General features: G+C 56.6%; 412 protein-coding genes, 4 pseudogenes and 1 riboswitch (2 of these 417 running past the window's edge). Of the genes and pseudogenes, 313 read left to right on the forward strand and 103 right to left on the reverse strand.

Going from position 1 to position 461,373, the window contains the following annotated elements; translation table 11 throughout:
* From ACK2JC_RS18500 to recJ, 4 genes are all read left to right on the forward strand, one after another.
* On the forward strand, positions 1-198 hold the 3' portion of the coding sequence (locus tag ACK2JC_RS18500; RefSeq protein WP_368272287.1) for a carbohydrate ABC transporter permease. It extends 687 nt beyond the left edge of the window; only the last 198 of its 885 coding nucleotides appear in the window; its start codon lies off the left edge, out of view; it ends in the stop codon at positions 196-198.
* Entirely contained in the window at positions 195-1,049 is an 855-nt protein-coding gene (locus ACK2JC_RS18505; RefSeq protein WP_320937625.1) for a carbohydrate ABC transporter permease, read from the forward strand. The genes ACK2JC_RS18500 and ACK2JC_RS18505 overlap by 4 nt, the downstream gene beginning before the upstream one ends.
* 26 nt (positions 1,050-1,075) lie before the next feature.
* The gene (locus ACK2JC_RS18510; protein WP_368272288.1) at positions 1,076-2,422 is read left to right on the forward strand and encodes an ABC transporter substrate-binding protein; all 1,347 of its coding nucleotides are present in this window, start codon (positions 1,076-1,078) and stop codon (positions 2,420-2,422) included.
* 316 nt (positions 2,423-2,738) lie between these two features.
* On the forward strand, positions 2,739-4,463 hold the full coding sequence (recJ, locus tag ACK2JC_RS18515) for a single-stranded-DNA-specific exonuclease RecJ (protein WP_368272289.1): 1,725 nt from the start codon (positions 2,739-2,741) through the stop codon (positions 4,461-4,463).
* Between the two features lie 197 nt (positions 4,464-4,660).
* On the opposite strand, the gene ACK2JC_RS18520 is transcribed toward recJ, so the two are convergent.
* Genes ACK2JC_RS18520 through ACK2JC_RS18545 form a run of 6 tightly spaced genes read right to left on the reverse strand, consistent with a single transcriptional unit; the run spans position 4,661 to position 10,818 of the window.
* A complete protein-coding gene (locus ACK2JC_RS18520) occupies positions 4,661-5,467 on the reverse strand; it encodes an SDR family NAD(P)-dependent oxidoreductase (RefSeq protein ID WP_276948172.1) in 807 nt (268 codons plus the stop codon).
* Positions 5,464-6,201: a transcriptional regulator gene (locus ACK2JC_RS18525; protein WP_092361397.1), complete on the reverse strand. Its 738-nt coding sequence runs from the start codon at positions 6,199-6,201 to the stop codon at positions 5,464-5,466. The genes ACK2JC_RS18520 and ACK2JC_RS18525 overlap by 4 nt, the downstream gene beginning before the upstream one ends.
* Positions 6,202-6,245: 44 nt before the next feature.
* On the reverse strand, positions 6,246-7,085 hold the full coding sequence (locus ACK2JC_RS18530) for a Gfo/Idh/MocA family protein (RefSeq protein WP_368272290.1): 840 nt from the start codon (positions 7,083-7,085) through the stop codon (positions 6,246-6,248).
* Positions 7,078-8,226, reverse strand: a complete 1,149-nt coding sequence (locus tag ACK2JC_RS18535; protein ID WP_320937621.1) for a hypothetical protein — start codon at positions 8,224-8,226, stop codon at positions 7,078-7,080. The genes ACK2JC_RS18530 and ACK2JC_RS18535 overlap by 8 nt, the downstream gene beginning before the upstream one ends.
* Positions 8,210-9,628 (reverse strand): M24 family metallopeptidase, encoded by a 1,419-nt coding sequence (locus tag ACK2JC_RS18540; RefSeq protein WP_368272291.1) that lies wholly within the window; start codon positions 9,626-9,628, stop codon positions 8,210-8,212. Before ACK2JC_RS18540 ends, ACK2JC_RS18535 begins: the two co-directional genes overlap by 17 nt.
* A complete protein-coding gene (locus tag ACK2JC_RS18545) occupies positions 9,625-10,818 on the reverse strand; it encodes a M20 family metallopeptidase (protein WP_320937619.1) in 1,194 nt (397 codons plus the stop codon). The genes ACK2JC_RS18540 and ACK2JC_RS18545 overlap by 4 nt, the downstream gene beginning before the upstream one ends.
* A 249-nt stretch (positions 10,819-11,067) precedes the next feature.
* On the opposite strand from ACK2JC_RS18545, the gene ACK2JC_RS18550 reads away from it, so the two are divergent.
* From ACK2JC_RS18550 to ACK2JC_RS18590, 9 genes are all read left to right on the forward strand, one after another.
* Entirely contained in the window at positions 11,068-12,183 is a 1,116-nt protein-coding gene (locus ACK2JC_RS18550) for a TRAP transporter substrate-binding protein (protein WP_276948183.1), read from the forward strand.
* A gap of 63 nt (positions 12,184-12,246) precedes the next feature.
* Positions 12,247-12,792, forward strand: coding sequence for a TRAP transporter small permease (locus tag ACK2JC_RS18555; protein WP_118757202.1), 546 nt, complete (start codon positions 12,247-12,249; stop codon positions 12,790-12,792).
* Positions 12,792-14,075, forward strand: coding sequence for a TRAP transporter large permease (locus tag ACK2JC_RS18560; protein WP_118757201.1), 1,284 nt, complete (start codon positions 12,792-12,794; stop codon positions 14,073-14,075). The genes ACK2JC_RS18555 and ACK2JC_RS18560 overlap by 1 nt, the downstream gene beginning before the upstream one ends.
* A 37-nt stretch (positions 14,076-14,112) precedes the next feature.
* Positions 14,113-14,604, forward strand: coding sequence for a RidA family protein (locus tag ACK2JC_RS18565; RefSeq protein ID WP_118757200.1), 492 nt, complete (start codon positions 14,113-14,115; stop codon positions 14,602-14,604).
* The gene (locus tag ACK2JC_RS18570) at positions 14,588-15,334 is read left to right on the forward strand and encodes an MBL fold metallo-hydrolase (protein WP_368271894.1); all 747 of its coding nucleotides are present in this window, start codon (positions 14,588-14,590) and stop codon (positions 15,332-15,334) included. Before ACK2JC_RS18565 ends, ACK2JC_RS18570 begins: the two co-directional genes overlap by 17 nt.
* Before the next feature lie 20 nt (positions 15,335-15,354).
* A complete protein-coding gene (locus ACK2JC_RS18575; RefSeq protein ID WP_368271896.1) occupies positions 15,355-16,575 on the forward strand; it encodes an amidohydrolase family protein in 1,221 nt (406 codons plus the stop codon).
* Positions 16,575-17,765 carry an aminotransferase class V-fold PLP-dependent enzyme gene (locus ACK2JC_RS18580; RefSeq protein ID WP_320937630.1) on the forward strand — a complete coding sequence of 397 codons (1,191 nt, stop codon included), beginning with the start codon at positions 16,575-16,577 and terminating at the stop codon, positions 17,763-17,765. Before ACK2JC_RS18575 ends, ACK2JC_RS18580 begins: the two co-directional genes overlap by 1 nt.
* Entirely contained in the window at positions 17,762-18,928 is a 1,167-nt protein-coding gene (locus ACK2JC_RS18585) for a DUF362 domain-containing protein (protein WP_320937616.1), read from the forward strand. Before ACK2JC_RS18580 ends, ACK2JC_RS18585 begins: the two co-directional genes overlap by 4 nt.
* Positions 18,929-18,938: 10 nt before the next feature.
* Positions 18,939-20,093 (forward strand): M20 family metallopeptidase, encoded by a 1,155-nt coding sequence (locus ACK2JC_RS18590; RefSeq protein ID WP_320937615.1) that lies wholly within the window; start codon positions 18,939-18,941, stop codon positions 20,091-20,093.
* A gap of 176 nt (positions 20,094-20,269) precedes the next feature.
* On the opposite strand, the gene ACK2JC_RS18595 is transcribed toward ACK2JC_RS18590, so the two are convergent.
* On the reverse strand, positions 20,270-20,626 hold the full coding sequence (locus tag ACK2JC_RS18595; RefSeq protein ID WP_368271898.1) for a hypothetical protein: 357 nt from the start codon (positions 20,624-20,626) through the stop codon (positions 20,270-20,272).
* A 410-nt stretch (positions 20,627-21,036) separates the two neighbouring features.
* On the opposite strand from ACK2JC_RS18595, the gene glyA reads away from it, so the two are divergent.
* Together glyA and ACK2JC_RS18605 are read left to right on the forward strand one after the other, a co-directional pair.
* A complete protein-coding gene (glyA, locus tag ACK2JC_RS18600) occupies positions 21,037-22,284 on the forward strand; it encodes a serine hydroxymethyltransferase (protein ID WP_302326675.1) in 1,248 nt (415 codons plus the stop codon).
* 323 nt (positions 22,285-22,607) lie between these two features.
* A complete protein-coding gene (locus tag ACK2JC_RS18605; protein WP_368271900.1) occupies positions 22,608-23,420 on the forward strand; it encodes a KilA-N domain-containing protein in 813 nt (270 codons plus the stop codon).
* Between the two features lie 110 nt (positions 23,421-23,530).
* On the opposite strand, the gene ACK2JC_RS18610 is transcribed toward ACK2JC_RS18605, so the two are convergent.
* The 4 genes from ACK2JC_RS18610 to ACK2JC_RS18625 are packed head-to-tail and all read right to left on the reverse strand — an operon-like array spanning position 23,531 to position 27,432.
* Positions 23,531-23,977, reverse strand: coding sequence for a MaoC family dehydratase (locus ACK2JC_RS18610; RefSeq protein WP_118757192.1), 447 nt, complete (start codon positions 23,975-23,977; stop codon positions 23,531-23,533).
* 13 nt (positions 23,978-23,990) lie between these two features.
* Positions 23,991-25,124: a CaiB/BaiF CoA transferase family protein gene (locus tag ACK2JC_RS18615; protein WP_368271902.1), complete on the reverse strand. Its 1,134-nt coding sequence runs from the start codon at positions 25,122-25,124 to the stop codon at positions 23,991-23,993.
* Positions 25,121-26,284, reverse strand: coding sequence for a CaiB/BaiF CoA transferase family protein (locus ACK2JC_RS18620; RefSeq protein WP_227170442.1), 1,164 nt, complete (start codon positions 26,282-26,284; stop codon positions 25,121-25,123). The genes ACK2JC_RS18615 and ACK2JC_RS18620 overlap by 4 nt, the downstream gene beginning before the upstream one ends.
* Positions 26,281-27,432: an extracellular solute-binding protein gene (locus ACK2JC_RS18625; protein WP_368271904.1), complete on the reverse strand. Its 1,152-nt coding sequence runs from the start codon at positions 27,430-27,432 to the stop codon at positions 26,281-26,283. The genes ACK2JC_RS18620 and ACK2JC_RS18625 overlap by 4 nt, the downstream gene beginning before the upstream one ends.
* A gap of 344 nt (positions 27,433-27,776) precedes the next feature.
* Between ACK2JC_RS18625 and ACK2JC_RS18630 the strand changes: the two genes are divergently transcribed.
* From ACK2JC_RS18630 to ACK2JC_RS18665, 8 genes are all read left to right on the forward strand, one after another.
* The gene (locus ACK2JC_RS18630; RefSeq protein WP_092361357.1) at positions 27,777-28,790 is read left to right on the forward strand and encodes an L-rhamnose/proton symporter RhaT; all 1,014 of its coding nucleotides are present in this window, start codon (positions 27,777-27,779) and stop codon (positions 28,788-28,790) included.
* Between the two features lie 29 nt (positions 28,791-28,819).
* Positions 28,820-29,902 (forward strand): Gfo/Idh/MocA family protein, encoded by a 1,083-nt coding sequence (locus tag ACK2JC_RS18635; protein WP_302326671.1) that lies wholly within the window; start codon positions 28,820-28,822, stop codon positions 29,900-29,902.
* Between the two features lie 7 nt (positions 29,903-29,909).
* Entirely contained in the window at positions 29,910-30,791 is an 882-nt protein-coding gene (locus ACK2JC_RS18640; RefSeq protein WP_320937609.1) for an amidohydrolase family protein, read from the forward strand.
* An 85-nt stretch (positions 30,792-30,876) separates the two neighbouring features.
* Entirely contained in the window at positions 30,877-31,200 is a 324-nt protein-coding gene (locus ACK2JC_RS18645) for an L-rhamnose mutarotase (protein ID WP_320937608.1), read from the forward strand.
* An 11-nt stretch (positions 31,201-31,211) separates the two neighbouring features.
* Positions 31,212-32,087, forward strand: a complete 876-nt coding sequence (locus ACK2JC_RS18650; protein WP_092361349.1) for a dihydrodipicolinate synthase family protein — start codon at positions 31,212-31,214, stop codon at positions 32,085-32,087.
* Between the two features lie 476 nt (positions 32,088-32,563).
* Entirely contained in the window at positions 32,564-33,262 is a 699-nt protein-coding gene (locus ACK2JC_RS18655) for a FadR/GntR family transcriptional regulator (RefSeq protein ID WP_320937607.1), read from the forward strand.
* 48 nt (positions 33,263-33,310) lie between these two features.
* Entirely contained in the window at positions 33,311-34,360 is a 1,050-nt protein-coding gene (gene yiaK / locus ACK2JC_RS18660; RefSeq protein WP_320937606.1) for a 3-dehydro-L-gulonate 2-dehydrogenase, read from the forward strand.
* 182 nt (positions 34,361-34,542) lie between these two features.
* Entirely contained in the window at positions 34,543-34,995 is a 453-nt protein-coding gene (locus tag ACK2JC_RS18665; protein WP_320937605.1) for a YhcH/YjgK/YiaL family protein, read from the forward strand.
* A 106-nt stretch (positions 34,996-35,101) separates the two neighbouring features.
* Here ACK2JC_RS18665 and ACK2JC_RS18670 read toward each other — a convergent pair whose 3' ends face one another.
* Positions 35,102-35,881, reverse strand: a complete 780-nt coding sequence (locus ACK2JC_RS18670; RefSeq protein WP_092361340.1) for a DeoR/GlpR family DNA-binding transcription regulator — start codon at positions 35,879-35,881, stop codon at positions 35,102-35,104.
* Positions 35,882-36,071: 190 nt separating this feature from the next.
* On the opposite strand from ACK2JC_RS18670, the gene deoC reads away from it, so the two are divergent.
* Genes deoC through ACK2JC_RS18695 form a run of 5 tightly spaced genes read left to right on the forward strand, consistent with a single transcriptional unit; the run spans position 36,072 to position 40,702 of the window.
* Positions 36,072-36,758 (forward strand): deoxyribose-phosphate aldolase, encoded by a 687-nt coding sequence (gene deoC / locus ACK2JC_RS18675; protein ID WP_092361338.1) that lies wholly within the window; start codon positions 36,072-36,074, stop codon positions 36,756-36,758.
* A gap of 33 nt (positions 36,759-36,791) precedes the next feature.
* On the forward strand, positions 36,792-37,247 hold the full coding sequence (locus ACK2JC_RS18680; RefSeq protein ID WP_092361336.1) for a PTS sugar transporter subunit IIA: 456 nt from the start codon (positions 36,792-36,794) through the stop codon (positions 37,245-37,247).
* 1 nt (position 37,248) lies between these two features.
* Positions 37,249-38,607 (forward strand): PTS fructose transporter subunit IIC, encoded by a 1,359-nt coding sequence (locus ACK2JC_RS18685; RefSeq protein ID WP_118757182.1) that lies wholly within the window; start codon positions 37,249-37,251, stop codon positions 38,605-38,607.
* 27 nt (positions 38,608-38,634) lie between these two features.
* Positions 38,635-39,654 carry a Gfo/Idh/MocA family oxidoreductase gene (locus ACK2JC_RS18690; protein ID WP_107434327.1) on the forward strand — a complete coding sequence of 340 codons (1,020 nt, stop codon included), beginning with the start codon at positions 38,635-38,637 and terminating at the stop codon, positions 39,652-39,654.
* A gap of 10 nt (positions 39,655-39,664) precedes the next feature.
* A complete protein-coding gene (locus ACK2JC_RS18695) occupies positions 39,665-40,702 on the forward strand; it encodes a zinc-dependent dehydrogenase (RefSeq protein ID WP_320937604.1) in 1,038 nt (345 codons plus the stop codon).
* A gap of 163 nt (positions 40,703-40,865) precedes the next feature.
* On the opposite strand, the gene ACK2JC_RS18700 is transcribed toward ACK2JC_RS18695, so the two are convergent.
* A complete protein-coding gene (locus ACK2JC_RS18700) occupies positions 40,866-41,522 on the reverse strand; it encodes a GntR family transcriptional regulator (RefSeq protein WP_276948219.1) in 657 nt (218 codons plus the stop codon).
* Between the two features lie 229 nt (positions 41,523-41,751).
* On the opposite strand from ACK2JC_RS18700, the gene ACK2JC_RS18705 reads away from it, so the two are divergent.
* A complete protein-coding gene (locus tag ACK2JC_RS18705; protein ID WP_118757181.1) occupies positions 41,752-42,441 on the forward strand; it encodes a cyclase family protein in 690 nt (229 codons plus the stop codon).
* A gap of 17 nt (positions 42,442-42,458) precedes the next feature.
* The gene (locus tag ACK2JC_RS18710) at positions 42,459-43,382 is read left to right on the forward strand and encodes a ketopantoate reductase family protein (protein WP_320937603.1); all 924 of its coding nucleotides are present in this window, start codon (positions 42,459-42,461) and stop codon (positions 43,380-43,382) included.
* Between the two features lie 159 nt (positions 43,383-43,541).
* Here ACK2JC_RS18710 and ACK2JC_RS18715 read toward each other — a convergent pair whose 3' ends face one another.
* From ACK2JC_RS18715 to ACK2JC_RS18755, 9 genes are all read right to left on the reverse strand, one after another.
* Entirely contained in the window at positions 43,542-44,375 is an 834-nt protein-coding gene (locus ACK2JC_RS18715; RefSeq protein ID WP_320937602.1) for an MBL fold metallo-hydrolase, read from the reverse strand.
* A 125-nt stretch (positions 44,376-44,500) separates the two neighbouring features.
* Positions 44,501-45,124 carry a TetR/AcrR family transcriptional regulator gene (locus ACK2JC_RS18720; protein ID WP_302326664.1) on the reverse strand — a complete coding sequence of 208 codons (624 nt, stop codon included), beginning with the start codon at positions 45,122-45,124 and terminating at the stop codon, positions 44,501-44,503.
* Complete coding sequence (locus ACK2JC_RS18725; protein WP_320937601.1) at positions 45,121-46,365, reverse strand: cation:proton antiporter; 1,245 nt, start codon at positions 46,363-46,365, stop codon at positions 45,121-45,123. Before ACK2JC_RS18725 ends, ACK2JC_RS18720 begins: the two co-directional genes overlap by 4 nt.
* A gap of 98 nt (positions 46,366-46,463) precedes the next feature.
* Entirely contained in the window at positions 46,464-47,150 is a 687-nt protein-coding gene (locus tag ACK2JC_RS18730) for a helix-turn-helix transcriptional regulator (RefSeq protein WP_320937600.1), read from the reverse strand.
* Between the two features lie 304 nt (positions 47,151-47,454).
* Entirely contained in the window at positions 47,455-48,654 is a 1,200-nt protein-coding gene (locus tag ACK2JC_RS18735) for a siderophore ABC transporter substrate-binding protein (RefSeq protein ID WP_320937599.1), read from the reverse strand.
* 41 nt (positions 48,655-48,695) lie between these two features.
* A complete protein-coding gene (locus ACK2JC_RS18740; RefSeq protein WP_320937598.1) occupies positions 48,696-49,448 on the reverse strand; it encodes an ABC transporter ATP-binding protein in 753 nt (250 codons plus the stop codon).
* Between the two features lie 3 nt (positions 49,449-49,451).
* A complete protein-coding gene (locus tag ACK2JC_RS18745; protein WP_320937597.1) occupies positions 49,452-50,429 on the reverse strand; it encodes an iron chelate uptake ABC transporter family permease subunit in 978 nt (325 codons plus the stop codon).
* On the reverse strand, positions 50,426-51,475 hold the full coding sequence (locus ACK2JC_RS18750; RefSeq protein WP_331681267.1) for an ABC transporter permease: 1,050 nt from the start codon (positions 51,473-51,475) through the stop codon (positions 50,426-50,428). The genes ACK2JC_RS18745 and ACK2JC_RS18750 overlap by 4 nt, the downstream gene beginning before the upstream one ends.
* 322 nt (positions 51,476-51,797) lie before the next feature.
* Positions 51,798-52,727, reverse strand: a complete 930-nt coding sequence (locus ACK2JC_RS18755; protein ID WP_320937596.1) for a ketopantoate reductase family protein — start codon at positions 52,725-52,727, stop codon at positions 51,798-51,800.
* Between the two features lie 189 nt (positions 52,728-52,916).
* On the opposite strand from ACK2JC_RS18755, the gene ACK2JC_RS18760 reads away from it, so the two are divergent.
* Together ACK2JC_RS18760 and ACK2JC_RS18765 are read left to right on the forward strand one after the other, a co-directional pair.
* Positions 52,917-53,789: a LysR family transcriptional regulator gene (locus ACK2JC_RS18760; protein ID WP_320937595.1), complete on the forward strand. Its 873-nt coding sequence runs from the start codon at positions 52,917-52,919 to the stop codon at positions 53,787-53,789.
* Between the two features lie 245 nt (positions 53,790-54,034).
* Positions 54,035-55,957, forward strand: coding sequence for an FAD-dependent oxidoreductase (locus ACK2JC_RS18765; protein ID WP_368274854.1), 1,923 nt, complete (start codon positions 54,035-54,037; stop codon positions 55,955-55,957).
* Between the two features lie 57 nt (positions 55,958-56,014).
* Here the strand turns inward: ACK2JC_RS18765 and ACK2JC_RS18770 are convergent, their stop codons facing one another.
* The 3 genes from ACK2JC_RS18770 to ACK2JC_RS18780 form a co-directional block, all read right to left on the reverse strand.
* Positions 56,015-57,469 carry a GntR family transcriptional regulator gene (locus tag ACK2JC_RS18770; protein WP_320937593.1) on the reverse strand — a complete coding sequence of 485 codons (1,455 nt, stop codon included), beginning with the start codon at positions 57,467-57,469 and terminating at the stop codon, positions 56,015-56,017.
* A 340-nt stretch (positions 57,470-57,809) separates the two neighbouring features.
* Positions 57,810-59,291 (reverse strand): ISLre2 family transposase, encoded by a 1,482-nt coding sequence (locus tag ACK2JC_RS18775; RefSeq protein ID WP_411337596.1) that lies wholly within the window; start codon positions 59,289-59,291, stop codon positions 57,810-57,812.
* 179 nt (positions 59,292-59,470) lie between these two features.
* The gene (locus ACK2JC_RS18780; RefSeq protein ID WP_320937633.1) at positions 59,471-60,379 is read right to left on the reverse strand and encodes a LysR family transcriptional regulator; all 909 of its coding nucleotides are present in this window, start codon (positions 60,377-60,379) and stop codon (positions 59,471-59,473) included.
* A 114-nt stretch (positions 60,380-60,493) separates the two neighbouring features.
* Here ACK2JC_RS18780 and ACK2JC_RS18785 point away from each other — a divergent pair, with 114 nt between their 5' ends.
* From ACK2JC_RS18785 to ACK2JC_RS18825, 9 genes are all read left to right on the forward strand, one after another.
* Positions 60,494-61,360 carry an MBL fold metallo-hydrolase gene (locus ACK2JC_RS18785; protein WP_320937632.1) on the forward strand — a complete coding sequence of 289 codons (867 nt, stop codon included), beginning with the start codon at positions 60,494-60,496 and terminating at the stop codon, positions 61,358-61,360.
* A 27-nt stretch (positions 61,361-61,387) separates the two neighbouring features.
* Positions 61,388-62,653, forward strand: coding sequence for an SLC13 family permease (locus tag ACK2JC_RS18790; protein WP_320937631.1), 1,266 nt, complete (start codon positions 61,388-61,390; stop codon positions 62,651-62,653).
* Positions 62,654-62,885: 232 nt separating this feature from the next.
* A complete protein-coding gene (locus ACK2JC_RS18795; RefSeq protein ID WP_411337599.1) occupies positions 62,886-64,367 on the forward strand; it encodes an ISLre2 family transposase in 1,482 nt (493 codons plus the stop codon).
* A gap of 393 nt (positions 64,368-64,760) precedes the next feature.
* The gene (locus tag ACK2JC_RS18800) at positions 64,761-65,780 is read left to right on the forward strand and encodes an Rpn family recombination-promoting nuclease/putative transposase (protein WP_320936666.1); all 1,020 of its coding nucleotides are present in this window, start codon (positions 64,761-64,763) and stop codon (positions 65,778-65,780) included.
* 112 nt (positions 65,781-65,892) lie between these two features.
* Positions 65,893-66,717 (forward strand): MerR family transcriptional regulator, encoded by an 825-nt coding sequence (locus tag ACK2JC_RS18805; protein WP_320936665.1) that lies wholly within the window; start codon positions 65,893-65,895, stop codon positions 66,715-66,717.
* A gap of 303 nt (positions 66,718-67,020) precedes the next feature.
* Positions 67,021-68,058 (forward strand): alcohol dehydrogenase catalytic domain-containing protein, encoded by a 1,038-nt coding sequence (locus tag ACK2JC_RS18810; RefSeq protein ID WP_320936664.1) that lies wholly within the window; start codon positions 67,021-67,023, stop codon positions 68,056-68,058.
* 137 nt (positions 68,059-68,195) lie between these two features.
* Positions 68,196-69,008, forward strand: a complete 813-nt coding sequence (locus ACK2JC_RS18815) for an SDR family NAD(P)-dependent oxidoreductase (RefSeq protein WP_276948245.1) — start codon at positions 68,196-68,198, stop codon at positions 69,006-69,008.
* A gap of 15 nt (positions 69,009-69,023) precedes the next feature.
* Positions 69,024-70,430, forward strand: a complete 1,407-nt coding sequence (locus ACK2JC_RS18820) for an MFS transporter (protein WP_227170419.1) — start codon at positions 69,024-69,026, stop codon at positions 70,428-70,430.
* 32 nt (positions 70,431-70,462) lie between these two features.
* A complete protein-coding gene (locus ACK2JC_RS18825) occupies positions 70,463-71,683 on the forward strand; it encodes an OFA family MFS transporter (protein WP_118755618.1) in 1,221 nt (406 codons plus the stop codon).
* Between the two features lie 155 nt (positions 71,684-71,838).
* Here ACK2JC_RS18825 and ACK2JC_RS18830 read toward each other — a convergent pair whose 3' ends face one another.
* The gene (locus ACK2JC_RS18830; protein ID WP_320936663.1) at positions 71,839-72,945 is read right to left on the reverse strand and encodes a ribonuclease H-like domain-containing protein; all 1,107 of its coding nucleotides are present in this window, start codon (positions 72,943-72,945) and stop codon (positions 71,839-71,841) included.
* Between the two features lie 155 nt (positions 72,946-73,100).
* Entirely contained in the window at positions 73,101-73,424 is a 324-nt protein-coding gene (locus ACK2JC_RS18835; RefSeq protein WP_092361283.1) for a helix-turn-helix transcriptional regulator, read from the reverse strand.
* Between the two features lie 258 nt (positions 73,425-73,682).
* Between ACK2JC_RS18835 and ACK2JC_RS18840 the strand changes: the two genes are divergently transcribed.
* The 16 genes from ACK2JC_RS18840 (at position 73,683) to ACK2JC_RS18915 (ending at position 95,801) form a co-directional block, all read left to right on the forward strand.
* Positions 73,683-77,066, forward strand: coding sequence for a diguanylate cyclase domain-containing protein (locus ACK2JC_RS18840; protein ID WP_368272192.1), 3,384 nt, complete (start codon positions 73,683-73,685; stop codon positions 77,064-77,066).
* Positions 77,067-77,379: 313 nt separating this feature from the next.
* Positions 77,380-78,003: a Holliday junction branch migration protein RuvA gene (ruvA, locus tag ACK2JC_RS18845; protein WP_107434332.1), complete on the forward strand. Its 624-nt coding sequence runs from the start codon at positions 77,380-77,382 to the stop codon at positions 78,001-78,003.
* A 25-nt stretch (positions 78,004-78,028) separates the two neighbouring features.
* On the forward strand, positions 78,029-79,024 hold the full coding sequence (ruvB, locus tag ACK2JC_RS18850; protein ID WP_107434333.1) for a Holliday junction branch migration DNA helicase RuvB: 996 nt from the start codon (positions 78,029-78,031) through the stop codon (positions 79,022-79,024).
* A 307-nt stretch (positions 79,025-79,331) separates the two neighbouring features.
* Positions 79,332-80,498 carry a cell division protein ZapA gene (gene zapA, locus ACK2JC_RS18855; RefSeq protein WP_320936661.1) on the forward strand — a complete coding sequence of 389 codons (1,167 nt, stop codon included), beginning with the start codon at positions 79,332-79,334 and terminating at the stop codon, positions 80,496-80,498.
* 184 nt (positions 80,499-80,682) lie between these two features.
* On the forward strand, positions 80,683-83,148 hold the full coding sequence (locus tag ACK2JC_RS18860; protein ID WP_368274887.1) for a DUF3656 domain-containing U32 family peptidase: 2,466 nt from the start codon (positions 80,683-80,685) through the stop codon (positions 83,146-83,148).
* A gap of 30 nt (positions 83,149-83,178) precedes the next feature.
* Positions 83,179-84,522 carry an FtsW/RodA/SpoVE family cell cycle protein gene (locus ACK2JC_RS18865; RefSeq protein WP_107434335.1) on the forward strand — a complete coding sequence of 448 codons (1,344 nt, stop codon included), beginning with the start codon at positions 83,179-83,181 and terminating at the stop codon, positions 84,520-84,522.
* Between the two features lie 5 nt (positions 84,523-84,527).
* Positions 84,528-85,958, forward strand: coding sequence for a peptidoglycan D,D-transpeptidase FtsI family protein (locus ACK2JC_RS18870; protein ID WP_107434336.1), 1,431 nt, complete (start codon positions 84,528-84,530; stop codon positions 85,956-85,958).
* A gap of 569 nt (positions 85,959-86,527) precedes the next feature.
* Positions 86,528-87,730 (forward strand): MFS transporter, encoded by a 1,203-nt coding sequence (locus ACK2JC_RS18875; protein WP_166434979.1) that lies wholly within the window; start codon positions 86,528-86,530, stop codon positions 87,728-87,730.
* A 224-nt stretch (positions 87,731-87,954) separates the two neighbouring features.
* A complete protein-coding gene (locus ACK2JC_RS18880) occupies positions 87,955-89,202 on the forward strand; it encodes an ROK family transcriptional regulator (protein ID WP_320936659.1) in 1,248 nt (415 codons plus the stop codon).
* A 263-nt stretch (positions 89,203-89,465) separates the two neighbouring features.
* Positions 89,466-90,260 (forward strand): FAD binding domain-containing protein, encoded by a 795-nt coding sequence (locus ACK2JC_RS18885; RefSeq protein ID WP_092361268.1) that lies wholly within the window; start codon positions 89,466-89,468, stop codon positions 90,258-90,260.
* Entirely contained in the window at positions 90,257-90,733 is a 477-nt protein-coding gene (locus ACK2JC_RS18890) for a (2Fe-2S)-binding protein (RefSeq protein ID WP_092361267.1), read from the forward strand. The genes ACK2JC_RS18885 and ACK2JC_RS18890 overlap by 4 nt, the downstream gene beginning before the upstream one ends.
* A complete protein-coding gene (locus ACK2JC_RS18895) occupies positions 90,733-93,045 on the forward strand; it encodes a xanthine dehydrogenase family protein molybdopterin-binding subunit (protein WP_320936658.1) in 2,313 nt (770 codons plus the stop codon). The genes ACK2JC_RS18890 and ACK2JC_RS18895 overlap by 1 nt, the downstream gene beginning before the upstream one ends.
* Positions 93,046-93,066: 21 nt before the next feature.
* Complete coding sequence (locus ACK2JC_RS18900) at positions 93,067-94,455, forward strand: MATE family efflux transporter (protein WP_107434342.1); 1,389 nt, start codon at positions 93,067-93,069, stop codon at positions 94,453-94,455.
* Positions 94,456-94,604: 149 nt separating this feature from the next.
* Entirely contained in the window at positions 94,605-95,057 is a 453-nt protein-coding gene (locus ACK2JC_RS18905; RefSeq protein ID WP_002567924.1) for an NUDIX hydrolase, read from the forward strand.
* A 151-nt stretch (positions 95,058-95,208) separates the two neighbouring features.
* A complete protein-coding gene (locus ACK2JC_RS18910; protein ID WP_320936657.1) occupies positions 95,209-95,490 on the forward strand; it encodes a type II toxin-antitoxin system Phd/YefM family antitoxin in 282 nt (93 codons plus the stop codon).
* A complete protein-coding gene (locus ACK2JC_RS18915; RefSeq protein ID WP_320936656.1) occupies positions 95,487-95,801 on the forward strand; it encodes a type II toxin-antitoxin system RelE/ParE family toxin in 315 nt (104 codons plus the stop codon). Before ACK2JC_RS18910 ends, ACK2JC_RS18915 begins: the two co-directional genes overlap by 4 nt.
* Before the next feature lie 218 nt (positions 95,802-96,019).
* On the opposite strand, the gene ACK2JC_RS18920 is transcribed toward ACK2JC_RS18915, so the two are convergent.
* The gene (locus tag ACK2JC_RS18920; protein ID WP_320936655.1) at positions 96,020-96,676 is read right to left on the reverse strand and encodes a GntR family transcriptional regulator; all 657 of its coding nucleotides are present in this window, start codon (positions 96,674-96,676) and stop codon (positions 96,020-96,022) included.
* 206 nt (positions 96,677-96,882) lie between these two features.
* Here ACK2JC_RS18920 and ACK2JC_RS18925 point away from each other — a divergent pair, with 206 nt between their 5' ends.
* Genes ACK2JC_RS18925 through ACK2JC_RS18935 form a run of 3 tightly spaced genes read left to right on the forward strand, consistent with a single transcriptional unit; the run spans position 96,883 to position 100,760 of the window.
* Complete coding sequence (locus tag ACK2JC_RS18925) at positions 96,883-98,112, forward strand: diaminopropionate ammonia-lyase (RefSeq protein WP_320936654.1); 1,230 nt, start codon at positions 96,883-96,885, stop codon at positions 98,110-98,112.
* A 30-nt stretch (positions 98,113-98,142) separates the two neighbouring features.
* Positions 98,143-99,321 (forward strand): M20/M25/M40 family metallo-hydrolase, encoded by a 1,179-nt coding sequence (locus ACK2JC_RS18930; RefSeq protein WP_320936653.1) that lies wholly within the window; start codon positions 98,143-98,145, stop codon positions 99,319-99,321.
* Positions 99,322-99,374: 53 nt separating this feature from the next.
* Positions 99,375-100,760: a Na+/H+ antiporter NhaC family protein gene (locus ACK2JC_RS18935; protein ID WP_320936652.1), complete on the forward strand. Its 1,386-nt coding sequence runs from the start codon at positions 99,375-99,377 to the stop codon at positions 100,758-100,760.
* A gap of 91 nt (positions 100,761-100,851) precedes the next feature.
* Here the strand turns inward: ACK2JC_RS18935 and ACK2JC_RS18940 are convergent, their stop codons facing one another.
* Positions 100,852-101,757 carry a LysR family transcriptional regulator gene (locus tag ACK2JC_RS18940; protein WP_320936651.1) on the reverse strand — a complete coding sequence of 302 codons (906 nt, stop codon included), beginning with the start codon at positions 101,755-101,757 and terminating at the stop codon, positions 100,852-100,854.
* 215 nt (positions 101,758-101,972) lie between these two features.
* Between ACK2JC_RS18940 and ACK2JC_RS18945 the strand changes: the two genes are divergently transcribed.
* The 21 genes from ACK2JC_RS18945 (at position 101,973) to ACK2JC_RS19045 (ending at position 125,737) form a co-directional block, all read left to right on the forward strand.
* Positions 101,973-103,367: a glycerate kinase gene (locus ACK2JC_RS18945; protein WP_368271448.1), complete on the forward strand. Its 1,395-nt coding sequence runs from the start codon at positions 101,973-101,975 to the stop codon at positions 103,365-103,367.
* Positions 103,368-103,387: 20 nt separating this feature from the next.
* On the forward strand, positions 103,388-104,668 hold the full coding sequence (gene eno, locus ACK2JC_RS18950; protein ID WP_320936649.1) for a phosphopyruvate hydratase: 1,281 nt from the start codon (positions 103,388-103,390) through the stop codon (positions 104,666-104,668).
* 15 nt (positions 104,669-104,683) lie between these two features.
* Positions 104,684-105,964, forward strand: a complete 1,281-nt coding sequence (gene eno, locus ACK2JC_RS18955; protein WP_320936648.1) for a phosphopyruvate hydratase — start codon at positions 104,684-104,686, stop codon at positions 105,962-105,964.
* A 70-nt stretch (positions 105,965-106,034) separates the two neighbouring features.
* A complete protein-coding gene (locus tag ACK2JC_RS18960; RefSeq protein ID WP_320936647.1) occupies positions 106,035-107,690 on the forward strand; it encodes an ABC transporter substrate-binding protein in 1,656 nt (551 codons plus the stop codon).
* Positions 107,691-107,780: 90 nt separating this feature from the next.
* On the forward strand, positions 107,781-108,758 hold the full coding sequence (locus ACK2JC_RS18965; protein ID WP_107434356.1) for an ABC transporter permease: 978 nt from the start codon (positions 107,781-107,783) through the stop codon (positions 108,756-108,758).
* Positions 108,751-109,620, forward strand: a complete 870-nt coding sequence (locus tag ACK2JC_RS18970) for an ABC transporter permease (RefSeq protein WP_320936646.1) — start codon at positions 108,751-108,753, stop codon at positions 109,618-109,620. Before ACK2JC_RS18965 ends, ACK2JC_RS18970 begins: the two co-directional genes overlap by 8 nt.
* A 13-nt stretch (positions 109,621-109,633) precedes the next feature.
* On the forward strand, positions 109,634-110,614 hold the full coding sequence (locus ACK2JC_RS18975) for an ABC transporter ATP-binding protein (RefSeq protein WP_320936645.1): 981 nt from the start codon (positions 109,634-109,636) through the stop codon (positions 110,612-110,614).
* A complete protein-coding gene (locus ACK2JC_RS18980; protein WP_320936644.1) occupies positions 110,611-111,573 on the forward strand; it encodes an oligopeptide/dipeptide ABC transporter ATP-binding protein in 963 nt (320 codons plus the stop codon). The genes ACK2JC_RS18975 and ACK2JC_RS18980 overlap by 4 nt, the downstream gene beginning before the upstream one ends.
* Before the next feature lie 15 nt (positions 111,574-111,588).
* The gene (locus ACK2JC_RS18985) at positions 111,589-112,752 is read left to right on the forward strand and encodes a mandelate racemase/muconate lactonizing enzyme family protein (RefSeq protein WP_276854664.1); all 1,164 of its coding nucleotides are present in this window, start codon (positions 111,589-111,591) and stop codon (positions 112,750-112,752) included.
* A 156-nt stretch (positions 112,753-112,908) separates the two neighbouring features.
* Positions 112,909-114,702, forward strand: a complete 1,794-nt coding sequence (locus tag ACK2JC_RS18990; protein WP_320936643.1) for a sensor histidine kinase — start codon at positions 112,909-112,911, stop codon at positions 114,700-114,702.
* A gap of 31 nt (positions 114,703-114,733) precedes the next feature.
* A complete protein-coding gene (locus ACK2JC_RS18995; protein WP_092361247.1) occupies positions 114,734-115,534 on the forward strand; it encodes a response regulator in 801 nt (266 codons plus the stop codon).
* Positions 115,535-115,638: 104 nt separating this feature from the next.
* Positions 115,639-115,726, forward strand: a riboswitch (cyclic di-GMP riboswitch).
* 179 nt (positions 115,727-115,905) lie between these two features.
* Positions 115,906-116,508: a signal peptidase I gene (locus tag ACK2JC_RS19000; protein WP_320936642.1), complete on the forward strand. Its 603-nt coding sequence runs from the start codon at positions 115,906-115,908 to the stop codon at positions 116,506-116,508.
* 86 nt (positions 116,509-116,594) lie between these two features.
* On the forward strand, positions 116,595-117,176 hold the full coding sequence (locus ACK2JC_RS19005; RefSeq protein ID WP_411337615.1) for a hypothetical protein: 582 nt from the start codon (positions 116,595-116,597) through the stop codon (positions 117,174-117,176).
* A gap of 144 nt (positions 117,177-117,320) precedes the next feature.
* Positions 117,321-118,871 (forward strand): hypothetical protein, encoded by a 1,551-nt coding sequence (locus ACK2JC_RS19010; protein WP_320936640.1) that lies wholly within the window; start codon positions 117,321-117,323, stop codon positions 118,869-118,871.
* A 16-nt stretch (positions 118,872-118,887) separates the two neighbouring features.
* Positions 118,888-119,385 (forward strand): signal peptidase I, encoded by a 498-nt coding sequence (locus ACK2JC_RS19015; RefSeq protein WP_166445701.1) that lies wholly within the window; start codon positions 118,888-118,890, stop codon positions 119,383-119,385.
* A 260-nt stretch (positions 119,386-119,645) separates the two neighbouring features.
* Positions 119,646-120,776, forward strand: coding sequence for a hypothetical protein (locus ACK2JC_RS19020; RefSeq protein WP_320936639.1), 1,131 nt, complete (start codon positions 119,646-119,648; stop codon positions 120,774-120,776).
* A gap of 398 nt (positions 120,777-121,174) precedes the next feature.
* The gene (locus ACK2JC_RS19025; protein ID WP_320936638.1) at positions 121,175-122,137 is read left to right on the forward strand and encodes a helix-turn-helix transcriptional regulator; all 963 of its coding nucleotides are present in this window, start codon (positions 121,175-121,177) and stop codon (positions 122,135-122,137) included.
* A gap of 433 nt (positions 122,138-122,570) precedes the next feature.
* Complete coding sequence (locus ACK2JC_RS19030; RefSeq protein WP_320936637.1) at positions 122,571-123,557, forward strand: hypothetical protein; 987 nt, start codon at positions 122,571-122,573, stop codon at positions 123,555-123,557.
* 18 nt (positions 123,558-123,575) lie between these two features.
* A complete protein-coding gene (locus ACK2JC_RS19035; protein WP_411337619.1) occupies positions 123,576-124,391 on the forward strand; it encodes a hypothetical protein in 816 nt (271 codons plus the stop codon).
* A gap of 34 nt (positions 124,392-124,425) precedes the next feature.
* Positions 124,426-125,448: a ferredoxin gene (locus ACK2JC_RS19040; RefSeq protein ID WP_320936635.1), complete on the forward strand. Its 1,023-nt coding sequence runs from the start codon at positions 124,426-124,428 to the stop codon at positions 125,446-125,448.
* A gap of 37 nt (positions 125,449-125,485) precedes the next feature.
* Positions 125,486-125,737: a hypothetical protein gene (locus ACK2JC_RS19045; RefSeq protein ID WP_118755584.1), complete on the forward strand. Its 252-nt coding sequence runs from the start codon at positions 125,486-125,488 to the stop codon at positions 125,735-125,737.
* 185 nt (positions 125,738-125,922) lie between these two features.
* On the opposite strand, the gene ACK2JC_RS19050 is transcribed toward ACK2JC_RS19045, so the two are convergent.
* Together ACK2JC_RS19050 and ACK2JC_RS19055 are read right to left on the reverse strand one after the other, a co-directional pair.
* Positions 125,923-127,128, reverse strand: coding sequence for an FprA family A-type flavoprotein (locus ACK2JC_RS19050; protein WP_320936634.1), 1,206 nt, complete (start codon positions 127,126-127,128; stop codon positions 125,923-125,925).
* A 141-nt stretch (positions 127,129-127,269) separates the two neighbouring features.
* The gene (locus ACK2JC_RS19055; RefSeq protein ID WP_320936633.1) at positions 127,270-127,677 is read right to left on the reverse strand and encodes an Rrf2 family transcriptional regulator; all 408 of its coding nucleotides are present in this window, start codon (positions 127,675-127,677) and stop codon (positions 127,270-127,272) included.
* A gap of 205 nt (positions 127,678-127,882) precedes the next feature.
* Here ACK2JC_RS19055 and sufC point away from each other — a divergent pair, with 205 nt between their 5' ends.
* The 5 genes from sufC to sufU are packed head-to-tail and all read left to right on the forward strand — an operon-like array spanning position 127,883 to position 132,868.
* Positions 127,883-128,629: a Fe-S cluster assembly ATPase SufC gene (sufC, locus tag ACK2JC_RS19060; RefSeq protein ID WP_118755579.1), complete on the forward strand. Its 747-nt coding sequence runs from the start codon at positions 127,883-127,885 to the stop codon at positions 128,627-128,629.
* A 46-nt stretch (positions 128,630-128,675) separates the two neighbouring features.
* Entirely contained in the window at positions 128,676-130,082 is a 1,407-nt protein-coding gene (gene sufB / locus ACK2JC_RS19065) for a Fe-S cluster assembly protein SufB (protein WP_368272313.1), read from the forward strand.
* A 33-nt stretch (positions 130,083-130,115) separates the two neighbouring features.
* Positions 130,116-131,225 carry a SufD family Fe-S cluster assembly protein gene (locus tag ACK2JC_RS19070; protein ID WP_368272312.1) on the forward strand — a complete coding sequence of 370 codons (1,110 nt, stop codon included), beginning with the start codon at positions 130,116-130,118 and terminating at the stop codon, positions 131,223-131,225.
* Positions 131,215-132,459 carry an aminotransferase class V-fold PLP-dependent enzyme gene (locus ACK2JC_RS19075; RefSeq protein ID WP_411337623.1) on the forward strand — a complete coding sequence of 415 codons (1,245 nt, stop codon included), beginning with the start codon at positions 131,215-131,217 and terminating at the stop codon, positions 132,457-132,459. The genes ACK2JC_RS19070 and ACK2JC_RS19075 overlap by 11 nt, the downstream gene beginning before the upstream one ends.
* Positions 132,449-132,868: a Fe-S cluster assembly sulfur transfer protein SufU gene (sufU, locus tag ACK2JC_RS19080; protein ID WP_007716576.1), complete on the forward strand. Its 420-nt coding sequence runs from the start codon at positions 132,449-132,451 to the stop codon at positions 132,866-132,868. Before ACK2JC_RS19075 ends, sufU begins: the two co-directional genes overlap by 11 nt.
* A gap of 879 nt (positions 132,869-133,747) precedes the next feature.
* Here sufU and ACK2JC_RS19085 read toward each other — a convergent pair.
* On the reverse strand, positions 133,748-134,257 hold the full coding sequence (locus ACK2JC_RS19085) for an N-acetyltransferase family protein (RefSeq protein ID WP_368272311.1): 510 nt from the start codon (positions 134,255-134,257) through the stop codon (positions 133,748-133,750).
* Positions 134,238-135,143: a LysR family transcriptional regulator gene (locus ACK2JC_RS19090; protein ID WP_276949942.1), complete on the reverse strand. Its 906-nt coding sequence runs from the start codon at positions 135,141-135,143 to the stop codon at positions 134,238-134,240. Before ACK2JC_RS19090 ends, ACK2JC_RS19085 begins: the two co-directional genes overlap by 20 nt.
* A 177-nt stretch (positions 135,144-135,320) precedes the next feature.
* On the opposite strand from ACK2JC_RS19090, the gene ACK2JC_RS19095 reads away from it, so the two are divergent.
* The 5 genes from ACK2JC_RS19095 (at position 135,321) to ACK2JC_RS19115 (ending at position 142,622) form a co-directional block, all read left to right on the forward strand.
* A complete protein-coding gene (locus ACK2JC_RS19095; protein WP_107434366.1) occupies positions 135,321-136,445 on the forward strand; it encodes a 2-methylaconitate cis-trans isomerase PrpF family protein in 1,125 nt (374 codons plus the stop codon).
* A 100-nt stretch (positions 136,446-136,545) separates the two neighbouring features.
* Positions 136,546-137,880: an SLC13 family permease gene (locus ACK2JC_RS19100; protein WP_320936177.1), complete on the forward strand. Its 1,335-nt coding sequence runs from the start codon at positions 136,546-136,548 to the stop codon at positions 137,878-137,880.
* 13 nt (positions 137,881-137,893) lie between these two features.
* Positions 137,894-138,946, forward strand: coding sequence for a lactonase family protein (locus ACK2JC_RS19105; RefSeq protein ID WP_320936176.1), 1,053 nt, complete (start codon positions 137,894-137,896; stop codon positions 138,944-138,946).
* Between the two features lie 18 nt (positions 138,947-138,964).
* Positions 138,965-141,268 (forward strand): hydratase, encoded by a 2,304-nt coding sequence (locus ACK2JC_RS19110; protein WP_320936175.1) that lies wholly within the window; start codon positions 138,965-138,967, stop codon positions 141,266-141,268.
* Positions 141,269-141,275: 7 nt separating this feature from the next.
* Entirely contained in the window at positions 141,276-142,622 is a 1,347-nt protein-coding gene (locus ACK2JC_RS19115) for an MmgE/PrpD family protein (RefSeq protein ID WP_320936174.1), read from the forward strand.
* A gap of 166 nt (positions 142,623-142,788) precedes the next feature.
* On the opposite strand, the gene ACK2JC_RS19120 is transcribed toward ACK2JC_RS19115, so the two are convergent.
* Positions 142,789-144,486 carry a hypothetical protein gene (locus ACK2JC_RS19120; RefSeq protein WP_368270959.1) on the reverse strand — a complete coding sequence of 566 codons (1,698 nt, stop codon included), beginning with the start codon at positions 144,484-144,486 and terminating at the stop codon, positions 142,789-142,791.
* 240 nt (positions 144,487-144,726) lie between these two features.
* On the opposite strand from ACK2JC_RS19120, the gene ACK2JC_RS19125 reads away from it, so the two are divergent.
* The 4 genes from ACK2JC_RS19125 to ACK2JC_RS19140 all read left to right on the forward strand — a co-directional run bounded on the left by ACK2JC_RS19125 (position 144,727) and on the right by ACK2JC_RS19140 (position 150,143).
* Positions 144,727-145,431, forward strand: coding sequence for a response regulator transcription factor (locus ACK2JC_RS19125; RefSeq protein ID WP_092361233.1), 705 nt, complete (start codon positions 144,727-144,729; stop codon positions 145,429-145,431).
* Positions 145,432-146,844, forward strand: coding sequence for a HAMP domain-containing sensor histidine kinase (locus ACK2JC_RS19130; RefSeq protein ID WP_320936865.1), 1,413 nt, complete (start codon positions 145,432-145,434; stop codon positions 146,842-146,844).
* 125 nt (positions 146,845-146,969) lie between these two features.
* Entirely contained in the window at positions 146,970-149,444 is a 2,475-nt protein-coding gene (locus tag ACK2JC_RS19135) for an FtsX-like permease family protein (protein WP_368270958.1), read from the forward strand.
* A gap of 12 nt (positions 149,445-149,456) precedes the next feature.
* Positions 149,457-150,143 carry an ABC transporter ATP-binding protein gene (locus ACK2JC_RS19140; protein WP_118755565.1) on the forward strand — a complete coding sequence of 229 codons (687 nt, stop codon included), beginning with the start codon at positions 149,457-149,459 and terminating at the stop codon, positions 150,141-150,143.
* Between the two features lie 224 nt (positions 150,144-150,367).
* Here ACK2JC_RS19140 and ACK2JC_RS19145 read toward each other — a convergent pair whose 3' ends face one another.
* The 3 genes from ACK2JC_RS19145 to ACK2JC_RS19155 all read right to left on the reverse strand — a co-directional run bounded on the left by ACK2JC_RS19145 (position 150,368) and on the right by ACK2JC_RS19155 (position 152,400).
* Entirely contained in the window at positions 150,368-151,033 is a 666-nt protein-coding gene (locus tag ACK2JC_RS19145) for a hypothetical protein (RefSeq protein ID WP_368270957.1), read from the reverse strand.
* 86 nt (positions 151,034-151,119) lie between these two features.
* Complete coding sequence (locus ACK2JC_RS19150; RefSeq protein WP_092361228.1) at positions 151,120-151,743, reverse strand: class II aldolase/adducin family protein; 624 nt, start codon at positions 151,741-151,743, stop codon at positions 151,120-151,122.
* 30 nt (positions 151,744-151,773) lie between these two features.
* Entirely contained in the window at positions 151,774-152,400 is a 627-nt protein-coding gene (locus tag ACK2JC_RS19155) for a class II aldolase/adducin family protein (protein WP_320936863.1), read from the reverse strand.
* Between the two features lie 459 nt (positions 152,401-152,859).
* Here ACK2JC_RS19155 and ACK2JC_RS19160 point away from each other — a divergent pair, with 459 nt between their 5' ends.
* From ACK2JC_RS19160 to ACK2JC_RS19170, 3 genes are all read left to right on the forward strand, one after another.
* Positions 152,860-153,564 carry a GntR family transcriptional regulator gene (locus tag ACK2JC_RS19160; RefSeq protein ID WP_166434366.1) on the forward strand — a complete coding sequence of 235 codons (705 nt, stop codon included), beginning with the start codon at positions 152,860-152,862 and terminating at the stop codon, positions 153,562-153,564.
* 27 nt (positions 153,565-153,591) lie between these two features.
* Positions 153,592-154,329, forward strand: a complete 738-nt coding sequence (locus ACK2JC_RS19165) for a GntR family transcriptional regulator (RefSeq protein WP_227169626.1) — start codon at positions 153,592-153,594, stop codon at positions 154,327-154,329.
* Between the two features lie 72 nt (positions 154,330-154,401).
* Complete coding sequence (locus tag ACK2JC_RS19170) at positions 154,402-154,743, forward strand: phenylpyruvate tautomerase MIF-related protein (RefSeq protein ID WP_092361224.1); 342 nt, start codon at positions 154,402-154,404, stop codon at positions 154,741-154,743.
* 113 nt (positions 154,744-154,856) lie between these two features.
* On the opposite strand, the gene ACK2JC_RS19175 is transcribed toward ACK2JC_RS19170, so the two are convergent.
* Positions 154,857-156,404, reverse strand: a complete 1,548-nt coding sequence (locus tag ACK2JC_RS19175) for a helix-turn-helix domain-containing protein (RefSeq protein WP_320937345.1) — start codon at positions 156,402-156,404, stop codon at positions 154,857-154,859.
* 417 nt (positions 156,405-156,821) lie between these two features.
* Here ACK2JC_RS19175 and ACK2JC_RS19180 point away from each other — a divergent pair, with 417 nt between their 5' ends.
* From ACK2JC_RS19180 to ACK2JC_RS19225, 10 genes are all read left to right on the forward strand, one after another.
* Complete coding sequence (locus ACK2JC_RS19180; protein ID WP_092361222.1) at positions 156,822-157,661, forward strand: PRD domain-containing protein; 840 nt, start codon at positions 156,822-156,824, stop codon at positions 157,659-157,661.
* An 84-nt stretch (positions 157,662-157,745) separates the two neighbouring features.
* Positions 157,746-159,140 carry a PTS transporter subunit EIIC gene (locus ACK2JC_RS19185; RefSeq protein ID WP_118755560.1) on the forward strand — a complete coding sequence of 465 codons (1,395 nt, stop codon included), beginning with the start codon at positions 157,746-157,748 and terminating at the stop codon, positions 159,138-159,140.
* 43 nt (positions 159,141-159,183) lie between these two features.
* Positions 159,184-159,675 carry a PTS glucose transporter subunit IIA gene (locus ACK2JC_RS19190; protein WP_166445699.1) on the forward strand — a complete coding sequence of 164 codons (492 nt, stop codon included), beginning with the start codon at positions 159,184-159,186 and terminating at the stop codon, positions 159,673-159,675.
* A 26-nt stretch (positions 159,676-159,701) separates the two neighbouring features.
* Positions 159,702-161,102, forward strand: coding sequence for a glycoside hydrolase family 1 protein (locus ACK2JC_RS19195; RefSeq protein ID WP_334309319.1), 1,401 nt, complete (start codon positions 159,702-159,704; stop codon positions 161,100-161,102).
* A gap of 239 nt (positions 161,103-161,341) precedes the next feature.
* The gene (locus ACK2JC_RS19200) at positions 161,342-162,916 is read left to right on the forward strand and encodes a PTS transporter subunit EIIC (RefSeq protein WP_276949964.1); all 1,575 of its coding nucleotides are present in this window, start codon (positions 161,342-161,344) and stop codon (positions 162,914-162,916) included.
* 10 nt (positions 162,917-162,926) lie between these two features.
* Positions 162,927-164,291, forward strand: coding sequence for an adenylosuccinate lyase family protein (locus ACK2JC_RS19205; RefSeq protein ID WP_320937347.1), 1,365 nt, complete (start codon positions 162,927-162,929; stop codon positions 164,289-164,291).
* Positions 164,292-164,564: 273 nt separating this feature from the next.
* The gene (locus ACK2JC_RS19210; RefSeq protein ID WP_320937348.1) at positions 164,565-165,026 is read left to right on the forward strand and encodes a PTS glucose transporter subunit IIA; all 462 of its coding nucleotides are present in this window, start codon (positions 164,565-164,567) and stop codon (positions 165,024-165,026) included.
* A gap of 121 nt (positions 165,027-165,147) precedes the next feature.
* Entirely contained in the window at positions 165,148-166,470 is a 1,323-nt protein-coding gene (locus ACK2JC_RS19215; RefSeq protein WP_320937349.1) for a 6-phospho-alpha-glucosidase, read from the forward strand.
* Between the two features lie 240 nt (positions 166,471-166,710).
* On the forward strand, positions 166,711-167,910 hold the full coding sequence (locus ACK2JC_RS19220; protein ID WP_320937350.1) for an N-acetylglucosamine-6-phosphate deacetylase: 1,200 nt from the start codon (positions 166,711-166,713) through the stop codon (positions 167,908-167,910).
* The gene (locus ACK2JC_RS19225) at positions 167,891-168,643 is read left to right on the forward strand and encodes an HAD-IIB family hydrolase (protein WP_320937351.1); all 753 of its coding nucleotides are present in this window, start codon (positions 167,891-167,893) and stop codon (positions 168,641-168,643) included. The genes ACK2JC_RS19220 and ACK2JC_RS19225 overlap by 20 nt, the downstream gene beginning before the upstream one ends.
* 81 nt (positions 168,644-168,724) lie before the next feature.
* Here the strand turns inward: ACK2JC_RS19225 and ACK2JC_RS19230 are convergent, their stop codons facing one another.
* Both ACK2JC_RS19230 and ACK2JC_RS19235 read right to left on the reverse strand, forming a co-directional pair.
* On the reverse strand, positions 168,725-169,741 hold the full coding sequence (locus tag ACK2JC_RS19230) for a hypothetical protein (protein WP_320937352.1): 1,017 nt from the start codon (positions 169,739-169,741) through the stop codon (positions 168,725-168,727).
* A gap of 62 nt (positions 169,742-169,803) precedes the next feature.
* Positions 169,804-170,637 (reverse strand): hypothetical protein, encoded by an 834-nt coding sequence (locus tag ACK2JC_RS19235; protein ID WP_320936763.1) that lies wholly within the window; start codon positions 170,635-170,637, stop codon positions 169,804-169,806.
* Between the two features lie 602 nt (positions 170,638-171,239).
* Between ACK2JC_RS19235 and ACK2JC_RS19240 the strand changes: the two genes are divergently transcribed.
* The 9 genes from ACK2JC_RS19240 (at position 171,240) to ACK2JC_RS19280 (ending at position 180,952) form a co-directional block, all read left to right on the forward strand.
* On the forward strand, positions 171,240-172,904 hold the full coding sequence (locus tag ACK2JC_RS19240; protein WP_368270956.1) for an ABC transporter substrate-binding protein: 1,665 nt from the start codon (positions 171,240-171,242) through the stop codon (positions 172,902-172,904).
* A gap of 244 nt (positions 172,905-173,148) precedes the next feature.
* Positions 173,149-174,141, forward strand: coding sequence for an ABC transporter permease (locus tag ACK2JC_RS19245; protein ID WP_368270955.1), 993 nt, complete (start codon positions 173,149-173,151; stop codon positions 174,139-174,141).
* A gap of 314 nt (positions 174,142-174,455) precedes the next feature.
* Entirely contained in the window at positions 174,456-175,253 is a 798-nt protein-coding gene (locus tag ACK2JC_RS19250) for an ABC transporter permease (protein ID WP_276952928.1), read from the forward strand.
* A 13-nt stretch (positions 175,254-175,266) separates the two neighbouring features.
* Positions 175,267-176,283 (forward strand): ABC transporter ATP-binding protein, encoded by a 1,017-nt coding sequence (locus tag ACK2JC_RS19255; RefSeq protein ID WP_368270954.1) that lies wholly within the window; start codon positions 175,267-175,269, stop codon positions 176,281-176,283.
* On the forward strand, positions 176,280-176,894 hold the full coding sequence (locus ACK2JC_RS19260) for an ABC transporter ATP-binding protein (protein WP_092361207.1): 615 nt from the start codon (positions 176,280-176,282) through the stop codon (positions 176,892-176,894). The genes ACK2JC_RS19255 and ACK2JC_RS19260 overlap by 4 nt, the downstream gene beginning before the upstream one ends.
* Before the next feature lie 11 nt (positions 176,895-176,905).
* On the forward strand, positions 176,906-177,649 hold the full coding sequence (larB, locus tag ACK2JC_RS19265; RefSeq protein WP_092361206.1) for a nickel pincer cofactor biosynthesis protein LarB: 744 nt from the start codon (positions 176,906-176,908) through the stop codon (positions 177,647-177,649).
* A 1-nt stretch (position 177,650) separates the two neighbouring features.
* The gene (larC, locus tag ACK2JC_RS19270; protein ID WP_320936767.1) at positions 177,651-179,087 is read left to right on the forward strand and encodes a nickel pincer cofactor biosynthesis protein LarC; all 1,437 of its coding nucleotides are present in this window, start codon (positions 177,651-177,653) and stop codon (positions 179,085-179,087) included.
* Positions 179,088-179,161: 74 nt separating this feature from the next.
* Positions 179,162-180,046: an ATP-dependent sacrificial sulfur transferase LarE gene (larE, locus tag ACK2JC_RS19275; protein ID WP_320936768.1), complete on the forward strand. Its 885-nt coding sequence runs from the start codon at positions 179,162-179,164 to the stop codon at positions 180,044-180,046.
* A gap of 246 nt (positions 180,047-180,292) precedes the next feature.
* Positions 180,293-180,952, forward strand: a complete 660-nt coding sequence (locus ACK2JC_RS19280) for a DUF1016 N-terminal domain-containing protein (RefSeq protein WP_368270953.1) — start codon at positions 180,293-180,295, stop codon at positions 180,950-180,952.
* Positions 180,953-181,111: 159 nt separating this feature from the next.
* On the opposite strand, the gene ACK2JC_RS19285 is transcribed toward ACK2JC_RS19280, so the two are convergent.
* The 8 genes from ACK2JC_RS19285 to ACK2JC_RS19320 all read right to left on the reverse strand — a co-directional run bounded on the left by ACK2JC_RS19285 (position 181,112) and on the right by ACK2JC_RS19320 (position 192,454).
* Positions 181,112-182,974: a substrate-binding domain-containing protein gene (locus tag ACK2JC_RS19285; RefSeq protein WP_092371749.1), complete on the reverse strand. Its 1,863-nt coding sequence runs from the start codon at positions 182,972-182,974 to the stop codon at positions 181,112-181,114.
* An 80-nt stretch (positions 182,975-183,054) separates the two neighbouring features.
* On the reverse strand, positions 183,055-184,071 hold the full coding sequence (locus tag ACK2JC_RS19290; protein ID WP_024736023.1) for an ABC transporter permease: 1,017 nt from the start codon (positions 184,069-184,071) through the stop codon (positions 183,055-183,057).
* Positions 184,072-184,087: 16 nt separating this feature from the next.
* On the reverse strand, positions 184,088-185,593 hold the full coding sequence (locus ACK2JC_RS19295; protein WP_320936730.1) for a sugar ABC transporter ATP-binding protein: 1,506 nt from the start codon (positions 185,591-185,593) through the stop codon (positions 184,088-184,090).
* Between the two features lie 61 nt (positions 185,594-185,654).
* Complete coding sequence (locus ACK2JC_RS19300; RefSeq protein WP_320936731.1) at positions 185,655-186,524, reverse strand: ROK family protein; 870 nt, start codon at positions 186,522-186,524, stop codon at positions 185,655-185,657.
* Positions 186,525-186,772: 248 nt separating this feature from the next.
* The gene (locus ACK2JC_RS19305) at positions 186,773-188,218 is read right to left on the reverse strand and encodes an ATP-binding cassette domain-containing protein (RefSeq protein WP_118755539.1); all 1,446 of its coding nucleotides are present in this window, start codon (positions 188,216-188,218) and stop codon (positions 186,773-186,775) included.
* A 10-nt stretch (positions 188,219-188,228) separates the two neighbouring features.
* Entirely contained in the window at positions 188,229-189,248 is a 1,020-nt protein-coding gene (locus tag ACK2JC_RS19310; protein ID WP_092371743.1) for a sensor histidine kinase, read from the reverse strand.
* On the reverse strand, positions 189,245-190,852 hold the full coding sequence (locus tag ACK2JC_RS19315) for a response regulator (RefSeq protein ID WP_092371741.1): 1,608 nt from the start codon (positions 190,850-190,852) through the stop codon (positions 189,245-189,247). The genes ACK2JC_RS19310 and ACK2JC_RS19315 overlap by 4 nt, the downstream gene beginning before the upstream one ends.
* 183 nt (positions 190,853-191,035) lie before the next feature.
* Positions 191,036-192,454: a hypothetical protein gene (locus tag ACK2JC_RS19320; protein WP_368270952.1), complete on the reverse strand. Its 1,419-nt coding sequence runs from the start codon at positions 192,452-192,454 to the stop codon at positions 191,036-191,038.
* Positions 192,455-192,712: 258 nt separating this feature from the next.
* Here ACK2JC_RS19320 and ACK2JC_RS19325 point away from each other — a divergent pair, with 258 nt between their 5' ends.
* From ACK2JC_RS19325 to ACK2JC_RS19370, 10 genes are all read left to right on the forward strand, one after another.
* Complete coding sequence (locus tag ACK2JC_RS19325) at positions 192,713-194,659, forward strand: transcription antiterminator (RefSeq protein WP_368270951.1); 1,947 nt, start codon at positions 192,713-192,715, stop codon at positions 194,657-194,659.
* Positions 194,660-194,664: 5 nt separating this feature from the next.
* Positions 194,665-195,015, forward strand: a complete 351-nt coding sequence (locus ACK2JC_RS19330) for a PTS lactose/cellobiose transporter subunit IIA (RefSeq protein WP_118755536.1) — start codon at positions 194,665-194,667, stop codon at positions 195,013-195,015.
* Positions 195,016-195,043: 28 nt separating this feature from the next.
* A complete protein-coding gene (locus tag ACK2JC_RS19335; RefSeq protein WP_368270950.1) occupies positions 195,044-195,352 on the forward strand; it encodes a PTS sugar transporter subunit IIB in 309 nt (102 codons plus the stop codon).
* 27 nt (positions 195,353-195,379) lie between these two features.
* Entirely contained in the window at positions 195,380-196,657 is a 1,278-nt protein-coding gene (locus tag ACK2JC_RS19340) for a PTS sugar transporter subunit IIC (RefSeq protein ID WP_368270949.1), read from the forward strand.
* A gap of 65 nt (positions 196,658-196,722) precedes the next feature.
* The gene (locus tag ACK2JC_RS19345) at positions 196,723-198,195 is read left to right on the forward strand and encodes a glycoside hydrolase family 1 protein (protein WP_368270948.1); all 1,473 of its coding nucleotides are present in this window, start codon (positions 196,723-196,725) and stop codon (positions 198,193-198,195) included.
* A 14-nt stretch (positions 198,196-198,209) separates the two neighbouring features.
* Positions 198,210-199,667 (forward strand): glycoside hydrolase family 1 protein, encoded by a 1,458-nt coding sequence (locus tag ACK2JC_RS19350; RefSeq protein WP_368270947.1) that lies wholly within the window; start codon positions 198,210-198,212, stop codon positions 199,665-199,667.
* Complete coding sequence (locus ACK2JC_RS19355) at positions 199,664-201,088, forward strand: glycoside hydrolase family 1 protein (RefSeq protein ID WP_368270946.1); 1,425 nt, start codon at positions 199,664-199,666, stop codon at positions 201,086-201,088. Before ACK2JC_RS19350 ends, ACK2JC_RS19355 begins: the two co-directional genes overlap by 4 nt.
* A gap of 200 nt (positions 201,089-201,288) precedes the next feature.
* Positions 201,289-202,209, forward strand: coding sequence for an AEC family transporter (locus tag ACK2JC_RS19360; protein ID WP_368270945.1), 921 nt, complete (start codon positions 201,289-201,291; stop codon positions 202,207-202,209).
* Positions 202,210-202,221: 12 nt separating this feature from the next.
* Positions 202,222-203,145 (forward strand): AEC family transporter, encoded by a 924-nt coding sequence (locus ACK2JC_RS19365; RefSeq protein WP_368270944.1) that lies wholly within the window; start codon positions 202,222-202,224, stop codon positions 203,143-203,145.
* A 20-nt stretch (positions 203,146-203,165) separates the two neighbouring features.
* A complete protein-coding gene (locus ACK2JC_RS19370; protein WP_368274743.1) occupies positions 203,166-203,450 on the forward strand; it encodes a MarR family transcriptional regulator in 285 nt (94 codons plus the stop codon).
* A gap of 113 nt (positions 203,451-203,563) precedes the next feature.
* Here the strand turns inward: ACK2JC_RS19370 and ACK2JC_RS19375 are convergent, their stop codons facing one another.
* Positions 203,564-204,040: an NAD(P)H-dependent oxidoreductase subunit E gene (locus ACK2JC_RS19375; RefSeq protein WP_368270942.1), complete on the reverse strand. Its 477-nt coding sequence runs from the start codon at positions 204,038-204,040 to the stop codon at positions 203,564-203,566.
* Between the two features lie 466 nt (positions 204,041-204,506).
* Between ACK2JC_RS19375 and ACK2JC_RS19380 the strand changes: the two genes are divergently transcribed.
* From ACK2JC_RS19380 to ACK2JC_RS19420, 9 genes are all read left to right on the forward strand, one after another.
* Positions 204,507-205,211, forward strand: coding sequence for a GntR family transcriptional regulator (locus ACK2JC_RS19380; protein WP_227169587.1), 705 nt, complete (start codon positions 204,507-204,509; stop codon positions 205,209-205,211).
* Between the two features lie 33 nt (positions 205,212-205,244).
* Positions 205,245-205,676, forward strand: a complete 432-nt coding sequence (locus tag ACK2JC_RS19385; protein ID WP_118755526.1) for a PTS sugar transporter subunit IIA — start codon at positions 205,245-205,247, stop codon at positions 205,674-205,676.
* A gap of 16 nt (positions 205,677-205,692) precedes the next feature.
* Positions 205,693-206,481, forward strand: a complete 789-nt coding sequence (locus ACK2JC_RS19390; protein WP_411337643.1) for a PTS mannose/fructose/sorbose/N-acetylgalactosamine transporter subunit IIC — start codon at positions 205,693-205,695, stop codon at positions 206,479-206,481.
* Entirely contained in the window at positions 206,474-207,271 is a 798-nt protein-coding gene (locus ACK2JC_RS19395) for a PTS system mannose/fructose/sorbose family transporter subunit IID (RefSeq protein WP_092370248.1), read from the forward strand. Before ACK2JC_RS19390 ends, ACK2JC_RS19395 begins: the two co-directional genes overlap by 8 nt.
* A 27-nt stretch (positions 207,272-207,298) precedes the next feature.
* Positions 207,299-207,775: a PTS system mannose/fructose/N-acetylgalactosamine-transporter subunit IIB gene (locus ACK2JC_RS19400; RefSeq protein ID WP_118755525.1), complete on the forward strand. Its 477-nt coding sequence runs from the start codon at positions 207,299-207,301 to the stop codon at positions 207,773-207,775.
* 83 nt (positions 207,776-207,858) lie between these two features.
* Positions 207,859-208,971: a glycoside hydrolase family 88 protein gene (locus ACK2JC_RS19405; protein ID WP_368270940.1), complete on the forward strand. Its 1,113-nt coding sequence runs from the start codon at positions 207,859-207,861 to the stop codon at positions 208,969-208,971.
* A gap of 17 nt (positions 208,972-208,988) precedes the next feature.
* On the forward strand, positions 208,989-210,761 hold the full coding sequence (locus tag ACK2JC_RS19410) for a beta-galactosidase family protein (protein WP_368270939.1): 1,773 nt from the start codon (positions 208,989-208,991) through the stop codon (positions 210,759-210,761).
* Between the two features lie 157 nt (positions 210,762-210,918).
* The gene (locus tag ACK2JC_RS19415; RefSeq protein ID WP_092370259.1) at positions 210,919-211,362 is read left to right on the forward strand and encodes a VOC family protein; all 444 of its coding nucleotides are present in this window, start codon (positions 210,919-210,921) and stop codon (positions 211,360-211,362) included.
* A gap of 101 nt (positions 211,363-211,463) precedes the next feature.
* The gene (locus ACK2JC_RS19420) at positions 211,464-211,991 is read left to right on the forward strand and encodes a GNAT family N-acetyltransferase (protein ID WP_320936742.1); all 528 of its coding nucleotides are present in this window, start codon (positions 211,464-211,466) and stop codon (positions 211,989-211,991) included.
* 111 nt (positions 211,992-212,102) lie between these two features.
* Here the strand turns inward: ACK2JC_RS19420 and ACK2JC_RS19425 are convergent, their stop codons facing one another.
* A complete protein-coding gene (locus tag ACK2JC_RS19425; RefSeq protein ID WP_092370265.1) occupies positions 212,103-212,819 on the reverse strand; it encodes a response regulator transcription factor in 717 nt (238 codons plus the stop codon).
* Positions 212,820-213,091: 272 nt separating this feature from the next.
* Between ACK2JC_RS19425 and ACK2JC_RS19430 the strand changes: the two genes are divergently transcribed.
* From ACK2JC_RS19430 to ACK2JC_RS19475, 10 genes are all read left to right on the forward strand, one after another.
* Complete coding sequence (locus ACK2JC_RS19430) at positions 213,092-214,222, forward strand: Bug family tripartite tricarboxylate transporter substrate binding protein (protein ID WP_092370267.1); 1,131 nt, start codon at positions 213,092-213,094, stop codon at positions 214,220-214,222.
* A 25-nt stretch (positions 214,223-214,247) separates the two neighbouring features.
* Positions 214,248-214,769 (forward strand): tripartite tricarboxylate transporter TctB family protein, encoded by a 522-nt coding sequence (locus tag ACK2JC_RS19435; RefSeq protein WP_118755519.1) that lies wholly within the window; start codon positions 214,248-214,250, stop codon positions 214,767-214,769.
* Positions 214,770-214,782: 13 nt separating this feature from the next.
* Positions 214,783-216,288, forward strand: coding sequence for a tripartite tricarboxylate transporter permease (locus ACK2JC_RS19440; protein WP_092370273.1), 1,506 nt, complete (start codon positions 214,783-214,785; stop codon positions 216,286-216,288).
* A gap of 115 nt (positions 216,289-216,403) precedes the next feature.
* The gene (locus ACK2JC_RS19445; protein WP_227169580.1) at positions 216,404-216,655 is read left to right on the forward strand and encodes a hypothetical protein; all 252 of its coding nucleotides are present in this window, start codon (positions 216,404-216,406) and stop codon (positions 216,653-216,655) included.
* Positions 216,656-216,843: 188 nt separating this feature from the next.
* Complete coding sequence (locus ACK2JC_RS19450; RefSeq protein ID WP_368270938.1) at positions 216,844-219,090, forward strand: ATP-binding protein; 2,247 nt, start codon at positions 216,844-216,846, stop codon at positions 219,088-219,090.
* A 15-nt stretch (positions 219,091-219,105) separates the two neighbouring features.
* Positions 219,106-220,098, forward strand: a complete 993-nt coding sequence (locus tag ACK2JC_RS19455; protein ID WP_411337651.1) for a Bug family tripartite tricarboxylate transporter substrate binding protein — start codon at positions 219,106-219,108, stop codon at positions 220,096-220,098.
* 113 nt (positions 220,099-220,211) lie between these two features.
* The gene (locus ACK2JC_RS19460; RefSeq protein ID WP_368270936.1) at positions 220,212-221,711 is read left to right on the forward strand and encodes a carboxypeptidase M32; all 1,500 of its coding nucleotides are present in this window, start codon (positions 220,212-220,214) and stop codon (positions 221,709-221,711) included.
* 220 nt (positions 221,712-221,931) lie between these two features.
* On the forward strand, positions 221,932-222,894 hold the full coding sequence (locus ACK2JC_RS19465) for a SpoIID/LytB domain-containing protein (RefSeq protein WP_118755516.1): 963 nt from the start codon (positions 221,932-221,934) through the stop codon (positions 222,892-222,894).
* A gap of 40 nt (positions 222,895-222,934) precedes the next feature.
* A complete protein-coding gene (locus ACK2JC_RS19470) occupies positions 222,935-223,693 on the forward strand; it encodes a M23 family metallopeptidase (RefSeq protein WP_092370288.1) in 759 nt (252 codons plus the stop codon).
* Between the two features lie 350 nt (positions 223,694-224,043).
* Positions 224,044-224,541, forward strand: a complete 498-nt coding sequence (locus tag ACK2JC_RS19475; RefSeq protein WP_092370291.1) for a CBS domain-containing protein — start codon at positions 224,044-224,046, stop codon at positions 224,539-224,541.
* Between the two features lie 85 nt (positions 224,542-224,626).
* On the opposite strand, the gene ACK2JC_RS19480 is transcribed toward ACK2JC_RS19475, so the two are convergent.
* Genes ACK2JC_RS19480 through dctP form a run of 4 tightly spaced genes read right to left on the reverse strand, consistent with a single transcriptional unit; the run spans position 224,627 to position 228,132 of the window.
* Positions 224,627-225,424, reverse strand: coding sequence for an HpcH/HpaI aldolase/citrate lyase family protein (locus ACK2JC_RS19480; protein ID WP_368270935.1), 798 nt, complete (start codon positions 225,422-225,424; stop codon positions 224,627-224,629).
* Positions 225,425-225,436: 12 nt separating this feature from the next.
* Positions 225,437-226,729, reverse strand: coding sequence for a TRAP transporter large permease (locus ACK2JC_RS19485; protein ID WP_092370297.1), 1,293 nt, complete (start codon positions 226,727-226,729; stop codon positions 225,437-225,439).
* An 18-nt stretch (positions 226,730-226,747) separates the two neighbouring features.
* Entirely contained in the window at positions 226,748-227,332 is a 585-nt protein-coding gene (locus ACK2JC_RS19490) for a TRAP transporter small permease (protein ID WP_092370299.1), read from the reverse strand.
* A gap of 23 nt (positions 227,333-227,355) precedes the next feature.
* Positions 227,356-228,132 (reverse strand): TRAP transporter substrate-binding protein DctP, encoded by a 777-nt coding sequence (gene dctP, locus ACK2JC_RS19495; RefSeq protein WP_320937065.1) that lies wholly within the window; start codon positions 228,130-228,132, stop codon positions 227,356-227,358.
* 408 nt (positions 228,133-228,540) lie between these two features.
* On the opposite strand from dctP, the gene ACK2JC_RS19500 reads away from it, so the two are divergent.
* From ACK2JC_RS19500 to ACK2JC_RS19540, 9 genes are all read left to right on the forward strand, one after another.
* On the forward strand, positions 228,541-229,224 hold the full coding sequence (locus ACK2JC_RS19500) for a GntR family transcriptional regulator (RefSeq protein WP_092370305.1): 684 nt from the start codon (positions 228,541-228,543) through the stop codon (positions 229,222-229,224).
* A gap of 415 nt (positions 229,225-229,639) precedes the next feature.
* Positions 229,640-231,193, forward strand: coding sequence for a GntR family transcriptional regulator (locus ACK2JC_RS19505; protein ID WP_320937066.1), 1,554 nt, complete (start codon positions 229,640-229,642; stop codon positions 231,191-231,193).
* 16 nt (positions 231,194-231,209) lie between these two features.
* Positions 231,210-232,337, forward strand: coding sequence for an ureidoglycolate lyase (locus tag ACK2JC_RS19510; RefSeq protein WP_320937067.1), 1,128 nt, complete (start codon positions 231,210-231,212; stop codon positions 232,335-232,337).
* Positions 232,338-232,443: 106 nt separating this feature from the next.
* The gene (locus ACK2JC_RS19515; protein ID WP_320937068.1) at positions 232,444-233,469 is read left to right on the forward strand and encodes an ADP-ribosylglycohydrolase family protein; all 1,026 of its coding nucleotides are present in this window, start codon (positions 232,444-232,446) and stop codon (positions 233,467-233,469) included.
* The gene (locus ACK2JC_RS19520; protein WP_320937069.1) at positions 233,466-234,398 is read left to right on the forward strand and encodes a carbohydrate kinase family protein; all 933 of its coding nucleotides are present in this window, start codon (positions 233,466-233,468) and stop codon (positions 234,396-234,398) included. The genes ACK2JC_RS19515 and ACK2JC_RS19520 overlap by 4 nt, the downstream gene beginning before the upstream one ends.
* The gene (locus tag ACK2JC_RS19525; RefSeq protein WP_276850127.1) at positions 234,395-235,444 is read left to right on the forward strand and encodes a BMP family ABC transporter substrate-binding protein; all 1,050 of its coding nucleotides are present in this window, start codon (positions 234,395-234,397) and stop codon (positions 235,442-235,444) included. The genes ACK2JC_RS19520 and ACK2JC_RS19525 overlap by 4 nt, the downstream gene beginning before the upstream one ends.
* Positions 235,445-235,477: 33 nt before the next feature.
* Entirely contained in the window at positions 235,478-237,007 is a 1,530-nt protein-coding gene (locus tag ACK2JC_RS19530; protein WP_320937070.1) for an ABC transporter ATP-binding protein, read from the forward strand.
* Positions 236,991-238,067 (forward strand): ABC transporter permease, encoded by a 1,077-nt coding sequence (locus tag ACK2JC_RS19535; RefSeq protein WP_320937071.1) that lies wholly within the window; start codon positions 236,991-236,993, stop codon positions 238,065-238,067. Before ACK2JC_RS19530 ends, ACK2JC_RS19535 begins: the two co-directional genes overlap by 17 nt.
* On the forward strand, positions 238,064-238,990 hold the full coding sequence (locus ACK2JC_RS19540) for an ABC transporter permease (protein WP_118755508.1): 927 nt from the start codon (positions 238,064-238,066) through the stop codon (positions 238,988-238,990). The genes ACK2JC_RS19535 and ACK2JC_RS19540 overlap by 4 nt, the downstream gene beginning before the upstream one ends.
* Positions 238,991-239,093: 103 nt before the next feature.
* Here the strand turns inward: ACK2JC_RS19540 and ACK2JC_RS19545 are convergent, their stop codons facing one another.
* The 3 genes from ACK2JC_RS19545 to ACK2JC_RS19555 form a co-directional block, all read right to left on the reverse strand.
* Positions 239,094-239,285, reverse strand: a complete 192-nt coding sequence (locus ACK2JC_RS19545) for a helix-turn-helix transcriptional regulator (RefSeq protein ID WP_092370307.1) — start codon at positions 239,283-239,285, stop codon at positions 239,094-239,096.
* Between the two features lies 1 nt (position 239,286).
* A complete protein-coding gene (locus ACK2JC_RS19550) occupies positions 239,287-239,577 on the reverse strand; it encodes a hypothetical protein (RefSeq protein WP_007716260.1) in 291 nt (96 codons plus the stop codon).
* Positions 239,578-239,816: 239 nt separating this feature from the next.
* Positions 239,817-241,349 (reverse strand): FGGY-family carbohydrate kinase, encoded by a 1,533-nt coding sequence (locus ACK2JC_RS19555; protein ID WP_368274908.1) that lies wholly within the window; start codon positions 241,347-241,349, stop codon positions 239,817-239,819.
* 662 nt (positions 241,350-242,011) lie between these two features.
* Between ACK2JC_RS19555 and ACK2JC_RS19560 the strand changes: the two genes are divergently transcribed.
* The 9 genes from ACK2JC_RS19560 to ACK2JC_RS19600 all read left to right on the forward strand — a co-directional run bounded on the left by ACK2JC_RS19560 (position 242,012) and on the right by ACK2JC_RS19600 (position 253,219).
* Positions 242,012-243,328 carry a phenylacetate--CoA ligase family protein gene (locus ACK2JC_RS19560; protein WP_118755498.1) on the forward strand — a complete coding sequence of 439 codons (1,317 nt, stop codon included), beginning with the start codon at positions 242,012-242,014 and terminating at the stop codon, positions 243,326-243,328.
* An 84-nt stretch (positions 243,329-243,412) separates the two neighbouring features.
* Positions 243,413-245,161, forward strand: coding sequence for an indolepyruvate ferredoxin oxidoreductase subunit alpha (gene iorA / locus ACK2JC_RS19565; RefSeq protein WP_107435302.1), 1,749 nt, complete (start codon positions 243,413-243,415; stop codon positions 245,159-245,161).
* A gap of 13 nt (positions 245,162-245,174) precedes the next feature.
* Positions 245,175-245,750, forward strand: a complete 576-nt coding sequence (locus ACK2JC_RS19570; RefSeq protein WP_024735978.1) for an indolepyruvate oxidoreductase subunit beta — start codon at positions 245,175-245,177, stop codon at positions 245,748-245,750.
* A gap of 71 nt (positions 245,751-245,821) precedes the next feature.
* Positions 245,822-247,120 (forward strand): phenylacetate--CoA ligase family protein, encoded by a 1,299-nt coding sequence (locus ACK2JC_RS19575; protein ID WP_092370320.1) that lies wholly within the window; start codon positions 245,822-245,824, stop codon positions 247,118-247,120.
* 28 nt (positions 247,121-247,148) lie between these two features.
* Entirely contained in the window at positions 247,149-247,571 is a 423-nt protein-coding gene (locus tag ACK2JC_RS19580; protein WP_007716223.1) for a hypothetical protein, read from the forward strand.
* A gap of 326 nt (positions 247,572-247,897) precedes the next feature.
* Complete coding sequence (locus ACK2JC_RS19585; RefSeq protein ID WP_320937073.1) at positions 247,898-248,350, forward strand: GNAT family N-acetyltransferase; 453 nt, start codon at positions 247,898-247,900, stop codon at positions 248,348-248,350.
* Between the two features lies 1 nt (position 248,351).
* A complete protein-coding gene (locus ACK2JC_RS19590; RefSeq protein ID WP_320937074.1) occupies positions 248,352-249,002 on the forward strand; it encodes a response regulator transcription factor in 651 nt (216 codons plus the stop codon).
* A 236-nt stretch (positions 249,003-249,238) separates the two neighbouring features.
* Entirely contained in the window at positions 249,239-250,432 is a 1,194-nt protein-coding gene (locus tag ACK2JC_RS19595) for a HAMP domain-containing sensor histidine kinase (protein WP_320937075.1), read from the forward strand.
* A gap of 297 nt (positions 250,433-250,729) precedes the next feature.
* Positions 250,730-253,219, forward strand: coding sequence for a glycoside hydrolase (locus tag ACK2JC_RS19600; protein ID WP_320937076.1), 2,490 nt, complete (start codon positions 250,730-250,732; stop codon positions 253,217-253,219).
* A 210-nt stretch (positions 253,220-253,429) separates the two neighbouring features.
* Here the strand turns inward: ACK2JC_RS19600 and ACK2JC_RS19605 are convergent, their stop codons facing one another.
* From ACK2JC_RS19605 to ACK2JC_RS19615, 3 genes are all read right to left on the reverse strand, one after another.
* On the reverse strand, positions 253,430-254,047 hold the full coding sequence (locus ACK2JC_RS19605; protein WP_227169554.1) for a manganese catalase family protein: 618 nt from the start codon (positions 254,045-254,047) through the stop codon (positions 253,430-253,432).
* The gene (locus ACK2JC_RS19610; RefSeq protein ID WP_034589513.1) at positions 254,047-254,301 is read right to left on the reverse strand and encodes a spore coat protein CotJB; all 255 of its coding nucleotides are present in this window, start codon (positions 254,299-254,301) and stop codon (positions 254,047-254,049) included. The genes ACK2JC_RS19605 and ACK2JC_RS19610 overlap by 1 nt, the downstream gene beginning before the upstream one ends.
* Before the next feature lie 68 nt (positions 254,302-254,369).
* Complete coding sequence (locus ACK2JC_RS19615; RefSeq protein ID WP_368274896.1) at positions 254,370-254,828, reverse strand: spore coat associated protein CotJA; 459 nt, start codon at positions 254,826-254,828, stop codon at positions 254,370-254,372.
* An 817-nt stretch (positions 254,829-255,645) separates the two neighbouring features.
* Between ACK2JC_RS19615 and ACK2JC_RS19620 the strand changes: the two genes are divergently transcribed.
* The 3 genes from ACK2JC_RS19620 to ACK2JC_RS19630 all read left to right on the forward strand — a co-directional run bounded on the left by ACK2JC_RS19620 (position 255,646) and on the right by ACK2JC_RS19630 (position 258,019).
* The gene (locus ACK2JC_RS19620; protein ID WP_092364216.1) at positions 255,646-256,044 is read left to right on the forward strand and encodes a PaaI family thioesterase; all 399 of its coding nucleotides are present in this window, start codon (positions 255,646-255,648) and stop codon (positions 256,042-256,044) included.
* 389 nt (positions 256,045-256,433) lie between these two features.
* Positions 256,434-257,147 carry an N-acetylmannosamine-6-phosphate 2-epimerase gene (locus ACK2JC_RS19625; RefSeq protein ID WP_118755472.1) on the forward strand — a complete coding sequence of 238 codons (714 nt, stop codon included), beginning with the start codon at positions 256,434-256,436 and terminating at the stop codon, positions 257,145-257,147.
* Positions 257,144-258,019 carry an ROK family protein gene (locus ACK2JC_RS19630; RefSeq protein ID WP_320937700.1) on the forward strand — a complete coding sequence of 292 codons (876 nt, stop codon included), beginning with the start codon at positions 257,144-257,146 and terminating at the stop codon, positions 258,017-258,019. The genes ACK2JC_RS19625 and ACK2JC_RS19630 overlap by 4 nt, the downstream gene beginning before the upstream one ends.
* Before the next feature lie 122 nt (positions 258,020-258,141).
* On the opposite strand, the gene ACK2JC_RS19635 is transcribed toward ACK2JC_RS19630, so the two are convergent.
* Positions 258,142-258,924 carry an MBL fold metallo-hydrolase gene (locus ACK2JC_RS19635; protein ID WP_320937699.1) on the reverse strand — a complete coding sequence of 261 codons (783 nt, stop codon included), beginning with the start codon at positions 258,922-258,924 and terminating at the stop codon, positions 258,142-258,144.
* Between the two features lie 274 nt (positions 258,925-259,198).
* On the reverse strand, positions 259,199-260,056 hold the full coding sequence (locus ACK2JC_RS19640) for a MurR/RpiR family transcriptional regulator (RefSeq protein WP_092364226.1): 858 nt from the start codon (positions 260,054-260,056) through the stop codon (positions 259,199-259,201).
* Between the two features lie 347 nt (positions 260,057-260,403).
* On the opposite strand from ACK2JC_RS19640, the gene ACK2JC_RS19645 reads away from it, so the two are divergent.
* The 9 genes from ACK2JC_RS19645 (at position 260,404) to ACK2JC_RS19685 (ending at position 270,260) form a co-directional block, all read left to right on the forward strand.
* A complete protein-coding gene (locus ACK2JC_RS19645) occupies positions 260,404-262,038 on the forward strand; it encodes an ABC transporter substrate-binding protein (protein WP_227169550.1) in 1,635 nt (544 codons plus the stop codon).
* A gap of 132 nt (positions 262,039-262,170) precedes the next feature.
* Entirely contained in the window at positions 262,171-263,130 is a 960-nt protein-coding gene (locus ACK2JC_RS19650; RefSeq protein ID WP_118755471.1) for an ABC transporter permease, read from the forward strand.
* A gap of 19 nt (positions 263,131-263,149) precedes the next feature.
* Complete coding sequence (locus ACK2JC_RS19655) at positions 263,150-264,043, forward strand: ABC transporter permease (RefSeq protein WP_024735935.1); 894 nt, start codon at positions 263,150-263,152, stop codon at positions 264,041-264,043.
* 12 nt (positions 264,044-264,055) lie between these two features.
* Entirely contained in the window at positions 264,056-265,084 is a 1,029-nt protein-coding gene (locus ACK2JC_RS19660; protein WP_320937698.1) for an ABC transporter ATP-binding protein, read from the forward strand.
* Positions 265,085-266,095 carry an oligopeptide/dipeptide ABC transporter ATP-binding protein gene (locus ACK2JC_RS19665; RefSeq protein ID WP_320937697.1) on the forward strand — a complete coding sequence of 337 codons (1,011 nt, stop codon included), beginning with the start codon at positions 265,085-265,087 and terminating at the stop codon, positions 266,093-266,095.
* Positions 266,092-266,541, forward strand: a complete 450-nt coding sequence (locus ACK2JC_RS19670; RefSeq protein WP_320937696.1) for a YhcH/YjgK/YiaL family protein — start codon at positions 266,092-266,094, stop codon at positions 266,539-266,541. Before ACK2JC_RS19665 ends, ACK2JC_RS19670 begins: the two co-directional genes overlap by 4 nt.
* Before the next feature lie 179 nt (positions 266,542-266,720).
* Positions 266,721-267,638, forward strand: a complete 918-nt coding sequence (locus tag ACK2JC_RS19675; RefSeq protein ID WP_107435307.1) for a dihydrodipicolinate synthase family protein — start codon at positions 266,721-266,723, stop codon at positions 267,636-267,638.
* A gap of 111 nt (positions 267,639-267,749) precedes the next feature.
* Positions 267,750-269,186 carry a hypothetical protein gene (locus tag ACK2JC_RS19680; RefSeq protein ID WP_320937695.1) on the forward strand — a complete coding sequence of 479 codons (1,437 nt, stop codon included), beginning with the start codon at positions 267,750-267,752 and terminating at the stop codon, positions 269,184-269,186.
* A gap of 321 nt (positions 269,187-269,507) precedes the next feature.
* A complete protein-coding gene (locus ACK2JC_RS19685; RefSeq protein WP_320937694.1) occupies positions 269,508-270,260 on the forward strand; it encodes a DUF2087 domain-containing protein in 753 nt (250 codons plus the stop codon).
* Between the two features lie 95 nt (positions 270,261-270,355).
* Here ACK2JC_RS19685 and ACK2JC_RS19690 read toward each other — a convergent pair whose 3' ends face one another.
* Positions 270,356-271,471 (reverse strand): hypothetical protein, encoded by a 1,116-nt coding sequence (locus ACK2JC_RS19690; RefSeq protein WP_320937693.1) that lies wholly within the window; start codon positions 271,469-271,471, stop codon positions 270,356-270,358.
* Between the two features lie 601 nt (positions 271,472-272,072).
* Between ACK2JC_RS19690 and ACK2JC_RS19695 the strand changes: the two genes are divergently transcribed.
* The 5 genes from ACK2JC_RS19695 (at position 272,073) to ACK2JC_RS19715 (ending at position 277,143) form a co-directional block, all read left to right on the forward strand.
* On the forward strand, positions 272,073-273,353 hold the full coding sequence (locus ACK2JC_RS19695) for a lactate racemase domain-containing protein (RefSeq protein WP_331681272.1): 1,281 nt from the start codon (positions 272,073-272,075) through the stop codon (positions 273,351-273,353).
* A 319-nt stretch (positions 273,354-273,672) separates the two neighbouring features.
* Positions 273,673-275,043 carry an MATE family efflux transporter gene (locus tag ACK2JC_RS19700; protein WP_320937692.1) on the forward strand — a complete coding sequence of 457 codons (1,371 nt, stop codon included), beginning with the start codon at positions 273,673-273,675 and terminating at the stop codon, positions 275,041-275,043.
* Positions 275,044-275,123: 80 nt separating this feature from the next.
* Positions 275,124-275,501, forward strand: a complete 378-nt coding sequence (locus ACK2JC_RS19705) for a helix-turn-helix transcriptional regulator (protein WP_092364279.1) — start codon at positions 275,124-275,126, stop codon at positions 275,499-275,501.
* Positions 275,501-276,325, forward strand: coding sequence for an ImmA/IrrE family metallo-endopeptidase (locus tag ACK2JC_RS19710; protein WP_320937691.1), 825 nt, complete (start codon positions 275,501-275,503; stop codon positions 276,323-276,325). The genes ACK2JC_RS19705 and ACK2JC_RS19710 overlap by 1 nt, the downstream gene beginning before the upstream one ends.
* Positions 276,326-276,330: 5 nt before the next feature.
* Positions 276,331-277,143: a hypothetical protein gene (locus ACK2JC_RS19715; protein ID WP_320937690.1), complete on the forward strand. Its 813-nt coding sequence runs from the start codon at positions 276,331-276,333 to the stop codon at positions 277,141-277,143.
* Positions 277,144-277,176: 33 nt separating this feature from the next.
* Here ACK2JC_RS19715 and ACK2JC_RS19720 read toward each other — a convergent pair whose 3' ends face one another.
* The 3 genes from ACK2JC_RS19720 to ACK2JC_RS19730 form a co-directional block, all read right to left on the reverse strand.
* On the reverse strand, positions 277,177-277,773 hold the full coding sequence (locus tag ACK2JC_RS19720) for an ATP-binding cassette domain-containing protein (protein ID WP_276949260.1): 597 nt from the start codon (positions 277,771-277,773) through the stop codon (positions 277,177-277,179).
* Positions 277,770-278,564, reverse strand: a complete 795-nt coding sequence (locus tag ACK2JC_RS19725) for an ABC transporter permease (RefSeq protein ID WP_118757246.1) — start codon at positions 278,562-278,564, stop codon at positions 277,770-277,772. Before ACK2JC_RS19725 ends, ACK2JC_RS19720 begins: the two co-directional genes overlap by 4 nt.
* A gap of 214 nt (positions 278,565-278,778) precedes the next feature.
* Positions 278,779-279,921 carry an ABC transporter substrate-binding protein gene (locus ACK2JC_RS19730; protein ID WP_107435356.1) on the reverse strand — a complete coding sequence of 381 codons (1,143 nt, stop codon included), beginning with the start codon at positions 279,919-279,921 and terminating at the stop codon, positions 278,779-278,781.
* A 272-nt stretch (positions 279,922-280,193) separates the two neighbouring features.
* Here ACK2JC_RS19730 and ACK2JC_RS19735 point away from each other — a divergent pair, with 272 nt between their 5' ends.
* From ACK2JC_RS19735 to idi, 11 genes are all read left to right on the forward strand, one after another.
* Positions 280,194-280,433 (forward strand): (2Fe-2S) ferredoxin domain-containing protein, encoded by a 240-nt coding sequence (locus ACK2JC_RS19735; RefSeq protein ID WP_024735912.1) that lies wholly within the window; start codon positions 280,194-280,196, stop codon positions 280,431-280,433.
* Between the two features lie 2 nt (positions 280,434-280,435).
* Positions 280,436-282,361 carry a [Fe-Fe] hydrogenase large subunit C-terminal domain-containing protein gene (locus ACK2JC_RS19740; RefSeq protein WP_092364294.1) on the forward strand — a complete coding sequence of 642 codons (1,926 nt, stop codon included), beginning with the start codon at positions 280,436-280,438 and terminating at the stop codon, positions 282,359-282,361.
* The gene (locus tag ACK2JC_RS19745) at positions 282,361-283,539 is read left to right on the forward strand and encodes a SpoIIE family protein phosphatase (protein ID WP_107435321.1); all 1,179 of its coding nucleotides are present in this window, start codon (positions 282,361-282,363) and stop codon (positions 283,537-283,539) included. Before ACK2JC_RS19740 ends, ACK2JC_RS19745 begins: the two co-directional genes overlap by 1 nt.
* Positions 283,540-283,835: 296 nt before the next feature.
* Positions 283,836-285,290, forward strand: a complete 1,455-nt coding sequence (locus ACK2JC_RS19750; RefSeq protein WP_107435322.1) for a 4Fe-4S dicluster domain-containing protein — start codon at positions 283,836-283,838, stop codon at positions 285,288-285,290.
* A 363-nt stretch (positions 285,291-285,653) separates the two neighbouring features.
* Positions 285,654-287,603, forward strand: a complete 1,950-nt coding sequence (locus tag ACK2JC_RS19755) for a hypothetical protein (RefSeq protein ID WP_320937724.1) — start codon at positions 285,654-285,656, stop codon at positions 287,601-287,603.
* Positions 287,604-287,715: 112 nt separating this feature from the next.
* Entirely contained in the window at positions 287,716-288,453 is a 738-nt protein-coding gene (locus tag ACK2JC_RS19760) for a DUF6577 family protein (RefSeq protein ID WP_118757249.1), read from the forward strand.
* A complete protein-coding gene (locus ACK2JC_RS19765; RefSeq protein WP_320937725.1) occupies positions 288,431-289,477 on the forward strand; it encodes a nucleotidyl transferase AbiEii/AbiGii toxin family protein in 1,047 nt (348 codons plus the stop codon). Before ACK2JC_RS19760 ends, ACK2JC_RS19765 begins: the two co-directional genes overlap by 23 nt.
* A gap of 176 nt (positions 289,478-289,653) precedes the next feature.
* Complete coding sequence (locus ACK2JC_RS19770; RefSeq protein ID WP_092364306.1) at positions 289,654-291,054, forward strand: UbiD family decarboxylase; 1,401 nt, start codon at positions 289,654-289,656, stop codon at positions 291,052-291,054.
* A 60-nt stretch (positions 291,055-291,114) separates the two neighbouring features.
* Positions 291,115-291,675, forward strand: coding sequence for a UbiX family flavin prenyltransferase (locus tag ACK2JC_RS19775; protein ID WP_276850209.1), 561 nt, complete (start codon positions 291,115-291,117; stop codon positions 291,673-291,675).
* A gap of 22 nt (positions 291,676-291,697) precedes the next feature.
* The gene (locus tag ACK2JC_RS19780) at positions 291,698-292,105 is read left to right on the forward strand and encodes a hypothetical protein (RefSeq protein WP_118757250.1); all 408 of its coding nucleotides are present in this window, start codon (positions 291,698-291,700) and stop codon (positions 292,103-292,105) included.
* Positions 292,080-292,652 (forward strand): isopentenyl-diphosphate Delta-isomerase, encoded by a 573-nt coding sequence (idi, locus tag ACK2JC_RS19785; protein WP_276850214.1) that lies wholly within the window; start codon positions 292,080-292,082, stop codon positions 292,650-292,652. The genes ACK2JC_RS19780 and idi overlap by 26 nt, the downstream gene beginning before the upstream one ends.
* Here the strand turns inward: idi and ACK2JC_RS19790 are convergent.
* Positions 292,610-294,175, reverse strand: a complete 1,566-nt coding sequence (locus ACK2JC_RS19790) for a helix-turn-helix domain-containing protein (protein WP_368271001.1) — start codon at positions 294,173-294,175, stop codon at positions 292,610-292,612. The two genes, idi and ACK2JC_RS19790, sit on opposite strands and share 43 nt — an antisense overlap.
* A gap of 195 nt (positions 294,176-294,370) precedes the next feature.
* Here ACK2JC_RS19790 and ACK2JC_RS19795 point away from each other — a divergent pair, with 195 nt between their 5' ends.
* The 15 genes from ACK2JC_RS19795 (at position 294,371) to ACK2JC_RS19865 (ending at position 312,939) form a co-directional block, all read left to right on the forward strand.
* Complete coding sequence (locus ACK2JC_RS19795) at positions 294,371-294,874, forward strand: (2Fe-2S)-binding protein (RefSeq protein WP_092364321.1); 504 nt, start codon at positions 294,371-294,373, stop codon at positions 294,872-294,874.
* A 1-nt stretch (position 294,875) separates the two neighbouring features.
* On the forward strand, positions 294,876-297,143 hold the full coding sequence (locus ACK2JC_RS19800; RefSeq protein WP_276850219.1) for a xanthine dehydrogenase family protein molybdopterin-binding subunit: 2,268 nt from the start codon (positions 294,876-294,878) through the stop codon (positions 297,141-297,143).
* 7 nt (positions 297,144-297,150) lie between these two features.
* Positions 297,151-299,523 (forward strand): FAD-dependent oxidoreductase, encoded by a 2,373-nt coding sequence (locus ACK2JC_RS19805; RefSeq protein WP_408608738.1) that lies wholly within the window; start codon positions 297,151-297,153, stop codon positions 299,521-299,523.
* A gap of 123 nt (positions 299,524-299,646) precedes the next feature.
* Positions 299,647-300,252, forward strand: coding sequence for an NTP transferase domain-containing protein (locus ACK2JC_RS19810; protein WP_233460838.1), 606 nt, complete (start codon positions 299,647-299,649; stop codon positions 300,250-300,252).
* Between the two features lie 234 nt (positions 300,253-300,486).
* Positions 300,487-301,368, forward strand: a complete 882-nt coding sequence (locus ACK2JC_RS19815) for a xanthine dehydrogenase family protein subunit M (protein ID WP_368271000.1) — start codon at positions 300,487-300,489, stop codon at positions 301,366-301,368.
* Positions 301,361-301,873, forward strand: a complete 513-nt coding sequence (locus ACK2JC_RS19820) for a (2Fe-2S)-binding protein (RefSeq protein WP_368270999.1) — start codon at positions 301,361-301,363, stop codon at positions 301,871-301,873. Before ACK2JC_RS19815 ends, ACK2JC_RS19820 begins: the two co-directional genes overlap by 8 nt.
* A complete protein-coding gene (locus ACK2JC_RS19825) occupies positions 301,870-304,128 on the forward strand; it encodes a xanthine dehydrogenase family protein molybdopterin-binding subunit (RefSeq protein WP_368270998.1) in 2,259 nt (752 codons plus the stop codon). The genes ACK2JC_RS19820 and ACK2JC_RS19825 overlap by 4 nt, the downstream gene beginning before the upstream one ends.
* Before the next feature lie 134 nt (positions 304,129-304,262).
* Positions 304,263-305,177, forward strand: coding sequence for a LysR family transcriptional regulator (locus ACK2JC_RS19830; RefSeq protein ID WP_368270997.1), 915 nt, complete (start codon positions 304,263-304,265; stop codon positions 305,175-305,177).
* A 33-nt stretch (positions 305,178-305,210) separates the two neighbouring features.
* A complete protein-coding gene (locus ACK2JC_RS19835) occupies positions 305,211-306,122 on the forward strand; it encodes a LysR family transcriptional regulator (RefSeq protein WP_092364342.1) in 912 nt (303 codons plus the stop codon).
* Between the two features lie 100 nt (positions 306,123-306,222).
* Positions 306,223-307,038 (forward strand): DUF3100 domain-containing protein, encoded by an 816-nt coding sequence (locus ACK2JC_RS19840; protein WP_040412167.1) that lies wholly within the window; start codon positions 306,223-306,225, stop codon positions 307,036-307,038.
* Complete coding sequence (locus ACK2JC_RS19845) at positions 307,038-307,499, forward strand: hypothetical protein (RefSeq protein ID WP_092364345.1); 462 nt, start codon at positions 307,038-307,040, stop codon at positions 307,497-307,499. The genes ACK2JC_RS19840 and ACK2JC_RS19845 overlap by 1 nt, the downstream gene beginning before the upstream one ends.
* A gap of 18 nt (positions 307,500-307,517) precedes the next feature.
* A complete protein-coding gene (locus tag ACK2JC_RS19850; RefSeq protein ID WP_302327556.1) occupies positions 307,518-308,852 on the forward strand; it encodes an amidohydrolase in 1,335 nt (444 codons plus the stop codon).
* 11 nt (positions 308,853-308,863) lie between these two features.
* Positions 308,864-309,757, forward strand: a complete 894-nt coding sequence (locus tag ACK2JC_RS19855) for a YitT family protein (RefSeq protein WP_302327555.1) — start codon at positions 308,864-308,866, stop codon at positions 309,755-309,757.
* A gap of 242 nt (positions 309,758-309,999) precedes the next feature.
* Entirely contained in the window at positions 310,000-311,184 is a 1,185-nt protein-coding gene (locus tag ACK2JC_RS19860; RefSeq protein ID WP_368270996.1) for a M20/M25/M40 family metallo-hydrolase, read from the forward strand.
* Between the two features lie 120 nt (positions 311,185-311,304).
* Positions 311,305-312,939: a tryptophanase gene (locus ACK2JC_RS19865; RefSeq protein WP_276850240.1), complete on the forward strand. Its 1,635-nt coding sequence runs from the start codon at positions 311,305-311,307 to the stop codon at positions 312,937-312,939.
* 104 nt (positions 312,940-313,043) lie between these two features.
* Here the strand turns inward: ACK2JC_RS19865 and ACK2JC_RS19870 are convergent, their stop codons facing one another.
* From ACK2JC_RS19870 to ACK2JC_RS19900, 7 genes are read right to left on the reverse strand one after another with little or no spacing between them, the layout of a single operon-like run.
* Positions 313,044-313,334: a hypothetical protein gene (locus tag ACK2JC_RS19870; RefSeq protein WP_368270995.1), complete on the reverse strand. Its 291-nt coding sequence runs from the start codon at positions 313,332-313,334 to the stop codon at positions 313,044-313,046.
* Between the two features lie 17 nt (positions 313,335-313,351).
* Positions 313,352-314,257 carry a succinate--CoA ligase subunit alpha gene (sucD, locus tag ACK2JC_RS19875; RefSeq protein WP_368270994.1) on the reverse strand — a complete coding sequence of 302 codons (906 nt, stop codon included), beginning with the start codon at positions 314,255-314,257 and terminating at the stop codon, positions 313,352-313,354.
* Between the two features lie 12 nt (positions 314,258-314,269).
* Entirely contained in the window at positions 314,270-315,436 is a 1,167-nt protein-coding gene (gene sucC, locus ACK2JC_RS19880) for an ADP-forming succinate--CoA ligase subunit beta (RefSeq protein WP_368270993.1), read from the reverse strand.
* 17 nt (positions 315,437-315,453) lie between these two features.
* The gene (locus ACK2JC_RS19885) at positions 315,454-316,020 is read right to left on the reverse strand and encodes a 2-oxoacid:acceptor oxidoreductase family protein (RefSeq protein ID WP_368270992.1); all 567 of its coding nucleotides are present in this window, start codon (positions 316,018-316,020) and stop codon (positions 315,454-315,456) included.
* Positions 316,017-316,841, reverse strand: coding sequence for a thiamine pyrophosphate-dependent enzyme (locus ACK2JC_RS19890; RefSeq protein WP_368270991.1), 825 nt, complete (start codon positions 316,839-316,841; stop codon positions 316,017-316,019). The genes ACK2JC_RS19885 and ACK2JC_RS19890 overlap by 4 nt, the downstream gene beginning before the upstream one ends.
* 1 nt (position 316,842) lies before the next feature.
* Positions 316,843-317,976 carry a 2-oxoacid:acceptor oxidoreductase subunit alpha gene (locus tag ACK2JC_RS19895; RefSeq protein WP_368270990.1) on the reverse strand — a complete coding sequence of 378 codons (1,134 nt, stop codon included), beginning with the start codon at positions 317,974-317,976 and terminating at the stop codon, positions 316,843-316,845.
* Positions 317,977-317,991: 15 nt separating this feature from the next.
* On the reverse strand, positions 317,992-318,243 hold the full coding sequence (locus ACK2JC_RS19900) for a ferredoxin family protein (protein WP_368280999.1): 252 nt from the start codon (positions 318,241-318,243) through the stop codon (positions 317,992-317,994).
* 278 nt (positions 318,244-318,521) lie between these two features.
* On the opposite strand from ACK2JC_RS19900, the gene ACK2JC_RS19905 reads away from it, so the two are divergent.
* Together ACK2JC_RS19905 and ACK2JC_RS19910 are read left to right on the forward strand one after the other, a co-directional pair.
* A complete protein-coding gene (locus ACK2JC_RS19905; RefSeq protein WP_368270988.1) occupies positions 318,522-319,184 on the forward strand; it encodes an RraA family protein in 663 nt (220 codons plus the stop codon).
* 40 nt (positions 319,185-319,224) lie between these two features.
* Entirely contained in the window at positions 319,225-319,914 is a 690-nt protein-coding gene (locus ACK2JC_RS19910; protein ID WP_368270987.1) for a GntR family transcriptional regulator, read from the forward strand.
* A gap of 93 nt (positions 319,915-320,007) precedes the next feature.
* Here the strand turns inward: ACK2JC_RS19910 and ACK2JC_RS19915 are convergent, their stop codons facing one another.
* Complete coding sequence (locus ACK2JC_RS19915) at positions 320,008-320,742, reverse strand: GntR family transcriptional regulator (RefSeq protein WP_368270986.1); 735 nt, start codon at positions 320,740-320,742, stop codon at positions 320,008-320,010.
* A 337-nt stretch (positions 320,743-321,079) separates the two neighbouring features.
* Entirely contained in the window at positions 321,080-322,561 is a 1,482-nt protein-coding gene (locus ACK2JC_RS19920) for an ISLre2 family transposase (RefSeq protein ID WP_411337599.1), read from the reverse strand.
* 384 nt (positions 322,562-322,945) lie between these two features.
* On the opposite strand from ACK2JC_RS19920, the gene ACK2JC_RS19925 reads away from it, so the two are divergent.
* From ACK2JC_RS19925 to ACK2JC_RS19985, 13 genes are all read left to right on the forward strand, one after another.
* Positions 322,946-323,686, forward strand: coding sequence for a PIG-L deacetylase family protein (locus tag ACK2JC_RS19925; protein ID WP_368271493.1), 741 nt, complete (start codon positions 322,946-322,948; stop codon positions 323,684-323,686).
* Between the two features lie 44 nt (positions 323,687-323,730).
* The gene (locus tag ACK2JC_RS19930) at positions 323,731-325,290 is read left to right on the forward strand and encodes an ABC transporter substrate-binding protein (protein WP_368271494.1); all 1,560 of its coding nucleotides are present in this window, start codon (positions 323,731-323,733) and stop codon (positions 325,288-325,290) included.
* A 55-nt stretch (positions 325,291-325,345) separates the two neighbouring features.
* Complete coding sequence (locus ACK2JC_RS19935) at positions 325,346-326,284, forward strand: ABC transporter permease (protein ID WP_368271495.1); 939 nt, start codon at positions 325,346-325,348, stop codon at positions 326,282-326,284.
* A gap of 44 nt (positions 326,285-326,328) precedes the next feature.
* A complete protein-coding gene (locus tag ACK2JC_RS19940; protein ID WP_368271511.1) occupies positions 326,329-327,150 on the forward strand; it encodes an ABC transporter permease in 822 nt (273 codons plus the stop codon).
* 105 nt (positions 327,151-327,255) lie between these two features.
* Entirely contained in the window at positions 327,256-328,752 is a 1,497-nt protein-coding gene (locus tag ACK2JC_RS19945) for a hypothetical protein (protein WP_368271496.1), read from the forward strand.
* A gap of 21 nt (positions 328,753-328,773) precedes the next feature.
* Entirely contained in the window at positions 328,774-329,124 is a 351-nt protein-coding gene (locus tag ACK2JC_RS19950; protein WP_368271497.1) for a VOC family protein, read from the forward strand.
* Positions 329,125-329,144: 20 nt separating this feature from the next.
* Positions 329,145-330,725, forward strand: coding sequence for a hypothetical protein (locus tag ACK2JC_RS19955; protein ID WP_368271498.1), 1,581 nt, complete (start codon positions 329,145-329,147; stop codon positions 330,723-330,725).
* Between the two features lie 27 nt (positions 330,726-330,752).
* The gene (locus tag ACK2JC_RS19960; RefSeq protein WP_368271499.1) at positions 330,753-331,127 is read left to right on the forward strand and encodes a VOC family protein; all 375 of its coding nucleotides are present in this window, start codon (positions 330,753-330,755) and stop codon (positions 331,125-331,127) included.
* A gap of 32 nt (positions 331,128-331,159) precedes the next feature.
* Entirely contained in the window at positions 331,160-332,158 is a 999-nt protein-coding gene (locus ACK2JC_RS19965; protein ID WP_368271500.1) for an ABC transporter ATP-binding protein, read from the forward strand.
* Positions 332,155-333,177, forward strand: coding sequence for an ABC transporter ATP-binding protein (locus ACK2JC_RS19970; RefSeq protein ID WP_368271501.1), 1,023 nt, complete (start codon positions 332,155-332,157; stop codon positions 333,175-333,177). Before ACK2JC_RS19965 ends, ACK2JC_RS19970 begins: the two co-directional genes overlap by 4 nt.
* A 20-nt stretch (positions 333,178-333,197) precedes the next feature.
* The gene (locus ACK2JC_RS19975; RefSeq protein ID WP_368271502.1) at positions 333,198-334,493 is read left to right on the forward strand and encodes an aconitase/3-isopropylmalate dehydratase large subunit family protein; all 1,296 of its coding nucleotides are present in this window, start codon (positions 333,198-333,200) and stop codon (positions 334,491-334,493) included.
* Positions 334,490-335,023, forward strand: a complete 534-nt coding sequence (locus tag ACK2JC_RS19980) for a 3-isopropylmalate dehydratase (RefSeq protein WP_368271503.1) — start codon at positions 334,490-334,492, stop codon at positions 335,021-335,023. Before ACK2JC_RS19975 ends, ACK2JC_RS19980 begins: the two co-directional genes overlap by 4 nt.
* Positions 335,013-335,708 carry an RraA family protein gene (locus ACK2JC_RS19985; RefSeq protein ID WP_368271504.1) on the forward strand — a complete coding sequence of 232 codons (696 nt, stop codon included), beginning with the start codon at positions 335,013-335,015 and terminating at the stop codon, positions 335,706-335,708. The genes ACK2JC_RS19980 and ACK2JC_RS19985 overlap by 11 nt, the downstream gene beginning before the upstream one ends.
* Before the next feature lie 92 nt (positions 335,709-335,800).
* On the opposite strand, the gene ACK2JC_RS19990 is transcribed toward ACK2JC_RS19985, so the two are convergent.
* The gene (locus tag ACK2JC_RS19990; protein ID WP_368271505.1) at positions 335,801-336,349 is read right to left on the reverse strand and encodes a GDYXXLXY domain-containing protein; all 549 of its coding nucleotides are present in this window, start codon (positions 336,347-336,349) and stop codon (positions 335,801-335,803) included.
* A complete protein-coding gene (locus tag ACK2JC_RS19995) occupies positions 336,330-337,586 on the reverse strand; it encodes a DUF2157 domain-containing protein (RefSeq protein ID WP_411337685.1) in 1,257 nt (418 codons plus the stop codon). The genes ACK2JC_RS19990 and ACK2JC_RS19995 overlap by 20 nt, the downstream gene beginning before the upstream one ends.
* Positions 337,587-338,094: 508 nt before the next feature.
* On the opposite strand from ACK2JC_RS19995, the gene ACK2JC_RS20000 reads away from it, so the two are divergent.
* The 9 genes from ACK2JC_RS20000 to ACK2JC_RS20040 all read left to right on the forward strand — a co-directional run bounded on the left by ACK2JC_RS20000 (position 338,095) and on the right by ACK2JC_RS20040 (position 348,389).
* A complete protein-coding gene (locus tag ACK2JC_RS20000) occupies positions 338,095-339,678 on the forward strand; it encodes an ABC transporter substrate-binding protein (protein WP_302327551.1) in 1,584 nt (527 codons plus the stop codon).
* 103 nt (positions 339,679-339,781) lie between these two features.
* Positions 339,782-340,711, forward strand: a complete 930-nt coding sequence (gene nikB, locus ACK2JC_RS20005; RefSeq protein WP_148485691.1) for a nickel ABC transporter permease — start codon at positions 339,782-339,784, stop codon at positions 340,709-340,711.
* 15 nt (positions 340,712-340,726) lie between these two features.
* The gene (locus ACK2JC_RS20010) at positions 340,727-341,614 is read left to right on the forward strand and encodes an ABC transporter permease (protein WP_092364366.1); all 888 of its coding nucleotides are present in this window, start codon (positions 340,727-340,729) and stop codon (positions 341,612-341,614) included.
* 10 nt (positions 341,615-341,624) lie between these two features.
* Positions 341,625-342,653 (forward strand): ABC transporter ATP-binding protein, encoded by a 1,029-nt coding sequence (locus ACK2JC_RS20015; RefSeq protein WP_092364369.1) that lies wholly within the window; start codon positions 341,625-341,627, stop codon positions 342,651-342,653.
* Entirely contained in the window at positions 342,646-343,596 is a 951-nt protein-coding gene (locus ACK2JC_RS20020; RefSeq protein ID WP_092364373.1) for an ABC transporter ATP-binding protein, read from the forward strand. Before ACK2JC_RS20015 ends, ACK2JC_RS20020 begins: the two co-directional genes overlap by 8 nt.
* 93 nt (positions 343,597-343,689) lie before the next feature.
* Positions 343,690-344,598 carry an L-2-amino-thiazoline-4-carboxylic acid hydrolase gene (locus tag ACK2JC_RS20025; protein WP_320936344.1) on the forward strand — a complete coding sequence of 303 codons (909 nt, stop codon included), beginning with the start codon at positions 343,690-343,692 and terminating at the stop codon, positions 344,596-344,598.
* A gap of 26 nt (positions 344,599-344,624) precedes the next feature.
* The gene (locus tag ACK2JC_RS20030; protein ID WP_368271507.1) at positions 344,625-345,521 is read left to right on the forward strand and encodes an L-2-amino-thiazoline-4-carboxylic acid hydrolase; all 897 of its coding nucleotides are present in this window, start codon (positions 344,625-344,627) and stop codon (positions 345,519-345,521) included.
* Between the two features lie 164 nt (positions 345,522-345,685).
* A complete protein-coding gene (locus ACK2JC_RS20035; RefSeq protein ID WP_368271508.1) occupies positions 345,686-346,768 on the forward strand; it encodes a M20 family metallopeptidase in 1,083 nt (360 codons plus the stop codon).
* Positions 346,769-346,772: 4 nt separating this feature from the next.
* Positions 346,773-348,389, forward strand: coding sequence for an amidohydrolase family protein (locus ACK2JC_RS20040; RefSeq protein ID WP_368271509.1), 1,617 nt, complete (start codon positions 346,773-346,775; stop codon positions 348,387-348,389).
* Here ACK2JC_RS20040 and ACK2JC_RS20045 read toward each other — a convergent pair.
* Positions 348,372-349,340: a LysR family transcriptional regulator gene (locus tag ACK2JC_RS20045; RefSeq protein WP_227168035.1), complete on the reverse strand. Its 969-nt coding sequence runs from the start codon at positions 349,338-349,340 to the stop codon at positions 348,372-348,374. The two genes, ACK2JC_RS20040 and ACK2JC_RS20045, sit on opposite strands and share 18 nt — an antisense overlap.
* A 615-nt stretch (positions 349,341-349,955) precedes the next feature.
* On the opposite strand from ACK2JC_RS20045, the gene ACK2JC_RS20050 reads away from it, so the two are divergent.
* From ACK2JC_RS20050 to ACK2JC_RS20085, 8 genes are all read left to right on the forward strand, one after another.
* Positions 349,956-353,441, forward strand: coding sequence for a sacsin N-terminal ATP-binding-like domain-containing protein (locus tag ACK2JC_RS20050; RefSeq protein WP_368271510.1), 3,486 nt, complete (start codon positions 349,956-349,958; stop codon positions 353,439-353,441).
* Positions 353,442-353,948: 507 nt separating this feature from the next.
* Positions 353,949-355,202, forward strand: coding sequence for an alkyl/aryl-sulfatase (locus ACK2JC_RS20055; protein ID WP_368271417.1), 1,254 nt, complete (start codon positions 353,949-353,951; stop codon positions 355,200-355,202).
* A 21-nt stretch (positions 355,203-355,223) separates the two neighbouring features.
* Positions 355,224-355,976 (forward strand): hypothetical protein, encoded by a 753-nt coding sequence (locus ACK2JC_RS20060; RefSeq protein WP_368271418.1) that lies wholly within the window; start codon positions 355,224-355,226, stop codon positions 355,974-355,976.
* Positions 355,977-356,327: 351 nt separating this feature from the next.
* The gene (locus ACK2JC_RS20065; protein WP_024735879.1) at positions 356,328-357,038 is read left to right on the forward strand and encodes a response regulator transcription factor; all 711 of its coding nucleotides are present in this window, start codon (positions 356,328-356,330) and stop codon (positions 357,036-357,038) included.
* A 19-nt stretch (positions 357,039-357,057) separates the two neighbouring features.
* A complete protein-coding gene (locus ACK2JC_RS20070; RefSeq protein ID WP_368271419.1) occupies positions 357,058-359,712 on the forward strand; it encodes a sensor histidine kinase in 2,655 nt (884 codons plus the stop codon).
* Positions 359,713-360,237: 525 nt separating this feature from the next.
* Positions 360,238-360,750 carry a complex I 24 kDa subunit family protein gene (locus ACK2JC_RS20075; RefSeq protein ID WP_092364412.1) on the forward strand — a complete coding sequence of 171 codons (513 nt, stop codon included), beginning with the start codon at positions 360,238-360,240 and terminating at the stop codon, positions 360,748-360,750.
* Between the two features lie 4 nt (positions 360,751-360,754).
* Positions 360,755-363,883 (forward strand): NADH-ubiquinone oxidoreductase-F iron-sulfur binding region domain-containing protein, encoded by a 3,129-nt coding sequence (locus ACK2JC_RS20080; RefSeq protein WP_331681320.1) that lies wholly within the window; start codon positions 360,755-360,757, stop codon positions 363,881-363,883.
* A 79-nt stretch (positions 363,884-363,962) separates the two neighbouring features.
* Positions 363,963-365,756 carry an NADH-dependent [FeFe] hydrogenase, group A6 gene (locus ACK2JC_RS20085; RefSeq protein WP_276850269.1) on the forward strand — a complete coding sequence of 598 codons (1,794 nt, stop codon included), beginning with the start codon at positions 363,963-363,965 and terminating at the stop codon, positions 365,754-365,756.
* A 135-nt stretch (positions 365,757-365,891) separates the two neighbouring features.
* Here the strand turns inward: ACK2JC_RS20085 and ACK2JC_RS20090 are convergent, their stop codons facing one another.
* Together ACK2JC_RS20090 and ACK2JC_RS20095 are read right to left on the reverse strand one after the other, a co-directional pair.
* Entirely contained in the window at positions 365,892-367,526 is a 1,635-nt protein-coding gene (locus ACK2JC_RS20090) for an AAA family ATPase (protein ID WP_320938431.1), read from the reverse strand.
* A gap of 114 nt (positions 367,527-367,640) precedes the next feature.
* Positions 367,641-368,615: a nucleoside hydrolase gene (locus ACK2JC_RS20095; protein WP_320938430.1), complete on the reverse strand. Its 975-nt coding sequence runs from the start codon at positions 368,613-368,615 to the stop codon at positions 367,641-367,643.
* 88 nt (positions 368,616-368,703) lie between these two features.
* Between ACK2JC_RS20095 and ACK2JC_RS20100 the strand changes: the two are divergent.
* Positions 368,704-369,000, forward strand: a pseudogene (locus ACK2JC_RS20100) (cyclic nucleotide-binding domain-containing protein); the annotation flags it as partial.
* A 3-nt stretch (positions 369,001-369,003) separates the two neighbouring features.
* Complete coding sequence (locus tag ACK2JC_RS20105; RefSeq protein WP_320938429.1) at positions 369,004-369,330, forward strand: helix-turn-helix domain-containing protein; 327 nt, start codon at positions 369,004-369,006, stop codon at positions 369,328-369,330.
* Positions 369,331-369,418: 88 nt separating this feature from the next.
* On the opposite strand, the gene ACK2JC_RS20110 is transcribed toward ACK2JC_RS20105, so the two are convergent.
* The 5 genes from ACK2JC_RS20110 to ACK2JC_RS20130 are packed head-to-tail and all read right to left on the reverse strand — an operon-like array spanning position 369,419 to position 374,453.
* A complete protein-coding gene (locus tag ACK2JC_RS20110; protein WP_092364426.1) occupies positions 369,419-371,164 on the reverse strand; it encodes an NADH-dependent [FeFe] hydrogenase, group A6 in 1,746 nt (581 codons plus the stop codon).
* A gap of 18 nt (positions 371,165-371,182) precedes the next feature.
* On the reverse strand, positions 371,183-372,973 hold the full coding sequence (gene nuoF, locus ACK2JC_RS20115) for an NADH-quinone oxidoreductase subunit NuoF (RefSeq protein ID WP_107435341.1): 1,791 nt from the start codon (positions 372,971-372,973) through the stop codon (positions 371,183-371,185).
* A gap of 15 nt (positions 372,974-372,988) precedes the next feature.
* On the reverse strand, positions 372,989-373,366 hold the full coding sequence (locus ACK2JC_RS20120; protein ID WP_007715771.1) for a (2Fe-2S) ferredoxin domain-containing protein: 378 nt from the start codon (positions 373,364-373,366) through the stop codon (positions 372,989-372,991).
* Positions 373,367-373,396: 30 nt separating this feature from the next.
* Positions 373,397-373,954: a sensor histidine kinase gene (locus ACK2JC_RS20125; protein WP_107435342.1), complete on the reverse strand. Its 558-nt coding sequence runs from the start codon at positions 373,952-373,954 to the stop codon at positions 373,397-373,399.
* Positions 373,955-373,958: 4 nt separating this feature from the next.
* Positions 373,959-374,453, reverse strand: coding sequence for a complex I 24 kDa subunit family protein (locus tag ACK2JC_RS20130; protein WP_092364434.1), 495 nt, complete (start codon positions 374,451-374,453; stop codon positions 373,959-373,961).
* Positions 374,454-374,827: 374 nt separating this feature from the next.
* Here ACK2JC_RS20130 and ACK2JC_RS20135 point away from each other — a divergent pair, with 374 nt between their 5' ends.
* From ACK2JC_RS20135 to ACK2JC_RS20160, 6 genes are all read left to right on the forward strand, one after another.
* Positions 374,828-375,175: a DRTGG domain-containing protein gene (locus tag ACK2JC_RS20135; protein ID WP_320938590.1), complete on the forward strand. Its 348-nt coding sequence runs from the start codon at positions 374,828-374,830 to the stop codon at positions 375,173-375,175.
* Between the two features lie 74 nt (positions 375,176-375,249).
* Positions 375,250-375,672, forward strand: a complete 423-nt coding sequence (locus ACK2JC_RS20140) for an ATP-binding protein (RefSeq protein WP_024735862.1) — start codon at positions 375,250-375,252, stop codon at positions 375,670-375,672.
* 9 nt (positions 375,673-375,681) lie between these two features.
* Positions 375,682-377,097, forward strand: a complete 1,416-nt coding sequence (locus ACK2JC_RS20145; RefSeq protein ID WP_320938589.1) for a [Fe-Fe] hydrogenase large subunit C-terminal domain-containing protein — start codon at positions 375,682-375,684, stop codon at positions 377,095-377,097.
* A complete protein-coding gene (locus ACK2JC_RS20150; RefSeq protein ID WP_092364443.1) occupies positions 377,072-377,404 on the forward strand; it encodes a hypothetical protein in 333 nt (110 codons plus the stop codon). Before ACK2JC_RS20145 ends, ACK2JC_RS20150 begins: the two co-directional genes overlap by 26 nt.
* The gene (locus ACK2JC_RS20155; protein ID WP_320938588.1) at positions 377,401-378,129 is read left to right on the forward strand and encodes a PHP domain-containing protein; all 729 of its coding nucleotides are present in this window, start codon (positions 377,401-377,403) and stop codon (positions 378,127-378,129) included. The genes ACK2JC_RS20150 and ACK2JC_RS20155 overlap by 4 nt, the downstream gene beginning before the upstream one ends.
* 270 nt (positions 378,130-378,399) lie before the next feature.
* Positions 378,400-379,026 (forward strand): hypothetical protein, encoded by a 627-nt coding sequence (locus ACK2JC_RS20160; RefSeq protein WP_320938587.1) that lies wholly within the window; start codon positions 378,400-378,402, stop codon positions 379,024-379,026.
* A gap of 244 nt (positions 379,027-379,270) precedes the next feature.
* Here ACK2JC_RS20160 and ACK2JC_RS20165 read toward each other — a convergent pair whose 3' ends face one another.
* Positions 379,271-379,504 carry a hypothetical protein gene (locus ACK2JC_RS20165; protein WP_040412154.1) on the reverse strand — a complete coding sequence of 78 codons (234 nt, stop codon included), beginning with the start codon at positions 379,502-379,504 and terminating at the stop codon, positions 379,271-379,273.
* 80 nt (positions 379,505-379,584) lie between these two features.
* On the opposite strand from ACK2JC_RS20165, the gene ACK2JC_RS20170 reads away from it, so the two are divergent.
* Positions 379,585-379,731, forward strand: coding sequence for a hypothetical protein (locus ACK2JC_RS20170; RefSeq protein ID WP_320938586.1), 147 nt, complete (start codon positions 379,585-379,587; stop codon positions 379,729-379,731).
* Here the strand turns inward: ACK2JC_RS20170 and ACK2JC_RS20175 are convergent.
* Both ACK2JC_RS20175 and ACK2JC_RS20180 read right to left on the reverse strand, forming a co-directional pair.
* On the reverse strand, positions 379,716-381,248 hold the full coding sequence (locus ACK2JC_RS20175; protein ID WP_302325552.1) for a flotillin family protein: 1,533 nt from the start codon (positions 381,246-381,248) through the stop codon (positions 379,716-379,718). The two genes, ACK2JC_RS20170 and ACK2JC_RS20175, sit on opposite strands and share 16 nt — an antisense overlap.
* Positions 381,249-381,560: 312 nt before the next feature.
* Positions 381,561-382,424, reverse strand: a complete 864-nt coding sequence (locus tag ACK2JC_RS20180) for a hypothetical protein (RefSeq protein ID WP_320938585.1) — start codon at positions 382,422-382,424, stop codon at positions 381,561-381,563.
* Positions 382,425-382,731: 307 nt separating this feature from the next.
* Between ACK2JC_RS20180 and ACK2JC_RS20185 the strand changes: the two genes are divergently transcribed.
* The 7 genes from ACK2JC_RS20185 (at position 382,732) to ACK2JC_RS20215 (ending at position 391,203) form a co-directional block, all read left to right on the forward strand.
* Positions 382,732-383,874 carry an exonuclease SbcCD subunit D gene (locus ACK2JC_RS20185; RefSeq protein ID WP_320938584.1) on the forward strand — a complete coding sequence of 381 codons (1,143 nt, stop codon included), beginning with the start codon at positions 382,732-382,734 and terminating at the stop codon, positions 383,872-383,874.
* On the forward strand, positions 383,871-386,846 hold the full coding sequence (locus tag ACK2JC_RS20190) for an SMC family ATPase (RefSeq protein WP_320938583.1): 2,976 nt from the start codon (positions 383,871-383,873) through the stop codon (positions 386,844-386,846). Before ACK2JC_RS20185 ends, ACK2JC_RS20190 begins: the two co-directional genes overlap by 4 nt.
* 81 nt (positions 386,847-386,927) lie before the next feature.
* A complete protein-coding gene (locus ACK2JC_RS20195) occupies positions 386,928-387,557 on the forward strand; it encodes a cyclodeaminase/cyclohydrolase family protein (RefSeq protein ID WP_092366893.1) in 630 nt (209 codons plus the stop codon).
* A gap of 39 nt (positions 387,558-387,596) precedes the next feature.
* Positions 387,597-388,436 carry a bifunctional 5,10-methylenetetrahydrofolate dehydrogenase/5,10-methenyltetrahydrofolate cyclohydrolase gene (locus tag ACK2JC_RS20200; protein ID WP_411337697.1) on the forward strand — a complete coding sequence of 280 codons (840 nt, stop codon included), beginning with the start codon at positions 387,597-387,599 and terminating at the stop codon, positions 388,434-388,436.
* 229 nt (positions 388,437-388,665) lie between these two features.
* Complete coding sequence (locus ACK2JC_RS20205; RefSeq protein WP_107436128.1) at positions 388,666-389,529, forward strand: basic amino acid ABC transporter substrate-binding protein; 864 nt, start codon at positions 388,666-388,668, stop codon at positions 389,527-389,529.
* Positions 389,530-389,762: 233 nt separating this feature from the next.
* Positions 389,763-390,464: an amino acid ABC transporter permease gene (locus tag ACK2JC_RS20210; protein WP_007715695.1), complete on the forward strand. Its 702-nt coding sequence runs from the start codon at positions 389,763-389,765 to the stop codon at positions 390,462-390,464.
* Positions 390,454-391,203, forward strand: coding sequence for an amino acid ABC transporter ATP-binding protein (locus ACK2JC_RS20215; protein WP_007715693.1), 750 nt, complete (start codon positions 390,454-390,456; stop codon positions 391,201-391,203). The genes ACK2JC_RS20210 and ACK2JC_RS20215 overlap by 11 nt, the downstream gene beginning before the upstream one ends.
* A gap of 89 nt (positions 391,204-391,292) precedes the next feature.
* Here ACK2JC_RS20215 and ACK2JC_RS20220 read toward each other — a convergent pair whose 3' ends face one another.
* Positions 391,293-391,766, reverse strand: a complete 474-nt coding sequence (locus tag ACK2JC_RS20220) for a MarR family winged helix-turn-helix transcriptional regulator (protein WP_368271420.1) — start codon at positions 391,764-391,766, stop codon at positions 391,293-391,295.
* Between the two features lie 226 nt (positions 391,767-391,992).
* Between ACK2JC_RS20220 and ftsH the strand changes: the two genes are divergently transcribed.
* The 16 genes and pseudogenes from ftsH to ACK2JC_RS20300 all read left to right on the forward strand — a co-directional run bounded on the left by ftsH (position 391,993) and on the right by ACK2JC_RS20300 (position 411,025).
* Complete coding sequence (gene ftsH / locus ACK2JC_RS20225; protein ID WP_107436132.1) at positions 391,993-393,822, forward strand: ATP-dependent zinc metalloprotease FtsH; 1,830 nt, start codon at positions 391,993-391,995, stop codon at positions 393,820-393,822.
* Between the two features lie 283 nt (positions 393,823-394,105).
* Positions 394,106-394,384 carry a DUF6809 family protein gene (locus ACK2JC_RS20230; RefSeq protein ID WP_007715688.1) on the forward strand — a complete coding sequence of 93 codons (279 nt, stop codon included), beginning with the start codon at positions 394,106-394,108 and terminating at the stop codon, positions 394,382-394,384.
* 172 nt (positions 394,385-394,556) lie between these two features.
* Positions 394,557-395,030, forward strand: coding sequence for an LURP-one-related/scramblase family protein (locus ACK2JC_RS20235; RefSeq protein ID WP_107436134.1), 474 nt, complete (start codon positions 394,557-394,559; stop codon positions 395,028-395,030).
* 19 nt (positions 395,031-395,049) lie between these two features.
* Complete coding sequence (locus tag ACK2JC_RS20240) at positions 395,050-396,840, forward strand: M20/M25/M40 family metallo-hydrolase (RefSeq protein ID WP_107436137.1); 1,791 nt, start codon at positions 395,050-395,052, stop codon at positions 396,838-396,840.
* Positions 396,841-396,958: 118 nt separating this feature from the next.
* The gene (gene uvrA, locus ACK2JC_RS20245) at positions 396,959-399,784 is read left to right on the forward strand and encodes an excinuclease ABC subunit UvrA (RefSeq protein ID WP_107436139.1); all 2,826 of its coding nucleotides are present in this window, start codon (positions 396,959-396,961) and stop codon (positions 399,782-399,784) included.
* A gap of 78 nt (positions 399,785-399,862) precedes the next feature.
* A complete protein-coding gene (locus ACK2JC_RS20250; protein ID WP_320938581.1) occupies positions 399,863-400,327 on the forward strand; it encodes a GNAT family N-acetyltransferase in 465 nt (154 codons plus the stop codon).
* Between the two features lie 384 nt (positions 400,328-400,711).
* Positions 400,712-402,166, forward strand: coding sequence for an NAD(P)/FAD-dependent oxidoreductase (locus ACK2JC_RS20255; RefSeq protein WP_320938580.1), 1,455 nt, complete (start codon positions 400,712-400,714; stop codon positions 402,164-402,166).
* A 13-nt stretch (positions 402,167-402,179) separates the two neighbouring features.
* Positions 402,180-403,445 carry an NAD(P)/FAD-dependent oxidoreductase gene (locus tag ACK2JC_RS20260; RefSeq protein ID WP_107436144.1) on the forward strand — a complete coding sequence of 422 codons (1,266 nt, stop codon included), beginning with the start codon at positions 402,180-402,182 and terminating at the stop codon, positions 403,443-403,445.
* Position 403,446: 1 nt separating this feature from the next.
* Entirely contained in the window at positions 403,447-403,809 is a 363-nt protein-coding gene (locus tag ACK2JC_RS20265; protein WP_107436146.1) for a DUF1667 domain-containing protein, read from the forward strand.
* A gap of 48 nt (positions 403,810-403,857) precedes the next feature.
* Positions 403,858-404,589 carry a glycerophosphodiester phosphodiesterase gene (locus tag ACK2JC_RS20270; RefSeq protein WP_166434645.1) on the forward strand — a complete coding sequence of 244 codons (732 nt, stop codon included), beginning with the start codon at positions 403,858-403,860 and terminating at the stop codon, positions 404,587-404,589.
* 300 nt (positions 404,590-404,889) lie between these two features.
* Positions 404,890-406,431, forward strand: a complete 1,542-nt coding sequence (guaA, locus tag ACK2JC_RS20275; protein WP_320938579.1) for a glutamine-hydrolyzing GMP synthase — start codon at positions 404,890-404,892, stop codon at positions 406,429-406,431.
* 316 nt (positions 406,432-406,747) lie between these two features.
* Positions 406,748-407,203 (forward strand): annotated as a pseudogene (gene tnpA, locus ACK2JC_RS20280) (IS200/IS605 family transposase).
* A gap of 335 nt (positions 407,204-407,538) precedes the next feature.
* Positions 407,539-408,621, forward strand: coding sequence for a site-specific integrase (locus ACK2JC_RS20285; protein ID WP_107436151.1), 1,083 nt, complete (start codon positions 407,539-407,541; stop codon positions 408,619-408,621).
* 2 nt (positions 408,622-408,623) lie between these two features.
* On the forward strand, positions 408,624-408,944 hold the full coding sequence (locus ACK2JC_RS20290) for a plasmid mobilization protein (protein ID WP_107436152.1): 321 nt from the start codon (positions 408,624-408,626) through the stop codon (positions 408,942-408,944).
* Positions 408,945-408,951: 7 nt separating this feature from the next.
* Positions 408,952-409,635 (forward strand): annotated as a pseudogene (locus tag ACK2JC_RS20295) (AAA family ATPase); the annotation flags it as partial.
* A 283-nt stretch (positions 409,636-409,918) separates the two neighbouring features.
* Positions 409,919-411,025 (forward strand): plasmid recombination protein, encoded by a 1,107-nt coding sequence (locus ACK2JC_RS20300; RefSeq protein ID WP_330407371.1) that lies wholly within the window; start codon positions 409,919-409,921, stop codon positions 411,023-411,025.
* Between the two features lie 210 nt (positions 411,026-411,235).
* Here ACK2JC_RS20300 and ACK2JC_RS20305 read toward each other — a convergent pair whose 3' ends face one another.
* Together ACK2JC_RS20305 and ACK2JC_RS20310 are read right to left on the reverse strand one after the other, a co-directional pair.
* Positions 411,236-411,787 carry a flavodoxin family protein gene (locus ACK2JC_RS20305; RefSeq protein ID WP_107436154.1) on the reverse strand — a complete coding sequence of 184 codons (552 nt, stop codon included), beginning with the start codon at positions 411,785-411,787 and terminating at the stop codon, positions 411,236-411,238.
* A 21-nt stretch (positions 411,788-411,808) separates the two neighbouring features.
* A complete protein-coding gene (locus tag ACK2JC_RS20310) occupies positions 411,809-412,354 on the reverse strand; it encodes a flavodoxin family protein (RefSeq protein ID WP_320938578.1) in 546 nt (181 codons plus the stop codon).
* Positions 412,355-412,482: 128 nt separating this feature from the next.
* On the opposite strand from ACK2JC_RS20310, the gene ACK2JC_RS20315 reads away from it, so the two are divergent.
* From ACK2JC_RS20315 to ACK2JC_RS20350, 8 genes are all read left to right on the forward strand, one after another.
* The gene (locus ACK2JC_RS20315) at positions 412,483-412,824 is read left to right on the forward strand and encodes a winged helix-turn-helix transcriptional regulator (protein ID WP_107436158.1); all 342 of its coding nucleotides are present in this window, start codon (positions 412,483-412,485) and stop codon (positions 412,822-412,824) included.
* Between the two features lie 589 nt (positions 412,825-413,413).
* Positions 413,414-413,644 (forward strand): hypothetical protein, encoded by a 231-nt coding sequence (locus tag ACK2JC_RS20320; RefSeq protein ID WP_107436160.1) that lies wholly within the window; start codon positions 413,414-413,416, stop codon positions 413,642-413,644.
* A 34-nt stretch (positions 413,645-413,678) separates the two neighbouring features.
* A complete protein-coding gene (locus ACK2JC_RS20325) occupies positions 413,679-414,698 on the forward strand; it encodes an SPFH domain-containing protein (protein WP_107436163.1) in 1,020 nt (339 codons plus the stop codon).
* 5 nt (positions 414,699-414,703) lie between these two features.
* Positions 414,704-414,967 carry an SHOCT domain-containing protein gene (locus ACK2JC_RS20330; protein WP_368271066.1) on the forward strand — a complete coding sequence of 88 codons (264 nt, stop codon included), beginning with the start codon at positions 414,704-414,706 and terminating at the stop codon, positions 414,965-414,967.
* Between the two features lie 635 nt (positions 414,968-415,602).
* Complete coding sequence (locus ACK2JC_RS20335; protein WP_107436168.1) at positions 415,603-415,914, forward strand: DUF6442 family protein; 312 nt, start codon at positions 415,603-415,605, stop codon at positions 415,912-415,914.
* A gap of 4 nt (positions 415,915-415,918) precedes the next feature.
* On the forward strand, positions 415,919-416,131 hold the full coding sequence (locus ACK2JC_RS20340) for a helix-turn-helix transcriptional regulator (protein ID WP_024735834.1): 213 nt from the start codon (positions 415,919-415,921) through the stop codon (positions 416,129-416,131).
* Positions 416,132-416,368: 237 nt separating this feature from the next.
* Positions 416,369-416,635, forward strand: a complete 267-nt coding sequence (locus ACK2JC_RS20345) for a type II toxin-antitoxin system Phd/YefM family antitoxin (RefSeq protein WP_107436171.1) — start codon at positions 416,369-416,371, stop codon at positions 416,633-416,635.
* The gene (locus ACK2JC_RS20350; protein WP_107436174.1) at positions 416,625-416,930 is read left to right on the forward strand and encodes a type II toxin-antitoxin system RelE/ParE family toxin; all 306 of its coding nucleotides are present in this window, start codon (positions 416,625-416,627) and stop codon (positions 416,928-416,930) included. The genes ACK2JC_RS20345 and ACK2JC_RS20350 overlap by 11 nt, the downstream gene beginning before the upstream one ends.
* A gap of 122 nt (positions 416,931-417,052) precedes the next feature.
* Here ACK2JC_RS20350 and ACK2JC_RS20355 read toward each other — a convergent pair whose 3' ends face one another.
* Together ACK2JC_RS20355 and ACK2JC_RS20360 are read right to left on the reverse strand one after the other, a co-directional pair.
* Positions 417,053-417,925 (reverse strand): MerR family transcriptional regulator, encoded by an 873-nt coding sequence (locus ACK2JC_RS20355; protein WP_320937772.1) that lies wholly within the window; start codon positions 417,923-417,925, stop codon positions 417,053-417,055.
* A 127-nt stretch (positions 417,926-418,052) separates the two neighbouring features.
* Entirely contained in the window at positions 418,053-418,964 is a 912-nt protein-coding gene (locus ACK2JC_RS20360) for a LysR family transcriptional regulator (RefSeq protein ID WP_320937771.1), read from the reverse strand.
* Between the two features lie 155 nt (positions 418,965-419,119).
* Between ACK2JC_RS20360 and ACK2JC_RS20365 the strand changes: the two genes are divergently transcribed.
* From ACK2JC_RS20365 to ACK2JC_RS20375, 3 genes are all read left to right on the forward strand, one after another.
* The gene (locus ACK2JC_RS20365; RefSeq protein WP_320937770.1) at positions 419,120-420,529 is read left to right on the forward strand and encodes a YfcC family protein; all 1,410 of its coding nucleotides are present in this window, start codon (positions 419,120-419,122) and stop codon (positions 420,527-420,529) included.
* A 20-nt stretch (positions 420,530-420,549) separates the two neighbouring features.
* Positions 420,550-421,851 carry a M20 family metallopeptidase gene (locus ACK2JC_RS20370; RefSeq protein ID WP_320937769.1) on the forward strand — a complete coding sequence of 434 codons (1,302 nt, stop codon included), beginning with the start codon at positions 420,550-420,552 and terminating at the stop codon, positions 421,849-421,851.
* Between the two features lie 115 nt (positions 421,852-421,966).
* The gene (locus tag ACK2JC_RS20375; RefSeq protein WP_320937768.1) at positions 421,967-422,827 is read left to right on the forward strand and encodes a YitT family protein; all 861 of its coding nucleotides are present in this window, start codon (positions 421,967-421,969) and stop codon (positions 422,825-422,827) included.
* Between the two features lie 172 nt (positions 422,828-422,999).
* Here the strand turns inward: ACK2JC_RS20375 and ACK2JC_RS20380 are convergent, their stop codons facing one another.
* Positions 423,000-423,434 (reverse strand): PTS sugar transporter subunit IIA, encoded by a 435-nt coding sequence (locus ACK2JC_RS20380; RefSeq protein ID WP_092367014.1) that lies wholly within the window; start codon positions 423,432-423,434, stop codon positions 423,000-423,002.
* A gap of 18 nt (positions 423,435-423,452) precedes the next feature.
* Positions 423,453-424,355 carry an N-acetylmuramic acid 6-phosphate etherase gene (gene murQ / locus ACK2JC_RS20385; RefSeq protein ID WP_320937767.1) on the reverse strand — a complete coding sequence of 301 codons (903 nt, stop codon included), beginning with the start codon at positions 424,353-424,355 and terminating at the stop codon, positions 423,453-423,455.
* Positions 424,356-424,509: 154 nt separating this feature from the next.
* Here murQ and ACK2JC_RS20390 point away from each other — a divergent pair, with 154 nt between their 5' ends.
* The 6 genes and pseudogenes from ACK2JC_RS20390 to ACK2JC_RS20415 all read left to right on the forward strand — a co-directional run bounded on the left by ACK2JC_RS20390 (position 424,510) and on the right by ACK2JC_RS20415 (position 430,119).
* The gene (locus tag ACK2JC_RS20390; protein ID WP_118756075.1) at positions 424,510-425,346 is read left to right on the forward strand and encodes a MurR/RpiR family transcriptional regulator; all 837 of its coding nucleotides are present in this window, start codon (positions 424,510-424,512) and stop codon (positions 425,344-425,346) included.
* Positions 425,347-425,459: 113 nt separating this feature from the next.
* Entirely contained in the window at positions 425,460-425,924 is a 465-nt protein-coding gene (locus ACK2JC_RS20395) for a PTS system mannose/fructose/N-acetylgalactosamine-transporter subunit IIB (protein WP_092367023.1), read from the forward strand.
* 27 nt (positions 425,925-425,951) lie between these two features.
* Complete coding sequence (locus tag ACK2JC_RS20400; RefSeq protein ID WP_024735825.1) at positions 425,952-427,535, forward strand: PTS system mannose/fructose/sorbose family transporter subunit IID; 1,584 nt, start codon at positions 425,952-425,954, stop codon at positions 427,533-427,535.
* A complete protein-coding gene (locus ACK2JC_RS20405) occupies positions 427,535-428,245 on the forward strand; it encodes an N-acetylmannosamine-6-phosphate 2-epimerase (RefSeq protein ID WP_368271069.1) in 711 nt (236 codons plus the stop codon). Before ACK2JC_RS20400 ends, ACK2JC_RS20405 begins: the two co-directional genes overlap by 1 nt.
* A gap of 329 nt (positions 428,246-428,574) precedes the next feature.
* Positions 428,575-429,426 carry an RNA polymerase sigma factor gene (locus ACK2JC_RS20410; RefSeq protein ID WP_368271070.1) on the forward strand — a complete coding sequence of 284 codons (852 nt, stop codon included), beginning with the start codon at positions 428,575-428,577 and terminating at the stop codon, positions 429,424-429,426.
* A gap of 9 nt (positions 429,427-429,435) precedes the next feature.
* Positions 429,436-430,119, forward strand: a pseudogene (locus ACK2JC_RS20415) (DUF2461 domain-containing protein).
* 21 nt (positions 430,120-430,140) lie between these two features.
* Here ACK2JC_RS20415 and ACK2JC_RS20420 read toward each other — a convergent pair.
* From ACK2JC_RS20420 to ACK2JC_RS20430, 3 genes are read right to left on the reverse strand one after another with little or no spacing between them, the layout of a single operon-like run.
* The gene (locus tag ACK2JC_RS20420; protein ID WP_368271071.1) at positions 430,141-430,950 is read right to left on the reverse strand and encodes a metallophosphoesterase; all 810 of its coding nucleotides are present in this window, start codon (positions 430,948-430,950) and stop codon (positions 430,141-430,143) included.
* Between the two features lie 40 nt (positions 430,951-430,990).
* Positions 430,991-431,281: a DUF6506 family protein gene (locus ACK2JC_RS20425; RefSeq protein ID WP_092367033.1), complete on the reverse strand. Its 291-nt coding sequence runs from the start codon at positions 431,279-431,281 to the stop codon at positions 430,991-430,993.
* Positions 431,282-431,314: 33 nt separating this feature from the next.
* On the reverse strand, positions 431,315-431,542 hold the full coding sequence (locus ACK2JC_RS20430) for a helix-turn-helix transcriptional regulator (RefSeq protein ID WP_024735820.1): 228 nt from the start codon (positions 431,540-431,542) through the stop codon (positions 431,315-431,317).
* 216 nt (positions 431,543-431,758) lie between these two features.
* Here ACK2JC_RS20430 and ACK2JC_RS20435 point away from each other — a divergent pair, with 216 nt between their 5' ends.
* The 10 genes from ACK2JC_RS20435 to ACK2JC_RS20480 all read left to right on the forward strand — a co-directional run bounded on the left by ACK2JC_RS20435 (position 431,759) and on the right by ACK2JC_RS20480 (position 443,685).
* Positions 431,759-432,958 (forward strand): AIPR family protein, encoded by a 1,200-nt coding sequence (locus tag ACK2JC_RS20435; protein WP_118756134.1) that lies wholly within the window; start codon positions 431,759-431,761, stop codon positions 432,956-432,958.
* A gap of 278 nt (positions 432,959-433,236) precedes the next feature.
* Positions 433,237-434,592, forward strand: a complete 1,356-nt coding sequence (locus ACK2JC_RS20440; RefSeq protein ID WP_320937760.1) for an MATE family efflux transporter — start codon at positions 433,237-433,239, stop codon at positions 434,590-434,592.
* Between the two features lie 196 nt (positions 434,593-434,788).
* On the forward strand, positions 434,789-436,558 hold the full coding sequence (locus ACK2JC_RS20445) for a sensor histidine kinase (RefSeq protein ID WP_368271072.1): 1,770 nt from the start codon (positions 434,789-434,791) through the stop codon (positions 436,556-436,558).
* Entirely contained in the window at positions 436,536-437,297 is a 762-nt protein-coding gene (locus ACK2JC_RS20450; protein ID WP_320937758.1) for a helix-turn-helix domain-containing protein, read from the forward strand. The genes ACK2JC_RS20445 and ACK2JC_RS20450 overlap by 23 nt, the downstream gene beginning before the upstream one ends.
* A gap of 104 nt (positions 437,298-437,401) precedes the next feature.
* On the forward strand, positions 437,402-438,769 hold the full coding sequence (locus tag ACK2JC_RS20455; protein ID WP_368271073.1) for an ABC transporter substrate-binding protein: 1,368 nt from the start codon (positions 437,402-437,404) through the stop codon (positions 438,767-438,769).
* Positions 438,770-438,896: 127 nt separating this feature from the next.
* Entirely contained in the window at positions 438,897-439,784 is an 888-nt protein-coding gene (locus tag ACK2JC_RS20460; protein ID WP_024735815.1) for a carbohydrate ABC transporter permease, read from the forward strand.
* Positions 439,785-439,796: 12 nt separating this feature from the next.
* Positions 439,797-440,630, forward strand: a complete 834-nt coding sequence (locus ACK2JC_RS20465; RefSeq protein ID WP_007715566.1) for a carbohydrate ABC transporter permease — start codon at positions 439,797-439,799, stop codon at positions 440,628-440,630.
* A 9-nt stretch (positions 440,631-440,639) separates the two neighbouring features.
* Positions 440,640-441,602 carry an acetylxylan esterase gene (locus ACK2JC_RS20470; RefSeq protein ID WP_320937756.1) on the forward strand — a complete coding sequence of 321 codons (963 nt, stop codon included), beginning with the start codon at positions 440,640-440,642 and terminating at the stop codon, positions 441,600-441,602.
* A gap of 74 nt (positions 441,603-441,676) precedes the next feature.
* Positions 441,677-442,264, forward strand: coding sequence for a nitroreductase family protein (locus ACK2JC_RS20475; protein ID WP_320937755.1), 588 nt, complete (start codon positions 441,677-441,679; stop codon positions 442,262-442,264).
* 101 nt (positions 442,265-442,365) lie between these two features.
* Complete coding sequence (locus ACK2JC_RS20480) at positions 442,366-443,685, forward strand: tetratricopeptide repeat protein (RefSeq protein ID WP_320937754.1); 1,320 nt, start codon at positions 442,366-442,368, stop codon at positions 443,683-443,685.
* Between the two features lie 94 nt (positions 443,686-443,779).
* Here the strand turns inward: ACK2JC_RS20480 and ACK2JC_RS20485 are convergent, their stop codons facing one another.
* Positions 443,780-444,544 carry an alpha/beta hydrolase gene (locus tag ACK2JC_RS20485; RefSeq protein ID WP_320937753.1) on the reverse strand — a complete coding sequence of 255 codons (765 nt, stop codon included), beginning with the start codon at positions 444,542-444,544 and terminating at the stop codon, positions 443,780-443,782.
* Positions 444,545-444,801: 257 nt separating this feature from the next.
* Between ACK2JC_RS20485 and ACK2JC_RS20490 the strand changes: the two genes are divergently transcribed.
* Entirely contained in the window at positions 444,802-445,332 is a 531-nt protein-coding gene (locus ACK2JC_RS20490; RefSeq protein WP_320937752.1) for a hypothetical protein, read from the forward strand.
* Between the two features lie 81 nt (positions 445,333-445,413).
* On the opposite strand, the gene ACK2JC_RS20495 is transcribed toward ACK2JC_RS20490, so the two are convergent.
* The gene (locus ACK2JC_RS20495; RefSeq protein ID WP_320937751.1) at positions 445,414-446,157 is read right to left on the reverse strand and encodes an SDR family oxidoreductase; all 744 of its coding nucleotides are present in this window, start codon (positions 446,155-446,157) and stop codon (positions 445,414-445,416) included.
* A 387-nt stretch (positions 446,158-446,544) separates the two neighbouring features.
* Between ACK2JC_RS20495 and ACK2JC_RS20500 the strand changes: the two genes are divergently transcribed.
* From ACK2JC_RS20500 to ACK2JC_RS20545, 10 genes are all read left to right on the forward strand, one after another.
* Positions 446,545-447,450 (forward strand): hypothetical protein, encoded by a 906-nt coding sequence (locus ACK2JC_RS20500; protein WP_320937750.1) that lies wholly within the window; start codon positions 446,545-446,547, stop codon positions 447,448-447,450.
* Positions 447,451-447,705: 255 nt separating this feature from the next.
* The gene (locus tag ACK2JC_RS20505; RefSeq protein WP_320937749.1) at positions 447,706-448,281 is read left to right on the forward strand and encodes an RNA polymerase sigma factor; all 576 of its coding nucleotides are present in this window, start codon (positions 447,706-447,708) and stop codon (positions 448,279-448,281) included.
* Positions 448,278-449,675: a hypothetical protein gene (locus ACK2JC_RS20510; protein ID WP_411337716.1), complete on the forward strand. Its 1,398-nt coding sequence runs from the start codon at positions 448,278-448,280 to the stop codon at positions 449,673-449,675. Before ACK2JC_RS20505 ends, ACK2JC_RS20510 begins: the two co-directional genes overlap by 4 nt.
* A gap of 289 nt (positions 449,676-449,964) precedes the next feature.
* Positions 449,965-450,351 (forward strand): chemotaxis protein CheW, encoded by a 387-nt coding sequence (locus ACK2JC_RS20515; protein WP_320937747.1) that lies wholly within the window; start codon positions 449,965-449,967, stop codon positions 450,349-450,351.
* 33 nt (positions 450,352-450,384) lie between these two features.
* Complete coding sequence (locus ACK2JC_RS20520) at positions 450,385-450,714, forward strand: chemotaxis protein CheW (protein ID WP_276949181.1); 330 nt, start codon at positions 450,385-450,387, stop codon at positions 450,712-450,714.
* Complete coding sequence (locus ACK2JC_RS20525; RefSeq protein ID WP_227167971.1) at positions 450,671-451,486, forward strand: CheR family methyltransferase; 816 nt, start codon at positions 450,671-450,673, stop codon at positions 451,484-451,486. Before ACK2JC_RS20520 ends, ACK2JC_RS20525 begins: the two co-directional genes overlap by 44 nt.
* A 72-nt stretch (positions 451,487-451,558) precedes the next feature.
* Positions 451,559-452,179 carry a chemotaxis protein CheC gene (locus ACK2JC_RS20530; RefSeq protein WP_107436224.1) on the forward strand — a complete coding sequence of 207 codons (621 nt, stop codon included), beginning with the start codon at positions 451,559-451,561 and terminating at the stop codon, positions 452,177-452,179.
* Positions 452,169-452,651 carry a chemotaxis protein CheD gene (locus ACK2JC_RS20535; RefSeq protein WP_092367114.1) on the forward strand — a complete coding sequence of 161 codons (483 nt, stop codon included), beginning with the start codon at positions 452,169-452,171 and terminating at the stop codon, positions 452,649-452,651. Before ACK2JC_RS20530 ends, ACK2JC_RS20535 begins: the two co-directional genes overlap by 11 nt.
* 43 nt (positions 452,652-452,694) lie before the next feature.
* On the forward strand, positions 452,695-453,744 hold the full coding sequence (locus tag ACK2JC_RS20540; protein WP_320937746.1) for a B12-binding domain-containing protein: 1,050 nt from the start codon (positions 452,695-452,697) through the stop codon (positions 453,742-453,744).
* Positions 453,741-455,483, forward strand: coding sequence for a putative bifunctional diguanylate cyclase/phosphodiesterase (locus ACK2JC_RS20545; RefSeq protein WP_368271075.1), 1,743 nt, complete (start codon positions 453,741-453,743; stop codon positions 455,481-455,483). Before ACK2JC_RS20540 ends, ACK2JC_RS20545 begins: the two co-directional genes overlap by 4 nt.
* 155 nt (positions 455,484-455,638) lie before the next feature.
* Here ACK2JC_RS20545 and hcp read toward each other — a convergent pair whose 3' ends face one another.
* Both hcp and ACK2JC_RS20555 read right to left on the reverse strand, forming a co-directional pair.
* Positions 455,639-457,234, reverse strand: coding sequence for a hydroxylamine reductase (gene hcp, locus ACK2JC_RS20550; RefSeq protein ID WP_320937744.1), 1,596 nt, complete (start codon positions 457,232-457,234; stop codon positions 455,639-455,641).
* Between the two features lie 36 nt (positions 457,235-457,270).
* A complete protein-coding gene (locus ACK2JC_RS20555) occupies positions 457,271-458,038 on the reverse strand; it encodes an ATP-binding protein (protein ID WP_320937743.1) in 768 nt (255 codons plus the stop codon).
* Between the two features lie 141 nt (positions 458,039-458,179).
* Here ACK2JC_RS20555 and ACK2JC_RS20560 point away from each other — a divergent pair, with 141 nt between their 5' ends.
* The 4 genes from ACK2JC_RS20560 to ACK2JC_RS20575 all read left to right on the forward strand — a co-directional run.
* Positions 458,180-458,848 carry a Crp/Fnr family transcriptional regulator gene (locus tag ACK2JC_RS20560; protein WP_227167965.1) on the forward strand — a complete coding sequence of 223 codons (669 nt, stop codon included), beginning with the start codon at positions 458,180-458,182 and terminating at the stop codon, positions 458,846-458,848.
* A 165-nt stretch (positions 458,849-459,013) separates the two neighbouring features.
* Entirely contained in the window at positions 459,014-460,306 is a 1,293-nt protein-coding gene (gene guaA, locus ACK2JC_RS20565; protein WP_320937742.1) for a glutamine-hydrolyzing GMP synthase, read from the forward strand.
* A gap of 350 nt (positions 460,307-460,656) precedes the next feature.
* Complete coding sequence (locus ACK2JC_RS20570; protein ID WP_320937741.1) at positions 460,657-460,905, forward strand: prevent-host-death protein; 249 nt, start codon at positions 460,657-460,659, stop codon at positions 460,903-460,905.
* Between the two features lie 76 nt (positions 460,906-460,981).
* Positions 460,982-461,373, forward strand: the 5' portion of a protein-coding gene (locus ACK2JC_RS20575; protein ID WP_178621367.1) for a GNAT family N-acetyltransferase. The gene runs 100 nt beyond the window's last position; 392 of the gene's 492 nt are visible here — the first part of the coding sequence; the start codon lies at positions 460,982-460,984; its stop codon lies off the right edge, out of view.

Genomic DNA, 461,373 nt, shown 5'->3' on the forward strand with positions numbered 1-461,373 from the left:
ACCCAGGGCGGTCCCTCGGGGAGCACCAGGACGCTATTGTACCTCTACTATCAGCTGGGATTTGAACAGTTCCGGATGGGGCAGGCCGCGGCCGCGGTGGTGGTTCTCATGGCGCTGGGCCTGGGGCTGGCGTGGCTGCAGGGGAAAATGCGCGCAGGGAGCCGGGAAGGGGAGGAATGGCAGGGAGGAGAGAGATGACAGGGATTTTGTTAAAGGGTCTGGGAAAACGGCCGTTATTGCGGGCGGTCAACCATGTGGTATTGGCGGTGGCCTCGGCGGCCGCGGTGTTTCCGTTTTTGTGGATGGTTTTAAGCTCCTTTAAGACAAAGGCCGAGGTGATGGAGCCGGGGCTGGCTCTGCCGGCGGTCTGGCAGTGGGGAAATTACCGGGAGATTTTACTGGAGTCGCCGATTCCACGTTACCTGTTCAACAGCCTGTTTGTGGCGTCCCTGACCATGGCGCTGCAGGTGGTCTGCTGCGCCCTGTTCTCCTACGCGGTGGTGTTCATGCGGTTTAAGGGGCGCAGGCTGCTGTTTTCCCTGGTGTTGTTCACCTACATGGTGCCCACGGCGGCCACCTATATCCCATGTTACGTGCTGCTGGCGCGGCTGGGCTTACTGGACTCCTACAGGGGGCTGATCCTCTCCAACGGGGTCAGCGTGTTCGGCATTTTCCTGCTGCGCCAGGCGTTTGGCCAGATTCCGGCCGCCGCTGTGGAAGCGGCCCGGATGGACGGAGCCGGACATTTTACCGTGCTGTGGCACATCGCGTTGCCCATGGCGCGGCCGTTCGTGGTCACGTTCATGCTGCTTGCATTTATCGGCACCTATAACAGCTACATGTGGCCGTCGCTGATCACGGACACGCCGGAGAAAAGCCTGATTTCCCAGGGGCTGCGGCGCTTTCTGTACGAGGGCGGGGCCTACGGGACCCAGTGGCCCCTCGTCATGGCGGCCGGGACGGTGGGAGTGCTGCCGCTGCTGGCGTTGTTCGCCGTGGCCCAGCGGCGGATTATGGCGGGGATTACGGATATGGGAACGAAAGGGTAGATTGTGGAATGAGAGGAGCGATTAGGATGAATAGAAAACAGACTGGAAGCTTGAGCGGAATTCGAACTGCCGCGCTGGCCGCGGCCGCAGTGCTGGCGGCGAGCGCCCTTTGGGGCTGCGGGGCGCGGGCGGGAGGAACGGGAGCCAGAGCGGATGTGGTGAAGGACGGGCGGGTACAGGTGACCCTGTGGTATTCCGGCGGCAAAACTGCGGCCGGAGTCATGGAGGAGCTGATCGGGGACTTCAACAGTGCCCAGCAGCAGTACCAGGTGACGGGAATCCAGCAGGCGGATTACGACGAGACCTACACCAAGCTGGCGGCGGCCATCGCCGGAAAAACCGGGGCGGACGCGGCCCTTCTGGACTCGGACAAGGCGCGCAGTCTGGCGGAAAAGGGGCTGCTGGCCGGTTTGAACCCCTATTTTGAGGCCGATGAAGAGCTGGAGACAGAGGATTTTGTGCCGGTATTTTATGACCAGTGCAGGCTTGGGGACGGCACGGTGTTCGCCATGCCGGCTTACGGGACCACCCAGGTGATGTATTACAACCGGGAGCTGTTTGACCGGGCGGGTATCGATCCGAAGCGGATCGGCACCTGGCAGGATCTGGAACGGGCCGCAGAGGTGGTAAGCGGTATGGGCGGCGAAGAGAAGCTGTACGGCTGGGAGCCTATGTGGGGTGCGGACAATCTGGTTGACATCGCACTGAGCAACGGCGGCAGCCTGCTGAGCGCGGACGGAACCCGGGTCACGATCAATTCCGACCAGTGGGTGGAGTCCTGGGAGCTGGTGCGCCGGGGCATTCACGACGCGGAAACCATGGCAATCTACTCCGGCGGACAGGGCTGGGAGTATTGGTATCAGACCATGGACGACGTGCTGGAGGGCCGCGCAGGAGGTTACACCGGCTCCTCGGGAGACCAGGCCGATCTGGATTTTTCCGTGGTCGGAGCCATGGAACAGCCCGGCTTCGGGGAGAATCCCCCGGCCCCGGTGGCAAGGGTGTTGCAGCTGGTGATGGTGGAAAACGGCAAGGCGGAGACCAAACAGGGCGTTTATGAGTTCATGAAGTTCTTCGCCCGGCCCGCCAATCAGGCCAGATGGTCCATGGCAACCGGTTACATTCCGGTGCGCGCCTCCACGCTGGAGGATGAGGGGTACAAGGCTTACACACAGGAGAATCCCCAGGCCCTGGTGCCGTTGAGTCAGGCCATGCATGCATCGCCCATGCCCATTGACCCTACGGGAGGAAAGATATTCGACGCGTTGGAGATCGCGGCGGACAAGGTGGAGATCGAGAACGTGCCGGTGCGGGAGGCGCTGGACGAGGCGTGCAGGACGGCGCAGAGGGCGTTGGATGAGGCATTGAAGTAGAACAGACTTTTGGAGAGAGCGCGATAAAATTGTCGAACAGGTTCTGGATATGTTGCCGGGAATATGAATCCCGCCTTGCCCATTTTACAAAATTCAGCTATAATGGCAGACAGGGCCATGGTGACGCGGGCCGGGGAACGGAGGTGCAGGAAGCTGTGCCGCAGAGCTTCCCCGGCCCGCCTGCGCGGCCTGAGGCGCGTTTGGCCGTGGAGTTCCCTTTGGGCATGAAACGGACAGGGAGCGGCGTTTGACCGCGCGCCGGAAACGCTGGCTGTTATATCTGAATTACATATACATAGAAGAAATGGGAGAACAAATGATAGAATCGAAATGGATGCTGCACGCCAAAAAGGCGGATTTTAATGAGATCGGGACGAAATTCCACATCAGCCCGGTGACGGCGCGGATTATCCGCAACCGGGACGTGGTGGGGGAGGAGGCCATCGGGCGTTATCTCTTCGGGAACGTGGAGCAGATGTACGATCCGCGCCTGCTGCCGGACATGGAAAGGGCGGTGGAAATTCTGGAGGGGAAGATCGCCGCAGGGGCCAGAATCCGCATCGTGGGGGACTACGACATCGACGGGGTCTGCTCCACCTACATCCTGTACCGGGGCCTGAAGCGCCTTGGGGCGGCCGTGGACTATGAGATACCGGACCGGGTGAAGGACGGCTACGGGATCAACGAGTCCATTATCCGGGCGGCCTCCGCGGACGGGGTGGACACCATCCTGACCTGCGACAACGGCATCGCGGCGGTGAGCCAGTTTGAGCTGGCGAAGGAGCTGGGAATGACCGCGGTGATCACCGACCACCACGACATCCAGACCGTGGATGACGGCGCGGGCGGCGAGCAGGACCTGCTGCCCCCGGCGGACGCCCTGGTGAACCCCAAGCGCAGGGACAGCCGTTACCCCAACGGGGCGATCTGCGGGGCCATGGTGGCCTACAAGCTGATCCAGGTGATGTACGAGCGGGCCGGAGTGCCCAGGGACGAGTGGCTGGAAATGATGGAGTTCGCGGCCATCGCCACGGTGGGCGACGTGATGAAGCTCCAGGATGAGAACCGCATCGTGGTGAAGGAGGGCTTAAAACGCCTGGGAATCTCGAAGAATCTGGGAATCCGAAAGCTGATCGAGAAGAACAATCTGGACCCGAAGGCCATCAGCGCCTACCACATCGGCTTTGTGATCGGCCCCTGTCTAAATGCCGGGGGACGTTTGCAGACGGCAAAGCTGGCGCTGTCCCTGCTGCTCTGTGAGGACGAGGGGGAGGCGGACCGCCTGGCCCTGGAACTGAAGGAGCTGAACGACCAGCGCAAGGACATGACCCAGCAGGGCGTGGATCAGGCGGTGGCCCTGGTGGAGGAGCGCTATTTAAACGATAAAGTGCTGGTGGTGTTCCTGCCGGACTGCCATGAGTCCCTGGCCGGGATCGTGGCGGGCAGAATCCGGGAGCGGTACAACAAGCCCACGCTGATTCTCACCCGGTCCGAGGACGGGGCCAAGGGCTCCGGGCGGTCCATCGAGGCCTACCACATGTTCAATGCCCTGGTGGAGGTGAAGGACCTGCTGAGCAAATTCGGCGGGCACCCCATGGCCGCGGGATTTTCCCTGCCGGAGGAGAAGGTGGACGAATTCCGCCGCCGTCTCAATGAGAACGCGAAGCTGACGGAGGAGGATTTTATTCCGAAAATATGGATCGATGTGGCCATGCCGTTTGAGTACATCAACGAAGCCCTGATTGAGGAGCTGGAGCTTTTGGAGCCCTTCGGGCAGGGAAACGAGAAGCCCCAGTTTGCACAGAAGGGCATGGTGATCCGCAGCTCCCGCGTTATGGGGAAGAACCGGAACGTGGTGAAGCTGAATTTGGTCAACGAGCGCGGTCTGGCAATGGATGCCGTGGTGTTTACGGATGGGGACGAGTTTGTGGCTGAGATGGGGAGAAGCAGGATGATGGATGTGATTTATTATCCGTCGGTGAATGAGTATAACGGGAATCGGACGTTGCAATTAGTTGTTAGGAATTGGAAGTTCCGGTAGAAGAGTTGGGATATTACATAAATTGGAAAAACGAGATGGGACTGGGCTGATGTGAGCCTGGTTCCGTCTCGTTTTTTGTTGAATGCTTTGGGCCGCTGGCGCAGACTGCGGGCGATTGTCTGGATGCAGTGTGCCGCCTGAAGAACCTGCGGGTGAATGGCGGGCCGTAGGCGGCGGAATTCGTGCCGTGGCCGGTGTTACGAATCCACCTGGGGCTGCTTCTGCTTTGGCCGCATCAGTTCCCCGCCGTCCACCAGAATGGTGCTGCCGGTCATGAAGCGGTAGGCGTCGCTGACCATGGTGGCGACCACGTCGCCGATGTCCTCGGGGTCGCCGATTTTGCCCAGGGGGATGGCGGCCTCCTTGGCCTTGCGGAAATTTTCCTTGTCAAAGATGTGGCGGTTGCCCGCGGAGTGGACGCAGCCGGGGGCGCAGCTGTTGACGCGCACGCCGTACTCCGCCATGCTTCCGGCCAGACAGCGCATGGCGCCCTCCAGGCCGAATTTGATGCTGGAATATACCGCCTGGTTGATGAGGGGGCTCAAGCCGTTGATGGAGGTGATGACCACGATGTTGCCGGAGCGCTGAAGCTTCATCTGGTTGGCGGCCTGGATCATGCCGAACATGGTGCCGATGTAGTTGGTGTGGATCAGCGTCTCGATGTCCTCCAGTCTGGCGTCCGGCAGCTCGGCGCGGATGTTGATGCCCGCGTTAGCGATAAAGATGTCCAGGCGGCCGTGTTTTCCGATATATTCTTTGAAAAACCGCTCCTGCTCACCGGTGCTGGAAATGTCCACGATATAATCCTCGCAGACGCCGCCGGCTTCCTCGATGAGGCGGTGGGTTTCCTTTAGGCCCTCGGCGGAACGGCCGAGCAGCGCCACCTCAGCGCCGAAGTTGGCCAGGGATACGGCGATGGCCCGTCCGATCCCGGAGCTGGCGCCGGTGACGACGGCCTTCCGGCCGTCCAGACAGAACAGTTTCTGTATATAAGACAGATTCATGATGTAGATTCCTCCTGTGGTGGTGCGCCGGCGTTTGTCTCCTTGCGCACGATATCTAAATAGTTGTACAGGGTAAACCGGGATACCCCCAGGTATTCGTAGATGCGCTCCGCTGCCTTGGTGATCAGAAATGCACCCTTCTGGTCCAGGTAACGCACGAACTTGATCTTGTCCTCACGGTGCATCTGTTCCACCGGCTTGCCCACCTGTTTTCCGGCCTCGGCGATCAGGTAGTCCAGAAGCTGGGACACGTCGTTGGCGAAGAACTCCGGCTCGTGGGCGGGAGGTTCGGGCTGGGCGGGAGCGGCGGGGGCCATGGCAGTTGCGGCCTGGGCTGCGGCCGGCACGCTGTACTGGTTGTACTGGCGCAGATATTCCTCGAAGCGCACGGTTTCCGTGATGTCCGTGTTGATGCAGAGGCTTCCGATGGTCTTTCCGTTTTCATCGCTGATAAACATGGTGGAGGAGCGCAGAAGCTTCCCATCCCGGGTATTCACAATGTAGTTGTAGCGGTCCCCGTTCTCCACTGTCCCGCGCAGCACTTCCAGCCCGAGGTTTGAGCCGCAATCTCCGATTTTACGGTTGGTGATATAACCGTTGCGGATGTCAACAATGGTGTGGCTGTAATCCTTTGTCAGGTCATGCAGGATAAATTCACATTTGTTTCCGAACTGATGCTCCAGCATGGTGAGCAGCTTCTGCCACATTGACCAGTTGTCGTAGATTGTATTCATGTAGGGCCTCCTTTGCAACTTGCGATGATTTGGAAACCGGGAAATCACCAGGCGGCAGCGCTCATTTTTCGGGTGATATCCTGCAAAAGTTTCACGGAATTACAAAACTCTTTGTAGGGCACGGGCGGTTTCCCGGTTTCGATCATATGGATAAATTTGGTAGTACCATCAATATAACATTCATCCTGGTTTAAGTCAAAAGAATACGAGTTTTGGCCCAGTAAATGGACGTTTACGAGCTTTGTATCCAGCGTTGTCATGAGCACTGCGCTGGTGTTTTCGTATTTTACGACAGAGCAGAGATTTTTGCCGTTTCGGCTGACGGTTACCTCCCGGTAATCGGGGCCGCACAGCGCCATGCAGATTTCGGCCACATGGCTGGCGTAGTAGTGATAGAGCCCCAGGGGGCTTTCAGGATCAGCACGGTATGACATGGAAATAAATGGGAAATACTCACGGCCCATCAGCTCCTTAATCTCGTCCAGCTTTTTCAGGTGCCGCAGCGTGGAGCCGCCGAACAGGGGCACGCCGCGGGCCCGGGCCGCCTCCGTCATAATCACCGCATCCTCGTAGGTGGTGGCGAAGGGCTTGTCCACGAAAACGGGCTTTCCCGCCTCGATGACCTTCAGCGCGTAGGGCAGATGGCTTTCTCCGGGGATGGTCAGAATCATCACCGCGTCGGAGCGCTCGATCAGCTCGTCCACGGTGGAGCAGTAGCCGTCCACCTGGTAGAAGCGCTCGTCTTTCTGTTCCTGGGTGAGTTCCTCGTCCTCCCCGAACACGTAGGAAAAGCGGTAACCGTCAAATCGCTTTTCCCGGTTGAAAATGCGGGAGAGAAATTCTCCGTGGCGGCCGGCATGGCCGATACAACCAATTTTATACATCTGTATGCACCTCTTTCTCAGGCGGCATTTCCGTGAAATCCAGGAGCCGCCTGCAAATCAATTCCATTTCCGCCATCGTCAGCGTCATGGGGTTCAAGTAGAAACCGTCTGGGCCGCTGTCCGCCGCGATCACCGGCGGGGAGCCTGCGGCCAGAAATGCCAGGATCTGTCCTGAGGAGACTGTGCCCGTCTTCAGGCGGACATGGACCCGGGGGATGGGCTGCCCGGCTTCGTTGGGATAGCTGCGCAGGGGCTCATAGAGAGGATGGCCGCCTAACATGTTCCGGGCCAGGGCCACCTGTTCCTCAGCATCCCGTTTACGTGCCTCGTGATCCGCAGCCAGAAACTGTTTTAACGCTGAGTAAAGCCCCGCCATCTCCTCCCGGCCCACCTTGAACATCCGCCCGTAGCCGTGGGTGGGAAATCCCTCCTCCAGCAGAATGTCAATCAGTGCCAGGGAGCCCACGATCAGGCCGCTGGACTGGGGGCCGCGCAGGTCCTTGCCGCCGCTGAACACGGCCAGATCCACTCCCGCCGCAGTGTAGGCCCAGAGATTTTCCACCGGCGGAAGCATGGCCGCGGCGTCCAGAACTACGGGGATTCGGGCTGTGCGGGCCGCCCGGATCACGTCGGACAGCGCCGGAGCGCCGGGGGCTACCCAGCCGGATTCCAGATAGTAGACCGCGGCCGTGTCCGGCGTGATTGCAGCCAGGATATCCCCGCAGGGGTCCTTCAGGCTGTGGTTGGGGTAGGCCAGTTCCACCAATTTGACGCCCAGCTGGTCCAGCACGATATCGTAGGGATTCCGGTGGGAGCGGAAGAGGATGACCTCGGACCTGTAAAAATCCTCCCGGGACAGATGGCGCACTTTTTTGCCGCGTTTTTTGGCAACAGCCGCCAAGAGGGAGAGGTATACGCCGCAGGAAGCGCCGCCGCAGATGTAAGCCGCCTCATTGTGGGTCAGCTCAGCCACCGCCTGGCTCAGCCTGCGCTGCAAAAGGCGGATGTCCACGAAAGAGGCGGCCGCCTCCTGCATGTCCCGCAGTGTCTGGGGGCTCATTTTCGAGCCGCCGTAGATTGTGAAGGTTCCCATGGCGTTGATTACCGGGGGAACGCCCAGTTCTTCATAGATTCCCATCATCGTCTCCTTCCCTGTCGTATCGGTTTAAGGGATACCGGTTCATTGCGGCGGCTCCCTCCGGGCCGATGTGAAACATGTTTTCGATGCGGATTCCGTACCGGCCGGGCACATAGAGGGCCGGCTCCACGGCCAGCACCATGTTTTCCGCCAGAAGCTCGGGGCAGTCGCCGGTCAGGTCCGGGTACTCGTGGGCGCGCAGCCCCACGCCGTGGCCGATGGTGCCCGCCTGGACCGCGGCCGGATTCAGCCTGGTTAATTCCGCGCGGAGGAAATCGTGGAGCTCCCGGATGGGGGTGCCGGGCTTCATGCGTTTTCCGGCGGACAGGAGGAGTTCGGTGATGCCGTGGTGCATCTCCAGCAGCTCGTGGTATGCTGCCCGGGCCCCGCCGTTTATTTCCTGGCGTCCAGCGTATGCTGCCCAGGCCCCGCCGTTTACTTCCTGGCGTCCAGCGTATGCTGCCCAGGCCCCGCCGTTTACTTCCTGGCGTCCAGCGTATGCTGCCCGGGCTTCACCGTTTATTTCCTGGCGTTCAGCGTATGCTGCCCAGGCCTCGCCGTTCATTTCCCGGCGTCCAGCGTATGCTGCCCGGGCCTCGCCGTTCATTTCCCGGCGTCCACCATATGTAGCCCGGATTTCGTCGCCCCTTTCCCCACCCCCGCCGCCTCCTGGCGGCAGCAGAAAGGTTCTCGCTGAGTCGCTCTCATACCCGCTCACGGAAGCGCTGAGGTCCACGATGACAGCGCTTCCTGCGGTGATTTTCCGCGGCCCCGCCACATGGTGGGGATGGCTGCCGTTTGGGCCGCTTATGACCTTTGTGGTGAAGCCGCAGCCCTGGGAACCGGCCAGCGTCATGGCGGCGTCGACCCGGGCCTGTACCTCCTGCTCCGCCGCGCCCTCCGCAACGGCCTCCCCGGCGGTCTTAAGCCCCAGATCGATCAAACGCACCGCCTGTTCCAGCAGTTCGATCTCCGCGGGGGATTTGATCATCCGGCAGCGCGCCAGGAGAAGCCGGGCGTCTGTCAGCTGGTCTCCCCAGCCGCAACGATTCAGAGCGCGGTACAGGGGCGCGGGGACGGCATCCAGATCGCCGGCCGTCCGTTTCCGGCTGTCGGTGGGGAGATGGCCGCACAGGGCCCGGGCCAGCCCCTCGTCCCCGCCCGTGTATGAAACGGTCTCGCAGCCCGGCGAGGGAGCGTACTCCCGGTCCCAGGGCGCGGGCAGGAACAGCCGCCAGGTCCCGTCCGCGGACAGCAGGCAGGCGGTCCGGCCGATCTGCCAGATGGGACGGGCCGTGGTGTGAAAGCCGGTCAGATAATTCACATTTTTCGGGTCAAAGGTTAAAAGCGTGTGGATGCCGTGGGCCGCCATGGCCGCTTTGACCTGTTGGATTCTCTTTCTCACGGCGTTTTCTCCTCTCCGGCCAGACAGCTCATGGCGTAATCCGCGTAGATGTAGACCGCATCGGTCAGCTGATCCAGATCGATGTACTCCACCGCGGAATGGGCGACGCTTATGCTGCCCGGTCCGAAGATCACCGTGGGGATGCCGGACTCCGTGCAGAGGATGCTGGCGTCACAGTAGTAGTTCATGACCTGCTTTTCGCCCGCCCTTCCCGCGGCCCTGCGGCAGCTCCCGGACATCCCGGACACCAGAGGGTGATCCGGCTCCATAAAGAAAGGCAGGCGGATGCGCTGCTGGATGGTGCTTAAGGAAACGTGGGCGCAGAGCTTAGGGTCCCGGGCCATCAGACCGTCCAGAAACTCCTGAATCCCGTCCAGAATGTCATCTGTGGTCTCGCCGGGCAGATCCCTTCTCAAAAAGGAGGCGCAGCATTTGTCCGCCACCGTGTGAATCCGCGTGCCGCCCCGGATCAGTCCCAGGTTGATGACCGGATGACCCAGATAGGGGTGATGTTTTTGCTCGTAGGTAGGAAAGAATTCGCTGCGCAGGGCGGTGATCACATGTGCCATCTGCTCGATTGCGTTGATCCCCCGCTCCGGGAAGGCACTGTGGTAGGCCCTGCCGGTGACATTGATGTCGATGTGGGTGCAGCCCCGGTGGCCGAATCCTACCGCCATCTCCGTAGGTTCTCCCACCACCGCCATGTCCGCAGTGATCCCTTGCTCCATCAGATAGGTGGTTCCCTTATTCAGATACTCTTCGTCCGGCACGAAGGCCAGCAGCAGGTCCCCGGAAAAATCGCAGCCCGTCCGCTGCAGCAGGACGGCGCTCATGATCATGGCGGCGATGGAGCCCTTGGCGTCGCAGCTGCCTCGGCCGTACAGGCGGTTCTCCCGTATTTCCGGCTCAAAAGGAGGAATCTCCATGTTGTCTGTTACGTGGGTGTCAAAGTGAGTGGTATACATCAGCCGTTTCCCAGGACGCTTTCCATGGAGAATGCCCACCACGGCGGGCCGGTGGGGCTCCACCTCATAGAGGGAAGTCTCCAGGCCCAGGTTCTGGAACAGATCCTTAAGCCACAGGGCCACGGCCTCCTCGCTGCCGTTGACGCTTGGGATGCGCACGAGACTTTTCAGCAGTTCAATCGTCTCATGGGGAGTTACGGCCTCCCGCATTGTGTTTGAATCCATTGAATTCTCCTTTCTGTATGAATAAAACAAAAAGTTTTAAAAAATCCGCCGATATTCTGGATCTTATACAGGGAGCATAATACATATGCACATAAAAATCAATATTAAATTTGATATTTTGTTGAAAAAATAAATAAAATCAAATTTTAAATATGAAATATATTGACAAAATGTCTTAAATCGAATATTCTGTAAGCGAGCAGACAGTGCTTGGTGTACATATTTCATAAAACACAAGGAGGGTTACAAATGAAGAAAAAGATTTCGGTGTTGCTGGCGGCGGCGATGGTGCTTGGGTTAGCGGGCTGCGCGGGATCGGGCCAGAAGGCGGTTCAGACGCCTGCGGCCACTGAGGCGAAGCAGGAGGAGACAAAAAAAGAGGAGAGCGCGAAGGCGGAGGAGAAGCCGGAAGAGAAAAAGGAGACGATCGTGTTGAAGTGGGGCGACGCCGCAGTGGAGGGCACGGCGGAGTACGAAGCCAATGAGAAGTTTATCGAGCTGGTTGAGCAGTACACCGACGGCCAGGTGAAGATCGAGTATTACCCCGCCGGACAGCTGGGAGCGGACGGCGACGTGGTGCAGGCCTGTATGGCCAACACCCTGGAGCTGGCCAAGTGCTCCACAGCTAATTTGTCGGAGTTCACCCATATCCTGGATTTCTGCGATTTCCCGGGCATGTTCCGGGACACGGACCACGTGTACCAGGTGCTGGGCTCTGATTTGAGGGACGAGCTGGCTATGCAGGTTTACAATGAGATCGGCTGTTATCCGGTGACCTTTGATGTGGACGGCGGCGCGGCCAGATGGCTGTTCAACTCCAAACGGGATGTGAAGGTCCCGGAGGACGCCTACAATCTGAAGATCCGCACCACGGGCTCCGACATCGAGATCGCGCTCTACGGCGAGTGGGGTATCGGCGCGACGCCCATGGCCTGGCAGGAGCTGTACACCGGTATGGAGCAGGGCGCTGTGGACGGCGTGTACGCGGGCCCGGTGCCGGCATTTACCAACAACTTCACCGAGGTGGCGAAGCACGCCACGGTCCTGACCCTTTCCTTCGGCCCGTCGGTCCGCCTGATGAGCGGCCAGGCCGTAGAGCAGCTGGGCGGCGTGGACGGCGAGCTGTTCCAGGCGGTGATGAAGGCTTCCAGGGAATCCGAGCAGATCAAGCGTGAGATGAACGAGAAGGAAGTGGCCGAGGTGGCGGACAAGATGCGCGAGCAGGGCGTCAGCGTGTACGAGCCTACGGCGGAGGAGAGCGAAAAGTGGCTGGAGTCCTCCAGAGGGATCGTTCCCCAGTTCATCGGCGACGGCAAGACCATTTCCCAGGACCTGTACGACAAAGTCCAGGCCATTGGACAGTAACCGCTTTGGATGGCGCGGGAGACGAAAATTTTCGTCTCCCGGCTTGCATAGAAGGGGGATTTTATGGGAGAGGAACATAAAAATCTGAAAAAAATACCGGGACTGGGCGCGCTGGAGCTGTGCAGCTCCTTTGCGGAGCGCGTCGGGATCGTGCTGGCAACGGCCTCCGGTTTTGTCATGCTGTTTTCCCTGCTGGTGGGGGTGGCCACCAGGTGGCTGCCGTTTATGACATCCGCCATCTGGTCGGAGGAGATCGCGCGCATGTGCATGCTCTGGCTTACCTCCAATGGGGCCAGCGTGGCATTTAACCGCCTGGAGCTGGTGCGGTTTAATCTGCTGACCGACATTATGCCGAAAAAAGTACGGCATCTCCTGGAGATCGTCAGCGACGTCTGCATTTTAATCGTTCTGTGTATCCTGCTGAAATACGGATACGACATGCTGTTGTTAAAGGCCAAGGTGGAGGCCGCCGCCACCCATATTTCCTATTTCTGGTGGGCGCTGGGGCTTTACATCGGTTTTGTGCTGATGGTTTTCCATGGAGTGAAGTTTCTTGTGAAGCACCTCCTGGAGTGTAAAACCGTGTGGAGAGGAGGGGAGACAGCCTGATGGGAGTTTATTTATTCGCGTTTCTGTTTTTCTTTATGGCGCTGGGGGTTCCGATTGCCTTTGCCATGGCCATGGGCCTGGCGGCTACGATCCATGTCTGGGGCGGAATCTCCTTCAGCATGTTGTTTCAGCAGATTTTCCAGGGGATTAACAGCTTTACGTTTATTGCGGTGCCTATGTTTATTCTGGCGGGCGAGCTGATGTCCCGGGTGGGAATCATCGACGACATCCTGCTGCTGTGCCGTGTGGTCATGGGCTGGGTGCCCGGAAGCCTGGCCAACGCCAATATTGTGGCCTCCATGTTTTTCGCCGGCGTGTCCGGCTCCGCGGTGGCCGACACCTCAGCCATCGGCGGCGCGCTGATCCCGGCTATGGTCAAGGAGGGGTATGACGACGATTTCTCGGTGGCCGTGACGGCCAGCTCCTCGGTGATCGGGCCGATTATACCGCCCAGCATCGGCATGGTGCTCTACGGCGCCACCCTGGGTACGTCCATTTCGGCCATGTTCATGGGCGGACTGATTCCGGGAATCCTTTTGGGACTGGGTCTGATGATCCCGGCCACCTATTTGAGCATCAAGCGTAAATATCCGCGCAATACGGAAAAATACACGCCAAAGCAGATTACCCACGCCTTTGTGCGGGCCATCCCCGCGCTGCTCATGCCCGTGATTATTCTGGGCGGCATCCTCGGCGGCGTGTGTTCGCCCACGGAGGCGGCTTCGGTGGCGATTTTATATTCCATCATTGTGGGCGTGTTTTATTACCGCTCGCTGAATCTGAAAATCCTGGTTGACTGCATGGTGAAGGCGATGATCCAGTCGGGGGCCGTGCTGCTGATCGCTGCGGTGGCCTGCCCGGTGGGCTGGCTGGTGGCAATGGGGAAGGTGCCGGTGATCCTGGCGGCCTTTATCACCTCCGTCACCACCAACAAGTTTATTGTGCTGCTCCTGATCAACATCTTCCTGCTGATCCTGGGCTGCGGCATCGACGCAAATGTGAGCCTTTTGATTTTCGCTCCGATTTTGGCACCGCTGGCTGTGTCCCTGGGAGTCCATCCCATCCATTTTGCAATCATCTTTATTTTAAATATCACCATCGGCCTGGCCACGCCGCCCTACGGCGTATGCCTGTTCATCGGAAGCAGTATTGCCAAAATACCGCTGTCCCGCACCATGAAGGCGGTGATCCCGTTCTGCCTGGTGGAGATCGCGGTGCTGCTGCTGACCACCTACGTGCCCGCGATCGCGCTGGCGGTGCCGAGGATGCTGGGGCTGATATAAGAAACACGAAATTTTACAGAGAAGAGAGGAAAATGCTATGTCATTGATAGAAAGCCGTTTAGAAGATCTGGGCCTGTGCCTGCCGGAGCCGCCGGTGCCGGTGGCGGCGTACCTGCCGTCCGTGGTGTTCAGCAACAATCTGGTGTACGTGTCCGGCCAGGACTGCCGCAAGGACGGCCAGCTGCTCTACAAGGGGAAGCTGGGGAGCGATCTGACGGTGGATCAGGGGAAGGAGTGCGCCCGCCAGTCCATGTGCAACTGCCTGGCAGCCCTCAAATACAGCATCGGGGATCTGGACCGGGTGAAACGCATCGTCAAAGTGCTGGGCTTTGTGGCAAGCGCCCCGGGCTTTGGCGAGCAGCCCTATGTGCTTAACGGGGCTTCGGAGCTGCTGATCGACATTTTCGGGGATATGGGAAAACACGCCAGGGCGGCGCTGGGGATCAACGAGCTGCCTTTCGGAACGCCGGTGGAGATCGAAATGATTGTGGAACTGAAAGAAGGCGGAGAACATGTACATACGGCTTGAAAAAGGGATTTATATGGTAGCGGGCGGCAGCGGCGGCCCGGGAATTTCCGATTTTAAGGACTGCAACGTCTACCTGGTGGAGGGGGAGCGGGACGCATTTCTCATCGACGGCGGCAGCGGCATGGATACGGGGCGCATCATTGAAAATATCCGGGAGACCGGCTGTCCCATCGATAAGATCACCCACATGTTCGTGACCCATGCCCACGGGGATCACGGGGGCGGAATTGAGGACTACCGCGCGTACGTTCCGGGGATGAAGGTACTGGCCTCCGCCGGGGAAGCCAGGCTTCTGGAAAACGGAACCGAGGAGGAGCTGGGGCTGACGGCCGCCAAACGCAAGGGCGCCTATCCTCAGGAATATGTGTACAAGCACTGCCAGGTGGACCACCGGGTTGAGGACGGGGAAATGTTTCAGGCAGGGGACGCCGTGGTCCGCGCGGTGACCCTGCCCGGCCACAGCGTCGAGTCCGTCTGCTATGTGGTGGACAAAGGCGGTAAGCGTTACCTGTTCAGCGGGGACAGCATTTACCTAAACGGCGTGTTGAGCCTGATCAACTGCTACGGCTCCACCATGGAAGGCTACCGGCAGAATATCGGCAAGCTGGCCGGTCTGAACGTGGAGGCGCTGATCCCGTCCCATTTCAGGCTGACCCTTTCGGGCGGCCAGGCCCACATCGACAAGGCCATTGAGGCGCTGCGCTGTTCGTCGCTCCCGCCCATGATGTGACGGAGGAAGGAGAGAATACCATGAAACTGATCATTGCGAGACATCTGATTCCATGCACCGGGGGAAGGGCGCAGGTGACGGAGACTGAGACCGGGATTCTCATTGAGAACGGCCTGATCCGGCGGGTGGACCGCCTGGAAGCCTTTGAGGAGGAGCGAAGGGGCGGGAAGGTTGAGATCATCGACGCCGGGGATAACTATGTATTGCCGGGCCTGATCGACGCCCACCTGCATCTGAGCTTCAGCTCCAGCGCTCAGCCGCTGGACCAGCTCTATGGGGACGACGAGGCCACGGTGCTGCTGCGCATGGTGCGGGCGGCGCAGATGGAGCTGCGAAGCGGCGTGACCACGGTGCGGGACAGCGGTTCTAAGGGCATGTCCATTTTGCAGCTGCGGGATTTCATCCGCAGGGGAGAACTGGAAGGGCCGGATATTCTGGCGGCCGGGATGCCGCTTACCATCACGGGGGGACACTGCAATTTCTGCGGCCTGGAGTGCGACTCCAGGGAGGAGGCGGTGAAGGCGGTCCGGCTCCTGTGCAAGCAGGGCGTGGACTACATCAAAGTCATGGTGTCGGGGGGAAATATGACGCCGGGCAGCGATTCCCTGATCGACCAGTACGACCTGGACACCCTGAAGGCCATTGCATACGAGGCCCATCAGCGGGGAAAGAAGGTGTCCGGGCATGTCCACAGCGTGATCGGTGTGGAAAATGCGGTGGAGGCCGGGTTTGATACCTTGGAGCACTGCAGCTTCAAGACTCCTGAGGGCGCGGATTACCGGGAAGAGCTGGCGGCGAAAATGCGGGAGAAGCACATTGCGGTGAATCCGGCCATGGGCAAGGCATATGTCCTGCCGCCCGAGGAGGCCGCTCCACTGCCGGACAAGGTGGCCATGTGGGGGGCGTTCCAGAAGAGCCGCTTCGACACCACCGAGGCTATGTACCGGGCAGGGGTGGAGATCATTGCGGGCACGGACGCGGGCTGCAAGAACACGAAGTTCGACGAGTTCTACCTGACGCTGAATCTGCTGCATGAGAAGGTGCACATGACAAAAGAGGATGTTCTGCTCTCGGCTACGGCCAGGGCGGCCGGCGTGCTTGGCATCGGTCATCTCGTGGGCGCGGTGGAGGCTGGGCGGCAGGCGGATATTCTGTTTGTGAAAGGAAATCCCCTGGACAATCTGCTGAATCTGAGGCAGCCGGAGATGGTGTTCAAGAGAGGGGAGAGGGTGAGGCTGTGATGGAAAAGACGCTGGAGGAATACCGCAGGCTGCTTCCGGCTGCGGAAAAATATACCTATATGAATTCCGCGGGCTGCGGCCCCCTTCCCCTGCCGGTTTTGGAGCGCATGGAGGCCGTGTTCCGGCGGATGGCTCTGGAGGGCCAGGTGAACGTGGAAATCCACGGCTGGCTCAAGGAGATGCTGGAGGAGATCCGGGCGGAGGTGGCCGCGTTTATCAATGCAAAACCCGGAGAGATCTTTTTTGTCCGATGCATCGCGGAGGGCTTAAATACGATTTCCCGGATGTACGGCTGGGAGCCGGGGGATGAGATTCTCATCAGCGACCAGGAGAACCCGGCTTCCATTTTGCCGTTTTTCGCGGTGGAGCCCATTTTCGGCACCAGGACGGCTACATTCTGCGGTCTGGGGAACCAGGAACAGATCGTGGAACATTTCAGGAGCGCTTTAAATGAGCGCACCCGGATGGCGGTGATCAGCCATGTGTTCCACACCAACGGTACAGCCATCCCAGCGGCGGAAATCTGCCGGGAGGCGGAGGCCCGGGGCGTGATCACCGTGCTGGACGGGGCCCAGGCGGCGGGCAACATCGATATCGATGTGCGGGAAATCGGGTGCAGCTTCTATCTGCTCTCCTGCCACAAATGGCTCTGCGGACCTGAGGGCGTGGCGGCGGTCTACATCCGGGAGGACCGAATCCGGGAGGCCAGAGTGCCCTTCGGGGGCGTGGGGATGCAGGACTCTTTTGACGTCACGGAACACACCATTCAGATGAAGCCGGACGCCAGAAGATTTGAGTACGGCGGACGCCATACGCCCATGTACGCTGCATTTTCAGAGTCCATCCGTTTTGCCGGAGAGATCGGCACAGAGCGGATCAGGAGGCGCACGAAGGAGCTTCACCGCTACTGCCGGAAGGCGTTTGAGAAACGGGTGCCCTGGGCGGAGATACTTTCGCCGGAGGATGAACGCCTGAGAACCGCCATTTTCGCGTTCCACATTCCGGGGGCGGACCACCGGGAGCTGGTGAGACGGGTCTGGGAGGACTGCGGCATCATCATCCAGTGGCGGACCGTGGACCTGGTGACGGGAAAGGAGGGCGTGCGGGTTTCGCTGAACTGGTTTATCCGTGAGGATGAAATTGACCGGCTGGCGGAGGCAATCGCCAGGCTGACGGGGGAAGGCTTATGAGCATTTATACGGTTTCGATTGTGCGCGGGGACGACGTAGAGCGCCAGGTCCGGGAGGCGGTGAACCTCCTGGGAGGAATGGAGCGATTTGTTAAGCCCGGGGACCGGGTGCTGGTCAAGCCCAATATGACAGGCCCCGCTTCCTATGAAAAGGGCGTCACCACCAACCCGGCCGTGGTGGAAGCCCTGGCCCGGATGGCCTTTGAGGCCGGGGCGGGCGCGGTGGATATCGGGGACGGGACCGGCTCGGTCCACATCGGCAGCCTGAAGGTGCTGGAACTCTGCGGCATGGCGGAGGCCGCCGGGCGGTTGGGCTGTGGTTTGATGGACTTGAATAAGGGCGAGTGCGTCAAAATCCCGGTGGAGGGCGGGCTGATTCTGGATCACGTGCTGGTGAACCGGAATTTCCTGGAGTACGATGCCGTGATCAATGTGCCGGTGCTAAAGACCCATTTCATCACAGAGGTGAGTCTGGGGATGAAGAACATGAAAGGGTGTATTCCGCCGGTGGAGAAACGGCGGTTCCACGACGTGGGCGTTAATAAGGCGGTGGCGGATTTGAATAAGGTGGTGCGGACCGCGCTGACGGTGATGGATGGCACGGTGGCAGGAGAGGGGCTGGGGCCCAAGGAGGGCAGGCCGGTGGGATTTAAGACTGTGCTGGCCGGGGCGAATGTGCTGGCGGTGGATATGACCGCGGCGGCCGTGATGGGATTTGTGCCGGAGGAGATCGAGCACATCCGCATGGCGGCGGAACACGGCCTGGGGCCGGCGGGCTCCGGGGAAATACAGGTGGTTGGGGAGCCGGTGGAAGCCATCAGGCGGAAATTTCTGCCCGCGGTTCCCACCATGCCGGACTCGGACCGGGCCAGGATCATCAATTACCAGGCGTGCAGCGGCTGTATGGGGGCGGCGGCTATCGCCGTCAGCCGCCTGACGGACATGGGCTTTTTTGAAGCCTGGGGCGGTGAACGGCTGACCCTTGTGATCGGGACGAAGGTTCCGGCTGGGATGGGAGCGGAGCCGGATACATTTCTCCTGGGCAACTGCGCGGTGAGAAAGGAGAGCGGCGGGAGGATGATCCAGGGCTGCGCGCCGTCGGCGCTGGACGTGGCGAATATGATTCTGGATTATTATGGAATCACAGCCAGGCCGTATGTGTAGGGGGAACGAGATGGAGATGGATGAAGATATCCGCCTGTTGCAGCGGCTGGTGGCGATCCCCAGCGTGTCCGGGGCGGAACAGGCCATGGGGGACGCCGTGGAGGCGGAATTTCGGAATATGGGGCTGGAAGTGGAGCGGTACGAGATCGGGAACGGACGGCCTGTGGTATTGGGGATACTGCGGGGAGGCCGCCCGGGACCGGCGCTGCTTTTTGACGGACACACGGACACCCATCCGGTGGAGGATTACCTGGGAGATCCCTTTGAACCGCGGATTGAAAATGGAAGGCTCTACGGGCGGGGGGCCGTGGACATGAAGGGCGGACTGGCCGCCATGATGCGGGCGGCGGGGCGGTTGAAAAGCTGCCGGGAGAAGCTGGCGGGCAGTCTGATCGTGGCAGCGGTGCCGGATGAGGAGCTGTTGAGCCAGGGCACCGCGTTTTTGGCGGAACTGGGCGTGAAGGCCCAGGCGGGCATCGTGGGAGAGCCCACCGGCCTGAAAATCGGCCGGGCCATGCGCGGCGTGACCCACATCGATCTCACGGTTACGGGCACCCCAAAGCACACTTCTTCCTGGAGCGGCGACGAGAACGCCATCGTGCAGATGGGGAAGATTCTGGCGGCCCTGGACCGGGAGCTGCCGGAGCGGTACGGGAGACGGTGGCATGAGCTGCTGGGTACGCCGCTCTTTAACGTGGGGCTGATCCGGGGCGGCGAGAAGCCCAACGTGGTGGCCCAGGAGTGCACGGCCACGTTGCTGAGACGGGATTTGCCAGGGGAAGTTCAGGAGCAGGTGTTTGGGGAACTGCTGGAGATCGCGGAGAAAGCGGCAAGCGGGGCCTGTAAGGTCAGAGTGGAGGAAAGCCCGATCCAGAGGCGGCCGGGAGGCGGGAAGCGCCTGCCTATGGAGGTGGAGCGGGGGAATCGGATCGTGGAGGTGTTGAAGGAAAGCACAAGACAGGTGACGGGGGCTGAGGCGGAGGACGGCATGGTGCCGTTCTGGTGCGACGCCTCGATTCTGACCAATGAGGCAGGAATTCCAACCGTGGTCTTTGGGCCGGGGGATATCGCCTGCGCCCATTCCAGGGAAGAATGGATCGACCTGGGACAGTACCGGGATTGTATTGAGATATATGAGCGGGCTGTGCTTGGGTTTTTGGGGTAGCGGGGAAAGGTTGTACGCTGCGGTTTTGGGAAGTAGAGTGGCAGATATGGAAAATAATGCGGCAGATACGGCAAGTGATGCGGCAGACACAACAAACGCCCCGCAGCCCGGCACAAAAATGTGCCGCGCCTGCGGGGCGTCCGCCGTTTCATATGTTCGTGTTTCCCGTCTGCGGATTAGTTAGCAGCGGTGGTCTCCTCAACCTCTACAATAGCGTCAGCAGCCTCAGCCTCGGTCTCCTCCTCGGAAGCAGCCTCAGCGTCAGCGTTAGCGTCCTCGGCAGCCTCAGTGGACTCGCCGTCGGCAGCCTCGGTGGACTCGCCGTCAGCAGCCTCGGTGGACTCAGCGTCAGCAGCCTCGGTGGACTCGCCGTCAACAGCCTCGGTCTCCTCAGCGGTGGTCTCTTCAGCAGTGGTCTCAACAGCTACAGTGGTCTCGGCCTTCTTGTCGGAACCGCCGCAAGCGGTCAGCGCGCCGGAGATCATCATTGCTGCCATAGCGGCAACAGCATACTTCGTCATGTTCTTTTTCATAATTTTATTCTCCTCTCTTTGGGCCTCCCTGTTGGAGGTCCGCCTGTCTCAACGACATGCTTCATCTTAGAGGACAAATGTGTCTAAAATGTGAACGCATTATGAATAATTTGGAATTTTTGTAACTGAATTATTAAGTAAATATGAATATAATTGTAAGAAAATGGGGAAAAGGTCCATTTTGCAAGGGATTCAGCCATGTTTGAATGGGAAACAGGGGATATGAAAATTTTTTAAGGTTTTGGATAGACCAGGATGAAATGGCAAGATGGAGCGGCTGCGATACTGTTTTGCCGCTGTTATGCCGGCCGCATTTCCTTGACATCCCGATTCCCCATGGAGTATAATCGCAGAAAAGGCGTCTCGACGCCTCAAACTCACAGGGGTAAAGGAAAGGAAGGACAGGACATATGGTAAATCAAGTAATGGACCTCATTACCAGCTATGACAAGGAAGTGGGCGAAGCGATCCAGGCCGAGTGCGCGCGGCAGAGACGGAATCTGGAGCTGATCGCTTCCGAGAACATCGTATCCGAGCCGGTTATGATGGCGATGGGCACGGTGCTGACCAACAAATACGCAGAGGGTTATTCCGGCAAGCGCTACTACGGCGGATGTCAGTGCGTGGACGTGGTGGAGACTCTGGCCATCGAGCGCGCGAAGAAGCTCTTCGGCTGCGATTACGCCAATGTCCAGCCCCACTCCGGCGCCCAGGCCAATATGGCCGTGTTCGTGGCCATGCTGAAGCCCGGCGACACTGTGATGGGCATGAACTTAAATCATGGCGGCCATCTGACCCACGGAAGCCCTGTGAACTTTTCCGGTCTGTACTTTAATATCGTACCCTACGGCGTGGACGACGAGGGCTACATCGACTACGACGAGCTGGAGCGCATCGCCCTGGAGTCCAAACCCAAGCTGATCGTGGCGGGCGCCAGTGCATACGCCAGAACCATTGATTTCAAGCGCTTCCGCGAGGTGGCGGACAAGGTAGGCGCGTACCTGATGGTGGATATGGCCCACATCGCGGGCCTGGTTGCGGCGGGAGAGCATCCCAGCCCCATCCCCTACGCCGACGTGGTGACCACCACCACCCACAAGACCCTGCGCGGCCCCAGAGGCGGCATGATTCTGGCCAACAAGGAGGCGGCTGAGAAGTTCAACTTCAACAAGGCCATTTTCCCGGGAACCCAGGGCGGCCCCTTAGAGCACATCATCGCGGGCAAGGCCGTGTGCTTTGGCGAGGCGTTAAAGCCTGAGTTCAAGGAGTATCAGCACCAGGTGGTGAAGAACGCCCAGGCTCTGGCCGCAGCCTTAAAGGAGCAGGGCTTCAAGATTCTGACCGGCGGCACGGACAATCACCTCATGCTGGTGGACCTGCGGGGCATGGAGGTGTCCGGCAAGGAGCTGCAGAACCGCTGCGACGATGTGTTCATCACCCTGAACAAGAACACTGTGCCCAACGATCCAAGAAGTCCCTTCGTGACCTCAGGCGTGCGCATCGGTACCCCGGCCATCACCACCAGAGGGCTGAAGGAAGAAGATATGCCCAAGATCGCCGAGTGCATCTGGCTGGCCGCCACGGACTTCGAGGCCAAGGCGGATTATATCCGGGCAGAGGTGACAAAGCTTTGCGAGAAGTACCCGCTGTATGAGTAAGCGGTAGAAGAAAGACGCGCGGCCAGGGCCGGAGAAGGGCCTGGCTGCGCGGATTGATTTTTTGCATTTCAATTCAAGTTAGATGGTCGTGTTTTTCTTTAAATTTCTTAGATGTTCATTTATTCTGTTTTGTATCCGTGTAAAACCAATGGTGTTATTTTTGAAACTGCAGGGGCTGGTTATTGTTGCGTCAGAGGCAGGATTATTCTGTACGGCCACAATGAAGCAGCTGTGCCGACATGGCGCTAAAATAGATAGAGAAAGTTATGGAGATTGAAAATGAAGGGTGAAAAATCTTAAAAGCAAATTTAAATGCTAAAGGTATGCAAATTGCTGTTATATCAGATGGAAGCTATGATGATTATATTTCTTTAACGGATATAGCAAAGTATAAAAGTGAGGACCCGGCGGCAACCATTCAAAACTGGATGCGCAGTCGTGACGTTATTGAGTTTCTGGGACTGTGGGAGACGATACATAATCCGAACTTTAAACCCCTCGAATTCGAGGGGTTTAAAGCACGGGCAGGTTCTAATGCATTTACGCTATCGCCGAAGCGGTGGTTGGAGGCCACCGGCGCAATCGGTATGTATTCCAGATCAGGAAGAAATGGGGGAACCTTTGCCCATCGGGATATTGCATTCGAATTTGCTTCCTGGATTTCCGCTGAATTTAAATTATACATTATTACAGATTACCAACGTTTAAAAATGGATGAAAACAGCCGGCTTTCACTAAAATGGAATATGAATCGTGAGATTTCCAAGATCAATTACCGTATTCATACGGATGCCATAAAGGAACATCTGATTGTGCCTGAGCTGCCCAAACAGTATGAGAGCTTTACATATGCCACGGAAGCAGATGTTTTAAATATGGCGATGTTTGGTATGACTGCTAAACAGTGGCGTGATATAAACCCCAACTTAGACGGAAATATCCGGGATCATGCCACGCTTCAACAGCTTATTATTTTATCCAATATTGAGAGTTTGAATGCGGTTATGATCAAACAAGGAGTAAGCCGCAGAGATCGGCTGGTAGAATTAAACCGGATTGCAAAAGAGCAGATGTCTTGTCTGCTAAAGTGGGATGGAACGAATCGGTTAGAGGACTATAATCATATTGGAAGGTAAACGTACAGTTATTCGGCACATAAATTATTTGTGCGTTGTCCCCACTGAGTCCTCAGCGGGTGAGCGGCCTTCCCTTCCTGCCACTCACGAACGCGACCACCTCACCCCTCTCAACCCCTTTTCTTCAAACAAGACATCACATGCTCACACACCAGCACCAGCTTCCCATCCTGGTTAAACACCTCCAGCGCCTCCGTCACAAATCCGCGCTCGGGATGCTTAGGATTCTCTCTCTTTTCCTTCAACGTCACCTTCACATGAATGGTATCCCCGATAAACACCGGATTGATAAACCGCAGGCGGTCATACCCATAAGAAAATGCCGCCGGATTGATCAGATTCGCGGTCATGCCCACCGCCACGGAGAAGGTCAGGGTTCCGTGGGCGATGCGCCTTCCGAAGTCTGTTGTCTTGGCGAACTCCGCGTCCATGTGGTGGGGGAAGAAGTCCCCGGTCTGTCCCGCATGGATCACAATATCCGTCTCCGTGATGGTGCGGCCGATGCTCTCCCGCACGCTGCCGATTTCATAATCTTCAAAGTAAATTGTCTGTTCCATAATCGTTTTCTCCTTAATTTTCCAAATATATTCTGTTATCCTGCCCGATGCGCGGCGCAGGCTTTTCACTCTTATAATGCTCCCCGTCAATGGTAATCGGACAGCGGGTAGTGGTAAATTCCGTGCCGCCCTGAGTCCGCACCGTCTGAAGCATATCCAGCTCCTTAAACCCGTCGGTCTCAAACAGCCGCTCCCAGGTAAACACATCCGAACACCACACGTCCGCAGGCTCCAGCAGGGACAGCCAGTGGGCCGTGGTGCCAGTGAGCAGGTGTTCCGCCAGTATGGCCTTAATCTCGTCCCGCCTGCTGCACCAGGTCTCCGGGTCCGTGTAGGCGGCAAGGGCGTCGCAATCCACCAGCTGCCCCAGCGTAGTGATAGGCACCATGGCGATAGCGATGTAGCCGTCTGCCGTCCGGTAAATGCCGTAGGGCGCGTTAATGTAGCCGTTGGCATTGTTCACAGCGGACCGCAGGGGCGGCTGATGGCCGTCGTTCAGCCATGTGGTAAACACCTCAAACTGCATATCCATCACCGATTCCAGCATACTGACATGCACGTAAGAACCCTCGCCACAGGCTGCCCGCTTGATCAATGCGGCCAGGATGCCCTGGGCCAGGTGCTGTCCGGCAAAGAGGTCCGCCACCGAGAGCCCCATAGGCGTAGGGGGCTGGTCCTGGTTGCCGTTGAGCCAGGCCAGGCCCGATAAGGACTGGACCAGCAGGTCCTGCCCCGGTCTGGCGCTCCATGGGCCGGTGGTTCCGTAACCGGTGATCTCGCCGTAGACGATCTTCGGGTGACTGGCGCTCACGGCGGCGTAATCCAGCCCCAGCCGCTTTGCCACGCCTGGCCGGAAGTTGACCACCATCACGTCGGCCAGGGACAGCAGTGTTTCCAAATCCTCCCGGCAGGCCGGGTCCTTCAAGTCCAGGGAAACGCCGTCCTTATTCCGGTTGATGGAGTGGAACAGGGAGCTGTCCTCCTCGATTTTTAAGTTGGAAACGTACAGGGTGCGGCAGATGTCCCCGCTGTCCGGCCGCTCCACCTTGATAATCCGGGCGCCTAAGTCCGCCAGGCGCATGGTGGCGGAAGGCGCGGATAAAAACTGGCTGAAATCCAGCACGGTGATTCCTTCTAATGGTTTCATGCGATCTCTCCTTCCCGGTCCAGGCCGAATTCTGCGATAATCTGCGCGGTGTGCTCGCCCAATGCCGGAGCGTGGCGCGAATCCAGAAAGGGCGCATCCCCAAAGCGGATGGGGCAGCGGGTGGTGAAAATGTCCTCCCCGCCTTCCCGGCGGACGTTGAGCAGCAGATTCAGTTCCTTAAACTGCCCGGATTCCACCAGCCGGTCCCAGGTGTAGACGTCGGAGCACCAGTACCCGGCCGCCTCCAGCAGCTTCAGCCAGTGAGCGGTAGTGTCCCCGGCCAAAAACGCGCCGATAATCTCCTTGATCTCGTCCCGCCTGGTGAACCATTCCTCCTTGTCCGTGTACCCAGTCAGGGCGGAGCAGCCGATGATGCCGCCCAGCTCCGGCACAGAGCCCATGGCCAGGGCGATGTATCCGTCCGAGGTCCCGTAAATGCCGTAGGGAGCGCTTAAATAGGCGTGGGCGTTGTGGTAAGCGCTGCGCTTAGGCGGCTGATGCCCATCGTTTAAATAGGTGGTGATCACCTCGAATTGCAGGTCCAGCACGGATTCCAGCAGGCTGACCTCCACCAGGCCACCCTGCCCGGTGGTGAACCGGCGCAACAGACAGGCCATGATCCCTTCGGCCAGGTGGATTCCGGTGTAGGAGTCTGCCAGGGAGAGGGCGAAGGGCATGGGGGGCTGGCCGTCGTCCCCGTTTAACCAGGCCAGCCCGGAAATGGACTGGACCAGCAGGTCCTGTCCCGGCTTTTTGATCCACGGCCCGGTGGTCCCGTAGCCCGTGACCGTGCCGTAGACAAGGCGCGGGTTGATCCGGCGGACGGACTCATAGTCCAGGCCCATTTTCTTCATCACGCCGGGGCGGAAATTCTCGATCATCACATCCGCCCGGGCGATCAGCCGCTTCACCATGGCCATGTCCTCGGGGGATTTCAAGTTGGCGCAGAAGCTCTCTTTGTTGCGGTTGATGGTCTGGAACAGCACGCTGTCCCCCATGCTTTCCAGATTATGTAATTTCATGGGCCGGGAGCCGTCGCCGCTGCCGGGCCGTTCAATTTTGATGACCCGTGCGCCCAGGTCCGCCAGCCGCAGAGCGGCCGAGGGGCCGGCCAGATACTGGCTGAAATCCAGCACGATCATACCTTCCAATGGTTTCATATCGATTTTCCCTCCCTGGATTTGCGGTACAGCGCGTTCAGCTGATCCAGCACATTTTCGGCGTTTCCGCCGTTCATCACGTAATCTCTCACATAGTCCCCGGCGTGGTCCTGGAAATACAGGTAGCCGTTGTAGCGGGGGCGCAGATAGGAATTGTCCAGCGTCTTTAAGGTGTCTTTAAAGAAGTCCAGAGTCATGCGGTTGTTTTCCTCGTCCAGCCATGCCTTCCGGTGCCCGGGCTGCCCGCCGTTTTCCGTGTACAGGGTGGTCTGGATCAGCGGGGAGGCCGCGTACTGCGCAAATTTCACCGCCATGTCCCGGTTTTCACACAGGCTGGAGACGGCCAGGCCGGTGCCTCCCAGCACGCTCTTTAACATATTTCCCTTGTAATTCACCAGGTCGCCTGCCTTTAACAGGTGATCGCAGTAGCCGCGGCGGGAGTAGTTGGTGTACCCGTAAGCATAGGGGCAGTAGTACAGCCCGCTGTCCGCGGCCAGGGCCTCGTGGACCTGGATGGGGTCCCAGCCGAAGATTTCCGGGCGGCAGAGGCAGGCCAGACGGCGCATATTCTCCAGTACCTCGATTCCCACGGCCCGGTCCACGATGTTGTCCTCATCCTCGAAGAAGCTGCTGGTCGTGGTGGCGCAGTACATATAGAAGTCCATCAGCAGATTTAAGGGGATTCCGGCAAATGCCACGCAGCCGGTTTTCGCCAGCTCCACCACGTCCTCGAAAGCGGTGGGCAGCGCTGCGCCCTGATCCGCAAAGTAGTCTGGGCGGTAAACGGCGACGGGCGTGGCGGCGTCGATGGCCAGTGCGCTCTGGAAGCCGTTGAAATTGTAGCTGAGGTGGGATTTTCCCACAGAGTTGGTCTCCTGGTCCGCCAGATACGCGGCGGGCAGGTATTCATTTAACGGAAGGAGAATGCCGGTGGCCGCCGCGAACCCGGCCCAGGGATGGTCGATGATCAGAAGATCGTAGGCCTTTGCCAGGTTTTCGATGGGCGCGTCCGCAAATTCCTGCAGGGAACGCTTCTCCCATTCAATCGATACGCCCGGGTTCAGCTCGCAGAAACGTTGGGAGACTGCGGTGATGCTGGTGTAGCCGCGGCTGTGGGACCAGGTGATTCCTTTTAATAGAACGCTCATAATAGTTACCTCCGGTGATGATTCGCATGTAATTTGATAAAGGAATTTTATTTTTGCTTCCTGGTACTACCAGTGAGAGGGTGGAAATGAATTCTCAACAACTCTGGTACTACCAATGATTGCATTATAAAGGACGAAAAAAAGGTTGACAATATAAAAAATGCACAAAAAATTAAAAATTTGTCTGTATAAAACGTCGATTGACAATGGGACACCTGCGTTTTATGATAAATGCGAACGGTTCACTGGTAGTACCAAGAAAAAGATCGATCAAATTCGAACGTATTCCTCAATGACAACAAATTAAAAAGAGTAAAAGAGAAAATCCATTTGGGAGGTAGTTTATGGCTTCAGCATTTTTAGTATTGCTTTTCGCGTGTCTGTTCCAGGGCAGCTTCGGAATCTGCTTTAAGAAGTACCAGCCGTTTTCCTGGGAGGCGTTCTGGGTATTGTTTTCCGTCATCGGCGTTTTGGGGATTCCTCATATCTGGTGTATGATCGAGGTGCCAAACTACATGAGTTACATCCGCGCCACGCCGGTGCCCACCCTGCTGGCAGGCGCTCTGGCCGGTTTCTTCTGGGGCATCAGTTCCATCTGGTACAGCAAGGCCATTGACATGATCGGCGTTTCCTTAGTAACGGGGATCAACCTGGGTCTGTCCAACCTGCTGGGAAGCTTTGTCCCCATGGTGATTCTGGGCACCTATCCTCCGGCCCGGGTGATGATCGTGCTGTTGCTGGGCCAGGCCGTGCTGCTGGGCGGCGTTGTGGTGCTCTCCAAGGCCGGATTTATGAAAAATGGCGACGGCGCGGAGAAGAAAACCAAAGAAAAGGGAACTTCGTCTTCCGTATTTATGACCGGTCTGATCATGGCGCTGGCTTCCGGCGCAGGTTCCGCGGCCATCAACATCGGCGCGACTGCCTCCAATTACCCGGTGAATCTGGCGGTGGCCCAGGGCGTGAACTCCACCAGCGCCAGCCTGCTGTCCTGGGTGGTGGTATTTGCCGGAGGCTTCCTGGCCAACTTCATTTACGCCCTGATCAAGCTGATCCGCAACAAGACATATACGGACTATGTGAAGCCGGGCTGCGGTAAGGCGTACTTTAAGGTGGTTCTGACCTCCGTCGTGTGGTTCTCTGCCCTGGCCATTTACGGCAAGGCCACCGCCATGCTGGGCACCCTGGGACCGGTAGTGGGCTGGGTTGCCTTCAACGGACTGGCCCTGATCATCGCCAACGCCTGGGGATTTCTGGACGGCGAGTGGAAGGGATTTGCAAAGGCAAGAAAGGTTGCGCTTTATGGAAATGCGGTAATTATCGCGGCACTGGTTGTCGTAGGCATTTCCAATGGTTTATAATAAGAAGAGACTGAGGAGGTAATTTTGAAATGGGATTAACACTTGAGGATTTAAACTATGTGCCGGAGATGCCGGAAAATGTTAAAAATATCGTGATCATCGGGGCGGGCGGCATCGTGACCGGTTCCCACCTTCCGGCCTACAAAATGGCCGGATACCCGGTAAAGGGCATCTATGATTTAAACTACGACAAGGCCAAACAGGCGGCTGCGGATTTCGATATCCCGAACGCGGTGGAGAAGCTGGAGGACCTGATTGCCCTGGGCGTGAAGGAGGATGCGGTGTTCGATATCGCCGTGCCGGCCTCCAAGACTGCCTCCATCCTGCGCCAGCTGCCCGACGGCGCGGCGGTTCTCATGCAGAAGCCCATGGGCGAGAGCATTGAGCAGGCACGAGAGATTCTGGACATCTGCCACGAGAAGAACCTGACGGCGGGCGTGAACTTCCAGCTGCGCCAGGCCCCCTATATGATCGCGGCCCGAAAGCTGATCGCAGACGGCGTGATCGGCGACATCGTGGACATCGACTGGCGGGTGGTGGAACTGCATCCCTGGCATCTGTGGAGCTTCCTCTTCGGGCTGGAGCGCATGGAGATCAACTACCACAGCATCCATTATATCGACTGCATCAGAAGTTTTGTGGGCGATCCCACAAATGTATACTGCAAGACCATGCAGCACCCCAAGATGACCGATCTTTCCCAGACCAGAACCTCGATTATCATGGACTACGGCAACGTGCTGCGGGTTAATCTGCACATCAACCACAACCACGACTACGCCCCGGATTACCAGGAGAGCATGATGAAGATCGAGGGCATGAAAGGCGCCATCCGCATTCAGCTGGGCCTGATTTTGGACTACCCCACCGGACGCCCGGACAAGGTGGAATACATCACCGACGACGGTGAGGGCTGGAGAGAGCTGGAGGTGAAGGGCAGCTGGTTCAACGAGGCGTTTATCGGAACCATGGGCGGTCTGATGAAGAAGCTGGAGGACCCGTCCTACCATTACATGAACAGTGTCGAGGACGCTTACCACACCATGTGCGTGGTGGAGGCCTGCTACAAGTCTAACGCAGAAGGAGGAACGCCGGTGGAATACGGCCGGTAAAAACAGTATGAAGATAATTGATACGCATTTACATATCTGGAATCTGGAGGAATTATCCCTGCCCTGGCTGTCCGGGGAGGGGCCGGTGTTAAACCGCATGTACACGTTGGAGGACTATGAAAATGCCCTGGGCTCCGACCCGGCTTACCAGGTGGAGGCCGCCGTCTATGTGGAGGTGGACAGCGCGAGAACGGACAAGGATCGGGAAAATGCGTTCATTATCGGCTGTTGCGCAGACGGGGGGAGTCTCTTTCAGGGGGCGATCCTCTCGGGATATCTGAACGAGGACGGATTTAAGGAGTATATGGGCCGGTACCTGGACGTGGCCAGTGTTAAGGGCGTGCGCCAGGTGCTCCACGTGCCGGAGGCCCTGCCCGGGACCTGTCTGGGGGAAGTATTTCAGGAAAATGTCCGCTGGTTGGGCGAACACGGCCTGGTTTACGAGGGCTGCGTGCGAAACGGGGAGCTGGGCGACCTCTATGAGATGGCCAGGTCCTGCCCCGGCACCACCATTGTGCTGGACCATATGGGGATTGTGGACCCGGATATCATTTCCCGGGAAAATCCCACGGAGGAGGAAGCGGCCTACCGGAGGGCCTGGACCGGGAACATCAGGCGGCTGGCCTCCCTTCCCAACGTGGTCTGCAAGGTCTCCGGCTTAAACCCGGCGGGGGCGTGGACGGATGACACGCTGCGCCTGGCGGTGGATATCTGCCTGGATGCCTTCGGCGAGGACCGGGTGATGTACGCCAGCAATTTCCCGGTGTGCAATGTGGCCACCGGCATGGCCCCCTGGATCGGCGCACTGGACCGGATCACCCGGGAACGGGGGGAGGATTTCCAGAGAAAACTGTTCTCGGAAAATGCGAGGAGAATCTATAAACTGTAGTGGATTTTGTCAGCCGCCCGCAAAGGTGTGTTTGGGCAAAGCCGCAGATTGTGATGGATTTTATCATTGAGGAGGATTATAATAGATGGGTAAGGTACAGAGATTTGGCAGTGTTTCCCGGTTAAAGGCGGACCGGGCGGAGTATTACCAGCAGCTTCACGCCGCTCCCTGGAAACAGATCAACGACATGATCAAGGAGTGCAATCTTCAGAACTACTCCATTTACTTTGACGGCGAGTATCTGTTTTCCTATTACGAGTACGTGGGCGAGAACTACGAGGCCGACATGGCGAAAATGGCGGCGGACCCGGAGAACCAGCGCTGGTGGGGCGAGTGCATCCCCTGCATGAACCCGCTGTCCGGCGACGGCCCGTGGATGAACATGAAGGAAATTTATCATCTGGACTAAGAGGAAAAACTATGAAAAAGTTGATTGTTGCATCGATAACCCCCTTTGACGGGCAGGATCAGATTAATGAGCAGGCCATTAAGCGGCTGTGGGACCGGAACCTGGCCGAGGGCGCGGATGGATTTTTCATCGGCGGCAGCTCCGGGGAGTGTTTTCTGCTCAGCGAGCGGGAGCGGATTCATACATACGAGCTGGGCGCGCAGTACCTGGACCGGGCGGAGATTTTCGCCCATGTGGGCGCGATCCGCACGGCCGAGGCCGTGACCTACGCAAAGGAAGCGCGGGCCCTTGGAATTCAGAATATCGCGGCCACCCCGCCCTTTTACTTTGGATTTTCGGCCAAGGAAGTGGCGCACTACTACTATGATATTGCAAGCGCGGCCGGCGCGCCGGTGCTGTATTACAATATCCCCTCCAGCACCCATCGGGACCTGGATCCCGCCAACCCGGAGATTCGGGAACTGTTAAAGTCCGGGGCCATCGGCGCGGTGAAGCACACCAACCTGAACCTATACCAGATGGAGCGAATCCGCAATGTGAACCCGCAGATCAAGTGCTACGGCGGCTTTGAGAACTGCATGGTGGCGTTTCTGGCCTTTGGCTGCGACGGGTTTATCGGGAGCAACTTCAACTTCATGCTGCCCCAGTACCGGAAGGTGATGGAGTTGTATCTGAACCGCCAGGACGACGAGGCACGGCGGCTTCAGGCGGAGTGCAACAGTATTCTGGACGTGGTGCTGAAAAATGGTCTCTGCGCCAGCCTGAAGTATATTGCCGGGAAGCAGGGAATCGACGCCGGAAACGTGAGACGGCCCATGCTGCCTTTGAACGAGGCGCAGAAGGCGGAGATCGATGCGGCTTTGGATGCGCATTTGGAAATACAGTGAATTAGAATGTAGAGATTCGCGGCGCTGCCGGTTTTGGTTTTGGCGGGGGCGGATGTGCGGATTGTAGAGATTGCCCCGGCGGGTGTGAGGCCGGGGCAATTTTTACGAAGGGTGCGGTTAGCCGCGCCCTCCGGCCGCCGCTGGTCCGGCGGTGATCCGCCTGCGTGCCCTCCGGCGGGCTGTTGCGGGTCCGGCGGTGATCCGTCCCTGCCTGCCATTCGATGGGCCTGATGCTGGTCCAGCGGTGATCCACCGCCTACCCGCTGCCCGTCGGGCAATTACTGGTTCGGCGATGATCCGCCGCCTGCCCGGTGCCCGCCGGGCAATTACTGGCCCGGCGTGGCCTGCCGCCTTCCACTGCGCCTTCCGCCGCGTCCCCGCGGTCCCGCCCCCGCCGCGGGTTATCGCTGGACATATGCGGAAAAGATGTGCTATGATAGGAAACGTGAAACAGTGGGCAAAGAGGAGAGACAGATATGGATTATGAACCGTTAAAAAAGGTGACGCTCACGGAGCAGGTGATGGAGCGGTTGGCAGGGATGATCACATCCGGGCAGTTAAAACCGGGGGACAAGCTGCCTAATGAGCGGGATTTGGCGGAGTTGTTCGGCGTGACCCGCAGCCGGGTCCGGGAGGCGCTGCGTGCCCTGTCCCTGGTGGGGATGCTGACCATCAAGCCTGGGGACGGAAGTTTTGTCAGCGAGGAAGGGGCCAAGATACCGGAGGAGACGGTGATGTGGATGTATTACCAGGAGATGCACCGCCACGACGAGATCTACGCCGCCAGAAACCTGATCGAGACGGAGGTCTATCTGACCTGCTATGATAACCGCACCCCGGAGATTCTGGCCCGGCTGGACGAGTACCGGGACCGCCTGCTGGACGTGGAGGCGGAGGAGATTTCAGCGGAGGATTTTTTAAAAGTCCTGACTGAGATCGACACTTACGTGGGAGATGTATGCGGCAACAGCGTCTACGCCCGTCTGATGCAGATCATGGTCCTGATGCGCCAGGAATCCGCCATCAAGGTGCTGAAGCTGTCCACCTCCAAGGAGAGCGCGGTATTTTACCGCTGTAAGATCCTCAACGCATTCCACCAGGACGACCGAAACAAGGTGAAAAAGTGTCTGAGCGATTTCTTCAAGTATTCGATTAAGGAAATCTCCATGCACTGACCGGACGGGGCACAGCCGTCCCACAACCGTGAAAGGAGAATAACAGGTGTGAGTATAAAAATTCCCTATGATACCGTCCGCGAGACGATCCAACAGGCATTTTTAAATGTAGGATTGACGGAGGAGCAGGCAAAGACATGCGCTGCGATCCATGCCCAGTCCAGCGCGGACGGGGTGGAGAGCCACGGTCTCAACCGGGTCCCGCGGTTTGTGGACTATGTGCGCAGAGGGCTGATCGATCCCAAAGGCAGCCCCGAGCTTGTAAGGGCCAGGGGCGCGGTGGAGAATTACGACGGCCACCTTGGCATCGGCATCACCAACGCTCTGTTCTGCGCCGACCGGGCCATGGAGTTAGCAAAGGAGCACGGCATCGGCTGCGTGGCCCTTAAAAACACCAGCCATTGGATGCGCGGCGGCACCTACGCGTGGCGGATGGCCGAGGCGGGATTTCTGGGAATCAGCTGGATCAACACGGAGAGCTGCATGCCCCTGTGGGGCAGCGACCAGCCGGGCGTGGGCAACAATCCGTTCTGCATCGGCATTCCCCGGGAGGACGGCCCCATCGTGTTGGACATGGCAATGAGCCAGTACGCCTACGGCAAGCTTGGGGTCTACCGGCTGGCGGGAAAACAGCTTCCCTATCCGGGCGGTTTTGACAGCCAGGGAAATCTGACCACCGATCCCGGCGCCATTGAGGAGAGCAGGCGGATTCTGCCCACCGGCTACTGGAAGGGCAGCGGCATGGCGATTGCCCTGGACATGGCGGCGGCTCTGATGGCGAATGGCAACAGCGGTTTCGATATGGATGAGCAGGGCCGGGGAAGCTGCGTGGGCTGCTGTCAGATTTTTATCGCCTACGACCCCTACCTGTTCGGAACCCGCGAGGAGATTCAGGACATGCTGAACAAGCGCGTGGCGGCCGCGAATTCCAGCCATCCGGAACACGAGGGCGGGCAGGTAACCTGTCCGGGCGAGCGTACTCTGGCCGATAGGGAGCGCAGCATGAGAGAGGGCGTCACGGTGGATGAGACCATCTGGCGGCAGGTGAAGGCTATCGCTGGGGGAGATCTGGACGCCAAGGATATTTCCGGCCGGTAGGCCGGGCTATAGAGGAAGGGCCGGGCTCCGGGAGAAGGGCCGGGCTCCGGGGGCAGGGCCGGGCTCCGAAGGAAGGACCGGGCTCCGTGGGTCGGGCTGGGCGCAGCGACAAACGCGCCAGGACAGCGTCCCATAAAACTGAGCAGTCGAATCGACATTAAATTATAGAAGGGAGAAGCAACATGTATTTTGCAAATATTTCCATTTCCGAAAAGTATAACTATCTGGAGGAGAAGTTCCGCAAGGCTTACAAGTGGCTGGAGGAGACGGATATCAGCGCCCTGGGCGTGGGGAGCTACCCCATCGACGGAGACGTTGTGGTAGCAAATGTGCAGGAGTACACCACCTATCCGGCGTCGGAGGCCTCATTCGAGACCCATGAGAAGTTCTTCGACATCCAGTACATGGCGTCGGGCCGGGAAATGTTCGGCGTGTGCAAACGGGAAGGGCTGAAGGTGAAGGAGCGCATCGAGGAGAACGACCTGATTTTTTACCAGGAGCCGGAGTTCTCCGGAAGCGTGCTGCTGGAGGAAGGCGACTTGATCGTGGTGGCCCCGGAGGACGCCCACAAACCCCGCTGCGTGGCCGGAGCGCCCTGCCAGGTGAAAAAAGTGGTTGTGAAGGTGGCGGTTTAAGGGAAACGGCCTGATGAAAATGCTTTTGGAGTTTACATAAAAACGGAGGCGATTGCGCTGGATGCGCGAAAGCCTCCGTTTTTTATCCGCCGCTCGGGGCGGAACGTTATGGTGCGATTTTGACATCGATCCCACGTTCCTCCAGGGATTCCTGCAGCTTGCGTCTCAGCCCGCTGTCTGTGACCAGAGTGTCGATATCCGACAATTCGGCGAAGGTGACAAAGGAATTCTGACCAATCTTGTTGCTGCCGCAGAGGATGATCACCTTGTCGGCTACGGAGAGCATGGTTTTCTTGATTTCCGCCTGCCCCACGTCCGGGGTCATGGCGCCGCGGGATGTGGAAAGGCTGTTGGCGCCCATAAATGCCTTGTCCACCACAAGATGGCGGAAGGGCTCAGAACCGAAATTGCCCACCGTACAGTTGTAATGCTTGCGCAGGACGCCACCGATAAAGTACAGGGTTATGTCTTCGCAGGAGTCCAGCAGCAGAGCGATCTTCAGATCGTTCGTAACCACTCTCAGATTGCGTTTGCCGCTAAGAAGCTTGGCAAATTCCATACAGGTGCTGCCCGTATCAATGATAATGGTATCCCCGTCCGCAACCATCTCCGCGGCAACTGCTGCGATGGCCTTCTTTTGATCCGTGTTTTCGTCCCGTTTGCTTGGTTCCAGCTCGTAGGCGGAGCTGGACATGCGGATGGCGCCGCCGTGGGTCCGGCGGAGCAGGTTTTCATTTTCCAGATCCCGCAGGTCGTTGCGGGCGGTGACGGGGGAAATCCCAAACAGCTCGCACAGCTGGGCCACCGTTACCTTTTCTGAATCCTTTAACAGCTGCAGGATTTTATCTTTGCGCTCTTCCGCGAACAGCGTTTCTTTTTCGTTCATAGATCTGCCTCTCTTTTTCTTAAAGTATACCACAAAAACTAAAAAGAATAAACCAATAAAAAGCGAAACGAAAGCAATAAGAGGATAAAGAAAAAATATTGAAAAAAATACGATAAATGATTGACAAAGCGAAAATGTATGATAGAATAAAAAATATAAAACGAAAATAAAAGAAAGGAAACGACAAACCATGGATGTAAACGAGCTGACCAGAGAACGCCTGGCAAACATGTTCGACCACACCTGCTTAAAGGCCTTCGCCAGGGAGGAGGATTTTCGCAAATTATGCGAGGAAGCCAGGGACAACGGGTTTAAGATGGTTGCTATCAACTCCTCGCCGGTCCGGTTCTGCAAGGAGATCTTAAAGGACACACCGGTTCATGTGGGGGCGGCCATCAGTTTTCCGCTGGGACAGACCACAATCGAAACGAAATGTTTCGAAACCCAGAATGCCATCGATAACGGTGCGGATGAAATCGACTATGTGATCAATGTGGGAGAGGTCAAAAACGGGAACTACGCTTACATTGAGGAGGAGATGCGCCGGATCACGGAAATCTGCAGAGCCGCAGGCGTTCTGGTGAAGGTGATCTTCGAGAACTGTTACCTGGAGAAGGACGAGATCGTGAAGGTGGCGCAGATCGCCCGCCGGGTGAAGCCGGACTTCATCAAGACCTCCACCGGATTTGGAAGCGGCGGGGCCACCCCGGAGGATGTGAAGCTGATGAAGGATACGGTGGGTGACGACGTGAAGGTGAAAGCGGCCGGGGGAATCCGGGACTGGGAGACCTGCCAGAAGATGATCGAAGCAGGTGCAGAGAGAATCGGAACAAGCAGCAGCTTTAAGATTCTGGAGGGCTTTGACGCAGCTTGGTGACAACGAACGGATGACTGAGGGGGAACAGACAAAATGCAGAATATCGAAGCTCTGATGACAAAGGATTTGATCCTGTTTGACTTGAAATGTTTGGACAGGGAGGACTGCATCCGCCAGATGGCCGGAGCGCTGTTGGAGAACGGGCGGATCACAGCCCTTGAGCCGTACGTGGAATCGGTAATGGAGCGGGAGCGCCTTGGTGTGACGGGGATTGGAATGCAGGTGGCGATCCCCCACGGCAAGAGCAGCGCGGTGCGCACCCCGTCCCTGGTGTTTGCGCGGTGTGACGCCGGGGTGGATTTCCGGGCAATGGACGGCAGCCTGGCAAATCTGATTTTTTTGATTGCGGTGCCGTCCGAAGCGGGGGACCTTCATCTGCGGATGCTCAGCCAGCTGGCCCGCAGCCTGATGCACGATGGGTTTCGGGATAAGCTGTTGCATGCGGGAACAGAAGAAGAGGTATTGGATTTGCTGAAAGGAGAAGGATGAGATGAAAATAGTTGCGATTACATCATGTTCCACCGGGATTGCTCATACATACATGGCGGCGGAGAAGCTCCAGATGGAAGCGGAGGCTATGGGACACCAGATCAAGGTTGAGACCCAGGGGTCGATTGGCGCGGAGAATGTGCTCACAGCGGAGGATATCAGGGAGGCGGACGCAGTTCTGATTGCGGCAAACACCGGCGTGAACAAGGACCGGTTTGTGGGCAAGCGGCTGTACTCCACCAGCGTGGAGGATGGAATTCAGAAGCCGAGGGAAATCATTGAGAAGGCCCTGGCGACGGATTACATTTACCGGGATGAGAAGGCCTCCGCGGCCCAGACGGAGAGCAAGCCCAAGGTGGGCGTCTACAAGCATCTGATGGCCGGCGTTTCCTACATGATTCCCTTTGTGGTTGCGGGCGGTATCTGCATCGCGCTCTCCTTTGCATTCGGCGGGATCAATTCCGAGGGAGCGATCGCACAGGCGTTCCACAAAATCGGCAGCGGCGTCTGTATGGCGCTGATGTTCCCGATTCTGGGCGGCTATATCGGCCACTCCATCGCAGACCGTCCCGGACTGCTGCCCGGCATGGTAGGCGGAATGCTTGCCAGCGCGCTGAACGCCGGATTCCTGGGCGCGCTGATCGGCGGATTTTTAGGCGGCTACGTTGCGCTGTTCCTGAAAAATAAGATCCATATGCCTAAGGGGCTTGAAGGGCTTATGCCGGTTCTGATCGTGCCCCTTCTGTCCTCCGTGACAGTGGGACTTACCATGATATTTGTGGTGGGCACGCCCTTTACCGCTCTGAACAACGCCATTACCAATTTCCTGAACAATTTAAGCGGTGTCAACTCCGCCGTTCTGGGGCTGATCCTGGGAGCTATGATGGCCATTGACCTGGCGGGCCCCATCGGAAAGGCGGCCTATTTCTTCGGCGTGGCGTCTCTGACTACCCTGACCACCGGCCAGACCGCCCCGGTCATGGCGGCCGTGATGGCCTCCGGTATGGTGCCGCCTCTGGCGATGGCCCTCTCCACCATCATCGCCAAGGACAAATACACGGTGGATGAGCGTGAGTCCGGAAAGACGGCCTGGGTGCTGGGCGCTTCCTTTATCAGCGAGGGCGCCATTCCCTTTGCGGCGGCGGACCCGGTTCGGGTGCTGTTCTCCGTGACCATCGGCTCGGCTGTGACCGGAGCGCTCTCCATGTTGTTCAACTGCGGCCTGGCAGTGCCTCACGGCGGAATCTTCGTGTTCCTGATTCCGGGCGCGGTGAGCAACCTGGTGATGTATCTGGTTTCCATTGCAGTGGGAACCGTTATCTCAGCTGTGATTGTCAGCATGATTAAGAAAAAACTGTAAGGCCCGTCAGGCCAGGGGAGGAATTATATGATAAAGGACAGAGTAAATATCTGCCTGATCGGGGCGGGACGCGCCGGTATGATCCACGGAAGGAATTTTGCGTCCAGAGTGCCCGGGGCATGTATTATTTCGGTGTGTGATCCGTCGGAGGAGGCCTGCGCTGCGGCTGCCGGGGAGCTGGGGATCACGGATACCTTTACGGACTACCGTGAAGCGCTGAAGGACGAACGGGTGGACGCGGTGGTGGTGGTGACGCCCACGGCCTATCACCGGGACATCGTGATCGCGGCCGCAAAGGCGGGAAAACATATCCTGTGCGAGAAGCCCATGGCTATGAACGCACAGGAGTGTGAGGAAATGATTCAGGCTGCCGAGGAGAACCACGTGAAGCTCCAGGTGGGATTTATGCGGCGGTTTGACGCCAGCTTTGTCCGGGCCAAGGAACTTTTGGACTCCGGGGCGGTAGGCGATCTGGTGCTGGTGAAATCCCTGACCCGCGGGCCCAGCATTCCCAAGCCCTGGATGTACGACATCCACAAGAGCAACGGGCCGCTGGCCGAGGTCAACAGCCACGACATTGACACCATGCGCTGGTTTTCGGGATCAGAATTTCAGACCGTGTACGCACTGGCGGGGAATTACCGCTGTGGGGATGCCCGGCAGGATTTCCCGGACTTTTACGACAACGTGATTTTAAATGCGCGGTTTGCCAACGGCGTGCTGGGCTGTCTGGACGGGGCCCAGGGCGTGCGTTACGGCTACGACGCCAGGGTGGAGATTCTGGGAACCAAGGGCTCCATTATGCTGGGAGACCTTCAGGACAAGACAACCGTGGTTTATACCATGGACGGAGGCAAGACCGCCGATGTGGTACAGAGCTGGATGCACCTGTTTCGGGAGGCGTATCTGAATGAGGATATCAGCTTTGTGAAGGCGGTCAGGGAGGACGGACCGGTTCTGGTGACGGGGCGGGACGGCCTGATGGCGGTGCGCGTGGTCAATGCGGGCAACCAGTCCATTGTAACCGGAAATGTTGTGGAATTATAGGAGACAGAACATGAAAGCAGTGCGTTTATATGGAGTATGTGATTTGCGGCAGGAGGAGATTCCCACGCCCCACGCCGGCCCGGGCGAGATTCTGCTGCGGGTGAAGGCGACGGCCCTGTGCGGGACCGATGTGAGAATGTACCTCAACGGATCCGCGGGCATTGACCAGGACCATCCCCGGGTGATCGGCCATGAGATCAGCGGTGTGATCGAGGAGATGGGGGAGGGCGTACAGGGCTATGAGCAGGGCCAGCGGGTCTGTGTGGCCCCCAATTTCGGCTGCGGCGTTTGTGACTCCTGCGTCAGCGGCAACACCCATCTCTGTGGAAGCTACCAGGCGATGGGGATCAATCTGGACGGCGGCCTTGCGGAGTATGTTCTGGTTCCCGCCCGGGCGGTATCCCAGGGCAATGTGGCGGCTATGGCGGACCATGTGAGCTTTGAGGAAGCGTCCATCGTGGAACCCCTGTCCTGCGTGTACAACGGTCAGGAACAGGTGGGAATCCGTCCCGGCGACAAGGTCCTGGTGATCGGGGCCGGTCCCATCGGCGTCATGCACGCGCTGCTGGCAAATATGCAGGGCGCGGGCCTGGTGATGATGAACGACCTGTCGCCGGACCGCCTGCGCACGTGCAGGGAGATCGATCCCTCCATCGTGACGGTGGAAGGAAATTTGAAGGAGCAGGTGATGGAGCGGACCGGCGGAAAAGGGCTGGACGTGTGCATCGTGGCCTGCCCCTCACCCCAGGCCCAGACGGAAGCGGTGGAGCTCATGGGACTGTTCGGCAGAGTGTTGTTTTTCGGCGGCCTGCCTGCTTCCAGGCAGCCGGTGCCCATCGACACGAACCTGGTCCATTACCGGCAGTTGAGCCTGCACGGCAGTACCAGAGCCAGCCTTCTTCAGTACCGGAAGGTTCTGGAATTCGTTCAGAGCGGGCGGTTGCAGTTGGGAAATATGATCACCAGGACATACGGCCTGGAGGAGATCGGAGATGCGTTCGCCGCGGCTAAGGGCGCGGTGGGAATGAAACACGTAGTGGTATTTTAGATGTGGGTATATGGGCCGGGGCAGGTTGCCCCGGCCTTATGCCGTCCTTTGTCCGGGACCGCATAAACGTTTGCAGAGGCATATGCAGAATAACAGCGTCCACATTCCATAGCCGGAGCGGTAGAACGGCTTTGAAATGCGGGCGCTTTCTGTTCCTCCGCTTTTACAGCAGATCCATTTTCAACGGCATCATCAGATGCTCGATCAACACCTGATAAGCCCGAGTTGCGTCCCCATTTTTCAAATGCTCCACCAGAGCCAGATGCTCGTCATAAGTGGCCTGGGCCCGTCCGGGGACGTTCAGGGCGTTGCTGGTGGTCAGATGGATCATGTAGAGCAGGCGCTGGAACAGGTGGTTAAACTCCTCGTTCTGCGCGTAGCGGACCAGCAGCAGGTGGAACAAGTGGTCCTCCTCGGTGAAGGCGTCCGGGAATTTCTTCGAGGTCAGGGCGGCTTTCTGGCGTTCCAGGGATTTTTCCATGTCTTTGATCAGCTTTTTGCAGCGCTTTTCGTCCTGGCGGGAGGCGGCGGTGTACACGCAGAAGCCCTCGATGGCGCAGCGCACCTGGATGGATTCCCGCATGGTGTCCTGGTTCAGACAGCGGATTTTAAATCCCCTGCTGGGAATGATGGTGATGTAGCCGTCCTGGGACAGGCATTGCAGGGCTTCCCGCAGCGGCGTGCGGGAAATCCCCAGCTCCCTGGCCAGCCGGGTCTCGGAGTAGAGGGCGTCGGAATCCATGGATTTGGACAGGATCTTTTCTTTTATAATGTTGTAGGCCTGGGATTGAAGGGAACTGGTTTCATTTATAGTGGACATAGGTCACTCCTTTGGCGCTAGAGGGCGTTTGGACGGCGTTTCGATGGCAGCCTGGCGGCCTTTTGCTGCGCCTTCCAAGCCTTAAATTGTCTGAATTCATCATACCCCAAAACACCTCCAAAGTCAATGAAAAAAGTGCTTGACCGGTATACCGGTATACTGGTATAATGACATCATAGCAAGAAAAACGAGGGTTTCTGAGCATTTTAAATTCGAGGAGGTATAAGTTATGAGCGCATGTGATTTGGGGAACGGGCTGAGAGTGATCGATCTGACCAAGCAGTTGGATCCGGAGACGGAGAGCAGGCGGTGCCATCTGTTCCGTTTCAACACCGGGGGGCCGATCCCGGATTTCCACACCATTATGGACCTGACCAGCCATCTGGGGACCCATGTGGAGTGTCCCTACCACCACAATGACAACTGGACCGACGTCCAGGGGCTTCCCATCAGCACCTTTATGGGGCGGGCGATCTATGTGGACATCACCCACATGGAACCTAACGGGAAGATCATGGCGGAGGACCTGGAGAGGGCCTGCGGGGACAGGATTCGGGAGAACGATATCGTGATTCTGGATTCCCCCTACAAGATTCCGCCCTTCACCCCGTTAACCAACACGCCCGAGGACAAGCGCCTGCTCATCGGCCGGGAGACCGCCCTGTGGCTGAAGGAGAAGAAGGTGAAATGCGTGGGCTTTGGCGACGGCGTTTCCATCGAGAGCAACAACACCGATGTGTCCGCCTTCCACGACGTTCTGATGGAGGTGAACGTGGTGTTCCTGGAGGTGTTACAGAATCTGGAAGAGCTGTCAACGGACACATTTTTCATGTCCTACGCGCCCATCCCCATCAAGGGACTGGATTCCTGCCCCATCCGCGCCTACGCCATCGAGGGGCTGGCTGAGTTTTCGAAGTGACAGAGAGGGAGATATGTATGAGAATTGCAGTAATCGGGGCCGGGGCCATGGGTTCCATCTACGGCGGCCGCCTGTCCCTTCACAATGAAGTGTATATGGTGGACACCTCGGCCGCGGTGGTGGACCACATCAGCCGGGAGGGAATCTGCCTGGAGGAGCCGGACGGGGTACACGTTTACCGCCCGAAGGCGGTAACCTCCACGGAGGGTTTGGAGCCGGTGGACCTCATCGTCCTGTTTGTGAAATCCCTGTACTCCAAGGCGGCGCTGTCCGGCAACCCGTGCCTGATCGGCCCGGACACCTATGTCCTGACCCTGCAGAACGGCTGCGGTCATGAGGACATTCTGAGCGAATTCGTGCCCCGGGAGCGCATCATCATCGGCACCACCCAGGACAACGGCGCGGCCCTCGGCCCGGGACACGTCCGCCGCGGGGGTACGGGCCACACCAATGTGGGCATGCTGACCGGGGACGACAAGAGATTCTTTTCGCGGATGGCGGAGGCCTTCGGAAGCTGCGGTTTTGAGCTGGAGATCCATTCCGATATCCGGCAGCTGATCTGGAACAAGCTGTTCACCAACGTTTCCCTCAGCGCGGTGACCGCAATTTTACAGGTGGACATGGGTTATATCACGTCAAATGCACACGCCTGGAACATGACTGTTCAGCTGATTCACGAGGCGGCGGCCGTGGCCAGAGCCATGGGACTGGAAGCGGACGACGAGGCGATTATTGCGGAGATTAAGGCCGTTTCCGAGCGGACGCCCCGGGGCTGCACCTCCATCCGCGCCGACCTGCGGGACGGCAGAAGGAGCGAGGTGGACACCATCAGCGGCTCTGTGGTGCGGGCGGCGGAGAAGTGCGGTGTGGCGGTTCCGACCCATCAGTTTGTGGTGGAGATGGTGCATGCTATGGAAGAGCGGGAACGCGGGGAGAAGTAAGGAAAGAAAACAGGCTGCGCCAGCAGCCCATTGTGCACAGTAAAATGCCGGAGCGCGGTTTTGTGAACCGTGTCCCGGCATTTTCAGGTTTTATTAAATAGGTTGATGCGTTCAGGCTAATCCAGCGTAAAATCGATTGCCTCGTCCCCGGCTTTCCGGTCAGAGATCCCCCCGCCCTTCCAGCCGTCCCAGCATCTCGTAGCTCATAGTGTAAAACACCTGGCAGAACCGCTGGAATCCGTCCTGCCCCACCACGTAGATATTGGGCATGTAGGACATGCGTTTCCTGGAGTAGGCGATGCGCTCCAGGCCGTTGTCCACGGCGGTGTGGTTGGTCAGGGCTACGTCCGCGCCACGGCGTTTGGCTTCCCGGAGAAAATAATCCAGGGAGCGCAGATATTGCAGCACGCCTTCTTTTGTCCGGGGCGGAGTGGTGCCGCCCCAAAGCCCGGCCATGTGCATTTCCCCGTTTTCCTGAACGGGAAACAGGTAACTCAGCCCGCCGGGGGTGTGCCCCGGAGTTTCGCAGACAAAGATCGTTTTATCGCCCAAGGTGATGGTGTCGCCGTCCTTCACATGGACATGGATTGGAAAATCCTTCCAGGTCTCCGGCCGGTCCGGCTTTGCCGGGTGTTCCTGCCAGAAAATGTCGTCCGCGGCGGACAGGTAGGTCCTGGCCTGGAATTGCTCCACAATCCATTTTCCGCAGCCCGTGTGGTCCACGTGGCCGTGGGTCAGGACCAGCTTGCGGATTCGGGCGGGGTTCCAGCCCACGTCCCGTATGGCGGCGGTGATGGCGTCAAAGGCAGGTTTGGAGGGCCAGATGGCGTCGATCACGATCAGACCTTCCGAGCTCTTTAATACGAAGCAGTTGGTCTCCCGCTGCGCCACGATCAGCAGATCGTCGAAAATCAAGGCGTGGGTAAAAAAGGACATGTCTTCCATCCCGCGGATGGTTTCTGCCGTTACAATGGGTGCGTTTAATCGTTTCATAGATGGTTTCTCCTCTGTACATGGTCTGATTTACGGCTGCACAGAGGAAAAACGGTTTTTAGCGTGCATTTTCAGGAAAATCTTCAATGTCTCACCGCCTTTCGTTTGCGCGCAGGTTTCGGCGGCTACCGCTCCTGCCGCACAATTCCAAACAACACCATATCCAAAACCTGGGTGGAAACGGCCTCCAGGGACGGCAGGTCGCCAATGGACTCCCCGCCCTGATACTGATTGACCAAGGGCCAGAACAGGGACTCGATGCATTCCAGATAGCGGGAAACGGCCTCCTCGTCCAGCGGCGCGCGCAGTTCCATCCGGGATACGGCCTGGCGGAAACGCTGCCGGTTCAGCTCCCGCAGGGGCAGGCGCAGGTCGTTTAGCTGTCCGGCCAGGTGGCCGGGGGTGTTGAACAGTACATTTTCAAAGATATGTTTCTCCAGGGGGCGGGTCTCAAAGTAGGCTTCCCGGGCACGGAACAGCTCGCGGATCGCCTCCGGGCCGGTCTGGCCGGGGGAGGGGAAGGGCAGAGCGTCCATGTGCTCCTTCAGCGCCTGAAACATTTCCCGGGCGCACAGGAGGAACAGATCGTCCTTGCCGGAGTAGTAGTGGTACATCATACCCTTGGAAATGCCGTGGCGGGAGCAGATGTTGTCGATGGTGACGTCGCTGTAATTGTGAGTTCCAAATTCTTCCATTGCGGCCTGCAGGATTTCCCGCCTGCTCCGCTCCTGGCGCTGGGCCTGTTTCATGGGTGTACGCCTCCTCTCAGTTTGGGGTCCGGCAGCTCGCCGGCCCATTCAAATCCTTTTTTCGCCATAAATACGGCGATGATCTCGTTGATCACCGCAGCTGCGGCGATGGTCCCCTGGATCAGGGACGCGTATTCCGGCGCGACGGGGGTCAGGGTGGACACCGCGATGCCGGTGAAAATCAGCGAGACGCCGGAGTGGGGCAGCAGGGTGAGCCCCAGGTAATTGCGCACGGTTTTGGGCGCGCCGGTGACAGCGGCTCCGAAAAACGCGCTGCCGTATTTTCCAAGGGCGCGGGAGGCGATGTACACCGCGGTGTAGATTCCCGCGCCCAGGATCAGGTGGTAGTCCAGGGGCGCGCCTAGGTTCAGGATCACCACCACCAGGGAGAAGCCCACGGCAGGTTTCAGCACGCGCATGATATCGCCCAGCTGCTCCAGTGGGATCATGTTGGCGAATACCGTGGAGAAGGCCATGCCGATCAGCAGAAAATTCAGCACCGGCGCGGGCAGCACGTACCAGTTCAGGATCAGGCCCACGGCGGTGGAGAACAGGATCATGGCGGAGGTGGCGAGGACCGAGCCCTTGGGGCTGCGGACTCTGCCCAGCAGCTTTCCGGCGGCAAAGCCGATCACTGCCCCCAGGATAACCGGGAAAAATACCAGCAGCACTACCACAAATACCGGAATCTGGCGGGTGGAGGTGCGGGCGGTCACCACAGCGATCACCAGGAAAAATACCAGGGCGCCTACCAGGTCGTCCAGAGCTGCCATGGGGATCAGGGTGCTGGTGACCGGCCCGGAGGTCCTCATCTCGTTCACAATGGACAGGGAGGGCGCGGGGGCGGTGGCCAGGGCGATCCCACCGAACAGGAAGGCAAGGTAAATGGGCAGGCCGGTGAAAATGCAGATCAGGCTAAATACCAGGCTGACCACCAGGAAGGTGCCCAGGGATTCGATGACCGTCATGACAACGATCTGTTTGCCGGTCTTTTTCATCTGGCTCCAGATGAGCTCCGTGCCGATCATCAGACCGACGGTGCATTCGAGTAAGCTCTCTGTGACCTCATACCAGCCGGATTCCATCAGGTGCGCGCTCAGAAGCCCCGCGGCGTGGGGGCCTAAAATCATCCCGGCGATCAGCCAGCCGAGAATGGCGGGGAGTTTCAGCTTTGAGATCAGTTTGCCGGCCAATAAGGCGGCTGCGATGGTGATAATGAGTCTCGCTATTTCAATCATCATGTGGTTCACGTCCTTTGCAGCAAAATGTAGACGATATCGTCTGGAAGTATTATAACAAAAACAGACGATATCGTCTATATTTATTTTTCAAAGGCGTTTTAGGCGCGGAAACGACGGCTGTCTCGCCATTTCAGGATCGGGCCGGACAGGAGAATCGCCGCCAGGATGAACAGGAGGCGGAAGATGACCAGCACCGGGGTGATCAGGTAATTGGGCGGCCCGTACACCGGGTCCGTGTAGGCGAAGGGGATGGTGGCCAAAAGGATTCCAACGGCCAGGGCCGCAGTGTAGAGCAGTTTTTGCCGGACGGGCACCACGCATTTTCCGCCAATCATCAGAGCGGCCAGCAGCAGGCCGCCGAACAGGGCGATGGTGAGCAGGAGTCCGTCCATTGCTTCCCAGGCGGCGATATAGCGGCGGCGGGTTTCAAATATGGCCATTTTCTCGGGGGACATGGGGCCTTCCGGGATGGCCATGGTGTGATTGACAGCCCACAGCAGGGCCGAGCGGACAAAGGTCAGGGCGGTCAGCAGGATGAAGAGGGACGTAGCGCAGGCTTTTACTCGGCGGACCGCTTTGAGTGTGCGGCTGGTTCCGTAGAGAATGGCGTCCAAATCGGTATTGTACACCTCGCACAGGCGCATCAGCATCTCGATATCCGGCCGTGTGCGCCCGGATTCGTAGCTGGAGAGGGCCTGCCGGGTGAGCCCTATTTTCCCGGCCACCTGTTCCTGGGTCATGCCGCAGTCCAGACGGAGCTGGCGGAGATTTTGATTGATTGTCATATGGTTATCACCTCGTCTCAAGTATAGTAAAGGGGGGCGGAATATGCAAGCAATGATTTGTTGCGCGGGGATTTGGGGGGATTTTTAGAAGGGTGGGGGGAAGGAAAAGGGGGAGGGAGGCTTATTGGGGCAGGGGAGAAAAGGGGGGATTATTGGGAAGGGGCAGGGAGAGTGAGGTTTTTGAGGGGCAGGAAAAGGAAGGCTTATTGGGATAAAATGGCTGCGCGGAAAGGACATTTTCCTGCGCAACCATTTGAGCGTTTGAATGAGTGGTTTAATATGAACGGGGAAGTGATAGGGAAGGCTAAAGCAATCCGTCCTCCAGGTCAGCCAGCATCCGGTCCAGGGCAGTGATGCCGCCCTCCGCGGTGTACCAGGCGGCGGGGTGGGCCAGGTAGATGATCCGTCCGTTTTTGTAGGCGTCCGTGCCCATGACCAGTTCATTTTCCACGATGTCCCGTGCCAGCTTGGCGCCGTCTGTGCCGATGGCGGCGTCGCGGTCGAGAACAAAGACGTAGTCCGGGTTGGTTTTCACGATGAACTCAAAGGAGGCCTCGTTGCCGTGGGTGGAGGTGTCCGCCGCGGCGTCCACGCCGATGTTCTCAAAACCCGCCTCCCGGCTGATCAGGGAGCAGCGGCCGTCGCTGCCCAGCACGTTGAAGCCGCCGCTGGTGCTCATGCCCACGATTGCGGTTTTGCCGGAGGAGAAGGCGGACAGGGCGTTGATCCGGGCGTCGAAGCCTGCCATCAGCGCCTCCACGCGGCTTTCCAGGCCGAATATGGAAGCGATGACGGAAGCGTTTTTGCGGACGCTCTCCACCACACCGGTCTCCGGGTCCGTGGCCAGGTAGACCACCGGCGCGATTTCGCTGAGGGCATCGTAGGAGGAGGCCAGGCGTCCGCCGATGAAAATGACGTCCGGCTCGGAGGCCATCACGGCTTCCAGGTCCGCCTCCTTGATGGTGCCCAGGTTGGCGGTGGAGCCGCCGATGTACTGCTGTAAATAGTCCAGGCTGGTGTCCGCCGTGCCGACCACCCGGTCCCCCAGGCGAAGGGCGTCCAGAATGTCCAGAGAGGCCATGTCGAGGACGGCGAGGCGCTGGGGATTATAGGGGACTTCAAGGGAGATGGGGGATTTGGAGGCGTTTAGGGATTGGATGGTGAGTGTGGCGGGGGAGGTAGATGTTCCGGCCTCAGTACCGGCTCCGGCAGCTGCTCCGGCTTTTGCAGCCGCCCCGGCTCCGGCGCCTGTTCCGGCTTTTGCAGCCGCCCCTGCTCCTGCGCCCGCTCCGGTAATTGCAGAGCCACCAAGCCCTGCGTCTGCACTGGCATCTGCGGAGCCGCCAGCCCCAGCGTCCGCGCCGGTTTCCGCCAAAATCCCGGCCCCGGCAGTAGTTCCATTTTCACTTGCATTTTTTCCACCAACTCCACCAACCCCGCCAGCGCAGGCCGCCAGCCCCGCCGCCGTCATCAATACAGCTGCAGCAAATACCATTTTTCTCATGCTATCTCTCCTTATCGATTATTTTTCATTCCGGGAAACCATCAATAATACACAGACAACGGCTTCCCCGCGATTTCCAGAATCTCAAAATCCACCTTATACAGCTCCGACAGCGTTTCCTTATTAATTACTTCCCGCACCGTGCCGAATTTGGCGATTCTGCCTTCCGCGAACGCGCAGATATAATCCGAATAAAACGCCGCGTAGTTGATTTCGTGGAGTACCAGGATCACCGTCTTGCCCAGCTCGTCGCAGAGGCGGCGCACGGTTTTCATCATGTTGGTGGCGTGGTAAATATCCAGGTTGTTGGTGGGCTCGTCAAGGAGCACGTACTCCGTGTCCTGGGCGATCACCATGGCGATGTAGGCCCGCTGGCGCTGGCCGCCGGAGAGCTCGTCGATAAAACGGTCCTGGAAACCGCCCAGCTCCATGTAGTCCACGGCCTTGTCGATCATGGATTGGTCCTCTTTCGTCAGGCGGCCGCCGGAGTAGGGAAAACGGCCGAAGGCCACCAGCTCCCGGACAGTGAGCTTCATCTGGATGTTGTTGCTCTGGGTCAGAATTGCCAGCCGCTTGGCCAGCTCCCGGTTGTTCCACTTGCCGATGTCCTTGCCGCCGAAGTCCACCATGCCGCTGTCCCGGGCGATCAGCCGGGAAATGATGCCCATGACCGTGGATTTTCCCGCCCCGTTGGGGCCGATCATGGAGATCACCTTGCCCTTGGGGATGTGGAAGGTGACGTCGTCCACCACGGTTTTCCCGTCGTACTGTTTCGAAAGATTTTTAATGATCATAGGTCAGGTCCTCCTGTTGGTCAAAAGCAGGTAGAGGAAATAAAAACCTCCGCCCACGGTGATGAAAACGCTGATGGGAACGGCGTAGCGAAAGACCCGTTCCACCAGAAGCTGCCCGCCCACCAGCACGATCATGCCGAACAGGGCGGAGCCCAGGATCAGTTGGCCGTGGCGGTAGGTCTTTAAAAGCTGGCGGGAGAGATTGGCGATGATCAGCCCCAGAAAGGAGATGGGGCCCACCATGGCGGTGGCCACGGCGATGTAGAGGGTCACGCCCAGCAGCAGGCGCCGGACGCATTTGTCATAGTTCACGCCCAGGTTGACGGCCTGATTTTTGCCCAGGGTGAGCACGTCCAGCAGCCGCAGTTCCCGCCGCAGGGCGAAGGCCACAATGCCCAGCACGGCCAGGGAGAGGAAAATGATCTCGGAGTTGATGTTGTTGAAGCTGGCCACCAGGGTCGCCAGCAGCGCGTCGTATTCATTTGGGTCCATGACCCGGGTCAGGGTGGTCTGGACGCTGGAAAACAGCGAGGTCAGCACCGTCCCGATCAGCAGCACGTAGAGCACGTTGTGCCGAGTTTTCTGAAAGAGATAGCTGTAAATCACTGTGGCGGCCAGCCCCATAAGCGCCAGGTCCACCGCAAATGAGAGGTTGGCGTTTACCGCCAGTAGGCTTCCCGACCCGGCAAAAAATACCACTGCCGTGTGGATCAGGGTGTAGAGCGAGTTCATACCCAGCAGGCAGGGGGTGACGATGGTGTTGTTGATAATGGACTGGAAAACAATGGAAGCTCCGCCGATGGCAAAGGCCGTGATCAGCATGACAAGGAGCTTGGGGGTACGGATTTTCATGGCGTAGTGGAATAGCTTGGCGTTGGAAAAATTCACCTCGAACAGCAGGTAGGCCGCCGCCGCGGCCAGCACCAGGACGGTCAGGACGGCCAGCTTTTGGCGGCGGGCCGTGTCTGCGGCGGTTCTCATGATTCGCCACCTCCTTCCAGCTTCATGGAAACGCCGCAGCCGGATAAGCCGGAGCGGGGAATGGGAACGGCGCGCCGTCCATTTTTCAGGCGGTAGAGCAGCAGGGCGATGAACAAAATGCTGCCCAGCACGCCCACCACCAGCTCGATGGGCAGCTCGTAGGGGGCGATCACCGTCCGCCCCACGATGTCGCAGACCAGCACGAACAATGCGCCGAACAGCGCGGTGTCGGCCAGGGTGCCCCGTATGCGGTCGCCCTTAAACATGGCTACCACGTTGGGTACGATCAGGCCCACGTAGGAGATGGAGCCAACTACGACCACGATGGACGCGGTGATCATGGCGGCGATGCTCAGGCCCATGAACAGCACCAGGTTGTGGGGGATTCCCAGATTCCGGGAAAAGTCCTTGCCAAGGCCTACGATATTGAAGTGGTTGGCGAACACGAAAGCCAGGATCACCAGGGGCACGGTCAAGTAGACGATCTCGTAGCGACCCCGCAGAACCAGGGAAAAGTGGCCCACCAGCCAGGAGGACAGGGCCTGGGTCATTTCATATTTGTAGGCCAGGTAATTGGTCAGGCCGCCGATGACATTTCCAAACATGATGCCCACCAGCGGGACCATGATCACGTCCTTGAACTGGATGCGCTGGATGAACCAGACAAAGATCCAGGTGCCCAGCACGGCGGCCCCGAAGGCGAAGAGGGCCCGGCCCCACAGGGTGGAGTTCGGCAGGAACAGCAGAGCAAACAGGATGCCAAGCTGGGCCGAGGAGATGGTGGCGCCGGTGGTGGGCGAGACGAATTTGTTCATGCAGAGCTGCTGCATGATCAGTCCCGCCACGCTCATGCCCACGCCGGTGCAGAGGATGGCCAGGAGCCGGGGCAGCCGGGAAATGAGAAACACTTCCAGAAGTTCCGGGTCGCCGGTGAGCAGGGCGGCGGGGCGGATATCGATCACCCCCACGAAGAGCGAGAGGACCGAGAGGATGAGCAGGGTTGTGAAAAGAAGCAGGGTGAGGGTAGATGGTTTGATGGTGAACACTCCTTTGCGTTTGAGGTTGTTTTTAAATGGGTTAGGTTAAACTAACTATGTACCAGGGTAGGATAGCATAAGGGGGTGGAAAATGCAAGTGGAATTTGAAAGATTTCCAGAAATTGGATTTAGATGATAGGAAGAAAAGTTTAGCACGGATGGGAAAGGCACAGCGTGGGAAGATGACTTGTACTGGCAGGTGCAGGCTAAAAGGACGATGAAACGGATCAACGCTTTACCTAAAGATACAGAACGGGGACATTACCATGATTAGAGGGCGCGAAAACGCCCTCTTTTTTCGGAATCTCATTGCATTAAGAGGAAATGCTGCCTAGATAATCCCCTCATTCTTCTCCTCCAACACCCGCACCGCATGGTAAAGGAACTCATTGCAGGGCGTAGGAACGCCAGTCTCCTTCCCCAGGCGGATCACCGTCCCGGCGAACATCTCCACCTCAGTTTTCCGCCCGTGCTCAATATCCTGAAGGGTAGAAGGCTTATTGGTATACGGAACCTTTTTCAGATGCTCCAAATGCTTGACCGCGTAATCGTCGTCAATATCAATCCCCTTCTTGTGGGCGATATCGATGACTTCCTTCGCCACCATGAGGCGGAGGGCGTTGGCGTGTTCGCTGGCGCCCCATGCGCCGAAGGGGATTTTGAGCACCGCGCCCACCTGATTTTCGCTGACATTACACACGAATTTCATCCACAGGGCTTTCTCCATATCGGGTTGGATCACCGGCCGGATTCCGGCGCTCTCCAGCAGGCGTTTTACTGCCAGAACCCGCTCGGAAAGTTCCTCATTGTGTTTTTCTCCGAATTCAATGGAGGCCATGGAGGGGTTGAAGGACACCTGGTTCCCGTCCATGACCACGCTCACCCTCGCCAGGGAGTAAAGCACCCGGTCCCAGCCGTAGACCGCGGCCACCCGCTCCTCGCTCTCCACGCCGTTTAAGGGCGACATGATGATGGTGTCCGGGCCGATTTGACGCCGCATATCCTCCAGCGCCTGGGACAGGCCGGTAATCTTGGTGATCACGATCGCCAGATCCGCGTACCCGGTTTCCTCCTCCGGCGCGACCACCCGGAAATGGAAGGGAACCCCGTTGACCACGATGCCGTCCCGCTCCAGGCGCTCCTTTCGCGCCCCGCCCGCCACGATCCGCAGATTCTCACCCAATACCTCATGGAGATTGCTTGCAAGAAAACTTCCAATGGCCCCGAGGCCGATCAGCGCTACGGTTTTAATCTCTCTCATAATAATACCTCGCTTTTCCAGTTTGCTTTAGTTCAGTATAATCATTGGGAAATCCAATGTCAATGCCGCGAACACCGCTTCAAATTCCAAAAAAACAGGACGCCGGACCATTTTTAGTGTACAATAGATAGAAACAGCGCCTGCTAAGGCGCGGGACCGAGGGAAACGGAGAGGATTCGGGAGGGATTCATGAATACAAAGGATTTGAAATGTTTTCAGACCGTGTACGAGGAGGGCAGCATCCATCAGGCCGCCCGCAAACTCTACATCACGCCCCAGGGGCTGAGCAAGAACATCCGGCTCCTGGAAAATGAACTTGGCGTCCAGCTCTTCGAGCGCATGAAAAAAGGCCTGAAACCCACGGAGGGCGCGGATTTCCTGTACCAGAAGGCGGAGCGGATCGTGAGCCAGCTGGAGGAGATCGAGTACGGGCTGCGGCAGCTGGAGCGAAGGGAGATCGTGCTGCGTCTCGGCTGCGCCTGCGGCGTGTTCAACGTGATCCCCTTCCAGCTGATCCTGGATTTCATGGAGCGCCATCCTATGATCCGGGTGGAGTGGTGCGAGTATTCCAACCGGGAGGTGAAGGAGATGTTAAATGCCTCCAGGATCGAGTACGGCTTCACGGTGGGCATGTGCGAGGAGGGGGAGGTGATCCAGCGCAGGCTGGCGACGCGGGAAATTCTGCTTCTGGTCTGGGAGGGACATCCCCTGTATGGATGTGATCAGGTGACCATCGATCTGCTGCGGGACGAGAACCTGATCCTGATGAACGAGAACTTCCATATGTTCCACGATTTCCGCAAAGCCTGCCAGGTCCGCGGATTTCTGCCGAAAATCGCCGCAAAGACGGCGGACGGCCCTTTCCTCTACAAGCTGTGCGCCCAGCGGATCGGCCTGGCGGTGATCCCGGATTTTATGGTGGACGACTTCAAAATGGAGGGCCTGCGGGCCGTTCCATTCGAGGAGGGGCTGACCTGGGAGGTCTACGGCGTGTTCCGGGAGGACAACCGGAATTTCGAGACCATCGCCGCCTTCGACGGGTATCTGAAACAGAATATGTGATGGTGGAAACAAAGAGTTCACAGCTGTCAATCAAGGGTTGATAGTGCGTGGGCTCTTTTTGAAATATAATATTGTTAAATAATAATCAATCTACGGGCGCGAACGGACGGCGGGTTTTTGGGGCGAGGCCAGGGGGAGAGCCCCAGCGGAGAACCCCACCGGCCCCCCCCACCGACCGCCTTCCGCCGGAGCGGAATAGATCATTTCCCTCCGTCTCTGAATGCCCGAAAAAGAGGAGGAATTTTATGAGGTACAAAAACTTATTCACCCCGGTAAAGATCGGTTCCCTCACCATCAAAAACCGCTTTGCCATGGCGCCCATGGGGCCGTTGGGCCTGTCCGATTCCCAGGGGGGCTTCAACCAGCGCGGAATTGATTACTACACCGAGCGCGCCAAGGGCGGCACCGGCCTGATCATCACCGGCGTCACCTTTTCCGACGGCAAGGTGGAGCCCCAGAGCATGCCAAACTGTCCCAACTCCACTTTCAACCCCGTGCATTTTATCCGCACCAGCAAGGAGATGACGGAGCGGGTTCACGCCTACGGCAGCAAAATGTTCCTGATGATGTCCGCCGGTTTCGGCCGTGTGACCATCCCCACCAACCTGGGCGAATTCCCGCCCGTGGCCCCCTCGGCCATCCCCCACCGGTGGCTGGACAAGACCTGCCGCCCCCTGACGAAGGAGGAGATCAAAAGCATCGTGAAATCCTTCGGCGACGGCGCGTACAACGCCAAGCGGGGCGGATTTGACGGCGTGGCCATCCACGCGGTCCACGAGGGTTATCTCTTGGACCAGTTCGCCATCTCCATGTTCAACCAGCGGGACGACGAGTACGGCGGCTCCCTGGAGAACCGCCTGCGCTTTGCAAGGGAAGTGGTGGAGGAGATCAAGGCCCGCTGCGGTCAGGATTTCCCGGTGATCCTGCGTTTCAGCGTGAAGAGCATGATCAAGGACTGGCGGGAAGGCGCGCTGCCGGGCGAGGGATTTGAAGAAAAGGGCCGGGACGTTGAGGAGGGCCTTGAAGCCGCGAAGCTGCTGGTGCAGTACGGCTACGACGCCCTGGACACCGATGTGGGCACCTACGACGCCTGGTGGTGGAACCATCCGCCGATGTACCAGGAAAAAGGCCTCTACCGCCCCTACTGCAAAATGGTCAAAGAGGCCGTGGACGTGCCGGTTCTCTGCGCAGGCCGCATGGACGACCCGGAAATGGCCTCGGCGTCCATCGAGAACGGCGACTGCGACATGATCAGTCTGGGCCGTCCGCTGCTGGCGGACCCGGATTATGTAAATAAGCTGCGGGCCGGCCGGGTCTGTGAGATCCGCCCCTGCATCTCCTGCCAGGAGGGCTGCATGGGCCGCATTCAGGAGTATTCCATGATCAACTGCGCCGTGAATCCCCAGGCGGCCAGGGAGCGGGTCACCGCCTACGAGCCGGTGGTCCGGGATCACAGGCCGGAGCTGTTTGAGAAGGCAGGCCACCTGGGCGGCAACCTGATTCCGGGCGGCGCGCCGGAGTTCAAGGAGGACGACCTGGCATTGGCGAAATGGTACGAAAAGCAGATGGAGCTTCTGAACGTTCCGGTCCGCCTGAACACGGAGGTAACGAAAGAGGATGTGCTGGCGGGCGGATACGACGCGGTGGTGGTGGCCACCGGCTCCGCGCCCAAGGTATTTTCCCTGGGAGACGACGGGAAGGTGTACACAGCGGCCCAGGTGCTGACCGGCGAGAAGGACTGCGGCGATGAAACCGTGGTCATCGGCGGCGGCCTGGTGGGCTGCGAGACGGCTCTGTGGCTGGCGCAGCACGGGAAAAAGGTGACCATCGTGGAGGCCCTCGACAAGCTGCTGGCCGTGAACGGCCCCCTGTGCCACGCCAACAAGGACATGCTGGAGCGCCTGGTGCCCTACCACGGCGTTAAGACCGTGACCTCGGCCAGGGTGACGGGCTACGCGGACGGCGTGCTCACCGCGGTGTGCGGGGATGAGGAAAAACGGATTCCCTGCGACAGCGTGATCCTGGCCGTGGGCTACCGGGAGGAGGACTCCCTGTACCGTGAACTGGAGTTCGAGGTGCCGGAGATTTACCTGCTGGGGGATGCGAAGAAGGTGTCCAACATCATGTATGCGATCTGGGATGCATTTGAGGTGGCGAACCATATTTAAGAAATAGCGGAAACGGGCGGACAGGAAATGGGAACTGTCCGCCCGTTTTCGGTTCGATTAGCGAAAAGGTTCCGGTACCAAAAGACCGGCGGCGCCCTGGACGTCCAATTCTTCAAGACGGACGGCGGCAAAGCGGAATTCACAGAGCAGCATCTGTTCCAAAGCCGCCGCCAGGCGCTTTTTGTCACCTTGTCTCAGGCCTTCCAGGAGAGAATTGATATAGGGAAGGTAAAATGCGTTGATCTGCTCCCGGGAACCGTGCAGGCTGCGCAGCGGGTATCCCCAGATCAGGATCCGAAGCAGCTGGCGGTAGATTTCCCTCACCGCCCGGATTGGTGAAAAATGGGGAATGACTTCAAGCGAGTCAAACACCACCGACTCATACCTCCCGTTTTCTTTCAGCGCCAGCAGACGATTCCGCCACCACTGGATGGCCATGGCATCCATGGCGTCCAGGGTGATTTCCAGGCTTGCGCCGCAGGTCAGCGCCAGGATTTGCAGGCTCTGGGCAAAGTCCAGCAGCCGTTTTTGGATGACCGGCTGGGATAAATCACAATTTTGGCTGCTGTCCGCTGGACTCAGCGCCTGTGTGCCGACTCCGTTGATGGAGCGGGTGGCGCCAAGATGGCCCAGCAGCGTCAGGGTGCGCCGTACCGTGGTGACGGAGACCTGCTTTTCTTCCCCTATTTTGGATGGGGAGGGGAGAAAATGTTCCGGTTGGTAACGGCCCAGGTAGATATCATTCAGCAAGTCCAGCGCCAGGGAATAGCAGCGCTGGGAGGATTTCTCATAGGCGTCCCAGTGGAAGGAAATGGGGTTTCCCACCGGTTCACAGGTGATATGGTCCGCGTAAAACCGGCGGATGGCCTGGCTGAGCTGCTCCTGATAGGACGCCACCGTCTGCCACAGCCCGTTCCAGTCCTTCCGGCGGCAGAGACCGATTATCTCCAACAGAGGACCGTCGCCTTTCTCAAAGGCGGCCATATTCTCCGGCAGACTCAAAAAAGGGGCCTGATAGAACAGGAACGTCTGCCAGACAAGCCTCAGCAGCAGGTCGTTGTTTAACGCCCCGTAAATCAGACGGACGTGCCGGACCATAACATACGGGGGAAGGGTTTCCGGTTGGAGGCAGAGGCGCTCCAACTCGTCAAGCCGCTCTGGCCCGGCATGCTTCAGGGCGAACCACTGGGCGTGGCGGAACAGCGGGTCAAGAGACCGGCAAAGATCGGTCACCGCATCCTTACGCAGGGCGAAAAACGTCTGAATGTGCTCCTCTAACTCCGACTCCTGAAACCGCACGGCCACGGCTGCTCCGGCCTTTTTGGTCAGGGTGATGTAGCCGTCCCGTTTCAGCTGAAGATAGGCGGATCGGACCGTATCAAGGGAAACGGAAAGCCACCTGGCGGTCTCCTCCATTTTCGGCAGCGGGTCTCCAAACCGGTAAGTGCCAAACTCGATCTGCGCTGCCAGCAAACTGTACACAATCTGATGCAATTCTGATCTGTTTTTCAACCGTCATCCCTCCCTGCTTCATTACTGCAGCACAAGCGCCTGCGCCTTCTTTTGTAACATTATCATAACATGTTTAGAAGGCGGTTGCCAGCTGTTTGACCGGATCCGATAGCGTCACTTTACTTTCGGAAACAAAAGGATAGAATTCACCCATATGGCAGAACTTAGATTTGTTCTTTCTAGGTTATCATATCTTGCCCATTTTTTCTACCGCCTCTTTTCTGCTTTTTGATTTTACGTTCAGCAAACACACAACTCAAGGGTTCCTTTCAGCTTTCTGCCCTTGACTTGTGTGTTTGCTTCCCTGTACGATTGTAGTCAGGCAGAAAAAAGCCGCATTCTAGGCGCCCAGTTCCTGGTTAATCCATACGCGCATCCATTTCATACTATGCTGCTCAAGTCCGGGGAGACGCCCCCGGAGACGCTCCTGATATCTCCATCCGGCCTGCTTTTTACACACCTCCTTTTTCATCTCTATTTCTTCCTCCGACAGCGGCTTCTCTCTCCGGCGTTCTTTCTGATATGCCAGAAGATCTATGATTTTACCACCATTTTTCGTATATGCCCGTAGCCCTGACATCCGGCCACACCCCTGCTCGCTCCAGCCCATCGGACGGCTGCTCATCCTCGCGCTTAGCACATGACTCACCTGGCCTTCCGCACAGCATTTCCAGTTGGCCCCTGCCTCTTCCGTCCGGATCTGAATCCCGTCCCATTGGTTCAGAAAATAGCCAAGGGCACCCTCTACATCCCGATACTTCCCGCCTTCCTCTGTTACCTTCAGTATTTCAGAATAGACCTTCTGCAGCCGTTTTTTGTAGCGGCCGTTCAAGCATTCCCAAATCTCACTCTTTACTTCTTGCGCGCTGTCCAGCAGATGGGATACGGAGATATTCACATATTTCATCATATGGAACTTGTCCAGCACAAACCTCCCCTTCCCCAGCACTTCACAGCCCGCGCGAATCCAGCCAGCACCGTCTCCTGCTATGTAAACGCATTTCAGGTATTCGGTATCATAATAGGTGTCTATATAGTCCCTTACCTCCTCCCATAACCTTTTGTTTGCTTCCTGTCCCTTGTAGATACCGCAGAAGTAGTGTTTCCCGGTTAGTTTGTGTCTTGGGCTCTTTGAGGTTTCCCCAGCCTCATCTACCACATCCTCATACAGGCAGATGAGTTTCGGCATGATGGTGTTGATCTTATTCCCGCGGCTGTCCTTCCCCAGGTCCCCCTTTTGGTTCCAGAACTGGGCCGCCACATGGTCCTCGTCCGCTACGATATGCAGGTATTCCAACCGCTTCTTTTCTGCCGGTGGTGCGACAGGGAGCTGGGCCTCTGTGTCATGAACCAGACGTTTTACAGTCTGTTTACTGACCTGCCCCATAAGGGGGATGGTCTGACCTCCCTTAGCGTAACTGGTCTGTACCGCCTCTTCCAGAATGCATGCGGCTGCCCCAAGCGTGATCCTCTGATGTCCTTCAATCCCAAGGATTTCATCCAGGAGGTAGACGAATTTCCCGGTTTTCTTATCCCTGTAGCCAGTCCTGCGGAACCGGATCGGTCCCAGGATATTCAACAGTTCCTTCGATTCATTGCGCTGTTCAATGTTCCATTTTTTCTTTCGTATCAGACTTTCTCTAATCTCATCATCTATTTTTTCATACAGTTCTGCAATCAGCCTGGCCCCGAGCCCCAGCATCCGGTCATGGATATCCTGTGACAGGTCATGAGGCTCTTTATTACCTTTCAGCATGGCCGCTACGAGATTTTCAATTTCCTTGATGTCATTTTCGATAAAATGTAGTATACTATTATACATAGAAAGCACCGTCCTTTGTTGTGATCGTTTTTCGCAAATCCAATCATACCACAAAGCGGTGCTTTCTTTTTTTGTTTTTATTAGTTTACATAATTTCCCATCAACTAATTACCCGAAAGTAATGTTACGCTATTACCGGATCCAATTTTGGGAAATGCTGGAAACATGCGAGTGGGGGATCAATCGTAGGAATTTTTTACCAGCCGGATCAACTCGTCCAGCGCGCCGGACGGCACGGTCTGGCTTTTTGTGATGGCGGTAAAATGCCACTGGATTCCACGGTCGTCGTCAAAGGACAGGTAACGCAGGCCCTGACCGTCCTGGGGCAGGGGCATGGACGGGGCGATGGTGATGCCGATTCCGCGCCGCACTGCAGAGTAAATGTACTGCAGCGATGCGATCTCCAGCACGGTATTCGGGGTGAGGTGGTAGTGGTCGAAGAGCATCCGCACATACTGGCCCGTATTCATGCGGATGTCCGACATGATAAATGGGAATCCGGCCCAGTCAGACATGGACACATAGGGGTAGGAGTACCCCTCCCTGGGCCGGGCCTTTTCAAGCAAGGGATGGCCATCCGGCACCACCAGCACCATCTCCTCCCTGGCGATATCTGTGTACCGGAGGTAGGGCCGCTCCGTCGAGTTGCTGGCGAACACGATGTCCAGCTCGTCGTTCTCCATCTGCTCCAGAAGCTGGGCTTTGGGGCCAAGGCACAGCGTAAAGCAGGCCTGTGGATAGCGCCGGGTCATTTCCCCCAGAATCCGGTCGATAAAAAACTCGCCCCGGCCCGCGGAGGTGCCGATGCGCACGGAGCCGCGGCTTTTGTCCCGCAGGGATTTCACATTTTTGTTCATCTGGTTGTTGAGCTCAATGATCCGCCGGGCCTTTTCCACGCAGGCCTGTCCAGCGGGGGTCGGGATCATTTTCTTGCCAACCCGGTAGAACAGGGGCGTGTCAAATTCCGCCTCGATCTTTTTCAGGAATTTTGTCAGGGTGGGCTGGGAGAGGTAGAGACGGGCGGCGGCCTTGGAAATACTCTCCTGGGCCGCGATCTCCGCGATGTACTCGAAATCCTTGATATTCACGGCAGGTTCTCCTTTTTATGATTACTTTTAGCTATTATATCATGGTAATAATGAATTTGAATTATAGATAGGTCTATTTTATAATAAACGTGAGGAAAAGGAAAGGAGATTGCAATGGATTTAGAAAAATATAAAAAAAGCTATCAGGAAATCGAGGCGTTCCAGCAGACCAAAAACCTGGACTATTACGCGCACCCGGCAAGGTATTATGTGAAACCCTTTAAAATTGTGGGAAATGTCTACTATATCGGGGACTCCAAGGTCTGCTCCCACCTGATCGACACGGGGGACGGGCTGATCATGTTCGACAGCGGCTTCCAGCACTCCGTCCATTTGCTGGTGCAGGCGGTCTGGGAGGCGGGCTTCAACCCGGCGGACATTAAATATCTGATCCATTCCCACGAGCACTTTGACCACATCGGGGCGGCGGACGAGTTCCGGGACCTCTACGGCTGCAAGCTGGTTATCAGCCGGGCTGGGGCGGACGTCATGCGGGAGCGGCCGGAGCTGGTCTACCTGAAGGCAAGCCCGAACCCCTACGCCACGCTGTTTACGCCGGATCTGGAGCTGGAGGATGGCCAGGTGCTGACGCTGGGAAATACCAGCATCCGCTGCGTGCTGACGCCGGGGCATTCTCCGGGGGTCATGAGCTTTTTCTTCGACACCTGCGAGGACGGGCGGACCTACCATGTGGGGTATTTCGGCGGAGCCGGGTTCAACACGCTGTACCGGGAAAAGCTGCTGGCGGACAAGCTTCCCCTCACCATGCGGGAAACGTTCCTGGAATCCCTGCAGAAGGTACGGGAATACCCGGTGGACGTGGTGCTGGGAAACCATCCGCGACAGAACGAGACGCTGGCCAAGCGGGAGCAGATGCTGCGGCAGCCGGGAACCAACCCGTTCGTGGACCCGGGAGAATGGAAACGGTTTGTGGACGAGCTGACGGGACAGTTCAAAGAATTTATGGAAGCGGGAAATTAGACAAGGGATAAAAGGGGGATATTTGCCATGACAATACAGGCGGTTTTGACGGCGGTAATATTATTGGTTGTAACATATATGTTTTTCAGCCCGCGTTTTCCCAACGCGGTGGTGGCCACGGTGGGAGCCATTGCGGTGGCGCTGACGGGCACGGTGGCGTTTAAGTCCGTGTTTACTTATTACGCGTCCACCGCCATCGTGCTGATGGCGGGCATGATGATCATCGGCGGCGGCATGTTCCACACGGGATTTGCGGGCTGGATGGGAAATTCCATTGTAAAGCTCACCGGAAGAGGCGAGCGCAGTATTCAGATCGTGGCCATTCTGGCGGGCGGAATCATGTCCTCCGTGTGCAGCGGCTCCGCGTCCCTGATGATCCTGTACCCGATTTTATGCTCCATCTGCCTGGCATCGAACCTGTCCATCAACCGGGTTCTTCTGCCCATGTTCGCGGGAATCGGCTTCGGCACCTTCATGACGCTGGCCGGGTCCGGCATGTGTTCTACCACGTCTGCCATTCTCATTGAGAGCGGCTACGAGGGCTGGGAGTTCTTTTCGCCGACCACGGTGGGCCTTCCCAGAGCGATTATCTATTTCGTGATTCTGCTGTTTTTCATGGGCCGGGTGCTGCCGGACAAATTTGTGAAGCCGGATGAGGCGGAGGCCGCCAAGTCCGCCGGGCTGCCGGACAAGCTGAACGGGAAAATGATCACTTCCGGCGTGATTTTGGTGCTCACGGTGATCGGCATGGTGGTGAATTCTCCGGTATGTCCCATGTACATCTGCGCTGCCATCGGAGCGGTGGCCGCGGTGCTGACGGGCTGCCTGAACCAGAAGCAGATGTTCGCCAGCATCAACTGGTCCACCGTGTTTATGATCGGCGGCATGACCGCGGTGGCAAAGGGCGTGGAGGCCAGCGGACTGGGCGCCGTGATTGCGGATTCCATCATGAATCTGGTAGGAGCGGATTCCTCCCCGCTGTTGATCGTGTTCGTGATCTTCCTGGTGACCGGCGTGATCACTCAGTTTATGTCCAACAACGCGGCGGTGGCCCTGATGGCGCCCATCGGAATCGCCATCGCGGAGGCCATGGGAATCGCGCCCCACGCGTTTGTCATGGCAGCGCTGTTCGGCAGCGGAATCTGCTGCCTCACCCCCATGGCCACGCCGATTATGGCCTTTGTAATGGAAGGCGGACATTATACGCCCAGGGATATTTTCCGCTGGGGACTGTTGGAGGGGCTTGCAAGTTTGGTGGCGGCGATGGTGTTTATCCCGATATTCTGGCTGTGATTGAGGATAAGTAGAAAAAAAGACGGCGGAGCGGTGGATTCCTGAGGAGGGAGGCCGCTCCGTTTTTGGGTTTTTACACAGGACCGCCACCTCGCCCGAATAGCGTAACATTACTTTCGGGTAATTAGTTGATGGAAAATTATGTAAACTAATAAAAACAAAAAAAGAAAGCACCGCTTTGTGGTATGATTGGATTTGCGAAAAACGATCACAACAAAGGACGGTGCTTTCTATGTATAATAGTATACTACATTTTATCGAAAATGACATCAAGGAAATTGAAAATCTCGTAGCGGCCATGCTGAAAGGTAATAAAGAGCCTCATGACCTGTCACAGGATATCCATGACCGGATGCTGGGGCTCGGGGCCAGGCTGATTGCAGAACTGTATGAAAAAATAGATGATGAGATTAGAGAAAGTCTGATACGAAAGAAAAAATGGAACATTGAACAGCGCAATGAATCGAAGGAACTGTTGGATATCCTGGGACCGATCCGGTTCCGCAGGACTGGCTACAGGGATAAGAAAACCGGGAAATTCGTCTACCTCCTGGATGAAATCCTTGGAATTGAAGGACATCAGAGGATCACGCTTGGGGCAGCCGCATGCATTCTGGAAGAGGCGGTACAGACCAGTTACGCTAAGGGAGGCCAGACCATCCCCCTTATGGGACAGGTCAGTAAACAGACTGTAAAACGTCTGGTTCATGACACAGAGGCCCAGCTCCCTGTCGCACCACCGGCAGAAAAGAAGCGGTTGGAATACCTGCATATCGTAGCGGACGAGGACCATGTGGCGGCCCAGTTCTGGAACCAAAAGGGGGACCTGGGGAAGGACAGCCGCGGGAATAAGATCAACACCATCATGCCGAAACTCATCTGCCTGTATGAGGATGTGGTAGATGAGGCGGGGGAAACCTCAAAGAGCCCAAGACACAAACTAACCGGGAAACACTACTTCTGCGGTATCTACAAGGGACAGGAAGCAAACAAAAGGTTATGGGAGGAGGTAAGGGACTATATAGACACCTATTATGATACTGAATATTTGAAATGCGTTTACATAGCAGGAGACGGTGCTGGCTGGATTCGCGCGGGCTGTGAAGTGCTGGGGAAGGGGAGGTTTGTGCTGGACAAGTTCCATATGATGAAATATGTGAATATCTCCGTATCCCATCTGCTGGACAGCGCGCAAGAAGTAAAGAGTGAGATTTGGGAATGCTTGAACGGCCGCTACAAGAAACGGCTGCAGAAGGTCTATGCTGAAATACTGAAGATAACAGAGGAAGGCGGGAAGTATCGGGATGTAGAGGGTGCCCTTGGCTATTTTCTGAACCAATGGGATGGGATTCAGATCCGGACGGAAGAGGCAGGGGCCAACTGGAAATGCTGTGCGGAAGGCCAGGTGAGTCATGTGCTAAGCGCGAGGATGAGCAGTCGTCCGATGGGCTGGAGCGAGCAGGGGTGTGGCCGGATGTCAAGGCTACGGGCATATACGAAAAATGGTGGTAAAATCATAGATCTTCTGGCATATCAGAAAGAACGCCGGAGAGAGAAGCCGCTGTCGGAGGAAGAAATAGAGATGAAAAAGGAGGTGTGTAAAAAGCAGGCCGGATGGAGATATCAGGAGCGTCTCCGGGGGCGTCTCCCCGGACTTGAGCAGCATAGTATGAAATGGATGCGCGTATGGATTAACCAGGAACTGGGCGCCTAGAATGCGGCTTTTTTCTGCTTGACTACAATCGTACAGGGAAGCAAACACACAAGTCAAGGGCAGAAAGCTGAAAGGAACCCTTGAGTTGTGTGTTTGCTGAACGTAAAATCAAAAAGCAGAAAAGAGGCGGTAGAAAAAATGGGCAAGATATGATAACCTAGAAAGAACAAATCTAAGTTCTGCCATATGGGTGAATTCTATCCTTTTGTTTCCGAAAGTAAAGTGACGCTATCCCTCGCCCTGAAACCTGTTGCATTTCCGGCCTCTCTGTGATATTCTCAGATTACAACGCGCGGGAAGGTCGTTTCCCGCAGACATTCGGGATAATCTGGCAGGTCTGCCATATTTACCCTTGACTAGGTTGAAAATTTCATAAGAGAAGGAGCGGATAATGTGGCGGAAGAAGATTACAGCGTGAACAAGCTCATGCGCAACTCGGTGCGGTTTGCCGACCTGTACAACGGCACTGTGTTCCGGGGGAAGCAGGTGCTAAAGCCCGAGGACCTGTCGGACGTGCCGGATGAGAACGGTATCGCGATCGTGGGGCTTGACGGAAAGCGGCGGCTGATCAGGCGCAGCCGGGATGTGATTAAGAAAGCTTCCTTCGGGGCGTACTTTGTGTTGCTGGCGGAGGAAAATCAGGACAAGGTGCACTATGCCATGCCGGTGAGAAGCATGCTTTACGACGCCCTGGAATACACCGAGCAGGTGGAGGCCTTAAAGCGGAGGCATCGGGAGTGCGGGGACAGATTGGAAGGGGATGCGTTTCTCTCGGGTATTACCAGGGACGACCGGATTATGCCGGTGGTCACCCTGACCGTATATTACGGCGCAAAGCCCTGGGACGGCCCCAGGTCTCTGTACGATATGCTGGAAATGGACCGGGATTCCAAGGAGTGGGAGGCGTTAAAGGAGGTGCTGCCGGACTACCGGCTGAACTTGGTGGAACTGAATAATATGCGGCATTTGGAGCGGTTCAGGAGCAGTTTACAACCTATTTTCACTGTGTTACAATACAATCGAAGGGATAAGCGTAAATTCTATGAATATCTGGAGAATCATCGGGAAGAGCTGCGGCAGTTGGATGACGATTCGGTGCGCGCCATGCTGGCGCTTTTGGGGGAGCAGAAGCGTTTACTTAGAATGCTGGAGCTGCCCGGAGGTGAGGGAAAGGAGCGGATGGACGTGTATAATGCGATTGATGAGTTGATTGCGGATGGGAGAGAAGAAGGGAAAGCTGAAGGGAAAGCAGAAGGGAAAGCAGAAGGCAAAGCGATAGGGCTGGAGCTGGGCCAGAAGCGTGTGAATGAGCTGATCCTGCTTCTTGCCCGCGCCGGTCGAACGCAGGATCTGATCCGGGCCGCCGGGGACCGGGAGTATCAGGAGAAGCTGTTTGAGGAGTTTGGTATTTAGTCGTAGAGATTATCTGCCGGGAACCGGCGGGACATGTGGGCGGTGGACAGACCGCCCACTTATATGCCTGTAAACTCTCAAACGATTTGAAAGTTTGGAAAGGGGAGCAACCATGTATCAGAAATACAGCATCGGCACCATGGCCAGGCTTCTGGGAATTTCGGCGGAGGCCATCCGGTACTATGAGAGCCGGAACATCATTCAGCCGGTGCGGGACCCGGAGACCGGCTACCGTTATTACAATACCTGGGATTTCCACATGCTGCTGCGGGCGCGCCATTACCAGAATTACGGCTTTTCGCTGGAGGAGGTGGCGGACCTGTTCCGCAGCCGGGAGCTGCCCGGGATTCAGGAGCAGATGGGCATGCAGGAGGCCGGAATCCAGCGGGAGATCGTCCGACAGATCAATCTGTTGAAGCGCATCCGCCAGAGCCAGGCCATGCTGGAGGACGCCGTAAACAGCGTGGGACAATACCGCATCGAGGAGCTGCCCGGTATTTACCGCATGAATACCCAGAAAAACTACACGCTCTGCCGCTCCAAAGAGGAACTGAAGCTGATTGAGGAGTGGGCGGGAAAGACGCCCTTTGTCTACTCCTGCGCGGTGTTCTATGAGGAGGAGATCCGGAAAGGGGAGACCGGATTTGACTTCGGCATGGGCCTCAACGAGGAGTACGCCCAGTTTCTGGAGGTGGAGGAAACGGACCAGGTCCAGTATTATCCGCCCTGCCTTTGCGTGCACACCTGCCTCCCCTCCCGATCCGGCCAGTACCTGTCCCTGAACAGCTTAAAGGACAGCCTGGATTATCTGAAAAGCAACGGTCTGGAGCTGCAGGGGGATATCGTTACCCAGGTGGTGTGTATGACCAAACCCGAGGACGAGTATTTCAACTGGCATATCGTTTGGCTGCCCATCAAACGGCCCTGGAGCGAATAACACACCCCTTTCCGCCCTGGCCACCCGCTGCCGCTCATCTGAGCGGGATTGTTAATCATTCATACGAAGATTCTTTTGTGCAGGATAGTAAAAAATATCCTGCATTTTTTGTCTGTTTTTTTCTCTTGACTCTAAAACCCCTTGAATCCTTATAGTAATAGCAGAGTGAACGGCCGTTTCCCGGCGGATGGAAGATTCCGCGGCAGAGGGAAACGCAATTTTTTCACCCGGATTTGTTATTTTTTTGACAAAAAATGGAATGAGAGAAGTCAAATCGATTAAATCCAGTTGGAGGGAATGAAAATGAAAGAGACGATGATGAGGGCGCTGGTGAAATCGGCCCCCGGGCCGGACGGATTGAAGCTGGAACAGGTTTCAGTGCCAAAACCGGCGGGGGACCAACTGCTGGTCCGGGTGAGGGCCTGCGCGATCTGCGGCACGGATGTGCACATCCGCCGGGACGAGTATCTTCATTATCCGCCGGTGACCCTGGGGCATGAGTTCTTCGGGGACGTGGTGGAGGTGGGAGCGCAGGCGGCCGGATTTGCGGTGGGAGATCAGGTGACGGCCATGACGGCCACTTCCACCTGTGGGCAATGTCCGGCCTGCAAGAGCGGATATCTCATGCGCTGCGAACAGCGGCGCTCCGTGGGATCGGGATTTAATGGGGCCATGGCGGATTATATTGTGATCCCGGCCTCCATCTGTTACCGGATCCCGGATAATCACCGGGATCAGAACTATATGGCGGTCTGTGAGCCCATGTCCTGCGCCGCCCACCTGGTCTTCGACCAGTGCGAGATTCGCGGCGGCGACGTGGTGGTGGTGATGGGGCCCGGCGCCCTGGGCCAGGCGACGGCCCAAATGGCCAAGGCCGCTGGAGCGTTTGTGATCGTAAGCGGCGTTCCAAAGGATCAGGAGCGGCTTGATTTGGCGATGGAGAACGGGGCAGATGCCTGCTGCGCAGACCCGGCAGTTTTGAAGAAGCTGGTTTTAAAGTATAACCCTTACGGGGCAGACGTGGTATTGGAGTGTTCAGGCGCTGTGCCCGCCCTCAAATCCGCCATTGAAATCTGCCGCAGAGGCGGGCAGATCGGGCAGCTGGGGCTGTTCGGCCGCCCCATTGAGTTCCCGATGGATCAGCTGGTGATGAAGGAGATCCGGCTGAATGTGAGTATGGGCAGTTCCCACCAATCCTGGCAGCGTCTGATGACGCTGTTCGCCCAGAACGCGGTCCATGCGGATAAGCTGGTGTCTGCCGTGTTCCCACTGGAGCGTTGGGAGGAGGCCTTTGCCATGGCGGAGTCCGGGAGCGGTTACCGGATCGTGCTGGTGCCCTGACTTAGAAACGGCCTTTACCACGGTTGCGGACCGCGCCGTTTTGCGTGCCGGGGCGCACACTGCAGCCCGCGCCCGGAGGTCCCGGACATTAACCATTCAAGACAAGATGAAAAACCATACATAAGGAGTGAACCACTATGAATGAAGCAACAAATCATGAAGTTACAAATCCCCAATCGAAAAAAGTCGTCCTGATCACAGGAGGAGCCATGGGCCAGGGGCGGGCCCACGCGGTGAAGTTTGCGGAGAACGGTTTCAACGTGGTGCTGGCGGATATGCTGGACCCTGCGGATGCGCGTTACCAGGAAACCGTAACCCATCTGGAACAGCTGGGGGCCGAGGTGCTGGCAGTCAAAGCCAATATCTGCAGCACCCCGGACATGGAGAACCTGTTCGCCTCGGCCTGGGAGCGGTTCGGCCGCCTGGACGTGGTGATCGCCAACGCCGGGGTGATCAATTTCGGCTACACCTGGGAGCTGACCGACGAGCAGGTGGAAAAGGTGATCAACATCGACTTAATCGGCACCTGGCGCACGGACAAATATGCTGCCCAGTACATGATGAAACAGGGTTTCGGCCGCATCATCAACATTTCCTCCACCAGCGGCCTCTATGGAACGCCCAAACTTGCCACCTACTGCATGGCAAAATGGGGCGTTCTGGGCCTGACCAAAACGCTGGCCAAGGAAGCGGGCGGCAAGGGCATCATCGTCAACGCCCTGTGCCCCACCAAGGTCAAGACGCCCATGTGCGAGACCCAGTCCTATGTTGAGTTTATCAACGAGTCCACGGGCAATCATTTCAAGGATTACCGGGAAATGTACGAGGGTGTTCCCTTCCTGGACGTGGAGGATATCTCCGACATGGTTTACTGGATGGGAACCAGCCGGGCGGCGGGAAAATTCAACGGAAGAGCCGTGGCCCTGGACCTGGGCACGCTGCAGGCATAAGGCGGGGAAACGAATATGGGAAACTTTGGGATTCAAAATGTCCCCAAATCGAAAAAGATCGGTTTGATGGAATATTTCAGCTACGGCATCGGGGATTTCTCCTTCTGCTTTATCTACGGGGCCATCGGGTCCTACATCGTGTTCTTTTACACGGACGTGGCCTGCATCAGCGCGGCAACGGTGGGGACCATTCTGCTGCTGAGCAAGATTTTTGACGGTATCTCGGACATGCTCATGGGATATGTGATCGAGAATGTGCACTCCCCTCTGGGAAAGGCCAGGCCCTGGCTTCTGTGGATGGCGATTCCCTACTGTGTGGGCAGCGCGCTGCTCTTTACCGTGCCGGATCTGGGGGAGACGGGGCGGGTAATCTACGCTTTTATCTCCTACAACCTGATGGCCACCACCATTTTCACCTCCATGAACGTGCCCTACGGCGTGCTCAGCAGCGTGATGACCAACAGTCAGAACGAGCGGTCCATCCTCTCCATCTGCCGGGCCAGCTTCGGCGCTCTGGGGGTGTTTCTGATCAGCTCCTACGCGCCGGATCTGGTGGAATTCTTCGGCGGCGGGGCGCAGGGGTGGCAGAGGACCTTCCTGATGATCGGCCTGGTGTCCATCGGCCTGTTCTGGTTCACTTTCTACGGCTGCAAGGAGCGGGTGGGCAGCGGCGTGATGGAGCAGCGGACGGGAAAGAAGTCCTCCATCACCCTGAAGCAGGGCTTCAAAATCCTGTGCGCAAACAAATACTGGTTCATTATGCTGATGGTCAACATTTTCTATACCGCCATGACCAGCCTCTACGGGATGAACCTGTACTTTGCCAAATACGTGATCCAAAACGAGGGCAGAAACCGTTCTATGATGATGTGCTCCACCTTTGCGGCCATCATCGTGCCCCTGCTGATCATCCCCGTGGTGAAACGCATCGGCAAGCGGAACGTGGCGCTGTACGGCGGCGTGGGAATGGGGCTTTTGGGGCAGGCGATCCTGATGCTCACGGCGGAAACCTCCCTGACCGCCATGTACCTGGGTCTGATCCTGCGAGGAATGGGCGTGGCCTGCGTCTCCGCAACCAAGTTCGGCATGATCGCGGACAGCATCGAGTACGGGGAGTACCGGACCGGTACCAGAGCCGAGGGATTCGTCTACTCGGCGGCCTCCCTGGGCGTGCGGGTCGGCTCCGCACTGGCTTCGGCCTTTATCGGCTGGGTGCTGGGCGCCTACGGGTACGACGGCTCCCTGGCGGTGCAGAGCGAGTCGGCCATGCGGGGAATCCGCATCATGTTCTACTACGCGCCCATGGTGGTGTTCCTGGCGCTTCTGGGATTGCTGGCCTTTTACAAGCTGGACCGGGAGTATGACGGGATCATGAACATATTGAACGAGCGGCACCGCCGTCAGGAAATGGAGCACGCTTAACAACGACAATCATAAATGAGGAGAAAAATGCTATGAAGATAACAAAGGCAACGCGCTGGAGAGTATTCGCGGGGGTGTGGCTGCAAAGCCTGTTTACCTCGGCAACCGCTTATTTCAGCCTGTTCTGTATTCCGCTGACCACAAAATTCGGCTGGAGCGACTCGGATTTCGCACTGGCCTACACCATCTACATGTTCACCTACTGCGCCGTGGGTTTTATCGGTGGGTCCCTTGCAGAGAAATTCAGCCCCAGAATGACCATATACATGGGCCTGTGCCTGTTTGCGGGGGGCTGGTTCCTCACCGGCTTCGCGGGCAGCATCCCGCAGCTTTACATCTTTTACGGGCTGATGGCCGGCGCGGGCGGCGGTATGATTTACCCGGCCTGCCTGCCCACGGCGTTAAAATGGTTCCCGGACCGTTCCGGGTCCATTTCCGGCCTGGTACAGGCCGGGGCGTCCTGCGGACCCTTCATCATGAGCCCCATCGCCCAGGCGCTGATCGAGCGCTACGGGGCGCAGATGACCTGTCGGATTCTGGGAATCGTGTTCCTGATCGGCGTGGGCGCGGTGGCCTGGATGATCGTGCCCTGTCCGGAAGGATGGATGCCCGAGGGCTGGAAGCCGTCCGCCGAGCAGGCGAAGGTGCTCAAAACCAGGGATTACAGCCTGGGACAGATGTGTAAGACCCCGGTGTTCTGGGTGCTGCTCCTGATGTTTATTTTCGCAAATGCGGCGGGCACCATGATGGTCAGCTTCACCAGCCCCATCGCCCAGCGCCAGGTGGGCCAGACCGCCATGACCGCGGCCCTGTGCGTTTCCATCATGACCCTGTCCAACATGTGCGGGCGGATCGGCTTCGGGTTTATCTACGACGTCCTGAAGGGCTGGAACAGCCTGATTCTGTTGATGATTATCAACGGCATTTCCATGCTTATGCTGACCCAGGCCTCCAGCCTGCCGTTCTTCATCCTCTGCGTGGTGCTGGTGGGATTCTCCTTCGGCGGCCTTCTGGTGGTGTTCGCGCCCATGGTGCGCATGATCTTCGGGTCAAAATATTATAACCGGAACTATGGCCTGATCTTTATCGGATACGGCATCGGCGCTTTCGTTGGGCCGAAGATTAGCGCCTACTTCTATGACACCACCGGGAAGTATACCATGGGCTTTATCGGCTCCGCGGCGCTGGCGGTGGCGGCCATTGCGTTGATTGTGATTGCGAAGAGGATGGCGGAGAAGATGGAAGCGGCTTGATAGACGAGCAGGCTGTGCCAGCGGTCCATTGCATTCAGACAATCGCCCGCAGGCTGTGCCAGCGGCCCATTGCATTCAATAAAAGCTGCGCTGCAAGCGTTTCGGAGATTCCGGGGCTTGCGGCGCAGCTTTTTTGATGAACAATTTTTTGACAATTACCCCCTGCCCTTCCCAGTCACATACCGCATAAGCTGCCTTCCATACTGCTGCGCAGTCTCCGGCTGCTCCAGCAGCTCGCGGCGGTACTCCGTGAAGCTTACGGGGTCTTTTAATTCCCGTTTTAAGGCCGGTTCCCACAGCGGTTCAAACTGCGGGACAAACAGGCCGTTTTTGCGCGTGTAGCAGGTCTTGGCGGTGGCGCGCACCCGGGCAGATTTGTCCACGAATTCGCCCACGCTTTTGTGCACCGCGGTGTCCTCCAGGGGGAGGTAAAAATAATCCTTATAGTTGGGGTAGAAAAATTTCAGTTCTCCCTCGTACAGTTCAATCCGAAATTTCAGGAGATTTTTTTCCAGGCTCATATTTACCAGGCCGTTCTCCGCCTCGAAGCCCACGGGCACCGAGCAGGGGCTCTCAAAACAGAGGTCCAGCATGGGGGCTTCCCGGCCGAAGATGTCGCGCAGGCTGGCGCGGCTGTGACCGGCCAGGGAGAGCGGGCCCTCCAGCAGGTCCGGGTAATTCAGTATGGGCAGGATGCAGGGCATACCCTTTAAGTCGTCCTCATTGTGCAGGATCAGCAGATGAAACAGGCGGTCGTCCCGGGAGCGCAGGTATTCCTTGTAAACCTCGATCAGTTCGCCGCCGGAGAACACGTCGGTGCGGTCCACGCCCAGGAAGCGCTCAATGGCCTTCTGTTTTAAACTGTCCAGACCCAACAGCTTTTTGAGGGGGCGTATTTTCTTATAAATGTCCAGGCTGACCAGACCGTCAAAGCTGTAATTCAGCTTGTGGTGGGCGCAGCGCTTCAGAAGGTAGGGGATGTCAAAGCCGTCCCCGTTAAAATGTATCAGCACCCGGTAACGCTTCAGCATTTCAAAAAATTCCGTCAGCGCCTGGCGCTCCGCTTCCGGCCCGTCGGCGAAATACTGGGTCATGTTCCAGCGGCCGTCCCGGTGCCAGGTGCAGCCGATCAGGTACAGGTTGGAGGTGTCCCCGGAAAATCCGGTGGTCTCAATATCAAAAAAGAGCAGTTCGTCCAAACTGCCGATCCGCGTCAAATCATATGTATCCTGAAATTCGATGGGGTGTTCAATTCGTATCATATCCGTTTATTCTCCTCTGTGCCCCTTCATTCTAATCGAATCCCGGACAAAAATCAAGTTCGTTCCGAATTCCCCCTCTGCCCGCAGCGAAACGGAAAACGGCCCGCTCGTCGAGGAGCGAAGCCGTTCAAAGCATTGTGCCAGTCAAATGCGCGTCAGCGCTTGGAGGTGCCGTATAAGTTGAGTTTCTCGATGATTTCCAACAGAAGCGCCACGTCTTTTTCGGACATCTCGTAGATTGCCTCGATTGCCCGCATCTGTTTCAGGGAGGGCTTTCGATCGTCAAAAAATTCCCGGGGTTTGATTCCCAGGTATTCGCACAGATAGGGGAATTCCGATAGGGACGGAAGCTTTCTGCCAGCTTCGATCGCATTCATGTAACTGGTGCTATGGCCTAAGTCCAGGCTCATTTTCCGGGCAGAAACGTTGCGAGCCTCCCTTAATTGGGAGAACCGTTCGCCAATGAAGTTATCAGTCATGACAATATCCTCCGTTTCTTATGATAGGCCATGCCAGACATAAAAATGAGTGCTAAAAGCACTTGTTTGTATTGAAATGAGTGCTATAAACGCTTATAATAACAATGAATGTCTGAACGGTATGAAATGAAATCAATTATTACGGGAAATGGAGAAAGCGGTATTTCCGGCGCCCGTTTTTATTGTCCCGGATTGGCAGGCAGGATATACATGTGGAAGGCCGGGGGGAGAAGGATCGTTCCAGGAAGAGGGGATCAGATGAACAGAAGAGACACCATACTGGTGGCGGACGACGTGGAGATCAACCGCGCTGTCCTGCGCAGTATTTTTGAGGAGGATTACAACGTGCTGGAGGCGGAAAACGGCGAACAGGCGCTATTTCTGATGCGCCAGTACCGGGACAGCATCGCCATCGTGCTGCTGGACCTGATCATGCCGGTCCGGGACGGCTATGAAGTGATGGAGGAATGGCAGGCGGATCCCTCTCTGCGCGGGCTTCCCGTGGCGGTGATCACGGCGGACGACAGCGTGGAGTCCGAGATCCGGGTGTTTGATCTGGGGGCCTCGGACATTATCGGAAAGCCATTTGAGCCCCATCTGGTCAGGCGCAGAATCCAGAATATCGTGTCCTTAAGCCAGCGCCATTTGGATCAGGACGATTGCATCCGGGAACAGGCCCGCAAACTGAGGGAATCCAACGCGGCGGTGATCGACGCCCTCTCCTCCATTATCGAGTACCGAAGTGCGGAGACCGGGCAGCACATCAAGCGAATTCAGCTGTTCACCAGGGTGCTGCTGGAGGACGTGGCCGCAAACTGCCCGGATCTGGGGCTGGACGAGTCGCACATCGCTATGATTGTCAGCGCCTCCTCCCTCCACGATATCGGCAAGATCGCCATACCGGACGCGATTCTCAACAAGCCGGGCCGCCTGATCGCGGAGGAGTTTGAGGTGATGAAAACCCACGCGGTGAAGGGCTGTGAGATTCTCTCGCGGCTGGACCGGATGGGGGACCGGGATTATCTCAAGTACGCCAGCGATATCTGCCTTTACCATCACGAGCGCTGGGACGGGAAGGGGTATCCCAGAGGGCTTAAGAAGGACCGGATTCCGATGTGCGCCCAGGTGGTGGGGATTGCGGACTGCTATGACGCGCTGACCACGGACCGGGTATACCGGGGGGCAATCCCGCCGGAGCACGCGTTTAACATGATTTTAAATGGGGAGTGCGGAGCGTTTTCGCCCCGCCTTCTGGAGAGCTTTAAAAATGTCCGGGATTCTTTCCGCGATCTGACGAGGCGCTATGCGGACCGGGAGCTGCCCCAGAGCGAGCTTGTGGAGGCGGAACCGTTGGAGGACCATAGGGAGGACGGCAGGGACGCGGGACAGCTCTTTCAGGCGAAATACCTGACGCTGCTTGGCGGCGCCGACGCCACGGTGATGGAGGTGGATTTTCAGACCGGCCTCTATCATTTGGAATATTTGTCCGCCCCTGTTTTTGATCCGCTGCGGTCCGGCCGGCGGTTTGAGGATTCGGTCCGCCTCTTTGCGGAGCAGTCCGTGCTTCCCGAGGACAGGCCAGCGCTTATTGCGTTTATGATGGAGTCGGTGGGCGGTTTCCTGGAGCGGGAACAGATGGGCCGCGAGATTCATTTTCGGGTATGGGAACGGGGGACGCAGGGCGTTTTGCGGTGCGGCTGCTCCATGCTGCGGGTGGACGCCGGTTCCCTGTACCACAAAAAGGTTTTGCTTATCTGGAAAATAGAGGGAGAAGGACAAAAAGGCCGGGATCAGGCCGAAACGGAGGCGGCAGCCGGGGCCTGGGGCGATCTGCTGGGAGGCACCTTCCTGTGCCTGTGCGACCCGCATATGACGATCCGGAAGATGAATGACGGTTTCTGCCGGCTTCTGGGTTACGGCGAGGAGGAGATACGGGAACAGTTTCACAGCCGTTACCGGAATCTGATCTATCCCGGGGACCGGGAGGCGGTGCTGCGGCAGATTCGGGAACAGCTGCGGATGGGAAATGTGGTGGAAATGGAATACCGCGCCCGGGGAAAGGACGGGAACACGGTCTGGCTTCTGGACCGGGCACATCTCACGGTGGACGAAGAGGGGAATTCCGCCCTGTTTCATATGCTTGTGGATGTGACCAGATCCAAGCGCGCCCAGGAGGAGCTGCGCCGGATGCAGGAGCGTTACCAGCTGATTCTGGAGCAGACCGATGACATTATCGTGGAGTGGGATATACCGAAGGACCGGTTTACGGCCTCGGACAACTGGGAAAGGAAATTTGGCTACCAGCCCATTCGGGACGGTCTGATGAAACAGATTTCCCTGGGCTCCCACGTCCATCCGGATGACGTGGCGGAGTGCGCGGCCCTGCTGCGGGACATGGCCGGGGGAAAGCCTTATAATGAAAAGGAACTGCGGGTGGCGGACAACGAAGGCCGCTACCGCTGGTGCAGGGTGCGGGTTGCGTCCCAAATGGACGAGATGGGACATCCCCTGCGGGTGGTCGGCGTGATCGCGGACATCGGGGAGGAAAAACGGCGGTCCGAGTTTTTGCAGAACCGGGCGGAGCGGGACGGACTCACCGGATTTTACAATCAGACCGCCGGAAAGCTGCGGGCACAGCAGCTGCTGGAAAAGCAGGGCCGTGGAAGCGCGGCTGCGCTGTACATGATCGACATGGACAATTTCCGGGAGGTGAACGAGCGCTACGGACACAGCTTTGGAAATGTGGTGCTGCAGGAGATTTCCAACCGCCTGCGCCGTCTGTTTTCCGGCGGGGAGGTGCTGATCCGGGTGGGCGGAGATGAGTTTTTGATCCTGGCGCCCGGAGTGGAGGAAGCTGCGGCCCGGGCGCAGGGGCGGGAAATCCAGCAGGCCCTGCAGGATATCATCGGCCGGGATGTGATCCGGTTCCGGTTTTCATGCAGCATCGGCATCAGCCTTTGTCCCGGGGATGGGGAGGATTTTGAGACGCTGTACCGGAAGGGCTGCCGAGCCCTGCTGGCTGCCAAGGAACGGGATACGGATAAATACGTCCTGTACCGGGATGAGCCCGGGATTTCTGACGGGGAAAATGAACCCGCCGCCGGTAATACCCGTATCGACACGGAGGACGACGGCTTTGACGGGCTGGCGAGAGAGATATTTGACGCGCTGTATGGGGCCGGGGACGCGGAGAAAACTCTGGCCCGGGCTTTGGAGCTGGCCGGACGCAGGCTGGGGCTGAGCCGGGTCAGCGTGATTCGGTCCTGTGGGGACGGAGAGCGCTGCTCCCTCTTTCGCGAGTGGTGCGGCGAGGGCGCCGTTGCGCTGCGGGAAGTCCTGCAGGGCGTTCCGGTGGCCGATTTGGGCGGCTGGGAATCGTTTGGCGCGAACGGTGTGTTCTGCTGTGCGGATGTTACTGAGACTGGCGGAGAAGATGGGGCCGCTAATCCGATGGCCGCGGCGCTGGAGAAAACAGGCGCCAGAGCGGTGTTCCGCTTTGCGGTGCGGGATAGCGGGGACTATCGGGGCTGGATCAGCTTTGAGGATTGCCTTGCCCGGCGGGAGTGGACGGGAGAGCAGAGGGAATCTCTGGCATTTGCCGCAGGAATTATTTCCCTGTTTCTGCTGAAAATATGGGCCTGAGAGGCATTTGATAGGGATCGGCTGCAGTAAAATGCCGGAGACGCGGGAGATGGCGGCTCCGGCATTTTACTGAGTACAGCGGGCCGTTGCAGCACGCAGGCCATTATGGAATGAGAGGCCCCGGCCGCCGATTGTGGAATCGAACACCCAGCCTGCGCCCCGGCGGGATATTGGTGTCTGAATTTGGGGATGGAAAAAGCGAATACCTGTTCGATGTCCCCTTGCATCGGAAACGTGTCTATGATATGATGGGAGGCATAAGGCCGGGCGGAGCCTGCCCGGCTAAATTTGAGGACAGAACAGGAAGAATACGATGATTTCTTATATAAAAGGGCCGCTGACGGCCATAGAGGAAGATGTGATTGTGGTGGAAGCCGGAGGCGTTGGCATGGGAATCCATGTGCCGCTGTCCGTGTTGGACCGTCTGCCGGGAATCGGCCGTGAGGTGACGGTGTATACATATTTTCAGGTGCGGGAGGACGCCATGAGTCTGTACGGCTTTTTAAACCGTCAGGACCGGGAGATGTTCCGGCAGCTGATCGGCGTCAACGGCGTGGGCCCCAAGGCCGCGCTGGGAATTCTGTCCACCATGACGCCGGACGACCTGCGGATGGCTATTGTCACCGGGGACGCCAAGGCCATTTCACGCGCGCCGGGCATCGGGCCCAAGACCGCTCAGCGGTTGATCCTGGACTTAAAGGACAAGGTCTCCATGGAGGAGGTGCTGGGAAATCTGGCGCTGCCCAGCGATGGAGGCGCGTCAGCGGCTCTGGGGACCATTGGCATGGGGGAGGCTGCCAAGGAGGCGGTTCAGGCCCTGGTGGCCCTTGGCTACTCCAATATGGAGGCCAACAAGGCGGTGAAGCAGGTGGAAGTGACAGAGACGATGACGGCAGAGGACGTGCTGAAGGCCTCCCTGCGTTATCTGTCCTTTTGAGTGGCGGACAGGAGGTTAAAAAAGGATGGAACGCAGGATTATTACCACGGAGGTCACGGCGGAGGACGAGCGGATTGAGACGACGCTGCGGCCTCAGCATTTAAAGGATTATATTGGCCAGGAACGGCTGAAATCCACTTTGAAAATCTATATCGATGCGGCGCGGTCCCGGGGCGAGGCTCTGGACCACGTGCTGTTTTACGGCCCTCCCGGCCTGGGCAAGACCACCCTGGCCGGAATCATTGCCAATGAGATGGGGGTGAGCATGAAGGTCACCAGCGGACCGGCCATTGAGAAGCCCGGTGAGATGGCGGCCATCCTCAATAATCTCCAGGAGGGGGACGTGCTGTTTGTGGATGAGATCCACCGCCTGAACCGCCAGGTGGAGGAGGTGCTCTACCCGGCTATGGAGGATTACGCCATCGACATTATGCTGGGGAAGGAGGCGTCCGCCCGGTCCATTCGCCTGGACCTGCCGCATTTCACGCTGGTGGGCGCGACCACCAGGGCGGGACTTCTGACCGCACCCCTGCGGGACCGGTTCGGCGTGGTCCAGCGGCTGGAATTTTACACGCCCGAGGAATTGATGGTGATTATCCTGAATTCCGCCAAGGTCCTGGGGGTTGAGATCGACAAGTCCGGCGCGCTGGAGCTGGCCAGACGTTCCAGGGGAACTCCCCGGCTTGCCAACCGCCTGTTAAAGCGTGTACGGGATTTCGCCCAGGTAAAATACGACGGCGTGATCACCCGGGAGGTGACGGACTTCGCCCTGGACATCATGGATGTGGATAAGCTGGGGCTGGACCAGAACGACCGGAACATCCTGCTGATGATTATCGAGAAGTTCTCCGGCGGGCCGGTGGGCCTGGACACCCTGGCGGCTGCGCTGGGGGAGGATTCCGGGACGCTGGAGGATGTGTACGAGCCTTATCTTCTGATGAACGGTCTGATTAACCGCACGCCCAGGGGGCGGATGGCCACGGAAGCGGCCTACCGGCACTTGGGGCTGGAAATTGAATAGGTGTTATGATATAATAAGGAAACGTATCCCTTATCGACAACCTGTGGTTGCCGACAAAGTATAATAAGGAAACGTATACCTTATCGACAACCTGCAACAAATGAATGGCAAGGGATACGAAACGGTATTATTACAAAAGACAAGCCTATAGCGGAATAGGATAAGCGAGTCGGAGGCCTGTGGCGGGTAAATGAGCGCCCGGGGGTTTGACACCGCGGCATAGGAGGGAATACCGGGAATCACCCGGTAAATGCCCGGAGGCGGATGCTTCGCCGCGGTTGCGAGAATAAATTTCAGGAGATGGCAGATGGATTCCAAGAATTATACACAGGTACTGATCGATGGCAAGATATATACCCTGGGCGGCAGCGAGGATGAGGGATACCTGCAGAGAGCGGCCAGCTACGTGAACGAGAAAGTGAATACCCTGCGCCGGATACCCGGTTTTACCAAGCAGAGTGTGGAATACCAGACTGTGATGGCGGAGCTGAATATGGCGGACGACTACTTTAAGGCGATGGAACACAGCCGGGAGGTGGAGCATCAGCGGGACGAACTGGAGCGTGAGACCTACAGCCTGAAACACGAGCTGGTCAGCACGCAGATGAAGCTGGAGGTGGTGTTAAAGGACCTGGAGGAGCGCCAGCGGGAGCTGGAGGAGCTGACCCGGGAGAAGCACCGGTTGGAGCGGAAGCTGCGGGGAGCCGCGAAAAACCGCGGAGATCAGGAGGCCGCGGCCTCAGCGCTGCGCGTCCGGGACGAAAGCAGCGAGAAAAACAGTTCCGGCCGTGAGTCCGGCCACACGTCGCCGGTGAAGGCCGGCGATAAAGGGGACGATGACGACGATGGAGCTGGACATGGGGAGGCCCGGTTTGTAGCGGAAGCGGAGGACTGGGAAGTGGAATCCGCTGTGGAGGAACAGGCGGAGGACGCGGAAGAGCCGGAGAAAATAGAACTGGCGGATGACGTTGAGGAGTCGGAGGAAATAGGGCTGGCGGAGGACGTTGAGGAGTCGGAGGAAATAGAGCTGGCGGAGGACGTTGAAGAACCGGAGTTTGCGGTAACCGGGGAGCGGGCAGAGGTGTTTGCGCCGGAAACGGCCGGGGCGGAAGATACCGCGTCAGACCTGCCGGAAGCCCAGTCAGACAAGACAAAATCAACTGCAGCCGAGTTGGCGGAGTCGATCAGGCCGGTGCTTGCCGGGGAGGAAGCGGCCATTTCCGGATTGCCGGAGGCGTCGAAACCGGAGCCTGCCGCACCGGTGGTATCGGAGCTGCCGGAGACGGAGCCGTCAGAATCAGAGTTACAGACAGCCGCGGCAGCCATTTCTGACCCGACAGAGTCTGCGAACCTGGAGACTGTGCCTTCCGCGGAAGCGGTATCCGAAACGCCGCCGGTCAAGGAGTCCCAGGCGGAGCTGGCGCGCAAAGCGCTTAAGGCGGCCAAGGCGGCGAGAAAGCGGAAAAGGCGTTGATCGGATAATCCGATGAACGCAGCTTACAGGTGCGTTTTTGGATCTCCACCCCGCCGGGGGTTTTCGGCCGGGGGAGATTTGCAAGTGTCACATACAAATGAACCATGGTAGAAACAGATGTCTCATAGCGCAACGTGGGACATCTTTTCTTTCCGGTGAAAGGCCGGGAAAAGTGAGGTAAGAGATGGAGCATAAAAAGAAACTGGAGGTGCTGGCCCCGGCCGGTTCCTTTGAGAGTATGAAAGCCGCGGTGGCGGCGGGAGCGGATGCAGTATACATGGGCGGCAGCCGGTTCGGGGCCAGGGCCTATGCGGACAATCCGGATGAGCACGGCCTGCTGGAAGCCATCGATTACGTGCATCTGCACGGCCGCAGGCTGTATATGACGGTGAATACGCTGTTCAAGGAAGAGGAGATGGGGGAGCTTTACCAGTATCTGCTTCCCTATTACCGGGAGGGGCTGGACGCGGTGATTGTCCAGGACCTGGGCGCGATGGATTTTATGCGCAGAAATTTTCCTGGGATCGATCTCCACGCCAGCACGCAGATGACCATCACCGGGGTTAACGGCGCAAGACTTTTAAAGGAGCTGGGGGCGTCCCGGGTGGTTACCGCGCGGGAGCTGTCTTTAGATGAGATCCGGCGGATCCGGGATCAGGTGGACGTGGAGATTGAGAGCTTTGTCCATGGAGCGCTCTGTTACTGTTATTCCGGCCAGTGTCTGATGAGCAGCCTTATCGGCGGCCGCAGCGGAAACCGCGGGCGCTGTGCGCAGCCCTGCCGCCTGCCCTATGAGGTGCGGGAAAATGGGAAAAAACCCGGCGAACCCCTGAACCGGAAGCAGGAACGCAATGTGATGAGCCTGAAAGATCTGTGCACGCTGGATCTCATCCCCGATCTGGCGGCAGCGGGCATTTATTCCCTGAAGATCGAAGGGCGGATGAAGAGTCCGCGCTACACGGCCGGAGTGGTCAGTATTTATCGAAAATATGTGGACCGCTTCCTGGAATATGGTCCGGATGGATATTTTGTGGAGCCGGAGGACAAGAAGGTTCTCTCGGACCTTTTTGACCGTGGCGGCTTTACTTCGGGATATTACAAACAGCACAACGGGCGGGACATGGTGGCCTTAAAAGAGAAGCCTGCATTCCGGGAGGGCAACCAGAAGCTGTTCGACTATTTGGACAAGACCTATGTGGAGGCGGAGCTGAAGGAATCCATAAACGGCCGGGCTGTCCTGGAGGAGGGAAAACCCTCTGAATTGGAACTTTCCCTGGCTGGCGGCGTTTGTCCCGACGGTTCTTTGGCGCAGGTGCGGGTGGAAGGGCAGATGCCTCAGAAAGCACAAAATCAACCGTTGACGGAGGATAAGATTCTCAAACAGATAGGGAAAACTGGAAATACACCGTTTGTTTTCGCGAATCTGGAGGTAGAGCTGAAAGGCAATCTGTTCATGCCGGTACAGGCGCAGAATGAGCTGCGGCGGGCCGGTCTGGAAGCCCTGGAGCAGGCGGTGCTGGACCAGTGGCGCCGACCGGCGCCGTCCGGCGGGTGTGGCGCGTCCGACGCATTTATCGCACCTAACGCGCCGGCCGCGCCGCCTGCGCCCCCCACCGCCCCTGCGATCTCCACCGCGCCTGCGGCCTCCACCGCACCTGCGATCTCCACCGCGCCTGCGGCCTCCACCGCACCTGCAATCTCCACCGCGCCTGCGATCCCCACCGCGCCTGCGATCCCCACCGCATCTGCGGCCCCCACCGAGCCTGCGGTCTCCACCGCTCCCCAGTCCAGTGTCGCGCCTGCCCCAACATCACCAACCCCCTTCCGCCTCTATGTCTCCACAGAGGAACCGGAGCAATTTGACGCGGCCGTCCGGGAGGCGGACGTGGCGGGGATTTATCTGGATGCAGCCGGTTTTGCCCCGGAGCGGTGGCCGGATGCCGTGCAGTCCTGCCATCGGGCGGGAAAACAATGCCTTTTGGCGCTGCCCCATATTTACCGCAGCCACGCGGAAGCATTTTTCAAGAAGAACGGCAAATGGCTGCGGGAGGCGGGCTTTGACGGCGTTTTGGTGCGCAGTCCGGAGGAAGTGATGTGGCTGCGGGTGATAAAACCGGAGCTTCGGCCGGTGTTCGACGCGTCCGTGTACTGCTGGAACCGTGAGACGGTGAGGCTGTTTGCGAGGCTGGGAGCCTGCCGCCTGACCATGCCCTGGGAGCTGAACAGCCGGGAGCTGGAGCCGGTGATGGAGGAACTTCACCGGGAGGGAATGGACGGAGAGCTTGTGGTCTATGGCCGGATTCCCATGATGGTCAGCGCACAGTGCATCCGCCGTACCACCACAGGCTGCGTTAAGAAGCGGGAGGTGCTGACGCTGAAGGACCGCACGGGAGCGCTGCTTCCGGTGAAGAATCACTGTGCGTTCTGCTACAACACCATCTATAACGCCAGCCCGCTTTCCCTGCTGGGACTGGAGTCCGCGGTCAGGCGGCTGGGGCCTGCGGTGATCCGGTTGAATTTTACCACCGAGAATCAGGAGGAGACGGCCCGCACGATTCGGGCATTTGCAGACGGATTCCTGCGCGGACAGGAAGTTTTGCAGCCATGCAGGGATTTCACGAGAGGGCACTTCAAGCGGGGCGTACAGTAGCTGCCCCAGCTCCCCGGCAATAGGAGGACTATGGTAAATCTGATCGTTGAGACATCCAAATACCTGATGATATTTTTGATGGCAGTCTACACCTACGCCAATTTCCGTTTCTTTTCCTTCGCGGACCAACGCAGGAAACAGAAGGTGTGCGGACGCCAGAACCGGTGCATGTTCCTGATTCATTTTCTGGCGTACCTGGTTTTGACGCTGAAGGCGGGGGACGAGCTGCTGAAAATGCAGCTGTGGGCGTTCTATGCGGCCCAGGTGGTATTTTTCCTGTGCTACATTTACCTGTACCGCCTGATTTACCGCAACGTGTCACGGCTGCTGGTGAACAATACCTGCATGCTTTTGTGCGTGGGTTTTATCATGCTGACGCGGCTGTCGCTGGACAAGGCGGTCAAACAGTTTGCCATTGTGGTGATCAGCGCGGCTGTCACCTGGCTGATTCCCTGGGTGATGGAACGGGTGTGGCAGCTCTGCAAATTGCAGTGGGTTTACGCGGCGGCGGGGCTATCGGTGCTGCTGCTGGTATGCGTGGCGGGAAACGAGAGCTTCGGCGCGCAGCTGTCCCTGACCGTGGGCGGAATCTCCATCCAGCCGTCGGAATTTGTAAAGATCACCTTTGTGTTTTTTGTGGCCGCCATGTTCTACCAGTCCCTGGAATTCAAAACCATCCTGGTCACCACCGCGGTGGCCGCTCTCCACGTGGTGATCATGGTGGCCTCCAAGGATCTGGGAGGCGCGCTGATTTTCTTCATCACCTACGTGGCCATGCTGTTTATCGCCACGGGACGGTGGTCCTACCTGTTAGCCGGGGCCGGCTGCGGGGCCGGGGCGGCCGTGCTGGCTTACCAGCTGTTCGACCATGTGCGCCGCCGGGTCTTTGCCTGGAGCAATCCCTGGGCGGACATCGACAATACGGGCTATCAGATCACCCAGTCCCTCTTTGCCATCGGCACAGGCGGCTGGTTCGGCATGGGGCTGTCCCAGGGACTTCCGAGGAAAATCCCGGTGGTTGAGAAGGATTTTATCTTCGCCGCTATTTCCGAGGAGATGGGAGCCATTTTCGCCATCTGCGTGCTCCTCATCTGCCTGGGCTGTTTTCTCCAGTTCATGATGATCGCAACGCGGATGCAGGCGGTATTCTATAAACTGATCGCCCTGGGGCTGGGGCTTGAGTACATCATTCAGGTGTTCCTGACCGTGGGCGGCGTGACGAAATTCATCCCTTCTACCGGCGTGACCCTGCCCTTTGTCAGCTACGGCGGCAGCTCGATTCTTGGCACCTTCATCCTGTTCGGGATCATCCAGGGGTTGTATATCCTCAAACGCAACGATGAGGAAGAGATGGAAATGGAAGAGGAGGCGTAGGCGGAATGAAAAAAGCGGACCCAAATCCGAAGGCAAACCGGAATATTCTCAAGCTGGTCTACGTCATTGTGGCCCTGTTTCTGGGCCTGATCGCCTACATGGCTTATTTTCTGCAGGCCAGGGGCGAGGATGTGATCAACAATTCCTACAACGCCAGGCTGGACAGCTTCGCGGACCGGATTATCCGCGGCAAAATCCTGGCCGCCGACGGCACCGTGCTGGCGGAGACGCAGATTGACGGGGACGGAAACGAGACCCGTGTCTACCCCTACGGCAGCGTATTCGACCACGCGGTGGGCTATTCCACTAAGGGCAAGACCGGCATCGAATCCCTGGCCAATTTTTACCTGCTGACGAGCCATGTCAACCTGATGGAGCAGGCGTTAAACCAGATGTCCGGTGAGAAAAATCTTGGGGACAATGTGTACACCACCTTGGACCCGCAGCTCCAGCAGGCAGCCTGGGACGCCCTGGGGGACCGCCGGGGCGCAGTGATCGCCATGGAGCCGGACACGGGAAAAATACTGGCCATGGTATCCAAGCCGGGCTACGACCCCAACACCATCGCCGCCGACTGGGAAACCCTGACCAGCGAGGAAAACGACCAGGGCCAGCTGTTAAACCGGGTCACCCAGGGAATGTACCCGCCGGGCTCCACCTTCAAGATCGTGACGGCCCTGGAATACATGCGGGAACGGCCAGAAGATTACAAAAATTTCCAGTTCGACTGCAACGGTCTGTATGTAAACGGCGACTACCAGATCCGCTGTTACCACGGAAATGCCCACGGCCATCAGGATTTCACTTTGGCCTTCGCCAATTCCTGCAACGGGGCCTTCGCCAGTTTGGGCCTGGAACTGGATCTGGGCCGGTTCGCCAGAACGGCCCAGGATGTATTGTTCAACTCCCCGCTGCCCCTGTCCGGGCTGCCCTACAAGCAGAGCTCTTTTGCCATGAAGCCCGGGGCCGGGACCTGGGAAATCCTTCAGACCTCCATGGGCCAGGGCGTCACCCAGATCACACCATTACACAACGCGCTGATCACGGCAGCCATCGCCAACGGCGGCACCCTGATGCGCCCCTATCTGCTGGACCACGTGGAAAATGTGGGGGGCGAGGAGATTCGCAAGTTCCTGCCAACAGCCCATGGGAACCTGATGACCGCCGAGGAAGCGGCTAATTTGACGGAGCTCATGCGGGCGGTAGTCACCGAGGGCACCGCCTCCGCCGTGCGCACCGACGCCTATACTGTGGCGGCTAAAACCGGCTCGGCGGAATTTGAGACCGGGAAGGAAACGCATGCCTGGTTCACCGGTTTCGCCCCGGCCGAGTCCCCGAAGATCGTGGTTACCGTGGTGGTGGAGGAAGCGGGAAGCGGCGGCCGCGAGGCGGCGCCGATTGCGCGTCAGCTGTTTGATCTTTATATGAGCCGGTGATGGGGGCAGCCGAAAAGGCAGACGCGAGTGCGTGTGGAAGCAAGCAGCCGGATCAGCGGAAGAGGCCAGGACGAACCCCCACCATGTAAACAAAAACGTTCCCAATTTTCCTAAACAGGAGATTCGGAACGTTTTTACTTTACAGAGATCACAATTACGTTCCTGACTAAACATAATAACGCCGCCATGCTTTTTTTCTGCCTCAGCGTCGTCACAGTTTCCGTCCCTGCATTCATCCTCCAGCGGCGCCGCGGAAAACATCGGCATACCACCCACAAACTCCGTGCGCGCATTCATCCCGCGCCCGATAAAATTCTCGATCATCTCAAAAACCGTCCTCATAATTCTATGTTTTTCCCAGCCCCGAATTAAAATCTATTTTTACGCTCAGAATACAGTGCTTATATATAAGCGGCAAATCATGATCTTGTACCAGAGCGGTCCTGGCAAAACCGGCATTTTATACAAACTTTATTAAAATACTTAATTTAAAAAGTATGTTTACAAACTATAACTACAATAGTATAATGAGGGCAGTTAAAAGATCAGTAATCCGGGAGGATAATGGGATGACGGAAGGCAGACGCATGGCCATGATATACCGCCTTTTGGTGGTGAATTCATTCGTATGGGCTTCAACGGGGCTGTATATGCCTTTTATCGGGGCCTACTACACGCAGCAGGGGATCACACCTCTTCAGGTTGGGGTTCTGGTCTCCATCGGACCGGTGATTTCCATCCTGATCCAGCCGCTGTGGGCGTATATGAGCGACCGCAGCGGACGGCACAGGCTGGTACTCATCATCGTCTCTTTGGGCAGCGGGGCCGCTATTTTGAGCTATCTGGTCCGGGTGAGCTTCGGAGCTTTCGTGGTAGCCACGGTGCTTGTAAGCATTTTTAACACTGCCATCCAGCCGCTGAACGACGCCCTGGTGACAAACCGGGCCGCAAAGCTGGATGCCAATTTTGCCCATCTGCGCATGGGCGGCACCATCGGCTTTGCCGTCACCGCCCTGATCATGGGGAATTTTCTCAAAAGCCGTGCCGGGATGATTTTCGTACTCGGGAGCGCCGGATATTTTCTGCTGGCGGCCTTGTTCCTGCTCTTGCCGGAGGACCGGCAGATGACGGGGAGGAGCAGGGAACAGGAGCCGGGGCCAAACGCTAAGCGGATATTTAAAAACAGACAGATTTATCTGGTGCTCTTTCTGGCCTTTATCATACAGCTGGGGTTGAGCTTTAACGGAACTTTTTACCCGGTATATGTAATTTCCCTGGGCTACGGTCAGTCCATCGTGGGACTGTCCAGCTTCGTATCGGCTATGAGCGAGATACCCATCCTGCTGTGTGCCAACCGCCTGATCCGAAGGTTCGGCGCAGTGCATCTGCTGATTTTCTCCGTGCTTATGATGGCGGTCAGGCTGCTGTTTGCGGGAAGCGGAGTGCTCACGCTGATGCTGATGTCCCAGCTGCTTCAGGGCGTGACCTACATGACCTGCTATTACAGCTGCGTGATGTTTATCAGTGAAAATGTGGTGGAGGGAAAGATGTCCCAGGGACAGAGCCGTCTGGCCATGGTCCAGGCAGGGATGGGGGCCGTGATGGGAAATATTTTAGGCGGCCTGATGACCGACTACCTGGGGGTCCGGCTTTCCTTTGTGGTTATGTCGGTATGCGTCCTGATGGCGGCTTGCCTCAACGTTGGCCTGATCTCCCTCTTTAACCGGAGGAAAAAAGGGGGAATGGTGTTCAACAGCACTCCCAATATATAATAAAAGGATCAGTTACGACCGTGATTCGGAACATCAGACCGGACGCTGTGGAGAAGTTCTGCCGGGCCGGTCAGTTGAACAGACGGATTTCCTGTTTATGGTGGGAAATTCGTCTGTTTTGCCGTGTGCATGGGGGCTGTTTCAGAGTATTATATGATTGACAGTCATATGAAAATAAAAGATAATAGACGAAGAATGTAAAAGAAAAGATGGTGGGACGTTCTATGATTGGAAAAAGCAGAAAACCTAAAAATATCAAGTTTCACAATCAGCGGCTGGTATTGTCCCTGATGCGGCAAAACGATGTTATTTCCGCCAGCGAGATTGCCCAAAGGATCAATCTGAGCATCACCACGGTGGTGAAAATTCTGGCGGTGCTCCAGGAGAACGGTTTGATCAAATCCATGGGCAAGGGCAGCTCCACCGACGAGGGGGGCAAGAAGCCGGAGCTGTTTGCCATTAACGAGTCCTACAAGCACGTAATTGCCATTTACGCGGGACCGGATTTCATCCAGGCCGCGGTTACCGACCTGAACTGCCGGCTGATCAGCTGCCGCAACCACCCCTACAAGGCTGCGGAGAGCCTGGAACAGTCCATGCAGGACATCGCGGATTGCGCCCGTTTGGTTCTGGAGGAAAATGGCCTGCAGCCCGATGACATCTGCGCCATACCGGTGAGCTTTGACGGCATCGTGGACACAGAGAATGGAATCATTTACTATCCCATCCACAACAGCGGATGGGGCAGGAATATTCCCGTTCAGGAGATGCTGGAACGGCTGATTCCCTGGAATGATCATATCACAGTAAACAATGGAAGCCGCTACGTGTCTTACGGGCTGTTTCTGGCTCACCCGGAATATCGGGATCGAAGCGTCCTCTCAATCATGTCCGCCGCCTCCACGGGCGGCTGCCTGATCGATCACGGCAAATTGGTCCAGGGGGCCCACGGGTTCATGGGCGAGGTGGGCCATGTGATCATCCAGCCCGCCTACCGGAAGCGGCGCTGTCTCTGCGGGCGGTACGGCTGCTTTGAGACGCTGGTTTCCATGGAGGCGGTGAGAGAGTATGCAGAGGAGTTGTCTGGAGAGTACGGGGATCATCCTCTTTACAGGCAGATATTAGAAGGCGGGGCCAAGCACCGGGATGTGTTTGCGCAGGCTGACCAGGGCGACGGATTTGCCCGCGCCATTGTGGACAGGCTGGTTGAGGCATTTGAAAGTCTGATTCACAATGCGGCGCTGCTGTGCGACCCGGATCTGGTGGCGATCGGCGGCGCGTTTACAGAGGGTGGCGCTTACTTTATGGAGGCGTTGAAAGCGCGGATTAGCAACCAGTCCTTCTTTGAGATCGGGAACAGGCTGTCTATCGTCTACACCCCCCTGTCTGCGAACCATTGGATTCAGGATATCAACGTGGGAGCGGCGCTGTACGCGGTGGACGAGTATCTGCGCACATTGGAATTTGTGTAAATGCATTTGGAAAAGGCAGACATCAGGCGGAGGCGGTTCCTGACGCTATCTCTTTGGAAGAATAACGCACTCATATTGGCAAACCCGCGGATTAATGATATAATTTCCCTGTTTGACAGGGCCGTTTTTGTCTTTTTGGGACAGAAACGGTCAAATACCGCGGTTTCGGCCGCAAAATAACAATTTGGAAGTACAGCGGGCAGTGGGCGTTGGCCTGCCGCTTGCGGAAATGACAGTTTTCATACAAGAGAGGAGTTAAGCGGGTGTTTCGAGCGGAAGATTATGTGAAAGTGGAGGACCTGGACGAAGCCTATGAGCTTTGCCAGAAGCGCAGCAGCCTGATCGTGGGCGGCATGGCGTGGCTGAAGATGAGCTCGGTGACGAAGCGTGTGATCATCGACCTGTCCGGCCTGGGACTGGACACCATCGAGGAGACGGACCAGGAGTTTCGGATCGGGTGCATGTGCACCCTCAGGCAGCTGGAGACCCATCCGGGCCTGAACCAGTATTTTAACGGTATTTTTAAGGAGTGCACGCGGCACATCGTGGGCGTGCAGCTGCGCAACGTGGCTACGGTGGGCGGCAGCATCTACGCGCGGTTTGGATTTTCCGATGTTCTGACCTGCATGATGGCGCTGGACTCCTACGTGGAGCTGCACCACGGCGGGGTGATCCCCATGGCTGAGTTCGCGGCCCGTCCGGTGAGCCGGGACGACCGGGACGTGCTGGTGCGCATCATCATCCGCAAGGACGGGCGCAAGGCGGCCTACACCACCCAGCGCAATTCCCAGACGGATTTCCCGTTAATCGCCTGCTGCGTTTCACGGCTGGGAGACCACTGGTACGTGGCCGTGGGCGCCCGCCCGGGTAAGGCCAAAGTGACCCAGGTGACGGACGACGGAAATGAGAGCCTGGCCGATCTGGCCAGGGAGGCGGCGGACGCCTTCAACTACGGAAGCAATAACAGAGGAAGCGGCGAGTACCGCCACCAGCTTGCCAGGGTTTACGTGCGCAGGCTGATGGAGCGCCTGACGGGAAGGAGTGTCAGCAAGGCATGAAGATACAGTTTCGATTAAATGGAAAGACGGTGCAGGCGGATATCCAGGCGGACATGCTGCTGATCGACCTGTTGCGGGACATGGGCTGCACCAGCGTGAAGCGCGGCTGCGAGACGGACAACTGCGGCCTCTGTACGGTGTGGATGGACAAGAAGCCCATCCTGTCCTGCTCCACCCTGGCAGTGCGGGCCAATGGACGCCATCTGCGGACCCTGGAGGGACTTCAGAAGGACGCGGAGGAATTTGGCCTGTTCCTGGCAAAGGAAGGCGGAGAGCAGTGCGGTTTCTGCAGCCCGGGCTTTATCATGAACGTGCTCTCCATGGTGCGGGAGCTGGACGACCCCACCGAGGAGGAGATCAAGGAGTATCTGGCCGGAAACCTGTGCCGGTGCAGCGGGTACATGTCCCAGCTGCGGGCCGTGAAGAAGTTTCTGGCATATAAAAAGGAACAGCGGGAAGGAGGGAAGGCCTGATGGAGAACGAGAAGAGACAGTCATACCGCGTGGTGGGCGCTCCCATCATCAAGAAGGACGCCATGGCCCTGGTGACCGGCAAGCCGGTTTACACCGCGGATATCGCTCCCAGGGACTGCCTGGTGGTGAAGGTGCTTAGAAGCCCCTACGCCCACGCCATGATCACGGAGATCGACTGCGCCGTGGCCAAGAAGCTGCCGGGAATCGAGTGCGTTCTGACCTACAAGGACGTGCCCCAGAAGCGTTTCACCCTGGCCGGGCAGACCTTTCCTGAGCCCAGCCCCTACGACCGCCTGATCCTGGACCGCCACCTGCGCTTTGTGGGCGACGCGGTGGCCATCATTGCGGGACAGACCGAAGCCCAGGTGGATCACGCCATGCGCCTGATCAAGGTGAAATACCAGGAGCTGCCGCCGGTGCTGGATATGCACGAGGCCAAGGACAATCCCGTCCTGATCCATCCCGAGGAGGACTGGAAGGCCCTCTGTAAGGTTGGAGCGGACAACAAGCGCAACCTCTGTGCCACCGGCTCGGAAGAGAAGGGCGACGTGGACGCGGTGATGGCACAGTGCAGCCACGTGGTCGACCGGGTTTACCACGCCAAGGCCAATCAGCAGGCTATGATGGAGACTTTCCGGACCTTTACCTACATGGACGTGTACGGCCGTCTGAACGTGGTCTCCTCCACCCAGATCGTGTTCCACGTCCGCCGGATTCTGGCCAACGCCCTGGACATTCCCAAGTCCAAAATCCGCGTGGTGAAGCCCAGAATCGGCGGCGGCTTCGGCGCCAAGCAGACCGCTGTGGTGGAAATTTACCCGGCCGTGGTCACCTGGTTCACCGGCAAACCGGCCAAGATCATTTACACCCGCTATGAGTCCCAGATCGCTTCCTCACCCCGCCATGAGATGGAGGTGCATGTGAAGATCGGCTGCAACGACGACGGCATTTTTCAGGCCATCGACGTGTACACCCTGTCCAACACCGGCGCTTACGGCGAGCACGGCCCCACCACCGTGGGCCTCTCCGGCCACAAGGCTATCCCGCTGTACCGGACGCCCAAGGCATTCCGCTTCGCCTACGACGTGGTTTACACCAACCGGATGAGCGCGGGCGCTTACCGGGGTTACGGCGCGACCCAGGGCATTTTCGCCATGGAGTCGGCGGTCAGCGAGCTGGCGGCCGAGCTTCACATGGACCCGGTGAAGCTTCGGAAAATGAACATGGTGAAGGAGGGCGACATCATGCCCGCCTACTACAACGAGCCGGCTTCCAGCTGCGCTCTGGACCGCTGCATGGCCAGGGCCAAAGAGATGATCGGCTGGGACGAGAAATACCCCAGACGCGACATGGGGAACGGCAAGGTCCGCGGCGTGGGAATCGCCATGGCCATGCAGGGCTCCTCCATCGCGGGCGTGGACGTGGCCAGCGTGTCCATCAAGGTAAATGACGACGGCTTCTACAGCATGACCATCGGCGCGGCGGAAATGGGAACGGGCTGCGATACCACCCTGGCCCAGGTGGCCGCCGAGTGCCTGGACTGCGAGATCGACGATATCGTGGTGTACGGTGCGGACACGGACATTTCCCCCTACGACTCGGGCTCCTACGCCTCCAGCACGGCCTACCTCACGGGAATGGCCGTGGTCAAGACCTGCGAGTCCCTGAAACAGAAGATTATCGCCAAGGGCGCGGACTATTTAAAATGTCCGGCCGACGGCCTGGAATTTGACGGAAAGCGGGTGTTTAAACCCGCGGCGGACGGGGTGGAGGAAATGTCCATCAGTCTGAAGGACATTGCCAACAAATCCATGGGCTTCAACAGCGACGCGCTGTCCGCCAGCGAATCCCATCACTCCCCCACGTCTCCGCCGCCCTTTATGGTGGGAGCCGCCGAGGTCGAGGTGGACAAGGAAACCGGAGCCATCCGCCTGGTGGACTACGTGGCCGTGGTGGACTGCGGAACCGCGCTGAACCCCAACCTGGTGAAGGTGCAGACCGAGGGCGGACTGGCCCAGGGAATCGGCATGGCCATGTACGAGGATATCCATTACTCGGAAAAAGGCCAGGTGTACGAGAATTCCCTGATGCAGTACAAGATTCCCAGCCGTCTGGACGTGGGCACGATCCGGGTGGAGTTCGAGAACAGCTACGAGCCCAACGGACCCTTTGGAGCCAAATCCATCGGCGAGGTCGTGATCAACACGCCGTCCCCGGCTATCGCCAACGCGGTGTACAACGCGGTGGGCGTGCGGGTGCGCGAGCTGCCGGTTACGGCGGAAAAAGTATTTATGGGGATGCAGGGGCTGTAGACAGTCCGAGGGGGTTTTCTTATGGGAGCGACGCAGACACAGGAAGAAAAATTTATCCATATGACCCAGGAGCCGGTTCCACATCTGATCTGTGAGCTGGCAGGGCCGACGATTATCAGCATGCTGGTCACCTCCTTCTACAACATGGCGGACACGTTTTTCGTGGGCCAGGTGGGGACCAGCGCCACAGGGGCCGTGGGCATCGCGTTTTCCGTGATGGCCGTGATTCAGGCCTTCGGGTTCTTCTTCGGCCACGGCTCGGGCAACTACGTGTCCCGCAAGCTGGGAGCCCAGGAGTTCGACGAGGCGGCCAAGATGGCCGCCACCGGCTTTGTGTCGGCATTTATTATGGGACTGGTGATCATGGCGGCGGGGCTGGCCTTTCTGGACCCACTCTGCCATATGCTGGGGGCAACGGACACCATACTGCCCTACGCCAGGTCCTACCTGGGCTTTATCCTGATCGGAGCGCCCTACATGACGGCTTCGCTGGTGCTCAACAACCAGCTCCGGTTCCAGGGCAGCGCCTTCTACGCTATGATCGGCATCGCCTCCGGGGCGGTGATCAACATTGTGCTGGACCCCATTTTCATCTTTGTGTTCCACATGGGCATCGGCGGCGCGGCCCTGGCCACCATCATCAGCCAGTTCATCAGCTTCTGCCTGCTGATCGCGGGAACCAGGAGAGGGGGCAACCTGCGCCTGGACATCCGCAAGTTCTCGCCCAGCCTGGAGCGCTACAAGATCATTTTAAACGGCGGAGCGCCGTCCCTGTGCCGCCAGGGCCTGGGCAGCGTGGCTACCGCCTGCATGAACCTGATGGCCAGGCCCTACGGGGACGCGGCCATCGCGGCCATGTCCATTGTGATGCGCATCACCCAGTTCGCGGCCTCGGTGATGATCGGCTTCGGCCAGGGCTTCCAGCCGGTCTGCGGCTTCAATTACGGGGCTAAGAAGTACGGCAGGGTGAAGGAGGGCTTCTGGTTCTGCGTGCGCGTGTCCACCGTGTTCCTCTGTATCATGGCGGTCTGCGGCTGGTTCGGCGCGGAGCTTCTGGTCACCATTTTCCGAAAGGGCGACCCGGATGTGATCCGGTACGGAACCCGGGCCCTTAGGCTTCAGTGCATTTCCTTCCCGCTGGTGGGCTGGATCACCATGTGTAACATGATGATGCAGACCATGGGCAAGGGCGTGCGGGCCACCATCCTGTCCATGTCCCGCCAGGGCCTATTTTTCATTCCCCTGGTGCTGACGCTGCCCGCCTATTACGGCCTCTTCGGCGTGCAGGTGAGCCAGCCCATCTCCGACGTCGTCAGCTTCCTGGTGGCGATCCCGCTGGAAATTGGGGTGCTGCGGGAGATGACCCGGGAGATGCGGGCTATGGAGATGGAGTCCGGAATTACCACGTAAACAGAGCGGCAACTCCGATGTTAAATTTACCCGTTTTGCATTCGCCCTTGCATATCCCTCCCAAAAGTTGTATACTAAATCCAGTTATGACGCGGGCAGAGTTTTGCAGAGCCTGCGCCGGATACACACCAACACCAGGAGGGATTGCAATGATTGAGGCAACGAGCTGCGGCGGTGTGGTTATTTTTCGCGGGAAAATCCTTGTCCTGTACAAGAATTACAAGAACAAGTACGAGGGATGGGTTCTGCCCAAGGGAACAGTAGAAGCTGGCGAGGAGTATAAGGAGACTGCCCTGCGCGAGGTTAAGGAAGAAACCGGGGTCAGCGCCTCTATCATCAAGTATATCGGTAAGAGCCAATATTCATTCAATACCCCACAGGACGTGGTGGAAAAGGACGTCCACTGGTATCTGATGATGGCCGACAGCTATTACAGCAAACCACAGCGGGAAGAATACTTTCTGGACTCCGGGTACTATAAATTTTATGAAGCCTACCACCTTCTGAAATTTTCCAATGAAAAGCAGATTCTGGAAAAGGCGTACAACGAGTATCTGGACTTGAAGAAGAGTAATCTTTGGGGAAGCAAGAAATATTTTTAAATGAAATCAGATGGAATTGAGAGAGCGCTCCGGGGTGGCCGGGGCGTTCTTTTTTTGTTTGGGGCCGGTGGGGTGCAGGGAGAGAAATGGGTTATATCTTACGGTCATATCGTTATAATCGTATAATATAGATATCAAAAAGCGAGGTGAAATGTACATGGAAACAATCAGACCATCATCGGACCTGCGAAATAAATACCCTGAGATTTCCCGTCTGACGCGGGAGACAAGAGAGCCGGCTTTTATAACGGTAAATGGCCGGGAAGACACGGTTCTAATGGGTTACGCCCAGTATGGCCGGTTGAAATCCGAGCTGGATTTATTAAGAACCCTGGCGGAGGCGCAGGATGATGTGGACCAGGGAAGGACATCACCGATTGCCGATACATTCAGCGATATCCGCGAAAATCTGCTGGCGAGGAAGGAGATATGAGATACGAGGTACTCCGAACCGACCAGGCAGACGCGCAGATCAGGGACTTGATTTATTATATTGCGGATGATTCCGGGAGTGTGGAGATTGCGCTCGCTTACCTGGAAAAGCTGGAGCACGCGATCCGGCTGCTGGAGGATCAGCCCTATAACGGAGCGGAACCCAGATATCCGTTCCTGAGACGTATGAAGTTCCGGGTTTTAATTGTGGAAAGGCATCTGATTTTCTATAAAGTAAGGGAGCGTGATCATACGGTGATCGTGTATGCGGTTGTGGATTTACGGCGGGATTATCTGGAGCTGATTCGATGAATAATGGGAAGAGATGGTCTGCGGCGGAAGATCAGCTGCCGGCGGATGGGTGTGGAGTATTTAAGTAAAAATTGAGTCGTGGTCCTTTCCGGGTGGACGCGCGATATACCAGAAAACAGATAAAAACTTCGGCCACTGATGCGGCTTTGCCTGTAAGGCAAGCATCAGTGGCCGGGGTTTTATCTGTTTTCTGTTTACCGCGGCACGCTGTCGGCGGCTCACCCCTCATTCTGCATCGTAGACACGGCCCAGTTGGCCTCGATCTCCGTCTGGGCGGTCTCCAGGTCGCCGGAGCGCAGGGCCTCGATGATCCGCTTGTGACTGGCGTAGCTGACCTCCGGGGTGGTGTAAATCTTGAAAAAACGGTTCTCGTTGCGGCTCACGTGGATGGACAGCTGGTCCGAGTAGTTCACCAGATAGGGATTCCCGGACAGCTGGCAGAGGTAGCGGTGGAACTGGTAGTCCGCCTCTATGGTGGCGGGGACGGCTCCCATCTGGGCGCAGCGGAGAAAATTCTCGTTCAGGGAATTCAGATGTTCCAGGTCCTCTGCGGTCACAGAACCGATGGACAGCTTCAGCGCCAGGGCCTGAAGCCCGCCCAGGAGCTGGTACACGTGCTTGATGTCCTCCTGGTTGATGGGCGCCACAAAGGTGCCGCTGGAGGGAACGATCTCCACCAGCTTCTGTTCGTTCAGCATCTGAATGGCCTCCCGCACGGGCGTGCGGGACACGCTGAAATACTTGGCCAGATCGGCGTCGTTTAAACGCTCCCCCGGCTCCAGCGTGCCGTCCACGATCCACTGCTGCAATATGGTATAAACCCGCTCTTTGGCGGTGGTGCGGTTGATGGTCTCTGTCTTTTTGGGTATTGGCATGTGCACCCCTCCCCTCACGATTTTAATATAATTCTACTTGATATCAACTAAATATGCAATATAATTTTTACCAAATATTATTGAATTATAGAGAAATCTAACACTATTTTAGATAAAAAAATAAAATTAATATATTGCATATCGGTTGCGGGTATGGTATGATCAAATCAACCGATATATTGGATATTGCGAGAAGGAGGAACGATATGGAGGAGATTTCAAACCGCTGGGTCCGGGCGGTGCGCGGCGGGGGGAATCCTGCGGATGCCCAGGGCGTCGCGGATTTTCTGAACCAGGAGGCGGTGGAACCGGCCCACCGGATTCACCGGGCTATGGAGGGCTACCGGCCCACGCCCCTGGTGCGCCTGGACGGATTGGCGGAGGCCCTGGGGGTGAAGGCGGTATTTGTGAAGGATGAGTCCAAACGATTCGGCCTCAACGCCTTCAAGGGCCTAGGCGCGATCTACGCGTTCACCCGGGTGGTGTGCGGCGAGCTGGGGCTGGACCCTGAGACCACCACGTTTGCGGACCTTCAGTCCGAGCCGGTGCGCGGGCGGCTCTCCGGGATGGTCTTTGTGACCGCCACCGACGGCAACCACGGCAAAGGGGTGGCCTGGGCGGCGGGCCAGCTGGGCTGCCGGGCGTATGTGTATATGCCCAAGGGGTCCTCCGAGCTGCGCGCCCAGGCCATCCGGGACGCGGGCAGGGCAGAGGTCCAGATCATGGATGTGGGCTACGACGACGCTGTGCGCCACGCGGCCCGCATGGCGGAGGAGAACGGCTGGCACCTGGTACAGGACACCAGCTGGGAGGGCTACCAGCAGATTCCCACCTGGATTGTCCAGGGGTACACCACTATGGCGGCGGAGGCCGCAGACCAGCTGGAGGCGGAGGGATTTTCCAGGCCAAGCCACGTGTTTCTGCAGGCGGGCGTGGGAGCCATGGCGGGCGGTGTGACCGGTTATCTGGCAGGCCGCTACGCAGAGAACCGCCCGGTATTCAGCACGGTGGAGCCTGAGGACATGGCGTGCATTTACAAATCCATTCTGACTGCGGACGGGGAACCCCACGCGGTGGAAGGGGACTGCTCCACGATCATGGCCGGGCTGAACTGCGGGGAGCCCTGCACCGTCACCTGGCCGGTGCTGAGGACCTTTACCAGTTTCGCCTTCAGCTGCGCGGACCCGGTGGCCGCGCTGGGCATGCGGCTTCTAGCGGCTCCCCACAAGGGGGATGAGCCCATCGTCTCCGGCGAGTCCGGGGCGGCCACCACCGGCCTGCTGGCAGTGCTGGCGGCCAGTGAAGCGTTCGCCGGTCTGCGCCGGGAAATGGGACTGGACAGCAGCTCCGTGGTGCTCTTGTTCAGCACGGAGGGAGACACTGATCCAGAACAGTACAGGCGTATTGTGTACGCGGGGGAATGTGCGTTGCAATAACAATAAGAGGAAAAAGAAGGAGGGATTTCTATGAATCAGACTTATGAGGCAGTCAGCAAGTACATCGATGAGCACCGCGAGGAGATGAACCAGGTTCTGATGAATCTGGTCAATCTGGAGGGACATTACGCGGAGAAGGAAAATGTAGAAAAGGCGATGGCCTATCTCTGCGGCCTTCTGGAGGAGGAAGGGTTCAGGCTCACCCGCCACGAGGTGGCAGAGGATCGGGCGGGTGTGGTCACGGCCATTCTGGGAGAGGACCGTCCGGGCAAGCCGGTACTGCTCTCCGGGCATGTGGACACCGTATTCCACACAGGCGCGTTCGGCAGCCCAGCCTGCCGCATCGAGGACGGAAAGATTTACGGCCCCGGCGTCATCGACATGAAGGGCGGCGACGTGATGGCTCTGTATATCGCCAAAGCCCTCAACCATATCGGTTATACGGAGCGCCCGATTAAGATCATTCTGGTGGGAGACGAGGAGGCGGATCACGTGGGAAATAACGCCGACGAGACCATTATCCAGGAGAGCCGGGGCTGCATCTGTGCATTCAACATGGAGCCGGGCGACATGAAGAACCGCCTGGTAATCGGCCGGAAGACCCAGCACACCTTTTTCGTCTCCGTGGAGGGCGTGGGCGGACACGCGGGAAACGACGTGCTGACCGGCAAGAACGCGCTTTTGGAGGCGGCCTTTAAGGTGGTGGACATTTCCAAGCTGGCCAATCTGGAGATCGGCAGTTCCGTGACTCCCAGTATCATCAACGCCGGAAGGCAGAGCAGCGCGATACCGGATCACTGTGAATTTGCGGTGGATATCCGATTCAACACGCCGGAGGAGGGACAGCGGCTCCACGAAGGCATCGAGGGGATTATCGCCCACTCCTACATACCGGGCACTACAGCCAGTTTCCGCACGGATATCGCCAAATTTGTGCCTTACAACGAGACGGAAGGCATCGCCCGCATGCACGATATGGTCAATGATATCGCAAGAGAGCTGGGAATGCCGGAGTTCGGGAAGGTTCACCGCGGCGGCGTGTCTGATTCCGGCAATATTGTGGCGGCGGGGGTTCCCACACTGGACGGAATGGGGATTGTGGGAGAATTCGCTCACAATACCAGGGAATACGGCATTCTCCAGACCATGTACGACCGCACCAAGCTGGTAGCCTACACGATCACCCGTCTGGAGGAGTACGAGCTGTAAACGATATTTGAATCATCAAATAATGGGGTAAAAATAGCAGGAGGGATAATAGTATGGAAGGTAATGAAACGCGCAAAATGCCCAGTTTTGGTTATGCGATGTTTACAATGGCGCTGATCCTCGGGGGGATCATGGTTCTGGGGGCGGTATTTGGATTCAAGATGCAGGTGTTGTTTTTGCTGGCCTGGATTGTCGCATTCCCGCTGTGCATGAAAATCGGCTACAAGTACACCGAGCTGCAAAAGGGTATGTTCGCTTTTATGCCCCGCTGTCTGCTGCCGGTGGTCTTCACTATTACCATCGGCGCCCTGATCGGCGCATGGAACGCCAGCGGAACCATCGCGGCGGTGACACATCTGGGCATGAAAATTATTAATCCCAGTTATTTCCAGGTAACGTCCTTTATCATTTGTATTTTGTTCTCCATGATCACCGGCACGTCCTGGGGAACCTGCGGAACCATCGGTATCGCCCTCATGGGCGTGGCGCTGGGCATGGGATTTAATCCGCTGGTGGCGGCCAGCCCCATTATCTGCGGAGCGTTCGTGGGCGACGGACTGTCGCCGCTGTCCGACACCACCAACATTATCAGCGGCGCGGTAGGCGTGGATTTGTTCTCCCACATCAAATACCAGCTGCGCGTCACCATACCCACCATTATCATTTCAGCCGTTATCTTCTTTGTGCTGGGATTGAACAATCATTTTGACGCCTCCTCCACAGGAGAGATCGCTTCTATTATGGACGGCATCGCCGGGAACTTCCGCCTGGGCTTTATTCCCATGATTCCGGTAATCCTGGTGATCGCGCTGTTATGCTTCAAGGTTCCCACCATTCCGTCCCTGCTCTGCGGCGGCGTGGGCGGTCTGCTGGTCGCCACGCTCTACCAGGGGCATACCGCCAAGGCCGTGATCGACTACATGTGGAGCGGTTACACCATGTCTTCCGGGGACGCGTTCATCGATAAGCTGTTCAGCCGCGGCGGAATGTCCAGCATGACGGGCACCGCGTTTATGATTGTGGTCGCCTTTGGATTGTTCGGAATCCTCAATACCGCAGGGGTGTTGGACGCACTGGTCGAGCCCCTCTCCAAGCGCATTCACACCAATGTGGGCGCGACCATCTGCGCGCTGCTGCTGGGCGTGCTGGGAAATCTGTCTTCCTCTACCACCTTCGCAGAGGTATTTACCAGCAACGTGTTGAACGGCGTATACGACAAGGCGGGTCTGGACCGGCTGGACCTGGCAAATGCCATGACGGTGGGCTGTCTCATATTCGGCCTGTGGATTCCCTGGAACACCAACCCGGTGGCGGTGGCCGCCTCGCTGGATGTGGACCCCCTGCGGGTGGCCCCGTACCTGGTCACGCCCTTTGTATACTTCGGCGTTCTGATGGTTCTGGCTGTGCTGAAACAGAAAAAACGCGGCGCGGCGCATTGAGGACTGCGGCCAGATGAATAAAACAGTATAATTGACAGATAGAAAGGCGCTGATCCGTATTTTGGAATCAGCGCCTTTCTGAAATCTCATCTCACTTCATCAATCCTTCCGCAATAATCGAAATCTCGTCAATCTTCGAGATAATCCCCATCAAATGCCGCAGGAACTGGTCCATGATCTCGGAGGAGTATCCGCTTTTGGCGATATAGAAGATCCGCCGTTCCGGATGGGAGGCCAGGGAGATCAGCTGGGCGTTGGAGCTCTCCGCGATCTGTTTGGCGGCGGAGACGGGGGCCACCATCCACAGGGTGGGGTCCTTCCGAAGCAAATGCTCCACGGCGGGCATCTGGTCGATGATCACGCGGCCCGGGTCCTTGGTGCCGAACCAGTAGTCGTGCCATTCGTCAAATTCATTGTTCCAGGGGACGCGGATTTCGTGGCGGCTGTCCAGATCGTTGGGCAGCATCTCCGGCCAGGAAGACACGCCCGCCCCGGCCACCAGGCACATGGGCTCGCTCCAGAGCGGCAGGGCCTGGATGGAACGGTTGTAGATGGTGTTGCACACAAACGCCCCGTCCAGCAGCCCCTCCTGGACCCGGGTGTAGGAGGTGTAGGAGTGCTGGCTCTCCAGCACCACGTGGACATGGGGATTTTCGTTCAGAAAGGTGTGGACGGCCGGATAAATGATATAGCTGACCAGGCTGTTCACTGCGGAAAAATGCAGCAGGTGATCCTCCGGGTAGGAGTTGATCTTCTGCATGTCGTCCCAGAGATGCTTCCAGTTCTCCGCGATCTGAATAAACTTTTCTCCCTGGCGGGTCAGCTCCACGGTGCGCACGCCCTTGTTGCGCAGCAGCAGGGCGTAGCCCAGCTCCTCCTCCAGGGAATGCAGCCGCCGGCTCAGGGTCGGTTGGCTTGTATACAAACGTCTGGCCGCCTCGGCCATGCTGCCGTAGCGCACCACGGCGAGAAATGCATCAATTTCCGATACTGTCATGGTTTCCCCCTCTTTTGAATATACGCGTTTTGAATATTTTAGCGCTAAAACTGGCATTTTTCAATCACTATTTTTTGATTTATAATAAGATTAATGGAAAATTTAGAGAAAATTTTGAAAAATACCCCCCTATATCAATGAAATGATTGGAAGTGTCCATAATTGTGGCGCTTTTTGCCGCATGGATATATAGGTACAGCGATGGAGGTAAGACTGTGATTAGAAAAGTGCGCAACTACGACAAAATTGCCAACAGGTGTGACGCTGCAGCCAGGCAGAAGGTCTTGCAGCTCATGGACCGGACGCTCCAGGAACTGGACGCCTGCAAGCGCATCCGGGAGATCATGAGCCTGGAGGGGGACATCCTGACGGTGGGGACGCAGCGGTGGGATCTGAGTAAAAAGGGGAAGGTCTATCTGCTGGGGGCGGGAAAAGCCTGCAACGCCATGGCCCAGGCGGTTTGCGACGTCCTGGGGGAACGCATCACCAAGGGGATCATTTCCGTGAAGATCGTGGAGGAGCAGGACCGGTACTGCAACACGGACGTGTACGTTGGAGGCCATCCACTGCCCAACGAGGAGGGCATGGAGGCGGCCGGGCGTATGATCGAACTGATTGAAAATGCATCTGCCGACGATCTGTTCATCTGCGTATGCAGCGGCGGAAGTTCAGCGCTTCTGACCTATCCGGTGGAGGGGATAAGCCTGGAGGACGAGATCGCGGCCCAGGATATCCTGCTCAAAAGCGGAGCCAGAATTCTGGAGATCAACGCCGTGCGCAGGCACATTTCCCGCACCAACGGCGGACGCCTGGCGGAACTGATCTGCCACCAGGTGGGGGCGGAGATGATCAGCTTCCAGATCAGCGACGCGGTAGGCAAGCCCTCGGAGAGCGATATGCGCCTTCCGGCGTATTTCCGGGGAACGCCTTTTGGCGGGGATCAGACCTCCATACAGGACGCCAGGGACATGATTGTGAATTACGCGCTTTCGGACCGGCTTCCGGCCAGCGTGGTGGATTTTATCTTTGACGACAGCCGGGTGAAGGAGACGCCCTTTGACATCGACGAGAACAGGATCACTACCTTTGTGGTGGGGAATCTGGCGGATTCCTGCCGCACAGCCAAGAGGATCGCGGAGGAGATGGGGATCAACTGTATGGTGCTGACCACCTATCTGGAGGGGGAGAGCAGCCAGGCGGGAATGTTTTTCTCGTCCCTGATCCGCGAGATCAAATACCGCAACAATCCCATCGAGATGCCCTGCTATGTGGTGTGCGCCGGGGAGACCACCTGCAACATCCAGGAACCGCCCAGGGGCGTCGGGGGGCCGTCCCAGGAGCTGGTTCTGGGAATGGCCATCGGCATCAAGGGAATGAAGGGCGTGGCCGGGGCTTCCATCGACACGGAAGGTACGGACGGCCCCACCATCTACGCGGGCGGCATCGTGGACGGGAGCACCTGCGAGCGGCTGGAGGCGGCCGGGGAGAACATTTTCGACGCCCTGCGCTTCCACTCCACGGGCAATGCACTGGAAAAAATTGGGGACTGCATATTTACGGGCAACACGGGGACAAATCTCTGTGACCTGAATATCATTTACATCGATTAAGCCATACGAGGAGGGAGAACATGTCGAAGATCACAGAAGTAAAAGCCAGGCAGGTGCTGGACTGCAAGGGAAGGCCGGTGGCCGAGGTGGACGTCGTCACCGAGAGCGGTTTTCTGGGCCGGGCCGGAGCGTCCACCGGCTCCAGCGTAGGGGCCAATGAATCCTTTGTGCTGCGGGATGGCGATCCCGGCGTCTACGGGGGCATGAGCGTCTACAAGGCCATCGCCAACATACGAGAGGTGCTGGCTCCGGCCATTCTGGGGATGGACGTCCAGGATCAGGAGGCCATCGACCGGAAGATGATCGCGCTGGACGGGACGCGGTACAAGACCAATCTGGGAGGAAATGCCATCTACGCGGTCTCCGTGGCCGTAGCCAAGGCAGCGGCGGCGGAGAACCATCTGCCTATTTACCGGAATCTGGCGGACGGGCCGATCCCTTATCTCATGAGCCCTTCCTCCAATGTGATCAATGGGGGTACATATTACGGTAAAACCCAGGCGTTCCAGGAGTTTATGATCCTGCCCCACGGGGTGGACACCGTGGAGGAGTCCGTGCGCATGATCGTGGAGACCTTCTACCACCTGGGAGACCTGGTGCAGAAATACAACGGCGGCAAGCCCGCGATGGGCAATTACAGCGGCTGGGGCGCGCCGTCGGACGATCCTTTTGAGGTGATGGATTTGATCGCCCGTGCGGTGGACGATCTGGGCTTTACCGGCCACATGGCCTACGCCCTGGACTGCGCCAGCAGCGAATATTACGACGAAGAGAAGGGGCTGTACCGGTGGCGCGGGGATTACGTGGACCGGGATTTCATTATCGGGCAGCTGGCGGGCCTGGCGGAGCGGTATCCCATCGCATTTATCGAGGACGCGCTCTGGGAGGAGGATTTTGAGGGCTTCGCGCTGGCCAGCCGGAAGGTCAATACCGTGATCGTCGGGGACGATTTCCTGTGCACCAGCCTGGACCGGGCAGAGAAGGCGGTGGAAATGGGAGCGGCCCGGGGCATGATCTTTAAGCCCAATCAGGCGGGAACCCTGACCGAGGCCATCGAGACGGCGCGGTACATGATGGACAAGGGCCTTTTAGTGATCCCATCCGGCCGCGCGGGCGGAACCCTGGACTCCCCGGAAAAAGAGATCGCGGTGGCGCTGGGGGCCTGGGTGACCAAGACCGGCGCGCCGCGCAGCGGATCGCGGACCAACGGATTCAACTTCCTGCTGCGGGTCTCGGAGGAGCTGGGGGTGAAGCAGACCAACATTATGGAACTGCCAATTTTCGCACATTTAAAACACTAGGGAGGAGAACGGGAGATGTCAAAAATCAAACAGGTTACAGCCAGGCAGGTCCTGGACAGCAACGGCCGGCCGGTGGTGGAGGTGGACGTGATTACGGAGGCGGGATATCTGGGCCGCGCGGGAGCTTCCACCGGCACCTCGGTGGGCGCCAACGAATCCTTTGTCCTGCGGGACAAACGGCCGGATTTCTGGGGTGGACTCAGCGTGATGAAGGCGGTGGAGAACGTGGAGCGCTGTATCGCTCCGGCGCTCATCGGCATGGACGTCCACGACCAGGAGGGCATTGACCGCCGGATGATCAGTCTGGACGGCACCCGCTACAAGACGAATCTGGGCGGAAACGCCGTGTTCGCCACGTCGGCTGCGGTCTGCTACGCCTCGGCTGCGGAGAATCACCGCCATATCTACGAGAATGTGGCGGATAATCCCATCACATACATCATGAGCCCCTCCGCCAATGTGATCAACGGCGGCACTTACAACGGCAAGACCATGCCATGGCAGGAATTCATGGTGCTGCCCCACGGTATGACCGACGTGAACGAGTCCATACGGATGATTGTGGAGATATTTTACCACCTGGGGGATGTGCTGAAGAAATACAACAACGGCCGCCCTGCGGTGGGGAATTACAGCGGCTGGGCCGCTCCCTCCGACGATCCCTGGGAGGTAATGGGGATTCTGGCGGAGGCGGTGGCGGACCTGGGATATACGGATCACATCGCCTACGCCCTGGACTGCGCCAGCAGCGAGTATTACGACGAGGAGAAGGGGCTGTACCGCTGGAGAGGCGGCCTGGTGACCAGGGACTTTGTGATCGGCCAGCTGGCTGGTCTGGCGGACCGGTATCCCATCGCATTTGTGGAGGACGCACTGCAGGAGGAGGATTTCGAGGGCTTTGCGCTTGCGTCAAAACAAATCAATTCTGTGGTGATCGGGGACGATTTCCTGTGCACCAGTCTGGACCGGGCCAAAAAGGCGGTGGAAATGGGAGCCGCCCGCGGTATGATCTTTAAGCCCAACCAGGCGGGCACCATCACGGAGGCGCTGGAGACGGCCCGGTACATGATGGATCAGGGGCTTTTGGTTGTGCCCTCCAGCCGCGCCGGTGGGACGCTGGATTCCCCGGAAAAGGAGCTGGGCCTGGCCCTTGGCGCCTGGGCGGTGAAGACGGGCGCGCCCCGGGAGGGCACCCGCATCCACGGATTCAATTTCCTGATGCACGCAAACCATGAGCTCCACGTCCCCATGACCAATATTATGGAGCTGCCGGTTTTCGCGCACCTGCGGAAATAGGAGATAACATTCCCGCCAGCGGGATATATAAAAACGGAGAGAGAAAGGAAGGATTATGATGAAAAGGTACATGAGACGAGCATTAGCACTTTCACTGAGTGCCGTGATGGCGCTTTCCATGGCGGCTTGTTCCAAAAATGAGCCTCAGCCTCAGGCCACGGAGGGAAGCGGAGCTGCGGCCAGCCAGGCCCCGGCGGAGACCGAGGCTGAGAAGATCGACACCGGCTATGCCAGCGAGTCCGGCATGATCGTGTCCACCGAGCCCACGGGAATCGTATCTTCCAAGGATTCCATGACCGTGGTAGTGCCGGCCGACCCCGGGTCTTTGGACCCCCACGACTCCGTGACCCAGAATAAGCATCAGTCCACCCGCCAGATTTACGAGACCCTGGTGGTGTACGACGATAAGGGAGAGCTGATTCCCTGGCTGGCGGAGAGCTGGGAGTACCCGGACGAGTGCACCATCAACTTCAAGATTCGCGAGGGCGTGAAGTTCCACAACGGGGACGAGCTGAAGGCCAGCGACGTGGTGTTCACCCTGAAACGCCTGGTGGACGACAATACCGTGGCCGCCATGCAGGTGAATAAGGTGGACTTCTCCAAGACCAAGGTTACAGGGGATTACACTTTTACCCTGGTGACCTTTGAGCCCTACGCCATCCAGGTGGCCATGCTGGAGAATCCGCTCTGCGGCATTATCTCTGAGCGCTCTTACAACGAGTCCGGCGGCGACTTCCTCAAAGCGCCCATCGGCACAGGCCCTTACGAGGTGGTGAAGTATACGGCGGGCGACAGCCTGGTGCTTAAAGGCTTTGACGATTACTGGATCGAGGGCCAGCCTTATGTGAAGAACGTGACCCTGCGCTATATCACCGATTCCTCCTCGCGCGTGATCGAGGCCGAGTCCGGCGGCGCGGATATCGTGTACGAGATCACGGCCACCAACGTGGACCGGGTGCGCGCCAACGAGGCGATCAACCTGGTATCGGCAATGGGAGCCAACACCAGCTACCTGTATATGAACCAGGCCCAGAAGCCCTTTGAGGACGAGCGCGTCCGTCAGGCGGTATGGCTGGCTGTGGACATCAAACAGGCCGTGGACGTGGCCTACGGCTCCTTCGGCGAGCTAGGCACCGGAATCATTTCCCCCGGAATCGACGGCCGCCATCCCGACATGAGCAAGTATTTCCCGGAACGGGATCTGGAAAAGGCCAAGGCCCTTCTGGCGGAGGCCGGATACCCGGACGGCTTTGAGACCTCCATCTCCTGCAACAGCTCGGACCAGCAGCGCAAGGACTTCTGCGAGGTGGTGCAGGCGCAGCTCAGCGAGGTGGGAATCAAGGTATCCATCGATGTGATGGACTCCACCACCTGGTCCTCCAGCCTGGCGGCAGGCGAGGGATTCATGACCATCTACGGGCTGACGGCCTCCACCGGTGAGGCGGGCCGTGTACTGTTCCGCTGGCTGCCTGATACCTCCGAGTGGCCGCTGACCAGCTGGGAAAATCAGGAATACTACGACCTGATCAACAAGGCTCTGGCCACCACCGACCATGATGCCCGCAACGAGCTGTACTACCGCTGCCAGGAGATGCTCATGGAAAACTACGTGGTGCTTCCGGTATGGCACAAGGAGCTCAACGCGGCCTGCCAGCTGGATGTGAGGGGCTTCCGAATCACACCGTCCTACGAGCAGCACTATCTCCAGTTTGTGTATTTTGAGTAATGTGTCTGGCATAATTTTACACTGAACGCCTTCGGCCGCCGGCGTCGCCTGCGGCCTGCGGCTTTTTGAGACGGCAAGGAGGGGAAGCATTTGCTGAAATATATTGGAAAACGGATTTTGATGATGCTGCCGATCCTGTTTGGGATCACCATCATCGTGTTTACGCTCATGTATATCACGCCCGGCGATCCGGCCTACGCGATTCTGGGGGAGAACGCCACGCCGGACCAGGTTCAGGAGATCCATGAGGAGTACGGATTGGACGACCCTTACCTGGTCCGCCTTGGGCGGTATTTCGTGGGGGTGCTCCACGGGGATTTCGGGACGTCCTACAAGACCGGGCGGCCTGTATTTGACGAGATCATGGACCGTTACCCCAACACGCTGAAGCTGGCGGTGCTGAGCACGCTTTTGGGCATGGTGATCGGCGTGGCGGCCGGGATCGTGGCGGCGGTCAAGCAGTATTCCGCCTTTGACCGCATCGGTACCCTGGTGTCCTTGTTCGGGGTTTCGGCCCCGTCCTTCTGGATCGCCATGGTGCTGGTGCTGCTCTTCTCGGTGAAGCTCAGGATTCTGCCCGCCACCGGCACCTACGGCGCGAAATACTGGATTCTGCCGGTATTCACCCTGGGACTACAGGCCAGCGCCTCCATCATGCGTATGACCCGTTCCAGCATGCTGGAGGTGATCCGGCAGGACTACATCCGCACCAGCCGGGCCAAAGGGCAGAGCGAATGGCTGACCATCATGCGCCATGCCCTTGGGAACGCCCAGGTGCCCATCGTGACGGTGATCGGAATCCGCATCTGCGGCTTTCTGGCGGGTGCGGTGCTGGTAGAGACCGTGTTTGCGATCCCGGGCCTCGGAAAATACATCATCGACAGCGTGAACTTCAAGGATTACCCGGTGGTTCAGGGCGGCGTGCTCTGGATCGGCCTAAACTGTATCATGATCAATCTGCTGGTGGACATCGTTTACTGCTTTATCGATCCGCGCATCCGGTCCATGTACTCCGGGAAGCGCAAAGCCATCAGGACAAAAGAGACCGGAGGTGAGGCTGATGACTGATCCTGTGGGAAAAAAGAAGAAAAAGACCTCCCAGGTGGTGGAAATCTGGAAACGCCTGAAGAAAAACCGCATGGCCATGGTGGGGCTTTACATGCTGGCGGCCATTGTCGTGCTGTCGGTCTTCGGGCCGCTTTTGTCGCCCTATGACTACGCGGCGCAGAACTACACGGACAGGCTGCTGTTCCCGTGCGCCGCTCACATTTTCGGCACGGACAATTTCGGCAGGGATATTCTGACGAGGATTCTGGTGGGCGGCCGGTACACGCTGTTCATTACCTTCGTCTGTATCACCATGGCTGCGCTCATCGGCTCGGCCTTAGGGCTGCTGGCGGCCTTCTATCCCAGGCTGGACAACATCGTCATGCGCATCGTGGACATTTTCATGGGCATCCCCACCATGCTCATGTGCGTCAGCATCGTGGCGGCCCTGGGCAGCAGCATGGAAAATATGATGATTGCGCTGATTGTGACCCAGTCGCCGGAGTTCGCCCGCATTATGAGGGCCCAGGTCCTGACGTTAAAGGACCGGGAATACATGGAGGCGGCCCAGTCCATCGGGTGCAGCAATCTGCGGGTGATCCTCCACCACGTGGTGCCCAACGCGCTGGCGCCCGTGATCGTCCAGTATACCCTGGGCGCGGTGAGCGTGATCCTCATGAGCGCTTCCTTAAGCTTTGTGGGGATGGGCGTTCAGCCGCCCACGCCGGAATGGGGGCTGATGATATCGGCCGGCCGCGACTACCTGCGGGATTACTGGCATATCGCGATCATACCGGGACTGGCCATCGTGGTCACCGCCTTTGCATTAAACATGCTGGGCGACGGGCTGCGGGACGCGCTGGACCCCCGCCTGAAGCAGTAGGGAGGGAAGGACTATGGATCATAAACTATTAGAAATCAAAAATCTGACCGTCCACTATGTGGTGGACAAGGAAGTGGTGGAGGCGGTAAACGAGATATCCCTGACTGTGGAGGAGGGGGCCACCATCGGCCTGGTGGGCGAGACCGGCGCGGGAAAGACTACCACAGCGCTGAGCATCATGGGCCTGGTGCCCAATCCGCCCGGAAAGGTGGTCTCAGGGGAGATCCTTTTGAACGGGGAAGACCTTCTGAAGAAGAGCAATAAGGAAATGCGCAGAATCCGCGGTAAGGACCTGGCTATGATTTTCCAGGACCCCATGACCAGTCTGAACCCGGTGATGACTGTGGGGGATCAGATCACCGAGGTGATCCAGCTCCACGAAAAGATATCCAAGGCGGAGGCTCAGAAAAAAGCCTGCGCAATGCTGGAGCTGGTGGGAATCACCGGGGAGCGCTACGGGGAGTATCCGCACCAGTTTTCCGGCGGAATGAAGCAGCGTGTGATCATCGCCATCGCCCTGGCCTGCAACCCTAAGCTTCTGATCGCCGACGAGCCGACCACGGCCCTGGACGTGACCATCCAGGCCCAGGTGCTGGACTTGATGCGCAGCCTCAAGGAGACCTACGGCACGGCCATGATCCTGATCACCCACGACCTGGGCGTGGTGGCCGAGGTGTGCGACCAGGTGGCAATCATGTACGCGGGCGAGATCGTGGAAAAAGGAACCTTGGAAGATATTTACAATTCCCCCCGCCATCCCTACACCGTGGGCCTGTTTCAGTCCATCCCGGATCTGGATGTGGAGAGCGAGCGGCTGAACATTATCCCGGGAATGATGCCTGATCCGGCCAACCTGCCGGAGGGCTGCAATTTCTGCGACCGCTGCAGCCATGCGGACGGGCGCTGCGTCAAGCCGCCGCCTGCGGTGAAGGTGTCGGATACCCACGAGGTGCGCTGCTGGCTGGCGGCCGGCGGAGAGGAGGGGAAAAGATGAGTACACTGCTGCAGGTGAAACATTTAAAGAAGTATTTTTCCACGAAGTCCGGGCTGCTCCACGCGGTGGACAACGTCTCCTTCTCCATCGAGGAGGGACGGACCCTGGGCGTGGTGGGGGAATCCGGCTGCGGGAAATCCACCCTTGGCCGGGTGATCCTTCACCTCCTTCCAGCCACGGAGGGGCAGATTCTGTTTGACGGAGCGGACATTTCAAATCCCACTAAAGCCCAGCTTCACGATCTCAGGCGGAATATGCAAATGGTGTTCCAGGACCCCTACTCCTCCATCAATCCGCGGCAGTCGGTGGCCGAGATCATCGGGGAACCGTTAAAGGTCTACAAAATGTGCAAAAGCAGGGATGAGTACAACCGCCGGGTGCGCGAGCTCATGGATATCGTGGGACTGCCGGAGCGCTACGAGCACAGCTATCCCCATGAGCTGGACGGCGGGCGGCGCCAGCGCATCGGCATCGGGCGCGCCCTGGCCTTAAATCCCAGGTTCATCGTCTGCGACGAGCCGGTGTCCGCCCTGGACGTGTCCATCCAGGCCCAGATTTTAAATTTGATGATGGATCTCCAGGACGAGCTGAACCTGACCTACATTTTCGTGACCCACGATCTGTCGGTGGTGAAACACATCTCCGATGACATTATGGTCATGTATCTGGGCGTGGTGGTAGAAAATTCCAGCTCAAAGGAGTTGTTCAGCCGCCAGCTGCACCCCTACACCAAGGCCCTTCTGTCTGCGATACCTCGGGCCAGGCTGGGAGTCAGGCGGAACCGGATTCTGCTAAAGGGGGAGCTGGCATCCCCTATCGAGCCGCCCAAAGCCTGCCGGTTCGCGCCCCGCTGTCCCTACGCCGATGAGCGGTGCCGCAGCTGTGAGCCGGAGCTGGAGGAAGTGCTGCCGGGCCATTTCGTAGCCTGCCACCAGGTCAGGGAGATCAACAATCTGTAGAAAGGAATTGGGAAGATGAAGGTAAGAGAGGTTAAAATCTATGTGGTTGACACCGGGACTTTCCGCCCGGTGATCGCGGAAGTGCTGACCGATGAAGGGATAAATGGCATCGGCGAGGGCGCGGTGGGCTTCGGCGTGGGCTGCTACGCCGCCGCCAAAATGGCTGAGGAATTGGCCGGACGGTTCGTGGTGGGGAAAAATCCCGACGAGATCCAGTCTATCTGGAACGATTTTTATTACGACACCTTCTGGGGCAAGGGGGCCGGTGCGATCTTTTACGCTGCGGCCAGCGCCCTGGAACACGCCCTTTGGGATATCAAGGGCCAGGCATTGGGCGTTCCCGTGTACCAGCTTCTGGGCGGAAAGCAGCGGGATCAGATTCCGGTCTACGCCAACGGCTGGTCCGAGGGAAAATGCGTCACGCCCGAAGATTTCGCCAGGAGAGCCGAGGCGGTGGTGGAAAAGGGATATGACGCCCTGAAAATGTACCCGATGAGCCAGGTGGACCCGGTGCGCCACCTGAACAAGCACATTAAAAACCGGAACGTGACCAAAGCCAATTTCAACTGCGCGGTGAAGGCGGTGGAGCTGGTGCGCCGGACCATTGGGCCGGACCGGGATCTCTTGGTGGACGTGACCGCCGAGGGGACCAGCGATATGATGTGGCGGTTCGGGCAGGCCATTGAGCCATATAACATTTTCTGGTACGAGGAGGCCATGGACGCCTTCGATGTGGACGCCTACCGGGTGATCCGGGAGAAGGTGGACATTCCGCTGGCCACCGGGGAGCGGCTCTACACGCGGTACGGCTTCCGCAGGCTTCTGGAGAGCCGGGCCGTGGACATCGTGCAGCCCGACCCGGGAACCTGCGGGGGCATTCTGGAGGCGTTTCACATCGGGGCCATGGCGGAGACCTACTGCGCCAGGATTGCGCCTCACAACTGCGGCGGGCCGGTGCTGACGGCCGCGGCAGTACAGCTGGCCGCGTGTCTGGGCAATCTGGCCATGCAGGAAATGTTCCCCTTCCACGACCCGTGCCACTACGAGATTGTGGAGGAGGCATTTGAGCACAAGATCCACGACGGCGTGTTGGACGTGCCCACCGCCCCGGGTTTGGGCGTGAAGCTGAACCACAGCTTTGTGGACCGCTATTTGGTGGGGGATGTGACGGAAGCGTGAGCTGCACGCTGTAATATTTAAAGTGAATCCGGTTATGCGACAGGTATGCGGTTTGTAAAAAATTTACAAACCGCATATTCCATATTTTGATTGTGAATCCCTACGTTATTGATTATAATAAAAACAGAAAATGGAAAATAAAGGGCGGGGGAAATCATGTTCAATGAGGAAAACCGGGAGAACCGGACGGCATACATACTGTTTCTGACAGCGGCCATGTTGGCGTTTGTCATTTTATTGTGGTCCGGGAATCTCCGGTTTGAGGCCCGGACTGAAAGTCTGGTGGACGGGCCGTCGCCGGTGAATTTTTCGGAAGGATGGACGCTGACGCAGGAGGGCGTGGAGACCGGAATCATTTCTATGCCGCACAAGTCCGGCGCAGCTCCGAACGTGCCGGTCACCATGAGCAAAAAACTGCCGGATACCGGGTTTGACGATTATGCGATCTGTTTCCATACAGCCTTTTCCAGCGTGGAGGTGAGGGTGGGAGACCGCCTGCTGTACCGTTACAATTCCGACGGTATGCGCCCTTCCGGCAAGGCGACGCCCAACCACTGGAATATGGTGCAGATTCCGCCGGACTGCGCTGGACAGACCATAGCCGTGACCTTGCGCTCCCCGTACCGTGTGTCCTCAGGCGTGCTGTCACCGGTCTGGCTGGGGGCGCCGCTGAAGCTGACTTCCTACCTGCTGCGGCAGTATATCCCGCAGATGATGGTTTGCGGGGTATTCATGATCCTGGGACTGGCCATCTTCGTCAGTTCATTTTACCTGCGCAGCCTGCTGGAGGACGTCTGTACAGTCCGCTGCCTGGGTATATTCGTGGTGTTAGCCTCCCTCTGGATGGTAAATGAGGTGGAATTTCCCGGGTTCATATGGGATTTCGGCTATACCATGACCATGGCCCGCTATATTCTGTCCATGATCTGCCCGCTGCCCTACCTGTTTTACCTTATGCATCGGTTCCCCCGGGAGTACCAGCCGGCGCTGCGACGGCTCAGCTATATGTTCTCCGCCAACTTTTTTATCCTGAACATCCTGCACCTGACAAATGTGGCGGATTTCATGGAAACGGCCTGGGTTACCCACACCTGTTACGCAGTTATGTTTCTGGCGCTGCTGTTGATCATCGTAAAGCGTTTCCGCAGGGAAAGGCCCCTGGGCGCGTATTTCAAGCTGGAATGCGCCGGGATGGCGCTGATGGCTGTGAGTCTGGGAGCGGAGATCGTTCTGTACTATCAAATGGATTATATGCGGAACGGAAATTATCTGCGCAGCGGGCTGTTCGGCTATATCGCCTGCCTGTTTGCCGCGCTGCTCATGGACACCCGGCATAAGCGGGAGGAGACTGCGCGGATCGGGCGGGAACTGCAGGACTCCAGGCTCAGGCTGATGATCAGCCAGATCCAGCCCCATTTTATTTACAATACGCTCAGCTCCATCCGGACGCTGATCAAGTTGGACCCGGACCGGGCCTACAATCTGGTCTACGATTTCTCCAAATATCTCAGGGCCAACATCGATTCCATCGGCCAGGGCGGTATGATCCCGTTTGCCCAGGAATTGGAGCATATCCGCAATTACTGTAATATCGAAAAGGTGCGCTTCGGGGACAAGCTGGCCCTGGTGTATGAGATTGGCCCGGACGGCTTCGAGGTTCCGCCCCTGACCGTGCAGCCCCTGGTGGAGAACGCCATCAAACACGGTATCCGCGGGAAAAATGGCGATGGCACGGTGAAGGTCAGCACCTTCGAGGACGAGCACAGCTACATGGTGGAGGTGCTGGACGACGGCGCCGGTTTTGATCCCGCCGCCGGTGTGCCCAAAACCTCGGCAGGCCTTGAAAATATCCGGCTGCGCCTGCAGGAGATCGCGGGCGCGTGCCTGGAAATCAACAGCATACCGGGCAAAGGAACCCGGGCCATTGTGCGGATTCCCAAACAGGGATAATCGAAATTTGAAACAGAGGGGAGGACGGAACATGCGGACGATTGTTGTGGATGATGAAGAGCTGTCCATGCGCCAGTTTGAGATCGAGTGCGCGCAGGTCAGGGAAATAGAACTGGTGGGGAGGTTTACCAATCCCCTGGAGGCGCTGGAGTACGCCAGGAACAACACGGTGGATTTCGCGCTGCTGGACATCGAGATGCCCCAGATGAACGGCATCGAGCTGGCCAGAAAGCTGCGGGAAATCAAGCGGGATATGATCATTATTTTTGTCAGCGGCTACAGCGATTACGTGCTGGACGCCCTGAAAATGAAATCGGACTACTATGTGTTCAAGCCCTACAGCCGGGAGGACATCATGGACGCGTTAAACCGCGCCAGGCTGCTGGCCAAGGGGCAGGCCAAGCGGGTATTTATCAGGACCTTCGGCCGGTTCGACGTGTTTATCGACGAGAAACTTGTAAAATTTTCCAATGCCAAGAGCAAGGAGTTGCTGGCCCTCTGCGTGGACCACATGGGCGGCGAGGTGACCATGGAGGAAGCCGTGGACAAGCTGTGGCCGGACAAGGACTATGACAGCCGGGTGAAGGCGTTGTACCGGAAGGCGGTGATCGGGATACACGGGGTGTTCGAGGAGTACGGGATCGAGGGCGTATTCTACAACCGCCGGGGAGGCTGCTATGTGAAGGGCGATGATCTGGAATGCGATTACTTTGAATATATGAAGGCATCCGGCGGGGGGAGATACCACTATGAGGACGAGTACATGTTCGACTATAGCTGGGCCGAGGAGACCAACGCCAGGTTGTCAAGTGGACGTACGGGCAGGGGGTGAGGAGAAAAATACGGAGTCAGAATTTTAAATTTAATAATTTTCAAAATACGCGGAAATAGTTGCACATCGGTTGCGCAGGCTGCGCTATACTGAGCCCATATCAACTACATACTTGGCAAAACTGATGAAAGTCAGCGACGCAAAGCTAAAGGGTCTAAATCATAGTATATGATATGACAGCCAGTTGCCCCTATATGGACGTTCCGGGTATGGTACGTTTATATTTGGTTCGCGTATTGCACGCCCAAGGTGTGTTTATGCAGATTTTTAGGCAATCCTGACTGGACTCAGGATTGCCTTTTTTGTGCTGAGAGTGCCCCTCCGGATTGGCTGGTCGGGAGAAACATTTGAAGAAAGGAGATGAGTGAGGGATGAAGGAAAAAAACGGTTTGCTGCAAAAGATCGTGGGAGCTGTGGGGATCGCGCTCTGTGTGGTGTTCGTTCCGCTGCTGTTGATCAACGTGACGCTGATCGTGAAGTCTTATACCAGTCCCGACAAGGTGCCTGATTTCCTGGGGTATAAGCCGTTTATCGTGCTGTCCGGTTCCATGGAGCCGAGTATCATGACCGGCGACATGGTATTTGTCAAGGAGACCGATCCTGACAGCCTGAAGGTGGGCGACGTGATCGCTTACAAGAGCGGAAGCGCGGTGGTGACCCATAGAATCGTGGAAGTGAAGTCGGAGAACGGCGAGACGCGGTATGTCACTCAGGGCGACGCCAACAACGCTGCCGACCAGGGGCTGGTGAAACCGGCGGACGTGGAAGGCATTTACCAGAGAAGAGTCGCCGGAGCCGGGAATCTGGCGATGTTCATGCAGACGACCACGGGAATGATTCTGTTTGTGGTGTGCCCGCTGGTGCTGTTTGTGCTGTGGGATGTGATCCGCAGACAGCTTGAAAGCCGGAAGGAAGTGTCCAGGACGAAAGAACTGGAGATGGAATTGGAACGGCTGAGAGCGGAGAAAGGGTGACGGCGGGGACGCGCGGAGCCTGAGTGATGGTAGGTAGTAATTAAATTTATTAATAAAAAATAATTAAAAAGGAAAGAGGAAAAGACATGAAGAAAAGTATTTTTGGGAAAATTGGAGCAGCAGTTGTGTTGACACTGGTTACCAGTAGTTTGGTGGGGGGGGGGGGGACGTTTGCAAAGTATACCAGTAGTACAACTGGGCAGGCAACTGCAACGGCGGCACAATGGAAGGTAGAATTTGCTAAAAACGATAATAGTGCGTTTACTAATACAGCAGACATTGTGCTGGAGGGAAAAGGTGCGGATAACAAAGTGATTCCAGGAGATGAAGGATCATTTAAGATTAATGTAAATGGTGATGGAACTGAGGTTGGTTTTGACTATAAGGTGTTAATTACAGCGGATGGTGGGGAAAATGCGTTAACGGGCGTAAAATTCTATGAGGATTCGGAACATAACACTCCGATTACTGAGGCGGGCTTGACAGGTCAGGTTGCATATAGTGCGACGAAAGATGCTATGAATGTGGCTAGAGAGATCTTCTGGGTACTTCCGGATAGTGCTGATGGAATTAATGATGCGCCTGCAATGGCTGGTAAAACTGGTACATTTACTTTAACGATGACTGCTGTACAGAACCCGGATGCGATAGCAAACGATGGTAATTAAAAATTATAGGGTAAAGGCTAATCCGCAGTGAGCGGTTTAGCCTTTACCAGAGTACAAGTCCATTCTTATAGTATCTGTATTCTAGTAAAGGCTAAACAAATCGAAAAAACATTTAGTTCAATTATGTAAAAGGAGGCCCTGCCCATGCCCAACTCTGGCCCAAAATCACATAAGAACAGCCAGACCACCGGCAACAGCAAGACCATCTGGATCATCCTTCCCATTCTCCTGCTGTTCGTTTCCATCACCTCCTTCCTTGCGGGCACCCACATCGGAAGGGCGACGGATCACCGTTTGGGGCAGATGTTGGACACCATCGTGCTGTCCCCGGAGAACGAGGCTGTGAATCCGAACCGAATCGACTTCAGCGGACAGATCTTTTACACAGACGGTTCGCCCTGTGCAAACCGGGTAATAGAGCTACACAGCGACCCCAGGCGAACCACCACGGATTCGGAAGGGGTTTTTCATTTTAAAGATGTGGAGACCGGAACACACAACCTGGCCTTGCTGGACGATTCCGGGAGGCAGGAAAGTCAGGTTGAAATCCACATAGACCGCGAAAGCGGAATCCAGACCGGCAAGGTCACCGGTAACGCGGAGGCGTACCAACTGGCGGTGTCCGAGAATGTCATTGCAGTGCACATCCGCCTCCAACTGGATGAAAACGACGGAATCACAGTTACCCCGGATGTCTACACCCGGGACGCCGGAGCCGATCACTACAAGGACACCTCCGGGAAAACGGCAGATCCGGTTGCGGCCCAGCCAGCAGCCAATGACCAATCAGAAATACCCGAGTCCGGCGAGGGCCTTCTTGCCAAGGAGAATACGACGGACCCGGCAGCTCAGGCCGGTCAGGCTGTCGGACAGACGCAGTCCCAGCTTCTCCCGCCATCCGCGCAGGATCAAAGCAACAGCGCCGCCGCAGAATCCGTCCCCATAGCGGGGCAGGAATCCACCGCTGAGAGCCTGGAACAGCCCTCTCAGCCCCCGGCGGAGACCAGCGCGGCAGCCGGAAATCAGACGCAGCCGAATTACTCGGGTTCTGACTCTGATTCCTCACACGATCACTCATCCAGACCGCCCACCCCGTCGACTGATCCAACGGAACCAACGGAGCCATCGAACCCCACTGATCCGACTGATCCAATCGATCCGACTGATCCGACTGATCCAACCGATCCAACCGATCCAACTGACCCAACTGATCCCACCGACCCCACCGAGCCAGACCAGCCCGCCGACGTGCAGGTACAGGAAAAGAACGGACCGGTATGGCAGCAGAACACGGAGATCAGCCTGTTTGCGGATCGGACCGGAACGGGAGAGGACCGGAAACTAATGCCTGGTTCCAAAGGCAGTTACGAATTTCTGGTCAGCAACCGGAATTCCTATGAAATCCGGTATCAGATGAAGATTTCCGCGCCGGAAGGCCAGCTTCTTCTGCCCCTCCGTTACCGATTGAAATCGGACGGTCAATATCTCTGCGGGGATCAGGACACCTGGCTTACTGCGGAACAGCTCTCCGCCGAGTCTGTGAACCTGGATCCGGGAGAAGAGAAGGAATATCTCTTGGAATGGCAATGGCTGTTCGCCGGTGGAAATGACATATTGGACACCAAAATCGGCTCTGCCGCGGACCTGGAATACCGGGTGATCGTGATGATTCACGCGGAGCAAACCACATCATAGAGGAGACATGATCAATATGAAACAAATCGGACGTTGGCTGCAGCGTTTTCTTACCGCAATTCTCGTTGCAGTGATATTGATGAACGGCATACTGCTGGTGAAGCGCTTTGTCTATCACGAAGAACTTCCCTCACTATTTGGCTACTCCATGGTGACCGTGCTTTCGGGCAGCATGGAACCGGCGTTTTCGCCGGGGGACAGCCTGATCATCCGCCAGCAGGCGGATTACGCGCCGGGGGAGATTGTGACCTTCGGAGATCAGGGGACATTTGTCACTCACAGAGTTATGGAAAAAGATGGAGAAACCTTTCAGACAAAAGGCGATGCCAATAACGCGCCGGACGGCGTGACGATCAACCGGGATAATATTTATGGAAGCGTCCGCCTGGTCATTCCGCGTTTGGGGAATCTGATTCTGTTCCTCAAATCGTCGCTGGGAATGTTGGTAATGGTTGTGGCGCTGATGCTCCTGGTGGAAGCGCCCCATTTGCGGAAACGGGAACTGGCGGGCTGACGGCGTTTGGAATATTTGTGAAAGAATGGGTATGAAGGGAGGAAAGGAGGATGGCGTTTTTTTCTAGGAACAGCAGCGAAAAACCAGCGGATTCAAACGGAAAAAGACGGCATTCTCTTAACGCCTGGCTCTTGTATTTCGGCATTGCAAGTATAGGGCTGACCGGAGTTACATTTTCCAAATATTCTACAACTATTACCGGAACGATTACTGTGCAGGTGGCCCAGTCTTTTGCGCTGACATATTTGGATGACAACGGTGTGGAGCTTGGGGAAAGTGTGGTCTACGAGGGACAGTGCGCCACGGAGGTGCCGGAGATACCGGAACACGAGGTGACGGACTCCGTGCCTTTGGTTGGGACGTTTTCCTTGCTGTCACTGGACGATGATTCGGACGCGGAGATCCACCGGGTATTTCTGGGATGGACTTTGGATGGGGAAAGCCTTGTAGATCCTACGGAAATTGTGGTTGATCAAGATTTGGTTTTTGTTGCGGTTTACGAGTACACCCAAGAACCTGCTCCCGAGGCCGCCTCGCCCTCCGAGGCTGAAAAAGTGGAAGCAGGAACCGTGCCGGGCGGCGGTCCGGGCGGAGGAAGCGGTGCTGGCGGCCCGGAGGCGGGAGCGGAAAATGCCGGGCAAGCAGGCGGAGATGCGGGCGGTGAGAAAGACCCGATCTCTGACGGCACGCCGGGCGACCCAACTGAAAACGGCGGCCAGTCCCCGGATACAGGCGATTCCACCACTGGCGGAGATACCGGCAGCGCCGGACAGAACGACAGTTCCGGGAAGGATGAAAACAGCAGTTCCGGCGGCGAGACGGCTGGCGGGAGCGATCAAAGTGGAGATAACGGAACTGGAAACGGTTCCACAGAATCCCCGGATGGAAGCGGAACCGGAGACATTTCCGGCGGAAGCACAACGGATCCGGCAGATCAGAACGGCTCCACCGGCGGCTCAGGCGAAATGCCGGACGACAGCGGCTCCACGGGAGGTACGCCGGATCACACTGAAGGTGGCGGAACTTCCGGCGGTACAGGCGGAGAAAACGATAACGGTGGGACCTCCGGCAGTACGGGAGGCGAAAATGACAACGGAACCTCAGGCGGCACCAGCGGCGGAGCTGATAACAGCGGAACTTCAGGTGGCACCATCGGAGGAACTGATAATAGCGGAACCTCCGGAGGTACAGGAGGCGAAAACGGCAACAGCGGAACCGCAGAGGGCAACGGCGGAGGGAGTGACAATAGCGGAACCTCCGGCGGAAATGGAGGAGAAACTGATAACAGCGGAACCTCAGACAGCAACGGAGGAGGAACTGACAACAGCGGAACCTTAGACGACAACGTAGGAGGAACTGACAATAGCGGAACCTCCGGCAGCGGCGCATGAGATTCGGGAGGCAACGCCGGTTTCGATGGGAACTGAATGGGATTTAGCGTTACATGCTGGTTCCCACGGCAAACACAGTACAACCCAATCCAAATAAGTTTTAACCTAATCCAAAGCGGACGACAAGGCTGCCTCAGCCTTTCGCCCGCTTCCTTTTTGCGGCTATCATCCGACAACCACCGTATAACAAAATTTCCGTTACGTTAAACCACCAAAAATCCTCCGTATTTTGTCACTTATAGTAGAAATATGGAGTAAGATTGTAATATCAGTGAATCGAGCCAAAAGTGCATTTTACAGGTAATGAGGACAGAATGTGTCCATTCAAAATGCTATAATGGATAAAACACAGCACTATGACGCGGACATTCAGGAAAATGGGGGAGGTGTGCGCCACGATGGAGAGACAAAACGGCAGCAAAAATCAGCGTATCCTGAAGCTCTATGCCAGTCTGATGGACGGTTCCGTGGTGAGCAAAGCGCAGGAGGCGGTCAGATACGGGGTCAGCGAGAAGAGTATCCAGCGGGACTTGGACGACATCAAGGAATTTATGGCGGATCAGGGCCTGCTAAACGGGGAGGAGAACACCGTGGTTTACGATCGCCGGGAGCGGGGATACCGTTTGGAACGACGGCCGGAGACGAAATTCACCGACGCGGAGATTCTGGCAGTGAGCAAAATTCTGCTGGACAGCCGGGCGCTCACAAAGCCGGAAATGATGGGGATTCTGGACAAGCTCATCGACAACTGCGTTTCCCCGGACAAGCGGAAGATAGTGGGCCAGCTGATCGCCAATGAAAAGTTCCACTACGTGGAACTGCATCACGGAACTGTTTTTATGGATAAGATGTGGGAGTTGGGGAACGCGATCCGGGAGTGCCGTGTGATCGAGATCGACTACGCGAAGCTCAAAAACAGCGAAACCGTGCGCCGGGTGTTGCAACCCCTGGCGCTGATGTTTTCGGAATATTATTTTTATCTGGCGGCGTTTATCCAGAATATCGACAGGGAAACGGAATTTGACAACGCGCAGGATCCATTTCCCACCATTTACCGCCTGGACCGGATCAGGAGTCTGCGGGTGACGGATACGCATTTCAAGATCCCGTACCGGGACCGGTTTGAGGAGGGGGAGTTCCGCAAGCGGATCCAGTTCATGTACGGCGGCCGCATGCGCACCGTAAAGTTTGAGTATTCCGGGCCGTCGGTGGAAGCGGTTCTGGACCGCCTCCCCACCGCGAAAATTCTGTCGGAGGACGGCGGGAAGTGGGTGATCCAGGCAGAGGTATTTGGAAATGGAATTGATATGTGGCTGAGGAGCCAGGGCGGGTATGTGAGGGTTTTGCAAAACGTTCAGTGAATAATAAAATGGTTGGGTGGTGGTAGCAATGTCAGGCAGGGAAATCGATGATGTTACAAAGCGGAATAATTATAAAAAAGCTATACTAAATGGAAAGAAATCGACGATTGATGAATATGAAGCAAAACGGATATTTGAAGGAAATAAAAAGGATGCAATCAGAAGACATCCTTCGAACAAAACTACAGACACAGATCACATTACGCCCATTGCTGTAGTTGAAAATCGATACGGGGATTTGTCCAAAGAACAGCAGACTAAGTTAGCAAATAACGAAAAATATAATTATGCTTTGACGAATTCAAAATTAAATAGAAGTAAACGCGGTCTGGAGAACCATGAATACTTACTTCGAAAAGTTAAGAAGGTCACAATTTCCGTAAAAAATGGAGATTTTTCCGATGCTGGAGAAGAGGGGACGGAAGTTCTGAAATTGGCACCGAGAATGCTGAGTAAGGAGGCAAAAAGCCGTGCCAGAATGGCGGTGGACGGGAATTATTATAGAGCTGTAAATGCAAAGGATAAGTTATCCGCGGATTCTAAACGGTATGGAGATTCATTTGCCACCGGCGCCACCGAAGCCCTCACCGGCGCGCTCATCCCCCTCACCGTGGAGGCTGTCAGCCAGATGTGCAAGGTGGCGTCCGGGGAGAAGTCCCTGGGGGAGGCGTCCGGGGACATGGCGAAGTACACGGTGGGAACCGCGGTGGTGGGAGGCGCCAGGCGTCTGATCGTTGATCAGGCAAATTTCATGATGGCTAACAGCGAAAATCCGCTGTTTCAGAAGATCGCTTCCTCGGGCCAGATCGGCCAGATCACCGCGGTGGCGCTGATTGTCGCGGACTCGGCTGAGCGGTATTTAAACGGAGAGATCAGAGGGCAGGAGTTTATTGAGGAGATCGGGCAGAAGGGCACGATGATGGTGGCCGGTATGATCGGTGGGGAGATCGGCAGCGAGATCGGCACGTTCCTGGGGCTGGCGTCCGGAGGTCTGGTGGGGGCCGCCGCGGGTAAAGTGATCGGAAAGGTGCTGGGCACGGTGATCACCACCGCCGCATGCAGCGGGATTATACTGGTCAGCTCTGCGGTTAAGGACATCAGGGAGACTGCAAAGCATTTGGACGACTACAGGAAGAAGGAGCGGGAGCTGGCCATGATACGGACAGAGGCGCTGGCGGAGATGGAGCGTCAGCGGGAGAAGTTTAAAGCCATCTGCGCCGAGGAGTTCGGCAGGTGGGACGAGACCTTTGCAGAGGGATTTGACAGGATCATGGAGAGCGCCTGCGAGGGCGTGTACTCGGCAAAGGGAGTGGCAGAGGGGCTGGATGAGATTTTGCGGATTTTCGGTAGGAACGTGCGGTTTGGAACGGTGGAGGAGTATGAGGCGCAGCTGGATTCTGCCCTTGTGCTGCAATTTTAAAGACGGAGGGGACGGAAAATGCTGCTGGAATTAATGGGAATGGCAATCGGCGCGAGCGTAGTGGAGGGCAGCCGCCTGGTGAAGTCCGCGAAGATGGACGACCACGCTCTCAAAAAATACGCCCAGGCGTTTGAGAAGAATGAGGAGGCCAGGAGGCTGGTCAAAACCAAGACGGAATTTACGGATAAACGGCTGATGAACGTGGCCAGGAAGAAGCGGGCTGTCATGGAGGACGCGATCCCCAAATTTGTGGAGGTCTACAGCCAGATTCAGAAGATCGACCTGCGCGGCGCGGAGGATTCGGTCAATCTGCCACTCTCTATTTCCGAGGAGCGGCAGGCGGGGCTTCAGGCGCTGACCCTATCGGCCAAGAAGGCGTTTACGGACAAGGAACTGGTCTGCGGCCTGATGATGAAGGGGCTGGGCGGTATGGCCATCAAGGACTCTGAGCGTAATCTCTCCGCCGCCCGCAATCAGTTGAGCCAGGCGGAGGTGATCTACTCCCAGGCGGAATCCGTGTGCGCGGCCTGTGATGCAGTGATCGCCAGGGCGGACCGGATCGCAAAGCTTTTGACCGGGCTGTACGTCCTGTTTTTAAAGTCCATTGAGACTACAAAGGAGACCATTGAGCGGAACGGCTACAATGTGAGGAATTACTCGGAGACGGACAAAGGGGTGCTGATGACCTGCGTCAATTTCGCGGCGGCGCTCTCGGACGTTATGAACGTGCCGGTGATCACCCAGGAGGGCGCGGTTGCGGAGACGGCTTTGGAGACCATTGAGACCGGGGAAGCGTACCTGGCGAACATGCAGCGCGTCCTGAACGACGCCTGACAGATCAAAACATAAACAAAAGAGGAGAAGTGAGATGAAACAGTTACAGGTGGCAAAAACATGTAATGGCTGCGGGGCGTGTATTTTCAAGAGCCCGTATTTTGTGGAGGACGCGGAGGGAAATGCCGTGCCGGTGGCGGGCAAGGCCGTGGCCGACAAGGATTTGGCGGCGCTTAAGCGCATTGCGGAGGAATGTCCCCAGAAGGCGATTCAGATTGTGGAGACCGGCTCCGGCGTGAAGCCGGGGAAGGAGGGGCTTCAGGAGTTGCTGAAAAAGCTGGAGGAACGGAAGCAGACGTTGAAAATCTCCAAGGCAGACCCGGTGAAGCTGAAATTTAAGGCCGGGGATTATGACATTCCGGTGCCATTCAGCGTTAAGCAGTACAGCAATGATTACAGCTCGGAGAGCCAGGCGAAGTCCGCGGCCCGGGCTGAGTTCGAGAACCTGTGCTATCTGCCTTCCGCCTACCGGCCCTTGCTCAAAAAGGTGTTTGTGGAATACAAGGTGAAGAAGCTGAGGCCGTATTATACCTACGAGGAGGCCGAGGGGAATTTCTATTACCAGTTCAACCAGTCTATGGAACGTTTCCTGCGGGAGATTTACGGGCAGGCCCGGGAGGCGGGCGGGGCCGCGTTTAAGCTGCTGGAGTCCTGGTGCAGGTTCGACGTGAGGCCGGGGGACGGCGACTTTGAGACCAAGCTGGTGAAGAATTTTGACGATTACAGCACCGGGTCGGGGATTATCGCGGATTTTAAGAGCCGCGGGGAGTATACCAGCCTCAGATGGTATGTGGACCGGATGGATTTTGATTACGACGAGGTGTACGCGGGCGAGGGTATGTTCGGCAGAGCCAAATATAAGAACCAATGGCATTTTTCAGGGTTTGAAGCGGCGGCAAAGGAGTTTGTGAACGATCTGAAGAGCTCCATGGACAGCGTAAGCGACGATATTACCGATAGGGCCTGCGACGTGGTGAACTGCGCCCTGGGCAGCTTCGAGCGGAAGGTGAAGGACGCGCTGGCGCAGAAGGCCGCGGAGTTCAAAAAGTACCTGTAAATGGCATTTGCCTGCGCGGATTGGAGGGAGGCGGAGAATGGGCGTACAGGAGCTGCTCGGGAAAATGATTGAGGAACGGGTGGATCAGATTATCGGGGAGCGGCTTCCCGGCCTGCGGGCCAGGTATTATGAGGAGCAGGAGGCCATCCTCAGGAGCCTGGACCCGGACACGCGGGATCAGTTTGAGAGACTGTTTGAAAGCCTGGTGGAAGGCGGGGCGGAGGAGTGCAGGGCTGTGTACGAGGCGGCATTTCTGGACGGCCTGCGGCTGGGGCACAGGGCGTTTTGAGAATTGAGATGAAATTGAAATGAAATAAGAAATGACAGAGACAGCCGGTTTACAGATCGTTTTCAGGTCCATAAACCGGCTGCTTTTTGTGGATGTAATGGGGCCGTCAGCGCAGGCCGGGGTTCCGGCCCTCCGGCGGCGGGAACCGCCTGTTGGGGGCTTATGTTGGCGCGGCCGGGGCGGTTTTACTGTCCCAAGGAAGCCAGGATGCTCTCCCGCAGTGCCTCCAGCGCCGCCGCGGAATCCTCCTTCAGCGTGGATTTCAAGGTCACGGTGGTGTCCAGAATCTGCATCTGCTTCATTTCCTCCAGGGCGGCGCGCATCTGCTTGGCGCAGGTGGAGGCCCAGGAGCCGTTTTCGATCAGGGCCACGGTGCGGTTCTGCACGCTCAACGCCTTCATGTCGTGGAGCAGATTCAGCATGGCCGGGTAGACGCCGCCGTTGTAGGTGGGGGCGGCCAGCACCAGATGGCTGCACCGGAAGATTTCGGAGATCAGCACGGACACGTGGGTGCTGGAAATGTCGTAGACGGCGATATTTTTCACGCCCGCGTCGGCCAGGCCAGCGGCCAGCACGTTCACCGCGTTCTCGGTGTCGCCGTACATGGAGCCGAAGAAAATGGCCACGGCCTGCTCCTCAGGCTCGTATTTGCTCCAGTGGGCGTACTTGTCCAGAAGCACGTCCAGATCGCTGCGCCACACCAGGCCATGAAGGGGGCAGATCATGCGCAGGGGGAGACCCGCCACCTTCTTTAAGGCGGACTGCACCTGGACGCCGTATTTGCCCACGATGTTGCTGTAGTAACGGCGGGCGTCGGGCAGCCAGTCGCGCTTGAAGTTCACCTCATCGTTAAACAGGTTGCCGTTTACCGCGCCGAAGGTTCCGAAGGCGTCGGCGGAAAAGAGCAGTTGTTCGCTCTCCTCGTAGGTCATCATCACCTCCGGCCAGTGCACCATGGGTGCGAAGTAGAAGCGCAGGGTGTGGGCGCCCAGGGACAGGGTGTCGTTCTCCTTGACCACGAGGCTGCGCCCGGCGGCGTCCAGATCATAGAACTGGCCGATCATGGAAATGGTCTTGGTGTTGCCAACGATCTTTAAGTCCGGGTAGCGCAGGAGCAGTTCCTGGATGTTGGCGCAGTGGTCCGGCTCCATGTGGTTGACGATCAGATAGTCCAGGCTGCGCCCGTCCAGGGTGTGGGCAATATTTTCCAGAAATTGTCTGGTAATGGACGCGTCCGCAGTGTCAATCAGCGCGGTTTTTTCGTCCACGATCAGGTAGGAGTTGTAGGAGACGCCCCGGGGAATGGGGAAGAGGTTCTCGAAGAGAGCCAGGCGGCGGTCGTTGCCGCCCACCCAGGTGATGGAGTCAGTGAGTTTTCTTGTGCAATACATAGTGCATTTGTCCTTTCCGATATTGATTTTTCGTTTTCTCCGAATCGGGGATGTTGTTTGGCGGGGGAATGGGGTGTTGGGCTGCCGTCCGGCCATGTCCGTCCGGGCCGCGGGCGTAAAGCGCGGGGCCCGACTCGGCGGCTATGGGGATTTCAACAGATCGTCCAGGGTGATTCCGTCCAGATAGTCGTTGATCAGCGTGTCCAGCTTTTGCCATACGGGGCGGGACGGGCAGGTCTCGCGCCGGGGGCATTCTGTATTGCCCTCGTCGGCGCAGGCCACCGGCGCCAGGCTGCCTTCGGTCAGGCGCAGGATCTCGCCTAAGGTGTAATCGCCCGGGGGACGGGTCAGGCGGTATCCGCCGCCTTTTCCGCGCAGGCCGGTGAGCAGGTTGTTTCGGACCAAAACCTTCAAAACGATTTCCAGATATTTCTCGGAAATGTCCTGGCGGTGTGCAATCTCTTTCAGGGGAATGTACCCGTCCGCGTCGTGTGCGGCAAGGTCCAGCATCACCCGCAGCGCGTAGCGTCCCCTTGTGGAAATCATCATTTGACACACCTCCCTCTAAAAATTGCCTGTCAGCATGCCCCTATTATACTACAACAGAAATAGGAATATCAACAGAAAGTGGAAAATATAAACCTATTGACAAAGTAGGTTTATAAGATTATGATATCTATAAACCGATTAAAATGATAGGTTAATATAAAATCAGATCAAAACATGAGCCTTCCCGGGCGGAATGGAGGAGTATATGTCAAACGGACTGCTGGAAGTCAGGGGACTGACGGTCAGAGTGGAAGATAAAGAGATTTTACATGGAATTGACCTGGAGATTCAGAAGGGGGAGACCCATGTGCTGATGGGGCCCAACGGAGCGGGAAAGTCCACACTGGGCTACGCCCTGATGGGGAATCCGCGCTATGAGACCACGGCGGGGAATGTCCTGTTCCAGGGAAAGCGGATTAATGAGGAGAGCGCGGACAAGCGGGCCAGGGACGGGATGTTTCTGTCCTTTCAGAACCCCCTGGAGATTCCAGGGCTGACCCTAGGCGCGTTCATCCGCGGCGCGGTGGAGCAGCGCAGAGGGGAGCGGGTGAAGCTCTCGGCCTTCCGAAAGGAGATGGGCCAGGCCATGGAGCTGCTGCAAATGGACAGGGCCTACGGGGACCGGGATTTGAACGTGGGATTTTCAGGCGGAGAGAAAAAGAAGGCGGAGATTTTGCAGATGCTGCTTTTGAAGCCCAGCCTGGCGATTCTGGACGAGACGGACTCGGGCCTGGACGTGGACGCAGTGCGCACGGTGTCCCTGGGCGTGAAGGAGTACCAGAAGGACCGGGAGGGCGGGCTTCTCATTATCACCCACAGCACCCGGATTCTGGAATCCCTGCATGTGGACAAGACCCACATCATGGTGGGTGGCCGGATCGTGAAAACGGGCGGGGCGGCGCTGGTGGAGGAGATTAATCGGGACGGATTTGAGCGGTATCTGGGGCAGTGAGGGCTGCGCCCGGCCTCTTGCCTTCCCGAAAGGAGAGTATACGGAGATGGAAGAAAGAACTTATGTAAATGACATCGACAGAAGCATTTATGACATACGGAACGAGGAGAAGGACGCTTACCGCATTGAGACGGGGCTGAGCCCGGCCATTGTGGAGCAGATTTCCCGGGAGAAGGGCGACCCGCTGTGGATGGAGCTGTTCCGGCTGGAGTCCCTTCAGATTTACAACAATATGAACGTTCAGGACTGGGGCCCCTCTTTAGAAGGGCTGGACATGAACAATATCGCCACCTACGTGCGGTCCAACACCGGGATGAAGGGGGATTGGGCCGAGGTGCCGGAGGAGATCAAGGACACCTTTGAGCGGCTGGGAATCCCCCAGGCGGAGAAAAGTTCCCTGGCGGGCGTGGGCGCACAGTATGATTCAGAGCTGGTATACCACAATGTGCGCCGGGAGGTGGCGGAACAGGGCGTGGTATACACGGACCTGGAGAGCGCCATGAAGGGCGAGTACGGGGATATGGTGAAAAAACATTTTATGAAGCTGGTACCGCCAAATGATCACAAGTTTGCGGCCCTCCACGGCGCGGTGTGGTCAGGCGGGTCTTTTGTATACGTGCCGCCGGGAGTTCAGGTGGAAATACCCCTGCAATCCTATTTCCGGCTGAACGCGCCGGGGGCGGGGCAGTTCGAGCATACGCTGATCATTGTGGACGAGGGGGCCAGCCTGCATTTTATCGAGGGCTGTTCCGCGCCGAAATACAATGTGGCCAATCTGCACGCGGGCTGCGTGGAATTGTTCGTGGGGAAGAACGCGAAGCTGCGCTATTCCACCATTGAGAACTGGTCCAAGAACATGTACAACTTGAATACCAAGCGGGCCCAGGTGGCCGAGGGCGGAACCATTGAGTGGGTGTCCGGTTCCTTCGGCTCCCATGTGTCCTGCCTGTACCCTATGAGCATTTTGAAGGGACGGAGGGCCAGGATGGAGTTCACCGGGATCACCTTCGCCGGGGAGGGCCAGAACCTGGACACCGGGGCCAAGGTGGTGCACTCCGCGCCGGAGACGACCTCTTACATGAACACCCGGTCCATTTCCAAGGGCGGGGGCGTGAGCACGTTCAGAAGCTCCGTGGTGGTGGCCAAGGGGGCGGCGGGCAGCAAGGCGGCGGTTTCCTGCCAGTCCCTGATGCTGGACGGAATCTCCCGGTCGGACACGGTTCCGGCTATGGATATCCGCACAAAGGACGCGGATATCGGCCATGAGGCTAAGATCGGGCGGATCAGCGACGAGGCGGTATTTTACCTCATGTCCCGGGGACTGAGCGAGGAGGAGGCCAGGGCTATGATCGTCAGCGGGTTCGCGGACAGCGTGGCCAAGGAGCTGCCCCTGGAGTACGCGGCGGAGATGAACAATCTGATCCGCATGGAGATGAAGGGGAGTATCGGATAGATGGATTTACAGGAATTGGAAAGGAGGCCCCCTGTGGAAAATGGACTTGATTTGAAGGTCAACCGGCTGCCGGTGAGGACCTGGAACCGGCTGAAGATGAACGAGGCCCGGTTGGAGCGGATCGCGGCGGGGAAGGCCCCGGCCGTGATTACGGAAGGATTTTTGGAGCCGGTAGCGTGGGAGGAAGATTTCTCGTCTGTTGCGACCGGGATGGGGCGGGATATGGACCGGCTGAGGGATGCGGCGGAGGCCACGGCGATTCGGATCGGGACGGAAGCCTATCCCGCCCGGGCCGCGGCGATTCAGGGCGCGGCGGAGCCCGCGCCAGGGAAGGAAGACCGCGCCGTCCTGCATTTCATCTGCCAGGACGGGGAGAACAGCTTCCAGCCGGTGGAAATTCTGGCCGGGGAGGGCGAACGGCTGACCGTGGTGATGGATTTCACCTCAGCGCCCGGGGACGGAGGGCAGATCGCTGTGCAGACCCGGTTTAAGGCGCGTAAAAATGCCAGGGTGCAGCTGATCCAGCTCCAGCTTCTGGGGAGCGGATACCGGATGTTGAATGATATTGGCGGGAGCTGCGGCGATGGCGCGTCCGTGGAGATCGTCCAGCTGTTTCTGGGCGGGGCGGAGACTTACGCGGGCTGCCTGGCGGAGCTTGACGGGGTGGAGAGCGCCCTGAGCGTGGACGTGGGATATCTGGGAAGGGAAGGCCAGCGGTTCGACATGAATTATGTGGCAAATCATAGAGGGCGCAGGTCCAAAAGCCGGATCATGGCTGGGGGCGTGCTCCGGGATCATGCGTTTAAACTGTTTCGCGGCACCATCGACTTCAAGGCGGGAGCCGCCGGAGCGGAGGGCGAGGAACAGGAGGACGTGCTGATTCTGGGGGACGACGCGGTGAACCAGACCATTCCGCTGATCCTGTGCGCCGAGGAGGACGTGCAGGGCAGCCACGGCGCCACCATCGGCAGGCTGGACGACGAGCTGTTGTTCTACCTCTGTTCCAGGGGGATGAGCCGGGAGAAGGCCGCCCAGGTGATGACCCGGGCCAAGCTGGACAAGGTCTGCCGCAGGATCGGAGATGAGGCCGCCAGGCGGCTGGCACAGGATTATCTGGAGGAGGTGAGCGGAGATGGAAAATAATGGGTTTAAGAATCATCCGTACTGCAATCCGTACCGCAGGAATTTCCCGCTGTTGGCAGAGAATCCCTTGATTTACCTGGACAGCGCGGCAACGGCCCAGAAGCCCGCCTGCGTGCTGCAGGCGGAGCGGGAGTTTTACGAGAGGTACAACGCCAACCCCATGCGGGGATTTTACGCCCTGAGCGTGGAGGCCACGGAGCGGGTGGAGGAGGCCAGAAAGGCGGTGCGCCGGTTCCTCAACGCTCCGCCTGAGGGCGAGGTCATTTTCACGAGAAATACCACGGAAAGCCTAAATCTGGTGGCGTACAGCTACGGTTTGTCCAGGCTTAAAGCCGGGGATGAGATTGTGGTGAGTATCATGGAGCACCACAGCAACCTGCTGCCCTGGCAGATGGTGGCAAGGCAGACCGGGGCCAGGCTTAAATTCCTGGAGTGCGAAGCGGATGGCCGGATCACGCAGGAGCGGCTGAACGAGGCATTTTCGGAGCGCACAAAGCTGGTGGCGGTAGCTCATGTGTCAAATGTGCTGGGATGTGAGAATCCCATCGCCTGGATCGCGGCCATGGCGAAGGAGCGGGGAGCTGTTCTGGTGGTGGACGCGGCCCAGAGCGCGCCCCATATGCCTGTGGACGTGCAGGCGCTGGGAGCGGATTTCCTGGCATTTTCGGGCCACAAGCTCATGGGGCCAATGGGAATCGGCGTGCTGTACGGGCGGCGGGAGCTGCTGGAGGAAATGCCGCCGTTTCTGACCGGCGGGGAGATGATCGACTCCGTCACCAGGACCGGGGCGGTGTTCGCGCCGGTGCCGCACAAATTTGAGGCGGGCACGGTGAACGCGGCGGGGGCCTGGGGCCTTAAGGAGGCGATCCGCTATCTGGAGGCGATGGGATTTGAGGCGGTGCACAGGCAGGAGCTGGCGCTGACCACAATGGCACTTGAGGGGCTTCGGCAGATTCCGCATGTGAAGGTTCTGGGATCGGAGAAGGCCGAGGAGCACTGCGGCATTTTGACGTTTACCGTGGACGGGGTTCATCCTCATGATGTGAGCGCCATTCTGGACGCGGACGGCATCGCCGTTCGGGCAGGGAACCACTGCGCTCAGCCGTTGTTCGACTTTTTGAAGGTGAACGCGGCCACCAGGGCCAGCATCTATTTTTACAACACGCAGGAGGAGATCGCGGCGCTTTTGAGGAGCGTGGCCGGAATCAGGAGGAAAATGGGATATGGAGAATAGAAGTTTTTACAATGAGATATTGACGGAGCACAACCTCCGCCCGGCCCACAAGCACGACCTGGCGGACGCCAACCTGGTGCTGGAGGGAGTGAACCCCAGCTGTGGGGATCATCTTTGGCTGAAGCTTAAGGTGGAGGACGGAGTGATCCGGGACGGGGCCTTTGTGGGCGAAGGCTGCGCCATTTCCCAGGCCTCCGCGGATATTATGCTGGATCTGGTGATCGGCAAGGAGACGGAGGAAGCGCTGGAACTGGCGAAGCGGTTCTTCGGCATGATCCAGGGGACAGCGACGGAAATGGACCTGGAGGAGCTGGAGGACGCAGCGGCTTTGCAGGACGTGGCGCATATGCCGGCGCGGGTGAAATGCGCGGTGCTGGGATGGAGGACGCTTGAGGAAGGGGTGGGGTGAAACAGGTTACTGTCCACAGTAACACGGGCCCGTGAGAAGAGAATTTGCGCGGAAAATACGGTTGAAAAATCTGCGCGGGATTGTTATAATAAGCATATAAAAGGAACAACCGCCCAATACAAGGGGTTGGCCAATTAGAAAAGCAGAAAATCCACCTTGAAACCGGTCAAAGTATACAAGGGTGGTTTTTCTGCATCTATAGACAGGTTATTACAGAAAAACGTTACTTACGATTATTAAAAATAAAGGTAAGCAATGCGATGAGCAGCAGTCCAAAGGCCATCAGGTCCTGAAAACTGAAAAGCATACGCATACCTCCCCTCATATGTAGAGTAGGAGGCCAACACCTTGCAGTGACACGGTTGTTCCAATTTCAAGTATATCAAAAACGCTTGGGGCGGACAAGGGATCCGGGTAAGTTAATCTACATAATTTGTTTGCGGCCAATATGTCGAGACTGAGACAAGGCGTTTCAGTGTTTAAATGTTTGCATAGAATTTGCGCGGAAAATACGGTTGAAAAATCTGCGTGGGATTGTTATAATAAGCATATAAAAGGAACAACCGCCCCATACAAGGGGTTGGCCAATTTAGGAAAATGGAAAATCCACCCTTAAACTCGCCAAAGTATACAAGGGTGGTTTTTCTTTGCCTGTTTCCAGGCTGTTACAGAAAAACGTTACTTACGATTATTGAAAATAAAGGTAAGCAATGCGATGAGAAACAGTCCAAAGGCCATCAGGTCCTGAAAACTGAAAAGCATACGCATCCCTCCCCTCTTATGTAGAGTAGGAGGCCAACACCTTGCAGTGACACGGTTGTTCCAATTTCAAGTATATCAAAAACGCCCGGGACGGACAAGGGGCCCGGGCTGATTAATCTACATAATCTGTTCGCTTTCTGATTCTGGCAGCGCTTTTAAATCGTACACCATGATATATTCTTCTCCGTGATCCGCAGTGATCTCAAATCCCACCTTCCGATACAAATTTACCGCGAAGTTTTCTTTCTGCACAGAGAGAGAAACGCGCCGGTAACCGCTTTTTTTCAGCAAGTCCAGCATGGCCTTCATCATTGCGGCGCCGATTCCATTTCCCCGGTACTTCTTGTAAAGTGAGATCGCCAGGGACGGCGTGTGATCGTCGATGTGCCCGTAGTCGTCCATGATGCGGGTCCAGACCGCTCCCACGATGGTTCCGCCGACTTCCGCCACCAGGCACTTGTCATCGTCCGACTCCCCGAAGCGGCGGGTGTAGATCTGCAATTCAGGGGCGGTGAGGATCGACCGGGGCGGAGGGGCGGCGCCCTTTGGAATGTAAATCGCTTCGTATAGAAAATCGTCCAGCAATGGGTATTCAGAAGTTTTGATTTCACGTATGGTGTAATTCATCTGCGGCCTCCTGCGTGCGCTCCCCCATGAAATACTCCCGGGCCAGTACCTCCTGAATAAATTTTTTGACCTGGGGCAGCTCAAAATAGTCGTGTTTGTACAAGATGTGGGAGGAACGGGTGAAGGGCGTTCCATCCTTGAAATATAGCGGTGTGATCTGGCCGTCGAACTGCTTTAAGCAGATTTCCGGCAGGATGGACCAGCCGATGCCACGGGAGACCATCTCCAGACAACTGCCGATGTCGTCCACCCAAAGGTTGGTGCGGCTCTCCTGACAGCCGTTTTCCGCCCGCCAGAGCTGGATTTTGTCGTAGAATCCGGCGTCGGTGTGCCGCCCGATGTAAGGGTAGCTGTTTAAGGGTTCACCCGCGTGCTCTCTGGCGGTTACCAGACAGACCGGCTCCTCGGAGAGCGTTACCATACCCTCGTTCCACTTGAAGCTGCCGCGGACAATGGCGATGCTTATCTCATTTTTGACTAGGCTCTGGTAAAGGTTGGTGCTCTGCATGGTGCTCACATGGATGTCCACGTTGGGGTACTGGTCCATGAAGCCCTTCAACACGTCCGCCAGGCGGTAACGGGCGAAGTTGATGGATACGCCCAGCTTCAGCGTGCCCGCCACCTCCTTCCGGTAAATGGCCACCTGGCTGCGGATTCGGTCCATGGAATCGGATACCTGCCGGACATAGGGCAGGATGCGCTCCGCCACCGGGGTGAACAGAACTCCCTTGCGGGAGCGGATAAACAGCTCGCAGCCCAATTCTTCTTCCAGTTTCTGGATACGCTTCGTCAGGGCGGACTGGGTGGTGAAAAGCCGTTCCGCCGCCTTGGTGATATTCCTGGTTTCCCATAACATTTCAATGAGTTCACAATCTTTTTCGTCCAAATGCGATCCCCCGTTTCATTCATAAATTGCAGCAGTCCGTACAATCTGCCGTCTTGTCCTTGCTTTGACATTTAACATTCCTATTTGGAATGGAATTTAATGAAATTATACAATTTTACAGAATGGAAATCAAGCCTTATACTGGGATTATCAAAAGAGGAACGGAGGAATTTTACAATGTATATGAAGAAATATCCCTGTGTGTATATGCGCGGCGGTACCAGTAAAGCCGTATTTTTCCACGAGAAGGACCTGCCGGAGGACAAGAGCGGGTGGGATGAAATTTTCCTGAAGGTGATGGGCACGCCGGATGTGAAGCAGATCGACGGCATGGGCGGAACCGTCTCATCCACCAGCAAAATCGCTGTGATTTCCCCCTCGGACCGCCAGGATGTGGATGTGAATTACACCTTCCGCCAAGTGGATATCGTGATTCCGCGGGTGGACGGAAGCGCCAACTGCGGCAATATTTCCTCCGCGGTGGGGCCGTTTGCCATCGACGAGGGCCTGGTTCCCGCGGTGGAGCCAATCACCGTGGTGCGGATTCTCAACACCAATACCAACAAGATCATTGAGGAGCATGTGCGGGTGGAGAACGGGCGCGCCATGGTGCACGGCGACGAGGTGATTAAGGGGGTTCCCGGAACCGGATCCCGCATCGATATGTATTTTGAGGATCCGGCCGGTTCCAGGACGGGCAAGCTGTTCCCAACAGGGCAGAAAAAGGAGATTTTCGACGTGCCGGGTTACGGTCCGGCGGAGGTGACGGTGCTGGACTGCTCCAATCCCATGGTGTTTATCAAGGCCTCGGACCTGGGAATCAAGGGCACGGAGCTGGTGGAGCTGAACCAGAACAAGGACGTGATGGAGCATATCGAGCGCATCCGCGGCATGGCGGCCGTGAAATGCGGATTTGTGGAGAATTGGGAGGAAGCCAGGACGAAATCCACCTCCGCCCCCAAGGTTTCCATCGTTTCCGCCCCTCAGGACTACGTGGACATGGACGGCAATCAGGTGAAGGCGGAGGATATGGATATCTGTGTCCGGGCGGTCTCAGTGGGAGCACTGCACAAGGCATACCCCATGACCGTTGCGGTGGGAACCGGATCGGCGGCCCGGATCGCAGGAACTATTGTCAGTGAGATTGCGGTGAACGACAAGGGCGCGGACGTGGTGCGTCTGGGGCACTCCAGCGGGATCACGGACGTGGACGTCAAGATGGATGGGGAAAACGTGCTGAAGGGCGGCGTGACCCGGACAGCCCGCAGAATTATGGACGGATACGTGTATATCAGGGAATAGGGGGAGAAAACGGTGAGGGGAGCCGGCTGCGGACTGCGGACGCGGTGCCGCCCGCCTGGCGCCCTCGCTGCCAATCAAATAATCTTAGGAGGAAATACTTATGGCATTGCAGGTTTTGGCGCTGGCCTGTCTGGTCGGGGCAATCGTATTGGGATTTGTAAAGAAAATGAACGTGGGAGTCGTATGTCTGGGTCTGGCCCTGGTGCTGGGCACAATCGGGGGAATTTCCAGCGGCGACATTTACAAGGGATTTCCCTACAAGCTGTTCGCTACTTTGTTGGGCACCATGCTGTTTTTCAGCCTGCTGCAGCAGAACGGAACCCTTGAAAAGGTCTCCCAGAAGCTGATCAGCCTGTGTGGGAAAAATACCTTTCTGGTTCCCATCATCGTCTATCTGGTAAGTTTCGGCCTCTCGGCGGCCGGACCCGGCGCAATCAGCGTGCAGTCCGTGACTGTGCTCTTCGCTGTGTCCCTGGCGGTTCAGATGGAGGTCAGCCCCGTGCTCATGGGCAGTATGGCGATCCTGGGCGCAGTGGGCGGCACCGCATCCCCCATTGCCCTGACGGGAATCATTGTGGAGGATCTGCTGGCGGAGATGGAGATCGGCGGTATGGGGATGAAGGTGTTCCTGGGCGTTTCCATCGCAAACTTTATCTGTGCCGCCGCCACCTACGTGGCGTTGGGCGGCTATAAGATCCGCAGAGCGGCCGCCGGGGAAAACAGCGGCATAGATTCGGCGGCGGAAGCGAGCGGCGCAGCGGGAAAACGCGGCAAAGCCTCTGCGGGAGCGTCCGCGGCCGGGAAATCATCCGGCGGTCTGAACCGGCATCAGTCCGTCAGTCTGGCAGCCCTTTTGGTAATGGTCGTGCTGGTGGTGGGATTCTCCTACGATGTGGGCCTGGTCTGCCTGACGCTCTCCCTGATTCTGATGCTGCTGGGCGCTGCGGATGAGAAAAAGGCCATCAAAATGATTCCCTGGAACGTGCTGATCCTGATTTCCGGCGTAAATGTGCTGATGAATATTACCCAGAAAATGGGAGGTATCGATCTGCTGTCGGATATCCTGGCCTCCTTCATGTCCGCCAGGACCGCGGCTCCCCTGATGGGTGTCACCGGCGGTATCATGTCCTGGTTCTCCAGCGCCAACGGTGTGGTATTCCCCACCCTGATCCCCGCTGTGCCGGATATCGCAGGGCAAGTGGGCGGCGCTTCTGTTTTGCAGATGGTGGTGGCAATCGTGTGCAGCGCCACGGTGGCCGGAATCAGTCCGCTGTCCACCGGCGGCAGCCTGATTATGGCCAGTTACACCCAGGAGACGGGCTGCGACGACAAGACCCAGCAGAAGCTTTTCGGGCAGCTTTTTGGCCTGTCAGCAGCGGTGGTGTGCATTGTATTTGTGTTGACGTTGGTTGGCGTTTTGGGATTTTTGGGATAAAGGAGGTATTTTTATGAATCGTTTTGCATATGTGGGCTGCCGCACCACCAAGGAGCGGGGAGCCAGGGGAAAAGGAATCAGCGTATACCGTGTGACGGAAAACGGCTGGGAGCCGGTGCAGATTTTGGAAGGCATGGTGAACCCGTCCTACCTGTGTTTGGACCGGCAGGGGAAAACGCTGTACGCGGTTCACGGGGATTTAAGCCAGGTGAGCGCCTGCCGGGTGGCCGAGGACGGCACGCTGGCATACTTAAATACCGTGGGCACCCACGGCACCAATCCGGTTCATCTGTCGCTGGACCACACGGGGAAATGGCTTTTTGTGGCAAATCTTCAGACCGGCGGCGTGTCTGTGATTCCAGTGCGTGAGGACGGCTCCTTAGACCGGATCAAGGAATTGGAGTTTATTTCCGGAAACGGCGGGCCGGGTTACATTTCCCATCCCCATCAGGTTGCACAGGACCGCACCGGACGATGGCTGCTGGTTCCCTCCCAGGGACGGCTCCAGGGCGTGGGAAAGATCACGGTGTTTCGCATCGATTCGGAGGCGGGCGCCATCACGGAGGTGTCCCATGTGAGGTCCAGAAGCGGCGCGGAGCCAAGGCACTGCGTGTTCCATCCCAATAACCGGTTCTGTTATGGGGTTAACGAGAAGGACAGCACGGCCCAGCTCTATGAGTTTGACGCTGAAAACGGGATTTTGAACCCCAGACAGATCGTCTCCGTGCTGCCCGAGGACTTTACCGGGGACGGATGGGCCAGCGCCATCGACATGGAGCCGTCCGGCCGCTTCCTCTACATTTCCAACCGCAGGCACGACAGCGTGACGGTGCTGAGCCTGGACCAGGAAAACGGGAAAATGCACGTGGTACAGAATATCAGGACCTGTGGGGAACAGCCCCGGTTTATCACGGTGGACCCGGATGGACGGCAGCTTCTGGCCGCCAATGAGCTCAGCGATTCGATCCAGTTCTTTGACATCGACGAGGCGGACGGCACTTTGAAGGAGAGCGGCACGGTCATCGGGACGGAAAGCCCGGTGTGCGTGGTGTTTATGGATAAATAGAAGATTCAGGAGGCAAACATGATTACATTACATAAAGGTAAGCATTATATTTTGAATAATGAGCGCATCGTATCCGCGGACGGGGCGGAGAAAACTGCGGCAGAGCAGGCGCTGTGGGTGGATTCTACGGCGCTCCCCCCGGAAGAGGGAAGGAAGCAGACGCTGACCTGGAAGGTTCTGGAAAACCACAACCATTCCGGCAGCATGGAGCATTTACAGATCCGCTTTGACTCCATGGGCGTCTATGACAATACCTACGTGGGTATTTTACAGACTGCTTACGCCAGCGGGCTGAAGGAGTTCCCCATGCCGTGCGTGTTCACCAACTGCCACAACTGTCTGGGAGCGGTGGGCGGAACCATCAATACGGATGTGCATAAATATGCGGAATCTGCCTGCAAGAAGTCCGGCGGCATTTTCGTGCCGCCCCACGAGGCGGTGATTCACCAGTACATGCGGGAAATGATCATTAATTCCGGGGATATGTCCATTGTGTCCGACTCCCACACCCGCTACGGCACCCAGGGTTCCCTGTCCATCGGCGAGGGCGGCCCGGAGCTGGCCAAGGCCATGCTGGGAAAATATTATGAGATCGATTACCCGGAGGTGATCGCGGTGTTTCTGACCGGAGCCCCCAAGCCCTGGGTGGGGCCAATGGACGTGGCGCTGAGCATCATCGGTAAGGTGTTCCGGAATAATTTTGTGAAAAACAAGGTGTTGGAGTTTGTCGGCCCGGGGTTAAAGTCCTTGTCCATGGATTTCCGCAACGGCATTGACACCATGACCACCGAATCCGCCTGCCTGTCCTCCATCTGGGCCACGGATGAGCGCACCAGGGAGTATTTTGAGATCCATAACCGGCCGGAAGGATACCGGAAAATGGAGCCCGGAAATGCCGCCCTGTACGACGGTGTGGTGGAGGTCAATCTGGACGCCGTCGTGCCCATGATCGCCCTGCCCTTCCACCCCAGCAACGCCTATCCCCTGGCGGATGTGATCGCGGACCCGGAATATTATCTGGGACTGGTGGAGGCGGAGGCTGGGAAGGTATTTGAGAACAACCCGGATATCCGGCTGGACTTAAGGTCCAAGATCGTGGATGGGAAAATCAAGGTGGACCAGGCGGCCATCGCGGGCTGCGCGGCGGGATCCTTTGAAAATATCTGCGCCGTGGATCAGATTGCCAGAAAGCTGGACAACGGACTGGGAACCTTCCCGCTCAACATTTATCCGGCTTCCCAGCCGATTATGTACGAGCTGAACCGGGCCGGCGTGCTCAACGACCTGATGGGCTACGGCGCGCGGGTGAAAACCGCATTCTGCGGCCCCTGCTTCGGCGCTTCCGACGCCCCAGGCAACAACGATTTCTGTATCCGCCACAGCACCCGCAACTTCCCCAATCGGGAGGGCTCCAATCCGGCCACCGGACAGATCGCGTCCGTGGCACTGATGGATTCCCGCTCCATTGCGGCCACCGCTTTTAACGGGGGATACCTGACTTCGGCGGAGACGTGCCCGGTGGAACCTGCGATTCCGGAGTACCATTTTAATGGAAAGATCTATGAAAATATTGTTTACAACGGTTTTGGAAAGGCGAAGCCGGAGACGGAGATCGTGTACGGTCCCTCCATCAAGGACTGGCCGGAGATGTCCAGGCTGACTGAAAACCTGCTGTTAAAGGTGGCCAGCGTGATCCGTGACGAGGTGACCACCACCGACGAGCTGATTCCCTCCGGGGAGACGGCCTCCCACCGCTCAAATCCCTACAAGATTTCGGAGTACACCCTGATCCGCAAGGACCCGGCTTATGTGGGAAATGCCAAGGCCGCGCAGGTTTACGAGAAAGCCCGTTTGAACGGCGACGGGGAGAAGGCGGCGGAATTTTACCAGGTGCTTAAGTGCGCGGGCGTGGACGCGCCGGTGGAGGAACTTATGCAGACCACCGGAATCGGCACCGTGCTTTACGCCAAACGCCCCGGCGACGGCTCCGCCCGGGAGTACGCCGCCAGCTGCCAGAAAGTGTTGGGCGGGCTGGCTAATATCTGCATTGAGTACGCCACCAAGCGCTACCGCAGCAACTGCGTGAACTGGGGGATTCTGCCTTTTATCAGCCCTGAGCCGGAGACCAGCCTGGCGGTGGGAGAGTATGTCTACCTTCCGGGCATCCGCAGCGCAGTGGAGGCGGGAAAGACCGCGGTGGAGGCCACGGTGATCGGAACCGATAGAAGTACGCGGAAAATGGAACTGGAGCTTAAGGGCGTGACGGAGGCGGAGAAGAAGGTGCTGCTGGCGGGAAGCCTGATCAATTTTTATAAGGAATAAAACGATTATGGCTGAGTTGAGAGAGTTAGCGCGGTTTGTCCATGACCTGACCTGGGAGGAACTGCCGGAATCTGTGAGGCAGACCGCGGTGCTGCGGGTTCTGGATCTGGTGAGCGTGTCTATGGGGGCGGTGAATGACGGTCTGGCGCGGACCGCCCTGGATTCCTACCGGCAGAGGTCCGGGACCGGGCCGTGCAGCGTCTGGGGCATGGACCAGCTGCTGCCCATGGCGGAGGCGGCCAGGGTGAACGCCATGCTGGCCCACACCCTGGAGCTGGACGACGTGCATACCGCCTCCAAGACCCACGGCAGCGCCAGCATCATTCCGGCGGCCTGGGCCTGTGGGGAATATCTGGGCAGTACGGGCCGGGAATTTTTGCTTGCGGCGATCTGCGGGTATGAGGTTACGGCGCGGATTGGCATGGCTCTGGGCGTGGCCTCCCACCGGAAAAAGGGCTGGCACGCCACGGCGACCTGCGGTGTATTCGGCTGCGCGGCGGCAGCGGCAAAGCTCCTGGGCCTGACTGTGGATGAGACCGTATCCGCACTTGGGATGGCCGGAACACAGAGCGCGGGCCTGTGGGCGTTTCTGGGGGACGGAGCCAGCTGCAAGGTGCTCCACACGGCCCACGCGGCGGCCTGCGGGCTGGACGCGGCCTTTCTGGCCGGGGCGGGTATGACCGGGCCGGAACACATTTTGGAGGCCGGGGACGGCGGACTGCTGGCGGCCATGTCGGACTGTCACGATCTGAGCCGGGTTTCGGCCGGGTTGGGGGAGACATGGGAAATCCTGAACATGGACGTCAAGCCCTACCCTTGCTGCCGAAGCGCCCACTGCGCCGTGGACTGTGCCCTGGCGCTGCGGGACCGGGTGGAGCCGGAGAAAATCGAGAGTATTTTCATTAAAACCTATCAGGTTGGCTATCGCCAGTGCGCGGTCAGCGAGGGATGCCGGAATCCGCGGACTCCGCTGGACGCGAAATTTTCCACCCCTTACGCGGTGGCGGCGGCGTTTCTGGAGAGAAAGGTGACCATGGATGAATTTGCGCCGGAGCGGGTGCTGCGGGCGGATATCCAGGAGCTGCTGCACAAAGTGAGAGTGCAGGAGGATGAGAAATTTACCGGGGAATATCCGAAGCATTGGGGGTGTGCCATGGAAGTGGAGACGGCGGACGGCAGAACCTTGCGGACCGAAGTCAGGGACGCCTCGGGCAGCGTCATGAATCCGCTCTCACCGGAGCAGATGGCCGCCAAGGCGGAGAATTTCATCGGGATAGCGCGCCCGGGACGGGAGCGGGAGGTGATGCGCAGCGTGATGGAACTGCCGGAGGCGGGGCGGCTGCCAAGGCTGTAGGGCGCAGGTCCAGGGAGCGAGCGGTTGCCAAGAAAGTAGGGCGTTAGCGCAGGGAACGGGGAGGCCACGCCTTTCCGCGGCGTTCCCTGCTGGATGACAGAAAGAGGGGACGGTTGTCAGCCGTCCCCTCTTTTATACGGGAGTTTATCCCTGTGATATCGGTTCATTATTTTTCCGGCACAATCTCCATCACAAAAGGCTGTTCCCAATAAAACCTCGCCAAGTGGAATTTCAGCGTCACCTCCGTGTCGCCCTCCTTGTAAAAGACCCGGAAGCCGGTTAATGTGCCGTTTCCGTCATAGTCGTACCGCCCGCGTTCCCATCCGCCGTACTGCATTCTCTCGCAGAGCAGACCTCTTAAGATCAGATCCTTGTCTTCGTGGACCGCTTTCACGTAGATGTAGACAGCCGGTTTATCGACTACCTTGAGTTCCCCGGCGGCATCCGTCGCCCCCACGGTCTGCGGCCCCTGCAGTTTTTTGATACCGATAATGCGCACAGAACCTTCTTCCCAGGGAATATCCACGTTCAGCTCCTCATAGTCATCCGGGATCGTCAGGGTGACGGGGGTGGATTCCTCCTGACCCGAAAACGTGATTCCCGGAATATTGACCTGAAACGTGGTATTCTGCTGGTCCGCAGGAACGTCGAACATACAGAGGAACCGCCGGGAGTCCCATTTGAGGTCCGACAGCCTGTAAAATCCCGGGTTGTCCCAGTAGGGATTGGCCTTCATCTGCTTGATCGGATATTCGTTCCCTCCGCTGGATATGGTGGACATGGCGATTTCCTGAAGCGGCGGCACGTAATGGATGCTGAAGGGACAGTCCGGCGTCTCGTCGTACACATACCAGGAGACCAGAATCCCGTCCTCCACCTGCTCTCCCATGCTGATGATGGTGATTCCGTCATGGGTGTCCAGGCTGCCGTGCTCCGCTGCCGCCAGTTCCTCCAGGGTTTCATACTCAGGAGTAGATTTCAGGGAAAATTCCAGGGGCTGTTCGAAATCGAGGACTCGAAGGGCATACCCGGACAGAGCCTTTTCATCCGTTGGGGCAGCGGGAAGCTGGAAACGCGCCTCAATGCAGTAACGCATACTTCCGTATGCCTCAAAATACTGGGAATCGGCACCGTACATGGATTCCACCGGCTTGATCCCGTCCTCCGGGAGCCCCGGACCAGTCAGAAACAAACCTTCGTCCGAGGACCACAGCTCGCTCTGATATTTCTCCTCCGGGTTGAGCAGACGCCCGTCCGTGAGCGTGATATATTTGCCGGCATCAGGGGGCTCGCTGCCCGGGGGAAGGGCCTCTACGGAAGGATCGATCAGGATGGCGCTCACGGTCAGCTCCTGCTTGTGGCAGAGGGCGGACGTCAGGGCAAGCGTCTTTTCTTTCTGGGGGAATTCCAGCTGAACCGTGGAATCCAGCTCATAGACCGGATATTCCGATTGGACGATTCCGTAGGTGCGGAGGAACTGGAACGGAAGGGCGGAAAGCGCTGCGTCCGAGCTGCCGGGTGCCCCGGCGTTTCCGTCCGCGCCTGTGCCGCCGGGTACCCCGGCGTTTCCGTCCGCGCCTGTGCCGCCGGGTACCCCGGCGTTTCCATCCGCGCCCGTGCCGCCAGGTGCCCCGGCGTTTCCGTCCGCGCCCGTGCCGCCAGGTGCCCCGGCGTTTCCATCCGCGTCCACCCCGCCGGGCCTTTCCCCGTCATCCGCCCCGTTCATTTCCCCCACCGCGCTGCTCCCGGCGCCCGAGGCATTTCCCGGCGTCTCACCGCCCGCGCCGGGGCCTGTTTGGCAGCCGGACAGCAATGCGGACAGCAGGCCTGCAATTATTAAAACAGTGATCGAGCGTTTCTTCATGGCGAGTCCTCCCCTCTCCAACGGAATACACATACATTGTTCTATTTTTATCATAACAGAGCCGTCGCCTGCATTTTTTTCTTATTTCTTAAGTCTTCTGAACAGAATCATTAAATCATCTGCCTGCGCGTTTACGGCGCATATTTTTGTTTGTATGTTCCGCCCAAAACCAATATAATAGGTGTAGAAGGGCCTGCTGCAAAACAGATTGACGGGGCCCGCAGAAAGCAGGTGGCAGTTATGGACGGCAGGATTTTGCTGGTGGACGACGAGAAGGACATTTTGGATTTGCTGGAGGAGGTTTTGCGCAGGGACGGATTTCGGGAGATCAGGAGGGCGCAAGACGGGGCCGGGGCCATCCGGGCCTGCCGGGAATTTTTGCCCGACGCGGTGGTGCTGGACATCATGCTTCCCGATCTGGACGGGCTGGAGGTCTGCAAGCAGATACGGGAATTTTCCTATTGCTCGATTTTGTTCCTGTCCTCGAAAAACGACGATATCGATAAGATTCTCGGTCTTTCCTGCGGCGGCGACGATTACATCACAAAACCCTTCAGCCCCCGGGAGGTGGTGTTCCGCGTGAAGGCCCAGCTCCGCCGCCAGCAGTACCAGGGAGCCGGGCCGGCTGCCGCCGGGACGCTTTTGACCGCGGGTCCGATTTCGGTGGACCGGGACAGCGGCCGGGCCTATAAGGACGGCAGGGAACTGGACCTTACGGGGCGGGAATTTCTGCTGCTGGCCTGCCTTGTGGAAAATGCGGATAAAATCATCAGCAAGGAGCGGCTTTATGAGCAGGTGTGGGGAGCGTACAGCGCCATCTGCGACAATACCATTATGGTCCATATCCGGCACCTGCGGGAAAAGATCGAGGACTCCCCCTCGAGTCCCAGGCAGCTGGTTACAGTTAAGGGCTTGGGCTACAAGCTCAAAAAAAGGACGGGCTAAATGAGAAAATCCGGTTATCGCACAGTATTCCACATTTATCTGATCTTCTTTCTGGCAATGCTCGGGGCCATTCTGGCTGCGTCCGGGCTGCTGTTCCTGCTGATCACCGTCCGCAGGCCGGACGGCTCCCTTGCGAGGAGCAACTGGCCGCAAACCTTTGCCGGGGAGTTCCGGGAGGAGATTATGTTTGACGGCGGAGCTGTCCGGGTGAGCCGGGAGGGGATCCGGCTGCTGCGGGACAACGGCGTGGGATTGCAGATATTGGATTCCTCCGGCGCGGACATCGCCAATTACCAGAAGCCGGAGCTGGCCCGGGAGACCTATTCGCGCGCGGATTTGCTGCGCCTTAGCCGGGACGGACGGTGGGAGGACGAAGAGACCACGGCGTTTATCGGGTCGGTGACGGAGGAAGGGGAGGAGTATCTCTACATTCTGTATGTTCCGGTGAACATTTCAAAGGTCACGATGTACTTGAACGGGGAGCGGTTTGCGGGCGGGAAGGCGGTGATTCTTCCGGTGTTGGGCTGCCTGTTTCTGACCGTGGTTATTTCCGGCCTCCTCTACGGGATTTTGACCACAAGGGCCATGAGGCAGGTGATCATTTCCGTTGGGGACGTATCCGCGCGCAGTTACCTTCCCGTTCAGAAACGGGGCGTTTTCCGGGACCTTTACAGCAGTCTCAATGGGCTGGACGAGCAGATTCGGGCCAGCGACCGGCTGAAGGAGCAGACGGACCGGATGCGGGAGGAGTGGATCGCCAACATTACCCACGATTTAAAAACGCCGCTCTCCCCGATCAGGGGGTACGCGGAGGTTTTGCTGGAGGACGGAGGGGGAAATGAAGCCCAGGTGCGGCAGTATGCGGGGATTGTGCTCAAAAATGCCTCCTATATGGAGTGTCTGATCGACGATTTGAAGCTGACATATCAGCTTGAAAATGGGATGCTGCCCCTGCGGGCCGTGGAGGGGGACGTGGTCCGGTTTTTGAGGGAGCTGGCCATCGACATTTTAAACGCCCCGGATTATGAGGAGCGGACCATCCGTTTTGAGGCAGGACAAGAGTCGGTGCGATACCCGTTTGACCCGACGCTGTTTGAGCGGGCGTTCCGAAATCTGGTGATCAACGCGTTTGTACACGGAAATGAGGACACGGAGGTCACCCTGCGGGTCTGGGATTCAGATGGGGAGCTCAGGATCGAGGTGGCGGACAATGGCGCGGGAATGGGACCGGAGGCGTGTGAACACCTCTTTGACCGCTATTACCGGGGGGAGAACACCGGGCAAAAGCCGGAGGGAACCGGCTTGGGGCTGGCCATCGCCAAAGGTATGATTGAGCTGCACGGCGGGACAATCTCCGTCGCAAGCGCCCCCGGGGCGGGCAGTGTGTTCCGGATCGTGTTTCCGCACGCTTAAGGTTAATTAAGGTTGTCTGAAAATGAGATTAAGGTTGGCAGGTTATCATGGAAGCAGTGATAACCGCCGGCCTTTTTTGATGTGAGAGGGCGGGCGGTAACAAGCCAAAGGAAGCAGGTGACGTTATGAAAATGATGCTGAAATACTGTCTGACCAATGTAAGAGAGCGGAAGGCGCGGACCGCTGTGATGTTGCTGTCCATTGTGCTCTCCGCCACCCTCCTGTTCGTCTCGTTTTCCATCGGCGTTTCCTATGAGAGCGCCCAGCGGAAAATGGCCCGGGGCCTGGCTGGCAGCGCCACGGTGGCCGTGACCTTGGTGGACGGCGCCATAAGCCGGGAGGAGATTCCAGAGCTGCCGTCCGTGGGCGCGGCCGCGGGTATCTGGGAGGGAAAGGCGCTCTATCACGAAAATGGATATTATGAGAGTATCGATTTAATTGGGGCGGATTTGGCGCAGTTAAACCGGATCAACCCTCCGCGGCTGGCGGACGGCGGGGAGATCGCCGGTTTTTCCGGCAATCAGGTGATTCTGCCGGACCGTTTTACTTCAAAGTATGGCATTGAGGAGGGAAATGATATTACATTGGAAATAAATGGGAATCCAGTGAAGTTTCAGGTGGCGCGGATCGCGGCCTACGATACGGTCTTTCTGCGCCACACCAGGGGCGCGACCGCGCTGCTGCCTCTGTCCACCGCGGCCGGGCTTTTGGGACAGCCGGAGGGGTACGGCAAAATCCTGATCGAACCGGCAGAGGGCGTTTCCACGGAGGAGTTGAAACGGGACCTGCAATCGGTGTTTCCGCCCGGGGATTACCGGGTGTCGGAGACGGTAAACCAGGCGCAGATTGCCGCGGACGCCAGGCAGAAGACCATGCCGTTTTTTTTGATCAGCTTTTTTGCCATGACCATGAGCGTTTTTATCATTTACAGCAGCTACAAGGTGATCACCCTGGACCGGCTGCCGGTGATCGGCACGTTCCGCAGCATCGGCGCGACCCGGCGGACCGTGACCTGCATGCTTCTGCTGGAAAGTGTATTTTACGGGAGCTTGGGCGGCGCGGCGGGAATTCTCCTTGGGCTGCCTGCGCTAAAATTGATTCTGCGGGGAATGGGGGCGTCTTTGGGTCTGGGAATTGAGATACCGGTTGTGATTTCTTCGCTGGGAATCGGCGTATCCCTGGCCGTGGCGGTCCTTGTCTCGCTGCTGTCCGCCTGGATTCCGGTGCGGCGGGTAAGCCGCCTGCCGCTGCGGGAGGTGATGGCGGGCGCGGTGGAGGAAGCGCCCCCTTCGCGGCGTCTGGTTGTGGCAGTGGGGGCTGCGCTGTTCGGAATTTCCGTGGCGCTTCCCCGGGCGGCTTCGGGAAAGCTTCTGTACCTGGCCGGGGGGTGCTCTCTGCTGGGGCTGATCGCTGGGGCGATTCTGATCATTCCACCCCTTTCGGACCTGCTCTCCATGGGGCTGGAACGCCTGTACGGGGCGCTGCCCGGAAATGAGGCCGCGCTGGCCGCGCGTAATATGCGGGAGAACCGGAATATACAGCAGAATATTACCCTGCTTTTTATCAGTATCTCCGCGGTGATCGCCATTTCCGTTGTGGGCGATTTTGTCACGTCCTATGTGAGCGACGTGTTTCGGGGCGCGGAGCTGGAAGGGTTCGCGGACGGAACCATGGAGCCTGAATTTGTGGAGCGGGTAAGGCGTATGGACGGCGTTGAGACGGTGCTGCCCCTCCATGTGTATAAGGACCGGATTCAGGCCGGGGGCCGGATGATCCGCCGCGTGGAGGCGACGGACAATTTGGAACGGTACGTGTCCATGTTCGCGCTTCACGAGACGGAGAAGGGAGCGCTGGGGCGGGCGGAAGCTGTTTTTGACCGGGAGCGGACCGTGCTGCTGAGCGAGGACTGCATGGAGCGGACGGGATTTCATGTGGGGGATGTCGTGGCGCTCTTTGACGGCGCGGTGCAGAGGGAGTATCGGGTGGGCGGAAGCTTTAAATCCCGGGCTACCGATGTGGAGGCGGTGATTTCTTCATCCTTTGCGGCCGAAGATTTTGGGGCCGATGCTTACCAGTTCCTGGCTTACACCGCCGCCGATCCCGAGGCGGTTATGGTGCAGATTCGGGATCTGTTCGGCGGGACTCCGAACTGGAGCCGGACCGTGGAGGAATTTTACAGCGACGCGCTGTCCACGGTGGGGGCGTTCCTGCGGCCCATGCACAGCATGATCTATTTTATTCTGCTGATGGCTGGGGTGGGGGTGACCAACAATCTGCTCATCAATTATATGCAGAAGAGGCGCGTGACCGCCATGTACAAATCCGTGGGCCTCAGCAACCGCCAGCACGCGGTGATGGCGCTGGCGGAGGCATTTTCCTCGGGTCTGATCGGAGCAGCAGTTGCGGTGTTCGTCTCCTGGCTGGAGATCGGCACGATTTTCCTGGTGGCGGGTCCGAAAATTCAGATGGCGCCGGAGCTGAACGCCGCCGTATTCTGCAGGGCCGGAATCATGGGGATCGCGGTGACCCTGCTTGGCTCTGCGGTTCCGATCGTTAAGTGCAGGCGTATGAAGCTGGTGGAAGAAATCAAGTTTGAATGAGGAGGGAACGGGATGAAACAGAAGACCGGCCGTGTGGCCGTGGAGGGACGGAAGATTGTAAAAGATTTCCAAAATGGAGGGACAGATACGCGGGTGTTAAAGGGCGTGTCGCTGAAAATAGACCAGGGGGAATTTGTGTCCATCATGGGGCCGTCCGGTTCCGGGAAAAGCACGCTGCTCTACATTCTCGGCGGGCTGGACGTTCCCACCGGCGGGCAGGTGCTGCATAATGGTGTGGATATTTCCCGGCTGAGGGACGAGCAGATGAGCCGCATGAGGCGGCAGAAGATCGGATTTGTGTTCCAGTTTTACAACCTGATCCCCAACCTGGATGTGGAGGAAAATGTGCTGCTCCCGCTGCTTTTGGACGGGCAGAAGGCGGGAAATTGCAGGCAGAGGCTGGACCGGATTCTGGAGATTGTGGGCCTGTCCCACCGGCGGAGGCACAAACCCCGCGAACTGTCGGGCGGGCAGCAGCAGCGGGTGGCCATCGCCCGCGCGCTGATCGGAAACCCGGAAATTCTCTTTGCCGACGAGCCGACGGGAAATCTGGACAGCAGGACCGGGGAGGAGATCATGAATCTGCTGGGGGAGATCAACCGGGATCAGGGGCAGACCATTCTCATGGTCACCCACTCCCCGGAAGCGGCGGGGCGGAGCAGCCGGGTGATTACTGTGCGGGACGGGGTGATTGTCTGAGGAGGGGAGGGCGTCGGGGATGGGACGAAAAAAGGGGGAGAGGAAAACAATCGCCCGCAGGCTGCGCCAGCGACCCATTACATTCAATAAAAACGGCCGCAGCGGTTTTGGACGCTGCGGCCGTTGGACATGGTGTGGTTTGCTATACTTGGGCGCCGTTAAAACGGCGCGGTTTGCTGCTCCGGGCGCATCGTTTGCCGCTGCGCCCGTCCTGCGCGCCATTTCTAATTCTTCAAATAGGCGCACACCTTATCGATCTGTTCCGCAAAGCTTCCGCCGAACTGATTCTCAAAAAACGCCCCGCCGATGGTAAAGGCTCCCAGCATGGGAAGGGTTTTCAGGTAGTCGATTCGCTCAAAGCTGTTTACGCTGCCCGCGATGGAAAAGGGCTTCTCCACTGCGCCGGACACTGCGGCCAGCAGCTCCTCAGGGGCGCCCCCGAGATAGCGGAAGGCGGACAGGTTGATGCCGTCCACGCCTTTGGCCTCGGCTTCCTTTACCGCCTCCACCACCTGGCCGATGGGGGCGCGCAGGCGTGTGTCGGGGTCCAGGGCCACGAAGGGGGAGTAGGCGATTCCGGCCTCCTTGCAGACACGGTGCACGCTCTCATAGTACAGCGTGCCTAAGAGATGGTCCGCGCCGCACTGGGCGCAGAGCTGGGCGGATTTTAGGCAGGTGGGTTCGTCGATGGCCAGCACTTCTATGTAGGTGCGCTTTCCGGCCTGTTTCATGAGGCCGATCAGTTCCGCCATGCTTTCCGGTGTGGTTCCCTCGATCTTAAAGCCCCAGTGGGTCGCCGCAGCGCCGCGGCACTCCAGAAAAAGTTCCTTTGCGTTGGCAACAGTCACGTCATGCCAGGTCAGCATGACAATCAAATTCTTGTCAATCATGTTTCGTGTCCTTTCAAGCGCGGTATATTGTAAGCTCCTGCGCATGGAGCGGGCGCTCTGTGCACAGGGGCCTGGGCTGCGCCGTACTACCGCATTTTCCGGGTCAGCAGCGCATAATAGGCTTTCTGGGCGGCCTGTTCCATCCAGGCGACCTTGGCGAAGGCTTCGTCCAGAGTGCGGCCAACGCATACTGCGCCGTGGTTGCCCATGATGCAGCAGTCCGAGTGCAGCAGGGCGTCGGCTGTGTTTTCGGCCACGTCGTGGGTTCCCGCGTCCGCGTAGGCCGCGCAGGGGATCACGCCGGTGAGCCCTTCGCCGATCAGGTCCAGGGGAACGTCCATGCGGCAGATGGCGAACACAGAGGCCCATTCGCTGTGGGTGTGGACGATGGCGCCGATGTCCGGGCGCTTGCGGTAAATGGCCACGTGCATATACCACTCGCAGGTGGGTTCGCTCCAGGGTACGAACACTTCCTCATCGGTGTTGGTGATGAAGCGCTCCCAGCCCCGGGCGTCCTGGAGATTTTTCTGGAAGCACCAGGAAGGGCTGCCGGACACATAGATCAGGCCGGTTTTTAAGTCGCGGACGCTGGTGTCGCCGGATTCGCCGGACGGGGAGTAACCCATGATATTCAGCTGGCGGGTCCCCCTGGCGACTTCGTTCTTGAACAGGATCTGGTCATAGTCCTGGTAAATGTTATAGTTATCCATTCAGATTCCTCCTTTAAGCGCAGACGGCGCTCAGCCGATTGTGTGAAGCTCTCCGATCATGGAGGCCAGTGTGATCTTGCGGGTGACGGATTCCATCCAGGCGAGATAGTTGAAGGCGTTGTCCATATTGTCGCCCACCGCGAGGGAGCCGAAATTGTGGAGCAGGACGTATTTTTCCTGCTTCAGATGACGGATGACCTCGCCGAAATAGGCTTCGTCCATGGACGGCTCTGCGGTCACGCACTCCACCGCGGTGCTGGCTTCAATCTGCTCGGCCAGCACGTAGGGAATGGACTCGCCGCGCTCGGAGAACAGGGAGGACCACACGGGATAGGTGTGGAGAATGGCGTGTACGTCCGGGCGGGCCTTGTACACGGCCAGATGTAAGGCCAGGCGCTCGCTGGGCGGCGTCACTGTGGTGACCGGCTCGCCGTCAAGGGTGGTGACGGCGATGTCGCTGCCGTGGTACTCCGATGGATCTGCGATGTAAAATGTGCCTGGCTTGATTGAGATAAATACCAAACCGGACTCCGCGTCCCGCAGGCTGACTTCTCCCATGCTGTCGTTGGGGAGATAACCCGCTTCGTACAGGCGCGCAAGCCCGCGGGCGGTCTCGTCCTGGAACAATTTCAATTTGTAAGTATTGTTTTCCGCCATATTTGATTGATCCTCCTATTCCGTATGCGATTGACTGATTGGTTCGTCTTTTTTGTTTGTCGACAACATAAAAAAGATAAATACCGGTTAATGGAAATATAACACACAAAGTATATAATAATCAATAGTTAAATACCAATTTGGGAATAGTGCTAATTCGTCATCGCTGAATTTAGCAATTAATCACAAAAAAATGGAAAATAATTTCCGATTATATCCATAAATGCATAGTTGAAAAAACGCAAAAATGGTGATAAGATAAATACCAAATCCTCCGACATCCTTCTGGCAGCCGCCTGGCAGTCGCTCAGTGGCCTCCCGGAAACCGCCAAACCGCCTCCGCCGTCCAATTTTTTCTAAAAATAGGAATTGACGGCCCCTCGCAGGCGAGATTATAATTAGATTCAGCAATGAGATTCAGCAGAAAACAGCGTGGACATGCGGAAAGAGGGGGATCGGATGAGGACAGAACGGGGCGAGGTAGTGGAGCGTCTGGAGTGTTATCTTTTGGAGCAACAGGTTGGCCCGGGCCAGTGCCTTCCCAGCGAGCGGGAGCTGTGCCAGGCGCTGAATGTGAGCCGCACGGCTCTGCGCTGCGCGATCCGCCAGCTGACGGACGAGGGGCTGCTCTACAGCAAGGCCAGTGTGGGCACCTTTGTGGCGGAGCCGAAGATACGGCGTCCGCTTCAGACCTACATTCCCTTTAAACGGACGGTGGAGCTGGCAGGACATGTGTTTACCAGCAAGGTCAATTCCTTCGAGGTGGTGGGGGCGGGGAAGCTCATCGGGGCTAACCTGCACCTGTTGATCGGGAAGCCGGTATACCGCCTGCGGCGGGTGCGTTTCATCGACGGGGAACCGTTCATGCTGGATACCAGCTATCTGTCCGAGGACCGTTTTCCCGGGCTGATGGACCACGATTTTTCAAAGGAATCCCTGTACACAGTGCTGCGGGAGCAGTACGGGACGGCGATCCGAAAGGGCAGCGAGAGCCTGCGGATCACCTACGCAACGGAGGAGGAGGCCCAGCTTTTGCAGACTCAGCCCGGCGCGGCCCTGTTCTACATCGAGGGCCTGGCCTTGGACGGCGCGGACGAACCCACGGAGTACGCTCGGGTGACGGTGCGGCCGGAGCGGGTGCAGTTTTCCAGTTCTATGAGTTAGGGATTTCCCAGGGGAGGCGGTAGAGAGATGGCGGATCATACGAATACAGTGGATTACAGAAGCCCGGTGTACCTGCAGATGCGCGAGCTGATCCGCAGCAGGATCGCGGAAGGGATTTATCAGCCCGGCGGCAGCATCCCGTCGGAGAACGAGCTGGCGGCGGAGTTTGAGATCAACCGCCTGACGGTGCGCAGCGCGGTGGACATTTTGGTGAAGGAGGGCCTGCTGAAGCGGGTCCAGGGTAAAGGCGTCTACGTGACCGGAGGCAAGATCGAGCAGGACGTGGGCGAATTGAAGGGATTTACCAGCACGCTCCAGGAGAGCAGGCGCAAGTCCGGCAAAAAGATTCTGGCCCGCAAGGTGCGGCCTGCCGGGGTTAAGTACGCCAGCATTTTCGGCATCGATCCCGGGGACCCGGTGTACTATATCCGGCGTCTGTGCAGCGCGGACGGGGAGCCGGTTTCTCTGGAAGAAATTTACATTCCACAGGCTGCGGCTCCGCGGCTGGACGGCGTGGACCTGTCGGTGTTCAGCCTCAGGGAGGCGTTCCATCTGTTGAACGTGGAGCTGAAAAGCGGTTTCCAGACCCTGGATATCACCAGGATCGGTACCCAGGAGGCCCGGATTCTGGACACGGAGGACAACCGGAACGTGTTTCTGGTGCGGTATACCAGCACCAACAGCCGGGATCAGGTGGTGGAATATGGGAAATGCTATATCAGGGGCGATAAGTTTTCCTTTAAGGTGGACTACGACGCGCCCTGACAGGGCCGGGGGTTGGAAACGAAGAACATCACAGGCAGCCGGATGGGCTGAGAAATGAGAGGAGAGTTTATTATGCCGTTTATCAATGTCAAGACAAATGTACCGGTCGGTTCCGACAAGGAAAAGGCTATCAAATCCGCGCTGGGACGGGATATCACCGCCCTGCCCGGAAAGACGGAGAACTGGCTGATGGTGGGGCTGGAGCCGGAGTGCCATCTGTGGTTCAAGGGCACGGATGAGCCGGCCGCCCTGGTAGACGTGTCCGTGTACGGCGGAGCCGACGCCGACGCTTACCGGGCTTTGACCGGGAAGGTCAGCGCGCTGCTGGCGGAGGAACTGGGGTTAAAGCCGGACCGGATTTACGTGAAATACTCGTCCACACCGGACTGGGGCTGGAATGGGGATAACTTCTGATTTTTGGCGGATCGCTGTGGATTGAGGATTAAAAACCGCCGCGGGAGACGGGGACAGTGCGGGTTGACACTGAAGGGCCTCCTGCGGCGGTTTTTTGACGCTTTGTTTTGCGGTTACACGAAATAATCCCCATACTGCTCCTTCAAATATTCCACGATCTCCCGCTCGCTTTTCCCCGCCAGCTCCAGCACAAAGCTGGAAGCCAGGAACCGGTGCTTCAAGGTGGAGAAGCCCCGGGCCAGCAGGCGGTCGATGTCCTCCTGGCTCACAAAGAAGTTCAGGCGGATCACCGGCAGGTTCTGGGCGCTTAAAATGTTGTAGATGCGGGAGGAGAAGCAGAAAATGCAGTCGTACTCCAGTTCCTCCAGCCGGTGGATCTCGTTGATGTTGAAGGTTCCCTTCCACTCCAGGGCCACGTACTCCCGGATCTGCTCCAGGAAGAAGCTGACCCGCTCGAAGTTGATGCTGGTGACCACCACGATTTTTTTGCGGTGGCGGTCCACGATGCGGTTTCGCAGGACGTGCTTCTGCACCAGAAGCGTCAGGGTGGAGAAATGCTCGTCCATGAACGAGAAGTTGTAGGCGGCCTTGAAATACACCCCGTACTTCTGGATGATCTGGTAGAGGTTCAAAAACTGTTCCCGGGTATTTTCCACGGTCTTGTCCACGAAGGTGCAGTGGAAGTGGCTGAGCGTGATCTCGCGGTAAAAATAGCTGTACAGCTCGTCCAGAAATTCTTCCCGGATGGAAAATGGCTCGGGCAGGCTGGCCACCACCTGCTCGGCAAACTGCTCCGTGGTCTGCCACAGCCGTCCGTCAAAGGGAAATTCCAGGCTGCGGGAGAAATTGAGCATGCTTAAGGCCACGTTGTAGAGCCGGTTCTCCCGGGGATTGTCCGAGAAATGCATGTTGAGCGGGGCCAGGGGCAGGCGGTAGGAGAGCTGCATGGACTCGTCGATGGGGCGGCTCTGCATGAGGCAGATGAACAACAGCAGAAACTTCTTGGACGGGTAGTTTAAGGACAGCCCGGCGTCCGCCAGAAAGGCGTTCAGCTGTTCCACCGCGCTGCCGGAGGTCTTTTGCAGGCAGTCCGCGGCCTGGTCGTAGCTCTGCTTCTCCAGAGGTGTGTTGGCGAAGCGGGCCTCGATGCGGTTCTCGTCCGTAAATTCCAGCAGGGGGTGGAGAATGTCGATGACCAGAAACCGAAGCTGCAGCTCGTCCCCCTCGATGGACAGCCCTTTTTTCTTCAGAGTCACCAGCTGCAGGCCGTGGTCGGAGAGCAGCCGCCGCAAATTGGCCGTGTCCTGCTTTTTCGTGGTCAGAGACAGGCCCCAGCTCTCGTACAGGGAGGAGGCGTTCACATATCCCTGGAAGAAAATAGTGACGATCACCACCCGGATCCGCTCCGCCCAGGAGCTGGCGTAGTCCTCCATGCTGATGCCCTTGATAAAGTCCACAAATTCCTTGTAGTTCACCCGGCTTAAGCACCAGCCCTTTTTGATCTCAATCATGGGGGCCGCAGAGTAGAGGTTGATCTGCTCGATGGCCCGGCGGATGGAAATTTCATTTTTTTCGAACTGCATCGCCACTTTGTGCAGCGGGATGCTCTGGCGCTTCTGGATGAAGCGGAGAAGGCTTAGATCGTCGTAGCTGAGACCCATTGGGGTGTCCTCCTTTTGCGGTATCCTTGTAAATTGTCTTTATTATAGGGGCAGAGGCCGGAAAAGACAATCACAAGATATATAAATTGCATCGGAAACATGCTGTGTGATTGGATGAATTTGCCAGTGAACAGTTGCGGAAGGGGGAGAAAATAGTGAAAATAAATATATTTTTTCTGGAAAAAATAAAAAACATATTGACAAATGCTTAAAAATAGATAAAATAAAAGACAGAAACGAGGAATGTTACTGCTTAGGCAGGCATAACCAAGATCTATGACGCGTTTTAGAGTGAAAGCGCGCGGGTCCTGGTTGTGCCTGCTTTTTGTTGGTTACAATGGGCCGCGGGCGTAGCTTGCGGCCATTATTGTGGAAAAAAGCGGGTGGGTCGGATTTTGAAAGAAAGGAGCCGAGGGGATGGAAATCATCAGGATTTATAACAACAACGTTGCGGTTGTCCGGGGGGATGACGGAAAAGAAATGATTGTCATTGGAAAAGGCTTGGTTTTCCAAAAACACGCAGGCGATTTGGTGGATGAAACCAGGGTTGAAAAATGTTTCACCCTGCAAAATCCCAGGGTTATGACAAAGCTGGAGCAGCTGATCAAGGACATGCCTTCTATTTACCTGAGTATATCGGAAGAGATTGTGGAAATGATCCGCAGCGAATCGGATTTAAAACTGAGCGAAAACATTTATATTACGCTGACAGACCATATCAGCATGTCCCTGGAACGGGAGAAAAAGGGCGTGATCCTCGGAAATCCGTTCCTCATTGAGATCAAACAATTTTACAAAAAAGAATTTAAACTGGCGGAAAAGGCTGCGGATATTATCAAAAAGCATCTGGGACTGGATATATCCGAGGATGAGATCGGGACGATCACACTGCACATTGTCAACGCCTCGATGAACCAGAATCTGGAAAATACGGTAAAGGCCACAAGAATGATCCAGGATATCCTGAACATCGTGCAGGAATGCAGCGAGTGCCGGTTCGACGAGGAATCCCTGGCCTACAGCCGGTTTGTGCGGCATTTGCAGTTTTTGGCGAAAAATCTGTTGGAAAAGCGCAGCAAGTCGGAGCGGGACGATTTTATGTTCAAAATCACCCGGTTAAGATTCCCCGAAGCCGCCGCATGCGTCCGCAGGATCAAGGCGCATCTGGAGGAGGCCTTCGGGGTCTCCATCTCCGAGGCGGAGCAGGGATTCCTGATTTATCACATTGTAAATCTTACATCGGAAAAAACAAACTAGACAGACGGGTGCGGCGCAATCGACGCGCGGGATTGTCCGGGCCTTGAGTATGATAAAAAAGAAAATGATCAGGAGGTTAATCAAATGGCAGTTCAAGTTGAAAAATTGACCAGAGCCATCATGGAAAAGGTTGGCGGTGAAGAGAACGTATCGATTGTAACCCACTGTGTGACACGGCTGCGTTTTATACTGAAAAATGTGGAGCTGGCGGACACGGAGGGAATCAAGGCGCTGGACGGGGTGCTGGGAGTGGTGATCGGCTCGGGCCAGTACCAGGTGATTCTGGGGGCGAATCTGTTCCCGGTGTTTGAGAAAATTACCAAAGAGTACCAGGTGGAGACGGAGGACGCGGTGGACGAGACTCACACCGAGGATTTCCAGCTTGCGGGAAGCAAGAAGGGGTTCGGATTCTATGTGGGGAAGGTCACGCAGTTTTTGTCCGCCTCGCTGACGCCGTTTATCACAGTGCTTTACGGGGCCGGTATGCTGAAGGTCATGTTGAGTCTGGTGTCCTATTTCTTCCCGGACGCGGCAGCCGGAAACACGTACATGATGTTCAATTTCCTGGGAAACACTCCCTTCTATTTCATGCCGGTGCTGATCGCATACGGTGCGGCCCGCACGCTGAAAAGCAATCCGGCCTTTGCGATCGCCATGGCGTGTATGCTGCTCAACCCTGATTTTGTGGCACTGGTGGGAGGCGAGCAGGCAATGTCCATTTTCGGCCTGCCGGTGATCCTGGTCAAGTATTCCAATACGCTGCTCCCGGCTATTTTCTCGGCGATCCTGCTGGCGTACCTGGAAAAATTCTTCTATAAGGTAATTCCGGCGGTGCTCCGGTCGGTATTTGCGCCGCTGTGCACCCTGGCCGCCGCCCTTCCCATCGTCATGGTGGTGCTGGCGCCCCTGGGAACCATTGTGGGTAACTATGTTGTAAAGCTGTTCGTGTCCGTCTACGGCGTGACGGGAGGCATCGCGGTTGGACTGCTGGCGGCGGTATGGCCCTTTATCGTGATGGGCGGCATGAACATGCTGTTCGTGGCTCCCATGACGGAACTGCTCTCCAATGTGGGGTACGACAACTTTTTCCGGCCCTCGTGGATTTTACATAACATAGCGGAAGGCGGGGCCTGCATCGGCGTTGCGCTGCGGACGAAAAATAAACAGCTGAAGTCGGATGCAGTGGCGGCGGCCATCGGCGCCATCGTGTCGGGCGTGTCGGAGCCTGCGATCTACGGCATCAACCTGCGGCTGAAAAAACCGCTCTACGCGGTGGTGATCGGCGGCCTGGCGGGCGGCTGCACAGCGGGAATCCTGGGGGCAAAGGCCTACACGCTGGGATATTCCAGCATCCTGGCGGTTCCGATTTTCATGGATACCATGCTGGCCATCGTGGTCGCCATCGCCGTGACCTTTGTGGTCTCCGTGGCCTCCACCCTGGTGATGGGATTTGAGGATGTGCCGGAATCCAAACTTTAATTTCGGACCAGGATCATTGACAACATTTGGAAAGAGTGACAAGATGGGATTTTTAGGACGTATTTTTAACAGAGAAGCCGATGGGGCCGCCAATGAAATCGTAGCGGTGGCGGACGGGGTGCTGCTGCCCATAGAACAGGTGCCGGACCCGGTATTTTCCCAGAAAATGATGGGGGACGGCGTAGCCATCGATGTGAGCGGCAGCCAGGTGGTGGCTCCGGCGGACGGGGTGCTGTCCATGCTGTTTCCCACGCTGCACGCCTTCGGCCTGACCATGGATAACGGGATTGAAATTCTGGTCCACATCGGTCTGGACACGGTGGCTTTAAACGGCCGTGGGTTCGCGTCGAAGCTGAAGGTGGGGACGCCGGTAAAAAAGGGGATGGAGATTGTCCGTTTCGACCGGGAATTGATCCTCGGCCAGGGGTACAATCCCATGACCATGATGATTTTTACCAATACGAACGGTCATACCATGAAATTTGTAACAGAAGGTAATGCGAGAAAAGGAAGGAGCGTAGTGGCCGTTTTTTAAAGGGCTGCGGACATAATATGAATACGATGAGAAACGGATTTCCAGAAGGTTTTTACTGGGGAGGCGCGATCGCCGCGAATCAGGCGGAGGGCGCGTATCTGGAGGACGGGAAGCTGCCCTCCACGGCGGATATCAAGGCGAGGGGGTTCTTTGGCGGTCTGCGCCGGGATGCGGATTACTACCCCACGCACCGGGCTATTGATTTTTACCACCGCTACAAAGAGGATTTGGCGCTGTTTGGCGAGGCCGGTTTTAACATTTTCAGGACCTCGATCAACTGGACCCGCATTTTCCCCACAGGGGAAGAGGACGTTCCCAACGAGAAGGGGCTGCAATACTATGAGGACTTGTTCCGCGAGGCAAAAAAGAACGGGATGACCATGATGATCACCATTTCCCACTATGAGACTCCCCTGAATCTGGTGGACAAGTACGGCGGCTGGGATAACCGGAAATTCATTGATTTCTATCTGAAATTTGTGAGAACCATCGCGACCCGGTTCAAGGGGATGGTGAAATTCTGGCTCACCTTTAATGAGATCGGAAACGCGGCGGTGATACCCATTTGCTGGGATGCGGCGGGCCTGCACCCGGAGAGCGAAAATCTGGAACAGCGGATGTATCAGGCCGCCCACCACCAGTTTGTAGCCAGCGCCCTGGCCACGAAAATGATCCATGAGATCGACCCGGACGCCCAGGTGGGCGCGATGATCGCATACAAAACCGTTTACCCCTATACCTGCAAGGTGGAGGACGTGAAGGCCGCGGAGGCGGCGAAGCGGAAGGAATATTTCTTCTCGGATGTGCAGGCGAGAGGGTATTATCCCGCTTATATATGGAGATATTTTGAGGAGAACGGTATTCAAATCGCCATGGAGCGGGGGGACGAGGAGATTATAAGGGCCTATCCCATTGACTTTATTACGTTCAGCTATTACCGATCCAGAGTTGTGTCCGCGGATTATGAGGAACCGGCGGAGAAGACCACGGACACGCTGGAAGGGCTGGTGAATCCCTATCTGCCCAAGACGGATTGGGGATGGACGGTGGACCCGGACGGCCTGCGTCTGGCGTTGAACGAGCTGTATGACCGCTATCAGCTCCCGCTGTTTGTGGTGGAAAATGGACTGGGCGCGCGGGATACGGTGGAAGCGGACGGCCGGATTCACGACAGCTACCGCATCGACTATATGTCCGCCCATATCAAAGCCATGAGGGAGGCGGTGAAGGACGGTGTGGACCTGCGCGGATACACCATGTGGGGCCCCATCGATATTGTCAGCAACGGCACAGGTCAGATGTCCAAGCGGTACGGGATCGTATACGTGGACCTGGACGACGATGGAAACGGTACGGGAAACCGGAGCAAAAAGGATTCCTTTGCGTGGTATCAACAGGTGATCGCTTCCAACGGAGAAATTTTATAAGAGAGGGCTAAGGGGAGTAACGCAGCGGCCATTGGCGCCAACCGATTTGTTCGGACGGCACCGATGGCCGTTTTTGTCTGTTTTCATCTGATCGAAATAGGGGCAACTAAACGCAACAATAACTTGTACTTTTTTTGCCTTGAAGCAACCATTCCAATCTGCGATAATAAAGCCAGTTCATAAGGCGCCTTTAGATCAAAACTATTAAAACTACATATTTACGTGAGAGAGGGAAACATATGAGTACAAAAAAGTCAAGCTGGAAGGATAGTATCCAGACCTTCGGCCGCTCCCTGCTGCTGCCTATCGCGCTGCTGGCGCCGATTGGAATGGTAATGGGTATCTGCAGTGCAATGGGACAGTCCTACATGATTGAAAAGTTCCCGTTTTTGGGAAATGAGATTCTCAAACTGGTTTTATCGAGCTTACAGACCATCACCAGCATCGTGTTCAACAACATTCCGCTGCTGTTCGCAATGGGCGTGGCCCAGGGTATGGCGAAAAATGAGAAGGGCATCGCCGTGTTCTCCTCAGCGGTGGGTTATCTGACCCTGAACGTGGTCATGAGCGTTTACCTGAAAGCAACCGGCACCATGGCGGACGCGGCTGTGGCGGCCCAGGTGGGCCAGGGTACGGTGCTGGGCATCCAGACCCTGAAAATTGAGGCCCTGGGCGGTTTGATCTCCGGCCTGGTGGCCGCCAAGGTGGCGGACCGGTTCTACCGGCTGGAGCTGCCCCTGGCATTTGCCTTTTTCGGCGGCAAGAAGTCCATCCCGATTATCACCTTTGTCTGCATGATCCCCATCGGCCTGGTGATCCCGGTGATCTGGAACGTGCTGACCAGCTTCCTGATCAGTATCTCCTTCATTTTCACCGCGCCTTACGTGGGAAATGCCGTCTACTACACCCTGAATCGGGCGCTGATTCCCTTCGGCCTGCACCATGTTCTGGCTTCCCTGGTGCGTTTTACCGAGGCGGGCGGCACTTACATGATCAACGGAACCGAGTATGTGGGTATCTTAAATGCAACCAACGAGATTCTGTTCAACTTAGGGCCCACCAGTGAATACTGGAAGCAGCTTATGCCCACTCTGACCAGCTACCTGGGCGGCGCGCAGATGCTGACCACTTTGTTCCGGGTGCCGGCCATCGGCCTGGCCATGTACCACACTTCGTTCCTGAAGAACCGCAAGATCGCCAAGGGCGTGATCCTGACCTGCTGCCTGACCGCGTTTCTGGGCAACATTACCGAGCCGCTGGAATTCTCTTTCCTGTTCATTTCACCGCCGCTGTTTATCCTGTACTGCGTGATGTGCGGCATCGGCGCGATCCCTTACCAGATGTTAAACATCTGTATCGGATATATCCGCGGAACGATTTTCGACTTCGGCATTTTCGGACTGCTGTATGAGGACACCCAGTGGATCAGCCTTGTGATCCTGGGAATCATCAATTTTGTAGTTTTCTATTTCGTATTTAAGTGGTTTATAGTAAAATTCAATCTGGAGACGCCGGGACGGGAAGCCTTTGAGATTGAGGAATCCGCCAGCGTGCTGCTCAAGGAAAAGAACTGGCCCGCCATCGCGGCCATCGTGATCGAGGGCCTGGGCGGCAAGGAAAATATCGTCAACGTGGAGAACTGTATCTCCCGTCTGCGCGTGGATTTGAAGGATCCGAATAAGGTGGATCAGATCAAGATCAAGGATTCGGGCTGCGCGGGTATTTTCTTCCCGTCCGCCAACCACATCCATGTGGTATTCGGCCCCCATGTGGAATTTGTCCGCCACGCAGTGGACGATTCTTTGAAAAAATAAGAGGTGAACAATGCGAGCTTTATATGATTCGAAAAGTAAACTGGACGACCGGGGGATCAAGGCGCTGCTCAGTGAGACGGAAAAGTACCGGACCTGGCTGAAGGTGGAGGCCGCTCTGGCCCTGGCCCAGGCGGAGGAGGGATTCATTCCCCGGGAGGCAGCAGAGGATATCGCCTCCGTCCGCTTTGAGGATCTGGACCTGGAAGAGATGGATCGTATCAAGGCCAGGGTGGGCCACGGTTTCGTGCCATTCGTGAAGGTGCTGGTGAAGGCCTGCCGCGGGGAGGGCGCAAAATACGTGCACTACGGCGTTACCACCCAGAATATCCAGCAGACCTCCCAGCTCTATATTACAAAAGAAGTCAACCGGGTGTTCAAGAGCTTTATTGCGGACATTCTGGACAATCTGGGAACCCTGGCCGGGGACAACGCGGACACGGTGATGGCCGGGCGGACCCACGGAAAGCACGCCATTCCCATTACCTACGGCTACAAGGTGTCCGTGTATATCAGCGAGCTGTTAAACAGCTTGGAGCGGCTGGAGGAATGCGAGAAGCGGGTGTTCGTGGCTATGATGGGCGGCGCGGTGGGCGGATTCAACGCCACCGGCCGGCCCGGCCGCAGAATCCAGGAGCGGGTGGCGGAAACGCTGGGCATGAGGCCCATGGACGTTCCCAGCCGCAATATGAGCCAGATGAAGGTGGAGTATTTGATGAACCTGTCCCTGCTGTGCAATACGCTGCACAAGATGGCGGAGGAGGTCTATTACACCGGCATCGAGGAGTTTTCCGAGGTCAGCGAGTCCTTTACGCCGGGCACCATCGGCAGTTCCACCATGCCCCAGAAGATCAATCCCAAGCTGGCCAAGGGCATTATCGCCAACTCCCAGAAGCTGTACTCCCTGTCCACCACCGGGCTTTACTCCGCGGTGCGGATGTTCGAGGGGGACAGCAGCTCCTACATGCTTTTTGACGGGCTGATGGAGGAAGGGCTGGAGCTGGCCACCGAGGTGCTGATCCGCGGGGAGGAGCTGACCCGGACCCTGCATGTAAACCGGGATCGGATGTTACAGAACGTGAATCTGAACCGGGGGCTGGACAACAGCGAGTATGTGATGATGAACGTGGCCGCCAAGCTTGGCAAGGATAAAGCACATGAATTGATGTACGATAAGGCAATGAAGGTGGAGCTGGAGGGCCGGGATTATCTGAGCGTGCTGTTGGAGGACGACGGGATTACCGCTATGTTCTCGGAGGAGGAATTGCGCAGCATGATCGATCCGGCGAGCTATACCGGGCTTTGCAGCGAGATTGCGGCGGATATGGCCGGGAAGGCTAAGGCGGCGGCAGGGGAGCTTAGGGCGCGGATTGAATAAGAGGTCGTGAGACGCAGGGGTGGGCTGGCGTGGGCCGGGCCATCCGCGTTCCGGGGAAACTTTGGGCTGAACCGGCGGGAGCCGGACCGCCCGGGCGGAGGCTGTGGCCGGAACGTTTCCGGGGCGGAGGTTGTGGCCGGAATGTTACCGGGGCGGAGGTTGTGGCCGGAATGTTACCGGGGCGGACTGCACGTGTTCCGGGAAGATTTTAGGCCGGGGCGCCCGGGGAGCCACCCGCGATAACTGGAAGATAGAATTGGAGGAACGATCACAATGGGACTGTTTGGACGTAAAAAAGTAGATTTTGTATCCCCCATGGGCGGCAGGCTCATGCCGGTCACCGAGGTGCCGGACCCGGCGTTTTCCTCGAAAATGCTGGGCGACGGGTTCGCGGTGGACCTGACCGACGGCCAGGTGGCGGCGCCCTTTGACGGGGAGGTCACAGCGGCGTTTCCCACCGGCCACGCCTACGGCTTAAAGCGGGCGGACGGCCTGGAGTGCCTGATCCACATCGGCATGGACACGGTCCAGATGGAAGGCCGGGGCTTCGACGTAAAGGTTCAGGCCGGAGATAAGGTGAAAGCGGGCCAGACGCTGGTGACGGTGGATCTGGGCCTGGTGAGGCAGAGCGGGAAATCGCTGGTATCGCCGGTGGTATTTGTGAACGGCGAGGCGGTAACGCTGCTGAAAACCGGCGCGGTTGTCCGGGGCGAGGCGGATATCGTGAAATTTTAGAACAGCCGCAGGGGAGTATTGGCTGATTAGCGGGGGATGCGGCGGCGGAACGGCGCATCCTCTTTTTAAATTTGCCCGCTATGGGCGGGCTCTGACTTAAACGGAAAAGAGGGAGTATCGGATGAGAGAATCGCATATTATTACAATCGCAGGCGCGGGGAGCGCGCGGGTGCCGGCCCTGGTGGGGACGTTGGTCAACTATAAGGAGCGTTTTCCGCTCTCCAAGATCATTTTCTATGATATTGACAACGAGCGCATGGGTTTGATGGAGGATTACGACCGGCTGGTGCTGAAATGTTTTTACCCGGAGTGCGAGGTGGTGTTCACCACGGACGAGGACGAGGCTTACCGGGAGACGGATTTTGTGTTCTGCCAGATGCGGGTGGGCAAGACTGTCATGCGGTCTCTGGACGAGAAGATTCCGCTGCGCTATGGGCTGGTGGGCCAGGAGACCTGCGGGCCGGGCGGATTTGCCTACGGAATGCGCTCGCTGGGAGCAATGAAGCACATGGTGGAGAAGGTGCGATCCTACTCGAAGGACACCTGGATTTTAAATTACACCAACCCGGCGGCTATCGTGGCCCTGGGGCTGGACAAGATGTTCCCGGAGGACGGGCGGATTTTAAATCTCTGTGACCAGCCCTTTTCCCTGATGAAGAGCTACGCCAAGATTCTGGGCGTGCCCCAGGAAAAGCTGCGGGCCAGGTATTTCGGCCTGAACCATTTCGGGTGGTTTACGGAGCTTAAGGACACGGACGGAAACGACCATTTCGACACCCTGCGGACTTATCTGCGGGACCACGATTTCCAGCCTTTTAACGCGGAGCAGCGCTCCAAATCCTGGCTGGACACCTACGTGCGAGTGAACAAATATATGAAGTTCATCGACGAGTACATTCCCACCACCTATTTGCAGTATTACATGTTCCCGGAGGAGATCGCGGCGGAGAGCGACCCGGCGTACACCCGGGCGGACGAGTCCAGGGATTCCCGGGAAAAGGAAGTGTTCGAGGTCTGCGCCAAAGCGAAGGGACGGGACACCATGGAGGGGCTGGAAATGCTGACCAACAGCGTGTTCGGCAACCTGATGGTGGAGGTGGCGGAATCCATCGCCTACGACTTGAACCGGGAGTTTATCGTGCTGGTGCGCAACGACGGCATCATCGGCAATTTTGAACCGGATGCGATTGTGGAGGTGGCCGGGACGATTGGGAAGGATGGCGCCAAGGGGTATCCATTTGGGGACATTTCACCCTATTATAAGGGGCTGATGGAAGGGCAGTACGCATATGAGCTGCTGACCGTGGAGGCGTTCTTGGAGCAGGATTATACCAAGGCGTTGAAAGCGCTGATTTTGAACCGCTCGGTAGTGGACCCGTCCAAGGCTAAGGCGGTGCTGGATGATCTGATGGAAGCGAACCGGGATTACTGGACGCTGAAGTGATGGGGCGGGGGATCGGGATGGAAATGCAGGCTTTGGGTTTGGAGACGTTGCCGAGGCAGGAATGCAGGCGTTGTGTTTAAAGCCGCTGCCGGGACGGAAATACGGCGCTGGGTTTGGAGCCGCTGCCGGGGAAGGAATGCAGGCGCGGGTTTGAAGCCGCTGCCGGGGAAAGGAATGCAGGGCGTGGGTTTGGAACCGTCGCGGCACGGGAAAATTTACAGATTTTAGGGGGAACAAACGATGATTCTATATTCAAAACACATCATCCTGGAAGATCGGGAATTCGACGGCTTTCTGGAGCTTCAGGACGGGAAGATCAAGGGGCTTCACAGCGCCTGGGACGGCCCGTACCGGGATTTCGGGGATCAGGTGATTCTGCCTGGCTTCATAGACATCCACATCCACGGGTGGGCCACCGGCTCCTTCTGGTTTGAAAAGACCGCCGGGGCGGTGGGGGAAATGTGCCGCACCCTGCCCTACGCCGGGGTTACGTCCTTTCTGGCTACCTCGGGGGCGGACACCATCCCGGAGATCAAGCGCTGCATCGCGGCGGCGGACGAGGCTTACGAGGCTGGATATCCCGGGGCGGAGCTGCTGGGCGTGCACCTGGAAGGGCCGTTCATCAACCCGCAGTACCGGGGCATGCAGCGGGAGGAGTGCTGCATTGCTCCCGGCCTGGAAATGATGGAGGAGCTTTACGGCAGCTTCCGCCACCCACAGCTGTGCCGTCACATGACCATCGCCGTGGAGCGGGAGGGGGCCGGGGAGGTCCTTGCTTTCTGCCGAAGCCACGGCATCCAGACCGCGGTGGGCCACAGTGCGGCCACCTTTGAGGAGATACGGCGGATGCGGGAGTATGGAATCGGGGGATTTACCCACACCTTCAGCGGCATGAGGGGCTTCCACCACCGGGAGCCGGGGGTGGCCGGTGCGGCCCTGTATTTCGACGATATGATGTGCGAGTTCGCCAAACAGACCGGCATGACGGTGAGCCACGAGGCATTTGACATCGCCTACCGGATCAAGGGCAGCGGGCGGATCATTCTGACCACGGATTGCAGCGGCCTGGCCCAGACCCAGACCGAGTTTGACCACTATGTGCGGAAAATGAAGTTTGTGAAGGACGGGGACCGGCTGCGCATCGACCACTACGACGGGCAGCAGGAGTGGGTGAACCCAAGAGACTATGAGGCGGTGAAGGAGCTGGAGCTGAGCTACGCGGGCTCCGTCCAAAACATGGCAAGGCATACGCGGGTGGACTGGCAGGACATCATGCGCATGACCAGTCTGAATCCGGCCCGGTATATCCATGTGGACGACCGCAAGGGCAGCATCGAACCGGGAAAGGACGCGGATCTGACGATTCTGGATCAGGATTTGAATCTGGTCTGCGTGTATTGCAGGGGAAGGGAGATCGGAAATGAAATGTGCAGTCAGTGATTTTGACCGGACCTTTTATGTGGACAGCCGGGTGAGCCCGCGCAATCTGGAGGCGGTGCGGGCCTGGCAGGCCGCGGGAAACTGGTTTGTGATCGCCACGGGCCGCAACGAGGCTTCCCTGCGCCAGCTTCTGGACGAGTACGGGATGAAGCCGGACGCGCTGATCCTCAACAACGGCGCGGTGATCCTGGACCGGGAGTGGCGGGAATTGTTCTGTAAGCCAATCGTTAAGGAGACGGCCATGGAGGTGCTGCGCTATCTCCACGGTCTGGACGGAGACGGCAGCGGCGTTTCCCTGCGCCATTACAAGGTGAACGTGTTGTCCGGGGCGGGAACCACCACCCAGAAGCCGTGCAGCGGGGATTTGACCATCGACGAGGCCGGAGATTTGGAGGAGATCGTGCAGATTCACCGGCGGCGGCCGGACGAAGTTTATATACGGGAGTTGTGCCGGGATTTGAACGCCCGGTTTTCCGACATTTCCGCTTACGCAAATGTATGTAACGCGGATATCGTGGCCCATGGCGTGGACAAATCCGCCGCAGTGGGCTGGCTGGCCCGGTGGGCGGGGGGATTTGACGAGATTCTGACCATCGGGGACAGCGCAAACGACGTGCGCATGATCCGGGAGTACGGCGGGGCTACCTTGAAAAGCGCGGCTTTGTCCGTTCGGGCCCTGGCCATGCGGGTGGTTGAGGATGTGGCGGAGTTTTTGGAGATGGGGGAGTTGTAGAAAAGGAGTGCGCCTCAGCCGGGCTCGAAGGCTGAGGCGCTTTTTGCCGGCGTGCGCCTGGCGGTGTACCTTTGAAAAGGGCTATTTTCCTGCAATATAAGCGTTATACTGGCGTATCACCCAATCCTTGGTGACGACGATTGCATTCTCGTTAAACGGGGAAATAAAACCGCGTTCCACATATTCATTGCAAAGATTTCTTGGTTTCCCGATGGATTCAAAACAGTCCTCGACGAACTGTTTGTCGCAAATGCATGTATGCCGGTCGCTATATAAGGAAGAGCTGAACATAAACGCATACTCCGGCGCGCAATAGAGCGTGTTGTACTCGTTGAATTTAGAGATTGCCGGTTCGCCGAAGAGAATGTTTGCCTGCCCGTTATGTATCCAGATTGTCAGACAGACTAAATTCCCCACATCGCTTCTCACATGGTCGGTTTCCCAGGAGCTGTAATAGAATGCCTCGAAATCGGAGAAGCTGTAAACTTCCTTATATTTTTTGATTTTGTCTAAATAAGGGATACAATCTTTACAGGTACACTGCTGATCAACCCCAAATTCAGGATCTATTTTGTCGCAATAAAAACAGCAGCATTCATCCACCAGCGTATAGGAAACTACCATATCCAAAAACGGATACTTCCCTGCCAAATCCGCGTACATTGGAACAAATTCCTCTAATTCCGGGTACCTTCCCAGATGGACCAGATCTCCGCCGATTGTACCGTCCGTATAGACCCATGTGGACAGCCAGCTGTATCCCTGACGGTAAAAGATATTCTTCAGTACGCCGCGATTACTTCTTGGGTCGAACCAGGAACGCTCATCGTCAGAGCCTTTACCGAACAAAGGCTCTTCCCCGACGATCAGCTGCATCGCCTGTTCCCTGGAAATGGACCTGCCTCTCACTAATACCAAAGGGCGGCGCACGTTGCTCAACTCGTTACAAACCGCTTCATCATAATTTGTTATGTGATATTGCTCGATCAGAGCCTGCCTGTTCCGGGACCATTCCATTTTATATTCGGCTAGCATTGCCTTCATGGCTTCAGTGAGCTCAAGCGGGCAAAAACCAGGAAGCTTTTTATCTTCCCCCATCCTTAATCACCTCGTTTCTTTGAATGGTATGCATTGTTTGGGCTATCGTTTTAAAGCAAGAATCACCAACTGATTTTCCTTAGTTCCTCATCGGCATTCAGGCCATATGCCTCGATACATCTTTTAAGGTAGTTCTCATCTGCCTGGACAATGCCATTGTCCTGATAATATTCCGGCAGGTATTTATCCCTGTTTTTGCCCTCATACAATTTGACATATTCAGCATATTTTTTAACCGTTCTTTTCGGACTCATGATCTCCAAAACCTGATCGTGGACCCAGATACCGCAGACAATCGATTCCTCAAAAGTCGGAATCGTCCGATCGTAAGGATTATATTTATATGTAAATCCACTGGCGGCGGATGGCGGAGATTCATCCCAATCTGTTATGGCAATCACCAAATCCAGATATGGGAATGCCATCATTTTGATAAACCATTCTGCAATAAATTCATCAACATCAGGATACTTTTGGGTTATCGCGTCACAGCCTACCGTGCCGTCCGCGTGAATCCAGCCATAGTGCCGCGGGTAATGGTGGCGGTCAAAGATCCAACTGTCAAAATTCATACTTCCGATGTAGTCTGCATGTTCCTGAACCGCGCTGGTTCCTGATCTAAAAACATTGTCCACACGCCGGATGATATCAAAAGCCTGATCCGCGGTAACTTTTTTTCCTCTCATCCGATAATAGGGCCGTCTTGTAAACGATTTGAATTCCCTGACCTCTTCGTCTACAATGATTTCGGGCGCTGTCAGCTTTTGGTACTGATCCGCAGTTAAAAGTGACCATGTTGTAAAATCCAGGAAAAAAGTCCTGCTTATTTCACGTAAAATGCTATTCCAGGTAAATGAGTTTGATAAGTAACAATTACCGCCCTCATCAAACGTCATGACGGAATCTCTGTCTGCTATGCCCTGTAGGCAATAATCAATGATGTTAATCGCGCTCACCTCCGATGGTTATCTATACGTTATAACCACTTATGCTCCCATGGTTTCCCACCGGATTCAAAACAGTCCCCAACACCGGCCTGATCATATCCTTTTTGGATCGTAAACGGGATCTGTGTGATGTCAATTATAACAAATTCAGTGCAGAACAAAATTTCAAAAAAGGGATGATTTGTAATCCGGGTCCGTAAAAATCATTGCAAATCCAGAATCATGTTTGAATTGATCAATCTGGTTGACATTTCCCTGTTTTTTCGGTATAATTTTCCAAAATGGCCGACAGAAGTCGACGCAGGAACGAGAAGGTTCCAAAGAGATAAACGCAGCAGTGCGTAAAACAAAAATCAAACGATCAATACGAATTACAATACCAGGAAGGTATAGGCGTCCCCAAGGATGCGTATCACGGTTCCTGGTATTTTTTTGTGGGCTGGGGACCCAAGTGCCGAATGCGCGAGCCATTGGCCAGGCTTGCGGCGAATCAATCGATTCGGGGTGTGTTGCGAGAAATGAAACCAGACATAATTGGGAGGAAATGTAAAATGCGATATAACATAAAGACACTGCTGGCAGTGGGAATGGCCGCGGCTGTGCTTACCGCCTGTTCCGGCGGCGGTACGGAGACAAAGGACAGCGGACAGACCGTTTCGGAGACAGACGGGGCGGGCGGCGCCGCCGTTCAGGAGGCGGACAGCACAACCGGCTCCAAAGACAGCGTGATCGTGGTCATGGGACCCACCTCGGAACCGGAAGCCGGTTTCGATCCGGCCTACGGATGGGGGGCCGGGGAGCACGTTCACGAGCCGCTGATTCAGAGCACGCTGACGGTCACAACCACGGATTTGAAGATTGGGTACGACCTGGCCACGGACATGGAGGCCAGCGAAGACGGGCTGACCTGGACCGTGAAAATACGGGACGACGCCAGTTTTACCGACGGAGAGAAGCTCACCGCCGCCGACGTGGTTTTTACCTACAATACGCTGCGGGACACCAGCTCGGTCAATGATTTCACGATGCTGGACCGGGCGGAGGCGGTGGACGATACCACTGTCCGGTTCTATCTGAAGCGCCCTTATTCCATCTGGCCGTACACCATGGCCATCGTGGGCATTTTGCCGGAACACGCCTACGGCCCGGATTACGGGGAACACCCCGTCGGATCGGGGCGTTACATACTAAAGCAGTGGGACCGGGGGCAGCAGGTGATCTTTGAGGCCAACCCGGATTACTACGGGGAAGCGCCCAAAATGAGGAAGGTGACGGTGTTGTTTATGGAGGAGGACGCGGCCTTTGCGGCGGTGATGGCGGGACAGGCGGATATCGCCTACACGGCGGCTTCCTACTCGGATCAGACAGTTCCGGGCTACGAGCTTTTGGCCTTTGACACCGTGGACAACCGGGGGTTCAACCTCCCCGCGATTCCCGCGGGCAGCGTCTCAGAGCAGGGCGTGCCCCTGGGAAATGATTTCACCAGCGACGTGCTGGTGCGGCGGGCCATCAACATCGGCATCGACCGGGATGAGATGATTGAGCATGTGCTGAACGGTTACGGCAGCCCGGCCTACAGCGTCTGTGACAAGATGCCCTGGTATGAGCCGGACGCGCAGGTGAAATACGACCCGGCAGGTGCGGCTGCGCTGCTGGATGAGGCGGGATGGACCGCGGGAGCGGACGGAATCCGCACAAAGGACGGATTGCGGGCGGAGCTGACGTTTCTCTACCCGGCCAGCGATTCCGTGCGCCAGGCGCTGGCCGCGGACTCTGCGGACCAGCTGAGGAAGCTTGGCATTGATACCAAAACCGAGGGTGTGGACTGGGATACGGCCTATACCCGCGCCCAGTCGGAGCCGTTGCTCTGGGGCTGGGGCGCGCACACGCCCATGGAGCTTTACAATATTTACCATACCATGGAGAAAACGGGTCTGGCGGAGTATTCCCCTTACGCCAACCAGACGGTGGACCGGTACATGGACGAGGCCCTGGCGGAGAGCGACCTGGAAGCCTCCTATGAGCTGTGGAAAAAGGCACAGTGGGACGGGACGGCGGGAATTACCCAGGAGGGGGATATCCCATGGATCTGGCTGGTGAACATCGATCATTTGTACTGGTCCAGAGAGGGCCTTCAGGTGGCGGAACAGAAGCTGCACCCACATGGGCACGGCTGGTCCATTGTGAATAATGTGGATCAGTGGAGTTGGAAGTAGGGGCGGACCGGCAAATGGCGCGGACCGGGAAATGGCTCGGGCCGGGAAATGGTGCGGGTTGGGGAACGGCGTGGGTTGGGGAACGGCTTGGACCGGGAAGCGGTGTGGGCCGGGAAATGGCTCGGGTCGGGAAACGGTGTGGGCCGGGAAACGGTGTGGGTCGGGAAATGGCGTAGCTCGGGAAACAGTCCACATCAGGAACCGGAAAAATCAGGAAATTAAGGGTTGAGAGGAGAACGGTAGTTTGAAGGTAAATGGAGTGTGGATTATAAAAAACCTAATCAGGATTGGGGTGCTGCTGACCCTTGTCAGCGCGGCCGCATTTTTCCTGGTGTCCGTCTCCCCTCTGGATCCCTTAAAAACCAATGTGGGGCAGGCGGCGCTGGGATCCATGAGCCCGGAACAGATTGCGAAGCTGGAGGAGTATTGGGGAGTCAATACTCCTCCTGTGGCGCGTTTTATGGCCTGGGCGGGGGATTTCCTCCGGGGCGATATGGGCGTCAGCCTGCTGTACCGCCGGCCGGTGTCCCGGGTGATTGCGGTGAAATTATCCAATTCCCTCTGGCTCATGGCTGTGGCCTGGATGGTGTCGGGCCTGGTGGGAATTTTGCTCGGCGTTGTGGCCGGGGCCAACCGGGGGCGGACGGTGGACCGGGTGATTTCCGGTTATGCGCTGATTACGGCCAGCACGCCGGCCTTCTGGCTGGCCCTGGTGCTGCTGATGGTGTTTGCGGTGTGGCTGAAGCTGCTGCCCATCGGGCTTTCCGTACCCATCGGCGTGGAGGCGTCGGGGGTGACGTTGGGCGACCGGATTGTGCACGCCATTCTCCCGGCGCTGACTCTGTCCATTACCGGAATTTCTAACATTGCAATGCACACCCGGGAGAAGATGGCCCAGGTAATGGACAGCGACTATATTCTGTTCGCCAGGGCCAGAGGGGATTCCAAATGGACCATGATCCGCCGCCACGGCCTGCGCAACATTATCCTGCCGGCCATGACATTGCAGTTCGCGTCCATCAGCGAGATTTTCGGCGGCTCGGTGCTGGTGGAGCAGGTATTTTCCTACCCGGGCCTGGGTCAGGCGGCGGTGACGGCGGGGCTGGGGGGAGACATCCCCCTGCTGTTGGGCATCACGGTGATCAGCGCGGCCATCGTGTTCGCCGGAAATTTCACCGCCAACCTGCTTTACGGCGCGGTGGACCCAAGAATTCGGAGCGGGAGGGCGCGGGCATGAGGCGGTTGACGGAGCGGGAAGGCGCGGGGAGGAGACGGACGGCAAGGCTGGATAATGTGGAAGGAAAACGGGCGGCAGGGCTGGATGATGTGGAAGGAAAACGGGCGGCAGGGCTGGATAATGTGGAAGGAAAACGGGCGGCAGGGCTGGATGATGTGGAAGGAAAACGGGCGGCAAGGCTGGATGATGTGGAAGGGAAACGGACGGCAGAGGCGGATGGTGCTGGCATGAACGTGATGAAAGGCGCAGGTACGGGAGGCCAGGCTTCACAGGCTGTCACCGGCCCGCAGGGCGGCTGGAACCAGCGCAAGATCATGCTGCTTCTGATGGCGTTTTCCGTTGTGCTGCTGGCCGCTGTCACCGTGGCGGGGCAGGCTTTGGAGCAGCAGGCGCTGGTGACAGATTTTTCCAGGAAAAACCTGCCGCCGTCCCTGGCATATCCATTTGGAACGGATTTCATGGGGCGGGATATGTTTGTGCGAACGGTGACGGGATTGTCCATGAGCATCCGCATCGGGCTTCTGACCGCTGCGGTCAGCGCGGCCATCGCCTGTGTGATGGGGCTTTTGGCGGCGACCATGGGGCGGTTTGTGGACGGGTTGATTATCGGGCTCATTGACCTGGTGCTGGGAATCCCGCACATTCTGCTGCTGGTATTGATCTCATTTGCCATGGGCAAGGGCTTCTGGGGCGTGGTCGTGGGCATTTCCCTGACCCATTGGACTTCCCTGGCGCGGCTGATCCGGGCGGAGGTCCTGCAGCTGAAGGCCAGCCAGTATATTCGGATTGCGGAGAAGCTGGGGGAGGGGAGGCTTAGGATTGCGCTGCGGCACATGGTGCCCCACCTTCTGCCGCAGCTGTTTGTGGGCCTGGTGCTGATGTTTCCCCACGCCATTCTCCACGAGGCCAGCATCACCTTTCTGGGCTTTGGACTCTCGCCGGAGCAGCCCGCCATCGGCGTGATTTTGTCGGAAAGCATGAAATATCTGGCCATGGGCAGGTGGTGGCTGGCCCTGTTCCCGGGGCTGTTTCTGGTGTTTGTGGTGGTTTTGTTCCACTATACCGGGGATACCCTGGGGCGTCTGTTGGACCCGGGCCATGCCCACCAGTAGGAGGAGTTGACTTATGGAAGAGAAGAAAAACGTGCTCTCCATCGAGCACCTGTCCATTTCCTTTTCCCGGTATGAGCGGGGATTCAGACGGACGAATCTGAACGCGATCCGGGATTTGAGCCTGACCGTTGGGGAGGGAGAGATGGTGGCTGTGGTGGGAGCCAGCGGGTCCGGGAAAAGCCTGCTGGCCCACGCGGTGCTGGGGATTCTGCCCTACAACGCCAGCTGGTCCGGAACCATGAACTACCGTGGGGAAATGCTGACGGAAAAGCGGATGAAAGCGCTGCGGGGAAAGGAAATCGTTCTGGTGCCCCAGAGCGTTTCCTACCTGGATCCCCTTATGCGGGTGGGAGAACAGGTCCGAAACGGCAAACAGGACAGGGAGAGCCGGAAAAAGAGCCTGGCGGTGCTGGGGCGGTACGGTCTGGATGAGAAAACGGAGCGGCTGTTCCCATTTCAGCTCTCAGGGGGAATGACCCGGCGGATTCTGATCTCCACAGCGGTGATGGAAACGCCGCGGCTGGTGATCGCCGACGAGCCCACCCCGGGGCTGCACATCACGGCGGCCAGGCGGGTCCTGTCCCATTTCCGGGAGATCGCAGATCAGGGGGCAGGGGTGCTTTTGATCACCCATGATCTGGAGCTGGCGTTGGATACGGCGGACCGGATTGTGGTATTTTACGCGGGGACGAATCTGGAGGAGGCGGATTCCCAGGATTTCGCCCGGGAGCAGACGCTGCGGCACCCCTATTCCAGGGCGCTGTTTCGGGCTATGCCGGAGCATGGATTTTCGGCGGCTCCGGGCGCCCAGCCATTTGCCGGGGAGCTGCCGGAGGGCTGTCCCTACGGGCCGCGCTGCCCGTGGGCGGAGGAAGTCTGCCGCGGGGAGGTGCCTTACCGGGAACTGCGCGGGGGAAGGGTGAGGTGCGCGCGGGCGGAATGGCTGATGGAGCAGGATGATTTGGCGGAGAGGCCGGGCGGCGCGGCCGCCGGAGATGGTGGGGGACTGGAAATGAGGGACGGGACATGAGGCTGGAGGCGAGAAATGTTTCCTTCCGGTATGACAACGGGAACCGGAACATTTTAAATCATATGGATTTGACCCTGGAGAGCGGGGAGCGCCTGGGGCTGGCTGCGCCCAGCGGCTTCGGAAAGACCACATTTCTGAAGATTCTGGCAGGGTATGAGACGCCGGACGAGGGCAGCGTGTATCTGGACGGGAAGCCGCTGTCCGCGTACAAGGGCTATTGTCCGGTACAGATGATCTGGCAGCACCCGGAGCTGGCGGTGAACCCGCGGCTGCGGATGGGCACGATTTTAAATGAGGGCGGGCCGGTGGAGGAGCGGATCATCCGGGGCTTGGGCATCGAGAGCGGATGGCTGGACCGCTATCCGGGCGAGCTGTCCGGCGGGGAATTGCAGCGGTTCTGCATCGCCAGGGCATTGGGCAGCGGAACGCAGTTTCTGCTGGCGGACGAGATCACCACTATGCTGGACCTGATTACCCAGAGCCAGATTTGGCAGTTTCTGGGAGAGGAAGTGGGGCGGCGGGGGCTGGGCCTGATGGTGGTCAGCCATTCACAGGCCCTGATGGAACGGCTGTGCGGCCGTATTTTGGATTTAGAGCAGATGGAAGGTTAAGGAGGACGCAGATGGATGTCAGAAAGCTTCTGGAGGAAGTGAAAACGGGGGAAATGGACCTGGAGCGGGCGGAGGCGCTGTTAAAGGACCTGCCCTATGAGGATTTGGGGTACGCCAAGCTGGACCACCACCGGGCCCTGCGGTCCGGCTTCGGGGAAACGGTATTTTGTCAGAGTAAACCCGACGAGTACCTGGTGCAGATTTTTAAGAAGTTTTACGAGCGGGACGGCGAGGTGCTGGGAACCCGGGCCAGCGAGGAACAGTTCCGGCTGGTGAAGGCCCTGGTGCCCGAGGTGAGCTACGATCCGGTTTCACGGATTTTGAAGGTGGAGAAGCCGGGAAAGGAGCACACTGGCCTGATCGCGGTATGCACCGGGGGCACGGCGGACATCCCGGTGGCGGAGGAGGCGGCCCAGACTGCGGAGTATTTCGGCTGCGCGGTGGACCGGATTTACGACGTGGGCGTGGCGGGGATTCACCGGCTTTTGTCCCAGCGGGAGCGGATCATGAAGGCCAACTGCATCGTGGCGGTGGCGGGCATGGAAGGGGCGCTGGGCACGGTGATCGCCGGTCTGGCGGACGCGCCGGTGATCGCGGTGCCTACTTCGGTGGGGTACGGGGCCAGCTTCCACGGCCTTTCGGCTCTGCTGACGATGTTAAATTCCTGTGCCAACGGAATTTCTGTGGTAAATATTGATAATGGCTATGGCGCCGGATACCTGGCGACCCAAATAAATCGATTGGCGGTGAAATAATATGGAGAAAATTTTGTATCTGGAATGTAACTCGGGAATCAGCGGCGATATGACCGTGGGAGCGCTGTTGGATTTGGGCGCGGACCGCGGGGCGCTGGAGCGGGCGTTGGGGAGCCTGGGCGTTGGGGGATATCACCTGCATTTTGGGAGGACGAAGAAATGTGGGCTGGACGCCTTTGATTTTGAGGTGCATTTGGAGGGGGTGGAAGGGGAGCATCATCACCACCATCACGAACATGGAGCGGAGGGACATTTTCATGAGCATGGAGAGGCGGGGCATCATCACGAACATGGAGCGGAGGGGCATTTTCATGAGCATGGAGAGGCGGATCACCATCATGAACATGAGGCAGCTCACCACCATGAACACGGAGGGCCGGAGCACCACCACGGGCACGGGGAGGAGCACGGTCATTCCCACGCGATGGCCGAGCACATCCACGGTTCCGGCGCAGAGCACCACCATCATCCCCACGTCCACCGCAACTATGCCGATATCTGCGCCATCATAGACCGTCTGGACTCCAATGACCGCGTGAAGGAGCTGGCGAAGCGTATGTTCCGGATCGTGGCGGAGGCGGAGTCCAAGGCCCACGGCCTGCCCATAGACCAGGTTCATTTCCACGAAGTGGGAGCCATCGATTCCATCGTGGATATCATTGGCGTGGCGGTGTGTCTGGACAGCCTGGGGATCGAGAACGTGGTTGTCTCCCCGCTGGCCGAGGGCAGCGGTTACGTGCGCTGCCAGCACGGCGTGATCCCGGTTCCCGTTCCCGCTACGGCCAATATTGCCCAGGCTCACGGGCTTACCTTGCGGCTGACGGACAATGACGGCGAGATGGTGACACCCACCGGAGCGGCTATCGCGGCGGCGGTCAAAACCATGGACCGGCTTCCGGCCTCCTGCCGGATTGTGAAAACCGGTATGGGCGCAGGCAAGAAAGATTTCAAACAGGCTAATGTACTCCGGGCAATGATTCTGGAGACCGAGGAAAGCGCCGGGGACCAGATGTGGGTGATGGAATCCAATATCGATGACTGCACCGGCGAGATGCTGGGATTTGCCATGGAAATGATTCTGGCGGCCGGGGCGGCCGACGTGTGGGCCACTCCCATTTTCATGAAAAAGAACCGTCCGGCCTACATGGTGTCCGTGCTGTGCAGGGAGGACAAACTGGAGGAGCTGGAGACCCTGGTGCTCACCCAGACCACCACCATCGGCGTGCGGCGTTATCCGGTGTCCAGAACCATTATGGACCGCAGAAATGAGACTGTGAGCACCCGGTTCGGCGACGCGCAGGTCAAGGTGTGCGGCTACAAAGGAAAACAGTATTTCTATCCGGAGTACGAGAGTGTAAAAACTATCTGCCGGGAACACGGGGTGGACTTTAGGACCGCGTATGACGAGATCAGGAGGAAGGCGGAGGAGGCGCGCTAGGTGGGGCCCCGTCTGCAAAGGTCAAACGCCTCTGCTAAGCAGATTCGGTAACAAACCCAGAAAGGAACTTAAAAATGGCAGATGAAAACACAACAAAGTCTGGCCTGCAATCGGCTGAACCTACAGACCTCACATCGATCAGGGAAAAACTGGAAAACCAAATGGCGGAATACGCTGCCCGGGACATTTGTCTGGCATTCTCCGGGGGCGTGGATTCCAGCCTGCTTTTAAAGGCCGCGGTTCAGGCGGCGGAGCATACGGGCAGGCAGGTCTGGGCGGTGACCTTTGACAGCCGCCTGCACCCTTCCTGCGACCTGGAGATCGCCGGGCGGGTGGCGGCGGAGCTGGGAGGCAATCACCGCGTGATCACGGTGGACGAGCTGGAGCAGGAGGAGATCCGCAACAACCCGGTGGACCGGTGTTACCTCTGCAAGAGGCACCTGTTCTCCACGCTGAAAGCCTTTGCGGAAGAGCGGGGCATTGACCGCATTCTGGACGGCACCAATGAGGACGACATGCACGTTTACCGCCCGGGCATCCGGGCGCTGCGGGAGCTGGGCATCACCAGCCCCCTGGCGGACCTGCACATCACCAAGGCCCAGGTCAAGGAGCTGGCCGCCTGGTACGGCATTTCCGTGGCCTCCCGCCCGTCCACGCCCTGCATGGCCACCCGGATTCCTTACAACACGCCCATTGACTACGACATGCTCCGCCGGATCGGCGAGGGGGAAGCTTATCTGAGAACCCTTGTGGGCGGAAATGTGCGGCTCAGGCTTCACGGGGACATTGCCCGCATCGAGGTGGATTTTGCCGCCATGGAACAGATGCTGGGGGTGAAAGAGCAGGCAGCGGCGCGCCTGAAAGAGCTGGGATTTTGTTATATCACTCTGGATTTGGAGGGATTCCGGTCGGGGAGTATGGATATTGGGATTAAAATGGAGGTCGGGGAAACAATATAGGATTTATATTGCCTATTTAGTGTTTTTCTGAAATAAATTCTGAAATAAATTAAAGGATTATACTTTTTATATCTCAAATTATATGATATAATTAAATATTTCCTATTCTAAAGCTCTTTTGATTTTCGAAAAGAAAGGAATTGTGAAGTAATGCGGGAATAACGGAAGAAGTCGCATTTTTGAGCAAACGGATCTGTATCGTCTGTTGGTGGATATTAGGTAATCAAGAAGGGAGATATAGTTGACATGGGGAATAGTAAATATGAAATGAATCAGACAGCAGCATTACCAGTCGATCATACATTCTATGAGAATGCCGCAAATTTAATCGCAGAATCAAGAAAAATGGTTGCTTCAACAGCGAATACCGTAATCTGTGTCACTAACTTTGAAATTGGCAGAATGATTGTACAGGAAGAACAGAGAGGGCAAAATCGAGCGAAATATGGGACGACTCTGATAAAAGCATTATCGGAGTATTTAACCTCTCAGTTTGGCAAAGGCTTTTCAGAAACAAACCTAAGGAGTTTTAGAAAATTTTATTTAACATATAAAGAACAGATAGAGAATATTCAGTCTGAAAACACAGCAAAAAGCAATTTGGCAATTCAGCAGAAGGCTTCTGCTGAATTCAAATTGAGTTGGTCACACTATCAGGTTTTGATGAGGATTTCTGATAGGCAAATACGAAAATTTTATGAAATTGAGGCATTCCAGAGCCAATGGTCTGTACCGCAGCTAAAACGGCAATATAACAGCAGCCTGTATGAACGCCTTGCCCTGAGCAGAAATAAAGAGGAAGTTTTAAAATTAGCAAATGAAGGACAGGTAGTTGAAAAGCCTCAAGATGTTCTGAAAAATCCTTTTGTGTTAGAGTTTTTAGGAATGGAAGAAAAGGCAGCATAGAAGAGATATGACATAAAGACAGGCGACAGATTTTTGGTTGCCTGTTTTTTGGATTGACATAAGGGGGGACAAAATGCCCCCCCCCCCCCCCCTCAATCACGATTGGTCTCACTCCCCGCCCAAACGTCTCCGCCCGGCGGTTCTCACAATCCCATTCAATTACTTTTTAATAACCGAAACGCCCGTATCCGTAACCTTTCCGCCCTGATCCTGGCCTTCCAGAGCCGCTACGGCAGCCTTTACACCGTCCTCGCCCATCACGTCGGGGTTCTGGGCCATGGTGCAGAGCAGGTAACCGTCGTTGATCAGGTTCATGATCGCGTCGGACTTGTCGAAGCCCACGCCAATGATGTTGGCGTTGCCGGAAGCCTTGATGGCGTTGCCGGTACCGGTGGTGGAGCCCTCGTTACAGCCGAAGATGCCCACAACGCCCTGGGTGATATAGTTCTCAGCGATGGTCTGGGACTTGGCCGCGTCGCCTTCGCCGTACTGGGTTTCCATCAGCTCGTAGCCCTTGCCCTCAAATGCGGAGCGGAAGCCTTTTTCGCGCTTCACGGTGGAGTCGGTGGCTGCGTTTACGTTTACAATGCCGATCTTGCCGGAGGTGATGCCCGCTGCTTCCAGGGCCTTGATCATTTCCTCGCCAGCGGTCTTGCCCGCCGCCTCGTTGTCGGTGGAGAAGGTGGCCTCGGCGTCCACGTTGGCCGGGGAGTCCACATAGACCAGCTTCACGCCAGCGCTTACCGCTTCTTTCAGGGCGGAGGAGATGGCGTCGGGGCCGTTTGCGGCCACCACGATAGCCTGGTATCCGCCTGCAACGGCGTTGTTCACGCACTCAATCTGCTGGGCGTCGTCCTTGGTGTTGGGGGACATGAAGGTCACGGTCACGCCAAGCTTTTCAGCCTCGGCCTGAGCGCCCTCATTTAAGGTAACCCAGTGCTGGTCAATGGAGTCCATGGTGATCAGCGCGATTTTCCACGCCTGGCTGGCCTTCACCTCTGCGGTGTCCGCCGCCTGAGCTGCCGGCGCGCCGCCTGCCTGAGCGCCGTCCTTGGTAATGACGGAAACGCCCGTATCCGTAACCTTGCCGCCCAGGCTCTCGCCCTTGATGGCAGCAACCGCAGCTTTTACGCCGTCCTCGCCCATCACGTCGGGGTTCTGGGCCATGGTGCAGAGCAGATAACCGTCGTTGATCAGGTTCATGATTGCGTCGGACTTGTCAAAGCCCACGCCGATGATGTTGGCGTTGCCGGAAGCCTTGATGGCGTTGCCGGTGCCGGTGGTGGAACCCTCGTTACAGCCGAAGATGCCCACAACGCCCTGGGTGATATAGTTTTCCGCGATGGTCTGGGACTTGGCCGCGTCTCCTTCGCCGTACTGGGTTTCCATCAGCTCGTAGCCCTTGCCCTCAAATGCGGAGCGGAAACCTTTTTCGCGCTTCACGGTGGAGTCGGTGGCTGCGTTTACGTTTACGATGCCGATCTTGCCGGAGGTGATGCCCGCTGCTTCCAGAGCTTTGATCATTTCCTCGCCTGCGGTCTTGCCCGCCGCCTCGTTGTCGGTGGAGAAGGTGGCTTCCGCGTCCACGTTGGCCGGGGAGTCCACATAGACCAGCTTCACGCCTGCGCTTGCCGCTTCTTTCAGGGCGGAGGAGATGGCGTCGGGTCCGTTTGCGGCCACCACGATGGCCTGATACCCGCCTGCAACGGCGTTGTTCACGCACTCAATCTGCTGAGCGTCGTCCTTGGTATTGGGGGACATGAAGGTCACGGTGACGCCTAATTCCGCGGCCGCTTTCTGAGCGCCCTCATTTAAGGTGACCCAGTGCTGGTCAATGGAGTCCATGGTGATCAGTGCGATTTTGATGTCTCCTGACGGTGCCGCGGCCTCGGAACCTTCCGCAGCCTTGGTGGTCTCAGCCGGAGCCGCTGCCGACTCGGCCGGCTTGGAACTGCTGCACCCTGCGATGGATGCCGCTGCCAGAGCTACACAGCTGAGCATTGCGATTAATTTTCTCTTCATAAAACGAATCCTCCTTCTTTTTTTATATTGAACCCCGCAAAATTGCGGCGGTTGAATATCGTTCCACTTGTTTGACCGTTTTACTGCTTGTTTTTCTTTCCGAGACTTCCGGAGCGGACCACTACGTCCAGCAATACCGCAAATACCACGATGATACCGATCACAAGGCGCTGGATCCCAACCTGTGCGCCGATCATGTTGAGCCCGTTCTCCAGGGTCTGCCATACGGACGCGCCGGCGAAGGTGCCTAACAGAAGTCCGGTGCCGCCCAGGGGTGAGATACCGCCGATTACGCCGGCCGCCACGCCGTACATTTCGTACATGTTTCCCGCCTCCATGTTACCCATGCCGGCCTGTGCGCACAGGATCAGTCCGACCACGCAGGCGCAGGTGGCGCTGACCAGATAAGCCTTGATGGTGGTGGTCACCACATCCACGCCGGACAGCTTTGCCGCTTCCACATTGGAACCGATGGCGTAAATATGGCGTCCGGTTCTGGTTCTGGACAGCAGGAAGAAAAAGATCAGAAACAGGATCAGGGCGATCCAGAAGGTATTGTAAATGCCAAAGGTCTTGCCATAGTAGAACAGGTTCTGGAAGCTGTCGCCTGCTTCCTTGCCGATGCCGGTGGCGATGGCGTCGGTGTTGCGGTTGTTGTTGACCATGTAGGCGACGCCGCGGGCCGCGAACATGGTGCCCAGGGTGGCGATGAAGGGCGGGAGTTTGAACTTGCCCACCAGAGTGCCGTTGATCACGCCGCAGACCAGGCAGCACAGCAGCGCTACCGCCATGGCGATGACCGGGTGCACGCCCATGGTCATCAGGGTGGCGGACACCATGGCGCTCATGCCGACCATGGAACCGATGGACAGGTCGATGTTTCCGGTGATCAGCAGGTAGCTCTGCCCAACGCCGATCAGCAGATATTTGGACATGGACCGCAGCAGGTTCATGACGTTCTGCCCGGAAAATACGTTCCGGTCAATCAGTCCGAATGCCACGTAAATGATAATCAGTCCCACGAATGCCGTGATCACCGCGCCCATTCCGCGGGTGCCCAGCAGACGCTTTACGGTGCTTTGCTTCTTCTCGTTCATAATCATTCCCTCCGATTCAGCTCACTTGCTTTTTCTCAAATTCGGTCGCATATTTCAGGATTTCATTCTGCGTCGTCTCCTGAGCCGACACTTCGCCGGTGATCCGGCCGTCGCACATGACGATGATCCTGTCTGCGATCCCCAGCACTTCCGGCATCTCGGAGGATACGAACATGACCGCAATCCCTTCCTGCTTCAGTTTGTTCATCAGGTTGTAAATCTCCACCTTGGCGCCCACGTCGATGCCTCTGGTGGGTTCGTCAAAGATTACGACCCGGGAATTGCGCGCCAGCCATTTTCCAACGACCACCTTCTGCTGATTGCCTCCGGAGAGGTTTCCGGCGTTGATCTCCAGCCCCGGCGTCTTGATCAGCAGGTTTTTCACCGCCTCTTCACAGAGATCGTCCTCCTTGGAACTGTTGATCACGCCCAGTTTGTTGCAAACCAGATCCAGGTTCGGCAGAGCCAGGTTCTGGCGGATGCTGAGTTTGATGCAGAGACCGTCCTTTTTCCGGTCCTCCGGCGCCAGCACGATTCCGGCCCGGATGGCGTCCATGGGACAGTTTATTTTGACCTCTTTGCCGTCCAGGAAAAATTGTCCGCTGGTTTTCTGGTCCACGCCGAAGATCGCCCGGGTGGTTTCGGTCCGCCCGGCGCCCATCAGCCCGGCAAACCCCACGATTTCACCCTCGTACAGGGAGAAGTTGATGTCCCGCACCAGCCGCCCGGCGTTTAAGTTCCTGACCTCAAAGACCTTTTCGCCCTTTTCGCAGGTCACCCGCGGGAACTGCTCCTTGATCTCCCGGCCCACCATGTTGGCGATGATTTTGTCCATGGTCAGGTCCTTGAAATCGCTGTCCATGATGTATTGGCCGTCCCGCATGATGGTCACACGGTCCACAATGGCCTGCAGCTCCTCCAGGCGGTGGGATATGTACACGATTCCGCGCCCCTCCGCCTTCAGCTGGCGGATGATCCGGAACAGCTCGTCGATTTCCTTGGCCGTCAGGGAAGAAGTCGGCTCATCCATGATGAGGATTTTCGCGTTGACGGACAGGGCCTTGGCGATCTCCACCATCTGCTGCTTGGAAACGGGCAGGTCGCCCACTGTCTGTCTGGGGTCCAGGTCGATCTTTAAATCGCCCAGGATCCGCCGGGCCTCCGCCTCCATCTCGCTCTCTTTCAGGGTGAGCCGTCCTGCTTTCTCCCGTCCGAGGAACATGTTTTCGGTCACGGTCAGGTGGCGGCACATGTTTAACTCCTGGTGAATGATAGCCACGCCGATTTCCCGGGCCTTTTTCGGCGTTAAGTCGCCGTATTTGGTTCCAAATATTTCCATAGTGCCGCTGTCCCTGGTGTAAACGCCGCTCAGGATTTTCATCAGCGTGGATTTACCCGCGCCGTTTTCGCCCAGCAGCGCCATCACTTCCCCGGACCGCAGCTCAAAATTCACATTATCAAGGGCTTTCACACCCGGAAAGGTCTTGGTAATGTTTTTCATTGATACAATTACTTCTCCCATCTGGTTTCCCCCTGCTTTCTATTCCCCAGCCGTTTCACGGCAGGGGATCGCTTGACGCCGTTCATTCCCGGATTCCCATGGCTACGCTTAACGCCGCCACATCACCAAGGGATTCTCCCAGCAGCGCCGGAACCACCCTGCACGCCCGAAGGCTGGGTTCCAACACCTCAGCCGCCAGAATCTGCTCGCAGGCCTCCCGCATCAGATCCCCGGCCCTTGCGTAGATACTCCCGATCACGATCACATCCGGGTTCAGGATATCTATCAGTATGGCCAGAAGCCGTCCAAGGTTCCGGCCGGTCTGTTCCCAGACCGCAAGTGCCCTGGGATCTCCGGCTCTGGCTTTGTCCGCCAGTTCTCTGGCGCTTCCAAGGCCGTACTGGGCGATTCCGCCTCCGCTGCAATAGCCCTCGTAGGAACCCGCCTTCCCGTAGCCGGTGTGGCCTTCCGGGAAAAGTCTTACGTGCCCCACCTCCCCGGCCATTCCGCAGGCGCCGCGGTATAATTTTCCGTCCAGAATCAGCCCTGCGCCCAGCCCGGTGCCAAAGGTCAGGAAGATCAGGTTTTCACAGCCCTTTCCGGCGCCAAACCGCCACTCGGCCACCGCGCAGGCGTTGGCGTCGTTTTCCAGGTACGCCGGAAGGTGAAAACGCTCCGTCAAATACTCCGTCACCGGCACATAGTCCCATCCCGGCAGGTTGGGCGGGCCGAGAATGACGCCGGTTTTGCTGTCCAGAGGGCCGCCGCAGCTGACGCCTATGGCCTTAGTCCGGTCCGTTATGATTTGGCCGGTATGTTCAAAAATCTGTTCCAGGGTATTCGCTCGGTCCGTGGTGGGAAAGGAGCGCTTTTCCAAAATCCTTCCGCTCTCGTCCCCGCGGACCACCGCGCATTTTGTCCCACCTATGTCAATTCCAATATACTCCCTCATGGGTCACTCCTTGTTTTCGCGAAAACTGCGGGCCAGGCCGGTGATGGCCGTTTTAGGCGGCGGCCGGCGCGGCCGGGTATGCTGCGGCCGGGTACGCTGTGGCCGGGTGCGTTGCGACGGGGGCGTTGCGGCCGCCCGCCGGGCACTTGACCGGTATAAGAATATTATAGCATCAGAAAATGCCCTCATTAAGGGGGCATTCTTTCGGTTAAGGTAGAGAATCTTTCGGTTTTTTTAGGAGAGGGGAATTATCGGGCAATCCGGTCAAACTCCGGCTTATCATAAGCTGCGGTACAGACCCCTCCCTCCACCACCATCAGCCGGTCTGATATCTCCAGGGTGTCGGACACGTTGGTGGTGGTGATCAGCACCGCGGTGCCCTGGCGCAGGCTTTCCCGGATCAGGCTGAGAATCTTCCGGCGGCAGAGCATGTCGCCTCGGGCCAGGGGTTGGATGCAGATCAGCACGCGGGGGTGCAGAAGCTGTACCCGATAGTAGATCAGGGACATCTGTTCCTCCAGGGAGAGATTCAGGATGTTGGTCTCGTCGATGGCAGCCCCGGCCAGGGGGGCGTACTCGTCCCGGATGCTCCGGTAGATGCGGCCCGGAATCAGGCTCCGGCCCAACTTCCGGTCCAGCAGGAAGGTCAGGTTCTCCATGTAAGTGCGGTGGGGAAAGAGCAGGTGTTCCACCGGGTCCTTGGGGATCACCGCCACGCCCTCGTCCAGATAGCGGGCGGCCCGCTTGGGCGTGTAGAGCTCGTGCTCCAGGGTGATCCTGCCCCGGGCGCAGGCGGAGCCGCCGGTCAAAAGCCCCAGAATATCGTCCGCGATCCGGTTGTCCATGTCCAGAAGCGTCAGGCATTCGCCCTTGTGGAGCACGAACTGCAGACCGTTAAGGCTGCCGCTGTGGACGTGATGGAAGTGGAGCACGCCGTCCTCGAAATCCAGGTCCGGGAGCTGGTTCTGGTCCTGCCATTCCATGATGTAGGGCGCGATGGCGCGGTCCGTCATCTCGTCCCGCTCAAACACCTTGCGGATCTGGCCGTCGTAGAACAGGGAGGTGCGGTCCGCGATCTTGAACACCTCCTGGTGGTGGTTTCCGATGTAGAGCACGGCCACCCCGTCGTCCCGGACCTTGCGCAGCATCCGCTGAAATTCCGGCAGCTCATGCTGGCTTAAGAAGTTTCCGGGGTTGTCCACAATGATCAGGCGGCAGCCCAAAAGCAGCGCTTTTCCCAGCTCCACCAGGCAGCGCTCCAGGGAATCCAGGGCGTTGACCCGCTTGGAGATATCCACGTGGATTCCATTTTCCTGGAAAAAACGCTCCGTCTGTTCCAGCAGCACCTGCTCATTGATAAAATATTTCCGGAATCCGCTTCGCAGCACGAAGATGTTGTCCACCACGCTCAAGCCCTCCACCAGATGGCTTTTCTGCTCAATGACATACACCCGGTTGGCGCTGCCGTCGCTGTAGGAATAGCTGTTCACGATTTTGCCGTCGTACCATACGGTTCCGGATGTGATGGGGCGGTTGTAGCCGATCAGGCCGATGAGCTGGTCGTGCCCCTTGAAACTGCGGGACACCAGCCCCATGATCTCCCCGGCGAAGATCTGGAAGTTTAAATTGTCCAGCAGCCGTTCCCCGCCTGCCTCCAGATTCACATGATCCATGCGCAGCAATTCCCGTTTCATGTTTGTTTCCTCACTCCTGCACCAAAGGCAGGTTAATCAGCACGTCGGTGCCGGCGCCTTCGTGGCTGTACACGCAGATGCCGTACTCCTCCCCGAACAGCAGCTTGATCCGGTTGTTGACGTTGACCATGGCGATTCCGCCCTGACGGCTGGATTCGCCCTCCACGGCATCCAAAAAAAGGGATTTCAGCTTTTCATTCAGCTGGTGCAGCTTGTCCTCCGCCATACCCAATCCGTCGTCGGAAACGCGAATCCGCAGCCTGCTGTCGCTTGCGCCGATGCGGATGGTCAGATGGCCCTTGCCGATCTTGCGCTCGATGCCGTGGTAAATGGAGTTCTCCACAATGGGCTGCAGAGTCAGCTTGGGCAGACGGTACTGCAGGATGTCCAGCTCGCTTAAGTCCTCGTCGCAGTCGTACTCGATGCTTAAGGCCAGCTTGTCGCCAAAGCGGAACTGCTGGATGTAGTAATAGTTTTCGATATTTGCCAGCTCGTCCTCCAGGGGCACAAGATTCTCCACCTGGGAAATGGTGTAGCGGAAGAACGTGGCAAGGGCCTCGGTCATTTCCGCCACGCTGTCCAGACCCGCGATCAGCGCCTCGCTGCGGATACCTTCTAAAGTGTTGTAGAGAAAATGCGGGTTGATCTGGTTCTGGAGCGCCAGGTATTCGGCCTGCTTTTTGGACACGTTGACCAGGTTGCTGCGGTCGATCATCTCGTTGAATTTGCGGATGGCCTGCTCGTTTTCGGGCGTGTAGGGGTAACGCACGTCGAAGAGGTCGTTTAACACATGCCCCATGGCAAACTGTTCATAGATGGTTTTCGTCTCCCGGTAGGGCCGCACCACCAGCCGGAAGGCCAGGAGATTGACGAGAACGACCGCCAGTGTGAAAAATGCCGCCAGTATCAGTCCCGCCGAGCGCTCCAGGCTCGCCAGCCAGATGTACCCGGCCATGAGAATCAGCAGCAACTCTACAGCCACGGCGCAGATCAGCAGGCGTTTTGAGATGTATTTCAGTTTCACGCTCATGAGTACAGCTTTCTATACTCGTTGGGCTTGAGCCCCGAGTATTTGGTAAAGGTTTTGGTGAAATAGCGCACGTCGCTGTAGCCCACCTTTTCGCAGATGTCCGCCACCGTGCAGGAGGTTTCCTTGAGCAGCTGTTTGGCCATGTCCATCCGTACCTTGGAGACGTATTCCAGGAAGGTCATACCGGTGTCCTTCTTGAACACCGTGGCCAGGTAGGCAGGGGAAAGCCCCGCTACCGCGCTGACCTCCTCCAGGGTGAGGGCGGTTGCGTAGTGTTCGCTGATGTACTGCTTCGCCACGCGGACCGGACGGTTCTCGTCCTGGCGTTTCAGGCGGGCGGCCATGTCGTAGGAGGCGGCGATTTTGCGGATCAGGTAATCGAAGAGCTCCTGGGCGGAAGCGCAGTTGTCCGCCCCCAGGTTGTAATTTTCCAGAAAATCGTCCTCGATGCGGATGCGGTAATTCTTCATAAAGAAGAGATAGAGGTTGCAGACCTCCTTGGTCATCTGCAGCAGTTCGTGGCCGGTGATGCCGGGGGAGGCCAGCATCTGGCTTTTGAGCTGTTGCAGGGCCTCCCGAACAGAGAGCACGTCCAGGCTTTCCAGGGCCTGGGACATGCGGCTGTTGAACTCCGCGAACAGGGCGCTGTCCGCGAAGGAACCCTTCTGGGGCAGTTCCCCCTCCAAAAGTTTTCCGGTTCCGGCCACCAGCCGCTCCTCGATCAGCAGGCGGGCGTTCTTTAAGGAGGAATCCAGGCCGTCCAATCCGCCGCACACGGTCCCGAGAGACAGCGTGGCGGCAAAATCCTTCAGAATTCCGCCCTGAATCCGAACCTCGTCGAACAGGGCTTTCATCTGGCGGCGGACCTGGCTCCGCATGGACTCCTCAAAATTCAGCAGGAAATAGAAAAAACTTCCCGCCACCAGGAGCTCGTAGTCGAAGGTGCACTCCGGCAGCAGCCGGTCCATGACGCCGCGGACCTTGTCCGCCATGAAACGCAGGTTTTCCATGTCGTCAAACACATGGCCGTCCAGTTTGAGAATCCCGAAGCAGAAATTCCCAGGCCGCAGTCCATAGTGGAAATCCTCATTGATGCGGTCCAGGGACGCTGTTTTCAGGGTTTTGTCCCTGCGGTAGACCAGGTCTGACAGAAAGGTCTGGCGCAGCGTTTCCTCGTCGCTTTTAAGCGTGCGCAGCACCTTCTCCTCATAGCTGAGCTGCCGGGTCCGTTCCCGAAGCTTTTCCCCCAGCCGGGTCAGGGTGTCGGTCAGCTCGTCCTTTTTGATGGGCTTTAACAGGTAGGAGTTGACCCCGTAGCGGATGGCCGACTGGGCGTACTCGAAATGGCGGTAGCCGCTGATAATGATAAACTCTGTTCTGGGGTTGGTTTCCTTGGCAAGGCGCACCAGCTCCAGCCCGTCGTAACCGGGCATCCGGATGTCGGTGATGGCGATATCCGGGGTCAGCTCCCGGATTTTTTCCAGGGCTTCGATTCCATTTTCCGCGGTGGCGATCACCCGCATGTCAAGGGCCTCCCAGTCCACCAGGGACTTGATCAGCTGGCAAACCTTGTTCTCGTCGTCCGCAATCAGTATATTCAACATGAGATTATCTCCTCAGGCGCGTTTGCGGAGAGGAAATTGCGCGGTGAATCCGGCGCGTTCCCCTCCTGTTTCAAAAAATCCTTATGACACATTCTACCGCAAATCGGAGCTGATGAAAACCGGGAATTTCAACTTTTGTGGGTCAGACCGGCAGCCCTGCCCGGAAACGCCCCAGGCGTCCCGTCAATCATCTAAATCCTCCATCAGTTCCCGCCAATCCTGCAAATAGTACAGCGGACTTTGGTACGTGCCCCGTTCACGGGAGCTGAGAAAGGTTTCCTTGTCCATCCCGGCGTCAAACTCAGCCAGCGGATTATTTTCCGCCCCGTACCTTACCAGCCCCCGCAGCGCCGGGTCCGCCTGCATCCGGGCGGTCATCTGCTCCCGGGCGAACACCGAGCCCTCCCACAGGGCTGTCTCAAAGGAATCCGGACCCTGGTAGCGCGCGGCCGTGTACGAGTAGACGGAGAGGATGGCCTCCCGGTTCAGCCGGGTGTAATGCTCCTTTCCGTATTTCTTGCGGTTTTCCAGCACATGCAGGTCGATCTGATCCAGATAGAGGGAAACGTAGCCGGGGAAACAGTCGGACACCGCTGTTCGGACCGTCTCATCGCCCCCGGAAAGGGCCAGTTCAGCGTCCAGCCTGGCGTAGGACACAGCCAGGGACAGCCCGATGCTCTCCTCCGGGTCGTCCCGGTACTCGTAAGGGTTCAGCCCTGAGTCGTGGATAAAATTTACCAGAATCAGCAGCTCATCCAGGGAATATAAACCCGGAGCGGGAGCGGCGTCGGGACAAACCCGCTCCAGGAAACCGGCGTAGGCGGATTGGTACACGGCTTCCCGCTGGCCCTCCAGCCCGCATTCCTCAAAAAATGTCCCCACGATCCCGGAAAATGTTCCGCCCAGGGAGTCCGCGGCCGCAATGGCGGAGGCGCGGTAGCGGTTTTGGTAAGTCTCATCGTGTTTCCCGCCCCTCTGTGCTTCAACCATCCCGCCTACCCGCCGGAAATGTTCCACATCCTCCTCCAGCCGGGTATCCGGGTTGTCGATGGTGTAGTTGTAAAGATTGGAAAATTCCATACCCTGGTACGCAGCCAGCGGCCTTTCCAGATCGGCCCAGGTCTGCTCCTCCCAGAGCAGCTCGTGGGTGTCCAGGTAATGGTTCATGAAGAAATGGGCGGAGTAGTACAGGGAGATAATGGTCACGGCCAGCATGAGCGCCTGCCCGGCATAGTAGAAAAAACCGGAGAACGTGTCGCCGAAGGCGAATTCACTGGGATTGTCCTCATTATAGATCAGGGGGTATTGCTCGCACGGCTCATAATATCCCAGCTCCCGCTTCCTGCGGGGATATTCCTGGCGGAAGGAGCGGGAACCAGCCTTGTAGGCGATCACCGGATACTCGTACCACCGCTTGACAAAAAGCCCGCGGTAGCGGTAATTCTTGCGGATTTCCACCACGGTTCCCGTGGCGGCTCCCCGCCATTTCCGGGCCCGTTTCCAAAGCAGGAATTCCTGAATCAGGCCGAAGAAACCGGCCAGGAAGAGAAGCAGCAGAAGCCAGGCGTAAAACAGTGTGAGGGGGGAGGGGGTTGCGGTCAAATGTGGGGCACCTTCTTTCTATAACAGATGCCAGTCTGAGGACAAACATCATGTTTTCTTAATTGTACCATTTCCAATAGCGCCTGTCACCCAGTCTTGCTTTCTTTTTTTGTCACATTTGCCTATGAATCCCCACCCATTTTAGATAAAATTATATATTATAGAAGCATTTTCCACTTCCCTTGTGGAAAAAGTGGGGCTGGAGTTTGGCCCGGACAAAGATTATACTGAGTTCAGATTCAGAGAGGGGGTGCCCGGATGGAGAAAAAGCTGGTTCCTTTGACCGTATGTTTGAAGGAATGCGGCACAGAGACTGCGGAGGCGCTGGCAGGGAAGCTGAAGGTCAGCACGAAAACCATCCGCAATTACATCAAGGAATGGAATGACTGGTTTGACGGCCACGGGGCGCAGATCCGTTCCAAACACGGCTGCGGTTACTTCCTGGACATCACGGATCAGGAGGCGTTTGACAACCGGCTGAAACAGCTGACGGCCCGGACCCACACGTCCGGCCAGGTTCCGTCCACATCGGAGGAGCGGGTGGAATACCTGTTGAACGATCTGCTCAGCCGGAGGGATTATGTGACCATGGACGCTCTCAGCGATATCCTCTATATTTCCAGGAAAACCATATCCGCGGATTTGAAAGAGGTGGAAAAGATTTTGGAAGCCTACAGCCTGAAGCTGGCCAAACGCCCTAATTACGGAATCCGCATCGAGGGAACGGAATTCAATCGCCGCCTTTGCATCGCCAATATTATTATCGGAAAAGAGAGCGAGGCGCTGGCAGGGGGAGAAGCCGCAGACCAGGAGCACATGAAGCGGGTGGCAGGTTGTGTGGCGGAGGTCATCGACACGGAAAATTTTACCGTCAACTCGGTGGCCTACCAGAACCTGATCGTCCACATCTGTATCGCGGTCCAGCGTATACGGGAAAACTGTTATGTGCCCCTGGACGAGGAGCGACAGGAGCGGATTCGCCGCAGCAAGGAGTACCGGATCGCGCAGAAGATTACCGAACGACTCAACCAAAGCTTTGATATCCGATTTCCCGACCAGGAGATCGCCTACATAGCAATCCATCTGGCGGGCAAGCGGTCCCTGTTCCTGCCGGAGCAGGAGCGGACGGGGGAAGCGGGGAGCCAGGTGATCAGCGAGGAGACCTGGGAAGTGGTTTCCCAGATGCTGGATGCTGTTTACGAGGCGTTTCTCTTCGACTTTAGGAGCGACCTGGAGCTGAGAATGAACCTGGCCCAGCACATCGTCCCCCTGGCCGTCCGGCTTCAGTACAACATGAAGCTGAAAAATCCGCTGTTAAAGGATATCAAAGCACGGTTTCCCATGGCCTACGCCATCGCCCTCCACTCGTCCTCCATCCTGACGGAGCGCTACGGGCATGAGCTGAAGGACGACGAGGTGGGATATCTGGCTCTGGCCTTTGCATTGGCCATCGAGCGGCAGAACACGGAGCTTCCCAAAAAGAACATACTGATCGTCTGTGCTTCGGGAAAGGGCAGCGCCCAGCTGTTGCACTACCGCTACCGCCAGGAGTTCGGCTCCTATGTGGGGCGCATTGAGACCTGTGACGTCTCCAACGTAAAAAAAGTGGATTTCACGGATATCGACTATGTGTTCACCACCGTTCCCATCCGGGAAAAGGTGCCGGTGCCGGTCCAGGAGGTCAAATATTTCCTGGAATCAGCGGATATCCAGAACATGAAAAAGGTGCTTCGCAGAAAGGGAGGGGACGACGTCCCGCTGATGGCGTATTTTGATGAAGAGCTGTTTTTCAGCCACCTGAAGTTCGACAATCCTCACGACGTCTCAAAGTTTTTGTGCCATCAGGTGATGGCGGTCAAGGGGCTGACAGACCAGTTTTGGAAGCTGGTGGTCAAGCGGGAGAAGGCGGCCCGGACGGCCTTCGGCAATCTGGTGGCCATGCCCCATCCCTGGAAGGCCATCAGCGAGGAAACCTTTGTCTGCGTGGGAATTCTCGACGAACCGATCCGGTGGGGCGACCAGGACGTGCAGGTGATCTTCCTGGTCTCCATTTCCAACCGGAAGAACAAGAACCTGCAGGCATTTTACCAGGGGATGACAAAGATGCTGACGGACGCAGACGCCATCAGCAGGCTGATCCGGACGCAGACCTACGATATGCTGCTGGAGCTTTTGGAAAAATCAGAAAATCAAAACGGAGGGTAACAAAAATGGATGAAACCAAGTATGCAGGGGCGTTTCAGATCATTATGAACGCGGGAAATTCCAAATCCGCCGCCCTGATGGCCATTGAGGCTGCAAAGGATGGGGATTTTGCGGAGGCGGAGGAACGCTTGCGGGAAGCTGAGACGGAGATGCGGGCGGCCCATCAGGCGCAGATCGACATGATCCAGCAGGAGGCGGCGGGCAATCCCGTGGATGTGAATATTATTCTGGTCCACGCCCAGGACCACCTGACTATGGCCATACTGGCCAAGGACCTGGCGGAGCAATTTGTGGAGCTGTACCGGCAGATGTCGGAGATGAAGCTGCAGATGAAACAGGGAAACGAAACCAATTAAAATAAAACAAATTTCAGGAGGAATGAAAATGAATATCATGTTAGCTTGTTGTGCAGGAATGTCCACGTCTCTGGTAGTGAGCAAAATGGAGGAAGCTGCCAAGGCACAGGGAAAGTTGGACTACAAGATCTGGGCCGTGGAGCAGGGGGAGATTGAAGCGGAGCTGGGAAATTTCGACGTGCTGCTTTTGGGGCCCCAGGTTCGCCACATTATGCGCAAGGTCAACAAGATCGTGGACGGCAAAGCGCCGGTGGCTGTGATTGATCCGGTGTCCTACGGCAGATGCGACGGAGCCGCAGTGCTAAAGCAGGCGGAAGAGCTGGCGGCGGGAAAGTAAACTAAACAGATAAGGGGAGAAATAATTATGGCAGGATTTTCCGACAAGTTTCAGGACGGCCTGATGGTCGTGGCCGAGAAAGTGGACGACAACAAGTATCTGTCCAGTATCAAAAATGCGTTTACCGTGTTCATGCCCTTCGTAATCGTGGGTTCCTTCGGCACATTGTTAAATGCGCTGATCGCTTCCGATTCCACGGGACTGGCCAAGTGGATACCGTGGCTGGCTAATTTAAAACCCGCCTTCACGGCGCTGAACTTCTGTACCATGTCCTTTATGGCGATCCCGATCATCTTTCTGATCGCTATGAATCTGGCAAAACACAACAAAGTGCCGGAGTACATAACCGGAGTGGTAGCGGTTGCATCCTATATCTCCGTGGTGCCCCAGTCCGTGACCCTGGGAGAGCAGTCCACAGCCGGCCTGGCCGGGACCACCCTGGGCGCGCAGGGGCTGTTCATCGGAATGATCATGGCGGTGCTGGTGACGGAGCTGTTTTCCGCTCTGATCAAGATCGACAAGATTAAAATCAAAATGCCTCCGGCGGTCCCGGCGGGTATCGCAACATCCTTTAACGTGCTGATCCCCATTTTCATCACGCTGACCCTGACCTCCATGGCAGGAATTATGTTCAAGATGGTTTCAGGGGCTCACATCAACGAGTGGATTTACCAGATCGTTCAGGCTCCGCTGGAGGCGATCTTCCAGAGCCCGGCGGGAATCATCGCCATCGTTGTGATCTCCCAGCTGTTCTGGTTCCTTGGAATCCATGGCGGACTGGTTATTTCCCCCATCCGTAATCCGCTGATGGCGGCCGCCATCGCGGCCAACGTGGCGGCTGTGGGCGCGGGACAGGTGGCAACCCAGCCGGTGACCTACGGCTTCTGGCTGAACTTTGTGGTAACCGGCGGCGCCGGAATTACTCTGTCGCTGATTTTTGCGATCTTCCTGTTCTCCAAGCGGGAGGACCACCGCATGATCGCCAAGCTGTCCTTCCTTCCGGGCCTGTGCGGTATCTCCGAGCCCATCGTGTTCGGACTTCCGCTGGTGCTCAACCCCACCTTTGCGATTCCCTTTATCTTTAACTCCGGTATTTCCACGGCAATCGCAATGTTCGCCACCAGCATCGGTTTTTTGCCCTGCAACACGGTAGATGTACCCTTCGGCGTGCCGGTAATCCTCTCCGCGATCATCGGGCACGGCTGGCAGGGAGTGGTGGTCCAGATTGTCATTTTAGCCGTCTGCACCTTTACCTGGGCGCCCTTTGTGCTGATCTCCAACAAGCAGGCCGCCACGGAGGCGTAAGACTGTGGATACCTGAATCTAAAAAGGGGAGTATTTTTCAAAATTCTGAAAGCGAGGTAATTTAAATGGGAGTAAAACAGTACCAATTTCCGGAGGGATTCTTATGGGGCGGAGCCACAGCCGCGAACCAGTGCGAGGGAGCCTGGAACGAGGACGGCAAGGGGATGAGCGTGGCGGACTGCTCCACCTACAAGCCCAACGTGGACCCCAAGGACTATGTGGCCCAGCACGGCATCACCAGCAAGCAGGTGGAGGAGGCCATGAACTCGGATTCCACGGAGCTCTACGGCAAACGCCACGGCATCGACTTCTACCACCGCTATGAAGGAGATTTGGATCTTTTCCAGGAAATGGGTTTTAAGACCCTGAGAGTTTCCATCCAGTGGACCAGAATCTATCCCACCGGCCTGGAGGAGGAGCCCAACGAGAAGGGGCTTCAGTTCTACGAGAATTTGTTCCGGGCCATGAAGCAGCGGGGCATCGAGCCCCTGGTGACCCTTCACCATTATGAAATGCCCCTGTATCTGGCCAACCACTATGACGGCTGGTACCGGCGGGAGGTAATCGACCTGTTTATCAAGTTCTGCAAGACCGTGTTCGCCCGCTACAAGGGACTGGTGAAATACTGGCTGACCTTCAACGAGATCGACTCCGTGTTTCGCCATCCCTTCACCACCATCGGCATCGTGACCGACCGCTATCCCCAGGAGAAGCTGGAGGAGATCATTTACCAGTGCGTTCACAACCAGTTTGTGGCCAGCGCCCTGGCGACCAAATACCTGCACCAGATGATTCCGGGGGCGCAGATGGGTTGTATGCTGACCAGAACGCTGACCTATCCGGAAAACTGCCACCCCCAGAATATGCTGCTGGCCTTGAAGACAAACCGGGTGAACTTCTATTACGCGGATATCCAGGTATTCGGCGAGTACCCCAGGCACATTTTAAATTACTGGAAGCGGAACAACATCCATGTTGAGTTCGGTCCCGGGGACGAGGAGATTTTAAAATGCCACACTGTGGATTTCGTGTCCTTCTCCTACTACATGACCATGGTGGCAAGCATCGACGCAGAGAAAAAAGAAAAGGTCTGTGGCAACCTGACCTCGGGCGTGAAGAACCCCTACCTGGACGTGACGGAGTGGAACTGGCAGGTGGATCCCACCGGCCTGCAGCACGCCCTGATCGATCTGTACGACCGGTACCGCAAGCCACTGTTCATCGTGGAAAACGGGCTGGGCAGCAAGGATAAGGTGGAGGCCGACGGCTCCATCATCGACGACTACCGCATCGAGTATTTCCGCCAGCATATCGGGGCCATCGGGGCCGCCATCGAGGACGGCGTGGACGTGATGGGCTACACGCCCTGGGGCTGCATCGATCTGGTGAGCATGTCCACCTGCCAGATGTCCAAGCGCTACGGCTTCATCTACGTGGATGTGGATGACTTAGGACACGGAACCTATGAGCGCCGGAAAAAGAAATCCTTTGACTGGTACAAGAAGGTGATCGCCACCAACGGCGCGGACCTGGATTGAGGGAGGGACAAAAGATGAACGGATTCCCGGAAGGTTTCCTGTGGGGAGGCGCCACGGCCGCCAATCAGTGCGAGGGCGGCTGGGACTTAGACGGCAAGGGCGTGTCCTGTGCGGAAATGTGCACCAACGGCGCTCACAAAAAGCCCAAGCGGATCACCAGAACCATTGAGCCGGATGCGCTTTATCCCACCCACGACGGAATTGATTTTTACCACCACTACAAGGAAGACATCGCCATGTTTGCGGAGATGGGCTTCAAATGCTACCGCTTTTCCATCAACTGGACCAGGATTTACCCCACCGGCTTTGAGGAGATTCCCAACGAAAAGGGCCTGTTGTTTTACGAAAATGTCATCGACGAGTGCCTGAAATACGGCATCGAGCCGCTGATCACCTTAAGCCACTATGAGATGCCCTTTGCCATGTGCCGGGAATTCAACGGCTGGGCCGACCGCCGGGCCATTGATTTGTTCGTCAAATACGCGGGGACGGTGCTCAGACGCTTCAAAGACAAGGTGAAATACTGGCTCACCTTCAATGAAATCAACTGCGGCATGCTTCCCATGGGCAATTTCATGAGTCTGGGAATCCTTCACCCGGGGACGGAGGACATTCTCCACCAGGTGGACGTGCCTCAGGACCGTTTCCAGGGATTGCACCACCAGTTTGTGGCCAGCGCCCTGACGGTCAAAATGGCCCACGAGATCGATCCGGATTACAAGGTGGGCTGCATGATCGCCTATATGCTGAGCTACCCGCTGACCTGCGATCCCGGAGACGTGGAGCTGGCCAGGGAACGCAACACGGTGAATAACTACTACTGCTCGGACGTGATGGTGCGGGGAGCGTACCCGTACTTTGCGCCCCGGGTGTGGGAGGAAAATGGTATTGAGCTGAACATAACCGATGAGGACCGGGAAATCCTTAAGGCTGGCACAGTGGATTTCTACAGCCACAGCTATTACATGAGTATCTGCGCCAGCTGCGACCCGGAGAAGGACAAAGCCAGCGGCAACATTCTGGGCGGGGCCAGGAACCCCTATCTAAAGGCCACGGCCTGGGACTGGCAGATCGACCCCACCGGGCTTCGCATTATGTTGAACGAGGTTTACGGCCGGTACGGCATCCCCATCATGGTGGTGGAAAACGGCCTCGGCACCCGGGACACGGTAAATGAGGACGGCAGCATCGACGACGACTACCGCATCGACTATCTGAGGGACCACATCAAGGCCATGGAGGAGGCGTTAAGGGACGGCGTGGAAATCTGGGGCTATACTCCCTGGGGCTGCATCGACCTGGTGAGCAACGCGGACGGGGAGATGGCCAAGCGCTACGGCTTTATCTATGTGGATAAGCAGGACGACGGCGCCGGCAGCTACGCCAGAAGCCGGAAAAAGTCATTTTACTGGTACAAAAATGTGATCGCCACCAACGGCAGGGATCTGGGAGAGGAGGTAAACGCAGGATGAGCGGCTTTCCAAAGGATTTTTTGTGGGGCGGAGCGCTGGCGGCCAACCAGTGCGAGGGAGCTTACCTGGAGGACGGCAAGGGTCTTAGCGCAGCGGACGTGGTGCCCGTGGGGCCGGAGCGCTTTAAACAGATTTCTCTGGACATCGACCCGGAACAGTATTACCCCTCCCATGTGGCTATTGACTTTTACCACCATTATAAGGAAGACATTAAACTGATGGCGGAAATGGGCTTTAAGGCGCTGCGCACCTCCATTTCCTGGGCCAGGATTTACCCCACGGGGGAGGAGGACGAACCCAATGAGGCGGGGCTGAAATTTTACGACGACCTGTTCGACACCTTACTCAGCTACGGTATCGAGCCGGTGGTGACCATGTCCCACTACGAGTCGCCATTGGCGTTGACAAAGAAATACAACGGCTGGGCGGACCGGCGCCTGATCGGGCTGTTTGAGAAATACGCCCGCACCATTTTTACCCGTTACCGGGACAAGGTAAAATACTGGATGACCTTCAACGAGATCAACAACGTGATCCGGCTGCCCTATCTAGCCGCCGGGGTGGACGTGACGGGGCTGGACAACTGGATGCAGGCCGCGTTTCAGGCCGCCCACCACATGTTCGTGGCCAACGCGGGCGCGGTGAAGCTCTGCCGGGAAATCTGCCCGGAGGCGAAGATCGGCTGCATGCTGTCGCTGTCCAACACCTATCCGGCCACCTGCCACCCCGAGGACGTTTTTCAGACCTACGAGCTGCGCCGCCGGTCCCTGCTGTTCTCCGACGTGATGCTTCGGGGAAGTTATCCGGGCTACGCCAGACGTTTGATGGACTCTTACGACGTGACCCTGGCCGTGGAGCCGGGGGATTTGGAGCTGATCAGACAGTATACCAACGACTATCTGGCCTTCAGCTACTACCGGACCACCACCTACAGTCACGGAGGCGCGCTGGAATTCAACACCGGCGGAGGCTTCGGGCAGGAGAATCCCTACCTGAAGAAATCGGCCTGGGGCTGGCCCATCGATCCCACGGGCTTCCGGTATACCTGCAATGAGCTGTACGACCGCTACCAGGTGCCGCTGTTTATTGCGGAGAACGGCCTGGGCATGGCGGATGAGGTGAGCGGGGACGGATCGATTCACGACCCGGAGCGCATGGAGTATCTGAGAGATCATGTCCGTGCGCTGGAGGAAGCCATCGGGGACGGCTGCGACGTGTTCGGCTACACCTGGTGGGGGCCCATCGACATTGTCAGCGCGGGCACCGGGGAAATGAAAAAGCGTTACGGTTTTATCTATGTGGACCGGGATAACGACGGAACGGGCAATCTGGAGCGGAGAAAGAAGGACTCCTTCGCCTATTATAAACAAATCATTGAGACCAACGGGGCGGCGGCCCGCGAACCGCTGCCGTTGTCATGACATAACAGTTCGATGGCGTATTGAACAGGAACGGGGCCGCCTGGGATATAAAAGCGGCGGCCGCATACAAATTGCCGGGCCGGCGTGCCGTATAAAACCGGGCGCGCCGGTCTTTGTGCGTTTGGGTTTGTGTGTACCCATCGATTTTAAACGGCCTGCCGGGAAAACGGTGGAAAATGGAGGAAAGCAGGGAAACGGCAATGGAGACAGTTTTGGTGAAAGCGCTCAGCTTTATCCTGATCATTTTGTGCGCGTATGCCTTGAAACGGGCGGGGATATTTTGTAAGGAGGACAACCGGATTGTGATGAAGCTGATCCTCAACGTCACCCTTCCGGCGGCAGTGGTCGCCGGTTTTGGTGGTTACACCCGGGATCTCTCCCTGGTACTTGCCGCGTTTCTGGGTTTCGGGCTCAATGTTGTCATGATGCTTGCCGGGTATCTGGCCGCCTATCGGAAGAGCCGGGAGGAACAGACCTTCAATATCGTGAACTATTCGGGCTATAACATTGGCACCTTCGCCATGCCTTACCTGCAAAGCTTTCTGGGCAACGCGGGGACCATTGTGGCCTGCATCTTCGACGCGGGAAACGCCCTGATGTGCACCGGGCTGACCTACGCCTTTGCGGCGGGTTTCTGCGGAAAACAGGTGGAGCAGGGCCTGGGGGCTTTCGCAGTCCGCCTGTTCGCCTCCGTGCCTTTTGACGTCTATGGGATCATGCTGGCGCTGTACGTGCTGGACGTACATTTGCCGGAGCCGGTGTATCGGATCGCCTCGGCCTTTGGGAGCGGAAACGCGTTTCTGGCCATGTTCATGATCGGTCTGGCCTTTGAGTTGAAGCTGGAGCGGGATCAGGTGCGGGACGTTGCCCGGGCGCTGATCATCCGCTTCGGCTGTGCTGCGGTCTTCGCCCTGGGAATCTATTATCTCACGTCCTGGCCCCGGACAGTTCGGCAGACCCTGGCGCTCATCGTGTTTGCCCCTGTCTCCGCCATGACGGTGATCAATACCCAGCGCTGCGGCGGGGATACGGAGAAGGCGGGGGTGATCTCGTCCCTGTCCATTCTGACGGGGATTATCGTGATCACATCGCTGGTGATCCGGTGGAATTTATCGCAATAAGGGAGGCTGTTTATGGAGCTTGTAGTGCCCACATGTGAAAAGATAGGGGAAATGTTTATACTGATTCTGGCCGGGATTCTCAGCTGCAAGGCCGGGCTTCTGGACGAGGCCATGAGTAAGAAGCTGTCCAATCTGCTGCTGATGGCGGTCTGCCCCTGTCTGATCATCAACTCGTATCAGATTGATTACCGGCCGGAGCTGTTTACGGGGCTGGTGCTATGCCTGTTGTTCTCGGGGATCAGCTTTGCGCTGGACGTGCTGGTGGCCCATGTGGTGATCCGGCCGGATTCCGGCCGGGACGAGGCCATCGAGCGCATGGGGATCATCTATTCCAACTGCGCGTTTATCGGCATCCCCCTGGTGGAGGGCGTGCTGGGAAAGGAAGGGGTGTTCTATGTCACCGCCTATCTGACGGTGTTTAATACCCTGGTGTGGACTCACGGGGTGTCGCTGATGCGCGGAAAAGGCACGCTGCGGGAGAGTCTGGGGCATCTGAATACGCCCACGATCTACGCCATCGGTCTGGGGCTGCTGCTGTTTTTCAGCCAGATCCGGCTTCCGGCTCTGCTGGCCGGACCGGTGGCCAGCTTAAGCGCCCTGAATACGCCGCTGGCTATGCTGATCGCCGGGGTGAACCTGGCGGGATCGGATATTTGGGGTAGTATGAGGAATCCACGGATCTATTGGATCGGCTTTGTGAAGCTGATCATTATCCCTCTTGTAACCCTGGCCATGCTGATTCTGCTGCGGGCCGACCGTACCGCCGCCTTTGTGGTGTTCATCTGCGCCGCCTGCCCTACGGGGGCTATGACTACGCTGTTCGCTCTGAAATATAACCGCAACGCACGATATGCCTCTGAGGCGTTTTGCAGCACTACGATCTTTTCTTTGATTACGATGCCGGTGTTGACGTTGTTGGCGGGGGTGGTGTTGTGAGGAATGTTCCTCTCGATGAAATGTATTCCTTCGACTATGAAATCGGTAGTGGAACTACTGATAAAACTACCGAAAACACTACCGATAAAACTATCTATAAACTACCGATAAATTTGACGCTGACAGAAAAAAGGATACTAGAAGAAGTCAGGGTGAATCCTGGTATTACACAGACGCAACTTGCAATGAACATTGGAATCACGACAGATGGAGTACGCTACGCAATCAAAAATCTAAAATCAAAGGATATTTTGAGCAGAATTGGATCGCGAAGGAATGGAACCTGGACAATCTTATCAAAATAGTAAATAGTCAGATAAATCTGCAAAAAATTGCTCTGCTGATAAGCGTTTACAGTACATATACTCCTACAGCCAGAGCAATTTTTTATGATAGAACAAGGGAGAAACGAGGTTCCTCACCCCACCACCCTCCCCAAAATCTCCCCCGCGCTCAACCCCGAACAGATTTTCCCATCCACCATCACATTCGGCGCGGTCCGGCATGACTTCAGGCAGGACCGCGTGCTCACCTTGACGTTCCCGTCGGCGGAGATGCCGTCCGGTCCGGTCTTAAGCCTCCGCCTCAGCTCCTGCAATACCCCCATGTTCCTCCCGCCGCAGTTCTTCCCAAGGCAGACCACGATCTCGTGGCGGTAGGGCGCTGTTTTCAGGCTGGGGAAGCGCTTTAAGATGGCCCGCATTGTGGACTCCTTCACGCCCGCCGTCTCCGCCGCTGCCGCCAGAACACCCGGACTTAGATACCCCTGCACATCCTGCAGCTCCCGCAGCATTTCCACCACTGTCTCCTGCGCGCCCCGGTCCCCGCGACCTCCATAGTAATCCAATATCTCCTTGATCTGAACGTCCGCTTCTCTATTTTCATCGTGATCCATCGCGGTCCATACCTCCTTCTTCTATAAAAAGATTCCATTTTCATATCGTTTGTCCCGTGGTAGCTTTTTATACCTCACATTCCTCCGCGCTCCCGCCATAACAGCATATCACACGTTCCCCCAACCCTGTCACAAAAAAAGTTTGAAATCCGCAAAAAAATAGTTTGAAACACCGGCAAAACACAGCGCTATTTCCAACCTCCCCAAAATATTTAAAAAATCTTCTAAAAACCTCTTGCCAAACCTATTTTGATGTGGTACTATCTGCTTAACAGCTTAATATATTAACCTATTAATCGGAACACATATAGAGTTCCGGGCCATAAAGGGGGATGAGGGATTCCGCTGAACATGCTGATTTTAGGGGAAAAGGAGCCATTTCCGATTGAAGAGAGAGGGAAAACTTGATATGATAACAACAGATTATTATATTAACCAACTAAGTGATAAAAAAGGAGCGGTTCGTATGTCAATTCCAAAATATCAGCAGATCAAACAAAACTTACTTTACGAGATCAACAACGGCAAATTCCAGCCGGGGGATAAGTTTTACAGTGAGGCGGAGCTGAAACGCAAGTACAACGTCAGCGGGATCACCGCGATCAAGGCATTACAGTGCCTGACCAACGAGGGGTATCTGGTCAGGTATCAGGGAAAGGGCACCTATGTGTCCAAGGCGAAACGGGGCAAGATTGTGAAGTTCTCCGACATTGAGAAGTACAAAGACGGGGCCGAGCGGACGGAAGTGCTGGAGATCCGCAGGATGAAGGACCCGCGGATCGCGGCCCAGCTGGAGCTGGAGCCGGAGGAGGAATTCTACCACATCAAGCGCCTGCGCCTGGTGGACGACAAGCCCATTTTCGTGCAGAACAGTTATGTGATCACCGAGTTTATCCGGGAGGAGGACGCGAAGGACAAGGAAAAGTTCACGTCCATCTACGGCAAGCTGCGGCAGGACTTTGGGATCGACCTCTATCAGGCGGATTCCAAGGAGATTACGGAGATTGTATTTCCGGCTCCCGAGGAGGAGAGCAGGCTTTTGGAGCTGGACGGCAGAGAGCCCAGCGCCTTTATCCGGAGGTACACCTACCTGTTCGACGGAAGAACCATTGAATACATTGAAGGCTACAAGCGATGGGATTATTTCAGCATTGAAATTGAACCGATTTGATTCCGGTGCGCCGCACCGGCATGGAGGAAGCGTATGGAATTGTTATTAGTCTCTCACAGAGGGATTGCGACGGGAATGAAGTCCGCGGTTGCCATGGTCATGGGCCCGGTTGCGGACCAGATCACGACCATGGAACTGACGGAGGAAGAGGGAATCGAGCGTTTTGCGGAGCGTCTGGAGGAATATCTGACCGGCTGGCTGACGGAAGGCAAGAAGGGCCTGATCTTTGCGGACCTGCAGGGCGGCACCCCCTACAACCGGGCGGAGCTGCTGCTGGCCAAGCACGGCCTCAAGAACCGGGCCAAGGTGATCAGCGGCCTCAATCTGCCCATGGTGGTGGAAGCGGTTCTGCGGGACATGGACGTGTGCAGCGCGGATGAGCTTTCCGGCCTGGTGCAGGCCGCAAGAGACAGCATTGTGTGTATGGACCTGACCGCCCAGGCGGCCGGATCAGATGATGAGTGACAGGGAGGAATAGACAATGACAATACAGTGGTGGCAGATTCTGCTGATTACGCTCTACGCGGGATTTGCATTTTATGACGGCAACAACACAACCTTCGGAACGGTAAAACCCACCATGGCGGGATTCTTCGCCGGCCTGGTGCTGGGAGACGTGACCACCGGCCTGGTAGTCGGCGGTACGCTGAACCTGCTGGTGCTGGGAATCGGCAACTTCGGCGGCGCTTCCATCCCGGACTACATGACCGGCGCGCTTTTGGGAACGGCCTTCGCCATCCAGAGCGGACAGGGAGCCGAGTTCGGCGTGACCCTGGCTATCCCCATCGGCCTTCTGATGATCCAGCTGGACATCCTGGCCAGATTCTCCAATACATACTTCCAGCACAGAGCGGAGCGGCTGGTTGAGAACGGAAATTTTGAGTCCGCGGCGCGGATGAACCTGCTGGGCCTGATCCCCCAGTCCATCTCCCGTATGCTTCCGGTATTCCTTGCCCTGGTGTTCGGTTCAGACTTCGTAAATCTGGGGGTGAACCATCTGCCCATGTGGCTGATGAACGGCCTGAAGACCGCCGGCGGAATCCTTCCTTCCCTGGGTATTGCGATCCTGCTGCGCTACCTGCCGGTGAGCCGCAACATTTCCTACCTGATCGTGGGATTCGTGCTGGCGGCCTACCTCAAGGTTCCGGTGCTGGGCGCGGCCCTGGTGGGTCTGGCGTTCGCAATCTTAAGCTTCCAGTCCGAGAAGGACGAGACGCCCGCAGCGGCGCAGGTTACAGTAAATGCAGGAGGTGAAATGGGCGATGAGTAATACGAATAACGGTTTGACAAAAGAGGGAAAAAGCGTATTCTGGAGATGGTATTTCCTGGGAGGCGCAGGCTGGAACTATGAGAAAATGCAGGGTCTCGGCTACTACTTCAGTATGCTGCCCATGATCAAAAAGCAGAAGGACGAGGAGGCGCGCAAAACCTTAGCCAAGACCGAGCTCCAGTTCTTCAACACCAACAACACCATGGCTCCCATCATCATGGGCGTGGACTGCGCCCTGCAGGACCAGACGGGAGCGGAGGCCGCGGACACTATCGCAGCCTTAAAGACCGGTATGATGGGCCCCCTGGCCGGAATCGGCGACACCTTGTTCCACGTGATCCCGTCCACCATCATCGGCTCCATCGCCTCCTATATGGCTTTAGAGGGAAGCCCCCTGGCTCTGGTGCTCTGGATCTTCTTCGGCCTGCTGCGCATGTTCTGCATGAAGAATTTCTTCTCCCTGGGCTACCGGGAGGGCGCGAAGATCGTCAGCGAGATCGGAAACCGCCTGAAAAAGATCACCAAGGCGGCCAACATTTTAGGTATCACCGTGATCGGCGCCCTGATCCCCTCCGTGGTCAACGCCCGGTTCGCCTACGAGTTCTCCTGGGGCGAGGTGAGCATTTCCGTCCAGGAGCTGGCAGACAAGATCATGCCGTCCCTGGCCCCCACCCTGGTGGTGTTCTTCGCCTACTGGATGCTGGGAAGAAAGAAAATGAACTCGACCAGAGTCACCCTGCTGCTGGTGGTGGTTGGCATTCTGGCCTACAACCTGAAAGTATTTGCTTAATGTTCATATAAAGAAGGAGGAAACACAATGAAAGGATTCGTACACATTCGGATTGACGACCGCCTGATCCACGGACAGGTGGCCACCCGCTGGTCCACCGGACTGAAGGTAAACCGCATCATGGTCATCGACGACGCGGTGGCTGCAAATGACAACGAGAAGGCGATTCTGCGCATGGCGGCCCCCGCCGGCGTCAACACCTCCATTCTGCCCCTGGAGAAGGCTGTGGCCAACATCCAGAACGGCAACTACGACGGCCAGCGCGTGATGCTGATCGTGAAGAGCCCCGTAACCCTGGTGAAAATGCTGGAAATGGGCGTGCAGCTGCTGCCGGTGAACATCGGCAACATGTCCAACCGTCCGGGAACCACCCAGTACAAGAAGTCCGTCAGCATGACCCCCGAGGAGAAGGCCGCCGTGGACCGGCTGCTGGCCGCCGGAATCAAGGTGACGGCTCAGATGGTGCCCGACGACCCGGCCACGGGAATCGAGAATTTTTTCTAACCCGCGGTAACGCGTGAGACGGTAAAAGAGAGCGGCGCGGACGCTCTTTTTTATCAGGAAAACGCAGACAAAGAGGAGCGTTTATGAGAGAAGAGAAGCTTACATGGATGGCGGAGGAGCTGGACCGTATCTGCGGCGTACTTAAGCGGAACATGGAGCGGTACGGCACGGATTTCCCGTCGGCCTGCGCCACCGGCGGCAAGTACCGGATCAAGAAAAACGATGACTGGACCAACGGCTTCTGGACCGGCATGCTCTGGATGGCCTATCTGCACACCGGGGATGAGGCGTTTAAAACCCTGGCCCTGAAGAACACGGACAGCTTTAAGCAGCGCCTGGACGATCACTTCGTCCTGGACCACCATGACATCGGATTCCTCTACAGCCCGTCCGTGGTGGCGGCTTATCGCATCACCGGCGACGAGGGCCAGCGGGACCTGGCCGTGAGAGCGGCGGACGTGCTGGCGGCCCGTTTCCAGGAAAAGGGCGGTTTCATCCAGGCCTGGGGCAAGTCCGGGGACCCCAAGGAATACCGCCTGATCATCGATTCCCTGTTAAACCTGCCCCTTCTGTACACGGCGGCTGAGATCACCGGGGAAGCCCATTACCGGGAAATGGCGCAGCGCCACTATGAAAATGTGATCCGCCTGATCATCCGGGAGGACGGCTCCACCTACCACACCTACTATTTTGACAGCGAAACCGGCGCGCCCTCCCACGGGGCCACCCACCAGGGCTACAGCGACAGCTCCTGCTGGGCCAGGGGGCAGGCCTGGGCCATTTACGGCATACCGCTGCACGTCAGGTTTTCCGGCCGGGCCTTTACACAGGAGGAGCAGGAGCGCCACGACCGGGTGGTGCGGTATTTCCTGGAGCATCTGCCCGCAAGCGGCATGCCCTACTGGGATCTGGTGTTCAAGGATGGGGACGGCCAGCCCTGGGACAGCTCGGCACTGGCCGTGGCGGCCTGCGGCATGCTGGAGATGGGCGACCGGGAGAAGGCGGAGGAAATGCTAAAGACCTGCCGCGATCTGGCCTCGTCTGAGGCAGAGCCGGACAGCGAGGGCCTTCTGCTTCACGGCGTGTACGCCTATGGGGAGAACAAGGGCGTGGACGAACCGAACCTTTGGGGAGATTATTTCTATATGGAAGGCCTGATGCGGCTGGCGAACCCGGATTGGATCCCGTTTTTGTGACAGGAGAGAGACAAACCATGAGTAGATTTGAGATCAATGAAGCGTTTTGCCTGGACGGGCAGCCTGTGAAGCTGCTCTCCGGCGCGGTCCATTATTTCCGCCTGATGCCGGAATACTGGGAGGACTGCCTTTACAACTTAAAGGCCATGGGGTTCAACACCGTGGAGACCTACATCCCCTGGAACATCCACGAGCCGGAGGAAGGGGAGTTTGACTTCTCCGGCAGCCGGGATGTGGCGGCCTTTGTGCGCCTGGCCGGGGCCATGGGGCTGCACGTGATCCTGCGGCCCAGCCCCTTTATCTGCGCGGAGTGGGAGCTTGGCGGTCTTCCCGCCTGGCTGCTGCGCTACCCGGATATGAAGGTGCGGACCAATACCCCCCTGTTTTTGGAAAAGGTGGAGGCCTATTACCGGGAGCTGTTCCGGCAGATCGCGGACCTTCAGATCACCCGCGGCGGCCCCGTGATCATGATGCAGGTGGAAAATGAATACGGCTCCTTCGGCAACGACAAGGAGTACCTACGCCAGATCAAGTCCCTGATGGAGCGCTTCGGGGCGGAGGTTCCGTTTTTCACCTCGGACGGCGCGTGGGACGCGGCGCTGGAGTCGGGAAGCCTGATCGAGGACGGCGTGCTCGCCACCGCCAATTTCGGCTCCCGCTCCGATGAGAACATGGACGTGCTCGAGGCATTTTTCAAGCGCCACGGGCGCAGATGGCCTCTCATGTGCATGGAGTTCTGGGACGGCTGGTTCAACCGCTGGAGGGAGAAGATCATCACCCGGGACGCGGAGGACCTGGCCATGGAGGTGCGTCAGCTCTTGGAGCGGGCCAGCATCAACCTCTACATGTTCCAGGGCGGCACCAACTTCGGGTTTTACAACGGCTGCTCCGCCAGGGGATACACCGACCTGCCCCAGATCACGTCCTACAACTACGACGCCATCCTGACCGAGTGGGGACAGCCAACGGAGAAGTTCTATCAGGTCCGGGAGGTGATCCGGGAGCTGTTTCCGGAGATTCCCACCGGGGAGCCCAGGGTGCATGAGCGGGCCGCCTATGGAAAGGCGGAGTTGACCGGAAAGGTATCCCTGTTCTCCTGCCTGGACGATCTGGCGGAGTGCCAGAGAAGCGCTTACCCCATGACCATGGAGGAGGCGGGAAATGGTTACGGCTACATGCTGTACCGCACCCAGGTAAAGGGCTACAACCGGAAAATGAAGGTGAAGGCGGTTCAGGCTTCGGACCGGGTGCAGTATTACCTCAACGGCGTGTTCGAGGGAACCCAGTACCAGAACAATTCCGGCGAGGAGCTGGAGCTGTTCTTCGGCCCGGAGAACCGGCTGGACCTGCTGGTGGAAAACATGGGCCGGGTGAACTACGGCTACAAGCTCCAGGCCCCCACCCAGCGCAAGGGAATCCGGGCCGGCGTCATGGTGGACATCCACTTTGAGAGCGGCTGGGAGCAGTACGCGCTGCCCCTGGACAACGTGGAACAGGTGGATTTTGAGAAGGAATGGATTCAGGACACCCCGGCGTTCTACCGCTACGAGTTCCAGGTGGATCAGCCAAAGGACACCTTCTTAAACTGCCGGGAGCTGGGCAAGGGCGCCGCCTTTATCAACGGCTTCAACCTGGGCCGCTACTGGTCCGAGGGCCCGGTGCAGTACCTGTACATACCGGCCCCGCTGCTGCGGGAGGGCAAAAATCAGCTGGTCGTGTTCGAGACCGAGGGAAAGACGGCCGGGGCGCTGTGGCTGGAGGAATGTCCGGTGTATGTGGAATACGAATAGAATTAATATGGAAACGGCGGCGGGTCATCGGTTTGATGGGCCGCCGTTTTTTGCGCTGTGACGAAATAGCTGTGATAAAATAACCGGCCATGTATTCCGCGCGCCCGGAGTTTGTGGTAGAATGGGGAAATACGGAATATAAAGGAGGTGCAGGCACATGTTTCGCTATGCGCATACGAATATGATCGCCAGGGACCACAAAAAGCTGATCGCCTTTTATAAAGAAGTATTTCACTGCCGGAGCATTGGGGAGACGAGAGATTTGCGGGGGGAGTGGCTGGATAGGCTGACCGGACTTTCCGGCGCGCATATTGTAGGGGAACACCTCTGCCTGCCCGGATACGGGGAGGACCACCCGACACTGGAAATATTTTCCTATGATCATATGGAGGAGTCGGACCCGAAAATTAACCGCTGCGGATTGGCTCATCTGGCCTTTGAGGTGGACGATGTGGAGGAGACTTTAAAGCGGGTACTGGAGAACGGTGGAGGGCAGATCGGGGAGCTGGTGACGGCGGAGTACCCGGGCGGAAAGCGCGCGGTTTTTGTCTACGCGTCGGACTGCGAGGGAAATATTCTGGAGCTGCAAAGCTGGTCCTGACCGGGACGGGGCGGCTGTTTTCTGTGTCTGAAAAGGGAGAACGGCGGCAGGAGTCCGGCAGAGGAAGCAGCAGCAGTAATGAAAGATAAGAGGAAATGGAAATGAAACCGGTATTGGAACAGGCGACCGCGGCGGACCTTGACGAGGTTGCGTTGCTTTACGACAGTATCAACCGTTATCTGGCGGACCATACCAATTATCCCGGCTGGAAAAAGGATGTCTATCCGGCCCGGGAGGACGCCGAAAATGGGGTGAACCAGGAAACCCTGTACGTGCTCCGGCGGGATAGCCGCATCGCCGGGACCGTGATCCTGGAGCACAAGACGGAACCAGCTTACGGGACGGTGGACTGGGGTCTGGACCTGACGGCGGAGGAAGTGATGGTGGTGTACACCCTGGCCGTCCACCCGGACTTTTTGGGCACGGGGATTGGCAAGGCGCTGATGGAGGCCGTCATTGCGTTTTGCCGTGAAAAACAGGTGAAAGCGATCCGCCTGGATGTTTATGAGAAGAACAGCCCCGCCATCGGGTTATACAAGAAATACGGTTTTTCGTACATCGGTATGGTGGATTTGGGATACAGCCATTTCGGGCTGGATCAGTTTGAGCTGTATCAGAAAATTTTGTAAAATATTGGGAAACAAGAAAAACAAAACAGGGATGGAATCCGCTTTGATCCAGCGGATTCCATCCCTGTTTTGCGTGGTGTGCGGGGGAGATTTTCGGGCCGTCCGTCCCCCTCACCCCACCATCGCGCTTCGCCCTTCCACTTCCTCCGCCACAAACTGATACCCCATGCCCCGGATATTTTTCAAATACACCGGGTGGCCGGGCGAGTCCTCGATCTTCATGCGCAGGCGGCGGATGTGGACCATGATGGTGTTGTCGTCCACAAAGTCGTCGTTCCACACGTAGCGGTAGATCTGGTCCTTGGTCAGAATCTTGTTCTGGTTGCTGAGGAAATACTTCATGAGCAGGCATTCCTTGCCGGAGAGAAAGATTTCCTCACCCTGCTTAAACAGGCGCATCTCGTCGCAGATATAGCGGAACGGTCCGGCGATAAGCTCGTTGGCGTGGCCGGACAACAGGCTGGACCTGCGCAGGCAGGCTTTGACTTTGGCGCAGAGCACCATGGTGCTGAAGGGTTTGGTGATGTAGTCGTCGGCCCCGATTCCCAGTGCCAGAACCTTATCCACCTCCGCCTGCCGCCCGCTGAGTACGAACAGGGGCGTTAAAATGCCGTTGGTCCGCAGATGGTGGATGACCTGAAATCCGTCCATGTCGTCCATCATCAGATCCAGGATAATCAGGGAATAGGGATTGGACATGGCCATGCGGACTGCGGCCACCCCTCCGTCCGCCTCCTCAGTGGAGAGTCCCTCGCTTCCCAATACGCGGCAAATGATGCGCCGCACCGACGGATCGTCGTCCACCACAAGTATACGGTTATTTTCCAAGATACTCCCCTCCTTTGATGCTGCCCGCCGTCCATCTGAAAATTACGCGCCCGCCCGTGAGCGGTAGGATTTTTCTTCAGTTTGGACACGGCGGCTGTATTTCTTAACGCTATTATAACACAAACGGCAGGGGGATACATCCCGTTTTATTTACCTTACAGAAATTTAAGAAAACCCATTCGATCAGTTAAGATTCATAAAGTAAGATTGGCTCAGAACGAAAAAATGTGCAGAATGCACAGATATTTAAAAGCGGAAAGAGAGGAAATGGTATGAAGAAAAGGTCTGTAATGAAACGTCTGGCAATGACAATGGCGGTGCTTATGACAGCGGCGGCAGCGTCCGGCTGCGGTTCCAGCTCCGGCGGAGGCAGCACCACGGCGGCGCCGGCGGCTCCGGCGGCCACAGAAGCGGCGGGGAGCGAGGCGGCCGGAGGCGAGGCTAAGGAAGCCGATACCCAGGCTGCGGCCGACGACTGGAAGTGGGAGCGCAAGGTCACCATCGTCTGCCCATGGGGCGTAGGCGGCGGCGCGGACGGAACGCTTCGTCCCCTTCAGCCGATACTGGAAAAAAATCTGGGCGTGCCGGTTGAAATCGTGAACGTGGAGGGCGCAGGCGGCGCCAACGGCATCGACTTTACCTACAAGCAGCCGGCCGACGGTTACACCTTTGTGCTGGGCACACAGTCCCACATCATGCTGGACCTGCAGAAAATCCTTCCCGTGGACTTTAAGCAGGAATTCCGCCCGGTTTCCAAGCTGGTTCACTCCATCAACATCATTGCCTCCTCCAAGAAGGCAATGGAAGGAAAATATACCAATTTCGACGAGTTCGTGGCATATGCGAAGGAACATCCCCAGGAGCTGACCTGCGGAATGCTGACCGCAACCGGCGCTGACTCCGTATCCTTAAAGCAGACGCTGGCCGGCGGCCTGGGCTGCGGTATCACGGAAGTAGAGCAGTATGTGAAGATCGTCAACTACTCCAGCGGCTCCGAGTTGAGCTCCGCCATGGTGGGCGGCCACATCAACATCAATATCACCGGCGCTGACGAGATCAAGGGTCTGATCGAGTCCGGCGACATTGTTCCCTTAATCTCCATGTCCGAGAACCGCATGTCCTCCTTCCCCAACGTGGAGTGCACCGGGGAACACGACATCGATTCCTACGTGGGAACCTGGCGCGGTATCTTCTGCCGCAAGGACACCCCGGATGCGGCTGTGGATTCCATGGCTGCGGCTCTGAAAACAGCCTGGGAAAGCCCGGAATACCAGGAATTCTTAAAGAACGCCAGCTATCTTGACCGTGAAGGCTACGCGGATGCAGCGACTTTCCAGAAGCTGATCGACGAAGAGTACGTGACCTTTGAGGATTATCTGAAGGGAGCGGGTTTAATCAAGTAAGGACTCAGGAAGGAGCAATCAAATTATGGCACTGGAATTGATCGTCAACCTGTTATTGCTGGGATTCTCCATATTTTGTTACTTCTACGTGGGAGCCACCATGCCAGTCTCCGCCGCCAATGAACTTGGCGCGGAGCAGTGGCCCCAGGCCCTGCTGCTGCTGTTGATCCCGGCCATTTGCTGGAACATTTACAAATTTTTCAAACGGAACCGGAAAGAGGACGTGGCCGCTTCCTTTAAGGACTTCTTCCCCTCCATCGTCCGCCTGGTGAAGAGCAAGCTGTTTTTCGGCATGGCGTTGGTGGTGATCATGGCGCTGATGTATGAGCCGGTGGGATTTATCGCCACCTGTCTGCTGTTCCTCATCGCTTACGGGCTGCTCCTGGGACAGCGCAACATGGTGCTGCTCCTGGTGACCTCTGTGCTGATCACCGTGCTTCTGTACATCGGATTCGCAGTATTCCTGGGAGTTATGCTTCCCAGAGGACAGGTGCCGTTCCTGCGGAATTTCGCCCTGTTTGTGGAATCCCTGATCCCGGCGGTTTAAAGGAGGTGCCAGAATGCTAGACTTATTGACCAGCGGACTTTCGGTGGTATTTGCGCCGAAAATGTTTTTACTGCTTATTTTCGCCGTTTTCCTGGGGACTCTGTTCGGCGCTCTGCCGGGCGTGTCGGCCACCATGGCCGTAACCCTTGGGATTCCCTTCACCTATCGGATGACTCCGGTGGACGCCATCGCCTTTCTGGTGGCCATCTACTGCGCTTCCGTTACCGGCGGGGGCATGACGGCCATCCTGTTTAAAATCCCCGGCGTGCCCTCCAGCGCGCCGACCACCTACGACGGCTATCCCATGGCCCAACGGGGCGAGGCGGGCAAGGCCCTGGGCGTGCAGCTGATCTGTTCGGCCATCGGCGGTGTGTTCGCAGCCATCTGTATGCTGCTTTTAAGCCCGCAGCTGACCCAGGCGGCCTTAAGCTTTGGCCCCTCCGAGCTGTTTGCCATCTCCTTTATGGGCCTGTCCATTCTGACCAGCCTGGAGACGGACAATATCTGCCGCACCATTATTTCCGGTCTAATCGGCCTGCTGCTTGCCTGTATCGGCTTAGACCCCCTGCTGGGAGTGCCGCGCCTCACCTTCGGAACCCGGTTCCTGACCTCGGGCATCGAGATGATCCCGGTGATGATCGGATTCTTCGCCGTAACCGAAGTGTTAAAGCAGACCAACAAACCCGCCAAGCTTCAGGCGGTGGGGGACAGCAAGAAGAGTGTTTCTGCCAAGATGCCTTCGATAAAAGAGCTGCTCTCCGTCAAATGGATTATCGCCAGATGTTCCGTGCTGGGCACCGTGGTGGGAATTCTGCCGGGAGCCGGAGCGACCATCGCCTCCTTCCTGTGCTACTCCACGGAGCAGAAGCTGTCCAAACACCCTGAGAAGTTCGGAACCGGCTGTATCGACGGCATCGCCGCCCCTGAGGTGGGAAACAACGCCGCCACCGGCGGTTCCATGGTTCCCCTGCTCTCCCTGGGTATCCCCGGAGGAAACGCCGCAGCCATCATGATGTCCGCCCTGGTGTTGAAGGGCGTTACCATGGGTCCGCTGCTGCTGGTGAACCAGCCCCAGTTTTTGGCGGCTACGTTCTCGTCCATGATGGTAGCCAACATTATCATGGTGTTTGCAGCGATTGTGATCGCAAAGATATTCGTGCAGATTTTAAAGGTGCCCTACAGCATCCTTGGACCGACCATCATCATGATGGCAACCATCGGCGCCTACGCGACCAAGAATACGGCGGTGGACGTAATCCTGATGGCCATCTCCGGACTGATCGGATTTGTATTTGTAACTTGTAAATTCAACAGCTCCGCCATGATTCTGGGGCTGGTGCTGGGCGTGATCTGCGAATCCAACCTGCGCCGCGCCTACACCATTGCCGCGGGCAACAGCCTGTGGGAGGAGACGGTTAACATCTTATCCCGGCCGGTGACGGGGATCATCCTGATCATCTGTCTGGTGGTGCTTTTAAACCCGGTGGTGAAACCGCTCATCCGGAAAAAGAAAAGCTGACCTGTGACGGGCCTGACGGGGCATATCTTGCCGCCGCCGGGCCCGTATTTGCAATGAGGCGGAGGCCGGTTAAGGCGCTGTCGGCCCCGCGCCCGGCCCTATAAGGAGAATATTGATGAAACAGAGCGTATTGAGAGCAAGAATCCCGTTAAAGTATGTAAAGCCCATCTGCATCGCCGCCGCTCTGGCCGGAATCCTGTTCCTGGCCGCAGGCCTGTGGCTGGCCGGACTCTGCATGCTGCTGGGCTCGTATATCCTGGAAAAGAGCTCCTACCGCTGCCCCCACTGCGGCCGCAAGCTGGACATGAAATACCCGCTGCCCAAAGGCTCCTGCTGCCCGTTCTGCCGGGGCGGGCTGCGGAAATAGACGGGGATTTTCCAGCGGACGGCAGCCGGGCCGCCCTCAGGCAGGGGCTTCTCGAAAGGCGGCATACCGATCTCCACCCGGACAGGGGGGCTTCCCGGAAACCGGGATCGATGGTATAATGAAGAGATAAAATCATACCGGGACCGGCCTGACCGGGCCGCGGATTTCGTAAATACGGGGGAACAAACATGAAGGTGTTGTTGGAGGAGAAGAGGAAAATCATTTTGGCGCTGTTGATGGGAGCTGCGCTGCTGTTTTTCGCCGGAATCATGTACAACACCTACGACGCGTACACCAAAATGGTGGTGGAGCAGCAACAACAGCATTTGCTTCTGATCTCCCGGGCGGTGGCCCAGAACATGGAGCTGTACATATCCGACCAGCTGCGGGACATCCGCAGCGTGACCCAGACCCCCGGCTTTCTGGAATCCATGGAATATTACTATACCGTGGGCGAGACGGCCCGGATGAAGGAGTATATCTTTTCCTACATGCAGTCCCACCAGCAGGACCCGGTGCGGATCTATGTGCTGGACCGGTATGGACAGGAGATTTTCCACTACAACCAGTATCCCTTTAGCGGGGAGCTGGACGAGGAGGCCCTGGGGCTGGCCGAGTCCGCCAGAAAGCGTGAGAGCGGGATCGGAAACGTGTTCCCCATCGACGAGCAGCGCTGTGGCATGACACTGGTCACCAACGTTTACGGCGGAAACGGATATCTGGGCACCGTGATCAGCGTCATGGATCTGGATGTGCTCTACAAGCGGTATGTGGCTAACCTGAATTTCCGGGATCAGGGCGATATTGTGGTGAAGGATGGGGACGGGAACATTATCATGCACCCGGATTCCCGGATGCTGCAATTCAATTATGAGCGGGATATCCCGGAGCTGGATTCCATGCCCCAGTATGAGAGCCTGCGCCGGATGCTGGAAAAGCAGTACACCTACGAGGAGGGCACCGCGGTGTACGACTCCTACTCCGGCGGCATTCTGCCCAGGGAGCAGGTGATCGCTGCCTTCTCCCGCATGAATTTGAGCGGAAATTCCTGGTACGTTTCCACGGCAATGCCCTATTCCAAGGCGGTGGAGCTGCAGAACAACATGTTAAAGCGCTTCGGCCTGCTGGCGGCCACCGTGCTGTTTCTGGTGATCGCCGCCGGGACCATTATCTACCACCTGCTGCGCAACCGCCAGAAGCTGAGGCTGGAGACCAAGTATTTAAAGGAGATCAACAGCACCCTGGAGGAACTGCACCAGAGCCGGGAGGAGGCGCGCCATTACCAGAAGTTGACCACCATCGGCACGCTGGCCGGGGGCATCGCCCACGAGTTCAACAATCTTTTGACGCCCATTTTGGGGTATTCGGAGTTTTTGGAGGAACAGCTGGGCAGAAAGAGCGAATATTTTGAGGACATTGCGGAGATTCACAAGGCGGGAACCCGGGCCAAGGAAATCGTGGAGCAGATTCTGCCGTTCAGCCGCAAGGAGACGGACACAGCCTCCTTCAAGTCCGTGAATCTGGATGTGATCATCCGGGATGCGCTGAAGATGATCCGGCTCATTATTCCCTCCAACATCCGGCTGGAGGAAAAGCTGGACGACGGAAATGTAAACGTCTACGGCAACGCCACCCAGCTGCACCAGGTGCTGTTAAACCTCTACTCCAACGCCTGTCAGGCCATGGAGAAGGACGGCGGCCTGCTGTCGGTGAAAACCAGGCGCATCAGCCGGGAGGAGCTGCCGGAGCACTGCCGGGAGATGGCGGACGGGGACTATGTGGAGATCGCGGTGTGCGACACGGGCTGCGGTATGAGCGAGGAGGTCCTGCACCAGATTTTCAACCCGTTTTTCACCACCAAGGAGGCTGGCGAGGGCACCGGGCTGGGGCTGTCCGTGGTCAAGGACATTCTGATCAACCACAGCGGGGCCGTGAGCGCGCAGAGCAGGCCCGGGGAGGGAAGCTGTTTCTACATTTACCTGCCGGTGACCATCGGCGTCTGCGCGGTTCAGATTCAGCGTCAGCCGGAGAAGCGGGAGGAGGTCAAGCAGATTTCCATCGCCCTGATCGACGACGAGGAGAGCGTGGTGAAATATCTGCGCAAGCGCCTGGAACGGCGGGGGTACCATGTGGACGGCTACACGGACCCGGAGGAAGCGCTGGAGGATATGGTAAACGGCCGGATTCACTGGAACGCCGTGATTGTGGATTACATGATGCCCGGGATCAAGGGAACGGCCCTGGCCCAGAGGATGAAGAAGCTTCAGCCCTACCTGTGCGTGATCATGATCACCGGCCTGGTGGACCGGGAGGCCCTGGAGCTGCGCCAGGACGGGCAGATCGACAACATCCTGATAAAACCGGTAAATTTTGAAGAGCTGGTGGCGGCCATCGACAAGGGATACCGCAGGCAGCTGGACATGATCGAGTATTAAAAGGCGGAGAGGGTTATGAAAAAATGGACACGATGGATTTTGACGGTTTTACTGGCTGCGGCCCTGGTTGGCTGCGGCAGGGAGAACCAGGAGCAGGAGGAGAGAACCTACCCGCGGGAGGCGGTGGAGCTGATCGCGCCCGCGGGGCCGGGGGGAGGGTATGACCTGACCGTGCGCGCCATGGCCCAGTGCCTGCAGGAGACGGGGCTGGTGAGCGTGCCTCTGCCGGTGACCAACAAGCCCGGCGGGGGTGGAAGGGTGTGCCTGGAGTACATGCACGAGAAGCGGGGCAGCAGCGACATGCTGGTGGTCTACTCCCCGCCGCTGTGCCTGATCAATCTAAACGGCAGCACAGAGCTCAACTACCGGGAAAACACCACGCCCATCGCCAAACTGGCGGTGGATTACGGCTGCTTTGCCGTGCGGGCGGATTCCCCCTATCAGACCTTAAACCAGGTCATGGACCAGCTGAAGGCGGACCCCGGATCGGTGAAGGTGGGAGGCACTTCCTCCGAATACTCCATGGACCACGTCCAGTTCCTGAAAATCGCCCACGCGGCGGGGGTGGAAGCGCTGCAGGAGATTCCCTATGAAGGGTTTGAAAACGGCGGCGTGCTGGCCCAGCTGATGGGAGAGCGGGTGGATGTGATGAGCGCGGGGATCAGCGACGTTTTAGGGCTGGTGGAGAGCGGGGACATCCGGGTGCTGGCCGTGACCTCGCCCAACCACCTGGAAGGGGAGGCGCTCTCGCAGATTCCCACCTGCCGGGAATTGGGAATCGACGCGGATTTCAGCAACTGGCGGGGGATTTTCGGACCTGAGGATATGCCCGAGGAGGCGGTGGAATACTGGGGGGAGACGCTTTGCAAGATGGCGGGCACCAAGGAGTGGGCCGCCGCCTGCGACCGGTACGGCTGGACCGTGGACTACCAGGGGAGAGACGGTTTTTGTAAATTTTTGGATGAAGTCAACGAAGAGTACGCCCAGCTTCTGGATGAAATCTGGTGATTTTCTCGTTCACCGGCGTTTGACTTTCGAACATTTTTCGCATAAAATGAGAACAGATTGGGGACACTCTGGCCAAGAGTGTCCTTTAGCTGTGAGAAGGGAGATTATAAAACATGAGCAAGGCATATGAGGAGTTTAAAACATACCTGGACCGGGCGATGGCGCTGAAAACAGCCATGACCCTGTTCGAGTGGGACAACGAAACATTGGCGCCAAAGGAGGCGGGGGAGCTGACCAGCAACGTGATCGGCACCCTGTCCGGCGAATATTTCCAGGCCATAACCAACGACCGGATGAAAGCGCTGGTAAAGGAATTGCAGGCGGAGCAGGGACTGGACGAGGTCCAGGCGGCCAACGTCCGGGAGGTGGCGGACGAGCTGGAACAGCTGGACTGCATTCCGAGGAACGAATATGAGGACAACGCAAGGCTGGTGGCCAAGTCCACGGCCGTGTGGTCCAGGGCAAAGAAGGACAACGATTTCGACAGCTTCGCGCCCACCCTGAAGAAAGTGATCGAGTATCAGAAGAAATTCGCCGGTTACCGGGCAAAGGACGGACAGAGGCTCTACGACGTGATGCTGGACACCTACGAGAAGGGTTTTAATATGGAAAATCTGGACCGCTTCTTCGGCATCCTGAAGGAGGAGCTGGTGCCGTTTCTGAAACAGGTGACGGAGAGCAAAAAGAAAATCGACGACGGCTTTTTGACCGGCGATTACCCGGAGGAGAAGCAGGAAAAGCTGGGGCGTTTCCTGGCCGGATACGTCGGCTTTGACTTTGATAAAGGTGTGATGGCGGTCAGCGCCCATCCCTTTACCACCAACCTGCACAACAAGGACGTGCGAATCACCACCCATTACACGGACCGTGTGGACAGCTCTCTGTTTTCCGTGATCCACGAGGCCGGACACGGCATCTACGAGCTGGGAATCCGGGACGATCTGACCCTGACGCCGGTGGGCCAGGGGGCCAGCATGGGTATGCATGAGTCCCAGTCCCGTTTCTTCGAAAATATCATCGGCCGCAGCCCCGCCTTCTGGGCGCCCATCTACGGAAAGGTCCAGGAAATGTTCCCGGATCAGATGGGGAACGTGGACTTAGATCAGTTTGTGGAGGCGGTCAACAAGGTGGAGCCGGGCCTGATCCGCACCGAGGCAGACGAGCTGACCTACAGCCTTCACGTGCTGATCCGCTATGAGATCGAGAAACAGCTGATCGAGGAAGACCTGGACGTGGAGAAGCTGCCGCAGCTCTGGGCCGACAAGTACGAGGAATACCTGGGCGTCCGCCCGGAGAATCCCGCCCAGGGCGTGCTGCAGGACATCCACTGGTCCCAGGGCTCCTTCGGCTACTTTCCGTCCTACGCCCTGGGCAGCGCCTTTGGAGCGCAGCTCTACTACCACATGAAACAGGAAATGGACTTTGAGGGCTTGCTGGAGCAGGGCAAGGTGGATGCGATCCGGGAGTATTTGCGGGAAAATATTCACCAGTACGGCAAATTGAAGGACAGCCGGACCATTTTAAAGGACGTGACCGGGGAGGACTTTGACCCGAAGTATTATGTGCGGTATTTGAAGGAAAAATATGGAAAACTTTATGAGGTGGAGGCGTAATCGCAAGGGCAGGAGAATGGGCCCGGGCTGAAACCGGAGTATAAAAATGCCGTCCCGATACAGATTGGCGCTGCCAGTCTGATCCCCGGGGCGGTATTTTTGCGTTTCCGGGGAAAGGGAGAGGGACATCCGGCGGCGGCCGCGCATATCGCCCTGCATGCGCTCATATACTGATAGCAGCGCAAAGAAATGCAAAAAGCAGGGAGGGAGAAAAGCGGAGATGAACAGACGGATCATTGTGGGCGTGCTGGCGGGGCTGATGGTTCCCTATCTGACGACTCTGGCCTGGACAGGCACGATTCACGGGGAGGAGCTGCGCCACGAGCAGCAGGCCGGAGCGGTGGGAAAACGGCGGATTCTGCTGGATAGGGGCGGCACGGGATATTACATGGATGTGGAGGAGTATCTGCCGGGGGTGCTGGCGCGCCAGATGCCCGCGGACTATGAGATTGAGGCTCTGCGGGCCCAAGCGGTGGTGGCCAGAACCTACATATACAAACAGATGGGAGGAAGCCCGGGGGACGGGTCGGTTCAGGAGGTGCCGGAATCAGCCCTGGATTTGGACTGTATGGAGACGGCGCAGATGAAAGCGCTTTGGGGAAGCGCCCAGTTTCCGGCGATCTATGAAAAGCTGGAGGATGCGGTGCAGTCCACTGCGGGGGTGACGATGGTCTGCGACGGACAGTACATAGACGCCATGTTTTGCCGGGCCACCGCGGGGAGAACCAGGGCTGGGGACGAGGGACATCCCTACCTTCAGCCGGTGGATTGCCCGAAGGACGTGGAGGCGGACGGCTATCTGCAGATGCTCACCTTCACCAGAGATGAATTTGCCGGAAAAATAAGCGGAATCCCGGACAGCAGTTCCGGCGCCCGCCCGGTGGAGCCGGGGCAGATTCCCGATTCGGTGCAGATCGTGTCCCGGGACGACGGCGGCTACGTGACGGCGCTGCAGATCGGAGGCCACGATTTTACCGGCGAGGAGGTGCAGTACGCCCTGGGGCTGCAATCCGCCTGCTTCACGCTGGAGCCATACGAGGACGGCATGCGCGCCGTAGCCAAGGGAATCGGACACGGATACGGCCTCAGCCAGGCAGGCGCCAACGCCCGGGCCAGGGAGGGGTGGAAGGCGGAGGAGATACTCACGTATTTTTATAAAAATATTGAATTGATTTCTGAATAAGAACCCTCGGTTTGGTAAGAATAGTACCGAGGTGATAAACGTGAGAGACAAAATAAACCAGATGCTCAAGGATAAGCTGTTTCTTGTCATGCTAGTGTTGGGCCTGCTGACTATAGTAGCCGCAGCAGGAGTGTTTACCGTTCAAAGAGGAAATGGGAAAGAGACCAGCCCGTACCTGGAGATTCCGGGACCGGACACCATCGCCCAGGAAGGAACCCAGGGGGACACCCAGGTGGCAGGCGCATCAAATGCAGCGCCTGTGGAAGAGACAAAGGAGGAAGCGTTGGCTTCCGCGATAAAGGAAACGCCCGCGAACAACGCGGGGGATGATCTGGCCGCAGAGGCCGGAGCGGGCAAGGATGCCGCAAAACCGCTGGTTCTGAACTTTACGGATACCAGCAAGATGACATGGCCGGTTCGCGGAAATGTGCTGCTGGACTACAGTATGGACCAGACCATTTATTTCCCCACCCTGGACCAGTACAAATGCAACCCCGGCCTGGTGATCCAGTCCGACGTCAGCACCCCGGTGACGGCTCCGGCCAACGCCAAGGTGGTTGCGGTGGGCAGCAACGAGGAGATCGGCAATTATGTGACCCTGGATCTGGGAAATGATTACACTGCCATCTGCGGACAGCTCAAGGAAGTCTGCGCGGTGGAGGGCGAGTACCTGGAAGCCGGACAGACTCTGGGTTATGTCTCCGAGCCCACAAAATATTATTCCGTGGAGGGAGTCAACGTATTCTTCGAGCTTCAGCACGAGGGTAAAACCGTGGACCCGCTGGACTACATGGAATAATCGGATCTGTTCAGTACCTTCACAGACATGGGCAAAAATCCATATAAAATCGACTTCATCGATGGGATTTTTGCCAGCAGGCTTAGGTTTTCATACGGTCAGCGCAGTAAGTGCGCAGACCTACTGAACAGTTACGAATAATCCTTAAAAACTCCTTTTTGTCCGAAAATGCCGCAGGCGCGCAGCCGGCGGCATTTTGCCGCTGGACCGGGCGGGAGGCATTTCCCGAAGGAAAATATACCCTTTCCCGCATCTTAAGAAATTTCAGATTTTTATAATAATTTGTTCACATTCGGTTCAGAGGACTGTAGTAAACTGTATTAAGAACGAGGAGAAGAAGGAGTGACAATATGAATATATTATTTTTCCTGACTCCCAAAAGTGAAGTGGCGTACATAAGTGAAGATGATACGTTGAGACAGGCTTTGGAGAAGATGGAATACCACAAATATTCCGCGGTACCGATTGTCAGCCGCACCGGCCGGTACGTGGGGACGCTTACAGAGGGCGATCTTTTGTGGGGGATTAAAAATCAGTTCAATCTGGATTTAAAAAGCGCGGAGAAGATCCCGGTTACCGCAATCAGGCGGCGCCTGGACAACCGCCCCGTGAAAGCGGACGCCAACATGGAGGACCTGATCGGCAAGGCGCTGAATCAGAACTTCGTCCCCGTGCTGGACGATCAGAAGTGCTTTATCGGAATTATCACTCGGAAAGATATCATTAAGTATTTCTACCAGAAGTGCGAGACGCTTCAGGAGAACGCCCGCATCGCAGAGCGGGACAAGAAAAAGCTGCTCCAGGGGGTTGTGAGCAGTTCCAGGAGCGCCGAGGCAGTGGTGCTGTAACCGAATATTCAATTACCGGCAGAACAAAGCCCGGGACGAAGAAAGACAATCCATTCTTCGTCCCGGGTTTTATGTTTTTAAAATGTTATTTTCCGACAACCGCTTCCCTGACCGGCTCCACGGCCTGCTGCATCATGTCTTTCAGGGATTTCTGGAAATGCCACATGTCATTTCCGAGAATGATCATGTTGTAGCCGTCCTTGATCGCCTGTTCCAGATTCTCCTTTGTGGGCGGAACCACCGGCCCCAGAACGCCGATGCCCCTGGCCTGGGCCTTGGCAACCAGCGCCCGGTAAGCTTCCTTTACTTCCTCGCCCATGGAATAGCCGACTCTCAGGTTTTTGCTTACAGCGTAGTCAATGGGTCCGAAGTTTACGGCATCCACGCCCTCCACATCCAGAATCTCGTCGAGGTGATCCGTGAACTCATAATCCTCGTCCATGGGAATGACCATGGTGTCCCGGTTCTGCTGTTCCATATAGGTGTTCCAGTCAAAATTGTGATATCCGAAACCGGCCGCGCGCACATTGCTTTCGCCGCCCCGGCGTCCCATGGGGGAGAATTTGGCGGCTTCCACACAGCGCCTGGCCATCTCGGCCGTCTTGCAGTGGGGGATTACCACGCCCTCAGCGCCCCACTCCAGCACCTTGCGGATGGCCACCTCATTGTCGTCCGCCATCCGGACCAGAATGGAAATGTCATGGAGCTTCGCGGCCATGATCTGCTTCTCGAATGCCTCGTCCAGCATATAGTTGGTGTGCTCCAGGTCCAGGTAGATGAAATCCAGCCCGGACATGGCGATATTTTCAATCACACAGGTCGTACCGGTAAAGCAGGCCATTCCGAAAACCGGCCCCTGTTTCATTTTTTCTTTTAATGTCATTTTGCCTCTCCTTTAAAATACGCTGTAGCCCAGAAGGCCCGGCAGCCAGGTGGTCAGCGGCCCCCAGAGGCTGATCACGACCAGTACGATCACGTTACAGATAACAAAGGGCAGCGCTCCCTTGAAAATTTCCACAATGGGCATACGGTTGATCTTGTTGCACGCGTTCAGGCACATGCCCACCGGCGGCGTTACCAGACCGATGGCCAGGCCGGTGATCATCATTGCGCCGAACTGCAGCGGGGAAAATCCATAGTTCTGCATAACCGGCAGCATGATCGGGGTCAGCAGAAGGATGGCCGGGCTTACGTCGATAAAGGTTCCGATCATCAGAATCATGACGTCGAACATCAGCGCAATTCCCCACGCGGGCATGTTCAGACCCATGAAGAATCCGGCTACGATCTGCGGAACCTTCTGCATGGTGAGCACCCAGGTAAAAATGGTGGTGAAGCCGATGATCAGCATAATGGAGGAGGAGGAAATCAGCGTTTTTTTCAGCGCGTTCCACACGTCGGTCCAGGTCAGCTCCCGGTACACGAAAAATCCGACCAGCAGGGAATACAGCACTGCAACGCCCGCGCTCTCAGAGGCCGTGCACACGCCGAAGGACACGCATACGATAATGAAAATCGGCATCAGCAGCGCCGGGATACCGGACAAAATTGCTGAAACAAATTCCTTCATCACAAAAGGAGCGCGTTTGGGATGCCAGCGTTTCTTGTGGCTGATCCAGAATACCAGAACCAGCTGGGTCAGGCCAATCAGAATCCCCGGCACGGCGCCCGCCATAAACAGCGCGCCTACCGAAGCGCCGGAAATCATGGAATACACGATCATGGGCGTGGAGGGCGGGATAATCATGCCCATGGTGGAGGAAGCTACGGTAATACCCGCCGATGCGGAGGGCGGATAGCCCTGTTCTTCCATCGCCGGAATCAAGATACTGCCAAGGGCCGACGTATCCGCCACGGAAGAGCCGGAGATTCCGCCGAATATCATGGAAGCCACGATATTGACCTCTCCCAGGCCGCCGTGGAACGGGCGCAGCAGCTGAAGGCAGAAATTGATAATCCGCTTTGTGATTCCGCCGGTATTCATCAGTTCGCCCGCCAGCATAAACAGCGGCATGGCGATCATCAGCTCGCTGTACGCGCCGTTCCAGATTCGCTGGGGAACCATGCTGATGAAATGGGGGGCGTTGGTCGTGATATATGTAACGCAGGAAGCGCCGATTGCAAATGCCAGCGGCACGCCCAGAGCTGCGAAGAAAATCAGCAGCACTAAAAGAATGATCATTGCCATAAGATTTTCTCTCCTTTCTTAAGCAGCCGCCTCATCCTTGGTGAGGGCCTTGTTTTTCGGTTCAAAGTACGAGACATCCGCGGTGATGAATTCGACGATCTTAACCGCGATGCAGAGGGCGCAGATGATTCCGCATACGGGCATGATTCCATACATATATTTCATCGGAATCTCCATGCCCTGGCTGATCTGCTTGCCCGCCACCGCCACGTATTTGAAGCCCTGCCAGGTAAAGACCAGGTCCACAATCATGACGATCACGTAGTTGAGCACGGCGAGCCAGCGCTTGATGGCGGGCTTTACGCCATCGTAGAGGATATCGATCATGACGTGTTCATTTTTGATCACATTGATGCCCATTCCCCAAAAGGTTGTAAATGCAAACAGCGTTGTATTAAACTCCGCCAGCTCTTTCCAGCTGTGCGAAAAGAAATAACGGGCAATGACGGCAAATACGACCAGTACGGCCAGAAGCCCCATTGCGACCACGCCAATGCCAAAATATAAATTGAAGAGTTTCTCTCCTGCCTTCTTCAGCTTTTCGATGGTAATCAGCCCCTTCCTGATAGACGAAGGGCAGCCGTAAATTATGCGTAATCGCAATGATTCAGGCTGCCCAACTGTTGCTATTTTGCGTTTGCCACGATATCCTGCATTTCCTTCAGTTCCTCAGCGGTCAGCATACCCTCTTCGATACACTGGTCGTAGACAACCTGCACGGCCTCCTGGAATACTTTCAGCTCGTCCTCGGTGGGCTCGTATACTTCACAGCCTGCGTCGATTACAACCTGCTTTGCAGCGTTCTGGTTCTCGTCGATCAGCTGGTCGTTGTAAACGGACATTTCGTCTGCGCACGCCTGGATGATCTCCTGATACTCGGTCGGAAGCGCATTCCACCAGGTTGCATTTACATAGAAGGGATCCGGATGGAACTGGTAGTTTACTTCCGTGAAGTATTTCTGCACTTCATAGAACTTCATACCCTCTACGTTTACCCACGGGTTTTCCTGGCCGTCCGCAACGCTGGTCTTTAAGCCCATGTACAGGTCGGAGTAGGGGATGGTGGTTGTGGTTGCGCCCATTGCGATAAAGGTCTTGTCAATGGTGTTCATGCCGTTGGTCTTTTCTGCAACATCGGCTGCAAATTTCTCCATGGAAACATATCTGGGATTTCCTTCCGGCTGTGCATGGCCGATTGTCATGACAAAGTCGCCTAATGCTGCGAAGGGATCTTCCGCCCCGTCTGCCGCCGCTTCTGTTTTGGCTTCCTCAGACGTATCGGCTGCCGCAGCCGTGGTGGTTGATTCGGGAGCCGGTGTCTCTGCCGGTTTGCTGCCGCCTCCGCAGGCCGTAAGTGATGCCGCCATGGCGAGACTCAGAAGCATTGCGATTGATTTTTTCATAAAACCTTTCCTCCTTGCGGGTTTAAATTAAATAGTATCGTGATCTGCAACAGACTTGTATACAAGCTGACTGCTCTAACAGCATATTAGCAGATTAAACCGTATTTTGCAAGTGCTTTGTTCCTGCAAAAATTTTTGGGGCTTTTTAAATGTTCTTCCAAAATGACAATAAAATTCACTTAAATTTATACAAAATTTATATAAAATGTAGAAAAACAGAGACGAAAAATGAACTTTTCTCCTCCTGAATGTCCTGGAATTGGCAGAATGCACAGTTTTGATGGATTATTTTTGTTGGCTTGTATACAGGGTAAAGGGAAGCGGGCTTTTTTGATACAACTTTTATTTGACTTTTAATTTTCATCTCCCTATAATGAGAGATATAGCACAGGGGTACAGGAGGATTTTATGGATACAGGTCTATCGGTCGATGAGATATACCAGATTCTTGAGGGAGAGATTGTGAGTCTGGAAATAAAGCCGGGGGAAATGCTGAGTGAAAATACGCTTTGTAAACGTTTCTCCATATCCCGTACCCCGGTCCGCAGTGCGCTGCAGCGTTTGGAGCAGAACCGTTTTGTGCAGATTATTCCGCATAAAGGGACCATTGTCACGCCCATCAACCTGCACATTGCCAACCAGCTGATCTACCAGCGGGTCGCCGTGGAGTCCATGGTGTTCAGGGATTTCGTTAAGGTCTGCACTCCGCCGGAGGCCGAGCAGGCCCGTTACCGTCTGCGGATGCTGGAGGAGGCGGGCGCAAAAAGGCACGAGCCGGGGCCTTTTGATATCAATGATTTTCTTCACAGAGACCTTGCCATGCATGAGATCTGGTTCCGGTCCACCGACAAGATGTATCTCTGGGAACAGCTGATTAAACCGGACGCGGACTACTCCCGCTTTATCCGCCTGGACATCGTGGGGGCCAGGAACGTGCCGGATGTGCTGGAGAACCATCAGGAGATGATGCAGATTATCGATACGAAGAATCTGGACGCAATCGAACCCCTGATGATGCAGCATCTGTATGGGGGAATCAGGCGGCTGGGAGGGAAGATTTTCTCGGACGAGTACCGGGAGTATTTTGAATAATGGTATTGTCCTGCTTGCGCGGGGGACGTTCCGGGGACGGACGGGAACGGATTCTGCGGGGCGGGGAACGGATAAGGGAAAAAAACAGAGGACTGGCGAGGTCCTCTGTTTTTTGTTGTATGCAATGGGCTGCTGGCGCAGCCTGTGGGCGGTTGGTCATAGTTCGGCGTTCGGTAAAGAGCTGGATGTGAGAAATGTAAATGGCTGGCCATATATTTCCACTCATAATAGCTGAATTGTAAAAAACAGGAGTGGAATTCCGGTGAAAACTGCTGTTTTTTTCTAAAATACCGTCGATGGAAACGAAGTTATACATTTCAGACTGTGCAATTTCGTTGACAAATATGCATATGCATATCTATAATATCATTAATGACTATGCATATTCATTTCAATTCAGATTGGAGGGTTTTCAATGACAAGAAACAGCACTCCCAGAACCGTTTACACGCAGATCTTCCACAAGATATCCGAGGACATCGCCAACGGAGTCTACCAAAAGGGAGACATGATCCCCACCCAGAATGAGCTGGCCGAGGCCTTTGGCGTGAGCCGGGTGACGGTGCGGGAGGCCATCAAGGAACTGTGCCGCAGAGGGATTCTGGAAACGATCAAGGGGCGGGGAACCTTTGTGGTTAAGAGCCCCCAGGTGTTCGGCAGCACGGAGAGAAGCCATGGATTATCTTCCCTGAAGAAGTACGCCGGAGCCGGTATGGGGATCGGTTCCAGGCTGATCAACATCGAGGAGCTGTCCGCCGACGAAAAGCTCAGCAATATCTTCGGCGTGCCCCGCTATACGCCCCTGATCCATATCGTCAGGGTGCGCCTGGCCGAGGGCAGGCCCGCGGGGTATGACGACGCATATCTGGTGAAGCGCTATGTGGGCAACATCAATTTCTACCAGGAGGATTTGGAGAACGGCTCCCTGTATAATTTATTAAACACAAAAGCTAATATCTTTTTCGACGTGATCGACGAGAAATTCCGGGCAGTAGGGTGCCCGGACAATGTGGCCAGGCTGTTGGACATTCTGCCCGACGAGCCGGTGCTGAGTATCAAGCGCACCTCCAGCGACCAGCTGGGGCGGATCATCGAATACTGTGAGAACTACCAGAGGTCCGATATTTTTTATACCCACACCCAGTACAGCCGCAAGCAGCAGGACAGCGTCAGCACCCTGAGCTGCAACAAGATCATGGGATGTATTTACGGCGCGGCTCTGGGGGACATGTTCGGGACCATGGCCAGGGCTGCCGGGGACCGGGAACATTACCGGGTGTTTTTGGAACACGCGCTGGATGAAAAGCGGGGATTTGACGGCAGCCTGCTCTCCGGAGAACCGGCGGGCGTTTCGGGGGAATTTGCCATCGCCTATTTTGTGGCAGAGGAGCTTGCAAAATGCCGGGAGGGACTGAATCCGGGGAAGATTTCCAGCGCGCTGGTGACCTGGAACCAGTACCCGGAGTTTATGCGGGACGGCAGGGAATTCCCGGAAAAAGCGCTGATGACCATGCCGGCCGGTCTGGCGAATCCCGGTAACGCCGCCGGGGCCAGGGAGTTTTTCGCCCGGATCTGCGAGGTGGTTTACCCCAGGGAGCAGGATCTGGAGGAGAACATGGGGCTGACCAGCGCCTTTGCCGAGGCGATGGCCGGAAACGACCGGCTGGAGGCGGTGCTGGACGTGATCCGCGGGGTGGTGGAACGGCAGCCGCAGGAAAATCCGCTGTTGGAAGCGCTGCTCCGGCTTTTGGAGCGCAGGCCCGAAGAATTTACGGAAATGATGGCAGAGGCCGCCTGGCTGGGACGGGAGACCAAAGGATTGTCCGTGCTTGCGGGCGCTCTCGCGGGGGCGGTTTACGGGATGTACATGATCCCGCCCGGGTACGTGGACTTCGCCAACGACCACTGCGCGTTTAATCTGGAAAAGCTGCCGCACGATATTGCGGCCCGCTATTACAGCGGTTTGTAGAAATGGGGGAAGCGATATGGAGGCCATTGAGCCGATACGGATAACGGCCGGTAATTTTGCGGCTTACGGCAGATATTACAATCTGCGCGGGGAAGATGGAGTGCGCCTGGCGGACGGGCAGACGTTTGTGAGCCGGGAACGGATCAGCGGGGAGCCGCTGAAAATCGGGGCAACCGCGGTGGCGGGCGGGCCTTTTGTCTCGTCGAAGATGGAGCGGCACGTTCTGTCCGAGGAGCTTCTGATCTGTGGGGACGGCGAGATGATTCTCACGGTGGCGGACTCCGATCCGGAGGAAGCGCCCAGGAGCCGGGACGTCCGGGCGTTTATCATGAGGCCGGGGGATGCGGTGGTGCTGGGCAGAGGCATTTGGCACGACGCCAACCACGGGCTGCACCGGGATACCACCTACTTTTTTCTGATCCCACAGCGGGATTTTGTAGCGTCTGAGGTGAAGTGGACGGAGATTGTTCCGGAAGCGGTGCCAGTGCGGTGGGAGACGGGAGAGCCCGGGAAGTTGGAAACAGTGGCGCAGGAAGCCGGAAGACGGGAGAACGCAGCGCCGGAGTCCGGGGAGCTCCAGGCGGCAGCACCGGAAGCGGAAACACGGCTGGGTGCGCCTGAGGCGAAACGGTTCTTAAACGGTACGGATCGTACGCCGTTTTCAACTTACGGCCGGCTGGTCCGCGTGCTGGAAGGTCCCGGCCTTGCCGGGGATACCGGCTGGAGGAGCTGGCTGGAGGAAATGCCGGCTCTGACGGAAGGCTGCTATCTGGGCGTTGGATTCCCGGAGGACGATTCCCGGGATAGCGCCACGGAGTGCGGCCCGGCTGCCATTTTCCGGGACGGCGCTGTGGAATCCGGCCCGGCTGCCATTTTCCGGGACGGTGCTGTGGAATCCGGCCCGGCCGCCATTTCCCGGGACAGCGCCACAGAATCCGGCCCGGCCGCCGCGCGCCAAATCCTGTGCGCCTGCGGCGCTGTGAATTTGACGGTGAGTTTGCGGGAACAGCCGGAGCGCGTCTACACGGTCAAACTCTCCCAGGGCGACTATGCCCTTTTGGAAGAAAATGTATGTTATAAAGTGCTGAGGGAGCCGGGGACGGCGGGATACTTTTACATATTGTCCCCTGTGGGGTGCGTATAAAAATTCATCCCGGACCCCGGGCGCGCAGCGGAAACTGCGCCCCCAAAGACCGCTCTGCGGGACTCTCCACAGCAGGTAAAATCATAAGGATAACGGAGGAACTGTTTTGGATTACATAGAAGAAAAAATATTGGGCTGCCTCGTGGGCGCAGCGGCGGGGGATGCCCTGGGCGCGGCCACGGAGATGCGCACCCGCAGGCAGATCGAGGAGAAATTCGGCGGCCGGGTGAAGGAATTTCTGACCCCGCCGGACGACACCTTTGCCAGAGGAAATATGCCCGGCCAGGTGACCGACGATTTCAGCCTGGCATACATTACCTGTCTGGAAATTCTCCGCCACAACGGGGAGATTACGCCGGAGGTGTCCCGGGCGGCCCTGCTGTCCTGGGCGGAGTACGATGATTTTTTCCAGAGATTCGCAGGCCCCACCACCAGAGCGGCGGTGGAAGAGCTGCGGGGAAATAAACCGGCTTTGCCGGAAGGCGGTTTCGTCCTGGTCAATGACAATGGCAAGGCCAGCAACGGCGGAGCTATGAAGATCTCGCCGGTGGCTCTGTTCGCCGCGGGGAATGTGGACAAAGCCGTCAGGGACGCCGTCATCATGTGCAGATGGACCCACAACAACAACATCGCCTTATCGGGCGCAACGGCGGTGGCCGCTGCCACGGCGGAGGCCATGAAACGGGAAGCTACGCTGCAGTCCGTGATCGATGCGGGAATCTACGGGGCCAAAAAAGGTTTTGAGATCGGCAGCGAGACCGGCAAGGTGCTGGCCGGGCCTTCGGTGGAGAAGCGGATTCAGATGGCGGTGGAAATCGGACGCGGGGAGGGAGATATACTCACCGCCATGGATGAGATTTCCGACCGCATCGGCTGCGGGCTGGCCGCTGCGGAGGCGGTGCCTGCCAGCTTCGGGCTTTTAGCCGCAGCAAAAGGCGACACCATGGAAGCCATTTACGCCGGGGTGAATATCGGAAACGACACGGACACCATCGCCACCATGGTGGGGGGGATCCTGGGAGCGCTCAACGGAATCGGCTCCCTTCCAAAAGAGTACGTGGAGGTTCTGGAGACCAAGAACAACATGGATTTGCGGGGTATGGCAGGCAGGATAAGGGGGATGGTCGGATGAACGGCGTCATGGTCGTCATCGGCACAAATGATCTGGACGAATACTATGAAATGGACACGGTCCCTGTGATGGGGGATAAGGTTGTCTGTAAATTTCTGGAAACCAAGGTGGGCGGAATGCTGGCCAATGCGGCCGCAGTGTACGCCGGTTACGGGTGTAAAACTTATATGATCGACTGCGTCAACGGCGGACCCCAGTCCAAAATCATGGAGCGGGAGCTGCGGGAATGCGGCGTGGACACCTCGTATTTTTCCGTGGATGCTTCTCTGCCGGACCCCAGATGTCTGATCATGCTGAAGGACGGGGAGCGGGTCATTTTCGTGATGGACCGGAAAAAGAGGGATTTGAAGCTGACCGGAGACCAGGGACGGCTGATCGCGGAGGCGGATATCGTGTATTCCTCCCTCAGCGAACTGCGGGCCTTTGGGGATGAAGAGCACATTACAGAGCGGATCGTCGCCTCAGGGGCCAAGCTGGCCCTGGATGTGGAGGCGGGTACGCTGGCTGAGCCGGAGAAGGATTTCCTTCAGCTGGGCTGGGCGGATTACCTGTTTATCAATTCCGGCAGCCACCGCAGGCTCACGGAGCTTTACGGCGGAGATTACGGGGAACGGCTTCGGAAGATGGGCGCTGCCCTGGTTTACACCAAGGGGAGCCAGGGCTGCTCCGTGTACGCGGGGGAGGGGAAACCCATCCATGTGCCGGGGTATAAGGTAAAGGCCGTGGACACCACCGGAGCGGGGGATACCTTTAACGCATCCTTCCTCTACGGCGTCAGCCGGGGGTGGACGCTGCGGGAGTGCGCGGAATTTGCCAACGCGGCCGCGGCCCGGGCCATAGGCTTTATGGGGGCGAGAGGCGGCGTCGCGACGGCGGCCGCAGTGGAACAATTTAAAGAACAATTTCTGACAGGGGGAAATCAATCATGAAAAAAATACTGGTATCATTGTTGGCGGCTGCCATGGCCTTCGGCCTTCTCACCGGCTGCGGTTCATCCAAAACAGAGCAGACGTCCGCTGCGGCGGGCGGTACGGAGCAGGCTGCGCAGGGCGCAGGGCAGGCGTCCGCTGACAGCAGCAAAATGACGGCCATGATCATTATCATACCTCAGGGCGATCCTTTTCTGACGCTGGCTTACAACGGCGTCAAGCAGTACGCCCAAGAGTCCGGCAAGGAGGCTAAGATCATCGAGGCTCTGGACAAATCCGAGTACACCGAGCAGGTCCGGGCCATGGCGGAGGCGGGGGCGAACCCCATCTACGTGGTTTGGGACGACCTGGCTGACGTGGCCTTTAACCTGGCTCCGGATTTCCCCGACACCCAGTTTATTCTGGTGGACACCTACGCTACCAGCGATCTGCCAAACGTGAAAACCATTGTGGTGGAACCTCAGGAATCCGCGTTTATCGCCGGAGTTGTTGCGGCAAAAACCACCAAGACAAAACAGGTGGCCTGGATCGGCAACATGGACCTGCCTACTGTGAACCGCTGGCGCGCCGGATTTGAGGCCGGTGTGAAATACGGGGACCCGGACGTGGCCTGTGAGTCCATCTACATCGGTTCCTCCGACGACCCCAACAAGGGCGGGGAGCTGGCCAAGCAGCTGATCGGAAAAGGCGCGGACATTGTCATGCACTCTGCCAACCAGGCGGGACTGGGCGTGATCCGGGCCTGCGAGGAAATGAACGTGTTGTGCATTGGCAGCGACGAGTGGCAGGGCGCGATCAACCAGGACATCGTGTTCTGGTCCGCCCTCAAGGATACCACCGGCGCCACCTACGCGGCGGGCAAGAGCGTGTCCGAGGGACAGTTTGAGCCTGGAATGGAAATCTTCGGCCTGGACTCCGGCGCCAGACTCTACGATGATCGGGATTACCAGAAACTGCCGGAGGACCTGCAAAAGACGGTGGACGAGGTATTTTCCAAGATTCAGAGTGGTGAAATCCAGGTTCCCGGAGAGCTGGAAACGCAATAAGACTATACAGGCGGAAGGGATGGAGGGGCTTAAATGAGCGCGTTGTTGGTTGCGAAAAACATTAAAAAGTATTACGGCAGTTTTGCGGCCGTGGAAAATGTGAGCCTGACGGTGGAAAAAGGCACGATCCATGCGATTATTGGGGAAAACGGGGCGGGCAAGAGCACGTTAATGAACATTCTCGCGGGCGTGCACGAGCCGACGGACGGGGAGATCATCTTAAACGGGCAGGTGAAGCGGTTTAAAAACGCAACCGACGCCGCCCGCTCCGGTATCGGCATGGTCCAACAGGAATTTATGCTCTTTCCCGAGCTCACGGTGCTGGAAAATATCATTCTCGGCCATGAGCCCTTAAAAGGGAGGGCCTTCTTAAACATGGGCGAGAGCGAAAAACGGATCAGGGCCATCTGCGGCGATTACGGCTTCCGCTTTGACCTCCACGCGCCCGCGGGCAGCCTGCCCATTGTACAGCAACAGCAGGTGGAGATCGTCAAGGTGCTGTTTACCAACGCCGATATCATTATCCTGGACGAACCCACCGCAGTGCTGCCGCCCCAGGAGGTGGAGGGATTGTTTAAGGCCATCCGCTTCCTGGTAAAGCAGGGCAAGACGATTATTTTCATTACCCACAAGCTGAAAGAGGTCATGGAGATGGCGGACACCATTACGGTGATGAAAAAAGGAACCGTAGTCTGCACCATCCCAAAATCCGAGGCTACCATCCCGCTTCTGACCAACCGTATGGTGGGCCGGGACGTGATGCTGGACATTGAAAAGCATCCACGGCCTGGGGACGATGTGGTTCTGAGTGTCAGCAACCTGAGCGTCAACGGAAACCTGCACATTCCCAAGGTAAAAAACATGTCATTTGACATCCGCGCCGGGGAGATTGTGGGCATCGTGGGAGTTTCCGGCAACGGGCAGTCCGAGCTGGTGGAAGCCCTGAGCGGAATCCGGCGGGCGGAGAGCGGCACAATCAAGGTGCGCGGACAGGAGCTGCCCGGGAAGAATCCACGGGCCAACCGGCTGCGGGGGATCGGTTATGTGCCCCAGGACCGGAATCAGGTGGGATGTTCCAGAGAGTCCACCCTGGTGGAGAACTCCATTATGGGGAAATACTTAAAGGCCTTTTGCAAGCGCAGATTTCTCATGGATTACGGGCAGGCCGAGGCTTACGCGGGAGAGATTATTTCCACCTACGACGTGCGGACCAGAAGCCCCTACGACAAGGCCGGTTCTCTGTCGGGCGGGAATCTGCAGAAGCTGATCGTGGGGCGGGAGTTCACTCAGGACTACGAGGTGCTGATCATCGAGGACCCGACCAGGGGAATCGACGTGGGGGCTATTGAATTTATCTGGAATGAGATCGTCAAGCAGGTAGAGCAGAAGCGGGTGTCGGTGCTGCTCATCACCTACGATCTGAACGAAGCCATGACCTTAAGCGACCGGATTCTGGTGATGTTTGAGGGCAGCGTGCAGAAGGAACTGACAGGGCCGGATTACGATGAGAAGGAAATCGGGTTTTACATACTGGGAGGAAATGCTGATGAAACGACAGCCTGAGGAGAAAAACAGCCAGTGGATGAACTATGTGGTATCGCTGGCGCTGGTTATGGCCATTGCCGCCATTTTGATTACCATTCAGGGGAGCAGCCCGGCGGAGGCCTTCGCGGCGCTGGTTAAGGGGGCGGTGGGCAGCACTTCCGCCATCTCCAGCAGCATCCGCTGGAGCACCCCGGTGCTGATCGCCACCATCGCAGCCATCGTGGCCCAGAAAACGGGAATCACCAACCTGGGGTTGGAGGGACAGATCTATTTCGGGGCCTTTGCCAGCGCCATCGCAGGCGCCTTTCTCTCGGGGCCGCGGCTGATCCACATACCAATCGCCATCCTTGCGGGCGGACTTGCCGGTCTGGCCTACGCCCTGCTGCCCGCGTTTTTGAAGGCCGTATTCCAGATCAATGAGATGATCGTGACGCTGATGCTCAACTATGCGGCGGTGCTCTTCACCGAGTATTTTACCATGATGCTCATGGGGCTCAATTCGGATACCAACCCGGATCAGATCGCAACGCCCGAGATTCTTGAGTCGGCGCGACTGACCCAGCTGCTTCCGCCCTATCAGGCTACCACGGGCATTTTCATCGCCCTGGGAATCGCCCTGGCGGTGTTCACATTTTTCAAATTCACCCGCAGGGGATATGAGTGGCGGATGCTGGGGCGCAACAGCCGTTTTGCCCGGTACGGGGGCGTCCGGGTGGTGCAGAACATGACCTTCGCCTTTCTGCTCAGCGGTTTCATCTCCGGCGTCTGCGGCGCGGTGGAGATCATGGGCCCGCATTTGCGGTTTCGCAATAATTTTTCCACCGGCATGGGCTGGGACGGAATTATGGTTGCCCTGATTGCCAAGAACAACCCCATAAACGCCATCGGCGTGAGCCTGCTGTGGGGAATGATCAAGGCCGGATCTCTGAACATGGAGCGGATGACCAGCGTGAACCGGATTCTGGTGACTCTGATCCAGGCGTTGTTTGTAATCTTTATCACCGTGGATATCCGTTCGCTGCTGAAAAAAATCAGCTTTGGGAAAGGCCGGATCCTTGAGACAGGAGGTGCGAAATGAATCTGTTTGAACTTTTGCTGGGACCGTCCCTGATCTCCGCCACCCTGCGTCTGACGGTGCCCATTCTCTTTGTGGCCGTGGGCGGCTGCTTCGGCAGCAAAGCCAACGTGTTTAACATTGGTCTGGAGAGCTACCTGGGGATCAGCGCGTTCTTCGCCATGTGCGGCAGCTACTGGAGCCAGAGCCCCTGGGTGGGCCTTCTTTTGGGGATGCTTGCCGGATTAGTGATGTCCTGCATTTTCGCCGTGTTTGTGCTGTATTTTGAGTCGGACACCATGGTGGTCGGCATCGCCTTAAACCTGGCGTCCTGGGGAATCACCACGTTTCTGCTGAGCGCGATTTTTAAGGTGCGCGGCGTGTTTATCGACCCGCGGATCAAGAGCTTTCAGACGGTGGACATTCCGTTCATCAAGGAGATTCCGTACATCGGAGCCGTGGTCAGCGGCCACAACGTGCTGGTGTACCTGGCGATTTTCGCGGTGATCGCGGCTCACATCGTCATGTTTAAGACGCCCTTCGGCCTGCGGCTGCGGGGGATTGGGATCAAGGAGGCGGGAGCGGCCTCCGTTGGCGTCAACACCATGCGCTACAAATGGCAGGCCATTCTGCTGGGCGGACTTTTGGGCGGCATGAGCGGCGCGTTTCTGACCATCGGCGGGGCTTCCATGTTCACGGAGAAGATTTCCGGCGGATACGGATACCTGGCGCTGGCGGCGATTATGGTGGGGGACGCCAAGCCGGTGAAGACTATGCTGGCCTGCCTGGTGTTCGGATATGTGTCCGCCCAGTCCGTGGCGCTGCAGAGCATGAAAATCCCCTCCCAGGTGGTGCTGTCCATGCCGTACCTGATCACGGTGCTGATTCTGACGGTGAACGCGGTGCTGCTCAAGTATAAGACGGCGGGGAGAAGAAAGAGCGCGTAAGAATTGTGAGAATATCTGAAAAAAGCAGGGAAGCCACGGGCGAATGAGGGCTTTCCTGCTTTTTGCGTCTTGGGAAATGTTCCGGGCTTAAACTGTTTGGCGCTTAGTCCGGTGTGAAAAGTGTGTCAACGGTGGTATCTAATTCCCTGGCCAGATGGAAGGCCAGGGCCAGGGTCGGGTCGTATTTGTCATTTTCAATCGCATTTACAGTCTGGCGGGAAACGCCGCACTTTTTTGCCAGCTCCTCCTGCGATAACCCTTGTTGTTTTCGCTTATCCCGAATCGAATTTTTCATGTCAATCGCCGTATTTCTTTTTATAAAACAGAAGGCAGATAAAATAGATAGTGGCGGCTGCGGTGAGCGTGGTGAAGGGATTTACCTGCATTTCATGGGATTTTATGATGCGCTCCGCTATGCTGAATACCAGGCTTCCCGTTATTCCGGCTAGCGTCCATGTGCTGGCTTTCCAGACAATCATCTGCCTTCTCTCGTCTCCTGGTTTTAAGAGGGAAATGATCATGGCGATATCCAGAACAATCATTGCAAGTAGATAGAGTCCAAATAGAATCAGTCCAAACGTACCCATAAAAGCTCCTTTCTGTTCAGTGAGAGATGTCAAAAAGTTTTGACATTTTTAATATATAGAACAGCGGAGGAAATGTCAAGAGTTTTTGACATTTTTATTGAAAAATCCATCGAAGAAACAGCAGCTGCCCAACAGGGGGCGTCAGCGGCCCGCGGTAACCGAAAAATATCCCCCGCGGTTAGGCGGGGGAGAACTTGTTAGGCGGGGAAGAACCTGTGAGGCAGTTTTTGCGGTTGATTTTATTTTGCCAGCTCCTCTGTATATCCCTTCGTCGCCTGGATCAGCAGATCGTATTTTTTTAGCAGCTGGTCGTAAACCGCCCGGTTCTCCGGGTTCGGATCGTAAACCCGGTCGATTTTGGCGAATTTTAACGCTGTGTCGGCGATGGAATCGAACGCACCGTAGCCATAACCGGCGACGATGGCCGCGCCCAGGCAGGCGGCGTCCTGTGTATTTTTCATGGTGACGACCTGGCGGTTCAGCACGTCCGCCTTGATCTGGCACCAGACGGGGCTTAGGGAGCCTCCGCCCAGGGAGCGCACCTGGGTCACCTGAATGCCGGTCAGGCGTTCCGTGTATTCAATGATCTTTGTGATATTGCAGGCCAGTCCTTCCATGAACGCGCGGATGATGTGGCCCTTTGTGTGGCCAAGGTTCAGGCCGTAGAGAATGCCTCTGCCATAAATATCCGGGTTGGGTGTGCTTCCGCCCCCGAAGAACGGCAGCAGGAACAACCCTTCCGCGCCGGGAGGGGTGGCGGCGGCTAATCCGGTCATGAAATCGTAGCTGTCACCCTCCCCGGCCAGCTCCCTCATCATCTCCTCCCGGCAGAGGTTGTCGCGCAGCCAACGGAACAAAATGCCGCCTTTGGCCCCGCCCTGTATCATATAGACATCCTCCATATCGCTGTAATTGCAGGGGATGCAGCCGTTTTCGTCAAACACGGGCCTGTAGGTAGCCGTGCAGACCATCAGGGCTCCGCCTGTGGACTCGGAAAATATCCCCGGCTTCACATTTCCCACGCCGATGGCTCCGCTGGACTGGTCCTGGCCGCCCACCACCAGCAGAAGATCCCGGGGCAGTCCAAGCTCGTCGGCGATCTGGGGCAGGATGGTGCCGATGGGGGTTCCGGTCTCGTACAGCGTTGGCAGCTGGTATTCATCTAATCCAAGGTAGTCTAACATCTCAGGCCACCACTGTTTGCGGGTGATGTCCCACAAATAGGAGGTACACCAGCTGGAGCCGTGGCTCACCATCCTGCCGCTCATTTTCCACAAAATGTAATCGTCGCACATGAACATCATGCGGATGCGCCGGAACAGTTCCGGCTTGTGTTTTTTGAACCAGAGAATCTTGGCGGCCGGATACACCGGGTCAATGGGGGTCTGGCCGGTGGCATGTATGATCTCCGTGGCAGGGAAACGTTCATTGATCTCGTTGGCTTCCTCCTCAGCCCGGCTGTCCAGCCAGACGTAGAAATTGTCCAGTGGTTCCAGGTTTTCGTCCATGAAGGCGATGGTCTCAGCGGAGGAATCCATGGAAAAGGCTTTGATGAGCCGAGGGTCCACCCCTGAATTCTGCACCACATATTTGACGCAGGCGCAGAAGGTGTCCCAGTAGACGTGGGGCGCCTGCTCCACTCTCTGGGCGGAGGGCTTTAAAAGCTCATATTCCTGTGTGCGGTGTAAGAGTTTCTGGCCGCAGCCGTCAAAGAGGGCTGCCTTGATCGCGGTTGTTCCAATGTCCACGCCTAAGAAATACTGCTGCTCCATAGTGGGTTCCTCCGAAATATTGTTGTGGTTTGGGGTGGATCGCGTTTTGATTGCGCGATTGGTATTTTAATATTGATACATATCTATATTATAAAAATGTAATAGATATGTCAATAGAGGATATTGTGAAAATGAATGGAATGGTAAAAAAGTAATTCTTTTTATTGTGTAAAATATCTAAAAACTAAAAGTATAATCATTATGATTCTGCAATTATAATGATAAAAAAGAAAAATATAAATTTTTGACATCGGAAAATATTGATAATGATATTCAATAATTATATGAAGGCGATAAAGATGGAGTTGCAGCCCGAAAAAATCATAAAGTGCAAAGGCTAGTGTATCTGATGAGGGAAAGATTTCCTATAAATAAGGAAAGGACGATATGAAGGAAGCAAGCAACATTTTGGACTGATTTTTACATTTTCACGTAAAAGCGCCAACGCTTTAAATAAATAAAGTAAAAACGGTTGACAACCCCCTGAAACTGCCGTAAAATGTGTTTTAATTAAGGAAACGTATCACTTGTCATCAGCCTGCGGCTGGTAACAGGGTATAATTGCACAAAAACAGCAGACAAACCCACGAAAGAATGCTATACTTTTAATGTCTTGCTAAGAGAAACGCCGGCCAGGCGTTTCGGAATTTAGGAGGTCAGTCATGATTTGGGCGAAAGAAGAGACAATGTCCCGGAAAGAAATTGAGGCGATTCAGCTGGAACGCCTGAAGGATACGGTGAAAAGGGTTTACGAGCACGTGCCTGCGTACCGCGCCAAGATGGACGCGGCGGGGGTGAAGCCGGAGGACGTGAAGAGCCTTGGGGATGTGAAGAACCTGCCCTTTACCACCAAGCAGGATATGCGGGACAATTATCCCTACGGCCTGTTTGCGGTGCCGAGAAAAGAGCTGCGGCGGATTCACGCTTCCAGCGGAACCACGGGCAAACCCACGGTGGTGGGCTACACCAACACGGACCTGGAGGTCTGGAAGGAGTGCGTGGCCAGGCTGGCGGTGGCCGGAGGGGCCACGGAGGACGACGTGGCGCAGATTTGCTTCGGCTACGGCATGTTCACCGGCGCCCTGGGCCTGCACAACGGCCTGGAGAAGGTGGGAGCGGCCATCGTGCCCTCGTCCACGGGTAATACCCAGAAGCAGCTGATGTACATGAAGGATTTCGAGTCCACCCTGCTGGTGGCCACGCCCTCCTACGCCATGCGCATCGCGGAGGTGGCGAAGGAGATGGGGATGGACCCCAAAAAGGATCTGAAGATACATACCCTGCTGCTTGGCAGCGAGCTGATGACCGAGGCCATGCGGACCGAGCTTTACAAGGTCTGGGGCTACGATGTGAACCTGACCCAGAACTACGGAATGAGCGAGCTCATGGGCCCCGGCGTTTCCGGGGAATGTCTGGAACTCAACGGTATGCATATCAACGAGGATCATTTCCTGGCGGAGGTCATCGATCCTAAGACCGGGGAGGTCCTTGCGCCCGGGGAGAAGGGCGAGCTGGTGATCACCTGCCTGACCAAGGAGGCGCTGCCCCTGATCCGTTACAGGACCCGGGATATCACCCGGCTGATGTATGAGCCCTGCCCCTGCGGCCGCACCACGGTGCGCATGGAGAATCTGTCCGGCCGCACCGACGACATGCTGAAGATTCGCGGCGTCAACGTATTCCCCAGTCAGATCGAGGAAGTGCTGATCAACACCGAGGGCATTGGACCCAACTACGAGATCGTGCTGGACCGCAAGAACCACAGCGACATTCTCACTATCAAGGTGGAGGTGGAGGCGGAGGCCATGATGGACTCCTATGCGGCACTGGAACGCCTGGACTACAGCCTGCGGGAGAAAATGCGCATGATGCTGGGCCTGGACGCCAAGATCCAGCTGGTATCCCCCAACACCCTGCAGCGCTTCGAGGGCAAGGCCAAGCGCGTCACCGATCTGAGGAACGATCCCCAGAAGCTGTGATGAGAACACAACGCGATAAAACCGGTTTCCGGCGGTTACGGCTGCCGGACGCTGTGCGTTATATAAGGAAAGGAAGGTATTAACGTGTCTGAGAAAAAAATATTACTGGGCAATGAAGCCATTGCGAGGGGGGCCTACGAGGCGGGCGTAAAAGTGAGCTCCGCCTACCCCGGCACCCCCAGCACGGAGATGAGCGAGAGCCTGGTCCAATACGACGAGATTTACGCCGAGTGGGCTCCCAATGAGAAGGTCGCCACGGAGGTTGCCATCGGCGCGTCCATCGCGGGCGTGCGCTCCATGTGCTGCATGAAGCACGTGGGCGTCAACGTGGCCGCCGACCCGCTGTACACCGCGGCTTACGCGGGCGTGCGGGGCGGCATGGTGGTGATCGCGGCGGACGATCCGGGCATGTACAGCTCCCAGAACGAGCAGGACACCCGCATGGTGGCCCGGGCGGCCATGCTGCCGGTCCTGGAGCCGTCGGACAGCGCAGAGGCCAAGGAGTTCACCAAGTATGCATTCGATCTGAGTGAGAAATACGACACCCCGGTGATCGTGCGCAGCACCACCCGCCTGTCCCATTCCCAGGGCCTGGTGGAGCTGGAGGAGCGGGCGGAGCCATTTGACATCCCCTATGAGCGGGATATGGCCAAGTACGTGATGATGCCCGGAAATGCCATCAAGCGCCACCTGGTGGTGGAAGCGCGTTTGAAACAGATGGCGGAGGACGCCTGCGGCTTCCCGGTGAACAAGGTGGAGTACAACGACCTTTCCGTGGGCTTTATCACCAGCGGAATCGCCTACCAGTACGTGAAGGAAGCCATGCCTGAGGCGTCCGTGCTGAAGCTGGGAATCGTGAATCCCCTGCCCCGCAGGCTGATCGAGGAGTTTGCGGCCAAGGTGGAGAAGCTTTACATATTTGAGGAGCTGGAGCCTGTGATCGAGGAGCAGGTGAAGTCCTGGGGAATCGCAAAGGCGGTGGGTAAGGAACTGTTTACCGTCCAGGGCGAGTACAGCGCCAACATGATCCGGGAGAAGATTCTGGGTCAGACCCTGGATGTGGCGGCATCCGCCCAGGTACCGGCCCGTCCCCCGATTCTCTGTCCCGGATGTCCCCACAGAAGCGTATTTTCCGTGCTGAACAAGCTGAAAATCCACGCTACGGGCGATATCGGCTGCTACACCCTGGGCGCGGTGGCGCCTCTGGGCGTCATCGACACCACTATCTGCATGGGAGCCAGCATCAGCACCCTTCACGGCATGGAAAAGGCCAGGGGCCGGGATTTTATCCGCAACTGGGTGGCCGTGATCGGCGATTCCACCTTTATGCACACGGGAATCAATTCCCTGATGAACATGGTTTACAATCAGGCCAACGGCACGGTGGTGATTCTGGACAATTCCACCACGGGTATGACGGGCCACCAGGACCACGCGGCCACGGGCAAGACCCTGAAGGGTCAGGTGGTTCCGGCTATCAACATTTTCGGCCTCTGTAAATCGTTGGGAATTGAAAATGTGTACGAGGTGAACGCTTTCGACCTGCCCGGCCTGGAGGAAGCCTTCAAGCGGGAGACGGCAAAGGACGGCGTTTCCGTGATCATTGCCAAGTCCCCCTGCGCCCTGCTTAAGGGAGTGAAGTTCCCCGACAAGTGCAGGCCGCTTTCGGAGAAGTGTAAGAAGTGCGGCGCATGCCTGCGTCCCGGCTGCCCGGCCCTGACGAAGAATGAGGACGGCACCATTTCCATAGACGAGACCATGTGCAACGGGTGCGGGCTGTGCAAGCAGCTCTGCAAGTTCGACGCAATCGAGACGGTAAAGGCGGGTGAGTGAGATGAGCGAGAAAATGGCGACGAAAAATATTATGATTGTGGGCGTTGGCGGGCAGGGAACCCTGCTGACCAGCCGCATTTTGGGCAAGCTGGCCATCCGCGCCGGCTATGACGTGAAGCTCTCAGAGGTCCACGGCATGGCCCAGCGGGGCGGAAGCGTGGTGACCTTTGTGCGCTACGGCGAGTCCGTGGCAGAGCCCATCGTGGAGGAGGGGCAGGCGGATGTGCTGATCGCCTTTGAGCGGCTGGAAGCCCTGCGCTACCTGCATTTCCTGAAAAAAGACGGGGTGGTGATCGTCAACGACTGGCGCATCGACCCAATCACCGTTGTGACCGGAGTGGCGTCCTATCCGGACGGGATTCTGGATACCTTAAAGGAGCAGCGGGACACCATTGTGGTGGAGGCGACCAAGGAGGCCAAGAAAATGGGCGCGCCGAGGGCATTTAACGTGATCGTGCTGGGCGCGGCGGCCAGACACATGGGCTTTGAGAAGGAGGACTGGATCTCCGTGATCGAGACCACGGTGCCGCCAAAGACCATCGAGGTGAACAAGAAGGCCTTTGAGGCGGGTTACGCGCTGGAGGCGTAAGCGAGGGAAGAAGGAAATAGGCCGGAAACGGATATGATCCAAATACGGCTATGATAGGAGAGGATACGGACATGATATGGAATGAGACGAAAGAGTGCATGAGCAGGGATGAGATGATCAACCTGCAAAGCGCGCGGCTGGTGAAGCTGGTGGACCGGGTGTACCACAACGTGGAGTTTTACCGCAAGAAAATGCAGGCTGTGGGCCTGGAGCCGGGGGATATCCGGGGCATCGAGGACCTGGATAAGCTGCCCTTCACCACCAAGGACGATCTGAGGGAGACCTATCCCTTCGGCCTGTTCGCAGTGCCCAATTCGCAGATCGTCCGCATCCACGCTTCCAGCGGCACCACCGGCAAGCCCACGGTGGTGGGTTACACCCGCCGGGACATCGACGTGTGGAGCGAGTGCGTTGCCCGCTGTATCAGTATGGCCGGGCTTGGCAAAAACGACATTATCCAGGTGGCCTACGGCTACGGCCTGTTCACCGGGGGCCTGGGGGCCCACTACGGGGCGGAGAAAATGGGGGCTACGGTGGTTCCCATGTCCACCGGAAATACCAAGAAGCTGATCAACATGATGATCGATTTTGGGGTGACGGGCATTATGTGCACGCCCTCCTACCTGCTGCACATCGCGGAGACCATCGAGGAGATGGGCGTCCGGGATCAGATCAAGTTAAAAGCTTCCTTAAACGGCGCGGAGCCGTGGACGGAGAAGATGCGGCACAAGATCGAGGAGAAGCTGGGCATCGAGGCCCACGATATCTACGGCCTCAGCGAGATCATGGGCCCAGGCGTGGCCACGGACTGCAACCTGCACTGCGGGCTGCATGTGCACGAGGATCATTTCCTGCCTGAGATCGTGGACCCGGAGACCTTGAAGCCCGTGGGCGACGGCGTGACCGGCGAGCTGGTGTTCTCCACCCTGACCAAGGAGGGGATTCCGCTGATCCGCTACCGCACCAAGGATTTGACCAGCCTGGACCACAGCACCTGCGAATGCGGGCGGACCACGGCGCGCATCGCCAGATTCAAGGGCAGAACCGACGACATGCTGATCATTCGCGGTGTCAACGTGTTCCCGTCCCAGATCGAATCCGCGCTGCTGGAGATGGGCGGAACCACGCCGCACTACCTGATGATCGTGGACCGGGTCAACAATCTGGACACCCTGGAGGTGCACGTGGAGGTGGAGGAGCGCTTCTTCTCCGACGAGATCCGGGCGCTGGAAAATCTGACCAAACAGATCGAGTACACCTTACAGCAGGCCATCGGCCTGGCCGCCAAGGTAAAGCTGGTGGAGCCCAAGGGCCTGGAGCGCAGCATGGGCAAGTCCGTCCATGTGATCGACAAGCGCAAGCTGGATTAAAAACCGCCTGAGAAAGAGAGGAAAATATATGTTTGTAAAGCAATTATCTGTGTTTATAGAGAACCGTGAGGGAAGACTGGAGCAGGTGACAGATGTGCTGAAGACGCAGAACATCAATATCCTGTCTTTGAGCATGGCGGACACCACGGAGTACGGCATGCTGCGCATGGTGGTCTCCAACCCCGAGGTGGCGAAAAAGGCGCTGCGGGAGGAGGGATTCTCCGCGATGCTCACCGACGTGCTGGCCGTGAAGCTGGAGGACAAGGTGGGCGAGCTGCACAAGATGACCCACATTCTCTGCAGCCAGGGGCTGAATATTGAGTATATGTACGCATTGGCCAGCGCCAACCGCAGGGCCATGATCGTGAAGGCGTCGGACGGTGAGACGGCGGCCAAGGCGGTTGTGGACGGAGGTCTGGAGCTGTACAGCAATGAGGAAATGTGCTGTTAAGAGAGAATAAAATTGGCGGAGCCGGGACTGCGGATGGAATGCAGGAGGCGGTTTCGCGGATGTGGCGCGGGGCGCGGATTCATGCCGGAAGGCGGTGAGTCCGCGCCCTGGTTTTTGGTGGAGGTAATGGTGCACAGGAGCAGCCTGCGGGCGGGTGATTGGGGGAGATGGGGGAAGCTGCGGGGGCCTGTTGGAGGTGACAGGCGTTTGTGAGAGCCTGCGGGTGCTTATTGGAGGGGATGGGCCGCAGGCTTGGAGATCGGAATAGACGAAAAGGTCCGGGTATGGTAGAATGTAACGTACTTGAAATATGGAGGCGGAGATTGATGAAGATTCGAAACGTGATGCACAATAAGAAGGAATATATGGAGTTGCTGTTGCTGGCGGACGAGCAGGAGGATATGATCGACCGGTATCTGGAGCGGGGGGATATGTTTGTTCTGGAGGACGGCGGCGTGTTGGCGGAATGCGTGGTGACGAGAGAAGGGGACGGGGTTTATGAGCTTAAAAACATCGCGGTGGCGCCGGATTGCCAGCGGAAGGGGTATGGGAAACAGCTGATCGAGTTTGCGTTTTCCTATTATGGGGACTGTGAACGGATGCTTGTTGGGACCGGGGACGTGCCCTCTTCGCTGGGGTTTTATCACAGCTGCGGCTTTACGGAATCCCACCGCGTTAAAAACTTTTTTACGGATCATTATGACCATCCTATGTTTGAGGATGGGAAGCAGCTTGTGGATATGGTGTACTTGAAGCGGGAGCGGCCCGGAGGCGTTTGATATGAATGTGTTGATTGCGGAGGACGATCCGGATATGCAGAAGATACTGGGGCTCTATCTCAGAAGAGAAGGGTACCAGGTGGACACGGTGGGGGACGGCGCGGCGGCGGTGGATTTTCTGGCGGAACACCCGGTGGATTTGGTGGTGCTGGACTGGATGATGCCGGTTCAGAACGGGCTGGATACCTGCCGGGAGGTCCGGCGTCTCAATATTCCGGTCAAAATATTGATGCTGACGGCAAAAGGGCAGAATGAGGACGAGGTCGCGGGGCTGTCCTGCGGCGCGGACGACTACCTGCGCAAGCCCTTCGATATGCAGGTACTGTTGCTGCGCGTGAAAAAGCTCTGTAATGCCGAGGGGGTGCTGCGTTGCGGGAAACTGACGCTGAACCCGGGGACAGGGGAGGCGGCTCTGGATGGGCGCAGGCTGGAACTGATCCGGACGGAATTCGGGTTGCTGAGCTGTTTTATGAGCAATCAGAGGATGGTTCTGTCCAGGGAACGGCTGCTGGACCGGGTGTGGGGGATGGATTTCACCGGGGATACGCGCACGGTGGACGCGCATATCCGGCGGCTGCGGGGGAAGATTGGCGGGGGGTATATTAAGACCAGGATTGGGATGGGGTATGTGATGGAGGATGTGGATGGGTAGAGGGGGACGTGAGGAAGGCCGCGGGGCGTGGGGCATGCGGCTGACCCGTCCGTTCCGCCGTGTGGCCGTAAAAATGTTCCGGCGTTTGTCTGCAAAGTTTATGGCTGGGGTAGGGGTGATTCTGGTGATTACCCTGGCTTTGTCCATTTTTGTGAACACCCAGGTGGTGGAGCGGTATTACCTGCGGCGTCAGACCGGTTACGTGGAGGCGGCTGGAAGCGCTGATCGGCCGGGGGATGGGGCCGGGGGGAGCGGCGGAGGCGCTGGAAGAAACGGAGAAGGTGCTGGTGGTCTGGGCGGCCAACACCTCGGACTACGATGGGCTCAGCGAGGAGCTGCGGGAAAAATTCCGCCGGAAAGGACTGGGATTTCATAAATTCTGGCTCTGGGACCAGGATTACATCTCGGCGGTGCGGGATGGGCGGAAGTTCCGGCTTTACCGGCAGGACAAGCTGAATTACGGGATTCTGGTGGAGTATATTCCGCTGGGGGAAAATCTGTACGCCGTGGCGGCGATTGTGCCCGAGGCCGGGGATTTTGTGCGGATTGTCAACGGATTCGGGCTGGCGCTTTACGCGCTGTCGCTGGCGGCGGCCATGGCGTTTATCTGGTTTCTGGTCCGGCATATCACCAATCCCCTGGGGCGGATGGAAGAATTTGCCAGAGGCATTTCCCAGAGGGAGTACGGGGAGCTGGAGGTCCGAACCGGGGACGAGCTGGAGACGGTGGCGGAGAGTATGAACCGGATGAGCCGGGATATCCAGGAGTATCAACGCAGGCTGCTGGACAAGAACCGGGAGATGGAGGAGCTGCTGGACAACGTGGCCCACGACCTGAAAACGCCCATTGCGCTGATCGGCGCGTATGCGGAGGGAATCCGGGATGAGTTGGACGACGGGACCTTTGTGGGGACGATTATCCGGCAGAACAGGAAAATGGCGCTGTTGGTGGAACGTCTGCTGGACTTGTCGCGGATCGGGCAGAGGGAGTATTTGCAGGAGGAAGTGGCGTTGGACCGGATACTGCTGGGGCATTTGGAGGAACAGCGGATTTTGGCGGAACAGAGGGAATTGGAAATTAATACCAATATTGTTTCGGACGCGGTTGTGAGCGGGAACGAGGAGCTGATCTCGGCGGTATTTTCCAATTTGCTGTCCAATGCGGCCAAGTATGCGGAAAAGGGACAGGTGGAGATCGCTCTGACTCCGCGGGACGGCAGGTATTGTTTTCGGATTTCCAACGAGTTTTGCGGGGAAATGGACCTGGCGCGCATCTGGGAGCCCTTCTATGTGGGAGAGCGCTCCCGCAATCAGGCGCTGACCGGGACCGGACTGGGGCTTCCGATGGTGAAGAAGATCGCGGAGCGCTGCGGATATCAGACAGGCTGCGGCCGGGACGGGAGCCGGGTCTGGTTTGAGGTGGTTTTTTGAAAAATGAGTGGGTGAATGGGGCGGGGACGCATATCTGGATTCCTTTTTGGAAGCAGGTATGCGTTTTTTATTGGATGCAATGGGCCGTGGGTGCAGACTGCGGGCGATTGTTTGGATGCAATGGGCCGCTGGTGTTGCCTGCGGGCGAGGGTTGGAATTTGGTTGGTGTTTTGTCACAGGAATGTCATATGGGGAGGGTATACTGGGCGGCGTCTGTATGGAGGCGGCCAGGCGTTCGTGTAGAGGTTGTCAGGCGTTTGTGCAGACGGAAGAGGAAGCGGAAGAGAGGAAATGATCATGAGATTGAGAAAACGGATTATAACGGGGCTTTGCCTGTTTGGGGCGTGCGTTTTGGTGAATGTGGGATGCGGGGCGCGGGGAACGGCGCCGGTGGAGGATGGAAGCCGGGACGGAGCGGGGGGCGTGCTGGGGGTGGAAGGAGACCGGGGAACGGAAGGTCCGTCGGGAACGGCGGGAGGTGCCGCCGGGCAGGGAATTTTGTCTGGGGAGGCCCTGGGGGCGGGTTTGGCCCGGGAATCGGGCGGAGGGAACGCGGATTCGAAGGAGGACGCCCGAGCCCGGGGGCTGGAATTCGACTATGAGGTGAATCCTGAGGACTTTTCGCTGACGCTTTATGTGCACGGGCAGGCTCTTCCGGCCGCCGGGGCCTCGGATGAGCGCAGGACGGAGCAGGTGAAAACCGGGGAGGACGGCGTGAGCTGGCGGTACCCGGAGGAAAAGATCCGGGTGGCGGTCAAACCGGAGGAGGATTATCTTAGCGTAGAGATCGGGGCTGAGACGGAGGAGGACCAGGCGTTCCGGTGGCCGGAGATATCCGCCGGGCTTTATTATATTCCCATGGGAGAGGGAAAACGGGTCGTCTCCGATCAGGCGGAGTGGAAAATGTTCCTGGACGGGCAGGAATTGGCCGTGAACGAAGCCTTGTCTATGCCGTTCTGGGCCTCGGTATACGGGGATTACGCGGTGCTTTTTATCATGGAACATCCCTATCGGACCAGCCTGAACTTTTCGTCCGGGCCGGAGGTAAGCTTTGGGGTGGAGCACCGTTACCCGGCGATCTCCCCAAACCGGACCAACCGTTACCGCATTTACGTGACGGAAAATGATCCGACGGCGGTGGCCAAGGTTTACCGCAGATATGTACAGGAAACGGGTGAATTTGTGACCCTGGAGGAGAAGGCCGGGGATAATCCGGCGGTGCGCAATCTGTATGGTGCGCCCCATATTTATCTCCACGGGGACCTGGCGGTATCGCCGGAGGACATCAACTGGCCCGCGTTCCGGCAGGCCATGGGTACGCCGGCTATGCGGCATATTATGTCTTTTTTTGATCAATCAGAAATGGGGACGGAGGCGAAGGCGGTATTTGCTGAGCTGGGAAAGCAGGATTATGTGGCGGAATATCAGAAATATACCATCTGCTCATATTTGACGGAGGTGATTAAACGGGGGGACTTTTATGAGCCGGAGGTATTTCCCGAGCATAATGAGGAAATGCGGGCGGTGCTGGACGGGCAGGGGGAACCAAGCCCTTACCGGCAGATCGGGCTGAATCAAAATGCGCTGGCGGTCAATATGCCGGATGTATTTCACTCGGTGGACACCTGGCTGGAGAAGGAGACGACGGGGCTTCTGGCGGAGATGAAGGAGGCCGGAATCGGGCAGGCCTGGATCGGGCTTAACAGCTGGGAACAGGCTTATGTGAAGCCGGAGCTGGCGCGGCAGGCGGAAAAGCAGGGCTATCTCCTGGGGGCTTACGATTCCTATCATTCGATTCATGAGCCGGGAAAGGAGCAGTGGATCACCGCAAAGTTTTCAGATGCGGGCCTTTATGAGGACGCGGTTGTGACCGGGCCGGACGGGGAGCCGGTGAAGGGATTTAAAAATGTGGGCCGGAAGTTGAATCCCACCCTCGCGCTGCCTGCGGTGAAGAGCCGGATGGGGGAGATCATGGGCACAGGACTTCCATTTGGCTCCTGGTTTGTGGACTGCGACGCGTTTGGGGAAATTTACGACGATTATTCGCCGGAGCATGTCACCACTCAGGAGCAGGATCTGGCGGCCAGGATGGAACGGCTGGCTTATATCCGCGATACCTATGGTCTGGTGGTAGGCTCGGAAGGCGGAAACGATTTCGCCGCGTCAACGGTGGCCTTTGCCCACGGTATTGAGCTGAAATCCTTTGCCTGGATGGACCAGGATATGAATGAGAACCGGGACAGCGAGTATTATATGGGAAAATATTACAATTCTAAAGGCGGGGTGCCGGAGCATTTTTCCAGGCGGGTGCCGGTGAAGGAGCCGTACCGGACGGTGTTTCTCGATCCCCGCTACGATGTGCCGCTGTTTAAACTGGTCTACAATGATTCTGTGATCACCAGTTACCACTGGGATTGGTCCACCTTCAAAGTGATGGGAGCCACAGGGGACCGCATGGTGAGGGAGGTGCTTTACAATGTTCCGCCGCTGTACCATCTGGATCGCGCAGAGTGGGAGCGGTACGGGGATGATATTGCGCGCCATCATAAGGTTTGGTCGGATTTCAGCAAACGGGCGGTGACCAGGGAAATGACGGAATTTGCCTACTTGTCCGGGGATGGGGCGGTGCAGATGACCGGCTATGGCCAGGACCTGAGAGCGGTTGCCAATTTTGGGGAGGAAACGTGGCGGTATGGAGATATAGAAATTCCCGGGCACTCTGTTTTGATACAGGGGGAGGGGATGGAGTTGGTGTATACGCCGGAGGTGAAGGCGGAAAATCGGTAGAGGAAGTGGAGGGCGGATAATGGGGGCGCGGCGGCTTCATTGTGTGCTATGGCACCGTGCGCATTTCAAGGGAGATTCCTGCATGTTCTGCGCCGCCTTTGGGCCTTGCCGCTGGCTGTACTGTCTTGGATTTTAGGTTCTGTATGCGGGCATTGTTGACTCACCGGCGCTTATCGCGCCGGTGAATGAAACGTGAGTATTAATTGCGAATTACTGGTTGCAGGTGTCCTGCCGGATATCGAATTCCGGGTTAAAGGCGTAGAAGTTGCGGCTGTCCAGGTGGTCCTGGGTGATCCGCAGAAGTTCGCCGAACCGCTGGTAGTGCACCACTTCGCGTTCCCGCAGGAATTTGATGGGTTCGCATACGTCATAGTCTTTGACTACGCGAAGGATATTGTCGTAGGTTGTGCGCGCCTTCTGCTCCGCGGCCATATCCTCATGTAAATCCGTAATCACGTCGCCCTTGGACTGGAATTCGCAGGCATTGAAGGGGATTCCTCCGGCAGCCTGGGGCCAGATGCCGGTCCCGTGGTCAATGTAATAGGGGCCGAAGCCCTGTTCCACCAACTGCTCGGCCGTCAGATTGCGGGTGAGCTGGTGAACGATGGTGGCGACGATTTCCAGATGGGCAAGCTCTTCCGTTCCAATATCGGTGAGAGCGCCTTTGCACTCCTTGTAGGGCATGGTGTAGCGCTGGGAGAGATAGCGCATGGAAGCGCCCATTTCTCCGTCCGGTCCCCCATACTGACTCATAATAAACATTGCCATCTTCGCATTCGGTTCCTTAATATTCACCGGAAATTCCAACCGTTTTTCATACTTCCACATTAGACGCATCCTCCTTCCCAGGGCCATGGATCACTGATCCAGGACCAGTATGTGGTATCGTTGCTGTCCGGTGCATCCAGCGGGCCGAACTGAGCGGTGAAAGCGCTGACCGCATCCTGGTACATGGAACTGACCTGCTGATAATACGCCATAGCGGCCTGATCGCAGGGATGGGTATCCAGGAACAGCTGTGCATCCACTACCGCGAAGCCGGTCTGGTAGACCTGCTGCATCATCGATTCACGGGTGTCCATTGCCTGGCCGGAGACCACGTAGTCTTCAGCGCCGCCGCGTGTTGTTCTGTAATCAGAAGCAGAGTTGATCATTTGCTGCACCTCCCGTAATTAAATTGTAAATCCAACTCCGGAAAAATGGTGCCCTGCATAAGGGCCTGATCCAGGGGGTAGGTGGTTTGCCACTGCTGCCACGGCACATAGGCCATTGCTACCGGGTACTGCTGTTCCAAAGGACCAACGGAAGTGTTGGGGCATAATGGAGCAGGAGCGGGGGCCGGTGCAGGAGCCGGTGCAGGAGCGGGCGCGGGCACGGGGGCCGGTGCCGGCATATAGGTGTAATCCGGCATTACATCGCTCATATTGTCGGAGCGGAAAGACGGGGTGGGCATTGGCATTGAGGAATTGTTCCAGTTCTGGTCATAGGAATAAGAAGGAAGCGGCATAGGGTCCTGCTGCATACAGCCACAGTTTCTGCCGGACGGAGCACAGACCGTGCGTCCACAGAACCCACAGCACTGTCCGCTTACATTTGTATAAGAATCCATAGGGTGAATACTCCTTTCGTTTGGCTTTTTCTACTATAGTTTATGAGCGGGGCAGAGCGGAGTGCGGAAAAGACGATGTCCTATTTCGGAATTTGGCAAATTTCCGCCTCAGACAAGCGATGCACACTTTGTCTCCCTGTCCCATATGATATAGTACAACCAAGTAAAATAAAAGGAGATCAAATATATGTGTTGCTTTAGTTTTGGTAGATGTGGAAATCGTTGTGGGTGTGGATGTGGCTGTAACTGCGGCTGTGGTTGTGGAAACAACAGCGGATGTGGCTGCGGCAATAACAGCTGTGGCTGCGGAAGCAACAGCGGATGTGGCTGTGGCAGCAATAGCGGCTGCGGTTGCGGAAACAACAGCAGCTGTGGCTGTGGCAGCAACAGTAGCTGCGGATGCGGCTGTGGAAATAACTGGGAAGTCAGACGCGCCTACCAGGCCGGTTACCGCGAGGGCTTCCGCAACGGCTATTGGGCCGGATACAATGACGCAACCTGCGGCAGAGGTGTCGCGCTTGCGGATACGGCGTCCAACAGCGGCTGTGGTTGTAACGGCTGATCCTCAGTGGACAGCAGGGAGGGGCCTTTGGCCCCTCTTTTGCTGTACGCAATGAGCCGCCTGCAAGGCGCTTGCTGCATGGAACATCCCCGCTGCAGCTTGCGGGTCATTGTTGAATGCGGCAGCCCGCGGACGTATTGCTTGGTTTGAACGCCCCACGCCGCGAAAAAAGCTCTATCTTTATACTATCTTTATTTGACAAGTCTCGCGATGCTGCTATATAGTGATAACTAGAAACGGGGATACAGAAGGAGAATGAAGATGGAATTAATTGATCAAGTACGGGAGCGTTTCCGCCATGACCGGTTTGCAACGGAAAATGGGGCGGTGATCGATGAAATATCAGACGGATATGCAAAATGTTCGCTGGATTTACAGCAGCTGCACATGAATGCCACAGGCACCGTGATGGGGGGCGCGATATTCACGCTGGCCGACTTTGCGTTCGCAGTGGCTTCTAATTGGCAGGGGACGATTCACGTGTCCCGGACCAGTCAGGTTACATATTTGGGAGTTGCAAAGGGCAAACGGCTGATCGCGGAGGCCCATAAGGTAAAAGAAGGATTTAATACCTGTTACTATTTAGTAGAAGTAAATGATGAACTGGGCACCCAGGTGGCCCAGGTAACGGTCGACGGTTTTATTAAGCGGTAAAATAGCCCTTTTGAAGATAAATGCTCGCACTTGTGCGAGCTTTTTTTCGTTGTATGCAATGGACCGCTGGCGCAGCCTGCGGGCAGCTGTTCCGGTAAGGGAACGCGGAAAGCCCTTATAACCATGTAAAACAATTTTTCCCGGATCATGCACAGCGTTTCCCGTCGGACTGACTCTTTCCGCAGGAAAAATAACAGAATACATTCCTTCACAAGTCCCAAAATGCCGGCCCCTTCGCGCGTCCCCTCATCTTTCCCTCTCCCAGGACTATTCCTAACAAAATGTTAATAATTTTTATTTTAAAAATTATTGAAAATAATTTTAATAATGCTATAATGAAACTAACATGAAACCGTAACCAGACTTACATATTAAGGAGAGGTATGAGGATGGACAAGAACGCATTTTTTGACAGCATTCGGGGACAGATGATTATTTCGTGCCAGGCGGTAAAAGGCGAGCCGCTGTACGAGGAAGAGCGATCCGTCATGTATTTGATGGCCAGGGCGGCCAAGATGGCGGGCACACCCGCGATCCGCACCAGCAGCATCCGGGATGTGGAGGAGATCAAGGCGGAGACAGGTCTGCCAGTGATCGGTCTGGTCAAGATTCAGTACCCCGGTTACGAGGGATATATCACCCCCACCATGAAAGAGGTGGACGATCTTTTGGCCGCCGGGTCCGACGTGGTGGCCTTGGACTGCACCCTGCGCAAACGGGGAGATGGGAAAACCGTCAACCAGTTTATCCAGGAGATTCGCGACCGCCACGGGGACATTTTGCTGATGGCCGATATTTCCAACTATGAGGAGGGCGTCAACGCCTGGAAATGCGGTGTGGATATTGTAGGCACCACGATGAGCGGCTACACGGATTACACCCCCAGGCTGGATGAACCGGACTATGAGCTGATGCGCCGTCTGGCCGCGGACGTGGACATCCCGGTGATCGGAGAGGGAAAGATTCACACCCCGGAGCAGGCGGTAAAAGCGCTTGAAACAGGCGTTTGGTCCATCGTGGTGGGCGGAGCGATCACCCGGCCTCTGGAGATCGCAACCCGCTTTATGTCGGCCATCGAAGCGGCAAGAGGAGGCAGGGCATGAGAATCGCAGCGCTGGATATCGGCGGAACCTCCATCAAATCCGGCCTCTGGGACGGGGAGCGCCTGTCCCGGGAAGGGGAGCGGGATACCAATGCCAGGGAGGGCGGCGCACGTCTGATGGAGCGGGCGGTAGACATTCTGCGGGAATACGCGCCTTTTGACGCCATCGGCATCAGCACCGCCGGGCAGGTGGACACGGTCAGGGGCAGTATCTATTATGCCAACGACAATATCCCCGGATATACGGGGATTGAAGTGCGCCGCATTCTGGAGGATGCGTTTCATGTGCCGGTCGCCGTGGAAAATGATGTGAACGCGGCCGCTCTGGGCGAAGCGCAGTTCGGCGCGGGCAAGGGCTATCCCGATTTCCTGTGCCTGACCTACGGTACCGGCGTCGGCGGCGCCATCGTATTGGACGGGCGGATTTACACCGGCAGCAGTTGGTCCGCGGGAAGCTTCGGGGGAATCGTGACTCATCCGGAAGCGGTGGACCTGGTGGTGGAGTACAGCGGCTGCTATGAGAAATACGCCTCCACCACCGGCCTGGTGAAACGCGCCCTGGCGGTAGACCCTGGGCTGACCAGCGGCAGGGCGGTTTTTGCGGCTTTTGACCGGCCGGAGGTCCATCGCGTGATCGATGAATGGATCGACGAGATCGTAACCGGTCTGGTGACCCTGATCCACATTTTTAATCCGTCCCGGATCGTGCTGGGCGGCGGAATCATGGTACAGCCCTATGTGCTGGAACAGGTGCAGGAACGCCTGATCCCGAGGCTTTCACCCGGATTCCGGAAGGTAAATATAGCGCGCGCCAGTCTGGGCAACCAGGCCGGCCTCCTGGGAGCCGCGCATCTGGCGGAAGAGATGTTGTAAAGATTCGAACAATCGCCCGCAGGTTGCCCCGGCGGCCCATTGCAATCCACAAAAATGCCAACCGAAGTTCCCTGTCCCGGGCCCTGCGGTTGGCATTTTACATCCCCATCCAAAAACCTATTTCACAGCCACACTCCCCAATCTCCATAATCAAACTTCCCACTTCCATGCCTCAGCTTTCCTGCCGCCTTAAGCTCCCGGAACACATCCCGCATCCGCCCCAGTATCTCCGGCTCAATCTCCAGCGAATGGTGGGCCGGGAACACCCGCTTCACCGGCAGAGCGGCCACCTTTTCCAGGGAATCCAGATAAGCCTCCGGGTCCGTGGACGGGTAATAGGCGAACAGCACGTCCTTGTACACCAGGTCCCCGGTGAACAGATACCCCCGCTCCGGCTCCCAGAAGCACATGTGTCCCGGGGCGTGGCCCGGCGTGTGCAGCACCCGGATTACCCGGCCGCCCAGGTCGATCTCGTCCCCGTCCCCAAGCACCCGCGTGGGCGTTCCCTGAAAAAATTCATAAGTTCCCACATCATACCCCTCCGGCGGGTCGCAGCGGTCCAGCACCATTTCCCGGATGGTTTCCAGCGACAGCGGAAACTCCCCGTTCAGCCAATTCAGCTCCAATTCATGGGCGTAAAATTCCGGAAAATACCGGTGCCCGCCAATGTGATCCCAATGGACATGGGTGGCCACGGCCGCCACCGGCTTGTCCGTCAGCCGCGCCACCTCCTCGTGGATATTGCAGATGCCCAGCCCGGTATCGATGAGCAGACACCGTTCATTTCCCACCAGCAGATAGCAGTGAGTCTCCTCCCAGTGGCGGTACTCGCTGAGAATCACCGTGTTTGGGTCAATCCGGTCGATGGTGAACCAATCCTTCTCTTCCTTCTGTTTCGTATCCATATTTAATCCATCCTCCCTGAACTTATGTTTTCCCGCCTCTCCAGTATAACAGAAACCGCCCCCAACTGCTGTCCCAAAATCCACAAAAATACGGCACTGAAATCTGCTTCTTTGCACATTCAATGCCGCATTTCCGAATTATATTTTCAAAATGCTTTCCGGCCGCGTCAGGTTTCGCGTTCCTTTCGGCCATGTCCCTTCACACCACTACAGCAACTTTCGGGCTTCAGCGCTTGAGGAGTGACAATAGCCCAAGCCGCGTCCCCTCACACCGCTACAACAATTTCCTCGCCGTCGCCTGAGCCGTCGCCTCCCGCGCCTTCGCGCACCTCTCAGGATTCTTCAGGCAATACGCATAAAACAAATAATCGATAATAAACATCTGCCCGATCTTCGCCGCGATGGACCCGGACTGCAGCGGGCTTTCGTTTGACCCGCACAGCAGGATCACGTCCGAGAGGGCCGCCGCCGGAGAATTGGAAAAATGTGTAATTAAAATGATCTTAGCCCCGCCGTTCTTCGCGGGCCGCAGCACGTCCAGCATGTCCCGGGTGCTGCCCGAGTAGGAGAAGAAGAGGATCACATCCTGCTCGTCGCAGAGGGCCGCGGCCATGGCCTGCATGTGGGAGTCCTCGATGTGGAGGAACTGAGAGGAGGCGGTGGAGAAGCGGGCCCAGGCCTCCATGGCCATCACGTTGCTGCCTCCCTGGCCGAAACAGAACACCCGCCGGGCGCCGGAGAGCAGGTCCACGGCTTTAGCCGTACTGTCGGTGTCCATCAGCTCCAGCGTCTCGCTCATAGCCTTCACATCTGTCTGGTAAAGCTTGCGGCAGACATTTTCAAAGCTGTCCCCGTCGGTCACGGCGGCCCCGGTGTCCGTGGGATCTCCGGTGACCGTGGTGTGATCCACTCTGGCTAAGGCGAGCTTGAACTCATTGTAGCCCGCCAGCCCCAGCCCCCGGCAGAAGCGGGTGATCGTGGCCTCGGAAACGCCGCTGGCTTCCGCCAGGGAGGTGATGGACATGTACTGGACCATGGACTTGTTGGTGAAAATGTAGTCCGCCAGTTTCTTGGAAGAACGGGTCATGGTATTGTACTGCTGGGAAATGAAGTCTAAAATGTTTGACTGCATAGCTGTGGCACCTCCTGTCGATAACCTGAGCCTGAAAATAATCAGTAAGCTTTACCATACGAGTAAATTATATCTTCTTTTTGAAAAGAAAACAACCAATATTTATAAAAATAGAAAATTATTTTCAAATAAAACAGCCTGTTCGGACATAAAGGCCACGCTAAAATGATGTTAAGACCCCTGAAAATGCTTGGTTTGACAAAAAGAAAACGAGATATTTGTGCAACCTGCATAAAAAATAAATATATTTTCATGAATATGATATATTGAAAATTATTTTCACAAATAGTATATTGTTATTAGCAAGTGAGACAAGAGTAGTCTCTCAGAATAAAGGAGGAAGCGAAATGAAAAAAATGTTAGCATTGCTGCTGGCAACCACCCTGACAGCCGCCACCATTGCAGGATGTGGATCCGGCAAAACAGACGCGGGATCCGGAACCCAGGCCCCGGCCCAGACGGAGAAGGCCGGAGAGACCGCCGGAGGTACCGGAACCGCCGAGGCCCCCGCAGCCGGAGCGGACACCCTGAAGCTGGCGGTGACCACCGGGGACGGTTCCACCACCGACGACCGCATCCCCACCCCCTGGTACAACCGTATCATGGCCACCAACCTGATGTACCGGGCCCTGTTCCTGGCGGACAGCACCCTGACCGAGGTGAAGCCGGATCTGGCCGATACATACACCGTCAGCGACGACGGCCTGGTGTACACTATCACCCTGAAGGACGGCCTGAAATGGTCCGACGGCGAGCCGCTGACCGTGGACGACGTGCAGTGGTCCATCGAGACCGGCCTCAAAGCCGCCACCATCAACTCCATCTACACCGCGGCATTCAAGAACATTGATTCCATCAAGACCGAGGGCAACACCATCACCCTGACCCTGACCGCTCCCTACGCGGCCATGCTCAACGTTCTGGCCCAGTTCGCCATCCTGCCCAAGCATTCCTTAGAGAGCGCGGACCCGTTAAAGATGGAAGCCGATCCGTTCTGGACCAACCCCGTCACCTCCGGCATGTTCGCTCTGGACGAGTTAAATGTGGGCAACTACTTCACCCTGAAGCTGAACGAGAACTACGAGGGCACGGCTCCCAAGATCCAGAAGGTGATCTGCTACTTTGTATCCGACTATGTGACCGCCGCCCAGTCCGGCAACACGGACTACGTGTTCGGCAACGCCGCCGACCTGGTGGAAGCGTTGAACGGAATGTCCAACTTCACCGCCCACGAGGTGGATGTGCTGTTCTACAAATACTTCATCTTTAATATGAAGGGAATCGACGGAAATGAGAACCCGGCCATGCAGAACGTGGCGGTGAGAAAAGCCATCATCGAGGCCATCGACCGCTCGGCCCTGGCCACCCTGTATCCCAACGCCAACGTGTTAAACAGCGGCGTTCCCAACAGCAACCCGGCCTACAACGGCTTCGAGTACACCTTCGACGCAGACAAAGCCAAGGCCGACATCGCAGCCAGCGGCTACGACATGAGCCGCCCGCTGAAGATTTGCTACTACAACAACGACCAGACCACCATCGACCTGATCAATACCGTCGTTTACTACCTGGAGCAGACCGGCCTGACCGTGGAAGCCACCCTGTCCAACGACGGAACCACCGACCTGTTCACCACCAGAGCTTACGACGTGGGCTTCAAGGGCAAGAGCGCGTTCTCCATCGACGAGTGGTACACCGAGTATATGAGCACCGACGGCCTGTTCGCCAACATTTTCGGCGGAGACACCTCCTTCGACGATCTGGTAGCCCAGCTGTCCAAGGCCGTGAAGGACGAGGACCGCAACGCCATCTTAAAGCAGCTTCAGGATCTGGAGCAGGAGAAGGCGTACAAGGTTCCGGTATTCACCGTAGGTACCTACATCTTCACCAGCAACCATGTGGTTCTGCCCGAGGGCGTGCAGTTCTGTAACCCGCTGTACATGAGCGATCTTGATTTCGCAAACTGGGAGATCGCAAAATAACGTGAAACGATAAAGTTTCAGGCGGCAACCACCGCAAACGGCGAAGGGGGAGACAGTGAGATTATCTCCTGTCTCCCTTTTTACACGCAAAAAGCGCCGCCGCCTGCCTTCAGGTAAGATTGGAGTGATAAAATGCTGAAATTTATTGCCAAAAAGCTGCTCATGATGATTCCCATGCTGCTGCTGATCAGCTTTATTGTGTACTTCGGACTGCAGCTCACCGGGATTGACCCCATCAACTTCATGGTCAGCCCGGAAATGCTCTCGGCCAACAAGGAGAACGTGGAGGCCCTGCGCCAGTCCCTGGGCCTGAACGACCCGCTGATTATCCAGTATTTCCGCTGGCTGGGCGGCGTGCTGCGGGGCGACCTGGGATATTCCTTCGACGGTTCCTCCATCGCCTCCATCATCAGCGTCCGCCTGCCCTACACCTTTGAGCTGGCCGGATACTCTCTGGTCCTCTCCGCCATCATCGGCATCGGGATCGGCATCATTTCCGCGGTGCGCCAGAACGGCGTGATCGACTACGTTGGCCGTGTGCTGGCGGTGCTCGGCCAGGCGGTTCCCCAGTTCTTAGTGGGAATCATCCTGATCCAGATTTTCGCCATCAAGCTTGGGATCTTCCCCTCCGGCAACCGCGTCAGCCCCGACGCGACCAATGCCTTTGTGGACGCCTTTCAACACCTGTTCCTCCCGGTGCTGACCCTGACCATCGGCATGGTGGCCGTGCTCATGCGCTACGCCCGCAACACCATGCTGGACGTGCTGAACAGCGACTACATCAAAACGGCCCGCTCCAAGGGAATCCCGGAGTGGAAGGTATACTTAAAGCACGGCTTCCGCAACGCCATGAAGCCGGTTCTGGTCATCCTGGTGTTCCGTATTCCCATGCTGGTGGGCGGCTCCGTGGTCATTGAGAGCGTATTTTCCTATCCCGGAATCGGTCTGACCATGACAAACGCCATCGTGTCCGGCGACTATCCCATCGTGCTGGTCACCACCCTGATCATCGCGGCGGCCATGCTGATCTGTTCCTTTATGGTGGACGTATTCAACGCCCTGTTAGACCCCAGAGTGCGTCTCGGCGAGTGATGAGAGGAGGAGTAAATAAATGAGCAATCCAACAACTGCGAGTATCAAGGATCAGAATAAAAATGAAGCCTCCTCCATGTTCAAGCGCAACGTGCGCAAGTTCATGAACAACAAGCTGGCCCTGTTCGGCCTGATCGTGGTGGTACTGATCACCATCGCCTGCATCGTGGGCTTTATCATGGGCGTGGACTACAACACCCCCATGCTTCCCAACATGAAAAAACCGCCCAGTGGGGCCAATCTTTTCGGCACGGACACCATCGGCCGGGACCTGTTCGCCAGAGTGCTGGTGGGCGGCTGCTATTCCATCTTAATCGGCGTGTTCTGCGCGGTGATGAGCTCCGTGATCGGCGCGATTTTAGGCGCTGTCGCCGGATATTTTGGCGGGAAAATGGACACGGCGCTGATCCGTATCTCCGAGATTTTCCAGGCGTTTCCCCAGCTGGTGCTGGTCATGATGTTGGTGGCCATCGTCAACAAGCGGGGCCTTGGAAACCTGCTGTTCATCTTCGTGTTCACCGGCTGGATGACCACCTTCCGTATGGTGCGCAACGAGTTCATGAGCATCAAAGGCGAGACCTACGTCAAGGTCTGCGAGGCCTTCGGAATGAGCAAGAACAACATCATGTTCAAGCAGATTCTGCCCAACGTCATGAGCCCCATCATCGTTTCCACCACAACCAACGTGGCGTTCTTCATTTTGCAGGAAGCGGCCCTGTCCTTCATCGGTCTGGGCGTGGCGGACAGTACCCCCACCTGGGGCAACATTTTAAACGCCGCCAAGTCCGTTTCCGTGGTGACCAACCAGTGGTGGATCTGGCTGTTCCCCGGACTTGCAATCAGCCTGTTCGTGCTGGCCATCAACTTCCTGGGCGACGGCCTGCGGGATGTGCTGGACGCGAAGCAGCAGTAAGGAGGAGATGGCATGGATAACAGAGAGATTATATTAGACGTTAAGAAGTTAAATACCACATTTGTGTCCGACCGCAAGAAAGTGCGCATCGTCAAGGACGTCTCCTTCCAGGTGAAGCGGGGCAAGACCCTGGCCGTGGTGGGCGAGTCCGGCTGCGGCAAGAGCGTGACCATGAACTCCATCATGCGGTTTCTGGGCAAAAACGCCATTGTGGACGCTGAGAACATCCAGTACAACGCCCTGAAAAACGGCAAGGTGAAGGAGTACCACTTGGAGAGCGTCAAGGACCCCAACGGCCCGGATATGCGCGCCCTGCGCGGCCCGGACATGGCCATGGTGTTCCAGGACCCCATGAGCAGCTTAAACCCGGTTTACAAAGTGGGCGACCAGGTGGCGGAGGGACTGCTGCAGCACAACAAGGGCATGACCAAAAAGGAAGCCCGGGAAAAGGTGCTGGAAATGTTTAAGAAGCTGGGAATCCCGGACCCGGAGGAGCGCATCGACTGCTATCCCCACCAGTTTTCCGGCGGAATGAAGCAGCGCGTGGTCATCGCCATCGCCATGATCTGCAACCCTGAGCTGATCATCTGCGACGAGCCCACCACGGCATTGGACGTGACCATACAGGCCCAGATCATGGAGCTGTTAAAGGATCTCCAGGTCAACGACGGCAAGTCCATTATCCTCATCACCCACAATATGGGCCTGGTGGCGGAGATGGCGGACGAGGTCTGCGTCATGTACATGGGCCGGGTGGTGGAATTCGGAAGCCTGGAGGACGTGTTCGACCGCACCAGCCACCCCTACACCAGAGCGCTGCTGCGCAGCGTGCCCGTGCTGGGACTGGCCGACGGCCAGAAATTGGAGACCATCCCCGGCGCCACCCCCAACCCGGCGGATTTAAAGGGCGGCTGTGAGTTCGCCGACCGCTGTCCCGAATGCATCGAGCTCTGCCGCAGAGGCGAAATCCCCTGCTACGAGGTGGGGCCCGGCCATCATGTGCGCTGCCTGAAGTATAGTTCCTGCCCGGAGGTGGAATAGATGAAGGATAACAGAGAAGTCATTTTCAAGATCGAAAACTTACAGACATGGTTCCCCATCACCAAGGGAATGTTCAAAAAGGTGGTGGGCCATGTGAAGGCGGTGGACGATGTGAGCCTGGAGGTCTACAAGGGCGAGACTCTGGGAATCGTGGGCGAATCCGGCTGCGGCAAGTCCACCTTCGGCAAAACCGCCATGATGCTGGAGCGGCCCACGGGCGGCCGGGTGATGTTCAACTTCGGCGGGGAGTTCAAGGACGTCACCAAGTTCAACAAGGACGAGATGTTCCAGTTCCGCCGCAAGGTCCAGATGGTATTCCAGGACCCCTACTCCGCCTTAAACCCCCAGAAGAAGATTTATTCCTCCTTTGAGGAGCCCTTGAAGGTTCACGGCATCGACACCTTAGAGGAGCGGGAGGAAGTGATGCGTAAGGTGCTTAAAATGGTCAACATCCAGCCCGACTATTTGATGCGCTATCCCCACGAGTTCTCCGGCGGCCAGCGCCAGCGTCTGTGTATCGCCCGGGCCCTGGAGGTCATGCCCGAGGTGCTGATCTGCGACGAGCCGGTGTCCGCCCTGGACGTTTCCATCCAGGCCCAGGTGCTGAACCTGATGAAGGAAATTCAGAAGGAAATGAACCTGACCTATTTGTTCATCGCCCACGACCTGTCCGTGGTGCAGTACATGTCCGACCGGATCATGGTCATGTACCTGGGCCGTATCGTGGAGGTGGCGGATTCTCGGGCGCTGTACGACGAGCCGCTGCACCCGTACACCAAGGCCCTGCTGTCCGCCATCCCGGTGGCCGACATCCACACCAAGAAGAAGCGCCAGGTGCTGGAGGGCGAGGTGCCCAGCCCGATTCACAAGCCGGACGGCTGCCCCTTCCACAACCGCTGCCCCAAATGTATGGAGATTTGCAAGACCCGGGCGCCGAACATGGTGCACCACGGGGCCGAGGGCCACATGGTGGCCTGCCATCTGTACGACGAGGAGGCGGTGAAGGCGTGATTTACACGGATATGGAACATTTGGACCGCTACAGGGGGATTTGCCCCCAGCTGGACACTGCCATCGGTTATCTGCTGGAAAATGGACTGGAGCTGCTGGTTCCGGGGCGGAATGAGGTGGACGGGGAGGACGTGTTTGTGAACCGTTTCCACTATACGACCATGGCTCAGGAGGAGGCCGCTTTTGAGGCCCACCTTGACTACGCGGATATCCATCTGCTGGTTGAGGGCCGGGAGTTCATCGGTGTAACGCCCATTGAAAAGCTGACCGTGACGAAGGTGGACCGCGAGGCCGACAACATCGAATGCCACGGCCCGGTGGAGACGGAAATTCCCATGGAGCCGGGCAAGGTGTTGATCGTGTTCCCGGAGGACGCGCACATGGTGAAAATTGAGAACGGCGGCGCGGTGAAGGTGGAAAAAGCGGTGGTGAAGGTTCGGGTTTGAGAGGGAAATGTGAGGGGGCGGATGCCCGGAGGTGGGGCGCTGGCCCGGCGGTAGGCCGCTGACTCGCTGGCAGGCTCGGGCCCGGCGGTAGAACGCCGCCCCACACCCCATAAAATTTATTAACATAGAATATGACTGGGATTCAGGCGCAGTTTGGACCCCACAATGGAGGCAAAATCATGAGAGACATAACAAAATATCAAGGTGTGATTCCTGCGTTTTACGCGTGTTACGATGAAAAAGGCGATATCAGCCCCGAGGGCGTTGAGAAGCTGACCCGTTTTCTGATTGAAAAGGGCGTGAAGGGCGTTTATGTGGGCGGCTCCTCGGGCGAGTGCATTTATCAGGGCGTGGCGGAGCGCAAGCTGGTGCTGGAGCACGTGATGAAGGCCGCTGAGGGACGTCTCACGGTGATCGCCCATGTGGCCTGCAATAACACCGCGGACAGCATGGAACTGGCGGCCCACGCGGAGAGCCTGGGCGTGGACGCCATTGCGGCGATTCCTCCCATTTATTTCCATCTCCCGGAGTACGCCATCGCCCAGTATTGGAATGATATCTCCTCCGCGGCTCCGAACACGGACTTTGTGATCTACAACATTCCCCAGCTGGCCGGGGTGGCCCTGACCATGCCACTGTTCCACGAGATGTTAAAAAATCCCAGGGTCGTGGCGGTGAAGAACAGCTCCATGCCGGTACAGGATATCCAGATGTTCAAAATGGACGGCGGCGAGGGCTTCGTGGTGTTCAACGGACCCGACGAGCAGCTGGTCAGCGGCCTGGCCATGGGCGCGGACGGCGGAATCGGCGGAACCTACGCGGTGATGCCGGAGCTGTATTTAAAGATCTTTGAGCTGGTGAAATCCGGGGATATCCCCGCCGCCCGCGAGATTCAGTACGCCGCGGACGCAATCATCTACAAGATGTGCACCTGCAAGGGCAACCTGTACGCGGTGATGAAGGAGATTTTGAAGATTCGCGAGGGCCTGGACCTGGGCAGCGTGAGAAAACCCATGCCTGGTCTGGCACAGAGCGATATGCCCTGCGTGAAGGAGTGCGCTGACATGATCGCGGCTGCGGTTGAGAAATACTGCTGATTGAGAGAACGGTGAGACAGCCGGTGACCGGGCGGAGGGCGCACGCCCTCCGCCCGGAACGTTTGTCCGCACCAATACATTTGCACTACAATCTGACGGGAGAAAAACGACATGGAAAAATATTTGATGCTGGACCGGCGTCTGTTGAGCCCCCAGGCGATGGAAAATATCCGCATGGAGGTGGCTCGTCCGGTAAAGGACTCGGCCCACAATCCGCTGTTCACCCAGGACCAGCCCTGGGAGGTGCGCATCGACAACGGGTATCCCAACGTGCTCTACGATGAAGAGGCCCGTATTTACCGCTGCTATTACACCCTGTTCATCGAGGACGAGGACAGCCGCCTGGCGGACCTTCAGGAGCGGGGCAGGCGGGACTACATTCCCAGGCCCGACCGGGCCCCCGGGCTGGCCTACGCCCAGAGCCGGGACGGAATCCACTGGGAGAAGCCGTCCCTGGGCCGGGTGAAGTGGCATGGAAGCACTGAGAACAATCTCATTTTCGCCTACGCCCACGGAACCGGCGTGATGATTGACGAGCGGGACTCGGATAAATCCAGACGCTACAAGATGGTGACCAAGATGGATCAGCCCGGGACACAGGCCTATATGGCGGTGTCCTTTTCCTCCGATGGCCTGGACTGGTGCGATCCCATCCCCTGGCCGGAGTACAATCCCCCTGCGGACAGCCACAATCTGCCCTTCTGGGACGAGGAACAAAACTGCTACGCACTTTTATCCAGAATCTGGAAAGACGGTATCCGCATCACCACCCTCAGCCGCTGCAAGGACTTCCTGCACTGGAGCGAGCCACAGGAAACGCTTCGGGGAAATGGGTTTGAGAATCAGATTTACGCCATGCCCGCCTTCCGCTGGGGGAACCTGTACTTAGGGCTGGCGTCCATGATCCACGAGGGCGACCGGCTGGCGGAGGACTTCGACTGTGTGGACCTGGAGCTGGCCTGGGCCGCGGACCCGGCCAAATTCGATTTCGTGGCGGCGGGACAGCATTTGATTGAGCGCGGCGCAGGCGCCTACCCGGACGGGGACTTTGACTGCGGCTGCATCTACGCCTCCCCGCCGGTGATGTCGCCGGACGGTAAAATGTGGGTCTATTACATGGGAAGCAACGGCCGCCACACCAACTGGCGGGACGGCTCCCTGGGGCGGGCGGAGTGGAAGCCGGATAAATTCGCGGCCTTGACCCCGCGGCAGCCGGAAAGGGACAGCGTGATTGCCACCTGCCGCCTGCGGGTGTCGGGAGGAAGTTTGGAGATTTTGGCCGACGTGGTGGAGCACGGTGGCGAGTATAAGCTGGAAGCGGAGCTGTCGCCTTTCTGGAACAGCCAGCCCTTCGACGGCTTCTCCTACAGCGACAGCCGGGTGGAGCAGAAGGCCGACGGCTGGTGGTCGATTCGGTTCGCCGGGGGTATGGAGCAGCTGGCCGGCGAGAAGGTCAGCCTGAAGCTGAGAATGCGGAACGTGAAGCTTTGGGCCTTGAGAGGCGATGTGGAAATGGCGGAGCATCGGCTTTGGGAGGGGGCGGAGTAGACGGGAGGACGGGCACAAGGGGAACCAGTGACAAAAAATGGTATGTGCTAAGTGCAAAAATCGCCAATCCTTCTTTCGCCGTATTCCCAATATAAATTCCAACTGCTTTGTTGTTTTTACAACATTTCAATAAAAAACAAGCCGGGCCATGCATTATTTTAATCGCATGGCCCGGCTTGTTTTATATTGAAATGGGTATCGCTTTTCGTGCTATTCAGGAGAACAGAAATTTGTTTTAAATGGATTTAAATATAGTATATCTATTTATATATAGACAAAATATTGTTTTGATGATATTATGAAGAAAAAGGAGGGGTATATATGATTTGGAATTATGCGTTGGAAGATATCATAAACGGCTATGCGGATGAAGGAGAACAGTTCGTATGCGTGGCCTGTGGGAGATGTTTTGAGAAAGGCAGGATTTATGAGCTGGACGGGGAAATGTTTGACGCTTGGGGGGCGGTTCGGCAGCATGTTTTGAGGGAGCATGGGTCTATGGCGGAGTTTTTGGTGGACCAGGAGCCGGGCGTGATCGGGGTGACGGAGGTGCAGAGGCAGATTTTGAAGCTGATTCTGGAGGGAAAGTCAGATAAGGAGATCAGCGCTGCCGCGGGGATCGCGCTGTCCACGGTGCGGAATCACCGATTCAATCTCCGGGAGAAGGAGAAGCAGGCCAAAATGTTCCTGGCGCTGATGGGCGCGCTGGAGCGGGAGACGAAGCGGGGGATCGGGAAGAGCGACACGGGCTCCATCGAGGAGGTTCCGGCTTCGGCCGCTATGGTTGACGCGCGGTTTAATATTACGGATCAGGAGACGGAAAAGACGCTAGCCGCCTATCTGGATGAAAATGGGGCGATCCGTCAATTTCCGGCCAGGGCAAAGAAGAAAATCATTGTGATGAAGGAAGTAATTAAAAATTTTAAGAAGGACGCCGTTTATACAGAGACGGAGGTCAACCGGATTTTAAAACGGATTTATGAGGAGGACTATCCGTCCTTGCGAAGGGCGCTGATTGAGTATGGATTTATGGAACGGACGGCGGACGGCAGCGTTTACCGGGTGAGAGAGTAGGACGGGAGAGCCGGGCCGGTGACAGGGAGGTCATCCAGCCCGGCGTTTTGAGTGGTGGGGAATGGAAATCTGGCCTGGTGCTTTCCCTGGCCGCGTCAGTTTTCGTCCGGCAGGAAACTGATTTCGCGGACATTTCCGCCGTCCAAATCCATCCGGTAATAGGGATGCGGGCGGCCGCCGACGTAGACCTGGAGAATGATCTCGTCGCCGGTGATTTCGCAGCTCATGGACAGATAGGGCAGGTATTCGTCATCTATGGTTTCGCCCGGCGCGGCAATTCGGTACTCGAACAGCTCCTGTTTGCCGCTGCCGTCCGGGTTCATGCGAAACAGTTTTTGGGCTACGGTATCCATGGAAGGAACAGAGGTCTGGTCCGCGCCCCGGAGGTGGACGAGGGCGGTTACGTCCATAGCGTAGTAAATTTTGCCCTTATAGGCAAGGCAGGCGTCGAAGTTTGGCATCTCCTCCGTGCTCTGCGCCGCCACGGTCAGGCTTTGGCCGTATTCCTGGTAACAGGCCAGGTAGTTCGTTTCGCTGGCCGGGGTGGAAAAGGTGTAAAGGATCACATTTTCATCCCGGTAGTGAATGGCGCCGTCCAGAGGAAGCGTGATCGCGGAGCGGTCAAGGTCGATTCCGTCGGCGATTGTTATGGTTTTGACCGGGCAGTCGGTCAGCCGGTCGGGGGAGAGCCACCAGCGTTTTCCCGCCTGGACGATATCCGGCGGGGCGTCCAGGCGCACCTGATAGTCCAGGTCGAATTCATCGGAGTCCAGGTTTTCCAGATTCTCAATGTCGCTGCGGCGTTCCCGGCGGATTCCCACGCCGGTCTCGTAGTCGTCCAAAGTCTCGGAGGTGATCATAGGGCCGTAACCGTAGGTGGTGTGGGATTTGGACAGATACCAGCCGCCGTCCCGGTAGGCGTAGGTGTAGGCCTCCGACCACCGCCAGGCGCTTCCGCCGTAGGCGTTGGTGGTGAAGGTGGTTTCCCCGGCGGTGAGGGGAACGTAGGGGTCTCCGAACACGCCGCCCTCATCCCGGGTACGGATCAGATTTTCATCCTGGAAATCCAGACGGTAGCCGCTCTCTTCGCTGCTGGCCAGGGCGAACAGAATGCGGGGCGTTTTCAGCGGAATGTCGCTGCCTTCCATCTGCAGCACGCCCACATAGTCCATCCGGCCGTCCTGATTGTAGTCCAGGGCTACGGTATCCATGAGGGCCCAGCCACCCGGGATAAAGTCCTCGGGTTGGAAACCGGTCTGGGGTAGACGGGGGACCGGAGGGGAGTCCGCGGGAGTGTTTGAGACAGGGGGCTCGGCTGAAGGCGTGCCTGGGGCAGCGTCTGCGGCTGCATCCGTGGCTGGATCCGCAGCGTCATCCGGGGGTACGTCTGCGGTGGAGTCCGGGGCTGCATCTGCGACTGCCTCCGATGCTGCTGAGGCTGACGGCGTTGGGGAGGCAGTATTATCGCTGCCGGTGCCTGGGACGGCGGTGCAGCCGGAAGTGAATAGGGCCAGGCTTAGTGCGAGGGCCAAGGAGGTGCGGATGGGAGCGGTGCGGTGGTGGTGATGTTTCATAGAATTCTCCGATCTGCCGTCTGGAAGGACGGCTCAGTTCTGTCACTATTATAGCATAAAAAAGACAGGGTGGGAAAGAATGCGGTTTGATGAAAACATCCCATGAATTTGAAATGAATATTGACAGGAAAGGTGCGGTGTGTTAAATATAAACCATATTCATCCTATGAATGCTAGCAATATTCTGGGGGCTGCGGGGATAAGCCGGGCTTCTGGTTAAAAGGGAGGACGTGAGAGCGTGCTGAATCATATCAGGGAGTGCGGGATGGGAAGCAGAACCGGGACATTGACGGACGGGGAAGTGGAGCGGGTGATCGACGGTCTTATGGTCCAGCTGCCGCCGGCCCGCCGGGTCCTTCTGGTGCCGCCTGACATTACCAGATGCTATTCCTATGCGGGATTTATTACGGCCAGTCTGTACCGGCGTTTGTCCGATTCTGCCCGGGTGGAGATTATGCCTGCGGTGGGAACGCACCGGCCCATGAGCCGGGAGGAACAGATTGATTTCTTTGGCGGGAATATCCCGGAGCAGGCGTTTTTACACCACGACTGGCGTAGCGAAACGGTGAGATTGGGGACGGTGCCCGGTTCGTATGTCCGGGAGGTCACCGGCGGGCGGTGCAGCCAAGGGGTGCCGGTGGAGGTAAACCGCAGCCTTGTGGACGGGACCTACGATCTGATTTTTTCCATTGGTCAGGTGGTGCCTCACGAGGTGGTGGGGATGGCCAATTACAGCAAGAATATCCTGGTGGGCCTGGGCGGCCGCCGGATGATCAACGAGAGCCACATGATCGGTGCGGTGTGCGGCCTGGAAACTATCATGGGGAATGTGGACACGCCGGTGCGGAAATTGTTCGACTATGCGGAGGAGATGTTTTTAAAGGACGTGCCGTTGGCGTACATCCTGACCGTGACCACCTGCGAGAACGGACGGGCGCTGGTTCACGGCGTATACGGCGGGGCTTCCAGGCGGGTGTTCGAGGAGGCTGCGGATCTGGCGCAGATTTGGAATGTCACCGAGGTGCCAGCGCGGGTGAAAAAGGTGGTGGCCTATCTGGAGCCGGGAGAATTTTCCTCCACCTGGGTGGGCAACAAATCCGTGTACCGCACCAGAATGATGATTGAGGACGGAGGGGAGCTGCTGGTGATTGCGCCGGGCCTCAGGCATTTCGGGGAGAACCCGGAGGTGGACGGACTGATCCGCAGGTACGGTTACCGCGGGACGCCCTATACCATGAAGCTTGTGGAACAGGGGGCGTTTGCGGGAGCGGATATGGTTCCGGCCCACATGATCCACAGCTCTTCAGAGGACCGTTTTACCATCACCTACGCGGTGAATCCAGCCAATATGACACGAGAGGAGATCGAGGGCGTGGGATACCGGTACATGGACGTCTCCCGGGCGCTTGCGCGTTATCCGGTGGACCGGCTTGCAGAGGGCCGTCAGGTCATGCCGGACGGGGAGGAGATTTATTTGGTGAAAGCGCCGGCGCTGGGGCTCTGGCGAAGCCGCTGCTGAGGGGGCGGAAATGAAAACAATTCGTGATGCAGCAAAGAATACCTGGGTCAGAATTTAAGCTGTTATCGGATCTGTAGAAAATCCTGCGCCGGGCCCAGGCAGGATTAAAAAGTGTAATTTTCCGGTCAGAGCGCAAGGACCGGGAGATTACACTTTTTTTCGCGACCGGGAATACAGACGGGAACGTTTGCAGTACCATTTACTTCTACCGGAATTTATAGTAGAATCGTAAGAAGTTGCGCAGCGTTACGGCTCTGTGAGACCGGTTTTTGAGAATGCGGGGCAGAGGGCGGATATCATACATACGGGGGAAATGATGATGGTGGAATCGAGAAACATCCAGATATTTGAGAAAATGCCGGTGGCAAAAGCTGTGAGCAGCATGGCGGTGCCCACGGTGATCGGGCAGCTGATCATCCTGTTCTACAATATGGCGGACACATTTTTCGTGGGGCAGACCAACAATCCGTACATGGTGGCGGGCGCGTCCCTCATTTTGCCGGTTTATAATATCTCCCTGGCCCTTGCCGGTCTGGCCGGTGTCGGCGGCGGGGCGCTGGTGTCAAGGCTGCTGGGAAAAGGCCAGATGCAGGAAGCCAGAAGGGTGAGCAATTTCAGCGTCTGCATGGCGGTGGGGCTGGCCGGGATGTTCTCCCTGATCCTGTTGTTTTTCCGGCGGCCGATCCTGTCATTTTTGGGCGCGGGCAGCGAGACGTACCGGTACGCCAATGAATACGCGTTCTGCGTGATCGTGCTGGGCGGCATACCCACGGTGCTCTCCAACACATACGCCAATCTTCTCAGGAGCATAGGGGAGTCGAAAAAAGCCGGGGTGGGCATCACCCTGGGCGGCCTGTTGAACGTGGCATTGGATCCGCTGTTCATGTTCGTACTGCTGCCCCGTGGCAGGGAAATCCTGGGGGCCGGGCTGGCCACCTGCCTGTCGAATATCATCTCTTGCGGATATTTTCTGATCGCAATCCGGGGACTGGGGCCGGATTCCATCCTGAGGGGAGGAAACGTCAGGGAGCTTCCGGCAAAAGCCAGCATCCAAAGCATTTTCAATGTGGGATTCCCCTCCGCGCTGGCCACATTTTTATTCGACCTGGATTACATTGTGATCGGCCGGTTGATGACCGCCTACGGGGACGTCCAGATGGCGGCTATCGGAATTGTGCTGAAGATCGAGCGCCTGCCGCTCAATATCGGAATCGGCATCAGCCAGGGTATGATGCCCATCGTGGCCTACAACTACGCGTCCGGCAACCGGAAACGGATGAAGGATACCATCGCTTTTTCACGCAGGGTGGGTATACTCTGCGCAGTTCTCAGCATCCTTTTATATGAAGTGTTTGCGCCGGGCATCACGGGGCTGTTTATCGGCGATCCCGGGACGGTGGCGCTGGGAACCGGCTTCCTGAGAGTCCGCTGCCTGGCCACGCCCTTTATGTTTTTGAGTTTCTTCACCGTGTACCTCTTCAACGGCTTCGGCAAAGGCCGGACCGCCCTGTTCCTCGGCGTCCTGCGCTGGCTGGTGCTAAACATCCCCATGCTGTATCTGCTCAACTATGCCTTTGGCATGTACGGGATCGTGTGGTCGCAGATTGCGGCGGATGTGGTGAACGTGGCGGTGTCGGTGTATGTGTATTGGAGGTTTGAGTGTAGCTTAAATAGATACGAAAATAAATAGAATGCGTTATTTTGTATCTAAAATATTGACAAAAGAAGCCGCGCCTCGTATACTGGAATCAGGAGTAGGAGGTGTTTCGCATGACGGATATGAATACAGTCATCGCCAACAATATCAATCGATATCTTGAGATGAATCATAAAAAGCAGGTAGAGCTGGCAGAGCATCTGAACCTATCCAGACAAATTGTCAACAAAATGCTAAATGGAACACGGACGATCAATGCGGTGGAGCTCCGGCAGATTGCCGTATTTTGCAACACAAGCATGGAAGAGCTGACGTCGATTCCGGAGAATCACAAGGAGACAGATATGTTTCATGTTTTTATGGGACAGGTTAAAACTGAAGAAGCGCGACAGTCAATACAGGATATTGATTTATTGATCAATCTGATTCTTTTTCATGATACGGTTCGGGAAAACGGAATGGCGATGAGAGAGGAGTGGACAGAATTTTAATGGGAAATGTATTGGAGAACAGTCTTTTTGTACAGAATCCGGGGCGTTTCCAGGAATTGTCGCAAGCTGTCGTTCAGTTTAACAGCCTTTACAATGGAAATAACATCATACAGGATGATATTTTTTCAGTGCTGGCAAACTATGCGCGAAAAAAGCAGGAGCCTCTGGAGCTTTTGCGTTTCCCCACAAGGGATGACGATTTCTGCGCCCTCACATGCGTCAAAAAAGGAAAGATATTTGTCTACATCAATTCCTGGCTGCCGCTGTCCAAGCAGATTTTTGCCGCAGCTCATGCATTGTATCATATCTGGTGTTTTATTGAGAAAAAAGATGAGAGCGTTTTGAGAAACGGTTCATTTTTAAATGCCGCAGTGATCGATGAGGATGGAGAGAGCCGAGAGGATCGGGAGGCGAATGCATTTGCGGGACTGCTTCTCGTGCCTTCCAATGCGCTTCATGAACAAATGCAAATCTATGGAATTTCAAGGGAAAGATTCAATCTGAATGATCTGATTCGTCTGATGGCCATTTTTTCTGTGCCATTCAAAGCAATTCTGCTTCGGCTTTATGAAGAACAGTATGTAAATGCCGATGTCGTGTGTAAATTCCTGGATATCAAACAAGAAATATTGGAAAAAAATATCGGATATGAGCCGGATGCGGACAGATGGCAGAGGCGTACTCCTGATATCCTTCAGCCGGGAAGTCTGAAACGTTTGATCGAACAGAATGCGGAATACGATTTATTAGTTGATTCCAGGGCAGAGGAAGATCAGGAGACGCTTCGCCGGATTCTGCAGCGATATGGCCGTTATGGGGAATAGCGTCTATGACAAAGAAAAAATGTGCGTTGTTGGATACTGACTTTATTTCGAAGCTCCATATTACACGAAAAGATGATGAAAACAGGCTGATAGACCGAGTGCTTGAACTGCCGGACTATCAGTTTGTCTGTCATGAGCAAATTGCGATAGAGTTAGGGCGGCATAATGCAGCGGCGAATAGGTGGTTACAGAGAAAAATAACAGAAGGCGCTATCCAGAAATTTTCTGATGGTGATTTAGTTGCGCTACAACGCAGGACTTATGGGAAAAATGCGATAGCGTTCTATCTCTATGATTTAGAAAATGCCTGCAGGCCGTTTGGCGAGACATATTATAAACAATACTATGCCAAGCTTGAGGCGTTGCGTGAAAGCTCTGATGAACATTTTTTGGAGGAGCTTGTCCGTTGTGATGCAGCTGTCGGGCGTGAGAACAATCTAGGCGAGATTAAGACATATTTATTGCAGCAGGTGCTTCAGAGCTGGCAGGATATACCGCTGTATCTTTTTTGTTCGGATGATAAAAAGGCTAGAAGCAGTCTGGTCAATGCAGGAGGAATCCCCTGCATCAGCGCAATTTCTTCTTTTTATGTGTTGAAAGAAAGGCTGGGAATAGAGCGAAGCGAGGCAAAACTGTATTTCGATTCATGGATGATGTTTCATCGGGAAATGGGGCAGACGGATTTTAAGGTACATAGAAATACTAAGGAAATGCAGTTGATCAAAATGGATGGATATGAGATATTCAATCGGATCTATAACGGCGCTGTGACTATTTTGAAAAATGGGAACCTGAAACTGCGAAGCTGCGACTATTAATGCAGAGCCACAGCTTCAGCGTTCCGGTATTCCCTACAACCTCACCAACCTCCCTCCAATCAATTCCACATCCTCCTCCTGGTGTGTGGTCAGGATCAGCAGGCGGCCTGCGGCTTTCTCGCGGATGTAGCGGATAGCCAGCCGCCTGTTGTCCTCGTCCAGGCCGGTGAAGGGCTCGTCCATGAGCAGGGCCTGGGACTGGGCCAGCACGGCGCGGCAGATGGCGGTGCGTCGCTTCATGCCGCCGCTCATGGTCCAAACGGGGCGGTCAAAGCATTCCGGGGGCAGCAGGCGGGACAGTTCCCCGCGGATCTGCTCACCGGAGAGGGCGCGGCCGGTGACCATCTGAATGTTCTCCACCGGCGTGAAGGCCTCGCACAGCCGGTCCTCCTGAAAGACCGCCGCAAAGCGGACGCTGCCCGTGAGATCGCTTCCGTTTTCGCCGGTGATGGAGTAAGAGCCGCCGTCCGGCCGTTCCAGGCCCAGAAGAATACGTAGCAGCGTGGTCTTGCCGGAGCCCGAGGGACCCATGAGGCAGCAGGGCGCCTCATCCGTGAAGCTCAGGTTCAGGTGATCCAGTATCCGTTGAGAATTGTAAATTTTTGTAAGATCATTTAACCGGATGATCATGCTTCCACACCTCCCGCAGGCTGCCCCGGCTGACGCCAGAAGCGTTTCAGCAGGAACAGGAACAGCTGTTCAAAGACAGCGCTGACAATGACGATCACAAAGGTCCAGGCGAAGAGCCCTGCGGTATCCAGGTACAGCTTGGAGTAATAGAGCTGTTCCCCGATGGAACTGTCCGGGATACCGATGACCTCCGCCGCGATGCCGGACTTCCAGCTCATGCCCAGGGCGGTCTTGCAGCCGCTGACCAGGTAGGGCATCAGGGCGGGGACATAGATGTAGCGGACCTTTTTCAGGGCGGGCATGTGGAATACCCGGGCCATTTCCAGCAGTTTTGGGTCGGTGGAGGCCAGCCCGGCGATGGTGTTCACGTACACGATGGGCAGGACCACCAGATAGGAGATGCAGACGGACAGGCTGCCGGAGCCGATCCAGATCAGGGCCAGAATCACGAAGGAGGCCACGGGGATGGAGCGGATCAGGGACATGAAGGGCTCCAGCAGCTCGCCAAGGAATGGAAAACGGTAAGCCAGGCTGCCCAACGCCAGGCCGGTGGCGAAAGCGCCCAGAAAGCCCAGGCTGATCTTGCCGAAGGAGTGGCCGATGGTCTGCCAGAATGCGGCGTCAAAAAGCTGATCCCTCAGGGAGCGCAGCATCTCAAAGGGTCCCACAAATATGATCGGATTGTGGACCATGGCGGCGATGGCCTGCCACAGCGCGATCCAGAGGAGCCACACGGCGGCCCTGCGAAGCCAGGTCTTTGCCTTCGGCCCTCCTTCAGTTCGATTCAGCATGTCTTGTCCTCCTTTTTTGTGTCAGACCAGGGGCTTGGCCGTTTCAGTGCCGGCTGCGCCAGCGGCCCATTGCATCCAACAATCGCCCGCTGGCTGCGCCAGCAGCCCATTGCATCCAACAATCGCCCGCCGGCTGCGCCAGCAGCCCATTGCATCCAACGAAAAAGGCCGCTGCGCTCAGAAGAAGCCGCTGCGGCCTTTTTTATGTTCCGGCCTATGGCATATAGTAGAACTCATCCCCCGGCAGCTGTCCGCCCACGGATTTTGCGTCCTGCTCATACAGCACGTTCAAGTACCCGCTCAGAGCGTCCTTCATCTCCTGGCCGGTCATGCACACGATGTTGCAGTAGGGCAGGGCCTTTTTGGCGATGGGGGCTTTTTCCACGATTCCGGCGGCGGCCACCAGCTCGGCGGTCTCGTCCACGTGGTCCACGGCGTACTGGGCGGATTCCTTGTGGTCCTCCAGGAACATCTGGATGGGGGCACGGTTCTCACGCAGGAAATCGCTGCGCACAATGGTGACGCCTGTGACCAGCATGCTGCCGCTGTCCTGATTCAGGGCGTTCCAGGCCTCGGTGAGATCCACCACCGGTTTTAAAGCCTCGTTCTGGATGCAGGCTGCGGTGGCGAAGGGCTGGGGCAAAACGCCGATGGCGTCGGGATTCTCCTTCAGCAGGGAGGCGACCTCCGTGGCCTCGGACTTGAACTGCAGGTCCACATCCCCTGCGGCCAGGCCGTTCTCCTTCAGCAGATAATTCATCACATACTCCGGGGTGGTGCCCTTTCCGGTCATGTACACGGTCTTGCCCTTCAGATCCGCAACGGAGGTGATGGAGTCGTCGGAGGCCACCACGTAGAGCACGCCCAGGGTGTTGATGTCCAGAACCGTGACATTTTTCTGGGTCTTGGTGTAGAGCACGCTGGCCACGTTGGCGGGAATCAGGGCGATGTCCAGGTCGCCGCTTGCGATCTTGCCAACCAGCTCGTCCGCCGCGCCGGTCATGGTAAATTCATAGTGATTTTCCGTTTCGCCCTTCTGGGCCTTGTCCATCAGATACACCAGTCCCATGGAGGTGGGGCCCTTCAGGGAGCCGACCCGGACTCCGGCCTGGCAGTTGTCTCCGGTGTCGCCGGTCAGGGTGGCGGGCACTTTCTCCGCTTCGGTCCCGGGGGAAGTGGTCTCCGGCTGGGTTTCGGCGGCGGAGGTTTCAGAGGCGGAGGTTCCGGCCGCAGCCCCGGCGGTGGTCTCGGCAGCGGTTTCGGCAACGGTGGCGCCGGTGTTCCCGGAGCCGCAGCCCGCCAGAATAGCGGAGGCGGCCATCAGGGCGGCAATAACGGCAGATACAGATTTTTTCATAATTACGTTCTCCTTTCCTTCCATATCCTCATCCTGAAAAAAGGGCGCAGAACGTAAGGGAGTGCGGTAGTAAGCCTCGCCTTCTCCGTCAGCCGTGCTTCGGGGTGAGAACGAATAGCTTTACTATAGCACAGAATGCCGTTCATTACAAATAAATTCCCGTGCCGGGCGGATTTTCTGTTGATATAAAGTTCACAATGTGCGATAATAGAAGCATATTTGGGGTCACCCCAGAAAGCAGACTAACGATCAAAAAGCGGAGGAAATTAGGGATGAAAGTTACAATTTGTATCGGCAGCGCCTGTCATTTAAAGGGCTCCAGAGAGATTATCGAGAAATTACAGCAGCTGGTGGCGCAGAACGGCCTGTCCGGCAAGGTGGATTTGAACGGTTCGTTCTGCAGCGGCAACTGTGACCACGGCGTCTGCGTCACGGTGGAGGACCAGCTGTTTTCACTGAAACCGGAGGATACGGAGGAGTTCTTTAACAACGAAATCTTAGGGAGAGTCTGACCATGATTATGGGAATCATCGATTTTAAAGCCACTAAGTGCAAGCACTGTTACAAGTGCGTCCGCTACTGTGAGGTCAAGGCCATCCAGGTCAAGGACGAGCGCGCCGTGATCATGCCGGACAAATGCATTCTCTGCGGGCACTGCCTGCGGATTTGTCCCCAGTCGGCCAAGACGCTCAACAGCGATTTGAACAAGGTTAAGGGATACATAGCCGCGGGGGAGCGGGTGGTGGTGTCCATCGCCCCCTCCTTCATGGGTTTGCTGAAATACAAGACCATCGGCCAGGTCCGGGCCGCGCTCATGCGCCTGGGCTTTGAGGACGTGCGCGAGACCTCCGAGGGAGCGGCCTTTGTGACCGCGGAGTACGCGAAGCTGCTGGCGGAACATCAGATGGAGAATATTATCACCACCTGCTGTCCCAGCGTCAACGACCTGATCGAGATCTATTATCCGCAGCTGGTTCCGTATCTAGCGCCGGTGGTTTCCCCCATGATCGCCCACGGGCTGCTGCTCAAGGAGGAACTTGGGAGCCAGGTGAAGGTCGTGTTCTTAGGCCCCTGCATCGCCAAGAAGAAGGAGGCCCAGGACCCGCGCCACGAGTCCTGCATCGACGCGGTCCTGAATTTCAACGACATCAACCAGTGGCTGGAGGAGGAAGAGATCGAGATCTCCGACTGCGAGGACAAACCCTTCACCTGCTTTGATCCCAAGGTGAACCGTCTGTACCCGGTGACCAACGGCGTGGTGAATTCAGTGCTGGCCACGGAGGAGCAGGCGGACAATTACCGCAAGTTTTACGTCCACGGCGTGCAGAACTGCATCGATCTGTGCAAGAGCATGGCCAGGGGCGAGATCAAGGGATGTTTTATTGAGATGAATATGTGTTCCGGCGGCTGCATCAAGGGGCCCACGGTGAACGACGAGACCATTTCCCGCTTCAAGGTTAAGCTGGATATGGAGGAGACCATCGCCCGGGAACCGGTGGAGGCCCGGACCATGGAGCCGGTGTGGGAGAAGGTCAGCTTTGCCAAGCGCTTTGAGGACCATTCCCCCAGGGATCCCCAGCCCTCCGAGGAGGAGATCCGCGCCATTCTGCGCATGACCAACAAGGTACGCCCCGAGGACGAACTCAACTGCGGCGCCTGCGGATACCCCACCTGCCGGGAGAAGGCCATCGCCGTGTACCAGCATAAGGCCGAGGTCAGCATGTGCATCCCCTTCATGCACGAGAAGGCCGAGTCCATGGCCAATCTGGTGATGGAGACTTCGCCCAACATCGTGCTGATCGTGGACGAGGAGATGAAGATCAAGGAATACTCCAACGTTGGCGAGAAATACTTCGGCAAGACCCGCACTGAGGCCCTGCAGATGTACCTCTACGAATTTATCGACCCGGTGGATTTCCAGTGGGTATTCGACACCCACCAGAACATCCACGGCAAGCGGGTGAATTATCCGGAATACAAGCTCTCCACCCTCCAGAACATCGTTTACATTGAGAAGGAAAATGCCGTGCTGGCCACCTTTATTGATATCACCAAGGAGGAGGCGCAGGCCAGGGAGGATTACGAGCGCAAACTGGAGACCATCGACCTGGCCCAGAAGGTTATCCACAAGCAGATGATGGTGGCCCAGGAGATCGCCGGGCTTTTGGGCGAGACTACGGCCGAGACCAAGACCACGCTGACCAAGCTGTGCCATTCCCTGCTGGAGGAGAGCGGAGACGCCATCTATGTGGGCGGCGAGGACGAGTCGCCGCAGGTGGCCGCAAACGCCCATCTGGGCAGCGGCGCTAAGCCCTTAAAGGGCGTGATGACGCCGAAGGAGGAGAAAACCACCGGCTATGTCCATCTGGGAACCGCGAATCCGGCCAAAACCAGCTACGTCCGTCTGGGCGCGGGGCCTGGCCGCAACGGAGGTAAATGATGGGAATTACGGTAGATGTTGCATATAAGAGCCTGAACAAATACACTGAGATCCTGTGCGGGGACAAGGTGGAGCTCTTGCAGACCGAGGACTCCAACATCATGATTCTGGCGGACGGCATGGGCAGCGGCGTGAAGGCCAACATCCTCTCCACCCTGACCTCCAAGATTCTGGGCACCATGTTCTTAAACGGGGCCACCCTGGAGGAGTGCGTGGATACCATCAGCGAGACGCTGCCCATCTGCCAGGTGCGGCAGGTGGCTTACTCCACCTTCAGCATTTTGCAGGTGTACCACAACGGCGACGCCTATCTGGTGGAGTACGACAACCCGGGCTGTATTTTCGTCCGGGACGGGAAGCTGATGGAGATTCCCCAGAATGTGCGGGAGATTCAGGGCAAGAAGATCAATGAGTACCGCTTCAAGGTGCAGAAGGGCGACGCCCTGATCCTGATGAGCGACGGTACCATCCACGCCGGAGTGGGCGAACTGTTAAACTTCGGCTGGCTGTGGCAGGACATCGCGGACTACGCAGTGCGCCAGTACGCCCTGACCGTGTCGGCCATGCGCCTTGCCACGTCCATCAGCCGGGCCTGCGACGAGTTGTATCAGTTCCGCCCCGGCGACGACACCACCGTGGCCTGCATGCGCATCATCGACAGCAAGCCGGTGCATCTGATGACCGGCCCGGCCAGAAACCCCGAGGACGACGTGCGCATGGTCCACGAGTTTATGGCGGATGCGGGCGCGCGCACCATCGTCTGCGGCGGAACCAGCGCCACCATCGTTTCCCGGGTGCTGAACAAACGCCTGGACGTGTCCCTGGATTACGTGGACCCGGAGATTCCGCCCATCGCTTATATGGACGGGGTGGACCTGGTGACCGAGGGCGTGCTGACTCTGAACCGGGTGCTGCAGCTTCTGCGCCGCTATGTGAAAAATGAGACGGTGTCCGAGGAATTTTTCGAGGAGCTGGACAAACCAAACGGCGGTTCCATGGTGGCAAAGGTGCTGATCGAGGACTGTACCGAGGTTCATCTGTTCGTTGGAAAGGCCATCAACAGCGCTTACCAGAACCCCGGACTGCCTTTTGACCTGGGAATCCGCCAGAACCTGGTGGAACAGCTGAAACACGTAATCGAGGAGATGGGAAAAACCGTCACAATCACGTATTATTAACGGCTTTCTTACACTATAGTTAAAAAATATACAAAGTTGACTAATTTTTCACAAAAAGCGCCTTTGTACCGTTTTTAGGACTTGCTTTTTTCTTATGTATATAGTAGATTTCTATTGTTGATAAGAGGGCAACTATTCAGTAGGTCTGCGCACTTGCTGCGCTGACCGTACGAAAATCTGAGCTTGCAGGCAAAAATCCCATCGACGAAGTCGATTTTAAATGGATTTTTGCCCGTATCTGTGAAGGTACTGAACAGATACATAAGAGGGTAGATTGATAGAGGAGGAAAAGAGAAATGGTAACCAATGATGCGACAATTCTGCGATTGAAGCATGAGGTCCTGTATGCGGTGGCCAAGGCGTCCTGGGAGGGAAAGCTGGAGGAAAAGACCCACGACATTCCCTATGAGATTATCCCGGGGCCCCAGGCGACTTACCGCTGCTGTATTTATAAAGAGCGTGAGATCATCCGGCAGAGAGTGCGCCTGGCGGAGGGAAAATGCCCCAAGGGCAAAAACTCCTCCAACGTGGTTCAGGTCATCAACGCGGCCTGCGAGGAGTGTCCCATCGCCGCCTATGTGGTGACGGACAACTGCCAGAAGTGCATGGGTAAGGCCTGCCAGAATTCCTGTAATTTCGGCGCAATCAGCATGGGCCGCGACCGCGCTTACATCGATCCGGCCAAGTGCAAGTCCTGCGGAAAATGTTCCCAGGCCTGTCCCTACAACGCCATCGCCCATCTGGAGCGCCCCTGCAAGAAGAGCTGCCCGGTGGACGCCATCACCTACGACGAGTACGGCATCTGCGAGATCGATGAGAAGAAATGCATCGAGTGCGGCAACTGCGTGCACAGCTGCCCCTTTGGCGCCATTGACTCCAAAACCTTTATGATAGACGTGATTAACCTGATCCAGGCCGGCAAGAAGGTGGTCGCCATGGTGGCGCCCGCCACTGAGGGCCAGTTCGGACCGGACATCACCATGGCCAGCTGGCGGACCGCCCTGAAAAAGACGGGCTTCGCCGATATGGTGGAGGTGGGCCTTGGCGGCGATATGACCGCTGCCTACGAGGCCGACGAGTGGATGGAGGCCTACAAGGAAGGCAAGAAGCTGACCACTTCCTGCTGCCCGGCTTTCGTGAACATGATCAAGAAGCATTTCCCCATGCTGTTGGACAACATGTCCACCACCGTGTCCCCCATGTGCGCGGTGTCCCGCCTGTTAAAGGCCATGGACCCGGAGACCATCACCGTGTTCATCGGTCCGTGTATCGCCAAGAAGAGCGAGGCCCTGGATCTGAACGTGAAGGACAACGCGGACTATGTGCTGAATCTGGAGGAAGTGAACGCCATGATGAAGGCCAAGGGCGTGGAGCTTGAGCCGGAACCCAACGGATACCAGGAGAGCTCCGTGTTTGGCAAACGCTTCGGCAACGGCGGCGGCGTGACGAACGCGGTACTGGAGTGCATGCAGGAAGCGGGCGAGAACACCGACGGCATCAAGGTTGCCAAATGCAACGGCGCGGTGGAGTGCAAGAAGGCCCTGCTCATGCTGCGTGTGGGTAAGCTGCCCGAGGACTTCGTGGAAGGTATGGCCTGCGTGGGCGGCTGCGTGGGCGGTCCCAGCAAGCGCAAGGCTGAGAACGAGTTCAAAAAGGACCGCGACGCCCTGATCGGCCAGGCCGACGGTCGCAAGGTGCGAGAGAATTTGAAGAATTATCCCATGGATCAGTTCTCGATGCACAGGCATTGAGGCGCGGTGGAGCTTAGTGAGAAACGGAAGTGTCCAGACGATGGAAGTCTGGGTGATCCGGATGCCGGCAGATCATAATATAACAGAAGTGCTCATTTGAGCGTGCAAAACTCCCCGGGACTGCGGTTCCGGGGGTTTTTGCATCGGATATTGCAGGGCGGCGGTTCGGACTGGTATTGCGGAAAAATATCGCCAAAACCTCTTGAATTCATTTTCATCTTATGCTATCCTCTATTTCATAGAAGTTATCTCTTCTATCGTTCTTTTTACAAATCAATTATCATTCTGAATCGTTCAGAACGCGGCGTTTCGCCGGAAAAATCATTGAATCAAATCGAAAATCTGCATATCAGGAGGGAGTTTATGGGGCAATGGAACATTATTTGCAACGGCGTCTGCTGCTATGGGAGGCCGAAGGCTGCTTTTGTGGCTAAAAGCATGGGGGTTTCGGCCGGCGCCAGGCATACGGTGATGGAAATGCTGATGGAGTCCGGGGAGACAGAAGGGCTGTTCCGGCTGATCGACGCGGAAAACGGGGTGGCCGGTTTGGAGGCCAGATGGGGCGACGACGAGCTGGAACGGGTCTTTGAGGCGGTTTACAGCAAACGGTTGAGGAATCGCCGGGAAAAGCTGCCGGAAGAGGCGCGTTTCTTTCTTGCGCCCATTTTTGAGCTGGACCACCGGGAAATTCACGTGGACAGTCTGCCGTTTTTGATTTACGCAATGGTCCGCAACCAGCGCTGCCGGACCGCGTTAAAAGAGGCGACGGACCGGGAGGCGGATCGGTGCTATGAGGCGTACCGGGAATCGGATCTCAGGGAGGCGGCTTTTTTCTGCTGGTTTCTCCAGGAGGAGCGGGAGCTGGCGAGGAACGCCGCGGGCTTGCTGCTCCTGGCGCGCCGGCAGGCGGAGGGGGAGCGCTGCCGGGTCCTGATGGAAATCCTGAATCTGGGGTATAAGCCGCTTCGGAATCAGATCAAGAAGCTGAACGCATTTTCCGGGGACAATTTCAGCGCGGCTTTGGACGACAACAGCGACATGGCGGAAAATCTGTCCCGGATGATGGTGCAGATGGCCATTGCGGAGGATTTGGGGATACCGGTTCTCCACGACTATCTTTTTTACATTGTCCTTCAAATGCTGTTGATCTATGAGGAGGAGATGATGAGCCCTCCGGCCGGTCCGGTGTGCACCCGGGAGGGGGTAAGCTGCTACCGGAAGCTGCAAAAGGAGAATCCTCACCTGGAGTCCTACCATGCCAGTTTTTATCTGGCGGGGAGCGAGATTATGGAGCGGGGGAAGGCTGGGGGGTGCGGGAAGACCGGAGCGCGGGGGAAGGCCGGGGCGCACGGGGAGGCTGGGGCGCGGGGAAAAGCCGGAGCGCACGGGGAAGCCGGGAACGCTATGGGAGTATGGGAGGCCGGGAACGCTATGGGAACAGGGAAGGCTGGGAACGCTATGGGAGCACGGGAGACCGGCAATACCGCTTCCGCACCGGCCTCTCCTCTTCCCGGCGGGAAATGGGGGATTGCCTCACCGCCTGAGCCCATGGAGCTTCTGTTTCTCCACTACAGGCTGCACCCCAGGATGCTGGCCGGGATCCGGCTGGAGCGCAGGGAATGCGAGCAGATTTTCAGTCTGTTCGGGTCTCTGAGCGAGGAGGAGTACGAATCCATACTCCTGACAGCCACCTTATGCAAATACATCGAACAGCTACACCGCCGGTGCGAGGAAAACCAGTTGGAAGAGCTGCGCTTCCGTACCAGGCAGATCGAGGAGCGGGAGCGCCAGCTGGTTCTCAGACAGGAGCAGCTGGCGCAACGGGAGCGGTTGATCGCCGGACAACGGGAGGCGCTGGAACGCCTGGCGGGAGATCAGACACAGAAGATCCAAAAACTGGAAAACGCGCTGCGGGAACTTGTGGAACGGCACGAGAAGGAAAAAGAGGAATTGGTCAGCCTGCGCAGTTTCGCCTACCAACTGCGGGTGGGACAGGAGGAAGAACTGCCGGCCCACGGCAGGGAAAAGCTGGAGGGGCTTAGACTTGAAAAGAGCCTTGTGATCGGGGGTCACAGCAACTGGCAGAAAAAGATGCGATGTCATTTTCCGAACAGCCAGTTCCTGGCCTGCGACAACCGGAATTTCGACCCGTCCATACTCCGGAACAAGCGCTACATCATTTTCAATACCGATATTTTAAAACATGCCAGCTACAACCGGATTATGGCGGAGCGCAAAAAGGGACAGAAGATTCTTTATGTGCATGGAAATAATGTGGAGCGGTGCCTGGGGGAATTGGCGGGGCAGTTGTAGGAGAATTTGGCCGATATCACCCTTGAAAATCTGACAACCCTGTGATATGTTACATCTATCGGCAAAAATATTTAAAATATGCCAATAGATGTAATGCGGGAGGGAGAACAAGGTGTGGTATGAAGATGTGATGATGGATCAGCCGGATGACCGTATATTTAGCAGAAAGGTTTTGTTTACGGAGCTGAAGCGGGCCAATCAGGAACTGAATTATAATACATTTAAATGGCTTATGCCTGAATTGTTATCCAAAGGTTTGATCTTCCGAGTGGGATATGATACTTATACCCGCAGTATGCCAAGCGGCAAGCTGTGGTACACGCCTGATTACAGCAAATATGCGCAAACTTTATTAAACACGATCGAGAGCGAATATCCTTTGGCAGAATTTTATGTGTTCGAATCGATTTTACTGAATGAATTTTTAAACCATCAAATTGCGCAAAATACGATTGTGATTCAGGTTGAAAAGGAAGTAGGAAGTTTCGTATTCGATTTTTTGGATGAGAAGCTGGGTGGAAGAATTTTGTATAAACCGGATGAGAGGGAGTATCAGCGGTATTGGCGTGAGAACTGTGTCATTATCGTCGACCGTGTCAGCGAGTCGCCCAGAGATAGGCAGAACCCCCATCATATGATTCTTGAGAAGCTGCTGGTCGATTTGTTCGCAGAGACAGCGATCAAGCGGCTGTTCAGCCCCGGCGAGTATCCACTGATTATGGAAATTGCCACGGGGCGGTATTTTATAGATGAAAAGAAAATGCTGCGCTATGCCAGGAGGAGAAATGCCGCAGAGAAGATGATTGTATACATGGAGACGTTCAGAGATGATTGCAAAGGAAAACTATAGCAGGGAACATATTGAGGCGTTATACAGGGAAAGTGGTAACGACCCGGCTTTGTTAGAGCGGGTATTATATGCGTTTGGCCTGTTGGAGGCCATTTCGAGAGCAGGGCTTCCATTTATATTTAAGGGGGGCACTTGTTTAATGCTACTGTTAAAAAAACCATTCCGTTTATCAACGGATATTGATATTATTGTAGCGCCATACACGGATATTGACAGGTATATTGTAAAAGCCGGAACGATATTTCCGTTTGTTAAAGCAGAGGAACAAAAGCGAAACGGAATGAACAATATGCTGAAAAGACATTTCAAATTTTCATATAATTCTCCGGTTTCAGGTAGGGAAGTCACGATTTTACTGGATGTATTATTTGAAGAAAATCATTATCCGTCCTTGTTGGAATGTAATATTGATAATGAATTGCTTTTGGTGGAAAAACCGGATATTATGGTGCAAATACCAAATGTCAACTGTATTTTGGGCGATAAGCTAACGGCTTTCGCACCGCATACCACAGGTATTCCGTTTGGCGTATCGAAGGAATTGGAGATTATGAAGCAAATGTTTGATTGTAGAATGCTGTTTCGGGAGATGGATTATTTTACAGAGGTAAAGCAGACTTACGATCAAGTGGTGCATGCTGAACTTGCATACAGAGAATTGAGTATTGGTAAGCAAGAAGTTTTAAAGGATACGATTGCAGCCTGTTCTTGTATAATCGGAAGAGGAAGTATACTTGCAGATGATTATAGGTATTATCAAAAAGGACTAAACGGAATAAAAGGCCATATCTACAAATCCCATTATAATGGGGAGTACGCTGCCCTATACGCCTGCGAAGTAATGTATCTGGCCGTCAGTATACTGACAGATCAGAAAACATGTGTCCCAATCACCCATCCGGAACATTACATACATTCAAGACTAACCTCTAAAACATATCAAAAGCTTTCGTATATAAAACATGTAAATTTGGAAGCGTATGGATATCTTGTGGAATCCAGCAGAATGCTGGAGCACTTCTGATTGTTCTGTGTCTGTTCTCCTCACCCTACAAAACCTCCCTCCATTTTTTGTAAGTTTCCCCCATCCCGCAATGATATACTGACTCCATAGAGCATCTGTGAGGCGGTGCTGCCGGAAGTGTTTGCGGAGCGCCTGCAAAGACCCTGGGCATTTCTTGCCAGAAGGAGGGAAAGAAATTGGAGCTGAAAGCGAATTGGAAGGATATGAGGGAATTTCTGGCATATCTTGAGGAGCGGGGAAAGCTGGATCATGTGAAGGAGGAGATGGACCCGGAGTGGGAAGTGAACTACGCCACGAGGGCCACGCTTCAGAAACTGGGGCCGGCGCTTTACTTTGAGAATATCAAAGGGATGGACTATCCCATGGTTGCGGGGATGCTGGCCGAGGACAGCCGTTTCCTGGCCGCGCTGGGACTGGAGAGCTGGGATACATACAACAATGAGTGGGCCAGACGCACGGAGACCCTGGTTCCCCCGGTGATGGTGGAGACCGGCCCATGTAAAGAGGAAACCATTGACGGCGACGATATCGATCTCGCCAAAATCTGTAACGTGAAATGGCACATCAAGGATAAGTCCGCGTTCCCGGGCACCCTGTTGATCTCTGTGACAAAAGATCCTGAGGACGGCGTTCACAACCTGGGAATCTACCGCATGGGAATCCAGGAAAAGAACAAGATGTGCTGGGGCGCGCCTGCTTCCACACACGGCGGTATGCACCTGGAGAAATGGGAGCGGCTGGAGAAGCCTATGCCGATGGCGCTGGTGACCGGCGTGGAGCCGCTGATCGAGATTGCGGGTGGCGTGGGAACATCCCCGGGCGTGGATGAGTACACCATCGCAGGCGCGCTGCGCGGGGAACCGGTGGAGCTGGTGAAGTGCGACACCATCGATATCAATGTTCCGGCCACAGCCGAGTGGGTGCTGGAAGGCCATATTTATCCCCATGACCGCCAGCACGAGGTGACGGAGTGGTTCGGCGAGTACACCGGATTCTATGGGGAGGCTTCCACACTTCCGGTATTTGTGGTGGAACACATTACCCACCGCCATAATCCGATTTTCCACGGAACCCGCGAGCAGTGGTATCCGTCGGAGAGCCATTATGTTGTGGGGCGTACCCACCAGGCCGAATCCTTCAAGCTGTTGAAAGCAGTGGTGCCCGGAGTTCTGGATATGCGCTGCAACCCCGCCTATGAGGCGATTGTCAAGATTGACAAGATGTACAAAGGCCACCCGCAAAAGGTTATGAACGCCCTGTGGGGCATAAGCCGCGGTCCGTACAAGCACATTATTGTGGTTGACAAGGATATCGATATCTGGGATTACGAGATGGTTCACTGGGCAATGTCCACCAGAGTGAAGGCGGACCGGGACGTGACCATTATCCCGAGAATACCGGGCCAGTGGCTGGATCCGTCCTGCCCGTTCTCAGAGCGTCAGTATTCGGCCGGAATGGGTATTGACGCGACCATGCCGACAGAGGAGTACATCCGCTGTGGAAATAAGATTCCTCAGCTGGTGGATGACCCTGAGATTATGGAGAGAGGAAAGAAGAGGTTTGGAGACCGCTTCTGAATAGGATCACGATAACGGCCGGAGGCGGATCAAACACACCATGAGAGTCAGGAGAATATTATGCGCATTATTGTGGGAATTTCCGGAGCCAGCGGCGTGGTCATGGGGTATGAGATGCTGAAGGCCCTCCGGATGCAGGAAGATTGTGAGATCCACCTGGTGATCACCCAGGGGGCCATCGAAAATTTTAAATATGAGACGGACATGGATATCAAAGAAGTGATGAAGCTGGCCGATTACTGCTACGACGACAAGAACATGGCGGCATCCATCTCCAGCGGCTCCTTCCGCACGGACGGAATGATTGTGATCCCGTGCAGCATGAAGACGGTTTCCGCCATCGCAAACGGATACGGGGCCAATCTTTTGGTGCGGGCCGTGGACGTGTGTATCAAGGAGAGCCGCAGGGTGGTCCTGGTGCCCAGGGAGATGCCCCTAAGCCGGATCCATCTGGACAACCTGAAAAAGGCCGCTGACTACGGCTGCATTTTGCTGCCGCCCATGCTCACGTTTTACAACCACCCCACCACGGTAAAGGAGCAGGTGGACCACATTGTGGGCAAGGTGCTCATGCAGTTCGGTATGGAGCACAAGGCGTTTATCCCGTGGGAGGGAAAATAGGAGCGTTGAAAGGGGAATCTGCATGGGTGACAGGATTGTGAAAGGCCAGGGCAGGACGCAGGTGCGGCTGGAGGCCCTGGACACCGGAAATGGAATTTGTCTGTGCCTGACCGGAGGCGAGGCGCCCCACGTGGGCGGAGTGGTGCTGGCTGCGCCCAGACCCAGCCTGACCGGGCAGGGGAACAGCTGCGACCTTTGGACCGCCACTGTGCCCGGCCATAAGGACGTGTACCTGGCCCAGAAGGCGGCCGGTAAGCTCTGCACAGAGCTGCAGGTCAATGTCTCAGCCACTGTGGGAATCCACATTGACGGGGCCCAGAAACAAGAACTGGAAATAATAGGGGAAAATGCCATGGAGGCGCTGGATGAATACATCGCAGCCGTGAAGAGCAGGAGGGAGACGGATGGGGGATCACATCATACTGGTTGATTTTCTGGACCGGGAAATCGGATATGAGGAGAAGATGAAGGCTCATGTCAGGCCCATGCTGCACCGGGCATTTTCCGTTTTTCTGCATCATGACGGAAAATTTCTTTTGCAGAGGCGGGCTTTCAGCAAATACCATTCAGGGGGACTTTGGGCCAATACCTGTTGTTCCCACCCGCGGCGGGGAGAAACGCTTTCGGAGGCGGTGGAACGGCGGCTGCTGGAGGAAACGGGAATTTCCTGTCCGGTGAGAGAGGTTGGGGAGTTTATTTATCGTTATCAATTTAATGATAGCTTATATGAATACGAGTACGACCATGTCTTTGTCGGCGAATATCGGGGAGCGGTGGCGCCTAACCGGGAGGAGATCGAGGAGACGGCCTGGGTGAGCGCGGAGGATCTGGCCTCGGGCCTGGTGGAACGGCCCCTGGATTACGCCCCCTGGCTGCCCCAGGCCGCGTCGATTGCGCTGAGGGCGGCGGGACTGGGCGGCGCCTGCGCTACGGCCTACCGCTCTTCCCCGCCGGACTGCCCGGACTGTTGGTTATAAAACTCCTGCATCCACAGGGGCAGCAGCTTGGACAGCACGCTGAACAGGAGACGCCCTTCCGTGCTTGAAAGGTCCACGTTCCACAGCTCTTCCAGCTGGTGGATGCGGTAGCGCACGGTGTTGACATGGGTGAACAGCTCGTCAGCGGTTTTCTGGTAACTGAAATTGTTTTTGACAAAGGTGCGCACGGTCAGGGTCAGAATATCCTTCTTCTCATTGTCCAGGACGTTCAACAGGACGTCCATTTCTCCCAGCATCTGGTTGACGGCCCAGGGGTTTTCCGGGTACGTGAAGAGGCGGTAGATTCCCAGCTGATGGAAGTGGCAGGGGGTCTGCCCATAATCCAGCAGACCGGCCATTTTGACGGCGTGGGTGGCCTCTGAGAAGGCGGTGACTACCTGGCTGCGGTTATATTTCCGGCTGATCCCTACGTGGTATTGCCGTCCGGTGGTGTTTAAGAGGGCGGTCAGCTTGCGGACGAAATTCTCCACATCCTCTGTGGAGATAAAAATCAGCAGCTCGTTGTCTTTAAAACTGTAGCAGAGGTTGCGGGGAAAATGGTAGTGGAGCAGGTAGGCGAGATAGTCCTCGGCTCCGGTGACCGCTGTTCCCGGAAGGGCGTTGTGAAATTCCTGGAGAACCAGGGCGTTGCCTTCCTCCGGCAACAGTTCCAGCTCCGGTCCGGTCAGCGTGTTTTCACGGCGTATTTTGGCGAACAGTGCCGCAATCTGCCGGGAACGGAGGTTCAAGTCGCTGAGTCCGGTGCAGAGGATGGACGCGTAGTTGAGCAGGTAGTAGTCGGTCTCTTTAAATTTTTCTCCATTTCCAATCAGAAACAGCATGCCGAAGGGCAGGCTGTTTTTGTATAGGTCGGCCTGCAGGATGTAGATGGGCGGCTGGGCGGCCGTGTAGCGGCGGACGTGCACAAAGGGAGAACGGGCGGACTCCTTCTGCCAGTATACCGGGTAGAAGATAACCGGATCCAGAATGGGCGTGCGCGGGTGGACGTAAGTGTCCTGCCCCACCACCAGTGCGGTCTGGCGTCCGGTCCAATCGTGCAGCTCCTTTAACAGCCGGTCCAGGCCGTGGGTAAAAAATGCGGACTGAAACCGTTGGAAAATCTCCCCATAGCTGCAAAGCTCACCGGTAGCTGCGCAGGGCATGTAGTTGTAAAACTCCCGGATGAAATCCACAAAGGAGATGGAATCGGTCATCTCCGCCAGGATCAGGCTCCGGCGTTCACACTCCCGGGCCAAAACGTCCACAGCGGCCTTGTCCATGGAGTCCCGGGCCAGTACGATCCCGGCGGCTCCGCTTTTTTCCATGTGGTCCAGCGCGGATGAAATCCCGCTGGGGTGGGAGGCCAGCTCCCCACCGTATGTAAGAATCAGCATATCACGGTTATCCGGGCCCCAAACGTCTTTTAAGAGAGCCAGTCCGGCGATTGATCTGCCGTAAAAGGGCGTGCGGAATTTACAGGATGAAAATAAACGGGTCTGCGCCCACTTTTCCATTTCAAACATAAGTGATCTTGTCCTTTCAAAGAACCGGCATGGGGGATATCCATACCGGCATGGCCGTCTACAAAATGGGAGGGCCTGTTTTGTAGGCGGGTTATAAATTGCCATGCTATACTTATATTAGTCATATTGACTATTTTTTGTCAAGTGCAAACGGGAATTTAGCAAATTTCACAAATACAAGGAGGTTACGGATTCATGAGTAAAACGAAAACCACGGTTACAATCACAGTGAACGGCGATGTGTACCGGCTGGGCGTTGGAAATTCCGCGGGCGACATATCGCCGGCGGACACGCTGGCCGAGACATTGCGGGAAAGGCTGCTGCTGACAGGGACGAAGATTTCCTGCGACGACGGCGCCTGCGGGTGCTGCACGGTCATCCTGAACGGCAAAGCGGTTCCCTCCTGTACCATATTGACAGTGGAATGCGACGGGGCTGACATTCAGACCATCGAGGGGCTCCAGAACCCCAGAACCGGGGAGCTGGACGAAGTACAGCAGGCGTTTGTGGATCACTCCGCCTTCCAGTGCGGCTACTGCACGCCGGGAATCATCATGGCGTCGGAGGCCCTGCTCCAGGAGAATCCGCACCCGGACGAGGAAGAGATCAAGGAAGCGCTGGCCGGGAATTACTGCCGCTGTATCAGCCACTACCAGGTGTTGGAAGCGGTGAAGCAGGCGGCGGAAAGGAGAAAATAATATGGGGAAAGAATTTAGATATATCGGCAAACCGTCCCCAAGGATCGATGGGCGGGCAATCGTCACGGGAGCGGCGGAATACTGCAACGATGTCCATATGCACAATATGCTCTACGGCAAGATCAAGATGAGCCCTCATCCCCACGCCATGATTACAAAGATCGACGTGTCAAAGGCCCTGGAGGTGCCGGGAGTCAAGACAATTCTTACATATGAAAATGCATTTGACTGGATCACCGGCATGCCCGCACAGAAGCGGCTGCTGGATCGGCACGTGCGGTTTGTGGGCGACCCGGTGGCTCTGATCGCAGCCGCCAGCGCGAGAGCGGCGGACGAGGCGGCGGAGCTGATCCAGGTGGAGTACGAGGTTCTGCCCGCGGTCCAGGATTTGGACGAAGCCATCGCGGACGGAGCGCCCCAGCTCTATGAGCAGTTCCCCAACAATATCATTTCCAGAGGCTGCCCGCCCTTTGGGCCCAAGGCACTGCAGGATATTGTGATGGGAGACACGAAGAAGGGATTTGAGGAGTGCAGCGTGGTGGTGGAGGGAACCTCCAGGTATGAGACGATTTCCAACCCCCTTCCCGCTGAGAGTCCCGGCCTGGTGGCCTGGTGGGACGGCCCCAACAACTGTACCATGAAGGGCAGCTTCCAGAGCCCCAATATCCAGAAGATGATCATGCAGCTGGGCATGCCCGGGGTGAATGTGCGTGTGATCTCCTGCAATGTGGGCGGAGGCTTCGGCAGCAAGAACACGGTGCCCATGGAAGGGCTTTACTGCGCGGCGCTGGCTAAGGCCTGCGGCAGGCCGGTGAAGCTGGTGATCTCCAAAGAGGCCCATATTTCCACCTACATGCTGCGGCTGGGAAGCCGTCTGAAGGCAAAAATCGGCCTGCTGCCGGACGGAACGGTCCACGCCTACGAGGGCACATGGCTGGTGGGCTCCGGCGTACACTCCGATTTCGGTCAGGGACAGATCGCCAACGGACTGGGGCGCGCCATGCTGCTGCTCAATAAGTGCAAGCACTGGAACTACCAGCCCCATCTGGTGGCCACCAACCGCTGCCGTTCCGGCGGTATCCGCGGATTCGGCGGCCAGGAATCCTACGCCTCGCTGATTCCCATCCTGTCCATGGCTATGGCCAAGATGAACCTGGATCCGGTGGACTTTTTCAAGAAAAATATGTGCGATATCAACGGCGGTTACTACTGGGTGGAGGGCCAATGGTGGGAGAACCATTTCCTCAGCTACAACGACGTGATGGACCACGCCGCTGAACACTTTGGCTGGAAAGAGAAGTTCCCCGGCTGGCTGAAGCCTTACAAGGTGGTAGGCAGCAAGCAGTACGGCGTGGGCTGCTGCGTGCACGGCAGCGCGGACTGCGGCATGCTCCACGGCGAAGCATTTGTCAAGATCGACGGATGGGGCACGGCGAATATCAATGTCTGCATCGCGGAATCCGGCATGGGCCAGAGGTCTTCTGTGGTGAAGATGGCAGCGGAAATCCTGAATCTTCCGCTGGATAAAGTGACGATCTCCACGCCGGACAGCCAGGATAACCCCTGGGATTGGGGACTGGCAGGTTCCAGAGGCACCCTTGTCTACAGCCGTATGGTGGGTGACGCCGCCAAGCAGGCGAAGGCGGAGCTTTTAGAGCGGGCTTCCGAAGTGCTGCATTGTCCGGCTGAGGCTCTGGACACCAAGGACGGCATTATATTTATCAAAGAAAATCCACAGGCGGCGATTCCGTGGATCGCGGTGTTAGGCCCCATGAATACGATCACAGGGCACGGAGTGTTTGAGATGGACCACTCCAAACCTTGTTTCATGATTTCCTTCGTGGAAATGGAAGTGGACGTCGATACGGGCGCAGCCAAGATCGTGCGCATCGTGGAAGGGACGGACGTGGGTCAGGTAATCGACCCCTACAACCTGAAAATGCAGTTGGAGGGCGGTCTTGGAAGCTGCGGCAGCGACAGCGCCATCACCGAGGAGATGGTATTGGACGAGGGAACCGGCCGTTTCCTGACCAACAACCTGGTGGATTTCAAGTGGAGAGTATTCCCGGAGCTGCCGGTTTTTGAGACTCATATAGAGGAAACGCCCAACGATTTGAGCGCATTCGGCGGCATCGGCGTGGGCGAGATATCCGGGGCGCCGCTTCCGGGCGCAATCATGATGGCTGTCTCCAACGCCATCGGCATCCAGCTCATGGATTATCCCCTGACACCGGAGAATATTTTAAAGGCATTAGGAAAGGCGAGGTAAGATTATGTTGAAAAATTTTGCCCATATCGATACAGAGAGCGTCGACGAGGCTGCCGGCCTCCTGAGGGAAGGGGCTGGAAGCTCCAGGATTATCGCAGGCGGCACGGATCTGCTCAGCGTGCTGAAACATAAGCTGGAGCCGGACTATCCGGAACAGCTGGTCAATATCAAGACCGTGGAGGGTTTAGACCACATCACGGCGGACGAGGAAGGGCTGAAAATCGGCGCAGCGGCCAAGCTCTGCGACATCGCCGGTTCGGCCCAGGTGAACGATGGCTATGAGGCGCTCGCTATGGCGGCCAAGAGCGTGGCCACCCCTCTGATCCGCAATCTGGCAACCATCGGCGGAAATCTTTGCCAGGACGTGCGCTGCTGGTATTACCGTTATCCCGACGAGATCGGCGGCAGAATCCGGTGTCTGAGAAAGGGCGGGGATTACTGCAACGCCATGACCGGAGAGAACCGGAACCACTCCATTTTCGGAGCGAAAAAGGTGAACCTCAGCGGATGTTCCCAGAACTGTCCGGCCCATGTGGATGTGCCGGAATACCTGACCTGCATCCGGGAGGGGAACCTGGACGGCGCGGCCGCTATTTTGATGGAATCCAACCCGATTCCCGCCATCACCTCCCGGGTGTGCACCCATTTCTGCCAGATGAACTGCAAGCGGGCGGAATTTGACGAGCACGTTAACATCGGCGGCATGGAGCGGTATGTGGGAGATTATATTCTGGACAACGCGGACCGGTTTATGAAGGCCCCGGAGGCGGAGAGCGGCAAAAAAGCAGCGATTGTGGGCTCGGGTCCCGCGGGTCTGACGGCGGCGTACTACCTGCGCAGGCTGGGGCACCAGGTCCTGGTGTACGACAAGATGGAGGAAGCGGGCGGACTTCTGCGCTATGCGATTCCCGAGTACCGGCTTCCCAAGGACATTGTGCGGAAGCTGATTGCGGCCCTGGAAGCCATGGGGATCCAGTTTAAGACGGGTACTGAGATCGGCAAGGATATACCGGTCAGCGATCTGGTGGAACAGTTTGACAGCGTATTTTTAAATACCGGCGCGTGGAAACGGCCCCTGATCGGCCTGGACGGCGAGGAGCTGACCACCTTTGGCCTGGATTTCCTGATTGAGGTCAACAAGTGGATGGAGAGCAAGATCGGCAAGGACATTATCGTGGTCGGCGGAGGCAACGTGGCGGTTGACGTGGCCATCACGGCCAAGCGTCTGGGCGCAGCCAACGTGATTATGGCCTGCCTGGAGGATGAGAAGCATATGCCCGCCAGCGAGGAGGAAGTGGCCAGAGCCAGGGAAGAGGGAATCGTGATCATGAATTCCTGGGGGCCAAAGGAGATTCTGCGGCAGGATGGACAGATTACCGGTCTGGTGCTGAAGCGGTGCACCCAGGTGTTTGACGGGGAAGGCCATTTCTCCCCGGCTTACGACGATGGGGACACCGAGACGCTGGAAGGAAATTCCATTTTAATGGCGGTAGGACAGAAAACGGACTTATCCTTCCTGGGCGAGGAGCTGGAGCTTAAGGTGAACCGGGGACTGATCAGCGTAGAGCCGGACACCCTTAAAACCAGCCTTCCCAAGGTCTTTGCAGTGGGCGATGTGACCACCGGTCCCAAAACCGTGGTGGCCGCCATTGCGGACGGAAAGAAAGCGGCGGTGTATGTGGACAGCTACATGACCGGCCAGCCCGCGAAAAACTACGAGCATCCCCTGGGACAGATTGTAAAGTTTGATGCCTCCAGCAGCTGTCATTCCCAGAGCGCGAAGCTTGCCGAGCGCCCGAAGGAAGAGCGGGGACTGCATCTGGAGGACTCCTACGGCCTGAGCTGGGAGGAGGTTCAGGAGGAGGCAAAGCGCTGCTTTAACTGCGGTTGTCTGGCAGTGAACCCCTCGGACGTGGCGACTGTGCTGACGGCCATGGAGGCGGAGATCGTCACCAACAAGCGCAGGGAAAAGATCGGCGACATGATGAAAAAGGCCCACTGCCGGCTGGTGGAAGAGGATGAGATCGTCACGGAGATTGTGGTGCCCGCCTCGATCCGGGAGTACCGGACCGGGTATGACAAGTACCGCGTCCGGGATTCCCACGATTTCGCCGTGGTCAGCGTGGCATCGGCCTACAAGTTGGAGGACGGCAAGGTGGCGGACGCCAGGATCGTGCTGGGGGCCGTGGCGCCCATTCCGCTGCGGGCCACAGCGGCCGAGGAATTCATCAACGGCAAGGAGATCACGGAGGAGCTGGCCGGGCAGGCGGCGGAGATCGCGCTGCGCGGAGCCGTACCGCTGTCGAAGAACGAGTACAAGGTGCAGATTGCCAGGTCGCTGGTGAAGAATTCACTGTTAAATGCCGCTGCCGCGCGTTAGAAACGCGGAGCGTCGGAGAATAGAAGTTCCCGTTGGACTGGCCGGCGTGTCTGCCGCGCCGGTCCATCGGGAACCGCTGCTCCGGGCGGGAGTCCGGGGCAGGCGGGGAAGGAGGCTGTGATTGTGAAACGATCCGGTGTGGAGGCGGTGCTTTTGGCTGCCGGTTATTCTTCGCGGATGGGGGAGCTCAAACCGCTCCTCCCGTTGGGCAAAACCACGGTGATCCGACGGCAGGTGGAGATGCTGCAGTCCGTGGCGGACCGGATCATTGTGGTGACCGGTTACCGGGGGGAGGAGGTGGAGCGCCATCTGTCCGGAAGCGGGGCGTACATTGTGCAAAATCCCCGGTTCGCGGAGGGCATGTTCACCTCTGTGAAGGCCGGAATCCGGGGCCTCAGGCCGGAAACCGGCGCGTTTCTGATCCTTCCGGTGGACTATCCCCTGGTGACGGGCCGGATGATCCGCCAGCTTTTAAAGGTTTACCAGGGGAATCAGGACTGCCTGGTGGCCTATCCGTCCTACCGCATGAGAAAAGGGCATCCGCCGGTGATCTGCGCGTCCTGCAAGGAACAGATTCTGGCCTACGACGGGGATTTGGGGCTCAAAGGGGCGCTGAGAGCCTTTGACGGGGCCGCCTGTTATATGGAGACAGAGGATATGCGGTGTGTGATGGATATGGATACGCCCGCGGATTACCGGAAAATACTGGCGGCGCTGGCGGTGGGGTAAGGCCACGGCGGGGTAAGGCCACGGCGGGCGGCGTTGCGCGCCGGGGCAGTGAAGCGAAGGGCGAGACAGCGGCGTTATGCGCTGGGGCAGTGAAGCAGAGGGCGAGGCAGTGGCCTTGCGCGCCGGGGCAGTGAAGCGAAGGGCGAGGCAGCGGCGGTGTGCGCCGGGGCAGTGAAGCAGAGGGCGAGGCGGGCGGACCTGCCGCCTGGCCGCGCAGGAGAGAGGGGGCTGTATATGGTTCAGGCTTATTATGTGCCGCAGACGGTGGAGGAAGCCGCCGGGCTGCTTGAGAAGCATGCGGGAAAGGCCAGAATTATGGCCGGAGGAACGGATCTGGTGCTGGATATCAAGGACGGAAAGCACTGCCCGGAGTACCTGGTGGATATCACGAAGATAAAAGAGCTGAAACAAATTGAAGCGCGGGAGCAGACGATACTCATCGGGGCCGGAGTCACCCACAACCAGGCGGCGGCAAGCGCGCTTGTACAGGGGGGCGCCGCGTGTCTGGCCCAGGCCTCCTCCATGGTGGGTTCCCATCAGATTCGCAATTCCAGCACCCTGGCAGGCAACGTGGTGAACGCCCAACCGGCGGCGGACAGCGCGGTGGCGCTGGTGGCTCTGGGGGCCAGGGCCAGGATTCTGACCGGCCGGGAGGAAGCGCTTGTTCCGGTGGAGGAGCTGTACGCGGGGTTCGGAAAGAGTCATGTGGACAGCAGCAAGAGCATTCTGACAGGATTTCTGGTTCCGGCGGAAGCGGGAACCGGCAGCGGGTACATGCGGCTGCAGCAGCGGAAAGCCCTGGCTTTGCCCATGCTGTGCGTGGCCGCCTGGATCAGGCGGCAGGAGGGTACGGTGAAGGAGGCGCGGATCGCCATGGCTCCGGTGGGAGTGGGGCCGGTAAGGGCCGCAGAAGCTGAGCATTTCCTTCTGGACAGAGAGGGCGGAGAGGCCCTGTGGTCCAAGGCCGGAGAGTTGGCCTTAAAGAACGCCAACCCCAGAGACAGCCTGGTGCGGGGTTCCAGAAAATACCGTCTGGAAGTCCTGCCCGCCCTGGTCCGGGAAGCACTCTCTATGGCCTGGGAGGACGCGGGGAGAAAGGAGGAGGCGCATGGATAACCAGTTGGTTCATTTTACATTAAATGGAAAAGAAATCTCTGTGGCCGTGGAACCCTTTGAGATGCTGGCCGATACGCTCCGCTGCCGTCTGAATCTGACCGGGACCAAGAAGGGCTGCGGTCAGGGGGAGTGCGGGGCGTGCACGGTGATCCTGGACGGGGATGCGGTGAATTCCTGCATGGTGCCGACGATCAAAGCGGATGGATGCCGGGTGGTCACCATCGAAGGTTTGGAAGAGAATGGAAAACTTCATCCGATCCAACAGGCGTTTGTGGATGCGGGCGCGGTGCAGTGCGGATTCTGCACGCCCGGCATGATTTTGTCCACCAAGGCGCTTCTGGATAAAAAGCCGGACCCCACGAAGGAGGAGATTCACATCGCCCTGGCGGGAAATATCTGCCGCTGCACGGGTTATGTGAAGATCGAACAGGCGGTGGAGCTGGCGGCAAACGCCATCCGGCGGAACCATGAGAACCAAACGGCGGAAGGGAGGTACGGCGGATGAAACCTGAAGGAGCGGTAGGAAGATCCATTCCGAGAATCGATGCGGTGGAGAAGGTGACGGGGGAGGCCGTTTTTACAACAGACCTGGATTTCCCCGGAATGCTTTACGCCAAGGTTTTGCGAAGCCCTTATCCCCACGCGCGCATTGTATCCATAGATATCTCCCAGGCGGAGAAGCTGCCCGGAGTGGCCGCGGTGGCGACCTGGGAAAATACCACGGACGTGCGGTATAACGGTTCCTGCAGCGAGGCGAATCCCCCGGCGGTGCCCGTGGAGGATGAGCAGATTTTTAACCGGGAGCTGCGCTATGTGGGCGACGAGGTGGCGGCGGTAGCGGCCGACAGCGAGGAGACGGCCCTGGCCGCGCTGAAGCTGATCCGGGTGGAATACGAGGAGCTCCCGGCGGTTTACGACCCGTTGGAGGCCATGAAGCCCGAGGCGCCCGCGGTCCATCCCTGTTTTCTGGGCAATAACATCGCCGGCATGGCAAAGTTCCCCATGGGGGACATTGAACAGGGCTTTGCTGAGAGCGACGTGGTGATCGAAGAGCGCTATAAACTCCCGGTGGTGAAGCACTGTCAGCTGGAAACCCAGTCCGCGGTGGCAAGCTTTACGAGATCAGGAAAACTGACCGTCTGGTCCACCACCCAGAGTCCCCATCCCTTAAGGGGGCTTCTGGCCAGGCTGTTCGGCCTTCCAGCCGGCAGCGTCCGGGTCCTCAATCCGCCTTACATCGGCGGCGCCTTCGGCTCCCATGTGGGCACCAGCGCCAAGGCGGAGCCCATTGCGGCGGCTCTGGCGATTATGGCGAAAAAGCCCGTGCGTCTCGTCTATGACCGCAAGGAAGATTTTATCGCGTCGCCCACCAGGCATTCCGGCTATATCACGGTGAAGCTGGGGGCCATGAAGGACGGCACGCTGAGGGCATTATATTTAAATGCGGTTTTGAATACGGGCGCCTACGCCTGCGCGGGCCCGGATGTGACGGCGGTGCTGGGCGTCACAAACATCAGCATTTACCAGATCCCCAATGTGATGTACGACGGGCTGTGCGTTTACACGAATACCACCACGGCCGGGGCCATGAGAGGATTCGGCAATCCCCAGGGGAATTTTGCAGTGGAGTCCACTATGGACCTGATGGCGGAAAAGCTGGGCATGGACAGTGTCGCGCTGCGGCTGAAAAACGTCATGACACCCTACGCGCCCTGGCTTCCGCCCTACCCCTGCGCCACCGTGGGACTGGCGGAGTGCATCGAGCGCGGTGCGAAGCAGATCGGATGGGAGCGCCGCCACGGGAAAATGACCGGCGACAAGCCTTACAAGGTCCGCGGCATCGGCATGGCGGCAGGGACGCATCTGAGCAATTCCTGGCCCTTTGCCGTGGAATTTGACAACGCGTATCTGGCGCTTCAGGAGGACGGCTCCGCCCAGCTGGCAGCTGGCGTGCCGGATATGGGGCAGGGCATCGCCACCACGCTGTCCCAGGTGGCCGCCTCGTCTCTGGGCATCGACGTGGAGCAGGTGCACATCGTGTTCGGGGACACTCAGAGCACGCCCTACGATATCGGAAGCCATGCCAGCAGAACCCTCTATTCCGCAGGCACGGCGGTGAACGCGGCGGGTAAGGATGCCAGGGGAAAACTGTTCGCCTTTTTAGCGGGACAGATGGGCGTGCCGGAGGAGAGTCTGGACATGGAAAACGGACAGATCACGGTGAACGGGAAGGAAACCATGACCATAAAGGAAGCCGCCCACATGTTGCACCGGAACAACCGTCAGATTGTGGGACTGGGCCAGACGGTGCCCTTTAACGCGCCGCCATGGCACGCCCATTTTGCGGAGGTGGAGGTGGACACCAGAACGGGTCAGGTGACCGTGCTGCGGGTGGTGGCCGCTCACGATGTGGGCCGTGCCATCAATCCGGATATCGTGGAGGGACAGATCCAGGGTTCCGTGCTCCAGGGCATCGGGTACGCCCTGAGCGAGCAGATCGTGTACGACGCCCGCGGAAAACAGGCCCAGGACAGCTTTCACAAGTATTACCTGCCCACGATCATGGAAGTTCCGCAGATTGAGACCATTCTGGTGGAGACAAATGAACCCAGCGGGCCCTTTGGGGCCAAGGGTGTGGGCGAGTGCGGCCTGGTACCCACCGCCGCGGCCATTGCCAGCGCGGTGGAAAATGCCATCGGAGTCCGGTTCCACGAGATTCCGATGACGGAAGAGCGTGTTTTGGAAGCATTGGGAGGATGACGGCACAGCCGTCCGGCACCATTAAAAATGGGGGCCGGGCGGCTGTTTTTTTGCTGCGGGATTGTACGAAAGAATCGGATATGGTAGTATGGTAGACAGAAAGCCGGTTCACGATTTCCGGCGGAGGAGACCATATGCAGATACAGCAACTCGTATATTTTATGAAAATCGCGGAACTGGGGAGCATGAACAAAGCGGCTGCGGAGTTGCTTATGACCCAGCCCAACTTAAGCCGGGCTATGATGAACCTGGAGGATGAGCTGCACATCAGGATTTTCACGCGCAACAACAAGGGCGTTGTCCTGACAGAGGACGGAAAACAGCTTTACCAGTACGCCCGGACCATTTTGAATCAGATGGAGCTGATCGAGGGCATCGCCTCCCGGGAGGCCACGCCCATTCTATCCATCGCCTCCTACCCCATGGTGTCGGTTTCCCGGCTGGTCAGCCGGGTATACAACCTCCACAAGGGGGAGAACATCAAAATCCAGCTGCTGGAGCGCAGGCTGCAGCAGGTTATCGAGACGGTGGAACGCGGGGAGGCGGAGTTGGGGGTCCTGCTCTACAACAGCGTCCAGGGCAAGGAAGTGAAGCATATGCTTCAATATAAAAACATGGAATACAATTTTCTGGGGACGGACACCTGGTACGCCAACGTAGGGCCTTACAGCCCTCTTTACGACCGGGAGGAGGTGTCGGCGGAGGAACTGCTGCATTATCCGGTGGTGCGGATGCCGGACGACTATTTCTCCAATCTGACGTTTTATCTGGCGGTGGGCGGCGTTTTGCTGACCGAATTCAAGAAAGTGGTGTACATGAGCGACAACGCGGCGGCCGTCAACATGCTGAAATATACGGATGTATTCCGTTTTGGCTCCAGGATCAACAGCGGGGAGTTCGCGCTCCACGGCATCCGGACCATTCCCATTAAGGACTGCGGGGTGGAGATCAGCGTTGCCTGGATCCGCAGGAAAAAGGAGATACTGAGCCCGGTTGCCCGGGAATTCACGCAGATGCTGGAGGCGTGGGTGGGGGAGGTGCTGGGATGAGGGTAATGGGGATTATTTTGGCGGAGGGTACATATGACCATACAGCAGATGAAATATTTTATTGCAGTTGCAGATTCCGGCTCCATCAGCGAGGCGGCAAAACGGCTGTACGCGGCTCAATCCAGCGTGTCCAGCGCGATCAAGGAGATTGAGTTCTATTACGGCATCACCGCTTTTTCGCGGGAATCCAAAGGCGCGTGTCTGACAAAGGAAGGGGAGGAGCTGCTCATTGAATTCAAAGGGATTTTAACCCGGCTGGAGTTTCTGGATGAAAAGTACCTGGGCAAACACCGCAGCTACCAGGGATTTTCCGTGTCCGCCCAACACCATATCTGCGGCATGGATTCTTTCATATCCGCTATCAACAGCGTTGAGGGAGAGACCTATGAATTCGGCTTTTACGAGTGTAAGACCCTGGAAATTCTGGAGCGGGTCGACCGGGGAATGGACGATCTGGGCATCATTTTCTTCTCGGGCCAGCGCAGGGAACAGATGATGCAGGAGTTCCGCAACCGCCATCTGACCTACCACCACCTTTCGTACAAGAAGGCCCACATCTATCTGTCCCAGACCCATCCCCTGGCAAAATACCAGGAGATTCCCATGGAAGAGCTGGAGCAGTATCCCTATGTGGCGTACGACAGGACGTCGGAAGCGAATCTGGCCTATACGGACCGGGCGCCCTTTCTGCGTTTGAAGAAAATTATCTATGTGTCGGACCGGGCCTCCACCTATTCCCTGCTCAGATGGTGCAACGGTTTTGTGGTGGGCAGCGGTTACCACTCATCGGACCGGTATTACAGCGATATTGTATGCCGCCCGCTTCAGAACGGGATCGATCTGGACGTGGGCTGGGTGGCGAAGAACAAGCGCATTCTGCCGGAGATAGCCGGCCGGTTCATCAATCTGATGGCCAGCCGTGAGCTGGGGCGGGAGGAGCAATAATCGGAAAAAGCGATGGATATCCATCGCTTTTTTGCTTGTTCCCGAAGACTTTGTTCTATGTTATCTTAGAGACATAAAATATTTGAGAAGGAGAAGTGGTATGGGAAAGCTAAAAACAGTTGTTGTAAAGTACTGGAAGGTTTATGCGGCCGCGCTGGTCATTGCGGTTATCTGCGATTTGATCGGGACGGTCAAACTGAACATCGGGATCGGAACGCTGACCATATTCCCCATGGTGTTTGCAACGATAATCGGGGGAATATTGGGGCCGGACGCGTTTAAACTCTTTAAAGTTCCGGAATCCAGGCTGGGGGGCAGCCTGGTGCTGGTGGTGCTCGCGCCGTTTATGGCCAAAATGGGGGTTTCGGCCGGCGCCAATCTGTCAAAACTTGTCTCCGTGGGACCGGCGCTGATTTTACAGGAATTCGGGAATCTGGGAACCATTCTGTTCTCGCTCCCCATCGCACTTTTTCTGGGGCTTAAGAAGGAGGCCATCGGGGCCTGCTATTCAGTCAACCGGGATTCCAACCTGGGGCTGACGACGGATATCTATGGACCGGACGCCCCGGAGACAAGAGGGACCTTTGCCGTGTACATTGTAGGCTGCGTGATCGGTACGGTGTTCCTCAGCATTCTTGCCAGCGTGGTGGCGTCGTTTGACATTCTCCATCCTCTGGCGCTTGGCATGGCAAGCGGGATCGGAGCGGGTTCCATGATGACGGCTGCAGCGGGCACGCTGGGGGAAATTTATCCCCAGTACGCGGAGGATATCCTGGTTATGGGCGGCGCCAGCGATATGCTGACCGGCATTACCGGCATCTATATGGGAACCTTTGTGGGGCTGCCGCTGACGCGCAAACTGTACGCAATACTGGAGCCGAGAATCGGCCGCATTATAAATAAGGAGGCAAACTGATGGTCAGAAAATATTTTATTCAACAGGTGGGACTGCTTTTGATGGTGGCAGTGATTATCATGATCACCAATATAATTGGCTACGGCATGCCTCTGGCGGACACAATCAAGGGGGTGCTTGTACTCTGCGCCATCGCTCTTTTCGGACTGACGGTCAGCAAGTTTATGAGCCGGTACGTCAAGCTTCCGTCCATGATGTACGTGTCCCTGACGGGCCTGCTGCTGGCCTCGCCCATTTCCCCGGTAAAGGACATTATCATCGGCGTGACGTCCCAGGTGGCGTTTTTAGCTCCGACCACGGCCATGGGAGCGTTCGCCGGAATCTCCCTGGGCAAGGATTTAAAGGATTTTGCGAAAATGGGTTGGAAATTGATCATAATCACGTTGTTTGTCATTGCCGGAACCTTCGTTTTCTCGGCAATCGTAGCGGACGCCGTGCTGCGCTTTACAGGCGCCATTTGATGTGAGGGAGGAAGAAACATGAAAAACTGCGATATTTTAATCAAGGGCTGTGAAATCCTGGGGCCCGGAATGAGCGTGACCGGGCCGTGCTCAGTGGCGATCCATAAGTCTCTCATCGAGAAGATCGGGCCTTCGGACCAGGTGGAGAAAGAGTATCTGGGCGGCACGGTGGTGGATGGCAGAGGAAAGCTGCTCATGCCGGGAATGGTGGACGGACATACCCATACCTGCCAGCAGCTTCTAAGAGGCCGCGTGTCGGACGAATATCCCATGATATGGACACGGTTTTTGGTGCCGTTTGAGAGCAATCTGAAACCGGAGGATACCAGGATCAGCGGGCAGCTGGCCTGCCTGGAAATGATCAAGAGCGGGACCACGGCGTTTGCAGATTCCGGCGGCGTTCACATGGATCAGGTGGCGGAGGCGGTGATCGAGTCCGGAATGCGGGCGGCAATCGCCAAATCCACCATGGATATGGGAGATATTGTCAGCGGGGCGATGAAGGAAACGGCTCAGGAAGCGGTGGAGCGTACCAGGGATTTGTACCGCAGCTACCACGGAGCCGGGGACGGAAGGGTGAGCATATGGTTTGCGATCCGGCAGGTCATGACCTGTTCCCGGGAATTGATCGCTATGGTCAGGGACGCGGCCGCCGAACTCCATACAGGGATTCACGCCCACCTCTGCGAGCACAGGGACGAGGTGATTTTCTGCCTGAAGAATTATCAGAAGCGCCCGGCCCAGTTTCTGGATGAAATGGGGGTGCTGGGGCCAAACCTGCTCACCGCCCACAATGTTATGCTGTCGGATGAGGATATCCGGTGTATGGCAGAACGCGGGGTAAAGGTGATACACTGCCCCCGTGCGAACCTGGCATACCATGGATTTCCCAAAACGCCGCAGATTTTGAGAGAGGGTTTGAACGTGGGCCTGGGCAGCGACGGAGCGGCCCCTTCGAATCTGGACCTGTTCGATGAGATCAAGGTGCTGCGCTATGCGATGCTGGCATACTGGGGGCTTCCCTACTTCAACCCGGTTGTCATGACCTGCCCCACGCTCCTTAAGATGGCTTCCCAGGGCGGTGCGAACGCTTTGGGCCTTGGTTCAAGCATCGGAAGCGTGGAGGAAGGCAAAAAGGCGGACGTGATACTGTTAAAGACCGAACAGCCCCATATCCGGCCGACACAGAATCTGGTAAACAGCCTTGTGGATGCGGCCTGCGGGCACGACGTGACAGATTCCATCATTGACGGCAAATTGGTGATGAAGGACAGAAACGTTCTGACGCTGGACGAGGAAAAGATCCGGTATGAGGCAGCGGCTCACATGGAGCAGATTATGAGACGGGTCTGACGGCGCAGGAAATGGAAGCGAGACGAAATAAGATACATGGGGAACCGCATCATCTGTTCTGGTCCATCTGCGGGGTAGTGTTTTTTGCCGCAGCTTATCGCTGGTTCCTGGTTCCGGCCGGCCTGTACGGGGGTGGGTTTACCGGAATCGCCCAGCTGATCAAGCTGTTTTTGCAGGAGATTGTGGGAATCGGGATACCGGAGGAGATGGATTTGACAGGGGTGATTTTCTGGTGCATTAACCTCCCTCTGTTTGCCCTGGGCTATAAGTGCCTTGGCGGAAAATTCCTGTACCGGACCATCCTGGCGGTGTTTATCCAATCCCTGCTTCTGACCTTTATACCGGCTCCGTCCAGCCCGCTTTTAGACGATCTGCTCTTAAACTGCATGATTGGCGGCGCCCTGTCCGGGCTTGGGGTGGGAATGACCCTGCGGGCGGGCGGTTCCGGCGGCGGGCTCGATATCCTGGGCATGTACTGCGCCAAGAAGCTGCCCGATTTCAGCGTGGGGAAAATTAACGTGTTGACCAACGCGTTGATCTATCTGGCCGCAGCCATACGCTACGACTTTGAAATAGCGGCATACTCCATGGTATTTGCGGTGGCGGCGGGGGTTGTGACGGACTGCACCCACGACCAGAATATTAAAATAGCGGCATTCATTGTGACGGAAAATAAAATGCTGGGGGATCGCATCAGCAAGGCCGTGTGCAGGGGCGTCACCAGCTGGGAGGGCTGGGGGGAGCACAGCCGCCAGGGAAAGACCGTTCACATGGTTGTGGTCAGCAAATATGAGCTTCAGGGAATAAAGTGGCTGATCAAACAAGAGGATCCCCAGGCATTTGTCATGATCCTTTTGCCAGAGACAACCATGGGGAATTTTGAGAAACGGCTGGAAGTTTTATAATTGCTGCGAAGCAGCCGGGGGAATATCGTTTCAGGGCATCCGAGAGATGCCCTGATTTTTTGCCGTTTCCCACTGGCTATGCTTTTTAATTATAGCTGAGAGATAAGAAACTGAGATTATGCAGATATCCGTTCCTGCGCTATAATTGATTACAGAGACCATAAAATGTGTGCAACAAAAAGAAGATAAAGAGCGGCGGTTATGGGCTGGGCTTAAGAAACAGTTAATTAAGGAAAGATCTCATGAAAAAGAAAGGGAGAGACGGTATGCAGCAGGTTTATGAAGCGGTGAGGAAACATGTGAGCGAACGCAGGGGAGAGATGATCTCACTTTTGGAAAAGATTGTAAATATTGACAGCGGCACTACCAACATCGCCGGTGTGGAGGCGGTTTGCGGGATATTGAAACAGGAAATGGAAGCCATTGGCATGGACGTCAGGGTGATTCCCTCAGAGGGCGCGGGCCCAGTGCTGGTGGGGGAGTGGTGCTGCGGCGGCACGAAACGGCCGCTTCTGTTCCTGGGCCACATGGACACGGTTTTTGAGGACGGGGAGGCGGAGCACAATCCGTTCAGAATCGACGAAAACGGGCTGATCCACGGCCCCGGCGTGCTGGATATGAAGGGAGGGCTGGTAGTCGCGCTGTCTGCCATCCGGGCGCTGCGGGATATCGGATCCACGGACCGGCCGGTCAAATGCATATTTGTGGGGGACGAGGAAAAACTCCACATGTTTTCCAGGACAAAGCAGATCATGATCTCGGAGCTTTCCGGGGCGGAGGCCGCGTTAAATTTTGAGGTTGGCTACCGGCACGACGGGCTGGTGGTTGGACGGAAGGGCGGCGGAATTGTGGACGTGACGGTGCACGGGGTGCCGGCCCATTCCGGGCTGGCTCCGGAAAAAGGGAGAAGCGCGGTGGCGGAGATGTGTTATAAGGTCCTTGAGCTGGAGGCTAGCCGGGATATTGAGCGGGGGAAATTAATCAACTGCGGCATGGTCAGCGGAGGAATCGGAGAGAACACGGTTCCGGGCGAGGCCAAAATCAGCATCGGCATCCGTTTTCCTTCCCTGGCGATCCGGGACGAGATTTTGGCGGATATCCGGTCGGCCACGGAGCGCGTCCATATTGAGGGAACAAAGGCGGAGATGAACGTGCGCATGATGATGGAGAGCATGGACACCACCGATGGAGTGATGGAGCTGTTTGAACATATTCGGAAGGTGGCCGGGGAATGCGGCTACGGCGAAGTCCATCCGGTTACGGTGGGCGGCGTGTCGGATTCCGGCGCGGTGGTGTCAAGCGGCGTCCCGGCCGTGTGCGGCATGGGCCTCAAAGGGGAGGGCTGCCACACCAAAGACGAGTACGCCCTGGCGGACAGCCTGGTTGACCGGGCGGTGCTTGCCGCGTGCGCGGCTTACGCATTATAGAGGACTACAACAAAAGGGATCGGGTATCCCGGGTTAAAACACGATACTGACCGCCAGTCATTGCGACGACCGGAGTAAATACTAAGATGGCGAAAAGCCAGAAAGCGGAGGTATAAGTCTATGAAGAACTACCCATTAAACGTTGAAGCACCAAAATCCTTTTCCTATGTAAAGCGCAACATCCCCAATGTGACGGTGGAGCAGCGCGAGCGGGCGCTCAAATCCACCCACTACAATGAATTTGCATTTCCGGCGGGCATGCTGACCGTGGATATGCTGTCGGATTCCGGCACCACCGCCATGACGGATGTGCAGTGGAGCGCCATGTTCCTCGGGGATGAGTCCTATGGCCGCAACAAGGGATATTACGTGCTCATGGACGCGTTCAGGGATGTGTTCGAGCGGGGAGACGATCAGAAGCGGGCGATCAATCTGGTGAGAACGGATTGCCAGGATATCGACAAAATGATGGATGAACTGTATCTCTGTGAGTATGAAGGGGGCCTGTTCAACGGAGGCGCGGCCCAGATGGAGCGCCCCAACACCTTCATCATGCCCCAGGGGCGCGCCGCGGAGAGCGTGCTGTTCGCCATGGTCAGCAAAATCCTGGGGGAGCGCCATCCAGGTAAGAATTTCACCATCCCCTCCAACGGCCATTTCGACACCACGGAGGGCAACATCAAGCAGATGGGCTCCACACCCCGCAACTGCTTTGACAAGCAGCTTCTCTGGGAGGTGCCGGAGGGCGGCGTCTATGAGAAGAATCCCTTCAAGGGAAATATGGACACGGCAAAGCTGGAAGCCCTGATTGAGGAGGTGGGCCCGGAAAATGTTCCGCTGGTCTACACCACCATCACCAACAACACGGTGTGCGGACAGCCGGTTTCCATGGCCAACATCCGGGAATCCAGCCGCATCGCCCACAAGTACGGAATCCCCTTCATGCTGGACGCCGCCCGCTGGGCCGAGAACTGCTATTTTATCAAGGTGAACGAGGCGGGTTATGAGGACAAATCCATTTTCGCCATTGCAAAAGAGCTGTTTTCCTACTGCGACGGATTTACCGCCAGCCTGAAAAAGGACGGCCACGCCAACATGGGCGGTATCCTTGCGTTCCGGGACAAGGGCCTGTTCTGGAAGAATTTTTCCGACTTTGACGCGGAGGGAAACGTGGTCACGGACGTGGGAATTCTGCTGAAGGTAAAGCAGATTTCCAGCTACGGCAACGACTCTTACGGCGGAATGTCCGGCCGGGACATCATGGCCCTGGCCGCGGGACTGTACGAGTGCGGGCGCGTTGAGTACCTGAAGGAGCGGGTGGACCAGTGCGAATACCTGGCCCAGGGTTTTTACAAAAACGGCGTCAAGGGCGTGGTCCTTCCAGCCGGAGGGCACGGCGTATACATCAACATGGACGAATTCTTTGACGGAAAACGCGGGCACGACTCCTTTGCGGGCGCGGGTTTCAGCCTGGAACTGATCCGGCGCTACGGCATCCGCGTCTCCGAGCTGGGGGACTTCAGCATGGAGTACGACTTAAAGACCCCGGAACAGCAGAAGGAGGTCTGCAACGTGGTCCGCTTCGCCGTCAACAGAAGCCAGCTCTCCAGAGAGCATCTGGACTATGTGATCGCGGCCGTGACCGAGCTGTACAAGGACCGAAAGAGCATTCCCAATATGCGGATCACGCTGGGACACAAGCTTCCAATGCGGCATTTCCATGCGTTTTTGGAGCCGTATGAGGCGGAGGAGTAAGAGGGGGTAGGGGACTGAGGGCAGCGTAGCCGCTATAATAAACATGCCTTTCCATGACGTTTTTTGCGCAATGAAAGGCATGTTCTTTGTGAATACGATCAGGCTTAATTATGGACGATTGATTTTTCGGAAGTATGATCAAGGTGGCAGTTGTGAAAATATAAGATGGCATCTACCGATACCATTACCATGTTGATAATATAGAATATAAATACATAGGTTATAGTTCCCGAATAAAGCTTTGCACCGATGCCGCAGGCATATCCGATGAGAATAAACATTAAAAAAACGATACTTTTTCCTTGACTTGTGCGTGTTCTGTAAGATTTAATGATTGACAGCGGCCAGGAAATACCGAAACAGATTACCATTGCTGCTTCCAGAAACTGGGACATATTATCTTACCTCCTACTTAAACATTGATCAGGCATTGATTCAAAATACCGGCGTTTGAGACTGCCATATATAATGTCTCGCCGATTTTGTCGGGTGTGGCGGCAATCGTGATTCCGCAATCATTGAGCACGTTTATTTTTTCATGCGCGTTGCCGGAAGATCCGGCAACTATTGCGCCTGCGTGTCCCATGCGGCGGCCGGGAGGGGCGGTCTGCCCTGCTATGAATGCAACTACCGGTTTTTTCATATGTTCTTTGATCCAGAGCGCGGCCTCCTCCTCGCTGCTTCCACCGATTTCACCAATCATAACAACTGCATATGTATCGGGATCACGATTGAAAAGATCCAGTACGTCAATAAAATCCATACCTTTGATGGGATCGCCGCCGATACCGACAGCGCTGGACTGTCCGATATTAAGGGCGCTGAGCTGCCCCACCGCTTCATAGGTCAGTGTGCCGGAACGGGATACGACGCCCACATGACCCGGACGATGGATGGAACCCGGAAGAATGCCTGCCTTACACTGGCCAGGAGTGATCAGTCCGGGGCAATTAGGTCCGATCAGGTGTGTTTTTTTGCCCTTCAGATAATTTTTGACTTTTATCATATCAAGAATTGGTATGCCTTCCGTGATGCAGACCACAAGGTCGATCTCCGCATCGGCTGCTTCCAGTATAGAATCAGCTGCGTATGCGGGAGGAACAAATATAATTGAGGTATTTGCGCGGGTAGCCTCCTTGGCTTCTAAAACCGTATGATAAATCGGCACACCGAAAATACTGTTCCCGCCTTTTCCGGGAGTGACACCAGCGGTCACATTGGCACCGTAGGAAATCATCTGTTGTGTATGATAGCGGCCCTGGGAGCCGGTAATACCCTGGACGATTAGGCGGGTATCGTTTCCTATTAAAATTCCCATTTGTGTTCCCTCCTATCCTTTCAGGGCGGAGATGCTTTTCAGGGCGGCATCTGAGAGACTGGCTGCAGTCTGGATATTTAGCCCGGATTCTGATAATATTCTGGCTCCCTCTAAAGCATTGGTTCCGGCCAGGCGGACGACCAAAGGAACCTTAAGTCCGGTCTGCTTTACCGCCTCCACGATGCCGGAAGCAATGATATCGCATTTGATAATGCCGCCGAATATGTTTACCAGAATCACCTTTACAGAGTCGTCTGAGAGCAGAATGTGAAACGCGCCGGCCACTGTTTCGGCAGAGGCACTGCCGCCTATATCCAAAAAGTTGGCGGGTCGTCCACCACTAGCCTCAATCATGTCCATGGTTGCCATCGCCAGACCCGCACCATTTACCATACAGCCAATATTTCCGGAAAGCTGGATGTAATTGAGATGATATCTGGAGGCTTCCACTTCACGGGGATCTTCCTCAAACGGATCATACATAGATTTGAGCTCTGGATGGCGGTAGAGCGCATTGGAATCAAAGTCAATCTTTGCATCAACCGCTATGAGATGGTGCTCTTTGGTCTCAGCTAATGGGTTGATTTCTACCAACGAACAGTCCTTTTCTATAAACAGATGATAGAGAGCCATTGCCAGGGCGGTGAATTCCCCATATAATTTGCAATTTAATCCGATTCCGCGGGCGACGTCCCGACAGGCATAGTCTGTAAGTCCGATTGCAGGATGGATCAAGTGTTTTACGATTTTATCAGGGGAGTTCGCAGCTACTTCTTCAATTTCCATACCTCCCGAGGAGGAGGCAATCATTACCAGTCTGTTTTCCCTTCGATCTGTGGTTATACTGAGATAATACTCTCGTTCAATGTCGATTCCCTGAGAGATAAGGACCTTGCGGACTAATTTTCCTTCGCTCCCGCTTTGTTTCGTGATCAGGTGTTTTCCGAGCATCCTGCCGGCTGCGATACCGGCCTCGCGGGCTGACCGGCAAAGCTTTATTCCGCCCGCCTTGCCACGTCCGCCGGCGTGGATTTGTGCCTTGACCAGCAGAGAACTATGCCGGGTGAGCGCGGCAGCCGCTTCTTCGGCAGATTGTTGATTGGAGGCTAATATACCTTCCGGGACAGGAATCCCATATTCAGAGAACAGAGATTGAGCTTGATACTCATGAATCTTCATCGATTGTGTTCTCCTCTCTACGCAATTTCTAAAAGGGACTGTAGAGGGTGAGATTTAATTAAGCTCTCCCCCTCATGCAATGCTCTGCGGTTTAACTCTTTCGTGTCTGCGGGAATATGGCGGAATACAGCCTGTTCAAGCTGCTCTGGGGAGGCAAGGTTCAGGGCGGCGTTGATGGCGCCTACGGCTACGATATTTGCAGTGAATGCTTTGCCAACCTTTTCTAAAGCAGTCCGAAGAATCGGAATCGCAATTACCTTCCTGCCTTCCAGGCAGGTAGGAAGTTTCAAGCTTTCATCGACCATGACCAGGCAGTCCGGGGGCAGATTCTGCGAATATTTTTCAAGGGCGGCCTGGGTGAGGGCAAGAAGAAAGCCAGGGCGGATGACTTTCGTAAAACCGATTACGCCATCACTGACGATTACCTCTGCTTTGCACATACCTCCTCTGGCTTCAGGTCCATATGATTGGGACTGGAGAATGTTTTTTCCGGCCATGAGGCCGGCATCTGCCAATATGATTGTGGCAAGAATTACACCCTGACCGCCGGAACCGGTCAACCGCATTTCATAACGTTTATTCATCGTTTCTCCTCCTGGCATTTATCAATGATTTTCTGGTATTGTGCCGTATATTCCGGCAGCTTATCTTGTGTCAAAGTACCGACCAGGTAAGTGCCTTCAGGTAGGGAGCCATTCATTTGAGCAGCGCGTTTTGTAGTAACACCGTGCTCTCTTTGCCATTGAAGCAGATTGATAGAATTTCCCTTCTTATTTTTCCTTCCATAGTAGGTAGGACAGACGCTATAGCAGTCAATGAGGCTGAAGCCAGTGTGCTCGATGCCGTTTTGAATGGCTTCTATGGTTTCGTTTACGTGATAGGCGGTTCCTCTGGCTGTATAAGTAGCGCCGGCGCCAGCTGCCAGACGGGCGATATCAAAGGGACGGTCAATGTTTCCGTAAGGGGCAGTGGTGCCGAACTCTCCGGTAGGAGTGGAGGGGGAGTATTGGCCGCCGGTCATACCATAAATATTATTGTTGAAAACCACTACGGTCAGATCAATATTACGGCGAGCAGCATGAATCAGGTGATTGCCACCGATGGCAGCCGCGTCGCCATCGCCGGTAATCACAATCACATGCAAATCGGGGCGGGTGATTTTGATTCCTGTTGCAAAGGCAATGGCCCGGCCGTGGGTAGTGTGGATTGTGCTGAAATCCATATAGCCTGCGGCGCGGGAAGAGCAGCCAATTCCGGATACGATGCAGACCTTATGGCGTGGCAGCCCTGTATTTTCGATGGCCTGCGCCACATCACGCATGAGGATGCCGTGACCACATCCCGGGCACCAGATTGTCGGCAAATGAGAAAGCCGCATGTATTTTTGGATCAGAGAGCTAGGCATATTAGTTCACCTCCTTTAACTTATCAACAATCTCATTGGGAGTAATGACAGTACCATTGATTTTTCCAATAAATGAGATAGCACAGTTGTTTTTTACAATCCGTTGAATTTCTAAAAGAATTTGACCGTAGTTATGCTCTGCCACCACCAACTGTTTGACTCTTTTCGAGAGCGCAAAAAGGGGGCCTTCCGGAAATGGCCAGATGGAGACAGGTCGGAATATTCCCACCTTGATTCCTGCTTCCCTTGCCATCTCCACGGCAGTCATAGCGCTGCGCATAGTACCTCCGTAGCATACAATGACGATATCTGCATCCTCTGTCATTATCTCTTCATAGGTAACGATATCGGATAGATTTTGAGAGATCTTTTCCATCAGCCGCGTACAGAGCGTCTCCGCTGTTTCGGGAGAGCTTGTGGGAAATCCGTCGTCATCGTGCACCAGGCCGGTGATATTGTAACGTGCGCCTTCGCCAAAAGCGGCCATGGCGGGGATAAGTTCCCCGGCTTCCAGATAGTAGGGTTTCCGCAACGTTTCAGGATTCCTGGATACTTTCCGGTTTTCAATCGACAGTGTGCCCGGATCAGGGAAGGTAAAACCTTCTCTTAAGTGCCCGATTATCTCGTCCATCAACAGTATCACCGGCGTGCGGTATTTTTCCGCAAGATTAAAGGCACGGATGGTCAGATGAAAGGTTTCGCTGACCGTAGAGGGCGAAAGGGCAATGACAGGATGGTCGCCATGAGTCCCCCATCTGGCCTGCATCACATCTCCCTGAGAAGGGGAAGTCGGCAAGCCTGTGGATGGACCAGAGCGCTGTACGTCTACAATCACACAAGGTATTTCAGCCAGGGCGGCGTAGCCGATATTTTCCTGCTTCAGAGAAAATCCCGGGCCGCTGGTTGCAGTCATAGACTTTACTCCTGCCACAGAAGCTCCGATGACAGCAGCCATGCTGGACAGTTCATCTTCCATTTGAATAAAGTGTCCCCCTACCTGAGGAAGCCGCAGGGCTGAACATTCTGCAATCTCAGTGGAAGGGGTGATGGGGTATCCGGCAAAAAAGCGCATACCCGCGGCAATAGCGCCTTCAACGCAGGCTTCATTGCCCTGCATCAGTACGGTGTTGGACATTTTAACTTCCTCCTTTTACTCAGATTTGATGTAGATGGCATAGTCCGGGCAGCGAAGTTCACAGATACCACACAGAATACAGGATTGCTCTCGGTTCAGTGTAACGGTTCCTTGCGTAAGTACCAATGCATTTTTGGGACAAAATGCAACGCATATACCACATGCTTTGCACCAGGCCGGATTTATGACCAGTTCTCGCTTCATAGCTTCCTCCCTTCTACATGATAAAATATGCAATATAAAAAATAAAATATATTTTAAAACCATTATACATCGTTAAATTTGTCTGTAAAACAGATAAATTATGGGGTAAACTACAACACTTTGCTTGTGAAACCGCTTAAATAGCTTTAAACTTAGTTAGAAATCGACTATATGCACAAAAAATATCTATAACTACAAATGAAACTTGACAAAAATGACGACAGCGTATACAATATAATAAAATATAAAAAATAAAATATATAAAACTATCAACCTATCATCTCAGATACATAAAGTTGAAAATATAAAAAATATATGATATATTATTTAGGAGGAAAAATATGACAGAAGCGCAATATGATCGACTCATGAGGTTATCAACCACAAATATTTCGGATGCAAATGATTTTTACGGCATCAACGGAAGCACATACCAGATCAATGCGGTATGGGCGGGAAGCCGTAAGATCGCCGGGGAGGCTGTGACGGTGCGCCTCACGGCCGCAGGAACCACTCCTCCGAAAACCCATCTGGGAATCGCCGCGATTGAGGCGGCCAAAAAGGGCAATATCATAGTTGTTGATAATGGGGGGCGTCTGGATGTATCCTGCTGGGGAGGCGTGCTCGCCACGGGCGCAAAGCAGAAAGGGATTGCCGGTGTTGTGATCGATGGTGCATGCAGGGATATCGATGACTATGTGGCGCTGGATTTCCCTGTTTATGCGCGGGGGTCGGTGGTGGCCACTGCCCGGGGAAGGGTAGTGGAACATTCTACAAACGATGTAATTCAGTTCGGCGGAGTACAGGTTCGCCCAGGGGATGTTGTGATGGCAGATCTCAGCGGTGTGGTGGTTGTGCCTGCAGAAATGTTTGATAAGGTATTGGAAAAAGCAGAGCAGCTGTATCAGAAGGAAGAGGATATGTGCAGGGATATTCTGAATGGTATGAGCAGCCTGGAAGTAGATCAGAAATATAATTATAATAAAATGTTGACAGGCAAATGACCGGGGATGTCTGCCTGACAACAGAAGAGGTGAGACGGAGATGGCAAAGCTTGGGAATAAGCGGGTTATAACGGTAGCGGAGTATGCCTACAATACGATTCAGGAGATGATATTATCTGGCGAGCTGTCTCCGGGAGAGCGGATCAATTTAGATGCACTTACAGAACTGATGGAGGCCAGCCGGATACCTGTAAAGCAAGCGTTGGACAAGCTCTGTGCCGAAGGGCTGGTGCTGGAGGTGCCCAGAAAAGGGATGAGCGTGATGCCGGTATCCGTTGAAGACCTAAACAGCATTTTTGAGATGCGCTGTTCGATGGAGCCGATGGCATATATAAAGGCTTTTCAACATGTGTCTGACGAGGATATTCGCGCTTTGCATGCGCTGCTTGACACCCAGGATAAGGAAACGGTTGATGTCAACCTTGTAATGGCACAGAATAAAGAGTTCCATTCCGTATTGTACGCTTTGTCAAAAGATGAAGGGCTGATTAAGAATATTAACCAGCTCTGGATTTTGAGCAATCGTTACCGACGCCTGTACTATAAAGAGACGACCTATAACAGCCGTATTGTGAAAGAACACTATGAACTGGTGGACTATCTGGAAAAAGGGAAAAAACAGGAAGGGGTCGACATGTTGATCGAGCATACCCGCAGAAGCCAGGAGATTATCCTGAAAATGTTTGGTGAAGAAATTCAGCCCCTTCCGTTTAAGCTGACGGTAGTTTAAAATCACGCCTTTTAATGGCGTTATATTGGTAAAATAGAGCGAGAAACGTGATGGCGCAGGGCCAATGATAAGGAGCCTGCGCCATCACGTTTCTCATTTATTATAACAAACAGCCGATGTACGATGATTTTCAGAACACGGAGCCGGTGAAAGAGAGATCAGCCTAAATTGCTGTGGTGGCAGCTGCCGCTCCATAGAGAGCAGGATCATGCGCTGGGAGGTTCTCGTGTGTAGGATGATGAAATCAGCCGCTTCCTGAACCCTGCGCGCGGCAATCAGTTCCACGATCTGGCGATGTTCCGCCTGTATCCGCCTGTTGGAATTTGGGGTTTGAAAATACATTCTGCGATAACGTTCAGATTGTTCCCACAGATTATCAAATACTCTGAGGAGCACCTCATTTCCCGACAGCTGCACAATATATCTGTGAAAACTGCGGTTTTGCTCCAAGATGGAAAACAGCGAATGGTCTGTGGAATCCTCCTGGTATTGGAGCATACGGTATAGGTTTTGAATCGAAGCCTCGGAAGCAGATGTGGTGGTCAGCATGATAGCCATGGCTTCAATCTGAGCGCGCACATCAAATAGCTGATTCAAAGAGTCCGGGCTTAAAGGCGATACAATTACACCTCGGCGCGGAATTTTTAAAACCAACCCTTCAGCAGCCAGCCGGTCCAGGCCGCTGCGAATTGGCATACGGCTGAGACTTAGCTTGCGCGCGGCCTCATCCTGATCGATTTTTTCTCCGGGAGCAAGAGAACCGGAAAGAATCCAGCTTTTCAGTGACTCGTATGCAAATTGTGCAGCAGATGTTTTGGAACTGTCCATTGTTCGACTCCATTCTCCGCAGATACCGTGTGGGTTACCTTGAAAAAGATACATAATGAGCATACTATATTTAATTTCATTCGTCAATATCGTCAATTTAAAACGATAGCGTCACTTTACTTTCGGAAACAAAAGGATAGAATTCACCCATATGGCAGAACTTAGATTTGTTCTTTCTAGGTTATCATATCTTGCCCATTTTTTCTACCGCCTCTTTTCTGCTTTTTGATTTTACGTTCAGCAAACACACAACTCAAGGGTTCCTTTCAGCTTTCTGCCCTTGACTTGTGTGTTTGCTTCCCTGTACGATTGTAGTCAAGCAGAAAAAAGCCGCATTCTAGGCGCCCAGTTCCTGGTTAATCCATACGCGCATCCATTTCATACTATGCTGCTCAAGTCCGGGGAGACGCCCCCGGAGACGCTCCTGATATCTCCATCCGGCCTGCTTTTTACACACCTCCTTTTTCATCTCTATTTCTTCCTCCGACAGCGGCTTCTCTCTCCGGCGTTCTTTCTGATATGCCAGAAGATCTATGATTTTACCACCATTTTTCGTATATGCCCGTAGCCTTGACATCCGGCCACACCCCTGCTCGCTCCAGCCCATCGGACGACTGCTCATCCTCGCGCTTAGCACATGACTCACCTGGCCTTCCGCACAGCATTTCCAGTTGGCCCCTGCCTCTTCCGTCCGGATCTGAATCCCATCCCATTGGTTCAGAAAATAGCCAAGGGCACCCTCTACATCCCGATACTTCCCGCCTTCCTCTGTTATCTTCAGTATTTCAGCATAGACCTTCTGCAGCCGTTTCTTGTAGCGGCCGTTCAAGCATTCCCAAATCTCACTCTTTACTTCTTGCGCGCTGTCCAGCAGATGGGATACGGAGATATTCACATATTTCATCATATGGAACTTGTCCAGCACAAACCTCCCCTTCCCCAGCACTTCACAGCCCGCGCGAATCCAGCCAGCACCGTCTCCTGCTATGTAAACGCATTTCAAATATTCAGTATCATAATAGGTGTCTATATAGTCCCTTACCTCCTCCCATAACCTTTTGTTTGCTTCCTGTCCCTTGTAGATACCGCAGAAGTAGTGTTTCCCGGTTAGTTTGTGTCTTGGGCTCTTTGAGGTTTCCCCCGCCTCATCTACCACATCCTCATACAGGCAGATGAGTTTCGGCATGATGGTGTTGATCTTATTCCCGCGGCTGTCCTTCCCCAGGTCCCCCTTTTGGTTCCAGAACTGGGCCGCCACATGGTCCTCGTCCGCTACGATATGCAGGTATTCCAACCGCTTCTTTTCTGCCGGTGGTGCGACAGGGAGCTGGGCCTCTGTGTCATGAACCAGACGTTTTACAGTCTGTTTACTGACCTGTCCCATAAGGGGGATGGTCTGGCCTCCCTTAGCGTAACTGGTCTGTACCGCCTCTTCCAGAATGCATGCGGCTGCCCCAAGCGTGATCCTCTGATGTCCTTCAATTCCAAGGATTTCATCCAGGAGGTAGACGAATTTCCCGGTTTTCTTATCCCTGTAGCCAGTCCTGCGGAACCGGATCGGTCCCAGGATATCCAACAGTTCCTTCGATTCATTGCGCTGTTCAATGTTCCATTTTTTCTTTCGTATCAGACTTTCTCTAATCTCATCATCTATTTTTTCATACAGTTCTGCAATCAGCCTGGCCCCGAGCCCCAGCATCCGGTCATGGATATCCTGTGACAGGTCATGAGGCTCTTTATTACCTTTCAGCATGGCCGCTACGAGATTTTCAATTTCCTTGATGTCATTTTCGATAAAATGTAGTATACTATTATACATAGAAAGCACCGTCCTTTGTTGTGATCGTTTTTCGCAAATCCAATCATACCACAAAGCGGTGCTTTCTTTTTTTGTTTTTATTAGTTTACATAATTTCCCATCAACTAATTACCCGAAAGTAATGTTACGCTATTATTTAAAACAGAATTGGTCGTAACCGTTCTGATCTCAAGAGATATTATATTTGATCAAAAAATACCCCCTCTCATTTGAAATAAACAAAAAATATAAATAAATTAGTCAATATTACACAAAAATGCAAAAAAGATATTGACAAAATTAGATATTTAGCACATACTCTAATTAAAATTAATCAAATATAAAATATTTTTAATTACACTAAAAGTAACACAGCACATATTCAAAAAGAGGAGGTATGCAATAATGGAAATGAAGGGGAAAAAAATGTTGGTGGTTTCTGCACATCCGGGGGATTTGCTTTGGCGGTGCTCCGGAGCAATCGCAAAACATGTCAGGGAAGGGGGCATTGTGGATGTTATGATTGTAACCTATGGCACGGGGGGCGAGGCCAATGAGGTGATGAAGCAGCCTGGGATGACGGTCGAGCAGTGTAAAAATATGCGCAAGCACGATACAGAGAAAGCAGCCGGTATACTGGGAGTCCGGAGCATTGAATTTTTTGACTTTGACGATTATCCGTTCCAGGCTACCAAGGAGCAGCACATGCTGCTGGCAAAGAAAATCCGTTTGATTGAGCCGGATTTGATTTTAACGCATCATGAGAACGACTACTGTAACCCTGATCATGGCTCCATTTTAAAGTATGTAATCACGTCCTGTGAGATTGCTGGGGGATACGGGATTGAGATTGAAGGGACATCGCCGGGAGCAGGCGGCAGAACACCTATTTTTTGTTTCGAACCTCACGCCTCTGAGATAAATGGTTTTAAACCCAACCTGTTTATCGATATCAGTGAGGTCATTGAGACGAAAAAAGCAGCCATGGCGTGTTTTGAGGGCAAGAAAGCGCTGGCGGAGAGATATATTCAACGCGCATTGGTAAGGGCCGATAATGCAAGGAGTTTTGGGCGTTCCCAGTGCAAATATGCCGAAGCATATCAGGCGGTATATCCAGTTGCAGTTGAAGGCGGTTTTGTGTATTAGATCCCGGAGATTTACCGGGACTGAAAGAGAGGAGAAGGAAAAGCATGAAAAAAAGAGAGAGACGTTTAACTGCACTGCTTATAACAATGGTGCTGTTTATGTGTGGATGCGGCCAGAGCAATACGGACAGCACCAGTACACCCGAGTCCTCGACGGCAGTGGAGGTGGCGGAGAAAAAGGATTGTATCAATGTAGCTGTGAACCGGGATATTACATCCCTGGACGGCTCGGGAGGAGGATTTACCTCAACTACAGCTTCACAGCATATTTTCGACAGCTTAGTCCGGCTTAATGAAAAGATGGAGCCAGAGCCGGCGTTGGCCACTGAGTGGGAGATGGTAGATGATTTGACCTGGAAATTTAAATTGCGCGAGGGCGTAACATTTCATGACAAATCCGTATTTGATGCCGAATCGGTGGCGTTCTCCATCAAACATTACACAGAGGCAATTAAGTACAAATACAGTACCCAGTGGCGGGAAGCATGGCCGCCGTCCTGTGAAGTGGTTGACCAATACACAGTTCTGATTAAAACGCAGTCTCCGCAGCCGGCTGTTCCCAGATTGCTGAGCCGCCTGCCCATGTTGCCTGTTGATTATGCGGGAATGTCGGTTGAAGATTTTTATGGATCGCCCATAGGTACCGGTGCGTTTAAGTTTGAAAAGTGGGATCAGGGAATCTGCCTTACGCTGGCGGCCAATGAGGATTACTGGCGCTGTACGCCGGCAGTAAAAACGATCAACTACTATACGGTGACGGATGACAATGCCCGGATGGCAGGATTTAAATCCGGCGAATATGACATTGTCTATGCAGTTCCCTATGATCAGGTTGAATCGATTAATCAGACCGAAGGGCTGAAGGTATTGGCTAAAGAGACAATCGGCTACGATGCAATACAGTACAATTTTAATGTCCGTGAGAATTCTCCGGTTGCGGATCTCAAGATCCGTCAGGCTATGCTTTATGCCATTGACCACGCCGGAATCTGCGAGATCATTATGAGCGGCTATCAGAAACCAGCCCAGGGTCCTGCTCCCATGAATGTTTTCGGATCTTACGACGGTGGAGGTTTTCCTGAGCGCGATCTGGAGAAGGCAAAGCAGTTGATGGAGGAGGCCGGATACAACGGCGGCGAGATCGTATTTGCATTCCATTCTGGTGAATTTACGTCTGATCTGGAGGTGAGCGAGCTGGTTCTGGCTCAGCTGCAGGAGGCTGGATTCAATATTACATTCACTCAGGTAGAGAGCGGTGCCTGGACTGATATGAAGATGACGGATCAGTGGGATATCACAAATAACTCTGTTCCGGGGTCCTTCAGCGGTGAGGCGCAGTATCATTATAACCAGATGAAAAACCTTACGGGCCTGTATCTTGAGGAGTTTGAAGCCATTATGGATGAGGCGGATCTCGATACACAGCAGAGCGAAGAGGAACGCGCAGCCGACATTTCCAACGCCATGAAGGTGTTGTGGGACTATACACCTTATGTTTTTGCGACGGTGCCCACCTCATCCATTGGTATGATTGAGAACCTGACAGGATATGAATACATTCCGCTTAACTGGCTTATGCTGTCGGAGGCCGGATATTCCGAATAGGCGGCACTCAACAAGCGTTAAAGGTATGAGGTCCTAAAGAAAGGATTGCTACTGTATGAAAAATATGCTAATTACGCGTGTGCTTCGGGGAATCTTGACCGTCTTTCTCGCAACCTTGCTTGTATTTATGCTTTTGCGTGTGATACCCGGAGATGCAGCCACAATACTGGCGGGACCGGAGGCGACGCAGGAGGAGATTGAAGCCATGCGTGAGGCATGGGGGCTGAATCAGCCGCTTATGACTCAATTTATCATTTATATTAAAAAGCTTGTCACAGGGGACGTGGGGATGTCGTACGCGTACCGCACAGGAACGATGCTTTTGACACCTGCGTCGACACTGGTCTGGACGCGTATTCCAAATACGCTGTTGCTGGCACTGACCGCGTTGGTTATTACGGTAGTTGCCGCTGTGCCCATTGGCGTATATACAGCAAAGCGTCCTGGGGGGCTGCTTGACAATTTTATCAACATATCCGGTTTTGTGCTGAAGGCGTTTCCCCTGTTTTTTGTCGGAATCATCTTGATGATGGTATTTGGACTGAGGCTAAAGTGGCTTCCCACAGGCGGAACCGGTTCGTTTATACACCTGATCCTGCCGGCGGTTACGTTATCGGCCCATGAAGTGGTTACGTTGACCCGCTTGACCCGGACGGAGGTGGGACGCGTTATGAGAAGCGACCATATACGCACGGCCAGGGCAAAGGGCTTATCCAGCAATGTGGTATTGTATAAGCATGCCCTTAGAAATGTATCGATTCCATTGATTACCAATATCGGATTACGGCTTGGAAAGCTGATCAACGGAGCGGTTGTTGTTGAAACCCTGTTCCGCTGGCCGGGAATTGGATCGCTGCTTGTAACTTCATTGAATGGACGTGACTATCCTGTAATTCAAGTTTTGATTCCGTACGCGGCATGTGTGTTTGTGGTAGTGAATTTACTGGTTGATTTGTTGTACGGTGTATTAGACCCCCGTGTCACACATAAGTAAATCGGGAATAAAGACAACGAGGGAGGTAAGCTCTGTTGAAAAAAATGTTGAGATCGTGGTTTATGCGGAGAGGGTCCGTAAAAACAACAATAGGAGGAGCAATTATCCTGTTTATGTTTTTTATTACGATACTATCGGTATTCTGGACACCTTGTGATCCGGAAAAGACAGATCTGGCGCTACGGCTTTCTCCCCCGGTCGCCGGCCACATCTTTGGCTGCGACCAGTTGGGGCGGGATATTTTAAGCCGCACTATGGTAGGCGGTCAGGTTTCTCTGATGATTGCGCTGCTTGCGGTTCTTGGCACGGCTGTGCTGGGAACGGTTCTCGGAGTGGTGGGCGGATTTTTTGGAGGAGCGGTTGACAATGTTGTAGGTGTCCTGGCGGAGTTAAAGCAGGCCCTGCCCACATTCCTGATCTGTATCCTGTTTTTGGCTGTATTTGGCTCAAGCATTCTGTCCATGGTGATCATTCTGGCGCTTGCTGACTGGGTATCAATCTACAGAACAGTGAGAGGAAATACCCTTGTGGAGCGGGAAAAGGATTATGTTTTGGCCACCCGAACGTTGGGAGCAACCGATAAGCGGTTGATTTTCCGCCATGTTGTTCCAAATGTACTGCCATCGGTTATTGTACTTTCAACGCTGCTGATTGCCACGACCATTCTTCAGGAATCAAGCTTAAGTTATCTTGGGGTCGGCGTTGCCAGGCCATATCCTTCGTGGGGACGAATGATCAGCGATGGACAAGCCTATATTGACGGAGCCTGGTGGGTAGCTTGTATCCCGGCGTTTGCAGTTGCGACTACAGTGATCGGTATTAACGTTCTGGGGGACGGAATCCGGCAGATGACAAAGATGGAATAGTTATGAAGCTATAGAAAATATGAAAGGAGAACGAGGATGAGAAATCCGATAATTGACCATAAGGGGGCGCTAAAACCGAAGGGAGAGCAGTGCTTTGTAAACTATATGTATGTGGATGCGGGGATGGTCGCCTGGACATCCGCCGGAAAGAAAGCACCGCAGTGGGGTGTTCCGGTTTCTGGAATCACTGGCAATCCCAGCGGGGCATATGGAATACGCCTTGAAGCTCAGAAGGCGGAGCTTATAGGACCGGTTATTGAGATGAAGGAGCCCTGGGAAGTGAACTACAATATGTATTTTACAGCGGCGATGTACGAGAATGGAACATACCGGGCCTGGTATTCCTGTATTCCGTCGGATCATATGCAGCAGAAGGATGCTCGCTATAAAATGGCTTCCGGTCAGGTCCTCTGCTATGCGGAGTCAAAGGATGGACTGCACTGGGAAAAGCCCGGACTGGGCTTGCAGCAGTTTAATGGTCAGGAGACCAATATCTGTTTTGGACGGGAGCTGAGTCCTTATGGTTTTCAGAGCGGCAGTGTATTCTTGGATCCCAACGGATCTATGCAAGAGCGGTATAAAATGATATATGTGGGCTTGAAGCCGGTGGATGATCTGGAGGCGGCAAAGGAGAAATACGCCACAATATTTGGCGATGCATTAGACCCGAAGGGATTCACCGTGATCGATGAAAAGCCTTATGTGAAAGGCTTGTATGGCGCTGTCTCTCCCGATGGAATTCACTGGAACTGCCTGGAAGAACCTTTGATTGTACAGCCAAGTGATACACTGAACACCTGTGTGTGGGATGAAAAGCGTCAGGCATACATCGCATATATCCGTCTGCGCCATGGCGACCGCCGCGTAGTCGGAAGAATGGAAAGTAAGGACTTTTACTGTTGGAAGCAGGCGCCGGAAATTGTTTTAAAGGCTCCGCTCGACTGGTCTCCCTGTGACGATATTTATACTAACAACCGTATGGACTATCCGGGGAGCAACGTGAAGCTGATGTTTCCCAATGTATATCATCGTTTTACGGACAGCCGCAACGTGTATCTGGCCTCAAGTGTGGACGATATGATATGGGAGTTTGTGCCCGGGGGGCCGGTCGTGGAGGCCGGGAGCGGCGAGGACTGGTGTGCGGGAGATTTGAATCCCGGATTAGGGCTGATTCCGCTTGCCGGTGATAAGATGGCGATGCCTATGCTGGGGTATTCCAGACCACATAAATACAGCCGTGGCGGGGACCAAAAATTAGGTCAGCCTGGTCTTGCCGTCTGGAAAAAGGGACGTCTTGCGGCACTCGCGGCGGATGAGCGGGGAGCATTCCAGACGCCGAAGATATTATTTGACGGGAATAAACTTGTACTGAATTTTGCGACAACGCCTTCTGGAAGCATAGAGGTTGAGCTGAGAAATACAAAAGGCGAGATTCTGGAAGGATACGGTTTTGACGACTGTAATATCATGAACGGAGACCAGATTGCCTGTCCTGTAAGCTGGAATGATAAGACGGATCTGAGTGAGCTGAACGGGCAGGAGCTTGTAATGGTGTTCAGAATGCATTCGGCGAAGTTGTTTTCATTTGAATTTGTAAAATAAACCCATAGGAGGATGAGGAATATGTTAAAATTTGTGGATCACATTGATATGCTGGTAGAGGATCTGGAGGCAGAGGTGGAATTCCTGGAAAATCTGGGATTCATCATCAAACGCCGATTGCCGGATCACGGAAACGCAGTTGAGATGCAGCTGCCGGGAGAGAACCAGGTGGTATTTGAGATGCGCGCCAGTGGCGATAAGGCGCCGGGGATTCGCCACATTGCTTTCAGGGTGGAGGATGAACATACGGTTGATGAGCTGAAAGCCAATGGAGTTGTATTCCGTACAGAGAACCGCTTTGTGCCGGCAACCGGGAGAACCGTCAGCAACGTAAATGATCCCAACGGTAATTCCTGGCAGTTGACGGATTGATTCAATCGGAGAGACAAATTGTGGAAAATACAGAATTGTGGCGTGAGCTGGCTCAGAAAAAGGCCATTGTGCCACGGGGGACGCAGTGTTTCGTCAGCTGGAGGCATGTAGAGGCCGGAGCGGTTCCTTGGTGTGACGAGAATGGCCGCCGTGTAAGCTGTTGGAATAAACCTCCTGCGCGAACAGAGGGTCCCGAGGGACCTTATGGAATCCGACTGGAAGCTCAAAAAGCGGAATTGGTCGGGCCATTAAGCGCAATGGATCAGCCGTGGGAGACAAATTACAATATGTATTTTGACACGGTGTTGTTTGAGAACGGATGGTACCGCCTGTGGTATACCTGTGTGCCGCGGGATTATACGGACCCGTCTGACGGTAAAGCAAGGAAGGCGCATGGACATGTCGTCTGCTATGCCCGGTCCAAAGATGGCGTGAAGTGGGACAAACCGGAGCTTGGCTTGTACTCCTATCGGGGTATGCCTGGAAATATTGTCTATGGCCGCGAGCTGGCTCCGTATGGTTTTCAGAGTGGTTCTATTTTTGTCGACCCATCCGCGCCACTGGAAGCGCGATACAAGATGTTTTTTCTTGGAGTGATTGATTACAGTGAGAATGTGGAAGTGGTCAAACAAAAATATAATCAGCGGTTTGGTGAGGCTGTTGACCAAAAGATATTTTCCGTGAAAGACGGAATAGTATCAGTTAAGTGCATGTGTGCGGCCTTCTCTCCGGATGGTATACACTGGAAAACGGCGGATGAACCGGCGATGGCCTATCCCAGTGACACCCTTAACAGCTGTTTTTGGGATGAGTCCCGGAAGAAATATGTGGCCTATATCCGCCTTTGGAAAAATGGTAAACGTGTGGTGGGACAGGTGGAGACAGACAATTTCTATCTGTGGCGGCAGAAACCATTGGTTGTTTTGGAGGCCGGCCTGGAATGGGCTCCCAGTCTGGACGTTTATACGAATTCGCGGGTGAGTTATCCAGGCTCCGACGAGCGGCTGATGTTTCCGGGGGTGTATGACCGTTTTCAGGACAGACGAAAGGTCTATATGGCTGCCAGTGAGGATGAAACCAGCTGGAAGTGGGTGCCCGGCGGACCTGTTGCAGATTGCGGTACTGTAGGACAATGGCATGGCGGAGACCTGAATCCCGGTATCGGAATGGTGTTTCTGGGTGACGACCGGATTGCACTGCCGGTGATGGCCAGTGCGGAACCACACAAATATCCCAGGGACAGCGGCAGTTCGCTTGGAAAGCCGGGATGGTTGGTGTGGAAAAAAGGCAGGCTCGGCTGTATTACGGCCGATCAATATGGCGGTTTTACCACGGTTACAATGGTATGCAATGGCAACGGACTTTCTGTTAATCTGGATTGCGCCCCGAGGACGGGACAACTGTTGGTGGAGGTGCAGGACGAGAATGGTGACCCGATAAAAGGGTATACGCTGGCGGATGCGGACAGTATCTGCGCCAGCAGCCTTGATTACCGTGTGAGCTGGCATGGAGATACATCCATCGCCGCATTAAAAGGTAAGGCAATACGCCTGAGGTTTGTACTGCGTATTGTAAAATTATATTCATTTGAGTTTGTATAAATTAAAAACAGATAAGGAGAACCTATTATGTTAAAGAGAGTCGATCATATTGAGATTGCAGTTGACAATGTGGAAGCGGAGGTCGCTTTTTTCAAGTCCCTGGGGTTTGAGGAGCTTAGCAGGTCCGGGGAAGCCCCCAAGCTGTCCGTCCAGTTAAAGCTTCCGGGAGAAAATCAGGTGATGTTTAAAATTTTTCTCACGAAGGAAGGAAGAAAGCCGGGAGTTGATCATATCTCATTTGAGCTGACGGAAGGTGCGGCGACCCGGGAGGTAATGAAAGAGAAAGGAATTACCTTTAAGGATGAAGGGAAATTTGTGGCAAAGTACGGTCATGAAGTAAGCAATCTGGTAGATCCAAACGGAAATAAATGGCAGTTTACTGAGATTCTCGGAAAAAAATAGATCAGGCAGATTAAGGGCAGGGAGGAGTAACTGTGGGTGAAAAGCTATTAGAAATAAAAGATCTGGTCGTGACGTTTAAGACAGATGATGGCGTTGTTACTGCAGTGGATGGAGTGAACTTGTCCATCGATTATGGCGAAACGTTGGGAATCGTGGGCGAGTCCGGATGCGGAAAAAGCGTAACCTCATTTTCTATTATGCAGCTCCTTCCGGTTCCGCCGGCTAAGATTGTGCGCGGTGAAATTCTGTTTAAAGGCGATGACCTGTTAAAAAAGACTGATCTGGAAATGAGCCGGGTCCGAGGCGATAAAATATCAATGATTTTTCAGGAGCCGATGACATCCCTTGATCCGGTCTATACCATAGGAAATCAGTTGACTGAAGCGATTACGCTGCATCAGCGTGTGACTTCCGACGAGGCGAAAAAAATTGCATGCAACATGCTCATGAAAGTCGGGATATCCATGCCGGAAGAGCGGCTGAAAGCGTATCCCCATCAGCTGTCCGGCGGTATGCGGCAGAGAGTGATGATTGCAATGGCGATTTGCTGTAATCCGGAACTTTTGATTGCAGATGAGCCGACTACAGCGTTGGACGTAACAATTCAGGCACAGATTTTAAACTTGATGCGGGATTTGAAAAATGAACGGAAAATGTCCATTATTTTAGTTACCCATGATTTAGGCGTAATCGCCGCAATGTGTTCAAAGGTAGCGGTTATGTACTGCGGTCAGATTGTTGAATATGCGGGGATACGAGATTTATTTTACCATCCGGTCCACCCATATACCCGAGGCCTGATTCGCTGTATTCCTCAGATGGATCGGGATGTAGAGCACCTTCCAGTAATCGACGGGCATGTTCCGAATCTGTTAAAATTACCAGCCGGATGCCGATTTGCACCTCGCTGTCCCCATGCGACAGAGCTGTGTAAAAAGGAACGTCCGAATCGTGTTGATCTGGGAAGCGAGCATTGGGCGGCGTGTCATTATGCTTTGTCGGGGGCTGCCGGGGAGGAGGTTATACTATGAGAGAGCAGATAAGTGGAGTTCAGTCCGATCAGATACAATCTGATATTTTGCTGGAGGTCCGCCATCTGAAAAAATATTTCCCGGTTTACAGTAAAGGGATTGTCAAAAAAGCGGTCGGCAATATCAAGGCTGTGGATGACGTGTCATTTCAACTGAAACGGGGAGAGGTACTTGGCCTTGTAGGGGAATCTGGCTGCGGAAAAAGTACGATTGGAAAGACGATACTGCGTTTGGTTGAACCCACAGATGGGGAAATTATTGTTGATGGTAAGGATTTCCGTAAACTGAATAAGAAAGAACTGCGTTTGAAGCGGCGCGATCTTCAGATGATTTTTCAGGACCCATATTCGTCTCTCGATGCGCGTATGACAGCGAGGCAGACCATTGAGGAGGCAATGATTATCCATAATCTCGGAGATCGGGAGAGCATGAAAAAGAGGGTAGATTATCTGCTGGAGGTTGTAGGACTTGCCTCTTATCATGCAAACCGCTATCCCCAGGAATTTTCAGGCGGACAGCGCCAGAGAATTGGAATCGCCCGCGCGCTTGCTGCGAATCCCAAATTGATTATCTGCGATGAGCCGGTATCTGCGCTGGATGTTTCCGTACAGGCTCAGGTTTTGAATCTTCTGAAGGACCTGCAAAAGGAATTCAATCTGACCTACCTGTTTATTGCACATGGATTGTCGGTAGTAAAACATGTGTCGGACCGGGTCGGAGTTATGTATCTGGGTAAACTGGTCGAGCTTGCAAACAAGGATGAACTTTATGGAAACCATAAGCACCCGTACACAGCGGCGCTTATGGCGGCGATTCCCATTCCAGACCCGGAGAAGAACGAGGGCAGGCTGGTTCCGCTGGAAGGAGAGGTACCATCGCCGGCAAATCCACCTTCCGGCTGTAGATTCCATACCCGCTGCAGTATGGCCCATCGCTGCAACGGAAGGTGTGAGCATGAGGAGCCGGAATTGCGGCAGGTAGCACCGGATCACTGGGTTGCATGTCATTTGATAGATTAATTATGGAAGGACGGTGCTTTGTGACCGGCAATGGAGGTGGTAATTTGGGTGCTACTTTGGTAGAGAAGCTGATTGCTATGGGTGCGGACCGATCATGTGTCCGCGCCGGCGAAATTGTATCCGTATCAGTAGATCGTTTGCTGATCAATGATTATGTGGGGGATTTGATTTTTTCAACCCTTGAAGAATTAGGATGCAAAAAAATCGTGGCACCGGAAAATGTGTATCTGGTGATTGATCATAATGTACCGTCATTTTCAGTCGCAGCAGCGGATAAGATGGTGCGGTTTAAAGAAAAGGCCGATCAATATGGTATTACTCATATGACAGAATTGGGAAAACATGGAATTGGACATCAGCTGATGGTGGAGAAATTTGTGCGTCCCCTTGAAATTGCGGTGGGAACGGATTCCCATGCGACGATGTATGCCGGATTGGGGGCATTCTCATGCGGAGTGACTGCATCAGATGCGGTATCCATACTGACAACAGGGAAAACATGGATTAAGGTACCAGAGACATTACGTGTCCGGGTAACGGGAAAGGTGCCCCAGGGGGTCACTGCAAAAGATATCAGCCTGTGTTTGCTCCGTATTTTTCCGAAAGAAGTATACATCTACAGGGCGATTGAAATCGTGGGGGAAACGATTGATGAGATGTCGCTGGAGGGCCGGCTTGTGATTGCGAATATGATGGCTGAAGCCGGAGTAAAATGCGCAGTGTTTGAGGCGGATGAAAAGTCCTTCGCTTTTGCAGGGGCACCTGTGAAGGAATGTATGAAATCGGATGAGGACGCGCCGTTTGTAGCGGAAGCAGAGCTGGATGTTTCCGGTCTGGAGCCGATGCTGTCCTGCCCCGATTCGGTGGATAATGTCCGGCCATTGTCACGGGTCGAGTCCGAACATGTGGATCAGGTATTCATCGGTTCCTGTACCAATGGCCGTATGGAAGATTTGATTCAGGCGGCCCGAATTTTGAAGGGACACAGAGTGGCCTCAGGAACAAGGCTGCTCGTTACGCCGGCCAGCCAGCAGATTGCCCTTGAGGCGGTCAAGACAGGCGTTATGGAAATTCTGATGAACGCGGGGGCAACAATTCTGCCGTCCAGTTGTGCCTCATGTGCAGGACATGGGCCGGGGCTGATTGGAAAGGGAGAATGTTGTGTCAGTACGACAAACCGCAATTTTAAAGGGCGTATGGGCAGTATGGAGAGCAGAGTGTATCTGGGGTCGGCCTACACTGCCGCTGCCTGTGCAATTACCGGAGAAATTACCGACCCAAGAAAATTCCTTGCCGGCGGGGAGGGAGTGGTATGAACACTATAATTAAAGGTAAATGCTGGACATGCGGTGATGACGTCACGGTGTACCAGATTGTGTCGGAGAATCATTGGACAATGGAAAGGCTTGATGGAGAAGCCATGGGAAATTGGGTTTTTGAGAGCCTGGAAGACGGGATTGCCGGTGTAGAGGGCGGATTTAAACATATGGGGTTCGACATTGTAGTGGCAGGCAGGGACTTTGGCTGCGGCAGTAAAAGCGTCGAACATCCGATGGCGGCTCTGAAGGGGGCCGGAATCAAGCTGGTGGTTGCAGATTCTGTTTCAAGGTATAGCTATCGGAACGCAATCAATTTGGCGTTGCCTGTTGTGATTTGTCCGGGGATTTCGCGTAAGGTACATAAAAATGACAGATTGGCCGTGGATCTTATCAATGGAAAGATTTTAAACTGCACAACCGGCGAGGAGACTGCCGCAGCAGGGCTTGGGAGCTTTGCTATGGAGATTTTGGCAGCCGGTGGGTTGTTGAATTATGTGTCTGTGAGGGTGAATGAAAATGATAAATGATATTGGAAACCGTATTTTTACAAAAGTAAGCCGGCCGTCAAAAGATATTACGGAGCGTTTCAGAGGGATTCCGTCCAGCAATATCGGAGATATGATGAATCGACTGTATTGTATGAGAGAGTATATCCGTAGAATTGGAAATAAAACCGACTGTATGTTGGGAACTGCATTTACTGTGAAAGTTCCGGACGGGGATAATGCCTTTATACACAAAGCACTTGATCTGGCTGAGCCGGGGGATATTCTTGTGGTGGATGGCAATGGCTGTATAACCCGTTCTCTTATGGGAGAGGTTATGTTTACATACGCACAGAATAAAGGTCTTGCAGGCATTGTGGTAGACGGGGCAATCCGGGATATGGATTCGCTGAAAAAACTGGACATACCTGTTTATGCTGCGGGGATTACGCCCCAGGGACCATATAAAAATGGACCAGGTGAAATTAATGTGCCGGTTGCCTGCGGCGGGCAGGTGGTTATGCCGGGGGATATCCTGGTGGGAGATGCGGACGGAGTCTGTGTGATCCGGGCAGCAGAAGCAGAGAAGGTTGTCTGTATGGCGGAAGAAAAATTCCAGGGAGAAGAAGCACTGTTAAAGCGTTACCACACCATTGGGAATGATACGGCAGAGCATGATGAAAAGTTTACTAAGATTACCGAAGCTCTCGGAACGACTTATTATTGACAATCGAAAATCGGAAAGCGCCAAAAAGTATCACGCCGTGAGTCGCCCAAATGATGATTGGAACACGACAGATACTGTTTGGCGCTTTTTCTTTAATAAATAGTCCCGTCGATCTCCATCCCGTCCACCACATACAATCCGTGCCATAGTTTCAGTGACAGCCGGATTTTCGTATCCCAGGTAACCGCCCGGTCCAGCTGCGCGGCCTGAGCTTCATTTAAATAATATTCTTCGATCCGCGGGTAAATATAAATCCGCGGATCGTTGTCGTATGTCCGCAGATAACCGGACGCGCATTTGAGGTAGGCCACATCCCTTCCGGGCCGGTCCAGGGTGGCGTAGGAGAAGCGTTCCAGCCCGCTGTCCGGGTCTGTTTCCAGAATCACATACACGTCGTTGTTGTCCCACGGAAGAGCCTCGTACCGCTCCACGGAGCCGGGCTCCAGCGGTATGTCGCTGTCCGGGTTTCGCAGATGGAGATAGCGGCCCCGCAGGGCGTCGTAGGGGTCGTAACCGGTCACTTCCACCACCGCGGTGCGGCCGTTTAACGAGACTGCGTAGACGGCGCCGACGATGCCAAGCAGCATGAGTATTTGCAGCGCAAATGCGGCCAGAATCAGTTTATTCCGATGTTTTTTCACGTGAGTCCCCTCCTTTCAGCTTGACCGTCATCCAGTAATTGGTCCCGAGAAATGCCAGACCGGCGATCACGAACACAATCCCTTTGACCAGAAGCCCGTGTCCGCCCAGGAATACCTTAAATACAATATACAGGATCAGCGCCCCCGTATAGCGCCGGACCGAAGGCAGATTTACCTGCCTGACCCCGCACAGCAGCCGGTACAGGCTGTATGCGATGAAGCAGAGGCCGGACAGGATTTCATAGGGATACCGGTAAACCGGATCCAGAAACATGAGATCGAAAACCAGCAGGCCGCTGATGCCGCAGAACAGCAGCAGTCCGGTCTGTCCATCGCGGTCTGTTTTACGGATGGACAGGTACATGAGCACGGCCGCGGCAAGAAACAGGGCGGTCAGGGGCAGCCATGGGAAGTGGACGAAATACCGGTATCCCCCGCTGTAACCGAACAGCTCAGGCAGCTCGTTGGCCGTCAGGTAGAAGGCCGCTTTCAGAAACAGCAGCCCGTACAGCAGCCGCCCGGCCAGTCTCCGGCAGAGGGCCGGGGATTCCACGGTGGTGTAGATCAACAGGATCAGCAGGCAGGCGTAATAGGCGTTGTCCGGCACATACCATACGGCCAGATACAGAAACCAGATGAAAAAGCATAGTCCCAGCAGCCCGCAGTTCGCGCCTCGTTTGATCCTGGCCCGGTAATAGGGGAGCAGAAAGAGCACCATCAGGGTATAGTCGCCGCCCCAGCCGGTCCAACAGATTCCGGCCAGATATAAAACCGCCAGATAGTAGCCGTCCAGCAGGTACACCACCGGCAGCATGAGGACAAATCCGGTCAGCAGCATGGACTGGAGGCTGAAGGACAGCTGATAGGCCTGGTAGATCAGCCCCAGGGCGGACAAAAAGGCCAGGCCCAGAGCCAGAGTCAGGGACTGGATCCAGGTTTCCGCCGCGCCTGTGCGCAGCTTCCACCAGAGGCAGCCCTGGACCGCCAGCAGCGGGATGAGAGCGATCACGGCCTTTAACTCCCGGGAGAACATGGCCCAGTTCCAGGCGAACAGGGAAATGACCCCGGCCCCGATAAAGACGACGCCCAGCAGGGCGAAGATCAGAAAAATATTGTGCCGCTCTTTCCTGGTTTTTAAGTATTCGTCCCGGATGCGGTCCAGCTGCGGCCTCTCCAGGTAGCCCAGCTCGGTGAGCTGTTCCAATTCACGGTAAAATTCCTGAGTATTCACGATCATACCTCCTTCCTTCTAACTACATTATAAACAATCCGGCCGCGGCGGAACAGATGTCGATTGTAATGACAGGGATGACATTTGTCACGGATGTGACGCCGGGGCGGGCAAAACAGGCGTGCCCGGCGGCAATCTTCCGGCAAAATCATGATATTGTAATAAGGAAACGTATCTCTTGTCATCAACCTGCGGTTAATGACAAAGTATAATAAGGAAACGTATCTCTTGTCATCAACCTGCGGCTGATGACAAAGTATAATAAGCGAAATATTCAGAAAATAAGCCAATACGTTAATTAAGTAAAGCAAAGGCTGTCATAACAGCTTAAATATCTAAAGCATCCTTTCGATAAATAACTATCTAAAAACGCGATAATGGTTAACAAAAATTAATATAAGCTTTTTTACACAGATTTATGGTATACTGTCAGCAACCATTTATGTACGCATATGGTAAACAGATGTCCATAACAAGAACACATACATGGAATATTGACAGAGAGGTGACGATTATGAAAAAAGCAAGAAACGTGTTGGCCCTTACCCTGGCAGTCGTCCTGACAGCCGGAGCTTTGAGCGCCTGCGGCGGCAAAACTTCCTCCGCTCCTGAAAGCGCCGGAACAACGGCGGCGGGCGGTTCCGAGAGCGTTGCGCCAGCAGCGGGAGGCGAGTCCGCAAGGGACACCCTGAGAGTGGCACTTACCAGCGAGCCGCCGAACCTTTCCACCTGCGATCATGACTCCCTGATTTCCGTGGGAATGAACATGCTGACCTTCAACGGCCTGGTGCGCATCGACAACGCGTCCTTAAAGCCCGAGCTGGACCTGGCTTCGGACTACAAGGTGGAGAACGACGTGGACTGGATTTTCACCCTGAAGCAGGGCGTCAAGTTCCACAACGGCGACGACTTCACAGCCGCGGACGTGGTTGCGACCCTGGAGTACGCCAAGTCACTCCCCGCCACCACTACATATACCAGCAACATGAAGAGCATCGAGGCGGTGGACGATTTCACCGTTAAGATCACCACCAACGAGCCCTACGCGGGCCTGCTGTACGATCTGGGCTACCATTTCAACTGGATTCTACCCAAGGGCCTGATCGAGAGCGGCAATGACTTCAATGAGAATCCCATCGGAACCGGCCCCTACAAGCTGGTGGAGTGGGTATCCGGCGATCATCTGACCTTCGAGGCCTTTGACGATTATTTTGACGCGGAGCGTAAGGCTAAGATCAAGAACCTGGAATTCACCATCATCCCCGAGGGCGTTACCAGAGCCCTGGCCCTGGAAACCGGCGAGGTGGACTTCGTGTGGGAGACCAACGGAGCGGACGCGGCCAGCCTGTTAAACAACCCGGACGTGAAGGTGGAGCAGGTGGATTCCGTGGACAACGTAATCCTGTTCCTGAACAACGACGTGGCTCCCTTTGACGATGTGAACCTGCGCCGGGCAATCGCCTGCGCCATCAACCGTCAGGACATCATCGACGGCGCCCTCAGCGGCTACGGCGTGGTGAACTACTCCGCCATCGCCCAGGGCCTGTGGGGTTCCACCACCAAGGACCAGCTGGAGTACAACGTGGACAAGGCCAAAGAGTATCTGGCGGCCTGGGGCGGAGATCCCGCTTCCGTGGATTTGTCCATCCTGGTGACCAACGAGACCCGCGTGGCCGTGGCGACCATCATCCAGAGCAACCTGGCGGAGCTGGGAATCAACGTCAAGGTGGAATCCATGGATACCGCCACTTACTTTGAGAAGTGGAGCAGCGGCGATTACACCGGGCTCATCGCTTCCTGGTCCCCCTCCAACGCCCTGACCTATGTGCAGCGCTATGTGACGGACCGCCGTGTCCAGTACGCAGGCTCCTACAACAACCCGGAGATGAACAAGCTGATTCTGGACGCACAGAGCACGCTGGACGACGATGCCCGCATGGAGAAGATCGAGAACATCGTGTCCATCGTCAACCAGGACTCTCCGCAGATTTCCCTGTTCCAGTCCGTGTGGCTGAGAGCCCATGACGCCAAGCTCCAGGGCGTGGTGCTCAGCGGAACCGGATATACCGATTACAACATGATGTACTGGGCCGAATAAGCAAACGCTTCAGTCCGTTACCGGGGAAGGCTGTCAGAAGGCAGCCTTCCCCGGATTCTATACCAAGGCAGCCTTTTAACCGATTTTCTCAGGAGATGATTCAATGCTTAAATACATTATCCGAAGAATAATAGCCATGATACCCGTGGTGATCGGCATCACCTTTCTGGTATTCATGATCATGCAGCTGGCCCCGGGCGATCCGGTGCAGATGATCCTGGGCGACAACGCCTCCCCGGAGGCCGTGGAGGCCATGCGCGACGAGATGGGCTTAAACGACAACGTGCTGGTCCAGTACGGCCGCTATCTGGTCAACCTGGTCCAGGGCGACATGGGGACCTCCTATGTGAACAAGCGGCCCGTGGCCGACGAGGTGTTCAGCCGGGTTCCGGCCACTTTCAAGCTGGCGGCCGTGGCCGCGGTGGTGTCCATTGTCATCGCCATCCCCCTGGGGATACTGGCGGCGATCAAACAAAATACGCTCTTTGACCATTCCAGCATGGTGGTGTCCCTGATCGGTATCTCCATGCCCGCCTTCTGGCTGGCCCTGATGCTCATGCTTTTGTTCTCTTTGAAGCTGGGCTGGCTGCCCGCCCAGGGGGCCAAGGACGGGTGGAAATCCTACGTGCTGCCCTCCATCGCCATCGGCTTCATGCAGATGGCCGCTATCGCCAGAACCACCCGCTCCTCCATGCTGGAGACCATCCGCCAGGATTACATCCGCACCGCCCGCTCCAAGGGCATCACGGAGCGCGAGGTGATTTTCCACCACTCCTTCCGCAACGCCCTGATTCCCACCGTGACCATCGTGGGCGTGCAGCTGGGCGGCCTTTTGGGAGGCGCGGTGCTGACCGAGACCGTGTTCGCCTGGCCGGGGCTGGGACGTCTGGTGGTCCAGGCGGTGAACGGGCGGGACGTGCCCGTGGTGCTTGGATGTATCGTGGTGCTCAGCGTGGGCTTCTCCATCGTCAACCTGGTGGTGGACCTGCTCTACGGCTTTATCGACCCGCGGGTGCGGTCAATGTATCAATAGGAGGTGTGAGTGAGGATGAGTAAAGACAAAGAATATGCAGAAGCCCTCTCGGGCCCCAAAAACAGCCTGGCCTATGATACCTGGAGGCGTCTGATCAGCAACAAAGCGGCCGTGTTCGGCATGGCCTTTATGATTTTTCTGATTCTGCTGGCAATTTTCGCGGATTTTCTCTTTGATTACCAGACAGAGGTGATCGCCCAGAATATCCCCGACCGCCTGATCCACCCCTGCCTGAAATATCCCTTCGGCACGGACGAGTTCGGCAGAAACCTGCTGGCCCGTGTGGTTCACGGCAGCCGGATGTCCCTGGCCGTGAGTTTCTCCTCCGTGGCCATGTCCCTGGCGGGAGGTGGCTTTTTGGGCGCCATCTCCGGGTACTACGGCGGGAAGGTTGACAATTTGATCATGCGGATCACGGACATTTTGCTGGCAATTCCCATGACATTGTTCGCCATCGTCATCGTGGCGGCTCTGGGAGCCAACACCCGCAACCTGGCGTTCGCCCTGGCGGCATCCTCTGTTCCGATCTTCGCCCGGGTGGTGCGCGGAGCTGTGATCACGGTGCGGGACGTGGAGTTCGTGGAGGCGGCCCGGGCCATCGGCGCAACCAACCGGACCATCATTTGCAGCCACATTATCCCCAACTGCTTAAGCCCCATCATCGTGCAGGTGACCCTGCGCATCGCCAGCGCCATCTACAACACCGCGGCTCTGTCCTTCTTAGGCATGGGCGTGCAGGCGCCGGCGCCCGAGTGGGGCGGCCTTCTGGCAGGGGGACGCACCTATATCCGCGACTACAGCTACCTTTCCATTATACCGGGCATCGCGATCATGCTGACCGTTCTGGCGCTGAATCTGCTGGGCGACGGGCTGCGGGACGCGCTGGATCCGAGACTGAAATAGGAGGGAAGCCATGAGCCGGGAAAATACGAAGAGCAATACGGAAAATGTGCTGGAAATCAGCAATTTATGCGTGGAATACAGAACAAGAGACAGCGTGGTGAAGGCTGTGAACGGTCTGGATCTGACTCTGAAAAAGGGCCAGGCCCTGGGGGTAGTGGGGGAGACAGGAGCCGGAAAGACCACCACGGGCCTGGCGGTGCTGGGGCTGATCCCCAACCCGCCGGGGGTGGTGACAGAGGGGAAGATCGTTCTGGACGGACAGGACGTGCTGACCAAGGACGCCAGATACCTGCGGGGAATCCGCGGCAAGCAGGTGTCCATGATCTTCCAGGACCCTATGACCTCCTTAAACCCGGTGCTGCCCGTAAATGAGCAGATCGCCGAGGTGATCCGCACCCACAACAAACAGCTTAAACCCAAGGAAGCTCTGGAGGCGGCCGGGGATATGCTGGAGCTGGTGGGAATCCCAAGGGACCGCGGCGGGGAATACCCCCATCAGTTCTCCGGCGGCATGAAGCAGCGTGTGGTGATCGCCATCGCTCTGGCCTGCCACCCGGACGTGCTGATCGCAGACGAACCCACCACGGCCCTGGACGTGACCATCCAGGCCCAGGTGCTGGAAATGATGAAGGAGTTGAAAAAGCAGTACGGCACCTCCATGATCATGATCACCCACGACCTGGGCATCGTGGCGGACATCTGCGACGAGGTGTCCGTGGTGTACGCGGGCCGGGTGGTGGAGCACGGCACCCTGGAGGACATTTTCGACCACACGCTTCACCCCTACACGGAGGGGTTGTTCAACTCCCTCCCCAACATGGCGGACCGCACCCAGCGGTTAAAGCCCATCAAGGGCCTGATGCCCGATCCCAGCAACCTGCCCGAGGGCTGCGCCTTCTGCCCACGGTGCAATTACGCCAAGGATATCTGCGCCAGGAAAAAGCCGGGCCGCCTGTGGTCAAACGATACCCACTACGTGGAATGCCATCTTTACAATGAGAAAAATATCAACAGCGGGGAGGTGCTAAAAGGTGAGTAAACCATTGCTGGAAGTACAGAATCTGGTGAAATATTTTCCTACCAAAAAGGGGAAGCTCCACGCGGTGGACGACGTGAGTTTCACCATCGACCGGGGAAGAACCCTGGGCGTGGTGGGGGAATCCGGCTGCGGAAAGTCCACCACCGGGCGGGTGATCCTGCGGCTGATCGAGCCCACCTCCGGGAGCATTATCTTTGACGGAACGGATGTGCGGGGACTGTCCGCGGACGGGCTGCGCAAGATGCGCACCCGCATGCAGATCATTTTCCAGGATCCCTTTTCCTCCCTGAACCCGCGCATGACCGTGAGCCAGGCCATCGAGGAGCCCATCCGGCTGCACGGGATCATCACGGACAAACGGGAGCGGGAGCACCGGGTTTTGGAGCTGATGGAGACCGTGGGACTTGCGCCCCGGCTCTACAACACCTACCCCCACGAACTGGACGGGGGCAGGCGGCAGAGAATCGGCATCGCCCGGGCCCTGGCGGTGAACCCGGAGTTCATCGTCTGCGACGAGCCGGTGTCCGCCCTGGACGTTTCCATCCAGGCGCAGATTTTAAACCTGATGGAGGATTTGCAGGAACAGCTGGGCCTGACCTATATGTTCATCACCCACGACCTGTCGGTGGTCCACCATTTTTCCGACGACATCGCCGTGATGTATCTGGGACGGCTCCTGGAAAAAGCTCCCAGCGACCAGCTGTTCCAGAATCCGGCCCACCCCTACACCGAGGCCCTGCTCTCCGCCATCCCGATTCCCTCCCTGCACAACCGCAGGCAGCGGATTCTGATGAAGGGCGAGATCACCTCCCCGGTGAACCCGCCCAAGGCGTGCCGCTTCGCCAACCGCTGCCCCAAGGCGACGGACCGGTGCTTTAACGAGGAGCCGGAGCTGAGAGAGATCGGACCGGGCCATATGACGGCCTGCTTCCTGTACGAATAGGAACCGGACGGCCGCGGCGTCCGCCTGCGCCCAAAGAGACGGCGGGCCGGGCCGCGTCATCCAATATTGATTGCATATAATCGGAGGTAAAACATGAACACGATTCATGAGATAGGGCTTCAGAACCAGCAGGATTTCTGGGCCATGCTGTATCTGTATGTGGGCAGGAGCATCCTGGACGTCTGCGGACGCCGGGGGGAGAAGGCCGTGCGCCGCGCCGTGCGGGAGATGGCCCGGGAGAAGGGCAAAAAGCTGGCGTCGTCCTACCGGGAGAAGGGCGTTAAAACCAACCTGGAAACGCTGTTTGCAGGCGGAAACCACTGCAGCGACGACCCCAGGGTCCGCCTGGAGGTGCTGCGCCAGGACGAGGACATCCGGATTTGGGAGATTTACACCTGTCCGATGGCCTCTCTGTGGCTGGACGCGGGCGAGGCCGGATTGGGTACGATGTACTGTGAGGAAAACCAGCACGGTCTGGTGGAGGGCTTCACCGGCGGCGTCGGCCAGCTGAATTTGACCAAAAAGCTGACCTGCCACCGCACCAACGGCTGCCGGGCGGACGATTACTGCCGTTTTTCCGCCTACTACCGGGCGGCCAACTGCGGCGGGGAGCAGTGCAAAGCCAGCTTCACCGCGCCCGACGAGGAGTACCAGCCCTATGTGCCGGAGGAACCGGCGGCCGGCCGTGAGACGATCCGTGAAAAATGCGTGCAGACCGTGTATTACATGACAAGGGCTGCAAGGGAGCTGTTCGGAGAGGAAGGTCTCTGCGCGGTGGCTCTTGGGCTTAAGGCGCTGGCCGGCCCTGTGGCGGAGCTGGTGCTGCACAATGAGGACGCCACGCTGAGCACCGACCGGACCGCATTTCTCGCGGCAAATATCCCGGTGTCCCTCGATCCGGCGGCCGATCCGCTGTGGGAGGATTACGGCGGATGTGGGGCGCGGGAGCTATTTGAAATCAATTTCCTGGAACCGTTCAAACGGGCTCTGGACCTGCGGTAAAATGCTTTGATAAGAAAAGAGGGAAAATGATGTATACATACGAACAGAAATGTGTGATGAACCTTGGAGACGCATACACCCTCCTGTATGGTTTTATAGCCGGAAATCTGATCGACAAGCTGGGAAAAAGCGGGGAGCGGGCGGTCCGGGAGGCCACCCGGCAGTTTGGGTACGACCGGGCGGAGACCACCCGGAAACGGCACTTGGAGGTGAATGCAAAGATCAATATGCTGAATCTGTTTACCTTGTTTCACGATCTGCCCTCCGACCCGCGGTTCAGACGGGAGCTCCAGGAGATCAATCCCCAGGAGCGCGTCAGCCACACCCTGGTCTGCCCCATGGCGGACATCTGGGCGGAGTACGGCCAGAAGGCCATCGGCCGCATCTACTGCGAGGAGTTTCACCCCGCCTGCTACAACCACTACGCCTTTGACAAAACCCAGGTGAACCTGTCCAAGACCCTGACCCAGGATGGGGACGAATACTGCGATTTCAATGTGATCCTGCGCCCGGAGACTCTGCCGGAGGATTTGAAACCCGTGTGTTTTGCGGAGTACGATCCCTGCTACCGGGAGCCGGAGATTCCCCACGTGGAGACGGACGGCAAGAAGGGATTTGCCCTGCTGTCGGTGAAGCTCTACTTCTATCTGCTGAAATACGCGGCGCTGCAGCTGGGCGAGGCCGGAGTCCAGGCGGTGAGGGAGGGCTTAAACCAGTTTGCGGACGCCATGGGCGACCTGTTTTTAAAACGGGCTGCAGAGGACGGACTGGCGGTGAACCGGGCTTATGTGCGGGACAATCTGCCGGTGGATCTGGACACGCAGGTGGACGCGCCGCTGTGGGAGACCTACGGCGATTACAACGCCAGGGAAGAAATGCAGAAGGAGTTCTGCGACCGGCTGGCGGCGAAGGTGGGAATCTGACGGGCAGGGGATTGCCCCTGAGCCTGAGCGCGCAGGAGGTCCGGACCGCATAAGTACCGGCCCCGGCGGAAATATGATCATAATAAAAAAACGGCCCGTTAGCGGCTGAGAATCAACAACGCTTCAGCCCGGCTCTGCCGGGCTGAACTAAAATGGAGAGAGATATGGTTGCGAATCTGGAACAAATTACGGAACTGACAAAACGGCTGATCGGTTTTCGGTCCAACACAGCGGAAAACGCCAACCGGGCGCTGGATTTTGCCGCCGGGTATCTGCGGGGCAGAGGGCTCAGCCCCCAGGTGATGGAGAACCAGGGGCACCGGATGCTGACCTGCGCGGTGGGGGAAGGTCCCCGCTGCCTGGTGCTTAACGGCCACCTGGACGTGGTGGACGGCAGGGAGGAGCAGTACAGCCCACGGGTGGAGGGAGAACGGCTTTACGGACGGGGCGCTTACGACATGCTGGGGGCCTGCGCGGTGATGATGGCGCTGACCGGCGATCTGGCGGAATCTGAGCCGGGGTGCCGGGTGGTGCTCTCCCTGTCCACCACCGAGGAGACCTCCGGGGAGCTGTGCACCGGTTACATGGTGGAGAACGGTCTCACCGGGGATTTCGCGGTCTGCGGAGAACCCACCAACCTGGCGGTGTCCGTCATGTCCAAAGGCGTTTTCCGGGTGAAAGCCCGGCTCCACGGCAGGGCCGCCCACTCCAGCCGTCCCTGGCAGGGCGAAAACGCGCTGTTAAAAGCCTATGAGTTGTACCGAGGCATCGAAAAACTGCCCTTTGTCACCCGTAAAAACCGCTATTTCGACGGCGCCAGCGTGAACCTGTCCATGGTGCGGGGCGGCGTGGTGATGAACCAGGTCCCGGATTACGCGGAGATGGTGGTGGATATCCGGTATCTGCCCGGGGAGGATACCGGGCAGATCCGGGCTCTGGACCCCACGGCGGAAATCGAGGTGACGGGCACTGTGGAGGCGGTGGCTCTGGCCGAGGACGATCCCTTCCTGGCCCGCCTGGACCGGGCGGTGGCGATTGCCACGAAAACGGACTGTGTGCGTTTCGCCCAGTACGGAGCCGCCGACACGGTCTTTTTCCAGGCGGCCGGAATCCCATCCGTGGAGTTTGGCCCCGCGGGTGCCGGGCATCACGGGCCTGAGGAGTATGTGGAACTGCCGTCGCTGGGAATATTTTACAGCTGTCTGGATGAAATGGTCCGTCTGATGGGGACATGTGAAGGGGAGTGAGGATATGAACTATGACGTGCTGATCCGGGGCGGTCTGATTGTGGACGGCTCTGGTAAACCGGGTTATCAGGGGGATGTGGCGGTGCGGGACGGCAAGATCGCGTATGCCGGCCCCTCCGGCAAAATCGACGGGCAGGACAACGCCCGGGTGATCTCGGCGGAGGGCCTGGTGGTCTGCCCGGGACTGATCGACGCCCACTGCCACACCGACATGTACGCCAAAGACTGTCCGGACGCGGAGGGAAAGATCATGCAGGGCGTAACCACGGACGTGTGCGGCCTGTGCGGGGACAGCCCCGCCCCCATCGGGCAGGATAATCTGGAAGAATATGTAAAACGAAAGGAGTACCGCCTGCCGGACGCGTCTCCCATCCGTCCCTGCAGCTTTGCGGAATACCGGGACCAAATGAACCGCAGCGGTAACGCCACCAACATGGCTCTCTTTGTGGGCAACGCCAACCTGCGGGTGGATGCCGTGGGATACGGGAACCGGGCGGCCTCTCCCGGGGAGCTGGACCGCATGAAGGGGATGCTGCGGGAGAGTATGGAGGCCGGGGCCTACGGGCTCTCCACCGGACTCACCTACGTGCCCAGCATGTTTGCGTCCAGGGAGGAGCTGACCGCACTCAGCAGGGTGATTGCGCCCTTTGGAGGAATCTACAACTCCCACATGCGGGACGAGGCGGACCGGGTGCAGGAGTCCATCCAGGAGGTCATAGCGATTGCCCGGGACAGCGGCTGCCGGGGCCACATTTCCCACTTGAAGGCTTCGGGGGCGGCCAACCACGGGAAGAGCGAAATGTGCCTGGAACTCATTCACCGGGCTGTGGACCAGGGCGTGGACATCACCTTTGACGTGTACCCTTACACCGCCGGTTCCTGCGGTCTGCGCACGCTGCTGCCGCCGGAGATTCTGGAGCTGGGCCTGGAGGACGACTATGAGGCCATGAAAAATCCGCAGATTCTGGGCCGGATCCGCGGCCGCCTTGGGGAGGCGGATTGGGACAACATGCTGAAAAACTTCGGCAGCGGAAATATCGTGGTGTCCGCCGCAGGCGGAAACACGCGGTACGAGGGCAAGAGCATCCGGGAAATCGGGGAATCGCTGGGCGTGGACGACGCGGAGGCGGTGATCAAGGTTCTGGGAGACACCGGAGCCAACGCGGGTATCGTCTATCACGCCCTCTGCGAGGAGGACCTGCAGCGCTTCATGAAGGACCCGCTGTGCACCATCGGCACCGACGCGTTTGCCAGAAGCTACACCGGCCCCACGGCGGCGGGAAAACCCCACCCCCGCAATTACGGGGGATTTGCGCGCATGATCCGGAAGTATCTGCTGGACGACCGGCTTTTGCCGCTGGAGGCGGGAATCCGGAAAATGACCTCCCTGCCCGCGGAGCATTTCGGTATCGCGGGAAGGGGGCTGTTAAAGAGCGGATATGAGGCGGACGTGATGATCTTTGACCCGGAGAAAATCCGGGAGACGGGAACCTTTGAGCGGCCGGCCGTGCAGCCGGAGGGGATTGTGTGGGTGTTCATCTCCGGGGAGGCGGCGGTGGAGCGGGGAGTATTCCGGCCGGTCCGCCGTGGGCGGGTGCTGGGTTCACCAGTCTTCCGCTAAAATCTCTGGCGAATCGTCCACCGCTAAATACTCGTAAAACATACCGACCATTTCCTGCGCCACCGGCGCCAGGGGCTGGTCGGTTCTTTTGATCCAGCCGATCACGGACTTGATGCCGCAGTCTTTTAAGCGCAGGGTGCGCTGAGGCAGATAGCGCATATTGCCGTCCATTTCAAAGTAGGGGCAGACGCTGTAGTCGGAGTTCAGGTAATAGGCGTCCGTGTAGGCGATGGCCTCGTAGATGGCCGCCCGGGACGAGGTGGAGATGCGGCTGGAGCTGGACTTTAAGTTCAACCGCCGGTTGATGTCCGAAAATGGGCCGGTGTCCATGTAGTCGTACAGGACCATGGGATAATCGGAGAGCATGTCCGGGGTCACGTACTCCTGGTCGTGCTCAAAGAGCGGGTTGTTGGGCCCCACGGTGATGGCGATGTTGAGGGACACGATGGGGTGGAACTCCAGCTTCATGGACTCAAACTGCCGCTTGTACACGCTCTGGTAGCAGTCCCAGAGCCGCACCACCCCGACGTCGGCCAGCTGGTTGGAAACCATACTCATGGCCTCGCTGCCGAAGTTTTCCTGCTGCTTGATGTGCAGCCCGTCCTCCACGTACTTCTGGTAGAGATTGGCGCAGATGTGGGTGACAAAGGGGAAACCGCTGGAGACCACGGACAAGGTCTGGTTGGAGGGCGTCCGTTCCCGGTACAGAAAACCGTCCAGGAGCTGCAGCTGCTGTTCAATGGGTGTGATGTAGGACAGAAAAATCCGTCCGTAGGGCGTGATCTCGATTCCCTTGGAGGAGCGGATGAAAATTTCGTGGCCCAGTTCATTTTCCAGGTTGCGGATGGAGGTGGAGAGCACGGACTGTGAGATGAAAAGATTGCTGGCAGCCCGGTTGATGGAGCCGGTCTCGGCAACCTTGATCACGTAACGTAGTTGGTTTAAGTTCATATGTATGCCTTCCTTCTGTGTGTGATTCCAATGATGCGCTGTTGCATAGAGGGGAGCTGTTGGCATGATACCGCACAATGTCACCAGCCGTTTGGCGGGCGATTCATACCATGTTGTCTATTATACATTGTCGGCAGACGCAGGTTGTCGATAAGAGGTACGTTTCCTTCATTATACATTGTCGGCAGACGCAGGCTGTCGATAAGAGATACGTTTCCTTGATTATATATTGTCGGCAGACACAGGCTGTCGATAAGAGGTACGTTTCCTTCATTATAGCATAAAATGACCGGAAAGGTGACCCGTTTGATGGGCGGATGAAATGGGGATGGAATGCGCGGCCGGGCTGCGCAGATCGATTGCTTCCGCTGGCCGGAATGGTCAGGTTTATGGCGCAGAGATGACAAAAAATGAGATTTTTGTCGGCTCTGCGCCTCTTTTTCTGTCGGAAATGCGGGGGCACGACGCTGAAACGCCCACGCGCACTCGTGGACATGAGGGGCTTCCGGTATAATCAAGGAAACGCATCTCTTATCGACAGCCTGTGGCTGCCGACAATGTATAATTGAGGAAATGCGCTGCGGATCATGAGAAGCGGGGAAAAGGAGCAGGGATATGAGCTATAGCAAATTATTTGAGCAAAACAGAGTGCGCATCCACCGGAAAGCGGTGTCCACCAAAATACTGGACAGCATTCACCGGTTGATGATGGAGGTCAATGAGAACAGTCCCAGGAGATGGGTGTGGGAGCTGATTCAGAACGCAGGGGACGCGGCGCAGGGGGAGGAGGTAGAAATCTTCATCTACCTGAAGCGGGACGGGGAGGGCTGGAGGTTAGAATTCTCCCACAGCGGCCGTCCGTTTAACGTGCTGACCCTGACCTCCCTGGTGAATCAGGTGTCGGGAAAGGAGCGGGGGCCGCGGGAAGAAGAGCGGGAGAGCACCGGGCGCTTCGGAACCGGATTTATGACCACCCATCTCCTGTCCCGGAAAGTGGAGGTCCGCTCCGTGATTCAGGAGGAGGGGGAGGGCTGCAAGCGCTTTCGGATTCTGCTGGACCGGAGCGGAACCACGCTGCGGGAGATCGAGGAAGGGCTGGATCTGGCTCTGGGGGAGCTGGAAAGCCTGGACCTGGTCCCGGACTGCCGGGACTTGCGGGAAGGGGAGCTGAACACGGTGTTCTCCTATCTGTTAGACAAGCGGGGCGTGGAGACAGCCCTGGCCGGAATCCGGGATCTGAAGGAAAATGTGCACTATATGCTGGCCTTTGGCGTGGGCGTGCGCGGCATCCGGCTGCGGGACGAGTGGAACGGGGAGGACGTGCGTTACCGCAGGATTGGGATGGAGGAGATGAGGAGGGAGGCAGAATGTCAGCCGTCTGAGGCGGAGTTTTGGCCCGACAGGTTATCCAGTGGATTGTACATGGCTGTCACGGAGTGCTGTGAGAGTGGGGGAGAGGGTGAGGACCGGCCCATGTGGAATCCCGGAAAAACAGCACAGCGCCGTTATTATCTCACCGCATCCGGCGCAGGGGTACAGACCGCAGTGCGGGTGCAGGCGGACCGGAATCTGCGGCCTGTGCGGGTGATGGGGCCGGGGAGCGGGTGCGCCCGCCTGTTCTGCTGCTTTCCTCTGATCGGCACGGAGGCGTTTCCCTTTTCGGCGGTGGTAAACAGCACGGCCTTTGAACCGACGGAACCGCGGGACGGCATCTACCTCACCGCCAGGGATATTCCCGAGGTACGCCAAAACGAACGTCTCCTGGGGGAGACGGGACGCCAGCTGGAACAGTTGGCGGATTGTCTGGCGGGATGGGGAACCGGGGAGCTTTTCCGGCTGCTGCAGATACCGCCGGTTCCTGAACGCGTCTGGCTTTCCGGCCCATGGATTACAGAAAAATTAAACGGGCTGCGTTTCCGGTTGTGTCGGAAACCTCTCTTTACTGATGCAGAGGGCAGGCGGATACCGGTTCTTGGGCCGATGGGGGAGGCGGCGGTGTGCGTGCCTGCCTTCGGACCGGATTACCCGGAGCTCACAAAAGAACTGTGGGAGCTGCTTCGGCGGCGCAACGATCAGAAGCCGCTGCCGGATAAAGAAGAGCTGCATTACTGGGAGGAGCTGCTGCCGGAATGCCGGGTGAATGCGGAACAGATTTTAAAACAGCTGTGTTCCTGGGGAAAACTGGATATTCTTGCCGCGCGGCTCAGGCAGGAGGAAGCCGCGGCCGTATCGTCCGCCCTGCCCGTGGACGCCGCTGTATCGTCCGCCTTGCCCGCAGTCCCCGCTGTATCGTCCGCCCGGCCCGCGGCCGCGGCCGTATCGTCCGCCCGTCCCGTGGCCGCGGCCGTATCGTCCGCCCCGCCCGCGGCCGCCGCCGTATCGTCCACCCGTCCCGCGGACCTCACCGCCTCGTCCGCCCATCCCGCCGGTTCCCCAACCCTATCTCCCCGCCTGGCCCAGGCCAAGCGCTGGCTCAAAGCCTTCCGCGATCTGATCAAACAGGACCCCGCTCTCTACCGCGGCGTTGCGGCGGGAGAGTACAATATTTTCCTGAACCGGGAGGGAGGGCTGATCGGGGCGGCCGCGGCCAGGAGAGCCGGTGCGATTCCCCAGGGACTGTTTCAGGCGGCTGTGAAGGTGGGAGTGCCCTTGGAGAAAACGGTGTTGGACCCAGAGCTGGACGACCCGGACCTGCTGATCCGGGAGCTGTCGGTGGCTGAGGTGGCGGAACTTGTCAACGACCGGCTGTACTATTACGGCATGGGAGAGCAGAGCACGTACCGCCAGGCGATTCTCACCGTGGCGGCTCTCCGGGACGAGTCGGCGGAGAGCGCGGGGCAGAGGCGGGAGCTTTACCAGGTCTGTCAGGCGTTTTTTGGGGATTCAATGCCGGAAGCTGTGGATATCCCGGTTCAGGGCGTCCGGCTGTGGTGGAAATCCGACGAATTTGCGCTTCGGATGATCCTCGATACCCTTTCGGGGGAAAACCGGGTGGGCAGAGAACTGCCGGAGATCGCCGCGCGGTTAAACCGGACGGAGGAGGAGACGCTCGCCTGGTTCTCACGTCTGGCGGAGCTGGCCTGGCGCGTGGGCGGGGACAGTCTGGTCCATTACCGGAAGCGCAGAGGGGGCGTATTTCCAAATCAGAAGGGAATGCTGTGCCGCCCGTGGAATCTGTGGCTCGACGGGGGCGTGGACGAAACGGTCAAGGAAGTGGCCGGGGACCTGGGATTGGACCTAAAGGGGTCCCTGGCGGGATTTAAATGCCGGGTGCCGGTAATGCCGGTGATGGAAAAAGAGGCGGCCGCCAGGCAGCTGGAGGACCGGATCATGGAAGACCTGGAGTCGCCTTCCCGGGAGAGAGGGGAGGGCAGGCGTCAGAGCCTTCACCGCCTGTTCGAGTGGATGCAGGGAAATCCGGCGGAAGCCGCAGCCCAGTTTAAACGCCTGTATTCCAAACGGTTTCTGCTCTGCGACCAGGGGTATCTGGAGAGCAGGGACCGCAAAGCCGCCCGATTAGACCGGCTTCTGGAGCTGGCGGGCGCAGCCCGGCTGGAACAGCTGGAATTTCTGTTACAGGCCGGGGACGGCGGGACGGATGTGGACCCGGAGTGGGAATTTGCGGGCCTGCCGGACACCGAGGCCCGGGAGCGCAGGGAAGCGGGGGAGTGGGGGGAGCGGTTTGTCCGGGACTATCTGGTGCGGCGCTTCCAGGACAAAGGCGCCCGCCTGGTGGAACAGGACGGACAGAGTTCGGTGCTGATTCCGGACGGCCCCGGGGAGGAACGGCTGGAAGTCCGGCTCATGGACACGGCGCATCACAAGCAGAGCGGATTTGATATCGGGATCCTAAAAAATGGAGAATTATGGGAATACTACGAGGTGAAATCCACCCGGGGCGGCAGCTTCAGCAATATGAACCTGTCCCGCAGCCAGGCGGCCCGGGCCTTCGCCAACCCGGGGCGTTACCATCTGGCCGCCGTATTTTACGCAAAAACAGAGCAGGCGTATGTGAAGATATTCTGCTGGGGGGAGGAGCCGCAGGCCGGAACGGAAACGGACTTCGAAACACGCGACCCCTTTATGGCTTCCGGGAGTTAACGCTATTTTTAGTTGGCGTCCCGTACGAATGGGTATATAATGGTTCTATCTTGGTAACTGTTCAGTAGGTCTGCGCACTTGCTGCGCTGACCGTATGAAAACCTAAGCTTGCAGGCAAAAATCCCATCGACGAAGTCGATTTTAAATGGATTTTTGCTCGTATCTGTGAAGGTACTGAACAGATACCTATCTTGGTAACTGTTCAGTAGGTCTGCGCACTTGCTGCGCTGACCGTATGAAAACCTAAGCTTGCTGACAAAAATCCCATCGACGAAGTCGATTTTAAATGGATTTTTGCTTGTATCTGTGAAGGTACTGAACAGATACCTATCTTGGTAACTGTTCAGTAGGTCTGTGCACTTGCTGCGCTGACCGTATGAAAACCTAAGCTTGCAGGCAAAAATCCCATCGACGAAGTCGATTTTAAATGGATTTTTGCTTGTATCTGTGAAGGTACTGAACAGATACCTATCTATTAATATTCATCAATTCGGGAGAAGAAAAACTATGACAGGTGAAGAGAAACTTCGGAAGTTTACGGAAGAACAATACAAGAAGCAGGTGACGAAAGTCAACGACCGTATTTACCATTTTCTGGGATGGGGACACAGCAACGCCACCGCCATTATCGGGGAAACCTCGGTGATTCTGGTGGATACGCTGGATTCCGACGAGCGGGCAAAGCGCCTGAGGGCGGAGCTTGTGACAATCACAAACAAACCGGTGCGGACCATTATTTACACCCATTCCCACCCGGACCACCGGGGCGGCGCAGGGGCGTTTCGGGACACGGTTGAGGAAATCATCGCGTTCAAAGCCCGGACCGAGCCGTTGGACGGCTACGGGCGCATCGCTGCGGCTCTGAATCGAAGAGGAGGATTCCAGTTCGGCTACGAGCTGACCGATGAGGAGAACATTTCCCAGGGAATCGGACCCAGGGAGGGGAAGGCTGTGGGCGACGGCGTCTATGATTTCATGCCGCCCACCACGGTTTATGACGTGGATACCATGACCCGCACCATCGACGGCGTGACCATGGAGCTGACCGCGGCCCCGGGCGAGACGGACGACCAGCTGTTTGTCTGGCTGGCGGAGGACAAGGTGATGATCAGCGGGGATAATTACTACGGCTGCTGGCCCAACCTGTACGCCATCCGCGGCACCCAGTACCGGGATATCGCCCAGTGGATCAAAACCCTGGAGAAGATTCTGTCATACCCGGCCGAAGCCCTCCTGCCCGGGCACACGGCGCCGTTAATGGGCCGCGGCAGGATTCAGGAGGTGGTCGGGAATTTTAAAAATGCCATCGCCTCGGTGTTTGACCAGACTTTGGACTGCCTGGGCCGCGGCCTGACGCTGGCGGAAACGGTGGAGTCGGTGCGTTTGCCGGAAGAACTGCGGGACAAGGAGTATCTGGGCGAATATTACGGCACGGTGGAATGGTCGGTGAAAGGCATCTACAACGGCTATGTGGGCTGGTTCGACGGGGATGCGGCCCACCTTATGCCTTGTCCCAGGCGGGAGTTTTCTACGGCCGTGCTGGAACTGGCCGGAGGCCCGGATGTTGTGCTTGCGAAAGCCCAGTCCTGCCTTGAGAAGGGAGAGAGCCAGCTGGCGCTGGAGCTTTTGGAACTGCTGGATGGGGAAGCGCAGAGCGGGCAGATGAAAGAAGTAAAGCGCAGGGCGCTGCTGGCACGCTCGGCGCAAATGACCTCGGCCAACGCCCGCCACTATTACATTTGCAGCGCAAACGAGATTTAGACCGCGGAAAGGAGCTGAAGCATGGACAAATACCGTGAATATCTGCCGCAGTCCTGGCTGGCGTTCATCGACCGGGACCCGGTGCTGGCGGCGGCGTTTTCCGCGCACAAATACGCCTGCGACTCCGAGCCGGTGGCTCCCTTTCTGTTCCAGGATCTGCGGGGAGGGGAAATGGAGCGGCTGCGCCCGATTTTTGCCCTGTACGGCCAGCCGGGCCTGAATCTGCTCCGGCAGCTGCAGGAGATCGACACCCGAACCAGAGATACGGCTCAGACCATCATCTCCGGCGGTCAGACCGCCTATGCCGGTTACTTTTTCACCCGCCCGGAGATTGACGTTCAGGCGGCCCGGGAGGCGGCGAAGGACTATATCCGGGCGGTGAACCGGATTTTTGAGGAGGAGCTTGAGGAACCGCAGCTTTTGGATGAAGACGCTGAGATCGAATTTCCCACCGGCGGGGAGGCTGCGGCCATCGAGGAGGAACTGCGCCAGGCCTGGATCCACGGCGCGGACATACCGGAGCTGGACGTCCGGGAGGCACTGGGAGACTGGTTTATGGATCTGGAATATCAGGAGAACCTGGAGGAGCTGGCCGAACTGTTGTCCGAGCCGCTCTACCACATCAGCAACGATTATTTTCTCTCCTACTATCTCCAGTGGCCTCTGTTAAACGGCGCGCCGGAAGATAACCCCTTTCTGCCCCACTACCGCCTTTGGTGCATGGGCCTTAGCGCCCGGTTCCCGGCCAGGGACCGCGTCGTTCTGCTGCGGTAAGCAGTCAATAAAATAATGAAATCATAATCGAAAGGATATCCCGGGCTGCGGGCATGCGGCAGGGATATCCTTTTTAATGCAACGGGCCGCATCCGGGAATACTTCTGATAGTGCGGCCCCGGCCGTTTTGTGGTAGAATGGACGGGTAACGACAAAATGTAACAGTTCAGGACATCCAATGGAAAAACGGGCTAGAAAGCTGCTTACAAGCGAGCGTGGCGCCCCTTTTTTCGCCAATTTTCCCGCTGTCCTGAACTGTTACGATAAAATTTAGAAATTCTTTTGTTTTTTCTGCCGAAGGACTTTGGAATTGGCTGATAGGATAATGAATGTAAACAGGAGGGAATGAGCATGGGAGCGGACCGGATTTTACTGGTTGAAGATGACAAAGAAATCAGAGAGGGAGTGGAGATCTTTTTGAGGAGCCAGGGCTATCAGGTATTTCAGGCCGCGGACGGTCTGGAAGGCCTTAAGCTTCTGGAGCAGGAGGAAGTACAGTTGGCTATTGTGGATGTGATGATGCCGCGGATGGATGGGATCACCATGGTGGTGAAGCTGCGGGAAATGTACGATTTCCCGGTGATTTTCCTCTCCGCCAAGTCGGAGGAAGTGGATAAGATTCTGGGGCTGAACATGGGAGCGGACGATTACATTACCAAACCGTTCACGCCTATGGAGCTTTTGGCCAGGGTGAATTCCCAGCTGCGCCGCTACAGGAGATTTATGGAACGCCTGAACCGCCAGCAGCCGGAAAACTCCAAGATCCACCGCCTGGGAGGTCTGGAAATCAACGAGGACACCGTGGAGGTGACGGTGGACGATAAGCCGGTAAAGCTGACGCCCATCGAGTACAAGATTCTTCTGCTGTTGGTGCAGAATCCCGGCCGGGTATTCCCGGCGGATGAAATCTATGAGCGGGTTTGGAACGAGCGTGCCATCAACACGGACACCGTGATGGTGCACATCCGCAACATCCGCGAAAAGATCGAAGTGAACCCGAAGGAACCAAAATATGTAAAGGTGGTGTGGGGAGTTGGATACAAAATCGAAAAGCAGGCATAGCCTGGGAATTATTATCATTATGATAGCAGTGCTGCTGACATCAGCGGCAACCGTGGGCCTCTATCCCTATCTGGTGGAGCGGGCCTTTGAGTATAAAGAGCGGTATGAGGCCCAGCGCAAGGATAATTACATCAACAACGTGTCGAACGACCTGGCGCTTCAGATGATGAACAGCTGCTACCAGGCGTGGAGAGAGCAGGTGCAGGAGGAGGAAGGACGGCTTTTGACCCCTTCCCAGGTGTTCCTGCCGGAGCTGGAAGGAAAGCTGCGGGAGGCGCAGAAGGAGCAGGACATACTCCAGGACGCCAACGGAGATGAAGCGGCCGTGGTGGAGAGGGATTCCCAGTACGATGCGGGTTTTTACGCTTCACTGATGGAGACGATGGACAGCGCGGGCGACGAGTGGCGGGGCTATTCCCAAATTTACACCGGCCGCCTGAAATACAGGATGATGGATGAGAACGGCAATCTGCTGCGCAGCAACGTCAGCAATCCCGACCTGGAATTCGGCGGAACCAAAGGGGATGAAATGCTGATCAATATTCATTTCACGTCCTCCGGAGCGCTGAAGGTGGATTCCATGGATCAGGTCGGAGATCAGGACCGCATGCGGCAGGCCCTGGCGCAGTATGAGTTCTACGACCCAATCGCGAACCGTCTGGGCGCGGATTACCGCTACAGCGGCGTAGAGTTTTCAGGCCCTAAGAATGTAAAATTTGAATTTAAATGCAGTCCCACCGAATTCTCCGGAAACCGGATCCGGGAAGCCGATCCGATGCTGGGGCCGTACGACTTAAACTACGACGGATCGCTTTATATGGTGGAAATTGCCATGTGCGGCGTGCTGTTCATGCTGGCTATGGTGCTGCCGGCCTTTAAATCCTTACAGATCGGGCGGAGCGCCCTGTGCCGGGTGAATTTTGAACCGGTTATTATGTTGGGAACCCTTTGGCTGGTGATGCTGGGAGACGGAAGCCTGCCGGGAGCGCTCATCGCCCTCACCCACAACGGAAACCTGCAGCGGGAGCTGGAGCGGACCCACATGGCCGTACCCGCAGCAAGCGTACTGGTTCTGGTGATCAACATTCTCTTCTGGATTGTGGTTTACGGCATGTTCTACTGGGGAATCACCTGCCTGCGGGCGGTATTTTCCCTGGGACTGTGGCGCTATATCAAAGAGCGCACATGGATTGGGCGGTTCTGCTGCTTTGTGAAGCGCTGGGTGTGCCGCTGCCTGAACCCCTTCAATGAGACCGACTGGCACTCCAATTCCAGCAAAGCCATCGGCAAGGCGGTGATCGCCAACTTTATTATACTGACCCTGATATCCTGCCTGTGGTTCTTCGGGATCGTGGCGCTGGTGATCTACTCTCTGGTGCTGTTCTTCCTGATCCGCAGATACTGGGATGAGATGGAAGGAAAATACAACCGGCTGCTGGAAATGATCAATCAGATGGCCAAGGGCGATCTGGATGTGGATGTTCCGGAAGATCTGGGACTGTTCAATCCCTTAAAGGAGCAGTTGACCCGCGTCCGCCAGGGCTTTAAGAAGGCCGTGGAGCAGGAGGTGAAGAGCGAGCGCACCAAAACCGAGCTGATCACCAACGTGTCCCATGACCTGAAAACCCCGCTGACGGCCATTATCACCTATGTGAATCTGTTAAAGCAGCCGGGCATCACCGAGGAGGAGCGGACCAGTTATATTCAGGTGCTGGACCAGAAGTCCATGCGTCTGAAGGTGCTGATCGAGGATCTGTTCGAGGTCAGCAAGGCCACCAGCGGCGCGGTCACCATGAACCGTGGCCCGGTGGACATTGTCAGCCTGATCAAGCAGGTGCGGCTGGAGCTGTCCGACCGTATGGAGGCCAGCGGCGTGGAATTCCGCTGGGCGCTGCCGGAGGAGAAGATCATTCTTTATCTGGATAGCCAGAGAACCTACCGGATTTTTGAAAACCTGCTGGTGAACATTACCAAATACGCCATGGCGGGGACCAGGGCCTACATCAGTCTGGACGAGGACGAGAGCGGAACAGTGACCATTATACTTCGCAACATCTCCGCCAAAGAATTGAATGTGTCCCCCGAGGAGCTGACCGAGCGCTTTGTCCGCGGAGACGCCTCCCGCAACACCGAGGGCTCCGGCCTGGGCCTGGCCATTGCCAGAAGCTTTACGGAGCTCCAGGACGGAACCATGGAAGTGTCCGTGGAGGGAGACCTGTTCCGGGTGCTGATCCGTTTCAAGCGTATGGAGGAGAAGCCGGATGGCGCGGAGCGCGGAAATGATGGAAATGACGGAAATAACGGAAATGACGGCGGCGATTGGAACGGCGGCGGAGACGGCAGCGACGGTTCCGGCAGCGACGAGATCGAGCGGGGAGCGCGCGGCTTTCGCGGCGGCCTCCGGGAAATCGTCCGGCGCAAAGCTGGGGAGGCGACCGGCAAGATGGGCCGGGAATTCTCCAAAGCCTCAAAGCGCAGAGCGGCCCACGAGCGGACCAAAGCTAGGGAAGAGGAGCTGAAACGGGAAACCGCCCGGGCAAAAGAAGCCGCGAAACAGCGGGAACAGGCCCAGACCAAAGACCCGGAACCGGAAGCGGAATGGGATTTCGGGCAGGATGAGGCATGGAACGCGGTTTTGGATGATGGGAAGGAACAGGAGCGGGAGACGCCGTGATGAAACGAGAGCATTATAGATGAGATTTCGACGGCTGCAAAGCTGAATTCTCAACTGCATACTGGTATTTTAACTATATTACCAGGGCAAAATCAATATACCCCTATATAAAAATCCCACGGATTGTATCTTGACAGATACAATCCGTTATGCTATCATCAAATCTATATCAGGATTATACAAAAAAATATAGGCACCATAAAAATTTTTGTATAAAAAATAACAAGTACGAAAACTAAAATCAGAGCAGAGGTGCGGTATGATTGATTTGTTTGTTCAGTACCGGAGGCGATATCGAAAGCGAGTCGCTGCGAACATGCGTGCAGAAATTATACAGGGATATTTTCGTTGCGGGAGCAGTCCATTTGGGCTGCTCCCGCTTTAACTTTGTATAATTTTTCACAATACATCGGTGTGAGGCCGCCGCGGGGGGCCGCCACATCCGGGGCGCTACGGCGGACTGCAGCCGCCGGAAACGTTCCACAACACAAAGGGAATATAGGAAAAAGAGGAGGAATTTGAGCAATGGGTGAAAACACGCGTACATGCTGCTGTGAATGCGATCACAGCGAGGCTGCGCTGCTTGCGCGAATCGGAGAGCTGGCGGCGGAGTACAGAGGAAAAGAGGGGAGTCTGATCCAGGTGCTGCACATGGCCCAGGGGATTTACGGCTACCTGCCCATCGAGGTTCAGAGGGTGATCGCGGACACGCTGGATATCCCGCTTGCGGAGGTTGCAGGCGTGGTGACGTTTTATTCGTTCTTTTCCACCCAGCCCAGAGGCCGGCACACCATTCGGGTCTGTCTCGGCACCGCCTGTTATGTGCGGGGAGGAAAAAAGATTGTGGAGCGGATCAAGGAACTTCTGGATGTAGAGATCGGCGAGACCACCAAGGACCGGCTGTTCACCTTTGAGGTGGCCCGATGCATCGGCGCCTGCGGCCTGGCTCCAGCCATGTCCATCGACGACCAGGTTTACAAACAGGTGAACCCAGACAAACTGGAACAGATTCTGAAACGCTACTATGAGGAGGATTGAGACGATGGGTGCAATGAATGAAAAATCCGGGGAAAACCTGACCATAAAGAGCGCCGCCGATCTGGCCGCGATTAAAAAAGAATACCTGGCCCGCCGCAGCCAGTACAAACGGCAGGTGCTGGTGTGCGGAGGCGCGGGCTGCATTTCCTCCCACTGCCAGGATGTGAAGGACGCCCTGTTCGAGGCGCTTAAGACCTACAAACTGGAGGACGAGGTGGAGGTGTTGGTCACCGGCTGTATGGGCACCTGCGCACTTGGCCCCGTGATCCTGGTTCAGCCGGACGGCGTGTTCTACACGAAAATGGACCCGGAAAAGGTGGAGAACGTGGTGCTGCAACACCTGGTGAACGATCAGATCTGCGAGGAGTATACATATTTTGACGACGACATGGGCATCCATGTGCCTAAAATGGAGAACATCGGTTTCTTCGAGGGCCAGATCCGCATCGCCCTGCGCAACTGCGGCCAGATGGAATTCTCCTCCCTGGAAGCCTATGTGGCCCGGGACGGTTACGCGGCCCTTGCCAAGGCCCTTCACGGCATGAGTCAGGAGGACGTGGTGACCGTTGTCAAGGACGCGGGCCTCAGGGGCCGCGGCGGCGCGGGCTTCCCCACGGGCGTGAAGTGGGAGGCGGGCATGAAGGCCGTGTCCGGGGACGGGCGCAAGTTCATGGTCTGTAACGCCGACGAGGGCGATCCGGGCGCATTTATGGACCGCAGCCTGCTGGAAGGCGATCCCCACAGCATCATCGAAGGTATGATGTTGGGCGGTTACGCCATCGGCGCTTCCAAGGGTTACGTCTACGTGCGCGCGGAGTATCCCATCGCCGTGGAACGCCTGGGAAATGCCATTGATCAGGCACGGGCCGCCGGTATTCTGGGCGAGCACATCCTGGGCAGCGATTTCAGCTTTGACTTAGAGATCCGCATCGGAGCGGGCGCGTTTGTCTGCGGTGAGGAGACTTCTCTGCTGGCCTCCATCGAGGGAAAACGCGGCGAGCCCAGGCAGAAACCGCCCTTCCCCTTCGAGAAGGGATTGTTCGAAAGCCCCACCATCATCAACAACGTGGAAACCCTGGCAAACGTGGCTCCCATCGTGTTAAACGGTTCCCAGTGGTACCGCCAGTTCGGCACGGAGAAGAGCGCGGGCACCAAAGTGTTCGCCCTGGCCGGAGACATCGTCAACGCGGGAATCATCGAGGTCCCCATGGGCACCATCCTGGGCGACATCATCTACAAGATCGGCGGCGGCATCATCGGCGGCAAGAAATTCAAGGCCATCCAGTCCGGCGGTCCCTCCGGCGGCTGCCTCACCAAGGAGCATTTAAACACCCCGGTGGACTACGAGTCCTTAGCCAAGCTGGGCGCGATCATGGGTTCCGGCGGCCTGATCGTCATGAACGAGGACACCTGCATGGTGGACACGGCCCGCTATTTCATGGACTTCATCTGTGACGAGTCCTGCGGAAAATGCCTGCCCTGCCGCAATGGCACCCGCCGCATGCTGGAAATCCTGGAGCGCATCACCGAGGGTAAGGGCGAACCCGGCGATCTGGACTTATTGGAGGAGCTGGCGGGCACCATCCAGCAGACCGCCATGTGCGGATTAGGCCAGACCGCCCCCAACCCGGTGCTTTCCACCCTGAAATATTTCCGGGACGAGTACGAGGCCCACATCTACGACAAGCACTGCAGCGCGGGCGTGTGCGCGGAGCTTCAGACCTCGCCCTGCCGCAACGCGTGTCCGGCTAATGTGTTCATCCCCGGCTACATGTCCCTGCTGGCCGCCGGGCGCATCGACGACGCCTACCGCCTGATCCGCCAGGACAATCCGTTCCCGGCAGTCTGCGGCCGCGTCTGCACCCACCCCTGCGAGTCCCACTGCCGCCGGGCTCAGGTGGACGAACCGCTGGCAATCTGTTCCCTGAAGCGCTTTATCGGCGACTACGCGCTGCGGGACGAGTACAATGTTCCGCTGGTGGAGCCCCTGGCGCCCACCGGCAAGAAGGTTTCCATAATCGGAGCGGGTCCCTCCGGCCTGACCTGCGCCTACTACCTGGCAAACCTGGGCCACGAGGTCCATGTCTACGAGTCCGAGTCCGTGGCCGGCGGCGTGCTCTACTGGGGCATCCCGGAATACCGCCTGCCAAAGAAGGTGCTGGAGAAGGAAATCCACGCCATCGAGAAAAGCGGCGTGCAGATCCATCTGAACACCCGCATCGGCACGGATTTGAGCTTTGACGAGATGAAAGCGCAGTCCGACGCTATCTATATCGCAGCCGGAACCCAGGTGTCCCGCCTGCTGGATGTACCCGGCGAGGACCTGGCCGGAGTGGAGAGCGGACTTGGCTTCTTAAAGCGCGTGGGCTTAAAGCGCGATCTGACCGTGCCGGATCAGCTGGTGGTCATCGGAGGCGGCAGCACGGCCATGGACGTGGCCAGAACCGCGGTCCGCCTGGGTGCGAGCAAAGTTACGGTGGTCTACCGCAGAGCGGAGAAGGAGATGCCCGCCGGTGCCGAGGAGATCGAGGAGGCCAGGGAAGAGGGCGTGGAGATCATCACCATGGCTTCCCCGGTGGAGATTCTGGGCGAAAACGGACAGGTGACCGGAATCCGTCTGGTCCGCCGTCAGGAAACCGATTACGGCAGAGACGGCCGCAGGCGCACCGCCCATGTGCCCGGCTCTGAGTTCAATGTGGAGTGCGACGGCGTGATCACCGCCATCAACCAGGATGTGGACCATCAGGTCTACAAGACCACCCATGTGGCCGCGGACCGCAGCGGAAAGCTGGAGATCGACCGCTTCACCCGCCAGACCGCGGAAAAGGGCGTGTTCGCAGGCGGAGACGTAAGCCCCTGGGGCGCCAATGTGGTGATCCAGGCCATCGCGGACGGCAAGCAGTCAGCCATGAAGATCGACCAGTACCTGGGCGGCAAGGGCCAGCTCAACGTGGGACAGTGGTTTGAGATTCCCCAGATCGAGCTGGAGGTAAGCGAACCCCACAACCGTTTCGCCACCAGGAACTTAAGCCCGGAGGAGCGCAAGGACAATTTCCGGGAAGTAAACTGCGGCTACCACCAGCTTGACGCCATGGGAGAATCCCTGCGCTGCCTGCACTGCGACCGGCGCTGAGAGCGCTCGCCGCGCTTTATGGCGCAGAGCGAACCGCAAGCGCACCCTTAATGAGATCAATGCCAGGAGGAAAAACAATATGTTACATTTGACAATAAATGGAAAACCGGTGGAGGTCCCGGATGGCTCCACCATCATGGAAGCGGCGGAGGCGGCCGGCGTCAAGGTGCCCAGCCTGTGCCATATGAAAAATGTCCATCAGTACGGTTCCTGCCGGATCTGCGTGGTGGAAGTGGAGGGAATGAAGAACCTGCAGGCGTCCTGTATGGTGAAGGCCCGGGAGGGGATGAAGGTGAAAACCCACTCCCCCAAGGTGCTGGCCGCCAGAAAGGTCCTCTACGAGCTGCTTTTGTCCAACCACCCCAAGGACTGTTTGAGCTGCAACCGCAACCAGAGCTGCGAACTCCAGGAGCTGGGTTATGAATTGGGCGTGACGGAGAGCCGCTTCGAGGGCGCCATGTCCAAGGCAAAGGTTGACATTTCCCCGTCCATCACCCGGGACACCAGCAAATGCATCCTGTGCCGCCGCTGCGTCACGGCCTGCGCCCAGATTCAGAAGGTGGGCGCGATCCAGGCCCAGAACCGCGGGTTCGACACCGTGATCAGCCCGGCCATGGGCCTGCCCTTAAACTCCACGGCCTGCGCCATGTGCGGCCAGTGCACCGTGGTCTGTCCCACGGGAGCGCTCCAGGAGACGGACGGTCTGACGCCGGTTTGGAAGGCCCTGGCCGACCCGGGCAAGCGGGTCATTGTCCAGGTGGCCCCCGCGGTCCGCGCCGCCCTGGGCGAGGAGTTCGGCCTGCCCTGCGGCACCCCGGTGACCGGGAAAATGGCTACGGCCCTCCATGAGATCGGCTTTGACGACGTGTTTGACACCCTGTTCTCCGCGGACTTAACCATCCTGGAGGAGGGCACGGAGCTGTTGGGCCGTCTGAACGCGGCGCTCACGGGCGGCCAGGCTGCGCTGCCCATGATCACCAGCTGCTCTCCGGGCTGGATCAAGCACATCGAGCACCAGTTCCCGGGCGAGCTGGACCACTTGTCCACCTGCAAAAGCCCCCACACCATGATGGGCGCGGTGGTCAAGACCTTCTACGCGGAAAAGACCGGGACGAAGCCGGAGGATATGTTCGTGGTGTCCGTGATGCCCTGCACGGCCAAGAAGTATGAGATTCAGAGGCCCGAGATGGAGGTGGACGGAATCCGCGACGTGGACGCGGTGCTGACCACCAGGGAGCTGGCCCGGATGATCAAGAAGTGCGGCATCGACTTTGTGAACCTGCCTGAGGGCGAGTTCGACGCCCCCCTGGGGCTGGGTACCGGCGCGGCCGACATTTTCGGCGTCACCGGCGGCGTGATGGAAGCGGCCCTGCGCACGGTCTACGAGGTGGTGACCGGATCGGAGCTGCCCTTTGAACAGCTCCACGTGACCCCTATCGTGGGATTAGAGCAGGTAAAAACCGCGTCCATCACCATTGAGAACACCCTGCCCGCCTATGAACATCTGAAGGGCGTCACGGTGAACATCGCCGTAACCAGCGGACTGGAAGGCGCTTCCATGCTGATGAAGGAAGTGGCCGAGGGCACGTCGCCCTACCATTTTATCGAAGTGATGGGCTGCCCGGGCGGCTGTATCAACGGCGGCGGCCAGCCCCGGTGCACGGAGGAGAATTACCGCGAGAAGCGGGCCAGGGCGCTTTACAGCGAGGACGAGCGCAAGGTTCTGCGCAAATCCCACGAGAACCCGGATCTGATGAAACTGTACGGGGAATGGCTGGGCGAACCCAATGGGCATCTGGCCCACCATCTGCTGCATACCCATTATGTGGGGAGAGGGAAGTATAACCAGCTGGTGGACGCGGAAAAACAGTAAAAATCTGGGTAACGGAGATTTGATCAGATGAAAAAGGCGGCGAAAACGGAGGTTAGGTCCGGGTTCGCCGCCTTTTCTTCAGGAAGTCCAAGTGCTGCCTGGCAGATGACAGATCACCCGCAGGCTGGAAATACCTTAAATTTCAATCATGTTGTGATCAATATGACATCTTTTCTTATCATGAGCCAGGCCGACACAGATTGTTTTTCCCTTCAATCCATGATAGTATTTCTGCTCCATAATCTGTCGCAGCGCCTGCTCAGCCAGGCTTTCAATATCTTCTCCCTGCTTAAATTCAACAATGATATTGGGCTTTTCCGGTATCAAAGCTCGTAGGGTAATATCACTCCACCCGTATCCGGCTTCTAGGTTACTGGTCACCTCATATTTCCCGCGCAACGTGATGCACATACCTAAAAACAGCATATGGTAGGCATTTTCCCTGGCATCCATATAACTGGTGCAGGAGATTACAATATCTTTGTACAGAGAAAAGAAGGTGTCCATATCTCCCTGAATCAGACAGGACATCATCCGGTTTAAATCCTGCCCGTCGATCCCAGCAATTTCTGTAACCAGCATCTGAAACTCCGCCATCACTTCATCATTGGGAATGCGCACCACTGCGGAATTTGAATCGAGCCGCTGGACCACCGTAATATACCCCGCATTGGCCAGCAATCCCCACAGGCTGTAATTGCTTTCCCGTTCCACAAAGGAAGTGTCCAATGTCAGCCAGACGGTGGCAGGTTTACCCGCTGCAAGCTCATCGAACCGATCCCAAAAGTTTTTGTCCGCGTGGGACAGGGCTTTGCGCACCAGAAAGTTGGACGAGGTTTTCACCCAATAATTTTCCAGGCTTCCCCGCTTCGCATAATTTAAAACGGACCAAGGATTGTACACCTCGTACCCGCCGATCAGATATCCATCATACATTTTCCTGACTTCATCGGTCAGCTCCAATCCGTATTCCCTCAGGAGTTGACTCACTTCCGAAGGAGTCATGCCAAAGTAAGGCGCGTACTCGCGGTCAATCACAGTATAAATTTGGGGATTATTAAATTGTGAAAAAATGCTCTCCTTGGCAACTCTCTGAATTCCCGTCAGGAGCGCTTGCCTGAGGTTCGAATTCCCCTTCATGGCGGAGCCGTAAAACGTGGAAAAAAACGCCCCCAGTTCGTCGTGGTAGCCATACTCATAGCTGCTCATAATGGGCTGGTCATATTCGTCAATCAGCATAATGGGCTTTTCTTTAAAACAAGCCGCCGCGATGGATGTCAGGTCAACCAGGCAGTTTGTCAGATAGATATAGGATGAACTCTTGTCCTTCAGCGTGTCCAGAATCTCATAAAAATTTTCCCGCTCAAATGAACCCTCAGGCAGCGTTTCCACGATACCGGCATACCGCAGATATTCCCGCAGCAGCTCCCGCTTTAACGTAAAAATCAGTTCCTCCACGGTTACGCCCCTGCAATTTTTAAACGTCAGATATATAACCGGCAAGGTATTCATTTGCGAGGCGCAGGGCGTATCCATGATGGCAAGCCCCTCAAACAGCGGCCGGCTGTCTGCCGTAATATCGAAAAACTCCCTCACCATTGTCAAATTAAGGGTTTTTCCGAACCGGCGCGGCCGGGCGATGAGCGCCACCTTATCACCCATTTCAATGAATTCCTGAATCATCAGCGATTTATCTACATAGTAATAGTCCAGCTCCCGCACCTCGCGGAACTCATCATTACCGATTGGCAATTTCTTTTTCAAAGCCATGTAACCGGCGCCTCCTTTCGGACAACAAATGCATTTCATGTTCATCATACCATAAAAAGTACCAGATTAACAGGCTAATTACAACGGGTCCATGGAAGCCTTACAATAACATTTTCAGACCGTGTAGCAGGTGTTTTCTTCCATGAGTAACGACAACAATCTCTTTTTATAAAGCGCATTATTGAGCTTCGTGCACACCTCCACATTGGGTGCGTGTTCCCCGAAGCCTTCCTGGATGGCCAGCTTTGAGCCGTCGTTGAAAATAACCTGTCCATAAGCCGCCTCCTCCTTCAGGCAGACATGTGCGTAGCACGCCTTTTTTTCGATTGCGATATCGTCCCACAGCGCGACAGCCATTGCCACCGCGTCCGGGAGGTCCACGAAATACTGGTTATGGGCGGCTAAATTGTATTCTGCCAGCAGGCGGTTGCATTTTACCGAAAATACAGCCTCTTCTTTCCGGCTGTTCATCAGCATTTCCATATCTTCCTTTGTCAGAACTGAATCCCCCAGGCATAAGTCAAAACCGACAATGGTAACAGGGATTCCGGCCGTAATCATGCGATGGAATGCCTCCGCGTCAACGTAAATATTAAATTCTGAGACGGGAGTACAGTTGCCTGGCCCAAAGCCGGTGGTTCCCATGCTGTAAATATGCTTTACCCGCTTCATGGCTGCAGGGTCCTTCATAATAGCCAGGGCAATGTTCGTCACAGGGCCGATGGTTACAATTTCGACTTCATCCGGGTAGGTCTTTACAATTCGGAGAATGGCATCTGCGGCATGTTCCGTCTCTGCCCTTCCCGCGGGATGGATCAGCCCTAAATCACCCATGCCGTCCTCGCCATGTACGTTTACCGCTGTAACGAGGTCGCGAAACAACGGCCTTGCAGCCCCGGCGTATAAAGGCGGCATCTGCGCTCCGGTAATCTCCATTGTCATCAGCGCGTTTTGGGTAGCCAGTTCCACCGGAACATTTCCGCCCACGGTGGTTATGGCTTCCACTGATATTTCCCTGGATTTTAACGCCATGATCAGGGCTACGGCGTCATCGCTGCCACAATCTGTGTCAATGATTAATTTTCTCATATTCAAGCTCCTTTTTTTATGATAGTATCATTATAGGTCAGGGGTAATTGAGAAATATAGGTCATATGACCATAGAGGTGACAAAAAGATGGATGTTCATGAATTGATAAAGAGTGCGCCGAAACAGGTCCTACCCTATTTTGATATCAGGACATACCCAAAGGGGAGCGGTATCCTTCAACCGGACGAACAGAATTCGTCTCTGTTTCTCTTGCTTGAAGGTACGGCGGAAGTTTATATCTATACATTAAATGGAATGTTTATTTCCTTATATCGATATGAAAAAGACGGCTGTTTCGGCGAGGTGGAGTTGTTTTGTGAAAGCCGGACCACGCTGGGGGTCTCGGCGGTTAATCCGTGCAAAGTGGTCAGAATCCCCAGAAGGGGTGTGGAAATCTGGATGAGGGAGGACCATCGGTTCAGCGAGTTTCTGCTGCGTCAGATGGCGTTAAAGATCGCGGAGAATTCAGATCATTATATTCAGAGCGCTTCCATGGACTTAAAAAGCCGTGTCCTGCACTGTCTGTACCGTCATAAACAGCTGGGGAGCCTGGGCGTTTTGACAAAAGAACAGCTTATGAATGAGGTATGCACTCCCCTTCGCAGCTTAAATCGTATCCTTGCCCAGTGCCGGGATGAGGGGCTGGTAAAGTATGAAGCGCATCGATTTTATATTCTGGACGAGGAACGGTTTGCCGCCGCTCTGGCGGAATAGGGCGGAACCGGCGATACCATCGCATAAAAACAGCGAGGACAGGGAGAAATCCCTGCCCTCGCTGTTTTATGTGCTTGCAAAAAACGGATTAATGCTGATTGATGGTCCTCTTCACGTAGGAGGTGTGAAGCAGGTGGTGCGCCTTCTCGCTTCCGGGCTCGCCCAGGTAAGTGGCGTAGAGCTCCTTGATGGCGGGGTTCTCGTGGGACTTGCGGATGGGGTTGGCCACATCCGAGTCGTACAGAACCTTGGCGCGCAGCGCGCGGATGTCCGTGGTGTTGCGCACGTAGCCGGGCTGCTGGGGCTGTCCGCCGCCGTTGACACAGCCGCCGGGACATCCCATGATCTCGATAAAGTGGTAGTCGGCCTCGCCGGATTTCACCTTCTCCAGCAGAGTCTTGGCGTTGCCAAGGCCGGAGGCAACCGCGATCTTCACGTCCATGCCAGCCACGTTGTAGGTGGCTTCTTTGATGCCTGCGGTGCCGCGGACTTCCGTGAAGTCGAGCTTGGGCAGTTCCTCGCCGGTCAGGGTCTCAACAGCGGTTCTTAAGGCCGCTTCCATAACGCCGCCCGTTGCGCCGAAGATCACGCCTGCGCCGGTGCCGATGCCAAGCGGATCGTCGAACTTCTCATCCGGCAGGGACAGGAACTTGATGCCGGCCTTCTTGATCATGCGGGCCAGCTCCCTGGTGGTGATGGAAATGTCCACGTCCGGCACGCCGTTGGCAGCCTCGTCCTCGCGGCCGATCTCGAACTTCTTGGCCGTACAGGGCATCACGCTGACGCTGACGATATCCTTGGGATCAATTCCCATCTTCTCCGCGTAGTAGGACTTGGCGATGGCGCCGAACATCTGCTGCGGGGACTTACAGGAGGACAGGTTCTCGGTCATATCCGGGAAATAGTGCTCGCAGTATTTTACCCAGCCCGGTGAGCAGGAGGTGATTAAGGGCAGCACGCCGCCGTTCTGTACGCGGTCGATAAACTCGTGGGCCTCCTCCATGATGGTGAGGTCCGCGGAGAAATCAGTGTCAAATACTTTGTCAAATCCAAGACGGCGCAGAGCTGCGGCCATCTTGCCCTCCACGTTGGTGCCGATGGGAAGGCCAAACTCCTCGCCTAAACCAGCGCGCACCGCGGGAGCGGTCTGCACGATCACGTGCTTCTTGGGATCTGCGATTGCGGCGAATACATCGCCGGTGTAGTCCTTCTCGGTCAAAGCGCCGGTGGGGCAGACCGCGATACACTGTCCGCAGGATACGCAGGAGGTCTCTCCCAGGCCCATCTCAAAGGCGGAACCGATGCTGGTCTTGAAGCCACGGTGGTTGGCTCCGATGACGCCGATGCCCTGTACGTTGTCACATACGGCCACGCAGCGGCGGCAGAGGATACACTTGCTGTTGTCGCGGATCATGTGGGCCGCGGTGGTGTCGATCTCGGACGGGGTGATCTCGCCGTCGTAGTAAGCCTCATCCTCAACGCCCAGCTCGTGAGCCAGCTCCTGCAGCTCGCAGTGTCCGCTGCGCACGCAGGATAAGCAGGAACGGTTGTGGTTGGATAACAGAAGCTGTAAGGTCTTCTTTCTGGAATCCAGAACCTTGGGTGTATTGGTGAATACTTCCATGCCTTCCTCAACCGGATATACGCAGGAAGTTACCAGTTTGCCATTTTTTAACTCTACAATACAGATACGGCAGGCGCCGATCTCGTTGATCTCCTTTAAGAAACACAGAGTAGGGATCTCGATATGCGCCAGTCTTGCTGCCTCCAGGATTGTGGAACCCTTGGGAGCGGCGACTTCAATGCCGTTGATTTTAAGATTAATTGTCTCCATCGTCTATTCCCTCCCGTATTATTTCTTGTAGATTGCGCCGAACTTACATTTCTCCATACAAGCGCCGCACTTGATACACTTGTTGAGATCAATCACGTGCGGATTCTTCACGCTGCCGACAATCGCGCCTGCCGGGCAGGTACGCGCGCACAGGGTACATCCACGGCACTTGTCGCGGTCGATGACATAAGACAGAAGCGCCTTACATACGCCTGCCGGACAGCGTTTTTCCTTGATATGTGCCTCATACTCGTCGCGGAAGAAATGAAGGGTGGACAGTACGGGGTTGGGTGCGGTCTGGCCCAGACCACACAGGGAGTTGGCCTTTACATAGTAGCAGAGCTCTTCCAGCTTATCCAGGTCTTCCATCTGAGCTGTGCCCTTGGTAATTTTTTCCAGAATTTCCAGCATACGCTTGGTGCCGATGCGGCAGGCGGTACATTTGCCGCAGGACTCCTCCACGGTGAACTCCAGGAAGAACTTGGCGATATCCACCATACAGTCGTCCTCGTCCATTACGATCAGACCGCCGGAACCCATCATGGAGCCGATGGCCAACAGGTTGTCGTAATCGATGGGGATGTCGAAGTGCTCAGCCGGGATACATCCGCCGGAAGGTCCGCCGGTCTGGGCCGCCTTGAACTTCTTGCCGCCGGGGATGCCGCCGCCGATCTCGTCCACAACCGTGCGCAGGGTGGTGCCCATGGGAACCTCCACCAGGCCGGTGTTGTTGATCTTGCCGCCCAGAGCGAACACCTTGGTGCCCTTGGACTTCTCGGTACCCATGGAGGCGAACCACTCGGGGCCGTTTAAGATGATCTGCGGGATGTTGGCGTAGGTCTCAACGTTGTTTAAGATACTGGGCTTTCCGAACAGGCCCTTCTGAGCCGGGAACGGAGGTCTGGGTCTGGGCTCGCCGCGCTTGCCCTCGATGGAGGTCATCAGAGCGGTCTCCTCGCCGCAGACGAATGCGCCTGCGCCCAGGCGGATATCCACGTCAAAGTCAAATCCGGTTCCGAAAATGTTTTTGCCAAGCAGTTCCATCTCACGGGCCTGGTTGATGGCGATGGTCAGACGGTCCACAGCGATGGGGTACTCCGCACGCACGTAGACGTAGCCCTGGTTGGAGCCGATTGCGTAGCCTGCGATGGCCATGGCTTCCAGCAGCGCGTGGGGGTCGCCCTCCAGCACGGAACGGTCCATGAACGCGCCGGGGTCGCCCTCGTCGGCGTTACAGCAGACGTACTTCTGATCCGCGTCGTTCTGTTTGCACAGCTTCCACTTTAAGCCGGTGGGGAAGCCAGCGCCGCCGCGTCCGCGAAGGCCTGCGTCCAGCAGAGTCTGAATGACCTGGTCGGGGGTCATCTCGGTCAGAACCTTACCCAGGGCCTGGTAGCCGCCGGTGCCTATGTACTCCTCGATGTCCTCGGGGTTGATCACGCCGCAGTTGCGCAGGGCGATGCGGTGCTGCTTCTTGTAGAAATCCGTGTCGGCCAGGGCCTTGATGCTGCCGGTGGGGCTTACGGTCTCCTGGTACAGCAGGCGGGTCACAACGCGGCCCTTTAACAGGTGCTCGGACACGATCTCCGGGATATCTCCGGGCTGAACCATGGAATAGAAGGTGGCGTCCGGGTAAACGATCATAATGGGGCCTAAGGCGCAGAGTCCGTGGCATCCGGTCTCGACCACCGCCACTTCGTCCTCCAGTCCCTGTTTCTTGATTTCATAATTTAATGCTTCCATGATCTGCGGGCTTCCGGAGGAAGTACATCCGGTACCACCGCAGACTAACACGTGTGAACGATACATGGTGCTTCCCTCCTTTTATTTAAGTCCCGCGGCGCTCATGGTGTATTTCTCCACCACATGGCCGCCGATCAGGTGGCGCTCAACAATTTCCACGGCTTTGTCGGCGTTCATTTTAACGTAGGTAACTTTGTCTTTCCCGGGCTCCATGACCTCAACGATGGGCTCGTACTGGCATAAGCCGATACATCCAGTCTGGGTAACGGAAATCTTGTCGGTCAGGCCTCTGGTCTGAACCTCCTGTGCCAGTGTATTCAGAACCGGCCTTGCGCCTGCCGCGATGCCGCAGGTAGCCATACCCACCACCACGCGGATGTGGTTGTGGTCCTCGGCGCGCAGGTTAACCTGGCTCTGCATTTTCTCTCTGATTGCCTGTAATTCAGCAAGAGTTTTCATGTCTGATTATCCTCCTTTGGGAATGGGCGCTCAAATAACCGCGCCATGGTCTGTTTCCTGTTTGTTCTCCGTCAGATATTCCAAAATGTAACCGGCGACCTCAGGCGTGTTTAAGGGGATTCCGCCCAGGATCTCCCGCATCTCGCGGGTGTCCAGCGTAAATTCCGCGCCATCGTAGCGGTATATGTAGATAAAGTCCGTGTCCGGATGATATACGATCAGATTGTGGATGGTGCTCGTGATATCTCCCAAAGGCATGCGGTCAATGTGGGACAGCCCGAAGACAGCTGTCACAGTAGTTCCCACTCCGGGTTCCGATTCAATATGGAAGTGTCCGCCGGTGCTCTCCGCGGCGAGCTTGAAAAACGGTACCCCGAGACCGACCTTGCGGGTGGTGCGGGTGGTGAAGAACGGGTCGATTACCCTTTGGACCTGCTCTTCGGTCATTCCGCAGCCGTCGTCCTTAATGACAACGGTCAGCGTATCATCCGGGTGGCTGACATTTACCTCGATGGTGACGAGGGAAGCGCCCGCCCGCGTGGAGTTTTCCGCCACGTCCAGTACATTTAACGAAATTTCTGTCATCATAGGCTTAGTTGTACTTGGCTAAAATGCCGGGGACATCGTCCACGGTCAGCCGGCCGTACACTTCGCCGTTGATCATCATAACGGGTGCCAGTCCGCAGGCGCCGACGCATCGACAGGAATCCAGGGAGAATTTGCCATCTGCCGTGCACTCACCATTGGTGATGCCCAGCAATTCTTCCAGTTTGCTGAAGATATCTCCGGAGCCTTTTACGTAACAGGCCGTACCGAGACAGACGGATATCTTGTATTTGCCCTTGGGCTGTAAAGCGAACTGGGCATAAAATGTGGATACTCCGTAGACTTTTTCCAGCGGAATACCCATTTCGTCGGATATCATGGTCTGTACTTCGATGGGAAGATAACCATAAATGTCCTGGGCCTTCTGCATAACCGGCATCAGGGAACCAGGCTGATCTTTGAGCTCGGCGATCACAGCTTTCAGCTGCGCTTCCTGCTCAGGTGTTCCTGCAAAAGGAACGGTTTGTTTTTTGCAAGCCATCTTTAATTAAACCTCCTCACTAGTTGTACATTGTGCAATGTACCAGTATTTTAGCATAAAATGAAAAAAAAATCCACCGTTACTGTGAAAAATCTAACGATAATTATGGGGAAAAAGGCCGGGAAACCTGTTGAAATTCGATAGAATGGATGGTAGACTATATTGTATTAAATCCAATACATGGAAAGACCGCGTGAGACGGACACTACGTTCGTGAGAGACGGACTTCCGGAGGGAATATCTGGAATAAAATCCGGTATTTTCATGCCGGAAGCGGCAAGATTGTTAAACCATTGAACTATCTTCACGCCCCGGGAAAAACTGGCGGGCGGAATATAGAGGAAAGTCCAGACTATTAAGAGGGAGAGGAACGTATGACAGTCAGAGAGGTAAGGGACATTTTAGGCGCAAGGGTATTGGTGGGGGAGGATCATCTGGACCGGGAGGTCCGGTCGGCCTGCGGCTCGGATATGATGAGCGACGTGCTGGCGTTTTCCAAGGATCACTCCATCCTTCTGACGGGCCTGTGCAACGCGCAGGTGATCCGCACGGCGGAGATGCTGGACATTGTCTGCCTGATCTTTGTCCGCGGCAAGAAGCCGGACGAGGCCATGCTGGAGATGGCCGAGGAGCGGGGGCTCATCGTGATGGCCACCGGCCACCGCATGTTTTCCGCCTGCGGCATGCTCTACTCGGCGGGGCTCCACTCCGGGGCGATCTGATATTCCGGGATTCGCCTGAGGCGGGCCGCCGTTTCGGGTGACAGAACGACGATTGATGAATGAAGGGAACAATTATGGATGACGCGATCATTTTAACCTATCACATTTCACCGGACGATTTTACCAGAGCCGGCGAGGCCAGCAGCGACGTGAAGCGCAAGCTCAAACAGATGGGCGTGAGCCCGGACGCGATTCGCAAGGTGGCCATCGCCATGTACGAGGGCGAGATCAACATGGTGATTCACGCCAAAGGCGGGGAGATCACGGTGGAGATCACCACGGAGCAGATCCGCATGGTGCTGGCGGACGTTGGCCCCGGTATCCCGGACGTGGAGCTGGCCATGCAGGCCGGGTATTCCACCGCGCCGGACGAGATCCGGTCCCTGGGATTTGGCGCGGGCATGGGTCTGCCCAACATGAAAAAGTATTCCGATCAGATGGAGATCGACACCCGTCTGGGGGAAGGCACCACCATCACAATGACAGTAAAGATTTGAGGCGATTAAATGGATAAGTTTTATCATTCCGTAAGGCTGGATGAGGCCCTGTGCAAGGGCTGCATCAACTGCATCAAGCGGTGTCCCACCGAGGCCATCAGGGTGAGGGGTGGTAAGGCCAGCATCAACAATAAATTCTGCATCGACTGCGGCGAGTGTATCCGGGTCTGTCCCCATCACGCCAAGCACGCCACCTACGACAAGCTGGACGTAATGCGCCAGTACGAGTACACGGTGGCCCTGCCCGCCCCCTCGCTCTACAGCCAGTTCAACAATCTGGACGACGTAAATATTGTGCTGAACGCACTGATCCGTATGGGATTCGACGACGTGTTCGAGGTTGGAGCTGCTGCGGAGCTGGTCAGCGAGGCTACCAGACAATACATATCCGAGCACGAGGGGCAGATTCCACTGATCAGCACGGCCTGCCCGTCGGTGGTGCGCCTGATCCGGGTCCGTTTTCCCAACCTGATCCCCCACCTGCTGCCCTTAAACCCGCCGGTAGAGGTTGCGGCGGTCCTTGCGGCCCGCCGGGCCATGGAGCAGACCGGGCTTCCAAGGGAAAAGATCGGCATCATGTTCATTTCCCCCTGTCCCTCCAAGGTGACCTACGCCAAGGCCCCACTGGGCACGGAGAAGAGCGAGGTGGACAAGGTGCTGGCCATCAAGGACGTATACCCCAAGCTTCTGGCCTGCATGAAGGCGGTGGGCTCCCAGGAGGACTACCCCCAGATCGGCACCGCGGGCAAGATCGGCATCAGCTGGGGCCACAGCGGCGGCGAGGCCAGCGGGCTGTTCACGGAAAGTTACCTGGCGGCGGACGGCATCGAGAACGTGATCCGGGTGCTGGAGGACATGGAGGACCAGAAGTTCACCAACCTGCGGTTCGTGGAGCTCAACGCCTGCAACGGCGGCTGCGTGGGCGGCGTGCTGACGGTGGAGAACCCCTACGTGGCGGAGGTGAAGCTGAAACGGCTGCGCAAGTACATGCCCGTGGCCAGAAGCCACATGGACGACAACCCGGAGGATATGATCCGCTGGACCACCGGGGTCCAGTACGAGCCGGTGTTCAGCCTGGGCGGCAATCTGATGGAGAGCTTTTCACGGCTGAACCAGGTGGAGCGGCTGGTGAAGAAGTTCCCGGGTTTAGACTGCGGTTCCTGCGGCGCGCCCACCTGCAAGGCCCTGGCCGAGGATATTGTGCGGGGAAATGCCAGCGAGCGGGACTGCGTGTATTATCTGCGGGAAAATCTGCACAAGCTGTCCGGGGAGATTTCCGGGCTGGCCGACGATTTGGAGGAGAACAAGGGCGGCAAGGAGACGCTGAACCTGATCAAGGAATATCTGCAGCGGATTTCCGACGAGATGTCCCTGCTGGACAAGAAAGAGGATGAGAAGGATGACCGTACAGGATTTGGTGAATAGGGAGCTGTTTCGGGTGGTGAACCTGGGCGACGAGCCGGAGCGGGAGATTACGAAGCCCTTCTGCTGCGATCTGCTCAGCATCGCCATGGGCAAGGCGCCGGCGGGCTGCGCCTGGGTGACGGTGATGGGGAATATGAACACGCTGGCCGTGGCGACGCTGACGGAAGCGGCCTGCGTGATTCTGGCCGAGGGCGCGGCCCTGGACGAGGTGGCGGCGAAGAAGGCCGTGGAGCAGGGGATCACCGTGCTGGCCACGGAGCTGCCCATCTTTGAGGCGGCGCTGGCGGTTCATGGGCTGCTGGGATGATGAATCTGACCTACGACCTGCACATCCACTCCTGCCTGTCCCCCTGCGGGGACGACGACATGACGCCCGCCAATATCGCCGGTATGGCGGCGCTTAAGGGGCTGGACGTGGTGGCGCTCACCGACCACAACTCCTGCCGCAACTGCCCGGCCTTTCTGGCCGCGGCTGAGGAATACGGCGTGCTGGCGGTGCCGGGCATGGAGATCAACACCTCGGAGGAGGTCCACGCGGTCTGCCTGTTCCCGACGCTGGAGGCGGCTTTGGAGTTTGACCGGTATGTGTATGATCGGCTGATCAAGTTTCCAAACAAAGAGGAAATATTTGGAAAACAGGAACTATACGACCTGGCGGATCAGGTCTGCGGCACGGAGCCCAACCTGCTGATCAACGCCACGGAGATATCCTTCGACGGGGTGTGGGAGCTGGTGCGGGGCTACGACGGGGTCATGTTCCCGGCCCACATCGACAAGACGGCCAACAGCCTGATCGCCAACCTGGGCTTTATCCCGCCGGACAGCCGGTTTACCACGGCGGAGGTGAAGGATTTGAAGAAGCTCCACGGGCTGAAGCGGGACAATCCGTACCTGGAGAGCTGCCGGATCATCAGCAACTCCGACGCCCATTATCTGGAGCACATCAACGAGCCGGAGCTGACGATTCAGGTGGAGGAGCGGTCCCCGGCCGGGGTGGTGGCCGCGCTGTTGGAGAGGCCGGTATTTTTATGATTCTAAAAAGTTGCATCGGAAATTATGAAATTTTTGGCAACAAAAACGTCATATTTTTAAGGTTCGTTTAAGAGAAGCTTAATTGTGGACAGGAGGTCTTGACTTTTGGGTCATGGCCTCCTATTTTAGTATGTATCGCCGGACGCGGCGTGAATTATAGAGCGGGCCGGCTCCCCCGGAAGGCCGCAGGGTTTCGGAACGGGGAGCGGCAATAGCGGCTTGCAAACCACTGTGAAGTTTGATTTTGAAAAAAGAGGAGATGTTCGAATTATGAAAAAGAAATGGGTTATTTTGGGAACTGCAATGATGGCGGCGGTGGCGATCACCGCCTGTGGAAGTAAGGATACAACCGCAACAACGGTGGCGGTGGAGACGACCGCGGAGGCGGCTTCCGACACGGCTGCGCCTAAAAGCCAGGCCGGAACAACCGAGGCCGGGAGCGGCACCACCGCGGCGGAAGGCGAGTCCGGGTCCGTTGCCGGTGAGGAGAGCAAAGCTGCCGGTGACACCGCGGATGAAACCGTCAACACCGGCGACGAGGCCGACGACGTCTCCGAACAGGCGGAGGATCTGACTGCAGAGGAGATCAAGACCTTTGCCGGAAAGGTGCAGAAGGCTGTTGCGGACAAGGACATCAAAGCGTTAGCGGATCTCTGCGCGTACCCGGTGTACGTTTCCCTCAGCGAGGGAGAGGGCTCCGAGATTGACAACAAGGAGGCGTTTATCGCCCTGGATACGGCCAAGCTGTTTACCGAGAGCATGTTAAAGGAGATCGCGGAAACCGACCCTGCTACGCTGGAGCAGTTCGGTGCAGGCGTGATCATGGGAAATGAGAACAATATTATTTTTAATAACGTGGACGGCCAGCCGTCCATCACCGGGATCAATCTGAAATAGGAGGCAGACGTTGCAACGCGGCGGGCCCTGACGGGGCCGGAATTGTGGGCGCTGCAGACGCCTTTGGCAATGCGGCGGTCCGGTCTCGCCCAGGGGCCGTGAAGCGTGGCGGTTCCGGAGAAGCATTTTTAACAAAAAAGTCCCTGGCAGAGGGAAGACGCCGTGCGGCGTCCGTCTCTCTGCGGCGGGGGCTTTTTTGCGCGTGGCGCAGAGCGCCGTGCGGCGGAAGTTTACGGCCGCCGCCTCAGTCTTGTGCGATATCCTTCAGCGCCCGCAGAAATTCCAGGTCGGACTGGCGGACGCGGATGTTGGAGGAGAGGGATTTCCCGGCGCTGGTCTTGATGTTGATCTCGATCAGCGTGCCCTCGTCCATCACGTCCTCCCGGGCGGATGCTTTGATAAATTGGATCAGCTTCGGATGGTTTGACCGGAACTGGTCCCAGGCCGGTTTTAATTGTAATAGATTCATTGGATTCATTTGTTTGTCACCTCGGGGATAGTTTAGCATAGGAGCCGGGATTTGGCCAGAAAGAAAATTAGTGAGAGGTTTCCTTTTTAATGGAGGCATTACAGGTAAGCCTGGGAATGATTCCAAAGCCCGATGCGCCGCCCAGGCCGGAGCAGGACGGAAGCGGCAAAAAACACGGGCGGCAGAGGATAAGTCTGCCGCCCGTGCGGTTGCTTCTGTTCTACGGCTGCGTCTGATCCGCGCCGGAAGCATTCTGCCCTGCTTCGCTGCCCAGGATAATGTCGGGCGCGCCGGTCAGGTTCACGTTCCGGGTGACCTTGGCGTCGTATGTATCGGCTTTCATGATCTCGGCCAGATCCACTCCGGTGGTTTCCTTCATGGACTCAAAGAGCTTTGCCATGACCACAGGTACGTTTCCCGCTATGGTGCTCACGCCGTTGTCCGTGTCGCCGTTTCCGCCGATGATGGTGATCTTGTCGATGGCGGCCAGAGGCTCCGCGATCTTTCCGGCGATATCAGGCAGCACGTTGATCATCATCTCGGCCATAGCCGCTTTGTTGTACTTCTGGTAAGCCTCGGCCTTCTTCTCCATACCTTCGGCCTCCGCCAGAGCCTTGGCGCGGATCGCCGAGGCTTCGGCCTCGCCTTTGGCGCGGATACCCTCGGCCTCCTGAAGCATGGAGTATTTCTGGGCTTCTGCCAGGGCCTTCTTGGCCAGGGCTTCCTGCTCCTGCTCGTACTTTTTAGCCTCGGCCTCGCGCTGCCGTTTGGTCAGACCGGCTGCTGCGGCCTGCTCGATGGCGTAGCGGTCGGCGTCGGCTTTCTTGTTGATCTCGGCTTCCAGGGCCTGCTGCTGAACTGCAACTTCCTGCTTGCGCAGTTCGGCTTCGCGCTCGGCGCGGGCGATCTGGGCATTGACCGTGGCGGTCTGGATGGTCCGCTCCTGCTCCTGTTTCTGGATCTCATAGGCGGCGTCCGCCTCGGCCTTCTTGGTGTCGGATGCCTTCATCAGCTCCGCTTTCTTGATGGCCAGCTCGTTGTTCTTCTGGGCGATCTCCGTCTCGGCGATTACCCGGGCGTCGTTGGCCGCGTTGTCGGCTGCGGCCTGGGCGATGGCGATATCGCGCTCCGCCTCGGCCTTGGCGATGGAAGCGTCCTTGCGGATCTTGGAGGTATTGTCCATACCTAAATCTTGGATCAACCCGTGCTCATCCGTCACGTTCTGGATGTTGCAGGAGAGGATGTCGATGCCCAGTTTTTCCATGTCTTTGGAGGCTTTTGTCATTACCTGGTCGGAGAACGAGTCGCGGTCCGTGTTGATGGCCCGCAGCGTCAGGGTGCCGATGATCTCACGCATGTTGCCTTGAAGGGAGTCCTGAAGGTCGGAGGCGATTCTGGCAGGCTCTTTGTTCAGGAAGTTCCGCATGGCCAGCTTCATCCGCTCCTCGTCGTCCGCAACTCTCACTTTGGCCACAGCGTCCACCATGACGTTGATAAAGTCGTTGGTGGGGATGTACTCGTCGGTCTTGATGTCCACCGTGATCTGCCCCAGATACAGTTTATCCAGCTGCTCGAAGAAGGGGATCTTGATCCCGGCGCGTCCGATGAGCACACGCGGAGTTTTGCGCAGGCCCGAGATGATAAACGCGTGATCCGGCGGAGCCTTTACATAACCCTGTGTGATGATGACAAGCACCACAATGACCGCTAATACAATAGGAAGCGCGGTGATGATAAGATTGAAGTCAAACATAGGAACTCCTTTCCATTGTTAAATAATTGTTAATGTTGTTGGACTTATTGTACCATATGTTGGAAAAAAGAGAAATAGAATTTCAAAATTCGACAGAATTATTCGAAGAAAGTTAAGAATTATCAGATATAAGGTGGGATAATGGGGAAAGGTTGGACGATAAGATGGAATTACATGGGGACATGAGCTTGAGAAAATAGGGAAACGAGTTAGGGGCAGGCCGTGGAGAAATGGAACGGCTCAAGCATGTACAGGAGAGAGGCGGGAGTGGAGGAAAGCAGCGCCTGCCTGCGTGCTGCCGCCGGTCCACGGTCACTGGGGCGTGGCCGTGGGGTATACGGCGGTATCCAGGCGGAGCGCATAGTTTTTACCGCTGACCTCGCTTAAAATCAGCTGGTAACTGCCTTTGGGAAGGGTGAGCTTTGCCAGGTTGTGGTCAGTCCAGAGAAAGTCGCCCCAGGAGCTGTCCGCGGTGGCGTGGTGGATGATCTCGGTGTCCGGGTAGTTGTCGCCTTTGAGGGTGACGTCAAAGACACCGGCTTTAAAGCGCCCGGAACTGTTGTTGCGCAGGTCGGCGGCCACGAATACGGTGATGTCCGTCTCTTTTTCCAACTGAAATTCCAGAAGAGCAGCCGGCTGGGAAACCTTGGTGAACAGGTTGGAGGCGGAGCTGTGCAGCTCTGCATCCGGAGAGCCGGAAATCGAGCCTGAGATTGAAGGGGCGTCCGACGGGACGGTCTCGGCCTCCGACTGGGACTGGCCATAACCGAGGATTTCAGGCGAATTTAAGCCCGTGTAGACCAGTTCGAAGTCCAGGACGGAGTCGGAACCGTCGAAGCGGATCCGGTTTAATCCGGCCTGCAGCGGGATTTTGGTGTCCAGAGACGTAGTCCGGCTGTCTGCGATCAAATACATGGTGCCGTCGGGGTACTGGCAGATCAGGGAGGGATCGCCAGAGCTGTTGGACAGTTTGCCGGTGAGGGTGATGGCGGCGGGGGAAGCCGCGTTCACGTAGAGGGAAACGGCATTTTCGTCGTCTTTTATGTGAACGGTTCCGGTCTGTTTGTATTGAGACTTCGAACCTTCGGCGGTGAAGGTGGAGAAGTAGCTGGAGGATGAGGAGCAGGCGTTTAGAAACAGGGCCAGCAGGGGAACGAGGAACAATGCTTTTTTCATAGTGAAACCTCCTTGGATCACGGTTATATTGAGCCGTCAAAGGACATGCCGGACGGAAAATACTCTCTGTTAACAAAATATGGCAAAAATTTTACGGGAATGTGAACGGGAGGCAAAGATATTCTAAAGAAGAAACGGGGGTTTTCTAAAGAGAGGCCAGAAAAATTGCAGGAAAAGTGGGGCGTTACCTGTGAACAGTAACAGAGGGGCTTCCATCAAGCGCCGTGGAGGGGATTGGCCTTGTAATGAACGGGGGCTGCATGGTATGATGGGAGGGTGAATGGCAGACGGACAGGAGTGATTGCATATGAAGTTGATTCATCTTTCGGACCTGCATATCGGAAAACGGGTGAACGAGTTTTCCATGCTGGAGGACCAGGAGTATATATTAAAGGAAATAATCGGGATGATCAGTCGGGAGGAGCCGGACGGAGTGATCATCGCAGGGGACGTCTACGACAAGCCGGTGCCCCCGGCGGAGGCGGTGCGGCTGTTCGACTGGTTTCTGACGCAGATGGCGGATATGGAACGGCCGGTGTTTGTGATCAGCGGCAACCACGACAGCCCGGAGCGCCTGTCCTTTGGGGGAAGGCTGATGAGCAGCAGGAAGGTGTTTGTGGCGCCGGTGTACGACGGGAAGGTGAGCCCGGTGGAGCTGAGGGACCGGCACGGCAGCGTGTTTGTGTATCTCCTGCCGTTTCTCAAACCCGCGTCGGTGCGTCGGTGTTTCCCTGAGGCGGAGATCGAGAGCTACGACGGCGCGGTGCGGTTTGCGCTGGAGCAGATCCGGTCGGGGGAGGCGTTTTGCCCGAATGCGCGCAATGTGCTGGTGGCGCACCAGTTCGTGGCCGGGGCAACCTCGTGCGAGTCGGAGGAATTGTCCGTGGGCGGCCTGGATCAGGTGGCGGCGGATGCCTTCGACGGATTCGACTACGTGGCCCTTGGGCATATCCATGGGCCTCAGAAGGCGGGGCCGAACCTGCGCTACTGCGGCACGCCGCTGAAGTATTCGTTTTCCGAGGCGGGACATAAAAAGTCAATGACCATTGTCCGGCTGGAGGAGAAGGGAAATGTGGAGGTGGAAACGCTGCCGCTTACTCCGCTGCGGGACCTTCGGGAGATTCGAGGGAGCTATGAAGAGCTGACAAGCAGGGCATTTTACCAGGAAACCGCGGTGGAGGATTATCTGCATATCACACTGACGGACGAGGAGGATATACTGGAGGCAATCGGGCGGCTGCGGGCCATTTATCCCAACGTGATGCGGCTGGATTACGACAATAAACGGACCAGGTCCGGGCAGACGGTGGAGACCGCCGCGCAGCGCCGGAAATCCCCGGGGGAACTATTTGCGGAGCTGTATGAGCTGCAGAACAATCAGCCGATGAGCCGGGAGCAGCAGGAGCTGGCCGGAAAAATGATAGAGGAATTGTGGGAGGAAACGCGATGAGGCCGACCAAACTGACCATATCCGCCTTCGGGCCGTATGCGGGGGAAATGACCCTGGAGCTGGAACGGCTGGGGGACAGAGGGATTTATCTGATTACGGGGGACACGGGAGCGGGAAAAACCACGATTTTTGACGCCGTCACCTTTGCGCTCTACGGAAATGCCAGCGGCGAGAACCGCAAGCCCAGGATGCTGCGCAGCAAGTACGCGTTGGCGGAGGCCAGGACCTTTGTGGAGATGGAGTTTGTGTACAATGGGAAAACATACCGGCTCCGGCGCAACCCGGAGTACCTGCGGGCCAAGCAGAGAGGGGAAGGGGAGACGAAGGAGCGGCCTGACGCCCTTCTGGAACTGCCGGACGGAAATGTGATCACCGGCGACCGTACGGTGACCGCCAGGGTGGAGGAGCTGGTGGGGCTGAACCGGGAGCAGTTTTCGCAGATCGCCATGCTGGCCCAGGGCAGCTTTTCACGGCTGCTGTCGGGGAGGACTGAGGACCGGGGCGCCATTTTCCGCGAAATTTTCCGGACAAGGCCCTACCAGAAGTTTCAGGAGCGGCTGAAGGACAAGGCCAAGGGGCTTTACGGGGCCTACGCGGACAGCGTGAAGAGCATCGGGCAGTACGCCGGGGGCGTGATGGCGGAGGACGGGGAGCGCTGGCGGGCGGCGGTGGAGAGCAAGGATTTGGAAGCGATGCTGGACCTGCTGGAGGAGATGATCCGGGAGGACGAGTCGGGCGCCGCCGGATTGGACCAGGACTTAAAGGCGGTTCGGGAGCGCAGCGGCCTTTTGGGCCAGCGCCTGGGGGAGGCCAGGAGCGCGGCCAAGGCCCAGGAGGACGCGCAGCGCGCGGAACAGGAGCTGCGGGAAAACCGTCCGCTGTTCGAGGAGGCCAAGGCCGTTTTTGAGCGGGAGAAAGGCCGGGCCGGGGAGCGGGAACAGCTGATCGGGGAAATCTCCCGGGCTCAGGAGAATTTGAAGGCTTACGACGAGCACGACCGCCTGGCCGCGGACAGCCGCGCCTGCCAGGCTGAGGCCAAGGGCATGGAAGCGGTGGAGGCGGCGGCGGGAAATGAGGCGGAAACGCTGGGGCTTAAGCTTCAGGAACTACAGGAGGAGCTGGACCGGCTGCAGACGGTGGGCGAGGAGCTTGTGGCGGCCCGGAGCGCGGCGGAACGGCTGGGGCAGAACCGGCAGCGAATCGCAGCCCACGCCCGGGAACTGTCGGAATACCGAGCGGAGGAGCGGAAGCTGGCCGCGGCACAGCGGGAATACCAGGCCGCCGACCAGGCGCGCCGCGCCAGGGAAGGGGAGTATCAGGAGCTTTACCAGGTGTTTCTGGACAGCCAGGCCGGAATTCTGGCCGCCGGGCTGAAACCGGGACAACCCTGCCCGGTATGCGGCTCTTTGGAACACCCCGCACCGGCGGGGAGAGCGGCTGCGGGAGACGGGACAGAGGGACGGCCGGGGGCGCCCGGCGCCGGAGCGGCGATACACGAGGCGCTTTCCCGCCCATCTCACACTCCGGTCACCAAGGAGCAGGTGGATGCCGCCTCCCGGCGGGCGAAGGAAGCCTCGGATGCCGCGGCAAAGCTGAGTCTGCGGGCCGGTGGGGTGAAGGGAAGTCTGGACCAGCGGTTTGAGCGGATGAAGGAGCAGGTGGAGGGTGAGATCGGCGGCTGGAAGGAGTCCTGGCAGGAACGGATCCGGGGAGCGCAGGCGAAGGGACGGGAAGCGTTTCTGGCGGAGTGGAAGCTGGTGTTGGAGCAGCTGGACGGAGTTCTGGGCCGCCAGGAGGAGGCCGGGGAGCAGACGATCCGCGGGCTGGAGGAGCAGGCGAAACGGCGCGGGCAGTTGGAGGCGCAGAAGAAGAAAGCGGCACAGGCCTTGGAGAACTGCCGGGAGCGCAGGCAGGAGGCCGGAAAGGCCAGGCTCCGGGCGGAGACAAGGCGCACTGAGCTGGAACGCCAGATCGCAGAGCTTAAAAAGCGGCTTCCCCACGGGGACCGGGCGGCCGCGGAGGCGGAACTGACAGAGCGGAGGGGGAGGCTCCTGGCGATGGAACAGGCGCTGAATGCGGCTGAGAAACGTCTGAACGAGTACAGCGGCCGGGTGTCGGCAGCCGAAGCCAGGGCACAGGCGCTGAACCGCCAGTTGGAGGCGTTTTACCGGCAGCAGGAGGAGCGGTGTGTGATATGCGCAACGCCCCAGGGAAGTCTGTCCCCTATGCCGGATTCCTCACCGGAGGCCCACCTCTCCCCCTCGGACTGGGTCCGGCAGCTGGAGGCAGAGCTGGCCGGGGCGGGGGAGATTCTGGAGCGGCTGGAAGCCAGACGGAATCGGCTCCACCACCGCCTGGAGACCAACCGGTTGGCTAGGGACAACATGGTGCGGCAGCAGGCGGCCATGGAGGCGGCCAGACAGCAGTGGACCTGGGTAAAGGCCATGGCGGACACCGCCGCCGGGGAGGTCAACGGCAAGGACAAGATCACCTTTGAGACCTATGTGCAGATGGCTTATTTCGAGCGCATCATCGCCAGGGCCAACGCCCGTTTTATGGTGATGAGCGGCGGGCAGTATGAGTTGAAGCGGTGCATGGAGGAGGACGGCCGGGGTAAGAACGGCCTGGGACTCAGCGTGATCGACCACTACAACGGCTCAGAGCGCAGCGCCAGAACCCTGTCGGGCGGAGAATCCTTCCAGGCTTCCCTCTCTCTGGCGCTGGGGCTCTCCGACGAGATTCAGTCCCAGGCGGGTGGAATCCGCCTGGACACCATGTTTGTGGACGAAGGTTTTGGCTCCCTGGACGGCGAGTCCCTCAATCTGGCGGTCAAGGCCTTGGCCGGTCTGGCCGAGGGAAACCGCCTGGTAGGCATCATTTCCCACGTACCGGAACTGAAGGAGCGCATCGAAAAGCAGATTGTGGTGACCAAGGAAAAATCCGGTGGCAGCCGGGCAGAAATTGTTATATGATAGAAACAGACAGACGCGCCGTCGTAGCAATCGCGACACAATGGAATTGGCAGTACACACACACGATTGGAGGAACACAACATGGTAGATCAGTTGACGCTAGACAAATTTTTATCCACCCTCTCCTCAAAAGAGCCGGTGCCGGGCGGCGGAGGCGCTTCGGCGTTGGCCGGAGCCCTAGGAAATGCCCTAGGCCAGATGGTGGCGAACCTGACCATCGGCAAGAAACGCTACGCGGACGTGGAGGACGAGATCAAGGGCCTGCTGGCGCGTATGGAGGACCTTCAGAAGGAATTTGTGATCCTGGCGGACCGGGACGAGGAGGTGTTCGCGCCTCTGGCGGCGGCCTACGGGCTCCCCACCGGCACGGAGGAGGAGAAGGCGCATAAGGCGGCGGTGATGGAACAGCGGCTGCTGGACGCCAGCTACGTTCCGCTGGAAGTGATGGAGAAAGCGGTGGAGATGCTGGGCATCCTGGACGTCCTGGCGGTCAAAGGCAGCCGCATGGCGGTCAGCGATGTGGGTGTGGGCGTGCAGTTTGTCCGCACGGCGCTCCTGGGCGCGGTGATGAACGTCTATATCAACACCAAGTCCATGAAGGACCGGGAGAAAGCCGGGGAGCTGAACCGTGAGGCGGAGGAACTGGTGCGCACGGGAACCGAGGCGGCGGACCGCATTTACGGGGTGGTTCTGGCCGGACTGAGGGGATAACGGTAACGACGTTGTGTAAAGAAGGAGGAATGGACACCGATGCAGGTATTAAAGGGAGCAGAGGTTTCTGCAAAGATTAAAGAAGAGGTACAGGGGCTGCTGGCCTCCGTGGAGGGACCCGCGCCAAAGCTCGCCATCGTGCGGGTGGGAGAACGGCCGGACGACATGTCCTACGAGCGCGGCGCCATCAAAAAAATGGAAAATTTTGGGTTACGAGTCCAATCCTATGTATTTCCCGGGGACATCGGCGATGCAGAATTCAAGGAGCATTTCGCGGCCATTAACCGGGATCCGGACGTGGCTGGGATTTTACTGCTGAGACCGTTGCCCGGACAAATCTGTGAGAGCGATATCGAGAAAATGATCGATCCGGCCAAGGACCTGGACGGGATATCCCTGGCCAACATCGCCAAGGTCTTTGCCGGGGACGAAAGCGGTTTCGCGCCCTGCACCGCCGAGGCGGTGATGGAGGTGCTGCGGGCCTTTGACATTTTCCCCAAGGGAAAGCGGGTGACCATCGTGGGCCGCAGCATGGTGGTGGGACGGCCTCTGTCCATGCTGATGCTGAAGGCCAACGCCACGGTAACCATCTGCCACACCAAAACCGCCGATCTGGAAGGGACCTGCCGCAATGCCGAGATACTGGTGGCTGCCGCCGGCCGGGCGAAAATGCTGGACAAGCGTTTCGTGGGCCAGGATGCGGTGGTGATCGACGTGGGCATCAATGTGGATGAAAACGGAAAATTGTGCGGGGATGTGGATTACGGCTCCCTGGACGGGACGGCCTCGGCCGCAACGCCGGTGCCCGGCGGCGTGGGCGCGGTGACCACGGCGGTGCTGGCAAAACATCTGGTGCGTGCGGCTTTGGCGGGGAAATAGGAGCACCGCCAATTTTGCATAATCCTGCATAATTTTGCTGCATAAAGCCTGCATTTTCCTAGTTTCTGGAAAAAATATGCAAAAAAGGTATTAATGCATAAATAATTCTTAAAAAAAGTAGTATTTTCCCCGATTTTCCTCTTGATAAACGCTGAAAATGCATTATAATAAAAAGGCAATCATTTATAGTTATGCATTTTTGTGCATAAAGAAAAGAGGAGAGATCATTATGAAAAAGAAAGTATTAGCTATGACGATGGCTGCTCTGATGGCGGCCTCCATAACCGCCTGCGGCGGAGCGAAAACTGAGACCAGCGCTGCCGATACCACTGCTGCCGAGAGCAAGGCTGAGGATACCACCGCTGCTGAGAGCAAGTCTGAGGAGACTACTGCCGAGGCTGCCAGTGAGGAAGAGACCAAGGCTGCCGGCGGCAAGCTGATCATGGTGACCAACGCGGAGTTCCCGCCTTACGAGTACCACGAGGGCGGCGAGATCGTGGGCATCGACGCTGATATCGCCCGTGCAATCGCCGACGAGCTGGGCATGGAGCTGGAGATCGAGGACATCGCCTTTGATTCCATTATCCCGGAGCTGACAAGCGGCAAGGCTGATTTCGCCATGGCCGGCATGACCGTGGACGAGAAGCGCAAACAGTCCGTTGACTTCTCCGAGACCTACGCCAAGGCTTCCCAGAGAATCATTGTGAAAGAGGACAGCGACATCGCAACCCCCGACGACCTTAAGGGCAAGGTGGTAGGCGTACAGCAGGGAACCACCGGCGACCTCTATGTATCCGACCTGGAAAGCGACGGAACCACGGTTGAGCGTTACAACAAGGGTTTTGAGGCCGTTCAGGCTCTGAGCCAGGGCAAGATCGACGCCGTTGTGATCGACGGAGAGCCTGCAAAGGTATTTGTGGAGCAGACCGAGGGCTTAAAGATTCTGGACGAAGCGTTCACCGACGAGGAGTACGCCGCTGCCGTGAAGAAGGGCAACACCGAGCTGCTTGACAAGATCAACGGCGCGTTAAAGAACTTAAAGGAGTCCGGCAAGCTGGATGAGATCGTGGCGAAGTACATTTCCGCTGAGTAATAAGCGGCCGGCCGCCAGAGCTGTTTAACGGAATCCAATACTGCCGCATCGTGCAGGAAGGGCTGCAGAATATACCGCTTCCTGAAATTATGCGGCAGTTTTTTGTGTAATGAGAACGTGTACCTGTGATATAAAAAGCTCTCCGGCAGCGGCAGGAAAAAACGGGACCGCGGCGGCAGCCCGGGGCCGGCGGCTGTACCCCCGCCTTAGGGGGTGGAAAATCATAGCAGAGGATGGATAACATGTGGGAATATTTTTATAGTAGATTTTACCTGAACTTTATTGAGGACGACGGCTGGAAATACATCACGGTGGGCCTGAAAAACACCTTGATCATCACCTTCTTCGCCTGTCTGATGGGAATCGTTCTGGGCTTTCTGGTGGGCATGGTCCGCTCTACCTACGAGAAAACCCATAAACTGAAAATTCTCAACGCGATCTGCAAGGTCTATCTGACGGTGATCCGCGGAACGCCCGTGGTGGTGCAGCTGATGATCATCTATTTCGTGGTGTTCGGCAGCGTCAGAATCAGCAAGGTCCTGGTGGCGGTCCTGGCCTTCGGAATCAACTCCGGGGCCTATGTGGCCGAGATCTTCCGCAGCGGCATCATGTCCATTGACAGCGGGCAGCTGGAGGCGGGGCGCAGCCTGGGCTTCAGCTACTGGCAGACCATGTGGTACATCATTATGCCACAGGCGTTTAAGAACGTGCTGCCCGCGCTGTGCAACGAGTTCATTTCCCTGCTGAAGGAGACCTCCGTTGCCGGTTACATCGCGCTTCAGGATCTGACCAAGGGCGGCGATATCATCCGCAGCCGGACGTACAGCGCCTTTATGCCGCTGTTTGCGGTGGCGCTGATCTATCTGACCATTGTGATGATCTTTACGAAATTGATACAGATATTGGAGAGGAGGCTGAGGCAGAGTGAGCGCTAATTACAACGGGGAAGCCCTGATTCGTGTGGAAAATCTTGGAAAAAGCTTCGGCGCCATCCACGTGCTGAGCGGAATCAACGTGGATATTCATGCGGGCGACGTGGTATTTGTGGTGGGACCTTCGGGTTCCGGCAAGAGCACCTTTCTGCGCTGCCTGAACCTGCTGGAGGAGCCAACGGAGGGGCACGTGTTTTTTGAGGGGGTGGATATCACCGACAAACACACGGACATCGACAAGCACCGCCAGAAAATGGGAATGGTGTTCCAGCAGTTCAACCTGTTCCCCCATATGGATATTATGAAGAATCTGACCATCGCGCCCATGAAGCTGCAGGGCAAGAGCCAGCAGGAGGCCGAGGCCGAGGCTATGCGCCTTTTGGAGCGGGTAGGTCTGGCGGACCGGGCCCACGCCTATCCCAGCCAGCTCTCCGGCGGCCAGAAGCAGCGGATCGCCATCGTGCGCGCGCTGTGCATGAAGCCGGATGTGATGCTCTTTGACGAGCCGACCTCCGCTTTGGACCCCGAGATGGTGGGCGAGGTGCTGGAAGTGATGCGGGACCTGGCCAAGGAGAAAATGACCATGGTGGTGGTGACCCACGAGATGGGTTTTGCTAGGGAGGTGGCCACCCGGGTGATGTTCATGGACGGCGGAAACTTCGTGGAGGAAGCGCCGCCCCAGGAGTTTTTCACCAACCCGAAGAACGAGCGCCTTCAGTCCTTCCTGAGCAAGGTGCTGTGACAAATCGAATCGCAAGGTGCGCTGAAAAAATGCCGCCGCAGGGAAATGTCTCTGCGGCGGCATTTTTTTGTCCCTGCCCCTGAGGGCGGTCAGGACTCCGTATTGAATTTTTCCAGCAGCTCGGACAGATTGGTCAGGCAGTGGTCCAGCTTGGCCAGTTCCTCCTCGGTGTAGCAGGAGAGGGCCTTCAGTGTGCTGTCCAGCATGCTCTGCTTTAAATCGGTGAGCATCCGGGCGCCCTGGTCCGTGATGTGGATGTAGACCTGGCGGCGGTTCCGGGAATCGTGGGTTCTCTGCACCAGTTCCTTCTCCTCCAGATCGTTGACCAGCTTGGTGAGCTGCTGCTTGGTGATATCCAGCTGGTCGGCCAACTCCGACATGGTCAGCTTATGGCCGTCTAACTCGTTGAGCGTCATCAGGGTGTTGAAGGCCAGGGTATTGGCTTTGACCACGTTCTGCTGCTGGTACTGGCTCTTGGCCAGCGTGAAAAACCGAATGGTGAACTTTAAAAAATGGGTGCTGACCGTCTGCGCGCCCGGTTTTTGTTCTTTCGTGACAGTCACCTCCTGTGCCTGCGGTTGAGGCTTATCTGTATACTGTTGTATCACAGTGATTTGAAAATGTCAATGTTTATTAAAAGTAAATAAAAATTTACAATTAAATATTGACAAAGTTTGGAGATGGTATTATTGTACAGATATGCGCGGGGGAAATGGCGAAAGCCGGACCTGTGTATAGGGAAACTGTAAAAGAAGCAAGATAAATACATAAGAAAAGGAGACAATGAGTATGGGAGTTAAAGGCGACAACGGCATAAAGAATCCGAAAAAGCCGTTTATCTATTACTATCTGTTGGTACTGCTGATTGTGATGGTTCTGAACGCTTTGGTATTTCCCTCTGTGATGGAGCGGTCCGTCCAGGAGGTGCCTTACAGCGAGTTCATCACCCAGCTGGACCAGGGAAAAATCAAGGACGTTTATCTGACGGACACCCAGATTCAGTATACGGTGAAGGATCAGCAGTGGGGCGGCTACAAGACCGGCCGGTTCCCGGATGACCAGCTGATCGAGCGGCTGCAGAAAGCCGGAGTGACGGATTACCGCAAGGAGATCCCCACCCAGGCGTCCCCGCTGCTGAGCTTCCTGATGACCTGGGTGGCGCCGATCCTGATGTTTGTGATCATCGGACAGATCATGGCCCGTTCCCTCAGCAAGCGTATGGGCGGGAACAACGCCATGACCTTCGGCAAGTCCAACGCCAAGATTTATGCGGAAAATGAAACCGGCATCACCTTTGCGGACGTGGCCGGCGAGGAGGAAGCCAAGGAGGCGCTCAAGGAGATCGTGGATTTCCTGCACAATCCCCAGAAGTACGCGGATATCGGCGCCAACCTGCCCAAGGGCGCGCTGTTAGTGGGCCCTCCCGGAACCGGTAAAACCCTGTTGGCCCGGGCGGTGGCAGGAGAGGCCCATGTGCCGTTCTTCTCCATTTCCGGTTCGGAGTTTGTGGAAATGTTCGTGGGCATGGGCGCGGCCAAGGTCCGGGACCTGTTTAAGCAGGCCACGGAAAAGGCCCCCTGTATCGTGTTTATCGACGAGATCGACACCATTGGCAAGAAGCGGGACGGCGGCGGTATTTCCGGCAACGACGAGCGGGAGCAGACCCTGAACCAGCTGCTCACCGAGATGGACGGCTTTGACGGCAAGAAGGGCGTGGTGATTCTGGCGGCCACCAACCGGCCGGAATCCCTGGACGCCGCGCTGCTGCGCCCGGGACGTTTCGACCGGAGAATCCCCGTGGAGCTGCCGGATTTAAAGGGCCGGGAAGCCATTCTGAAGGTGCACGGCAAAGAGGTGAAAATGTCCGAGGACGTGGATTACAACGCCATCGCCCGGGCTACCTCGGGAGCCAGCGGTGCGGAGCTGGCCAACATTATCAACGAGGCGGCCCTGCGGGCGGTCCGCATGGGGCGCACGGCGGTGAACCAGAGCGATCTGGAGGAGAGCGTGGAGACGGTGATCGCCGGTTACCAGCGCAAGGATATGGTGGTCTCCGAGAAGGAGCGCCGGATCGTAGCCTACCACGAGATCGGCCACGCCCTAGTGGCGGCGAGCCAGAGCCACTGCGCGCCGGTGCACAAGATCACCATTATCCCCAGAACCTCCGGAGCGCTGGGTTACACCATGCAGGTGGAGCAAGGGGAGCGTTTCCTGATGAGCAAGGAGGAGGCTCTGGACAAGATCGCCACCTTTACCGGCGGCCGGGCGGCGGAGCAGTTGATCTTCCACTCCATCACCACCGGCGCGTCCAACGACATCGAGCAGGCCACCAAGCTGGCCCGGGCCATGATCACCCGGTACGGCATGAGCGACCGGTTCGGCATGGTGGCGATGGAGACCGTGAGCAACCAGTACCTGGGCGGGGACACTGCCCTAGCCTGCTCCCCGGAGACGGCCAGGATCATCGACGACGAGGTGGTGAAGCTGGTGCACGGGCAGTACGAAAAGGCCCTCTCCATTCTGAGCGGGCACGTGGAGAAACTCCACGAGCTGGCGGATTACCTGCTGGAGCGGGAGACCATCACCGGCGAGGAATTTATGGATATTTTAGAGCGGTAGACGGTCTGGCGGAAACGGCTCAGAGAGGCGATTTAATAGTTTGTTCGATTGCAATCTGAGGGGGGATATGGTATGCTGAAAATGATGAGCGGATATCAACGGCGCTTCCATGTCTGAGCAGGTCTGTTTCGCAAAGTTTCTTATACAGATTTTCTTATGATTGTGTGATGATTTAAAGCAGAGTGATTGAATTAGCAGGATGCGCGGCCTGAGGACGGGCGGATTGCCGGAAGCCGCTTTCATACAAACATGAGAGAATACGAGAGAAACGGAGGAATGAAGTATGGAACGGATACTGGAGCAGCTTTACAAAGGGGATCTCTGTCCGGCGGACAACTGTCAGGTTGAGAATCCCGATTACCGTCGCCTGTGCAGCGCCAACTTAGAGGAGACGGACCGCTTTGCCAACTCGCTGGCCGAGGAGCGCAGGGAGGCCTTTGACGTTTTGATGGACCATTACCTGGAGGTGAGCTTCATGGAGAAAACCCAGGCCTTTACGGACGGGTTCCGGCTGGGCGCGCAGGTGATGTGCGAGGTGTTTCGGGCGGCGGCTGAGCAGTAACAGCGTAGAATAATCGAATAAACGTGGAATGAAGGCGTTCTCAAGAAGTTTGAGGACGCCTTTTATCGTGGACGGTTTAGGGAGCGTTTTCGGATTGTATTTGCGCCACTTCCCAACTGCAAAAAGATGTGATAAACTGACACCATACATTTTACCGCAGGAGGTACCACAGATGAGGTTATTGTTTAAACAGCGATTTTTTTCCTGGTTCGACAGTTATGATATCTATGATGAGGAAGGGCGCACCGTGTTTACAGTGCAGGGCAAGCTGGCCTGGGGGCACTGTCTGGAGATACACGACGGGTCGGGCAGGCACATCGGCACGGTGAAGGAGGAGGTGCTCACCTTTCTCCCGCGTTTCCGGCTGTATCTGGGCGGAAGCTATGCAGGCGAGATCCGCAAGGAGTTCACGCTGTTCAGGCCGTCTTTCCGCCTGGATCTGAACGGCTGGCGGATACAGGGAAACTTCCTGGAATGGGACTATGAGATCGAGGACGGGGCCGGGCGCAGGGTCGCCTCCCTGTCCAAGCAGCTGTTCAACTGGACGGATACCTATGTAATCGACGTGGAGCAGGAACAGGACGCGGTTTACGCCCTGATGGTGGCGCTGGCAATCGACGCGGCGAAATGTTCACAATCCAATTAAGGACAGAAAGGCGGAACGGATGGATCTCAGGGAATGTATTTATCATCATTTGAAGGAGCTGGTGGCGATTCCCAGCATTTCCAATACAAAGGAGGAGAGCCTGGCGGCGGACTATCTGGCGAAAAGCCTGGCGGAGCAGGACTATTTCCGGGCCAACCCGGGGCTCTGCGGACAGTTTCCCATCGAGGGGGACCAGCTGGGGCGCACGGTGGCCTACGGTCTGGTGCGGGGAAATGGACGGCGCACCGTGATTCTCACCGGACATTACGATGTGGTGGACACGGAGGAATACGGGGAGTTCCGGAAATACGCCTACGATGTGGAGGCCTGGAAAAATGCCTCAGGCCCGGAGCTGGAGGGCCTTTTGGAGATGCTTACCCCGGAAGCGAGAGCGGATTTTTGTTCCAGCGAATGGCTGTTTGGCCGTGGCGTGAACGATATGAAGGGAGGTCTGGCCGTGGGCCTGGCGGTGACCGGGTGGTTTGGCGGCCGGGTGCTGGAGGGCCGCGGCCTGGAGGGAAATATTCTGTTTCTGTCCGTGCCGGACGAGGAAGCGTACTCCGCGGGCATGCGTGGCGCAGTGCCGCTGTTTGTGGACCTGGCGCGGCGGTATGATCTGGATTACGCCTGCCTGCTGGATCTGGAGCCCTGCTTCGACGAGGGCGGCGGGCAGCAGGTGTTTATCGGGTCTGTTGGGAAAATGCTGCCCGCCGTGCTGGTCCAGGGGGCAAAGGCCCACGTGGTGGAGGCGTTTAAGGGGCTGAACGCCGTGGGCGTGCTGGCCCGGCTGTTTTTGGAGACGGAGCTGGCCCCGGAGTTCGCTGAAGTCTGCGAGGGCGAGCTGTGCCCGCCGCCCACCTGGTTCAACCTGCGGGACCGCAAAGAGGGCTACGATGTGTCCGTGCCGCTTCGTGCGGGCGGTTATATGAGCGTGCTGGGATTTCAAAAGACGGCGGAGACGCTGATGGAACGGCTTGTGGAACTGGGACGGAAGGCGTTTTCGGAGTATCTGGCGCGCATGGAAGGACAGCGGCGGACGCTTGAGGAGATGCAAGGAGGAGGGGAGGACGGAGCGGAGGCTGCCGAGGATTGCGGCAGCGGCATGGATGGCCGTGGGGGACATTGTGGCAGCGCGGCGTATGGCGTGGAGATTCCCGGCGGCCGCCCCTCCGGTGTCCCCTGTGAAACGGTTCCGCCTTACAGCGTGCTGGAATACCGGGAGCTGGCGGATTACTGCGTGGGGAAATACGGTTCGGAGGCGTTTGCGGACTGGCGGAGGGAACAGCAGCGGGAGGCCGGGGAGATGATCCGCGCGGGCAGATGGAGTTATCCCCAGGCCACGCTGGAGCTGATGGACCGGCTGCTGACCTGGTCGAAAATAACAGCGCCGGTGATGGTGCTGTCCTACGCGCCGCCCTATTATCCGGCGTACCACAGCGATCACCTGCCGGGCCGCGCGGGAGCCGGAAGCGCTCTGTTCGACCTGCTGGCCCGGGCGGCGGCCGGTTATGGAGTGAGGCTGGAGAAGGGGAATTACTTCTGCGGAATTTCTGATTTGAGCTACTGCGGCAGCGGGGAGGGGCCGGGGCTGGAGGGCTACGCGGCCAATTCTCCCATGTGGGGCGGACTCTATTCCATGGATTCTGAGGCCATGAAACAGTTCTGCGCGCCCGCCCTGCTGTTCGGCCCGGTGGGGCGGGACGCCCACCAGATGGGGGAGCGGGTGAAGGCTGCGAGCCTGCTGGAAGAGGTTCCCTCTGTTCTCATAAAGTTCATCGAACAAATGTTTGCAAATGGCGGGGAAATATGATATACTAACCCCAGATATCGACAAACTAAGGCGGCAAAGGCCGGTTTTGCAGGCGCCAGCCGCCTTTTGCAGGTTTTAAAACAGTTACCAATTTTATACAATAAGGAGCATTTTGACGATGGCAAAGCAGTACATTAAGATCCGCGGAGCGAGCGAGCACAACCTCAAGGATATTTCCGTGGATATTCCGAGAAATGAACTGGTGGTGCTGACGGGACTTTCCGGCTCCGGGAAGTCCTCGCTGGCCTTTGACACGATTTACGCGGAGGGGCAGAGGCGCTATATGGAGTCCTTGTCCTCCTACGCCCGCCAGTTCCTGGGACAGATGGAGAAGCCGGATGTGGAGAGCATCGAGGGGCTTTCCCCCGCCATTTCCATTGATCAGAAGTCCACCAACCGCAACCCCCGGTCCACCGTGGGTACGGTGACGGAGATTTACGACTACATGCGCCTTCTCTACGCCAGAATCGGCATCCCCCACTGCCCCAAGTGCGGCAAGGAGATCCGCAAGCAGACCATTGACCAGATGGTGGATCAGATTATGTCCCTGCCGGAGCGCACCCGCATCCAGCTTCTGGCTCCGGTGGTGCGCGGCCGCAAGGGCGAACACGTGAAGGTGCTGGACCACGCCAGAAAGAGCGGTTACGTCCGGGTGCGCATCGACGGGAATCTCTATGAGCTGACGGAAGAGATCAAGCTGGAGAAGAACATCAAGCACAACATTGAAGTGGTGGTGGACCGCCTGGTGGTCCGGGAGGGCATCGAGAAGCGCCTGACGGACTCCATCGAGACGGTGATGGCCCTGACCGGCGGTCTGATGACCGTGGACGTGGTGGACGGCGAGTCCATGAACTTCAGCCAGAGCTTCGCCTGCCCGGACTGCGGCATCAGCGTGGACGAGGTGGAGCCCAGAAGCTTTTCCTTCAACAATCCCTTCGGCGCCTGCCCGGAGTGTTTCGGTCTGGGCTACAAGATGGAATTTGACGAGGATCTGATGATCCCGGACAAGTCCCTGTCCATCGATCAGGGAGCCATTGTAGTTATGGGCTGGCAGTCCTGCACGGACAAGGGCAGCTTTACCAGAGCCATTTTGGAAGCCCTTGCCAAGGCGTACAAGTTCAAACTGAGCACGCCCTTTGAGGACTATCCCAAGGAGATCCGCGACGTGCTGCTCTACGGCACCGGAGGCCGCGAGGTGAAGGTGCATTACAAGAGCCAGCGGGGCGAGGGCGTCTACGACGTGGCCTTCGAGGGCCTGATTGAGAATGTGAACCGCCGCTACAAGGAGACCTTCTCCGAGAGCAGCAAGGCGGAGTACGAGACGTATATGCGGATCACCCCCTGCCCGGCCTGTAAGGGGCAGAGGCTGAAGAAGGAGTCCCTGGCCGTGACCGTGGGCGGCCTGAATATCTACCAGGCCACCAACATGTCCATTGTGAAGTTCCGGGATTTCCTGGAGGAGCTGAAGCTGACTCCCATGCAGGAAACCATCGGCGCCACTATTTTAAAGGAGATCAAGGCCAGGATCAATTTCCTGATCAACGTGGGCCTGGACTATCTTTCGCTGACCCGGGCTACCGGCACCCTGTCCGGAGGCGAGGCCCAGCGTATCCGGCTGGCCACCCAGATTGGTTCCGGTCTGGTGGGCGTGGCCTATATTCTGGACGAGCCCAGCATCGGCCTGCACCAGCGGGACAACGACAAGCTGTTAAAGACCCTGCTGCACCTGCGGGATCTGGGCAACAGCGTGCTGGTGGTGGAACACGACGAGGACACCATGCGGGCTGCGGACTGCATCGTGGATATCGGCCCCGGAGCGGGCGAGCACGGCGGCAAGGTGGTGGCCATCGGCACGGCCGAGGATATCATGAAGTGCGAGGAGTCCATCACCGGCGCTTACCTGAGCGGCCGCATGCAGATTCCGGTGCCTTCCGAGCGGCGTAAACCCAGCGGCTGGATTACGGTGAAGGGCGCTGCGGAGAACAACCTGAAGAACATCGACGTGAACTTCCCGCTGGGCGTGATGACCTGCGTCACCGGCGTTTCCGGCTCCGGCAAGAGTTCCCTGGTCAACGAGATTCTCTACAAGTCCCTGGCCAGGAAGCTGAACCGGGCCAGGACCATTCCCGGCAGGCACAAGTGCATTGAGGGCGTGGAACAGCTGGACAAGATCATCGCTATCGACCAGTCTCCCATCGGGCGCACTCCCAGGTCCAATCCGGCCACCTACACGGGCGTGTTCGACCTGATCCGGGACCTGTTCGCCTCCACCACGGACGCCAAGGCCAAGGGCTACAGCAAGGGCCGTTTCAGCTTCAACGTGAAGGGGGGACGCTGCGAGGCGTGCAGCGGCGACGGTATCATCAAGATCGAGATGCATTTCCTGCCGGACGTGTACGTGCCCTGCGAGGTCTGCGGCGGCAAGCGCTATAACCGGGAGACCCTGGATGTGAAGTACAAGGGCAAGAGCATCTACGACGTGCTGGATATGACCGTGGAGGACGCGCTGAAATTCTTTGAGAATGTGCCGTCCATTACCCGGAAGATTCAGACGCTCTACGATGTGGGACTGGGGTATATCCGCCTGGGTCAGCCCTCCACGGAGCTGTCCGGGGGCGAGGCCCAGCGCATCAAGCTGGCCACGGAGCTGTCCAAGCGCGGCACGGGCAAGACCATCTACGTGCTGGACGAGCCCACCACGGGCCTGCATTTCGCGGATGTGCACAAGCTCATCGAGATTCTGCGCCGCCTGTCCGAGGGCGGCAACACGGTGGTGGTCATCGAACACAATCTGGACGTGATCAAGACCGCGGACTATATCATCGACATCGGACCCGAGGGCGGGGACAAGGGCGGCACGGTGATCGCCCAGGGAACGCCCGAGGAGGTGTCGGAGAATCCGATCTCTTATACGGGAAAATATGTAAAGAAGTATTTGGAATAATTTGGAAAATAAAGCGCGGGCGTGTGGAAAGCCGGGGGCTGCGGTGGTGAGCCGGAGCGCTTAAATGGAGGACTGGACGTGGAGCTGAGAGAGTACTGGCCCGAGGATTGCCGGGAGATGGGGGAGCTGTTTTTGGACACGGTCCGCACGGTGAACCGCCGGGATTATACGGAGGAGGAGACCAAAGCCTGGGCGCCGGGACTTCCGGACCTGGAGCGCTGGAACCGGTCGTTTCTGGACCACTACACGCTGGTGGCCCGGGAGGACGGGCGGATCGCCGGCTTTGGGGATATTGACCGGACGGGGTATCTGGACCGCCTGTACGTGGGCCGGGATTTCCAGGGCCGGGGGATTGCCACCGCGATCTGCGGGCGGCTGGAGGAGCATTTTCCGGTGGAGCGGGTCACCGTCTGCGCGTCGATCACGGCCCGGCCGTTTTTTGAGGGCCGCGGCTACCGGGTGGTGCGGTCGCAGAAGGTGCTGCGCCGGGGTGTGTATCTGACGAATTTTGTGATGGAAAAGCGTTTGGGGGAGAGTGGTTGAGGGGGTCTGGGGACGGGCTGCAGATGGGCCGTGGACGGCCGTAGATGGGCCACAGACAGGCCGCAAGACGGCTCTCGGACAGGCCCTTGGGATGGCCCCTTGGGGCTCCCTGGACAGCTTTCGGGATGGCCCTCGGAATGGCTCCCGGGATGACCCTCGGGCGGAAAAATTTCTTGACAACAAGATACCCGTATGATAACATGATATTAGTTGAATATAAAACCTTTGAGACGACAGAGTAAGGTAAAGCAGCGGAGCGTTCCGTATGTTTTCCCTTACTCTTTTTTCATTGAATGCAATAGGCCGAGGGCGCAGCCTGCGGGCGATTGTTCCAAAGGCCGTTTTAAAAGGTGCAGCAGAATGGAGAAGGTGGAGGAAAACATCATGAGAGAAATGAATTTCGATGCGGTGATCATTGGTGGCGGCGTGGTCGGATGTGCGATTGCCAGGGAGCTGTCCCGCTATGACTTGCGCGCCTGCGTCGTGGAGCGGGAGGAGGACGTCTGCTCCGGCACATCCAAGGCGAACAGCGCCATTGTGCACGCGGGCCACGACGCGGTTCCGGGATCGCTCAAGGCAAGGTTCAATGTGGAAGGGAATCGCATGATGGAGGAACTGGCCGGGGAACTGGATTTCGATTTCAAGCGGAACGGGTCCCTGGTGCTCTGCTTTGACGAGAAGGAGAAACCGGGGCTGGAGGAGCTGTATGAGAAGGGGTGCCAAAACGGCGTTCCCGGCCTGGCCATTATCAGCGGGGACCAGGCCCGGGAGATGGAGCCGAATGTGTCGGACAGCGTGGTGGCGGCCCTGTACGCGCCCAGCGGCGGCATCGTGTGCCCCTTCGGACTGACCATCGCTCTGGCGGAGAATGCCTGCGACAACGGAGTGGAGTTTTGTTTCCTTACCGAAGTGAAGGAAATCCGCCGGGCCGCCGGGGGTTATGAGCTGGAGACGGAGAACCGCAGGAGCGGCGAGCGGGCGGTTATGACGGCCAAATACGTGGTCAACGCTGCCGGGGTTTACGCCGACGTGTTCCACAACATGGTGAGCGCCGGGAAAATCCACATCACGGCCAGAAAGGGCGAATACTGCCTGCTGGACAAGGAGGCGGGAAGCCATGTGTCCCATACCATTTTCCAGCTTCCGGGCAAGATGGGCAAGGGCGTGCTGGTGACCCCGACGGTTCACGGCAACCTGCTCACCGGCCCCACCGCCACGGACGTGGAGGACAAGGAAGCCGTGGACACCACCGCCAATGGATTGGGCGAGGTGATGAGCAAAGCGGTAATCGGCGTGAAGGACGTTCCCTTCCGCCTGGTGATCACTTCCTTTGCCGGGCTGCGGGCCCATGAGGACAGCGACGACTTTGTGATCGGGGAAGCCGCGGATGCGCCGGGATTTTTCGACGCCGCTGGAATCGAGTCCCCGGGACTTACCAGCGCGCCGGCTATCGGGCGCTATGTGGCGGAGCTGGTGGCGGAGAAATCCGGCGCGCTGCCGAAGGCGGACTGGAACGGCCGCAGGACCGGAATTGTGCGGCCAAATGAGCTGGACAAAGAGGCCAGAGCGGCGCTGATCCGGGAGAATCCGGCTTACGGGACCATCGTCTGCCGCTGCGAGGGCGTCAGCGAGGGAGAGATCGAGGATGCGGTTAACCGGACGTTGGGCGCTACCTCGCTGGATGGAATCAAGCGCCGGGTGCGCCAGGGCATGGGCAGATGCCAGGCGGGCTTCTGCACGCCCAGGACCATGGAAATCCTGGCCAGATGCCGCGGCATGGAGATGGAAGAAATCTGTAAGAACGCACCCGGTTCCGAGATGGTAACCGGCCGCAAATAGGAGGGGGAAGGACATGACTGAGCATGATATTGTGATAATCGGCGGGGGTCCTGCGGGATTGGCGGCTGCGGCCGCGGCCAGAAAAGCGGGGATTCAGGATATTCTGATTCTGGAGCGGGACAACTGTCTCGGCGGAATCTTAAACCAGTGCATTCACAACGGATTCGGGCTGCACACCTTCAAGGAGGAGCTGACCGGGCCGGAGTATGCGGCGCGTTACATCGAGATGGTGGAGGAGGAGCACATCCCCTACAAGCTGAACACCATTGTCATTGACATCAACCGGGATAAGGAAGTGACCCTGATCAACCGGGAGGACGGCCTCACCACCATTAAGGCCAAAGCCATTGTCCTGGCAATGGGCTGCCGGGAGCGTCCGAGAGGCGCGTTAAATATTCCCGGCTACCGGCCCGCTGGCATTTACTCCGCTGGAACGGCCCAGCGCCTGATGAACATTGAGGGCTACGCCGTGGGGCGCGAGGTGGTGGTCCTTGGATCCGGCGATATCGGGCTGATCATGGCCCGCCGCATGACGCTGGAGGGGGCCAAGGTGAAGGTTGTGGCCGAGCTCATGCCCTATTCCGGCGGTTTGAAGCGGAACATTGTCCAGTGTCTGGACGACTACGGCATCCCGCTGAAACTGAGCCACACGGTGGTGGATATCCAGGGCAAGGAGCGGGTGACCGGCGTTACCATCGCCAAGGTGGACGAGAACCGCAAGCCCATCCCCGGAACCGAGGTGAATTACAGCTGCGACACGCTGCTGCTCTCCGTGGGACTGATCCCGGAGAATGAGCTGAGCCGCGGCATCGGCGTGGAGATGAACCGGGTGACCTCGGGGCCCAATGTCAGCGACAAGCTGGAGACCAGCGCCGAGGGCATTTTCGCCTGTGGAAACGTGCTGCACGTCCACGATCTGGTGGACTATGTGTCCGAGGAGGCGACGCTGGCTGGAACCAACGCGGCCGCTTACGTGCGGGCGGAGTCAGGGATGGCAGGCGGCCACAGAGTGGTGATGAAGGCTGAGAACGGGGTGCGTTATACGGTGCCCCAGAGCCTGGATGTGGACTACATGGCGGATCAGGTCACAGTCCGTTTCCGTGTGGCCGACGTTTACAAGGGCCGCTTTATCAGCGTTTATTACGATGACAAACGGGTGGTGCACCGGAAGAAACAGGTTCTGGCGCCCGGAGAAATGGAGCAGGTGGTGATCAAGAAGGAGAGCCTGAAGGATTATCCCGATATAAAAGAGATTGTGATTTGCACGGAGGTGGAGTAAGATGGAAACGAGAGAATTGATCTGCATCGGCTGCCCGTTAGGCTGCCCTCTGACCGTCCGGCTGGACGGGGAACAAATGGAGATTTCCGGCAACACATGTAAGCGAGGGGAGGATTACGCCAGGAAAGAGGTGCAAAACCCCACCCGCATCGTCACGTCCACGGTCCGCGTCACCGGCGGGGATGTGGAGATGGTGTCCGTGAAAACCAAGGAGGATATTCCCAAGGGTAAGATTTTTGCCTGCATGGATGAGATTCACCGGGCTTCGGCAAAGGCTCCTGTACAGATCGGGGACGTGATTATCCCCAACTGCGCGGGAACGGGGATTCCGGTGATCGCCACCAAGGAGATCCGTGCGGTTTAAATGGGAAAAACGGCGGATGCGAGAACTGTCTAAGGAGGACATTCGATGATGAAAGTATTTGGCCACAGAGGCTACAGCGGGATGTACCCGGAGAACACGATGCTTTCGTTTCAGAAGGCGGCCGATACGGGCTGTTACGGCATCGAGCTGGACGTGCAGCTGACGAAGGACGGCCAGTTGGTGGTGATTCACGATGAGACCATCGATCGCACCACGGACGGAACCGGCGCGGTTGTTGATTACACCTTTGAGGAGCTGCGCAGGTTTGACGCCAGCGCAATCAAGGGCGGAACGCACGGATTTCAGCCCATTCCCAGCTTTGAGGAATATTGCGAGTGGGTGAAGGACCGGGATCTGGTCACCAACATTGAGATCAAGTCCGGGGTGTATTATTATGAGGATATTGAGGAGAAAACCGTGGAGATGGTGCGCCGTTTCGGGCTGACGGACCGGGTGCTGTTCTCTTCCTTCAACCATGCGTCGCTGTTCCGGCTGCAGCGGCTGGCCCCGGAGATTCCCAGGGGGGCTCTGGTGGAATATGTGGACCTGGGAAATGCGGGATATTACTGCCAGCGCTACGGTTTCCAGAATTACCACCCGGGCGTGGAGTGGCTGACTGAGGAGAATGTGAAGAACTGCAAGGCTCACGGGGTGGGGGTTAATGTCTGGACGGTCAACGACATGGGCGTGCTGGAAAAACTCTACGAGTGGGGCTGCGACGGAGTGTTCACCAATTATCCGGGAGTCTGCAAGGCCTGGCTGGACACCCGGGAGGCGTAAGGGTGGACAGCGGCTGGAAATAGGCAGCGGGAAAAAAGATAAAAAAGTTGTCGAAAGTTCTTGCTATTTGTCGGCAGATGCCGTATAATTGATTCATACGAAAGATAAAGAAGAGATTGTACACTTGCTGTACAATCTCTTTCAATTTATGTAACAATTCAGACGGCGGGAAGACAGGCGGTCGGAATTGTTACCGATTTATTGGGTGATTCATATTTTCCGGTAAATTGGGCCATGGTATAGGGGGAACGGTTACATTTTGAGGGGACATTCAGAAACGACACGGAGGAATAGAATCTCATGGACAGAGAGATGATCATTGTTTTGGACTTTGGCGGCCAGTACAATCAGCTGATTGCGCGCCGCGTCCGCGAATGCAACGTATACTGCGAGGTACATCCCTATAATCTGGGCCTGGACAAGATCCGGGAGATGAATCCCAAGGGGATCATTTTCACCGGGGGACCGGATGTGGTGTTTGAGGACGGCGCTCCCCGCTGTTCCAAAGAGATATTTGAGCTGGGCGTTCCGGTGCTGGGAATCTGCTACGGCGCGCAGCTGATGAGCTATCTGCTGGACGGCGTGGTGAAGAAGGCGCCGGTCAGCGAGTACGGCCATACGGAAGTGGATGTGGATACGGATTCCCCGCTGTTCGACGGTGTTTCCCCCAGAACGGTTTGCTGGATGAGCCATGGCGTTTATATCGAGCAGGTGCCGCCGGGATTCAAGGTAGTGGCCCATACGGACGCCTGTCCGGTGGCGGGCATGGAGCTTCGGGAGAAGAATTTTTACGGCGTGCAGTTCCATCCTGAGGTGGTGCACACAAAAGAAGGCACCAAGATGCTTTCCAATTTTGTCTATAAAGTCTGCGGCTGCGCCGGGGATTGGAAGATGGATTCCTTTGTGGAGACCACGATCAAGGCTCTCCGGGAGAAAATCGGGGACGGTAAGGTGCTTTGCGCCCTGTCCGGCGGCGTGGACTCCTCCGTTGCGGCGGTTATGTTGTCCAAGTCGGTGGGAAAACAGCTGACCTGCGTGTTCGTGGATCACGGCCTGCTGCGCAAGAACGAGGGCGACGAGGTGGAGGCGGTATTTGGCCCGAACGGCCCTTACCAGCTGAATTTTATCCGGGTCAACGCCCAGGAGCGCTTCTATGAGAAGTTAAAAGGAGCGGAGGAGCCGGAGCAGAAGCGCAAGATCATCGGCGAGGAGTTTATCCGCGTGTTCGAGGAAGAGGCGAAGAAGATCGGAGCGGTGGATTTCTTCGTTCAGGGAACCATTTATCCCGATGTGATCGAGTCCGGCCTGGGTAAGTCCGCGGTGATCAAGTCCCACCACAACGTGGGCGGCCTGCCGGAGCACGTGGATTTCAAGGAGATTGTGGAGCCGCTGCGCCTGCTGTTCAAGGATGAGGTTCGCAAGGCGGGATTGGAACTGGGGATTCCTGGAAATCTCGTATTTCGTCAGCCCTTCCCGGGGCCGGGACTGGGCGTGCGCATCGTGGGCGAGGTAACCGCGGACAAGGTGCGCATCGTGCAGGAAGCTGACGCTATCTACCGCGAGGAGATCGCCAAGGCGGGTGTGGACAAGAATTTGGGTCAGTATTTTGCAGCGCTGACGAACATGCGGTCCGTGGGCTGCATGGGAGACGAGCGCACTTACGACTACGCGGTGGCCCTACGGGCGGTGCTGACCAGCGATTTCATGACCGCGGAGTCAGCGGAGCTTCCCTGGGACGTGCTGGGAAAGGTGACAAGCCGGATTGTGAATGAAGTGAAGGGCGTGAACCGGGTGATGTATGATTTGACGGGGAAGCCGCCGGCGACGATTGAGTTTGAATGATGTCACAGGCCGAAAAAAGCCAGTAATACTGGGCTTTTTCAGCGTCTACCCCCGCTGTGGCAACGATTTGGCAACACTTTCCATTATTCCATTAAAAAAGGACTATCTGATTTTCAAAATCGGATAGTCCTTTTTTTGTTATTATGGCTTTAGCCAGTTGAGTGCGTTGGAGTTCCTGAGGCCAGGAACGGAGACGTGCGAAACAGAAAACCACCTGCTTCGCGGGTGGTGCAGCAAGTGCTTATAGCACAAAAATCACCTTTCCGTTAGAATAGAGTTGTTCAAGCTACTATCTAAGAAAGGAAAGGTGATTTTAATGGCACGCAAGAATCATGATATGGCACATACAAAGTGGATGTGCAAATACCACATAGTGTTCACTCCTAAGTATAGACGAAAAGTGACTTATAATCAATATAAAGAAAGTATATGAGATATATTAAAGACGTTGTGTGGATACAAAGGAGTAGAAATATTAGAGGGTCACTTAATGCCGGATCATATCCATATGCTGGTCAGTATTCCGCCGAAATACAGTGTATCCAGCTTTATGGGATACTTAAAGGGAAAGAGTGCGCTGATGATTTTCGATAAGCATGCAAATTTAAAGTATAAGTACGGAAATCGCCACTTTTGGGCAGAAGGTTATTATGTCAGTACAGTAGGCCTAAATGAGGCAACGATTAGGAAGTACATTCAGGAGCAGGAGAAATATGATATAGCAATGGATAAGCTGAGTGTAAAGGAGTATGAGGACCCCTTTAAGGGGTAGCCGGTAATACGAACGCCCTTTAAAGGGCGGCAACGAGTCAAGGGCATAGTGGCTTGAACGTAGTAAAAGCCAGCGTCTTTAGGCGCTGGCCGGTAATTGCCCCTTATAGGGGCGAGCAAACCACCCGTTTGACGGGTGGTCATGATTTTATCGGACTTTAGGCCCTCTATCAACATATCACTCAAAGCCTGGGAGGAAACCTTGTTCCACCACTGTGTGGTGTCAAATGCCGGGTAGTGATAACGCCACCTGTCGTATTCCTCTTTGGTGATTTGGTATTTCATGGAAAAGGTCTGCTACGGCGGACGGGACAAAACAGAAAGGAAGTGACTCGAATGGCGGTCTATAAGGAAGAAAACCCCAATACCTGGCGGGTCATCTACCGATATACCGACTGGAAAGGGGAGCGCAAGCAGTCCCAAAAACGGGGCTTCACCACCAAGCGGGAGGCCCTGGCGTGGGAGCGGGAACAGGAGCATAAGGCCACGGCCGACCTGGATATGACCTTTGAGAGCTTTGTGGCGCTCTACACAACGGATATGCAAGGCCGGGTCAAAGAGAACACCTGGGGAACCAAGGAGCATATTATCCGTACCAAGCTGCTCCCCTACTTCGGCAAGCGGAAGATGGCGGAAATCCAGTCCAAGGAAATCATGGCGTGGCAGAACGAGATGATAAACTTCCGAGACGAGAACGGCAAGCCCTACTCCCCGGTCTATCTGAAAACCCTACATAATCAGTTGAGCGCCATTTTCAACCATGCGGTCCAGTATTACAACTTAAAGACGAACCCCGCCGCCAAGGTGGGCAACATGGGCAAGGCCAAGGGGCGGGAAATGCTGTTCTGGACAAAGGACGAATACCAAAAGTTTTCCGATGTGATGATGGACAAACCTCTGTCCTACTACGCCTTTGAAATGCTCTACTGGTGCGGTATCCGGGAGGGGGAACTGCTGGCCCTCACTCCTGGGGACTTCGACTTTGAGCGGAGTACGGTTTCCATCTCGAAATCCTATCAGTGGCTAAAGGGCCGGGACGTTATCACCGACCCCAAGACGCCAAAAAGCAACCGGGTTATCAAAATGCCTAACTTTCTGTGTGAAGAAATGCAGTATTTTATCAAGAGCCTTTACGGAGCCGAGCCGACAGACCGTATCTTCCCGGTGACAAAATCCTACCTGCATCGGGAGATGGACAGGGGCGCAAAGGAAACCGGGCTAAAGCGTATCAGAATCCATTACATGCGGCACAGCCACATTCCCTTGCTGATAGATATGGGCTTTTCCGCTATCGCCATAGCCGACCGGGTAGGCCATGAGAGTATCGACATCACATACAACTACGCCCATCTGTTCCCGACCCGGCAGACAGAGATGGCAGAAAAACTGGACTGTCTGCGGACAGAGGAGGGAGCATAACCATGTCACTCAAAAACAGAGACAACAAAAATCGTTGGCGCAACAAAACAGTGGCGTTCCGGGTGTCGCCGGAGGAAGATGAACAGACTGAAACTGCTGTGCGGCTCTCCGGCCTCACGAAACAGGACTATATCACCCGGCGGCTCCTGTGCCGGGACGTGATGGTACAGGGCAATCCCTGGGTATATAAGGCTCTGCGGAATGAGATGGCCGCCGTTCTGGAGGAACTGCGGCGCATTGAGGCCGGGAGCGGCGTGGACGATGAACTGATGGACACCATCGAACTGATCGCCGCCATCATGGGCGGCATGGGGAAGGATTGATAGATTGATGGACGATAAGAAAATGAAAGCGACTGCCCTGGTTCCATCTGTTGGCGCAGATGGGGGACAGCCGCTCACACAAAAACCTACACCGAGTATAACAGAGGATTGTGCCGAAAACAATCCCCCGGAGAAAGATTTGGACGAAATGCTGCGGAAAATGCAGAGGTTCAACGCGCCGGCGTATCTGCCCACCGTTTCCATGAACGAACTTTACGAGAACGTGTACCAGAGCAGGCCGCCGGTTATCGACGGCCTGGAGGAACAGTTAAAGCGGTTTGTCCAGGAACACCCGGCTTATCATCATCGACACCCTGCAAAAAATCCGGGAGGCTGGCGGCGACAAGTACAGCTATGGCAACGACTATGACATCATCGGCAAGCTGAAACAGTTTGCCGGCCGGACCGGCCTTTGTCTCCTGCTGGTACATCACACACGCAAGCAACAGGCCGATGATAAGTTTGACATGATTTCTGGCACCAACGGCCTATTGGGGGCGGCGGACGGGGCCTTTCTACTCCAAAAGGAAAAGCGGACAGACCGACGTGGGCCGGGACAGCCACCGAACTTGTCCAGGCGCTCCAACTGGATATAAAGCCCAACACACTCACCATGCGGTTGAATGTGAATGCTGGGCGGCTCCTGGACGAACACAATCTCCAGTATGAGAGCAGCCGCAACCGCACCGGCCTACGGAATACACTTGCCGGGTGGAGGGAAAGGCTATGGCTTTTCCCTCCTGCTGGGCGGCAAGTGATAAAGTTTAGGCGGGGTGCAGGGCGCCCTTTTCAAAGGGCGGTCCTGTTGGGGAGGCAACCGCAGTTGCCGGGGCAAAGCCCCCTCCACCCCGTAGGGCGCAAGGGCGCTTTTGATACGGAGTGTCAAAAGTGCTTTTGCGTACTTTCGCAGAAAGTAACAAAGGCCGCCGCTAGAGCGGCGAAAGGAACGGATTGGAAAGGAGCGTGAAAAGCATTTGCGTAGGACTATCAGCGGCATGGTAGGCAGGGGGTCGCTGACCCACAACAACCGGAACTTTATTGCAGAAAACATTGACCGCACCAGAACAGGGGACAATATCACCTATTGCCATGAGGACTTAAAACAGGTCTATCAAGAACTGTTCGGGGCGGCGCTGGAGCGGTATAACGACAAGCAGAAACGAAGCGACAGAAAAATTACCGACTACTATGCGCATATCCGCACCGGGAAACAGGAAAAGCTGTTCCACGAGGTCATATTCCAGATTGGAAATGTTAAGGACACCGCTGTTGGGACAGACGAGGCGAAAAAGGCCCAGGCGGTGCTGGACGAGTTTATGAAAGGCTTTGGGGAGCGCAATCCCCATCTGCGGGTGTTCTCGGCCCATCTCCATATGGACGAGGCCACGCCCCACCTACATATTGATTTCGTCCCATTCACTACCGGGAGCAAGCGGGGCCTCGACACCAGAGTATCCATGAAAAAGGCTCTGGCGGCCCAAGGTTTTGAGGGCGGTACCAGAGGGGCCACGGAGTTGAATCAGTGGATCAACGCTGAAAAGAAAGTGCTGGCGCAGGTCATGGAGCGGCATGGTATTGAATGGGAACAGCTTGGCTCCCACAATGACCATCTATCGGTGCTGGACTTCAAAAAGCAGGAGCGACAAGCGGAGGTCAAAGAACTGGAACAGTCCATCTCCAAACTTAAAAAGAAACAGTTGGACATAGCGGTGGTGGAGCAAATCGAGGCAAAAAATGTTCCTCTTTCCAGCAAAGTAATGATTGACCGGGAGAACTACCAAACACTTATGACGGCGGCGCAAAAGTATGTTGTCCAGGAGAAAAAGACCGGCAGACTGGAACAGCTGCTCAAGGCCGCTGAAAAGACCATAGCCGACCTAAAGATAAAGCTGTCGGAGGTCATGCGGGAGCGTGACGAGCTGCGCTCCGTCCGGGGCTTTCTAAGCGCCGGGGCGCTGGAGAAAGAGAACCAGGACTTGCGCCAGCGGGTCAAACAGTATCAATCCATCTTGGAGCAGCATGGTCTTTCTCATTTGTTCGGGAAAAGGAAAGGCCAGCGGCAATCAAAGGAGGCACGCTAACCACCTTGTAGACGCCTAGAGGCCCGTTTGAGAGGTTGGAGGGAAATTATACAGGCCCTCTCTGGAGTGTACCTGCAAAGCCGCATAAACATGGGATTTTTTAGCCTCTAAATGTCCACGGTTCAGCAGACAACAGCCATCAGGAAAGGCAAGGAAAGTCTTGCCCAACCTGATGGCCGTTGTCATTTGCATAGTATTGGTTCCCGCGCATTATTGAATCGATTCACCAAGTTCGTATGCTTTTTGGAGTTCAGGCTTGCCTTCAATGTCGCCTACCTCTCCATTCCCGCCCGCCAGAACATGGCCGAGATTTTTCCATTTCAAATGTTCCAGCAAATGATCGTAGTAAAGAGTAACGTCATCAAACCCATGACCTTCCGCCGCCATAAGTAGCGCTGAAGCCCTACCATGCCCCCGGAGAAGATTTCCATCGCTTTCCTCCAGTGCAAATAAGCGGTCAATCGCCGTCCTAATCTGACCGCTCATGTTCCAGTAATAGAGCGGTGTGGCAAACACAATTATATCGCAATCCTTTACCGCAGGATAAATCTTATCCATATCATCCTTTTGAACACAAGGGTATTCCTTGCTGCTATGTCCGCCAAAGCAACCCTTGCAGCCGTGAATATTCATGCCATCCAGAAAAAACTCCGTGACCGAGTTACCGGCACTTTTCGCTCCCTCTGTAAACGCCTTGACCAGTGCGGAGGTGTTCCCCTTTTTTCGGGGACTGCCATTTAGAATAACAATTTTTTTAGCCATTTTCTTACTCCTCCCCCTTTTTTAAAATTTCTCAGCCAGAGCCGCTGCCTGTTTACAGCCATCTGTCTTTTCAATGTCACCTACATTCAATACACCGGGAATCAAGACTTCACCGGCCATCTTCCATTTCAGCAATGCGGCGGAACGCTCCAAAGGAATCCGTACGCCGTCCATGACAGACATATCTTCCTCTTCACAACAGACAATCATGGCGCACTCCTTGCCCGCGATGTCCTTGCCTGCCACTACAAAGGAGAACAACTTATCAATGACACCTTTAATCTGCGCAGGGATAGAGTACCAGTAGACCGGCGTCGTAAAGACAACAGCGTCTGCCGCTTGAATCGCCGGGGCGATGGTGTTAAAATCATCGTCAAAGGAGCAGGCTTTTCCAGTCTTGAAGCAGGTTTCACAGGCGTGGCAGCCACCTACGTTCTTCATGGCTGCGTCAAACCGGGTGACCTGCTGACCCTTGGCCTCTGCCACCTGGATAAAAGCGTCGGTCATGGCAAAGCTGTTGCCGTTTTTGCGCGGGCTGCCGGTAATAACTACAATTTTCTTACTCATGTAATGACCTCCTAAATTTCAATACGGGCTTGACTTTCCCTGTATCTGATAGTATTATTGTATCGAGAATAAGACTAAAATCAAGTACGCACATCCAAGTGCGATACTTGCCATGAGGAAAGTGTAACATGAGTGAGCGGTGCATTTCTAATGAGTATATTGGCGATACGGGTTTTAGTTATACCCTGTCGCTGATTAACGGAAAATACAAGATGACCATCCTCTATACATTAATGGAGTTTGGGGTTGTACGGTTTAATGAAATGAAAAAATACATTGGCGAAATCTCTTATAAAACCTTAAGCTCCACCTTAAAAGAGCTTGAAGCAGACAGACTGGTACATCGGAAAGAATATCCACAAATCCCGCCTAAAGTGGAGTATAGCTTAACAGAACGCGGAAAGTCCCTCATGCCCATTTTAGACGGAATGTGTGAATGGGGAGATCAGAATAGGCTTCCAAAGGATTAACAGGTAGAGAGTTAGTCAGACATAAGGATGGGTAAAAGGGATTTGCCCGCTAATGTATGGCAACGAAATGGCAACAGAAAATTGGATAGCCCATCATTTACGGGTAATGGAAAGAACTCAAATAACCTGTGCTAAATCGTCCTAACAAAACTGTTTAAGAAACAGTTGTTAAGAGCGAGTGGGAGTAAAATTGTCTCCTTTCTACTCACTGTCCGGCCGAAAATAGAACAAAGCAAAACACAAGCAGAAGTGTCAGGACTTAACAATCCCGGCATTTCTGCTTTTTATTTTCCGGCTTTTCACTCACAGTTCTATCAGCCGTTTGCCCTTTGTTTTCTCTCTGTTTTCAAATGAAGAAAGGCATATTGGAAAGGAAAGCCAGAAAGCAAAACACTCAGAAATAACGTATTTATAAGGAAAATAATTTTTCATTATAGTAATTAAAAAGAATGAAAAAGAGCCTGTTGATTGCAAAACATACGTTCTCATGGTAAAATAAATTTTAGGAAAGCACTCACGACAGGAGTGGCAACCTCCTAGACTTTGTAAGACCGGTTCGCCGGAATACATAAGAAAGGAGGTAGCGCCTATGACAGCATACGAGATTATTTCAATCTTCATAGGGATATTAGCTTTGCTGATGTCCTTTGGTAGTCTGATTATAGCGATTATCGCCTTTCTCGATAAGAGAAATAAGCGGAAACAATCGCCCGCAGGCTGCGTCAGCGGCCCATTGCATTCAAATAAAAAGCCCATCCCTACCCAAATCCCCACAAATGAAGTGAAAAGTCAACAGCGTGGCCGTCGATTCCGGCTTTAAATGCCGGGAATTGTATTTTTGAGGGGGAGATCATATGGGACTTGGAGGTTTTTTAAAAGACCAATTTATAGATGTAATCGAATTTGTGGATGACTCGCCGGAAAAGTTACTGGTATCGAAGTTCGCCAGAAAAGGAGACGAGATCAAGCAGGGCGCCCGTCTGGTGGTCAGGAACGGGCAGGCTGCCGTATTCGTACATAGAGGGATCATTGCGGACGTATTTGGACCGGGGAATTACAAATTGAATACCGGAAACCTGCCGCTGCTGTCAGCCCTGGCGGCGCTTCCCACATTATTTAACTCTGCAATCAAATCGGATTTATATTTTATCAATACGACGCAGTACATCAATAACCGTTGGGGAACGAAAAGTCCGATCATCAAGCGGGACCCGGAAATGGGAATTGTGAGAATCACGTCGTTTGGAACATTTTCATTTAAAGTCAATAACCCGGAAATCTTCATGACGGAGATGTTTGGAGCCAGAAGTCTTAATATGACCCAGGATATCGTGGAGTATCTGACTTCGTTTGTGGGGGAATCCATCGCGCAGTGTCTTGGGGAAAGCGAACAATCGATTATCGATCTTGCAACCCATTACAGACAGCTGTCGTCCATGATTACCCCGTACGTGAATGAGAAAGCGAATGCGTTGGGCTTCGAGGTGACAAGTGCGACGATTGAAAATATCGGCCTGCCCCTGGAGGTTGAAAAACTGATCGACGAGCAGTCGGGAATTGGCCTTGCGGCAAGGGATATGGATACGTTCGTGCAGTATCAGGCGGCCAGGGCTATCCGTGACGTTGCGAAGCAGCCGGGCGGTATGGCCGGGATCGGCGCGGGACTGGGGGTAGGCAGGATGGTTTCGGAAGTCATGAGCGAAGCTCTGGAGCCAAGAACCAGGAAAGCTGCTGCTAAAAAGAACGAAGCCGCGGCTCGCCCCAAGGAGTCTGTGGCCGATCAGTTGATCAAATACAAAGATTTACTGGATAAAGGGATTTTGACGCAGGAGGAATTTGACGAAGTAAAAAGAATGCTGTTGAAGGAGATATAAAAATTATGGATCAGATCAAAGAGCTTGAAAAATATAAAAGCCTGTACGATGAGGGCGCGATCAGTGAAGAGGAATTTCGCAGGTTAAAGCAGAAGCTGCTGGGTCTTAAGACGGATGAAGAAAAGGAGCTGGAAAGACAGCAGGAGAGGGCCAAGGCGCTAGCAGAGATCGAGCGGATGAGAGCGGAAGCGGCGGGAGAGAAGGAAAGCGCTGAATCAGAAGAAAACGAACCGGCCCAGACCAAAGAGCGTAAAGATCCGGAAGAATAGATCAAAGAAGCGCGGAACGAATACAAGAAAACATTTGACGAGGAGAAGGCGAAAGAGCAGGCAAGGCTTGCGGCAATCTATGAACTGGAACAGAAAAAGAAACAGGAACAGCTTGCAAAAGCGCAGAAATCCGCTAAGGCTGTGACTGGTTTTGTGAGAAATGTGATTTTATGGGTGATCACGGTGTTTTTCGGCCTGTTTGCGATCCTCTGTGTGCTTCCGTCGGAGAGCCTCAGCGGAGCTATATATGATTTGACAGGATTCCTCTGCTTCTTATACGCGGCAATGGCATGCCCTTTGCTTACGAAGAAATTGAGGGAAAATGAAAAGCTTGCCTTTTTAACCAGACATAAGATTCTTTGGGCAATCGGGTTTCTATTCCTTTGGGGGGCCGCGATTATGGTGTTGCCGGTGTAATTGGAAGATCACATAATAAAAGAACACAGAAGTTCCGGATTCTTGTAATAAACAAGAATTCCGGGACTTTTTGTCATATGGAGGGCGCCTTCGGGGAAAATACAGGAGGAGTGTCCGCACGAATTTGGTTGACAAGAAAACTTGGCAGTGTTATGATGAAAATGACAAGAAAACTTGGCAAAAAAGATTGCCAAAACCATCGAAAGGAGCCCAACCATATGAACCGCGAAGAAATACTTGCCAAAAGCAGAGCTGAGAAAACGGACGAGGGGATGCAGCAGGCGGAGAACCGGGGGCGTAGAATCGGCGTCAGCGCGTTTTGCTGCGTGTATGTTTTTATTGTGATTTTCAATTTTGTTCAGGGATATCCCAGCTATGGGTTTCACGCCATGTTCTGGGCCTTTGTGGCGGCGGAGGCTTATCCCAAGTACCGGTTTACCGGGAATAAGGGATTTCTGGCCTCCACGGTTGCGGGGACGCTGGCCAGCGCCGCTTCCCTCGGCAGCTTTGTGATCAGCGTGCTGAGGTGATGTCATGGACGACAAGCTGGTATTGAAGAACCGCCTGAAGGAGGCCAGAAGCCAGCAAAAGCTCTCTCAGAGCCAGCTGGCGGAGATGGTGGGCGTTTCCCGGAACACCATCAGCTCCATCGAGACCGGGCAGTTTAATCCCACGGCAAAGCTTGCGCTGATTCTGTGCATCGCCCTGGACCGGAAGTTTGAGGAGCTGTTTTATTTTGATGAGTGAGTGGAATGGACACTGATTATTTATGGGAATATTTGATGGGCAGAACCTGAGGGGGAAGAGTGCGGCCTGGCGGCCTGGTCCTCCTGGCGTCGGTCTCGTGGATGAAATCCATCAGCTCCTAAAGCATTTTCTGAACCTACGGTTGGATGAGGATTTAGAACATGTTAAATTGCTGATTTACTTTGTGCAATAAAAATGATATAATTATATCATTATAGTGATATGGAGGTTGAGCAGATGATTATAAAACCATCAGCCGCTTTGAGAAATGATTACACAAACATTTCCAATTTGGCGAAAGAGACAAAAGAGCCAATTTATATAACAAAAAATGGCGAGGGTGATCTGGTTCTTATGAGTATTGAAGCTTTTGAAAGACGCGAACAAATGTTGAGACTCCGTGAAAAAGTATTGCAGGCAGAGCAGGAACGTTTAAATGGAGCAAAGACAATCAGTGTTTCAGAAGCAAGACAGCGATTGAGAGATAGAATGAATGGCGTTTAAGGTTCAAATTCTTCCAACTGCCTGGGAAGATTTAAAACGGATTGAAGATTGGTATTTTGTTCAATTTGGATCAGAAACTGCTTTGAAGGTAAGTGATCATATTTTGGATGCGGTTGAACGATTAGAAATGTTCCCGGACTCCGGCTCACTGCTGCCGGATGAGTGGCTTAATAAGCAGGGATACAGAATGGTTATTTGTGAAAAGCAGGTTGCGATCTATAGACTGATCGGTCAGACGGTTTATATTTACCATATCGCAGATATGAAAACTGAGTATACAAAGTTGTTTTATTAGTGAAGTGGTAATCCGGGATGTTTATTTCCGGCAGAAGCCGCCGGGGAACAGAGGGGCCAGGTTGCGGATACAATTAACCGCAGCCTGGCCCATTTTTTCGTCCCGATAGCGCCAAACGCCACCTACTTTTTCAAATACACCCTCAACGCCTCCGCCGCATAATCCGCGGCCCCCTCACCGAACTTTTGATCCGTTACCTTACGGATCAGCTCGTTGCCATAACCTTCCAGCACCATATCCCAGTACCCCTCGCCCAGATCGCTGGTCCACCTGGCGCTGGTCTCGCGGGTGAAATCCATCAGCTCCTGAAGCATTTCCTGGACCTCCGGGGAGTCGGGGGCTTTGGAACGGTCGGCAGTCAGTTTTCGGAACAGGTCGTCGCTGCGCTTTAAAATGTCGTCCTTATTTTCCTGGAGCGCCTTTGCCTTTTCCATCAATTCCGGGAAATGGGCCAGGTTCTGTTTCATGGCTTCGGTGTATTTTTCCACGCTGCCGAACTGTTTGACGGCCAGCCGGGCCACGTTGTCCTTGTCGTCCCGGACGCGGCTGATGAACTGGTCGAAGTCCTCCACGCTGCCCCAGTATTTTACAACCTCTTCCGCGTTCTCGCGCTTGAACTGTTCCAGCGCGTCGATGTATTCATTTAAATTGAATTCTTCAAAACTCATGCACGGTTCTCCTCTCTCCAATTTCTCCAGCAGTGCGATCAGCTTATCCAGCCGGTCGCGTTTTAAGGTGAGCAGTTTCTTCTGATTCCGGTAGGCCGACAGCTTGTCAAAGTCGGGGGTCCGAAGTATTTCCTTGATCTCATTCAACTTGAAATCCAGCTCCTTGAAAAACAGGATCTGCTGCAGCCGTTCCAGGGCTTCGTCGCCGTAAAGACGGTAGCCTTTGGCTGTGGTCTCGCTGGGCTTTAACAGCCCGATTTCGTCGTAATATTGCAATGTGCGCGTGCTGATTCCGGTCAGCCCGGCCACCTGGCTTATGGTTTTCATGGCGATCCACTCCTTACTTGGTTGGGAAAAGGCCCGGAGCTTTGCCGGCGAACAGGTCCGGCCGCTTCCCTTAACTGTATCCTACCGTATCACGCAGCGTGAGAGTCAACTGCTTTTTGGAAATTTTTCAGTTAAAATGCGTTTCCAGCAGCCGGATAAATGTTTGGATAAATTCCGGCAGATAACCGCCCTTTCGAAACGCAACGGAAATGGGCACGGTGAAATCCGCAAATCCCACCAAAAAGAAACGGACCGGCTTTTCGTAATCAAAGTACCGCACATAACTCTCATAGTTGAACGCAACCCCGTAACCCTCGGCCGCCATCTGGACGGCGGTTTCCATATTTTCAATGATAAAGCAGCGCCTGGGTTTGATTCCGGCGTAGGTGAAGGCGGCGTCCGTGAAAATGCGCACGGACTGCTCCGGGGCCTGGAGTATGAAGCGCTCCTCCGCCAGAAGCTTCAAATCCAGCCAGAGGTAGCGGTGGCCGGGAAGCTCCCTGGCCTGGGCGCAGGCGGGATGTTCCGGCGGGATGGCCGCCACCAGGTGGTCGTTATAAATGGGAATGACGTCCAGCTTGTCCCGCTGGAAAAAGCGGTTGGTGAGAATCAGATCCAGATCCCCGTCCAAAAGCTGCTGCTCCATGTCCCGGCTGCTGGTCTCGGTGACGGTCACCTCCACCTGGGGGTAGGAGCGCTCGAACTCGGTCAGCACCTTGGGCAGCAGGTAGCGGCTGCGCCGCAAATGAAGTCCCAGGCGCAGCCGTCCCGCGCTGCCCTGGATCATGTCGTTTAATTCCCCGCGGAATTCGTTCTGGATCGCCAGCATTTCCCGGGCGCTGCGGACGTAGAGCGCTCCGGCGCAGGTGGGAACCAGACGTTTCCCCACCCGGTCGAAGAGAGGCACGCCCATGCGCTCCTCCAGCCGGTTTAAGAAAATGCTCAGGGTGGGCTGGGAAATGTACAGCTCCTCCGCGGCCTTTGTGATGCTCTGATGCCGGGCCAGGGCCACGACGTACTCCTGTTCCCGTAAATCCATAGTCCGCCTCCTCACAATTAATAATAGCTTTTAACTATTATCATTAAGACAAAAATAAATTAGACAAATGATCTTGCCACGATTATACTGGAATTAAGCGGGAAGGTCAAGAGCTCAGCCATCCTGAAATCAAGCATTTCAAAAGGAGAAACGGTATGGAACACGCAGATAAGACCAGGAAGGGGTTTCGGATGCCCCACACGTTTGTAATCATTTTCACCATCATTCTCATCGCCATCGCGTTTACATGGCTGATTCCGGCGGGGGAGTACGCCAGGTTTGAGAACGCCCAGGGGATTAAAGTGATCGATCCGTCCCAGTTTAACAGTTTGGAGCGGACGCCGGTGAATCCATTACTCATTACCCAGTATATTGTCAATGCGTTCATTAAAAATGCCGACCTGATCATGGTCATTCTGTTTTCGGGCGGCGCGTTTCACATGCTGACCAAAACCGGAGCGCTGCAGGCGGTGATCGCCAAGCTGGCCAGACGGTTTTCCGGCCACATCGGGATTTTTATTCCGCTGCTCTCCCTGGTGTTCGCGCTGATCTGCACGACCCAGGCCGTGAACATGTTCATCGCCTTCGCGCCGGTGATGGTGATGCTGTCCCTGGCCCTGGGGCTGGATTCCATCTGCGGGGTGGCGATTATCATTCTGGGCGGCGCCATCGGATTTTCCACGGGAACGCTGAATGTGAGCACCACGGTGATCAGCCAGAAGATCGCGGATCTGCCGCTGTACTCGGGGATCGGCTACCGGTTCGTCTGTTTCGGCGTGTTCTTTGTGGTGACCAACCTGTTTTTGATCCGCTATGCCAACAAGATCCGCAAGAACCCGCAACTCAGCCCCATGTACGATCTGGACCAGAAAAATGCCCTGGCAAAGGACCTGAAGCTGGAGGATTTCGGCGCCATGACGCCCCGGAAATGGATCACAATCGGCTGTCTGGTGGCGGCAATGGGACTGATCGTGTACGGCAGTATTATGAAGGGCTGGGATGTGGCGGAGCACGCCGCGGTGTTCCTTGCCCTGGGGATTGTGGTGGGCCTGGTGGCCGGCTTCTCGGCCAATGAGATTTCAAAGGAGTTTCTGGCGGGCTGCAAGGATATGCTGGGCGCGGCTATGATCATCGGGCTGGCCAGGAGCATCGGCACTATTATGGGCGACGGAAATATTATCGACACCGTGGTTCACACTCTGGCGGGAATCCTCAATGTGGTGCCCTTCTATCTCCAGGGGATCGGGATGCTCATCGCCAACACCATTATCAATGTGTTTATCACCTCCGGCTCCGGCCAGGCCTCGGTGGTGATGCCGATCATGATTCCGCTGGCCGACCTGCTGGGCATGACGCGGCAGACCGCCATTTTGGCCTTCAATTTCGGAGACGGCTTCTGCAATTACATACTGCCTACCTCCACGGCGCTGATGGGGATTATCGGCGCGGCAAATATTCCCTATGACCGCTGGATGCGGTTTATGTGGAAGTGCTTCCTGCTTTGGCTGGCTACCGGTGCGGTGATGCTGCTGATAGCCCAGGCGATTCATCTGGGACCGATGTAAATAATAGGAGATGATATAAAATGTTAAAGGAACGGATTTTTGAGGAGATAGACAGACAGAAGGAACGGCTGTGTGAAATGGCCGATATCATATTCGATCACCCCGAATGCGACGGGGAGGAGATGATGGCTGCCGATCTGTTATGCGGGTATCTGGCGGAGAACGGATTCACGGTAGAGCGCCCCATTGCAGGGCTGAAAAGCGCCTTCCGGGCCGTGTACCACAGCGTGGGGAACGGGGCGGAGGGGAGCGGCCGGATGGCTGAGCCTCCCGCCGGCCCGGCTGAGCCCACCGCTGGCCTGGCTGAGCCCCCCGCCGGCTTGGCTGAGCCCCCCGGCGGTCCGGCCGCGAACCCCGGCGGCCCGGCCCCCCGCATCGGCCTCCTCTGTGAGTACGACGCTCTGGCCGGGCTGGGGCATGGGTGCGGGCATCATATGCAGGGACCGGCCTGCCTGGGCGCGGCGGTGGCGCTGAAAAACTGCTGCCGGGACCGGGCGTTTACACTGGTGGTTTACGGCACGCCCGCCGAGGAGACCTTTGGCGGAAAGATCAATATGATGGAGGCCGGTTATTTGAAAGACATCGACGTGGCGCTGATGATGCACGGCGGGCCGGACACCTGCACGGACATCCGCTGTCTGGCGCTGTCATCCTTTGACGTGACATTCCACGGGAAAAAGGCCCACGCGGCCATCATGCCGGAGGAGGGCAGAAGCGCATTCGACGCGCTGCTGCTGGCCTTCCAGGGCGTGGAATTTCTGCGGGAGCACGTCCGGGACGACGTTCGCATGCACTATACGGTGAAAACCCTTCCGGGGCCGGAAAATGTGGTTCCCTCCGAGGCGGTGGGAAGCTTTGCCCTGCGCTCCTTCTCCAGAGATTATCTGGACCAGGTGGCGGAGCGGTTCCGGGATATTGTGCGGGGGGCGGCGCTGATGGCCGGGGTGACCTGCGAGATCGCGGAGAAACCGGCCCTGGCCAACAAGGTGCCAAACCTGACGCTGAACGATCTCCTGGTCGAGAACGCGCGGCTGGCTGGCGCGCCGGGGATCACGCCGCCCAGGGAGCGCACCGGCTCCACGGATTTCGGCAATGTGATGCACGAGCTTCCGGGCAGCTGTATCCGGGTCAAATTCGTGCCCTCGGGCACTTCCTCCCATTCCAAAGACTATGTGGAAGCGGGAAAAACGGAGGCGGCCCACAGCTGCGTGGTCTACGGGGCTAAGGCCATGGCCGGGGCATCCCTGGATATGCTGACGGACTGTAAAATAATGGAAAACATAAAGCGGGAATTTGCTGAGAAGCGGGAGTTATACCGGTGATAAGCTGTATTGATTTAAAAAGTTTTGAGACCCGGGCAGAGTACGGACCGATGGTCATTGGCCGGGTCTGTTGCGAGGAGTTAATTGGCATGTTGAGAAAAAGGAGGCGGCTGCCATGAGCGCTGCAAGACAGGAAAAAGTTAGAAATATCGTGTGTCTCCTGGCCGGTTCGTTTGTGTACAGCGTGGGCACCCACTGCTTTGTGGTGCCCGCCAATATCGCGCCGGGCGGCGCGTCGGGCCTGGCGCTGATGGTGAATTTTGTGACGGGGCTGCCGGTGGGCGTGCTGACCATGGTGGTGAACGTTCCCCTGCTGATCCTGGCCTGGATCTATCTGAGCCGGAAATTCGCGGTCAGCACGGCCATGACCTGCATAGCCTGTTCCGTGATCCTGGATTTCGTGGTGGCGCCGGTATTTCCCATGTACACCGGGGACCGGCTGCTGTCCAGCCTGTTCGGCGGCGTGATCGTGGGGGCGGGCATGGCGCTGATCTTCATGTCCGGCTCCACCACCGGAGGAAGCGACATTCTGGGGTATATTCTGCAAAAGAAAAAGCCCCATCTGTCCATCGGGCGGGCGCTGATCATTGTGGACGGAGTGGTGCTGGCACTGTCCATTTTCGTGTTTCAGAACGTGGAGTCCGGGCTTTTGGGAATGATCTCCCTCTACGCCTGCACCAGCGTGATCGACGCGATCCTCTACGGAAACGACGCGGGGAGCATGGTGACCATTGTCAGCCGGTATCCCCAGCGCATCGCGGACCGCATCATCCAGGACCTGGAGCGCAGCGCCACGGTGATGAACGGCCGGGGCGCTTACAGCCGAAAGGACACCGGGATTCTCCTGTGCACGGTGCGCCGGTCCCAGTTCGGACGGTTGAAACAGATTATCCGGGAGACGGATTCCAGCGCATTTGTGATGGTGACGGAGACCACGGAGGTGTTTGGGGAAGGGTTTAAGGAGATTGTGAGTTGACGGGACGGCGGTTTGGGGGGGGGGGGGCAAGCGCACGGCCCGGAATGCAGCCAAGTACCCGGCCCCCCGCCTTCCCCGACGCCAAAAAGCGCCCGGCAGCTGAATATTCCAGCTGCCCGGGCGCTTTTTCTATGGCGCGTCCAGCGGTGCATATTTACAACATTTCCCAGGTCTAAAACCCGTCCTCCTCCCAATCCTCGCCGCCGTCCCGGCTTTCACCGAATTTTCCGTCCACATCCACAAATGTGTCCGGCGCTTTTTCCAGCAGGGATTTGATCAGCTCTTCCATGGGCACGAACTGGCGGCAGATCAGGGTTTCGATCAGCAGCGGCAGGTTTACGCCGGTGAGATGGCGGAACGGATACTGCCCGGACAATGCTACCACGGTGTTGAAGGGGGTGCCGGAGGTGATGTCCGTGAGCACCAGTAGCTCCGTCCCCTGAAAGGATTCCATGGCCCGGACCAGCTCTGCCCTGAGCTGGTCCGGGCTTTCGTCGGCTGTAAGGCCCACCGCCACGGCCTGCTCCTGGGGGCCGAGAATCATCCGGGCCGTGTCCAGCATGGCTGTGGCGTAGGTTCCGTGGGATACAAGTAAAATTGCGATCATGATTTGCTCCTCCTCAAATTATGGGTTGCAGGCGTCAATGGCGGCGCGCAGGCGTCCCCCGGCCTGTTCCAGACGCTGCTTCGCGGGTTCCGGTTCCAGGCCGGTGAGACCCATGAGCACGGCCAGCTTGACGCAGCGGCCGGAAGCTTCCAGCAGCTCTGCCGCCCGCTCCTCGCCGCAGTCCAGGCATTCCCGGATGATATTGATGCTGCGGACCACCAGCTTTTCATTGGTGGGCTGCACGTCCACCATCAGGTTCTGGTACACCTTTCCCATCTTGATCATAACGGATGTGGAGATCATGTTCAAGATCATTTTCTGGGCCGTGCCCGCTTTCATGCGGGTGGAGCCGGTTATCGCTTCCGGCCCGGTCACCGCCTCCACGGCTGTTTTGGCGTGGCGGGACATTTCAGCGCCGGACACACAGGAGACGGCTCCGGTATATGCGCCCACGGAGTCCGCGTAATCCAGCGCGCCGATCACATAGGGGGTTCGCCCGCTGGCGGCAAGGCCCACCACGACATCCCTTTGGGAAATACCCAGCGCCCGCAGATCGTCGGCTCCGGCCTGTGCGTTGTCCTCGGCCCCCTCGCTGGATTTGCGCAGTGCGCGGTCGCCTCCGGCGATGATTCCCTGCACCAGCTCCGGGGAAACGCCGTAGGTGGGCGGGCACTCGGAGGCGTCCAGCACGCCCAGGCGGCCGGAGGTCCCGGCCCCGATATAGATCAGGCGTCCGCCCTGTTCCAGGCGCGCGCAGATTTCGTCCACAAGCTGCGTCAGCTGGGGCAGACACTGGTTTACAGCCGCGGCGATCCCTGCGTCCTCGCGGTTGATGGCCTCCAGTATTCCGGCGGTGGTCATGGAGTCGATGGAGCGTGTGTTGGGGTTTCTCTGTTCGGTTTCAAGGGATTTCAGGTTCATATGCTTCTCCTCCGTCTGAACTGATACGTTTGATAAGCACATTATACGGTATTGAAATTAAAAAACAATTATTTTATGAAAAGTTGAAATTTTATTTTACTTCCTGAAAGTTTTGTGACATACTGAGAAAAAAGGGAAAACAGGAGGAACTGAAATGAGCGTACTGATCAAGCTGAGAGATTACCGCAACCTTTCCGCGGCGGAGAACCAGGTGCGGGAGTATATTCTGAAATATCCCAAAAAGGTGCTGGAGTACACGGTGTACGAGCTGGCCAAGGAATCCTTCACCTCCCCGGCCACGGTGGTGCGCCTGTGTAAGAAGATCGACATCAAGGGATTTGCCAGGCTGAAGGTGCTGCTGGCGGAGGAAACCAAGTATTTCCAGGACATGAAGCTGAACCTGCTGGACACCACCACCATTGAGAAGAACGATTCGCCCCACGCCATTATCGAGAAGATCACCAATATTGCGGTCAAAACCATCGAGGAGACCAGGGTGCTGGTCAATGAGAAGCAGTTCATGGAGGTGGCACGGCTGCTTCAGAAGGCTGTGATCATCGACTTTTACGGCGTAGGCGCGTCCAACCCGGTGGCGATAGACGCCCAGTTTAAATTCATGCGCATCGGGAAAAATGTAATCACCTACCAGCTCTACGACCGGCAGTACGTCCAGGCGGTGAACTCGGACGCCAGCCATGTGGGCATCATCATTTCCTATTCCGGGGAGACCAAGGAAATGTTGAAGATCGCGGGGATTCTCCAGAAAAACGGCACTCCGGTGGTGGCGGTGACTTCAAGCGGGGAAAATTCCTTAAACCGCATCGCGGACTACAACCTGTTCGTCACCGCCAAGGAGACGGTGTTCCGCAGCGGAGCCATGGCCTCCAGGACGGCCCAGCTCTACATCATTGACATTCTGTACGCCCTTTACTGCTCTCTGGATTACGATGAGAGCATCAAGAAGATTCAGCAGACCCGGATCGAATCATAGGGGAAATCCGGGGGCGTGTTTCATAAGCTGAAAGAAAATTTCGCAATTATCTTCCAATATTGACATTTATTTTCGGATTTGATAATTTTGTGCTAAGAAAGGGGGAAACAAACATGATTACCATTGCAAGAATTGACGAGCGCCTGATCCACGGACAGGTGGCCTACGCATGGACCGTCGCCTATAAGAGTGAGGCGATCATGGTGATTGACAACGAGATCGCAAAGGACAAGTTCCAGATCTCCCTGCTCCAGATGGCCTGCCCCGCGGGGGTGAAATGCTTCATCTGCGATGAGGACAAGGCGGTGGAGCTGCTGAAAAAGTATGAGAAGCGGAAGATTTTCGTGGTGGTGAAGCATCCGGGAACGCTGCTTTCCATCTGCAAAAAGGGCTGCGGTTTGGAAGCGGTCAATGTGGGCGGCCTGTATTTCAAGGAGGGAAGGCGTCAGATTTCCAAAACCGTCTACGTGGACCCGGAGATGGAGGAGATTTTCCGGGAGCTTGACAGCCTGGGCGTACGGCTGGAGAACCGGACCACACCCACGGACCCGGAAGAGGATTTGATGAAGCTATTGTAAGGATTTTACAGAGGAGGGTAATTGGTTATGAGTACGTTGCAGGTGCTGCTGCTGAGTATTTTTATCGCGCTATTGATTTTGGAAAATTATGGTTATGGATACTGGATGATTTCGCGGCCCATTTTCGCGGGTCCGCTGATCGGCCTTCTGCTGGGGGATGTGCAGACCGGTCTGCTGGTGGGCGGAAGCGTGGAGCTGATGTACATGGGCGTGATTCCCGTGGGCGGCAGCGTTCCGCCAAACGCGCAGATCGCCGGGATTCTCTCCACGGTGTTCGCCATTTTAAACGGCGGCAACGCGGAGGTGGGAATCGCCCTGGCGCTGCCCATCGGGCTTCTGGCCCAGCTGCTGATTATGTTCGCGTGGAACTTAAACATTATTCTGATCCACGGCGCGGACAAATACGTGGAAGCGGGGGATTACAAGAAAGTGGACCGCATGCATCTGTGCGGCCTGGTGGTATTTTTCTTCGTGTTCTTTATTCCCACGTTCCTGGCGATCCAGTTCGGCAGTGAGTTTGTAAACAATGTGGTGGCGGCCATGCCGCCGGTGCTGACGGACGGCCTGAAGATCGCTTCCGGCATTCTCCCGGCAGTTGGAATGGCAATGCTGCTGAAGATGATGAACTTTAAGAAATACTGGTCGTTTTTCGCCCTTGGGTTCGTATTTTCCATCTATCTGGGGCTGAACGTGCTGGCGATTTCCATTATCGCCCTGGCCCTGGTGTTCGCAATGCACGCCATGCGCAGACAGGAAGCGGACGACGACGGATTTGACGACGAGGACGAGGCGGATGGGGAGCCCGCCGGCAGACTGTTGGGCCAGAAGGAGCTGAAAAAGGTATTCCGCCGTTCCTTCTTCTCCATGACGACCATCAACTATGAGCGCTATTGCTCTCTGGGATTCTGCTACGCCATGATCCCGGCCTTAAAGGTGCTGTATCCCAACCAGGATGATTTTAAGGAAGCCATGCTGCGGCACAATGAGTTTTTCAACTGCCATCCCTACACGGGCAACGCGGTAATCGGCGTGTCGCTGGCTCTGGAGGAGCAGCGGGCGGCCGGGAAACCCATTTCCGCCGAGGCCATTTCCTCCACCAAGGCGGCGCTTATGGGACCGCTGTCCAGCATCGGCGACTCGGTATTCAAGGCCACCTTTATGACCATTTTCGCGGCCATCGGCGCGGCCCTGGCCCTGGACGGAAATATGGCGGGCCCCTTCCTGTTCATTATCCCCAACGTGCTGCTAAACGTGTGTTCCAGGTGGCTGTTCATCAAATACGGCTATGAGCTGGGCACCAATCTGGTGGTGAAAATGAAGAGCAGCGACATCATTGACAAGTTCGTGGAGGGCGCGACCATCGTGGGTATGATGGTGGTGGGCGCCATGATCGTGGGATTTGTGAACCTGAAAATCGGCTGCGTCTGGGTGATCGGTGAGAAGGAGATCGTGCTCCAGGATATCATCAACTCCCTGATGCCAAGCCTTCTGCCCCTGCTGCTGGTGCTGTCCTACTATTGGATTCTGATCAAGCGCAAAAAGGGTATGTATATCTGTATTATTGCGAGCTTTGTGCTCGGAATCGCTGGAAAGGTGGTTGGACTCTTCTGATGAACCAGGTTAATCAACATATTTTAGAACAATTAAAACATAAGCTGATCGTGTCCTGCCAGGCCCGGGTGGGCTGGCCCATGTACGGGCCGGAGATCATGGCGGCCTTTGCCGCCGCAGCCCAACAGGGCGGAGCGGCCGGTATCCGGGCCACGGGCGCGGACAATATTCTGAAGATCAAGGAGCGGGTGGACCTTCCCATTATCGGGATCAACAAGCAGTTCTACGACGGCTATAACGTTTACATAACTCCGTCCTATGAGAGCGCCAGGGAAATTCTGGAAATCGGTGTGGAGATTATCGCTCTGGACGCCACCCCGAGAAAACGGCCGGGGGGCGAGACGGTGGAGTATATCCTGGAACAGATTCGGGAGCATTATCCCGATGTGCTGGTGATGGGGGAGATTTCCACGCTGGAGGAGGCTGAGGCTGTGCTTCCTATGGGATTCGATATCATTTCCACCACGCTGTCGGGTTACACCGAGTCCAGCCAGGACGTGAAGTCCGTGAATCTGGAGCTGATCCGGCAGATTCGCGGGATCACCGACACGCCCATTATCGCGGAGGGAAAGATCGCCCGGGAGGAGGAGGCCGTGGAGGCCATGAGAGCCGGAGCCCACGCGGTGGTGGTGGGAACCTCCATCACCCGGCCGGAGATTATTACGGAGCGGTATGTGGGAGCGCTGCGGGAGTTTGAGGCGCGGCTGTAGACGGAGATGGTCTGCGGCGGATGAATGGAATATGGGAGATGAGAGAGCAGGGACCTGCCCCGGGATGTGGGGGGCGGGGCCCTGCTTTTTGGCGTCGGGGAGATGTAGGGGAGGCGTCGTGGAATCGTTGGGGAGGCGTCGGGAATGAGGCGAGGGAAGCGATGGGAATACGGCCGCCGCAGATATTGATTGACAAATGCCAAACTTGCTGATATGCATGTTATATACCTGGCCAGTGCCGGGGCCGACGAAATTTGTTGAAAAAATCTTCGAATCTATGTCACACGGTGGAAAATCTGCGCTCTAATTATAGTAGGAGGGATTAACATATGGAAATTAAATCAAATGAAGAGTGGACAAACTGGATTGAAAAAGCGGTGGCAGGGGATAAGGAGGCCTTGGAACAGATCGTTCTCGACCTCCAGGACATGGTGTTCAATCTGTCGCTGCGCATGCTGGGGACATTTCCCGACGCCGAGGACGCGGCTCAGGACATTCTGCTGAAGGTGATCACCCACCTGGCCACGTTCCGGGGGGAGAGCGCGTTTACCACCTGGGTGTTCCGCATCGCCACCAATCACCTGGTTCACTACAAAAAGCACATGTTCGCCCAGATGCCGCTGAGTTTTGAGTATTACGGGGCGGACATTGAAAATGCGCGCCTGGACGAGGTGCCGGACCTGACCCAGAACGTGGAGCGGTCCATTCTGGCGGAGGAGCTGAAAATGTCCTGCACCAATGTGCTGCTGCAATGTCTGGACGCGGAGAGCCGCTGCATTTTCGTGCTGGGAACTATGTTTAAGCTGGACAGCCGGATCGCAGGGGAAATCCTGGACATGACGCCGGAGGCCTACCGAAAACGCCTGTCCCGTATCCGTAGAAAGGTGGCGGATTTCCTCTCCGCTTACTGTGGGGAGTACGGCGAAGGGCAATGCCACTGTATGAAACGGGTGGATTACGCCATTCAGAGCCACCGGTTGAACCCGGCCGCGCTGGATTATACCACGGCCACGGAGCACACGCCGGAACAGATGCGGCAGTTTAAAAATGCCATGGAGGAGATCGACGATCTGTCCGCCCGGTTCACCTTCTGCAAGACCTACCAGTCGCCGGAGCGGACCCGGCAGTTTTTCCGGGAATTTCTGGCCTCCGCCTCCCTGTCGGCGGTGACGAATGCATAGGAGGAGATTATGAACACAGATGTAATATTGGATTATCTTATGGAATTAGAGCGGAATAATAACCGCGAGTTTTATCACGCCCACAAGAAGGAGTACCAGGCGGCTAAGGCGGAGTTTGAGGCGTTGATCCAGGAGTTGATTTTCAGGATCGGGAAAACGGACGGGAGCGTGCTTGGCTGCGTGCCCGGGGAATTGACCTTCCGGCTCACAAGGGATACCCGCTTCAGCCACGACAAATCCCCCTACAACCCGGCGTTCCGCGCCCATATTTCCGGCAGCGGAAAGCTGCCGGTTCCGGTGGGGTATTACCTGATGATCAAGCCGGGTGGGCAGTCGTTTCTGGGCGGAGGGCTCTTTGCGGATATGTTCAAGGAGGCCACGGCTATGGTGCGGGATTATATTGCCGCGCACCCGCAGGAGTGGGAAACGGTGGTTCAGGACGAGGAGTTCCGGGCGTGCTTTAAGGTGTAGGGGACTGCGCTGAAACAGGTTCCGGCGGGGTATGACAGGGAGCATCCCCAGGCGGAGTTTCTGAAGTATAAGAGCTGGTATCTGGAATATCCGGTGGCGGATGAGGTGATTCGGGACGCGGATGGATTTCTGGAACTGGCGGAAACGGTTTTCAGGAAAATGAAGCCGTTTAATGATTTGATGAACCGGGCGCTGGATGGGTTTCGGATGCCGGAGAGGTGAGCGGGGGGAAGCAGCACCACCCTAATCAGGCAGCAGATGAATCATCACCAGCTCCGGCGGATTAAAAATCCGGGGCAGGCGGTTTAAGCACAGGCCGCGGCTGACGATCATAGTGACCCGGCCCAGCCGGTAGCGGCCTCCTGCGTACCGGGGGAACAGGCCCTGGTGGGGGGCCAGCAGACCGAGCCCCAAACCGGGAATCCGTACCTGACCGCCGTGGGCGTGGCCTGCCACCACCAGGTCGAAGCCGCTCTCCCGGTAGTAGCGGGTCAGCTCCGGGCGGTGGGTGAGCAGGATGGAGTAGCGCTCCGCGGCCAGCCCGGCGCGGCAGGCGGCCAGCTGGCGCTCCCACTGCCGGGGAATCCGGCGGACGAAGCGGTTGGGCGCGAAAACCGTGGGATCGTCCACGCCGCCGATTTCAAGGAGCTGTCCGCGTATGTTTACGGTCCGGGTTTCCCCGGAGAGCACGGTGACGCCGTGGGAGGTGAACATTTTCTTGATTGCGTCCAGGTTGCCGGTGCGCTGCTCGTGGTTGCCGGTGACGTAGAAGCAGCGGGGGGAAGGAAGCATCCCAATCCCTGCCAGAAACTCCCGGGTTCCAACCAAAGGAACCTGGTCGTCGACGATGTCGCCGGCCAAAAGGATCAGGTCCGGGTCATATTTTCGGAGCGCGCGGACCAGCACCTCCTGCCGGCGCCCGTAGCGGGTGCTGTGCAGGTCGGTGACCAGGGCGATCTTTACCGGCTGCGTGATCTGGTCCGGATACTCGTTGTAAATGCGCACCACCGGCGCACGGCTGAAGGCGGTGTTCCGCCAGGATGTTCGTTTCATATCTGACTCCCAATTTCTAAATTCGGTCGGGCTCTTCCGGTTATCCGAAAAATTCCGCAAGTTTTTCTTCCATATCCGGGTCGCTGACACAGTAGCCGATGGCCATGCGGCCGCCGGTCTCTTCAGCCAGCATCCGGGCGTTTTCTTTGCCGAAGGCCCCGCACATTTCCAGGCAGCCAAAGCCCTCCGCCAGCAGCTTTTTGGCCGTCTCTCTGGCCTCCTCAAAGTCGCGGACCGTCACAAAACGGGTGAGCATTTCACCGTGAACAAATTCCGCGGTATCATGTTTTGTGTCGTAATCTCCAAGCACCATCATTGCATATTTTTTCATTGTCTGTTTCCTCCTCAGGATTGATTTTACCCGTCAGTCGGGCAGGTTGATAAATAGATCGGAAAGGGTCAGGTTCAATGCATCCGCGATCTGTTTGCAGCGCTCCAGGGTGACGCTGTGCTCACCCCGCTCCAGGCGGCCGTAATAAGCCCGGCTGATTCCGCACAGCTGTGCGAACTCCTCCTGGGTATATCTGCGCGCCTCCCGCATTTTGCGCAGCTCGTTTCCAAATCTGACGTTGACATTGTCCGGATCGCGCAAAGAATGTTCCCCCCTAACTCGGAATACGTTTCCTTCAGTATACCATGCCGGACGCATTTGGAAAAGAGCTTTCATTTCGATTGTCGGAGCGAGAAAACGTCATATATAGCGTTGAATAATGTCGAAAATTGCGATATTCTGGTAATACAGATGGCAGCGGAGGCTGCGTATCTGAAATACCACGCGTACCGCAGGGAGCGGTGGAAGGAGAAAATCATGGAAGGTACAAATGACAGAGGAGCGCTGACGCTGAAGTTTCCGGTGCAATCGTTCCGTAAGATTCCCAACCCCTATCTGAAGGAGGAGGAGGGCGACAAGGAGGCGGCCATGTACGTTGCGATCTGCGACGTAAAGGAGCTTCCGGCCGATATCCCCATGGAGACCAACCCCAGGGAGCAGAAGCTGACCACCAACGTGGCAAAAAAGATCAAAAATTCGCTGCTGGACCCGGCGGCATTTGATTTTTATCTGCTGAACCGCGGGCTGCTGCTGTCCGCCAGGACGGTGACCTTTGACAACTATTCCAACCAGGTGACCGTTGTGTTCGAGGACCCGGATGTGCACGGAAATGTGGACGGAGGCCACACCTACAAGATCATTCTGGCCAACCGGGACCAGTTGGATCTGGGACAGCAGTATGTGAAATTGGAGATTCTTACGGGCGTGGAGAATATTTTCCAGAATCTGGCTGCTGCGAGAAACACGTCGGTTCAGGTGCAGGACAAGTCCATTGCGGAGTTGGAGAAGCGGTTTGAGATCATCAAGGATGCCATCGGCAGCGAGGCCTTCTCCAAACGGGTGTATTTCAAGGAGAACGACAGCGGGGACATCGACGTGGCGGACCTGCTGGCGATGTTGAATATGTTCAACATCCACAAGTACCCGGGCAAGGAAAATTTCCCCGTAGTGTCCTACAGCGCGAAGAAAAAATGCATCGATTACTACATCGAGTATCACAAGAAGTTTGGGGAGAGCGCGGAAAATCCCTACGTGAAGATGGTTCCGATTATGTGCGACATTTTTAAGCTGTACGACAGGATTGAGATCAGCATGAGCCGTTTTTACCGCCAGAAAAACCAGAGCGGGCGCTATGGCTCGGTGAAGGGGGTGGCTGCTCCTAAGGGCGGCAGGTCCTTAGAGTCCAAGTTTTACGGGAAACAGCTGGATTTGTATTCCCCCACCGGCTTTCTCTACCCGATCCTGGGCGCGTTCCGGGCCCTGGTGAAGGAGGAGAACGGCGTTTACGGCTGGAAAACAGACCCCTTTGCCGTACTGGAACGGGTGGGCGGCGAGCTGGTGGAGACCACGGTGGAGCGCAGCCGCTCCCTGGGCAACAATCCGCAGTCCGTTGGAAAGGACAGCGGAAACTGGAAAACGCTGTATATTACGGTGATGTTTGATATGATGGAGCTGTAGGCGGGAGGTTACGGTTCACAGGCAATATCCCGCGCGGGAAAGCAAAAAACTTGCCAAATGCGCCCGATCTGTGGTAGAATAGAGTCTATCATCGGAGGGTATGTAATACTCAGATTATATGCCGGATAAGATGGCGGGATGCGCCCGCTGCCTTATCCGGCTTTTGTGGTGCCGGGGGTAGACGCGGTGATGGAGATATGGCAGATGGCCGGTGCGGCTGCGGATTTCCACCTCACGTCCGATGAAATGTAAAAGAAATACAATCAGGAGTTGAAAACATGACCAGACAGTTATCCATGACAGAAGGAAAGATCGGCCCGGCGCTGTTGAATTTCGCGGTGCCGGTACTGATGTCCGGTTTTTTACAGGCGCTGTACGGCGCGGTGGATTTATTGGTGGTGGGGCGCTATGACAGCTCTGCGGCCGTCTCCGCGGTGGCCACCGGCAGCCAGATGATGCAGACCATCACCGGCGCCGTGCTGGGGCTTTCCATGGGCGGCACGGTGATGATCGGCCACGCCATTGGGGAGAAGGAGCCGGAGAAGGCGGCCCGGGCGGTGGGCACGCTGGCGGTGCTGTTTGCCGTGATCGCGGCGGTCTGTACCGCGTTCATGACCCTGGCCACCGGATGGGTGACGGGGCTGCTGCACACCCCCCAGGAGGCGTTTGTGTACGCCAGGCAATATATATTCATTTGTTCCTCAGGAATCCCGTTCATCATCGGCTACAATGCGGTCAGCAGCATTTTCCGGGGCATCGGGGACTCCAAGACGCCCATGTACCTGGTGGCGGCGGCCTGTGTGGTCAACGTGGTGCTGGATTTTCTGCTGGTGGGCGGGTTTCACATGGGGGCCGCGGGTGCGGCCCTGGCCACCATCGCGGCCCAGGGCTTAAGCTTCTTTCTGTCGCTGTTTATCATTGCCAGGCGGGGATTTCCCTTTGACTTCGGGCGGCGGCACTTTAAGCCTGACTCCCACGCCATGAAGCGGATTCTGCTGGTGGGAACGCCGCTGGCCGTGCAGGACGCCCTGGTCAATATCTCTTTTTTGATCATCACGGTGATCGTCAACACCATGGGCGTGGTGGCTTCGGCATCCGTGGGAGTGGTGGAGCGCCTCATGGGCTTTGCCATGCTGCCGCCCTCGGCGTTTGCCTCCGCGGTGGCCACTATGACGGCCCAGAACATGGGGGCCAACAAGCCTGAGCGGGCCTGGGGGGCGCTTAAGTGCGGCATCGGCTATTCCCTGATCTTCGGAACTGCGGTCTGCATCTACTCCCAGTTCTGGCCCCAGACGCTGACCGGGATTTTCTCCGGCGACCCGCAGGTGATTGCGGCGGCGGCCCAGTATCTGCGCTCCTACGCCCTGGACTGCGTGCTGGTGTGCTTTGTATTCTGCATCAACAGCTATTTCAGCGGCAGCGGCAGGTCCGTGATCACCTTCGCCCACAGCATGGCCGCCACCTTCGGAGTGCGGATTCCCATGTCCTATTTGATCAGCCGGTATGCCACGGGCACGCTGTACTACATGGGACTGGCGGCCCCGGCGGCTTCGGTGCTGTCCATTTTGATCTGCGGGGTGCTTCTGGCGAAGCAGCAGAGACGGGGAAATGGACGGGGAAAGCCACGGCCCTGATCCGGGACTCATATAATCATACCGGTTCGAACCGGTTCGTTCAGACAAAAACGCAGGCGTCTCCCTCGCGGGAAATGCGCCTGCGTTTTTGCGTGTCTCAACATCCATGTTCATCACACTTCCATCCAGGGGACAATCTGTGGTAAAATAGACTCATTATCCAAAAAACGGCGCAGGCCGGCAGAGGAGGCAGGGAATGAAAAACATGAGGGGGAGATTTCGAAGGTTCTGGAGTGATATGTGCCTGGAGCGGAAGCTGCTGGTCAGCTATATCTTGTTCGCGGTGATCCCGATTCTGGTGATCGGGTCCGTGATCTGCCGGGTGTCCTTCAAGATCATTATGCGCCAGACCCGGCAGTACGCGGACATGATGATCGAACGGATCAACAACGACGCCGACGATTTTGTGGAAAACATCGAGCGCCAGGCTTATGTGGTGTACACGGAGCCGGAAATCCAGGATATTCTGGAACATTCGGACCGCTACACCTTCTCCCAGCTCCAGGACGGCAAGGAAATGATTCACAAGCGCCTGATCGGGATGTGGGTGACGGAGAAATACATCGTTGGCTCCTACTTGTGCGGTGCGGAGGGGAATTCCTACTACACCAACATCAACGAGCGCAACGACATCGATCCCGCCCAGGTATTTTCCGGGGAAAGCTGGTACGCCACCATCACCGAGGGAGCCAGGAAGGGCGTGCTCACCGGCGTCCACCGGGACGACAAGTATTCGGACTCCTCGTCCCTGCAGCTGATCAGCTACGTGCACGCGGTCAACAGCATCGGAACGGGGAAATACCTGGGATTTCTGGTGATCGACATCGACGCCCGGGTGCTGGGAGAGATCGTGGGCAACCGGGCGGAGAACCTGGGCGGTTACATCACAATCCTGGACGACCGGAACAATGTGATGTACACCACCTTGCCGGAGGAAACCGGCCGTCTGGGACAGGTGATCTGCATGGAGCACGTCTCCCCCAAGACCGGGTGGACGGTGCGCACGGAGATTCCCTGGAGCCGGTTTGCCAAGGAGATCGTGAACATTATGCTGCTCACCGCGGTGGTGGGGGCCTGGTGCTTCCTGGTGTTCATCTGGCTGTCCCGGAAGATTTCACGGAACATCGGCGCGCCGATCCGGGATTTGCAGACCGCCATGGCCCGGGTGGAGGAGGGCGACATGGAGGTGGTGGTGCGGGCGGACCGGGACGACGAAATCGGGCGGCTGGCCGGAAGCTTCAACCACATGGTTTCCAATATCAAGGACCTGATCGAGAAGGTCTACCTGACCCAGCTGGGCAAGAAGGAAGCGGAGTTCAACGCGCTTCAGAGCCAGATTAACCCCCATTTCATGTACAATACCCTGGAGACGGTGAACATGATGGCGATTCTGGACGGCAGCTATGAGATATCGGATATTCTCACCGCCTTTGGCAAGATTTTGCGGGTCAATCTGGACCAGAAACACAATATTATCCCTCTGGGCCGGGAACTGGAATACATCCGAAACTATCTGATGATCGTGCAGATTCGGGACCCGGAGCTGTTCACCTTTGAGCTGAACGCCCAGCCGGAAGCGGAAAAATGCCTGATTCCCAAGCTGACGCTGCAGCCCATTGTGGAGAACAGCATCCTCCACGGCTTTAAGGAGAAGATGAGCAGGCGCAGGCTCACGGTGAACGCCGCGGTGGAGCACGGACGCCTGGTGATCACGGTGGAGGACGACGGCAAGGGCATGACCGGGGAAAAGCTGGAGTACGTGCGCCAGTCCCTGGAACTGGAGGAGTCCCTTGGGCGCAGCGCCAGCATCGGACTCAACAACGTCAGCGAGCGGTGCCAGCTCTATTTTGGGGAGAGCTTTTCCATGGAAATCCACAGCCGCCGGGGAACCGGGACAAGGGTCACGCTGAACGCCACGGCTATTTACGGGGAGGGGGAGGAATATGATACGTCTGGTCATTATTGACGACGAGCAGCTGATCCGCCGCGGGCTGCAGAAAATTATCGAGATGAGCAGCGGGAAATACGAGATCGCGGGGGAGGCCGCGGACGGCGAGGAGGGCTTAAAGCTGCTTTTGAAGGTGAGCCCGGACATCGCGGTGGTGGACGTGAAAATGCCGAAGAAAAACGGCCTGGAAATGATCGGCGAGTACCTGGCCCAGGGGGCGGGAAGGACCCGCTTTATCGTGCTCAGCGCCTACGACGACTATGCATTCACCCGCAAGGCCATCAAGCTGGGAATCTGCGACTACCTGTTAAAGCCGGTGAACCGGTTTGACTTCCTGCGCCAGCTGGAGGAGACGGCAAAGCTTATGCGCCGGGAGGCGGTGTCGGACGGCGGAGCCGCGGAGGGAGAGGGAGACGGGGACGGGGCGGCCGCCGCGGACGCGGTCAAGCGGGCCATGGAGTACATCGACCGCTACTTCTACCAGGAGCTGACCCTGGCCGGGGTGGCAAAAGAGGTCCACATGCACCCCAACTATTTCGGCAACCTGTTCAAGAAAAAGACCGGGGTCAGCTATCTGACCTACCTGACAAGTGTGCGCATGGAGAAGGCCAGGGAGCTGTTGGACAACCCCAATCTGAAGGTTTACGAGGTGGGCCAGATCGTGGGATATTACAGCCCGAAGCATTTTTCAAAGGTATTTAAAAAGCACACCAACATGACGCCCAACGAGTACCGGGACCGGAACAAACATGTGTAGATCTGGCACCATATATTAAGTTTGCGTCATATACTTTGCGGACAGTCTTTTTGTATAATTAAAGTCACCAAGCAAGTTGTACGGAAAAAAGAGGAGGTATTACAATGAAAAAAAGACTGTTGGCAATGTCCATGGCGCTTTTGATGGCGGCGGGCCTGACGGTGGGCTGCGACGGGGGAACGGCGGATACGCCGGCCACCCAGGCTCCGGAGACCCAGAAGGACGGGGGAGAAACCACGCAGGCGCAGGCTTCCGGCGGAGGGGAGAGCGGGGAGCAGGTGACCATCCGTTTCGCGGGCTGGCTGGAGGTGGAGGAAGCCACGTCCCAGCTGTTCAAGGATCTGATCGCCGGGTTTGAGGCGGAAAATCCGGACATCAAGGTGGAGACGGTGGCGATTCCCTTCAACAATTTCAAGGATCAGGTGATGATCGCGGCCAACTCCGGCGACGCGGCGGACGTGATTATGGGAAATGATCAGATGATGTCGGCCTTCAACGGCGCCCAGATTCTTCAGCCCCTGGAGGGCGTGCTGGATCAGGCGGTGATCGACGATCTGATTCCGGTGTACAAGGAAGCCACCATGTACGACGGCAAGCTGTGTTCCGTGGCCTGGATGCCCCATCCGGTGGCTATGTTCTACAACAAGGACCTGTTCGCCAAGGCAGGTCTGGACCCGGAAGCTCCGCCCAAGACCTGGGATGAGATGATCGATGCCATCGCCAAGATCAGCGCCCTGGGCGAGGATGAAAACGGAAACCGCATCTACGGCCTGGCGATCCCCAACGGCAAGGGATCCCACGCAGCCCAGCGTTTCCAGGGCATCGTCTACTCCTACGGCGGCAATTTCCTGGACGATACGGGGATGCCAAACGTGGAGACGCCCGAATATAAGGAGGCGTTCCAGTTCTTAAAGGATATGGCGGACCAGGGCTACATGCCCGAGTGTGTGGACGCCAAGGACGCCCGCAGCCTGTTTGCCACCGGCGTGGCCGGAATCACCTTTGAGAGCGAGATGGGCCGGAACATTTACCGCACCACCAGCGGTCTGGGCGAGGAGTTCGACAAGTCCATGGGCGTGGCTCTGTTCCCGGTGAACAAGACCGGCGAATCCACCACCATCAACACCCGCCACGAGCTGGGAATTTACGCCCAGTCCGAGCACAAGGAGGCCGCGGCCAAGCTGGTGGAGTACCTGCTGAGTGAGGAAGCCGCGGTAATGTACTACGACGCCCAGGACGCCATGTCCCCCAGAGTCTCCATTTCCCAGCTGTCGGAGATGAACAAGGACGAGTATTCCAGGATTTTCAACGAGCAGTCCGCCACGGCGAAACCGGTGAAGATCACGAACGCGCTGTTTGACAACGCGATGTCGGAGATGAGCAAGTCCATGGAGCGCGTGCTGGTGAACCACGAGGATATTGACACCGTGCTGGCGGATTTACAGAAAACGGTGACGGATTTGTACAAGTAAATTCAGCGCGGCCATGCCGGTGACTGACGGCTGCAAGCCGGCGGGGAACCGCACAGGAACATGCTGGCCAGGGCCGGGGGAGACCGAGATAGTCTCCACCCGGCCCTTACTGACAGAAGGTGAGGATATGAAACGAAATACGAAAAAACTGCTGTTTGCACTGGGGCTGATTCTGCCGGCCTTCGCCATGCTGTGCCTGACGATCATCACCCCGCTGATCAATATCATCTGGATGAGCTTCCACGATTACAGCCTGCTCAATATCAAGAATATCAAATGGAATGATTTTAAGAATTACACGGTGCTGTTCGGGGAGAAGGAGTTCTGGAATTCCTTTGTGCGGACCATCGTGTACGTGGCGGTGACGGTGGCGGCCCAGTTTGTGCTGGGAATGGCCGTGGCCCTGCTGCTCAACCGGAAATTCCCGGGCCGGAACCTGATGCGCGGCCTGATTTTCCTGCCCTGGACCATCCCCACGCTGATCGTGGCGGTGATCTGGATGTGGATCATGCAGCCCCAGTACGGCGTGCTCAACTACATTCTGCGCTCCCTGGGTCTCATTTCCCAGAACGTGAACTGGCTGTCCTCCACCAAAACGGCCATGGCCAGCGTAATCGTGGCTGCGGTGTGGCGGCAGCTGCCGTTTATGATGGTCATGCTGTTAGCCGGACTTCAGACCGTCCCCCAGGACCTGATCGAGGCGGCGGTCATCGACGGCGCGGGTAAGGGCCAGGTGTTCGCCAACATCACGCTGCCCAGCATCATGAGCGTGATCAAGACCGTGACCCTGACCGCCATCATCGGAAACTTCCAGATGTTTACATTATTTTACAATATGACCGCGGGCGGGCCGGTGCGCGCCACCACCACCCTGACGGTTTACACCTACGAGACGGCCTTTATGTCCTACGACCTGGGCAAGGGCGCGGCTATCGGCGTGGTCTGGATGATTTTCCTCATCGGCTTCGGCACCCTGTACAACCGCAGGCTGAGCCGCACGGAATTTTACGGATAGGGGGGAACGGACATGAGACAACTGACAGCAGGAAAGATTGTAAAATACGGGCTCATCGGCTTTGTGGCCCTGGTATTCATTTTCCCCATTTACTGGATGATCGTCACTTCGCTGAAGCCCAACTCGGTGATCATGCGGCTTCCGCCCCAGTTTCTACCAACGCATCCCATTGCGGACCACTACATCAGCGTGTTGTCCGACCACCGGTTTTTCACCTTCTACAAAAACTCGGTGATCGTGGCGGTGTTGACCACCGGCGTCACCCTGATGCTGGCGATCCTGGCAAGCTATTCCTTCTCCCGGTTCCGCTACCGGTTCAGCGGGCCGCTGCAGATGCTCTTTCTCTCCACCCAGATGTTTCCGGCTGTGGTGCTGCTGATCGCCCTCTACACCATGTACAGCAAGTGCGGGCTGATCAACACCTACACGGCGCTGGTGCTGGCCTGCACCACCTCGGCCCTGCCCCTGTCCATCCTGGTGCTGAAGGGATTTTTCGACACGGTCAGCGCCACCATCGAGGAGGCGGCCACCATCGACGGGGCTGGCCGGTTCCAGACCTTGTTCACCATTGTGATCCCGCTCATCAAGCCGGGAATCGTGGCGGTGGGGCTTTACAGCTTTCTGGTCTGCTGGGACGACTTTCTCTGGAGCCTGACCCTGACCAACAAGCTGGAGATGCGCACCCTGTCGGCCGGCATTTCCATGCTGTACCTGGGGGAGCAGTCACAGGACTGGGCGCGGGTGATGGCCGCGGCCACCTCGGCGTCCCTGCCTATTTTAATTGTTTACATTTTTTTACAAAAGTACATGATCGAGGGCCTGGCAATGGGCGCGGTGAAGGAATAAGGAGGAAATATGCGGTATATCGAGGAGCGGTTGCGGGAACTTGAGGCGTACCGGCCGGAGCTTACCAGGCGGCCGGATTTCGGGGAGTTCTGGGAAAATACCCTGGCGGAGAGCCAGGCGCGGGAGCTGAGGCCAAAGGCGGAGCAGGTGGATTACCCCTGCGGGCACGCCAGGGTCTATGATATCTCCTATGACGGATTTGACGGGACGCGGATTCACGGCTGGTTTCTGGTCCCGGCCTTCGGCAAAGCGGCGCTGTGGCCCTGTCTGATCCAGTACCACGGCTTCACGGACAGCCGGGGCCTGCCCTGGCAGCTCATGCACTGGGTGATGGCGGGCATGGCCGTGCTGGCGGTGGATTGCCGGGCCCAGGGCGGTGTGACGGGGAACCGCGCCCATTATACGGACAGCGGAATGGTGTCCAACGTGACCACGCTGGGGATTCTGGACCCCTATGAATACTATTACCGGGCCGTGTACATGGACTGTGTCCGGGCGGTGGATTTTGCGGAGGGCAGGCCGGAGGTGGATCCGGGCCGGATCGCGGTGCGGGGGACCAGCCAGGGCGGGGCACTGGGTATGGCAGTCTGCGCTCTGGACGGGCGGCCTGGGTTTGGCATTGTCAACGTGCCCAGCAACAGCGATATGGAGACGCGGATTGCCGGGCGGCACGGCTCCTTTTCGGCGGCGGCTGATTTTCTCATGCGTTACCCAGATCAGACGGATCGGGTATTGGAAACCCTTAGCTATTTTGATACAATGAATATGGCGGACCGGATCCGTTGTCCCATCTTCGCCTCCGTTGCCCTGGGCGACGAGGTGTGCCCCGCCAAATGCTACTACGCCTCCTACAACCGGATCACAGCGCCCAAGGAGATCACCGTGTATCCATTCAACGGGCACGACGGAGCGGGGGACGTGCATATGGAGCGGGAGCTGAGGTATCTGCGGGAAAGCGGATTTTTGGCATAGAGGGGGCACGTCCGGCCGGGGGGCGTCCCCGTCCGCCATGTGATGGCAGAAATCAGCAGAAAGGGGTACAGCAAATGAACGAGGTATTGGAAAACATCCACAGACGGCGCAGCGTGCGCAGGTTCCTGCCGGAGCCGCTGCCGCAGGAGGTGCTCACGGCGGTGGTCGAGGCGGGGAGGCAGGCTCCCTGCGGGGGAAACAACCGCACCACCCATTTTATGGTAATTCAAGATCAGGGGGCCCTGGAGGAACTCCGCCGTCTGGCGGTGCAGGAGTTCGCGAAGATGGAGGTGGCGGAGGACACCTACCGGAGCCTGAAAAACGCCATTTTGTCCTCAAAAAAGGGGACTTACGTCTACGACTACCGGGCTCCGGTGCTGGTGGTGGTGGCGAACCGGGCGGGATACCGCAACGCCATGGCGGACTGCTCCTGCGCGCTGGAGAACATGATGCTGGCCGCATTTTCCCTGGACGTGGGCTCCTGTTGGATCAACCAGCTGCACTGGCTGGACGACAATCCCGCGGTGCGGGCCGCCCTGGAGTCCTGGGGGCTGGGGGCGGACGAGACGGTCTGCGGCGCCTTGGCCCTGGGGTATCCGGCCGAGGGGGCCGTGCCCAAGGCGGAAGGGGATCGCGGGGGGAACCCGGTGACGTATGTCTGAGAATCGTCTTTATTTCCAATCCGGCGGTTGATTATTCCATGTTTTCCTGCTATTCTTGAGACAGAATTTTACAGTTTGGATCTGATAGGAGGAAGGATACGATGGGACGATTCTATTCCGATACGCTGGAAGAGGGCGTGCGGCTGATCTATTTCCAGGCCGACCCGGCCCTGTTTCCCCAGGGGGTGAAGCTGGTGGAGCAGGCGGTGGTGGCAGGGGAGCCGGACGCTTACTACTATCTTGCCAGGTGCTACGCCTGGGAGGACGGGAATGTGGAGGGGGACGAGCGCAAGGCTAAGGAGCTGTACAAAAAGGGGATCGCGCTGGGAAGCGACTTGTGCGTGCTGGGGGCGGACCGCATGGGCGCCTTAAACGAGGAAATGAAGGCCGTTATGGTCCGCAGCCTGCGGGAGTCCTACGACGCGGTTCTGAAAATGGCGGAGGCCGGAGACCCGATGGCCCAGTACACCGTGGGCCTGTTCTATTTCTGGGGCGACATGATGTTCCGGTTCCAGAAGCCCTCCAAGGGAGAATTCGACCACTGCGAGAAAGAAAATGCCCAGGTAGCGTTAAAATGGTTCTGCCGTTCCGCCGAACAGGGCTGCATTCCGGCCTTCCGCAACGCCTTCAACGGCATGCGGGGCGGAATCAACAGCATCCCCAAGGACCCGAAGGAAGCCCTGCGCTGGGCGGAGTCAGTGAAGGACAAGGTGGACATGCGGGACTACTACTACAGTATGGTGGTGGAGTACCAGCGCCTGAAGGACTACGGAAACGCCAACCGCTGGTGCCGCATCGGCTTTGAGGCGGGTGATACCTCCTGCACCGTGTCCCTGGGTCTGGTGTACCTGGAGGGGGACAAGGGCCTGCCCATGGACGAGAAGGAAGCGCTGCGGCTGTTCGGCCTGGCGGCGGAGGCCGGAAGTGAGTACGGTTATTACAATATGGGCCGCTGCTATTACAATGGATGGGGCTGCGCCCAGGACTACCGTCAGGCCGTGGAATACTTCAAAAAGGCCCGGGACATGGGGCATACCACGGCGGACATGTTTCTGTCCCGGTGTTATTACTACGGCCGTGGCGTGCAGCAGGACCAGCTCACCGCCTTCCGCCTGGCCAAGGCCTTGCGGGACAAGGAACGGGATTATCCCAGAGAAATTCTGGGGCTGTGCTATTTAAACGGCATCGGTACCATGCCGGATTACGCCCTGGCAAGGTCGCTGTTTGAGCAGGCGGGGACGGGGTATTACGCCTCCTGTATCGGCCTTGGGGATATTTACAGCAAGGGTCTTGGCGTGGAGGAGGATATCCAGAAAGCGGTGTCCTACTATGAGAACGCGGCGTCCCGGGGAAACGCAGAGGCCAGCGAGCGCATGAAGCAGTTTAAAAAGACAATTTTTGGAAAATGGAAACGCCGTTGAAGCGATCGCCCGCAGGCTGCGCCAGCGGCCCATTCCATTTAAACCAACAGGAGGGCAGCCCGCCGGGGCTGCCCTCCTGCAATACGATAAGATTTTATGATTCCAGGAAACATCTGCTGCGCTCTAAAAACGCCTCGGGATTAGACAACATAGCCGGATGGCCGCCTGTCTCAAACAAATGAATCTCCCCGTGACCGATTTTGCGGATCATCTCCCCGTAAACCCGTTCGAAGAAACCGGGTTCCAAAGCGCAGATGAATTCGTCTTCTTTGCTGCCGGTCATCAGAATATCCGGCTTCAGCGTTTCCAACGGCTTGTGGAAGAATTTCCCGATGGTCTTGTCGTGCTGCCGGATCGCCTCGGTGTCGTTGTCCACCACCTGCTCCCAGTCGTCGCCGTGCATGTAATAATAGAACATGCGGGCGTTTTCGTCCCGTTTGGAAGCTTCCCGGTCCTCCACCACATTTTGGGTAAAGGCTTTTAGCGTGGTTTCGCCCTCAAAGCTGTCGGCAATCACCCTGCGCACCAGCTCCGGCGCTTCCAGGGCCGCGTTAACCGCCGCCAGCGCGCCTCCGCTGCTGCCGATGATGTCCACGGGACCATAACCGCCCGCTTTGATCAACCCGATGACCTGCATGGCTTCGTCGAACCACAAATCCACCGGGAACTGCTCCAGCCGGTCCGATCTGCCGTGTCCCAGAAAATCGATCAGGATCACGCGGTGGTGCTCTGCGTATTTTTCCGCAACCTCATAGAACATGTTGGAGGATGCGGTGTTTCCGTGCAGCAGAAACAGCGGACTTCCATTTCCTATTTCTTCATAAAATACATTCTTTCCCTGATAGTTAAAATACGACATACTGGCCTCCTAATTTTTAATCAATCAGCAAGGCCCCTGACAGGAACCCTGCGCCGCTATCTACCGGATGTAATCCTCATGTTTTCACCCCTTTCCGCCGCAAACGGCATCTCTGATTCCATTTTAACACAACGGCGGTCGGTTAACAAATGGATTCGGCGGTTGAGAAGGGCGGGGCGGATCAGGATGCGTTTGACTTTACGCGCCGGGGATATTAAACTGGAGGAAACAGTGTTGAGACGGAGGAGGAAAATTCTATGAAACAATACAGACGGCTGATCGAACCTGCCGCAATCCTTTTGCTGGTGATCAGCGCCATACTGCCGGGATGGCTGTCCATCGCAGCGGGGGCTTCGGCCCTGATTCTGCTGATCGCCCTGGCCGCTTCGCATTTTACGGGTAAAAAGAGGCTGGCCGTGGTGGTGGGACTGGTTGCGGTTCTGGCGGTGGTGTTCTATATCAATGGGCAGAGGAACGCGAAGATCCGGGCCGGGGCCGCATTTGAGGGGATGGTGGAGGTGACCAACCGGTCGGAGCAGGTCTTTGAGGCCGTTAAGTTCACCAGCACCGGCGAGCTGGGAACCGGCCCGGAGGTGGTGCAGAAGCTGGAAACAGGGCAAACCATCCGGTTTCCGGTGGATGGAAAAGGGGAGACCACGGTGCGCCTGGGAGCCTCCACGACGGACGAGACGTTTTCTTTCGAGACCACCATTGACGGGAGCAGCCCAAACCTTGTGCTGGAGCTGGTGGAGGAGGGTGACGGTACGCATCAGTTCCGGGAGAAATGACCGCCTTGTGCGCATAAAAAGGGATACGGCGTAGGAACCGCCGTATCCCAATGGAGATTGGTACAGAGTATGTCAGCTGGTTTATTCGACATCCTTCTCATCGTAGGAGGACAGAACCTGGCCGTAGCCGCAGTGCGTTCCGCCGGAGATGGGGATGATTGCGCCGGTAACGTACCGGCTGGCATCGGAAACCAGGAAGTAAAGCAGCTCCGCGATGTCCTCAGGCTCAGCCACGCGGCCTAAGGGAACCTGTTCTCCTTCCATCTTATAGCTCTCTTCCACGGTGATGCCGGTCAGCTCCTCCTTCTCGATCAGAGCGGCGTCCGTCATGGGCGTGCGCACGTAGAAGGGGCAGACCACGTTGATACGGATTCCGCGGGGGCCCAGTTCCCTGGCTGCCGCCTCGGCAAAACCGCAGACTGCAAATTTGGAAGCGCTGTAAGCGGCCTCAAAGGGAACGCCGCGCATACCGGAGGCAGAGGAGATGGCCGCGATGGCGGTATCCCGGTGCATGTGGGGAACCAGGGCGCGCACGCAGTTGAAAATGCCGTAAGCGTTGGTGTCCATCAGATAGCTCCAATCCTCGTCCGTGGTCTCAAGAAGAGGCATCTCTTTCCACACGCCTGCGGAGAGAACCACCGCGTCCACGGGTTCCGTCAGACGGGCGGCGGCCTCGGCAACTTCCTTGGCGCTCCTCACGTCCACCTTCTCGTCGCCCTCACCCTGAATATCCCATCCGATAACATTGTAGCCCTTTTGCTTGAGAAGCTCGTAAGCACCTTTTCCCATACCACTCATGTGACCTGTCACGACTGCTGTTTTCATTGAACTCTCCTTTCGACGTTTACATGATTTTAAATCAACGTATTGGTCTGATTTAGATAAGATCAATACTTTTCGATACCAATTATAAGCAAAGCATAACATAATTACGGCGGCAGATCAATGGATAAGCAGGATAATGGATAAAAACGTGAAAATGAATATAAATATTTAGATTTTATTGTGCAAAATGGATAGAACGGGAAATGGAGAATGTGGGCGGATGGAATGTGTTGATTTCAAACCGGTTTTAAATAAGCGATATCTTGTATAAAGAAAACAGCTTTTTGAAAACGAAATAAAAAAATTTTATTTTTTTGCGATAAATTCCATTCCTGGTTTGTTATGTAAGTGAAACAAACAACAAACCGATTGAAAAAAGGAGTGGATATGATGAAGAAGTTGAACGGTAAAAGTGAGATCAAGAAGATAGTGGGGGCGGCAGCGGTGACGCTCGGCGCGCTGGGATTTTATTTTCTGGCGCCCAGCGGTTATATTGCCCTGGATTTGAATCCCAGCATTGAAATCCGTACCAACCGTCTGGATCAGGTTGTGTCCGTGAAGGCGGTTAACGAGGATGCGAAGCGGCTTTTGGCGGACTACAAGGTGACGGATCACGATCTGGAGGACGTGTTGGAGGATATGGTGGATCTGTTGGATGGCGGAGGGTATTTCCATAATAAAGATCAAAACGACATTTTGGTTACGGTGAAGGACGACAAGGCGTCGGATGAGACGGTGAAGCGGGTGAACGCGTTCCTGGAGGACTATATGGAGCAGTGCCAGCTGGATACCCGGATTCTGGACCAAACAATCGATTTTGACCGGGAGATCCGCAAGGCGGCGGAAAAATATGAGGTTTCCCAGGGCAAGATGGCTCTGATCGAGCGGCTTCTGACCGGAGACCAGGACCTGACCGCCGGGGACCTGGCCGGGATGCGGATCAGCAGCCTGCTGCTGTACGCGCAGGAACACGGCATCTCCCTGGATCAGCTGGAGGACCGGCTGGACGACGCCAACGACCATTACCGGCATGCGGGGTTGGAGACATTGGAGGATGAGATCGATCGGATGAAGGGCGATGATGATCGGGATGACGATGATCGGGATGATATGGATGACCGGTATGATGATGATGACCGGGATGACGTGGATGACCGGTATGATAATGACTGGGATGACGATGATGACCGTGATGATGATGACCGTGACGATGATGACCGTGACGATGATGACCGTGATGACGACGACCACGATGACGACGACCGTGATGATGATGACCACGATGACGATTGATCTAATCGATGACTGATTGGGGCGGCGGCGACTGGCCCGGTGGTGACGACTAAACTGGCAGCGGCGGCGACTGGCCCGGTGGTGACGACTAAACTGGCAGCGGCGACTGACCCGGTGAAGCGCCCAACGCCGCCGAGTCTACTCTGCAAATATGGAAAGTACAGCTGGCTGGCGGTCGGAGCGGTCATTTTACAAGAGAGTGCAGGGCGGATAGCGGGAAATAAGGGGGAGAGAACGCGGAGATGTTGTTTTTTTATGATGGCGGTGGGAGAGCCGCTGCGCGAGAAAAAGGTCCGGACCAAAATTGATGAGAACCTGATTACCCGCATCGGACGGGATGACCGGGACGCGCTGGAAGAGCTCTACCGTCTGACGGAGCGTACCCTCTACAGCTATGTCCTGGCGATTGTCAAAAACCCCTGCGATACCCAGGACATTGTGCAGGAAACCTATTTGAAAATCCGATCCTGCGCCCATCTGTACCGCCCTCAGGGTAAGCCCATGGCGTGGATATTTACCATCGCCCGCAATCTATCGCTGAATTATATCCGGGTAAACAGCAGGCAGATTCAGCCTGAAGAGGGGGAGATGGAGAATTCCATTGAGCTTTCCTATATTCAGGACCCGGTAGACCGTCTGGTTCTGGAATCCGCCCTTCGTTTACTGAGAGAACAGGAGCGGGAGATTATATTTCTGCATTTGGTATCCGGGCTGAAACACAGGGAGATCGCCGGGTTTTTGAATCTGCCCCTTTCAACTGTGCTCTCCGGGTACCACAGGGCCCTGAAAAAGATGAAGTCCTATCTGGAGGAAGGAGTGAGACGCCAATGAAAACAGACCTTAAACAGTCGCTGAATCGCGCGGTTGATCAACTGCCTCACCCCAGTTTCCGGGATATCGCCGATCCGCCGGTAATCAAAATGGAGACGATGGACCGCTTCGCCGCACAGGAGGAGAAATCCTGGCGGAAAGATTTGAAACAGTTTTACCGGTATGCTGTTCCGGTATTTTTATGTCTGCTACTGCTGCTGCCTGGATTCGGCTATGTCCGCAGCAACCTGCTGGTAGATGGCATCATTGATCTGGACGTGAATCCCAGTATCGAGATCACCATTAACCGCAGGGACCGCGTTCTCCAGGTCACAGGTCTCAACGAGGAGGCTGTGGAAATTCTGGCCGGAACGGATTACCGGACCTGGGATGTACGGGAGGCGGTCGGCGATCTGATTCTCCGGCTGAACGACAAGCAGTATATCAGCCGGAACCAACGGACCGTGCTTTTGTCCGTGGACAGCAAAAATCCTGAGAAGGCCGAGCGGATCAAGCAGGAGCTCAGCGCCAGCATCGAGGCGGCATTGGCCGGAACAGAAATCCAGCCGCTGGTGGTGAGGCAAAGCAGACCGAAGGACCGCGATCTGCAAAAGAGGGCCAATGAATACCATATTTCCAGCGGGAAAATGCGTCTGGTGGAAGAAGCCGCACGGAAGGCCCCGGACCGGGATGAGCGGGAGCTGGCCGGGACGGCGGTGGATGAACTCTACCGTTTGCTGCGAAACGGAGGGGGCGGCCGGCCGGACTGGCTGGAAACGGACCGGGATCCGGACGAGGACTGGGACAGCGACGATCAGGATGATGACGATGACGGTCAGGACCGGGATGAAAAAGAGGCCGACCAGGACGATGACGACCGGGACGATGACGACCGGGACGACGACGACCGGGACGACGACGACCAGAACGACGACGACCGGGATGATGACGGCCGGAATGACGATGATCGGGACGACGATGACCGGGATTCAGGCGGTGATTCTGAAAAGAAAAGTCCCGGTAAAGCGGAGAGAAAGGATTCCGACGATTCCGACCGCAGAGGACACGATTCCGGCAGCGATGACGGCGATGAGGATGATGATAAAGACGATGATAAAGACGATGATAAAGACGATGATAAAGACGATGATAAAGACGGCAAACGTGCTGTGAACGGCCAGGGAAATCATCGTGAAACGAATCCCGCCGGCAAGAATGACTCCGCCGATGACCGCGATGACGACCATGATGACGATGACGACGACTCCGACCATGATGGTGGACCGGATGACGACCGCAGCCAAAACGACGGCAGGGAAGACGATGATGACCGCGATGACGATAACGGCGGCGGAAAAGACGATGACGGGGATGATGACGGAGACGACGGCGATAGCGGCGAATACGACGACTAAACCGGCTTTGGACAAAATCACAATGATCCCGGCTCATACGACATAATGACGGCCAGTGGCGGCCCGGTGCATTTTACATTCAAAATGCGCCGGGCTGTTTTGTCTGCCGTTTCATCTGCGAAATCCGCCTCATTTCGGCCTTTGCCGGAACGCGTCTCCGCTGCGGCCCGCAGCCGGAACGGGCCAGTGAGTAAGACATCCTGAAAACTTGGTGAGAATCGGATTGCAATCCCTCTGTCATTGGGGTAGAATGGAAAAAGGAATATGTATCTTTGGAGGGGAGAGAGCCATGAAAGAATCTTTTTTATGTTACGAATCAGGGGACTCCCTTTTTTTGATTATGCTCGACGCGGTGCTCCATATATTGGAAGCTCCGGCGAACGGGCAGGAATGTGTGAAATTTCAGGACCAGGAGATTCCGGTTCAGGATTTCTGCCGCCGTTTTGGAGGCTGGCCCAGGGAGGAAAGCCGGTATGCGGTGCTTTTAAAGGCGGGGGAGCGGATCGGCGGGTTTCTGGCGGAACAGATTCTGGGCGTCTGCGAGCTGGAGGTCGAGCGCTTTAAGGTTCTGCCCCGGGAAGTGCGCGGCCAGGCCAACGCCTTTTTGCAGGAGGCGGCCTGGGTGGAAACGGCGGGAAGCTACGGATTTCTGGTGGACAGTGAGAAGTTATTTTAGAGACATCCGCGCGGCGGATGGCGGAGGGGTATTGTGAGCAAGGCAGAAGAAAAAGAGCAGGCCGTGATCTGGCTGATCGCCGGTGAACACAGGGAGGCGGTTTCGCTGGAGCGGATCGAGCGGCTGATCCGGAGTCCGCAGATCGTTGCGGTGCCGGGGGCGCCGGAGAAAATTGCAGGTGTGTTGGAATACCAGGGGGAACTGATTACCGTGTACAACCCCTGCGGCGCGGAACGATCGAGCACCGCGTGCGCGGCGGTGCTTCGCCGGGAGAACGGCGGATTTGAGGCCGTGCTGGCGGATGAAGTGGCAGGAGGTGGTGGGATTGATACGTTTTACGGAGGCGGAATTTCAGGAGCTTGAACAGTTCATGCTCAGTCAATATGGGATCGACCTCTCAAAAAAGCGCACGCTGTCGGAATGCCGGCTGAGCGCCGAGCTGGAGAAGGAGGGGATCACCAGCCTGCAGCAGTTCATGCGCCGGATGGAACAGGATAAGACAAAACGCCTGGAAAATATGATGCTGGATAAGCTGACCACCAACTACACGTTTTTTATGCGGGAGTCAAAACATTTCGATTATCTGAGGGAGAATATTCTGCCCACTCTGAGGCAGGACAACACCGGTCCATTTTACCGGGTCTGGTCCGCGGGCTGTTCCACCGGGGAAGAGTGCTATACGCTGTCCATGCTGTTTCACGATTACACCAGGCAGGGTGGCTTTCTTCCGTTTTTGGAGATCACGGGAACCGATGCCTCGGAGGCCGCGGTCAAGGGGGCAAAAGAGGCGGTCTATCCCATGCGGGAGCTTGCGGATATCCCGCCCCGCTGGCAGGAGAAATACGTTAAAAAGCTGGATGGGAACAGACATTTTACGCTGACTCCGGAGATTTTAAATTGCTGTAAATTCCGGCAAATGAACCTCTTGGGGACGGTGCCCGGGGTGGCGCAGTTTGACCTGATTTTCTGCCGTAATGTGATGATTTACTTTTCCGAGGACGCGCGGGAGCGTCTGATCGGACAGCTTTACCGGGCTTTGAAGCCGGGGGGCTACCTGTTTGTGGGGCACACGGAGCTTTTGGCGTGGAACAGCGCGCAGTTCCAGTACATTTGTCCCGCAGTTTACCGGAAGTGACCGGAATACACAGGGCGCAGGGCCGGACCGGCAGGGACGGACGAGAAAAATGGCGAAGGGAATAAAAACGGTATGAAGGATTATATGGAATTGGACAGTACGGCGCAGGACATGCTGAAGGAACTGGGAAATATTGGAACTGGAAATGCGATCACCGCGCTCTCAGCCATGCTGGGGAAAGAGATTGTGATGGAATGCCCCCAGGTAAGGGTGGTGGGCTTTAACGAGGTGCCGGACACGCTGGGCGGCATGGAGGCGATCCGGGTCGGCGTGCTGGTGCAGACCGGAGGCGATATCAGCGGTATTTTCATGTTCCTGATCAGCGAGTCTTTCACCCAGGTGATGCTGGAGCATCTGCTGGGATTTCCGGTTGCGTCCGGCGTGAACGACGAGCTGGCGTCCTCCGCCATCGCGGAGGTGGGAAATATCATGTGCTGTTCTTACATCAACGCCCTGTCCTCCCTGTTGGGCTTTAAGGTGGAGGTATCGGTGCCGGAGGTGAGCCGCGATATGGTGGGTTCCCTGTTGAGCGTGCCGATCATTTATTTTGCGGATCACAGCGACAACCTGCTGTTGATCGAGGACCGGTACTTTATTGACGACCAGTCCATTGTCAGCCATGTGCTGTTCCTCCCCAATCTGGAATCCCTGAAACGGATTTTCAACGCAGTAGGAGAACCCTATGGCAGATAAACCGGTTGTTGTGGGAATTGCGGAGATGGAAGTAGTCAGAGACAGCGGAAAAATCGCCACTTACGCTCTGGGCTCCTGTGTCGGCGTTTGCCTCTACGACTACAAGAACAAGGTTGCCGGGATGGTCCATATCCTGCTGCCCAGCAGCAGCGATGCCATTGAGCGGAGCAATCCCTGTAAATTCGCGGACAGCGGCTGTAAATACCTGATGCAGCGCATGCTGCTTAACGGCGCCCGGCAAAGCTTTGTGACGGCTAAAATTGTGGGCGGAGCCACCATGTTCGCTGTGAAGGGGCCCATGCAGGGGATCGGGGACCGGAACGTGCAGGCGGTGAAGCAGGCGCTGCATTCCATGAACGTGCGCATCATCGCGGAGGACACCGGGGACCGCTACGGCCGTTCCGTTGTGATGGATGCAGCCACGGGGAAACTGACCATCCACTCGGTGGGGCATGGAACCGTGACTCTGTAGTGTGCGACAGCGTATTCCTGGGGGGTTGGGAAGGAGCTGTTTTATGAGTTTGATGATAATGGATCAGGATCCCGAATTTTTGAACCTGACCAATGAAATTTTTACGCGCCAGCTGGAGAACAACCAGGGGCTGAGCGCCAGCCTGGACGGCTGGGCCAGGAAAAAGATGTATCAGGACGTCCAATACAACGTGGATTTTCTGTACACCGCCCTGTACCTGGAGGATGAGGGGATATTTTCAAGGTATGCCAGATGGCTGTATCAGCTGCTCTGCCCGCTGATGGAGTATTTCACCCGGGAGCGGGTGTGCGCGATTATGGTGGAGCACTACGAGTTGATCCGAAGCTGCCTGGAAAACGCCGTGGCGGAGGAGACGCGCCCGAAGCTGCACCGGCTGCTGGATGCGGCCATTTGGGCCACGCGGGATGAGTGCGCCCACGGCAGCCAGGAACGGCCGGATAAGGGCCGGTATGAACAGGAGACCGGACAGTATCTCAATTTACTTCTCCAGTCGGATACCCAAGGGGCCATGGCTCTGGTTGCGGAGTATATGAACGCGGGCCTGCCTTTGGGAGATATTTGCGTGGATATTATTGCGGAAGCTATGCGGCGGGTGGGGGACCTGTGGCATGGGCATCGGATTTCCGTGGACATGGAGCATTACTGCACGTCCGTTACCCAGATGGCCCTGTCCCAGCTTTACCCGCTTATTTTTGGGCAGAAGCGCAGGGGGAAGCGCGTGTTGGTGGCGTGCGTGGGAAGCGAGCTGCATGAAATCGGCGCGCGCATGGTGGCGGATTTGTTCGAATACCACGGCTGGGACAGCATCTATTTGGGGGCTGCGGTGCCGGTGGAGGCCATCAAGTCGGCTGTTTTGGAGCACCGTCCCGATCTGGTGGCCCTTTCCGTGACCATGCCGCAGCATCTTCCCCACTGCCGTGAGGCTGTAAAGCAGCTGCGGGAACAGGATCCCGGGATCAAAATTGCGGTTGGAGGAAATGCCTTTTCCGGCACAAAGATCTGGGCGGGCTGGGATGTGATTTATACCGAGGATGCCAGAAATCTTGTACAATGGGCAGAGGATACATTATGATTGTTTATATGGCTTTGTGCAGCAGGGAAGGCGTTGTAAAACGCGTGCTCCGCAGTATTCCGACGGGGATTGTGAACGAAGGGCGGGACGTCCGCGAGCTTTTCCATGAGAGGGAAGAGCTGGACGGGCTTCTGAAGCAGGATCATGAATACGGGGCCTCCTTCCGTCTGCGGATGAAAATCCAGGGCGATCCCCTGGTGTTTGTCACGGTAAAACCCATAAACCGGCAGCTCATTGTTTTCGCCTACGACGTGGAACCGTCGGAGCCGCTGACGCAGCTCATGGAGCTGTCATTGTCCCTTCTGGACATAACGGAGGTGGACGGGCAGGAACCTTACGGCTCTGGCTACTATGAGATTCAGAAGCTGAACAGCCAGCTCATCAACTACCAGCGGACGCTGGCCAAGGCCAACTGCCGCCTGCAGGGACTCCTGGAGGAGGCCCGACAGGCCAGGAGCACCATCGACCTTCTGGAGCGGGATATGCTCACCGGGCTGCTGACGGAAAAGATATTTTACGACCGCGCCTCCTGCCTCCTGGAAATGCACCCGGATCAGGAGTTCGATATTCTGGCGGTGGACATCGAGCAGTTTAAAATTGTGAACGATGTGTTTGGGACCGGCAGAGGGGACCGGCTTTTGATGGATTTGGCGGTCTGCCTTCTGACCATTCAGACCGATTCCAGAACGCTGATCACCAGGGCAAGGGCGGATACTTTTTTTGCCATTCTTCCCAGGAGGAGGGAGACCTATGAGGCGTTGGATGCCAGTATGGGCAGGTTCCTGGAGAGCTACCCCCTTCCGATGCGCCTGCAGATTAAAGCGGGGATTTACCGGATTGACAGCCGCGACCTGGAGGTTGCGCGGATGTGCGACAGGGCGCTGATGGCGGCCGCCAGCATCAAGCGGAATTATGGCCAGCGGTTTGCGTTTTATAATCACGCCATGCATGAAAAACTGATGGTGGAGCAGAAGATTATCAACACCATGGAAAGCTCCCTGGAGCGGGGGGACTTCGCCGTGTACCTGCAGCCAAAGGTGGAGGTTGACACGGGAAGGCTCATTGGGGCGGAAGCGCTGGTGCGCTGGGAGCACCCGGAGTTCGGTATGATTTCCCCGGGGGATTTTGTGCCGGTGTTTGAGCGGAATGGATTTATCTATCACCTGGATCTGTTTGTGTGGAGAAAGGTTTGCCGTATGCTGCGGGAATGGAAGGAAATGGGAGCCGAAGCCGTGCCCATTTCGGTCAATGTTTCCAGGATCGACCTGTATCACGAGGATCTGTTGGAATCGCTGTTGGATATGGTCCTGGAAAATGGTTTGGACCCGGAGGAGCTGCACCTGGAAATCACGGAATCCGCCTATGTTAAGGATTCGGTGCAGCTGGTGAGCGTGATCCGGCGGCTGAAGCAGGCCGGATTTGTCATTGAAATGGACGACTTCAGCAGTGGTTATTCCTCCCTCAACACGTTGTCCGAGCTGCCCATCGATACCCTGAAGCTGGATCTCAATTTCCTGCGGCAGGCTGAACACCAGCCGCGCAGGCAGAAGGTGATGCGCCTGGTCATCAACCTGGCCCGGGAACTGCGCCTGCAGGTGGTGGCGGAGGGCGTGGAGACGGAGGCGCAGGCGGCGCTGTTAAAAGCCCTGGGCTGCCGCTATGCCCAGGGGTATCTGTTTGGAAGGCCGATGCCGGAGGAACGGTTTTTTCGGGAGTATTTGGAGAAGCAGGGACTGTAGGGATGGCAATAGGACGCAGGTTGATCCGGCGGCATATTGCATGGAACGAAAGCGGGAAACCGAGGCCGGAATGTGGCAATGGTTTCCCGCTTTTTATGAATCTGCGTGGGAATCCGGGGAGGGCTGCCAGTTACTTCCGCTCCCCCGGCATTTCCCTATCCGAGGATCTTTTTCAAATCTTCCCCAGGCGTGGAAGTGGGGGTCAGCGCGTAGCCCTCCACCAGCTGGTTCAGCACTCCGGGGGAGAGGAAGGCCGGCAGCGTGGGGCCGATGTAAATGTTGCGGATTCCAAGGTGGAGCAGGCTGAGCAGGATGCAGACCGCTTTCTGTTCAAACCAGGACAGCACCAGCGTCAGCGGCAGATCATTGACGCCGCAGCCAAAGGCGTCGGCCAGGGCCACGGCTACCTGGATGGCTCCGTAGGCGTCGTTGCACTGCCCCATGTCCAGGAGGCGGGGAAGCCCGGCGATTGTGCCCAGATCCAGGTCGTTAAAGCGGTACTTTCCGCAACCCAGCGTGAGAATCAGCGTATCCTCCGGGGCCTGACGGACGAAATCCGTGTAATAGTTCCGGCCCGGACGGGCTCCGTCGCAGCCGCCCACCAGGAAAAAGTGGCGGATCACCCCGGATTTCACCGCTTCAACCACCTGGCCCGCCGCATTTAAGACCGCGTGGCGTCCGAAGCCGGTGGTGGTGCCGGAGCCGCCGTTTACGCCGGTCAGGCAGCGGGGCTCCCGGTATCCGCCCAGGCGCAGGGCCGTCTCGATCACCGGACTGAAATCCTTTTCTTCCCCGATGTGGGCCATTCCGGGAAATGCCACCGGCCCGGTTGTGAAGACCCGGTCCGCGTAGGAGGGCGCGGGCGGCATGAGGCAGTTGGTGGTGAAGAGGATGGGAGCGGGGAGATCCGCAAATTCCTTCTGCTGGTTCTGCCAGGCGGTGCCGAAATTACCCTTCAACTGCGGGTAAGCGGCCAGACGGGGGTAGGCGTGGGCCGGAAGCATTTCCCCGTGGGTGTAGACGTTCACGCCTTTGTCTTTGGTCTGTTCCAACAGCAGGTACAGATCGTGGAGATCATGGCCGGACACCACGATAAAGGGGCCTTCTTCCACGGCAAAGGAGACCCGGGTGGGCGCGGGATCGCCATAAGCGCTGGTGTTGGCGGAGTCCAAAAGCTCCATACAGCGCAGGTTCACCTCGCCGCACTCCATAACTAAGGGCAGAAGATCGGAAGCGGCGGCTTCCCAGCCCACCGCAAACATGCCGCGGTAGAAGAAGCGGTTGACCGTCTCGTCGCTTATGCCTAAGGTCATGGCGTGCCAGGCGTAGGCGGCCATTCCGCGCAGGCCGAAGAGCAGCAGGGATTTGAGGGAGCGCACATCCTCGTCCGGCTCCTGCCACAGCAGATTCATGTCGTAGTCGTCGCTGCGCTGGCAGGGATTGGCGCAGGAGGAACAGTTGGGGGACAGCTTTTCCTTCTCCGCGTGTACGGTCTGAATCAGGCCGCGGATGGAGTCGTCGTCGAAGTTGACATTGGTGATGGTGGCAAACAGGCCGTGGATCATGGCGCGGTCCGCAGACTCGCCGGGCTGGCCGCCTGAGGTGGCGCGGGCCAGACCGATCAAAGCGCCGGTGAGCTGGTCCTGAAGTCTGGCCGTCTGAGCAGTTTTCCGGCAAACGCCCATACTGCCGGTGCAGCCGCAGCCGCCCGCGGTCTGCTCACATTGAAAACAAAACATGGATTCTGACATGGTGTTGGTCCCTCCTATGGGTTGATGTGCGGATGGTTACAGGATGCGGCCGTCGGTGGAGACGGTGACGACATTCAGGGGAGTTTCTTTGCCGCTGGCATTCAGCGCGTTTTTCACGGCGAACTCGATGCCGCCGCAGCACGGAACCTCCATGCGGACCACGGTGATGCTCTTTAAATCGTTGCGGGCGATGATTTCCGTCAGCTTTTCGGAGTAATCCACGCTGTCCAGCTTGGGGCAGCCGATCAGGGTGATCCGGCCGCGGATGAAGCTGGGGTGGAAATCGCCGTAGGCGTAGGCGGTGCAGTCGGCCGCGATCAAAAGATCCGCGCCGTTAAAAAACGGAGCTGTCACAGGGGCCAGCTTGATCTGCACCGGCCACTGGGTGAGCTCGCTGTGGATGGCGGACGAGGGACAGGCTTCGGATGGCGTGATAGCTGGGGACGTTCCGGCTGCCGGGGAATCCGCTTGGTCTTTTGTGGACACCGGCCGGGAAAATACCGCCGCCCGGGAACCGGGACATCCGGCGTGGTGCGGCGCTGCGGGGGACGAAGCGTCCCGGCGCTTTGCCGCCTGGGCCGCCAGAACCGCCGCGTGGTCGTAGGCAGGGGCTTCCCGCTCCTCAAAGGTGATGGCTCCGGCGGGGCAGGACGGCAGGCAGTCGCCCAACCCGTCGCAGTAGTCCTCCCGCAGCAGGCGGGCTTTGCCCTCCACCATGCCGATGGCGCCTTCGTGGCAGGCATCGGCGCACAGGCCACAGCCGTTGCATTTCTCTTCGTCGATATGGATAATTCTGCGAATCATAAGTTCATTCCTCCTCTGAATGCTCTGACTTGAAAATACCTCATCAAGTGTCTATACGGTAACACAAAAATCTGCCAATGTATGTTGCGGTTGCAACGTGAGAACAATTTTGCTATACTGAAACAAAAAAAGGAGGCCGGAATGGAACAATTTTTGCAGCAATTACATGAGATGGAGCTGTTTGGCAAGATCGAGAAGGGACAGATCGGCGCGATGCTGCAATGTCTTGGGGCGGTGGCTAAGGATTACGCGAAAGGGGAGTTCATTTTCCTGGAAGGGGAGAGCCTGGACTCCGTGGGCGTGGTGATGAGTGGCAGCGTGCAGATGATCAAGGAGGATGTGTGGGGGCAGAAGGCGATCCTGCTGTCTCTGGAGCCGGGAGCGGTGTTTGGGGAGAGCTTTGTGTGCGGGGGAGGCTCCGACAGCACGGTCTCCTTCCAGGCGGCCCAGAACAGCCGCATCCTTCTGCTGGGCTTTCACAAGGTGCTGCGCACCTGCAGCTCCTCCTGTATATTTCATCACCGCCTGATCGAAAACATGGTGACGCTGCTGGCCCGGAAAAATGTCCAGCTGATGGACAAGATGGAGGTGATCTCCAAGAAATCCATCCGCGGCCGGATTCTGGTCTGGCTCTCCCAGCAGGTCCAGCGCCGGGGCAGCCGGAAGTTCACCTCGTCCATGGGGCGGCTGGAGCTGGCGGATTACCTTTGCGTGGACCGCAGCGCCCTGACCCGGGAGCTGGGACGGATGCAGGAGGAAGGGCTGGTTCTGGTGAATAAAAATGAATTCGAGCTGTTGATGGAGGCGTGAGAGCGGATGTAGTTCGGTCCGCTACATTTCTCAGAAATTGCTTTTCTATTTTCCACTTTTCGACTATAATGGTAGCTGAGGGCCGGAGAGCGGTTCGGGGACCCGAAGCATTTTCCGGCAGATAAACGAGAAAAAAGAATACAAATGAAGAAGGAGCAGGAATCGATGAAACAGGATATGATCGTAATTCTGGACCTGGGCAGCACCGAGAACACGGTGGTGGCCCGCGAAATCCGCAGCATGGGCGTGTACAGTGAGATTCACCCCCACGATATCGGCGTGGAGGGGTTAAAAAAATTGGAAAATGTCAAGGGCATCATCTTAAACGGCGGCGAGAACCGCGTGGTGGACGGTGCGGCGGTGGACGTGGACCCGGCGCTCTACGAGTGCGGGATTCCGGTGATCGCCATCGACCACCCCACTGCGAAATGCACGGCGTGCTATGACGAGATTCCGGACAAGGAAGCTCTCAAGGCGTTCGTGTTCGGCCAGTGCCACGCTGAGGCTAACTGGAATATGAAGAACTTTATCGAGGATCAGGTGGAGCTGATGCGCCGTCAGGTGGGAGACCGCAAGGTGCTGTTAGCCCTTTCCGGCGGAGTGGATTCCTCCGTGGTGGCCGCCCTGCTGTTAAAGGCCATCGGCAATCAGCTGGTTTGCGTGCACGTGAACCACGGCCTGATGAGAAAGAACGAGTCCGAGAGCGTGGTGGAGGTGTTCAAGAACCAGCTTCACGCCAACCTGGTCTACGTGGACGCGGTGGAGCGTTTCCTGGGCAAGCTGGAGAATGTGTCCGATCCCGAGCAGAAGCGCAAGATCATTGGCAGCGAGTTCATCCGCGTGTTCGAGGAGGAGGCCAGAAAGCTGGACGGCATCGATTTCCTGGGCCAGGGAACCATTTACCCGGACATCATCGAGAGCGGCACCAAAACCGCCAAGATGGTGAAGTCCCATCACAATGTGGGCGGCCTTCCGGAGGATCTGAAGTTCGAGCTGGTAGAGCCGTTAAAGCAGCTGTTCAAGGACGAGGTCCGCGCCTGCGGCGTGGAGCTGGGACTGCCTCATTCCATGGTTTACCGTCAGCCCTTCCCGGGACCGGGTCTGGGCGTGCGCTGCTTGGGCGCGATCACCCGCGACCGTCTGGAGGCCGTGCGCGAGTCCGACGCCATCCTGCGTGACGAGTTCGAGAAGGCGGGCCTGGACCAGAAGGTCTGGCAGTATTTCACCGTGGTGCCGAACTTTAAGAGCGTGGGCGTGAAGCACAATGCGAGAAGCTTTGAGTACATGGTGATCATCCGCGCCATCAACACCATCGACGCCATGAGCGCCTCCGTGGAGCAGGTGCCGTGGGATGTGCTGCTTAAGATCACGGACCGGATTTTGGACGAGGTGGAGAATGTGAATCGGGTTTGCTATGATTTGTCTCCGAAGCCGCCGGCGACGATTGAGTTTGAATAAATAATGAAGAGCTGATATCCCTTGTAAAATCTTGGGGTATCGGCTTTTTTCTTTTGCCTGTGGAACTAAAACGGAACTAAAAGCAATTTTGGAGCTTTTCGGCCACCTCAGTAATATTTGTGGAAATGAATTTCGTAGGTATGGTAATGGTGGAGATCAATTAAGGATGATTCCACGATGTCCTAAGTGTGGAGGACCTGCCAGCGAAAGCTAATATAAAAGGAATCATAATAGAATATGTTTAAATACAATTCAAAAAAGCTGTAAAAGCCTACGTTGAATTTTACTGCTTTTTGTGTAGAATAAAAGTAGCAGAAATAAAATGAAATCAAGGAAGGAGCTGAAAAAATATGGCAAATATTTTACCAGTATCTGATTTGAGAAATTATAATGAAGTCTTGAATAACTGTCATAAAGGAGAACCGGTATATCTAACTAAAAATCGCAGAGGACGTTTTGGCGTCATGGATATGAAAGATTACGAGCGTGATCAAGCGGAGAAAAAACTTCTGGTGAAGCTGCAGGAAGCTGAGGAAGCGGTGAAAGACGGCGAAGGCTGGCTGGGTCTGGATGAATTGAAAGAACTTGTGGGGGAATAAGATGCTAAGTGTGGTCAACCGGTATCAGGATATTACGAGAATTTTTGATTGAATTGAAAATACAACGAGGAAATATATGGAAGCAACTAAAAATACGCTACAATTCCAACAAGCCATCCCAAACGACACCGCCCACCTCCGCTCCCTCGCCCATCAATCAGAGGCCCATTGGGGCTACGGCGAAGCATTTATGGACACCTTTGACCGCGCGTTCAACATCACCGAGCAATTTATCCGTGAAAATCCAGTCTATGTATCCTGGGATCACGAAAATGCCATTGCATTCTGGGGTTTAAAGCGGGACGGCGGCGGTTGGGAGCTGGAATATTTCTACATTTCTGCGCAGTGTCTGAGAAATGGTTGCGGAAAGCAGATGTGGAATCATCTGACGGATTGGTGCAGACGCCGGAGTATCCCGGAGTTCCATTTTGTCACCAGCCCCCAGGCCATTGGATTCTACGAGAAAAT

The sequence above is a fragment of the Enterocloster lavalensis genome, assembly GCF_046603895.1.
In the GTDB taxonomy this organism is placed as follows: domain Bacteria; phylum Bacillota; class Clostridia; order Lachnospirales; family Lachnospiraceae; genus Enterocloster; species Enterocloster lavalensis.

Bases quoted from the DNA above. Each gene is read 5' to 3' on its own strand.
- ACK2JC_RS18505 (WP_320937625.1), top strand. From the start codon at position 195: ATGACAGGGATTTTGTTAAAGGGTCTGGGAAAACGGCCGTTATTGCGG.
- ACK2JC_RS18510 (WP_368272288.1), top strand. From the start codon at position 1,076: ATGAATAGAAAACAGACTGGAAGCTTGAGCGGAATTCGAACTGCCGCG.
- recJ (WP_368272289.1), top strand. From the start codon at position 2,739: ATGATAGAATCGAAATGGATGCTGCACGCCAAAAAGGCGGATTTTAAT.
- ACK2JC_RS18520 (WP_276948172.1), bottom strand. From the start codon at position 5,467: ATGAATCTGTCTTATATACAGAAACTGTTCTGTCTGGACGGCCGGAAG.
- ACK2JC_RS18525 (WP_092361397.1), bottom strand. From the start codon at position 6,201: ATGAATACAATCTACGACAACTGGTCAATGTGGCAGAAGCTGCTCACC.
- ACK2JC_RS18530 (WP_368272290.1), bottom strand. From the start codon at position 7,085: ATGTATAAAATTGGTTGTATCGGCCATGCCGGCCGCCACGGAGAATTT.
- ACK2JC_RS18535 (WP_320937621.1), bottom strand. From the start codon at position 8,226: ATGATGGGAATCTATGAAGAACTGGGCGTTCCCCCGGTAATCAACGCC.
- ACK2JC_RS18545 (WP_320937619.1), bottom strand. From the start codon at position 10,818: ATGGATTCAAACACAATGCGGGAGGCCGTAACTCCCCATGAGACGATT.
- ACK2JC_RS18550 (WP_276948183.1), top strand. From the start codon at position 11,068: ATGAAGAAAAAGATTTCGGTGTTGCTGGCGGCGGCGATGGTGCTTGGG.
- ACK2JC_RS18555 (WP_118757202.1), top strand. From the start codon at position 12,247: ATGGGAGAGGAACATAAAAATCTGAAAAAAATACCGGGACTGGGCGCG.
- ACK2JC_RS18560 (WP_118757201.1), top strand. From the start codon at position 12,792: ATGGGAGTTTATTTATTCGCGTTTCTGTTTTTCTTTATGGCGCTGGGG.
- ACK2JC_RS18565 (WP_118757200.1), top strand. From the start codon at position 14,113: ATGTCATTGATAGAAAGCCGTTTAGAAGATCTGGGCCTGTGCCTGCCG.
- ACK2JC_RS18570 (WP_368271894.1), top strand. From the start codon at position 14,588: ATGTACATACGGCTTGAAAAAGGGATTTATATGGTAGCGGGCGGCAGC.
- ACK2JC_RS18575 (WP_368271896.1), top strand. From the start codon at position 15,355: ATGAAACTGATCATTGCGAGACATCTGATTCCATGCACCGGGGGAAGG.
- ACK2JC_RS18580 (WP_320937630.1), top strand. From the start codon at position 16,575: ATGGAAAAGACGCTGGAGGAATACCGCAGGCTGCTTCCGGCTGCGGAA.
- ACK2JC_RS18585 (WP_320937616.1), top strand. From the start codon at position 17,762: ATGAGCATTTATACGGTTTCGATTGTGCGCGGGGACGACGTAGAGCGC.
- ACK2JC_RS18590 (WP_320937615.1), top strand. From the start codon at position 18,939: ATGGAGATGGATGAAGATATCCGCCTGTTGCAGCGGCTGGTGGCGATC.
- ACK2JC_RS18595 (WP_368271898.1), bottom strand. From the start codon at position 20,626: ATGAAAAAGAACATGACGAAGTATGCTGTTGCCGCTATGGCAGCAATG.
- glyA (WP_302326675.1), top strand. From the start codon at position 21,037: ATGGTAAATCAAGTAATGGACCTCATTACCAGCTATGACAAGGAAGTG.
- ACK2JC_RS18605 (WP_368271900.1), top strand. From the start codon at position 22,608: ATGCAAATTGCTGTTATATCAGATGGAAGCTATGATGATTATATTTCT.
- ACK2JC_RS18610 (WP_118757192.1), bottom strand. From the start codon at position 23,977: ATGGAACAGACAATTTACTTTGAAGATTATGAAATCGGCAGCGTGCGG.
- ACK2JC_RS18615 (WP_368271902.1), bottom strand. From the start codon at position 25,124: ATGAAACCATTAGAAGGAATCACCGTGCTGGATTTCAGCCAGTTTTTA.
- ACK2JC_RS18620 (WP_227170442.1), bottom strand. From the start codon at position 26,284: ATGAAACCATTGGAAGGTATGATCGTGCTGGATTTCAGCCAGTATCTG.
- ACK2JC_RS18625 (WP_368271904.1), bottom strand. From the start codon at position 27,432: ATGAGCGTTCTATTAAAAGGAATCACCTGGTCCCACAGCCGCGGCTAC.
- ACK2JC_RS18630 (WP_092361357.1), top strand. From the start codon at position 27,777: ATGGCTTCAGCATTTTTAGTATTGCTTTTCGCGTGTCTGTTCCAGGGC.
- ACK2JC_RS18635 (WP_302326671.1), top strand. From the start codon at position 28,820: ATGGGATTAACACTTGAGGATTTAAACTATGTGCCGGAGATGCCGGAA.
- ACK2JC_RS18640 (WP_320937609.1), top strand. From the start codon at position 29,910: ATGAAGATAATTGATACGCATTTACATATCTGGAATCTGGAGGAATTA.
- ACK2JC_RS18645 (WP_320937608.1), top strand. From the start codon at position 30,877: ATGGGTAAGGTACAGAGATTTGGCAGTGTTTCCCGGTTAAAGGCGGAC.
- ACK2JC_RS18650 (WP_092361349.1), top strand. From the start codon at position 31,212: ATGAAAAAGTTGATTGTTGCATCGATAACCCCCTTTGACGGGCAGGAT.
- ACK2JC_RS18655 (WP_320937607.1), top strand. From the start codon at position 32,564: ATGGATTATGAACCGTTAAAAAAGGTGACGCTCACGGAGCAGGTGATG.
- ACK2JC_RS18665 (WP_320937605.1), top strand. From the start codon at position 34,543: ATGTATTTTGCAAATATTTCCATTTCCGAAAAGTATAACTATCTGGAG.
- ACK2JC_RS18670 (WP_092361340.1), bottom strand. From the start codon at position 35,881: ATGAACGAAAAAGAAACGCTGTTCGCGGAAGAGCGCAAAGATAAAATC.
- deoC (WP_092361338.1), top strand. From the start codon at position 36,072: ATGGATGTAAACGAGCTGACCAGAGAACGCCTGGCAAACATGTTCGAC.
- ACK2JC_RS18680 (WP_092361336.1), top strand. From the start codon at position 36,792: ATGCAGAATATCGAAGCTCTGATGACAAAGGATTTGATCCTGTTTGAC.
- ACK2JC_RS18685 (WP_118757182.1), top strand. From the start codon at position 37,249: ATGAAAATAGTTGCGATTACATCATGTTCCACCGGGATTGCTCATACA.
- ACK2JC_RS18690 (WP_107434327.1), top strand. From the start codon at position 38,635: ATGATAAAGGACAGAGTAAATATCTGCCTGATCGGGGCGGGACGCGCC.
- ACK2JC_RS18695 (WP_320937604.1), top strand. From the start codon at position 39,665: ATGAAAGCAGTGCGTTTATATGGAGTATGTGATTTGCGGCAGGAGGAG.
- ACK2JC_RS18700 (WP_276948219.1), bottom strand. From the start codon at position 41,522: ATGTCCACTATAAATGAAACCAGTTCCCTTCAATCCCAGGCCTACAAC.
- ACK2JC_RS18705 (WP_118757181.1), top strand. From the start codon at position 41,752: ATGAGCGCATGTGATTTGGGGAACGGGCTGAGAGTGATCGATCTGACC.
- ACK2JC_RS18710 (WP_320937603.1), top strand. From the start codon at position 42,459: ATGAGAATTGCAGTAATCGGGGCCGGGGCCATGGGTTCCATCTACGGC.
- ACK2JC_RS18715 (WP_320937602.1), bottom strand. From the start codon at position 44,375: ATGAAACGATTAAACGCACCCATTGTAACGGCAGAAACCATCCGCGGG.
- ACK2JC_RS18720 (WP_302326664.1), bottom strand. From the start codon at position 45,124: ATGAAACAGGCCCAGCGCCAGGAGCGGAGCAGGCGGGAAATCCTGCAG.
- ACK2JC_RS18725 (WP_320937601.1), bottom strand. From the start codon at position 46,365: ATGATGATTGAAATAGCGAGACTCATTATCACCATCGCAGCCGCCTTA.
- ACK2JC_RS18730 (WP_320937600.1), bottom strand. From the start codon at position 47,150: ATGACAATCAATCAAAATCTCCGCCAGCTCCGTCTGGACTGCGGCATG.
- ACK2JC_RS18735 (WP_320937599.1), bottom strand. From the start codon at position 48,654: ATGAGAAAAATGGTATTTGCTGCAGCTGTATTGATGACGGCGGCGGGG.
- ACK2JC_RS18740 (WP_320937598.1), bottom strand. From the start codon at position 49,448: ATGATCATTAAAAATCTTTCGAAACAGTACGACGGGAAAACCGTGGTG.
- ACK2JC_RS18745 (WP_320937597.1), bottom strand. From the start codon at position 50,429: ATGAGAACCGCCGCAGACACGGCCCGCCGCCAAAAGCTGGCCGTCCTG.
- ACK2JC_RS18755 (WP_320937596.1), bottom strand. From the start codon at position 52,727: ATGAGAGAGATTAAAACCGTAGCGCTGATCGGCCTCGGGGCCATTGGA.
- ACK2JC_RS18760 (WP_320937595.1), top strand. From the start codon at position 52,917: ATGAATACAAAGGATTTGAAATGTTTTCAGACCGTGTACGAGGAGGGC.
- ACK2JC_RS18765 (WP_368274854.1), top strand. From the start codon at position 54,035: ATGAGGTACAAAAACTTATTCACCCCGGTAAAGATCGGTTCCCTCACC.
- ACK2JC_RS18775 (WP_411337596.1), bottom strand. From the start codon at position 59,291: ATGTATAATAGTATACTACATTTTATCGAAAATGACATCAAGGAAATT.
- ACK2JC_RS18785 (WP_320937632.1), top strand. From the start codon at position 60,494: ATGGATTTAGAAAAATATAAAAAAAGCTATCAGGAAATCGAGGCGTTC.
- ACK2JC_RS18790 (WP_320937631.1), top strand. From the start codon at position 61,388: ATGACAATACAGGCGGTTTTGACGGCGGTAATATTATTGGTTGTAACA.
- ACK2JC_RS18795 (WP_411337599.1), top strand. From the start codon at position 62,886: ATGTATAATAGTATACTACATTTTATCGAAAATGACATCAAGGAAATT.
- ACK2JC_RS18805 (WP_320936665.1), top strand. From the start codon at position 65,893: ATGTATCAGAAATACAGCATCGGCACCATGGCCAGGCTTCTGGGAATT.
- ACK2JC_RS18810 (WP_320936664.1), top strand. From the start codon at position 67,021: ATGAAAGAGACGATGATGAGGGCGCTGGTGAAATCGGCCCCCGGGCCG.
- ACK2JC_RS18815 (WP_276948245.1), top strand. From the start codon at position 68,196: ATGAATGAAGCAACAAATCATGAAGTTACAAATCCCCAATCGAAAAAA.
- ACK2JC_RS18820 (WP_227170419.1), top strand. From the start codon at position 69,024: ATGGGAAACTTTGGGATTCAAAATGTCCCCAAATCGAAAAAGATCGGT.
- ACK2JC_RS18825 (WP_118755618.1), top strand. From the start codon at position 70,463: ATGAAGATAACAAAGGCAACGCGCTGGAGAGTATTCGCGGGGGTGTGG.
- ACK2JC_RS18830 (WP_320936663.1), bottom strand. From the start codon at position 72,945: ATGATACGAATTGAACACCCCATCGAATTTCAGGATACATATGATTTG.
- ACK2JC_RS18835 (WP_092361283.1), bottom strand. From the start codon at position 73,424: ATGACTGATAACTTCATTGGCGAACGGTTCTCCCAATTAAGGGAGGCT.
- ACK2JC_RS18840 (WP_368272192.1), top strand. From the start codon at position 73,683: ATGAACAGAAGAGACACCATACTGGTGGCGGACGACGTGGAGATCAAC.
- ruvA (WP_107434332.1), top strand. From the start codon at position 77,380: ATGATTTCTTATATAAAAGGGCCGCTGACGGCCATAGAGGAAGATGTG.
- ruvB (WP_107434333.1), top strand. From the start codon at position 78,029: ATGGAACGCAGGATTATTACCACGGAGGTCACGGCGGAGGACGAGCGG.
- zapA (WP_320936661.1), top strand. From the start codon at position 79,332: ATGGATTCCAAGAATTATACACAGGTACTGATCGATGGCAAGATATAT.
- ACK2JC_RS18860 (WP_368274887.1), top strand. From the start codon at position 80,683: ATGGAGCATAAAAAGAAACTGGAGGTGCTGGCCCCGGCCGGTTCCTTT.
- ACK2JC_RS18865 (WP_107434335.1), top strand. From the start codon at position 83,179: ATGGTAAATCTGATCGTTGAGACATCCAAATACCTGATGATATTTTTG.
- ACK2JC_RS18870 (WP_107434336.1), top strand. From the start codon at position 84,528: ATGAAAAAAGCGGACCCAAATCCGAAGGCAAACCGGAATATTCTCAAG.
- ACK2JC_RS18875 (WP_166434979.1), top strand. From the start codon at position 86,528: ATGACGGAAGGCAGACGCATGGCCATGATATACCGCCTTTTGGTGGTG.
- ACK2JC_RS18880 (WP_320936659.1), top strand. From the start codon at position 87,955: ATGATTGGAAAAAGCAGAAAACCTAAAAATATCAAGTTTCACAATCAG.
- ACK2JC_RS18890 (WP_092361267.1), top strand. From the start codon at position 90,257: ATGAAGATACAGTTTCGATTAAATGGAAAGACGGTGCAGGCGGATATC.
- ACK2JC_RS18895 (WP_320936658.1), top strand. From the start codon at position 90,733: ATGGAGAACGAGAAGAGACAGTCATACCGCGTGGTGGGCGCTCCCATC.
- ACK2JC_RS18900 (WP_107434342.1), top strand. From the start codon at position 93,067: ATGGGAGCGACGCAGACACAGGAAGAAAAATTTATCCATATGACCCAG.
- ACK2JC_RS18905 (WP_002567924.1), top strand. From the start codon at position 94,605: ATGATTGAGGCAACGAGCTGCGGCGGTGTGGTTATTTTTCGCGGGAAA.
- ACK2JC_RS18910 (WP_320936657.1), top strand. From the start codon at position 95,209: ATGTACATGGAAACAATCAGACCATCATCGGACCTGCGAAATAAATAC.
- ACK2JC_RS18915 (WP_320936656.1), top strand. From the start codon at position 95,487: ATGAGATACGAGGTACTCCGAACCGACCAGGCAGACGCGCAGATCAGG.
- ACK2JC_RS18920 (WP_320936655.1), bottom strand. From the start codon at position 96,676: ATGCCAATACCCAAAAAGACAGAGACCATCAACCGCACCACCGCCAAA.
- ACK2JC_RS18925 (WP_320936654.1), top strand. From the start codon at position 96,883: ATGGAGGAGATTTCAAACCGCTGGGTCCGGGCGGTGCGCGGCGGGGGG.
- ACK2JC_RS18930 (WP_320936653.1), top strand. From the start codon at position 98,143: ATGAATCAGACTTATGAGGCAGTCAGCAAGTACATCGATGAGCACCGC.
- ACK2JC_RS18935 (WP_320936652.1), top strand. From the start codon at position 99,375: ATGGAAGGTAATGAAACGCGCAAAATGCCCAGTTTTGGTTATGCGATG.
- ACK2JC_RS18940 (WP_320936651.1), bottom strand. From the start codon at position 101,757: ATGACAGTATCGGAAATTGATGCATTTCTCGCCGTGGTGCGCTACGGC.
- eno (WP_320936649.1), top strand. From the start codon at position 103,388: ATGTCGAAGATCACAGAAGTAAAAGCCAGGCAGGTGCTGGACTGCAAG.
- eno (WP_320936648.1), top strand. From the start codon at position 104,684: ATGTCAAAAATCAAACAGGTTACAGCCAGGCAGGTCCTGGACAGCAAC.
- ACK2JC_RS18960 (WP_320936647.1), top strand. From the start codon at position 106,035: ATGAGACGAGCATTAGCACTTTCACTGAGTGCCGTGATGGCGCTTTCC.
- ACK2JC_RS18970 (WP_320936646.1), top strand. From the start codon at position 108,751: ATGACTGATCCTGTGGGAAAAAAGAAGAAAAAGACCTCCCAGGTGGTG.
- ACK2JC_RS18975 (WP_320936645.1), top strand. From the start codon at position 109,634: ATGGATCATAAACTATTAGAAATCAAAAATCTGACCGTCCACTATGTG.
- ACK2JC_RS18980 (WP_320936644.1), top strand. From the start codon at position 110,611: ATGAGTACACTGCTGCAGGTGAAACATTTAAAGAAGTATTTTTCCACG.
- ACK2JC_RS18985 (WP_276854664.1), top strand. From the start codon at position 111,589: ATGAAGGTAAGAGAGGTTAAAATCTATGTGGTTGACACCGGGACTTTC.
- ACK2JC_RS18990 (WP_320936643.1), top strand. From the start codon at position 112,909: ATGTTCAATGAGGAAAACCGGGAGAACCGGACGGCATACATACTGTTT.
- ACK2JC_RS18995 (WP_092361247.1), top strand. From the start codon at position 114,734: ATGCGGACGATTGTTGTGGATGATGAAGAGCTGTCCATGCGCCAGTTT.
- ACK2JC_RS19000 (WP_320936642.1), top strand. From the start codon at position 115,906: ATGAAGGAAAAAAACGGTTTGCTGCAAAAGATCGTGGGAGCTGTGGGG.
- ACK2JC_RS19005 (WP_411337615.1), top strand. From the start codon at position 116,595: ATGAAGAAAAGTATTTTTGGGAAAATTGGAGCAGCAGTTGTGTTGACA.
- ACK2JC_RS19010 (WP_320936640.1), top strand. From the start codon at position 117,321: ATGCCCAACTCTGGCCCAAAATCACATAAGAACAGCCAGACCACCGGC.
- ACK2JC_RS19015 (WP_166445701.1), top strand. From the start codon at position 118,888: ATGAAACAAATCGGACGTTGGCTGCAGCGTTTTCTTACCGCAATTCTC.
- ACK2JC_RS19025 (WP_320936638.1), top strand. From the start codon at position 121,175: ATGGAGAGACAAAACGGCAGCAAAAATCAGCGTATCCTGAAGCTCTAT.
- ACK2JC_RS19035 (WP_411337619.1), top strand. From the start codon at position 123,576: ATGCTGCTGGAATTAATGGGAATGGCAATCGGCGCGAGCGTAGTGGAG.
- ACK2JC_RS19040 (WP_320936635.1), top strand. From the start codon at position 124,426: ATGAAACAGTTACAGGTGGCAAAAACATGTAATGGCTGCGGGGCGTGT.
- ACK2JC_RS19045 (WP_118755584.1), top strand. From the start codon at position 125,486: ATGGGCGTACAGGAGCTGCTCGGGAAAATGATTGAGGAACGGGTGGAT.
- ACK2JC_RS19050 (WP_320936634.1), bottom strand. From the start codon at position 127,128: ATGTATTGCACAAGAAAACTCACTGACTCCATCACCTGGGTGGGCGGC.
- ACK2JC_RS19055 (WP_320936633.1), bottom strand. From the start codon at position 127,677: ATGATGATTTCCACAAGGGGACGCTACGCGCTGCGGGTGATGCTGGAC.
- sufC (WP_118755579.1), top strand. From the start codon at position 127,883: ATGTCAAACGGACTGCTGGAAGTCAGGGGACTGACGGTCAGAGTGGAA.
- sufB (WP_368272313.1), top strand. From the start codon at position 128,676: ATGGAAGAAAGAACTTATGTAAATGACATCGACAGAAGCATTTATGAC.
- ACK2JC_RS19075 (WP_411337623.1), top strand. From the start codon at position 131,215: ATGGAAAATAATGGGTTTAAGAATCATCCGTACTGCAATCCGTACCGC.
- sufU (WP_007716576.1), top strand. From the start codon at position 132,449: ATGGAGAATAGAAGTTTTTACAATGAGATATTGACGGAGCACAACCTC.
- ACK2JC_RS19085 (WP_368272311.1), bottom strand. From the start codon at position 134,257: ATGAATTACACCATACGTGAAATCAAAACTTCTGAATACCCATTGCTG.
- ACK2JC_RS19095 (WP_107434366.1), top strand. From the start codon at position 135,321: ATGTATATGAAGAAATATCCCTGTGTGTATATGCGCGGCGGTACCAGT.
- ACK2JC_RS19100 (WP_320936177.1), top strand. From the start codon at position 136,546: ATGGCATTGCAGGTTTTGGCGCTGGCCTGTCTGGTCGGGGCAATCGTA.
- ACK2JC_RS19105 (WP_320936176.1), top strand. From the start codon at position 137,894: ATGAATCGTTTTGCATATGTGGGCTGCCGCACCACCAAGGAGCGGGGA.
- ACK2JC_RS19110 (WP_320936175.1), top strand. From the start codon at position 138,965: ATGATTACATTACATAAAGGTAAGCATTATATTTTGAATAATGAGCGC.
- ACK2JC_RS19115 (WP_320936174.1), top strand. From the start codon at position 141,276: ATGGCTGAGTTGAGAGAGTTAGCGCGGTTTGTCCATGACCTGACCTGG.
- ACK2JC_RS19120 (WP_368270959.1), bottom strand. From the start codon at position 144,486: ATGAAGAAACGCTCGATCACTGTTTTAATAATTGCAGGCCTGCTGTCC.
- ACK2JC_RS19125 (WP_092361233.1), top strand. From the start codon at position 144,727: ATGGACGGCAGGATTTTGCTGGTGGACGACGAGAAGGACATTTTGGAT.
- ACK2JC_RS19130 (WP_320936865.1), top strand. From the start codon at position 145,432: ATGAGAAAATCCGGTTATCGCACAGTATTCCACATTTATCTGATCTTC.
- ACK2JC_RS19135 (WP_368270958.1), top strand. From the start codon at position 146,970: ATGAAAATGATGCTGAAATACTGTCTGACCAATGTAAGAGAGCGGAAG.
- ACK2JC_RS19140 (WP_118755565.1), top strand. From the start codon at position 149,457: ATGAAACAGAAGACCGGCCGTGTGGCCGTGGAGGGACGGAAGATTGTA.
- ACK2JC_RS19145 (WP_368270957.1), bottom strand. From the start codon at position 151,033: ATGATTGACAAGAATTTGATTGTCATGCTGACCTGGCATGACGTGACT.
- ACK2JC_RS19150 (WP_092361228.1), bottom strand. From the start codon at position 151,743: ATGGATAACTATAACATTTACCAGGACTATGACCAGATCCTGTTCAAG.
- ACK2JC_RS19155 (WP_320936863.1), bottom strand. From the start codon at position 152,400: ATGGCGGAAAACAATACTTACAAATTGAAATTGTTCCAGGACGAGACC.
- ACK2JC_RS19160 (WP_166434366.1), top strand. From the start codon at position 152,860: ATGAGGACAGAACGGGGCGAGGTAGTGGAGCGTCTGGAGTGTTATCTT.
- ACK2JC_RS19165 (WP_227169626.1), top strand. From the start codon at position 153,592: ATGGCGGATCATACGAATACAGTGGATTACAGAAGCCCGGTGTACCTG.
- ACK2JC_RS19170 (WP_092361224.1), top strand. From the start codon at position 154,402: ATGCCGTTTATCAATGTCAAGACAAATGTACCGGTCGGTTCCGACAAG.
- ACK2JC_RS19175 (WP_320937345.1), bottom strand. From the start codon at position 156,404: ATGGGTCTCAGCTACGACGATCTAAGCCTTCTCCGCTTCATCCAGAAG.
- ACK2JC_RS19180 (WP_092361222.1), top strand. From the start codon at position 156,822: ATGGAAATCATCAGGATTTATAACAACAACGTTGCGGTTGTCCGGGGG.
- ACK2JC_RS19185 (WP_118755560.1), top strand. From the start codon at position 157,746: ATGGCAGTTCAAGTTGAAAAATTGACCAGAGCCATCATGGAAAAGGTT.
- ACK2JC_RS19190 (WP_166445699.1), top strand. From the start codon at position 159,184: ATGGGATTTTTAGGACGTATTTTTAACAGAGAAGCCGATGGGGCCGCC.
- ACK2JC_RS19195 (WP_334309319.1), top strand. From the start codon at position 159,702: ATGAGAAACGGATTTCCAGAAGGTTTTTACTGGGGAGGCGCGATCGCC.
- ACK2JC_RS19200 (WP_276949964.1), top strand. From the start codon at position 161,342: ATGAGTACAAAAAAGTCAAGCTGGAAGGATAGTATCCAGACCTTCGGC.
- ACK2JC_RS19205 (WP_320937347.1), top strand. From the start codon at position 162,927: ATGCGAGCTTTATATGATTCGAAAAGTAAACTGGACGACCGGGGGATC.
- ACK2JC_RS19210 (WP_320937348.1), top strand. From the start codon at position 164,565: ATGGGACTGTTTGGACGTAAAAAAGTAGATTTTGTATCCCCCATGGGC.
- ACK2JC_RS19215 (WP_320937349.1), top strand. From the start codon at position 165,148: ATGAGAGAATCGCATATTATTACAATCGCAGGCGCGGGGAGCGCGCGG.
- ACK2JC_RS19220 (WP_320937350.1), top strand. From the start codon at position 166,711: ATGATTCTATATTCAAAACACATCATCCTGGAAGATCGGGAATTCGAC.
- ACK2JC_RS19225 (WP_320937351.1), top strand. From the start codon at position 167,891: ATGAAATGTGCAGTCAGTGATTTTGACCGGACCTTTTATGTGGACAGC.
- ACK2JC_RS19230 (WP_320937352.1), bottom strand. From the start codon at position 169,741: ATGGGGGAAGATAAAAAGCTTCCTGGTTTTTGCCCGCTTGAGCTCACT.
- ACK2JC_RS19235 (WP_320936763.1), bottom strand. From the start codon at position 170,637: ATGACGTTTGATGAGGGCGGTAATTGTTACTTATCAAACTCATTTACC.
- ACK2JC_RS19240 (WP_368270956.1), top strand. From the start codon at position 171,240: ATGCGATATAACATAAAGACACTGCTGGCAGTGGGAATGGCCGCGGCT.
- ACK2JC_RS19250 (WP_276952928.1), top strand. From the start codon at position 174,456: ATGCTGCTTCTGATGGCGTTTTCCGTTGTGCTGCTGGCCGCTGTCACC.
- ACK2JC_RS19255 (WP_368270954.1), top strand. From the start codon at position 175,267: ATGGAAGAGAAGAAAAACGTGCTCTCCATCGAGCACCTGTCCATTTCC.
- ACK2JC_RS19260 (WP_092361207.1), top strand. From the start codon at position 176,280: ATGAGGCTGGAGGCGAGAAATGTTTCCTTCCGGTATGACAACGGGAAC.
- larB (WP_092361206.1), top strand. From the start codon at position 176,906: ATGGATGTCAGAAAGCTTCTGGAGGAAGTGAAAACGGGGGAAATGGAC.
- larC (WP_320936767.1), top strand. From the start codon at position 177,651: ATGGAGAAAATTTTGTATCTGGAATGTAACTCGGGAATCAGCGGCGAT.
- larE (WP_320936768.1), top strand. From the start codon at position 179,162: ATGGCAGATGAAAACACAACAAAGTCTGGCCTGCAATCGGCTGAACCT.
- ACK2JC_RS19280 (WP_368270953.1), top strand. From the start codon at position 180,293: ATGGGGAATAGTAAATATGAAATGAATCAGACAGCAGCATTACCAGTC.
- ACK2JC_RS19285 (WP_092371749.1), bottom strand. From the start codon at position 182,974: ATGAAGAGAAAATTAATCGCAATGCTCAGCTGTGTAGCTCTGGCAGCG.
- ACK2JC_RS19290 (WP_024736023.1), bottom strand. From the start codon at position 184,071: ATGAACGAGAAGAAGCAAAGCACCGTAAAGCGTCTGCTGGGCACCCGC.
- ACK2JC_RS19295 (WP_320936730.1), bottom strand. From the start codon at position 185,593: ATGGGAGAAGTAATTGTATCAATGAAAAACATTACCAAGACCTTTCCG.
- ACK2JC_RS19300 (WP_320936731.1), bottom strand. From the start codon at position 186,524: ATGAGGGAGTATATTGGAATTGACATAGGTGGGACAAAATGCGCGGTG.
- ACK2JC_RS19305 (WP_118755539.1), bottom strand. From the start codon at position 188,218: ATGAAACGGGAATTGCTGCGCATGGATCATGTGAATCTGGAGGCAGGC.
- ACK2JC_RS19310 (WP_092371743.1), bottom strand. From the start codon at position 189,248: ATGAGCGTGAAACTGAAATACATCTCAAAACGCCTGCTGATCTGCGCC.
- ACK2JC_RS19315 (WP_092371741.1), bottom strand. From the start codon at position 190,852: ATGTTGAATATACTGATTGCGGACGACGAGAACAAGGTTTGCCAGCTG.
- ACK2JC_RS19325 (WP_368270951.1), top strand. From the start codon at position 192,713: ATGGAGAAAAAGCTGGTTCCTTTGACCGTATGTTTGAAGGAATGCGGC.
- ACK2JC_RS19330 (WP_118755536.1), top strand. From the start codon at position 194,665: ATGGATGAAACCAAGTATGCAGGGGCGTTTCAGATCATTATGAACGCG.
- ACK2JC_RS19335 (WP_368270950.1), top strand. From the start codon at position 195,044: ATGAATATCATGTTAGCTTGTTGTGCAGGAATGTCCACGTCTCTGGTA.
- ACK2JC_RS19340 (WP_368270949.1), top strand. From the start codon at position 195,380: ATGGCAGGATTTTCCGACAAGTTTCAGGACGGCCTGATGGTCGTGGCC.
- ACK2JC_RS19345 (WP_368270948.1), top strand. From the start codon at position 196,723: ATGGGAGTAAAACAGTACCAATTTCCGGAGGGATTCTTATGGGGCGGA.
- ACK2JC_RS19350 (WP_368270947.1), top strand. From the start codon at position 198,210: ATGAACGGATTCCCGGAAGGTTTCCTGTGGGGAGGCGCCACGGCCGCC.
- ACK2JC_RS19355 (WP_368270946.1), top strand. From the start codon at position 199,664: ATGAGCGGCTTTCCAAAGGATTTTTTGTGGGGCGGAGCGCTGGCGGCC.
- ACK2JC_RS19360 (WP_368270945.1), top strand. From the start codon at position 201,289: ATGGAGACAGTTTTGGTGAAAGCGCTCAGCTTTATCCTGATCATTTTG.
- ACK2JC_RS19365 (WP_368270944.1), top strand. From the start codon at position 202,222: ATGGAGCTTGTAGTGCCCACATGTGAAAAGATAGGGGAAATGTTTATA.
- ACK2JC_RS19370 (WP_368274743.1), top strand. From the start codon at position 203,166: ATGTATTCCTTCGACTATGAAATCGGTAGTGGAACTACTGATAAAACT.
- ACK2JC_RS19375 (WP_368270942.1), bottom strand. From the start codon at position 204,040: ATGGATCACGATGAAAATAGAGAAGCGGACGTTCAGATCAAGGAGATA.
- ACK2JC_RS19380 (WP_227169587.1), top strand. From the start codon at position 204,507: ATGTCAATTCCAAAATATCAGCAGATCAAACAAAACTTACTTTACGAG.
- ACK2JC_RS19385 (WP_118755526.1), top strand. From the start codon at position 205,245: ATGGAATTGTTATTAGTCTCTCACAGAGGGATTGCGACGGGAATGAAG.
- ACK2JC_RS19390 (WP_411337643.1), top strand. From the start codon at position 205,693: ATGACAATACAGTGGTGGCAGATTCTGCTGATTACGCTCTACGCGGGA.
- ACK2JC_RS19395 (WP_092370248.1), top strand. From the start codon at position 206,474: ATGAGTAATACGAATAACGGTTTGACAAAAGAGGGAAAAAGCGTATTC.
- ACK2JC_RS19400 (WP_118755525.1), top strand. From the start codon at position 207,299: ATGAAAGGATTCGTACACATTCGGATTGACGACCGCCTGATCCACGGA.
- ACK2JC_RS19405 (WP_368270940.1), top strand. From the start codon at position 207,859: ATGAGAGAAGAGAAGCTTACATGGATGGCGGAGGAGCTGGACCGTATC.
- ACK2JC_RS19410 (WP_368270939.1), top strand. From the start codon at position 208,989: ATGAGTAGATTTGAGATCAATGAAGCGTTTTGCCTGGACGGGCAGCCT.
- ACK2JC_RS19415 (WP_092370259.1), top strand. From the start codon at position 210,919: ATGTTTCGCTATGCGCATACGAATATGATCGCCAGGGACCACAAAAAG.
- ACK2JC_RS19420 (WP_320936742.1), top strand. From the start codon at position 211,464: ATGAAACCGGTATTGGAACAGGCGACCGCGGCGGACCTTGACGAGGTT.
- ACK2JC_RS19430 (WP_092370267.1), top strand. From the start codon at position 213,092: ATGAAGAAAAGGTCTGTAATGAAACGTCTGGCAATGACAATGGCGGTG.
- ACK2JC_RS19435 (WP_118755519.1), top strand. From the start codon at position 214,248: ATGGCACTGGAATTGATCGTCAACCTGTTATTGCTGGGATTCTCCATA.
- ACK2JC_RS19440 (WP_092370273.1), top strand. From the start codon at position 214,783: ATGCTAGACTTATTGACCAGCGGACTTTCGGTGGTATTTGCGCCGAAA.
- ACK2JC_RS19445 (WP_227169580.1), top strand. From the start codon at position 216,404: ATGAAACAGAGCGTATTGAGAGCAAGAATCCCGTTAAAGTATGTAAAG.
- ACK2JC_RS19450 (WP_368270938.1), top strand. From the start codon at position 216,844: ATGAAGGTGTTGTTGGAGGAGAAGAGGAAAATCATTTTGGCGCTGTTG.
- ACK2JC_RS19455 (WP_411337651.1), top strand. From the start codon at position 219,106: ATGAAAAAATGGACACGATGGATTTTGACGGTTTTACTGGCTGCGGCC.
- ACK2JC_RS19460 (WP_368270936.1), top strand. From the start codon at position 220,212: ATGAGCAAGGCATATGAGGAGTTTAAAACATACCTGGACCGGGCGATG.
- ACK2JC_RS19465 (WP_118755516.1), top strand. From the start codon at position 221,932: ATGAACAGACGGATCATTGTGGGCGTGCTGGCGGGGCTGATGGTTCCC.
- ACK2JC_RS19475 (WP_092370291.1), top strand. From the start codon at position 224,044: ATGAATATATTATTTTTCCTGACTCCCAAAAGTGAAGTGGCGTACATA.
- ACK2JC_RS19480 (WP_368270935.1), bottom strand. From the start codon at position 225,424: ATGACATTAAAAGAAAAAATGAAACAGGGGCCGGTTTTCGGAATGGCC.
- ACK2JC_RS19485 (WP_092370297.1), bottom strand. From the start codon at position 226,729: ATGGCAATGATCATTCTTTTAGTGCTGCTGATTTTCTTCGCAGCTCTG.
- dctP (WP_320937065.1), bottom strand. From the start codon at position 228,132: ATGAAAAAATCAATCGCAATGCTTCTGAGTCTCGCCATGGCGGCATCA.
- ACK2JC_RS19500 (WP_092370305.1), top strand. From the start codon at position 228,541: ATGGATACAGGTCTATCGGTCGATGAGATATACCAGATTCTTGAGGGA.
- ACK2JC_RS19505 (WP_320937066.1), top strand. From the start codon at position 229,640: ATGACAAGAAACAGCACTCCCAGAACCGTTTACACGCAGATCTTCCAC.
- ACK2JC_RS19510 (WP_320937067.1), top strand. From the start codon at position 231,210: ATGGAGGCCATTGAGCCGATACGGATAACGGCCGGTAATTTTGCGGCT.
- ACK2JC_RS19520 (WP_320937069.1), top strand. From the start codon at position 233,466: ATGAACGGCGTCATGGTCGTCATCGGCACAAATGATCTGGACGAATAC.
- ACK2JC_RS19525 (WP_276850127.1), top strand. From the start codon at position 234,395: ATGAAAAAAATACTGGTATCATTGTTGGCGGCTGCCATGGCCTTCGGC.
- ACK2JC_RS19530 (WP_320937070.1), top strand. From the start codon at position 235,478: ATGAGCGCGTTGTTGGTTGCGAAAAACATTAAAAAGTATTACGGCAGT.
- ACK2JC_RS19535 (WP_320937071.1), top strand. From the start codon at position 236,991: ATGAAACGACAGCCTGAGGAGAAAAACAGCCAGTGGATGAACTATGTG.
- ACK2JC_RS19540 (WP_118755508.1), top strand. From the start codon at position 238,064: ATGAATCTGTTTGAACTTTTGCTGGGACCGTCCCTGATCTCCGCCACC.
- ACK2JC_RS19545 (WP_092370307.1), bottom strand. From the start codon at position 239,285: ATGAAAAATTCGATTCGGGATAAGCGAAAACAACAAGGGTTATCGCAG.
- ACK2JC_RS19550 (WP_007716260.1), bottom strand. From the start codon at position 239,577: ATGGGTACGTTTGGACTGATTCTATTTGGACTCTATCTACTTGCAATG.
- ACK2JC_RS19555 (WP_368274908.1), bottom strand. From the start codon at position 241,349: ATGGAGCAGCAGTATTTCTTAGGCGTGGACATTGGAACAACCGCGATC.
- ACK2JC_RS19560 (WP_118755498.1), top strand. From the start codon at position 242,012: ATGATTTGGGCGAAAGAAGAGACAATGTCCCGGAAAGAAATTGAGGCG.
- ACK2JC_RS19570 (WP_024735978.1), top strand. From the start codon at position 245,175: ATGGCGACGAAAAATATTATGATTGTGGGCGTTGGCGGGCAGGGAACC.
- ACK2JC_RS19575 (WP_092370320.1), top strand. From the start codon at position 245,822: ATGATATGGAATGAGACGAAAGAGTGCATGAGCAGGGATGAGATGATC.
- ACK2JC_RS19580 (WP_007716223.1), top strand. From the start codon at position 247,149: ATGTTTGTAAAGCAATTATCTGTGTTTATAGAGAACCGTGAGGGAAGA.
- ACK2JC_RS19585 (WP_320937073.1), top strand. From the start codon at position 247,898: ATGAAGATTCGAAACGTGATGCACAATAAGAAGGAATATATGGAGTTG.
- ACK2JC_RS19590 (WP_320937074.1), top strand. From the start codon at position 248,352: ATGAATGTGTTGATTGCGGAGGACGATCCGGATATGCAGAAGATACTG.
- ACK2JC_RS19595 (WP_320937075.1), top strand. From the start codon at position 249,239: ATGGGGCCGGGGGGAGCGGCGGAGGCGCTGGAAGAAACGGAGAAGGTG.
- ACK2JC_RS19600 (WP_320937076.1), top strand. From the start codon at position 250,730: ATGAGATTGAGAAAACGGATTATAACGGGGCTTTGCCTGTTTGGGGCG.
- ACK2JC_RS19605 (WP_227169554.1), bottom strand. From the start codon at position 254,047: ATGTGGAAGTATGAAAAACGGTTGGAATTTCCGGTGAATATTAAGGAA.
- ACK2JC_RS19610 (WP_034589513.1), bottom strand. From the start codon at position 254,301: ATGGACACCCGTGAATCGATGATGCAGCAGGTCTACCAGACCGGCTTC.
- ACK2JC_RS19615 (WP_368274896.1), bottom strand. From the start codon at position 254,828: ATGGATTCTTATACAAATGTAAGCGGACAGTGCTGTGGGTTCTGTGGA.
- ACK2JC_RS19620 (WP_092364216.1), top strand. From the start codon at position 255,646: ATGAAGATGGAATTAATTGATCAAGTACGGGAGCGTTTCCGCCATGAC.
- ACK2JC_RS19625 (WP_118755472.1), top strand. From the start codon at position 256,434: ATGGACAAGAACGCATTTTTTGACAGCATTCGGGGACAGATGATTATT.
- ACK2JC_RS19630 (WP_320937700.1), top strand. From the start codon at position 257,144: ATGAGAATCGCAGCGCTGGATATCGGCGGAACCTCCATCAAATCCGGC.
- ACK2JC_RS19635 (WP_320937699.1), bottom strand. From the start codon at position 258,924: ATGGATACGAAACAGAAGGAAGAGAAGGATTGGTTCACCATCGACCGG.
- ACK2JC_RS19640 (WP_092364226.1), bottom strand. From the start codon at position 260,056: ATGCAGTCAAACATTTTAGACTTCATTTCCCAGCAGTACAATACCATG.
- ACK2JC_RS19645 (WP_227169550.1), top strand. From the start codon at position 260,404: ATGAAAAAAATGTTAGCATTGCTGCTGGCAACCACCCTGACAGCCGCC.
- ACK2JC_RS19650 (WP_118755471.1), top strand. From the start codon at position 262,171: ATGCTGAAATTTATTGCCAAAAAGCTGCTCATGATGATTCCCATGCTG.
- ACK2JC_RS19655 (WP_024735935.1), top strand. From the start codon at position 263,150: ATGAGCAATCCAACAACTGCGAGTATCAAGGATCAGAATAAAAATGAA.
- ACK2JC_RS19660 (WP_320937698.1), top strand. From the start codon at position 264,056: ATGGATAACAGAGAGATTATATTAGACGTTAAGAAGTTAAATACCACA.
- ACK2JC_RS19665 (WP_320937697.1), top strand. From the start codon at position 265,085: ATGAAGGATAACAGAGAAGTCATTTTCAAGATCGAAAACTTACAGACA.
- ACK2JC_RS19675 (WP_107435307.1), top strand. From the start codon at position 266,721: ATGAGAGACATAACAAAATATCAAGGTGTGATTCCTGCGTTTTACGCG.
- ACK2JC_RS19680 (WP_320937695.1), top strand. From the start codon at position 267,750: ATGGAAAAATATTTGATGCTGGACCGGCGTCTGTTGAGCCCCCAGGCG.
- ACK2JC_RS19685 (WP_320937694.1), top strand. From the start codon at position 269,508: ATGATTTGGAATTATGCGTTGGAAGATATCATAAACGGCTATGCGGAT.
- ACK2JC_RS19690 (WP_320937693.1), bottom strand. From the start codon at position 271,471: ATGGATACCGTAGCCCTGGACTACAATCAGGACGGCCGGATGGACTAT.
- ACK2JC_RS19700 (WP_320937692.1), top strand. From the start codon at position 273,673: ATGGTGGAATCGAGAAACATCCAGATATTTGAGAAAATGCCGGTGGCA.
- ACK2JC_RS19705 (WP_092364279.1), top strand. From the start codon at position 275,124: ATGACGGATATGAATACAGTCATCGCCAACAATATCAATCGATATCTT.
- ACK2JC_RS19710 (WP_320937691.1), top strand. From the start codon at position 275,501: ATGGGAAATGTATTGGAGAACAGTCTTTTTGTACAGAATCCGGGGCGT.
- ACK2JC_RS19715 (WP_320937690.1), top strand. From the start codon at position 276,331: ATGACAAAGAAAAAATGTGCGTTGTTGGATACTGACTTTATTTCGAAG.
- ACK2JC_RS19720 (WP_276949260.1), bottom strand. From the start codon at position 277,773: ATGATCATCCGGTTAAATGATCTTACAAAAATTTACAATTCTCAACGG.
- ACK2JC_RS19725 (WP_118757246.1), bottom strand. From the start codon at position 278,564: ATGCTGAATCGAACTGAAGGAGGGCCGAAGGCAAAGACCTGGCTTCGC.
- ACK2JC_RS19730 (WP_107435356.1), bottom strand. From the start codon at position 279,921: ATGAAAAAATCTGTATCTGCCGTTATTGCCGCCCTGATGGCCGCCTCC.
- ACK2JC_RS19735 (WP_024735912.1), top strand. From the start codon at position 280,194: ATGAAAGTTACAATTTGTATCGGCAGCGCCTGTCATTTAAAGGGCTCC.
- ACK2JC_RS19740 (WP_092364294.1), top strand. From the start codon at position 280,436: ATGATTATGGGAATCATCGATTTTAAAGCCACTAAGTGCAAGCACTGT.
- ACK2JC_RS19745 (WP_107435321.1), top strand. From the start codon at position 282,361: ATGGGAATTACGGTAGATGTTGCATATAAGAGCCTGAACAAATACACT.
- ACK2JC_RS19750 (WP_107435322.1), top strand. From the start codon at position 283,836: ATGGTAACCAATGATGCGACAATTCTGCGATTGAAGCATGAGGTCCTG.
- ACK2JC_RS19755 (WP_320937724.1), top strand. From the start codon at position 285,654: ATGGGGCAATGGAACATTATTTGCAACGGCGTCTGCTGCTATGGGAGG.
- ACK2JC_RS19765 (WP_320937725.1), top strand. From the start codon at position 288,431: ATGATTGCAAAGGAAAACTATAGCAGGGAACATATTGAGGCGTTATAC.
- ACK2JC_RS19775 (WP_276850209.1), top strand. From the start codon at position 291,115: ATGCGCATTATTGTGGGAATTTCCGGAGCCAGCGGCGTGGTCATGGGG.
- ACK2JC_RS19780 (WP_118757250.1), top strand. From the start codon at position 291,698: ATGGGTGACAGGATTGTGAAAGGCCAGGGCAGGACGCAGGTGCGGCTG.
- idi (WP_276850214.1), top strand. From the start codon at position 292,080: ATGGGGGATCACATCATACTGGTTGATTTTCTGGACCGGGAAATCGGA.
- ACK2JC_RS19790 (WP_368271001.1), bottom strand. From the start codon at position 294,175: ATGTTTGAAATGGAAAAGTGGGCGCAGACCCGTTTATTTTCATCCTGT.
- ACK2JC_RS19795 (WP_092364321.1), top strand. From the start codon at position 294,371: ATGAGTAAAACGAAAACCACGGTTACAATCACAGTGAACGGCGATGTG.
- ACK2JC_RS19800 (WP_276850219.1), top strand. From the start codon at position 294,876: ATGGGGAAAGAATTTAGATATATCGGCAAACCGTCCCCAAGGATCGAT.
- ACK2JC_RS19815 (WP_368271000.1), top strand. From the start codon at position 300,487: ATGGTTCAGGCTTATTATGTGCCGCAGACGGTGGAGGAAGCCGCCGGG.
- ACK2JC_RS19820 (WP_368270999.1), top strand. From the start codon at position 301,361: ATGGATAACCAGTTGGTTCATTTTACATTAAATGGAAAAGAAATCTCT.
- ACK2JC_RS19825 (WP_368270998.1), top strand. From the start codon at position 301,870: ATGAAACCTGAAGGAGCGGTAGGAAGATCCATTCCGAGAATCGATGCG.
- ACK2JC_RS19830 (WP_368270997.1), top strand. From the start codon at position 304,263: ATGCAGATACAGCAACTCGTATATTTTATGAAAATCGCGGAACTGGGG.
- ACK2JC_RS19835 (WP_092364342.1), top strand. From the start codon at position 305,211: ATGACCATACAGCAGATGAAATATTTTATTGCAGTTGCAGATTCCGGC.
- ACK2JC_RS19840 (WP_040412167.1), top strand. From the start codon at position 306,223: ATGGGAAAGCTAAAAACAGTTGTTGTAAAGTACTGGAAGGTTTATGCG.
- ACK2JC_RS19845 (WP_092364345.1), top strand. From the start codon at position 307,038: ATGGTCAGAAAATATTTTATTCAACAGGTGGGACTGCTTTTGATGGTG.
- ACK2JC_RS19850 (WP_302327556.1), top strand. From the start codon at position 307,518: ATGAAAAACTGCGATATTTTAATCAAGGGCTGTGAAATCCTGGGGCCC.
- ACK2JC_RS19855 (WP_302327555.1), top strand. From the start codon at position 308,864: ATGGAAGCGAGACGAAATAAGATACATGGGGAACCGCATCATCTGTTC.
- ACK2JC_RS19860 (WP_368270996.1), top strand. From the start codon at position 310,000: ATGAAAAAGAAAGGGAGAGACGGTATGCAGCAGGTTTATGAAGCGGTG.
- ACK2JC_RS19865 (WP_276850240.1), top strand. From the start codon at position 311,305: ATGAAGAACTACCCATTAAACGTTGAAGCACCAAAATCCTTTTCCTAT.
- ACK2JC_RS19870 (WP_368270995.1), bottom strand. From the start codon at position 313,334: ATGTCCCAGTTTCTGGAAGCAGCAATGGTAATCTGTTTCGGTATTTCC.
- sucD (WP_368270994.1), bottom strand. From the start codon at position 314,257: ATGGGAATTTTAATAGGAAACGATACCCGCCTAATCGTCCAGGGTATT.
- sucC (WP_368270993.1), bottom strand. From the start codon at position 315,436: ATGAAGATTCATGAGTATCAAGCTCAATCTCTGTTCTCTGAATATGGG.
- ACK2JC_RS19885 (WP_368270992.1), bottom strand. From the start codon at position 316,020: ATGAATAAACGTTATGAAATGCGGTTGACCGGTTCCGGCGGTCAGGGT.
- ACK2JC_RS19890 (WP_368270991.1), bottom strand. From the start codon at position 316,841: ATGCCTAGCTCTCTGATCCAAAAATACATGCGGCTTTCTCATTTGCCG.
- ACK2JC_RS19895 (WP_368270990.1), bottom strand. From the start codon at position 317,976: ATGTCCAACACCGTACTGATGCAGGGCAATGAAGCCTGCGTTGAAGGC.
- ACK2JC_RS19900 (WP_368280999.1), bottom strand. From the start codon at position 318,243: ATGGTTTTAAAATATATTTTATTTTTTATATTGCATATTTTATCATGT.
- ACK2JC_RS19905 (WP_368270988.1), top strand. From the start codon at position 318,522: ATGACAGAAGCGCAATATGATCGACTCATGAGGTTATCAACCACAAAT.
- ACK2JC_RS19910 (WP_368270987.1), top strand. From the start codon at position 319,225: ATGGCAAAGCTTGGGAATAAGCGGGTTATAACGGTAGCGGAGTATGCC.
- ACK2JC_RS19915 (WP_368270986.1), bottom strand. From the start codon at position 320,742: ATGGACAGTTCCAAAACATCTGCTGCACAATTTGCATACGAGTCACTG.
- ACK2JC_RS19920 (WP_411337599.1), bottom strand. From the start codon at position 322,561: ATGTATAATAGTATACTACATTTTATCGAAAATGACATCAAGGAAATT.
- ACK2JC_RS19925 (WP_368271493.1), top strand. From the start codon at position 322,946: ATGGAAATGAAGGGGAAAAAAATGTTGGTGGTTTCTGCACATCCGGGG.
- ACK2JC_RS19930 (WP_368271494.1), top strand. From the start codon at position 323,731: ATGAAAAAAAGAGAGAGACGTTTAACTGCACTGCTTATAACAATGGTG.
- ACK2JC_RS19935 (WP_368271495.1), top strand. From the start codon at position 325,346: ATGAAAAATATGCTAATTACGCGTGTGCTTCGGGGAATCTTGACCGTC.
- ACK2JC_RS19940 (WP_368271511.1), top strand. From the start codon at position 326,329: ATGTTGAGATCGTGGTTTATGCGGAGAGGGTCCGTAAAAACAACAATA.
- ACK2JC_RS19945 (WP_368271496.1), top strand. From the start codon at position 327,256: ATGTATGTGGATGCGGGGATGGTCGCCTGGACATCCGCCGGAAAGAAA.
- ACK2JC_RS19950 (WP_368271497.1), top strand. From the start codon at position 328,774: ATGTTAAAATTTGTGGATCACATTGATATGCTGGTAGAGGATCTGGAG.
- ACK2JC_RS19960 (WP_368271499.1), top strand. From the start codon at position 330,753: ATGTTAAAGAGAGTCGATCATATTGAGATTGCAGTTGACAATGTGGAA.
- ACK2JC_RS19970 (WP_368271501.1), top strand. From the start codon at position 332,155: ATGAGAGAGCAGATAAGTGGAGTTCAGTCCGATCAGATACAATCTGAT.
- ACK2JC_RS19980 (WP_368271503.1), top strand. From the start codon at position 334,490: ATGAACACTATAATTAAAGGTAAATGCTGGACATGCGGTGATGACGTC.
- ACK2JC_RS19985 (WP_368271504.1), top strand. From the start codon at position 335,013: ATGATAAATGATATTGGAAACCGTATTTTTACAAAAGTAAGCCGGCCG.
- ACK2JC_RS19995 (WP_411337685.1), bottom strand. From the start codon at position 337,586: ATGATCGTGAATACTCAGGAATTTTACCGTGAATTGGAACAGCTCACC.
- ACK2JC_RS20000 (WP_302327551.1), top strand. From the start codon at position 338,095: ATGAAAAAAGCAAGAAACGTGTTGGCCCTTACCCTGGCAGTCGTCCTG.
- nikB (WP_148485691.1), top strand. From the start codon at position 339,782: ATGCTTAAATACATTATCCGAAGAATAATAGCCATGATACCCGTGGTG.
- ACK2JC_RS20010 (WP_092364366.1), top strand. From the start codon at position 340,727: ATGAGTAAAGACAAAGAATATGCAGAAGCCCTCTCGGGCCCCAAAAAC.
- ACK2JC_RS20015 (WP_092364369.1), top strand. From the start codon at position 341,625: ATGAGCCGGGAAAATACGAAGAGCAATACGGAAAATGTGCTGGAAATC.
- ACK2JC_RS20025 (WP_320936344.1), top strand. From the start codon at position 343,690: ATGAACACGATTCATGAGATAGGGCTTCAGAACCAGCAGGATTTCTGG.
- ACK2JC_RS20030 (WP_368271507.1), top strand. From the start codon at position 344,625: ATGATGTATACATACGAACAGAAATGTGTGATGAACCTTGGAGACGCA.
- ACK2JC_RS20035 (WP_368271508.1), top strand. From the start codon at position 345,686: ATGGTTGCGAATCTGGAACAAATTACGGAACTGACAAAACGGCTGATC.
- ACK2JC_RS20040 (WP_368271509.1), top strand. From the start codon at position 346,773: ATGAACTATGACGTGCTGATCCGGGGCGGTCTGATTGTGGACGGCTCT.
- ACK2JC_RS20045 (WP_227168035.1), bottom strand. From the start codon at position 349,340: ATGAACTTAAACCAACTACGTTACGTGATCAAGGTTGCCGAGACCGGC.
- ACK2JC_RS20050 (WP_368271510.1), top strand. From the start codon at position 349,956: ATGAGCTATAGCAAATTATTTGAGCAAAACAGAGTGCGCATCCACCGG.
- ACK2JC_RS20055 (WP_368271417.1), top strand. From the start codon at position 353,949: ATGACAGGTGAAGAGAAACTTCGGAAGTTTACGGAAGAACAATACAAG.
- ACK2JC_RS20060 (WP_368271418.1), top strand. From the start codon at position 355,224: ATGGACAAATACCGTGAATATCTGCCGCAGTCCTGGCTGGCGTTCATC.
- ACK2JC_RS20065 (WP_024735879.1), top strand. From the start codon at position 356,328: ATGGGAGCGGACCGGATTTTACTGGTTGAAGATGACAAAGAAATCAGA.
- ACK2JC_RS20070 (WP_368271419.1), top strand. From the start codon at position 357,058: ATGATAGCAGTGCTGCTGACATCAGCGGCAACCGTGGGCCTCTATCCC.
- ACK2JC_RS20075 (WP_092364412.1), top strand. From the start codon at position 360,238: ATGGGTGAAAACACGCGTACATGCTGCTGTGAATGCGATCACAGCGAG.
- ACK2JC_RS20080 (WP_331681320.1), top strand. From the start codon at position 360,755: ATGGGTGCAATGAATGAAAAATCCGGGGAAAACCTGACCATAAAGAGC.
- ACK2JC_RS20085 (WP_276850269.1), top strand. From the start codon at position 363,963: ATGTTACATTTGACAATAAATGGAAAACCGGTGGAGGTCCCGGATGGC.
- ACK2JC_RS20090 (WP_320938431.1), bottom strand. From the start codon at position 367,526: ATGGCTTTGAAAAAGAAATTGCCAATCGGTAATGATGAGTTCCGCGAG.
- ACK2JC_RS20095 (WP_320938430.1), bottom strand. From the start codon at position 368,615: ATGAGAAAATTAATCATTGACACAGATTGTGGCAGCGATGACGCCGTA.
- ACK2JC_RS20110 (WP_092364426.1), bottom strand. From the start codon at position 371,164: ATGGAGACAATTAATCTTAAAATCAACGGCATTGAAGTCGCCGCTCCC.
- nuoF (WP_107435341.1), bottom strand. From the start codon at position 372,973: ATGTATCGTTCACACGTGTTAGTCTGCGGTGGTACCGGATGTACTTCC.
- ACK2JC_RS20120 (WP_007715771.1), bottom strand. From the start codon at position 373,366: ATGAAAACTCTTGCTGAATTACAGGCAATCAGAGAGAAAATGCAGAGC.
- ACK2JC_RS20125 (WP_107435342.1), bottom strand. From the start codon at position 373,954: ATGATGACAGAAATTTCGTTAAATGTACTGGACGTGGCGGAAAACTCC.
- ACK2JC_RS20130 (WP_092364434.1), bottom strand. From the start codon at position 374,453: ATGGCTTGCAAAAAACAAACCGTTCCTTTTGCAGGAACACCTGAGCAG.
- ACK2JC_RS20135 (WP_320938590.1), top strand. From the start codon at position 374,828: ATGACAGTCAGAGAGGTAAGGGACATTTTAGGCGCAAGGGTATTGGTG.
- ACK2JC_RS20140 (WP_024735862.1), top strand. From the start codon at position 375,250: ATGGATGACGCGATCATTTTAACCTATCACATTTCACCGGACGATTTT.
- ACK2JC_RS20145 (WP_320938589.1), top strand. From the start codon at position 375,682: ATGGATAAGTTTTATCATTCCGTAAGGCTGGATGAGGCCCTGTGCAAG.
- ACK2JC_RS20150 (WP_092364443.1), top strand. From the start codon at position 377,072: ATGACCGTACAGGATTTGGTGAATAGGGAGCTGTTTCGGGTGGTGAAC.
- ACK2JC_RS20155 (WP_320938588.1), top strand. From the start codon at position 377,401: ATGATGAATCTGACCTACGACCTGCACATCCACTCCTGCCTGTCCCCC.
- ACK2JC_RS20160 (WP_320938587.1), top strand. From the start codon at position 378,400: ATGAAAAAGAAATGGGTTATTTTGGGAACTGCAATGATGGCGGCGGTG.
- ACK2JC_RS20165 (WP_040412154.1), bottom strand. From the start codon at position 379,504: ATGAATCCAATGAATCTATTACAATTAAAACCGGCCTGGGACCAGTTC.
- ACK2JC_RS20170 (WP_320938586.1), top strand. From the start codon at position 379,585: ATGGAGGCATTACAGGTAAGCCTGGGAATGATTCCAAAGCCCGATGCG.
- ACK2JC_RS20175 (WP_302325552.1), bottom strand. From the start codon at position 381,248: ATGTTTGACTTCAATCTTATCATCACCGCGCTTCCTATTGTATTAGCG.
- ACK2JC_RS20180 (WP_320938585.1), bottom strand. From the start codon at position 382,424: ATGAAAAAAGCATTGTTCCTCGTTCCCCTGCTGGCCCTGTTTCTAAAC.
- ACK2JC_RS20185 (WP_320938584.1), top strand. From the start codon at position 382,732: ATGAAGTTGATTCATCTTTCGGACCTGCATATCGGAAAACGGGTGAAC.
- ACK2JC_RS20190 (WP_320938583.1), top strand. From the start codon at position 383,871: ATGAGGCCGACCAAACTGACCATATCCGCCTTCGGGCCGTATGCGGGG.
- ACK2JC_RS20195 (WP_092366893.1), top strand. From the start codon at position 386,928: ATGGTAGATCAGTTGACGCTAGACAAATTTTTATCCACCCTCTCCTCA.
- ACK2JC_RS20200 (WP_411337697.1), top strand. From the start codon at position 387,597: ATGCAGGTATTAAAGGGAGCAGAGGTTTCTGCAAAGATTAAAGAAGAG.
- ACK2JC_RS20205 (WP_107436128.1), top strand. From the start codon at position 388,666: ATGAAAAAGAAAGTATTAGCTATGACGATGGCTGCTCTGATGGCGGCC.
- ACK2JC_RS20210 (WP_007715695.1), top strand. From the start codon at position 389,763: ATGGATAACATGTGGGAATATTTTTATAGTAGATTTTACCTGAACTTT.
- ftsH (WP_107436132.1), top strand. From the start codon at position 391,993: ATGGGAGTTAAAGGCGACAACGGCATAAAGAATCCGAAAAAGCCGTTT.
- ACK2JC_RS20230 (WP_007715688.1), top strand. From the start codon at position 394,106: ATGGAACGGATACTGGAGCAGCTTTACAAAGGGGATCTCTGTCCGGCG.
- ACK2JC_RS20235 (WP_107436134.1), top strand. From the start codon at position 394,557: ATGAGGTTATTGTTTAAACAGCGATTTTTTTCCTGGTTCGACAGTTAT.
- ACK2JC_RS20240 (WP_107436137.1), top strand. From the start codon at position 395,050: ATGGATCTCAGGGAATGTATTTATCATCATTTGAAGGAGCTGGTGGCG.
- uvrA (WP_107436139.1), top strand. From the start codon at position 396,959: ATGGCAAAGCAGTACATTAAGATCCGCGGAGCGAGCGAGCACAACCTC.
- ACK2JC_RS20255 (WP_320938580.1), top strand. From the start codon at position 400,712: ATGAGAGAAATGAATTTCGATGCGGTGATCATTGGTGGCGGCGTGGTC.
- ACK2JC_RS20260 (WP_107436144.1), top strand. From the start codon at position 402,180: ATGACTGAGCATGATATTGTGATAATCGGCGGGGGTCCTGCGGGATTG.
- ACK2JC_RS20265 (WP_107436146.1), top strand. From the start codon at position 403,447: ATGGAAACGAGAGAATTGATCTGCATCGGCTGCCCGTTAGGCTGCCCT.
- ACK2JC_RS20270 (WP_166434645.1), top strand. From the start codon at position 403,858: ATGAAAGTATTTGGCCACAGAGGCTACAGCGGGATGTACCCGGAGAAC.
- guaA (WP_320938579.1), top strand. From the start codon at position 404,890: ATGGACAGAGAGATGATCATTGTTTTGGACTTTGGCGGCCAGTACAAT.
- ACK2JC_RS20285 (WP_107436151.1), top strand. From the start codon at position 407,539: ATGGCGGTCTATAAGGAAGAAAACCCCAATACCTGGCGGGTCATCTAC.
- ACK2JC_RS20290 (WP_107436152.1), top strand. From the start codon at position 408,624: ATGTCACTCAAAAACAGAGACAACAAAAATCGTTGGCGCAACAAAACA.
- ACK2JC_RS20305 (WP_107436154.1), bottom strand. From the start codon at position 411,787: ATGGCTAAAAAAATTGTTATTCTAAATGGCAGTCCCCGAAAAAAGGGG.
- ACK2JC_RS20310 (WP_320938578.1), bottom strand. From the start codon at position 412,354: ATGAGTAAGAAAATTGTAGTTATTACCGGCAGCCCGCGCAAAAACGGC.
- ACK2JC_RS20315 (WP_107436158.1), top strand. From the start codon at position 412,483: ATGAGTGAGCGGTGCATTTCTAATGAGTATATTGGCGATACGGGTTTT.
- ACK2JC_RS20320 (WP_107436160.1), top strand. From the start codon at position 413,414: ATGACAGCATACGAGATTATTTCAATCTTCATAGGGATATTAGCTTTG.
- ACK2JC_RS20325 (WP_107436163.1), top strand. From the start codon at position 413,679: ATGGGACTTGGAGGTTTTTTAAAAGACCAATTTATAGATGTAATCGAA.
- ACK2JC_RS20330 (WP_368271066.1), top strand. From the start codon at position 414,704: ATGGATCAGATCAAAGAGCTTGAAAAATATAAAAGCCTGTACGATGAG.
- ACK2JC_RS20335 (WP_107436168.1), top strand. From the start codon at position 415,603: ATGAACCGCGAAGAAATACTTGCCAAAAGCAGAGCTGAGAAAACGGAC.
- ACK2JC_RS20340 (WP_024735834.1), top strand. From the start codon at position 415,919: ATGGACGACAAGCTGGTATTGAAGAACCGCCTGAAGGAGGCCAGAAGC.
- ACK2JC_RS20345 (WP_107436171.1), top strand. From the start codon at position 416,369: ATGATTATAAAACCATCAGCCGCTTTGAGAAATGATTACACAAACATT.
- ACK2JC_RS20350 (WP_107436174.1), top strand. From the start codon at position 416,625: ATGGCGTTTAAGGTTCAAATTCTTCCAACTGCCTGGGAAGATTTAAAA.
- ACK2JC_RS20355 (WP_320937772.1), bottom strand. From the start codon at position 417,925: ATGAAAACCATAAGCCAGGTGGCCGGGCTGACCGGAATCAGCACGCGC.
- ACK2JC_RS20360 (WP_320937771.1), bottom strand. From the start codon at position 418,964: ATGGATTTACGGGAACAGGAGTACGTCGTGGCCCTGGCCCGGCATCAG.
- ACK2JC_RS20365 (WP_320937770.1), top strand. From the start codon at position 419,120: ATGGAACACGCAGATAAGACCAGGAAGGGGTTTCGGATGCCCCACACG.
- ACK2JC_RS20370 (WP_320937769.1), top strand. From the start codon at position 420,550: ATGTTAAAGGAACGGATTTTTGAGGAGATAGACAGACAGAAGGAACGG.
- ACK2JC_RS20375 (WP_320937768.1), top strand. From the start codon at position 421,967: ATGAGCGCTGCAAGACAGGAAAAAGTTAGAAATATCGTGTGTCTCCTG.
- ACK2JC_RS20380 (WP_092367014.1), bottom strand. From the start codon at position 423,434: ATGATCGCAATTTTACTTGTATCCCACGGAACCTACGCCACAGCCATG.
- murQ (WP_320937767.1), bottom strand. From the start codon at position 424,355: ATGAACCTGAAATCCCTTGAAACCGAACAGAGAAACCCCAACACACGC.
- ACK2JC_RS20390 (WP_118756075.1), top strand. From the start codon at position 424,510: ATGAGCGTACTGATCAAGCTGAGAGATTACCGCAACCTTTCCGCGGCG.
- ACK2JC_RS20395 (WP_092367023.1), top strand. From the start codon at position 425,460: ATGATTACCATTGCAAGAATTGACGAGCGCCTGATCCACGGACAGGTG.
- ACK2JC_RS20400 (WP_024735825.1), top strand. From the start codon at position 425,952: ATGAGTACGTTGCAGGTGCTGCTGCTGAGTATTTTTATCGCGCTATTG.
- ACK2JC_RS20405 (WP_368271069.1), top strand. From the start codon at position 427,535: ATGAACCAGGTTAATCAACATATTTTAGAACAATTAAAACATAAGCTG.
- ACK2JC_RS20410 (WP_368271070.1), top strand. From the start codon at position 428,575: ATGGAAATTAAATCAAATGAAGAGTGGACAAACTGGATTGAAAAAGCG.
- ACK2JC_RS20420 (WP_368271071.1), bottom strand. From the start codon at position 430,950: ATGAAACGAACATCCTGGCGGAACACCGCCTTCAGCCGTGCGCCGGTG.
- ACK2JC_RS20425 (WP_092367033.1), bottom strand. From the start codon at position 431,281: ATGAAAAAATATGCAATGATGGTGCTTGGAGATTACGACACAAAACAT.
- ACK2JC_RS20435 (WP_118756134.1), top strand. From the start codon at position 431,759: ATGGAAGGTACAAATGACAGAGGAGCGCTGACGCTGAAGTTTCCGGTG.
- ACK2JC_RS20440 (WP_320937760.1), top strand. From the start codon at position 433,237: ATGACCAGACAGTTATCCATGACAGAAGGAAAGATCGGCCCGGCGCTG.
- ACK2JC_RS20445 (WP_368271072.1), top strand. From the start codon at position 434,789: ATGAAAAACATGAGGGGGAGATTTCGAAGGTTCTGGAGTGATATGTGC.
- ACK2JC_RS20450 (WP_320937758.1), top strand. From the start codon at position 436,536: ATGATACGTCTGGTCATTATTGACGACGAGCAGCTGATCCGCCGCGGG.
- ACK2JC_RS20455 (WP_368271073.1), top strand. From the start codon at position 437,402: ATGAAAAAAAGACTGTTGGCAATGTCCATGGCGCTTTTGATGGCGGCG.
- ACK2JC_RS20460 (WP_024735815.1), top strand. From the start codon at position 438,897: ATGAAACGAAATACGAAAAAACTGCTGTTTGCACTGGGGCTGATTCTG.
- ACK2JC_RS20465 (WP_007715566.1), top strand. From the start codon at position 439,797: ATGAGACAACTGACAGCAGGAAAGATTGTAAAATACGGGCTCATCGGC.
- ACK2JC_RS20470 (WP_320937756.1), top strand. From the start codon at position 440,640: ATGCGGTATATCGAGGAGCGGTTGCGGGAACTTGAGGCGTACCGGCCG.
- ACK2JC_RS20475 (WP_320937755.1), top strand. From the start codon at position 441,677: ATGAACGAGGTATTGGAAAACATCCACAGACGGCGCAGCGTGCGCAGG.
- ACK2JC_RS20480 (WP_320937754.1), top strand. From the start codon at position 442,366: ATGGGACGATTCTATTCCGATACGCTGGAAGAGGGCGTGCGGCTGATC.
- ACK2JC_RS20485 (WP_320937753.1), bottom strand. From the start codon at position 444,544: ATGTCGTATTTTAACTATCAGGGAAAGAATGTATTTTATGAAGAAATA.
- ACK2JC_RS20490 (WP_320937752.1), top strand. From the start codon at position 444,802: ATGAAACAATACAGACGGCTGATCGAACCTGCCGCAATCCTTTTGCTG.
- ACK2JC_RS20495 (WP_320937751.1), bottom strand. From the start codon at position 446,157: ATGAAAACAGCAGTCGTGACAGGTCACATGAGTGGTATGGGAAAAGGT.
- ACK2JC_RS20500 (WP_320937750.1), top strand. From the start codon at position 446,545: ATGATGAAGAAGTTGAACGGTAAAAGTGAGATCAAGAAGATAGTGGGG.
- ACK2JC_RS20505 (WP_320937749.1), top strand. From the start codon at position 447,706: ATGATGGCGGTGGGAGAGCCGCTGCGCGAGAAAAAGGTCCGGACCAAA.
- ACK2JC_RS20510 (WP_411337716.1), top strand. From the start codon at position 448,278: ATGAAAACAGACCTTAAACAGTCGCTGAATCGCGCGGTTGATCAACTG.
- ACK2JC_RS20515 (WP_320937747.1), top strand. From the start codon at position 449,965: ATGAAAGAATCTTTTTTATGTTACGAATCAGGGGACTCCCTTTTTTTG.
- ACK2JC_RS20530 (WP_107436224.1), top strand. From the start codon at position 451,559: ATGAAGGATTATATGGAATTGGACAGTACGGCGCAGGACATGCTGAAG.
- ACK2JC_RS20535 (WP_092367114.1), top strand. From the start codon at position 452,169: ATGGCAGATAAACCGGTTGTTGTGGGAATTGCGGAGATGGAAGTAGTC.
- ACK2JC_RS20540 (WP_320937746.1), top strand. From the start codon at position 452,695: ATGAGTTTGATGATAATGGATCAGGATCCCGAATTTTTGAACCTGACC.
- ACK2JC_RS20545 (WP_368271075.1), top strand. From the start codon at position 453,741: ATGATTGTTTATATGGCTTTGTGCAGCAGGGAAGGCGTTGTAAAACGC.
- hcp (WP_320937744.1), bottom strand. From the start codon at position 457,234: ATGTCAGAATCCATGTTTTGTTTTCAATGTGAGCAGACCGCGGGCGGC.
- ACK2JC_RS20555 (WP_320937743.1), bottom strand. From the start codon at position 458,038: ATGATTCGCAGAATTATCCATATCGACGAAGAGAAATGCAACGGCTGT.
- ACK2JC_RS20560 (WP_227167965.1), top strand. From the start codon at position 458,180: ATGGAACAATTTTTGCAGCAATTACATGAGATGGAGCTGTTTGGCAAG.
- guaA (WP_320937742.1), top strand. From the start codon at position 459,014: ATGAAACAGGATATGATCGTAATTCTGGACCTGGGCAGCACCGAGAAC.
- ACK2JC_RS20570 (WP_320937741.1), top strand. From the start codon at position 460,657: ATGGCAAATATTTTACCAGTATCTGATTTGAGAAATTATAATGAAGTC.